Annotated in this window: 310 protein-coding genes, 4 tRNA genes, 1 other RNA gene, 6 pseudogenes and 1 riboswitch (1 of these 322 running past the window's edge); of the genes and pseudogenes, 152 read left to right on the top strand and 169 right to left on the bottom strand. The window is 67.4% G+C overall.

Annotation, left to right across the window (positions count from 1 at the left end):
* The 7 genes from AC0VYP_RS22710 to AC0VYP_RS22740 all read right to left on the bottom strand — a co-directional run.
* Nucleotides 1–35: the start of a SigB/SigF/SigG family RNA polymerase sigma factor gene (locus AC0VYP_RS22710; RefSeq protein ID WP_475471744.1), read on the bottom strand. It extends 790 nt beyond the left edge of the window; 35 of the gene's 825 nt are visible here — the first part of the coding sequence; its start codon is at nucleotides 33–35; its stop codon lies off the left edge, out of view.
* 194 nt (nucleotides 36–229) lie between these two features.
* Complete coding sequence (locus tag AC0VYP_RS22715) at nucleotides 230–985, bottom strand: GAF and ANTAR domain-containing protein (protein ID WP_475474341.1); 756 nt, start codon at nucleotides 983–985, stop codon at nucleotides 230–232.
* A 444-nt stretch (nucleotides 986–1,429) separates the two neighbouring features.
* Entirely contained in the window at nucleotides 1,430–2,407 is a 978-nt protein-coding gene (locus tag AC0VYP_RS22720) for an ABC transporter substrate-binding protein (RefSeq protein ID WP_475471745.1), read from the bottom strand.
* A 57-nt stretch (nucleotides 2,408–2,464) separates the two neighbouring features.
* Complete coding sequence (locus tag AC0VYP_RS22725; protein WP_475471747.1) at nucleotides 2,465–4,393, bottom strand: ABC transporter permease; 1,929 nt, start codon at nucleotides 4,391–4,393, stop codon at nucleotides 2,465–2,467.
* 3 nt (nucleotides 4,394–4,396) lie between these two features.
* Nucleotides 4,397–5,545 carry a quaternary amine ABC transporter ATP-binding protein gene (locus AC0VYP_RS22730; RefSeq protein WP_285758316.1) on the bottom strand — a complete coding sequence of 383 codons (1,149 nt, stop codon included), beginning with the start codon at nucleotides 5,543–5,545 and terminating at the stop codon, nucleotides 4,397–4,399.
* A gap of 54 nt (nucleotides 5,546–5,599) precedes the next feature.
* Nucleotides 5,600–7,162 (bottom strand): GMC family oxidoreductase, encoded by a 1,563-nt coding sequence (locus tag AC0VYP_RS22735; protein WP_475471749.1) that lies wholly within the window; start codon nucleotides 7,160–7,162, stop codon nucleotides 5,600–5,602.
* Nucleotides 7,163–7,265: 103 nt separating this feature from the next.
* Nucleotides 7,266–8,792, bottom strand: a complete 1,527-nt coding sequence (locus tag AC0VYP_RS22740; protein WP_475471750.1) for an aldehyde dehydrogenase family protein — start codon at nucleotides 8,790–8,792, stop codon at nucleotides 7,266–7,268.
* A gap of 336 nt (nucleotides 8,793–9,128) precedes the next feature.
* On the opposite strand from AC0VYP_RS22740, the gene AC0VYP_RS22745 reads away from it, so the two are divergent.
* Nucleotides 9,129–9,773, top strand: a complete 645-nt coding sequence (locus AC0VYP_RS22745) for a class II aldolase/adducin family protein (RefSeq protein ID WP_285758310.1) — start codon at nucleotides 9,129–9,131, stop codon at nucleotides 9,771–9,773.
* Between the two features lie 19 nt (nucleotides 9,774–9,792).
* Here AC0VYP_RS22745 and AC0VYP_RS22750 read toward each other — a convergent pair whose 3' ends face one another.
* From AC0VYP_RS22750 to AC0VYP_RS22765, 4 genes are read right to left on the bottom strand one after another with little or no spacing between them, the layout of a single operon-like run.
* Nucleotides 9,793–10,311 carry a hypothetical protein gene (locus tag AC0VYP_RS22750; RefSeq protein WP_285758308.1) on the bottom strand — a complete coding sequence of 173 codons (519 nt, stop codon included), beginning with the start codon at nucleotides 10,309–10,311 and terminating at the stop codon, nucleotides 9,793–9,795.
* Complete coding sequence (locus AC0VYP_RS22755) at nucleotides 10,311–10,553, bottom strand: helix-turn-helix transcriptional regulator (RefSeq protein WP_285758307.1); 243 nt, start codon at nucleotides 10,551–10,553, stop codon at nucleotides 10,311–10,313. Before AC0VYP_RS22755 ends, AC0VYP_RS22750 begins: the two co-directional genes overlap by 1 nt.
* Nucleotides 10,554–10,581: 28 nt before the next feature.
* On the bottom strand, nucleotides 10,582–11,448 hold the full coding sequence (locus AC0VYP_RS22760) for an ABC transporter permease (RefSeq protein ID WP_475471753.1): 867 nt from the start codon (nucleotides 11,446–11,448) through the stop codon (nucleotides 10,582–10,584).
* Nucleotides 11,445–12,398, bottom strand: a complete 954-nt coding sequence (locus tag AC0VYP_RS22765; RefSeq protein WP_285758762.1) for an ABC transporter ATP-binding protein — start codon at nucleotides 12,396–12,398, stop codon at nucleotides 11,445–11,447. Before AC0VYP_RS22765 ends, AC0VYP_RS22760 begins: the two co-directional genes overlap by 4 nt.
* A 204-nt stretch (nucleotides 12,399–12,602) precedes the next feature.
* Here AC0VYP_RS22765 and AC0VYP_RS22770 point away from each other — a divergent pair, with 204 nt between their 5' ends.
* On the top strand, nucleotides 12,603–12,998 hold the full coding sequence (locus AC0VYP_RS22770; RefSeq protein WP_285758303.1) for a VOC family protein: 396 nt from the start codon (nucleotides 12,603–12,605) through the stop codon (nucleotides 12,996–12,998).
* A 77-nt stretch (nucleotides 12,999–13,075) separates the two neighbouring features.
* On the opposite strand, the gene AC0VYP_RS22775 is transcribed toward AC0VYP_RS22770, so the two are convergent.
* The 3 genes from AC0VYP_RS22775 to AC0VYP_RS22785 form a co-directional block, all read right to left on the bottom strand.
* Nucleotides 13,076–13,873: an alpha/beta fold hydrolase gene (locus AC0VYP_RS22775; RefSeq protein WP_285758302.1), complete on the bottom strand. Its 798-nt coding sequence runs from the start codon at nucleotides 13,871–13,873 to the stop codon at nucleotides 13,076–13,078.
* 119 nt (nucleotides 13,874–13,992) lie between these two features.
* Nucleotides 13,993–15,783: a serine/threonine-protein kinase gene (locus AC0VYP_RS22780; RefSeq protein WP_475471755.1), complete on the bottom strand. Its 1,791-nt coding sequence runs from the start codon at nucleotides 15,781–15,783 to the stop codon at nucleotides 13,993–13,995.
* Nucleotides 15,784–16,080: 297 nt separating this feature from the next.
* The gene (locus AC0VYP_RS22785) at nucleotides 16,081–16,281 is read right to left on the bottom strand and encodes a DUF6243 family protein (protein WP_285758299.1); all 201 of its coding nucleotides are present in this window, start codon (nucleotides 16,279–16,281) and stop codon (nucleotides 16,081–16,083) included.
* A 513-nt stretch (nucleotides 16,282–16,794) separates the two neighbouring features.
* Between AC0VYP_RS22785 and AC0VYP_RS22790 the strand changes: the two genes are divergently transcribed.
* Nucleotides 16,795–17,619 (top strand): SURF1 family protein, encoded by an 825-nt coding sequence (locus tag AC0VYP_RS22790; RefSeq protein WP_285758297.1) that lies wholly within the window; start codon nucleotides 16,795–16,797, stop codon nucleotides 17,617–17,619.
* Here AC0VYP_RS22790 and AC0VYP_RS22795 read toward each other — a convergent pair.
* Nucleotides 17,586–18,014, bottom strand: a complete 429-nt coding sequence (locus AC0VYP_RS22795) for a DUF3817 domain-containing protein (RefSeq protein WP_285758295.1) — start codon at nucleotides 18,012–18,014, stop codon at nucleotides 17,586–17,588. The two genes, AC0VYP_RS22790 and AC0VYP_RS22795, sit on opposite strands and share 34 nt — an antisense overlap.
* Nucleotides 18,015–18,150: 136 nt before the next feature.
* Entirely contained in the window at nucleotides 18,151–19,692 is a 1,542-nt protein-coding gene (locus tag AC0VYP_RS22800; protein WP_285758293.1) for a glycosyltransferase family 2 protein, read from the bottom strand.
* A 374-nt stretch (nucleotides 19,693–20,066) separates the two neighbouring features.
* Here AC0VYP_RS22800 and AC0VYP_RS22805 point away from each other — a divergent pair, with 374 nt between their 5' ends.
* From AC0VYP_RS22805 to AC0VYP_RS22815, 3 genes are all read left to right on the top strand, one after another.
* A complete protein-coding gene (locus tag AC0VYP_RS22805) occupies nucleotides 20,067–20,783 on the top strand; it encodes a WbqC family protein (RefSeq protein WP_475471758.1) in 717 nt (238 codons plus the stop codon).
* Between the two features lie 95 nt (nucleotides 20,784–20,878).
* Nucleotides 20,879–21,592 (top strand): PIG-L deacetylase family protein, encoded by a 714-nt coding sequence (locus AC0VYP_RS22810; protein WP_285758290.1) that lies wholly within the window; start codon nucleotides 20,879–20,881, stop codon nucleotides 21,590–21,592.
* A 92-nt stretch (nucleotides 21,593–21,684) separates the two neighbouring features.
* Nucleotides 21,685–22,686, top strand: coding sequence for an NAD-dependent epimerase/dehydratase family protein (locus AC0VYP_RS22815; RefSeq protein WP_475471761.1), 1,002 nt, complete (start codon nucleotides 21,685–21,687; stop codon nucleotides 22,684–22,686).
* Nucleotides 22,687–22,722: 36 nt separating this feature from the next.
* Here AC0VYP_RS22815 and AC0VYP_RS22820 read toward each other — a convergent pair whose 3' ends face one another.
* Nucleotides 22,723–23,088 (bottom strand): DUF202 domain-containing protein, encoded by a 366-nt coding sequence (locus AC0VYP_RS22820; RefSeq protein ID WP_285758288.1) that lies wholly within the window; start codon nucleotides 23,086–23,088, stop codon nucleotides 22,723–22,725.
* Nucleotides 23,085–23,450: a YidH family protein gene (locus AC0VYP_RS22825; RefSeq protein ID WP_475471763.1), complete on the bottom strand. Its 366-nt coding sequence runs from the start codon at nucleotides 23,448–23,450 to the stop codon at nucleotides 23,085–23,087. The genes AC0VYP_RS22820 and AC0VYP_RS22825 overlap by 4 nt, the downstream gene beginning before the upstream one ends.
* 235 nt (nucleotides 23,451–23,685) lie before the next feature.
* On the opposite strand from AC0VYP_RS22825, the gene trxA (AC0VYP_RS22830) reads away from it, so the two are divergent.
* Nucleotides 23,686–24,072 carry a thioredoxin gene (trxA, locus tag AC0VYP_RS22830; protein WP_475471764.1) on the top strand — a complete coding sequence of 129 codons (387 nt, stop codon included), beginning with the start codon at nucleotides 23,686–23,688 and terminating at the stop codon, nucleotides 24,070–24,072.
* 246 nt (nucleotides 24,073–24,318) lie between these two features.
* Here the strand turns inward: trxA (AC0VYP_RS22830) and AC0VYP_RS22835 are convergent, their stop codons facing one another.
* From AC0VYP_RS22835 to AC0VYP_RS22850, 4 genes are all read right to left on the bottom strand, one after another.
* Entirely contained in the window at nucleotides 24,319–25,002 is a 684-nt protein-coding gene (locus AC0VYP_RS22835; RefSeq protein ID WP_475471765.1) for a spermidine synthase family protein, read from the bottom strand.
* A 23-nt stretch (nucleotides 25,003–25,025) separates the two neighbouring features.
* A complete protein-coding gene (gene hisG / locus AC0VYP_RS22840; protein ID WP_285758281.1) occupies nucleotides 25,026–25,880 on the bottom strand; it encodes an ATP phosphoribosyltransferase in 855 nt (284 codons plus the stop codon).
* 88 nt (nucleotides 25,881–25,968) lie between these two features.
* Entirely contained in the window at nucleotides 25,969–26,232 is a 264-nt protein-coding gene (locus tag AC0VYP_RS22845) for a phosphoribosyl-ATP diphosphatase (RefSeq protein ID WP_285758279.1), read from the bottom strand.
* A 178-nt stretch (nucleotides 26,233–26,410) separates the two neighbouring features.
* The gene (locus AC0VYP_RS22850) at nucleotides 26,411–27,274 is read right to left on the bottom strand and encodes an SDR family NAD(P)-dependent oxidoreductase (RefSeq protein WP_285758278.1); all 864 of its coding nucleotides are present in this window, start codon (nucleotides 27,272–27,274) and stop codon (nucleotides 26,411–26,413) included.
* Between the two features lie 269 nt (nucleotides 27,275–27,543).
* Here AC0VYP_RS22850 and AC0VYP_RS22855 point away from each other — a divergent pair, with 269 nt between their 5' ends.
* Entirely contained in the window at nucleotides 27,544–28,236 is a 693-nt protein-coding gene (locus AC0VYP_RS22855) for a class I SAM-dependent methyltransferase (protein ID WP_285758276.1), read from the top strand.
* 137 nt (nucleotides 28,237–28,373) lie between these two features.
* Here AC0VYP_RS22855 and AC0VYP_RS22860 read toward each other — a convergent pair whose 3' ends face one another.
* The 7 genes from AC0VYP_RS22860 to AC0VYP_RS22890 all read right to left on the bottom strand — a co-directional run bounded on the left by AC0VYP_RS22860 (nucleotide 28,374) and on the right by AC0VYP_RS22890 (nucleotide 35,844).
* Nucleotides 28,374–29,723 carry a pectate lyase family protein gene (locus AC0VYP_RS22860; RefSeq protein WP_285758273.1) on the bottom strand — a complete coding sequence of 450 codons (1,350 nt, stop codon included), beginning with the start codon at nucleotides 29,721–29,723 and terminating at the stop codon, nucleotides 28,374–28,376.
* Between the two features lie 278 nt (nucleotides 29,724–30,001).
* Nucleotides 30,002–30,253 carry a Smr/MutS family protein gene (locus tag AC0VYP_RS22865; protein ID WP_285758272.1) on the bottom strand — a complete coding sequence of 84 codons (252 nt, stop codon included), beginning with the start codon at nucleotides 30,251–30,253 and terminating at the stop codon, nucleotides 30,002–30,004.
* 4 nt (nucleotides 30,254–30,257) lie between these two features.
* Complete coding sequence (locus AC0VYP_RS22870) at nucleotides 30,258–31,097, bottom strand: class I SAM-dependent methyltransferase (RefSeq protein WP_285758271.1); 840 nt, start codon at nucleotides 31,095–31,097, stop codon at nucleotides 30,258–30,260.
* Nucleotides 31,094–31,933, bottom strand: coding sequence for an SURF1 family cytochrome oxidase biogenesis protein (locus tag AC0VYP_RS22875; RefSeq protein WP_475471769.1), 840 nt, complete (start codon nucleotides 31,931–31,933; stop codon nucleotides 31,094–31,096). Before AC0VYP_RS22875 ends, AC0VYP_RS22870 begins: the two co-directional genes overlap by 4 nt.
* 176 nt (nucleotides 31,934–32,109) lie before the next feature.
* Nucleotides 32,110–33,180 (bottom strand): chaplin family protein, encoded by a 1,071-nt coding sequence (locus AC0VYP_RS22880; protein WP_475471771.1) that lies wholly within the window; start codon nucleotides 33,178–33,180, stop codon nucleotides 32,110–32,112.
* Between the two features lie 666 nt (nucleotides 33,181–33,846).
* The gene (locus AC0VYP_RS22885; protein ID WP_285758267.1) at nucleotides 33,847–35,292 is read right to left on the bottom strand and encodes a catalase; all 1,446 of its coding nucleotides are present in this window, start codon (nucleotides 35,290–35,292) and stop codon (nucleotides 33,847–33,849) included.
* Between the two features lie 93 nt (nucleotides 35,293–35,385).
* Complete coding sequence (locus AC0VYP_RS22890; protein WP_285758266.1) at nucleotides 35,386–35,844, bottom strand: Fur family transcriptional regulator; 459 nt, start codon at nucleotides 35,842–35,844, stop codon at nucleotides 35,386–35,388.
* A gap of 339 nt (nucleotides 35,845–36,183) precedes the next feature.
* Between AC0VYP_RS22890 and AC0VYP_RS22895 the strand changes: the two genes are divergently transcribed.
* Nucleotides 36,184–37,329, top strand: coding sequence for a CapA family protein (locus tag AC0VYP_RS22895; RefSeq protein WP_475471773.1), 1,146 nt, complete (start codon nucleotides 36,184–36,186; stop codon nucleotides 37,327–37,329).
* Between the two features lie 51 nt (nucleotides 37,330–37,380).
* On the opposite strand, the gene add is transcribed toward AC0VYP_RS22895, so the two are convergent.
* The 3 genes from add to AC0VYP_RS22910 all read right to left on the bottom strand — a co-directional run bounded on the left by add (nucleotide 37,381) and on the right by AC0VYP_RS22910 (nucleotide 40,577).
* Nucleotides 37,381–38,418, bottom strand: coding sequence for an adenosine deaminase (gene add, locus AC0VYP_RS22900; RefSeq protein WP_475471774.1), 1,038 nt, complete (start codon nucleotides 38,416–38,418; stop codon nucleotides 37,381–37,383).
* Nucleotides 38,419–38,498: 80 nt separating this feature from the next.
* The gene (locus AC0VYP_RS22905; RefSeq protein WP_475471776.1) at nucleotides 38,499–39,143 is read right to left on the bottom strand and encodes a GNAT family N-acetyltransferase; all 645 of its coding nucleotides are present in this window, start codon (nucleotides 39,141–39,143) and stop codon (nucleotides 38,499–38,501) included.
* 48 nt (nucleotides 39,144–39,191) lie between these two features.
* Entirely contained in the window at nucleotides 39,192–40,577 is a 1,386-nt protein-coding gene (locus AC0VYP_RS22910; RefSeq protein ID WP_475471778.1) for a GH1 family beta-glucosidase, read from the bottom strand.
* A gap of 306 nt (nucleotides 40,578–40,883) precedes the next feature.
* Between AC0VYP_RS22910 and AC0VYP_RS22915 the strand changes: the two genes are divergently transcribed.
* Together AC0VYP_RS22915 and AC0VYP_RS22920 are read left to right on the top strand one after the other, a co-directional pair.
* Entirely contained in the window at nucleotides 40,884–41,462 is a 579-nt protein-coding gene (locus AC0VYP_RS22915; protein WP_285758759.1) for a TetR/AcrR family transcriptional regulator, read from the top strand.
* A gap of 314 nt (nucleotides 41,463–41,776) precedes the next feature.
* A complete protein-coding gene (locus AC0VYP_RS22920; RefSeq protein WP_285758261.1) occupies nucleotides 41,777–42,652 on the top strand; it encodes a prolyl oligopeptidase family serine peptidase in 876 nt (291 codons plus the stop codon).
* Nucleotides 42,653–42,693: 41 nt separating this feature from the next.
* Here AC0VYP_RS22920 and AC0VYP_RS22925 read toward each other — a convergent pair whose 3' ends face one another.
* On the bottom strand, nucleotides 42,694–44,070 hold the full coding sequence (locus AC0VYP_RS22925) for an FAD-dependent oxidoreductase (RefSeq protein ID WP_475471780.1): 1,377 nt from the start codon (nucleotides 44,068–44,070) through the stop codon (nucleotides 42,694–42,696).
* 226 nt (nucleotides 44,071–44,296) lie between these two features.
* On the opposite strand from AC0VYP_RS22925, the gene AC0VYP_RS22930 reads away from it, so the two are divergent.
* Entirely contained in the window at nucleotides 44,297–44,923 is a 627-nt protein-coding gene (locus AC0VYP_RS22930; RefSeq protein ID WP_475471781.1) for an HD domain-containing protein, read from the top strand.
* A 23-nt stretch (nucleotides 44,924–44,946) separates the two neighbouring features.
* Here AC0VYP_RS22930 and AC0VYP_RS22935 read toward each other — a convergent pair whose 3' ends face one another.
* The 3 genes from AC0VYP_RS22935 to AC0VYP_RS22945 form a co-directional block, all read right to left on the bottom strand.
* Nucleotides 44,947–45,699: a sulfite exporter TauE/SafE family protein gene (locus tag AC0VYP_RS22935; RefSeq protein ID WP_285758258.1), complete on the bottom strand. Its 753-nt coding sequence runs from the start codon at nucleotides 45,697–45,699 to the stop codon at nucleotides 44,947–44,949.
* A gap of 138 nt (nucleotides 45,700–45,837) precedes the next feature.
* Nucleotides 45,838–46,800, bottom strand: coding sequence for an SPFH domain-containing protein (locus AC0VYP_RS22940; RefSeq protein WP_285758257.1), 963 nt, complete (start codon nucleotides 46,798–46,800; stop codon nucleotides 45,838–45,840).
* 297 nt (nucleotides 46,801–47,097) lie between these two features.
* The gene (locus AC0VYP_RS22945; RefSeq protein WP_285758256.1) at nucleotides 47,098–47,883 is read right to left on the bottom strand and encodes an ABC transporter ATP-binding protein; all 786 of its coding nucleotides are present in this window, start codon (nucleotides 47,881–47,883) and stop codon (nucleotides 47,098–47,100) included.
* An 82-nt stretch (nucleotides 47,884–47,965) separates the two neighbouring features.
* On the opposite strand from AC0VYP_RS22945, the gene AC0VYP_RS22950 reads away from it, so the two are divergent.
* The 4 genes from AC0VYP_RS22950 to serB all read left to right on the top strand — a co-directional run bounded on the left by AC0VYP_RS22950 (nucleotide 47,966) and on the right by serB (nucleotide 51,488).
* Nucleotides 47,966–48,751 (top strand): hypothetical protein, encoded by a 786-nt coding sequence (locus AC0VYP_RS22950; protein WP_285758255.1) that lies wholly within the window; start codon nucleotides 47,966–47,968, stop codon nucleotides 48,749–48,751.
* Nucleotides 48,752–48,856: 105 nt separating this feature from the next.
* Nucleotides 48,857–49,507 carry a DUF1707 SHOCT-like domain-containing protein gene (locus AC0VYP_RS22955; RefSeq protein ID WP_285758254.1) on the top strand — a complete coding sequence of 217 codons (651 nt, stop codon included), beginning with the start codon at nucleotides 48,857–48,859 and terminating at the stop codon, nucleotides 49,505–49,507.
* A gap of 53 nt (nucleotides 49,508–49,560) precedes the next feature.
* Nucleotides 49,561–50,193: a DUF1707 SHOCT-like domain-containing protein gene (locus AC0VYP_RS22960; RefSeq protein ID WP_285758253.1), complete on the top strand. Its 633-nt coding sequence runs from the start codon at nucleotides 49,561–49,563 to the stop codon at nucleotides 50,191–50,193.
* 68 nt (nucleotides 50,194–50,261) lie between these two features.
* The gene (gene serB, locus AC0VYP_RS22965) at nucleotides 50,262–51,488 is read left to right on the top strand and encodes a phosphoserine phosphatase SerB (RefSeq protein WP_475471784.1); all 1,227 of its coding nucleotides are present in this window, start codon (nucleotides 50,262–50,264) and stop codon (nucleotides 51,486–51,488) included.
* A gap of 15 nt (nucleotides 51,489–51,503) precedes the next feature.
* Here the strand turns inward: serB and AC0VYP_RS22970 are convergent, their stop codons facing one another.
* The 5 genes from AC0VYP_RS22970 to AC0VYP_RS22990 form a co-directional block, all read right to left on the bottom strand.
* Nucleotides 51,504–51,776: a SixA phosphatase family protein gene (locus tag AC0VYP_RS22970; RefSeq protein ID WP_475471786.1), complete on the bottom strand. Its 273-nt coding sequence runs from the start codon at nucleotides 51,774–51,776 to the stop codon at nucleotides 51,504–51,506.
* A 408-nt stretch (nucleotides 51,777–52,184) separates the two neighbouring features.
* Nucleotides 52,185–54,494 (bottom strand): sodium-translocating pyrophosphatase, encoded by a 2,310-nt coding sequence (locus AC0VYP_RS22975; RefSeq protein WP_432707456.1) that lies wholly within the window; start codon nucleotides 54,492–54,494, stop codon nucleotides 52,185–52,187.
* Between the two features lie 475 nt (nucleotides 54,495–54,969).
* Entirely contained in the window at nucleotides 54,970–55,449 is a 480-nt protein-coding gene (locus tag AC0VYP_RS22980; protein ID WP_285758245.1) for a DUF309 domain-containing protein, read from the bottom strand.
* Nucleotides 55,449–56,360 (bottom strand): alpha/beta fold hydrolase, encoded by a 912-nt coding sequence (locus AC0VYP_RS22985; RefSeq protein WP_285758244.1) that lies wholly within the window; start codon nucleotides 56,358–56,360, stop codon nucleotides 55,449–55,451. The genes AC0VYP_RS22980 and AC0VYP_RS22985 overlap by 1 nt, the downstream gene beginning before the upstream one ends.
* Nucleotides 56,361–56,379: 19 nt before the next feature.
* A complete protein-coding gene (locus AC0VYP_RS22990) occupies nucleotides 56,380–56,814 on the bottom strand; it encodes a phage holin family protein (RefSeq protein WP_475471788.1) in 435 nt (144 codons plus the stop codon).
* Nucleotides 56,815–56,988: 174 nt separating this feature from the next.
* Between AC0VYP_RS22990 and AC0VYP_RS22995 the strand changes: the two genes are divergently transcribed.
* The 10 genes from AC0VYP_RS22995 to AC0VYP_RS23040 all read left to right on the top strand — a co-directional run bounded on the left by AC0VYP_RS22995 (nucleotide 56,989) and on the right by AC0VYP_RS23040 (nucleotide 64,927).
* Nucleotides 56,989–57,789, top strand: coding sequence for a Fic family protein (locus tag AC0VYP_RS22995; RefSeq protein ID WP_432707445.1), 801 nt, complete (start codon nucleotides 56,989–56,991; stop codon nucleotides 57,787–57,789).
* A 966-nt stretch (nucleotides 57,790–58,755) separates the two neighbouring features.
* Complete coding sequence (gene ssd, locus AC0VYP_RS23000; RefSeq protein ID WP_475471790.1) at nucleotides 58,756–59,847, top strand: septum site-determining protein Ssd; 1,092 nt, start codon at nucleotides 58,756–58,758, stop codon at nucleotides 59,845–59,847.
* Nucleotides 59,844–61,037 (top strand): TadA family conjugal transfer-associated ATPase, encoded by a 1,194-nt coding sequence (locus tag AC0VYP_RS23005; protein WP_475471792.1) that lies wholly within the window; start codon nucleotides 59,844–59,846, stop codon nucleotides 61,035–61,037. The genes ssd and AC0VYP_RS23005 overlap by 4 nt, the downstream gene beginning before the upstream one ends.
* Nucleotides 61,010–61,801, top strand: coding sequence for a type II secretion system F family protein (locus tag AC0VYP_RS23010; RefSeq protein WP_475471794.1), 792 nt, complete (start codon nucleotides 61,010–61,012; stop codon nucleotides 61,799–61,801). The genes AC0VYP_RS23005 and AC0VYP_RS23010 overlap by 28 nt, the downstream gene beginning before the upstream one ends.
* A 58-nt stretch (nucleotides 61,802–61,859) precedes the next feature.
* Complete coding sequence (locus tag AC0VYP_RS23015; RefSeq protein ID WP_475471796.1) at nucleotides 61,860–62,591, top strand: type II secretion system F family protein; 732 nt, start codon at nucleotides 61,860–61,862, stop codon at nucleotides 62,589–62,591.
* Between the two features lie 241 nt (nucleotides 62,592–62,832).
* Nucleotides 62,833–63,012 (top strand): DUF4244 domain-containing protein, encoded by a 180-nt coding sequence (locus tag AC0VYP_RS23020; protein WP_475474344.1) that lies wholly within the window; start codon nucleotides 62,833–62,835, stop codon nucleotides 63,010–63,012.
* Between the two features lies 1 nt (nucleotide 63,013).
* Nucleotides 63,014–63,415: a TadE family type IV pilus minor pilin gene (locus tag AC0VYP_RS23025; protein WP_475471798.1), complete on the top strand. Its 402-nt coding sequence runs from the start codon at nucleotides 63,014–63,016 to the stop codon at nucleotides 63,413–63,415.
* Between the two features lie 92 nt (nucleotides 63,416–63,507).
* Nucleotides 63,508–63,714 carry a hypothetical protein gene (locus AC0VYP_RS23030; RefSeq protein WP_285758234.1) on the top strand — a complete coding sequence of 69 codons (207 nt, stop codon included), beginning with the start codon at nucleotides 63,508–63,510 and terminating at the stop codon, nucleotides 63,712–63,714.
* Nucleotides 63,711–64,433, top strand: coding sequence for an Rv3654c family TadE-like protein (locus AC0VYP_RS23035; protein ID WP_475471800.1), 723 nt, complete (start codon nucleotides 63,711–63,713; stop codon nucleotides 64,431–64,433). Before AC0VYP_RS23030 ends, AC0VYP_RS23035 begins: the two co-directional genes overlap by 4 nt.
* A gap of 308 nt (nucleotides 64,434–64,741) precedes the next feature.
* Nucleotides 64,742–64,927, top strand: a complete 186-nt coding sequence (locus tag AC0VYP_RS23040; protein WP_285758232.1) for a hypothetical protein — start codon at nucleotides 64,742–64,744, stop codon at nucleotides 64,925–64,927.
* Between the two features lie 129 nt (nucleotides 64,928–65,056).
* On the opposite strand, the gene AC0VYP_RS23045 is transcribed toward AC0VYP_RS23040, so the two are convergent.
* A complete protein-coding gene (locus tag AC0VYP_RS23045) occupies nucleotides 65,057–67,357 on the bottom strand; it encodes a DEAD/DEAH box helicase (protein WP_475471802.1) in 2,301 nt (766 codons plus the stop codon).
* Nucleotides 67,358–67,578: 221 nt separating this feature from the next.
* Here AC0VYP_RS23045 and AC0VYP_RS23050 point away from each other — a divergent pair, with 221 nt between their 5' ends.
* Complete coding sequence (locus AC0VYP_RS23050; protein WP_285758230.1) at nucleotides 67,579–67,926, top strand: STAS domain-containing protein; 348 nt, start codon at nucleotides 67,579–67,581, stop codon at nucleotides 67,924–67,926.
* A gap of 17 nt (nucleotides 67,927–67,943) precedes the next feature.
* On the top strand, nucleotides 67,944–68,492 hold the full coding sequence (locus tag AC0VYP_RS23055) for an ATP-binding protein (protein ID WP_285758229.1): 549 nt from the start codon (nucleotides 67,944–67,946) through the stop codon (nucleotides 68,490–68,492).
* Between the two features lie 132 nt (nucleotides 68,493–68,624).
* Here the strand turns inward: AC0VYP_RS23055 and AC0VYP_RS23060 are convergent, their stop codons facing one another.
* From AC0VYP_RS23060 to nth, 3 genes are read right to left on the bottom strand one after another with little or no spacing between them, the layout of a single operon-like run.
* Complete coding sequence (locus AC0VYP_RS23060; RefSeq protein ID WP_285758228.1) at nucleotides 68,625–69,803, bottom strand: MarP family serine protease; 1,179 nt, start codon at nucleotides 69,801–69,803, stop codon at nucleotides 68,625–68,627.
* A 25-nt stretch (nucleotides 69,804–69,828) separates the two neighbouring features.
* Entirely contained in the window at nucleotides 69,829–70,488 is a 660-nt protein-coding gene (locus AC0VYP_RS23065; RefSeq protein ID WP_285758227.1) for an NUDIX hydrolase, read from the bottom strand.
* Nucleotides 70,485–71,243, bottom strand: coding sequence for an endonuclease III (gene nth, locus AC0VYP_RS23070; RefSeq protein ID WP_475471805.1), 759 nt, complete (start codon nucleotides 71,241–71,243; stop codon nucleotides 70,485–70,487). The genes AC0VYP_RS23065 and nth overlap by 4 nt, the downstream gene beginning before the upstream one ends.
* 259 nt (nucleotides 71,244–71,502) lie before the next feature.
* On the opposite strand from nth, the gene AC0VYP_RS23075 reads away from it, so the two are divergent.
* Nucleotides 71,503–72,189 carry a Crp/Fnr family transcriptional regulator gene (locus AC0VYP_RS23075; RefSeq protein ID WP_285758756.1) on the top strand — a complete coding sequence of 229 codons (687 nt, stop codon included), beginning with the start codon at nucleotides 71,503–71,505 and terminating at the stop codon, nucleotides 72,187–72,189.
* Between the two features lie 60 nt (nucleotides 72,190–72,249).
* On the opposite strand, the gene AC0VYP_RS23080 is transcribed toward AC0VYP_RS23075, so the two are convergent.
* The 4 genes from AC0VYP_RS23080 to AC0VYP_RS23095 are packed head-to-tail and all read right to left on the bottom strand — an operon-like array spanning nucleotide 72,250 to nucleotide 74,711.
* The gene (locus AC0VYP_RS23080; RefSeq protein WP_475471807.1) at nucleotides 72,250–73,059 is read right to left on the bottom strand and encodes an MBL fold metallo-hydrolase; all 810 of its coding nucleotides are present in this window, start codon (nucleotides 73,057–73,059) and stop codon (nucleotides 72,250–72,252) included.
* Between the two features lie 35 nt (nucleotides 73,060–73,094).
* Nucleotides 73,095–74,024 carry an NUDIX hydrolase gene (locus AC0VYP_RS23085; RefSeq protein ID WP_475471809.1) on the bottom strand — a complete coding sequence of 310 codons (930 nt, stop codon included), beginning with the start codon at nucleotides 74,022–74,024 and terminating at the stop codon, nucleotides 73,095–73,097.
* 52 nt (nucleotides 74,025–74,076) lie between these two features.
* Nucleotides 74,077–74,538 (bottom strand): RidA family protein, encoded by a 462-nt coding sequence (locus AC0VYP_RS23090; protein ID WP_285758222.1) that lies wholly within the window; start codon nucleotides 74,536–74,538, stop codon nucleotides 74,077–74,079.
* A 2-nt stretch (nucleotides 74,539–74,540) separates the two neighbouring features.
* Complete coding sequence (locus AC0VYP_RS23095; RefSeq protein ID WP_133739902.1) at nucleotides 74,541–74,711, bottom strand: DUF4177 domain-containing protein; 171 nt, start codon at nucleotides 74,709–74,711, stop codon at nucleotides 74,541–74,543.
* Nucleotides 74,712–74,837: 126 nt separating this feature from the next.
* Here AC0VYP_RS23095 and bagA point away from each other — a divergent pair, with 126 nt between their 5' ends.
* Nucleotides 74,838–75,866 carry an ATPase BagA gene (bagA, locus tag AC0VYP_RS23100; RefSeq protein WP_285758219.1) on the top strand — a complete coding sequence of 343 codons (1,029 nt, stop codon included), beginning with the start codon at nucleotides 74,838–74,840 and terminating at the stop codon, nucleotides 75,864–75,866.
* The gene (bagB, locus tag AC0VYP_RS23105) at nucleotides 75,866–77,026 is read left to right on the top strand and encodes an ATPase BagB (protein WP_285758217.1); all 1,161 of its coding nucleotides are present in this window, start codon (nucleotides 75,866–75,868) and stop codon (nucleotides 77,024–77,026) included. The genes bagA and bagB overlap by 1 nt, the downstream gene beginning before the upstream one ends.
* Nucleotides 77,027–77,040: 14 nt before the next feature.
* Here the strand turns inward: bagB and AC0VYP_RS23110 are convergent, their stop codons facing one another.
* Nucleotides 77,041–77,352 (bottom strand): WhiB family transcriptional regulator, encoded by a 312-nt coding sequence (locus tag AC0VYP_RS23110; RefSeq protein WP_285758754.1) that lies wholly within the window; start codon nucleotides 77,350–77,352, stop codon nucleotides 77,041–77,043.
* A gap of 453 nt (nucleotides 77,353–77,805) precedes the next feature.
* On the opposite strand from AC0VYP_RS23110, the gene AC0VYP_RS23115 reads away from it, so the two are divergent.
* A complete protein-coding gene (locus AC0VYP_RS23115) occupies nucleotides 77,806–80,202 on the top strand; it encodes a penicillin-binding protein (protein WP_475471811.1) in 2,397 nt (798 codons plus the stop codon).
* Between the two features lie 93 nt (nucleotides 80,203–80,295).
* On the opposite strand, the gene AC0VYP_RS23120 is transcribed toward AC0VYP_RS23115, so the two are convergent.
* A complete protein-coding gene (locus tag AC0VYP_RS23120; protein WP_285758213.1) occupies nucleotides 80,296–80,748 on the bottom strand; it encodes a GatB/YqeY domain-containing protein in 453 nt (150 codons plus the stop codon).
* Nucleotides 80,749–80,901: 153 nt separating this feature from the next.
* Here AC0VYP_RS23120 and AC0VYP_RS23125 point away from each other — a divergent pair, with 153 nt between their 5' ends.
* The 4 genes from AC0VYP_RS23125 (at nucleotide 80,902) to AC0VYP_RS23140 (ending at nucleotide 86,335) form a co-directional block, all read left to right on the top strand.
* Entirely contained in the window at nucleotides 80,902–81,837 is a 936-nt protein-coding gene (locus AC0VYP_RS23125) for a metallophosphoesterase (protein WP_285758211.1), read from the top strand.
* A 126-nt stretch (nucleotides 81,838–81,963) separates the two neighbouring features.
* Nucleotides 81,964–82,040, top strand: a tRNA-Pro gene (locus tag AC0VYP_RS23130).
* A gap of 325 nt (nucleotides 82,041–82,365) precedes the next feature.
* Complete coding sequence (locus AC0VYP_RS23135; RefSeq protein ID WP_475471813.1) at nucleotides 82,366–83,889, top strand: hypothetical protein; 1,524 nt, start codon at nucleotides 82,366–82,368, stop codon at nucleotides 83,887–83,889.
* A complete protein-coding gene (locus AC0VYP_RS23140) occupies nucleotides 83,882–86,335 on the top strand; it encodes a hypothetical protein (RefSeq protein ID WP_475471814.1) in 2,454 nt (817 codons plus the stop codon). Before AC0VYP_RS23135 ends, AC0VYP_RS23140 begins: the two co-directional genes overlap by 8 nt.
* 268 nt (nucleotides 86,336–86,603) lie before the next feature.
* On the opposite strand, the pseudogene AC0VYP_RS23145 reads toward AC0VYP_RS23140, so the two are convergent.
* A pseudogene (locus AC0VYP_RS23145) lies at nucleotides 86,604–87,150 on the bottom strand (transposase).
* Nucleotides 87,151–87,452: 302 nt separating this feature from the next.
* Between AC0VYP_RS23145 and AC0VYP_RS23150 the strand changes: the two are divergent.
* Nucleotides 87,453–87,785, top strand: coding sequence for a DUF4333 domain-containing protein (locus AC0VYP_RS23150; protein ID WP_475471815.1), 333 nt, complete (start codon nucleotides 87,453–87,455; stop codon nucleotides 87,783–87,785).
* Between the two features lie 11 nt (nucleotides 87,786–87,796).
* Here AC0VYP_RS23150 and AC0VYP_RS23155 read toward each other — a convergent pair whose 3' ends face one another.
* Entirely contained in the window at nucleotides 87,797–88,261 is a 465-nt protein-coding gene (locus AC0VYP_RS23155) for an NUDIX domain-containing protein (protein WP_285758205.1), read from the bottom strand.
* Nucleotides 88,262–88,668: 407 nt separating this feature from the next.
* Between AC0VYP_RS23155 and AC0VYP_RS23160 the strand changes: the two genes are divergently transcribed.
* Together AC0VYP_RS23160 and AC0VYP_RS23165 are read left to right on the top strand one after the other, a co-directional pair.
* A complete protein-coding gene (locus AC0VYP_RS23160) occupies nucleotides 88,669–88,902 on the top strand; it encodes a hypothetical protein (protein WP_285758204.1) in 234 nt (77 codons plus the stop codon).
* A 366-nt stretch (nucleotides 88,903–89,268) separates the two neighbouring features.
* Nucleotides 89,269–90,570 carry a citrate synthase gene (locus AC0VYP_RS23165; protein WP_475471816.1) on the top strand — a complete coding sequence of 434 codons (1,302 nt, stop codon included), beginning with the start codon at nucleotides 89,269–89,271 and terminating at the stop codon, nucleotides 90,568–90,570.
* A gap of 273 nt (nucleotides 90,571–90,843) precedes the next feature.
* Here AC0VYP_RS23165 and AC0VYP_RS23170 read toward each other — a convergent pair whose 3' ends face one another.
* A complete protein-coding gene (locus AC0VYP_RS23170) occupies nucleotides 90,844–91,275 on the bottom strand; it encodes a pyridoxamine 5'-phosphate oxidase family protein (protein ID WP_285758201.1) in 432 nt (143 codons plus the stop codon).
* 125 nt (nucleotides 91,276–91,400) lie between these two features.
* Between AC0VYP_RS23170 and AC0VYP_RS23175 the strand changes: the two genes are divergently transcribed.
* From AC0VYP_RS23175 to AC0VYP_RS23185, 3 genes are all read left to right on the top strand, one after another.
* Entirely contained in the window at nucleotides 91,401–91,640 is a 240-nt protein-coding gene (locus AC0VYP_RS23175; RefSeq protein WP_285758200.1) for a hypothetical protein, read from the top strand.
* Between the two features lie 425 nt (nucleotides 91,641–92,065).
* The gene (locus tag AC0VYP_RS23180) at nucleotides 92,066–92,899 is read left to right on the top strand and encodes an ANTAR domain-containing protein (protein ID WP_285758199.1); all 834 of its coding nucleotides are present in this window, start codon (nucleotides 92,066–92,068) and stop codon (nucleotides 92,897–92,899) included.
* Nucleotides 92,900–92,951: 52 nt separating this feature from the next.
* The gene (locus AC0VYP_RS23185) at nucleotides 92,952–93,692 is read left to right on the top strand and encodes a GAF and ANTAR domain-containing protein (protein ID WP_285758198.1); all 741 of its coding nucleotides are present in this window, start codon (nucleotides 92,952–92,954) and stop codon (nucleotides 93,690–93,692) included.
* Between the two features lie 28 nt (nucleotides 93,693–93,720).
* Here AC0VYP_RS23185 and AC0VYP_RS23190 read toward each other — a convergent pair whose 3' ends face one another.
* Nucleotides 93,721–94,014 carry a DUF6221 family protein gene (locus AC0VYP_RS23190; protein ID WP_475471818.1) on the bottom strand — a complete coding sequence of 98 codons (294 nt, stop codon included), beginning with the start codon at nucleotides 94,012–94,014 and terminating at the stop codon, nucleotides 93,721–93,723.
* A 146-nt stretch (nucleotides 94,015–94,160) separates the two neighbouring features.
* Between AC0VYP_RS23190 and AC0VYP_RS23195 the strand changes: the two genes are divergently transcribed.
* On the top strand, nucleotides 94,161–94,862 hold the full coding sequence (locus AC0VYP_RS23195; RefSeq protein ID WP_285758195.1) for a class I SAM-dependent DNA methyltransferase: 702 nt from the start codon (nucleotides 94,161–94,163) through the stop codon (nucleotides 94,860–94,862).
* Between the two features lie 16 nt (nucleotides 94,863–94,878).
* Here AC0VYP_RS23195 and AC0VYP_RS23200 read toward each other — a convergent pair whose 3' ends face one another.
* Both AC0VYP_RS23200 and AC0VYP_RS23205 read right to left on the bottom strand, forming a co-directional pair.
* Nucleotides 94,879–95,391 carry a DinB family protein gene (locus tag AC0VYP_RS23200; RefSeq protein ID WP_475471820.1) on the bottom strand — a complete coding sequence of 171 codons (513 nt, stop codon included), beginning with the start codon at nucleotides 95,389–95,391 and terminating at the stop codon, nucleotides 94,879–94,881.
* 92 nt (nucleotides 95,392–95,483) lie between these two features.
* Nucleotides 95,484–95,642, bottom strand: coding sequence for a hypothetical protein (locus AC0VYP_RS23205; RefSeq protein ID WP_285758193.1), 159 nt, complete (start codon nucleotides 95,640–95,642; stop codon nucleotides 95,484–95,486).
* 175 nt (nucleotides 95,643–95,817) lie between these two features.
* Here AC0VYP_RS23205 and AC0VYP_RS23210 point away from each other — a divergent pair, with 175 nt between their 5' ends.
* Nucleotides 95,818–96,258, top strand: a complete 441-nt coding sequence (locus tag AC0VYP_RS23210) for a DUF732 domain-containing protein (RefSeq protein WP_475471821.1) — start codon at nucleotides 95,818–95,820, stop codon at nucleotides 96,256–96,258.
* A 242-nt stretch (nucleotides 96,259–96,500) separates the two neighbouring features.
* Here AC0VYP_RS23210 and AC0VYP_RS23215 read toward each other — a convergent pair whose 3' ends face one another.
* Nucleotides 96,501–97,403, bottom strand: coding sequence for a DUF742 domain-containing protein (locus AC0VYP_RS23215; protein WP_285758191.1), 903 nt, complete (start codon nucleotides 97,401–97,403; stop codon nucleotides 96,501–96,503).
* Nucleotides 97,404–97,711: 308 nt separating this feature from the next.
* Here AC0VYP_RS23215 and AC0VYP_RS23220 point away from each other — a divergent pair, with 308 nt between their 5' ends.
* The 8 genes and pseudogenes from AC0VYP_RS23220 to AC0VYP_RS23255 all read left to right on the top strand — a co-directional run bounded on the left by AC0VYP_RS23220 (nucleotide 97,712) and on the right by AC0VYP_RS23255 (nucleotide 107,419).
* A complete protein-coding gene (locus AC0VYP_RS23220; protein ID WP_475471823.1) occupies nucleotides 97,712–98,995 on the top strand; it encodes a styrene monooxygenase/indole monooxygenase family protein in 1,284 nt (427 codons plus the stop codon).
* Between the two features lie 441 nt (nucleotides 98,996–99,436).
* Nucleotides 99,437–100,144 carry a class I SAM-dependent methyltransferase gene (locus tag AC0VYP_RS23225; RefSeq protein ID WP_285758189.1) on the top strand — a complete coding sequence of 236 codons (708 nt, stop codon included), beginning with the start codon at nucleotides 99,437–99,439 and terminating at the stop codon, nucleotides 100,142–100,144.
* A pseudogene (locus AC0VYP_RS23230) lies at nucleotides 100,141–102,618 on the top strand (type I polyketide synthase); the annotation flags it as partial. The gene AC0VYP_RS23225 and the pseudogene AC0VYP_RS23230, both read left to right, overlap by 4 nt.
* Before the next feature lie 15 nt (nucleotides 102,619–102,633).
* A complete protein-coding gene (locus AC0VYP_RS23235; RefSeq protein WP_475474347.1) occupies nucleotides 102,634–103,044 on the top strand; it encodes an acyl carrier protein in 411 nt (136 codons plus the stop codon).
* A 381-nt stretch (nucleotides 103,045–103,425) separates the two neighbouring features.
* The gene (locus tag AC0VYP_RS23240; protein ID WP_475471825.1) at nucleotides 103,426–105,144 is read left to right on the top strand and encodes an alkyl sulfatase dimerization domain-containing protein; all 1,719 of its coding nucleotides are present in this window, start codon (nucleotides 103,426–103,428) and stop codon (nucleotides 105,142–105,144) included.
* A gap of 125 nt (nucleotides 105,145–105,269) precedes the next feature.
* A complete protein-coding gene (locus tag AC0VYP_RS23245; protein WP_475471826.1) occupies nucleotides 105,270–106,496 on the top strand; it encodes a helix-turn-helix domain-containing protein in 1,227 nt (408 codons plus the stop codon).
* A 56-nt stretch (nucleotides 106,497–106,552) separates the two neighbouring features.
* Nucleotides 106,553–106,789: a hypothetical protein gene (locus AC0VYP_RS23250; protein WP_285758184.1), complete on the top strand. Its 237-nt coding sequence runs from the start codon at nucleotides 106,553–106,555 to the stop codon at nucleotides 106,787–106,789.
* Between the two features lie 411 nt (nucleotides 106,790–107,200).
* Nucleotides 107,201–107,419, top strand: coding sequence for a hypothetical protein (locus tag AC0VYP_RS23255; RefSeq protein ID WP_285758182.1), 219 nt, complete (start codon nucleotides 107,201–107,203; stop codon nucleotides 107,417–107,419).
* Nucleotides 107,420–107,507: 88 nt separating this feature from the next.
* Here the strand turns inward: AC0VYP_RS23255 and AC0VYP_RS23260 are convergent, their stop codons facing one another.
* The 11 genes from AC0VYP_RS23260 to AC0VYP_RS23310 form a co-directional block, all read right to left on the bottom strand.
* Nucleotides 107,508–108,446: an aldehyde dehydrogenase family protein gene (locus AC0VYP_RS23260; protein ID WP_285758181.1), complete on the bottom strand. Its 939-nt coding sequence runs from the start codon at nucleotides 108,444–108,446 to the stop codon at nucleotides 107,508–107,510.
* Nucleotides 108,439–109,878 carry an aldehyde dehydrogenase family protein gene (locus tag AC0VYP_RS23265; protein ID WP_475471828.1) on the bottom strand — a complete coding sequence of 480 codons (1,440 nt, stop codon included), beginning with the start codon at nucleotides 109,876–109,878 and terminating at the stop codon, nucleotides 108,439–108,441. The genes AC0VYP_RS23260 and AC0VYP_RS23265 overlap by 8 nt, the downstream gene beginning before the upstream one ends.
* Nucleotides 109,879–109,889: 11 nt before the next feature.
* On the bottom strand, nucleotides 109,890–110,834 hold the full coding sequence (gene deoC / locus AC0VYP_RS23270; RefSeq protein WP_285758179.1) for a deoxyribose-phosphate aldolase: 945 nt from the start codon (nucleotides 110,832–110,834) through the stop codon (nucleotides 109,890–109,892).
* Nucleotides 110,827–111,825: an ABC transporter permease gene (locus tag AC0VYP_RS23275; protein ID WP_285758178.1), complete on the bottom strand. Its 999-nt coding sequence runs from the start codon at nucleotides 111,823–111,825 to the stop codon at nucleotides 110,827–110,829. The genes deoC and AC0VYP_RS23275 overlap by 8 nt, the downstream gene beginning before the upstream one ends.
* Nucleotides 111,822–113,324 carry a sugar ABC transporter ATP-binding protein gene (locus AC0VYP_RS23280; RefSeq protein ID WP_475471829.1) on the bottom strand — a complete coding sequence of 501 codons (1,503 nt, stop codon included), beginning with the start codon at nucleotides 113,322–113,324 and terminating at the stop codon, nucleotides 111,822–111,824. The genes AC0VYP_RS23275 and AC0VYP_RS23280 overlap by 4 nt, the downstream gene beginning before the upstream one ends.
* Nucleotides 113,321–114,286 carry a sugar-binding transcriptional regulator gene (locus AC0VYP_RS23285; protein ID WP_475471831.1) on the bottom strand — a complete coding sequence of 322 codons (966 nt, stop codon included), beginning with the start codon at nucleotides 114,284–114,286 and terminating at the stop codon, nucleotides 113,321–113,323. The genes AC0VYP_RS23280 and AC0VYP_RS23285 overlap by 4 nt, the downstream gene beginning before the upstream one ends.
* Nucleotides 114,283–115,794 (bottom strand): FGGY-family carbohydrate kinase, encoded by a 1,512-nt coding sequence (locus tag AC0VYP_RS23290; RefSeq protein ID WP_475471832.1) that lies wholly within the window; start codon nucleotides 115,792–115,794, stop codon nucleotides 114,283–114,285. The genes AC0VYP_RS23285 and AC0VYP_RS23290 overlap by 4 nt, the downstream gene beginning before the upstream one ends.
* A 1-nt stretch (nucleotide 115,795) precedes the next feature.
* Entirely contained in the window at nucleotides 115,796–116,851 is a 1,056-nt protein-coding gene (locus AC0VYP_RS23295; RefSeq protein WP_475471834.1) for a galactitol-1-phosphate 5-dehydrogenase, read from the bottom strand.
* 77 nt (nucleotides 116,852–116,928) lie between these two features.
* Nucleotides 116,929–117,924: a substrate-binding domain-containing protein gene (locus tag AC0VYP_RS23300; protein WP_475471836.1), complete on the bottom strand. Its 996-nt coding sequence runs from the start codon at nucleotides 117,922–117,924 to the stop codon at nucleotides 116,929–116,931.
* A 235-nt stretch (nucleotides 117,925–118,159) separates the two neighbouring features.
* The gene (locus AC0VYP_RS23305) at nucleotides 118,160–121,336 is read right to left on the bottom strand and encodes an AfsR/SARP family transcriptional regulator (RefSeq protein WP_475471837.1); all 3,177 of its coding nucleotides are present in this window, start codon (nucleotides 121,334–121,336) and stop codon (nucleotides 118,160–118,162) included.
* 259 nt (nucleotides 121,337–121,595) lie between these two features.
* Nucleotides 121,596–121,994, bottom strand: a complete 399-nt coding sequence (locus tag AC0VYP_RS23310) for a spore-associated protein A (protein ID WP_475471838.1) — start codon at nucleotides 121,992–121,994, stop codon at nucleotides 121,596–121,598.
* 237 nt (nucleotides 121,995–122,231) lie between these two features.
* Here AC0VYP_RS23310 and AC0VYP_RS23315 point away from each other — a divergent pair, with 237 nt between their 5' ends.
* Entirely contained in the window at nucleotides 122,232–122,492 is a 261-nt protein-coding gene (locus tag AC0VYP_RS23315) for a GlsB/YeaQ/YmgE family stress response membrane protein (RefSeq protein WP_285758166.1), read from the top strand.
* 303 nt (nucleotides 122,493–122,795) lie between these two features.
* Here AC0VYP_RS23315 and AC0VYP_RS23320 read toward each other — a convergent pair whose 3' ends face one another.
* A complete protein-coding gene (locus AC0VYP_RS23320; RefSeq protein ID WP_285758753.1) occupies nucleotides 122,796–123,167 on the bottom strand; it encodes an RICIN domain-containing protein in 372 nt (123 codons plus the stop codon).
* 54 nt (nucleotides 123,168–123,221) lie between these two features.
* Nucleotides 123,222–124,103, bottom strand: a pseudogene (locus AC0VYP_RS23325) (glycoside hydrolase family 16 protein); the annotation flags it as partial.
* 436 nt (nucleotides 124,104–124,539) lie between these two features.
* Between AC0VYP_RS23325 and AC0VYP_RS23330 the strand changes: the two are divergent.
* Both AC0VYP_RS23330 and AC0VYP_RS23335 read left to right on the top strand, forming a co-directional pair.
* Nucleotides 124,540–125,502 (top strand): oxidoreductase, encoded by a 963-nt coding sequence (locus AC0VYP_RS23330; RefSeq protein ID WP_285758165.1) that lies wholly within the window; start codon nucleotides 124,540–124,542, stop codon nucleotides 125,500–125,502.
* A gap of 173 nt (nucleotides 125,503–125,675) precedes the next feature.
* Entirely contained in the window at nucleotides 125,676–126,185 is a 510-nt protein-coding gene (locus AC0VYP_RS23335) for an ATP-binding protein (RefSeq protein WP_285758164.1), read from the top strand.
* Nucleotides 126,186–126,280: 95 nt separating this feature from the next.
* Here AC0VYP_RS23335 and AC0VYP_RS23340 read toward each other — a convergent pair whose 3' ends face one another.
* Genes AC0VYP_RS23340 through AC0VYP_RS23355 form a run of 4 tightly spaced genes read right to left on the bottom strand, consistent with a single transcriptional unit; the run spans nucleotide 126,281 to nucleotide 128,257 of the window.
* Nucleotides 126,281–126,550 carry a DUF4352 domain-containing protein gene (locus AC0VYP_RS23340; protein WP_475471841.1) on the bottom strand — a complete coding sequence of 90 codons (270 nt, stop codon included), beginning with the start codon at nucleotides 126,548–126,550 and terminating at the stop codon, nucleotides 126,281–126,283.
* A gap of 46 nt (nucleotides 126,551–126,596) precedes the next feature.
* Nucleotides 126,597–127,337, bottom strand: a complete 741-nt coding sequence (locus tag AC0VYP_RS23345) for a DUF6082 family protein (RefSeq protein ID WP_475471843.1) — start codon at nucleotides 127,335–127,337, stop codon at nucleotides 126,597–126,599.
* A gap of 34 nt (nucleotides 127,338–127,371) precedes the next feature.
* The gene (locus AC0VYP_RS23350; protein ID WP_475471845.1) at nucleotides 127,372–127,959 is read right to left on the bottom strand and encodes a DUF6879 family protein; all 588 of its coding nucleotides are present in this window, start codon (nucleotides 127,957–127,959) and stop codon (nucleotides 127,372–127,374) included.
* 28 nt (nucleotides 127,960–127,987) lie between these two features.
* On the bottom strand, nucleotides 127,988–128,257 hold the full coding sequence (locus AC0VYP_RS23355; RefSeq protein WP_285758159.1) for a hypothetical protein: 270 nt from the start codon (nucleotides 128,255–128,257) through the stop codon (nucleotides 127,988–127,990).
* 243 nt (nucleotides 128,258–128,500) lie between these two features.
* On the opposite strand from AC0VYP_RS23355, the gene AC0VYP_RS23360 reads away from it, so the two are divergent.
* The 7 genes from AC0VYP_RS23360 (at nucleotide 128,501) to AC0VYP_RS23390 (ending at nucleotide 133,260) form a co-directional block, all read left to right on the top strand.
* On the top strand, nucleotides 128,501–128,866 hold the full coding sequence (locus AC0VYP_RS23360) for a hypothetical protein (RefSeq protein WP_285758157.1): 366 nt from the start codon (nucleotides 128,501–128,503) through the stop codon (nucleotides 128,864–128,866).
* Nucleotides 128,867–129,014: 148 nt separating this feature from the next.
* On the top strand, nucleotides 129,015–130,604 hold the full coding sequence (locus AC0VYP_RS23365; RefSeq protein ID WP_475471847.1) for a polymorphic toxin-type HINT domain-containing protein: 1,590 nt from the start codon (nucleotides 129,015–129,017) through the stop codon (nucleotides 130,602–130,604).
* A 2-nt stretch (nucleotides 130,605–130,606) separates the two neighbouring features.
* Nucleotides 130,607–131,104, top strand: a complete 498-nt coding sequence (locus tag AC0VYP_RS23370) for a hypothetical protein (RefSeq protein ID WP_475471848.1) — start codon at nucleotides 130,607–130,609, stop codon at nucleotides 131,102–131,104.
* Between the two features lie 55 nt (nucleotides 131,105–131,159).
* Nucleotides 131,160–131,375, top strand: coding sequence for a hypothetical protein (locus AC0VYP_RS23375; protein ID WP_475471850.1), 216 nt, complete (start codon nucleotides 131,160–131,162; stop codon nucleotides 131,373–131,375).
* 123 nt (nucleotides 131,376–131,498) lie between these two features.
* Entirely contained in the window at nucleotides 131,499–132,050 is a 552-nt protein-coding gene (locus AC0VYP_RS23380; RefSeq protein ID WP_475471851.1) for a hypothetical protein, read from the top strand.
* A gap of 52 nt (nucleotides 132,051–132,102) precedes the next feature.
* Nucleotides 132,103–132,618: a hypothetical protein gene (locus AC0VYP_RS23385; protein ID WP_475471853.1), complete on the top strand. Its 516-nt coding sequence runs from the start codon at nucleotides 132,103–132,105 to the stop codon at nucleotides 132,616–132,618.
* Nucleotides 132,619–132,903: 285 nt separating this feature from the next.
* The gene (locus tag AC0VYP_RS23390; protein ID WP_475471854.1) at nucleotides 132,904–133,260 is read left to right on the top strand and encodes a hypothetical protein; all 357 of its coding nucleotides are present in this window, start codon (nucleotides 132,904–132,906) and stop codon (nucleotides 133,258–133,260) included.
* A 7-nt stretch (nucleotides 133,261–133,267) separates the two neighbouring features.
* Here the strand turns inward: AC0VYP_RS23390 and AC0VYP_RS23395 are convergent, their stop codons facing one another.
* The 4 genes from AC0VYP_RS23395 to AC0VYP_RS23410 form a co-directional block, all read right to left on the bottom strand.
* Nucleotides 133,268–133,957, bottom strand: a complete 690-nt coding sequence (locus tag AC0VYP_RS23395) for a LuxR C-terminal-related transcriptional regulator (RefSeq protein ID WP_285758146.1) — start codon at nucleotides 133,955–133,957, stop codon at nucleotides 133,268–133,270.
* Nucleotides 133,944–135,533, bottom strand: coding sequence for a sensor histidine kinase (locus AC0VYP_RS23400; protein WP_475471856.1), 1,590 nt, complete (start codon nucleotides 135,531–135,533; stop codon nucleotides 133,944–133,946). The genes AC0VYP_RS23395 and AC0VYP_RS23400 overlap by 14 nt, the downstream gene beginning before the upstream one ends.
* 42 nt (nucleotides 135,534–135,575) lie before the next feature.
* Nucleotides 135,576–136,196, bottom strand: coding sequence for a signal peptidase I (locus tag AC0VYP_RS23405; RefSeq protein ID WP_475471858.1), 621 nt, complete (start codon nucleotides 136,194–136,196; stop codon nucleotides 135,576–135,578).
* Nucleotides 136,197–136,644: 448 nt separating this feature from the next.
* Nucleotides 136,645–137,421 carry a hypothetical protein gene (locus tag AC0VYP_RS23410; RefSeq protein WP_285758143.1) on the bottom strand — a complete coding sequence of 259 codons (777 nt, stop codon included), beginning with the start codon at nucleotides 137,419–137,421 and terminating at the stop codon, nucleotides 136,645–136,647.
* Between the two features lie 870 nt (nucleotides 137,422–138,291).
* Here AC0VYP_RS23410 and AC0VYP_RS23415 point away from each other — a divergent pair.
* The 3 genes from AC0VYP_RS23415 to AC0VYP_RS23425 all read left to right on the top strand — a co-directional run bounded on the left by AC0VYP_RS23415 (nucleotide 138,292) and on the right by AC0VYP_RS23425 (nucleotide 140,225).
* Complete coding sequence (locus tag AC0VYP_RS23415; protein ID WP_285758142.1) at nucleotides 138,292–138,912, top strand: TasA family protein; 621 nt, start codon at nucleotides 138,292–138,294, stop codon at nucleotides 138,910–138,912.
* Between the two features lie 84 nt (nucleotides 138,913–138,996).
* Entirely contained in the window at nucleotides 138,997–139,590 is a 594-nt protein-coding gene (locus AC0VYP_RS23420; RefSeq protein WP_285758141.1) for a SipW-dependent-type signal peptide-containing protein, read from the top strand.
* Nucleotides 139,591–139,640: 50 nt separating this feature from the next.
* Nucleotides 139,641–140,225: a SipW-dependent-type signal peptide-containing protein gene (locus AC0VYP_RS23425; protein WP_475471861.1), complete on the top strand. Its 585-nt coding sequence runs from the start codon at nucleotides 139,641–139,643 to the stop codon at nucleotides 140,223–140,225.
* 94 nt (nucleotides 140,226–140,319) lie between these two features.
* On the opposite strand, the gene AC0VYP_RS23430 is transcribed toward AC0VYP_RS23425, so the two are convergent.
* Entirely contained in the window at nucleotides 140,320–140,748 is a 429-nt protein-coding gene (locus AC0VYP_RS23430; RefSeq protein ID WP_285758139.1) for a hypothetical protein, read from the bottom strand.
* Between the two features lie 491 nt (nucleotides 140,749–141,239).
* Here AC0VYP_RS23430 and AC0VYP_RS23435 point away from each other — a divergent pair, with 491 nt between their 5' ends.
* On the top strand, nucleotides 141,240–142,484 hold the full coding sequence (locus AC0VYP_RS23435) for an LCP family protein (protein ID WP_285758137.1): 1,245 nt from the start codon (nucleotides 141,240–141,242) through the stop codon (nucleotides 142,482–142,484).
* 136 nt (nucleotides 142,485–142,620) lie between these two features.
* Here AC0VYP_RS23435 and AC0VYP_RS23440 read toward each other — a convergent pair whose 3' ends face one another.
* Nucleotides 142,621–144,279 (bottom strand): sensor histidine kinase, encoded by a 1,659-nt coding sequence (locus AC0VYP_RS23440; protein ID WP_475474349.1) that lies wholly within the window; start codon nucleotides 144,277–144,279, stop codon nucleotides 142,621–142,623.
* 763 nt (nucleotides 144,280–145,042) lie between these two features.
* Between AC0VYP_RS23440 and AC0VYP_RS23445 the strand changes: the two genes are divergently transcribed.
* From AC0VYP_RS23445 to AC0VYP_RS23455, 3 genes are all read left to right on the top strand, one after another.
* On the top strand, nucleotides 145,043–145,813 hold the full coding sequence (locus AC0VYP_RS23445; protein ID WP_475471862.1) for a hypothetical protein: 771 nt from the start codon (nucleotides 145,043–145,045) through the stop codon (nucleotides 145,811–145,813).
* 324 nt (nucleotides 145,814–146,137) lie between these two features.
* Entirely contained in the window at nucleotides 146,138–147,658 is a 1,521-nt protein-coding gene (locus AC0VYP_RS23450) for a hypothetical protein (RefSeq protein WP_475471864.1), read from the top strand.
* 164 nt (nucleotides 147,659–147,822) lie between these two features.
* Nucleotides 147,823–148,626, top strand: a complete 804-nt coding sequence (locus AC0VYP_RS23455) for a hypothetical protein (RefSeq protein WP_475471866.1) — start codon at nucleotides 147,823–147,825, stop codon at nucleotides 148,624–148,626.
* 111 nt (nucleotides 148,627–148,737) lie between these two features.
* Here the strand turns inward: AC0VYP_RS23455 and tenA are convergent, their stop codons facing one another.
* From tenA to AC0VYP_RS23475, 4 genes are all read right to left on the bottom strand, one after another.
* Nucleotides 148,738–149,442, bottom strand: coding sequence for a thiaminase II (tenA, locus tag AC0VYP_RS23460; RefSeq protein ID WP_475471868.1), 705 nt, complete (start codon nucleotides 149,440–149,442; stop codon nucleotides 148,738–148,740).
* Nucleotides 149,434–149,560, bottom strand: a riboswitch (TPP riboswitch). Its footprint overlaps the gene before it by 9 nt.
* Nucleotides 149,561–149,736: 176 nt before the next feature.
* Entirely contained in the window at nucleotides 149,737–150,144 is a 408-nt protein-coding gene (locus tag AC0VYP_RS23465; RefSeq protein ID WP_475471869.1) for a pyridoxamine 5'-phosphate oxidase family protein, read from the bottom strand.
* 62 nt (nucleotides 150,145–150,206) lie between these two features.
* Nucleotides 150,207–150,869, bottom strand: a complete 663-nt coding sequence (locus AC0VYP_RS23470; RefSeq protein WP_475471871.1) for a response regulator — start codon at nucleotides 150,867–150,869, stop codon at nucleotides 150,207–150,209.
* Between the two features lie 1,394 nt (nucleotides 150,870–152,263).
* On the bottom strand, nucleotides 152,264–153,733 hold the full coding sequence (locus tag AC0VYP_RS23475; RefSeq protein WP_475471872.1) for an NAD-dependent succinate-semialdehyde dehydrogenase: 1,470 nt from the start codon (nucleotides 153,731–153,733) through the stop codon (nucleotides 152,264–152,266).
* A 228-nt stretch (nucleotides 153,734–153,961) separates the two neighbouring features.
* Between AC0VYP_RS23475 and AC0VYP_RS23480 the strand changes: the two genes are divergently transcribed.
* Nucleotides 153,962–154,037: transfer RNA gene (locus AC0VYP_RS23480), tRNA-Arg, on the top strand.
* 123 nt (nucleotides 154,038–154,160) lie between these two features.
* Here AC0VYP_RS23480 and AC0VYP_RS23485 read toward each other — a convergent pair.
* From AC0VYP_RS23485 to AC0VYP_RS23495, 3 genes are read right to left on the bottom strand one after another with little or no spacing between them, the layout of a single operon-like run.
* Complete coding sequence (locus tag AC0VYP_RS23485) at nucleotides 154,161–155,360, bottom strand: tyrosine-type recombinase/integrase (RefSeq protein WP_475471874.1); 1,200 nt, start codon at nucleotides 155,358–155,360, stop codon at nucleotides 154,161–154,163.
* Nucleotides 155,361–155,383: 23 nt separating this feature from the next.
* Complete coding sequence (locus AC0VYP_RS23490; protein ID WP_475471875.1) at nucleotides 155,384–155,593, bottom strand: helix-turn-helix transcriptional regulator; 210 nt, start codon at nucleotides 155,591–155,593, stop codon at nucleotides 155,384–155,386.
* Nucleotides 155,590–157,269, bottom strand: coding sequence for a replication initiator (locus tag AC0VYP_RS23495; protein WP_475471876.1), 1,680 nt, complete (start codon nucleotides 157,267–157,269; stop codon nucleotides 155,590–155,592). The genes AC0VYP_RS23490 and AC0VYP_RS23495 overlap by 4 nt, the downstream gene beginning before the upstream one ends.
* Nucleotides 157,270–157,304: 35 nt before the next feature.
* Between AC0VYP_RS23495 and AC0VYP_RS23500 the strand changes: the two genes are divergently transcribed.
* On the top strand, nucleotides 157,305–157,541 hold the full coding sequence (locus tag AC0VYP_RS23500; RefSeq protein WP_475471877.1) for a hypothetical protein: 237 nt from the start codon (nucleotides 157,305–157,307) through the stop codon (nucleotides 157,539–157,541).
* Here the strand turns inward: AC0VYP_RS23500 and AC0VYP_RS23505 are convergent.
* The 3 genes from AC0VYP_RS23505 to AC0VYP_RS23515 all read right to left on the bottom strand — a co-directional run bounded on the left by AC0VYP_RS23505 (nucleotide 157,508) and on the right by AC0VYP_RS23515 (nucleotide 159,703).
* The gene (locus tag AC0VYP_RS23505; RefSeq protein WP_475471878.1) at nucleotides 157,508–158,929 is read right to left on the bottom strand and encodes a cell division protein FtsK; all 1,422 of its coding nucleotides are present in this window, start codon (nucleotides 158,927–158,929) and stop codon (nucleotides 157,508–157,510) included. The genes AC0VYP_RS23500 and AC0VYP_RS23505 overlap by 34 nt on opposite strands.
* On the bottom strand, nucleotides 158,929–159,177 hold the full coding sequence (locus tag AC0VYP_RS23510; RefSeq protein WP_475471880.1) for a hypothetical protein: 249 nt from the start codon (nucleotides 159,175–159,177) through the stop codon (nucleotides 158,929–158,931). The genes AC0VYP_RS23505 and AC0VYP_RS23510 overlap by 1 nt, the downstream gene beginning before the upstream one ends.
* Nucleotides 159,178–159,289: 112 nt before the next feature.
* Nucleotides 159,290–159,703, bottom strand: a complete 414-nt coding sequence (locus AC0VYP_RS23515; RefSeq protein WP_475471882.1) for a plasmid replication, integration and excision activator — start codon at nucleotides 159,701–159,703, stop codon at nucleotides 159,290–159,292.
* 302 nt (nucleotides 159,704–160,005) lie between these two features.
* Here AC0VYP_RS23515 and AC0VYP_RS23520 point away from each other — a divergent pair, with 302 nt between their 5' ends.
* On the top strand, nucleotides 160,006–160,743 hold the full coding sequence (locus AC0VYP_RS23520; RefSeq protein ID WP_285758115.1) for an XRE family transcriptional regulator: 738 nt from the start codon (nucleotides 160,006–160,008) through the stop codon (nucleotides 160,741–160,743).
* A 13-nt stretch (nucleotides 160,744–160,756) separates the two neighbouring features.
* Nucleotides 160,757–161,233, top strand: coding sequence for an NUDIX domain-containing protein (locus tag AC0VYP_RS23525; protein WP_475471883.1), 477 nt, complete (start codon nucleotides 160,757–160,759; stop codon nucleotides 161,231–161,233).
* A 4-nt stretch (nucleotides 161,234–161,237) separates the two neighbouring features.
* Here the strand turns inward: AC0VYP_RS23525 and AC0VYP_RS23530 are convergent, their stop codons facing one another.
* From AC0VYP_RS23530 to AC0VYP_RS23545, 4 genes are all read right to left on the bottom strand, one after another.
* A complete protein-coding gene (locus AC0VYP_RS23530; protein ID WP_475471884.1) occupies nucleotides 161,238–161,789 on the bottom strand; it encodes an HD domain-containing protein in 552 nt (183 codons plus the stop codon).
* Nucleotides 161,790–161,798: 9 nt separating this feature from the next.
* On the bottom strand, nucleotides 161,799–162,278 hold the full coding sequence (locus AC0VYP_RS23535; RefSeq protein ID WP_475471885.1) for a GntR family transcriptional regulator: 480 nt from the start codon (nucleotides 162,276–162,278) through the stop codon (nucleotides 161,799–161,801).
* Nucleotides 162,279–162,452: 174 nt separating this feature from the next.
* The gene (locus AC0VYP_RS23540; protein ID WP_475471887.1) at nucleotides 162,453–162,725 is read right to left on the bottom strand and encodes a hypothetical protein; all 273 of its coding nucleotides are present in this window, start codon (nucleotides 162,723–162,725) and stop codon (nucleotides 162,453–162,455) included.
* The gene (locus AC0VYP_RS23545) at nucleotides 162,722–162,970 is read right to left on the bottom strand and encodes a hypothetical protein (RefSeq protein WP_475471889.1); all 249 of its coding nucleotides are present in this window, start codon (nucleotides 162,968–162,970) and stop codon (nucleotides 162,722–162,724) included. Before AC0VYP_RS23545 ends, AC0VYP_RS23540 begins: the two co-directional genes overlap by 4 nt.
* 189 nt (nucleotides 162,971–163,159) lie before the next feature.
* Here AC0VYP_RS23545 and AC0VYP_RS23550 point away from each other — a divergent pair, with 189 nt between their 5' ends.
* The gene (locus tag AC0VYP_RS23550; protein WP_475471891.1) at nucleotides 163,160–163,879 is read left to right on the top strand and encodes a helix-turn-helix domain-containing protein; all 720 of its coding nucleotides are present in this window, start codon (nucleotides 163,160–163,162) and stop codon (nucleotides 163,877–163,879) included.
* A gap of 10 nt (nucleotides 163,880–163,889) precedes the next feature.
* Here AC0VYP_RS23550 and AC0VYP_RS23555 read toward each other — a convergent pair whose 3' ends face one another.
* Both AC0VYP_RS23555 and AC0VYP_RS23560 read right to left on the bottom strand, forming a co-directional pair.
* Entirely contained in the window at nucleotides 163,890–165,986 is a 2,097-nt protein-coding gene (locus AC0VYP_RS23555; protein ID WP_475471893.1) for an ATP-dependent nuclease, read from the bottom strand.
* A 1,578-nt stretch (nucleotides 165,987–167,564) separates the two neighbouring features.
* Nucleotides 167,565–168,638, bottom strand: coding sequence for a sulfite exporter TauE/SafE family protein (locus tag AC0VYP_RS23560; RefSeq protein WP_475471895.1), 1,074 nt, complete (start codon nucleotides 168,636–168,638; stop codon nucleotides 167,565–167,567).
* Between the two features lie 1,400 nt (nucleotides 168,639–170,038).
* On the opposite strand from AC0VYP_RS23560, the gene scoE reads away from it, so the two are divergent.
* The 8 genes from scoE (at nucleotide 170,039) to AC0VYP_RS23600 (ending at nucleotide 178,917) form a co-directional block, all read left to right on the top strand.
* Nucleotides 170,039–170,920: a (3R)-3-[(carboxymethyl)amino]fatty acid oxygenase/decarboxylase gene (scoE, locus tag AC0VYP_RS23565; RefSeq protein ID WP_475471896.1), complete on the top strand. Its 882-nt coding sequence runs from the start codon at nucleotides 170,039–170,041 to the stop codon at nucleotides 170,918–170,920.
* On the top strand, nucleotides 170,910–171,488 hold the full coding sequence (locus tag AC0VYP_RS23570) for an FcoT family thioesterase (RefSeq protein WP_475471897.1): 579 nt from the start codon (nucleotides 170,910–170,912) through the stop codon (nucleotides 171,486–171,488). The genes scoE and AC0VYP_RS23570 overlap by 11 nt, the downstream gene beginning before the upstream one ends.
* The gene (locus AC0VYP_RS23575; protein ID WP_475471898.1) at nucleotides 171,481–172,272 is read left to right on the top strand and encodes a glycosyltransferase family 2 protein; all 792 of its coding nucleotides are present in this window, start codon (nucleotides 171,481–171,483) and stop codon (nucleotides 172,270–172,272) included. The genes AC0VYP_RS23570 and AC0VYP_RS23575 overlap by 8 nt, the downstream gene beginning before the upstream one ends.
* Nucleotides 172,269–174,266, top strand: a complete 1,998-nt coding sequence (locus AC0VYP_RS23580) for a glycosyltransferase (RefSeq protein WP_475471899.1) — start codon at nucleotides 172,269–172,271, stop codon at nucleotides 174,264–174,266. The genes AC0VYP_RS23575 and AC0VYP_RS23580 overlap by 4 nt, the downstream gene beginning before the upstream one ends.
* The gene (locus AC0VYP_RS23585; RefSeq protein ID WP_475471901.1) at nucleotides 174,263–176,434 is read left to right on the top strand and encodes a hypothetical protein; all 2,172 of its coding nucleotides are present in this window, start codon (nucleotides 174,263–174,265) and stop codon (nucleotides 176,432–176,434) included. Before AC0VYP_RS23580 ends, AC0VYP_RS23585 begins: the two co-directional genes overlap by 4 nt.
* Nucleotides 176,431–176,643: a hypothetical protein gene (locus tag AC0VYP_RS23590; RefSeq protein WP_475471902.1), complete on the top strand. Its 213-nt coding sequence runs from the start codon at nucleotides 176,431–176,433 to the stop codon at nucleotides 176,641–176,643. Before AC0VYP_RS23585 ends, AC0VYP_RS23590 begins: the two co-directional genes overlap by 4 nt.
* On the top strand, nucleotides 176,640–177,719 hold the full coding sequence (locus AC0VYP_RS23595; protein ID WP_475471903.1) for a serine hydrolase domain-containing protein: 1,080 nt from the start codon (nucleotides 176,640–176,642) through the stop codon (nucleotides 177,717–177,719). The genes AC0VYP_RS23590 and AC0VYP_RS23595 overlap by 4 nt, the downstream gene beginning before the upstream one ends.
* 163 nt (nucleotides 177,720–177,882) lie before the next feature.
* Nucleotides 177,883–178,917, top strand: coding sequence for a glycosyltransferase family 2 protein (locus AC0VYP_RS23600; RefSeq protein WP_475471904.1), 1,035 nt, complete (start codon nucleotides 177,883–177,885; stop codon nucleotides 178,915–178,917).
* Between the two features lie 53 nt (nucleotides 178,918–178,970).
* Here AC0VYP_RS23600 and AC0VYP_RS23605 read toward each other — a convergent pair whose 3' ends face one another.
* Both AC0VYP_RS23605 and AC0VYP_RS23610 read right to left on the bottom strand, forming a co-directional pair.
* Entirely contained in the window at nucleotides 178,971–180,086 is a 1,116-nt protein-coding gene (locus tag AC0VYP_RS23605; protein WP_475471905.1) for a glycosyltransferase, read from the bottom strand.
* Nucleotides 180,083–181,363, bottom strand: a complete 1,281-nt coding sequence (locus AC0VYP_RS23610; protein ID WP_475471906.1) for a lipopolysaccharide biosynthesis protein — start codon at nucleotides 181,361–181,363, stop codon at nucleotides 180,083–180,085. Before AC0VYP_RS23610 ends, AC0VYP_RS23605 begins: the two co-directional genes overlap by 4 nt.
* A gap of 355 nt (nucleotides 181,364–181,718) precedes the next feature.
* Here AC0VYP_RS23610 and AC0VYP_RS23615 point away from each other — a divergent pair, with 355 nt between their 5' ends.
* The 6 genes from AC0VYP_RS23615 (at nucleotide 181,719) to AC0VYP_RS23640 (ending at nucleotide 187,667) form a co-directional block, all read left to right on the top strand.
* Nucleotides 181,719–182,699: an alpha/beta fold hydrolase gene (locus tag AC0VYP_RS23615; protein WP_475471907.1), complete on the top strand. Its 981-nt coding sequence runs from the start codon at nucleotides 181,719–181,721 to the stop codon at nucleotides 182,697–182,699.
* Nucleotides 182,700–182,743: 44 nt separating this feature from the next.
* Nucleotides 182,744–184,279 (top strand): long-chain-fatty-acid--CoA ligase, encoded by a 1,536-nt coding sequence (locus AC0VYP_RS23620; RefSeq protein ID WP_475471908.1) that lies wholly within the window; start codon nucleotides 182,744–182,746, stop codon nucleotides 184,277–184,279.
* A gap of 65 nt (nucleotides 184,280–184,344) precedes the next feature.
* Complete coding sequence (locus AC0VYP_RS23625; protein WP_475471909.1) at nucleotides 184,345–185,244, top strand: COG1470 family protein; 900 nt, start codon at nucleotides 184,345–184,347, stop codon at nucleotides 185,242–185,244.
* Nucleotides 185,245–185,252: 8 nt separating this feature from the next.
* Entirely contained in the window at nucleotides 185,253–185,888 is a 636-nt protein-coding gene (locus AC0VYP_RS23630) for a copper resistance CopC family protein (RefSeq protein ID WP_475471910.1), read from the top strand.
* Complete coding sequence (locus AC0VYP_RS23635; protein WP_475471911.1) at nucleotides 185,885–186,409, top strand: copper chaperone PCu(A)C; 525 nt, start codon at nucleotides 185,885–185,887, stop codon at nucleotides 186,407–186,409. Before AC0VYP_RS23630 ends, AC0VYP_RS23635 begins: the two co-directional genes overlap by 4 nt.
* Nucleotides 186,396–187,667 carry a Dyp-type peroxidase gene (locus AC0VYP_RS23640; RefSeq protein WP_475471912.1) on the top strand — a complete coding sequence of 424 codons (1,272 nt, stop codon included), beginning with the start codon at nucleotides 186,396–186,398 and terminating at the stop codon, nucleotides 187,665–187,667. Before AC0VYP_RS23635 ends, AC0VYP_RS23640 begins: the two co-directional genes overlap by 14 nt.
* Before the next feature lie 847 nt (nucleotides 187,668–188,514).
* On the opposite strand, the gene AC0VYP_RS23645 is transcribed toward AC0VYP_RS23640, so the two are convergent.
* Both AC0VYP_RS23645 and AC0VYP_RS23650 read right to left on the bottom strand, forming a co-directional pair.
* Nucleotides 188,515–189,957: a hypothetical protein gene (locus tag AC0VYP_RS23645; protein ID WP_475471913.1), complete on the bottom strand. Its 1,443-nt coding sequence runs from the start codon at nucleotides 189,955–189,957 to the stop codon at nucleotides 188,515–188,517.
* A 563-nt stretch (nucleotides 189,958–190,520) separates the two neighbouring features.
* Nucleotides 190,521–190,748 carry a hypothetical protein gene (locus AC0VYP_RS23650; RefSeq protein WP_475471914.1) on the bottom strand — a complete coding sequence of 76 codons (228 nt, stop codon included), beginning with the start codon at nucleotides 190,746–190,748 and terminating at the stop codon, nucleotides 190,521–190,523.
* A gap of 232 nt (nucleotides 190,749–190,980) precedes the next feature.
* On the opposite strand from AC0VYP_RS23650, the gene AC0VYP_RS23655 reads away from it, so the two are divergent.
* A complete protein-coding gene (locus AC0VYP_RS23655) occupies nucleotides 190,981–191,583 on the top strand; it encodes a hypothetical protein (RefSeq protein WP_475471915.1) in 603 nt (200 codons plus the stop codon).
* 294 nt (nucleotides 191,584–191,877) lie between these two features.
* Here AC0VYP_RS23655 and AC0VYP_RS23660 read toward each other — a convergent pair whose 3' ends face one another.
* Nucleotides 191,878–192,081, bottom strand: a complete 204-nt coding sequence (locus tag AC0VYP_RS23660) for a zf-HC2 domain-containing protein (protein WP_475471916.1) — start codon at nucleotides 192,079–192,081, stop codon at nucleotides 191,878–191,880.
* A 28-nt stretch (nucleotides 192,082–192,109) separates the two neighbouring features.
* On the opposite strand from AC0VYP_RS23660, the gene AC0VYP_RS23665 reads away from it, so the two are divergent.
* The 6 genes from AC0VYP_RS23665 (at nucleotide 192,110) to AC0VYP_RS23690 (ending at nucleotide 198,194) form a co-directional block, all read left to right on the top strand.
* Nucleotides 192,110–192,709 carry a sigma-70 family RNA polymerase sigma factor gene (locus AC0VYP_RS23665; RefSeq protein WP_475471917.1) on the top strand — a complete coding sequence of 200 codons (600 nt, stop codon included), beginning with the start codon at nucleotides 192,110–192,112 and terminating at the stop codon, nucleotides 192,707–192,709.
* A gap of 732 nt (nucleotides 192,710–193,441) precedes the next feature.
* A complete protein-coding gene (locus AC0VYP_RS23670; RefSeq protein ID WP_475471918.1) occupies nucleotides 193,442–194,035 on the top strand; it encodes a copper chaperone PCu(A)C in 594 nt (197 codons plus the stop codon).
* Between the two features lie 434 nt (nucleotides 194,036–194,469).
* Nucleotides 194,470–195,648 carry an IS701 family transposase gene (locus AC0VYP_RS23675; protein ID WP_475471919.1) on the top strand — a complete coding sequence of 393 codons (1,179 nt, stop codon included), beginning with the start codon at nucleotides 194,470–194,472 and terminating at the stop codon, nucleotides 195,646–195,648.
* 187 nt (nucleotides 195,649–195,835) lie between these two features.
* Nucleotides 195,836–196,474, top strand: coding sequence for an ATP-binding cassette domain-containing protein (locus AC0VYP_RS23680; RefSeq protein WP_475471920.1), 639 nt, complete (start codon nucleotides 195,836–195,838; stop codon nucleotides 196,472–196,474).
* The gene (locus tag AC0VYP_RS23685) at nucleotides 196,471–197,328 is read left to right on the top strand and encodes a metal ABC transporter permease (protein WP_475471921.1); all 858 of its coding nucleotides are present in this window, start codon (nucleotides 196,471–196,473) and stop codon (nucleotides 197,326–197,328) included. Before AC0VYP_RS23680 ends, AC0VYP_RS23685 begins: the two co-directional genes overlap by 4 nt.
* On the top strand, nucleotides 197,292–198,194 hold the full coding sequence (locus tag AC0VYP_RS23690; RefSeq protein WP_475471922.1) for a metal ABC transporter solute-binding protein, Zn/Mn family: 903 nt from the start codon (nucleotides 197,292–197,294) through the stop codon (nucleotides 198,192–198,194). Before AC0VYP_RS23685 ends, AC0VYP_RS23690 begins: the two co-directional genes overlap by 37 nt.
* A gap of 59 nt (nucleotides 198,195–198,253) precedes the next feature.
* Here the strand turns inward: AC0VYP_RS23690 and AC0VYP_RS23695 are convergent, their stop codons facing one another.
* Together AC0VYP_RS23695 and AC0VYP_RS23700 are read right to left on the bottom strand one after the other, a co-directional pair.
* The gene (locus AC0VYP_RS23695; protein ID WP_475474351.1) at nucleotides 198,254–199,858 is read right to left on the bottom strand and encodes a class I adenylate-forming enzyme family protein; all 1,605 of its coding nucleotides are present in this window, start codon (nucleotides 199,856–199,858) and stop codon (nucleotides 198,254–198,256) included.
* Between the two features lie 5 nt (nucleotides 199,859–199,863).
* On the bottom strand, nucleotides 199,864–201,573 hold the full coding sequence (locus tag AC0VYP_RS23700; RefSeq protein ID WP_475471923.1) for a CoA transferase: 1,710 nt from the start codon (nucleotides 201,571–201,573) through the stop codon (nucleotides 199,864–199,866).
* Between the two features lie 183 nt (nucleotides 201,574–201,756).
* Here AC0VYP_RS23700 and AC0VYP_RS23705 point away from each other — a divergent pair, with 183 nt between their 5' ends.
* Nucleotides 201,757–202,911 (top strand): acyl-CoA dehydrogenase family protein, encoded by a 1,155-nt coding sequence (locus AC0VYP_RS23705; RefSeq protein ID WP_475471924.1) that lies wholly within the window; start codon nucleotides 201,757–201,759, stop codon nucleotides 202,909–202,911.
* Here the strand turns inward: AC0VYP_RS23705 and AC0VYP_RS23710 are convergent.
* The 3 genes from AC0VYP_RS23710 to AC0VYP_RS23720 all read right to left on the bottom strand — a co-directional run bounded on the left by AC0VYP_RS23710 (nucleotide 202,899) and on the right by AC0VYP_RS23720 (nucleotide 207,189).
* Nucleotides 202,899–203,972: a hypothetical protein gene (locus tag AC0VYP_RS23710; RefSeq protein WP_475471925.1), complete on the bottom strand. Its 1,074-nt coding sequence runs from the start codon at nucleotides 203,970–203,972 to the stop codon at nucleotides 202,899–202,901. The genes AC0VYP_RS23705 and AC0VYP_RS23710 overlap by 13 nt on opposite strands.
* On the bottom strand, nucleotides 203,959–205,122 hold the full coding sequence (locus tag AC0VYP_RS23715) for an MFS transporter (protein ID WP_475471926.1): 1,164 nt from the start codon (nucleotides 205,120–205,122) through the stop codon (nucleotides 203,959–203,961). The genes AC0VYP_RS23710 and AC0VYP_RS23715 overlap by 14 nt, the downstream gene beginning before the upstream one ends.
* Nucleotides 205,123–206,391: 1,269 nt before the next feature.
* Complete coding sequence (locus tag AC0VYP_RS23720; protein ID WP_475471927.1) at nucleotides 206,392–207,189, bottom strand: helix-turn-helix transcriptional regulator; 798 nt, start codon at nucleotides 207,187–207,189, stop codon at nucleotides 206,392–206,394.
* A gap of 176 nt (nucleotides 207,190–207,365) precedes the next feature.
* Here AC0VYP_RS23720 and AC0VYP_RS23725 point away from each other — a divergent pair, with 176 nt between their 5' ends.
* On the top strand, nucleotides 207,366–207,701 hold the full coding sequence (locus AC0VYP_RS23725) for a hypothetical protein (protein WP_475471928.1): 336 nt from the start codon (nucleotides 207,366–207,368) through the stop codon (nucleotides 207,699–207,701).
* Between the two features lie 41 nt (nucleotides 207,702–207,742).
* Complete coding sequence (locus AC0VYP_RS23730) at nucleotides 207,743–208,300, top strand: nuclear transport factor 2 family protein (RefSeq protein ID WP_475471929.1); 558 nt, start codon at nucleotides 207,743–207,745, stop codon at nucleotides 208,298–208,300.
* A gap of 186 nt (nucleotides 208,301–208,486) precedes the next feature.
* Here the strand turns inward: AC0VYP_RS23730 and AC0VYP_RS23735 are convergent.
* The 3 genes and pseudogenes from AC0VYP_RS23735 to AC0VYP_RS23745 form a co-directional block, all read right to left on the bottom strand.
* Nucleotides 208,487–208,666: pseudogene (locus AC0VYP_RS23735) on the bottom strand (polymorphic toxin-type HINT domain-containing protein); the annotation flags it as partial.
* 110 nt (nucleotides 208,667–208,776) lie between these two features.
* Complete coding sequence (locus AC0VYP_RS23740; RefSeq protein WP_475471930.1) at nucleotides 208,777–209,148, bottom strand: hypothetical protein; 372 nt, start codon at nucleotides 209,146–209,148, stop codon at nucleotides 208,777–208,779.
* 10 nt (nucleotides 209,149–209,158) lie between these two features.
* The gene (locus AC0VYP_RS23745) at nucleotides 209,159–214,414 is read right to left on the bottom strand and encodes a DUF6531 domain-containing protein (RefSeq protein ID WP_475471931.1); all 5,256 of its coding nucleotides are present in this window, start codon (nucleotides 214,412–214,414) and stop codon (nucleotides 209,159–209,161) included.
* A gap of 1,531 nt (nucleotides 214,415–215,945) precedes the next feature.
* On the opposite strand from AC0VYP_RS23745, the gene AC0VYP_RS23750 reads away from it, so the two are divergent.
* The 3 genes from AC0VYP_RS23750 (at nucleotide 215,946) to AC0VYP_RS23760 (ending at nucleotide 220,920) form a co-directional block, all read left to right on the top strand.
* Nucleotides 215,946–217,745, top strand: a complete 1,800-nt coding sequence (locus AC0VYP_RS23750) for a S9 family peptidase (RefSeq protein WP_475471932.1) — start codon at nucleotides 215,946–215,948, stop codon at nucleotides 217,743–217,745.
* 498 nt (nucleotides 217,746–218,243) lie between these two features.
* A complete protein-coding gene (locus AC0VYP_RS23755; protein ID WP_475471933.1) occupies nucleotides 218,244–220,130 on the top strand; it encodes a S9 family peptidase in 1,887 nt (628 codons plus the stop codon).
* Between the two features lie 55 nt (nucleotides 220,131–220,185).
* Nucleotides 220,186–220,920 carry a DUF3159 domain-containing protein gene (locus tag AC0VYP_RS23760; protein ID WP_475471934.1) on the top strand — a complete coding sequence of 245 codons (735 nt, stop codon included), beginning with the start codon at nucleotides 220,186–220,188 and terminating at the stop codon, nucleotides 220,918–220,920.
* 59 nt (nucleotides 220,921–220,979) lie between these two features.
* Here the strand turns inward: AC0VYP_RS23760 and AC0VYP_RS23765 are convergent, their stop codons facing one another.
* On the bottom strand, nucleotides 220,980–221,924 hold the full coding sequence (locus tag AC0VYP_RS23765) for an SDR family oxidoreductase (protein WP_285758089.1): 945 nt from the start codon (nucleotides 221,922–221,924) through the stop codon (nucleotides 220,980–220,982).
* Between the two features lie 406 nt (nucleotides 221,925–222,330).
* Between AC0VYP_RS23765 and AC0VYP_RS23770 the strand changes: the two genes are divergently transcribed.
* Nucleotides 222,331–223,170: a helix-turn-helix transcriptional regulator gene (locus tag AC0VYP_RS23770; protein ID WP_475471935.1), complete on the top strand. Its 840-nt coding sequence runs from the start codon at nucleotides 222,331–222,333 to the stop codon at nucleotides 223,168–223,170.
* A gap of 180 nt (nucleotides 223,171–223,350) precedes the next feature.
* On the opposite strand, the gene AC0VYP_RS23775 is transcribed toward AC0VYP_RS23770, so the two are convergent.
* Entirely contained in the window at nucleotides 223,351–224,241 is an 891-nt protein-coding gene (locus AC0VYP_RS23775) for a LysR family transcriptional regulator (protein ID WP_475471936.1), read from the bottom strand.
* 136 nt (nucleotides 224,242–224,377) lie between these two features.
* Between AC0VYP_RS23775 and AC0VYP_RS23780 the strand changes: the two genes are divergently transcribed.
* Nucleotides 224,378–224,650, top strand: a complete 273-nt coding sequence (locus tag AC0VYP_RS23780) for a hypothetical protein (RefSeq protein ID WP_475471937.1) — start codon at nucleotides 224,378–224,380, stop codon at nucleotides 224,648–224,650.
* A gap of 79 nt (nucleotides 224,651–224,729) precedes the next feature.
* Here AC0VYP_RS23780 and AC0VYP_RS23785 read toward each other — a convergent pair whose 3' ends face one another.
* Nucleotides 224,730–226,058 carry an aminotransferase-like domain-containing protein gene (locus tag AC0VYP_RS23785; protein ID WP_475471938.1) on the bottom strand — a complete coding sequence of 443 codons (1,329 nt, stop codon included), beginning with the start codon at nucleotides 226,056–226,058 and terminating at the stop codon, nucleotides 224,730–224,732.
* A 68-nt stretch (nucleotides 226,059–226,126) separates the two neighbouring features.
* Here AC0VYP_RS23785 and AC0VYP_RS23790 point away from each other — a divergent pair, with 68 nt between their 5' ends.
* The gene (locus AC0VYP_RS23790) at nucleotides 226,127–226,642 is read left to right on the top strand and encodes a PaaI family thioesterase (RefSeq protein WP_285758082.1); all 516 of its coding nucleotides are present in this window, start codon (nucleotides 226,127–226,129) and stop codon (nucleotides 226,640–226,642) included.
* A 160-nt stretch (nucleotides 226,643–226,802) separates the two neighbouring features.
* Here AC0VYP_RS23790 and AC0VYP_RS23795 read toward each other — a convergent pair whose 3' ends face one another.
* Nucleotides 226,803–227,156 (bottom strand): hypothetical protein, encoded by a 354-nt coding sequence (locus AC0VYP_RS23795; RefSeq protein WP_475471939.1) that lies wholly within the window; start codon nucleotides 227,154–227,156, stop codon nucleotides 226,803–226,805.
* A 71-nt stretch (nucleotides 227,157–227,227) separates the two neighbouring features.
* Between AC0VYP_RS23795 and AC0VYP_RS23800 the strand changes: the two are divergent.
* A pseudogene (locus tag AC0VYP_RS23800) lies at nucleotides 227,228–227,467 on the top strand (DUF3159 domain-containing protein); the annotation flags it as partial.
* 144 nt (nucleotides 227,468–227,611) lie between these two features.
* Here AC0VYP_RS23800 and gad read toward each other — a convergent pair.
* Together gad and AC0VYP_RS23810 are read right to left on the bottom strand one after the other, a co-directional pair.
* The gene (gad, locus tag AC0VYP_RS23805) at nucleotides 227,612–229,036 is read right to left on the bottom strand and encodes a glutamate decarboxylase (RefSeq protein ID WP_475471940.1); all 1,425 of its coding nucleotides are present in this window, start codon (nucleotides 229,034–229,036) and stop codon (nucleotides 227,612–227,614) included.
* Between the two features lie 232 nt (nucleotides 229,037–229,268).
* On the bottom strand, nucleotides 229,269–230,075 hold the full coding sequence (locus AC0VYP_RS23810) for a DeoR/GlpR family DNA-binding transcription regulator (RefSeq protein ID WP_475471941.1): 807 nt from the start codon (nucleotides 230,073–230,075) through the stop codon (nucleotides 229,269–229,271).
* Nucleotides 230,076–230,349: 274 nt separating this feature from the next.
* On the opposite strand from AC0VYP_RS23810, the gene AC0VYP_RS23815 reads away from it, so the two are divergent.
* Genes AC0VYP_RS23815 through pdxA form a run of 6 tightly spaced genes read left to right on the top strand, consistent with a single transcriptional unit; the run spans nucleotide 230,350 to nucleotide 236,786 of the window.
* On the top strand, nucleotides 230,350–231,762 hold the full coding sequence (locus tag AC0VYP_RS23815) for an Nramp family divalent metal transporter (RefSeq protein ID WP_475471942.1): 1,413 nt from the start codon (nucleotides 230,350–230,352) through the stop codon (nucleotides 231,760–231,762).
* 10 nt (nucleotides 231,763–231,772) lie between these two features.
* A complete protein-coding gene (locus AC0VYP_RS23820) occupies nucleotides 231,773–232,723 on the top strand; it encodes an NAD(P)-dependent oxidoreductase (protein WP_285758078.1) in 951 nt (316 codons plus the stop codon).
* Nucleotides 232,724–232,735: 12 nt separating this feature from the next.
* On the top strand, nucleotides 232,736–233,701 hold the full coding sequence (locus AC0VYP_RS23825; protein WP_285758076.1) for an aldo/keto reductase: 966 nt from the start codon (nucleotides 232,736–232,738) through the stop codon (nucleotides 233,699–233,701).
* Nucleotides 233,702–233,710: 9 nt separating this feature from the next.
* Nucleotides 233,711–234,475: an HpcH/HpaI aldolase family protein gene (locus tag AC0VYP_RS23830; protein WP_475471943.1), complete on the top strand. Its 765-nt coding sequence runs from the start codon at nucleotides 233,711–233,713 to the stop codon at nucleotides 234,473–234,475.
* The gene (locus tag AC0VYP_RS23835; protein WP_475471944.1) at nucleotides 234,472–235,707 is read left to right on the top strand and encodes a four-carbon acid sugar kinase family protein; all 1,236 of its coding nucleotides are present in this window, start codon (nucleotides 234,472–234,474) and stop codon (nucleotides 235,705–235,707) included. The genes AC0VYP_RS23830 and AC0VYP_RS23835 overlap by 4 nt, the downstream gene beginning before the upstream one ends.
* Before the next feature lie 11 nt (nucleotides 235,708–235,718).
* The gene (gene pdxA / locus AC0VYP_RS23840) at nucleotides 235,719–236,786 is read left to right on the top strand and encodes a 4-hydroxythreonine-4-phosphate dehydrogenase PdxA (protein WP_475471945.1); all 1,068 of its coding nucleotides are present in this window, start codon (nucleotides 235,719–235,721) and stop codon (nucleotides 236,784–236,786) included.
* A gap of 200 nt (nucleotides 236,787–236,986) precedes the next feature.
* Here pdxA and AC0VYP_RS23845 read toward each other — a convergent pair whose 3' ends face one another.
* Together AC0VYP_RS23845 and AC0VYP_RS23850 are read right to left on the bottom strand one after the other, a co-directional pair.
* The gene (locus tag AC0VYP_RS23845; protein ID WP_285758070.1) at nucleotides 236,987–237,508 is read right to left on the bottom strand and encodes a zinc-binding dehydrogenase; all 522 of its coding nucleotides are present in this window, start codon (nucleotides 237,506–237,508) and stop codon (nucleotides 236,987–236,989) included.
* 532 nt (nucleotides 237,509–238,040) lie between these two features.
* Nucleotides 238,041–238,997 (bottom strand): AraC family transcriptional regulator, encoded by a 957-nt coding sequence (locus tag AC0VYP_RS23850; protein WP_475471946.1) that lies wholly within the window; start codon nucleotides 238,995–238,997, stop codon nucleotides 238,041–238,043.
* A gap of 382 nt (nucleotides 238,998–239,379) precedes the next feature.
* Between AC0VYP_RS23850 and AC0VYP_RS23855 the strand changes: the two genes are divergently transcribed.
* The gene (locus AC0VYP_RS23855) at nucleotides 239,380–239,628 is read left to right on the top strand and encodes a hypothetical protein (RefSeq protein WP_475471947.1); all 249 of its coding nucleotides are present in this window, start codon (nucleotides 239,380–239,382) and stop codon (nucleotides 239,626–239,628) included.
* A 611-nt stretch (nucleotides 239,629–240,239) separates the two neighbouring features.
* Here AC0VYP_RS23855 and AC0VYP_RS23860 read toward each other — a convergent pair.
* From AC0VYP_RS23860 to AC0VYP_RS23875, 4 genes are all read right to left on the bottom strand, one after another.
* Nucleotides 240,240–240,470 carry a helix-turn-helix domain-containing protein gene (locus AC0VYP_RS23860; protein ID WP_475471948.1) on the bottom strand — a complete coding sequence of 77 codons (231 nt, stop codon included), beginning with the start codon at nucleotides 240,468–240,470 and terminating at the stop codon, nucleotides 240,240–240,242.
* Nucleotides 240,470–240,964, bottom strand: a complete 495-nt coding sequence (locus tag AC0VYP_RS23865) for a DUF2975 domain-containing protein (protein ID WP_475471949.1) — start codon at nucleotides 240,962–240,964, stop codon at nucleotides 240,470–240,472. Before AC0VYP_RS23865 ends, AC0VYP_RS23860 begins: the two co-directional genes overlap by 1 nt.
* A 21-nt stretch (nucleotides 240,965–240,985) precedes the next feature.
* A complete protein-coding gene (locus AC0VYP_RS23870; RefSeq protein ID WP_475471950.1) occupies nucleotides 240,986–241,246 on the bottom strand; it encodes a hypothetical protein in 261 nt (86 codons plus the stop codon).
* A 201-nt stretch (nucleotides 241,247–241,447) separates the two neighbouring features.
* Nucleotides 241,448–243,568 carry an SMI1/KNR4 family protein gene (locus tag AC0VYP_RS23875; RefSeq protein WP_475471951.1) on the bottom strand — a complete coding sequence of 707 codons (2,121 nt, stop codon included), beginning with the start codon at nucleotides 243,566–243,568 and terminating at the stop codon, nucleotides 241,448–241,450.
* 400 nt (nucleotides 243,569–243,968) lie between these two features.
* Here AC0VYP_RS23875 and AC0VYP_RS23880 point away from each other — a divergent pair, with 400 nt between their 5' ends.
* Complete coding sequence (locus AC0VYP_RS23880) at nucleotides 243,969–245,042, top strand: winged helix DNA-binding domain-containing protein (RefSeq protein ID WP_475471952.1); 1,074 nt, start codon at nucleotides 243,969–243,971, stop codon at nucleotides 245,040–245,042.
* Nucleotides 245,043–245,294: 252 nt separating this feature from the next.
* Here AC0VYP_RS23880 and AC0VYP_RS23885 read toward each other — a convergent pair whose 3' ends face one another.
* Together AC0VYP_RS23885 and AC0VYP_RS23890 are read right to left on the bottom strand one after the other, a co-directional pair.
* The gene (locus AC0VYP_RS23885; protein WP_285758055.1) at nucleotides 245,295–245,564 is read right to left on the bottom strand and encodes an Atu4866 domain-containing protein; all 270 of its coding nucleotides are present in this window, start codon (nucleotides 245,562–245,564) and stop codon (nucleotides 245,295–245,297) included.
* A gap of 266 nt (nucleotides 245,565–245,830) precedes the next feature.
* Nucleotides 245,831–246,097, bottom strand: a complete 267-nt coding sequence (locus AC0VYP_RS23890) for an Atu4866 domain-containing protein (RefSeq protein ID WP_475471953.1) — start codon at nucleotides 246,095–246,097, stop codon at nucleotides 245,831–245,833.
* 430 nt (nucleotides 246,098–246,527) lie between these two features.
* Here AC0VYP_RS23890 and AC0VYP_RS23895 point away from each other — a divergent pair, with 430 nt between their 5' ends.
* Nucleotides 246,528–247,097 carry an MmyB family transcriptional regulator gene (locus AC0VYP_RS23895; RefSeq protein WP_475471954.1) on the top strand — a complete coding sequence of 190 codons (570 nt, stop codon included), beginning with the start codon at nucleotides 246,528–246,530 and terminating at the stop codon, nucleotides 247,095–247,097.
* 362 nt (nucleotides 247,098–247,459) lie between these two features.
* Here the strand turns inward: AC0VYP_RS23895 and AC0VYP_RS23900 are convergent, their stop codons facing one another.
* From AC0VYP_RS23900 to bla, 3 genes are all read right to left on the bottom strand, one after another.
* The gene (locus tag AC0VYP_RS23900; protein ID WP_285758049.1) at nucleotides 247,460–247,774 is read right to left on the bottom strand and encodes a type II toxin-antitoxin system VapB family antitoxin; all 315 of its coding nucleotides are present in this window, start codon (nucleotides 247,772–247,774) and stop codon (nucleotides 247,460–247,462) included.
* 247 nt (nucleotides 247,775–248,021) lie between these two features.
* The gene (locus AC0VYP_RS23905) at nucleotides 248,022–249,086 is read right to left on the bottom strand and encodes a cobalamin-independent methionine synthase II family protein (protein ID WP_475471955.1); all 1,065 of its coding nucleotides are present in this window, start codon (nucleotides 249,084–249,086) and stop codon (nucleotides 248,022–248,024) included.
* Nucleotides 249,087–249,608: 522 nt separating this feature from the next.
* The gene (gene bla / locus AC0VYP_RS23910; protein WP_475471956.1) at nucleotides 249,609–250,520 is read right to left on the bottom strand and encodes a class A beta-lactamase; all 912 of its coding nucleotides are present in this window, start codon (nucleotides 250,518–250,520) and stop codon (nucleotides 249,609–249,611) included.
* Between the two features lie 207 nt (nucleotides 250,521–250,727).
* Here bla and AC0VYP_RS23915 point away from each other — a divergent pair, with 207 nt between their 5' ends.
* From AC0VYP_RS23915 to AC0VYP_RS23925, 3 genes are all read left to right on the top strand, one after another.
* The gene (locus tag AC0VYP_RS23915; protein ID WP_475474353.1) at nucleotides 250,728–251,621 is read left to right on the top strand and encodes a LysR family transcriptional regulator; all 894 of its coding nucleotides are present in this window, start codon (nucleotides 250,728–250,730) and stop codon (nucleotides 251,619–251,621) included.
* Nucleotides 251,618–252,520 (top strand): serine hydrolase, encoded by a 903-nt coding sequence (locus AC0VYP_RS23920; protein ID WP_285758044.1) that lies wholly within the window; start codon nucleotides 251,618–251,620, stop codon nucleotides 252,518–252,520. Before AC0VYP_RS23915 ends, AC0VYP_RS23920 begins: the two co-directional genes overlap by 4 nt.
* 374 nt (nucleotides 252,521–252,894) lie before the next feature.
* A complete protein-coding gene (locus AC0VYP_RS23925) occupies nucleotides 252,895–253,227 on the top strand; it encodes a hypothetical protein (protein WP_285758042.1) in 333 nt (110 codons plus the stop codon).
* A 1,239-nt stretch (nucleotides 253,228–254,466) separates the two neighbouring features.
* Here AC0VYP_RS23925 and AC0VYP_RS23930 read toward each other — a convergent pair.
* The 3 genes from AC0VYP_RS23930 to AC0VYP_RS23940 form a co-directional block, all read right to left on the bottom strand.
* Nucleotides 254,467–254,889 carry a spore-associated protein A gene (locus AC0VYP_RS23930; RefSeq protein ID WP_285758040.1) on the bottom strand — a complete coding sequence of 141 codons (423 nt, stop codon included), beginning with the start codon at nucleotides 254,887–254,889 and terminating at the stop codon, nucleotides 254,467–254,469.
* Nucleotides 254,890–255,020: 131 nt separating this feature from the next.
* A complete protein-coding gene (locus AC0VYP_RS23935; protein WP_475471957.1) occupies nucleotides 255,021–255,833 on the bottom strand; it encodes an ABC transporter ATP-binding protein in 813 nt (270 codons plus the stop codon).
* Nucleotides 255,826–256,731, bottom strand: coding sequence for an ABC transporter permease (locus AC0VYP_RS23940; protein WP_285758037.1), 906 nt, complete (start codon nucleotides 256,729–256,731; stop codon nucleotides 255,826–255,828). Before AC0VYP_RS23940 ends, AC0VYP_RS23935 begins: the two co-directional genes overlap by 8 nt.
* Nucleotides 256,732–256,966: 235 nt before the next feature.
* On the opposite strand from AC0VYP_RS23940, the gene AC0VYP_RS23945 reads away from it, so the two are divergent.
* Nucleotides 256,967–257,542, top strand: coding sequence for a TetR/AcrR family transcriptional regulator (locus tag AC0VYP_RS23945; protein ID WP_475471958.1), 576 nt, complete (start codon nucleotides 256,967–256,969; stop codon nucleotides 257,540–257,542).
* A gap of 86 nt (nucleotides 257,543–257,628) precedes the next feature.
* Here the strand turns inward: AC0VYP_RS23945 and AC0VYP_RS23950 are convergent, their stop codons facing one another.
* The 3 genes from AC0VYP_RS23950 to AC0VYP_RS23960 all read right to left on the bottom strand — a co-directional run bounded on the left by AC0VYP_RS23950 (nucleotide 257,629) and on the right by AC0VYP_RS23960 (nucleotide 260,137).
* Nucleotides 257,629–257,859 (bottom strand): hypothetical protein, encoded by a 231-nt coding sequence (locus tag AC0VYP_RS23950; protein ID WP_285758035.1) that lies wholly within the window; start codon nucleotides 257,857–257,859, stop codon nucleotides 257,629–257,631.
* Nucleotides 257,860–257,899: 40 nt separating this feature from the next.
* Complete coding sequence (locus AC0VYP_RS23955) at nucleotides 257,900–258,820, bottom strand: Lrp/AsnC family transcriptional regulator (protein ID WP_475471959.1); 921 nt, start codon at nucleotides 258,818–258,820, stop codon at nucleotides 257,900–257,902.
* 582 nt (nucleotides 258,821–259,402) lie between these two features.
* Nucleotides 259,403–260,137, bottom strand: coding sequence for a phosphatase PAP2 family protein (locus AC0VYP_RS23960; RefSeq protein WP_475474355.1), 735 nt, complete (start codon nucleotides 260,135–260,137; stop codon nucleotides 259,403–259,405).
* A gap of 677 nt (nucleotides 260,138–260,814) precedes the next feature.
* On the opposite strand from AC0VYP_RS23960, the gene AC0VYP_RS23965 reads away from it, so the two are divergent.
* The 8 genes and pseudogenes from AC0VYP_RS23965 to AC0VYP_RS24000 all read left to right on the top strand — a co-directional run bounded on the left by AC0VYP_RS23965 (nucleotide 260,815) and on the right by AC0VYP_RS24000 (nucleotide 267,941).
* Nucleotides 260,815–261,492 carry a GntR family transcriptional regulator gene (locus tag AC0VYP_RS23965; RefSeq protein ID WP_475471960.1) on the top strand — a complete coding sequence of 226 codons (678 nt, stop codon included), beginning with the start codon at nucleotides 260,815–260,817 and terminating at the stop codon, nucleotides 261,490–261,492.
* Nucleotides 261,493–261,762: 270 nt separating this feature from the next.
* Nucleotides 261,763–262,863, top strand: a complete 1,101-nt coding sequence (gene pdhA / locus AC0VYP_RS23970) for a pyruvate dehydrogenase (acetyl-transferring) E1 component subunit alpha (RefSeq protein WP_285758031.1) — start codon at nucleotides 261,763–261,765, stop codon at nucleotides 262,861–262,863.
* 16 nt (nucleotides 262,864–262,879) lie between these two features.
* Complete coding sequence (locus tag AC0VYP_RS23975; RefSeq protein WP_285758030.1) at nucleotides 262,880–263,878, top strand: alpha-ketoacid dehydrogenase subunit beta; 999 nt, start codon at nucleotides 262,880–262,882, stop codon at nucleotides 263,876–263,878.
* A 9-nt stretch (nucleotides 263,879–263,887) separates the two neighbouring features.
* A complete protein-coding gene (locus AC0VYP_RS23980; protein WP_475471961.1) occupies nucleotides 263,888–265,171 on the top strand; it encodes a dihydrolipoamide acetyltransferase family protein in 1,284 nt (427 codons plus the stop codon).
* A gap of 117 nt (nucleotides 265,172–265,288) precedes the next feature.
* Nucleotides 265,289–265,897 (top strand): GNAT family N-acetyltransferase, encoded by a 609-nt coding sequence (locus tag AC0VYP_RS23985; RefSeq protein ID WP_475471962.1) that lies wholly within the window; start codon nucleotides 265,289–265,291, stop codon nucleotides 265,895–265,897.
* Nucleotides 265,863–266,438 (top strand): annotated as a pseudogene (locus AC0VYP_RS23990) (MFS transporter); the annotation flags it as partial. The gene AC0VYP_RS23985 and the pseudogene AC0VYP_RS23990, both read left to right, overlap by 35 nt.
* Nucleotides 266,439–266,562: 124 nt before the next feature.
* On the top strand, nucleotides 266,563–266,769 hold the full coding sequence (locus AC0VYP_RS23995) for a hypothetical protein (protein ID WP_432707443.1): 207 nt from the start codon (nucleotides 266,563–266,565) through the stop codon (nucleotides 266,767–266,769).
* A 656-nt stretch (nucleotides 266,770–267,425) separates the two neighbouring features.
* Nucleotides 267,426–267,941 carry an NUDIX hydrolase gene (locus AC0VYP_RS24000; RefSeq protein WP_475471963.1) on the top strand — a complete coding sequence of 172 codons (516 nt, stop codon included), beginning with the start codon at nucleotides 267,426–267,428 and terminating at the stop codon, nucleotides 267,939–267,941.
* 5 nt (nucleotides 267,942–267,946) lie between these two features.
* Here AC0VYP_RS24000 and AC0VYP_RS24005 read toward each other — a convergent pair whose 3' ends face one another.
* Both AC0VYP_RS24005 and AC0VYP_RS24010 read right to left on the bottom strand, forming a co-directional pair.
* Entirely contained in the window at nucleotides 267,947–268,279 is a 333-nt protein-coding gene (locus AC0VYP_RS24005; RefSeq protein WP_475471964.1) for a PLD nuclease N-terminal domain-containing protein, read from the bottom strand.
* A 70-nt stretch (nucleotides 268,280–268,349) separates the two neighbouring features.
* Nucleotides 268,350–268,973 carry an NADAR family protein gene (locus AC0VYP_RS24010; protein WP_475471965.1) on the bottom strand — a complete coding sequence of 208 codons (624 nt, stop codon included), beginning with the start codon at nucleotides 268,971–268,973 and terminating at the stop codon, nucleotides 268,350–268,352.
* A 140-nt stretch (nucleotides 268,974–269,113) separates the two neighbouring features.
* Here AC0VYP_RS24010 and AC0VYP_RS24015 point away from each other — a divergent pair, with 140 nt between their 5' ends.
* Together AC0VYP_RS24015 and AC0VYP_RS24020 are read left to right on the top strand one after the other, a co-directional pair.
* Nucleotides 269,114–270,910 (top strand): S9 family peptidase, encoded by a 1,797-nt coding sequence (locus tag AC0VYP_RS24015; protein ID WP_475471966.1) that lies wholly within the window; start codon nucleotides 269,114–269,116, stop codon nucleotides 270,908–270,910.
* A gap of 2 nt (nucleotides 270,911–270,912) precedes the next feature.
* Nucleotides 270,913–271,665 carry a GntR family transcriptional regulator gene (locus tag AC0VYP_RS24020; RefSeq protein WP_475471967.1) on the top strand — a complete coding sequence of 251 codons (753 nt, stop codon included), beginning with the start codon at nucleotides 270,913–270,915 and terminating at the stop codon, nucleotides 271,663–271,665.
* Nucleotides 271,666–271,867: 202 nt separating this feature from the next.
* On the opposite strand, the gene AC0VYP_RS24025 is transcribed toward AC0VYP_RS24020, so the two are convergent.
* The 11 genes from AC0VYP_RS24025 to ffs form a co-directional block, all read right to left on the bottom strand.
* Nucleotides 271,868–272,086: a hypothetical protein gene (locus tag AC0VYP_RS24025; protein WP_285758020.1), complete on the bottom strand. Its 219-nt coding sequence runs from the start codon at nucleotides 272,084–272,086 to the stop codon at nucleotides 271,868–271,870.
* A 434-nt stretch (nucleotides 272,087–272,520) separates the two neighbouring features.
* Nucleotides 272,521–272,733, bottom strand: coding sequence for a hypothetical protein (locus tag AC0VYP_RS24030; RefSeq protein WP_285758019.1), 213 nt, complete (start codon nucleotides 272,731–272,733; stop codon nucleotides 272,521–272,523).
* 381 nt (nucleotides 272,734–273,114) lie between these two features.
* Nucleotides 273,115–273,330 carry a hypothetical protein gene (locus AC0VYP_RS24035; protein WP_285758018.1) on the bottom strand — a complete coding sequence of 72 codons (216 nt, stop codon included), beginning with the start codon at nucleotides 273,328–273,330 and terminating at the stop codon, nucleotides 273,115–273,117.
* 432 nt (nucleotides 273,331–273,762) lie between these two features.
* On the bottom strand, nucleotides 273,763–273,981 hold the full coding sequence (locus AC0VYP_RS24040; protein ID WP_285758017.1) for a hypothetical protein: 219 nt from the start codon (nucleotides 273,979–273,981) through the stop codon (nucleotides 273,763–273,765).
* Nucleotides 273,982–274,225: 244 nt separating this feature from the next.
* Nucleotides 274,226–275,284 (bottom strand): aspartate-semialdehyde dehydrogenase, encoded by a 1,059-nt coding sequence (locus tag AC0VYP_RS24045; protein WP_475471968.1) that lies wholly within the window; start codon nucleotides 275,282–275,284, stop codon nucleotides 274,226–274,228.
* A complete protein-coding gene (locus AC0VYP_RS24050) occupies nucleotides 275,281–276,552 on the bottom strand; it encodes an aspartate kinase (protein WP_349497186.1) in 1,272 nt (423 codons plus the stop codon). The genes AC0VYP_RS24045 and AC0VYP_RS24050 overlap by 4 nt, the downstream gene beginning before the upstream one ends.
* Before the next feature lie 218 nt (nucleotides 276,553–276,770).
* Nucleotides 276,771–277,370 carry a recombination mediator RecR gene (gene recR / locus AC0VYP_RS24055; RefSeq protein WP_285758015.1) on the bottom strand — a complete coding sequence of 200 codons (600 nt, stop codon included), beginning with the start codon at nucleotides 277,368–277,370 and terminating at the stop codon, nucleotides 276,771–276,773.
* Between the two features lie 169 nt (nucleotides 277,371–277,539).
* Entirely contained in the window at nucleotides 277,540–277,875 is a 336-nt protein-coding gene (locus AC0VYP_RS24060) for a YbaB/EbfC family nucleoid-associated protein (RefSeq protein ID WP_285758746.1), read from the bottom strand.
* Between the two features lie 174 nt (nucleotides 277,876–278,049).
* Nucleotides 278,050–281,616, bottom strand: coding sequence for a DNA polymerase III subunit alpha (gene dnaE, locus AC0VYP_RS24065; RefSeq protein ID WP_475471969.1), 3,567 nt, complete (start codon nucleotides 281,614–281,616; stop codon nucleotides 278,050–278,052).
* Nucleotides 281,617–281,904: 288 nt separating this feature from the next.
* Nucleotides 281,905–283,977, bottom strand: a complete 2,073-nt coding sequence (locus tag AC0VYP_RS24070) for a DNA polymerase III subunit gamma and tau (RefSeq protein ID WP_475471970.1) — start codon at nucleotides 283,975–283,977, stop codon at nucleotides 281,905–281,907.
* A gap of 173 nt (nucleotides 283,978–284,150) precedes the next feature.
* Nucleotides 284,151–284,246: signal recognition particle sRNA small type (gene ffs / locus AC0VYP_RS24075), an RNA gene on the bottom strand.
* A gap of 108 nt (nucleotides 284,247–284,354) precedes the next feature.
* On the opposite strand from ffs, the gene AC0VYP_RS24080 reads away from it, so the two are divergent.
* Together AC0VYP_RS24080 and AC0VYP_RS24085 are read left to right on the top strand one after the other, a co-directional pair.
* Nucleotides 284,355–284,442: transfer RNA gene (locus tag AC0VYP_RS24080), tRNA-Ser, on the top strand.
* A 385-nt stretch (nucleotides 284,443–284,827) separates the two neighbouring features.
* Nucleotides 284,828–286,339 (top strand): cryptochrome/photolyase family protein, encoded by a 1,512-nt coding sequence (locus AC0VYP_RS24085; protein ID WP_475471971.1) that lies wholly within the window; start codon nucleotides 284,828–284,830, stop codon nucleotides 286,337–286,339.
* A 581-nt stretch (nucleotides 286,340–286,920) separates the two neighbouring features.
* On the opposite strand, the gene AC0VYP_RS24090 is transcribed toward AC0VYP_RS24085, so the two are convergent.
* Nucleotides 286,921–287,283, bottom strand: coding sequence for a hypothetical protein (locus AC0VYP_RS24090; protein WP_475471972.1), 363 nt, complete (start codon nucleotides 287,281–287,283; stop codon nucleotides 286,921–286,923).
* On the opposite strand from AC0VYP_RS24090, the gene AC0VYP_RS24095 reads away from it, so the two are divergent.
* Nucleotides 287,282–288,073, top strand: a complete 792-nt coding sequence (locus tag AC0VYP_RS24095) for a hypothetical protein (protein ID WP_475471973.1) — start codon at nucleotides 287,282–287,284, stop codon at nucleotides 288,071–288,073. The two genes, AC0VYP_RS24090 and AC0VYP_RS24095, sit on opposite strands and share 2 nt — an antisense overlap.
* Here AC0VYP_RS24095 and AC0VYP_RS24100 read toward each other — a convergent pair.
* Nucleotides 288,070–288,972 carry a phosphotransferase enzyme family protein gene (locus AC0VYP_RS24100; protein ID WP_475471974.1) on the bottom strand — a complete coding sequence of 301 codons (903 nt, stop codon included), beginning with the start codon at nucleotides 288,970–288,972 and terminating at the stop codon, nucleotides 288,070–288,072. The two genes, AC0VYP_RS24095 and AC0VYP_RS24100, sit on opposite strands and share 4 nt — an antisense overlap.
* A 325-nt stretch (nucleotides 288,973–289,297) precedes the next feature.
* Between AC0VYP_RS24100 and AC0VYP_RS24105 the strand changes: the two genes are divergently transcribed.
* From AC0VYP_RS24105 to AC0VYP_RS24115, 3 genes are all read left to right on the top strand, one after another.
* Nucleotides 289,298–289,420, top strand: a complete 123-nt coding sequence (locus AC0VYP_RS24105) for a hypothetical protein (RefSeq protein WP_475471975.1) — start codon at nucleotides 289,298–289,300, stop codon at nucleotides 289,418–289,420.
* On the top strand, nucleotides 289,417–289,575 hold the full coding sequence (locus AC0VYP_RS24110; RefSeq protein ID WP_475471976.1) for an excisionase: 159 nt from the start codon (nucleotides 289,417–289,419) through the stop codon (nucleotides 289,573–289,575). Before AC0VYP_RS24105 ends, AC0VYP_RS24110 begins: the two co-directional genes overlap by 4 nt.
* Nucleotides 289,576–290,109: 534 nt before the next feature.
* Nucleotides 290,110–290,493, top strand: coding sequence for a tyrosine-type recombinase/integrase (locus AC0VYP_RS24115; protein WP_475471977.1), 384 nt, complete (start codon nucleotides 290,110–290,112; stop codon nucleotides 290,491–290,493).
* Nucleotides 290,494–290,772: 279 nt separating this feature from the next.
* Here AC0VYP_RS24115 and AC0VYP_RS24120 read toward each other — a convergent pair.
* The 4 genes from AC0VYP_RS24120 to AC0VYP_RS24135 all read right to left on the bottom strand — a co-directional run bounded on the left by AC0VYP_RS24120 (nucleotide 290,773) and on the right by AC0VYP_RS24135 (nucleotide 292,449).
* Nucleotides 290,773–290,860: transfer RNA gene (locus AC0VYP_RS24120), tRNA-Ser, on the bottom strand.
* Between the two features lie 10 nt (nucleotides 290,861–290,870).
* Complete coding sequence (locus AC0VYP_RS24125) at nucleotides 290,871–291,362, bottom strand: nucleoside deaminase (RefSeq protein WP_475471978.1); 492 nt, start codon at nucleotides 291,360–291,362, stop codon at nucleotides 290,871–290,873.
* A complete protein-coding gene (locus tag AC0VYP_RS24130; RefSeq protein ID WP_285758009.1) occupies nucleotides 291,359–291,856 on the bottom strand; it encodes a tRNA adenosine deaminase-associated protein in 498 nt (165 codons plus the stop codon). Before AC0VYP_RS24130 ends, AC0VYP_RS24125 begins: the two co-directional genes overlap by 4 nt.
* Before the next feature lie 89 nt (nucleotides 291,857–291,945).
* Complete coding sequence (locus tag AC0VYP_RS24135) at nucleotides 291,946–292,449, bottom strand: tRNA adenosine deaminase-associated protein (protein WP_475471979.1); 504 nt, start codon at nucleotides 292,447–292,449, stop codon at nucleotides 291,946–291,948.
* A 313-nt stretch (nucleotides 292,450–292,762) separates the two neighbouring features.
* Here AC0VYP_RS24135 and upp point away from each other — a divergent pair, with 313 nt between their 5' ends.
* The 5 genes from upp (at nucleotide 292,763) to AC0VYP_RS24160 (ending at nucleotide 295,271) form a co-directional block, all read left to right on the top strand.
* Entirely contained in the window at nucleotides 292,763–293,416 is a 654-nt protein-coding gene (upp, locus tag AC0VYP_RS24140) for a uracil phosphoribosyltransferase (protein WP_285758006.1), read from the top strand.
* A 426-nt stretch (nucleotides 293,417–293,842) separates the two neighbouring features.
* Nucleotides 293,843–294,067, top strand: a complete 225-nt coding sequence (locus tag AC0VYP_RS24145) for a hypothetical protein (protein ID WP_475471980.1) — start codon at nucleotides 293,843–293,845, stop codon at nucleotides 294,065–294,067.
* 145 nt (nucleotides 294,068–294,212) lie between these two features.
* Complete coding sequence (locus AC0VYP_RS24150; RefSeq protein ID WP_285758002.1) at nucleotides 294,213–294,377, top strand: hypothetical protein; 165 nt, start codon at nucleotides 294,213–294,215, stop codon at nucleotides 294,375–294,377.
* A 14-nt stretch (nucleotides 294,378–294,391) separates the two neighbouring features.
* Complete coding sequence (locus AC0VYP_RS24155) at nucleotides 294,392–294,907, top strand: PH domain-containing protein (RefSeq protein WP_475471981.1); 516 nt, start codon at nucleotides 294,392–294,394, stop codon at nucleotides 294,905–294,907.
* Nucleotides 294,908–295,046: 139 nt separating this feature from the next.
* The gene (locus tag AC0VYP_RS24160) at nucleotides 295,047–295,271 is read left to right on the top strand and encodes a hypothetical protein (RefSeq protein WP_475471982.1); all 225 of its coding nucleotides are present in this window, start codon (nucleotides 295,047–295,049) and stop codon (nucleotides 295,269–295,271) included.
* A gap of 294 nt (nucleotides 295,272–295,565) precedes the next feature.
* Here AC0VYP_RS24160 and dnaB read toward each other — a convergent pair whose 3' ends face one another.
* On the bottom strand, nucleotides 295,566–296,918 hold the full coding sequence (gene dnaB, locus AC0VYP_RS24165; protein ID WP_475471983.1) for a replicative DNA helicase: 1,353 nt from the start codon (nucleotides 296,916–296,918) through the stop codon (nucleotides 295,566–295,568).
* Nucleotides 296,919–297,314: 396 nt separating this feature from the next.
* Here dnaB and AC0VYP_RS24170 point away from each other — a divergent pair, with 396 nt between their 5' ends.
* A complete protein-coding gene (locus AC0VYP_RS24170; protein WP_475471984.1) occupies nucleotides 297,315–298,670 on the top strand; it encodes an MATE family efflux transporter in 1,356 nt (451 codons plus the stop codon).
* Nucleotides 298,671–298,727: 57 nt separating this feature from the next.
* On the opposite strand, the gene AC0VYP_RS24175 is transcribed toward AC0VYP_RS24170, so the two are convergent.
* The 7 genes from AC0VYP_RS24175 to AC0VYP_RS24205 form a co-directional block, all read right to left on the bottom strand.
* Complete coding sequence (locus AC0VYP_RS24175) at nucleotides 298,728–299,555, bottom strand: peptidoglycan recognition protein family protein (RefSeq protein ID WP_475471985.1); 828 nt, start codon at nucleotides 299,553–299,555, stop codon at nucleotides 298,728–298,730.
* A 224-nt stretch (nucleotides 299,556–299,779) separates the two neighbouring features.
* Nucleotides 299,780–300,226, bottom strand: a complete 447-nt coding sequence (gene rplI / locus AC0VYP_RS24180; RefSeq protein WP_285757994.1) for a 50S ribosomal protein L9 — start codon at nucleotides 300,224–300,226, stop codon at nucleotides 299,780–299,782.
* A 26-nt stretch (nucleotides 300,227–300,252) separates the two neighbouring features.
* Nucleotides 300,253–300,489, bottom strand: a complete 237-nt coding sequence (gene rpsR / locus AC0VYP_RS24185; RefSeq protein WP_285757993.1) for a 30S ribosomal protein S18 — start codon at nucleotides 300,487–300,489, stop codon at nucleotides 300,253–300,255.
* Between the two features lie 76 nt (nucleotides 300,490–300,565).
* The gene (locus AC0VYP_RS24190) at nucleotides 300,566–301,153 is read right to left on the bottom strand and encodes a single-stranded DNA-binding protein (RefSeq protein WP_475471986.1); all 588 of its coding nucleotides are present in this window, start codon (nucleotides 301,151–301,153) and stop codon (nucleotides 300,566–300,568) included.
* A gap of 58 nt (nucleotides 301,154–301,211) precedes the next feature.
* Nucleotides 301,212–301,502, bottom strand: a complete 291-nt coding sequence (rpsF, locus tag AC0VYP_RS24195) for a 30S ribosomal protein S6 (protein ID WP_285757991.1) — start codon at nucleotides 301,500–301,502, stop codon at nucleotides 301,212–301,214.
* Between the two features lie 127 nt (nucleotides 301,503–301,629).
* A complete protein-coding gene (locus tag AC0VYP_RS24200) occupies nucleotides 301,630–303,003 on the bottom strand; it encodes a glycosyltransferase family 87 protein (protein WP_475471987.1) in 1,374 nt (457 codons plus the stop codon).
* Complete coding sequence (locus tag AC0VYP_RS24205; protein ID WP_475471988.1) at nucleotides 302,984–305,797, bottom strand: transglycosylase domain-containing protein; 2,814 nt, start codon at nucleotides 305,795–305,797, stop codon at nucleotides 302,984–302,986. The genes AC0VYP_RS24200 and AC0VYP_RS24205 overlap by 20 nt, the downstream gene beginning before the upstream one ends.
* Nucleotides 305,798–306,578: 781 nt before the next feature.
* On the opposite strand from AC0VYP_RS24205, the gene AC0VYP_RS24210 reads away from it, so the two are divergent.
* The 4 genes from AC0VYP_RS24210 (at nucleotide 306,579) to AC0VYP_RS24225 (ending at nucleotide 310,559) form a co-directional block, all read left to right on the top strand.
* Nucleotides 306,579–307,172: a PadR family transcriptional regulator gene (locus AC0VYP_RS24210; protein WP_475474357.1), complete on the top strand. Its 594-nt coding sequence runs from the start codon at nucleotides 306,579–306,581 to the stop codon at nucleotides 307,170–307,172.
* A gap of 97 nt (nucleotides 307,173–307,269) precedes the next feature.
* The gene (locus AC0VYP_RS24215) at nucleotides 307,270–308,349 is read left to right on the top strand and encodes an inositol-3-phosphate synthase (RefSeq protein ID WP_475471989.1); all 1,080 of its coding nucleotides are present in this window, start codon (nucleotides 307,270–307,272) and stop codon (nucleotides 308,347–308,349) included.
* Between the two features lie 242 nt (nucleotides 308,350–308,591).
* The gene (locus AC0VYP_RS24220; protein ID WP_475471990.1) at nucleotides 308,592–309,233 is read left to right on the top strand and encodes a hypothetical protein; all 642 of its coding nucleotides are present in this window, start codon (nucleotides 308,592–308,594) and stop codon (nucleotides 309,231–309,233) included.
* A 21-nt stretch (nucleotides 309,234–309,254) separates the two neighbouring features.
* Nucleotides 309,255–310,559, top strand: coding sequence for an MFS transporter (locus AC0VYP_RS24225; RefSeq protein WP_475471991.1), 1,305 nt, complete (start codon nucleotides 309,255–309,257; stop codon nucleotides 310,557–310,559).
* Nucleotides 310,560–311,272: 713 nt separating this feature from the next.
* Here AC0VYP_RS24225 and AC0VYP_RS24230 read toward each other — a convergent pair.
* On the bottom strand, nucleotides 311,273–312,694 hold the full coding sequence (locus AC0VYP_RS24230) for a CCA tRNA nucleotidyltransferase (RefSeq protein WP_475474359.1): 1,422 nt from the start codon (nucleotides 312,692–312,694) through the stop codon (nucleotides 311,273–311,275).
* Nucleotides 312,695–313,399: 705 nt separating this feature from the next.
* Between AC0VYP_RS24230 and AC0VYP_RS24235 the strand changes: the two genes are divergently transcribed.
* From AC0VYP_RS24235 to trxA (AC0VYP_RS24270), 8 genes are all read left to right on the top strand, one after another.
* On the top strand, nucleotides 313,400–315,913 hold the full coding sequence (locus AC0VYP_RS24235; RefSeq protein WP_475471992.1) for a DUF6049 family protein: 2,514 nt from the start codon (nucleotides 313,400–313,402) through the stop codon (nucleotides 315,911–315,913).
* A 111-nt stretch (nucleotides 315,914–316,024) separates the two neighbouring features.
* A complete protein-coding gene (murJ, locus tag AC0VYP_RS24240) occupies nucleotides 316,025–317,755 on the top strand; it encodes a murein biosynthesis integral membrane protein MurJ (RefSeq protein ID WP_285757983.1) in 1,731 nt (576 codons plus the stop codon).
* A gap of 180 nt (nucleotides 317,756–317,935) precedes the next feature.
* Entirely contained in the window at nucleotides 317,936–319,720 is a 1,785-nt protein-coding gene (murJ, locus tag AC0VYP_RS24245; protein WP_475474360.1) for a murein biosynthesis integral membrane protein MurJ, read from the top strand.
* Nucleotides 319,721–319,954: 234 nt separating this feature from the next.
* Complete coding sequence (locus AC0VYP_RS24250) at nucleotides 319,955–321,490, top strand: protein kinase family protein (RefSeq protein ID WP_285757982.1); 1,536 nt, start codon at nucleotides 319,955–319,957, stop codon at nucleotides 321,488–321,490.
* Nucleotides 321,487–322,122 (top strand): RNA polymerase sigma factor SigM, encoded by a 636-nt coding sequence (sigM, locus tag AC0VYP_RS24255; protein ID WP_285757981.1) that lies wholly within the window; start codon nucleotides 321,487–321,489, stop codon nucleotides 322,120–322,122. Before AC0VYP_RS24250 ends, sigM begins: the two co-directional genes overlap by 4 nt.
* Nucleotides 322,119–322,979: an anti-sigma factor family protein gene (locus tag AC0VYP_RS24260; RefSeq protein WP_285757980.1), complete on the top strand. Its 861-nt coding sequence runs from the start codon at nucleotides 322,119–322,121 to the stop codon at nucleotides 322,977–322,979. Before sigM ends, AC0VYP_RS24260 begins: the two co-directional genes overlap by 4 nt.
* Nucleotides 322,980–323,184: 205 nt before the next feature.
* Nucleotides 323,185–324,126: a thioredoxin-disulfide reductase gene (trxB, locus tag AC0VYP_RS24265; protein WP_285757979.1), complete on the top strand. Its 942-nt coding sequence runs from the start codon at nucleotides 323,185–323,187 to the stop codon at nucleotides 324,124–324,126.
* Nucleotides 324,127–324,194: 68 nt separating this feature from the next.
* On the top strand, nucleotides 324,195–324,518 hold the full coding sequence (gene trxA, locus AC0VYP_RS24270) for a thioredoxin (protein ID WP_285757978.1): 324 nt from the start codon (nucleotides 324,195–324,197) through the stop codon (nucleotides 324,516–324,518).
* Between the two features lie 150 nt (nucleotides 324,519–324,668).
* On the opposite strand, the gene AC0VYP_RS24275 is transcribed toward trxA (AC0VYP_RS24270), so the two are convergent.
* The 8 genes from AC0VYP_RS24275 to rpmH all read right to left on the bottom strand — a co-directional run bounded on the left by AC0VYP_RS24275 (nucleotide 324,669) and on the right by rpmH (nucleotide 330,395).
* Nucleotides 324,669–325,652, bottom strand: coding sequence for a ParB/RepB/Spo0J family partition protein (locus AC0VYP_RS24275; protein ID WP_285757977.1), 984 nt, complete (start codon nucleotides 325,650–325,652; stop codon nucleotides 324,669–324,671).
* 22 nt (nucleotides 325,653–325,674) lie between these two features.
* On the bottom strand, nucleotides 325,675–326,508 hold the full coding sequence (locus tag AC0VYP_RS24280; RefSeq protein WP_285758741.1) for a ParA family protein: 834 nt from the start codon (nucleotides 326,506–326,508) through the stop codon (nucleotides 325,675–325,677).
* A 365-nt stretch (nucleotides 326,509–326,873) separates the two neighbouring features.
* A complete protein-coding gene (rsmG, locus tag AC0VYP_RS24285) occupies nucleotides 326,874–327,578 on the bottom strand; it encodes a 16S rRNA (guanine(527)-N(7))-methyltransferase RsmG (RefSeq protein ID WP_475471993.1) in 705 nt (234 codons plus the stop codon).
* A 159-nt stretch (nucleotides 327,579–327,737) separates the two neighbouring features.
* Complete coding sequence (locus tag AC0VYP_RS24290) at nucleotides 327,738–328,256, bottom strand: Jag family protein (RefSeq protein ID WP_475474362.1); 519 nt, start codon at nucleotides 328,254–328,256, stop codon at nucleotides 327,738–327,740.
* 170 nt (nucleotides 328,257–328,426) lie between these two features.
* Entirely contained in the window at nucleotides 328,427–329,347 is a 921-nt protein-coding gene (gene yidC / locus AC0VYP_RS24295) for a membrane protein insertase YidC (RefSeq protein WP_285757975.1), read from the bottom strand.
* A 25-nt stretch (nucleotides 329,348–329,372) separates the two neighbouring features.
* Nucleotides 329,373–329,699, bottom strand: coding sequence for a membrane protein insertion efficiency factor YidD (gene yidD, locus AC0VYP_RS24300; RefSeq protein WP_285757974.1), 327 nt, complete (start codon nucleotides 329,697–329,699; stop codon nucleotides 329,373–329,375).
* A complete protein-coding gene (gene rnpA / locus AC0VYP_RS24305) occupies nucleotides 329,696–330,166 on the bottom strand; it encodes a ribonuclease P protein component (protein ID WP_285757973.1) in 471 nt (156 codons plus the stop codon). The genes yidD and rnpA overlap by 4 nt, the downstream gene beginning before the upstream one ends.
* A gap of 85 nt (nucleotides 330,167–330,251) precedes the next feature.
* Complete coding sequence (gene rpmH, locus AC0VYP_RS24310; protein ID WP_133740032.1) at nucleotides 330,252–330,395, bottom strand: 50S ribosomal protein L34; 144 nt, start codon at nucleotides 330,393–330,395, stop codon at nucleotides 330,252–330,254.
* Nucleotides 330,396–331,181: the final 786 nt, after the last annotated feature.

A 331,181-nucleotide genomic window follows, 5' to 3' on the forward strand; every position in this document is an offset into this window, starting at 1 on the left:
ACCGAAGCGGCGTCACTGGTTTTACGGGCGTGCATGGCTGACTCCTGAACAGGATCAGCGTCGCACCGAATTACCGGGAAGCGCGGTATGGGGGACCGCGCTCAGGGCCCTGATCCGGACCCCGGTGCTGCGTCGAGTCTAACCCCTACAGGCCCTGATCGCGGTGGTGGTCTTCAAAGCGCACGTCAGCGACACAGAACAGGACCTTTTGGCCACACGATTGTCACCGTCACACCGCTGATCCGAGGCTGCTGGCGTTGACCTGCTGCACGATGCGCTCGGCCAGTTCGCGGAGTTTGACGTTCTGGTTGTTGGAGGACCGGCGCAGCCGCTCGAACGCCTCGTCTCCGTTGCAGCGTGCCTGGACCATGACGATCCCGATGGCCCGGTCGATGACGGCCCTGGAGTCCATGGCGCGCTTGAGCTGGTCGGCGAGTTCACGAGTGCGCTCGTAGCGGTCGCGGCCGGCGATGACCGAGGCCGCGGGGATACTGAACATCGCGATGAACGCCTCGTCGAGGGCGTCGAATCCGTCGTGGTCCCGACTGGACAGATTGAGTGCACCGACAGGGGTGCCGTTGTCGATCAGGCCGGCGGACAGGTAGCTGCGCAGGCCCATCGACTTGGCCACACCGGTGAAGTCGGGCCAGGCCTGCTCGGCCTCCTCCATGTGGCAGCGGTTGATCGTGTGCCTGCGAGCGGCGTCCAGGCAGGGGCCGTCTCCGAAGGCGTACTGGCTCTGGTCCAGCCGATAGGTCTCCTCGCTGGTGCCGAGGGCCGTCACGGGTTCTCCGCTCGCGTCGAGGACCGTGACGCTCGCCGCGTGGCAGCCGGGGATCAGTTTCAAGGCAAGGTCGAGGATGCGCTGCAGTGTCTCGGGCATCCCCTCCTCGACGGCCAGGGCCTGAGTGAGCTCGCTGAGCGCGCCGACGACGTCGCCGTACCGTTCGTTCGCCGACGGCGGGGTCACCGGTTGAATTTCCATCTCGACCACTCACCACTCCTTGAAGCGTGCACCTCAACCATGGAGGCAGCCCAGCCTTTTGAGAATAGGTCACCCGAACACAGCAGTGGTTTGCGCCGTCCAGGGCTGTGACCTCGGCAAGCGCACTGTGAAGGTATCCACACAACCGAAGGTACCCGCCTTCGAGCAGGTCAGGTCCGTACGGAGTCCACGGGCCGGGCAACGACCTCGGCCACTACGAATCATAAGACGAAATGTCCGTGTTGTCTGACAAGATGACGTCAACGGGCAGCCGGGAAAACGGGCGGGCCCGAGACGGCGACGACGGACACCCGACCACAGGGGTGACCGGGCCGTCGTTGGCAAACGTAACCCATCCGTGCAAATGGCGACGGTGCGGACGCCACGGGGGCTGTCCGATGAACGCCATCGGACAGCCCCCGCGGTGCACGCTCGGCGCCTCGACTAGTCCGTTTCCGGGGAGGCGCCGGCGGGAATCCACGGCCGCCATACGTCCGTGTTCTCCCGGGCCCACCGGGCGGCGGCCTCGTCCCGGTCCATGCCGTCGTCGGCGATGAGCTGAGCGACGGCGTTCTGGTCGTCGTTGGACCACTTCCAGTTGTCGATGAGCTGGAAGGCCCGGCCCCCTTGCTCGGCGAAATCCTTCCGGAAGATCTTGTTCAGGTGGTACAGGGGGTAGTCGCAACCGACGTTGTCGAGGTCGGCGTCACACCCCTGCGTGTACTCGGGGAACTCCACCCTGACCATGTCGAGTTCGTTGAACAACCACTGCGGTTCGTAGAAGTAGAACAGCGCGGGCTCCTTCGCGGCATAGCGATTGCGGATCTCGGTGATCTGCGCCGCCTCCGACCCCGCGTAGACGATGCTGAGGTCGAAACCGAAGTGGTTGATCATGCCCTGGTCCTGGGTGACGAAGCCCGGCGCACCCGACAGGAACTCCCCCTTGCCGCCGCTCTCAGGGGTCCGGAAAAGATCGGCGTTCTCCTTGAGCCCGTTGACGGTGTTGATGCCCGGATACTCGTTGACCAGGTAGGCCGGCATGTACCAGCCGATGTGACCGATGTTGCCGTTGGGGCCGCCGTTGACGACCGTGTCGTTGCCGTCGGGCCCGTAGGTCCGCATCAGGTCCTCATGACCCCAGTTCTCCACGATCACGTCCACCGCCCCCTGGTCGAGGGCCTGCCAGGAGGGCTGCTCGTCGATCTGGACGAGCTGGACCTGGTAGCCGAGCTCCTCTTCGAGCAGGTACTGCAGGACGGCGGCGCTGGCCTCGTACCCGACCCAGGCGTTGAGCGCGATGCGCACCGTCCCGGGGTCGCGCAGGATCGACGTGGTGCGCACCGCACACGACGTGGTCATGACCAGCACCATGAGCAGCGCGAGAGCCGTGACCACCCGCCTGGTCCCCGACGTGGTGGACATGGGGTCTCCTGTGCGACTGGAAACGGCGAAATACGTGGGCTGCGTGGACATGATGTTCTACTCCCCCTGCCTGGCGGCGCTCTGGGTGAGCCGGTCGAGGAACAGGCCGAGGCAGACGATGGCGAGGCCGGAGGTCAGGCCGAGTCCCAACTGGTTCTGGGCCAGGCCGAACACCACTCCGTAACCCAGTGCGCCGGCCCCCACCAGGGCACCGATCACGACCATGGCCAGGACCATCATGATCCCCTGGTTGACAGCCAGCAGAAGGGAGGAGCGCGCCAGTGGCAACTGCACCTTGGTGAGCAACTGCATACGGCTGGACCCCTGGGACAGGGCCGCCTCGGTCGCAGAGGGCGAAACGCCACGGATTCCGTCCTCCACGAGCCGGATGACCGGCGGCAGCGCGAAGATGACGGCCGCGGCCAGAGCCGGGATCCGGCCGATACCGAAGAGCGCGACGGCCGGGATCAGGTAGACGAAGGGCGGGAGCGTCTGCATGGCGTCGAGCACCGGGCGCAGGATGCGGGCGAAGACGTCGCTGCGCGCGGCGAGGATGCCCATGACGAAGCCGAGGGCAACGGTGACCAGCGCGGCGACAAGCACCTGCGAGAGGGTGTCCATGCTGAGGCCCCACACTCCCAGCAACCCGGTGGCCAGGATGGACAGCCCTCCCACCAGGGCGATCCGCCAGCCGCCCAGGACCCAGCCGAACGCCGCCGCGGCCAGCACCACCAGCCACCACGGCGAATCGGTGAGCACCGTGCGCAGCGGATCCAGCACCCACCCGAGGGTGAACGTGCCCAACGCGGAGGTGGCTCCGCCGATCAGCGCCTGCACCGCGTCGTTGACCTGGTTGATGGGTTCTGCGACGCTCACGGTCCAGCTCTTGGGCCATTCCGCGATTTTGGCCAGGCGGGCGACCACCACGGCGACCGCCGTGGCCAGGAAGCCGACCAGCATGAAAGGCAGGCCCCGGCGGCCGGAGGCGGCGCCGGGCCCCCGATCACCCTCGCCCGCGGCCGCGGTGACCCGGTCCAGGGCGATGGCCATGAGCACGATCGCGAGTCCGGCCTCGAACGCCTGCCCGACGTTGACCTTGTTGAGTGCCTGGAAGATGGCGTCACCGAGTCCGCCCGCGCCGATGACAGAGGCGATGACCACCATGGACACCGCGAGCATCAGCGTCTGGTTGACGGCCAGGAAAACCGTGCGCTTGGCCAGCGGCAACTGGACCTTGGTCAGCAGCTGCCAGCGGGTGGAGCCCAGCGAGGCCGCGGCCTCCAGCGCTCCCGGGTTGACACCGCGGATTCCCACGGCGGTGATGCGCACGGCGGGTGGAATCGCGTAGATCGTGGTGGCCACGGCTGCCGCCGGATTGCCGATACCGAACAGCAGCAGCATCGGCATCAGGTAGGCGAAGGCCGGCATGACCTGAAGGAAGTCGAGGACGGGGCGGATCGCGGCGTTGAAGCCGTCACTGCGGCCGGCGAGGATGCCCAGGGGAATCCCCACGAGCAGCGCCAGCAGGACCGAGGTGATGATGAGCGAGAGCGTGGTCATCGCCTCGCTCCACAACCCGAGCAGGCCGAAGGAAAGAAATGTGGCCAGGGCGAACGCCGCGATCCGCGGTCCGGCCACCCGCCACGCGGTGAAAACTCCGAGGACGACGACGCCCGGCCAGCCCAGCAGGGTCAGCACCTGGTTGATCAGGATGACGGCCGAACCCAGACCGACGGAGAGGTAGTTGAAGCCGTACAGGAAAAGCGGACTGGTGTTGCGGTTGGCGACGACCCAGTCGTAGATGCGGTCGAAGAACGGACCGACCTGGTAGGCCTCGGGAAGGTCGGGGAAAGAGTGCTGGCCGCGCAGGATCGCGAAGCCGACGAGCAGGGCGGCGAGCACGAGCAGCGCCCACGTCCAGCGGCTGGTCAGCCACGGGGGCGGGCCGCTGCGTATTCCGGACGCGGCCGGGACGACGGTCACCACGGCTCAGACCCCCGTCGCCCGGTCGGGGCCGGTGTCCGCGTCAGCGGTGGGGGCAGCGGTAGCGGGCAGATCGTTCTGCTCCGGATCCTCCTGGTCCTCGGCGATGATGCGCAGGACGTCGGTACGGCCCACCACCCCCAGCAGCCGGTCGCCGGCCATGACCCGCACGGGTGCGGTGCCCTTGGCGAGCAACGGCACGATGTCGCGCACCACGGTCCTCGGCGCTGTCACCGGGCCGTCCAACGGCTCGCCTTCGGCGGGTGCGCGCATCAGCCAGCTCACCGTGAGGACGTCGGTGCGCGCGACGTCGGCGACGAAGTCGCGCACATAGTCGTCGGCGGGACTGCCGACCAGTTCCTCGGGGGTGCCCATTTGCACGAGTTCCCCGTCGCGCATGATGGCGATCCGGTCGCCGAGCTTGAGCGCCTCGGAGAGGTCGTGGGTGATGAACACCGCGGTCACGTCCAGCTCGCGCTGCAACCGGATGACCTCGTTCTGCATGTCGCGTCGGATCAGCGGATCGAGTGCGCTGAACGGCTCGTCGAAGAGCAGCACCTCGGGTTCGACCGCGAGCGCGCGGGCGAGGCCCACCCGTTGCTGCATACCGCCACTGAGCTGGCCGGGCCGGGAATCCTCGTACCCCGACAAACCCACCATTTCGATCATCTGACGGGCCTTCGCGTAGCGCTCGTCCTTGCCTGCGCCACGCACTTCCAGGCCGTAGGCGACGTTGTCGATCACTTTGCGGTTGGGCAGGAGGCCGAAGTGCTGGAAGACCATGGCGATCTTGTTGCGGCGCAGTTCGCGCAGCGCGTGCGCATCGGCCTTGCCGATGTCCTCCCCGTCCAGCAGGACCTGGCCGCCCGTCGGCTCGATCAACCTGGTCAGACAACGAACCAGGGTGGACTTGCCCGATCCGGACAGGCCCATGACCACGAAGATCTCTCCCGGAGCCACGTCGAAGGAGACGTCACGGACCGCGACCGTGCACCCGGTCCGCTCCCGGATGGTCTCGTGGTCGAGGTTCTCGGAATCGGTACCGAGGATCGAATCGGCGTTCTTTCCGAAGATCTTCCAGAGATTGTGGACGGCGATCTTGGGCCTGGATTCGGCGGTCTCCCGCTCGGTCTCTTCGGTACTGGGGGAGCTCATCGGATCTCTCTCCTTGGATCAGCCGCCCGTGCGGCCTGTCAACGGGTGAGTTCTCTACCGTGCGGCTCCTGCTCGGCGAGCATCGGCGCGGATCAGATCGGCGGCGCGTTCTCCGATCGCCAGGACGGTGACCATGGGATTGGGCGAGGGCATCGTCGGGAACACCGAGGCGTCGGCGATGCGCAAACCCGAAAGCCCGCGAACACGCAGAGCCGGATCGACGACCGCGGTGGGATCGTCGGCGGCGCCCATCTTGCAGGTTCCGGCCGGGTGGTAGACGGTGTGGGCCGCGCGGCGCCCGTACTCGCTGAGCTCCTCGTCGGTGGTGACCTCGGGCCCGGGTGCGACCTCGCGCTTGAGCCAGGACTTGAAGGGCTCGGTCGCGGCGATCCGGCGGGCGATCTTGAGTCCGTTGACGATTGTCGTGGCGTCGTAGTCGTCGGGATCGGTGAAATAGCGAAAGTCCAGGGCCGGTTTGACCGACGGATCGGAGCTGGTCAACCAGAGCTTGCCGCGTGAACGGGAGCGCGGGATGTTGGGCGTCATACAGATCGCGTGGTCGGGGCGGTCGTAACCCAACCGTTCGGTGTTGTCGGCGAAAGGGATCTGGTAGATGTGAAACATCAGGTCCGGGCGCGGGTCACTGGTGTCGCGCCGGACGAACAGCCCCGCGTCGGAGTCCATGACGGTGGTATCGGGAAGCTTGTCGGTCTCCCACATGATGATCGACTCCGGGTGGTCCAACAGGTTCTCCCCCACCCCGGGCAGGTCGTGGCGGGCCTGAATCCCCACCTCCGCGAGATCTGCCGCCGGCCCCACCCCCGAGAGCAGCAACAGCCGGGGGGTGTCGATCGCCCCGGCGCACAGGATCACCTCGCGCGCGGCGCGCACGGTCGTTGACTCCCCGGAGGCCGGCTTGACCTGCACTCCCGTGGCCCGATCGCCTTCGAACACCAGCTTCTCGGCCCACGTCTCCAACATCAGGGTGAGGTTGGTGCGCTCCCCCATGATCGGGTGCAGGTAGGCGACCGAGGCCGATGACCGGTTGCCGGAGTAGGGGTCGTAGGCGATGGAGAGAAATCCGACCCCGTCGCGGAAACCACCGCCGTGGGAGATCCTCGCGTTGAAGTCCTCGACCACCGGTACTCCGGTGGCTTCGGATGCAGAGGTGATCCAGTCCTTGACGACCTCGTTGCGGTCCTTGTCGGCCACCGGGACGATGTTGCACTTGATGCGGTCGGCATAGGACTGCACGGTGGCGTTGTCCCAGCCCTCGGCACCCGCGGCCACCCAGTCGTCGAGGTCCTGCGGGAAGGGGCGGAAGCTGATGAGCGTGTTGTGGGAGGAGCAGCCCCCGAGGACCCGGGCCCGGGAATGGCGGATGTGGGAATTGCCGCGGGGCTGTTCGACGGTCGGGTAGTCGTAGTCGAGATCGCTGCCGAGCAGGCCCAGCCACTCGCGGAGTTTGAGGACGCGATCCAGTCCGACGTCGGAGGGCCCGCCCTCGATCACGCAGACGGTGGTCCCGGGGTCCTCGGTGAGACGGTTGGCGATCACCGAACCTGCTGTTCCCCCGCCCACGATCACGTAGTCGAAGGTGGATCCGCTTGCGGACACAGGAGTCTCCTCTTCAGCTCATTCGCGCGTGCTGGGTGGCCTGGGAGTCACGGGCATCGTGGTGGAACGGATACGGCGGCCGGCCCCCGCGGCCGCCGTGGTCTCAGCCGAACCAGCGCTGCGGCTCGGGAGCGAGGTTGCGGTAGATGTGCTTGGCCTCGCGGTACTCGTCGAGCCCGGCCCGGCCGAGTTCGCGACCGATCCCAGAGCGGCCGAAACCGCCCCATTCGGCGGCCGGGAAGTAGGGGCCGTAGTCGTTGATCCAGACCGTCCCGTGCCGCAGCGCCGCGGCGACCCGTTCGCCGCGGCCGGTGTCGTTGGTCCACACCGCGCCGGAGAGGCCGTAGTCGGTGTCGTTGCCCAATTCGACGGCCTCGGCCTCGGTGCTGAACGTCTCGACCGTGACGACCGGCCCGAACACTTCCCACTGGACGATGTCCATGGAGCGATGGCAGTTGACGAACACCGTGGGGCGGTGGAAGTACCCCTGGGCGAGCGCGGGGTCGTCGGGTCGGCCCCCGCCGGCGATCACCCGGGCGCCCTCCTCGATCCCGCGGGCGATTGCGGCCTCGACCTTGGCGCGGTGCTCGGCAGAGACCAGCGGACCGCAGCGCACCCCCTCGGCTCTGGGGTCACCGATGACGATCGCGTCGGCCCGACGGGCGAGCTCCGCGGTGAAAGCGTCATGGATCGACTCGTGGACGATGAGCCGCGCGCCCGCGGAGCAGACCTGGCCGGAGTGGAAGAAGGCGGCGCTGAGTGCGTAGTCCACGGCGGTGTCGAGTTCGACGTCGTCGAAGATGATGTTGGGGTTCTTGCCGCCGAGCTCCAGAGCGATTTTCTTGACGGTGCCCGCAGCAGCGGCCATGATCCGCCGACCGGTCGCCAGACCGCCGGTGAAGGACACCAGGTCCACGTCGGGATGCGCGGCCAAGGCCGCTCCGGCGACCGCTCCGGAACCGGGAACCAGGTTGACCACCCCGGGGAGGACGCCTGCCTCCTCCACGAGCTCCATGAGTTTGAGGGTGGTCACCGGGGTCACCTCGCTGGGCTTGACCACCATGGTGTTGCCGGCCGCGATCGCCGGGGCCATCTTCCAGGAGAGCTGGAGCAGCGGGTAGTTCCAGGGCGTGATCATCGCGCACACCCCGACCGGTTCGTAGACGACCCGGCTGAAGACGCCTTCGGGCGCGGTGATGACCCGTCCCGGATCCTTGTCAGCGAGGCCGGCGTAGTAGCGGAACACCGCTGTGACGTCGTTGACGTCGATACCGCCCTCTTCAACGGTCTTTCCGGTGTCCAGCGACTCCATCAGCGCGATCTCGGCGCGGTCGCGGATGAGAAGGTCGGCGATGCGGTCGAGGATCGCGCCGCGTTCGGTTGCCCCGACCTGGCGCCAGGGTCCGGTGTCGAAGGCGGCCCGGGCGGCGGTGACGGCAGCGGCGGCGTCATCGGCGGTCGCCTCGCTGACCACGGTCAGCACACTGGCGTCGAACGGATCGATGATCTCGCGCAGCCCGCCGTCGGCGGCGGCACGCCACGAGCCGTCGATATAGAGCCCGGTAGCCTTCTCCGCGCCTGGTCGGGACAGATAGGGCTTCTCGGGAAGCGTTACGTAGGGTTGCGTCACGGCTCGTGTGTGCCCGGGGAAAAAGGTAACAAACGGCACTTTTGTGTTCTTTACCGTTCCGACACTTATCCATAACGAAGCCACTACCTGCAAATATTCAACAAATCGGCAGTTCTTGGCACTATTGCAGCCACCCCCTCGCCTCCAAGTCGAACACTCTCCGTTATTTTTTCTGATCGCGTCCTGGGCGCGTGATCGTCACCTCGCGCAGGTGCGGAGCCGTACTGCCGGCGACGGCCGACTACGGCCACCTATGGAGACGAGCGGAAGCGTGTCGTACCTTAGGTAAGGCTGACCGTATAAAGCCCTCTGCCCGTACGACCCCGTTGAGGAAAAATGCTGCTGGAGCAAGAACGCCGCGACGTCTGCCTGACCGCGCGACGACTGGCCGAGACCGGCCTGGCCGTGGGCGAGGGCGGCACGGTCAGCATGCGCTCGGGCGACCTGGTCGTGGCGACACCCACGGGTGCCGCCCTGCATTCCGTTCAGCCGGGCGACTGCCCGGTACTGTCCACCGACGGTCGTCTGCTGGAAGGCCGACGCGACCCCGCGGCCGAGACCACTCTGCACATGGGGATCTACCGGGCGACCGACGCGGGCGCCGTTGTCCAGGCCCACTCACGCGCCGCGGCCGCGGTGTCCAGCGTGCTGGCCGAGCTTCCCCCGATCCACCACCTGGCGGCAAGACTGGGCGGCGCGGTGCCCGTGACCCGCTACGCCACCTACGGCAGTGCCGACCTCTCCGACCAGGCATGCAAAGCGCTCAAGGGCAAACGCGCCGCACTGCTGGCCAACCATGGCGGCGTGGCCACCGGCACCGACCTGGCCGAGGCCCTTGAACACGCTCGACTGCTGGAGTGGCTCGCGGCCCTGTACCTGGATGCCAGCCGCCTGGGGGCACCGCGTGTGCTGTCGGAGGACGAGCTCGCCGAGATCCGCCATCGCGACACCTATGCCTGGGGCGGCCCCGACATCTTCTGACCGCCGCCCGGGAAGACGGTCACTCGTCGTCCCGGGTCTCGTCGGGGAGCCGCCACGCGAGCACCGCCGCGGGCAACCCGGTGTGTACGCCACCCAGCAGGAACGTCAGCGCCGCCAATGCGTTCATCGGCACCGCGAGGTCCGGCCGCCCCGACCACAGCACCACTGCGAGCATCATCAGCCCGAACAGCAGGACCGTGGTCGTGCGGTACCCCACCGAGCGCGCCCGTTCCCGGTCCTCCCTCTGGCGCTCGTCCAGTCTCAGCCCGACCACCCAGCGGGACGCGAGATTGAGCTGGGTGCCCAGCAGTGCGTAGAGGGACAGCAGTACCAGGAAGAGCGTCAGTGCCACGCCCGGCGGCTGCAGGTCGAAGGCGACGATCTGCGCGGAGGCTCCCGCCAGAACCGCGGTCTGCGCAGCCACCAGCAAGCGCCGTCTGCTCCGGCGTGCCCACCGGCGGCGCGCCGGACCGTGCTCGACTGTCTGCTCCAGCGCCTCGCCGGCGCTGCGCCGTCCGCCTTTGCCGTTCGCGGCCATCAGATCGTCCTCTCCGTGGTTCCGATCCTGGGGAAGGGTGTGATCGAGAAGACCACCTCCACCGGGACCTCGAAGTACCCTGCGAGCCGCAAGGCCAGATGCAGACTCGGGCTGTACTCTCCGCGCTCCAGGTAGCCCACCGTCTGGTAGTGCACTCCCAGGGCCTCCGCCAGTTGGCGGCGCGACACCCCCCGCTCGGCGCGCAGCATCGCGATTCGGTTGTAGACGGTTTCGTTGCTCATCGCCGTGCTTTCTTCCCGGATACCGCGCCTACGTCAAGCGCTGCATGGCCTTGTGGCGGCGTTCCGCAACGCTGCCACCGGATTCCTTCCTTGCCATACGACGCAGGACCAGTGGGGCGATGACCAGTCCGAGGGCCGCCCAGGCTCCCAGGGCGCCAAGGGTCTCCAGGTGGCGCCACGACTCGCCGATCTCCTCGACCAACGCCGAGTCGGGAAGCATGGCCGAACGCATCCCCAGGGCGATCCAGTAGACCGGGAACACCTGTGCGACCCCGGCCAACCAGTCCGGGAGCATCGAGATGGGGAAGAGCGCGCCGGAGATGACGACGAGTCCCATGATCACCAGCATCAGGGTGCCCACCACCACCCGCGGGTTGGGGAACAGCGCTCCCGCGATGGCACCGAGCGGCAGGACCGCGAGGAATCCCAGCACGGTGATCCCCAGCAGGACGAGCCACCCTGTGGCGCTGAACTGCAGTCCGCTCACCAGGAACGCGGCGGGAACCAGGATGACCAGCATGCTCATCCCGCTCATCAGCGCGATGGTGAGCACCTTGCCGACCAGGTAGCCCAGGATGCCCTTGGGGGTGGCCTTGGCCCTCAGCAAGGTCCCGTCCTCGCGTTCGGAGGCCAGCAGTTGGGCCATGGACAGGACCCCGCCGAGCACGAGCGTCATGGCGAGAAAACCGGGCATCGCGATCGTGGCCTGGGAGACGTCCGTCCCGGCGAGGTCGGTCGCCTCCATTGCGTTGCCGTCGAGGAACAGCAGCACGACCAGGAAGACGACGGAGTTCAGGCAGTAGCTGGCGAGGTCGGTGGGGCTGGTCAGGGTGTGTCGGAACTCGATCCAGCCACGGGCGAGACCGAGCCGAACAGCGAAAAGCGTCGTGTTCATCGGTCGTCTCCGCTCCGGGCCGGCCCGCCGCCGTCCTCGTGCCTGCGCACCATCGATATGTAGACGTCCTCCAGCGTGCTGCGGCGCACCTCCAGGTCGGTGATCTCGTCACCGTGCTGGGCGAAGAGCTCGCGCACGAAGCGGGTGCCGTCCTTCTCTGCGTGCACGAACCGCTCGCCACCACGCATCCAGCGGACCTCGGTCTGTCCGCCCACCTGCCGGGCGAGGTCCGCGGCGGTACCGTTGGCCACGATCCGGCCGTCGGCGAGGATCATGATGCGGTCGGCGAGCTTCTCGGCTTCGTCCAGGTCGTGCGTGGTGAGCAGGATCGTGGTGTCCTCCAGGTCCGAGAGCCGGTGCACCAGGTCGTGGAAGTCCCGGCGGGCCTCGGGGTCGAAGCCCGCCGTGGGCTCGTCCAGAAAGAGCAGCTCCGGGCTTCCCACAATGCCGACCGCGACGTCGAGGCGGCGGCGCTGGCCGCCCGAGAGCGACTTGACCCGCTTGCGGGCGTGCCCGGTGAGGCCGACCAGGTCCATGAGCTCGGCGACGTCGCGCGGACGCCGACGGTCGGGGGTCGAGTAGGGCCGGTAGTACAGCGAGAAGTGCTCCAGCAGTTCACCGACGGTCCACTTACCGTGGTCGCGCCAGGACTGCAGGACCACACCGAGGCGGGCACGCCATGCCTCTCCGCCCTGAGCGGGGTCGGTGTCCAGGACCCGCACCGCCCCGGCCGAACGCATCCGAAACCCCTCAAGGATCTCGATGGTGGTGGTCTTTCCCGCGCCGTTGGGGCCCAGCAGCACCAGCACCTCACCCCGCACGGCTTGGAAGTCCACCCCCTTGAGCACGTCCGACACCCCGTAGCGCATCCGCAGGTCGCGAACGTCGATCACCGTGTCCCCCTCGGGGACAGCAGCCTGCTCCGTCCGGGGGGCGGATTCGGGAGCCATTGCCATGACCCCACCTCCTCATTGCTCGTCTACTTCAATTGATAGCAGATGTACTACATAATGAAAACATGGGACTACATGTCTGCTGGTGTTCGCCTGTCGTCCGGTTCCGGACACCCTGGACGGGCCGAGGTCCCTGGACGCGAGCCCCCGCGAAGGCAGAATGGGCCATCAGGCCGATCAGCGTCCCCGCGGAGGTACCCCATGCGGTTCAGCTACATCCGGCTCCTTGCCGACGACTACGAGGCGTGCTTCCGCTTCTACGCCGACGTGCTGAAGTTCCCCGTGCTCTGGGGATCGGAGGAGACGCGTTACGCAGAGTTCGAGGTGGGGTCGTCAACCAAGCTCGCGCTCAACCAGCGCGAGGTGGTGGCCGAAGCTCTGGGAACCGACGCGGACGACCCCCATCTGCCGCGCCAGGACCGGATAGCCGTCATCTTCGAAGTGGACGACGTGGACGCGAAGGCCGCCGAGCTCCTCGCGGCGGGTGTGCCGATGGCCTCCCCCGCAAAGGACTGGACCGCCTGGGGAATTCGCGCGGCCCACTTCCGCGATCCCGACGGCTACCTGTTGGAGATCAACCGTCCCCTGAGGGTCTGAGCCGCGCGGGCAGCCGGACCGCACCGGCCCCGCGGTGGCATCGCCTCAGGCGTTCGCCCGCACCGGCTTCCGCACGATCAGAACTGATCGCTGTCGGGAAACAGCCGTGCAGGGGCCAAGTGGGACATCAGGAGATCGTTGACCCTGTCGGAGCGCTCGATGTTGGCGAGATGAGCGGCACCATTGACCAGTTCGAACCGCGCGCCCGGGATGGCGCGGGCGAGACGGCGACCGTGTCCGGGGGGAGTCTCCGGATCGTGGGCAGCGGAGACGACGAGGGTGGCCGCCTGTACTTTGGCCGCCATCGCACGGTGGTCGAGGTCGGACACCGCGTCGCAGCACCCGGCGTAACCGTCTGAACCGACGCGCTCGAACTCCTCGACGAAACGGGAGACGATATCGGGCCGCTGCTCCCGGAACAACGGAGTGAACCAAGAGCGGGTGACGGCGTCGGAGACGCCGACCGTTCCTGACGCCCTGGCCTCCGCGGCCAGGCGTCTCCAGCGATGGTCGCGCGGCGCCCACGAGGTGGAGGACATGAGGGCCAACCGGGTCACCCTGGAGGGTTCCGCTGCGGCGGCCCACAGCCCGACCATGGCGCCCAGGCCGGCACCGACGACCGACACCTGCTCCAGCTCGCAGTGATCCACCAGGGACAACAGGTCCCCACCCAGTTCCTGCAGCGAGTAGGCGCCGCTGGGCGCGGGCGAGTCCCCGTGGCCTCGGTGGTTGACCCGCAGCACCCGCAGACTGCGGGTGAGCTCGGGCATCTGCGGCTCCCACATCGACCACTTCGCGCCGAGTGCCGGAATGAGCACCACCACGGGCGCGTTCCGAGGCCCGTCAAAACGGTACTGAAGGGGAACAACGGTCATCTGTGACCTCCTGGGACAGCTGGCCGAAAGCCTACCGGTATCCCCACGTGCACAAGGAGCTTTCCCCACCGTGCCACGTACGGAGGAGGGATGACCCCCCATAACGGGGGGACAGGCGATCAGTCCGTCAGCTCCCCGGTCTGGGGGAGCGGCGCCCCGCCGGCATCAGGGGCGTCGGGTTCGCTGGGGACACCGGTGTCGTCCGTGCCATCGGGGCCTCCCGGCGGCATCTCCGGCTCTTCGGGCACGTCGGGCGCATCGGGGGAGTCGGGGGCACCCGGGCTTCCGGGCACGTCGGGCGGGGTGCTCCAATCGGAGCCCTCGCTGGGAACGCCGGGCGAAGGCGGGTAATCCGGCTCGGAGGCGGGCGCGGAGGGCGACTCCTGTACCGGTGTGGCACCAGGGCCGTCCTGCTCCCCCGGATTCGGCTCCACCACTGGCGGAACACCGGATGCGGGCTCGGGCGCGGACGGCTCGGGCCCGACGTCCTCCCGTACGAACTCGACTTCCGAACGGCCAGAGGAGTCGGTGAGCTGACCGTAGAGCGTCCAGCCGACCAAGCCGCCCACCACGAGCAGCCCGGCCGCAAGCGACCAGGACCACAGGGTTCTGGACCGGCCACCGCTTGCCCCTGATCGGGTGCTTCGGTACCGACCGGTGGGCTGTTCCGCCGGGAGAGGGCCGGTGGTCGGCGCGGCAACGGATTGCGCGGCCGTCACCGGAGCCTGTCCGCGCTCCGGAACGGAGCCGCGCTGGAGTGCCCCGCTGTCCGGGGGAGGCGTGGCGGCGCGTCCAGCGGCGACGTCACCGGTCACCAGGGCGGCGAGCCCACTGCTCGTGCGCATCGGCCTGCTACCGGTGGTGGGACTGGGAATGGGGAGGGGGCTGCCGACCGTCCCTTTCTCGTACCTGCGGGTGGCGGCGGCCAGGCCGGCAAGACCGGTGGCCGGTGGGGCTTCCCCCTGCTCCTGCGCGGCTGCGGTCCCCCCGGTAGGACCGGACAGCAGTAGCGCTGCCGTCGAGGCGATCCGGGGCTGTGCGCTGGTGGCGGCGGTATACCCCTGGGAGAGGACCGTCGCGACGGGAAGGGAGGCGATCGTGGCCGGTTCGTGCCCGACCAGGACCCCCAGCACCTGGGTCGCGGTGGGCCGGCTCCCCGGTTCCTTGTTCAGACATGCCTGCAACAGGGTGCGCAGGGGATCGGGCACCCCGTCGAGCCGGGGGCTCTCGTTGAGGACCCGGTTGATCACGGCCGGCAGGGTCTCGTCCTGGAACGGTGAGACGCCGGTCGCCGCGAACACCATGACCCCGGCCCAGGCGAAGACGTCGGCGGCAAAGGTGACCTCGTGTCCGCGTACCTGCTCGGGCGCCATGTAGGCGGGTGTCCCCACGATGGAGGATGTCGCGGTGATGGTGGCGTCGGTGGACCGCGCGATCCCGAAGTCGATCACGCGGGGCCCGTCCGGCCCGAGGAGCACGTTGGCCGGCTTGAAGTCGCGGTGCACGACGTCGGCCTGGTGAATCGCCACCAGCGCTGTGGCCGTGGCGATGGCGAGGCGGTCCAGCGCGGTACCGGTGTGCGGCCCCTCGCCCAGAACCGCCTCGCGCAGCGAGGGTCCTTCGATGTACTCGCTGACGATGTAGGGCGGGTCGGCGTCCACGTCCTGGTCGAGCACGGCAGCCGTGCAGAAGGCCGCGACCCGGGAGGTTGCTTCGACCTCTTTGACGAAGCGGTGGCGCAGCCGGTCGTCGGTCGCCCAGGAGCCGCTCATCACCTTGATCGCGACGGGTTTCCCGCCACCGGGAGCGCGCCCGAGGTAGACGACACCCTGACCGCCCTGACCGATGCGGGCGAGCAGTTCGTAACCGCCGACGCCGGACGGGTCGGCCGGGAGTAGCGGACTGGTCATGGGGGTTCCCTCCTCCACGCGGCACTGACGTGGGCGGGCCCGAGTAAAGGCCCCGGAATTCGCCACGCTACCGGCCCAGGCGGGCAGATTCGGCCGAACCGCCCCGTCCGGTGCGGCCGTCACCGGCCGGCGAACCCCACTGTCAACCGTCCCACCAGGTCACATGCGAGCGGCCTGAAAGGGAGGAGAAATCAACACTTTTCAGGGCGAACAAACGCTATGGCGGGACAGGACCGACCACGTCCGCAAACGCCGAGTGCCCGGGCCCACACGACGGCGGCCCGGGCACGGATCACGTCACTTCTTCGCGCCGGACTCCCCGCTCTGGTCGGCCTTCTTGGCGGCCTGCTCCTTGAGCTTCTCCAGCAGTTCGCGTTTGTGCGCCAGCGGATCCGACCCGTTGCCGCCGGCTGCCGCGTCGGCGCCCTTCAGGTCCGTCCTGGACAGCTTCTTGCGCTGCCCACCCATCCCGAGCAGGCTGTTGCGCGTGCGTGCCATGGCGGTACCTCCTTTGCCCTCGTCCGTCTCGCGTCCGGGATCTGAAGCGACCGCGGGTGCGAGAGCATATGTGACCGGGCAACCGTAACTTCTCGCGGGCCGGGACCGCACTCGGTTTTCCCACTCGGGAACCGTCGGGCCCACCCCGAAAAACACCATCGGCCGCCGTCCGCGAAATCCCCCAATTCCGCAGACGGCGACCGATGTGTACGCGAAGACCGGCTCCATGTCCCCCCTCGAAACCACGGAGACGACCCTCGCTCTGGGAACGGCCTGCGACTCCTCCCCCCAGGAGTCGTGGCCTCAAAAAGTTCACGTAGCGGGTTTTTTCGTTGTATCTCTCCCGCTCTGGTAGCTAGATTACCCACAGTCCACCTGGCAAGACAACCCTACGTCACAGCGAATTACTTAAAGTAATCGCCACTCGCGTCTCTATACAACGCCAAGTCGGTCGCCGAACGCACAACAGGGGGTCCCGCTTCCCCGCTCACGTGTCGGACATAGCCTGGGCACGTGCGCTTTCCCCTTCTGCGGCCCAACTGGCTGGGCATCCACCTGACGGCACTGCTCGCCGTGCTGTGCTGCATCAGCTTCGGCTATTGGCAGTACCAGAGTGCCCAGCAGCCCGACCGGGCGACCATCACCAATCCGGTCGAGGACCTGAACCAGGCCGACGCCATCGAGGACCTGCTCGCCCCGGGCGACTACATGCCCCAGAGCCTGGCCAACGAGGCCGTGCGGGCAACCGGGGCGTTCGACACAAACGCGCAGTTGCTCGCGCCCGCGCTGTCGCCCGAGGGGCAGGAGGGGTATTACGTCATCACCCCGCTGGTGACTTCCGGAGACACCGCGGTGATCGTGAACCGCGGCTGGCTGCCGGCCGAAGCCGCGGACGCCCCCCCGCCGGCCGCAGAGGGAGAGGTGACGGTCGAGGGCTGGCTGCTGCCACCACAGAACGAGGTCGAGAAGGGCTACACCGCGATGTCGGTGCCCGACGGGCAGGTCGCCAGGATCGCTCCTGCCCTGCTGGTCAACGAATGGCCTTATCGGCTCTACGAGGGTTACGTCACCCTGGCCGGGCAGACCCCCGCACCGACCGCGGGCGCCGCCGAGGGACTGCGTGAAATTCCGCCGCCGCAGCCCCCTGAGGAGATCTCCTGGAATTTCAGGAACCTCAGCTATGCCGCACAGTGGTGGGTGTTCGCCGTCGCCGCACTTGCGTTCTGGGCCTCCCTGGTACGCCGGGAACTGGCAGACCGGCGAGCGGCGGACGGATCGGAGGACGGCCACGGGTCTGCCGGCCCTCAGCCCTCAGCAGCAGGCGCGGTCACCGACTGAGCAGGAGCAGGGGACGCGGCCTCCGCGTCCATCGCCGCCTGCTCTGTGGCGGCCACCCGCCGCTCGACGAAGAAACCGACCACCGGAATGGTCCCCGAGAGCATCACGCCGACGGTCTTGGGTGCGCTCCACCGGCGGTTCAGCGACAACCAGAGCACTACCAGCACGAAGGCCATGTAGATGTAGCCGTGCGGGACCGCGATGAACATCATCAGCGGGGTGTCGTCGCCGAACCACCGCTCCGTTCCTGCGGGGGCTCCCACGAGCGAGAAGCGCGCGCTCTCGCCGACAAGGTATTTGGCCGGCATCGCCAGGAAGGTCAGGAGCAGCAGCCAGACCGACGTGATGTAGGCCAACACGCGGTACAGCGTGAAGGGAAGACGTTTCTTGCCCAACGGGGACACCTCGACACTTGCGGCAATCGGAAACGGATACGGCCTCGCGGCGGTCACCTGCTGGGACCCGACCGCGAGACCTCTTGCCCACTGAGCCTAAGCGTCGTTCCGGGCGCCCCCTGATCGGGGCGTCCGATCAGCTATTGAGTGCCTTGCGCGTGGGGCTCTTCCACCGACCGTCCGATCGCGCGGTCCACGCCTGGGGGATGGTGCGCAGGGTCAACCAGGAATCCAGCAACCGGACGGGCAGGAAGAACAGCCCGTAGAAGAGGTAGCTGGGACGGCGACGAACCGTCGCGATGACGCAGGTCAGGATGTAGTCGGGCACGAACAGACCGACCGCGATGGCGCTCAGCGGCAGTACGGCGGTCACCGTCGCGTAACTGTCGGCGTACCAGTCGATACCCAGAACCGCACTGCCGGTGAGCATCGGAAGCAGCACGAACAGGCCGACCAGTGCGGTGGCGATGAGGGCGAGCGCGACGAACACCACTTCGAGGATGTAGAAGAACAGCGCGAACCAGAACAGGCTCGGCCAGATCCCGTGGCGCCGGACCGTCTGCCAGAACCCCAGGCTCCAACGGCGGACCTGGCTGGTGTAGTCGCCGAGACTGAACGGGTCCTGGGAGTAGGCCTTGGTGTCCGGACGCATCGAGATACGCCCCAAGCGTTTGTGATGCACCTCGAACGTCATGTTGAAGTCTTCGATGACCAACCCCTTGGGGTTGATCTCCAATTGTTTGAGCACGCTGCTGCGGTAGACGCTGGCAAACCCCGGCACGATGAAGGTCGCGCTGGTGAAACGCCAGGTCTGCCCGAACCGGATCAAGTATTGCAAGAGCCAGTAGAGGCGGTCCCGGTAGGCCGAGATGAGCCGGCCGACGACGCTTCTCTCCTGTGGCTTCCACTCGGCGACGACGAATCCGGCCACTGCGGCCACCGTGGGGTCGGCGAGCTGGCGGCGCGCGCCCTTGACGTAGTTCTCGTCCAGCACGGTGTCGGCGTCCAAGATCACTACACCGTCGTAGTTTTCGGTCAGGTCGAATTCCTGGATGACCGCCTCGATGGCTCCGGCTTTCCCGCGGTTGGTGAGGAGTTCGAGGACGTTGACACCGGTCTCCGCGGCGATGTCGGCGGTGGCGTCCCTGGAACTGTCGGACACGACGTAGATGTCCCAGCGGTTGAACAGCCGCAGGGCCGACTTGATCGCGCCGTCGATGACGGGTTCCTCGTTGTGCGCGGGGATGACGACGGCCAGCGAGATCGTCTGGTGTGCGGCCGCGGCCGCGGCCCGACCATCGGTTCCCGGCCACTCGCCGGCGACACCGGCCTCGCCCCCGGTGGCAAAAACGTGCTGGCCACGGTGCGTACCACCGCCCGTCCCCACCAGCACCCGCTCCCGCGCCGCATCGGTACGACGGACCGAGGCCCGGTGACGGGCCGGGGCTCCCCCACCGCCCCTGACCCGATGGATCGCCTCGTCGCCCAGGCGCAGCAGGCCGATCAGGGACCAGACCAACAGGTTGACGCCGAAGGCGATCCACAGCAGCAGGACGGCAGGCGTGCCTGCGGCGCCGGCTCCGAGCACGAAGTCCAGCCACCATAAGAAGAGGAGAACTCCGGTGGAGAGCGCCGTCAGACCGGCCAGCCAACTTCCGAGGAAACGCGCGGTGCGCACTGGAGAACCTCCGGTGGTAACAGGTTTCGGGCCAGCAATAATCGACAAGTGGTCGTTAAGTTGACGTTTCGCCCAAGGTGTTAGTTCACCGGACTTTGCGACCTGATCAGGCCACGGGAATCGCAAGCATCGGGCTTGCGACCAGTCTGCCCCATTGATCCAATATCCGAAGGACCTTTCTTCGCCGCAGGTGGAGCTGCACGATTTTTCCTCGTATTTGATGATGAGTCGGAGCCAAAAGTCACAAAGATATGACTTGAGAACTAAATAACCTTGCCCGGCGTGAGGATGGAGACGGCCACGTGCCGGGCCGGCCCGGCACCCCCGCCACCGGACACAGTGCGTCACAGACACCGCCGCGAAAGGGAACCACCGTGCGCGTCGCCATGCACCAGCCTCACTATCTGCCCTGGCTGGGACTCCTGGACAAGATCGACCGGTGCGATCTGTTCATCGTCCTGGACCACGTCCAGTTCGAACGCAAAGGGTGGCAGCATCGCAACTATGTGGCGTCAAAGAATGGTCCACTACTGCTCACCGTCCCGGTAATCCAACGCAGCCGGGACGAGCGAATAATGGACAAATCTATCAATAATGACTCCGATTGGCGCGAAAAACACCGGCGCACCCTGGTCGAGCACTGCTATCGAAGCGCCCCATTTCACGGCGACTTCGGAGAGGCATTCGCAGACGTGTACACCACGGAGTGGAAGAACCTGGTCAACCTGTCCCTGACCACCACCCGCTTCGTCCTGGACGCGTTCGACATCGCGACCCCCGTGATGCGTTCCAGTGAACTGGGCGAATTCCCAGGCCAAAAGAGCGAGCTCCTCGCCCAGATCAGCACGAAGGTCGGGGCCACGACCATGCTGTCGGGCGACGGCGCCAAAGGCTACGTCAACCCCGCGGTCTTCGAACACCACGGGGTGGCCGTCGAGTGGCAGAACTTCAACCACCCCGAATATCACCAAGCCAACCGGCACAACCGGGCGTTCCTGCCGCGGATGGCCGCGCTGGACCTGCTCTTCAACGCCGGACCCGAAGGCATGGAGCTGGTCCGGGCCGCCCGTTCGTGCGGGGCCGGCGCCTGACACCTGTCCGCCCTCGCAACCGCAGGTTCTCGTGTCCCCCACCGCACGCGCCCGACCGACCATCCCCCGAGTTCGACAACCGTGAAGGACGTGGAATGACGATCGACTGGCAGCGGGAACGCCTCCTTATCCTCGCCCCTCATCCAGACGACGAGACACTTGGGTGCGGGGGCCTGATGGCCAAGGCCAAAGAGGCTGGAGCAGAGGTCTACGTCCAATTCATGACGGTCGGGGACACCGCCGACAACTCGGCGAGGGGCATCTCGACGGCCCAGGAGCGGTACAGCGAGATCAAGCAGGTAGCGGACTTCTTCGAGTGGGACGGTTGGGAGATCGCCTTCCCGGGCGACGAATACCACCTGAAACTGGACCGTATTCCCCGGTTCGAACTCGCCAACACGATCGAGCAGCACAGTCCGTTGTCCATCGCGACGCTGCGGCCGACCGTCGTGATCACACCGCATTGGACGAGCTACAACCAGGATCACCAGGTCACAGCCGAGGCCGCGCACACCGCGCTGCGCCCCTCCAATAACAGCCTCCGCCACCACCCCCGGGTCGTACTGGCCTATGAGGAGGCTGCCGACCAGTGGCGTTACGACGCCGTCCCGTCGCCGAACCTCCTCGTGGAACTGACCGAGGAACACCTCTCAGCGAAGGTCAAAGCCATGGGGCTCTACTGCACCCAGGCCCACCAGCACCCGCACACCCGATCCGAGACGACCCTGCGCAGCCTGGCCGCCCTACGCGGCATGCAGACGGGGGTGGCCCTCGCCGAGGGCTACCACACGCTCCGGTTGCTGACCTGAACTCCCGGTCGCGCATCACCACGGACCTCTGCCCGATTCGGCGAAGTTCGAGAAGTCCCAGAAATTCCACCAGCTCCCTTGGAGAGATGCACGTGAAAGCAGTGGTCACCGGCGGCGCCGGATTCATCGGCTCGCACCTGAGCGACTACCTGGTCGCCCGCGGACACCGGATCGTGGTGCTGGACGACCTGTCAACCGGTTCCGAGACGAACCTCAAGCAGCTCCGGGACAACAGTTCCTTCGAACTGGTCAAGGGCTCGATCCTGGACAAGGGACTGGTCAACGACCTCATCAGCGATTGCGACACCGTGTTCCACCTGGCGGCGGCGGTCGGGGTCCACACCATCGTGGACCGGCCGCTGCAGTCGTTGCGCACCAACCTGCACGGGACGGAGAACGTGGTGGAGGCGGCCGCCGCGCACGGTGCGCGGGTCATGGTGGCCTCCACCAGCGAGGTCTACGGCAAGAACGACGCCGACGGCCTGACCGAGGACTCGGACCGCATCCTGGGGTCCGCACTGAAGAGCCGCTGGTCCTACGCCGCGGCCAAAGGCCTCGACGAGCTCGTGGCCTACGTCTACGGCCAGGAGACCGGTCTGCCCACGGTCATCACCCGGTTCTTCAACATCGTCGGTCCGCGCCAGACCGGCCGCTACGGCATGGTCGTACCGCGCTTCGTCTCCCAGGCACTCGCCGGCGAGCCCATCACCGTTTACGGCGACGGTGCGCAGCGACGCTGCTTCGGGTCGGTCTTCGACGTCGTCCCGGCCGTCGTACAGCTCATGGAGACCCCTGCGGCCTACAACCAGGCGGTCAATCTGGGCGGGTTGGAAGAGATCTCGATCCGCGGCCTCGCCGAGCGCGTGATCGAACTGACCGGTTCGACCAGCACCATCGAGTACGTTCCCTACGACGAGGCGTACGGAGAGGGGTACGAGGACATGCGACGGCGCATGCCCGACACGACGCTGGCCGGAAAACTGATCGACTACCGTCCGAGCCGCAGGCTGGACGACATCATCACCTCGATCATCGCGCACGGGCAGCCCGCCGTACCCGTCGCCTCACCCGCCCCCGAGGTTGCGGTGGCCTGAGCCACGGGTCGGCGCCGCCGCAACCGGGCCGGCCCGTCATCCCGGCACCGCGGTCAGCACGACCGCGGTGCTGAGCAGGATCACCGAACCACTGATGAGCAGAATCGCCCAGGGCCGCGCCAGCGGGGCCGGCGGCGATCCGGTGGCGTCGTCGAGCAGTCCGTGATCGGTCCGGCGCCACCGCCGCCGCAGGTGCACGATGACCACGACGGCCACCAGGGCGACGGCCAGAACCGGTAACGCCCGGCTCACCAGTTGCGCGGTGAACGCCTCGCCGGTCGCCACCAACGGCCCGCGCAGATAGAGCAACGCGACACCGACCAGCAAGAAGACCGTGCGCTGCCAGGACAGCAGCGTGCGTTCGGGCTGCAACCCACGGTCGCGATCCGGCCGGGTTCTCACGGCCAGTAGTTCCCGGCGATGACGACCGCACAGACCAGGGCGACCCCGACCGCGGTGATCAACGGCAGCGGACTGGTGGGCAGCGGACGGTCCATACGCATGGCGCGTTGCACCCGCAGCCAGCGCAGGGGCGCGTAGGCGGTGATGACCACCGCCAGTCCGGCAAGGGCCAGACCAAGCGTGAGCTGGAGCGAGGTGTTCCACTCCAATGGCACCAGGTGCAGTACCGCGACGGCTCCGGCGATCAGGGCCAGGGCGGTGCGGATCCAGGCGAGGAACGTCCGCTCGTTGGCAAGGGTGAATCGGTAGTCGGGTTCGCTGCCGCCGTTCTCTTCTCCCCCCGACGGCGGCGGATGCGACACCGGATCCACCTCCCTGCTCTCGCCTCGTGGGCGCACTGACCTGCCCCCTCTGTGCTCGAATGTACGCACGAACGGGTTTTCCTCCCAACTCGGTGGTGTTAGGGCGTTTTCCCGGGGACGACCCACCGCAGTCCGCCGCGCCTCGCGCGCTTTCCTTCGCGCAGGGGGCTTGTGGAACAAAACTGGGGGCAGGACCGCTCTAGAAGAGAGCAGAGACCCGAGCGCAGGAGATTTTGTGGGCACCATCGAGCTGACCAAGGAAAACTTCAACGAGACGTTGGAGCAGAAGGACTTCGTCCTCATCGACTTCTGGGCGTCCTGGTGCGGGCCGTGCAAGGCGTTCGCCCCGACCTTCCAGAAGGCCGCCGAGAAGCACGACGACCTCACCTTCGCCAAGATCGACACCGAAGCGGAGCAGGAGCTCGCCGCAAGCTTCGACATCCGGTCGATCCCGACCCTGATGATCGTGCGCGAGAAGACGGTCATCTACTCGCAGCCGGGCGCGCTGCCCGAGGCTGCTCTTGAGGACCTGATCAAGCAGGCCCGCGAGCTGGACATGGACGAGGTCCGCGCCCAGATCGCCAAGGACAAGGAAGAGGGCGAGACCGACGCGCCGGTCTGACCCCAAAGAGCCCTGAAGGGGTCGCCGTCCCACACGGACGACGACCCCTTCTGCTCGCGCCGGGACGGTCCGGCCGCAAATTCTCCGGCGGTCCTGTCCCGTACGTCCTGACACAGCACTCCACGGAGCCGGACCCGTCGGCTTGCGCCCCGCCGTCGGGTGGCCGTCCTGCGAACCGGTTCGCAGGACGGCCACCCGCGCCCGGAACCTTCGTCCGCAGCCCTGCCGGGGAGCCCGACGATGCCCTCAGTCCTCGGAACGGGCCAGGTAGACCAGGTCGGGGGTACCCCTGGGGGCCGGAACCTCGATCGCCTCGACCGCACCGAAGCGCTCGCGCAGCAGCCGGGCGAACCCGGGGGCGGGCATCGCACTCCAGAACGCCACGACGCCTTGCGGCGCGGTGATGGCGGCCAGCCGGTCAAGTGCGGCCGGCTCGTAGAGCAGTCCGTTGCTCTCGACGACGGTCCAGTCCGGGCCGTTGTCGATGTCCAGGCAGATCGCGTCGAAGGATCCCTCGGCCGCGGACAGCCACTCGACCAGGTCCGCGCGGGTGATGCGACACCGAGGCTCCTCGGGCAGGTGCCCCGCCACCGCACCGAGCGGTCCGGAGTGCCAGGCGATGACCTGCGGCTCCAGCTCGACCACCTGCACGTGCGCGACCCGGTCGCAGGCCAGGGCCTCGGCGGCGGAGAAGCCCACGCCCAGCCCCCCGACCAGCACCGTCAGGTTGACGCGATCGGGGGGCAGCACTGCCAGCGAGGCGCGCACCAGCGCACGCTCGGAGGAACCGTCACGGGTGTCCATGAGGAAAACGCCGTTGCTGATGATCTCGTAGTGGTCACCGACTCTCCGCAGGACCAGCTCCCCGCCCGTCACCCCCGTCGCGCGCTCGACAATGGCGGGCTCGGGGGGCTGGGCGGGGAACCGCATCAGGCGCAGGACCTTTCGACGGCCTACAGACGGCAGGCGTAAATATCGGTGACCAGGATCGCGCGGGCGCCGATCTGCCAGAGGTCGTCCATGATGCGCTGGGCGTCGCGCCGCGGAACCATGGCACGGACGGCGACCCAGCCCTCCCGGTGCAGCGGGGAGACCGTGGGACCCTCCATACCGGGGGTGAGCGCGGACGCGTCGTCGAGGCGCTCGGCGTTCACGTCGTAGTCCATCATCACGTAGTCGCGGGCCACCAGCACCCCGCGCAACCGGCGCAGCAACTGCTGCACACCAGGATCGTCCTCGATGCCCTGCCTGCCGATGACGACGGCCTCGGACTCCAGGATCGGGTCCCCGAAGATCTCCAGCCCCGCCTGACGCAACGTGGTGCCGGTGGAGACGACGTCGGCGACCGCGTCGGCCACACCCAACTGGATGGAACTCTCGACCGCGCCGTCCAGGTGGATCACCCGGGCGTCGATTCCGCGCTGCCGAAGGTATCCCTCCAGCAGTCCTTCGAACGAGGTGGCGATGCGTTTGCCGGCGAGGTCCTCGACCTTCATCGAGGCTCCGCCGCGTGCGGCGAACCGGAAGGTCGAGTGCCCGAAGCCCAGCGGCAGGATCTCCTCTGCCGGCGCACCGGAGTCCAGAAGCATGTCGCGACCGGTGATCCCGGCCTGCAGGATGCCTTCGCCGACATAGACGGCGATGTCCTTGGGGCGCAGGAAGAAGAACTCGGTGCGGTTCTCGGGATCGATGAGGACGAGCTCGCGGGAGTCCTTGCGCTGGCGGTAACCCGCCTCGCGCAGCATGGCGCTCGCGGGTTCGGAGAGCTGCCCCTTGTTGGGCACGGCGATACGGAGCTGATCGGGCATTGGAGGTGTTCCTCTGCTTCCTGGTTCAAAGCCTGCTGGACGGACGCCACGGCGGGGCCGGTCTGCGCGGGCAAAGCGCGAGGCCGGCCTACAGATGCTTGTAGACGTCCTCAAGGCGCAACCCGCGCGCCAGCATCAGAACCTGGAGGTGGTAGAGGAGCTGGGAGATCTCTTCGGCGGCTTCGTCGTCCGATTGGTACTCGGCGGCCATCCAGACCTCTGCGGCCTCCTCGACGACCTTCTTTCCGATCGCGTGCACGCCGGCGTCGAGCTGGGCGACCGTGCCCGAGTTCTCGGGTCGGGTGCGCGCCTTCTCGGACAGCTCGGCGAACAGCTCTTCGAAGGTCTTCATGATCACTTTCCTCGACTACGTGCCCTTCTACATTAGGCGCAGCCGTCCCCCGGCGTGACCCGGACCGTCCGATAGGAACTGAACCGGTGTCACATCGGAGAACGAAAAAGGCATGTTCAGGGGGATACGCCCACACTCCATCACCCGCTTCTGGCCCCCGCCCGCGGGTCGGAGACCGTTACCGGGTGAACCGGTCGGCGACCGCGCTGAAAAGTCCGCGGGGAAACACCCCGAGCAGACCACTGGCGACCTTGTACTGCGGCCCCGGAACCACACGGGAACGGCCGGCCGCCCACGCGCGCAGCGACTCGGAGACCACGTGGTCCTTGGCGACGAAGCCGATGTCGGGGACACCGGCCTCCTGGGCGTACCGGCTCATGTCGGTGCGCACGTAACCGGGGACCACGGCGGTGACCCGGACTCCGTTGCGACTGGCCTCGACGGCCACCGTCTCGGAGAACGAGAGGACGTACGCCTTGGTGGCCGCGTAGATCGCACCGCCCGGCGAGGACGGCATCAGTCCGGCGATCGAGGCGACGTTGATGATCCCGAGCAGCTGCCGCCCCTCCACGGCCGACGACCGGTTGGGGCCCCCGAGCGGCCGTCGGCCGCTCGTGGCGTTCGAGCGCTCGATCTGAACGGGGAGCACCGCGTGCGCGAGCTTGGTCAGGGCGGTGATGTTGAGCGCGATCGTGCTCTGCACGTCCGCGGGGTCCTGCCTGGCGAACTCGCCTCCGTGGCCCTGTCCTGCGTTGTTGACCAGCAGGTCGATCGGTGTGAGCTCGCCTCCCTCCCCGACACGCAGCCGCTCCTCGACCACGGCCAGGGAGTCGGGGTCGGTGAGGTCCGCGGGGATCTCCTCGACCACCACGCCGTATTGCGCAGAGAGCTCGGCCGCGAGCGCGGAGAGGGCCTCGGCGCGGCGTGCGACCAGTACGAGCGCGAAGCCGCGCTCGGCGAGTTGGCGAGCGTACTCCTCCCCGATACCGGTGGAGGCACCGGTGATCAGAGCGGTACGGGGATGGGTCCGGTGGTCACTCATAGTCGGCAATGCTATCCGCTTGGCCATCGGTTGCACGGTCCCGAAACCACGGGATCCTCATGCTCTGGCGGCCGGGGCACGTCCGTGTCCGCCCCCATCCGGCAGGTCCCGCCCACGACGGTTTTCTCGACGCGCCCGAACAGGACCGTTGCCGCCTTCTGTTCGGTGGGGAGATGGGAACAGCCCCACCAGCCCGTATCGACGCAGTGGGAGAAAAACGGACGATCAACTAACCACCGTCTTAACGGGACAGGCAGTAGCGTTCTTCTATGGCAGCGACCCAGAGCCCTTTTGAGCCCCTGCGCCTCGACCACCGACTGCGTGACGCCGGATTATTCATCCAGCAGGCATTTCAGACGTTTCGCGCGACGGGTGCGATCGCACCCAGTGGAACGGCACTGTCCACTGCACTGACCCGCTTCGTCACCCAACGGGACGACCCGACCGCCCCGATCAACATCCTGGAGGCCGGTTCGGGAACCGGGCCGGTGTCCCGGGCTATCGCCGCGCACATGCGCGAGGGCGACACCCTCGACATGGTGGAGGCGAACCCGCGCTTCACCCGGCACCTTGAGGAAATGGTGAAGACCGACCCGGTCTTCAGCAACGCCAGCGACCGTACGACCGTGCACACCGCCCTGGTGAACGACCTGGGAACCGACCGCCGCTTCGACACGATCATCTCCGGACTGCCTTTCGCCAACTTCACCGCCGATGAGGTCCGCACGATCCTGGACTATTACTTCACCGTGCTTCGTCCCGGCGGACGCCTGTCCTTCTTCGGTTACCTCTACACCAAGGAGATCAAGGCGGTCATCGCGCCGCGCGAGCAGTACCTGCGCCAGGCCCAGTCGAGCTGGGTCGTCGAGGAGTGGGTGAACCGCTACGGGATCGGCACGGACCGCATCCTGCTCAACCTGCCGCCCGCGTGGATCTTTCACCTGCGCAAACCGCTGGACTGACCTGTGGCCGAACCGGCCCCGACCCCATAGGCGACGGGGCCGGTTCGCGTGTACGACGTGCGAGCGCCCCCGGCGGAGGGGAGACACCAGGGGCGCTGCTCAGGGGAATCGTCAGGGGCGAAGCCGCTCGGCCGGCCTCAGAGGATCTGGCCGGTCCCCGCCTTGCGGACCGTGGCCGGCACCGATCGCGTCGGGTCGATCCGGTTGTGATGGGCCGGCGTCCAGGAGACCCCGGAACCGATGACGGGCTCTCGGGCCGCGTTGTAGGCGTCGAGCAGGCTCACCCGGTGCCTGGGCGCGCTGCCGTTGAGGTAGGTCCCCGACTCATGCATCGCGGTGCCCTTCCAGTGCGCGATGACCTCGGCCGGGTCGAACTCGCGGTAGGCCTCGAAGTAGTTGTTCTCCGCGTAGATCTGGGACTCCACGCCGACGCCCCAGGAGTACTCGTAGACCTTCTCGCCCGGCGGGGTCCGGGGAATCACGTAATGGTTGTTGTAGATGTGGACCTGGCCGTAGCGCACTCGGGGCGCGCGCTGGAGGATGTCCTCCCATTTGTTGTGGTGCAGGGTGACCCGGAGTTTGCCGACGTCGTGGGTGGGCGAGTCGGTACTTCCGATGAGCATGGTCTTGTCGTGGTCGTACAGATGGTTGTAGGACACGGTGACCAGGTCGGCCCCGTGCGTGATGTCCAGGAGCCCGTCGTGCTGCTGGTACTCGCGGCCGAGGTACTCCGGGAGGTCCCGGTCGAGCAGGTCGCCGTCGCTGAACTCGTTGTGGTCGATCCAGACGTTGGTCGAACGGCGCACCGAGACGTTGTCGAACTCGGAGTTCCAGTTGCCCACGGCGGTGTCGGTGGGATCCCACTGCGGGAAGCAGTCGTAGGCGTTCTCGAAGGAGATGTTGCGGATGATGACGTTGTGGACGCTCTCGACCATCATCTGCGCGCCGAGCAGCCGGGCGTCGTCACCCAGGCCGATGAGGGTGGTGTTGGAACCGATCTCGAAGATGATCTGCTCGCCCTGATTGTCCTGGGACCTGGCGCGGGCGTCCTCAAGGGGGCCGTGCGGCTCTTCGTCGGTCCCCCAGTTCTCGGGACCGTACTCGGCGAGGTAGGCGGCGAAGTCGTAATCGGGGTCGGCGTAGTGGTCGCAGCTGACCGGTCGGCCCTGCTCGTCGGTGTTGGCGTCGATGGTGCCGTCGATGAAGACGATCTTGGGGGTGTCGTTGGCGCGTCCGCCGGCCAGCGCGGCCTGCAGTTGGGCGTAGTCGCTGACGACGTGCACCTGGTCCGCGGTGGCAGCGGAGCCGCCGGTGGTCCCGGCTCCTGCGGAGGCCCAGCCGTCGTCGGGTCCCAGTACCTGGCGGGCAACCCGCTCGGCGCTGGGCGAGACGTCCGGCGCGGGCCTCTCGTCGGCCGCGACGGCACCGGCCGCCAGGAGGAGTACAGGCATCGACAGGGCGAGGCCGTAGCCGATCGTCCGTCGCATCAGGGCTCCTTGCCGCGGGAGCGCACCCGTCCTCGCCCCGGCCGAGGGCATGACGTGCGCGGTCCTCGCTATGGGGGAAGAGGGGGGCAGACTTTCCCGGAAAGCGCTTCCCGTGACGATAGTCACAGCGTTTTCCCGCTGTCAATAGCGACTGCCCCGGCGGGAAACCCCCCGGGGCAGTCGCTGCATTCGGGCCGCGTCGAGCAGAAGGACCGGGCCATCAAAGCGTTGACGCCACCCCGACCAGCAAGCGGCCACGCCCGGACCAGCCGGCTTTCTCAGTGCTTGAAGTGCACGAACAGCCGGCCGAAGTTCTTGGAGTCTTTCTCCACCCGGTGGTAGAGCGGCTTGATCTCCTTGGATTCCAGGAAGCGCAGCACCCGCTTCTTCAGCTGCCCGGAGCCCTTTCCCGGAATGATCTCCACCGTCTTGGCCTTGGTGCGCACGGCTTCGTTGATGACATCGCGCAGAGCACGATCGATGTCGGAGCCCCGGTTGTAGACGTCGTGCAGGTCGAGCTTGAGTTTCACCGGGCTAGGCCCCTTCCGGTTTGCGGGCTGCGAAGATCGCGGTTCCAGGGATCAGTTTCCCCCTGAGTGGACTCCAGCCACCCCAGACCTCGGTGTTGTCCGCAGGCCATTCAGGCTCGACGAGATCGGTCAGGAACAGCCCCGCCCCACTGATCGCCCGCACCCAGTCGCCGACCGTCTGGTGCGACTCCACGTACAGCGCGCGCCCCTGTTCGTCCTCCTCGACATAGGCGCGGCGGTCGAAGTAGGAGTCGCGCACCCGCAACCCTTCCTCACCGGGCGAGTCCGGAAAGCACCAGCGGACGGGATGGCTGACGGAGAAAGCCAGTCGGCCACCGGGGCGCAGCACCCGGGCCGTCTCGCGAAGCGCGGCGGCGGCGTCGGGAATGAAGGGAAACGCCCCGTAGGAAGAGCACACCGCATCGAAGGCGGCGTCGGCGAAGGGCAACAACTGGGCATCGGCCTGGGCCGTTGCCAACCGGCACCCGGTCGCCTCGTCGATACGGCGGGAATGGTGGAGCTGGCGCAGAGAGACATCGATGCCGACCACCTCGGTCGCTCCCTGTCCGCGCAACCACCGCCCGCACTGCCCGGCCCCGCAGCCGATCTCCAACACCCGGCCGCCGGCCAGGTCCGCGGGGTCGCCCAGGAGTCGGGCCGCGGACTCGGTCAGACCTTCCGGACCCCATACGAATTCGGCGTCGCCGAGGAACGCACCGTGCTCGGCCTGGTAATCGTCGGCCTCACGTTCCCACCACACCCGGCTTGCGCTGGCACTCTCCCCCGCGCCGGGTGCGCGGCGTGCGATCCGTTCGACGGCGGCGTCCATCAGGTCATCGGTCATGCGCCCATCTTGGCAGGCGGCCCCGTCCGCGGACCGGTGCTCGGAGGCGGTCCGGGATCGGGGCCGGAGCCCGACGCGGGCGGACCGGCGGTGCCGTTCTCGGCATCCTTGAGTTCGCGCCGGACCAGAAAGACCCAGCCCACGACCGCGATCAACGAGAACACCCACCATTGGACCGCGTAGGAGAAGTTCATGCCGGTGTCAACCTCCGGCACCGGGACCCGCTCGGGTGCCGGATCGGAGACCGGCTCCTGATCGGTCAATTCGGCGAAGCCCCCGTAGAGCGGATAAGGGACCGTCCCGGCGATGGCGTCCACGTCGATAAGCATGATCTGCCCTTCGGGCAGCCCGTCCCGAACCCGGATCCCGGTGTTCTCGGGCGTCTCGGAGAACTGGAGCCGCCCGGTGACGGTCACTTCACCGGCGGGCGGCGCAGGGACCTCCGGCTGTTCCGTGAACGTGGGGGGCTGGGGCACCCACCCCCGGTTGACCAGCAGCCCGGTGCCTTCGGACGTGACCAGCGGCGTGACGACGTAGAGACCGACCCCGCGCGCACCGTCGCGGTTGCGGACCAGGAGTTCGTGCTCGGAATCGAAGGTTCCGGTGGCGGTGACCGAACGCCACCGGTCCTCACGCGGCAAGCCGGCACCGACCTGGGCCAACTCCTCCACCGGGACCGGAGCGGCACTCAGGTTGGCCTCCTGCAACGCGACCGCCTCGGACTTGAGCACCGAGCGGTCGTACTGCCACTGGCCGAGCACGATGAAAGAGGGAATGACCAGCAGAACCAGCGCGTGGAACGCCAGCATCCGGGGTGAGATCAGAACGCGGAGCACCCCTTGAGGCTATGAGACTCCTCCGCCCCCTGCGCAGCACCCCCTCCGAAGGCGGAGGCGGTGAACCACGGCGTCACATGCGCATGACACCTTCCTGCAACGCGCGTGTGCCCCCCGACCGGTTTGTCGGGGGGCACACGCTACGCGCGAGATGAGATGGGAGGCAGGAGTACGGGCTAGCTCTCGGAGGCCGCGGCGGCGGCCTTCTTCTTACGGCTGAGGTACATCGCCGCACCGCCACCGCCGACGGCCGCGACCGCGGCTGCCACCAGGCCGCCGAGGGCGGCTCCGGTCACCGGGAGACCACCGGAGGCGACGGGCTTCTCGTCGGCCGGGGGCTCGGGCTTGTCGGTGTCCCCCGGCCCCTCGGGCTCACCGGGGCCCTCGGGCTCCTCGCGCTCGCCGTCGGGGTCTTCGGGCTTCTCGGAGGGCTTGGGCTTCTCCGGGGTCTCGGAGGGCTTGGGCTCCTCGGGCTTCTCGGGCTTCTCGGGCTTGTCCTGGCTGATCTTCTCGACGCACTCGGACTCGCCGATGCCCAGCACGCTGATGGCGTTGCCGCAGACCTTGACGGCGGTGTCCACGGGGATGTTCACCTGGTTGCCGCCGCCGATGCTGCCCGAACCGTCGGTCTGCTGACCGCCCTCGGACCCTTCACCGGCGCCGCCCTCGTTCTCCGGCGCGGCGTGGATGATGTTGACGATGGTGGTGCACTCGGCCTTGGAGACCCCCAGGACCGACACCGAGTTGCCGCAGATGTCGAGGGCGACGTTGATCGGGATGTTGACCTGGTTGCCGCCGGCGATGCTGCCCGAACCGCTGGTCTGCTGCGTGGTGGTGGAGCTCTCGGCGATCTCCTCGACCACCTTGGTGCACTTGGCCTGGGACAGGCCGGCCACGGCGATGGAGTTGCCGCAGACGTCCACGGCGGTGTCAACCGGGATGTTGATCTGGTTGCCGCCGGCGATGCTGCCCGAACCGCTGGTCTTCTGGGCGCTCTTGCCCTCGTCGCTGGCGGCGTAGACGACCCGGGAGACCTTGGTGCACTGGGCCTGGGAGATTCCCAGGACCGCCAAGGAGTTTCCGCAGATCGCGGCTTCGATGTCCACCGGGACGTTGACCTGGTTGCCGCCGGCGATGCTGCCGGAACCGCTGGTCACCTGGTCGGCGAGGGCGAAGGGGGCAAAGCCACCGACCAGACCTGCGGTGAGCAGGGCGGTGGAGGCGGTGGCGAGCATTTTCTTACGCATGTTCAGGCATGGCCTTTCGCTGACTGCGTTACGAGACGTAACCACTTGAGGGCATAGCGTCACCACGAGCGGGATCGTGAATCGCAAACCCAATACTGGAAGCCTGGGGGATTTAGCCTTTTTCTTATGACAGCAGCCAACCGACCGATTACCGGTACGAGTCGCCGGAGATAACGCAACATTGCGCTCTCATTTGCTGACGGTCCGCAACGCTAGCAGCTTTCTGTGGGACGTCGGGAATTTTTGTTCAAATCCCCTCGAAAGCTGGACGGTTGCCGCTTAACGGCTGGAGCTTCCATCTTTCCCCTAGTCAGAACGACCCTACATGGCGACGGGGGCATCAAAGAGGCCATGGCCCGCATTGCTCGAAGAACCCTCTGAATTGAGGACCGAAACCCGGACCACTGATTACTAATTTTCTTCGCAAATTAGCAGTGGACATCGAATCCACCGGTCAATAAAACATGAAAACCCTCCATATTTACCAAAAGCCTCAATCGGTAAATTAACCCTGAAAAGCGTCGGGGCCGACCGGGGCGCGGGCCGGTGAAGTCCCTGGAACCCGCCGTCGGGGGCGGAAAACACGAAGACCCGGTCGGGGATCAGCTGATCCCCGACCGGGTCCGTGCCCGGGGCCGTCAGAAGCTCCGAACGGCGCAGGCGTGTCTAGCCCTGGACGCCCAGTCCCTTGGCGACGCCACCGCCCAGGTCCGGGTGGATGTTCGTCCAGTACTCCACGACGCGCTTCTTCATGTCGGCGGTCACCTCGGGAGCCGAGGCATGGCCCACGACATTGCTCACCAGGTTGGCGCGGTCGGTCTCGGAGAGGACGTTCTCCCACAGTGCGCGGGGCTGGCTGAAGTCGTCGTCTTCCTTGTGCAGTTCGTACGCGGAGCGCACGATCTCGCCTGCCACGTGGTAGTCAGCGCCCTGGAACAGCGACTCGTCGGCCACCGGGCCGCCGACCGTGTTGGGGGCGTAGACCGGGTCCGGTGTGGCGTGATAGGTCATGGCACCGTCGCGGTTGTAGGTGTTGACCGGCGACAGAGGCCGGTTCACCGGCAGGTGCAGGTAGTTCGGCCCGATGCGGTAGCGCTGGGTGTCCGGGTAGGAGAACAGCCGGCCCTGAAGCATCTTGTCCGGGCTGGCACCGATGCCGGGCACCAGGTTCGAGGGCTGGAAGGCGGACTGCTCCAGCTCGGCGAAGTAGTTCTGCGGGTTCCGGTTCAGGGTGAACTTGCCGATGGTGATCTCGGGGTAGTCCGCGTGCGGCCAGATCTTGGTCAGGTCGAACGGGTTGAACCGGTAGTCAGCGGCGTCTTCGAACGGCATGACCTGGATGTTGACGGTCCAGGAGGGGTGGTCGCCCTTCTCGATGGCGTTCCACAGGTCGCGGCGGAACGCGTCGGGGTCCTCGGCCTCCAGGGCCTTGGCCTCACCCGCGGTCAGGTTCTCGATCCCCTGGTCGGTCTTGAAGTGGTACTTGACCCAGAACTTCTCACCGGCGGCGTTGTACCAGAGGAAGGTGTGGCTGCCGAAGCCGTGTACGTGGCGCCAGTTCTTCGGGGTACCGCGGTCGGTCATCAGGAACGTGACCTGGTGGGCCGACTCCGGGTTGAGCGTCCAGAAGTCCCACTGGTTGTTGTTGTCGCGCAGCTGGTTGTCGGCACGACGCTTCTGGGAGTGGATGAAGTCGGGGAACTTGGAGGGGTCACGCACGAAGAAGATCGGCGTGTTGTTGCCGACGAGGTCGTAGTTGCCCTCCTCGGTGTAGAACTTCAGCGCGAACCCGCGGGGGTCACGGGCGGAGTCGGGGCTGCCGAGCTCGCCGGCGACACTGGAGAAGCGCAGCAGCAGCGGGGTCTTCTTCCCCTTCTGGAAGAGGCCCGCGCGGGTGTACTGGCTGACGTCCTCGGTGATCTCGAGCTCGCCGTAAGCACCGCCGCCCTTGGCGTGCACCACGCGCTCCGGGACCCGCTCGCGGTCGAAGTGCGCCAGCTTCTGGATCAGGTAGTGGTCCTGGAGCAGGAGGGGGCCGTTGGGGCCGACGGACTGCGAGAGCCCGTCGTGGGGTGCCGGGATACCGGCGTCGTCGGTGCTGTAAGCAACCATTGCTCGCGCCTTTCTGGTGAAGCTGGCCTCGTATGAACCTGTGCCCGCCGGGAAAATCCGGCGGTCGTCTGTGGGCAGGACCCGAAGGAACCGTCAGCCGCGCGGGACGGCGGACGGCTCGGATGCATTCGGGGCCTCTCCCGTGCCTGAACGGCAGTCGGGGCAAACGCCCCAGAACACCACCTCGGCCTCGTCGATCAGATAACCGTGCGACTGGGAGGGCTCCAGGCAGGGCGCCGCTCCAGCCACGCAGTCGATGTCGGTTACCCCCTTGCAGAGGCGGCAGACGAGATGGTGGTGGTTGTCGCCGACCCTGGTCTCGTACCGCGCGGGAGAACCAGCTGGTTCGATCCGGCGGACCAACCCCGTGTCCGTAAGGGCGTGCAGGCCGTCGTACACCGCTTGGGTGGACACATGCCCGACCCTGCCCCGGACTGCGTGCGCGATGTGCTCGGCGTCCAGGTGGTTGCCCGTGCGGACCGCGTCCAGGATCGCGAGCCGCGCCGCGGTCACCCGCAGCCCGGCTCCGCGAAGGGTGGCGGCGTCGTCCATGCACGTAACCCTATGCCACTAACTGGAATTGATCAAGAAAACGAACTTCTACAGTTAAGGGGTGTCGGACACCCCCACCCTGACACCTGCCGCCGCACCCTGCATGCCGCCGAGCAGAGGACACCTGATTTTCCTGCACGATGACCGACCTGTGCCATCTACTCCCGCGACAAGCCCGTCCGCGGCTAGGATCGCGCACGACCACCCCCTCCTCCCAGCGCCGCGGCACCCCTTGTCACCAGTAACGAATGGGACTCATGGGGGGCCGGACGGCAACTAACGCCTCACCCCGGACGTCCAATCTCCTAGCTGGTCAACCCATTCCTTCCAGGAGTCCTTGTGTCCCCTGCCCCCCGCCCTTTCGCCCCCTACGGCCGCCCGTTGCGCCTCGGAGCACTGCTCGTCGCAACGACCGCCCTCGCCACCGCGTGTGGAGACGGCGACGAACCGGTCCCCATCGAGACGGCGGCCGCATCGACACCAGCAGCCTCCGCGACCCCGAGCCCATCGGAGGCCGCACGGCAGCCCTACACCGTTGCCATCGGCGGTGACGTCATGTTCGAGGGCATGCTGCGTCAGCGACTCGACGCCGACCCCGCCGGTGCGCTGGGGCCGGTCGCGGAGGTCTTCCAGGAGGCCGACGTGAGCATGGTCAACCTGGAGACGGCGGTCACCGACGGCGGCACCCAGGCCCCAGGGAAGGAATTCGCCTTCCGCGCGCCGGACACCGTTTTCACCGCGCTGCAGGAGGCCGGGGTGAACGTGGCCACCCTGGCCAACAACCACGGCATGGACTTCGGTCCGGATGGTCTCGCCGACACCCTGAACAACGCCGAGGCTGCGGGATTCCCCCTGGTAGGAGCGGGCCTCGACGCCGACGGGGCGTACTCTCCCGAGATCTTCGAGGTCAACGGCAACACGCTGGCGGTCATCGGCGCCACCGATGTCCTCGACGACCACCTGATGACGGAGTGGACGGCCGGTGCGGGCAAGCCCGGCCTGGCCAGCACCAAGGGCGAGATGCTGCCGCGCGCGATCCAGGCGGTCCAGGACGCCAAGGCCGAGGCCGACGCCGTCATCGTCTTCCTGCACTGGGGACGCGAGGGCGATCACTGCCCGTTGCCGCACGCCCCCGACCTCGCACGGCAACTCATCGGTGCGGGCGCGACCGCTGTTGTCGGTGGGCATGCCCACGTGGTGAGCCCCGGCGGATATATGGGCGACTCCTACGTGCACTACGGGCTGGGCAACTTCGTCTTCTACAACTTCGACGGCCCCACCGCCGAGACCGGTGTACTCCGACTGACCTTGGAGGGCGACCGGATCATCGAGGACGAGTGGCTTCCCGGCCAGATCGAGGGCGGCGTCCCGATCCTGAGCGACGGACCGGCCGCCGAGCGCGGGCTGGCGTCCTTCGAGGGATACCGGGACCAGTGCGGAGATGCCGGCGTGGCAGCCCAGAGCGAGACCGCTCCGGCCCCCTGAGTCGTTGTCCGGTGTCGTCGCGCGGAGTTTCCGCGCGACGGCACCGCCCGATCAGGCCGGCTGGGAGTCGGCCAGTACGGCGTCGATCTCGGCGGAGAGCGCCCTCTTGTCCGCCGGTTCCAAGAACGCGGCCGCGACGCCGTTGCGCGCCAGTCGGGCCAGGTCCGCGCCGTCCAGGCCGAGGATGTGCGCGGTGCGGTACTCGTTGACCAGGTCGGTACCGAACATGGGCGGGTCGTCGCTGTTGAGGGTGACCAGCAGGCCCGCGTCGAGCATGCGCGGCAACGGGTGCTCCTCGATCGAGGCGATGGCCCGGGTCCGCAGGTTGGAGGTCGGTGAGACGTCCACCGGGATCTGGTGCCGGCTCAGGTGCTCCACCAGCCGGGGGTCCTGCATGCTGTCGATACCGTGCCCGATGCGCTCGGCGCCCAGGGTCGTGAGCGCCTCCCACACCCGCTCGGGCCCGCCGTTCTCGCCGGCGTGCGGAATGCTGTGCAGTCCTGCTGCGCGGGCGCGTGCATAGATCCCCTTGAACGGGGTCCGACCCACCTCGATCCCCCCGACGCCGAAGCCCACAACGCTGGGCGGGCCGTCTGCGAGAACCGCGTCCAGGGTCTGCTCCCCCGCCTCTACGCCGAAGTCGCCGGGGAAGTCGGGGATCCAGCGCAACCGGATGCCGTGCTCGCGCTCGGCATCGCGGCGGCCGTGCTCGATCCCGGCGAAGACCACGGAGGCGGGGACTCCGCGGACCAGGTGGTTGTACAGGCTGACGTGCAACTCGGCGTAGCGGACGTTCTGGGCGGCCAGGCGCGCGGCGACGTCACGGGTCAGCAGCGCGAAGTCGGCTTCCTCCCGCAGCACCTGCACCGAGGCGATGTAGACGTCGATGAAGTGCGGGAAGTCACGGAATTCGTAGTAGTCCCCGACCTCCTTCAACGATCGGGGCAGCCCGGGGACGTCGTACTTGCGGACCAGTTCCAGAAAGGTGGCCGGCTGCATCGAACCTTCCAAGTGAACGTGAAGTTCGACCTTGGGAAGGTTCTGGATGAGCGCCTCGACTGCGGGGGCGACGGTTTCTGCGCTTTTCATCTGGCGACGGTACTGAATCCCGCTGTCGCTTTCCAAGCCGACCGTCATCTTATTGACGACAGATTGTCAGAAATACGATGCTAGCGAAGACCGAACCTCTCCTTGCACGCGTCGAGGGCGTCGATGCAGGTCCGCCCCCTTCGGTGGTGCTCCCAGTCCGAACGCTCCAGTACCAGGCGATGCCCGCTGACCATGCGTCCTTGAACGCCGATACGGAAGCCGCCATCACCGCGGTAACCGAGCCTGCGCGACACGGCCATCGAACGCTCGTTGTCGGAGAAGACCGATGTGCGCGCCACCTGCGCGCCGAGCCCGGCGAACGCCAACTCCAGGACCGCCGCACGCATCTCGGTACCGATCCCGCGCCCCTGGTGCGCCCTGCCCAACCAGGATCCCGTTTTGACCTCGCGGGTCACCGCGAAGTCCCTGGCACCGACCTCCTGGACACCGACCACCCGGCCGGCCTCGAAAACAGCCAGCTGGAGCGACCACGCCGCAGGGGTCCACTCCGCGAGTTTCAGCCAGTGGTACTGCATGACGCTTCGGGCCCGCTGCTGGGGCGAAGCGTCGGTCCAGGGGACCTGGAAAGGCATCTGCTCGGGATCGTGAACGCCCTCGGCAGCGACCTGGGCCAATTCGTCCAGCTCGGCAAGGGTCGGCAGACGCAGTTCGAGGCGTTCGGTGCGGAGGGTGAGCGCGAACAGAGGCCAGTGCCGTGCGGTCATAACCGTGATGATGCCCAAACGGACTCGGCAGGGCCACCGGTTTTTGCCTCACCCACGAGCACGGGCGATCGCGTCGCGGTACCAGAAGAACGACTCCTTGGGTGTGCGGGCCTGCGTCGCGAAGTTGACGTGCACCAGGCCGAACCGCTGCGTGTACCCCTGGGCCCACTCGAAATTGTCCAAAAGGGACCAGGCGTAGTAGCCGCGCACGTTGACCCCGTCGGCGATCGCCTCGGCAAGGGCGCGCAGGTGCCCGTCGAGGTAGGCGACCCGATCGGGATCGGCCACCACCCCATTGGCGTCGGGCTCACCCGGGTAGGAGCAGCCGTTCTCGGTGATGTGCACCGGCGGCAGGGCGGGCCCGTACCGATCACGCAGGCTCGTGAGCAGCGCGTGCAGGCCATCGGGGACGACCGGCCAGCCGAACCCGGTCAAGGGCGTTTCGGGGAAGAGCTCGGTGTAGTCGGGCAGCGCGAAGGGCAGGGCGTCACCGGGAGCGGGGGCAGCGGCCAACGTCGGGTTGTAGTAGTTGACGCCGAGTGCGTCCACCGAGCCGCGCAGTGCCGCGAGGTCGCCGTCACGGATGACCCGGTCCAGCGGGGTTCGCCCCGTCTCCGGATCGGCGTATGCGCTGAGGTCGGGGTACTCCCCCAAGAGCAGCGGATCGAGGAAGAGCCGATTGTGCAGCGTGTCGTAGGCGGCGGCAGCGGCAACGGTGTCAGGTGCGTCGTCCACCGGCGAAACGGGAGTGCAGTTGTTGGTGAGCAGGACCTCGTGCCCTGCGGCACGCAGCACCTCGGAGGCACGCGCGTGCGCGAGCAGTTGGTGATGCGCGACAGGAAGTGCGTCCAGCATCAGTGCCTGCCCCGGTGCGTGGACTCCGAACGCATAGCCGAACGCCATGTGGACGAAGGGCTCGTTCAGGGTGATCCAGCGCGATACACGATCGCCGAACCGATCGACCACCAGGCGGGCGTAATCGCCGAACCGCTCGGCGGTGTCCCTGGACAACCACCCCCCGGCGTCCGAGAGGGCCTGGGGCAGGTCCCAGTGGTAGAGGGTGGGCACGGGCTGAATTCCGGCCGCACACAAGGCATCAATCAGACGATCATAAAAATCGAGCCCTACCGTGTTTACCCGACCGTAACCGAGCGGAAGAACTCGTGGCCATGCGATTGAGAAGCGATAGGCGGAAAGTCCCAGTTCTACCATCATCGCTACATCTTCGGGGAAACGATGATAGTGATCGCATGCGACCTGGCCCGAGCTTCCGTCGAGGATACGACCGGGAAGTTGACAGAAGGAATCCCATATGGATGCGCCGCGCTCCTGCGTAGCTCCCTCCACCTGGAAAGACGCGGTGGCAACACCCCATTGGAACCCCGGGGGGAAACTCGGGCTGCCCTGATCCGGGTATTCGACTGAGAGGGACACCGCGGTTCTCCTCAAGGCTCGATCGGCCGGCGCCCGGACCGGAAGTGGCCAAAACCAAGAGCGCCGACCGGCTCGGGCTCAAAACCGGAATAGTACGGGAACCATTTGAATTCGGAAAGGCATCATAGAGACGTGACGACTTCTTCCCGAACCTCCGAGTCCACCGCCCCAGAACAGCGCGACGGGTCCGAGTCGGACCGGCACTCCGTCGGCGGCGCGGAGTCGGCGCGCAAGAACCAGGGCCTTTTGTCCGAGCAGACCGTCGCCCAGGGGCCGCTGCGGCGACTTCCCGCCCAGCAGCGGAGCATGGCGCGGGTGCAACGGATGTTGGACGCGTGCGCCCAACTGCTCGACGAAGGCGGGTACTCGGAGCTTTCCACGACCCGTATCGCCGAACGCGCCGGTGTGGCCATCGGTTCGGTGTACCAATTCTTTCCGGACAAGAAAGCCATCACCCAGGCATTGGGGCTTCGCTACCTTGACCTCTTCAGCCTGCGAGTGACCCGCCGGCTTTCCGAGGAGACCTTCGCGCATTGGACAGAAGCAGTTGACGCGATGATCGACGAGTACATCGACATGCACCGCAACGAACCCGGCTTTCGCAGTCTGCATTTCGGCGACGTCGTGGACGTCCGGTTGCTCGACGCCGACAGTGAGAACAACCGGGTGATCGCGGTGCGTTTGCGCGACCTGTTGATCTCGATCGCCGGAGTGTCCGAGAGCGAAACCCTGGACCGTGCTGTCATCGTGGCGGTGGAGGCGGCCGACGCCGTACTGAAGTTGGCGTTCCACAAGGATCCGGACGGTGATCCGCACTACATCTCGGAGAGCAAAATCCTCGTGCGCGGCTACCTCGGACAGCTATTTGGCCCTAAAAGCTCATAAAACCAACTAAGGGTGCGAACTAGGACACAACACCGAAGGGCGATACAGTGTTTTGCGTTCGGGGCCCCGTCAACCGGCATCGTCGGACCCACCGCTGATGAATCGCGGTGCGCGACCGATCCGGGGCGACCGGTGAGCGAACCGCCATGGGGGAATGGCGTCGCACTCCGCGCAGTCAAACGTCGCCGTCGCGGCGGCGCCCCGCCGAAAAACCACACAATCTCTCGCCCGCTACGCACAACGAGGTTCACTACGCGTGGCCGATATCCGTGCCCGGGGCTCGGCAATGCGTCTGAACAGGGGAGGAACCCTCAGTGGTAGCCGAAAGCGCACTCGCCGCGCCATTGACCGGGACCGCCGCGGGAGTCCCGTACATCGCGGTGCCGCCGCCCGACACCAGCCAGCCTGCGCCGATGGTCGTCGCGCTGCACGCCTTTGAACCACCGCGCAGTGAGATGGCACTCGCCGGCACACTGCCGATGTCCGGTCTCCAGGCATGGAAGTTCTACCTGGGGCTGCCCCTCTTCGGGCAGCGGCTCCCCGACGGGGGCGTCCCCGAGGTGAACAGACTCGGACAGACCGACTACCTGATCCAGCTGTACGGGCCGGTCGTGGAACAGGCAGCGGCCGAACTCAGTCGGGTCGTCACAGAGCTGCACCAGACCTTTCCCGTACTCGACGAGCCGCTGGGCCTCATGGGGGTGGGTGCCGGCGGGGCCGCTGCCTTTCTCGCGCTGGCAGAGAGCGGCCTGCCCATCGGCGCCATGGGTGTGGTCAACCCGATCATCGATCCCACCCAGGTGCTCGCCGCCCGGGAACGACGGCTGGGCGTCACCTACCACTGGAGCGAGAAGTCCCGCGAGATCGCCGCATGGCTGGACTTCGCGGGCCGGGCCGACGAGCTCGCCACACGCAGGCCGCAGGCTCCTCTGCTCATCATCACCGGCCAACACGACGAAGTGATCCGCCCCGGCCACGGCCAACTGCTGCATGACGCGCTCGCCCCGCACTACCGGGCACGGACGCTGCGCCACATCGTGGTCCCCGACCTGGCTCACACCATGGGCCCCGAGCCGGGGCTGGAACCGGGACCACCCGCGCCTGGAAACGTCCTGGCCGACCGAGCCCTGACCGAATGGTTCCAACTCCACCTCACGGCCGATGCCCAGCCCGCCTTTCGGCTGGGATGAGTATTCGGGCGGCGGGACGTCCCACCGCCGCCCGGTCGGGCTCAGCCCATCCGCTCGGCGAGCTTCCGGGCGGCGATCTGCACGGGGTCCCACACCGGCGAGAACGGCGGAGCGTAGGAGAGATCCATTCCCGCCAGCGCGTGCACCGTCATCTCGTTCCACAGTGCGACGGCCAACACGTCGATCCGTTTCCCGGCACCTGCTCCGCCGACGATCTGGGCCCCCAGCAGCCGACCGCTGCCGCGTTCGGCGAGCAGTTTGACCGTGACCGCTTCGGCTCCCGGGTAGTAGCCGGCGCGCAGCGTCAACTCCTTGACGACCGTCTCGACGACGAACCCCGCCGTGGCCGCCTCCGTCTCGTTGAGGCCGGTACGCGCCACCTCAAGCCCGCACAGCTTGGTGATGGCGGTTCCCAGCACCCCTTCGAAGGCGGCGTAACCGCCGGCGATTCCGGTGCCGGCCACCCGCCCCTGCTTGTTGGCGTGCGTGCCCAGAGGAACGGACACGGGAGCCCGGGAGACCCGGTGGAAGGTCTCCACACAGTCTCCCGCCGCCCACACCCCTTGCGCCGAGGTACGCATCCTTCGGTCCACGACGATGCCCCCCGTGGGACCGATCTCCAGTCCTGCCGCACGGGCGAGATCGCTGTTGGGCCGCACCCCAAGGGCCATGACGACGACGTCGGCCTCGTACGCGGCGTCTTGTGCCAGGACTCTGCGGACCACACCGTCCTCGGTCTCGAACCCGGTGACCCGCGTGTGGGGCTGGAAGGAGGCCCCCATGGCCTGCATGGCCTCGCGCACCAACGCACCCATGTCCGCGTCCAGGGTGCCCATCGGCTCCGCCCCACCGTCCAGCACGGTGACCTCGATGCCGCGTTCCAGGAACGCTTCGGCCATCTCCAGACCGACGTAGCCTCCGCCGACCACGACGGCGCGACTGGGGGCCCGACCGTCCAGATAGGCGTTGAGCGCGATGCCGTCGGGCAGCGTGCGCAACCCGAAGACGCCTTCGGCGTCGGCCCCCGGCAGGTGCGGACGGCGCGGCGCGGCGCCGGTGGCGATCAGCAGGTGGTCGTAGGGCTCTTCGGCGACCGTCCCGCTCGCGTCAACCGTGCGGACCAGCCGCTCTGCCACGTCGATCGATGTGGCCTCGGTCTCGGTTCGCACCCCGATCGCGAAGTCACGGCGGAATTCCTCGGGGGTGCGGGCGACCAACTCCTCCGGACTGGATACGGTTTTCCCCACCAGGTAGGGAATTCCACACGCCGAGTAGGAGGTGTAGGTCCCACGTTCAAGCGCGAGGATCTCCAGCTCTTCCGGTCCCAGCGCGCGTCGCGCCTGGGACGCAGCGCTCATGCCGCTGGCGTCGCCTCCGATGACGACCAACCGCGGTCTGTCGTTAACCCGTCGCTCCATGCAGCCTCTCCCAATGGACGCCTACCGGTCGCAATACCGGCGTTGCATGGAATCCTCCCCCCGACGGGAGGGGTATCCCTCCTGGTGCCGACCAACGTGATGAATAATCACACGTGTCCCCCGCCTTTGACGGTTCCACGCCCGGGTGCGTGGCCGTCGCGCCGAAAGCGGGCGCCTTCCGCCGGCGGGGTCCACGCGTGACCAGTTTTCTAGGAGGGCGACTTACGTGACTGAGCCGGCACCGGTGTTCACCAGCGGAGTTGATCACGAACGACTCACGGCCCAGCTGCGGTTCGTCTTGGAAGTCGACAAGCTCAAGCGGATCTTGCGTCGTAACCTGCTGATCGACGGCTCGCGCCGGGAGAACGACGCCGAGCACTCCTGGCACCTGGCGGTAAGTGCCCGGGTGTTCGCCGAGTACGCACCCGCGGGCACCAATATCGAACACGTGGTGGAGATGCTGCTGCTCCACGACATCGTCGAGATCGACGCCGGCGACACCTTCGTCTACGACACCGGGGCATCCGGGTCGCAGATGGAACGGGAATGTCTGGCCGCGGACCGCATCTTCGCGCTGCTGCCATCGGACCAGGCGGTGCACGCCAGGGCGCTCTGGGACGAGTTCGAAGCCCGGGAGACGGCAGAGGCCCGGTTCGCCAAGGCCGTCAACCGGCTCGCCCCGATGCTCGCCAACTGGCACACCGACGGCGGCACCTGGGTGCAGTTCGGTGTCTCCAAGGACCAGGTCCTGGAAAAGGTGAAGATCATCTCCGAGGGCTCGGAGGCGTTGGGAGCTTACGCGGTGGCGCTGATCGACGACGCCGAGCGGCGCGGTTACCTCGGACGGAGCTGAACCGTCCCTGCGGGTGGTGGCGCTCAGGTGAGCAGCAGTTGCACGGCAGCGGTGAGTCCGATGACCACGACCAGGATGCGCAGCGCAAGCGGTTTGAGTTTGCGGCCAAAACGCGCACCCAGGTAGCCACCGACCACTGATCCAGCGGCAATGAGCGCCACCACCAGCCAGTTCGGCTGGGCGAAGACGATGTAGAAAACGGCTGCGGTGGTGTTCACGATGGACGCCAGCGCGTTCTTGAGGGCGTTGACGCGTTGAAGGTCCTCGTCGAGGGAGCTTCCCAACAGGCCGATCAGGATGATGCCCTGCGCCGCGGCGAAGTAGCCGCCGTACACGCCGGCGCCGTAGACCCCGAACGGCAGTAGTGGGCCGCCGTTGGGGCGGGCGGGTCGGCGTGTACGCATCCAGGCGTTGATCCGGGGCTGGAACACGATCAGCACACAGGCAAGCAGGATGAGGCCGGGAACGACGATCGTGAAGACCGATTCGGGGAGGTTGAGCAGCAGGATTCCGCCGGTGATCGCGCCCAGGAGGGACATCGCGCCGAAACGCAGCAACCGGGTCCGTTGCCCGGCCATTTCCTTGCGGTAGCCCCATGCACCGGTCAAGGAACCGGGAGCCAGGCCGATGCTGTTGGACAGGCTCGCGGTCACCGGCGGAATACCGATGGCCAGGAGGACAGGGAAGGTGAACAGCGTCCCGGAGCCCACCACCGCGTTGATGGCCCCTGCTCCGACGCCCGCCGCCAGAACGGCGAGTACCTCCCACACACTCATCCCGCACTCTTTTCGTCCGCTGTCGGGCACGTGCGCCCAAAAATTGCATACAGTCTACAAAGTTGACCGGGAGACGTCTGAGCGGGGACGCGAAAGACCCGGCCCCGCGCGTGGCGGGACCGGGTCGGCGTCGTGGGATCAGGCTGTCGGGGCACCCGGACGCGGCCGGGGGGCACCGTCCTTGACCGCGTCGGCGATGTCCTCCATCTGCTGGTGGAAAGGCCAGAAGGTGGACCCCGCACCCATCTCGGAGGGAACGATCCACAGCTTGTTGGAGTCGCCCTTGGCGATCTCGGGAAGCTTCTGCAAGTACTGGTAGGCCAGCAGGTCCTTGCTCAACTCACCCGAGTGCAGCGCCTTGAAGACCATCGCGATCGCGTCCGCCTCACCACGAGCGCGCAGCGTCATCGCCTCGGCCTCGGCCTTGGCTCGCACCGTCTCCGCTTCGGCGAAACCCCTGGCCTTGAGCACGGCCGAGAGCTGCTCGCCTTCGGCGCGCAGCACCGCGGCCTCCTTCTCGCCCTGGGCCTGCAACACCTGTGCGCGCTTGTCGCGGTCAGCGCGCATCTGCTTCTCCATCGCCTCCTGGATGGACTCCGAGGGGTCGATGGCCTTCAGTTCGACCCTGCTCACCTTGATGCCCCACTCGGCCGTAGCCTCGTCGAGCACGGTGCGCAGCTCCCGGTTGATCTCGTCACGGGAGGTCAGCGTCTGCTCCAGGTCCATACCGCCGATGACGTTGCGCAGCGTGGCGGAGGCGAGCTGTTCCACAGCGGTGATGAAGCTCGCCACCTTGTAGGTGGCGTCGTAGACGTTGGTCACCCGGAAGTAGACGACCGTTTCCACGTTCACCGCAAGGTTGTCCTGGGTGATCGCGGACTGGGGCGGAAAGCTGACCACCTGGTCGCGCATATCGACGCGTTCGCGGATGTGGTCCACGAACGGGATGACGATGTTGAATCCGGATTTGAGGGTGCGGTGGAAGCGGCCGAAGCGCTCGACAACGTCCTGTTCTGCCTGCGGAACAATGCGGATACTACGGATTCCGATGACGACCAGGATCGCCACGAAGATCAGGACGATGATTACGACGGTCAGCATTCGGGGCGGCCCCTGCTCCTTCAGGTCGGCTGGCGGGACGGCCCCACCAGGAAGTCACGCGGTCCGGACATCCGTTGCACACGGCGTCCGCAGGGTGATCATAAAACCCCGCGGATAACGGCGTTAGCGGGGTTAAGCATGAGCTTGCGATAAACGCCGCACTCGCGACCGGAACCGGACAATGAACCAGATTCTGGCTGGCCAGATCGTGAAATAACCCTCTGCCGAATCCAATCCCGCGCATTCCATCCACTCCAGGCATCCCTCCCGAGGCTGCCCTCGCGGTCCCGTGCCGGATCAGACAGCGCGGGCCGACCACCGCTCGCCGTGCCGCTCCACCTTGAGGTCCAGACCGAAAGTCGCACCGAGGTTGTCAGCTGTCATCACCGACTCCAGCGGCCCCGCATCCACGACCCTTCCTTCCCTGAGCAGCAGTCCATGGGTGAAACCGGGTGGGATCTCCTCGACGTGGTGGGTGACCAGGACGAGTGCGGGCGCGTCGATGTCTGCGGCCAGCCCTCCCAGCCTGCGCACCAGGTCCTCCCGGCCTCCGAGGTCGAGTCCCGCGGCCGGCTCGTCCAGCAGCAGGAGTTCTGGATCGGCCATCATCGAGCGCGCGATCAGGACCCGTTTGCGCTCCCCCTCCGAGAGAGTCCCGAACTCGCGATCGACCAACCGCACAGCGCCCCAACGGGCCAGCAGCGCCCGGGCCCGGGAATGGTCGGGAGCACCGTACTCCTCGTCTCCGCTCCCCAGATAGCCGTAAGCGGCGCTGACCACCAGATCGCTGACCGACTGATCGTCGAAGACCTGGCCGGCGACCGCGGAACTGGCGAACCCGATCAACGGGCGCAACTCGAACACGTCGGTCCTTCCCAGGCGCTCGCCCAGGACGTCCACCGTTCCCGTGGTCGGATGCAGTTGCGTCGCGGCCACCCGCAGCAGGGTGGTCTTTCCCGCGCCGTTGGCACCGATGACCACCCAGCGCTCGTCCTCTTCAACCGTCCAGTCCACGTCCGCAAGCAGCTCGGCCTGACCACGGCGTACCCCGACGCCGCCCATACGCAGCACGTGCCCGTTCATCGCTCTCCTTTGTCGCACCCGGAGTTGCGAACATATCTGGAACGCGGGTTTTGGTCCGACTCGGGTTTTACAGTGAGGTGTGATGCTGCAAGAACTGTCCTCCGCCCCTCTGGTCGCCTGGGGCAACGCCTGGCTTGCCGGCCGGGTGGGCCTGGACGACGCCATTGACGCGGTGGAACGCCGTACCGGCCCGCACGTGATCGGTACCGGCGGCGACGCCAGACTGCCTTTCGAGCCGGGCGCTCCTCTGCGCACGGCACTGGCCCGACTGCGCGGCCTGGGGTTGAGCTCCTTCCGCCTGAGCCTGCCGGTCCCGGGAGACCCACTCGGCCTCGTGGGCAGCGCCGAGCTCAACTCCGCCGCCATCGAGGCGCGCGAGGCCGTACTGATCCGCCTGGCCGACCACCAGATCGGCCTGGTCCCCGAACCCGACCTGCGCGGCTCCTCCTACCGCGGAGTCTCCTGGACGCCCTACCCGGCGGCCGACACCGACCCCGAGATCGTGCACCTGGCCGAGTCCGAACACGGGCTCAACCTCGCCATCCGGGAATCGATCGCCCTGTTCGGACAAGTGGACGACGTAACCCCGTGGGGCCCCGAGGTGACCCGTGCGCTGTCGGACCTCCGGGACGCAGAACGCGCGCCCACCGAAGGACTCGCGCCCGGGCACCCGCAGCGCGCGCACCGGCTCGCCGCGCTCGCGGACCGGCTCGCCGTCGTGATCCGTCTGGCCGATGCCGACCAGGCACGCGGGCTGAGCGGCGCGCAGATGGAGTCGCGCCGCTCCGCTCTTCGGTTGCTGGACCGGGCGGTACGCCGGGCCCGGGTCGCCGCCTACTGCGCGGCCCTGGAGGCACCGGAGCCCTGACCCGGGCCCGGGGCCTTCACCGGGGCCTGAACACGTCGGGCTCAGGGAGACATCAGGGTCGTGTCCCCGATCCGCGGCGAGCGTTTCGTGACCATACTCGAACACATGGCAAATACTCCGGAGCAATCGCTCTCCCCCCACCCCGGCATGATGCGCGCCTCGGACTCCGACCGCGACACCGTGGCACGCATCCTCACCGACGCCCTCGCCGACGGCCGCATCAACCAGGACGAACACGCCGAACGGCTGGAAACGCTCTACTCCGCCAAGACGCTGGGCGAGTTGGGGCCACTGACCAGCGATCTTGCCCCCCAGTCCGCGGTCCGGCCCTCCCCGACCACCTCCCCCTCCCCCGTCCTGGACTCCGAGCTGGCCGCCTCCTCCATCGGCTCCGAGAACATCACCGCGGTCTTCGGGGCCGCTGAGCGCAAAGGACGCTGGCTGGTCGAACCACGCACCAACGTGTCCGCGATGTTCGGCGGAATCGAACTGGACCTGCGCGAAGCGATCCTGGCCCAGCACGAGGTCACCATCCAGTGCGCGGTCGTCTTCGGCGGCCTGGAGATCATCGTGCCCCCGGGGGTGCGGGTCGTGAACGAGGCGTCGGCGATCTTCGGTGGAATGGACATCAAGGACAAGGACTCCGGCGGTGACGCCGGCTCCCCTGTCGTCCGGGTGACGGGTCTGCTCGTGTTCGGCGGAATCGACGTCAGGACGCAGGCTCCCGGTGCGAAGAAGTCGAAGAAGTCTTGCTGATCACCGATATCGGTGACGGCAGGGCACGAGGGACACAGAGGAGGACACCGACGGTGGAGCCCGATCACATCCGCGCCTCGGACGCCGACCGCGACCGAATCGCCGCGCGGCTCCGCGAAGCGATGGTCGAGGGGCGGATCGACCAGGTCGAGCTCGACGACCGCCTGGACCTGGTGTACCGGGCGCGAACCGTGGGCGAACTGCCTCCGATCATCGCCGACCTTCCTCTTGCCGACAGCACGCCGGAACACCCCGTCGGCATGACCGTCTCCTCCGAGGAGGCCCGACGGCTCGCCTCCCGGAGCAAGGGCAGCGAGACCATCGCAGCGCTGTTCGGAGCGGCCGAACGCAAAGGACGCTGGCTGGTCGAGCCGCACACCAGTGCCTCGGTCATGTTCGGCGGGATCGAACTGGACCTGCGCGAAGCGGTACTCACCCGGCACGAGGTCACCATCCAGTGCGCGGTCGTCTTCGGGGCACTGGACATCGTCGTGCCGCGCGGGGTACGCGTCGTCAACGAGGTGCACGCCGTCCTCGGCGGGGTCACCCTGCGCAAGGTCGAGACGGGGACCGATCCCAGCATGCCGGTCATCCGGCTCACCGGCACCTGCCTGATGGGGGCCATCGACGTCAAGGCGAAACGGCCCAAGAAGCGCTGCCGACGGGACGGAGCGGCGCCAGGGTGAACGACAGGCGGACATTGGGCGACCTGGTCCCCACCCACTGAGTGAGGCCGAGTACCTTAGAGTACGTCATGACTCTTGCGAATCCCGCCCCCGCAACGCTCCTGGTGACAGTGACCGGACGCGACCGTCCCGGTGTGAGCGCGCGGCTGCTCAGCACCCTGTCCGTCTTTCCGGTCACCCTCGTCAACCTCGAACAGGTCGTCATCGGCGGCCGACTCGTCCTCGGCGCCCTCCTCTCCGCCGACGACCGATCAGCGCCCGGTGTCCGTGCCGGTCGAATGTTCGACGAAGTCCGCGCCGCTGTGGAGAAGACCGTGGTCAACATCGGTATGGAGGTCAACTTCGCCACGGGCGGCGAGCGCGTCGGCTCCGCCAGTGGTAACACCAAGCTCGACGTCACGATCCTCGCCGACCCGTTGCGCCCGGGAGCACTCAGCGCCATCACCTCCTGCATCGCGCGTGCCGGCGCCAACATCGACCGCATCGAACGCTTGGCCGGCTACCCCGTGACCGCCCTGCTGCTGACTCTGTCGGGCGCCGACATCGAACGGCTGCGCACAGGCCTGGCGCTGGAGGCCGTCACCCAGTCGATCGACGTAGCGGTACAGCCCAGCGGGCTCCACCGCAGGTCCAAGCACCTGGTAGTCATGGATGTGGACTCCACCCTGATCCAGGGCGAGGTCATCGAACTCCTGGCCGAGCACGCGGGCTGCGCCGAAGAGGTCGCCCGGGTCACCGAGGAGGCCATGCGCGGCGAACTCGACTTCGAGGAGTCGCTGCGCCGCCGCGTCGCCCTGTTGAAGGGGCTGGACGCCGGCGCTCTGGAAGAGGTGCGCGGGCAACTGGTGCTGACACCGGGTGCGCGTACCCTGGTGCGGACCCTGAAGCGGCTGGGTTACGAATGCGCCCTCGTCAGCGGCGGGTTCACCCAGCTCACCGACTCCCTTGTGGAGCGGCTGGGAATCGACTACTCGGCCGCCAACACCTTGGAGATCGTCAACGGCAAACTCACCGGCGGCCTGGTCGGACCGATCATCGACCGCAAGGGCAAGGCGATCGCGCTGGAACGCTTCGCCGCCGAGGCGGGGGTCCCGTTGAGCCAGACGGTAGCGATCGGCGACGGCGCCAACGACCTGGACATGCTCCAGTTGGCGGGCCTGGGTGTGGCGTTCAACGCCAAACCCGTGGTGCGCGCCAAGGCCGACACCTCCGTGAGTGTTCCCTACCTGGACAGCATCGTCTTCCTGCTCGGCATCTCTCGTGAGGACGTGGAGGCCGCCGACCTCGACGGCTGAGGGGGACCCAGCCGGTCAGGGACGTTCGAGGATACGGGCGCTGCCGGTGCCCGGTGCGGTGTAGAGCCAGTCCGCCTCGACGTCAACGACCGCGACCGAGGCCGGCGGGAAGTGCGGGTGGCCGCTACCGCCGCTGAAGGCTGCCACCAGTTGCGCCATGGTCGGGTTGTGTCCGATCAGCAGCAGGGTGCGCACGTCGGCGTCCACCTGGTTGACCAGTTCAAAAGCGGTGTCGGGGGCCGCCGAGTAGAGGTCGGTCTCGTAGGCCACGGTCGGGTCGGTGCTCAACCCGCGCGCCACCAACTCCCAGGTCTGTCTGGTCCGGTTGGCCGCAGAGCAGAGGACGTGGTCAGGGGCGAGTCCAACGGATTCCAGTCAACCTCCCACAGCAGTGGCCTGGGCCCGGCCCTGGGCGGTCAGGGCCCGATCGAAGTCGGTGGTCACCGCGTTCTGCTCGGCCTGGGCATGGCGCATGATGATCAGGCGGCGGCTCACGGCGAGAACACCGTGGCCACGATCGCCAGCAGGGCGATGAACCCGAACATGGTGCCGACGATGGCGGCGAGTCCTTTGAAACCGGTCATGCGGGAAAGTCTGCCATGGTCCTGTTGAACAGTGTCGGCGGGCAGGAGCTCAACGAACGACAACGGGCAGGGAGAGTGTCGCTTCGTGCTCCCCCTGCCCGTCAACACGCCGCTACTCCTTGGTGGCCGCGTTCTCGCTCGGGCGCTCCGCTGCCCGACTCGTAACCGCACCGGGCTGCGGGGCCTGGACGGCTCCGCCCGTGCCTGCGCCGACCGGGGACGGGGCGGCGGTACCGCCGGACAGCCGCTTGGACCATACGATGGCACCGACGATGACGATCACGGCGACCGCGGTGACACCCACCCGCAGAGCGATGTTGTCCGCGTAGAGCACCACGCTGGGCGCGATGATCAGGGCGACGAGGTTCATCACCTTGAGCAGCGGGTTGATGGCCGGACCGGCGGTGTCCTTGAAGGGGTCTCCAACGGTGTCGCCGATCACGGTGGCCTCGTGGGCAAGCGACCCCTTACCGCCGTGGTGACCGTCCTCGACCAGTTTCTTGGCGTTGTCCCAGGCACCTCCGGAGTTGGACAGGAACACCGCCATGAGCGTGCCGGCGGCGATGGCGCCACCGAGGAAGGCTCCCAGCGGGGCGTAGCCCAGCGCGAAACCGACCGCGATCGGGGTGAGCACGGCGAGCAGGCCCGGGGTGATGAGCTCGCGCAGCGAGTCGCGGGTACAGATGTCCACCACCCGTCCGTACTCGGGCAGTTCCGTGCCGTTCATGATCCCTGGACGGGTACGGAACTGTTCCCGAACCTCCTGGACGACGCGCCCCGCGGCCCGGCCCACGGCCATGATCGCCAGACCGGAGAAGAGGAACACCACGGCCGCACCGATGATGACGCCCACCAGGACGTTGGGCTGGTCGATGGAGAGGCTGAAGCCGCCCTCGGGGCCGAGTTGGCCCTCGACCGCCGTACGAAACGCCCCGAACAGCGCGGTGGCGGCCAGCACGGCCGTGGCGATCGCGATGCCCTTGGTGATCGCCTTGGTGGTGTTGCCGACCGCGTCGAGGCTGGTCAGTACCTCGGCACCGGGCCCCTCGACGTCACCCGACATCTCCGCGATGCCCTGGGCGTTGTCGGAGACCGGACCGAAGGTGTCCATGGCCACGATTACGCCGACGGTGGTGAGCAGACCGGTACCTGCCAGCGCAACCGCGAACAGGCTGATGGTGATGTTTCCGGCGCCCAACAGGAAGGCAGCATAGACCGCCCCTGCGATGAGCAGCGCCGAGTAGACGGCCGACTCGAGACCGACCGAGATCCCGGACAGGATGACGGTAGCCGCGCCGGTCTCGGAGCTGTCGCCGATCTCACGCACCGGACGGCGATTGGTCTCGGTGAAGTAACCGGTGAGCAGTTGGATGGCAGCGGCCAGCACGAGGCCGATCAGTACCGCACCGATCGCGATGACGCGGGGGTCGCCGTCCAGCGCGGCAATGGTGTCGGAGACGCCGCTGAGATCGGCGAAGGTCGCGGGAAGGTAGAGGAAGGAGGTCGCGGTGACCAGGATCGCGGAGATGAGCGCCGAGATGAAGAAGCCGCGGTTGATCGCCGCCATGGCGTTCTTGTCACGGGACCGGGGCGCCACCACGAAGATGCCGATCATGGCGGTGATCACGCCGATCATCGGAACCAGCAGGGGGAAGACCAGCCCTTCCACCCCGAACGCGACCCTGCCCAGGATCAACGCGGCGACCAGGACGACCGCGTAGGACTCGAACAGGTCAGCGGCCATCCCTGCGCAGTCGCCGACGTTGTCGCCCACGTTGTCGGCGATGGTGGCGGCATTGCGGGGATCGTCCTCGGGGATGCCCTGCTCGACCTTTCCGACGAGGTCGGCGCCGACGTCGGCTGCCTTGGTGAAGATGCCGCCGCCCACACGCATGAACATCGCCAGCAGGGCCGCACCGAAGCCGAAGCCTTCCAGGACCAGGGGTGCCTCCCCCTGGTAGAGGAGCACGACGACCGCCGCTCCGAGCAGTCCCAGACCGACCGTGAACATGCCGGCGACGCCGCCGGTACGAAAGGCGATGCGCATGGCCTTGTGCTCGGCCCCCGCTCGGGCGGCCGCGGCGACCCGGACGTTTCCGCGTACCGCAAGCCACATTCCGACGAAGCCGGTCAGTGCGGAGAATCCGGCACCCACCGCAAAGAAGATCGAGCGCCCATAACGCACGGCGTCGGATTCGGCCGGTAGGAACAGCAGCAACAGGGGAATGGCGACGGCGAAAATGATCAGGGTGCGGAACTGGCGTTTAAGATAGGCGGCAGCGCCTTCCTGCACCGCCAGTGCGATGTTGCGCATTCGCTCTGTGCCCTGGTCCGCGGCAAGAACCTCACGCACCAGTGCCCCTGCGACGGCCAGCGCCAGGAGCGCCACCGCCAGGACCACGATGACCAGCGTGAAGTTCATGCCTTCCAGGACGAGCCCCGTACCGCTCTCGGCGGCTAGGTTGAGCCCGGTCAATCCGTCCTCCTCCAGACGGGCAGGGCCCCGCGCGGTCGCGCACTGCCGTCGGGTGGAGCCGGACGGTTCGCCCGAAGGCACATCTGGCGGGGTCTTGCCGGTGCACCACTTGTCGTTGAACAGTCCACCGCATCAATGTGTCGTGCGTCACGGTGTGCCGGGATTCTATGCAGCAGCACCAGAAAAAGAGAGACACCGGGATCGGTTTTCCGGGACGGGACGGAATATGTGATCATCCGGTGATCTTTTTCAACCCGATAAATGGCGACAATTATTTACATAAAGCCTATCGACTAACTTTTATCCTTATGGGCCACAAATCATTACAACAAGGATAAAGCGAACATAAAGCCCATTGAGTGGAAGACGGTGCTCCCGACCCCCTCGGTCGCGCGCACCGTCGGCAGCATCCGCCTCGCCGTCAGCTCCGCGTGAGCCGTACTCGCGGTGGATCGATTCCTTCGGTGTCCCCGGCCTCGATTCGCCGGGCGACCGCCCTCCCGTATTCGGCCACCCCCATGGCGTCCACCCCGTGCGGTGCACCGGGACCATACTCGGCCACGCGCTCGGCCCCACGGCGCAGCAACCGGACCGCGCCGGTGGTGTTGCCGCGCTGGGCGTGCGTCAACCCGACCGCGACCTGCGCCAGCCCGCGCCACAACTCCCTCTCGGCCCCATCAGCCGCCTTCCACACGGCTTCCAGTACCTCGTGGGCATGGAAGGCGTACCCCTCGTCGAGAAGGCGCTGTGCCTCGTCCAGGCCCTCCACGGGAGAGAACACGGCCTCGTCGGGTATGCGGGGCACACCGGGTTCGCCGTGGGGAAGCGGACGACCGTAGCGATCCCGGGGACGCTGGTTCTGCGCGCGTCCGTTGGGGCCGCGGTCGCGGTGGTCGCTCATCAGGTATCGGGCTCCGTGTCGTCGAGCCAGCCGATGAGAACGGCGTTGAACCGCTCCGGCTGCTCCTGGTGGGGAAAATGCCCGGTCCCCTCGATCAGCCGCCACCGGTAAGAGGCGTCCACATGGCGTCCGGAGCCGCGCGCGGTCCGTGGGAGCACGAAAGGATCGAGGCCGCCGTGGACCTGCAGCGTCGGCACGGTGATCGGTCGGCGCATCCGCCTCAGATGGCGCAATCCGTCAGGACGTACCTGGGAACGGAACAGCCAGCGGTAGTACTCCAGCGCGCAATGGGCCACTCCGGGGATCCGAAATGCCTCGCGGTAGCGCAGTTCGGCTTCCTTGTCCGGCCATCCGGGCCCCGCCCAGCGGTGGAGCATCCGGGCTATCGGTTCTGCGCCGTCGGCGATCAGACGGCGCTCGGGCAGCATCGGTACTTGGAAACCCAGGAGATCGCGCCCCGCCCATCCTTGGCACAGCCGGAACATCCCGGCGCGCATCCGCGTCGGATGCGGCATCGAGAGAACGGCGAGACGACGGACCGCCTTGGGGTAGTAGGCAGCCATCGTCCAGGCGGCCATCCCGCCGATGCCGTGGCCCACGACGACGGCGTCGGCAGCCCCCAGAGCGCGGACCAGTCCGGCGGCATCGGCTGCCGCAGTGCCGAGATCGTAGCCGCGCGGGGTCTTGTCGCTCGCACCGTAGCCGCGGAGGTCCACCGCGACCGCCCGGTAACCCGCGGCCGACAGGGCGGTCAACTGCGCGCTCCACGCCCACCAGAACTGGGGGAAACCATGCAGGAGAAGGACCAGCGGCCCGCTGCCGGCCTCGGCGATGTGGAATCTGGTTCCGGCCGCACTGACCGTGCGATGTGTCCACGGGCCATCGATCAGGACGGCCGACTCGTCGGTCATGACAGTCCCCGGGACGCGCTTACCGTGCGGTGTCGGATTCGCGGCGCAGGACGGACTTGGTGGCGGCGAAGGTCTCCCTGGAACGCGGGATGCCCTCCATCTTCTTGTACGAACGAACCCCGAAGAGGCCGAGGACGACCGCGACCAGCAGGTAGAAGCAGGTGACGATGAGGAACGCCCCCCATGCGGGGAGCCCCAGGGCGGCCAAACCGAACGCCAGGGTGACCGACGCCAGGATGACGATGAGGTGGGCGATCAGCCCCGCTGCCACGAGGAGCCCCGTGCCCTTGGCCACCCTGCGGGCGTCTGCCTGGATCTCCAGTCGAGCGAGCTCGATCTGCAGGCTCATCACCTGGCTGAAGCTTCCGGTCACCTCAGAGGCGAGGTCGCCCACCGACTTCTGGGCCGGGCCGAGGTTGACCGGCTCCTGGCCACCCGATCTGGTTTCGGACACCGGGGCGACTCCCTTCATTCGGACAAACGTCCTTGGCATCCTCGCACAGATCACCCCGGCGAGAACTCAGGCGGTACCGGGCCCCGACCGGCGTGTCGCCGCCCGGGCCGGGCAGTGGTTGCGCGCCCTGCCCTGGGGCGGGACCTGTCACCGCGTTGACGTAGGCTGCGTAGCGTGAGTGCTGTCTCAGCCGATCCGCTTCGGCGGATCGCAGAACTTCCCGGAGTTGACGAGGCCGTCCAAGAGACGCGGTCCATCGTTGACCGACTTCTCGGCCACCGTGTACTGCGTCGGCGCAGCAGCGACATCTCGATGCAGGCTGCCCTGCGCGGGGCGCACGCCTCCGCGACGCTTGCCGGTGCGGACGTCCCCATCGAGCAGGTGCGCACCGGCGAGGGGCAGGACCCTCGGGTCAGGGGCTCCCTTCGGGTATCGGGGGAGCTGGGCTCCCTCGTCGAAACCTGGCCCAAGGCCCCCCGGCAGGTACTGGCACGGCTCCATGTGCTCGCCGCGGCCGATGCCGTTCCCACCGACTCTCTCGGTCGCCCGCGCATGGACGGCGAGCCGGCCGAGGATCCGTTGGGAATCGGCGCCCCTCCCTCTGCGGCGGAGGCATCGGCCAGGCTGGACGCCCTGGGCCAGATCGTGTCAACTCGTTCGCAGACCCCCGCCCTGGTCGTCGGCGCGATCGTGCACGGCGAGCTCATGGCGTTGCGCCCCTTCGGTTGGGGGGACGGGATCATCGCGCGCTCCGCCGAGCGGATGACGCTCATCGAGCGCGGGCTGGACCCCAAATCCCTGGTCCCCACCGAACTGGGCCATCAGGAACTGGAAGCGGAGTACGGTCCGGCCTTGCACGGATACCTCTCGGGCACGGCCGAGGGCGTAGGCGGTTGGGTGGCCTATTGCGCCCGAGCCGTGGCATCCGGGGCACGCGACTCCTTGGCCGCGTGCGAGGCGCTCAAACGGGGCTGACGGGCCCCTGAACAGGCATCTCGGAATACGAAAAGACAATTGATCGATATCGGGCACGCGATCGCCCCGGCTCGGTACGAGCCGGGAAATCGGAAACCGACGGGAACGGTCTGGTGTCAACACCCGTCTCGTTTCAGTGAATTTCCGGACAAGGGATGACTCCCTGTCCGCATTCGGGCTGATCACGGACACAAACGGCGCCCCGCCGCCCTCGAAGGGCTAGTGGCGGAGCGCCGCGAAAACACGTCGAACCGGACTAACAAGCGTGCAAATATGTTGTCCGACCAGGGGAAACCTGGCCTGGACGGGCCTCCCGCGGCCTGGTGACGCGTGGGTACCCGGCTGGCGTGCCCGGCAGGTGCAAACCTGCCGACTACTTCCTTTGTACGCTCTATTTGCGCAGTTGGAAAGGGCATCGAAGAGATCTTTTCGCCCACGACCGCAAAGCCTCGTGGTAACGTTGCGTATTATCTTTGTTACTTGGACGCGAGCTCATCGGGCGCGTGTCGCGAAGGATTTCCCTATATCCTCAACCCCGGTCGGCAACGCAACGGCATGCGACCGACCGGATCCGTGCCGATGACCGACAGAGACGCCCCACCAGTGGCTCCCCGAGCCGCTCCGACCGTCCAGTGTTCTGCCCGGCGCGCAACAGCGCCGCCCCTGACCTCACCTGGATAACGGAGCCGGCTCTACCCCCCCGGAGCCGGACCGTGGACGGCCCCCGCTATCCCCCCAGCGGGGGCCGTCCCATGTCTCCTTGTTTCCGCGCCGCCCCGCGTTCCTCCCTCCGCCAGTCCCGTCCTGCACTGTCGGGCTCCAGCGTGCGCCGATCCCCATCACGGGTATCCACAGCCCGTGGATACCCGCGCGACCCGATTGTCCACAGGCTGTGGATCGACTTCCGCACACCTCCACGACGTTGACAAGAGTGAAGGAGTCCGGCTTTTCCACAGGGAGGTCCCCGTGCACCCAGACATCCCGGCCCGCCCCTTGATCGTCACCGACGACTCCGAACTCCTCGACGACCTGCTGCGTCTGGCCAGCGCGGCCGATATCGAGGTGAGCGTCGTCCATGCGGCCTCGCGCGCAGGACGCGAATGGCCGCGGGCACCCCTGGTCGTGGTCGGCCGCGATCTCGTCACCCAACTGGCCGCCCTCTCCCCCGGTGACAACCCCAACGTGGTCGTCACCGGGCGTGGAACATCGCGGATCGACGACGATCGCGCCGCCTGGGACAGCGCACTGCGCATCGGCGCCCGCGAGGTCGTCAACCTGCCCGACCACGAGGGCCGCCTGGTGGACCTGTTCGCCGAGGCCGCCGGAGGCGGCCCCGGCCACGCCCCCGTCGTGGCCGTGGTCGGAGGCCGCGGCGGTGCCGGGGCCAGCCTGCTCGCCGTGGCGTTGGCCCTTGCCGGACAGCGCTCCGGGATGCGCACCATGCTCATCGACGCCGATCCCTTGGGCGCCGGCCTGGACCTGCTGATCGGGGCGGAGCACACCCCCGGTGCCCGTTGGGACTCTTTCACCGGCCGCCAGGGACGGATCATCTGGCCCGCACTGCGCGACGCCCTGCCGACCGTGCACGGGATCGTCCTGATGACCTGGGCACGCCAGGAGGCCGCCCCGGTCCCTGCACCCGCCATGCGCACGATCCTCACCTCAGCGGTCCGCGGTGCCGAGCTCCTGGTCGCCGATCTCCCCCGGACGCCCGACCCCGGTACAGCCGAGATCCTGGGCAGGGCACGCGTGGCGCTGGTGGTCCTGACCGCCGACGTCCACTCGGTGCTGGCCGCTGCCCGAATCGTGCCCCGGCTGCGCGAGCAAGCGGCCGACGTCAGGCTGGTCGTGCGCGGAGCCTCCCCGGCCACAATCCCCGCCGACACCGTTTCGCAGTCGCTGGGCCTGCCGTTGGCAGGGGTGCTGGAACACGAGCCAGGACTTGCCCGCGCCCTGGAACGCGGCGACACCCCCGCCCAGCACCCCCGTTCCCCTCTCGCGTCCTTCAGCGACTCCTTCCTCGGCACGTTGCCCTCCAGCCCTTCTCCCTCCACATGAGCACCCCCCACGGCGACCCCCGTCTCCTGGAAGCGGTCCGGGGCCGCCTCGTCCGGGAAGCCGCGTCCCCGACCCCGGCCAAGGTGGCGGCGGCCGTCCGCGCCGAAGGCGGAATGCTCGGCGACTCCGAGGTCCTGGCGATCGTGCGCACGCTGCGCGCCGACCTCGCCGGGGCCGGACCGCTGGATCCACTGCTGGCCGACCCCGAGATCACCGACATCCTCGTCAACGGCCCCGACGACATCTGGGTGGACGACGGAAGCGGTCTGCGCCGGGTGCCGGAGGTAGGGTTCACCGACGACGACGCCGTACGGCGTCTCGCCCAGCGTCTGGCGGCACAGGCAGGGCGCCGGCTGGACGCCGCGGCGCCATGGGCGGACGCCCGGCTGCCGTCCGGGGCACGGCTGCACGCAGTGCTCGCCCCGGTGTCCCCCGACGGAACCCGATTGTCGCTGCGGCTCCCCCGCCACCGGGTGTTCTCCCTCGCCGAACTGGTCGCCGCGGGCGCGCTCCCCCGATCCGGAGCTCTCCTCCTCAAGGCTCTGGTGGAGTCCCGGTCGGCCTTTCTGGTCTCGGGCGGTACCGGAACGGGCAAGACCACGCTGCTGTCAGCGCTGCTTTCGCTGGTGGGGCACCGGGAGCGGCTGGTACTCGTCGAGGACTCCACCGAACTGCAGCCGGAACACCCGCATGTGGTGCGGCTGCAGTCGCGTCCGCCCAACATCGAGGGCAGCGGAGGCGTCAACCTACGCCAACTGGTACGCCAGGCGCTGCGGATGCGCCCCGACCGGCTGGTGGTGGGCGAGGTCCGGGGTTCGGAGGTCCTCGATCTCCTGGCCGCCCTCAACACCGGTCACGACGGCGGCTGCGGAACGCTGCATGCCAACACCGCCGCCGACGTGCCCGCCCGGGTCGAGGCGCTGGGGTGCGCCGCCGGCCTTAGCCGCGAGGGCCTGCACAGCCAACTGGCCGCCACCAGTGCCCTTGTCGTGCACCTTGCCCGCGACCGGAGCGACGGAACACGGAGGGTGGCCCAGGTGTGTGTGCTGCGGCGCAGCGGGGACGGCCTGGTCCGCGCGGTCCCGGCCGTCACCTACCCAGCGCAGGGCCGCGAGGCCCACGACGAGGGATTCGACGAACTCCGTGCCCGGTTGGACACCTGGTGTCCCGATCCCGCCCCACCTTGGTGACCGTGGACTGGCCGGCATTGTCGGCGCTGCTGGCCCCGTACGGTCCGGTACTTCTGCTGATCGGCTGTGCCGGGTGCGCGGCAGCGTGGTCGTCTCCCTCGCCCGGGGAGCTGCGACTCCAGCGGATCGACACTCGCCTGTTCCGATGGCGGCTTCCCGATCTACGGAAAATGCTGACCCGTCGGCTGGCGAGCAGTCCCGAACGGTTGCGGGCTGCACGGCTGCGGGCCTCGGTGGAACTGTGCCGGGTGATGACCGCCGAACTGCGCGCGGGACGCTCCCCCGCACATGCCCTGGAGGCCGGGACGGCGGAAATCGCGCCCCACCGGGCCGTTGACCTCACCGAGGCGGTCTCTCTGGCCCGGCAGGGCCACGACCCCTGCGACGCGCTGCTTCGGGCCGCCGCCGAGCCGGGCGCCTGGGGGCTCGCCTACTTGGCAGCGTGCTGGCGGGTAGCGGCCACCTCGGGCAACGGGCTGGCTCTGGTGGTGGAGCGGCTGGCCGAGAGCCTCACCCGCGAGGAAGCGCTGCGCCAGGAACTGTCCGCCCAGTTGGCGGGACCACGCGCCACCGCCGCGCTGTTGGCCGGCCTTCCGGTACTCGGTCTGCTGATGGCCGGCGGCCTGGGCGCGGCACCGCTGACCTTCCTGTTCACCACACCTGCGGGATTGGCCTGCCTTGCCGGCGGCCTCTGTCTGGACGCCGTCGGGCTGTGGTGGACCCGGCGCATGGTGCGCGGGGTGCTGTCCGCGCTGGAGCCGTGACCGCGCAGCCGGAAGAAAACGTCCAGGGGGCGCGGCCCGCCTGGACGAGGGGGCCCTGATGACCGTCTTCGACGCTGTGATCATCGGATGTGCCGGTCTGGCCGGTTTCTTGCTGGCGGATCGGGGCCGCTCAACCGCCGAGCGCCGACTCGCCATGCTGGGAGGGCCCCCGATCCGGTCAACGCGACGTCGCATTCCGGGGGCTGCGATACGCATACTCGTCTCAGCAGTTCCCACCGCCACGCTGTGCCTGCTTCTCGGGGCGGGGCCGGGCCTGCTTCCAGGACTGTTCCTGGGGGCGCTGACGTGGTGGAAGCTGGGGCGAGCGCCCTCCCCCTCGCCCTCGGCTCCTCGGACGGCGAGTCTGCCCATCGTGGTGGATCTGCTGGTCGCCGCACTGCGTGCCGGTTCCGATTCCACGCAGGCGTTGGAAGCCGTCGCGGAATCGGTCGGCGGTTCACTGGGAGAGGTACTGGGCGGCGTGGCACACCGGCTCCGGCTCGGTGCGGAACCCGCCGACGCATGGAACGAATTGCACGGCCCGCCGGAACTGACTGCGCTTGGCCGCGCCGTGGCGCGAGCGAGCCGAACCGGTGCCCCCTTGGCGGACGTCCTCGAACTGCACGCGGCCGACTGCCGCCGCACCGTTCGGGTCAACGTGCTGACGCGGTCCCAACGGGTGGGGGTTGCCGTGGTCGGACCACTCGGCCTGTGCTTTCTTCCGGCATTCGTACTGATCGGTGTCGTGCCACTGGCTGCCGGCCTGATCGTTGACCTCGTCTCGGGCTGAGGCCCGGCTGCACGGCCACGTGTGACCCCTCCATCACCCCGGCCCGGACAGCGGGGGAACCCCCGTGAGCATGCCGCCAGCAGCGCGGAGGCGACCGACACGCCCCTGCTGCTCCTGAACCGAGTTATCCACAGAAATCAAATTCCTTCCTCCGACACCGCGCATCCGGCGCACCCTGGTTGTCAAGGCCCTACCAGCCACCCCCGCTTGGAGGCATTCCTTGTCTGCCGTCACCGTTCTTTTGCACCGGCTACTCCTCCCCGTTCGCACCCGCGAGCGCGGAATGGCAACCGCCGAATATGCACTGGCCACGGTCACAGCCTGTGCGTTCGCCGCGGTTCTGTACCTCATCCTCACCAGCTCCGAGGTCCGTGACACCCTGACCACCCTGGTCACCGGCGCCCTACAGGTCGGGGGCTGAGGTGTACCGCCGCCCACACGGACCGGCGGTCTCCGGGCACCGTCCGCCCGGAGACCGCCCCGGACGGGAACGCGGAACGGTCACCGCAGAGATCGCGGTGTCCCTGCCCTGCCTGGTCTTCGTCCTGGGAGTCGCGATCGCCGCGGTGCATGCCGCGGCCGTGCACCTCACATGCGTTGACGCCGCCAGGATCGGTGCCCGCGCGCTGGCACGGGGCGACGCCGAACCCGTGATTCACACGCTCGTCGCCTCGCTGGCCCCCGAGCACGCGCAGATCGCCCTCTCCCGGAACGGAGAAACCGTCGAGGTGTCGGTCACCGCCCCGGTGCACATCATTCCCGGCCTACCGGCTCCGGCCAGCGCGGTTGGCACAGCGGTCGTACCAACCGAGCCCGGGCGGTGAGAAGCGGCGTGTGCAACGACGCACCGGCTCGTTCCGCCCGGCCTGTCCGTCCAGTCCTCCCTGTCCGCACCGCACCGTTGAGGAATCCCCCAATGCGACGCAACCAGCTGTCCCCTTTCGACGATCCGCACTACCAGCGCCCGTTGTGCGAGGTTCTGCGACGAGGCATCCGGATACGGATACGCCCGTACCGGGTCGTCCTGAGGATGTTCCTGCGCCACCCTGTCCGAATGCTGCGGCAGGCCACCGGAATCGGGGTGCTGCGTCGTCGGGCGGCTCGTCCCTCGGAAAGACGGTGAGAAGGCTCAGCGGCGTCTCGTGCGACAACGGCTCCGGCACCGTCTGGGTCCTGACGCTGTGCGCGTTGCTCTGGTTCTCCGCGCTGTCCTCGGTCGCGCTACTGAGTGTGCGCACCGACCGCCATCGAGCGGTCGCCGCGGCCGATCTCGCGGCGATCGCCGGCGCGGGAGCAGCCGCACGAGGGGCGGCCTCGGCCTGCGCCCGGGCCCAAAGCACCGCTGAAGCCAACGACGCACGCCTGACCGACTGCACCCTGTCCTCGCTCACGGTGACCGTCGAGGTGGCAGTGGCGGTCCGGCTATGGCCCCGCCACCGGGTATCGGCCACAGCTCGCGCCGGCCCAGTGGATACAGCCGCTGGGCAATCACGTTTACCCACCGCTAAAGCCTTCGCCTGCTCCTTCAACGAACCGCTCCCCCGGCGCAGTCCGGCCCTGCGCCCTCACGGACACCGATCGGAGTCACCATGCCCCTCTCGATCCGCGCCCGCCGACTGGCGGCAACCGCCACCACAGTCACCGTCCTCTTCTGCTGCTGCGCCTTCACCGTCTCCGACCCAAGCGGCCGCATCACCGTCGGGAAGGACAGGATCTCGGTCAGTACCGAGGACGGCCGTTCGGTGGAACTGTCCCGCTCCTCGCTCAGGGGCGGGGACCCCCGTCACGAAGACGCCTCCGCCCAACCGGAACGTCCCCGTCCACCGATCGTGCGGGACGTAGAAGGCCCCACCCCGATTCCGTCACGGAGCACAGCGGCTACTGCCGACCCCCCGCATCGCACAGCGTCCGCGGCTCCTGTCCCCCACACGACCCCGTCCCGTGCGACCGACGAGGCCGGCGCATCCCGGGCCGGCCCACCCCCTTCCCAACAGGCGGATGCGTCCCCCTCCGGAACCGGTTCCTCCGCTTCTCCCGCAGCCCGCATCACCCCCTCGCCTCCGCCCGCCCTCAGCACCCCCTCCGCCCACCCCCCGGGCATCGGCCACGGAGCCGCTCCAAGAGACGCTCCAGCACCCCATAAGGAATCCATGGCCGGGGTGCGCTACGGGTACCTTCCACCGGCAGAGCCGGCCGCCACCGCGCTCACCATCGCGGGAACCGTCTCCTCATGGGCACTGCTGGCGGCAGCCTGTCTCTTCCTGGCCCTGCGGCTCAGCATCGGGCTACCGCGTTTCCCTCCCCGGTACCGGGGCCGGCGCAGGGCCCGGGGATGACTGATCGGTTCAGGCGGCCGGCCCGAGAAGCCGGGCCCGACAACACCGCCTGCGAGCATACGAAAAGCATCCGCCGGCTTCACCAGGACCGCCAGAACATCGACGCACGCCGCCCCTACCGCCGGACAACTACCCGCCGGCCTTCCCCTGTCCTTCGAGCAGCACATCCAGCAGACGCAACGCACCCGGTTTACTCAACGGCTCGTTACCGTTGCCGCATTTGGGCGACTGGATGCACGACGGGCAGCCTTCGGAGCACTCGCAGCCGGCAATGGCGGCGCGCGTCGCGCCCAGCCAGGCGCGCGCCGCCGCATACCCCCGTTCCGCGAATCCGGCCCCGCCCTCATGGCCGTCGTAGACGAAGACCGTGAGCAGGCCGGTGTCCGCGTGCAGGGCGGTGGACACACCGCCGATATCCCAGCGGTCACAGGTGGCGAACAACGGGAGCAGACCGATCGCGGCGTGTTCGGCGGCGTGGGCGGCACCACGCAATTCCACCCCCTCGGCCAGGAGCTTCTCCTCCGTCTCCCGGCCGACCGTCCACCACACGGCCCGGGTGTGCAGGATGCGCTCGGGCAGTTCCAGCGGTTGCTCCCCCAACACGGAGCCGGTCCGGATGTCGCGTTTGAGGTAGGCCACCACTTCTCGACCCACCCGTACCTCTCCGAAACTGACGTTGGCCGCACCCCAGGTCTCCGTACGCAGAGTCGCGCGGATCTCGATCTCGGTGACCTCGCGGGCCCAGGTGCTGTACTCGGGATTCTCGGCACGCACCAGCGCGACCCCGTCCTCCAGATCGAGCCCGTCCACCACGTAGGTGAGTCCCTGGTGCAGGTAGACCGCGCCGTCGTGAACACTGGAGTGGGAAGCGGCCTCGTCGATGGTGCCCAACAGCTGTCCTGTACCGGTCTCCACGATCTGGACGGGCGGACCGCCCGATCCCCGAATATCGGCGAGGTCGGACGCACGGTCACGGCGCGTCCAGAACCATCCCCTGGGGCGTCTCCGCAACAGTGCGCGGTTGACCAGGTCGGCCAGGACGCCCTCCGTTGCGGGCCCGAAAATTTCCAGGTCGTCGGACGTGAGCGGAAGCTCGGACGCCGCCGCGCACAGGTGGGGACCGAGGACGTAGGGGTTGTCCGGATCCAGCACGGTCGCCTCGACCGGCTGCCCGAAGACGGCATCGGGATGGTGCACCAGATAGGTGTCCAGCGGATCGTCACGGGCGATGAAGACCGCGAGGGCGTCCGCGCCGCCGCGTCCGGCCCGTCCGGCCTGCTGCCACAAGGAAGCCCGTGTCCCCGGCCACCCGGTCAGCAGCACGGCGTCGAGTCCCGTGACGTCAACCCCGAGCTCCAGCGCGTTGGTGCTGGCCAGCCCCAGCAGTTCCCCGGAGCGAAGAGCGGCCTCCAACGCGCGCCGGTCAGTGGAGAGATAGCCACCGCGGTAGGCAGCGACCCGATCGACCAGGTCGTGGGCCTTGGCATCCACCAGTGCGCGCTGGGCCGACATCGCCACCAGTTCCGCGCCCTGCCTGGAGCGCACGAACGCCAGCGTGCGCACCCCCTCACGAGCGAATGAGGCGAGCAGGTCGGCGGCCTCCGCGGTGGCGGTGCGGCGCACCGGCGCGCCTTTCTCCCCCGTTTCCCCGGTCAACTCCGGCTCGACCAAGGCGAAGCTCAGTGCGGGACGGGGTGAAGCATCACTGGTCACCGCGGTGACCGGCAGTCCGGTGAGGCGTCGGGCGCTTTCGGCGGGAGCCGCCGCGGTCGCCGACGCCAGAATGAATACCGGCTCGGAGCGGTAGCGGGCGCAGACCCGCCTGAGCCGGCGCAGGATCTGTGCCACGTGCGAGCCGAACACGCCCCGGTAATGGTGTGTCTCGTCCACCACCACGTAGCGCAATCGTCGCAGGAAGCCGGACCAGGCACCGTGGCGGGCCAGGATGCCCCGGTGCAGCATATCGGGATTGGTGAGCACGTAGTTGGCGTGCGCCCGAACCCAGGACCGCGCCTCCCCTGCGGTGTCCCCGTCGTACGTGGCCGCGCGCATTCCTGGCAGCGCCAGGTCTGCCACACCCCGGAGCTGGTCTGCGGCAAGGGCTTTCGTGGGTGAGAGATAGAGCACGGTATGCCCATCGGCGACCGCGGTCGCGCACGGCAGAAGGAACGCCGCCGACTTTCCGGAGGCGGTGCCGGTGGCTATGATCACGTTGTCGCCCGCGTGGGCGAGGTTCGCCGCATCCACCTGGTGTGTCCAGGGAGCGGTCACCCCTGCCTCGACCATTCGCTCCACAAGTGAGGTCTCCGCCCAATCGGGCCAGTCCTCGCTCACCCCGGGGCGGCGCGGCAGGCGCTGCACATGTGTCACTCGCGAGGGGCGGGTATGGTCACGCCACAACCGTTGGAGGAGTGGTTCCCAGCGGTTCACCCCGAACACCCTTTCACCCGGTGCGCGCACTCGTCTCCCAGAAACGGCGGCTGATGGACAACGGTTTCAGTCTCGCACCTGGGGGAAGACCAGCGCGGTGGCGTGATTTTCTTGTGCACAGCACGCAGACAGCAAGGCCAGGCGTGGTTGAATGCCGCCCTGTGGGGTAACGCCCGGCAGAGATCACTCGCGTTTTTTCGCGGTTCGGCGCTGGAGGACTAGTGGATTTGAAGCTTGATCACTACACCGAGAACGACACCGAGATCGTTGTCGTCGAAGGTGAAATCGATGTCTACACCGCGCCGCGGCTGCGTGAACTGCTCATCGACCTGGTCAACAAGGGCAACTTCCACCTCGTGGTGAACATGGAGAAGGTGGAGTTCCTCGACTCGACGGGCCTCGGTGTGCTCGTGGGCGGCCTCAAGCGGGTCCGCGCGCACGACGGCACCCTTGACCTGGTGTGCACCCAGGAGCGGATTCTCAAGATCTTCCGCATCACCGGTCTCACCAAAGTCTTCGGCATTTACGAGTCGGTGCAGGACGCCATCGACAACCGTAAGTCGAAGTAGTCACGTAAGCACGAGCGATGGCAATCGTCCAGCTCACCATCAGTGCGCTGCCCGCACATGTCCGTACCGCGCGACTCATGGCCACGGCCGTCGCGCGGCGCGCGGGCATCGCTGAGTCAACCCTCGATGAGGTTCGTCTGGCGGTCGGGGAAGCATGCTCACGCGCGGTGGAAGCCCACCGCGCGCACTGCCCCGAGCAGCCGATCCAGCTGGAACTGATCGACAGTGCCGGCCCTCCCCCCGGTGGGTCACGGCCGGGCTCGGTCACCGACCGGGTGAACGGCAGCGGTTCGGGCCGGTTCGAGGTAGTGGTCTCCGACCGGGCTCCCGCCAAGGAGCCCACGGACACCGCGCTCCTGGACGGCTTGACCGGCGACTCGCACGCCTACCTCGGTGTGCACACCCCCGCGGGTGGCGTCTCCGGCCTCTCTCCGGATGTCGGCCTGGCCGTCATCCTGGGGCTCGCCGACGAGGTCGCCATCGAGCCGGGCGACATCGGCACAGTGGTCCGTATGAGCTGGCCACTGGGCGGTCCCGACCCCGAGGACGGCAACAGCATCGTCTAGAACGGGTCTTCATCCCAACAAGCGGGCGCTTCCCCCCGGAGGCGCCCGTTGTCGTGTCCGGCCCTGCCCCGAACGGGACCGGGCCGGACGGGCCCACCTGCACGACCGACCTGCCCAGGAGTACGGGAAGGATCAGTCGCACTTCTGCGTGGACACCGGCGCGGTCGCGCTGCTGCCGGCCGCCGCGTTCGCCGCGACCTCGTCAGCGGTGAGGACGTAGCCGGTCTCCTGGTCGTTGGTCGCCGCGGCGAAGACGACGCCGTAGACGGTGCCCTCGGGCGAGAGCAACGGACCACCGGAGTTGCCCGGCTGGACCACCGCACGCACCTGGTAGATCTCCCGGCTGACCTGCTGGGAGTGGTAGAAGTCGGGCCCCTGCGCGGTTTGCTGGGCGCGGATGCGGGCCGGTACGACGGTGAACCCGTTGTTGCGCGGGAAGCCGGCCACCACCGCGTCGTCGCCCTTCTGGGCGGCGGACTCGAACTCCAGGGGGGTCAGTCCCAGGCCCGGGGCGTCCAGAACCGCGATGTCCTGCTGGGGGTCGTAGAGCACGACCGTGGCGGGGATACGTCGTCCGTCCCTGGTCACCACCCGCAGGTCCTCTTGGACACCCGCGACGACGTGGGCGTTGGTCATGATCCGGTCCTCGGCGTAAACGAAACCGGTCCCCTCCACCCTGCGCTGGCAGGACGGAGCGGTGCCCAGCACCTTGACGACGCTCTGGCTCGCGGAGCGCAGCTCGCTGGTGGTCAGCGCGGCCGGGTCGGGCTCGGCGACCTCCGCCGGTTCGCTGGACCCCAGACCACTGAAGACCTGGGGGAACGCACTCTGGTCCACGATTTTGCGGAAAGTGGCGAACCACATGTGCGTGGAGTCGGGCATGACGGAGTCCACCGCGTGCAGCACCCGGGAGTTCTGCACCTGGGTGGTGACGAAGGGGATCGCGGAGTTGGCGACCGCGCTACCGATCAGCCAGGTGACGAGCAGGACCGAGAGGCCGCTCACCACTGCGCCGCCCATCGCGTCCACGACCCGGGCGGAGTCCCACGTGACCCGGTTGCGGATCAACGCCCCCAGGTAGGAGGCCAGGAACTGGCCCAGTGCAGCGGACAGGAAGACCACCGAAATGGCCAGTAGTGCCTGTTGTGTGGGGTCGTTCACGAGCATCTGGATCAAGGCCGGAGCACCGAGCGCGGCGAGCACTCCGCCACCGATGAAGCCGGCGAAGCTCAGCACCCCGACGATGAAGCCCTGCCGGTACCCAGACACGGCGAAGACCACAACGAGTACGCCGAGGATCGCGTCTAGCACGCCCTCTCCAATCCCGTTGATGCTTTCAGGGGGTGGTTCTGTCGCCGTCGGCTCCGACCAGGGTAAGCACGTCAAGCAACTCGTCGGCCCCGCCTGCCGGCCATGGCCGTTCCCATCCGCCCAATACAAGCAGTTGACTGAGTATTCCTGCGGTAAAGCCCCATACCAGCATTCCTTGGACCCGGAACGCGGGACCGGTGGAGCCATCGGGGTGGCGCGTGCGCAACCGGTTGGCCGGATCGGCGAGTTCGGCAATGGGAACCCGTGCCACCGAGGCGACTTCCCCCACGTCCACCGGACGCACCTCGGAGGGGGTGTGCCACCAGCCCATGACGGGAGTGACCCGAAAACCCGTGCGGTGGATGTAGAGCTCGGGGAGGCTCCCGAGGACGTGCACCCCTGCGCGGACCGCGCCGGTCTCCTCCTCGGCCTCGCGCAGCGCGCACTCCAGCGCCCCGGAATCGGCCGGGTCGATCGCGCCGCCCGGGAACGCGGGCTGGCCGGAGTGGCGCCGCAGCCCGGTGTTGCGCTGGATGAGCAGGACGTCAGGCCCCTCCTCGCCCTCACCGAACAGCACCAGGACGGCCGAGTCCCGGCCCCCGACGGCCGGGGGGCGCAGGACCTTCGGCACCGGCATCGTGCGCGCGGCCTCGTACAACGAGGTGATCCAGTCCGGCGGGATCATGAGAACGGCCCCGGCCGCACGAGGGCCTCAGCGGTCTCGGGCTCCACCGGTCCCTCTCCGTAGGAAGGGCAGAGCTTGGCCACCCCGCACGCCCCGCAGGCGGGCCGACGGGCGTGGCAGACGCGTCGCCCGTGCCAGACGAGTCGGTGCGACAGCATCGTCCAGTCCCCGGCCGGAAACAACGCGGCGATCTCGTGTTCGACCTTCACCGGATCGGTCGCGTCGGTCATCTTGAACCGCCGGACCAACCGGCCGAAGTGGGTGTCCACAGTGATGCCCGGGACTCCGAACGCATTGCCCAGCACCACGTTGGCGGTCTTGCGTCCGACCCCGGGCAGGCGCACGAGGTCGTCGAGGCGTCCGGGCACCTCGCCGTCGTGTTCGGCGCACAACCGCTGCCCCAGTCCGATGATGCTGTTGGCCTTGGCCCGGTAGAAACCGGTGGAGTGGATGATCTTCTCCAACTCCGTGCGGTCGGCGCCGGCGTAGTCGGCTGCGTCGCGATAGCGCGCGAACAAGGTCGGAGTGACCTTGTTGACGCGTTTGTCGGTGCATTGGGCAGAGAGAATGGTGGCGACCAGGAGTTCCAGCGGGTCGGTGAAATCAAGCTCACAGTGCGCATCGGGATAGAGCAGGGCCAATTCCCGGTTGATTCGTCGGGAACGTCGCACTAGTGCGAGACGCGTCTCACCCGTTGGGGTGGCGCGCTCCACGGAAGCGGGCGTGGCGGGGGCTTCGGGTACGTCACGGGGCACGCTGCCCAGCCTACGGACCCCGTCGGCAAATCGGTCCCGTGCGGCCGGTCCTGCCCGCTGACACATCCCATCGTTGGGTTGTCCGGCGCCAACGGCGGGCCTAGCGGGCATAGGAACCCTGGAACAATTAGGATCATGAGGGCTGACGTCGGCTGTGACGGGCGTGATCGTCCACCGGACGGCAAACCGAGATAACGAGCCGGTTTCACAGGTGGTGCGATATGCGTCACACTGTTGACGGTCAGGCTGCAAGGAGGAACTGGTGGACGAAACCAACGAGGTGCTGAGCAAGGCACCCCTGTTCGAGGCGCTTGACGAGGACGGCTCCGCCGCACTGCGCGCCACGATCAGCGAGGTGCGGCTGGGTCGAGGGCAGACCCTGTTCTCCGAGGGCGACGAGGGCGACCGCCTGTACGTGATCCTCGCCGGGAAGGTGAAACTCACCCGGACGGCGGTCGACGGCCGCGAGAATCTGCTCGGCGTTCTCGGCCCGGGCGAGATGTTCGGCGAGCTGTCACTGTTCGACCCACGCCCGCGTACGGCCAGCGCTGTGGCGGTGACCGACGCAATCCTGGCCGGACTGGGCCATGACGATCTGCGCCCCTTCATCTCCCAGCAGCCGGAGGTGGCCGTTCACCTTCTGAAGTCGCTGGCGACCCGACTGCGCAGGACCAACGACGTGATGGCCGACCTCGTCTTCACCGACGTTCCCGGCCGCGTCGCCAAGGCGCTGCTGGATCTCGCCGAGCGCTTCGGCAAGGAGGGCGAGGACGGCCTGCACGTCCATCACGACCTCACCCAGGAAGAACTCGCCCAGCTGGTCGGCGCCTCCCGGGAGACGGTGAACAAGGCCCTGGCCGAGTTCGCACTGCGCGGATGGCTGCGCATCGAGGCCAAGGCCGTCGTGCTGCTCGACATCGAGCGGATGCGTCGCCGGGCTCGTTGAGCACCGCACACGATTGACCGGGCCCGGCCTTCTGGCCGGGCCCGTCGTCGTCGGGAGGTGCTAGTGCGCCAACACCGCGGCCGGCACGTCGCCACGCTCGACCAGATAACGCAGCTGTGCGCGCACGGACGACGCAGCAGCGTCCAGGACCGCCTCGTCCACCTCCGCGTACACCCGGGCCACGATCTCCGCTGTGGAGCCGTCTCCGGCCGCTACAGCGTCGAGGATCTGCCCCAGCCGCTCCTCGCGGTGCCTGATGTAGGCGTTGAGCTTGGTGAGCGGCTCCGTGCAGATCGGACCGTGTCCTGGCAGCAGGGCACGCACATCGGCCGCGGCCACCAGGTCGCGCAGCCGCGCCAGCGAGCCCAGGTACTCACCGAGGTCCCCGTCGTCTGCGATCACCGTCGTCCCGCGGCCCAGCACCGTGTCCCCGGTGAGCACTACGTCGTCGGCCGGCAGGTGGAAACCGACGGAGTCACGGGTGTGCCCGGGCAGCAGCAGGGCACGCAGTTCCAGACCGTTGACCTCGATGACCTCGTCGTCGGTGAACTCCGCTCCTCCGATGCGCTGCGCCGGATCGACGGCGCGTACCGGGGAACCGGTGAGCTCGGAGAAGTAGCGTGCTCCCTCGGAATGATCGGGGTGCTGGTGGGTGAGCAGCGTGGTGGTCACCTGTGCCCCCTGTTCCTGCACCATGCGGGCCACCCGTTCCAGGTGCCGCTCGTGGTGCGGGCCCGGATCGACCACGATGACGCCCCTGGCACCGGGCTCGCGCAGGACCCAGGTATTGGTGCCTTCGAGTGTCATCGGCCCCGGATTGGGACACAGGACACAGCTCGCGCGCAGGGTTCCGGAACCGTCGATCCTCATCGCACCTCACTTGGCGACGTCACAACTGCTGGGGGTCAGAGCGGGTAGTCGATACCGTCGGGAACGATCAGCGTGATCCGGCCGTCCACCTCACGGAGTTCGGGCAGGATCGGGACGATCCGGCGTTTGGCGGCCAGGACCGACTGCGGTGTGGCACAGGCGGCGAGATCGTTGAGGCCGGCGACAGTAGGCGGCAACATGGCAAGCCCGCCGGCGCGCCAGGCGCGCACTGCCTCTTCGGGGCGCATCCAGGCGACCCGGTCGGCCTCCCCGCCGACGTCACGGGTCTGTTGGCCCTGCGGCAGCAGTGCGGCGAAGAACCGGGTGTCGAAACGGCGCGGCTCGACCTCGGGGGTGATCCACTGCGACCACTCGCGCAGCAGGTCGGAGCGCAGGACCAGACCGCGGCGGTCGAGGAACTCGGAGAACGCCAGCGAGTGGTTGACGAGGGCGCGGCGATCGACCTCCCAGTCGTCACCGCGGGTGTCGGCCACGACTTCGCCGCCGGACGGCCCGGCCAGCAACACCCCCGATTCCTCGAAGGTCTCGCGCACCGCGGCGCAGACCAGCGCACGGGCCAGTGGTTCGGCCACGTCGAGCCTGCGGGCCCACTCCCCCGGCGGGGGGCCGGCCCAACGGATCGTGTGGTCGGTGTCGCGCTCGTTGACCGAGCCGCCGGGAAAGACGTAGGCACCGGGGGCGAAAGGCATCGAGGGGGCCCGCCGCAGCAGATACACCTCAAGTGGGTTCTCGTCGTTCCCGCGTACCAACATCACGGTGGCCGCGTCGCGGGCGGGGACCGGATCGACCCGGCCGGCGATGACATCACGGACCCGGGCGGAGACCGCGTCCCCGCCGCCGAGGTGGCGGGCCGCCGCACCGGGCGGCCCGCTGAGGTTGACGGTGAGCGCTTCGGTGCCCGGGGGGCGCGCCCCTCGCTGGCCTTGCGGAAGATTCGCTGGCACGGACGCCCTCCCGGGTCTTATGCGCTTATGGAGCGGTTCACCCGCCGAACGGCTATGCGACCTCGACGATGAGCTCGACCTCGACGGGTGCGTCCAGCGGAAGCACCGCCACACCCACCGCGCTTCGAGCGTGCACCCCGGCTTCCCCGAAGACCTCGCCCAAGAGCTCGCTGGCGCCGTTGATCACCAGGGGCTGCCCGGTGAAGGACGGATCGCTGGCCACGAAACCGACGACCTTCACGACGCGCTTGACCCGGGACAGCTCACCGAGCTCGGCTTTGACCGCCGCGATGGCGTTCAACGCGCACAGCGCGGCCAGCTCCTTGGCGCGCTCCGGCGTCACCTGGGCTCCGACCTTGCCGGTGTCGGCGAGCGTCCCGGACACCATCGGCAGTTGCCCCGAGGTGTAGACGTAGTCGCCGCTGCGCACGCTGGGCACGTAGGCGGCGACCGGCTTGGCGACCTCCGGAATCGCGTGTCCGAGGCCCGCGAGACGCTCCTCGGGAGTCCCCATCGTCACTTCTCCCGCTTGAGGTAGGCGACCAACTGCTGGTTGCGCGGGTCACCGTCCACAGAGGGACCGGGGATCACCGAAACGAGCTCCCAACCATCCTCTCCCCAGTTGTCCAGAATCTGCTTGGTCGCGTGCGACAACAGCGGCACGGTCGCGTACTCCCACTTCGTCATGAGCGCAACCTTACCGAGTGCCCCCGCCGCTTTCCCGACCGACCGACCACTCCGCCGCGGAGCGCGCCCCGCCAAGAGGAGGGTGTGGCCGAAGGTCCTACAGCCGTCACGCATAAAATCCGTTGCGTGAGTGCACGTGATCGCGATTGGGACGGGGTACGCCTCCACGTCGTCACGGGCAAGGGGGGCACCGGCAAGACGACGCTGGCGGCGTCACTGGCCCTGGCGCTGGCCTCGGGCGGCAAGAAGGTGCTGCTGGTCGAGGTGGAGGGACGCCAAGGCATCGCACAGCTGTTCCGCTGCCCTGCGCTGCCCTACGAGGAGCGCAGGGTCGCCACCGCCGTGGGCGGTGGCGACGTGCACGCTTTGGCGGTGGACGCGGAGGCGGCCCTCCTGGACTACCTGGAGATGTTCTACGGGATGCGCCGCGCGGGGCAGGCGCTGACCAGGTTCGGGGTGGTGGACTTCGCCACCACCATCGCGCCCGGCATGCGCGACGTCCTGTTGACCGGCAAGGCCACCGAAGCCGTACGCCGCCGGGCCAGGACAAGGAAGGACCGCGGCGCACGACGCGACACCGCCAAGGCACCGTTCGTCTACGACGCTGTGGTCCTCGACGCCCCGCCCACCGGCCGCATCGCGCAGTTCTTGAACGTCAACGCCGAAGTGGCGGGGCTGGCCAGAGTGGGGCCGATCCGCAACCACGCCGACCGGGTCATGGAGGTCATCCGCTCCCCCGAGACCAGGGTGCACTTCGTCACGATCCTGGAGGAGATGCCGGTGCAGGAGTGTCTGGACGGGATCGCGCAGGTGAGCGAAGTGGGACTGGGGATCGGAGGGATCATGGTCAACATGGTTCGCGATCCTCTGCTGCCTCCCGGGGCGCTGGCTGCCGCGGCCGAGCAACACGTTGACACCGAGGCACTTGCCCAAGGGCTCAAGTCGGCCGGGCTGAAGGACGCAGGACAGTTGGCCGGTGCCCTCTCCGGGGAACTCGTCGAGCACGCACGCCGGGTCCGTATGGAAGCCGAGGTGCGCGAGCGCCTGAACGAGGCGGCCCGACCGTGCTACGAACTGCCGCTCATCACCGGCGATCTCGACCTCCCGGGGCTGCACCGGCTGGCCGGGGTGTTGCGGGAGCAGGGGGCCGCGTGATGGCGGACGCCCGGACACCGCCCTTCGACGTGGACGCGCTGTTGGACGACCCTGCGACCCGGATCGTGGTGTGCTGCGGCTCCGGCGGGGTGGGGAAGACCACGACGGCCGCGGCACTGGGACTGCGTGCCGCGGAGCGCGGCCGGCACACCGTGGTGATCACGGTGGACCCTGCACGCCGCCTCGCCCAGTCGCTGGGGTTGACCGAATTGGACAACACCCCTCGACCGGTTCCCCTGGAGGCCACGGCCAAGGGATCGCTGCACGCCATGATGCTGGACATGAAGCGCACCTTCGACGAGATCGTCGAAGCGCACGCCGACCCTGAGCGGGCCGCGCAGATCCTGGCCAACCCCTTCTACCAATCGCTGTCGTCGAGTTTCTCGGGGACGCAGGAGTACATGGCGATGGAGAAGCTCGGGCAGCTGCGCAGGCGCGACGAGTGGGACCTGATCATCGTGGACACTCCACCGAGCCGATCCGCGTTGGACTTTCTGGACGCGCCGAAAAGGCTCGGACGGTTCCTGGACGGCCGACTCATCAAGTTCCTGGGCGCGCCGGCCAAGACCGGGGGCCGCGCTTTCCGGCTCCTGGGCGCGGGACTCGGCATGGTCACCGGAGTGATCGGCAAGGTTCTCGGCGCGCAACTGCTCAAGGACGTACAGACCTTCGTGACGGCCTTCGACGCGGTCTTCGGCGGGTTCCAGGAGCGCGCCGACCAGACCTACCGGCTGCTCCAGGCACCGGGAACAGCGTTCATCGTCGTCGCGATCCCCGAGAGCGACGCGCTGCGGGAGGCGTCCTACTTCGTGGAGCGGCTGGCCGCCGAACGAATGCCGCTCGCCGGAATGGTGCTGAACCGCACCCACCGTTCGTCGGTGCCCCTGCTGTCGGCGGAACAAAGCGAGGCCGCGGCCCAATCGCTGGAACGGTCCGGGGACAACCCGTTGGCGGCAGCTGCGCTGCGACTGCACACCGAGCGCGTCCGGTTGCAGGCGCGGGAGTCGCAGATGCGGCAACGCTTCAGCGCGGCGCATCCCGCGATCGGGCTTACCGAAGTCCCGGCCCGCCCCGAGGACATCCACGATTTGGCCGGTTTGCGCCAAATCGGCGAATCGCTGGCGGACACCGCGGCCCCCGGCTGCGACCAGGGGGCTTGAGCGGGGAGACCCGTTCAGCCGGCCAGGAGCGTCTCGATACCGGTGGCTTCGTCTCCACGGTGTTCGCGGCGGGCCCCGTCCAGCAGCTTCCACCAGGAGGTAACCTCAGGACGACGGCGCAGCAGCGCGCGCCGCTGGCGTTCGGTGGTGCCTCCCCAGATACCGAACTCGACGCGGTTGTCCAACGCGTCGGCCAGGCACTCGGTGCGCACGGGGCAGCCCCGGCAGATGCGACTGGCACGTTTTTGTGCGGCCCCCCGCACGAAGAGCGCGTCGGGGTCGGCCTTGCGGCACACGGCCTCGGTGGTCCAGTCCGTGATCCGCATCTGCCCCACTCCCACGATCATCACGCGCCTCCGACGACCGCGCGATGGCACTGCGTCGTCGGGTCTGACGCCACGGCCGTTTGGAAAGGTACGGTCGCGGCAGGTGGACCACCAGGGCGTGGTCCACTCATCGGAGGTACTGCTCCTTACGTCTTTGCTGGTGAAGAAACTACGGGCCGCCGCCTGCGGCCAACAGGCCCCATTCGGCCCATTTCCGGCGTAGTCCGGTTGGGCCATCCCCGTTAGGGGCAACAGACCGCTCCGACCCCACTGAGGGTGACGAGTCGTCGGTACGAGGCCGTCTCCTGAGGAGACGGCGATCATGAAAAGATGACCCTCAGGTTGATGGTTTATGACACAGCCGAAAAGGAGAGCAAGCACGCTCTCCCCCGGCGGTTCGGGACTGGATTCCTTGCGGTCAACACGTAGTCTGGACGGGTGGGTCAGGGGACATTGCTGCAGAAAATCGGTCAGCTGCTCGGCGTGGGCATTGTTGCGGGCGTACTCGTAGCCGCACTCGCCCTACCAGCGATGGGAGGGTTGGGCATCACTGCGCGCAATGTCGCGACAGGCTTCTTGAACATGCCCAGTGAGCTCGAAACCCCGCCTCCCCCGCAGCGCTCGGTCATCTACGACGTCGAGGGCGGCGTGATCGCCGAGATCTACGACCGCAACCGCGAACTGGTCAAGGTCAACGACGTCGCGCCGGTCATGCGCGACGCCATCATCTCCACCGAGGACAGCCGGTTCTACGAGCACGGCGGCCTCGACATCTCCGGCACGTTCCGCGCCGCACTGCGCACGGTGAGCGGCAGCACCCAGGGCGGTTCCTCACTCACCCAGCAGTACGTCAAGAACGTACTGATCGAGGGCACCACCTCCGAGGCCGCACAGGCCGAGGCCCGCGAGACCACGCTGTCGCGCAAGGTCCGGGAGCTGCGCTACGCGGTCTCCCTCGAAGAGAAGATGTCCAAGGACGAGATCCTCGAGGGCTACCTCAACATCGCCTACTTCGGCGACGGCGCCTACGGAGCCGAGTCCGCAGCCCAGCACTTCTTCAGCAAGCCCGCCAGCGAGCTCAACCTCGGTGAGGCCGCCACACTGGCCGGACTCGTGCGCTATCCCGAGCTCTACAACCCGAGGCTCAACCCCGAGCAGGCCACGGAGCGCCGCGACGTCGTGCTGGACCGCATGGTCAACACCGAGTCGATCACGCAGGAGGAGGCCGACGAGTTCAAGGGCACCGAGCTGAAACTGGACATCAGCACGCAGAGCAACGGCTGCGTACCCAGCAAGCAGCCGTTCTTCTGCGACTACGTGATCCAGGAGATCGAGAAGAGCGACAAGTTCGGCGAGACCGAGACCGAGCGCGCCCGCTGGCTGCGCACGGCCGGCCTGCAGATCCACACGACCCTCGACCCCGACATGCAGGCCGCCGGGCAGAAGGCCGTGGACAAGTGGGTGCCGCGCAAGAACGAGTCGCGCAAGGTCGCCGCCGAGGTCTTCCTGGAGCCCGGCACCGGCCAGATCCGGGTGATGGCCCAAAGCCGCAACTACGGTCCCGACGAAAGCAAGATCGGCGAGACCTCGATCAACTTCGCCACCAACGCCGACCGCGGTGGAAGCAGCGGTTTCCAGGCCGGATCGACCTTCAAGGCGATCACGCTGGCCGCGGCCCTCGACCAGGGGATGCCCTACAGCACGTCCTTCACCTCCGGCAGCAGCACCACCATCACCGGCCAGAAGAACTGCAACGGCGCCCCGCTCGCATCGTGGAGCCTCAGCAACTCCAGCGAGAGCAAGGGGGCGACGACCCACAACATGGTCTCGGGCACCAAGGCGTCGGCCAACACCTACTTCGCCCATTTGCAGAAGCGCGTGGGACTGTGCAACGTCATCAAGATGGCGGAGAAGCTCGGGGTCACCCGCGCCGACGGCCAGAGCTATGACAACGACAACACCCAGAGCAACAACTCCTTCACCCTCGGCAGCGAAGAAGTCTCGCCGATGAGCGTGGCCAACGCCTACGCCACCTTCGCTGCGCGGGGCGTCTACTGCAAGCCGCAGGCCATCACCAAGATCGACGACCGCCAGTCCGGCAAGACCATCGAGTTGGACAGCGACTGCGAGCGTCGGATCTCCAAGGAGACCGCCGACGGAGTGAACTACCTGCTCCAGCAGACCTTCAACGGCGGCACGGCCTCCAGCCTCGGAATCGGCCGTCCGGTCGCGGGCAAGACCGGCACCACCGACGGCTCCGCCAGCGCCTGGTTCGCCGGCTACACCCCCAACCTCGCGGGCGCGGTGTTCGTGGGCGACCCCCGCGGCCCCAACCAGCACCCCCTGCGCAACATCACCCTGGGCGGACGCTACTTCGGCACGGTCTACGGCGCGACCATTCCGGGACCGATCTGGCGCGAGACCATGCAGGGGTCCATCGACAAGCTGGACGCGGACAACTTCTCCCGATCGCCGTCGCGGTTCGGCTCCACCTCCGAGCCGGCCCCGCCCGCCCCCGAGCCCTCGCCCGCGGCGGCGCAGCCCACGAGCGACCAGGGGGGCGTGCCCAACGTGGTCGGGCAACAGCGCGACTCGGCCGTGGCGGCACTGGAGGCGGCCGGGTACCGGGTGAACGTGTCCGAGACCCCGATTCGCTCCGACCAGGCCCAGGGCACGGTCGCGGCGGTGAACCCCAACCCCGGCACCCGGCTGCCGGAAGGCGCTGCCGTCAACGTCTTCCTGAGCAACGGCGGCGGAGGCGACACCGCGGCCGGCTTCCCGGGGGCGGGTACCCCGTGGACGCACGGGCGTGAACCCGACGTCGTTCCGGTGATGCTGCCCATGTTCTAGGACGCGGACAGCCTGTACGACGCCCGGGGCGGGTCAACCACATGGTTGACCCGCCCCGGGCGTTCGTCGTGGGAGACGCGATGCTCCGGCGGCTCAGGCCAGTTGCCTGCGCACCTCGGCCGCGACCCGGCCTCCCTCGGCGCGGCCGGCGATCTTGGGGTTGACGACCTTCATGACCTTGCCCATGTCACCGGCGCCCGCGGCCCCCGTCTCGGCGATGGCCTCGGTCACGAACGCGGCCAGTTCGTCGTCGCCCAACTGCGCGGGAAGGTAACCGGCCAACACCTCGCCCTCGGCGCGCTCGGCAGCGGCCTTCTCGGGACGGTCGCCCTGGTCGAACGCCGTTGCTGCCTCCTTGCGCTTCTTGGCCTCGCGGGCGATCACCTTGACGACGTCGTCGTCGCTGAGCTCACGGGCGGACGTACCGGCGACCTCCTCGTTGGAGATCGCGGTGAGCACCATGCGCAGGGTCCGGGTCCGTACGTCGTCACGCGCCTTCATGGCGGTGGTGAGGTCGGATTTCAGGCGGGACTTGAATTCGGCCATGCAAGCGATCATAGGGTTTCCCGGTGGCGGGCGCGGAGCGATTATTTCCTCCGAACCGCTGCGCCACAGCACGTCCGTGAATTCCGGACAGTTTCTTCCACCGGTTTCAGCTCAACCGTCTCGGGGGTTCCGCCGGTCTGGCACGATCGTGGCATGACAGGTGCGCGGCCTTCGGGCAGGACGGGAAAGACGCTGCGGACGATCGGTCGCGCGGCGGCGGTCACCGGTGCGGTGGGGGTGGCGGGGCTCGCCTACGCTTCCGTCATCGAACGGAACTGGTTTCGGTTGCGACGCTACGAAATACCGATCCTCGCCCCGGGAAGCGACCGGGTACGGGTGCTGCACCTGTCGGACGCACACCTGACACCGGGACGCAGGATGCTGATGGACTGGATCCGCGGCCTGGACGCCTACGAACCCGACCTCGTGGTGAACACCGGCGATTCGTTGGCCAGCGCCGATTCCGTCGCACCGTTCATCGATGCCCTCGGCCCCCTGCTGGACCGGCCCGGACTGTTCGTCTACGGCTCCAACGACCTGTTCTCGCCCCAGTTGAAGAACCCGGCGCGCTACCTGTGGCGGAGCAGCAAGACCGACTACAACAAGCGCACCGTCCCCGACCTGCCCTGGCGGGATTTGGGCGCGGCGATGTCGGACGCGGGCTGGCTGGACCTGAACAACCACAAGGGGCACGTCAAGGCGGGCACCGCGAACATCGCGGTCGCCGGGATCCACGACTCCCACATCAAGCTGGACCGCTACGAGAAGGTCGCCGGGCCGGCCGACCGCACCGCGGACCTGCGTCTGGGCGTGATGCACTCCCCGGAGCCCGCCAACATCGACCGCTTCACCGCAGACGGCTACGACCTGCTGTTGGCCGGGCACACCCACGGCGGTCAGATCTGTATGCCGTTCTACGGCACCCTGGTCACGAACTGCGGGATCGACCGCCGCCGCGCCTGGGGGCTGAGCCGTAACGGCGCCTCGTGGCTGCACGTCTCGGGAGGGTTGGGCACCTCCCCCTACGCCCCCGTGCGGTTCTGCTGCCGTCCGGAGGCCTCCCTCCTGGACCTCGTGGCCGCGCCCTGATCCTCGGTTCGGGTGGTGTGCCCCTTCGCCCCGGGGCAGTACAGCGGGCACACCGCCTTCTCACCGGCGCCACGAAATCCATGTACGAACGGCCCCGGGAGTCAGCTAGACTTAGCAACGTTGCTTCGGGGTGTAGCGCAGCTTGGTAGCGCGCTTCGTTCGGGACGAAGAGGTCGTGGGTTCAAATCCCGCCACCCCGACCAGCCAAAACGCCGGTTCCACTGGAACCGGCGTTTTGCATTGGGGGACCGAATAGGGGGCCACGCGCACTCAGACCGGCCTTGATGCCACCAAGTGTGCACCAAGACACATTTAGGGTGGCGCTGTCCGCTCCAGCAGGGGAACATTTACTCATGTTGCTCGCTTACGTTGACGAGTCGGGGAATACCGGTTGTGGAGAAACGCGTACGGGTGCGCCAGATGCGAAGGAATGGCGCACGACAATGGTGGTACCGCCCGAACCGGGAAGTCAACTCGCGTACTCAGTAAGAGTCACCAACCGGTTTCCGGTTGGCTCTTTCCGGTCCGATGGCTGAGCAGATAGGCACCCCAGGACTGCGCGGAACCGCCTTGGGGCGTGTAGAGGGACCCGGCTGGAGCCGCCCCGGACTGGACGTCGCCGCGGGCCGTTATCCGCTCTCGGTGGAGCGGCATGTGGGGCGCATGGTCGATCACCTGGTGCCAGGGGTGACCACGTTGACTCCGCATGCGCGTTACTACGCTCTGCACGGGCTGGTCGCGGCGCAAGCCGACGCGGAAGACCTGACGGTCCCGGCCGCCCAGACTCTGCTGCGCCGCGCGGAAGTGGCGTTGGCCGCCGTGTCGTTCGCGCATCATCCGCAGGCTCTGGAGTGGCTGCCGCGTGCTCATGGGGTCGATGCCCTTGCCCGGCGGCTGCACTCCGGGTCGGTCACCATGTCCGAAGCAGAGGCCCCGGGCAAGAACGGTTACGTGGGCAACTCGTGGGGGTTCTGGGCACCGTACGCCAGATCCGAGGTCGCGCTCGGCATCCTCGGTGCAGGGCCCATGCCGGTTCCCGGACCGCGGCTTGAGACCGCAGCACTACGAGCCGGACTGGGCGGGTTGCTCGAACTGGCCGCAGAAGACACGCTGAACGTGGATGATCTCGCCCCTTTCGGGGACCGGCTGTGCGTGTGCGTGGGCGGTGAGCATCCTGACGGGGCGTGGCTGGCGAATCTTCTGTGCGAGCCCGGTGCACCGGCCGAAGCAGGCCTCCGCTCGGCAACACGACGACAGACGATTCAGCTTCTGACTCGTGTGGTCGCCACACATCCCGTCCGGTATTTCACCCGCGATATCGGCCACGTGCTCGCTTTCGGTGACTTCCTGACCACCGATCCTGTGACCAGCAACATCGAAGCGGCCGGGGCCTGGCGCGGAGTGGTGCTGCGCAACTACTCCGTCGGAGCGTGGCGCCGCCTGTGGTCCTGGCTCGTGGAGCAGGTTGACGGGCTGGTGCCGATTGAGGAAGTGGCCGACCGCTTCGCCGCGGAGCTTCCCGACATGACGGTGGACGCGTTCCTGTCCTCCCTTCCCGCGACGAAGAGCACGACCGGAGCGCCGTTGCCCGCCGAGCACGACCTGCGATGGGCGGGTGATTCCTTGCCCCTCGTCGAACTGCGGGTGCTCGCCACCAGTGCCCGTCGGGTGGACGAACTCACCGGTCGGGTCCGGGACGCGTTTCTGGGCCAGCGCGGTGTCGAGCTCGGCCCGGAATGGGTCCAGCGGCGGCTTGACGAGGCGCGGCCCATGAAACTGCGCGATGTCGCCCGCCGACTCACCTACGACCTGGTGGCGCGGTCGCAGCGGATCGCGCTGGCCAAGGCCCGCAGACGCGCTGACGGCACACTGTGGTTACCGACCCGGCTGCACGAACGGGGCGGGCTACTGTACCGGACGAGCCAAGAGGGGCGCGGGGACGTCGGGCTACGGCTGGACCAGCTCGGGACCGTTCTAGCCACCTGCGGCGTACTGCACTACCACGACCAGCACTGGTCGGTGACCAGTAGCGGGAGGGCTCTCGTTGACTGAGACCGCACCAGCGCCGGGAGTGGTGGAGCCACCAACCGCTTTCGCCTCCCCGTTGACCCTCATCCTCGACGAGGAGCGCACGGGCGGGCGGAGCCTGGAGGAAGCACTCTTCCTCAGCTTCACCGCCGATCTCGGATTCTTCGAGGAGGTCGCCCTCGGCGTCACCCAGGCCACCGGCGCACGCGTCACCGTGGCGGGGGACGTCTCCATGACCCGGAACGACCCCCGCTCCGTCCGGCGGGCTGGCCGCAGCTACCTGGCAGGTCTGGCGTACGCCCACGGTCCCGCGTTCCATCCCAAGCTGATAGTCCTCGTCGGACCGGAGCACGCCACCATCGCTCTCGGCTCCGGCAACACCACGCTGGCCGGGTGGCAGGCCAACGCCGAACTGTGGACGGTTCTGCGGGTGGACGGCGAGCAGAGTCCCACCGCGGTTCCGGAACTGTCGGCATGGCTGCGCGCCCTCCCGGAAAAGGTGAGGTTCTCCGCCGGAGTGCCCCAGGCGCTGGGTCGGGTCGCAGCACTGCTGGACCGGCTCCACCGCGACAGGACACCCACCGCGCCACAGGTCCGCGTCGTCAGCAGTCTGCGTTCGCCGATCATCGATCAGCTGCCGCAGGGGCCCGTCAACGAACTGGCCGTGTTCGCGCCCTTCTACGACCGGCGCTCGATGGCACTGCGGCGGCTGCTCGAACGATTCCGTCCGAGTCGGTTCACCCTCGCCTACCAGCCCGGGCTCAGCGATCTCGACGGTCCGTCGGTCGCCGCTCTGGTAAAGAAGTACGACGGGCGCGTCATCAGCGACAACGGCCAGCGTTACCGCCACGGGAAACTGGTCGAGTGGGTCTCCGCAGGGCAGCGTTGGGCCCTGACCGGCAGCCCGAACCTCTCCACCGCGGCCCTGCTGCTTTCCCAGAGCGATGGCGGCAACTGCGAACTCGGCGTCATCACCCCCATCACCGCCACCCTCCTCCCGGACGGCACCGACGAGCCCGCCGCCCGGCTGCACGGGGCCCTGCCTCTTCCCCGCCCTGTCGCCGGCAGGGGGCCGCTGCTGCTCGGTGCTCTACGCGTATCGGACGGCCTGGAGATCAGCATGGCCCGGCCTCTGCCCGACACCGCTCGCCTGGAGTTGTCTCAGGCGGCAGCACCACCGGAGTCATGGGAGCGCATCGCCGAAATCCCATCCGGACAAGTCACGCGGACGGTGACGGCTCCTGCTGATGCGGGCAGCCGTGTGCGCCTGGTCGCAGTCAACAGCGACGGCGTCCCGAGCTTGGGCAACATCGTGTTCGTCGTCAACCCTGACCGCGCCCTGCGCCGAATCACCCCGACCCAGTCCCAGGCCCCCACGACACGGCCACCCGACCTGTTCACGGATCCCCGGCTCGCCGAACGATTCCTGGGCGACCTGGGAAGCCTCCGTACGGGACCGACCCCCACCCCAGCGGGCGTATCCGCGAGCAGCAGCAATGGCGGTGCGGCCACGACGGCCCCACTGGACGGCGACGAGGACGGCTGGGAGCGCTATCTGGACGAATGCGCCGGACGCGTCGGACATACGCTCACGCACTTCGCGCTGGGGCTACCCCTGCCCACCGACATCAGCACGCCCTTTCAGGACCTGCTGCCCGTCTCCTGGGACGAGCGGTTCATCGATGACATCGAAGCCGCCCTCGACGATGACGACGCGGAGGCCGTGGCAGCAGAGCACGCCCCCGAGGCAGCCGGCGCGGAAGCGAGTAGCACCGCCACCCTGCCCGACCTCCGGGAGGCTGACCAGGAAGTCCGCCGTAGATACCGGCGCTGGGTGGAGCGCCTCGTCGCCCTCGCTCCCCACCTGGGACCACCAGAGCGCATGCTCATCGTCCGGTTGACCCTGTGGACCGTCGCGGCGGGCGCTTGGCCGCCGGCTCACACCGACTGGGTGCCACTGCTCTCCCAGGCCATCCGTGCACTGGACCGAAACGACCTCCCCGAGCGGATCGAGCCCCAGGTCGGCAGCCTCGCAGCAGTCGCCCTCGCCGTACTCCGAAGCCACGCCCCACGCTACAAAATCACCCCTGAGACACTCGCCTTCAACGAAGCCTCCCAGGCAGTCGGCCACCTACTTCCCGCAGCGGATTCCGCGTACGTCACGGAGTACACGACGCTGCTCGACACAGCTTTCGGCCCGGCTGTCGACCAGACCGCCGTGTTCGATGTCGCGTCGGACGTCGTCCAGGGCGATCCCCTCGCCGACGCCGTATGGTCCCTCGCCGAGAAGGGGCGTGACGTACACCGCCACGGACGACTCCTCCTCCATGTCACCGGCAGCTCCAGCAACCCCGCGCTGGCGGCACTCGAAGCAGTGGGCGCCGCCGAGGATACGCCCCTGGTCGGGGCCTGGGCCGACTCGGGCTCGGAGTCCGGCGGGGGAGGTTGGGCGCTGGTTGTCTGGCGTTGACCCGACCTCATCGTGGTCGATGCCCGCCGGCTGACTCCCCTCTGGCGGCATTACCGGCTCACCGGACTTGTGGGCCCCCGAGCTCTTGCCGCACAGCGCAGCTTCGAATCCGCTGCCTCCGTACCCCAGGGCCCCCGCAACCAGCCATTCGAACTGGCTCACCAAGTCCTGTCGGCTCTCGGCCTGGCCGGCCCCCAACCACCGCAATGTGAGCCATAGCCTGGGGAGTTTCTACATGTCCATCGCGGAAGATCCGCGTCACGGACACTCAGAGGTTGTCTGATGTGGCGAGTTTCGGGAGCTTCCTGCAGCAAGTCAGAGCGGCGGCCAGGCCGAGGAAGGCGAGGAGGTACGAGCCCTTTCGCTCGTATCGGACAGTGAGGCGGCGGTAGCCGAAGAGCCAGTCGATCGTCCTCTCGATCTTCCAGCGGTGCCGGCCGAGCCGTTCGCTCGATTCGATGCCTGGGCGGGCGATGCGCGGGATGATTCCGCGTTCACGCGGCCGGACGAGATAGTCGGCGGAGAAATACGCCTTGTCCGCGCGGAGCTTGACCGGCCGGCGCCGGCGCGGCCCCGTCCACGCGGTGAACCTGCGATGCGCGGTAGCGGGTGCGACACCGAACGTCTCCGGCAGATGCCGCCAGGCACACACTGGTCAGGACGTACACCACCGCCGTAAACACAGCCCGATCGTCCAACGGCGCTGTCCCGCCGCCCCGCGGACGGAACGGGAACCAGGGCAGCAACGGGGCGACCAGGTCCCACAGACCATCAGGAACCAGCCGCTGCGACAGATCAGCACCCACGACCGCCATCGTGCCGCACAGGCGTCACACCACGCGAGAAATCCTCTCAGTCATATATCTGATACAGCGGCCAATACGGACTTAGTTTTTAACGTTACATAAATTTTGTATTGCAGAATCGATCTCGCCGCCTCTTGCGCAACCGGCGATGGTGGCGCCCCGGCTCTCAACACAAGAGGTCAGACAACTGACCGCTTGGATGGTCGAACCGCTCTCCCCGTCTTTCCCGGAACTCCCCCGGAACGCTTACCCCCGCCCCCGCGTCCCAGAGCGTGTCGGGATCGGGCAGAGGCTGGGAGAGGACGCGGACCATGGGAGTCATCACAGCACGCGCGGGTGCCGTCGGACTGGGTGCGGCTGCTCTGCTGTTGACGAGCGCCTGCGGTTTCGACTTCGGTGTCGGCGGCATGAGTGTCAACAAGGAGACCGTGGCGGCCAAGACCGCCGAGCAGTTGACGGAGACCGTCGGGCAGGCGCCCGACGAGGTGACCTGCCCCGAGGATCTTCCCGCCGAGGTGGGTGCCGAGATCCGTTGCGAGCTCACCGCGGGCGGGCAGACCTACGGGATGACGGTGACCACGACGTCCGTCGAGGGCAACGACGTGAACTTCGACATCAAGGTCAACGACCAACCCACCGGCTGACCCGCACGGGGTCAGCGTCCACCGGAGTGCGCGAGGACGGTGAGCGCGGTGATGTTGGCGGTGAGGAACTCGACGAGCACCGGGGGGCGCAGGGCGACACCGGTGATGCCTTCCCGGGTGAACGGTACGCGCACCGTCTCGTAGGTGCCGTTCTCCGGGAAGCCGAACTCCGGTCCCGTGCGGCGCTCAGGGTCCATCGCGACCAGTGTGGCCAGGAAGAACCGGTGCAGGGTGAGCCCGCCCCGACTGTTGGGAGCTAAGGACACGAACACCTGCTGGGGCGCGCGCAGTGTGCCGGCGAGTTCCTCGTGGATCTCCCGGCGCAGCGCAGCCTCGATGTCGGCGTCCTCCGGCTCGACACCGCCTCCGGGCGTCACCCAGTAGGGCGGCTTCCCCGGACGTGTTCGTTTGATCAGGATCAGGTCGGCGCCGTCCAGGAGGATCGCACGGGCGCTCTGGCGGGTGATGGCGTCCATTGGATAAGGTCCCCTCCTGCCACGAAGGCTCCCGGGCGATCCGATGTCGTCCTGCGCTGCCGAATCCTACGGTGCTCGGGCCTGTGGAACCATGGCGCTCGCGCCTGAAAGCCTTCACCCCTTTCGCGTGGGGCAGCCGCGCGGCCGGTTCCGGTGCCCGGGAGCCGGGCGACGCGGCCGGATCGGGCCGTAGCGCCTGCAAAGCGGTACATCCGGGGTGGGATCGCTGTAGCATCGGCGTCATCACCGCGGCCGCGCGCTCTACCGCCGCCGACGGTCCCGCGCCGCCGCGTCCCCAGGGAGGGTCGATCCGGCCCCACAGCGCCGTGCCGTCGTCCGCCGAGTGGGTCCACCCGATTCCAGGCACCGCACCCCTGTCGGCCCCGAAAGCATCGAAGGAAACCCCGATGACATTCATCGACTCGACGCGCCGTGTTCTCGTCCGGATGCGGCGTCTCCCCCGACACCTGAAGGTCACCGAGGTCAGGGACGCTTCGGGCATCAGGCAGTGGAGGTGGCTGTGCAGTGCCTGCCCGTTCGCCGGGACCGAGTCGAGCAGGGATCAGGCCCGGACCCGTGCCCGGGAGCACGCGGCCTCGGGCACGTGCGTCAAGTCGCCGCCGAAGGTGCGCGCGAACTGACCCCGGCCGCTGATGTCGGTGCTGTGAATTACGGATGTCCTCAAGGTTGCGATGTGACCAGCATCTCCCTTGTTTTACGTGGTCGCGAGATCGCTGGGCGTGACGCGCGCGCTCTGCGCCCAGCGAGGGCGACGGACAGGGCTTATCCGCGTTTCACACCTCTCCCGTCGGCGCCACGACACGTTTCGGACACGGTTCCGAGGCGGCATCCGGGGCCGCCACGGTCCCGATCAGCCGTGAAAAGGAGAAACTTCCGCGTTTTTTCGGACGCTTTTCCGGGGGGCGGTGTGCACAGGCTCCGAAGGGGTTCGGTGGGGTAGGACAGACACAGCACGAGGACCGACGATGTAAGGACCCGTAACCGTCATGACCCACACTCCCCAGGGCGACAGCGTCGCCCTCCGGTTCGCCGACCGGGACGCCTCGTTCCCCACTGCAACGGGAACCGAGGGTGAGACCGCCTTCGAGATCAAGACCCTGCTGTCCGGAACCGGGCTGGTGACCATCGACCCGGGGTTCGGCAACACCGCGGCGTGCCGCTCCGACATCACCTACATCGACGGTGCTGCGGGGATCCTGCGCTACCGGGGCTATCCCATCGAGGAGTTGGCGCAGCAGGCGACCTTCCTCGAGGTCTGTCACCTTCTTCTCCGGGGAGAGCTTCCCAAACCCGGTCAGCTCGACGCGTTCGCCGCCGAACTGACCGCACAGTCCGCGCTCCCCGAGGGCTTCGAGCGGGTAATCGACGCTTTCCCCTCCGGCACGCACCCGATGATCACGCTGGCGGCCGCGGTGAACGCGCTGGCGGCGTTCCACACGGAGAATGCCGACCCCACCGACGACGACCAGGTGGAGCGGGCCACCATCGCCCTGCTCGCCCAGCTCCCGGCGATCGCGGCGCGTATCCATCGCACCTCTGCCGGCTTGGAGCCGGTGGCGACGGACAGTTCTCTGGCCTACGTGGAGAACTTCCTGAACATGACCTTCGGCAAGACCGAGGGCGAAAAGGGCCCGGACCCGCTGTTGGCCAAGGCGATGGACCTGCTGCTGACCCTGCACGCCGACCATGAGCTGAACTGCTCCACCTCGACGGTGCGGGTGGTCGGTTCCTCCGGCGCGACCGTGTTCGCGAGCGTGGCGGCCGGCATCAACGCCCTTTCGGGGCCTCTGCACGGTGGCGCCAACCAGGCCGTACTGGAGATGCTGGAGCAGATCCAGAACACCGAGGGCGGGATCGACACCTTCATCGAACAGGTGAAGGACCGCGAGAGCAAGACCCGCCTCATGGGGTTCGGGCACCGCGTCTACAAGAACTTCGACCCGCGCAGCCGCGAGATCAAGAAGCTCGCCCAGGAGATCCTGAACCAGCCGGGGGCCAATGACCCGCTGTTCGACCTGGCGTTGCAGCTGGAGGAGCGGGCGCTGTCGGACTCCTACTTCGTGGACCGCAAGCTCTACCCGAACGTCAACTTCTACACCGGCGTGATCTACCGCGCGCTGGGTTTCTCCACGGAGATGTTCACGGTGCTGTTCGCGCTGGGCCGCCTCCCCGGCTGGCTGGCGCACTGGCACGAGCTGCGCAAGGACCCCGACACCCGCATCGCCCGTCCGCGCCAGCTCTACACCGGACCGGCACAGCGCTCCGTCGCGGCGCGCGACAACGCCTAGCGCTCCACCAGCGGCCGGCACGCCCCGCAAAAGGCACTGGACCCTACGCGCGAACGGGCCCGGAGACCGGAGTTGTCCGGTGTCCGGGTCGCGCGTGGGGTCCGACCGATCGGGCCGCTGGAGGCCGGGGAGTCGAACAGCGAATCGGGAACGCCGAGGCCGAAACGGCGGTCATGCCCTGGACTCGTGCCGGGGAGCACCATCCGGCGTCCGTGACCGCCGACCGGCTTCTCGCATCGCCGCCTGGGACACGGCGGCCTTTCGGTAGTGCGCTCAGACGCTGCCCTTCACCCCGGTCAGGGCGATCTCGATGACGATCCGTTCCGGGTTGGGGGAAGGCGTGCGCTGGTAGCGCTCGGCATAGCGCCGCTCGGCGTCGGCTACGGCTTCCCGATCGTCGCGCACGATCGCGCGCCCCTCCAGAGTGGACCAACGCGCCCGCTCCACCTGGCACACCGCCACGGGCACGCCGGCCTCCCCCGCCTTGGCGATCAGCCGCGCCTTGCGCGTCCCCCGACGAGCGATGACCCTGGCGATGCCCGATTCCAGGTCCAGCGTGACCCCGACCGGAACGACGTGCGGTGTGCCGTCGGGCCGGACCGTGCTGAGGGTGCACAGATGGCGCTCGGCCCAGAAGGCGGCGAACTCCTCCCCCCGAGAGGCGAGATCGGGGCGGTCAGGGGCAACTGTGCTGTGATCGGTCATGATCCCCCACTCTACGGACGTGTCCGTTGCGCATTGGGCACCACCACGCGAAACGACAACACCTTGGCCGCAGCGTTTCCCCGCGCCGGCGGTTTCTGGGCTGCGCCTCGGGTAGTGGCCGACCCATGCCCTCTTCCGACCATGTCTCCTTCGCCCACCGCCATCCGTGGCGTCTCGGCGTCCTGATCGGGGTGGTGAGCGGAATCCTGTTCGGGCTGATCGCTTTTCTGTGGATCGACAAGGGTCCGCTGACAGCGGTCAGCATCGGTGTCTTCTTCGGCGTATGGATGACACTGTGTTTCGCGCTGCTCAACGGAGCCTCACTGTCCCGGCGCGACCCACCGTTCAAACACCCCCGCAACTGAAAAGACCCATTGCCTGATCCGGGCTCCGGACGACACCGGGTGCGGTTCCCCGCAGCGACCCAGCGGATAACGTCCGCCCGGAACCCCTCCCGATGTACGCGAAAGGGGCGCGTCTCTTCTAGAATCGGTTACTTCAAGGTCCGGAAGCGTGGCCTTAGATTCCGGTGACCCCTCAAGCCAGCGCCTCGGACACCATGCAGCCTGTGACAGGACGGGCTGGCCGTCATGCTGTCCGCGGTTCCCTGATCCGTGACGACCTCATCGAAAACGCGGTGAGGCGGTCTTTGCGCGTCCATCAACGTCGGCGCACTCAGATCGGTGTACGGGTCGGGACGCGAGGAGCCACCGGAAAGGTCATCACGTGCCGCGCGAACGCGCGGCACCCGCCATAGGCGCTGCGGCGTCGTGGAGACATTCCGGACCAGATGAAGAAAACCCGAACCAACAACGACTCCGTGTTGCCCGGCGGCGGTTTGACCCCCGTCGTTCACCCCGTCGTGCCCGCCCCCCAGGCTCTGCCCCTGGAAGACCCCCTGTCGCTGGCCAAGCGGATGGTCTCCCTGACCGAGGCCGTCAACGCCTGCACCGACGTCGAAACCGCGGCCACCCGGGTGGCCGAACTGATGACCAGCCAGCCCGCTCTGTGCGAACACGTGCATATCACCGCGCGCACCGCCAAGAACGCGCCACCGGTTATGACGCACAGCGACGACGTCGCCCGTCGGCTCGGCGACTGCGCTGGTTTCCTCGGGGACGCGTCGGCGCTGCACACCGTGTTGCCAGGGGCCGACGAGGCCTCGACGACCCAGCACAGCGACGGGCACTGGAAGCGCTTCCTGGAGCGTGCGGCCGAGCACGGCGTGCGCAGTATCCACGCCACCCGTATGGTGACGTCCAAGCGCAGGATCGGGGTGATCACCTTCTACTCCGTCCATGCCGACACCTTCGAGCGGGTGGGCGAGGGGACGCTGGCCACGATCACCGACACCGTCGCACTCGCCCTGGAACACAAGATCGAACTGGCCAACCTGACCAGGGCGCTGAGCACCCGCAGCCTCATCGGGACCGCGCTGGGCATCCTCATGGAGCGGCACGACATCTCCGAGACCGATGCCTGGCAGATGCTCAGCAGCACGTCCCAGCAGCTCAACATCCGCCTGGTGGACATCTGTACCCGGATCGTCGGTGACAGTCGCTTCTCCTCGGAGGGGACCGTCAAAACGCTGCGGCTCGACGCCCCGGAGGGCGGCCCGACGTGACCGAGACATCGGCGCGGCAGGGCCGGGGCGCTTCCCCCTCGTTTGAGGAACGGTGAAGCGCCCCGGCCCGCCCGACATGACCCCCGACGAGCTGTACGGCTTGTTGATCAGTCTGGAGACGGTCGAGGAGCAACTGGCCGAACTCGCCCGCATCGCTGTGCGCACCCTCCCCGGTCGGGTGCACTGCGGCGTGACACTGCGCCATCGCGGCCGCAGCCCCATCACGATCGCCAGCAGTGACGAAACGGCGGCACAACTGGACGAGGCCCAGTACGCCAGGGAAGACGGCCCGTGCCTGCAGTGTCTGCGGACGGGTGAGCGGGTCGTCGTCGAGGACATGACCACCGAGCAGCGTTGGGGAGACTACGGTGCGCGTTCCGTGGCGTCGGGAGTGCTGTCGCTGCTGGCGGAACCCATCCACGCGGGCCCGGAGACGCTCGGGGCGCTCAACCTCTACGGCGCAGAGCCGGGCCTCTTCGACGACGCCCACGCCCTGGCCATCGCGTCGTTCGCCCAGCGCGCCTCGGGCATGCTCACCATCATGCGCCGCCTCTCCGATGAGCGCCGGACCACCCACCAACTGCGGGAGGCACTCAACTCCCGCACCGTCATCGACCAGGCCATGGGCATCATCATGGCCCAGGCCCGCTGTTCGGCGGAGGCCGCTTTCGACCTGTTGCGCCAGGCCTCCCACCAGCGCAACCGCAAGCTTCGCGAGGTGGCTGCGGACGTGATCACCGCTGTGACGGGAGAACCACCGCGAGTGGGACGGGAGTTCACCGCCGAGGAGTGAGCGGAAGGGGGCCTTCGGTCTCGACCGTTCAGGGCCGCCACAGGGAGCTGTAGTCGGGGTGGTCGGCATAGGCCAGGGCCAGGTGGTTCAACACGGCGTTGTGGCCGTCCGTACGGGGTGCCGCGTCCGCGAGCCCCTCGGCAGTGGCTGCGTGGCGCAGCTGGGTCCGGTGCTCGACGCGTTCCACGATCCGGCGTTTGGCGGTGATCTCGGTCAGGAGCCGCCGCGCGTTGACAGCGGCGGCACCCCCCATCTCGACCGAGGCGTAGAGCTGCTTCTCGTCCTCGTCGAGACGCGCCTTGAGGAACTCGATGATCGTCATGGCACCATCCTGCCCCCACTGCGGTGTCCGCACAGCAGAGTAGGGCGTTCCTGCCGGATCGACAGGAGGCGGCCACGCTCACGAACAGGGTCGGGTGCCCGTAATTTCCGTTGTCCCCGTGCACCGATCTGTCGATAATCATTCAGATGACGAACTTCGCCGGCTTCGACTCCCGCGGTTATCGAATGGTGGACGTGCGAACCGGCTACGGCCGGTGGGTTGACACCTACGAGCAGACCGTCGAGGACGCGATGGACATCGGCCTGCTCGAAAACCTCGCCGAGCCGTCCTGGGCGACCGTGCACCGTGCCGCCGACCTCGGCTGCGGGACAGGGCGCACCGGCTCCTGGCTCCGGAGCCGAGGGGTGAACGGGGTGGACGGGGTGGACCTCACTCCGCAAATGCTCGCTGTCGCGCGCTCGAAGGGCGCGTACGAGCATCTGAGCGAGGCCGACGTGCGCGAGAGCGGCCTCGCCTCCGGCACCTACGACCTCGTTATCGCCAGCCTCGTTGACGAGCATCTGCCCGTACTCGGGCCGCTCTACACGGAAGCGTGGCGGCTCGCGGTCCCCGGCGCGTCATTCGTCCTGGTGGCCTTTCACCCGCACTTCATCATGGCGACCGGCATGCCCACCCATTTCACCAGCGGTTCCGGCGAGCACGTTGCGATCACCACCCACGTCCACCTGATCAGCGACCATGTCGCCGCCGGCCTCGGTGCGGGGTGGCGACTGGTGGAAATGCGGGAGGGCGTGGTGGACGAACGCTGGCTCGCGGTGAAACCCACGTGGGAGCGATTCCGCGGCCATCCGGTGTCCGCGGTGCTGGTGTGGCGCAGACCCGATTGATCGCCTCCTGACACCGTCAGATGCCGGTGTTGCCGTTGACGGCCTCGCGGATGAGGTCGGCGTGGCCGTTGTGCCGTGCGTACTCCTCGATCATGTGGAGGTAGATCCAGCGCAGGCTGCATCGCGCTCCCTGGAGATTGCAGGTGGCGTCGAGGGTGTAACCCGCGGCCCGGGCCCGGGCATGGTTGACCTCGGTGTGCCAGGTGGCCAGTGCCTCGGCGAGGGTTGCGTGATCGGGCAGGGTGAATCCCCCGTCCGTGCCCTGGGGGTGCAGACCGTCTCCGTAGACCGGCCCGAGGCGCTCGCCGGCGAGAATGCGGCGGAACCAGTTGCGCTCGACCTCCGCCATGTGGCGCACCAGGCCGAGCAGGGTGATCGGCGAGGGTGGTGCGGCGGCGCGGCGGGACCGTTCATTGTCGAGACCGGCGCATTTGACCGCCAGCGTCTGGCGGTGAAAGTCGAGCCACCCCTCCAAGGTGGCGCGCTCATCACCGTTCAGGGGCGGGATGCTGCGTTCCAGCGTCGTCATGGCCGCCATCATGGCAACACTGCGCGGTTCGGTGGCAGCGCTGGCCGGTAACGGTCGGGGGCGCGCTTTGCGCCGGGTCGGACCGGGAACGGTTACCAGATGCCCTTGATCGGCATGCAGTAGGTCGAGCCCTTGAAAGTGACGGGGCGGGTGGTGACCGGGCAGGCGGCCGCATCGGCCGTTGCGGGAACCACCACGGTGGCCCCCAGCCCCACAACCACCATGGCCAGGACCGTGAGGCAGCGTCTCATAAGCGTCTCCCGAAGGTTCGGCAGTGTTTGCCGGGGCGACTTCCCACCAAGGGCCGAGGGCAAGGCCAAGGCAGGGGCGATATCGGGTCAAACCCGTGACCAGGGAGATGGTGGAAACAGCCCTCTCGGGGCAGCGGTCCATTCACGACCTGATGTCCGCCCCCTGGAGGCCCCCATGCGCATCCCCCACCAACTCGCCTGTGCGGCCGCTGCGGTTCTGCTCGGGACCGCGTGCGGTGCCGGAGAAGGAGAGCAGCTGATCCCGCCGGCCACCCCGGCACCGACCGCCACCGCGACCCTGACGTTGACGCCCTCCGCCTCCCCCGGAACCGGTACCGGCCTGCCCGAGGAACCCGGCCCAAAGACCCGGGCGGAGTACCTGGACTCGCTGAACGGTATCGATCCTGCCCTGACCTCTCCCGACGACGACACCGCGGTGCTGCGCGGCCGGCAGACCTGCCAGATGATCGCGGAAACGGAAGGGCGCGAGGACCGCGACGAGGTGCGGGGCGTCGAGGTCCGTGAACTGTTTGCCGTGTCGGGCTACGAGGCGGACGGCGCCGATGCGGAACTGATCATGGCCGCGGTGCGCAAACACCTCTGCCCGGACATGTAACCGGCCCCCTGTCCGGGACGGCTCCGGACCACGTGTCCTGTCCTCTGGGAGGGCCCTCGCGGAATCCGACGATGGTCGGGGGTCAGGACTTCCTCGCGCCCGGATACGAACCAGCATCCGTTCCTGTACGGCTACCCCGGCAGCGGGGTGCGGCGGACCGGCGGCCCTTGTCCGCGCATACCCGTGCAGCGGGTTTGTCCCTGACCGAAGATCCACGACGCCTCGGGGGACGGTGCGGGCGGCTAGGGGCGCGCACGCAGTGCATGGTGGGCGATGAGTTCCCCCAGTGCAGCGCTGCAACCGGGAACCCAGGTGTAGATCCCGACCGGCGCCTGCTGCGCCAGTTCCAGCTCGCGCAGCCACTGTCGGGCCTGCGCGAGGGTCCACGGCGAATCCAGGGTGTCCTGTTGGTAGAGCGCGACCATGACCGTCTCCGGATCGCAACGCGTCAAGGCGTTGAAGGCACTGTCCTCGGCACCGGGGCCGACGAGCACGAGCACGAGAGCGGCGTTGTCCAGGGTTTCGGCCCAAAGAGCGTCGTCGTCGATCCCGCGAGGACTACCGACCAGGCATAGGGCGGTCGGCCAATCCGGCCCCCGGGTCACCGCGCTGACCGCGCAGGTGAAAGCCCAGGCTGACGAATGGCCCCGGAGGACGAACCGACCGACGGGCAGTTGGGACGGGGCGTCTGCGAGCCCGGTCAGGCTGATGACGACATTGCACTCGGCACGGCTGTGCGGTGCCACGACCACGACCTTGCGGGGAGCGTCGTCCAGTGATTCGACGACACCGGCGTCGGTGAGGTCGGAGAGCAGGAGGCGCACGACACCCACCGGCAGGGAGGTCCGGGCGGCGATCTCCAGGACCCCCGCGCTCTCCCGCTCCCAGAGCAGACGGGTGATGGCGCGGACCGCCTCGGTGGTCTCCTGGCCGTTCACGAGGGCGGCGGCACGGGCGAGGGTTTCGGTTCGTCCTGCTCTTCGCTGCCGGGAGGGCAGGACGATCTGCTCGACGTCTTCGAGATGGCGACGCGCCCAACGCGGGGGCCCCAGGAGTCGGGGGCGGGTACCGGGACGTCCACGATGACCGGGCGCGCCCGAGAGCGCGTTGTCGAGGTCGGAATGATCCTCGCCGCGGTCGGCCATGCCACTCCTCGACGCAGTCGGACAGGAGGCTCGTAGGGATGCTATCCGCCGCTGACGGGTGCCGGCGGCAAGTCGGGGAGGATGGCTTTGGCCAATCGCAGGTGCAGGATCGGTCTGGGTCTGAGATCATCCATGCCGGAAACTCAGGTTTTTCCCGAGTTTCTCAACGATTTCGACCATGCGGGGCGCCTGGCGCGTAGGCACGGTATCGGACCCCTCACTCCGGTGGCGCAGCCGCGGGCCGAGCGCTCCACGCCCACGGCTCGGGCAGTGTTTCCAGGCCGGGGCCGCCGACCTATTGGAGATCCATGTCCCCCTCACCTCGGGTGCTCATCATCGGCGCCGGACAATCCGGCCTGTACCTGGGTCACCAACTCCTCAAGCAGGGAATCGAGGTCGGGCTGATCACCAGTCAGACCTCGCCCGAGATCCGTAATGGGCGGGCCAGTATCACCCAGGTCGCCTGGCCCTCGACCCGGGCCCTGGAGGATCAGGCGGGCCTGGACCTGTGGCGGGCGGCCGCCCCACGTTTCGAGCAGGTGGAGATGAGCCTGCGCCCGCCCGAGGGCGAGCGTGTGCAGTTCTCCGGACGCTTCGACGCCGACCCCGTGGCCAAGCGCATCGGCGGCCACGCGGTGAGCGTCAACCGCCGGGTAAAGATGGCCGACTGGCTGGAGTTCTTCGAGGACCAGGGCGGCAAGGTCTACATCCACGGGGTCACGACATCGGACCTGGAGTACCACGTCCGGATGTACGACCTGGTGATCGTGGCGGTGGGCGCCGGCGAACTGGGGGCCCTCTTCGACTTCGACGCCTCGCGCACCAGCGGGGGCCACGACAGGATCGTCGCGCAGGCGATCCTGGACGGCGTGGTCTGGGACGGCGACCACCAGCTGGACGTGTACTCGACCCTCGGTGGCGAGGTGTTCTTCACCCCGATCTACACCTCCGAGGGCGAAGCCACCAGTGTGACGATGCTGGCCAACCCCGGGGCGGCCCTGGACACCAGCGACGCGCCCCCGCGTGACACCGAGGCGTTGCTGGGCCAGATGCAGACGCTGCTGCGCGAGAACATCCCCGACGTCTACGACCGTATCCGCGGCCTGGGGGTGGGCGACCTGGTGGGCGGCGCCAACTCGATGGTTCGCACCCGCTTCTCCCCCGGGGTGCGCAAGCCCGTGGCGCACATCAACGACACTCCGGCGCTCGGCATGGCCGACGTCGTGATCACCTCGGACCCGGTGGCCGGCCAGGGCTGGGCGAACTCGACGTTCTGCGCCCAGATCTACTCCGACGCGATCATGGAACGCATCCACAAGGGCGGCGCGTTCGACGCGGAGTGGATGACCGCGACGTTCGAGCGGTTCTACCAGGAACGCGGGCGCCACGCCGCCGTGTTCAGCGACATGGTGCAGAACTTCTGGCTGGGGCAGATGCCCACCCACTTCGGGGAACTGGTGATGGCGGTGCTGCAGTACCCGGAGGTGGCCAACCGCTGGATCGGTGGCTTCGACCGCCCCGACGACTACGAGAAGTGGATGTTCGACGAGACCGCGGCACGGGCCTACCTGGCAGAGGTGGCGACGCACTGACTAAGCGGATCGACTGCGCTGCAAAGAGTTTTGTGGTGATGCGCTCCTTTATTTAGGTCTTTGTAGCCAATAAAATAAAAAAGTGACTTTCAGACCGGCGGGTGAGTGGTCGTGTTCTTGCGACACGGATCATGCACCCGCCGTCTTTCATGTCATGCGAGTCGCTTGAATGGTCCTCTTACGACGCTTTGATCCTGCCCCCATCACCTGCCGCCAGAGAGCCCTAATGTCAGCGTTCCCCCTGTTCAAAGTCACTCTTTTCTACTCGGCCGCCACGTGGGGCGAAAGAGGGCGCGGGCCGCGCGTACGGCCGGCGCCACGGATCGACGCGTAGCACAGCGACGGGCGAAGAGCACGGTCCCACATGGTCATCACTGGTCTCGCTTGCGCCGTCAAACCCCCCATTGCACAAATTTACATTCCGGTAATTGAGGTTGAATCATGCCCGAAACCACCCCCCCGACCGGTCCCGACGGCAAGAACTTCACCGGCAACGAGAAGAACGAGGGCTTGTACAGCCCTGGAGTACTGGGCAAGTTCTACACCCCCTATGTCATCTGGTTCAGCCACCGCGCGGCCTGGGGAGTGTCCAATAAAGCGCTGCACGACAACCACCGCACCCACATCGGCCAGAACCACCTGACCGTCGGCCCCGGCAACGGCTACTTCCTGGCGAAGCTGCCCGCCTCCACCCCGTTGCGCACCCTGCGCCTGCTCGACCTCAACCGCACCTGCCTGGACTTCACCACGCAGCGCGTCGGCCGGCGCTTCGACACGTCCACGATCGAGCAGGACGCCCTGGCAGCCTGGCCGGTTGACGACGGCACGCTGGACTCGGTGGACTGCCACATGATGATCCACACGCTGCGCGGCGACATCATCGGGGACAAGGAGGAACTGGTGGCCCAGGCCGCGCGGGTCCTCAAACCCGGTGGTGTCTTCTTCGGGGCGACGATCCTGGCCCAGGGGCCCGACGTGCGTCCCAACGCCCTGGCCCGCAAGCTCATGGCGCTCTACAACGGCCAGTCCAACACCTTCTCCAACGCGAACGACTCCTCCAGCGACCTCAAGAAGGTGCTGGAGCGCCACTTCAGCCGGGTGGAGTTCGAAGTCCAGGGCTGCACCGGGGTATGGGTGGCGACCAAATGAGCGTCCGTGACACCGGGCGCCTGGCCGCGATCACCGGTATCGGGTGCCGCCTGCCCGGTTCGATCAACGACCCCGTCGCCTTGTGGGACGCCCTGCTCGCCGGTGAGGCTGTGACCCGTCCCATCCCCGAACGGCGATGGTCGGAGATGGTGCAACGCCTACACCCCGGCCAACGTCCCGACCGCCCCTGGACCGCGGGGGTCATCGACGACCTCGACGACTTCGACGCCGCGTACTTCGCGATCGCGGAACTCGAGGCCGCGCAGATGGACCCCCAGCAGCGGATGATCCTCGAAGTCGTCACCGAGGCGCTGGCCGACGCCGGGATCGCTGCGGGTTCCCTGGCCGGGACACGCACCGGCGTGTGGGCCGGGTCGGCGTCGGTGGACCACACCGGTACGGTCTTCCTCCCCGGTTGACATATCGAGATGGGCTCGGTTTCGGGGACGTCACCCTCGATCCTGTCCAACCGGGTGTCCTACCTGTTGGGCCTGCGCGGGCCGTCGATGACCGTGGACACCGCCTGCTCGGCGAGTGCAACCGCCTTGCACCTGGCGCGCCAGTCACTGGAGTCCGGTGAGGTTGACACCGCCATCGTCATCGGCACGAACACGATGACCGCCCCCGGGATCACCGCGGCGTTCGCCAGTGCGGGCGTCCTGGCCCCGGACGGAGTGTGTCGCCCCTTCGACCCCGAGGGGCAGGGATACGTGCGCTCCGAGGCGGTGGTGGTGACGGTGCTGCGCCGCACCGGCGACGCTCAGGACGCACACGACCGGATCTATGCGGTGTTGCGCGGTTCGGCGACCAACTCCGACGGCCACTCCCCCGCCGGACTCTACGCCCCCAACCCGCCGGCGCACGTGGACCTGCTGCGCGACGCCTACGCCGCGGCCGGTGTCGCCCCCGAGCACGTGGACTACGTCCAGTGCCACGGAACCGGGACCAAGGCCGGTGACTCCAGCGAGGGAAGGGCCTTGGCCAGGGTCCTTGGGGCGGACCGCGACACGCCGCTGCCCATCGGCTCGGTCAAGTCCGTACTCGGCCACAGCGAAGGCGCGTCCGGTCTGGTGGGGGCGGTGTGCACTGCGTTGGCGCTGCACCACGGCCGTATCCCGCCCACGGCCGCGCACACCGAACTGCGGCCCACCCTGTCCCGTTTGCCGCTTCGGGTACCGGTCAAGACCGAGACCTGGCCCGATACCGGTCGGCCACGCCTGGCCGGGGTGTCCTCGTTCGGGTTCGGCGGCTCCAACGTCCACGTGGTCCTGGAGCAGGCGCCCGTCCCGGCCGCACGGGACGAGGCAGTTCCGGGCCGCACACGGCTGGTCCCCGTGAGTGCCCCCACCGCGGAGCGACTGCGTCTGCGGGCCGAGGCATGGTCACCGGTCGTGGCCGCGACGGATCTGGCCGGGACCGCGGCGACCGCCCAGCACCGGCGCGACCACCAAGCGGTACGCGCCGCAGTAGTCGCCGACGGCACCGCCGACGCCTCGGCCGCGCTGGCCGCGCTGGCGACGGGCCGGTCCCACCCCGCGCTGGTGGGACCGGCCCGGGTCCCCACGCACAAGGGGCCGTTGGTGTGGCTGTTCTGTGGGCACGGTTCGCAACACGCCCGCATGGCCGTTTCCGCCTACGCGACCGAACCCGTGTTCAGGGCGGCCTTCGACGACGCGTCCCAGGCGCTTCGCGCGCACCTCGGGCGGGCGGTCTGGAGCCCGGGGACGAAGATCGACGGTTTCGAGACCGCCCAACACGCCATCTGGCTCACCCAGACGGCACAGGCAGCACTATGGCGTTCCTGGGGATACACGCCCGACGCCGTGCTGGGCCACTCCCTCGGCGAGGTCGCGGCGGCACATGCGGCCGGAGCACTCGGCCTCGACGACGCCGCACGGGTGGTGGCCGTACGTTCCGCATTGCTGGCCCGGACATCGGGGCAGGGCGGCCTGTTGGTGACCGAACTGCCCCCGGCGCAGGCCGAGGCCGCCATCGCCGGCCGCTCACTTGTGGTGGCCGCCTACAACGCGCCCGACACGACCGTCATCAGCGGCCCGGTCAACCCCCTGCGAAAACTCGCCGAGGAGTTGGAGCGGGACGGGGTCTATGTCCGGCGGGTGGCCGAGGACGTCCCCGCCCATTCACCCGCTGTGGACGATCTGGTGCCGCAGTTGGCCGACGCGCTGGCCGACGTGGTTCCGCGCGAGGGGGAACCCACGTTCTACTCCAGTGTCACGGCCGAAGCCGTGGCGGGCGATCGACTGGGAGCCGACTACTGGGCGCGACAACTACGCGCACCGGTGCGCTTCACCGACGCCCTGGCCGCGGCCGTGGAAGGAGAGGGGGCCGTGGTGGTCGAGCTGGGCGGCCGCTCCACTTTGGCGCGGGGAGCCTCGGCGACCCTTTCGACCGGGACGAGCACGGCGACCATCGTGGCCGCGGGCGATACCGAACGTGACGACCACGCCGCACTGATGACCCAGTTCGGAATGCTCTACACCACCGGGCACACACCTGTTCAGTGGCCGCAACCGTTCGCAGCGCCGGTTCGACTGCCGGTGACCTGGGACCGCGGACGGCATCACGACAGTGTTGCGATACCTGGACTGGATGACGTCCTGGCCGAGGACAACCCTGACCAGGAAGCGGTGATCACCGCGCTGACTCGGCTGGTGGCCCAGGTCCTCGGTGCCGAGCCCGACCAGATCGACCCCGAGCGGTCCCTGATCGAGCTGGGCCTGACCTCAGTGGCGGTCATCGGTCTGCGCGACGCGATCCGCGCAGCGCACCCGGGGCTGGCCGGCTTCGGCGTAGGGGCTCTGCTGGACCCGGGCACCAGTCTGGCCTCGGTTGCCAAGCTGGTCAGCGAATACAGCAGTACCGTGGCGGTCTCCGGCTGAGGATTACCGACGATGACTGCACCGACGGTCCCGCTCCCCCTCACAGGGCGCGGGACCGTCGTCATTGTGCAGGACGGGCCTGCTGCGCCACCAGCATCACGATCGCAGCCGACCGTCGGACGTGGGATTGCGGACCGGACGCATCGATGGGGCCGTCCCCGGGTTCGTCGTTCCGAGGCCCGGCCTTCGCCCGAAGATAAGGGATATGCACATCCCTGGTTCACGCAGTGCCGAAAATTCTCGGCCTTTGTTCAGCGGTCTTTGCTGTGGCGTTACGACCGTTTGTGGTGGCGTTGGGCAATCGGTGGCAACGATGGATGGTCACGGGTTTTCCAGTGGCCCGCACCGACCGCACCCGGCGATGCTGAGGAGAAAGTACGCGTGTCCTATCCCCTCTCCTACCCCTACGGTTCCGGGGCCCAGCCGGTCGGCCGCGAGGCCCACCGAGATCTTGAGCCCCTGCACGCCATCCGGGTGGAGGACACTCCGGCGTGGCTACTGCACACCGTGGAAGGCCGGATGTTGCGCTGCGTGGTTTTGGAGGGCCGCAACGGCGTCGTCCTCTACGGCACCGGCGACGGTTACCAGCAGGGCCAGGCGATCGCCCGATGCATCACCGACCAGATAGCCAAGCCGGTACGGGCCATCGTCTACGGCGAGAACCGTGTCAACCACTGCTCCGGAACCAGCGCGGTGCTGTCACAGCTTCGTGCCACCGGCGTACCGGTCCTGGCCGCTCCGCGCTGGCACGATACCGACAGTGCCCGCAGCCAGGCCCTTGCCTCGGTGATCGCGGTACGCCGGGCCCTGCAATACGGCCCCCTGCTGCGGGAGGCCCTGGAAGGACGCTCCCCCTTGCGTCGGGCGCTGGGAGGCGCCTATCCCGGTGCACCGGTGGAACCGACCACGACCGTGCACACGGCCCAGGAAAAACGCTATGCCGGGCTGCGCATGCGATTCGTCGCCACCAGCGACCGGGGGGACTCCGTCGGCGTCTATCTTCCCGACCACCGACTGGCCCTCGTTCCCAACGAGGTCTACTCGAGCCCGTCGAACCTCATCGGTGTCGAGGGCCCGCACTCGCGGATCAGCAACGAATGGCAGGCCATGATCTCGTCGGTGGGCGACCTCGACGTCGCCCACCTGGTCGGTACCCGTTTCACCCCGCCCCTGCACGGCGCCGATCGCGTGCGCGCCGCCCTGGAGCTCTACCGTGACGGCATCCAGTACGTCCACGACCAGTCGATACGCCACATGCAGGCCGGCGCAGACCCCGAAGGTCTCCTGGAATTGGTGGACATCCCCGACCACATGGATTTCAGTGCGTTCGGACGGCCTCTCTACGGGAACTTCGTACGGGCCACGACACACCACTACACGACCTATCTCGGGTGGTTCTCCGGGCGGGCGGCGGAACTGACGCCCCTGCCGCGCACCGTGCGCGCCGGTCGCCTGGCCCAGCTCATCGGAGGCGACCGCCTTGTGGAGGAGGCGCGCGCGGCACTTCAGAACGGTGAGACGCAGTGGTCGGCGGAGCTGGCCCAATTGGCGTTGGACGCCTCCCCCCGTAGTCCGGGTGCGCGCCGTGCCCTGGAGAGCGCTCTGCGCACCCTGGGCCATGCCGCCCCGAACCCGCTCATGCGCAACTACTACTACTCCGCCGCGATGGAGGTGTCCGGGGACATCGACCTGGAAGCGGTGCGCGATCTGATCGAGCGCCCGGAGTGGATGACGGCGCACGCCATCCTGGAGACCCTGCGGTTCCGTATCCTTCCCGAGGTCGCCGCAGAACTGGACGTCACCATCGGGGTGGACCTGTCCGACACCGGTGAGCACTATGCACTGCGACTGCACAACCTGGTGTTGCGGGTCCTGCCCGATTTTCCCGACGCGGTCAACGCCCGTATCACCTTGGCCAAACAGCATCTGGGGGAACTCGTCTACGGGGAGGAGGACCTCGAAACCCTCGTGGTGTGGGGGGCTGTCCAGATCGACGGCGAGGTCGCCCATGTACGACGGTTCTGGGGGGCCATCGGGCCCCGCCCTGCTCTGACCTACCAGCGTCCGGTCGGCCGGCTGCCCGGCACCGCCCTCCCGTAGGAGGGCCCCAGCCCTCGCCCAAGGATTCGGACAGTCCACCAAGGACCGAGGAGATAATTCCCTGACGTGCGATAACACCCTTTGCCTATTCTTGGGACAGCCATATCCGAGGAAGGCAGAACCTGATGTCCCACGAGCATCCGGAGCCGTTGACGTTCGGCCGGCGACTGAAGATTCAACGGACTCGACGCGGTATGACCCGGGAGGTTCTGGCCGGGCTGGTCGGTAAATCACCCTCATGGGTGAAGGCCGTGGAATCGGGCCGGCTGGGAACCCCGAAGCTGTCGATCCTGTTGTGCCTGGCCGAGAACCTGCGTATGCGCGACCTGTCCGAGTTGACCGGCCAGGAGTCCGTGCCCACCCGGCTGTTCACCGGCCCGGGCCACGAACTGCTGCCGACGGTACGACGGGCCGTGGACTCGGTCGTGATCCCCACGGAACGCCCCGCGCCGTCGGTGCGGCACCTGCGCGCACGTCTGGACTCGGCGTGGGTCGCGCGGCACTGTGCCCCCAACCACCGCAGGGTGCTCGGCGGGCTGCTCCCCGATCTGATCGCCGATGCCCAGTTGGCGGCCAGGCAAGCCGAGTCGGGACGGGTCCGGCGTGCCGCGCAGGCCGTACTCGCCGAGGTCTACGCGCTCTCGCAGTTCTTCATCGCCTACCAGCCCCCCGCCGATCTGTTGTGGCGCGTGGCCGAGCGCGGCCTTGTGGCGGCGCAGGACTCCGGCGACCTGCATGTCATCGGCATCTCGGCGTGGCTGATGGCCCAGGCGCACCGGGACGCGGGCGACTGGGACGCGGCGGACCTCGTGACGGAGCAGACGGTGCACGCGCTCTCGCCCTGTCTCGCCGACGGTACCGACGCGGAGCGGGCGGTCAACGGCGCGCTGCTGTTCGAAGCCGGGTACACGGCGGCGAGGCGAGGCGAGTCAGGGACTGCCTGGGGGTACTGGGACGCTGCGAACGCGGTGGCCCAGCGCCTTCCTTCCGCGTACTACCACCCGGTGACCTCGTTCTCCCGCGCGATCATGGGGGCCCATGCCGTCACCATTGCCGTGGAGCTGCGGGCCGCCGGCGAATCGGTGCGGCAGGCGAACGCGGCGACCGCGTACATTCCTTCGCGGCCACGCCGCGCCCGCCACCAGATCGAGACCGCCCGGGCGCACCATCTCGCCGGCGACACGGTGTCGGCGCTGGCCACCCTGGAGAACGCGCACTTCGCCGCGCCGGAGACGATCCGCTACAACGGCTATGCCCGCAGCATTCTCCTGGAGGAGATGGAGGCGCACCGGGGCGAACTGCGCCAACGGGCCGCGGACCTCGCAGTGAAAGTCGGCGCGATCTCTACGTAGCGAAAAAGATACAGACTGTATCCATTCCCTCAACCAACGCCACTTAGAGTCACCATATGACCACGAAGAGGAAGCAGGAAGGCGGCGAGGATGAACTCGCGCGCCTCAACGAGACCTACAACCCGCGGGGCTGGAAGATCTGGCGCACCCATATCAAAGGGACGCCGCGCGGGTGGGTCGCGACCAACATCAGCGCGGGCGAACGCTTCGACCGGACACTGCACGGCGACACCGCGAAAACCTTGGAAGCCCTGTTGGAGAAACCTCCCTACACCCCCTCCCGCATTTTCTGACCACGTCAAGGCCGACAACGGGCCACGGGTTGCGCCGTACACCGCTGTTGCCTGATCAGGACAAGGCGCAGCTCGACGGGGCCGCTGTGCACGAATACCCAGGAAAACACGGATGCGACGCGGATGCCTTCGCGCACCTGTTCACCAACCGACAGCAGCGAGACAACGACAGCCCCCACCGCCGCCCCGGCCGAGGAGTCGCCGGACCGGGCGTTGGCCGGTATCCCGGGACGGCTTCCCCCTTCCCGCCCCTTCCCCGTTTGTCTCGCCCCTAGCGGGACCCTCGCGGCACCGGCGTCCAGGAACCGGACCCGGTGTCGCCCTGTCCGCCTTTGACCAGCATGCCGGGTTGTGTTTGCCCTTGCCAGGACAGCGGCCACTGTGCACACACGGTCCAACCTGAGGAGCACCATGATCAGCAAACTGTCCGAGGCCGGTCTGACGTCCGACATGGCCTACGCCGCGGGATTCGCCTCGATCGGGCTCAGCGCGCTCGCCTGGCTGGTGTCGAAGAAAACGGAGAAGGCGGGAACCGACCGGGCGGACAGATGGGGCCTGTTCGTCGGTGAGTGGGCGCCCACGTTCTTCGCCCTCGGCGTGGCCCTGCGCCTTGAGGAATCCTCGGTGTAGCACCGCCTGCCACCCCATACGGCGCTGGGCCCCGCCGACCGGTCGGCGGGGCCCAGTGTTGGCCAGGGCACCGTGAGCCCCGGGCGCGCTACACCCCGATGGGGTGCCAGACCGTCTTGGTCTCCAGGAACGGCGTGACCCGCGACAGCCCGGGGTCGGCGAACCAGTCCTCTTCGGCCCGGGGGCGCAACACCCGCTTGAGCGTGGCGGCCGCGGCCTCTTCCAGTTCGGCTGCCAGGTCCCCGGCACCGGTGAGGTCGAGGGCGTTGACGTCCGCGTGCCCGGCCAACGGAGGCGCGAGCTCGGCGACGCGCCCGGTCAGGATGTTGACCACTCCGCCCGGAAGGTCGGAGGTGGCCAGCACCTCTCCCAGGGTGACGGCGGCCAGCGGCGCGCGTTCACTCGCCACGACGATCGCGGTGTTGCCTCCGGCGATGATCGGCGCCAGGACCGAGACCAGGCCAAGCAGCGGCCCCTGCGGGGGCGCGACAACCGCGACCACACCGGTGGGCTCGGGAGCGGAGTGGTTGTAGTAGGGCCCCGAGACCGGGTTGGAACCACCCGCGACCTGGGCGATCTTGTCGGTCCACCCCGCGTAGTAGACCCAACGGTCGATAGCCGCCGACACAAGGCGCGCCGCCTCGTCAGCACTCACCCCGTCGGCATCGACCAGGTCGGCCTCGAACTGGGCCCGGCGGCCCTCCAGTACTTCGGCGACCCGGTACAGGATCTGGCCGCGGTTGTAGGCGGTACGCGCCGACCAGCCGCCGAACGCCTTGCGCGCGGCCAGTACCGCGTCGCGGGCGTCCTTGCGGGAGGCCAGCGCGGCGTTGGCCAGGTGCGCGCCGTCGCTTGAGGTCACGGAGTAGCTCCTGCCCGATTCCGAGCGCGGGAACGCGCCGCCGACGTAGAGCTTGTAGGTCTTGAGCACAGCGAGGCGCGCGGGGACGGCAGAGGACGTATCCCGCTGTGGAGCCGCCTCGGTCGTGCCGGTGTCCTTCTTCCGGTGCTTCTTGGACTCAGCCATTGAGGTAGCCCTCCAGTCCGTGGCGGCCGCCCTCGCGACCGTAGCCGGACTCCTTGTAGCCGCCGAACGGGCTGGCGGGGTCGAACTTGTTGAACGTGTTGGACCAGACGACTCCGGCACGCAACCGGTTGGCGGTCCACAGCATCCGGGACCCCTTCTCGGTCCAGACCCCGGCCGAGAGGCCGTAGGGGGTGTTGTTGGCCTTCTCCACCGCCTCTTCGGGGGTGCGGAAGGTCAGCACGGAAAGCACTGGGCCGAAGATCTCCTCGCGGGCGACCCGGTTGGCCTGGGTGGCCCCGGTGAACAGGGTCGGCGCGAACCAGAAACCGCGGTCGGGCAGCGGGCAGGCCGGGGACCAGCGTTCGACGCCCTCGTCGTCTCCCGCCCTGGCCAATTCCTGGATGCGGGCGAGTTGGGCCGCGGAGTTGATCGCGCCGATGTCGGTGTTCTTGTCCAGGGGGTCGCCCAGGCGCAACCGGGAGATCCTGGCCTTGAGCCGCTCCAGGAATTCTTCGGCGATCGACTCCTGGAGCAGCAGCCGGGAACCCGCGCAGCAGACGTGGCCCTGGTTGAAGAAGATGCCGGTGACGACACCCTCGACGGCTTGGTCCACGGCCGCGTCGTCATAGACGATGTTGGCGCCCTTGCCACCCAGCTCCAGGGTGACCCGCTTGTCGGTTCCGGCGACCGTGCGCGCGATTTCGCGGCCCACCTCGGTGGAACCGGTGAACGCGACCTTGTCGGTTCCGGGGTGCGCCACCAGCGCACGGCCGGTCTCACCGGCACCGGTCACGATGTTGACCACGCCCGGGGGCAGACCGGCCTCCTGGCAGATCTCGGCGAAGACCAGGGCCGTCAGCGGGGTGGTCTCGGCCGGCTTGAGGACGACGGTGTTGCCGCCGGCCAGTGCCGGAGCGATCTTCCAGGCCAGCATGAGCAGCGGGAAGTTCCACGGGATGACCTGGGCGGCCACGCCCAGCGGACGCGGGTCGGGCCCGAACCCGGCGTGGGCGAGCTTGTCGGCCCAACCCGCGTAGTAGAAGAAGTGCGCGGCGACCAGCGGGATGTTGACGTCGCGGGTCTCCTTGATCGGCTTGCCGTTGTCCAGGGACTCCAGGACCGCGAGCTCGCGGGCCCGTTCCTGGATGATGCGGCTGATGCGGAACAGGTACTTGCCGCGCTCGGCGGGAGCCATCGGCCCCCACACCCGTTCGAAGGCCCTGCGGGCCGCGGCCACGGCGCGGTCCACGTCGGCGTCGGAGGCCACCGAGACCTGGGCCAGCTCCTCCTCGTCGGCGGGGTTGACACTGGTGATGCGCTGCTCGGTGGGCTCGGTGAAGGCACCGTCGATGAACAGGCCGTACTCGGGCCGGATCGACACGACGGCGCGCGACTCGGGCGCGGGCGCGTACTCGAAGATCTTGTCTGACATGTCCGGCGCCCCTAGTCCAGCGTGTAGTAGTCGGGACCGGAGTAGGTCCCGGTCGTCAGCTTGGTCCGCTGCATCAGGAGGTCGTTGAGCAGGCTGGACGCCCCCAGGCGGAACCACGCCGGGTCGAGCCAGTCGCTGCCGGCGGTCTCGTTGACGAGCACCAGGTTCTTGATCGCGTCCTTGGTGGTACGGATACCGCCCGCAGGCTTGACCCCGATCTGACGCCCGGTCGCCGCACGGAAGTCGCGCACGGCCTCCAACATGATGAGCGTGACGGGCAGGGTCGCGGCGGGCGCAACCTTGCCGGTCGAGGTCTTGATGAAGTCGGCTCCGGCGTGCATGGCCAGCCAGGAAGCCCTGCGCACGTTGTCGTAGGTGACGAGCTCGCCGGTCTCCAGGATCACCTTGAGGTGGGCGCTGCCGCACGCTTCCTTGACGGCGACGATCTCGTCGTGGACCTTGACGTAGTCCCCGGAGAGGAACGCCCCTCGGTCGATCACCATGTCGATCTCGCCGGCACCGTCGGCGACGGCACGGCGGGTGTCGATGAGCTTGGCCTCCAGCGGGGCGCGCCCGGATGGGAAGGCGGTGGCCACCGAGGCCACACCCACGCCGCTGCCGGCCAGCGCCTCGACCGCGACGGCGACCAGGTCGGAATAGACGCACACCGCGGCCACACGGGGCACCGACGGGTCCGCGGGGTCGGGGTGCTTGGCCTTGCCCGCCAGCGCCCGGACCTTGCCGGCGGTGTCGGCGCCTTCCAGGGTGGTGAGGTCCACCATGCGGATGGCCAGGTCGATGGCCTCCGCCTTGGCGGTGGTCTTGATGGAACGGGTGGACAGGTCGGCGGCGCGCGCACGCGCGCCCACCTCATCCACTCCGGGCAGTCCGTGCAGGTAGGCCCGCAGTGACGTGTTCGACGCCGTTGTTGCGGACGCCAGTGCTGTGTCAGGCACGAGCACCTCGCTTCTCTATAACCATGTTGAGGATGAGCGCGACCACCAGGATGACCCCGGTGACGACCATCTGGAAAAACGACCCGAGGCCGAGCAGGTTGCACAGGTTGCGCAGTACCGAGAGTAGGAGAACCGCGATGAAGGTACCGAAAACGCCGCCGCGGCCACCGAAGAGGTTGGTGCCGCCGAGCACGACCGCGGCGATCGCGTCGAGTTCCAGGCCGTTGAAGGCGGTGGGCTGGCCGATCGTCAGGCGCGAGGTCAACAGCACACCGGCCAGGGCCGACAGCGCCCCGGAGATGGCGAAGACCGCAGTGATGACAGCACGCACCGGCAGGCCCGACAGCCGCGCGGCCTCCTTGTTGCTGCCCACGGCGTAGACGTACTCGCCGAAGGTCGTTCCCCGCAGCACCAGGGCCGCGATGACGGTGACCGCAACGAAGATGATGCCCACGATCGGGACGTAGCCGAGGAAACCGCCGCCCAGGAGCTGGAACGCCTCGGGAATGTCCCCGCCCGCGGGTTCACCGTTGGTGAGCAGGTAGGTGAGACCGCGGATGGCGGTGAGGCCCGCCAGGGTCGTCATGAACGCCGGCAGCGTGAGGTAGGCCGACAGCCCGCCCATGACCGCGCCGAAGAACGCCCCGATGGCGAGGCTGACGGCGATCGCCAGGACGAAGTTCATGTCCTTGTCGATGAGCAGCGCCACCGTCATTCCGCCGAAGGCAGCCGTACTGCCGACGGAGAGGTCGATACCGGCGGTGAGGATGACCAGGGTCATTCCGATGGCGACGATCCCGGTGAGCGAGGACTGCTGGAGCAGGTTCGCCATGTTGCGCGTGGTGAGGAACTCGGGTGCGAGCAGCGTCGCGACCACGCACAGCGCCAGGAAGACGATGAGCAGGTTGAACTTGACGAAGAGGTCGGAGCCGCGCCGTTTGCGCGTGCCGGGCACGGCTTCGGGGGCGAGTGCCGTGGTGGATGCGGTCATGGCGTCACTCCTGTGATGACGGTGTGCGCGATGGTGGTCTCGGGTGTGGTGCGCGGGTCGAAGTGGGCGACGTTGCGCCCCTCGTGCAGCACCCAGATGGTGTCGGCGTTGGCGGTCAGCTCGTTCAGCTCGCTGCTGGCGAGGAGCACCGCGACTCCGTCGTCGGCGAGCTGGCGGACCTGGCGGTAGAGGTCGGCCTTCGCACCGACGTCGAGGCCGCGGGTGGGTTCGTCCAGGAGCAGGACGCGCACGCCGCCCCTGGTGATCCACTTGGCGAGCACGACCTTCTGCTGGTTGCCGCCCGAAAGTTTGCCGACTGGCTGGTCGGGTGAGGCGAAGCGCACCCCCAGGTCGTCGAGGACGGGCGCGGTACGTGCTTTGCCGATGCGTCGGGGCAGCAGCCACGGCGGCCGGCCAAGGGCGGTGACGGCGGCGTTGCGCGCCACCGACAACCCCAGCATGAGCCCCTGTTCCTTGCGGCTCTCCGGTACCAGTGCCAGTCCGGCGCGCACCGCGGCAGCGGGACTGGCGACGCGCAGCGACGCACCATCCAACCGCACGGTCCTGGCGGCCTTGATGTCACCGAACAACGACTTGAGCAGTGTGGTGCGGCCCGCGCCGCCCAAGCCGGCCAGGCCCACGATCTCGCCGGCGCGCACGTCGATACCGGCGATGTCGATGACGCCGGGGATACGGACGCGCTCCACCTCCAACAGCACCTCCCCCTCGGGGCGGGGCCGCTCGGTGGACTGCACCAGTTCGCGCTCCTGGCCGATCATGGCCGCGACCAACTGCTCGGGACCGGTCCGGGCCACGTCGTAGACGCCCACGGTCCGACCGTCGCGCAGCACAGTGGCGCGGTCGCCGATCTCCATGACCTCGTCCATGCGGTGCGAGATGTAGATGATCGAGCGGCCCTCGGCAACGAGGGAGCGAATCACTTCGAACACCTTGAGCAGGTCGTTCTCACCCAGGGTCGCGGACGGCTCGTCCATGACGATGACGCGCGCGTCGGAGGTCAGGGCCTTGGCGATGGCGGTGAGCTGTTGGGCTGCGATGGGCAGGTCGCGGACGGTCGCGGTGACGGGAAAGTCCCCGCCGACTCTGGTGATGGCCGCTCGCGCCAGCTCCAGCCGCTTCTGCTTGCGGACGATGGGACCTGTCGCGGGAGCGTGTCCCAGGAGCAGGTTCTGGGCGACGCTGAGGTCGGGGACGAGGTCCAGTTCCTGATAGATGACGGCGATGCCCGCAGCAAGCCCCGCCTGCGGGCTGTTGAGCACGACGCGTTGGCCGTCGAGGAGGATCTCGCCCTCGTCGGGCTGGTAGGAGCCGGCGAGGATCTTCATGAGGGTGCTCTTGCCGGCCCCGTTCTCGCCGAGCAGGCAGTGCACCTCCCCCCGTCGCACGGACAGTTCGGCGCCGTCGCTGGCGACGGTGCCGGGGAACCGTTTGACGATGTTGCTCATCGTCAAACGGGGGGTTTCGGCCTCCGTTGTCATCTCGCCTCGTTTGCGTCGTGATCGAGCAGCCAGTTGGCCGTCCGGTCGTCGGTGATGAGGGTGTTGCACAGCCGGCTGGACACGACGGCCGCACAGACCGCGTACTTGGCGGTGCCCGAGGTCACCGCGATGGAGACCGGGGCCGCGCGCAGCGCGTCCAGCGAGAGGCCGAGGGTGCGCCCGTTGAGCTCCGGGTCCACGATCTGTCCGGAGGCGTTGACGAAGCGGCCCACCACGTCGCCGACCGCGCCGCCGGCGGCGAGGAGGTTGACGTCCGCGGCATCGATGTGACCGGAGTCCACCAGGACCGAGTCCGCCCCGATTCCGCCGGGGCTGAACAGCATCACGTCGGAGTCGGCCGCGTGCCCGAGGACGTCGGAAACGGTGCTGTCCCGCTCCAGCACCTGGCGGGTGCTCTCGTGGTTGACGATGGCCGGTACCGGCAGGAGGGTGACCGTGCCCGACGCCTGATGGGCGATCCGGCTGGCCATGTCCTGGGCCGAACTCGGGCGGCGCGAGCGGCTGAGCCCGCCGTTGATCTGCACCACTCCGACCCCTTGGGCCCATCCCGGGGTGAGGTTGCGGGCGATCAGATCCAGGGTCCGCCCCCAGGAGACCCCGAGCAGGCGCGGGGCGGGGCGCAGAGCGGCGAGATAACCGGCGGCCGCCTCGGCGACTCGGACCCGCAGTTCTTCCTCGTCGTGGGAGGAGCGGGCCGACACCACGACGGCGTCGCGCAGGCCGAAGCGGTCGCGCAGCGACTTCTCCAGCCCGCGTACGCGGGCCTGGGGGTGCATGACCTCGATGCGGACGATTCCGGCCTCGCGGGCCTCCACCAGCATGCGCCCCACCTTCCACCGGGTGAAGTGCAGCTGCGTGCCGATCTGCTCCTGGGTCCGGTCGTGCTCGTAGTAGAGCGAGGCGACCTGGTAGAGCAGGCTCTCGTAGTCGGGATCGCTCATCTCGTCCTCCGCTCCGGTGCACTGAGACGGTGGGCGATCTCGCGGGTGGCCGCGGTGGCCGCCCGGTAGTCGGCGTAACCGCGGTCCAACGCGCTCGCGTGGGCGGGGTCGGGTTCCACGACCCGGACGGCCGGGGCGAAGGCCGCGGCAGCCTCTTCGAGGGTGCCCGCCTGCCCTGCTCCGACCGCGGCGATGACCGAGCAGGCACGCAGTGAGAGGTTGTCCCCCGCCACCAGGTTCAACGGGCGCCCGAGCACGTCCGCCGTGGTCTGCAACCACAGGGGGTTGTGACGGATGCCGCCGGAGACGAAGATCTCGTCCACGGGCACCCCGCCCTCGGTGAAGGACTCCACCACCTGGCGGGTTCCGTAGGCGACGCCCTCGACGGCGGCCCGGTAGACCTGTTCAGGGGTGCTGCCCAAGGTCAGGCCGAGGACGGCTCCGCGCAGGCGCGGGTCGCGCAAGGGGGTGCGGTTGCCCATGAAGTAGTCCAGGACCACGAGTCCGTGTTCGCTCGGTGGAAGGTCGGCTGCGGCCTCGATCAGGGCGGGCAGTTCCGCGCGCGGACGCCCCAGCAGTTGTTCGCCGGCCCATTTGAGGACCGACCCGGAAGTGACCTGACCGCCTTCGACCAGCCAGGCCCCCTGATTGAGTGCATCGGGGTAGGGTCCCCAGACGGTCGGGGGGAAGACCGGCTCGGCCATTTCGGTGATGAACGCGCTGGAGGTGCCCGACACGATGGACACCCGGCCGCTGTGCGCACCGCCGACGGCAAGCAACGACAGATGGGCGTCGATACCACCGGAGGAGACGACCGCGCGGCCCCGGATGCCCAACTCCACGCGGGCAGCGGTGGCGAGCTCCCCGACCGCCTCCCCCACCGGGACGACCCGGTCGGGCAACTTGGAGCGCAGGTCGGGCACCCCGAGTTCGGCGTAGAGGTCATCGGGGAAGCCCGCACCGCGCGGATCGTAGTTCCACTTGCAGACGGCGTTCATCTGCGATCCGACCCACTGACCGGTCAAGCGCCACACCAGGTAGTTGACGGCCTCGGTGACACGGGCAGCCGCCCGATACACCTCGGGTTCGTTGCCCGCCAACCACATCGCCTTGGGCACCAGCCACTCCACGGCGTCGGAGCCACCGGCGTAGCGCAGCACCGGGTGGTCCACCCGCGCGGTGCGGGCGGACTCGGCGCTGGCCCGGCTGTCCATCCACAGCAGCGCCGGACGCAACGGACGCCCCTGCGCGTCGAGCACCGCGACCGTGGAGGCGGTGGTGGCGACCGCGAGGCCGGCCACCTCGGGCCCCCCGGCCGAGGCCAGTGCGTCCCGGGTGGCGGCCACGACCGAACGCCACCAGTCCTCAGGGTCCTGCTCGGCCCAGCCGGGATAGGGGAAGTCGGTGGGGTACCCGCTCTCCCCCTGCCCCAGAGGCGTCCCGTCCGCGGCGTAGACGGCAACCCGAGCACTCTCGGTTCCCAGGTCAATGGCCAACAGCGCGCTCACGTCATCCCCCGTTCGGCATGAAGAGCACCTTGGAGCTGAAGATGGAGCGTTCGCCGAGGCTGTGCATCGTGTCCGAGAGCGCGTCGAGCCCCAACTCGTGGGTGATCATGAACTTCCAGTTGAGCTCACCGTCGGCCATCGCGCGGGCAGCGACGCGCCATTCGTCGCCGGGGAAGGGCGCGGAGAAGGAGTTCCAGGCGCCGTGCAGGGTGACCTCGCGGCGCAAGAAGCTGCTGAAGGTGGCTTTGGGCAGCACCACCGGATCGTGCGGAATCCCGATGAACACGGCGTGGCCGTGCCGGGCGACCAGGGAGACAGCCTGCTCCACGGTGGCGGGCACGCCCGCGGACTCGATGATGACGTCATAGCCGAGTCCGGCGATCTCTTTGGCCTGCTCGGGAGTGGTCGCGGTGTGGGTGGCGCCCGCCTCCCGCGCCATCTCGGCCTTCTGCTCGCTGACGTCGATCGACAGGACCTCCGACGCTCCGGCGAGTTTGGCCCATTGGATGGCGAAGAGGCCGATCGGCCCGGCGCCGATGACGGCGACACGGTGACCGGTGCGCAGCTTGGTGCGCCAGATCGCGTGCAAGGCGATGGCCGCGGGGTCGAGCATGGCCGCGGCGCGCGGGTCGAGGTCGGCCGGGACGACCATGAGGTTGCCGGCGGGCACCGTGACGTACTGGGCGTAGGCACCGGCTCGGCGGCTGCCGAAGTAGTCGTAGTCCTCGCAGAGGCTGAAATGGCCCTGGGTGCAGGGAGTGCAGCGACGGCACGGGATCAGCGGCGGGACGGTGACGAGATCACCCTCCTGGACCGTTCCCGCGGCGGCGAGCTCCGTTCCCAACGCCACGACGTGGCCGGAGAACTCGTGGCCGCAGATGAGCGGCAGGTGGTAGGCACCGCCCGGGCGCAGCATGCGGGGGATGTCAGAGCCGCACACCCCGCAGGCGGCGACGCGCACGAGGGCCTCGTCGGGGGCGGGTTCGGGGACGGGCACCTGTTCGACCCGGATGTCGCCGGGTGCGTGGAGAACGGCGGCCTGCATGGTCTCCGACATGGTGTTCTGGGTTCCTTTCCAGGAGATGGACCCCGGCGCCGATGGTCGTTGACGGCGCCGGGGCGGCAGGGCGACGGTTACTTGTCGTCTCCGGCGAGCGCGAAGGTCGTGTCGCCGACGTAGTCGGCGGCGTTGTCGGTGTCGATCAGACCGGTACCGGCGTTGACGTAGTCCTCGACGTCCTCACCGGCCTGGACCTTCAGCACCGTGTCAACGGCCACCTGGCCCAGGGAGATGGGGTCGTTGAGGGCCGTCGCGACGTAGGGGCCACCCGCGTCGATCGCGTCCACGGCTTCCATGAGACCGTTGACCCCGGCGACGATGACGTCGTCGCGCCCGTTCTCGTTGAGGACCTGGAGAGCACCCAGTGCCATGTCGTCGTTGTGGGCGTAAACGGCCTTGACGTCGGAGTTGGTCTGGACGAGGTCCTGCATGGCGGTCACCGCGTTGGAGCGGATGTAGTCGCTGTAGGGGCCCTCGACGATCTCGATCTTGTCGTTGCCCTCGACCGCCTCGTGGAAGCCGGCGCTGCGATCGCGCGCCACGGCACCACCGGCGTCGCCCTGGATCTCGATGATCTTGCCGCCCTCGTCACCGAGCTCGGCGGCGACGCGCTCTCCCACGAGTGCGCCCATGGCCTTGTTGTCGCGGCCGACGTGTGCGGCGGCGCCCTCGGGAACCGGGCGGTCCACGGTGATGACCGGAATGCCGGCGGACTCGGCGGCGGCGATACCGGCTTTGACGCCCTTGGGGTTGACCGGGTTGATCAGCAGGACGTTGACCTGACGAGTGATCAGATCCTGGATGTCGTCGTTCTGCTTGGTGACGTCGTCTCCGGCGTCGGCGAAGTAGAGCTCGGCGCCGGCCTCGTCCGCGGCCTGCTCCGCTCCTTCCCTGAGCTGCACGTAGAAGGGGGACTGCTGAGTGGCCTGGCTGAATCCGATGACGATGGGGCCGTCGGATCCGCCTTCGCCGCCGGCGGAACCGCCGGGTGTGGTGGACAGCGAGCAGGCGGACAGTGCCGCTACTGCCACGGTCGCGGTCGCCATACCAAGGATGCGTGTACGACGCATAGGGGCCTCCAGATGTGATCCTGGCAACGAACCGTAAATCCGGATTTCACCCGTGTGCAACACATGGGGCATTTTTTGCTCTTATGAGCAAAACTGAGCTAACGCCGCGCTGATCTGCGGTTACACAGAACACAGGGCCCTCGATCATGCGGAGGGCCCTGCACGGAAGGGGATTCTCAGTGCTGCGAGCGGTGACCTCGCGCACGGGGAGGGGTGGCCGGTGCCACTGGGCCGGTCACTTCCCCGCTCTTTGGAGCGGGGCCTGGAGCGCGACCCTGCGGACCCGGACCGCACCCGGACCATGGCCGCAGGACTCGTACGCCGTGAGGGCCGCGGCACGCCACGTCCGCGCCTTTCCGAGGTTGCCGAGGCTGTGGTGGGCGTCGGCCAACTGCTCGGCCGCACGCCCGGCCAGGACGGGGTAGCCGTTCCGACTCGCCACCGCATAGGCCCATTCCCCACTCGCGAGCGCGTTGACCGCCTCCACCGGTCCCGCTGCCGGGATGCCGACCGGGGCTTCGACACAATGCCGGTGCATGGCGGCGTCGGAACCGGCCGCCCATACCTCCCGGTGCGACTCCACCGCGTCGTCCACGCGCCCCATGCCGTGGCCGGCGTGCGCCGGAGCGTTGCGGGCGGAGGAACCGACCCAGGGCACATCGGCCCCCCGGGCGAGGTCCGGCGCGGACTCCGCGTGCGCGGCCGCCCGGCCGTAGCGGCCCTCGTCGGCGTGCGCCTGGCTCGACCCGGCCAACGCACGGGGCCGAGCGGACCGCGTACTCAGTAGGCGCAGGTGGCGTAGCGCGTCGTGATAGTCGCGCACCGCACCTTCGGTGTCGCCCATGCATCGACGGATCCACGCCAGTTCCAATAGCACCAGCCCGCTGGGGTCATCGGTGGCGGAGGCATTGTTGAGAGTGTCGGCGCGCGCCAGGTGCGCATGCGCCCGGCCCTGCTCACCCATCCGGCTGTGGCTGGGCCCCGGACTCACGCGCAGGGCGCCCGCCCCCTCCTCGCGTCCGAGCGCGCGCCTGGCCGCACGGACCGCCGCGCCCAGGCCGCCCTGGCACTGGTGGACCGCGGCCAAGGCCGTCAGCGCCTCGACGACCACGTCCGACCGGCCGGCCGCGGCCCCCACCCGACACGCCAGGGTGAGGTGGTGGGCGGCTGTCGAGAGCGGGCCGGCCTCCAGATACGCGAGCCCCAGGCTCAGGTGCATCGCCGCGGCCCCCCGTTTGTCCCCACAGCTCAGAGCGGCGTCGAGGCCGATGAGGCTGATGGAGCGCCACTCCCCGTCGTGCCCGCCCAGACGCAGAAAGGGGACCATGGCCTCGGCGGTACGCCACGCGCGGGCGTGGTAACCGCACTGTGCGGCGCGGGTGACCACAGCGGTGACATTGGCCAGTTCCGCGCGCAGCCACTCAAGGGCCGCCTCGCGTCCGGCGAAGACAGTCGGCCCTGTTCCGGGGGTAGCGCGGCAACCACGGGTGACGAACCTGTTCGCGGCCGTCGCGAGCTCGTGGAAATGGTTGACCAGGCGCAGGAGCACCGCGGTGCGTTCCCGCGCCGTCTCCTCGGCCTCGGCACGCTCCGCGGCGTAGAGCCGCAGCAGGGTGTGGAGGCGGTACCGGCCGGCTCGACACTGCTCGACGAGGTTGTCGTCGAGCAGTGCGCGCAACCCGGCAGCCGCCTTGGCCTGCGGACAGTCCGCTGCTGCCGCCACTGTCCGGGCGCTGAAGGTCGCACCCGGGATCAAGCCGAGGATCCGAAACAGTCGGGCCTGGTCAAGGGGCAGGCGCTGGTAGGACCACGCGAAGGAGGCGGCGACCACGCCTTCGTCCTCGTCGGCTGACAGTTTCGTCAGCGGAGTGACCGTGCGGAGTTCGGCGACGAGCGCCGCGATGTCGGGCCGGGTTCCCGCGGCAGTCGCGGCGAGTCGCAGTGCGAGCGGCAGGTACCCGCAGAGGCGGGCCAGGTCGGCGGTGGCCACTGGTTCGGCGGCCACCGCGTCCGCCCCGAGGAATTGGGTCAACAGTTCGACTGCCCGGTCAGGTGCCAGGCAACCCAGCCGAATCGGTCTCGCCCCGTCCCGAGCGGTCAGACCGGTGAGCCGACGCCGACTGGTGACCAGTACCGTTCCTCCGGTGTGTCCGGGAAGCAGGGGGCGGACCTGCTCCGCGGTGGCGGCGTTGTCCAGGATCAGGCAGATCCTTCGTCCTGCCAGCCGTGACCGGTAGATCCGCGCCAACTCGTCGATGTCGCGGTTCGGGGCGGGGAGGTCTCCGCCCAGGCTGCGCAACAGTGCGTGCAGGGCTTCGGCCGGCTCCAACGGGACATTCCGGGCGCTGAAACCGCGCAGGTCGATGTAGAGCTGGCCGTCGGGGAACCGATCACTCGCCGAATGCGCCCAATGCAAGGCGAGCGCGGTCTTGCCGACTCCGGGCTGACCGGTGGCGACCCAGATCTCCGGTCCTTGTCCGCTATCGGCGTGCGCACCGTGCGCGGCTTTGTCCAGGAGCTCCAGCTCGGCCCGGCGGTCAACGAATCCCCGCACACCGTGCGGCAGCTCCGCCGGAAGCTCCTTCCCGGCCGGCTGGACGTGACCGACCGACGCGACCGGCTCGGTACTGGGGGATTCACGCACGCTGCTCGGCGGTTCGGCTCGCGGCACCGACTCGACCGGCTTGACGAAGCCGTGTCCGCCCCCTTGAAGGTTCTCACCGCGCAGGACTTGCTGTTGCAGGCGTCGAATCGGCTCCCCCGGCTCGATGCCCAGTTCGCCGGTGAGCCGGACACGCAGTTCCGTGTAGACCTCCAGCGCTTCGGCGGTGCGGTCCGCCCGGTGCAGGGCGAGCATGAGTTGCCCGGCGAGCCGCTCCCGATGGGGAAACTCCGCGAGGATCGCGCGCAGTTCGGCGACGATCTCACCCGAGCGGCCCAGGAGCAGTTCGACGTCGTAGAGTTCCTCCACCGCACCCGCTCGAAGCTCCTCCAGCGCGGGACCGGCGATGGCCGACAGAGAGGCTTCGACCCCGCCGAGAGCCGGACCGCTCCACAGCGACAAGGCGCCCCGCAGCTTGGTGACCGCCTCTTCCAAGCGGCCGGCGTCACGGTCGGCGCGGGCCCGGGAGGCCAACAACGCGAACCTGTCCCGGTCAACCTCGCCGGGGCTGGTGACGACGGTGTATCCGGGAGCACAGCGGACGATGGCCGCTTTGCCGATCCTGGAGCGCAGTTCGCACACGTGCACCTGGAGTTGGGCCCGGGCCCGATTAGGGGGACGGCTCCAGATCCTGTCGATGAGCTCGTCGTCGGTGACGATCTGGTTGGGCCGCATCAGCAGGGCCGCCAGCAGGGTACGCCGTTTCGGGCCTCCCACGTTCACCGCGTGTCCCGCGTCGTATGCCTGCACGGCCCCGAGAATCCGATACCGGATCGGTAACCAGTCGTCTGACACTCGCGATTCCCCCATTCAGCCAGGAAAACGGTGACAGTATGCCATTCGGTGACGGAAGGTGACAGGGATTAAGCAAAGGTCGCTTTCCACGCGGTCGATCCCTGTCGCGTCAGCGGCCCCGCCCTCGGACGCACCGCCCCGCTGCCGGACGAATGGCATGGCGGTGCGGTTCGCGTCCGCCCCTGCGACCGCGAACCGCACCGTCGGCAGCGGATCAGCCGCAGTTGGTCCCGTTCATACGGACCGTTGTGCCGGTGATGGTTCCGACCCAGTCAACGCAGGCACCACGCGCCGCCACGTAGACCGGGCCCGCATAGGTGGTGTAGGTGCCCGAGTCCTGCTGCCAGGCCCCATTGGGGCTCACGGCGAGGAAGACGGCCATGGCCACAGCCGAACCAGGACTGTTTCGCACGGTCACCGCGCAGTTGTAGCCGGTGGAACTGTTGTAGGTCAGGAACACGGTCCCCTTGGAACCGATATTGGCCGAGTTCACCACCACATATCCGGAACCGCACGCATTGTTGTAAGTCGCCGCGGCGGCCGGCCCGACCGTTGCGACCGTCGCCGACATCGCCGCGCCCGCCACCAACACCGCGGCAGCCAGCTTCCTCATCACCCTCATACGCATCCGATCCGCCCCGGAGCCGCCCTGCGCGACACACGAGCGCAAGCGTCACAGAGTGCGCTTTGCAACCGCTTGGCTTTCGCTTTTCGACACCTTTCCCCTTGAAAGCGAATCACCCATACGTCATGTGAAGGCAACAAAATTACCTTAATTACATAAAGTGCGCATTCCGGTTCACATTACGGGCAAGGGTTTTTCGACGGACTGTGACCCAGGAGGTACAGCATGGAAATCGGCGGTTTGATCAGCGCACTGATCATCGGATTGATTGTCGGTGCTCTCGGCAGACTCATCGTTCCCGGCAGGCAGGACATTCCTATTTGGCTGACGCTCGTCATCGGCGTCGTCGCGGCTCTGATCGGCACCGCGATCATGGCGAGCCTGACCGCCTCGTTCTGGCTGACCCTGATCGTTCAGGTGGTCCTGGCAGCGGCCGGCGTCTACCTCGTCACGATGCTGCGCGGTGGTCGGCATAGCCACGCCTGACGCACCGACGGCAAGCCCATCCGTCCCCAACCACGAAGGACCCGCGCCCCGGGCGCGGGTCCTTCGTCGCTGACGCCTCTCCCCCGGAGCGTCTTCCCACGTCCGGCTCCAAGCCAGCCCCCACCCCTCCCCCTCCCGCCGACGCGCCCCACAGCGGTCCACCCCGCGCGCACCGATGGCGAGCGGTATGCGCGCGATGTCGCGGGGGCGGCGGGCGGCAGCCGTCCCCGACCGCGCCACGTCCGACCGGAACAACAAGAAGGGGTCTCGGCACGCGCCGAGACCCCTTCACTGTTTCCCGTGTCAGGCGGGAACGTTCCACTTCTGGTTGGCGCCGCTGTGGCAGGGCCAGATCACGAGCCGGGTGCCGTCCGCGCCGCTTCCGCCCTGGGCGTCCAGGCACTTACCGGAATTGGGGTTGCGCAACTGGCCCGCACTGGTGCGTTCCCACTTCTGTGCGGGGACTCCAGCGCAGTCCCACAGCTGGACCGGTGTGCTGTCCGCGGTTCTGCCACCGGTGACGTCCATGCACCTGCCGTAGGCCCGGATGGTGCCGTCGGTGGCCATGGTCCAGTTCTGCGCCTGGTTGTTGTTGCAGTGGGCGATCTGGAGGGGCGTCCCGTTGGCGTTGACGGCGCCGGCGACGTCCAGGCACATGCCGTTGATGCCGGTGATCCTGCCGCTGGCGCCGCTGCCGCCGCCACCGTTGTTACCGCCGCTGCCGGCTCCGTTGTCGTAGACGCGGACGTAGTTGACGCGCATCTGCTGGGGGAACTGGGTGGAGCCGTCGGGGTAGCCCGGCCACTCGCCGCCGACCGCGACGTTGAGGATCATGAAGAAGGGGTGGTCGTAGACCCACTTGTTGCCGCCCACGTTGGCGGGGGTGAAGGTCTGGTAGGCGACGTCGTTGACGAACCAGGTGATCTTGTTGGGGCTCCAGTCCACCGCGAAGGTGTGGAAGTCATCGGCGAACGACCAGCCCTGGGGGTGCTGGTAGTGGCCGGTGATGCCGCCTCCACCGGAGTATCCGGGGCCGTGGATGCTGCCGTGGACCCGGTGGGGCTCCCTGCCGATGTTCTCCATGATGTCGATCTCGCCGGAGTGGGGCCACTGCGTCTCGGGGAAGTTGTCGCCCAGCATCCAGAACGCCGGCCAGATCCCCTGTCCGCGCGGGATCTGGATCCGCGCCTCGAACCGGCCGTAGGCGCGCTCGAACTTGTCCTTGGTCACCATCCGGGCGGAGGTGTAGGAGCCGTTGCTCTCCCGCTTGGCGGTGATGACCAGGTTGCCGTTGCCGTCCAGCGCGGAGTTCCCCCGGCTGGTGGTGTAGTTCTGCAGCTCCTGGTTGCCCCACCCGTGGGCGCCGGTCTCATGGGTCCACTTGCTGGGATCGGGTGCGCTGCCGGCCGCGCCGTTGAACTCGTCGCTCCACACGAGGTCGCCGGGAGCTGCCATGAGTTCGGAACCAGCGGTGAGCTGGGCCTCGGGGCCGTTGACGGCCTCAGGCGTCAGCGTGTTGACTGCCACGAGGCTCGCGGCCGCAAGCGCGGTGATCGCGAGTGCCGCCGGGAGGAAACGGCGCACGGGACCGCGCGAACTTCTTCGACTCATTTGGATTCTTCCGATCTGAACCGCCGCGGACCCGCGCGTGGTCGCCGACCACAACGGGGTGACACGGATCTGGACGGTTCACGTGGATCAGCGTGTCCGGAGTCGGGGAGCGCCAGGCCCCGAGGTAGAGGGGGCGGAGGCGGGCGCGGACCAGATCCGGCACACGGGGGGTTGATGTGACTTACAGGGACTTTTCGTCACCCTCTGCACTGGAAAGAGACTTTACTGTTACCCGGATGGCAACGCAAGATGTAAAGAACAGTTAATTGGGAACGCTCCCGCTTACTTTCGGCCGCCCTCACAGAGGATTCGTGCGCCAACGCCACCGATCGCCAACGCTTGTTTCAGTGGTGACGGGTAGGTAGAGCAGGACCTCGTCCCACCACAGAGGGGCCGGAGCGGATCCACTCGACACCCGAGAAAGCTGGAGCAGAACATGCCCAAGGGAAACTGGACCCAGGAACGACTGCCGGACCAGAGCGGCGCAATAGCCGTGGTGACCGGGGGAAGTTCCGGGCTGGGCCTGGAGACCGCCTACAAACTCGCCGAGGCCGGCGCCCGCGTGGTGCTGACCTCGCGCGGCGAGGACAAGGGCCGGGCCGCGGCCCGCGAGATCACCGACCGGGTGCCCGGCGCCCAGGTGGAGCACGCACGCCTCCACCTGGACGACCTCGCCTCGATCCGCGACTTCGCCGAGCAGTTCCCCTACGAACGCCTCGACCTGCTGTTCAACAACGCCGGGGTGATGGACATCCCGCTGGCGCGCACCGCCGACGGCTTCGAGATGCAGTTCGGCACCAACCACCTCGGCCACTTCGCCCTCACCGGCCTGCTACTGCCCGTGCTGCTCAACGCGGACGCTCCCCGGGTCATCACCATCAGCAGCGGACTGCACAGCATCGGCTACCTCGACCTGGACGACCTCAACTGGGAACAGCGGCCCTACAACCCCTGGCTCGCCTACGGCCAGTCCAAACTGGCGAACCTGCTGTTCACCGCCGAACTGGACCGGCTGGCCAAGGAGGCCGACTCTCCTCTGCTGAGTGTGGCGGCCCATCCCGGATACGCGGCGACCAACCTGCACTCCGTCGGCGGCGAGATGCGCGGATCGCGCCTGCGGGGCACCGCGATGCGCGCCGCCAACCGCATCTTCGCCCAGAGCGCCCTGGCCGGCGCCTGGCCCGGCCTCTACGCGGCCACCATCCCCGGTGTCGAAGGCGGGGACTACTACGGACCCCGCAACGGACGCACCGGCACACCCGTCAGGTCCGCCAGGAGCGTCGCGGCCAGGGACGAGGCAACCGCCAGGGCGCTGTGGAAGCGTTCCGAAGAGCTGACTCTGGTGTCCTACGACTTTCCCGCGGCCGAATCTGGCCGTCATGGCGCTGGCCTGGGATAACACCCCATCGGATCGGGGGTGTCACCACCTGCCGGGCGGCCTGCGCGCATCCTCGGGCCCACAACGGGTACCCGTACAGGAGACGCGGGGGGTCACCCGGTGGGGCGCGCCTCCCGCACAGGACGCCGTCGAACGAGTTCGACCCGACCCCCCACGAGGCGGTGCTGCAAACAATGAACGACAACGAGGTGTACCCCGTGCGGGCGACCCGGACGTTTCCCGGCGTACCGCAGGAATGCGGTGCGGCGCGCGCCTGGGCCAAAACCATCGTGCAAGCGTTTCCCGAGATCAGTGACGCGGTGGAACTCGTCACCAGTGAACTGTTCGCCAACGCTGTCAGGCACACCGCGTCGGGGATCCCCGGCGGCGAGGTGGAGGTGGCGGTGACCATGACCGGGGACCGCCCCGAGTGCATCCGCCTGGAGGTCACCGACCAGGGCCGACGCCCGGACCGACCGTGGTCGGTGCCCCACGCGCGGATGCCCTCCGAGGACTCCCAGGGGGGACGCGGCCTCTTCATCGCCTCTGCTCTTTCCCGGGAGTGGGGCCGGTTTCCCGTGACGGGCAGCGGCGCACACCATCTCCCTGGCCAGGCGCACGACCGGCCCGGCTCGATGATCACCTGGGCGGAGTTCCCCGTGCACCAGATCGAACGGGACCTGGAGCTGGCCGGTGCATCCTGATCAGGCGATTGCTCCCCTTCCCCGGTCGTGAGGGGCGCGCTTCCCGGCTCGGGCCGAGGATGAGCGCCCCCACGACCGGTTGAAGGCGGTCGGGCTCACAGCCCGACGGTCACACCGCCACTGAACATGGAGCCGTGCAGTTCGACGCGGTCGGGGCTGACGTCCTCGGGAATGTCGAAGACGACCTTCACATCGACGCTGTTGCCGGGGTTGACCTGGTTGAGGAAGGAATCGGTGTCCTCCAGATAGATCCCGGCGGTCGTGTCGTCGGCGTACTCGGTTCCTTCGGCGTCGAGCAGTTTCTGGTCCGAACCGTCGAAGTACTGTGCCTCTCCACCGGTGTTCTCGACTCGGCAGGAAGGCAACCGAACGGCTCCTGTGCCCGATCACGTTCCAAGGGAGCAGCGGTTGTCACCGTCGAGCGGTAGCCGCGCGTGTCCTCTGCTGGGAAGCCCGCAGCCCACCCAGCGCCACGCCGACCGTAACGGCTCCGCCGGCGAAAGCCAGCGCCAGGACAGTGGCGGTTCCGAGGGAGTGCCTCGGCCGAAGAGGGGTTTGTTGTTTCGTTCCGGCAGTGAGGACTACGGGGCGTTGTCGCCGATATTCCTCGTCGAGAATCCGGGAAAAACGGTGCTGCGCTCGGTTGCCTGCCGTAGTCAATCGGGCCTCTCTGGCGTCCGCCCAATAAGCCCTGCCCACCCTGCCTTGAAACATCTCCGCTGAAACCGCTCTGAGCCGTCGTTCGGGAAGGGTGCCGAGCCCATATGCGGTCTCCCACTGGGACACGATCATGTTCGTGTAGAGGCGCTGTTTGCGGGTCTTCGGGTCATCCGGCTCAGGAAGCGGCCCCCAGCACTCGTCCAGGTCCGGATCGTCCATCGCCATACGCAATAGATCCGACACGGCCTGGCGGCGGGTTTCTTCCATCGCCCGTTGTGTCTCACGGGCCTGGTAAACGAGCGTCAAAGCCACACCGACCAGCGCCAATACGGCGATCAACGCCGACACCGCACCATAGGTCTGCCCGATGAGGCTCAACTGCTGCCAATCACCGCTTTCACCGAAGAGCCGCAAAGCATAAGGAGACAGGCCAACCAACCCGATCGCCACCGTCACAACAAACGCGATCGTAACAGCGACCAGCGGTTTCACGGTTCCTTTGTTGACGACATCCACTTCTCGCCGATCAGACACCCTGCCCGTCGCCCCTGACCGCAGGAACCAGTGGGGTGATCTCCCGGGTGAAGTAGTCGGTCAGTGGTTCGGCCCTCTCGTACAATCCCGCGATGCCGGCCGCCGCCTCTGAGACGAGTGCCCGGTCGTTGACCCGTTTCGCACCGATCGGAGCCCATTCGTCGTCATAACGAACCTGGTAGAGCACCTGGTCCCCGTAGACCACGAGCTCTGGCAGCTGCGCGGAAATCTCCAGATGACGCACCTGCTCCACGGGCAGGACCCGGATGCTCATACCGCACTCCGCGAAGATCCGGTGGCTGTGCATCTCCCATACGAGGTAGGGGGTGGGCGAAGGCTCGACAACGCGCAACCGACGTAGTTCGAGGCCTTGCGCACGGTACGAATCGGCCTCGGCTCGGACCGCGTCACGCTCGGATTCGAAGATGTCGATCACCGTGGGCCAATCCCCTTCACGAAACGCCGTCCAGGCCGGATCATGGGGCTCACTGAACACCTGCGAACGCTCCAGTTTCCAGATCACCCCGTGTGCGAGGGCGACCGCCGACCGGGAATCGACGTGGTAGGCACGACGATCCAAAATCGTTCCATCCGCTTCACGCACCCGGTCAAACATCAGCGATATCCGGCTTGGCGGCGCGCAGCATGTTTCCGGGAACGACGACGAGGCGTTCGTCATGGCCCACGCTCACTCCTGGAGGCATTCGGTCGGCGAAGAGCGCGGTGGCGTCGCGCCCGACCACGGCCACGTCACCGTTGGAAAGCTCCCAGATATCGGGACAATCGGCAGTTGTCCGACTGTCCCCGAGTTCGACAGCGCTTTTACCGAGCCTGCGGAGAAAAGTGGCTTCGGGATCGATCTCCCATGGGCGTGTCATCGCGGGTTCCCCGGTTCGGTGAGAGTGGGTCCACTGGATTCCCCGCCCCATCGATCACCACACCTCTGCGGGGGAAGAAGTCCGAAACCGGTCACCCACATGATCGGACCAGCCCCGAGAACCGGGGGTTTCGTCACTGGAGCACTGCCGTCAGAGGGCTGGACCGGGACGGACCTCCAGAACCCTTTACCGCGTGGAACTAGGGTTCGTGGCAGGTATTCGCGAAGGCGGTTGGAGGTAGTGGTGAAGGATCAGTTGCCGGGGCCGGTGCGGTGGGCGCGGATTCTGATGTTCGTGATCGCGGGGTTGACGTTCGCGTTGGCGGTGGTCGCGTTCATCCGGTTGGGGATGAGCGCGCATGCCTTCGGTTACGTCCTGGGCGCGTCGTTGCCCGGGGTGGCGCAGTTGATCCTGGGGCTGATGGTGCGCCGGCGCGGGCGCATCCTGCACGCGGCGATCGTCACCGTGCAGGTGTTGTTCATCGCCTACACCCTGCTCACTTTGGGCTCGGAGGGTGTCGTGACCCAGCTGGTGCTGCCCACCACCGTGTTGGTCCTGGTGCTGCTGCGTTCCTCCCGTGAGTACTTCCGCCAACCCGCGCAACGCTGAACCCCTTGGGGGTCGGTTGCCTGGAGTGGTTGGGGGGCGTCCGGTTGCGGCCACCCCGCGACCGCCCTTTCGCTCTCGTTTGGTTGCTACCGTTCACCTTTTGGGTTTCACCGGCCAGGGGCGCGCGGATGCTGTGGGGTAGGGGCTTGTGCTGAGACGGATCCATGACCCCGACCGCGGCGCCTCGGCCCTGGAATACGCCGGCGTGTTCCTGCTGGTGGCCGCGATCGTGGCCGCGTTGGCCCTCACCGATGTGGGCACCCAGGTCAGCACCGGCCTGGGCCAGGCCGTGGACCGCGCCCTGGGCGCTGAGCACACCACCCCCGAGGCGGCCCAACCCGAGGGGTCCTCACCCGCCACGGTTCCCGCACTGGAAACCCGCCACGACGCTCCTGAGGGCGGCGCGCCGGTACTCACCCCCGTCAACAACAACAACGACGACGGTGACGACGATGGTGGTGGTGGGGGGAACTTCCTCACCGACGCCTGGGACTGGACCTGGGACAAGGGCTCGGCCATCGGCAGCGGCCTGTGGGACTCCGGCGCGGGCTTCGTGGGCGACGTCAAAGACGGCGCGGTAGGACTCTGGGACGGCGCGGTTGACCTGTGGAACGACCCCGGGCAGTGGGCTTCTGACACGTGGGACTCGGTGTGGGGCGGGGTGACTGGGACCTGGGACGCCGCCACCAGCGACCCGTGGGGGTTCGTCAAGGACCTGTTCGTCAGCGAGGAGGCCCAGGCCGACTGGGACGACGGCGAGCGGCTGCACGCGGGTTCGCAGGTCGTGGGCGACACCCTGATCGGGTTCATCCCTTTCCTCGGCTGGGGCAAGAAGATCGACCGGGCCTTCGGCCTCGGCGGCAACAACCGCGACCGCGACTCCGATTCGGATTCGGATGGGGGGAGCCGCGACCAAGACGCCATCTCGTGCCCCCGGGGCCCCAACAGTTTCATCCCCGCAACCCTGGTGCTCATGGCCGATGGCTCGACCACCCCCATCGAAGCGGTGGAGGTGGGCCACGAAGTGCTGGCCACCGACCCGCTCACCGGTGAGAGCGCACCGCGCGCGGTCACCCACCTCATCGAAGGCTCAGGCGCCAAGACCCTGGTCAACATCACGATCACCGACACCGACGGCCACACCGCGACCATCACCGCCACTGATGCCCACCCCTTCTGGGTCCCCGACCTCGCACAGTGGGTCAACGCGGTGGAGCTGGAGCCCGGCTCGTGGCTGCGCACCTCCACCGGCACCTGGGTCCAAGCCGACGCGGTGGACGTGCGCACCGTGGCCGACCAGCAGGTCCACAACCTCACCGTTGAGGACCTGCACACCTACCACGTCGTCGCCGGCGAAACACCCCTACTCGTCCACAACAGCAATTCGTGCATTCCAGATGATTCGCATCTTCCGCCGGCGCCAGAACTGATCAGTTCTGGGCAGAAATACGATAAGAACAGTCCATTCTGGCGAGGACGTAACCTGCCCGCGCAAGGAGGTCCTCCCAACCAGACCCTCTACAAGCAGGATCCCCAGACGGGAGATGTCACCAACTACATCGTCTATGACGGAAACGGGAATGCCATAAAGCGGGTCGATCTCACGGGAGCAGCCCATTCGGGTATCGAAACTCCGCATGTGATTCCATACCAGCACAATCAAACGCCCAGCGGTGAGATCCACGTGCAAGGACTCCGCAACGATGTGCGTCCTGCCCGTCCGGACGAGAAACTGTGACTATGAGTAGTGAGCGGCCTTTCTGGCATGGGAGAACCGAGCCGGAGTTCGTCGGGACCTGGCGAGAGCGCTTCGGCGGGTCGCGCACACTGACCCCGACCGCCTACCTGGATCAGGAGGCGGCCTACCCCTACGTTCTCGCCGCCGCGTGGCTGTTCTGCCCCGAGACCATCGAACACCGGGGCGGGGTGTTCCTCGCCGAAGCCGGCACGGAGACCGCCGACCGTTGGATCGCTTACTTCGGCGGCGACGTCCGCCGTGCGGAGTCGATGGTCAACACGACCTCTCTGTTCGACGTCTTCACCAACGTCGGAGTCAACTCCTACGGTGAGGAGAACCTCCGGCAGCTGGCCTACGCCATCGGGGAGTGCTGGCAGGGGCTCCTCCCACGCCGCCACCCTCAGCGCGACATCGTCGTCACGGTGACCGACGAGCAAGACGGCGCTTACGGGCCCACCGTGACCTTCGCGCAGGCGCCGGACGGCCCCGCCAGTCGATGAGCGAACGGCCGGGCGTTCCCGTGAAGAGAAAGAAAGGGAATGGCTGCTGTTCCGGGTGACGTCGTGGCAGGGCGAGGAGATCACTTCCTCCTCCGCGCGCGACAGTGAACTCATCGGCCTGGTCAAAGCCGAAGAGATCAGGACGCTTAACCGGTTGGCGGAATTGAATCCGGCCAACGCCACCGCCCACGAACGCGCCCTGGCCTGGCTCTCCGCCCTCAGCGTCCCCTGGCAGCCGGGAAGAACGGTGAAGAGGCATTTCCATTCATGAGACCGACTCTCGCGCAGAGTCTCCCCGCCTCCTGTACCTGGATGCAGCGTTCCGGCCGGCGCCTCGGACGAACGTGTCGAGCAGGCGCGACCGCCACTCATACCGCCAGAAGCAGTTCTGGGGATGAACAACCAAAGCCTTGACCCCATGACGCTCAGGAGAACGCTCCTGGCCGGCGGCGCCGCGCACCCCGACGAGATCGTGGGATGCACCGGCGCGGAGGTGGGGCGCGTCCTCGCCACGAAACCGTCCGTTCGGCCGCCCGACGACTACACGGGCTTCCTCACGGCCTTCGGCCGGGGCGCGGGCAACCTCTTCCGTGGGGCGGATCTCTACTACCCCGGCTGCCTGGACTTCAACGACTACGCCGAGGAATTCGCCGCCGAGGAGGATCCCGGCCTCGTCACCGACGGACGCTTCTTCTTCTGCGTGCACCAGGGATACCTGCTCTATTTCTTCCGCTCCGACCCCCCGGCGTCTGGTCGTACCTGGAGGGGAGCGGCGAGGCGCGACATGCCGCTGACTCCTTCCGCTCGTTCGTGGCGACGGCCGCCGACCACCCGCCCGAGTACTGGGAGTACGCGCGCGAACAGGACCGCGCCAACACCGAGGCCAAGGAGAAACGGCGACGCGCTTCGCAATGAGCGGTTTCCGGGACGGGGGCAGCCGCGTTGACCAGTGGTCGGCACGGTCCTCCCGGTCCGAAATCCGGAGAGGACGGCAGGCGATGACGGCTAGTGCCCCCAGGCTCTCGACCTACCTGCGCACCCGGCACGGCGAGTTCGTCAACATCTTCTCCCCTGAGGCGCACGGCGAGGGCCGCGCCTACCCGGAGGGCGCGATCGAACTCGTCCTCAGCGGCAAAGCGGTCCTCACCACCGACCTGTGGGACGACATCGAGTTCCTCTGGTGGTACCTCGTGGACATGGTCGCGCAGTTCTTCGCACACGGCTCGGGGAGGATGGATTTCCCCGACCAGCCGCTGACCGCCACCCTGACCAGACGCCGAGGCGACTGGCTGCTGTTCGAGGTCACGGCATGGCGGGGACGGGAAGTCATCACCTCCTCGTCCGTGCGGGAGAAGGCACTCGTCGGGCTGCTCGCAACCGAAGGCGCCAAGACACTGCGCCGTCTCACGGAGTTGAATCCGGCCAACACCGTCAACAACGAACGCGCTCTCGCTCGGCTGTTCGCACTCGCCGGTGCACTCGCGCAGCAGGAGCAATCGGCCGGGGGCCCGTGAGCCGCCCGGAGGGCGTTTCAGGGGCCCGTCTGCACGCGCGTTCGCGGTCGCGAGCCCCGCGGGGCAGACCCGTGCTTCCTCCGTTGACGAACGGCGCCCTGATCCTTCCACAGGTACCGGTGTATACCGGCGAAGAAGCGCACGCGTTCAGCCAATGCGGGGAGATTTATCCCGGTGGGGACGAAAGTCCCAGGCAGTACCGATAATTCGTTCAGGAAAGCGTGATTTGTGTAGGGTCGGTCTGGAACACGATGAACCCGCGTTACCTCCTTTGAGAAGGACCCCATGCGCCATCGAGAATTCATCGTTCCCGCAGATCAGACTTTTATCGATCACATCGGAGTAGCCCCCGACCGCAACACGGGGGACGACGACGTGGCGAGTCTGAGCCTGACGACGCCCGCCGGGGAGAGCGTGTGCCTCTCCTACGACATCCCGGGACGGTCCATCGCTCTGCGCGTCTCGCAGGGCCCGGAGACCCTGTTGTCGCTCTACCGGGAGGGGGCGACCCTGCTGTCCCTTGAAGCACGGGCGACGGGGTGCGTACTGAACGTGGCGTTCGACTCTGTTGACTGCACCGGGAAGCTGCACATCGAATTCGACCCGAAATTCAAGATGAGCGACCAGTTGTTGCAGAACTGATCGTCGTTCACACCCGCCGCTGCTTGCGCAGCGAGCGCGCAAGAGCAACCGCCTCCAACTGGGACTTCACGTTGAGCTTGGACAGGATCGACCGGATCTGGGAGCGAACGGTGGAGATCGAGACGAATGACTCCTCGGCGATCACGGTGGCCCGCTTGCCCGCTTCCAATTGGGCGAGGACCTCGCGTTCCCTGCTGGTGAGCCGGCTCAGGACCTGATCGGAGGAACGACGCTGGGCCTGTGCCGCCCGGTGCTCGACCAACAAGCGCTCGCGCTCACCGGCGTCCATCACCGGACGTCCGGCCAGAGCGTCCAAAATCGCGTAGATCAGGTCGGGGAAGGGCGCTGCCTTGGAAAGCCATCCCGCGGCTCCGGCAGCGATCGCGGCGGCGATACGTCCGCGGTCGGTGCTACCGGTCAGGATCAGCACCGTCCACCCCTGGACGACGAACTCCCCGGCCAGGGTCGCGGCGTCGAGGGGGCGTCCGTCCACGCCGTTGCCCAAATCGAGGTCGAGCAACACCAGCCCCGGCTGCAACGTCGCGGCCTGCCCCTGGAGCTGTGTCTTTCCAAGGACCTGGGCACGGACCGCGTTGATACCGCGTCCCTTGAGCGTGAACTCGATGGTGGTGCTGATCAGCGCATGGTCGTCGATGATGAACACGGCGGGGTCGGTGCGAACGTCACTGACCTGCATTTGCGCTCCCGAAACTGGTGGGGGTCGATGGGCTGGTGGGGGCGGTCGAAGCACCGCTGGGCCGGCGCGCGCCGAGCCAGCGGGTCCTGGCTCCGCGATGACTGCGTCGCGGAGACTCGTTCGAGGGGGCGGGATCGCCCGCCTCGATCGGAAGGTCCACGGTCAGAACGCAGCCGGGGCGATCGGGCCGCGTGGGCGCGAGGCGCAGCCGCCCGCCGTGCTGGGTCACCAGTTCCTGGCAGACGTGGAGCCCGATACCGTCACCGACGGACTTGGCGCTCTTCACCCCGCGGCACAGCACTTCGTGCTCCATCCCTGCCGGCACTCCGGGGCCGTCGTCCTGGATCCGGATCTGCGCCATCGTGCCGAGCCGGTACGCCTCGACCCAGACACGGGCACCGGGGGCGTGGCGCTCGCAGTTGGCGAGGATGTTGGTGATGATCTGAGCGATCACGTCGGGCGGTACGTTGACGTTGACGTCGTGCTCGGCGGTGAGTTCGATCCGCATTCCGTTGGTTCGCCGGATCAGCACGAGCTGTTCGAGGAGCGCCTTGAGGTGGACCTTGCTCGCGGGGCGTCGGGCGGACTCCGATTCCAGCATGGTACGCATCCGGTTCAGTTCCGCGGACAGTGCGGCGCGCAGAGCAGCGCGGTCGAGATCGGCGCCACCGCTGTCCTCCATCGCCAGCAACTGGGCGGCACCGTCCACTCCGGCCAGGGCGTTGCGCAGCTCGTGGGCCTGCTCGGACATGCGCTCGCGCACCTCCACGGCCTCGGCCTGCGCCTCTTCGAGGCGCCTCTGGTCAACGGCGATCTGCTGGTAGAGGTGGTAGGCGAGCTGAAGCACCGCGACAAGGGTCAGGAGGACCCCCAGCGCGCGCATGCCGGGAACCAGCAGGAAGGAGCCGGCCGATGGCTCGCCCAGCCACAACCGGGGGGCATACCCGCTGACGCTCGCGAGTGAGCCGAGTCCCAGCCAGACCAGGAACCTGCGGTGGCGCAGCAGCCCGGAGATCAGCGTGGTGGCTCCGACGTTCAACCAGAGCAGCGAGACGCCGCCGACCAGCAGCGGGGAACTGACCACCGCGTAGCCCTCGGTGGGGAAGAGCGCGGCCGCGGTTCCGCCGAGCACCGCGCACAGGACTCCGACCAGCAGTCCGCGAAGGCCGGTGAGGGGGTTGCGCAGGCCGGGGACCGGCCAGGGGCGGGGCCGGTCGAAGGTGGCCACCGCGAGCAGGAGCAGACCGCCGACCGCGATCGTGGCGCTGTAGCGCACGGCCGCCACCACGATGTTGTCCACGGTGTTGACCGCGACCGCAGCCGTGGCGGGGATGACGATCAGCGCGTATACGGCCATCGCCGCCGACACCCGGCGCAGGGCGGGGAGGTCACCGAGCCGGGCGACGAGCTCCGCGACCAGCGCCGCTGTGATGGCGACCGCGGCACTGAACATCGCCAGCGACGACCGCAGTTGGGGGGTGCCCAGATCGGACCAGTTCTCAGCGTGGTCCAGGGCCAGGACGGCGGTAATGATCACGGCCAGTACGGCGGCCGACTCCAGAGCGAGTTTGCGCATGGCGAAGCAGTCCTTCGACCGATCGGGGGGTGGTTCGACCGCTCATCGGGGGGCTTCCTGACCCCGGGGCGCGTGTGGTGCGTCCTCCGGATCGGGCTCTTCCGAGCGGTCGTCGTCCTCGTCCTCGTCATCATCGTCGCCAAGGGCCACGCTGAGCAGCCAGATCCCGAAAACGAACAGCATCCCGGCCAGAACGTACAGGGTGGTGGGCCCCTGGGTCATGGCCTGCTGGGCGTAACCGAAATAGGGGATGTGGTACCAAACCCGACCATGGACATCGGCTGCGGTCACAGGGGGGTCGTCACGGACATCGTTGGCGTCGCCCTGGGTGTGGAAGACGCGCCCCTGGGGGGTGGTCTCTATCTGGACGACACGGTGGGTCACCAACGGCGAGTTGGCGGGGTCGAAGGCGTCGGTCTGGGCGGGGCTGCCGTGCGTGAAGGTGATGACGTCGTTGACGCGCAGTTCCGCGGGGTTGACCGGGCGGGAGATCACGACCGAACCGACGGGAATGGTCGGCTCCATGCTCCCGCTGAGCACGATCAACGCCTGGGCATTGGTGAGTCGCGGCAGGATCGAGACCGAAAAGACGACGGCCAACGCCGCCACCAGCAGAAGCCCGATGACACAACGAAACAGCACCGAGAGGATTCGTTGGATCACCGAACGTTTTCGCGGCTTTTTCGACCGGTCGGGTCTCTCCGTCTTTCCAGACGCCTCACCGGTCTTTGCACGTCCACCGTCGGATACCGCACCACTCTTGGCCATCCGGCCCCCCTCCTCGCCCGGCAGTGCACCGAGCCGCGCCACTGGCGACGTGTTCTCCTCCTGACCGTTCCTTGCCTACACGGCCGACCACGTCCGGCGAAAATCTCACGTTCCCCGGAAAACCCAATGTCACAAAAAGACAACGATGCTAAAAGGGTCGATCCCGCGAACGATTTTACGAAGATTCCTTATAGCAGGCACAAAGATCCAGCATTGAGGCCGATTTTCCAAGCCCCAGGTATCGGAGACCCGAAAACTCGTTTAAGGCTCGCCAGATCGATCCATAACGGTTGGATGCCCGGACCTCCGCAGAGGTTCGGGCATCCGGGGCCACACGTACCGGTCAGCGCGGAGCCGGTGCCTCCACCCCGCGTCCGCCGGCGGCGACGTCGCGGACGTACAGCACCAGTAGCGCTCCGGCAGCGATCAGCGCTACCGCCAGGCCCATGAAAGCGAACAGGGCCGCACCAGACACCGGAAGCCCCGGACCAGCCCCGTTACCGGCAGCGGAGGAGTACACCTGGACGTCGTTCTCGACCACCGCGCCCCCGCCCCCCGGCACGGCCTCGGCCCTCCAGGTGAGAGAGAAGGAAACGGAATCGGTCTGCACGATGTTGCCCGTGCCGGCCGGCAGGTGCAGCCCCAGCACTACGTCGGCCTCACCGCCCGCGGGAACCGTGACGGCCTCTCCGGCCCCCTCTGCAGCCTCCGCGAGCACCGTCGCGGACGGCTGCGCATCCGCGTCACCGAACGCGAACTCCAGATACGAACCCAGTTCACCCTCACCGGCCCCGCAGGTGGTGTCCTCGCGGGCCTCTGGTTCGCTGCACCCGTTGTCGTCGTCCACGAGGTCACCCAACCGGACTCCCAGGGTCACGGCTTCGGAACGGTCGTTGACCACTCGGACCGACCACAGCTCCCGGTATCCCGGCGCTATGTCGGAAACCGTGATCTCCTCCAGTCCGGAGAGATCGATGCCCTTGGGTCCAACCGTGACGGAACCGCCGGAGGAGGTCGCCGCGCTCGCGGCCGGACCTCCCGCGACCAGCACGGCAGCCCCGAGCAGGAGCACGGTCGTTCGGGCGATAAGGCGAGGTCTACAGCGCACGCGCTGGATCATCTCGTCACCTCTTGGTGTCTCACGGGGATGGCGCGACGGGGGCCGAGGGCCCAGCGCTGGGTGGGGCGGGATGCCCATGGCCCCCGTCCTGATGATGGGGTGGCTCACCGGGGCCGTCCGGCGCACTGTCAGGCGGGTCGGGAACATGGTCGGGCGGCTGTTCGACATCTGGGCCGTCCGAGTCGCGGGGCGAAGGAGCGGGTTCGACGGAGGGCGAGGGTGACGGCGACGGGGAAGCCGACGGCGACGGACTCGCCGAGGGGCCGCTGACCTCGAAGGGGGCAGTCGTCGCCTGCACGGTGAAGGCCGCGGTGGTGGTGCCCGGATGGTCGAACGTCAGAATCGCGGCAGCCACGACAACCGTCAGCAGCACTGCGGGCCCGCCCACAAGGCCGGTCCCGTACCGGTCGGCACGCTTCACGCTCATGGCTTTCGCTCCCGGACCCGGATCGCCCGGCTCTACGGTTGTCCATTGTCGATTACTGACGCGCATGTCCACACTCACTGTTTCGCTCCGATACCGGCCGCAGCATCGCCAAAAAGGGGGAAAGGCACTTCGTCCACTTTGAGGATGACCGCAACACCGGTCTCGGGCAGAGTGATTCCCGGCAGGTTGGAAGGGTCGATGACGGACGGCGACAGTGCACCGTCCGGACCCGGGCAGCGCGTTACATCCCCCTGACCGGCCCGCTGCCCGTCTCCCCGCCACCCGGTATCACCGGATGGCCGGATCACGGGTAACGGGCCGGTTCGACGCGCCCACCATTTGCTGTCGCCCGGACTTCCCCTCCGGGTGTGTCGCCCTTCCAACCCGCTCATCCCCCGGGCCTTATCAACAGGCAGACAGCGTGGAAGGAAGTGGACCTCCAGATGGCCACCAGCAAGAGTAAGAAGCTCATCGCCGGGCTCGGTGCAGCGGTGGTCATCGGTGCTGCGGTGGCGATCACCGGCGGCACTTACGCCTACTTCACCGACAGCGCCCAGACCGCCGACCAGACCATTTCGGCCGGCGACCTGAGTCTGCAGATCAGCCAGAACGGCAGCGGTCTCGCCGACTTCCCGGTCAAGGTGGAGAACGCTGCTCCCGGCCAGGTCTACGTCCAGGGCCTGCACCAGCCCTGGTATGGCTCGGACTGGTACCGGATCAAGGTCACCAACACCGGGTCCATCGACGGCGACATCAACTCGCTGGAGGTCGTACAGCTGGGAGGAAGCCAGCCCAACCTGGCCGACCGCCTCCAGATCCGCGCCGTCATCAAGCCCACCAACTGGGAACCCGGCTCGTGGGACGCCGGCAGCTACGAGGCCCTGCGCGTGGGCAAGCTGAGCGGCCTGTCCGGGAACAAGACCCTGCGGGCAGGCGCTTCCGTCTACATCTACTTCCAGCTCCAATGGCCCAACGGGACCCCCGAGCAGGACAATCCCTACAAGAACGCCACGACCTCCTTCAAGTTCCAGGTCAACCTGGACCAGAAAAACCAGGGCCGCTAGCGTACGCGGCCACCGTCCCGCACCGGTCCCCCACCGGTGCGGGACGTTCCGCGCTCACCAACCCCCAGTGGAGAGAGACGCGATATGAAAAAGCGGAAAATCCTTATCCTGGGTGCTGCTGCGACAACCAGCGCGTTGCTGTTGTCCATCGGCGGCACCTACGCCTATTTCACCGCCACCGACACCACCCCCTCCAACGAGATCACCGCCGGCGACCTCACCGTCGAGATCAACGAACGTTCGCCGGACGGCACCAGCGGACCGCTTAAACTCGGTCTCGTCGCCCCCGGCGGCCAGTGGCCGGCCTCCCCCCGCGATTCCTACTCGCTGGTCATCTCCAACTCCGGATCGATCCTCGCCGAGTTCGAGGCGCTGGATCTCACAGTGACCAGCGAAGGAACCGGGAACACCCCCGACCTGAGCGAGGCCCTGGAAGTCCGCTACGGGATGGTCGCCGGCGCACGGGAACCCGACTGGGGGCGCGGCAGCGGATGGATCCGACTGGAGTCGGGATCGGTGCTGGAAACCCTACGGCGAGCACCCGCAACAGTGCCCGCAGGAACCTCCAGCGAACTGCGTTTCCAGTTGCGGTGGCCCAACGGCACCCCTGAGCACGACAATCGGTTCCAGGGAGCGGACACGGAATTCGTGTTCAGCGTCCGACTCGGTCAGGTCTAATCGGGGAGGAGAACGAACAAGCGGAGAAGCGGACAGGAGGAAGCGCGGGGATGAGGCTCAAAAAGCCGACGCTGGTGGCGATCAGCGCGGTAGCTGCTGCAGCAGCACTCTGCGGCATCATCTTGGGCACCCAGGCATCCTTCACCGCGCAGACCTCCGGAAGCCCCCAGCCCGTGACCGCGGGACGGCTCTCGGTGGAACTCTCGACCTCTCCCGGCGGTGGTGACACCATCACGATCGACTTCACCGAGGCAGGTCCGGGAGACGTGTGGCCGCGCAACGGTGCCTTCGCCCTGACCCTGACCAACACCGGCGACCTCGACGGAACGCTCACCCGGCTGGAGAGCATCGAGGTCTCCGACACCGGAACCCCCCCGCTGAGCAGGACCCTGGAGATCGCTTCCAGCACACGGGCCGCACAGGACTGGAACGACCCCGTGTTGACCTGGCGACGCATCGCCACCGGCGCCGAGCCGTCCGGCCGGCCGATCCCTACCGATCGGCTCGCCCTGCCCGCCGGGCAGGACCGCGTCCTCTACCTCAAGGTCCGCCTGGCCGATGCCGGCGACGACCGTGACCACACCGAATCATCAACCGGTTTCCGACTCAAGGTGACGGTGGAACAGCAGGTCTGAACGGTGTAGGCCCCTGCGGATGGGGCCTTGGAACCGGGCGGGCCGGGAACCGGGTGTGGGGGCGTGCTGGGAGGAGCCGCTCCCACGCCCGGTTCTACTCACCTACACGTCTGCGCTTGCCCGGCTTGGGGCCGGCCCCTGGCACGCGGCTGGGCAGCTCCGGGGGACGGTGCTGGTCGAGCGAGACCGGTTGCACGTGCGGCAGGAACCGCCCCGACTCCGCCGCGTTCGGATCACCGGACTCGGGTGGGACCGGAAACCGGTCGGCCATGTCGTCGAACTCAACCAGCGCCCAGGCATCGACCACCGTGGTGACGACCCCACGCTTCAATTGTTTGCCCGCTACTTTTCCCGCCGCGACGATGCGCTGCTGATCGCGTTCGGTGTGCGCCTCCATGATGATCCGCGGATGAGCACGCAACCCGGCCGCGACCCGTTCGACAAGGTCGGACTGCTGCTCGTGGGAGTGGACGTGCGGCAAGCGGACGGGTTCGTCATCCGCTGTGCCGAAGGAAAGTGGCATAAGGGGGTCCGGTTCAACGCGCCGATGCCGGCCGCGCACCTATAAGCCCGGTCAGAGCGGTGAAGACAGCGCGCGGCACACAGAAACTGCAAACGTGTGCACCCTATAAGGCGTTTCCTCTCTGCGACCCGACGATGGATCGTCTTGTCGCCGAATCGACACAGCAACACCGAGACCACCACCAAAAAAGCGCGCCGAACTGGATCAATACGGACTTTTCGCATTAGCTGCACCCCTGCGTCATCGGATCGGCCCCGCCCCCTTCCTCTCCCACCAGCACTGACTTCTCGACGCCTCCGGCCGGTCGGCCGAACGCACCGGGAACCGGCGGCCGACCCACACGCGCTTTTCACAGCCAAGTCTCGTAAGATCGGCTCTATACCGGACGGACGTGATGTTTCGCGGTGACTTTTCCCGCCATGTCTTGCGCGCATGTTCGCCCCTCGCCGTCCGGCACTCTTATCGCAGCCGACAGAAGGCACCCTCCATTCATGTCCGATGACGCCCCCGTCCCCGCACCCGACGCCCCTGCGGCAGCCCCCACAGAGCCTCCGCGCCGGCGCCGGCGATGGGCGCGCGTCCTCGGCTGGACCTCCGGGATACTCGTGGTGGTCCTGCTCGCGAGCGTGGGCACCGCCTACGCCTACTACCGGTCGCTGCGCTCCAACATGGTGCAGCACGACCTCGGGACAGCCCTCGCCGACGAGGAACGCCCGCCCAAGATCGGCGAAGAACTCAACATCCTCTTCATCGGCTCCGACGGCCGGGAGGACGGCAACGCCGATTACGGAGGCCGCGATTTCGTCGGCGAACGCTCGGACTCGCTGATGCTGGCGCACATCTCTCCGGAGAACGGCGTCACCGTCGTCAACTTCCCCCGCGACTCCCTGGTGCAACTGCCGGAGTGCTCGGCCTACGAGGGTTCCGAGGGAACCTACGGCTACTACGGGATGATCAACGCCGCCCTGTTCCACGGTGGGCCCCCCTGCGCGGTCAAGACGATCGAGTCACTCACCGAGATCCGCATCGACCACTTCGTGCACCTGAGCTTCGTGGGTTTCCGCGACATGGTGGACTCGGTCGGCGGGGTGGAGATGTGCATCCCGGAGCCGATGAGCGACGAGCGCGCCAAGCTCGACCTGGAGGCGGGCGAGCAGACGTTGGACGGCGAGCAGTCCCTTGCGTTCGTCCGTGCCCGTTACGAGATCGGTGACGGCGGCGACATCGGGCGCATCGACCGCCAACAGATGTTCCTCGGAGCGCTGGCCGCACAGGTCACCAGCAGCAAGGTGCTGACCAGCCCCAGCCGGATGACCTCGCTGCTCTCCGCTGTCACCGAGTACACCGCCACCGACGCCGACCTCTCCTTGGAGACGATGGTCTCGATCGGCTCGACTCTGGCCGACGTGGACCTGCACGAGATCGCCTTCTACACGGTTCCCTGGTGGCAGGCGCCCTCCGACCCCAACCGGGTGGTCTGGGACGAGGAGAAAGCCGATCAGTTGTTCAAGGCGATCAACAACGACAAGTCCGTGACCGACGCGATGCTGGAGACCGGAAAACCCGAGGAACCCGAGGCGAGCCCCTCGGCCGACCCCTCGCCCTCCTACCCTGCGGAGCCGCCGACGGAGCCGGTCGGGCAGCAGAGCGGCACGGAAGAGGACTCCATCACCGGTCGGGACGCGACCTCCAACCCCTGCGCCAACGGGCTCGGGCTCGGCACCGAGGAGGAGTAGCCCTTTTCTCCCGTTCGGGCGGGGTGGACAAGAGTCCGCCCCGCCCGACGTGTTTCCCGGGACGGACCGCAGTGGGGCTCCGGCCCGTCGGCGTCCCGGGCGACCGGCGCGCGCATCACCCCATCGAACCGGGTCGCTAGCCGATGGGGACAACCCATTCCAGGAGCGTGCCACCGCCGGCCCGCGGGGAGACGGCGAAGTGCCCCCCCAACCCGGTGGCGCGCTCGGCCATGTTGCGGAGTCCGCTGCGGCGGCCTTGTTCAGGGATGCCCACTCCGTTGTCGCCGACCTCCAATCGCAGCTCGCCGTCCTCCGCCTGCACACTGACGTGGACTTCGTCGGCGCTGGCGTGTCTGGCCACGTTGGAAAGGGCCTCGCGCAACACGGCAAGCACGTGGTCCCCCACGTCGTCGGGGACCGAGGCGTCGATCGGCCCGTCCAACCCGACACCGGGCCGGCAGACCAGCGTGTGTGCGGCGTTCTCCACCGTGGTGAGGATGCGTCCGCGAAGAGATGCCTCCTGGACCTCGGTGGTCGCCTGGAGCGCGAAGACGGTGGACCTGATCTCGCGGATCGTCTCGTCCAGGTCGTCGATCGTGCGCTGGACGCGGTTGCCCGCTTCGGGATCGGCGATCATGCGGACCGTGCTCATCAAGGTCATGGCGGAGGCGAACAGCCGCTGAATGACGATGTCGTGCAGGTCCTTGGCGATACGGTCGCGGTCCTCGAGCACGACCAGCCGCTCGGCGTCGTGGCGCGCCTCCGCCAACTCCAGGGCGACGGCCGCCTGGCCGGAGAAAGCGCTCAGCATTCCCAGCGCCGCAGGGTTGAACGGGCTGCTCAGTCCGGCTTTGCCCAGCAAGAGGACGCCGCGGGCATGGTGGGGCGAACCGAGGGGGACGAGGAGGCCGGGGCGGAAATCGTACTCCGGCGGGAACGGAAGGGCGAGTTCGCGCAGGTCGGCCACCATGACCCCCTCGCCCCTGCGGTACACGGAACCGCACTCGGTCCCTTCCACCTCGACTGCCATGCCGAGCAGCTCTTTGGCGCCTGCGCCCTCGGCGATCTCGGCGACGAGGTAACCGTCCTGGGAGTCGGGCAGCATCACAGCGGCGATGTCGGCGTTGACCATCTCGCGGGCCTGCTCGGCCAGGTAGGCCAGTACCTCCTCGGCCGCCACCCCCGACAGCAACCGCGTGGTGATCTCGGTGGAGGCCGAACGCCAGCGCTCCCGTTGGCGGCTCTCCTCGTAGAGTCGGGCGTTGGCGATGGCAACCCCCGCGGCAGTGGCCAACGCGCTGACGATCGCCTCGTCGTCCTCGTCGAACTCGCCGCCGTCGTACTTCTCGGTGAGATAGAGGTTGCCGAACACCTCGTCGCGCACCTGGATGGGTACACCGAGGAAGGTGGTCATCGGGGGGTGGCCTTCGGGAAACCCGTGAAAGCTCGGATGATCCTGCATCCGGCTCAACCGCAGAGAACGGCGTTCGCGGGTGGGGTAGGCGAGCAGGCCCTTGCCGCGCGGGTAGTGCGGCATGCGCCGGAACTGCTCTTCGGTGAAGCCGACGGGGATGAACTCGCTGACGTTGCCGTTGTGGTCCACCACCCCCAGACCGGCGTAACGGGCGTTGACCAGGTGTGCGGCGGCCTTGGTGAGTCTTCGCAGCACGGTGGCCAAATCGAGGTCACCGCCGATGGAGACGACGGCTTCCAGTAGCGAGTGGAGCCGGTCTCTGGTGGAGAGTGCGTCGGCCAGGCGGGCCTGGACCTCGGTGAGCAACTCGTCCAACCGCATTTGGGGCAGCAATGGGCGCTCTGGGCGCACCGGGGGCTCGGGCACGTGTCCATACCTCCGAGACCACGCTATCCCCTGATTCACCGCAATGAGAGCAAACCGGGCCACCGTTCGGACCCTGAATCCCTTTCAGATAGACGGTTTCGGGGCGATCGTGGCCGAGGACCGTGACATTGGGGAGGTGTTCCGGAGCGACCGAATGGATTGCCGCTCTCCTGCACACCACGGCGGGAGGAGTGGAGCCCGGACGGGTCCGCGTACCGGTCCGGGCTCCTGACCTCGGGGTCATCATGAGCGAGAAGGCCGCGACGGCGGCCTCGGATTCGACCTCGCTTCATGCGCACCGCCCCGAAGGGGTGGCAGGCGGGGTGAGGACCGCACGCCCCGGCCCCGCTACCTGAACGAGTAAACCGTGTGACGCACGGCCTAACAGCGGTCCAAAGCCCTGGTTTCGCCCGGGCCTTTGGTCCCGAGCCGTCGCACCGACCGATGACCGGCGCCTTCTGGCCGTCCCGGCCTCCACGGGGGCCTCCCGGGCCAGGTGGTCGCCCCACGGACATACCTGATGGGTTGGGGCCCGAAGATTTCCCGGAATTCGGGTTGCGGTCACAACCGATCATGCTACGGTCACTTTTCGTAGCCGATCGCCACTCTGAGCGACAATCAGGCTTGCCGCCGTCGAGGGGACCACGCTGTGGCACGGAACAGCCGAAAAGAGCGCACGACGCGCTCCTTCGGTGTCGCCCGTGCCCTGAGGTCCCCAATGGCACGCCGCCTGATGGTCATCGGCGGGTTCATGGCCACGGCGTGGCTGGTCGGCTCCGCGCCGGCCGGAGCCGACGCATTGGCGACCCTGGACCGCGCCACCGAGGCGGTCACCACGACAGCCGCGGAACACAGCACGGCCGGAACGGAACTCCTCTCGGTCGCTCACACGGCGGAAAACATCGTGAGCGGAGCCCGTTCGGCAGTCACCGAGACGGTCCCCGCCACTGTGGTCGGCGAACAACACCCCGAAATCGTCCTTCCCGACCTCCAGGGGCTTCACCAGTTGACCACGCCCGTCGGTGCGATCGTCGGCATCACCCAGCCGGCCGGGCCCGCCAGGGCCGTACCGCCCCGAACGCTGCCGGCGGAGCCTGCGGTTGAGAACGGGACCGAGACCGAGGCAGAGCCCACCCCCCGCGAATCCGCGGAGGCCCCGGTCCTCAATGCCTCCCCCTCTCCCTCTCCTTCCGTGTCACCTCACCAGCCCGCAGCCCGGAGCGGACCGACCGCGTTCACCGCGGGCGCTCTGACGCACGCACCGGCTCCGGCGCCGGTCCTGCCCGACGAACCGGTCGCGTCAGCGCACCAGTCCGTCTCAGCAGGGTCCCCCCAGGCACAGAGCGGCGCTTTCCCCGGCGGGTTCGCCGGATACCTGGCCCACCAGCCCGTCGCCCCCAAGGGCGATGCGCTGGCGTCGGCGACCAGGCACGCGCTGGAACTCGTCCCGCAGCAGCCCGCGGACGAGCACTTCTCCTCCCCCGACTAGCCGACCGGACCGACCGCCGGATCTCTTCCCGGCGACAGCAGGCACTCGCAGACGTCATGGCACGTGCGACAGCCCCTGCCCGTACCGGCCTTCGGCCGGCGGCTCCCCCTCCCAGCGCCTCTTCCGCTGGGGGTTGACCTGAGTCCCGTAACCCCGTCCCACGGGATTCAGGTCAGCCAGTGGTCCGCCAGACCTCACAGCTGACTCCCGGCACGCCAGCCCGCACCGTCCTCGGACACGCGAGGCGGCCGGCCCCTAATCACACATGAGTACCGCGGCGCGGCCGGACAGGCCCGCCCCCACTGACAACACCGAAGGACCTCTATGTTCACGTTCGCCCGCAAATCCGCCAAAGCCATTCTGCTCACCGCCGGGGTGGCGGGATTCGTCGGCCTGGGAACCGGAATCGCAGTCGCGGACAGTATGCTGCCCACCGGAAACCTCGGTGCCCCTCTCGGCGGGAGCGCGGACGCGCTCGGTGCGACCGGTCTGACCAAGGCCCTGCCCACGGGCGCCCTGGGCGGGCAGGGCCGCCTGCCCCAGAGCGGCCCGACCGGCCTGGGGCTCACGCCCACCGGAGGCGTCGTGGAGACCCTGGCAGGCGCTCCCGCCGGTACCGTCGCCCCGCACGTTCCGACCGTGGCCGGAATCCCCGAGCAGGTCTCCGACGAGGTGGACGAGGCCACCGGTGTGCGGGAACTTTTGGCCGAAACCCCGTTGAGCGCACTGGACACCCGCTCGCCGCAGTCGCACCGGGCGACCTCCGACCTGGGGACGAAGCAGGTCCGCGACGGAGCGGACACGCTGCTGGACGGGTTGGGCGACGGTGCGAGCCAGCTGAGCGCCGGCGCGGACCAGTTGAACGAGGGGGCCGGCCAACTGACGGTGAAGTCGGTCGCGGACAGCGCGACCGCCGGCCTGGGCACCGACCTCACCGAAAAGACGCAGCTCGGGGGCCCGGCGCTGGGCGGCGTGACCGGTCTGGTGCCCAAGCTGGACCTGGACTCGCTGACCGGCGGCGCCCGCGAGCCCCAGCACCACCGCACCGACCTGGCCGACCTGCCCCAGCAGCAGCCCGACACCCTGATCGCGACCCCGTCCGTCGGTGAGCTGATCGCACCGGCAGAGGCCCTTGTCGCCGGCCTGTCCACCGGTGACCTGACCCGCATGCTCGACGGAGCGAGCCTGCCCGGCACTGCGCGCACCGCACAGGCCGGCCCGGCGGGCCGTCCCGACACTGTTGCCGTTCCGATCGAGGGCGGCAGCGTCGGCGTCCTGAGCGGGCGCGACTCCATCGAGCAGCAGCTCGTGACCAAACTGACCGGGATCGAGCTTCCCGCACTGCCCGGCGGCACCCGCGAAAGCCAGCAGGGCACGGCGCTGTCACCGCTGGAGGGCGTGGACATGGGCGTGCTCAACGCCGAACCCGCCATCGAGGAACAGCTGGCCGACGCGGTCGTCGGGCTTGCCCCCCGCCAGTTCCAGAGCGGCCCCGCAACACCCGCCGGCGTTCCGGCCGGCCTCCCGCACTTCGAGAACGGGATTCCCGGCACCAACCAGGAGCAGGCCCCGAGCGGGCTGGTCACCGGCACCAACCTCGCCACTCCGGCCCACGTCGTCGGCAAGGCCGCCAGCGACGTGCTCACCGAGACCAAACTGACCAACGACCTGCTGGCCAGTCTGCCCCGCCAGCAGCAGGCGTCCCCCGTGTCCGTCCCGGTCGAACTTCCCGGCCTGCCCCGCCTGTCGGCGGTCGAGCGGCTCCCCGAGCTGCCCGTGGACACCGGCGTGACCACCTCCGACCGCTCGATCACCGACGAACTGCCCGGGCTGCCCCTCCTGTAGTACGGACCGCCTTTCACCGGGCCCGGAAGCACCCGCCCGTTTCCGGGCCCCACCCCCTTCGGCCACGCCGCCCGGCACGGCCGTTCCCCGCGCGTGGGTCGGTTTCGCACCAGGGCCATGACCGACGCGCCAGCCAGCGAACACCCGACACGAGGAAGACCACGATGTTCACCTTCGCCCGTACGTCCGCCAAGACCCTCCTGCTGACTGCCGGCTTCGTCGCGCTGAGCGGCGGGATCGCCTCCGCCGCGATCGTCAACGGCTCCGCCACCGACCTCAACGCCGTGGCCCAGACCGGCACCGTCGCCGAGAAGATCACCGGCCCGATCACCGCGTCCCTCGGCGGCCTGCCCCGCACCTCCCAGGCCGCACCGGAGCTGTCGCCCGCCGAGGCCACCGACCTGGGCAGCCAGTTGGGCGACCTCAACACCGGCCTGGCCACCCTCCCCCGCCTGCTCATCATCGGCGACCCCGGGGTGGCCACCCCGCTGGGGGCCAACGGGCTTCCCACGACGAAGGTGCACCAGAGCTCCCCGGTTGACCTGGTTGACCTGGCCGCGCTGCCCACTGCGTCCGCGCTTCCCGGCGGTGCCGCCCTGGCCGGTCTGCCGGGCTCGCTTGCGCTGCCCGACCAGACCGTGGTGCTGCCGGAGCAGCCCGTCACCCTGCCCGCGCCCGCGCGCAGCGCGCAGGCCGCGCCGGTGGGGTTGCCCGCCGGGCTCCCGGAGCTGAGCGACGTGACCGCACTGCCCGGCACGGTCGCACCGGCGACCACCAAGGAGCTGCGGGACCAGGTCCAGGTGCAGCAGGCCGGCATCGATTCCGCTGTCGGCCAGGTCACCGGGCTGGCCTCCGCCGCCGGCACGATCGGTCTGCCCGAGGCGCGGACGGACTCCGTGGCGCCGGGTGACCTACTCGGCGGACTGACCGAGGGCGTGGACATCAACAGCGGGCTGCCGCTGCTGTAGGCGACATAGCAGGGGTGGCTCGCTCCCGGCCTGTTTCCTACCGGGAGCGAGCCACCCCCAGGGTTGTTCCCCAGATGTGGCACGGTCGGATCACTGGCGACCGTGCAGGGCTCAGCTGTCGGAGCCTACGGGGGTCCAGTCCTCCAGGGACCACGCCATCTGCCAGAAGCGGACCTCGTGATGGACACTGGCCACGAACGCCTTCTCGATCCGCTCCAGCTCCGCAACTCCCGCCTGAGCCGCCAGTTCGTCGAGCAGACCCCGGAGCCGGGTCAGGGTGCTGCCCATCGAGGGGTCGGCGTAGAAGGCCCACCAGCCGTGGAAGGGGTGGTCCTCTCCAAGGGTCCCCTCGGCGAGGAAGCGCTGCGCCGACCACAGGTAGGTCCACGGGCAGGGCAACAGCGCCGCCAGAAGAACGGCGAGACTGTCGCGCCCCGCTTCCATCATGTGGTTGACGTAGGCCTGCGCGCTGGGGGCGAGCACGTCCACCTGCGCGTCGGCGTAGCTGGTTCCCGCGAAGTCGCACAGCGCCTGGTGGGCGTGGTCCTCCTCGCTGAGCACGAAGGCCACGCTGTCGTGGAAGTAGCGCATCCACTCGCGGTCGGGCGAGAGCGCCAACCCCAGGCCGTAGCAGCGGATGTAGGCGGTCAGGTACTGGTGGTCCTGGCCGACGTAGTGCAGCACCTGCTCCTTGGCGAGTGTGCCCGCACGCATCCCCCGCAAGAACGGATGCTGGTAGAAGGCCTCGAAAAGGTCGGCGTGCCGACGGCCCAGCTCGGCTGTGAAACCGGTTTCATCAGGGGCAACAGGAATCATGCCCAACGTCCCTCCGCTCGTGTCAACGAGATCAGGTTCGACGGGTTCGGGCCGATCGGCCCGTCTCAGTCCTGCGTCCGCGGGAACGGACGGTCTCGGGACACCCCGCGTGGTTACGGCCATCACAGTACTGGAGCGCTGCGCCGTCGGGCATGGCGGCGTCGGCGAACGCCGGTGCGCGGCCGGTACCGGCTCGCGCCGAAGAGGCGAGGCCCTTGGGTGGTTCCTGCGACGGTCCCTGTATCCGTCGGCAACGGGGACGATCACGGCCCCGGCCGCCGGGGCGCGACCGGGTCACCCGGGTATGCGCCGGCCGGTGACGATGTCGGTCTCGATGCGGATGTAGTGCGCGCGGTCCCCGGGGGCCCATGCCCGCAGCGGGAGGGTCCGAAGCTCGGCGAGTTCGGCGAGGTCGGTCACCGCGCGGCCGATGCCCACGACCGTGACGGACCACCCGGTGCGCTCGTAGACGTCGTAGTCGTCAACCTCGAAGGCGACCACGGAGTCGCGAGTCGCCTGGGCCAGCTTCGTGTCCGGTGCGGTGCGCACGATGATGTCGGCTCCGTGCAAGGTGAAGTTCACTGGTTGGATCGCGGGCAGCGCCCGATCGGTGAAGACGATGCGCCCGATCGGTGCCGCGGCGAGCAGGCGCAGGCACTCGGCTCGCCTGAGGATCTCAAGGCCCGCGGTGTCGGTCCGCATCCCGTCCTGCCCCTCCCCGCTCGATCCACTGCTCGGGCGGTCCGGCCGCCCACTGGCGAGGATCAGTTCCCCTTGCCGCGCAACTGGGCGACGAGGACCGCCGCCTGCGTCCTGCGCTTGAGGTCGAGCTTGGCGAGCAGGCTCGACACGTAGTTCTTGACCGTCTTCTCCGCCAAGTAGAGGCGATCGCCGATCTGGCGGTTGGTCAACCCCTCACCGATGAGGTCGAGGATCTGGCGTTCCTGCGGGGTGAGCACCGCCAGCGGGTCGGTCTTCCCTCCGCGGCCGCGGAGCCGGTCGAGCATTCTTCCCGTGCTCTTGGGATCCAGCAGCGAGCCTCCGGAGGCGACGGTGCGGACCGCGCCGACCAGGTCGGCTCCGTGGATCTGTTTGAGGACGTATCCGGCCGCGCCGGCCATCACCGCGTCGAACAATGCCTCGTCGTCGGCGAACGAGGTGAGCATCAGGCAGGCGATCTCGGGGTGGCCTGATCGGATGTCGCGGCAGACTCCGACCCCCGAACCGTCGGGGAGCCGGACATCGAGTACGGCGACGTGGGGACGAACCGCCGGAACCCGACTCATCGCCTGTTCGGCGGTGCCGGCCTCTCCGACGACGCGCATGTCGCCTTCGCCCTCCAGCAGTGCGGCGACCCCCCGTCGCACGACTTCGTGGTCGTTGACCAAGAACACCTTGATCGGATCAGGCGTGGCCGCCCTGGACATCGCTAGCCTCCACCGTTTCGCTGCCGAAGTCTCCCCTCTCGACCGTAACGCTCCGCTCCGGCGGGGACCACGCCGAATGACTCAATTGGCCGGGGACGAAGGTCCTGAAACAGACATCCGCCCAGCAGGCCGGCCACTCCGGGAAACCGCTTTTCCCACAAGAAAATGAACAATTTTCACCCACCGATCGAAAGAGACGACGAGAAGCACACAGACCCTCGACTCCCCAGATCGTCCAGGAGTACGCGAACCCACTTCACAAAACGATGCGAAGCAATCAGGAGATATACGCACAGCGACACAAAACCGCAGGCCAGAGGGCCATCAATCGAAGAATCCCCGCCCCCGGCCACCGAACCTCACACCGGATACCAATGAAATCCGAATACCCTTTTCGAAGGATGATCCAGATCCGCGAAAAATTCCGCGACGGCAACGTACCGCGCCGCCCGAACCGAGCAGGGGGCACCCGACCCAGCTCGCTCGTGGCACACTCCGTGGAAAATCCCCCACCTTGAGTAACGATTCGGATTGCGACGCCCTCCACGGCTCCGCCGCCCCGGTCCGCGGACCGAGCCCCTCGCCGTGGAGCGCGTCCCGGTCCAGCAGGGGCTCCTGATCCATCCCCGCTCACCACCGACATCGACACCGACACCGACACCGAGGAGAACGATCGGGTGGTCAGCGACCCGGTAACCGGAGCACTCCGGGCAGACCGCCACCGGTGAGGCAGCCGCGCCCTCCCCCCGAGGCTCTTGGCATACCCGGGGCGACCGGGACCCGGTCCACGCGCATTCGTGTTTCTCCTCCCGCGTCCCGCTCCGCGGCTGGAGCGGCTTTCGGCAGACGCCGGTACTGGATCCGCGCGGCGGCACCGTTCAACACCCGCTCGCTGACGGTGCCCCCGCTAGCACGACGTCGCGTTGGCGTCGTCGATCATCACCCGGGGCACGCCGGGCCGCTACAGCACGCCCGAGTACCAGGGCCGGCCCCGGCTGCGGATCGAGCGGCGGCCGTCGCCCTGGGCCGGGTGGAGGATCTCGGGCGCAACGCCCGCCGTGCCTCTTTCCCGACGGTCCGCGCAGGACAGCGCCCACTGCCGGCAAGGGGGCCAAAAAAGATTGAGCCCGGGGAATTCCGGGGATCATGTACCCGTTGTGCAGGGTACGGGTCGGCGCGGTAGAAAGTGTCCCCCGGGCTCCAATTAACAGCCTTCGCGGAATACCGCGTCCGGCGTCCACTCCGGTGGTCGCCCGGACGGTCTTCGGAGCCGCGTTGTGCAATCCGCCGTGAGGCGACCGCCGTGCCGTCCTGTCAGTGAACGGTCCCGCCGGGCGAAAGCCGGGCGGGACCGTTCGCGTTTCCCCAGGAAGACCAACCTTCGTGTCCTCGGCTCAGATACCGCCGACCCCCACGTACTTGGTCTCCAGGTATTCGTCGATTCCCACTCGTCCGCCCTCACGTCCCAGCCCCGACTGCTTGACCCCGCCGAAGGGGGCTGCCGGGTTGGACACGATCCCCTGGTTGAGGCCGATCATCCCGCTCTCCAACGCCTCACTGACCCGGAAGGCGCGGGCGAGATCCCGGGTGTAGAGGTAGGCGACCAACCCGAACTCGGTGTCGTTGGCGGCCTCGATCACCTCGGCCTCGGTCTCGAAGGAAATAACGGGGGCCACCGGACCGAAGATCTCGGTGGTGGAGAGCTCGCTGTCCTTGGGGACGTCGGTGAGGACCGTGGGCTGGTAGAAGTACCCGGCCCCTTCCCCAGCGCTGCCGCCCAGAAGCACCCGCGCCCCACGACTGACGGCGTCGTCCACCAGGCTCTGGACCTTCTGCCGCGCCTTGTCGTCGATGAGCGGACCGACGTCCACCCCCTCCTCGACTCCCGGGCCCACGGTGAGGGCCGCCATCCGTTCGGTGAGCCGGCGCGCGAACTCCGCTGCCACCCCGGACTGGACGTAGAAGCGGTTCGCGGACGTGCACGCCTCGCCGATGTTGCGCATCTTGGCCTGCATCGCACCGTCCACCGCGGCATCGAGGTCAGCGTCGTCGAAGACGACGAAGGGCGCGTTGCCGCCCAGTTCCATGGAGGTCCGCAGGACCTGTTGGGCGCTCTGCTCCAGGAGCGAACGCCCGACTCCGGTGGAGCCGGTGAAGGAGAGTTTGCGGATCTGGCCGCCGCGTAGCAGCGGTTCGGTCAGCGCACCGGCGCTGGTGGTCGGCAGGACGCTGAGCACGCCCTCGGGAAGACCGGCCTCGGCGAGGATGCCGGCGAGTGCCAGCGCGGACAGCGGTGTCTGCTGGGCGGGCTTGAGGATCATGGTGCACCCGGCGGCGATCGCGGGGCCGATCTTGCGGGTCCCCATGGCCATGGGGAAGTTCCACGGGGTGATGAGCATGGTGGGCCCGACCGGTTGGCGCATCACCAGGAAGCGGGCCTTTCCGTCGGGTGAGAGGGAGTAGCTGCCCTCGATCCGCACGGCCTCCTCCGCGAACCAGCGGAAGAACTCGGCGGCGTAGGCGATCTCGCCCTTGGCCTCGTTGAGCGACTTGCCCATCTCCAGTGTCATGAGAAGGGCGAGGTCGTCCTGGCGTTTCAGCATCAGCTCGTAGGCGGACCGCAGGATCTCGCCGCGTTCCCTGGGCGGATACTTGCCCCAGACGGGCTGGGTCGCGACCGCCGCGTCGAGGGCGGCACGGGCATCGTCGGAGGAGGCGTCGGCGACCTCGCACAACGGTTTTCCGGTCGAGGGGTCCTCGACCGCGAAGACCTCCCCCGAGGCCGCGCCCCGCCACTCCCCCCCGACGAACAACTGCTTGGCGGCGCTGTCGATGAGTCGGGCGGCACGCTCTGTCATGGTCATATCCGGTTCCTCACTCCCACTTCGACGGCTGCGACCCGCCTCTGGCCGGGTCAACCCCGTAAGGAGACGACTTCCCGCCGTGGGCGTCCGCTAACAGGAGCGCGGCGCTCGGAGTCCGAGAGCGCGGCGGGGCTACCCGGCCCCGGTCAAACCAGTCCGGGGCTGCACCCACGCTGTGCTAGAGTTTTTCACGTCGGAAGGCACACCAACCGACACAATTGAAGACACGCACTCGTAGCTCAACGGATAGAGCATCTGACTACGGATCAGAAGGTTGGGGGTTCGAGTCCCTCCGAGTGCACCAGCTGAAAACAGCAAAGAAACCGCCGGACCTGCGCATTCGCGCAAGACCGGCGGTTTTTTCATGCCCGCTGGAACCTCCCCCGAAGCACTGCGGTGCACATTCAGTGCACACGGCCCGGTTCCCTCACGCGGTGAGCGCGCGCAGCCGGGCGATGTCCATCGCGTCGGCCACCTCGTCCAGGCGGTCGGGGAAGAGGTGCCCGTAGCGGTCCAGGGTCATGGTCGCGGTGGCGTGGCCGAGCATCGCCTGAACCACCTTCACGTCGGCCCCGGCGGCGATCGCCAACGACGCGGCCGTGTGCCGCAGCTTGTGCGGGGTGAGCCCCATCTCATCCAGCCCGGCGGCCTTCACCGCCTTGCCGAACTCCCGGTTGCGCCAGTTGCGCAGCCGCAGCGGCGTACCCCGCCGAGTGGTGAACACCAGACCGTCGGCACCCCGCCCCTGCACGAAGGGCCGCAGCTCCGGAACGAGCGAGGTGGGGACGGGCACCGTGCGGAACTTGCCCGTCTTGGGTGGCTGTTCGATCAGCTCACCCTCTACCTCGGCGAAGGTCGTCACGACCCGGATGCGCTTGCGGTCCAGGTCCACCCGGCCCACCCGCAGCGCGGCGGCCTCGTTCCAGCGCAGCCCCGTGTAGGCCAGCAGCAGGACGAGCGCCCGGTTGTTGTGCGCCGAGGCCGACACCTGGTCGTAGCTCGTACGCAGCGACGCGGCGGCGTTGGCGAGCGCTTCCACCTGGACGTGGTCGAGGTAGACGTGTTCGGCCTCACTCGACTTGGGCAGCGGCATCCCCTTGGCCGGGTTGAAGGGGATGCGCCGGGGGACGCACCACCCCAGCACCATCGAGAGGACGGTGACCGCCCCGCGCGTCTGGGATGCGCCCAGGTTGGCCCCGCCCTCGTGGCGCGGCTTCTGAAGCAGGGCCACCCACACCGCGATGTCCTCGGAGTACACGGCCGTCAACGGCAGGGCACCCCAGCGGGGAAGAACGTGGCTGTCCAGGAGCGCCCGGTACTTCCACCAGGTCGAGCGCTTGATGTCGGTGCGGGCACTCAGCCACTTCTCGGCCATCTCCCCCACGGTGACCTTGCCGTCATGGGGGTTGCGGTAACTGCCCTCGTGGAGGCTGTTCTCGATCTCCGTCTGCCGCTTCTCGGCGTCGGGCTTCTTCTGGAACGTCCCGCCGCTCTTGATCCGGCCGGCAGGGTCGTAGTACCGGACCATCCAGCGCCCCGGGGGTGTGCGCTTGGCGGCCTTGGCCTTCTTCACCGACGCGGTATAGCTCTTGTCCTTGGTCCGGTCGTAGATCCACGCGCGAGCCATCAGACTTCCTTTCCGTTGAGGGGTCAGCGGGTGAGCACCCAGTCGTGGACCTCGGAGGGGACGTAGCGCACGTAGCGGCCGACCCGGTGCGAGGGCGGACCGTCGTTCTTGTAGCGCCACTCATAGAGGGTCTTCGCGGGCACCCGCAGGTAGGCGGCGGTGTCCTTGACCGACCACAGGACGGGAGCGGTCCGGGGCCCGGAAGGCTCCACAGTCACCGTCGTCGTACTCATGCCACCCTCGTCTCTGCGGTTGCCGAAAGGTCGTTGGCTTGTCTCGCTTGGTCGAGTTGGGCGCGGCGTTTCAGGGACTCCCCGACGGCCCGCAATAGGCGGTGTTCGCGGGGTGGGACGTCGGGGTCGGTGGGTCGGGCCAGTTCCCACATGGTGTTGTTGTCGGTTCGGGCGAGCCGGATCGGTGTGTCGGTGTTGTCGTCGGGGTCGGTGTCGGGGTCGATGCCGAGGGTGTCCAGGACCCAGGCGAGGCGGTCGGCCTTGTGGTCGGCCAGGGTCTTTCCCGACCACTTGCGCGAGACCAGGACCCGGCGCCCGGCATATCCCAGGTATTCGCGTTTGTGGGCCTTGGAGGAGCAGTAGCCCGGTCGCATTCCGGCTTTGGCGTCCTTGGGCTGCACCCCGTAGCGAAGCCAGTTGGCGCAGCGGGGTGAGCACGGTTCGAAGCGCAGCGCGTGGACGAGGCGGTCAACGTGCTGTTCCTGTCGGTCGGTCTCGATCGCATGGCATCCCGCGATGTCCTTGGTGAGGTACTTGGCGAGGTAGCGCACGCACCGGTCAGCGTCGGCCGAACCCGCCAGGACGCCTTTGGCGTCGATTTGGGGTCCGAAGCGCACCACGTGCATGGGTTGGGCGTCCTCGTCGGCGTCGAGGGAGTCCAGGGCCTCGTCCCAGGTGGGGACAAGTTCACCTGTGGAGGTGTCAACATAGCGTCCGGTGTCCTCGTCCCAAACAGGCAGGCCATCGCCCGCGTAGACCACCTCGTCGGCGGTGGGCCACCACACCTGGTGATAGGTGGCCGCAGCGATCTGCTTCAACTCACTACGGGGGATCGTTCCCCGGGTGGCCATGTGCAGGTGCGGAGCCAACCGCCGCTGGGGTTCTACCGCCGCGAAGTACTGGACGTCGTAGCCCACGACGCGGCGCAGGTTTTGGACGAAGCGGTCGATGAGTTTGGAGAAGTGCAGCGCGTCGCGGGCCGCGCGTCGGTAGTCATAGGTCGAGAAATCGACCGGGGTTCCATCGGAGCGCACGCGGCCGTAGGTGTCGCAGGTCAGGGTGATGAACAGTGAGGGCCGGAAGGTCGCACCCGATTCGGGATCGGTGAAGGTCTGTCCCACGGTCCTTTTGGTCATGGGCCGTTTGGGAAGATCCGGAGCGTCTTGTCGGCGTCGGGTGGAGCGGGTGCGGCGCGCTTTGGTGGGAGCGTCCGTAGCGGATCCGGCTTTGCCGCGCAGGCCGGAGGCGGTGATCTCGGTGTCCAGGTCCGCGATCGCCGCATCCAAGGCCGCGAGGTCTTCAGGGGTGGCGTGTCCGGTCGCGGCCAGCGCGTCACGCTCAGCGGTGACCATCGCCCTCTTGGCCACCCATTCCCGTTGGGTGTGCGTGGGGTCGTCGGGGGTAATGACCGGTTCATTTGTGAGGTGCCAGCCCTCTTCGCACTGGGTGCGCCGGATCGAGCGTTTTCTCTTCGCACACGCCGGGCACCGGGATTCCAAGGTCGCCCCGCAGGGGACATCGACGATGCTGGTTTGCCCGGTGTCCAGGGCGGTACGACGCAGGGAGACGGGGCGGATGCACACGCCTTTGTCGGCGGCGATCTGTTCGGCCACTTCCCGCGCCAGGGGTTGGGCCATACGTTCGGCGCGGGTGGATTTACCGGTCGGAGTCGGCATCAAAGCACCCCCGATCCAGAGGGTGAGAGGCACAGGTGAGGACCATCGGTGATGGGACGCGGGGAGGCATTCGGGGGGTGTACCTGATCAGCCCTGTCTTCAGCCTGGTGGGAGCTCTGGCCGGGATGCTGGTGGCCTACGTGCAACAGCACACCGGGCTTCTGGTGTTCTGCGCGCTGTCGGCGCTGCTCATATCGGGGTTCCTCGTGTTCTTGCTGGTGAGGCTGTATCGCCAACGTCAGCACGGTTCCACCGCCTCGCAAGAGCCGTAGTCGTCGGTCATGGCGGTGATGTCCTCGTCGGAGACGTAGGCCGCGCGCACGCGCACCGGCACGGGTGAGCCTTCTAGGCGGACGAACGCCACGCCGGGTAGGTCGGGGTCGATGAGATGGGCGTTGGCTCCGCGATCCCGTGCGCCTTCTCCGAGGACCATGTCCACCTGGGTCGCTTCGTCGAGTCGTAGGGCGATCTTGTCGGGGAAGAGGTTGCGCAGGTTCATCACCTCTTTACGGGGGTCCTGCAACGCGGCCAGGACCGTGAAGCCGACCGAGCGGCCTTGGGAGGTGAGGGTGGCGATGGCGTTCTCCGCGCGTCGGCGCACGTCGCGATCAGGGTGGTAGGCCGTCAGGAACGCGACTTCGTCCAGGACCACGACCACGAACGGGTCAGCCACCGTCGGGGTATGTGAGCGCTGTTTGCCCGCGTAGCGCTCGGCCCGTTCCTGCATGTCGGTGACCGCTGTTTCGAGGAGGGTCACCGCGGTTTCGCCGGTGTCGGCGTAGCGGGCGAAGAGAGCGCGGCCGTAGGACAGTTCCATGCGTTTGGGGTCGATCGCCCACACCTGCGCCGTGCCGTCTTGCAGGGCGGGGAGCATGGCGCGAATCGCCGACCAGATCACCGAGCCCTTGCCCGCCCCCGTCACCCCGACTACCAGGACGTGGGTTCCGTGGAGTTTGAGCAGCCACGGGGTGCCGTCCTCACGTTGACCCACCGGGAGAGCGTCCAGGTCCGCGACGTCGGGGATCGGTAAGGCGTTGATGGGGTTGGCGAGGGTGTCGCGTCGGGGGAACTCCAACACGATGTCGCGTGCGCCAAGGGTGGTGACGCGGCAGGAGGGTGCGCCGAATCCGTGGGCCAGCTCGGTCACACGCTCCTCAAAATGCGCCGGAGTGGTGCCGGCTACCAACCTGACCCGGACCCGGTCGGACCACTGCGAGCAGGTGACCCGGCGAATCCGGGGCAGGTATTGGCGTTCGGCGTAGGTCTCGGCCAACCCGGCGACGACCAGGACGGGTTGCCAGTGGCGCCGGTAGACCCACACCCACCGCCACGCCGCGATGACCCGCAAACCGATGTGGGTCCGGAACGTCTGGGGCCAGCGCCGCCACCACACCAACAACCCGATGTCAACCACCGACCACAGGGCGGCCAAGGCTCCCCAGCCCAGGAAGTAGCCGACCAGCCCCGAGACCGTCACGGTCCCCACAGCCACGGGGAAACGGAAGGGCAGGCGGGCGAGGAAGGCGACGATGCGCCCGATCCACCGGCCGATGATCAGGATTCCAGGGGTTTCGACGACCGGGGTGGAGAAGCGGAAGGCGTGGGCGGGAACGGGAGCGGTCAACGTGACCTGATGGGTTCCGGGCTTGTTGGACAGCATCAGAACCCCTCCCCGTCCACCTGGGCGCGTGCAGCGGCGAGTTGGGCGCGTGCGTTGGCAGCGACGCGCAGGGCGTCGGGGTCGGGCGACTCTTCCGCGATGCGGTCCATCAGGTCGGCTTTGCGTTGGAAGAACGCGAGGTTGTCGGTGGGGGTGAGGTCGGTTCGAGCGGCGCGGGTCTGCACCTCGGCCAGGAACGCGGCGATGTCGCGGGCAGTGACCGGGCGCGGGTGTTGGGGGGACGTCATAGCCTGTAGGCACCTCTTCTGGTGTTCATGGACTCGTCATCAGTGGCAACCGGAGAGGGTTGTTCGGGGGCGGTCTGATGCGTCAACATCAGGCCGCCCCACCAGCAAGTACTTACGCGGCGTCCTTCGCGGCGGGAGCCGCCGGGGAACGACGGTTACCGGTGCCGGGGGTTTTCACCCCGCGAGCACGCAGGGAGTAGGCCACCCGGGGACGACGCCCGGAGTCATCGACGTAGGGCATGACGGCCATCGCCTCGAACTCAATGGGCCGAAACGGCAATCCGGGGACCTCGTCGGGCAGGGTCGGGCAGTGCTCGGCGGCGACCTTGACCTTCACACTCTTGGCCTTGCCCCGCGCGTTGGGATCGGCGTCGATCACATCCACCGCCCACAACGGCAACCCGTTGTCCTTGTCGGTCTGGGGCTTCTTCGTCTCGAAGTCCGTGATCGCCTCCACCCCAAGCGCGTAGGCACCATGGGGGAAGACCACACCGAACTCCACCGGCAACGCACCCTGAATCGCCATCAGTCAGCACTCCTTCTCGTCTGTTTCCTGGTCGGGATGGCACGCGGCACCCGCGTTGAGCTGCACCCCGCAAATATCGATACATGTATAGCATGTATCGAACTGTGGTGTCAGTGGTTACCCCTCAGCGCTCGGTCGGTGAACCCTGCTCCGGTCCTCCTGCCGGAGGTGGGAGTCTTGGGTTCTTCGGACACTTAGAGCATCGGCCATGAGGACGGGACGCGATCACTACATGGCTGGACGTGTTCGGGACGTCTCGATAATGTGAGCGCGTCCTTAGAAGTCCTGCGAACACGGAGTTCATGCCAAACGAGAGGCTGCGCGCCGCCCTACTCGAACGGGGACTGACACCGGCCAGCCTCGCCGAGTCCATCGGCGTGGACACCAAGAGCGTCGAGCGGTGGATCAGTCTCGGCCGCACGCCCTACCGCCGCCACCGCTATTCGGTCGCCGCGCGTCTGGGGGTGGACGAGACGTATCTGTGGCCCGAGGCGTTGACGCGGGAGCAGAGCACGGCCGCGTCCGAGAGCGAGATCGTCGCCCTCTACCCCAACCGGTGGAGTGTGCCCCGGGACGAGTGGAAGCGGCTTTTCTCCTCCGCCGAACGCGAGATCGGAATCCTCGTCTACAGCGGGTTCTTCCTGGCCGAGGACGCAAGCGTGGCCCGGTTGCTGGCCGAGAAGGCCGGGGCCGGGGTGCGGGTGCGCATCCTGTTGGGCGATCCCGACAGCCCGGCGGTGGCCCAGCGCGGTATCGACGAGGGCATCGACGACGCGATGGCCGCCAAGATCCGCAACGTCATCGTGCTCTACAAGTCGCTTCGCGCGGTGCAGGGAGTGGAGTTCCGCCTTCACGGAACGGTCCTGTACAACTCCATCTACCGGGGCGACGACCAGTTGCTGGTCAACACGCACGTCTACGGCGCACCGGCGGCCAACGCCCCGGTCTTCAACCTGCGCAAGGTGGCCGGCGGGACGATGGTCACCACCTACACCGAGAGCTTCGAGCGGGTGTGGGACGAAGCCGCACCCCTGGACTGAGGAGAGGCCCCTGATGGCACGGCGGATCGACTACTACGACGACCCCCAGGCCCCGGCCGCCAACAGCCTCGTTCCCTCGGTGAACGTGATCGTCGCCAACGACCACGGCGAGATCCTGATGATCCGCCGCAGCGACAACGACAACTGGGCGGTACCCGGGGGCGCGATCGACCTGGGCGAATCCGTGCCCGAGGCCGCGATCCGAGAGACGTTGGAAGAGACCGGGATCGAATGCGAGATCACCGGGATATCGGGGATCTACAGCGACCCCAAGCACGTCATCCTCTACACCAGCGACGGAGAGGCTCGACAGGAGTTCTCCATCGTGCTTCTCGCCCGCCCGGTCTCGGGCGAGCCCACCACCAGCGACGAGTCACGCGAAGTCCGATGGGTTCCCAAAACCGAGTTGGCCGAGTGCGGGATGGACCGGTCCATGCGCCTGCGCATCAGCCACCACCTCGACGGCGGGCCCGCGCCCTACATCGGCTGACCAATCAGCGTGCGTCGGTGAGACGGTCTTCGATCGAGCGCACGGCCTTGATCAGGTCGGGTGAGGACCGGGTGATGGAGCGGTGCACGATGTCGCCCGGCTCATAACGCACCAGGATCTCGGAAAGACGCTGCTCAACAGGAAGATGCGTGCCGTCGGGGCCGGTGGTCATGTCGGAGTAGGTCAGCGCTTCCAACAACTCCGCGCGCGGGAGGCCGAACTCGCCCGCCAGGTCGCCGCGCATCCCCCGCTCTTCGGCTTCCACGAGCGCGCCGGAGTGGTGGGCCACCAGCGAGCACAGCTGCTCGTCGGCGTTCTCGACACTACGCAGGTAGCGGGCACCGTCCAAGGGGTGAAAACCCGTGTGGGCCAGGGCCGGTGAATACCCGATGTCGTGCAGCCAGGCCGAGGCCGTCACCAGGTCGGCATCGTCACCGAGCACACCGGCCAACGTCTGGGCCTGCTCCGCCACCCCTTGGGTGTGCGCCCATCGTCGGGGAAGCGGCTCTTGGAGGAGCCGCCGAGCAAGGTCGCGCGCCCACTGAACATGTCCCACATGTCCAGGCTAGCGCGAAGGGTTTTCAGGCCCGCGAACGAACCTGCCCTTACCGTGGACCGAGCGGATCAGCCCCGCCCCTTCCAGGTCCGAGAGCGCTTGACGCGCGGTACCCCGCGACACCTGGTAGGTCTGGACGATGGCCGCCTCACTGGGCAGTACTGCACCGGGAGCGAGCACGCCATCAGCGATCTGGACGCGTAGGTCGGTGGCGATCCTGCGGTACTGGGGCTGTTGCGTCGAGCCGCCCTCTTGGTCCTCGGGGTCGCACACGACCCGCCCGGTACCGGGAAGGGGCCGGATCAGCTTCTCTGATTCCAGTGACGCCAGCGCCCGGCGAATCGTGGTGCGCGAGACCCCGAACTCCTGCCCAAGGGCCGCTTCGGAGGGCAGGGGTGAGCCAGGGGGGAGGTCGCCATCGGTGATGCGCGTACGCAATGCGTCCGCGATCTGCGCGTAGGTCCCCCACCGGGTCGAGCGTGGGCTCACCAGTCCAGTCCCTTTCGATGTCACATCGCAGCACTGCACAAGATTTCAAACAGTTCGTCTATACAGTCTAGACAGTGCGTCTATTTTCGGTTCCTGCCTTGATCTCGTGTGCCGGAGAAGGCCGCGCGGCCGTGACAGGGGAAGGAGAACGCCATCGACCGCGCGGCGGTCTGGTCAGGCCAGCGGCCGAGGGCCAGTGGAGCCGGGCGGCTGCTTGCCGGTGAGGTGGATGCCGTTCTCGGAGAGAAGGGACTGACCCACGCGGGCCGGCGGGTCTTCCAGCTGCGCGACGAACTTCTCGACATCGGTCTCGATCAGGGTCGGCGCGTGTTCGCTGTCCCTGTCGCGCGTGCTCGCGATCCACAGCCGCTCGGTACGGCGGATGAACCACCGATCCCCGTACGTCACCCTGAGCAGCCGCAGCGTCGGGTCCTGTTCCTCGCTCATAGGGCCAACTCCAACGGCCGAGCCATGTCCAGGAGCACCGCGAGGCCCAACCGTGTCCGGTCTGCGCACTCCCGCCAGCGACGCTGCTCACTGTCCAACACGTAGGGGCGAACCAGAGCCGCTTTGGGCAGCACCGAGTAGGCCCGCGGCTCAGGGGTGAAGGCAAGCGGCACGTATGGTCGCGCACGCGAGGCCGAGCCTTTCCAGAGGTGTCCGATCTTGGGTCGCCCGATAGGGTTCCGCATGTTCCGCCTGCTCTCGATCAAGGTGGGACCGCGCCCCCGGAGTGCTTACGACACTCGCGGGGGTCTTCTCATCTGCGGAAACCCTCGCCTGATCAGGCGGACATGTGTACCCCGTATCGGACATCTTCAGGGACGTCTAGGGACGTCTTCTGTTATCGTCAGAGCCCCCGCGCCCCGGAGGTCACCCACGTGAACGAGGCCCTGCGACAGGCACTTGCCAACACGCACTTGACAGACACCGAAGTCGCCACACGCCTCGGAGTAGATCCGAAGACCGTGCGCCGCTGGCTGTTCGGCCAGAGGCCCTACCCCCGACATCAGTGGGCCGTCTCCGAACTCACGGGAGTGCCCGTAGCCGAACTCTGGTCAGAACCCGAAAAATCTCTGACCACCAGCAGCAATCAAAAGTCCCCTGTTGTCTATCCACATCGCTGGGAAGTCCCACATGAAGTTTGGGTGGACCACTTTGAGTCAGCTGAACACGAAATTGGAATACTCGCCTACAGCGGATTCTTTCTAGCTGAAGATACAAAAATTTTGCGCTTATTCGAACGCAAAGCTCAAGAAGGAGTACTGGTCCGAATCGCGCTTGGCGACCCCAACAGTCAAGTGGTCATACAACGGGGAATCGAAGAGGGAATCGGTAGATCAATAGCCGACAAAATTAAAAATGCACTAGTTTTATATCAGCAAATAAAAAACACGAAAGGTGTCGAGATTCGCTTACATAAGACCGTACTATACAACTCAATATACCAAGCCGACAAAAAAATTCTTGTTAATCAGCACATCTACGGATTACCTGCTACAAATTCACCAGTTATCTCTATAGAAGATTCAGAATTCTCCTCTCCGTACTTTGAGAGCATCAGAAAAACTTGGAGCGCATCTCAAGTTTTCGAAAAATAACCAAAAAGCATCAATCATCGAAAAAGCTTTGAAAAATAATATCAAATTCGCATTCACCTCCACCCGAAAAGACAGGTAGATTACGGATTTTCTCTGCAGTGTCTACTTCGTTTTTAAATTCTATTGCGTGTTGTACTTTTTGAGTCCCCACTGGACTAGGATAGTAAGCCTCGATATCCCCATGATTAAGTACGTATATTTTCTCTTTCCTCAACTCTTCAATCAGCTCTGCTTTGAGCACCCCAAGTCGGCAGGAATCAGCCAAGCGAAGAACCTCTCGCTTCGAATCTTTTTTCATAAAAGAAAAGAATGACTCCACCGACTCTTGGAAACTTCCCCAATTTCCCCCACTGCCCTGGAAAGCTTCATATGATTCAACAACTTCAACCCACAGAGCTTTAAAATCATTAGATTTAGCTGCTTCTCTTATTTTTTCCGTTTTTGGTATATTCGGCCCGCCATCAAGATCCCGAAGAACCGAGTGAAGTTCTTGAATCATTTCACTGTGTTTCTTTTTTGCCGCCTCCCCAGCTCCAAGCTTGGGAAACCCGTCAACAATCGCATCTAGATCTACGAGAACTCCGACCTCAACGTTAAATTCGCTAAAGAACCCTCTATACCGAGCGATCCCTTGCTTTCCTCCAACTCTTGCAATAGATACTGAATTTTTCGTAAAGCTCCAATCTTTATTCAGAGTTTTAGCGACATGCGGGAGCACCACCCTGTCAGTGTCTCCCTCTACCAACAAAACTTTTTTAGAAAAGAAAGCTATATCATTGTTTTCTTGACAAACAATCTGAAATTGATCTTTCATTTTCATGTTCGAAAGGTCAATTTGCCAAGGAATACTTGCCGGGGGGGCAAAAGAATAATCTTTAATCAACTTGACAAAAGCTCCAGTTACTCCAGGCTCATAGAAACTTGTCGAGTGAGTTGTAACAAAAACTTGATTTTTTGTAGAAAAAACTTTAAGAGCCTCGAAAAGCTGCTTCTGGGCGTTCGGGTAGAGGAAAAGCTCAGGCTCTTCAAACAGAAGCAAGTAAGGGCGCTCTACTTCTTCTTTATCCCCTCTCTCCGTTTCTTCTTTTAGAGAAACATAAGCTCGCAAAATTGCAAAAGTTATAGATCTCTTAAGTCCGTCTCCTTTGCTTTTAAATCCCCCTGCAACACCGTCATCAATAATGAGTCGAGCGTTAGAGAGAACTGACTTCAAGTTTGGTGGGGGGATTGTGATCCCTACTCTAATCTCAGGAAAAGCTTCTTGTAGATTACTCTCTAGAGCAGACTCGACTTTTTTCACCTCTTCCAGTCGCTCGTCTACCAGATTTCCATCGGCTAGTTCTCGCACATTCAAGTAACCTTGTATTTCTTCTAGCTTTTCTGCAACATTTCCAAGTTTCGATTTAACCTGACCAAAAAGTATTCCTATCAACTTTCCAAAAGTCGCACTTTCCACGGTTTTAACTTCATCCGAAAGTTCTTTGACCGCTGGGATGTAAACAACTTCCGGGAGAAAAGGTCCCATTGCTTTTTCAAAACCAACAGGAGGAGGAATGTCGGCCAGGCACTTCTTTTCTTCAGGAAGATTCTTTGCAACAACAGAAATCGCTTCTTTGACTTCTGCAATCTTCAAAGAGCTATCGAATTTCCCTTCCAGCTCGGGAAAATTCTCCTCTACCCAACCTTTAAGCGCATTTCCTCTTTTTCCTTTAGATCCCAGAGCTATAAAATCTTCTTTATATTTTTCCTCAAAAGGAATCTTAGAAACACACCAGAGCTTTCCTTTTCCTGGCCCCACATAGACGCGGGCAAGAGTCAATGACCCACTATCTAGGAGTCCTGAAATCCTTCTACTCTGTTCATCCGTAAGTCTTTTCAAATCATTTTCATCAATTTCATCCAGATCCACTTCAACTCGAATCGGTTCTGCCGGGTTATAAAAATCAATCTCGCTTAGCAAAGATCCTTCAAACAAAGCCCCCAATGCTTGAAGAACTGAAGATTTTCCAGCATTATTTTCTCCAATAAGACAAGAAAATCGAGAGACTCTAATTTCAAAATCTTTGACGCTTCGAAAGTTTTTAATCGCTAGTCGCTTGATGAGCACTAAAAAATCCTTGCCGATTTATGCTTTATGAGATCAAGGCTCCGGCGCTTCGCGCCGTCGCAGTACGGGGGTTGTGGCTCCGCCTGCGGGCTGCCGCCCGGTCCGGAGCCACAACCCCCGCTACTGAAGGTGTTGCGGTCCAGTAGCGGGATCACAGCACACCAGCGCCCCATTCGTCCCGACATCACCAAAAGTGATACGCATTTCTTTTCCCATGGCCACCTATGGCCACTGACGTGCTCGGATCGCGTGTCACTCGGTCGCGCGACGCTGACTGTCTGTGGTGACGGCCCCAGCGCGACCAAGCACCACGCCCCGAGACCGTGGTTGCCGAACACTGTGGCTGGGGAAGCGGTGGCGCGGGTCCGTCGAAAGGCGCGGCTCACCTTGGGCGAAGGCCCGTGGCGGACGCTCAGACCGATGCACATTCATTGCACATGGCTACGGGGGACGTCCGGGAACCATGGGAAACGTCCGAGAAGAATTTCCAGCTCAGAGGCCGTTTATACGAGCGGGAACCTGGTCGGCAAAGGGCGTCGGGAGATCAGAAGGTTGGGGGTTCGAGTCCCTCCGAGTGCACCAGCTGAAACACTGTTTGACCTGGGCGTTCTTTCTTCGGGAAGAGCGCCTTTGTCGTTTCCGGGCCCCTATGGGAGCCCGCCGGGAGCCCGTCCTATGGGAGCCCGAGACCCGCCCCGCACCATGGTTTCCGCGGCTCTCCCCGCACCGTTTCCACCGCCCCACCGTGATCCCGGCCATAGACCAAGTGTCAACGGGGCCGGTTGCGTTATCCACAGGCTGTGGACATACCGTCCGCTATACACAGATCTCGGCACCGAACATTCCCGCACCTGTGGGGGCTTCCTGTGCGGTGACCTGTTCCCCGCACGCGGGGGTCATCCCTGCACCTGTGTGGTCTTCCCGGCGCCCTCGCGGGTCGGCGGCCCTCATCAGCCACACGATGAAAGCCACCTTCTGATTTGATCAGCAGCAAAGCAGGCATTGAATCGACCAGGACTGCGCTCAACTGCCTGGTGTACATCAGGGTGAGCGAGCTCCATACGGCCTTGGATGTGCTAAAGCCGGTGCAGACTGGAAACGGATGAGGAAAGAAACCCCCTGAGCGGTAAGTGCTCCCAGCATGCCGTTGAGGTTGTTGCCCCGACCCGATTGCGAGCACTGCGGCAACGACACCATCGCGTTGGTGACCGTGACGGCACCCAGGGTGTTGCCGGCCCCGGGACCTTCATATCTCATGGTGGAGGTTCGACTGTGCGGTCTCCAGAGAACCCGCCTCCCGCGTTGTTCACCAGGACGCCGAATTACCCGCTTTCTTCCTCGATCTACTTCACCGCCACCAACGGTGAATTTGTCGCACGGTCGGATGGTGCGGGCGGCCAGGTTCAGGGCCCGGTCCGCCAACAGCAGGAAAACAGCAGAAAACGTAGAAACGAAAATACTGGAGCTTCTTGGCCATCAATTTTCCACCGACCCCCAGAATCAACACGAAGATCCCCGATCCCCTCAATCAAAATAATTAAAGAATCACCCATCTACAGTCAGTTTTATTGCCAAAACTCATGGGATCGAATTTTTCTGAAGCCCTTGGCCTCCAGCACCTATTCGCGAATCAGTTCTCATTAATTCTTCGACAGGTTCCATCGCATAACGATCGGACCGCACCATCAACAGTGACATCAGAGACAGGAGAGCCAGCAAAAGTCCGCTGACAACAGCAATTGTGACGGTAAAAGGAACCAGGAGGAAGGTGGTGACTACTTCCACAGCGATGAGGACGAAGAGGACCATCCGAATCGTCAGCGGCCCGAGAAGGGTGCAGATCCATGCTCCCAACGGTGCCCCCACGACGACAACCGGCACGGCAGCGATCCAGTACTCGACTACAGGGCCGGTGAACTGCCCGGTCATCAGTACGTGGGAGAGGAAACCAACGATGGAGACCACCGTCATCATGACGACGGTGGTCGGCGTGGCCACTTTCTCGGAAATTCGAAAGAACAAGACCATGAGCATAAAGGCAATACAATCCACCCCCACTCCGACCACACTGCTCAAGACTCCACCAAAAAAGCCGAACGAGACAATCAGGAGAAATTCATGCCAACCCCAGATCGGGATCTTTTCATGCCGGCGATATCCCTTTCGCTTCAACTGGAAGACAAGCGAAATCGCAAGGGCAAGGATCACCATGGTGAACAGGGAACGAACCATCGGCGCGGATACGTAAGGCATCAAAAAAACTGTCCCAAAAAGAATACCGATGCCCCCCGCCGCCGATCCATGAGCAACCGTTTTCCACTCGATCGGTACCCTGGCAATCAATATGGAAAGCGAAGCAGCCCCCATCCCTAAAGGCTGGATGGCGAATGTGAATACCCTCGCACGTTCAGGGGGCATCGAAAGGACTTTGGTCATAACAGGAAAGGCGACAGCGCCTCCCCCTTCACTGGTCCCACCACCTACCAGGGAACCTGGGATCATTGTCACCGCAATGACCCAATGATCAATCAGCACCTCGAAATAACGGTTCCCGAAGACGAGAAGCCAGATGGTCCATACCGACAAACCGATGACCATATTACAGACAAGCATCCGAGAAATACGTTTTTTTGAAACACTTGCAAGGGCCATCTGCCAATCTTAAGCTTGAAGATCTTCCAGCGATTCTCTTTTAATGCTTTTTTGCACCCGAAACAGGGGGATGATAACCGTTATCTGTTGTGGGTTGAGCGTGCACAGCCGGGAAGAAGGAGATGTGGAGTCGTATGGGCGCCGACTGCCCAGCCGTCTCCCCTTGAAGGCCTGCGCCGGACCACGACGAAGAGGTTCGTCGTGGTCCGGTTCGCTGCGGAAATCAGCAGAGCCCAGGTGATCCAACCTGTACGGCCAGGACAGCACCTGGTTTCGCGAGCATCTTCCAAGACTTCAGGACCGCGTTGGAGGGCTCACCCGGAGAGCGAAGCCGGGCATGCCCGGGGTACGGATTCGGCGTAGAAGCCACAGGTTCCTCACGGCCCTCAGGCCGGGGACGAATCCGGTAAAGGGCTCCGCCCCAGAACAGGATGCCGACCAGAGCTACCACGACCTGGATTTTCATGCCGTGGTGGCGGTGTCTTCACGGAGCAGAAGAGGTGCTCGGCGGGCCGGACGGTCACAGGCGACGAGGCTGCCGTCGATGAAGCCCAGAAGCGACAGGAGAGATCCGGTAACGGCTTCCAGAGGACTGCGTGCTCGACAGGCAGGGCAATGGGTCCCCGATACATCGCCGAACAGCGGCAGCGGTCTGCCCCTGGACACACTCGGCCACTGAGACGGGTCGATGCGCAACCGACCACGCATTCGCTCCCGCACTGGTACCGATTGCACCCCACTCCGTCGGCGTGGCCCCGCCGACCGAGCTGAGCCCTCCCCCTGTCGCAGGATGTGACGCACCGCCCGCCCTCGTGCGGTCAACGGGCACATCCGCGCCGAGCGTGGGATTGCCGTCCCGAACGAGGCACGTGTCCCCTGCCCCCAGAGTCGGGGGTTACAACCCGCCGCCCGGTCTCTCGCGAACAGACCAAAGGTACATATCGTGTTCAAGTTAAAGAAAACATCTGATGTCGGGAACCGGACCGGCCGCAGAGCCGACTTCTAAGTCGTACCACCCTGGAGACTCCACACCCATAGGACACAGCCCCATGGCGGGAAAACGTACGGCATCGTCGCTCCCCGATTCCAGCGCACTCCCAGCGCCGTCCTCTTCCGGCCCGGCTGGCAGGCCGGTCGTCATCGGGAGCACGGCGCAACCGTTGGCTCGGCCCGCCCCCGGCGACATCAGGAGCAGCCGTCGGTAGACGGACCTCTCGGACAGCAAGAGAGGCCGGCCGCACAAAGCAGCAGAGTGCTTCTGTCAACCACTCAGCCCTCAACCCCTGCCCAAAAAATTCACCATTGGGAGAAGCCCGACGACGAGAATCCCATGCGCAACCTGGTTTTAATCATTTTTACCGTTCATGCGATTAACCGTTTCAATCGACAAAGGCGTTTCCATGGGTTTCGGAAAAATCACGGAGAACACGACCGGAATCGGAGTCACCGTCTCAGGACTGGACCCGGACACCGTCACAGCAGAGGAAGTCGAGGTTCTGAAAAATCACGTCTACCACGAAAAAGTAATGGTAGTCCGTGAGCAACACGACATCACGCCCGAGCAGTTCGTGCGCCTCGGCCAACTTTTCGGAGAGCTGGTCAGTTACCACGAGCCCATGTACCACCATCCGGAGTTCCAGGAAATATTTGTTTCCTCGAACGTCCCGGAGGCCGGGAAGCAAATCGGTGTCCCCAAGACAGGAAAATTCTGGCATGCGGACTACCAGTTCATGCCGCAACCGTTCGCTTTCACTATTTTTGCCCCAAAAGTGCTTCCACCCGGAAATCGAGGGACTTTCTTCATCGACATGGCGAAGGCATATCAGTCCCTACCACAGGAATTGAAGGACGCTGCGGCCGGCACAACCGCATCGCACAGTGTCCGTAAATTCTTCAAAATTCGCCCTGACGACGTCTACCGTCCGCTCGGGGAAATCATTCGCGAAGTCGAGGAACGCACACCTCCCGTGACTTTCCCGACGGTGATGGAGCATCCGGTGACCGGTGAGTCGGTCCTCTTCATCAGCGAAGGATTCACCGTCAACCTGCACGGGAGCGACGATCCGGGCCTGCTGGACGATTTGCTGGAGGCGACCGGCCAGCTGGACACCGGGTTCTCACATCCGAACATCTACCAACACGGTTACGAACCGGGGGACATCGTCATCTGGGACAACCGGACATTGATCCACCGGGCCCTCCACACCACCACCCCTGCGGCGACGGTCTCGCACCGTGTCACCGCCCTCGACAATTTTCCCCTGTACGCCAATGCACTCTGAGATCATGCACGGCCGGCACGTTCCACAGGACGGGGTCTGGGTCAACGACAGGGACACCCTTCTCCATCGCGTACTGGACCCCTACCGGGCAAAGCAGTGTATCTATCTGCGCAGCGCACGGATCAATTCTATTGATGGCGCGCTCGTCGGTGAGGGCGAATTCGCCATCGACGAGTCCTGCTATATCGACGACACCGGCCATTTCAACGCGGCCGAGTTCGTGATCTGCTACAACCAGCTGATGTACTACAGCATAGCCGCGATCATCGCGGGCGGATTGGCACCGGAATTCTCGGAATGGACAGTGGAGGACTTCTGGGAACGCCAGCTCCCGGATTTCCTCATTCATAAACTTTCGAGTGTCTACTCCCGGCCGATCAACGCACGGGGTTTCCACGGGGAGTTCCGTATCGACTCTTTCGGAACCCGAACGTTGTCCCGAGGGATGTTGACACTCGACACATCCGTTCGGTTCTGGGACGGCACGGGGGGCCGAGCCAAAGGAAATGTCGGGCTGGCGTTGGTCAATGTTCCGCGCTCAGGAGAAACTCCGATCACCCATGAATGAAACACCCGAAATCCCCCACAAGCGGGTGAGTGTCGTCGTTCCGTCGTTGGACGAACACGACAACCTTCAGCAGGTCCTCCCCTCCATCCCGGACTCGTGCGAGGTCATCGTCGTGGAGGGAGCGCGCTACCGCCGGACCAGGGAGCTACTGAGACGGATACGCCCTGACGCGAAACTCGTCGAGCAGACCCGTTACGGAAAGGGAAACGCCCTGGCCTGCGGATTCGAAGTGGCCACCGGCGACATCATCGTCATGTTCGACGCGGACGGCTCCGCGGACGCCGAGGAGATCGGACGGTTCGTGTCCGCGGTCGAGGCCGGCGCCGACTTCGCGAAGGGAACCCGCGCGGGTGGCGGGGGAAGCGACGACATCACCGCGCTCAGATGGTTCGGCAACGGCGGCCTGACGACACTGGCCAATCTGCTCCTGGGCACCCGGTACACCGACCTCTGTTATGGCTTCAACGCCTTTCGCCGAGAGGTTCTCGAGGTCATCGACCTTCCGGATCCACAGCCCAGTGGCGGCGAAATGCAATGGGGCGACGGCTTCGAGGTGGAGACGATCATCAACTGTCGAGTGGCACGCGCCGGCGTCGCGGTCGTCGAGGTTCCCAGCCACGAGCGCGAACGCGTCCACGGTGTAAGCAACCTGCACGCGTGGCGAGACGGTCGCCGGGTCCTTCGCACCCTGTTCCACGAACGCTTCCGACGCGACCGACCGTCGCCACCGGCCGTCCCTGCGGTCGGCCCCGCATCCACCGGAAGCAACGAACAGCGCCGATGACGAACTCGACAGAGGCGTCGATCGACGTCGTGGTGTGCAGTTACACGGAGACGCGGGTCACGGGTCTGGAGCGCACCGTCCGCGCCGTCGTGGCCGAACTGTGCCGTGGGGAACGATTGTTGCTCGTCATCGACCACAACACCGCTCTGGCGGCCCGACTCCGTCAGCATTACCGCGCGCTGCCCGAGGTCGAGGTCATCGAAAGCGATCGAGGACGCGGTCTTTCGGGGGCCCGCAACACAGGTGCCCTCGCCGCACACGGAGAGATCGTGGTCTTCTTCGACGACGACGCGGTCCCCTTGCCCGGGTGGGCCGAAACCGTGCGAAACGCGTTCGCCGATCGAGGCACGGCGGTACTCGGGGGCAGGGTGGTGCCCGGCTGGGAGGGTACGACGGATCGGCCCCGCTGGTTTCCCCCAGAGTTCGGGTGGGTCGTCGGATGCGATTACACGGGCTTGCCTGCCATACGCTCCCCCATCCGCAACCCCATCGGCGCGTGCATGGCGGTGCGCCGCTCCGTCCTCGTCTCCGTCGGCCTCTTCGGAGAAGAACTCGGCCGCGTCGGTACCCACCCGGTCGGCGGCGAGGAGACCGAACTCGCATTGCGGATCACGGCGGCCGAGGCACGATCGCAGGTCCTCCGCGATCCCGCCTGGGGTGTCGTCCACAGTGTTCCGGTGTCGCGGCAACGACTGGCGTATTTCTTCAAGCGCTGCTACTGGGAAGGCCACTCGAAAGCGCACGTCGCACGTGTGACAGAGCGGTCCACCCGCGCTTTGGCCGCCGAGGCCTCCCACGTACGGAACACGCTCACTCGTGCTTGGGGCCGTGACGCGCTCGCCTTCGCTCAGGGGGACGGGGCGGCTGGGGCGCGGTTGGCAGCCAGTCTGCTCGGCCTGGCCGTGACGACGATGGGCTACACGACCGGGTCGCTCGCACGGAACCGGCGCCCGCAGGCCGGCCGCCCGCCAAGCGGCGCCGCCCCGGTTCCTCGCGCTTGTGTCGCGATCTGCACGCTCGGCGACAGCCCGCACCTGAAGGCCTCCGTCGAAGCCGTGCTCGCACAGACGGAGCCGGATTTCGAGCTCGTGGTCGTCAACAACGATCCCGGTTCGGGAAGAGTCCGACATGCGCTGGGGGCGGTCGTCGACGAACGGATGCGTGTCGTCAACGAGCCGGACAAGGGACTCTCCATCGCACGCAACCGCGCGGTGGCCGCTTCCCGGGCTCCGATCATCGCTTTCACCGACGACGACGCCATCCCCGATCCGGCGTGGCTCTCGGTGTTGCTCGGCGTGTGGGGGACAGGAGCCGTATCCCGGTTGGGATGCGTCACCGGCAGGGTCCTCCCCGCAGCCACCGGAAGCGATCCGGAGCGCTGGTTCGAACTGGGTGTCGGCTTCGACAAAGGAGAGAACGCGCTCGAATGGAGTGCTCGCAGACCGCCCCGGGGTGAACCGGAGACAACCTACGCCCGAGGCCGGCGCGGTCCCCTCTTCCCCTACTCCGCTGGAGAATTCGGTTCCGGGAACAACATGGCTTTTCGGCGGGACGTGCTCGTGGCGCTCGGGGGATTCGCCGAAGCGCTCGGGGCGGGCTCCCTGACGCGTGGGGGTGAGGATCTCGACATGTTCCGTCGGGTGGTCCTCTCCGGAGGCACCATCCGCTACGAACCGCGTGCCCTTGTCCGTCACCACCACCGCACGACGTTCGGTTCCCTGCGGGAACAGATGTTCGGTTACGGATCGGGCATGGCCGCCAGTGTGACGCGTTACGCGCTGTCGAGTCCGATCGCGGCTCTGCGGATCGTCTCGCGGTTGCCCTTCGCCGCACGGATACTGCTGTCCCCGACATCACCGAAAAATCATCGCAAACCAATCGACTACCCCCGCGAACTCGACACTCGTGAAAGAATCGGATACCTGGCCGGTCCGTTCCTCTACATGGCGGCAGCCTTCTCGAGTGGTTCGCGTCAACTCAGGAGACGGCCATGAGCACAACCACGTCGTCGGCCCCTCATTCGTCCGGGCAGGGCGGCCGACTCTCACAGACCCCCACGAACGGACTCCTCGAACGTGCCGCGCTCGTCGTGGCGACCACGCTCGCGGTCCTGTTTCCCATGCTCGTCTGGTGGGATGCCGCTTTTCCCGGCCGGGGTGCGTTCGCGGTGCTCTTCGTGTTCGCCGGCCCAGGTGTCCCGGTGGCCATCAGGCTCTTCCCGCGCGACCGCGCGGTGTGGCTGGGGCTCGCCCCAGCGCTATCGATCGCGGCACTCATCCTCACGACCGTCGTCCAGATCACCGCAGGATCGTGGAACCCTCCGTTGGCCGCGTCGTTCCTGGCGGTCACGACCGTCGCCGCTGTCCCCACCGCGTGGCGGCACGCTCCTGGGCAGAGAAGGAGCGGGTGGTCGAAACCGACCACTGCCGGGACGATCCGGGAGCTCTCCCCATGGCTTGCCATTGTCGCGGCCTCGTTTTTGTGGATCTGGGCGGTCCACGACGTTGACCTCGATCGAGTGGGGGCTCTCGGGCTCGCTCCGGTTCTCCCGTGGCAGTATTTCGCGGGCCTGTCGATCGTCGTCGCCGTCGCCGTAGGGGGACTGCTCCGAAGCGGTCGGACTCCTCACACGCTGCTCTTCTCGTGCGCTGCCGTCCTCATCGCCATGATCACCACCTTCGTGTCTCTCTCGGACGGCGGCGCGGTCGTCGGAACGAGCTATGTACATGTCGGCTTCGTCGAAGCGATATCCCGGTCGGGAGCGCTCCTCCAGGCCACCGATGCCCGGTTCAGCTGGCCGGGGTTCTTCACTGCTGCGGCGGCGGTCGTCGATTGGGGCGGGCTCACGGACGCCTCTGCACTGCTCGTCCCCTACCCCGCGGTCATCGGTGCGCTTCTCATCGCTCCGCTGTACACACTCGGGCGAGCGATAAGCGGGAGCGAGCGTGTGGCGTGGCTCGGCGTCCTGCTCCACACCTGCGGCAACTGGGTCCAACAGGACTACTTCTCTCCCCAGTCGATCGCGTTGATGCTGTTCGTGACAATCATCGCCGTGTTGTTCCATCAGACCGCCGACGCCTCCGTCGTCCCTGCGAAGGGGAACCCCTTCCAGAGACTGCGCATCCTGATGACCCGTACCCCTTCGCTTCCCCCCGGGATGTCACGGCGTAGATCCGTCGTCGTCGAAATGCTTCTCGTTTTCCTCGCTGCGGCCATGGTCGTGTCGCATCAACTGACCCCCGTGGCGTTGATCTTCGGTCTCGCCTTGTTGGCCGCCACCGGCTCCGTCCGGTCGCGAACGCTTTGGTTCGCGGTGGCCGTGGTGTTCGCCGTCTGGTTCGCCTTCGGAGCGGGCGACTGGTGGACGGGCCATCTCTCGGTCCTGATCAACGGGTTCTGGCAGCCCGCGGAGGTGCTCGACGCCGGTGTCACCAATCGAGTCCAGGGAGACCCCGGGTACCAACTCATGCAAAGGCTGCGCATCGGTTGGTCGCTCGTCTTCGTGGTGGGCGGCCTGCTGGGGTGGCTGCTCAGCCGACGACGGTTCCCGATGACCGCGACGGCCGCGTTGGTCGCCGCTCCGGTGTTCCTCGTCCTCGCCCAGCCCTACGGTGGAGAAGTGGTCCTTCGGGTCTTTCTCTACGCCCTTCCCGTCCTGGCGGTGCTCACCGCTGTCGCCCTGGGCCGCCTGCTCCGGGCCCGGGCCGCCACGGCCGCGATCGCGCTCACGACAGTCCTGGTGGTCATGTACGCGATCGGTACGACCGCTCGGGGGGTGAACACCGCCTTCGAGCGCAACCCCGCGGACACCGTCGTCGCGGCCCGCACGGTGCTTGACCAAGCGGTGACGCACAGCACCGTATGGCCGCTTGCCACGGAGGGCGTACTTCGCGCCGGACGGGTCGGAGAGGTCTGGACAGCCGATATCGCGGGTGAGGAAGGAACACCCTTCGAAAGGCTGCTCTGGGCAGACCCCGACTACGTCCTTCTCTCCCAGTCGCGCGCACGCTACGAGCACATCGTGAACGGTGCACCTGCGGACTGGTTCGACCATGTCGCGACGATGCTTCTGGTGACCGGTCGGTACGAAGTCGAGCTTCGAACGGAACACGTCACGGTTCTTCGCCGTGTCCATGTCGCCCCCGAGGAGACCACGGAATGATCGATATGCTCATCGGCCCGGTCGCAGGCCTGGTCTCTGCCACCGCGTTGGGGTTCTATCTCGTGTCGGTCCTGGTGCGTGAACGATCCGGCCCCGGACCACGCGTGGTGTCCCTGGCGACATCGCGTCCGCTGCTCACAGCCGCGCTCACCTTCAGCGCCCTGGCCGGCTGTGCTCTCCTGCTCCTGCGCCTGGGGGTCATGTCGTGAGCGGACGACGCCTGTTGGGAGCGGCCCTTGTGACCGTCGTCGCCCTCGTCGCCGTCGGTGGGACGGTGACCGGGGACCGGGCTCCGGTTCTCGCCGGGAGCGGGTCCGGCGATCGGGACCTGAGGCGGGTGGCTCAGGACGAACTCGATGGAGTGCGCAACGCGGCCGCGCTGTGCGTGGCGACGGCCGAAGGAACCCGTACCGCGACCATCGGTGCGGATCCGCGCACCTCTTTCGAGATCGCCTCGCTGACCAAGACCTTTACCGGCGAGCTGCTGGTGATGGCCGTGGAGCGCGAAGAGGTCGCCCTGGAGACGAGGCTCGGCGATGTCCTGGACGTGTCGGGAGAGGTCGGGAACGTCACGCTCCTCGAACTGGCCACGCACCGAAGCGGTCTCAGCGAGTGGGGCAACGTACCGGACGATACGACGGTACGGGGATGGTGGACGGAGAACGTGTTCGGCGGGACCCCTCATGACATCGACGAGTCCGCACTCCTCGACCGCGCGCAGACCGATCCTCTGCTGTCACGGGGAAGTTACTCGTACTCGAACATCGGTGTCGCGCTCCTGGGGATCGCGCTCGCGGAAGCGGCCGAAACGGACTATCCGCAGTTGTTGCGGGCTCGCGTCCTCGATCCTCTCGGGATGGCGGACACCCGGCTCGGAAGTTCCGACGACCGCAACCGCCGGCGCGGGTTCGACGAGGACGGTCGGCGGGTCGTGCCGTGGAACCTTGGTGCGTACGCGCCTGCGGGAGGAGGGGTCTCGACCATCTCAGACATGTGCGCGTATGCCGAGCGGTTGCTCCTCGTGGACACGGAACGCACCGAGGCGGCCGGCCCCGGCGTGAACGCCCGCGAACCGGTCACCGACGGCGGGGAGGAGCAGTCGGACGGGTTGACGTGGAACATCCGCACCGGCGACGGGAACGTCGCGTGGAAAACCGGTTTCTCGGGTGGTTTCGCGAGCATGATCGCGATCGCTCCCAGCGAGGGTCGCGCGGTCGTCGTCCTCTCGGACACGGCGACGCCCGTCGAGGATCTGGTGTGGAGGCTCGTCGAAGGCGATGAATGAGCTGGAACCGGACAAGCGCACCGTCCCCGGCCCTGTGCGTTATCGCGACCGCGCCCCGGGCAGGGGAAGCGCACGGGAGGCCCGGGGCCGCGCGGCGGACCAAGTTCACACGCACGGCCGCGAAGGAGGACCGGAACCGTGCGGGCGGTCCGTTGGCACGGCCGTGGGAGCCTCCCCGGGCAGCGACGTCACGCACGATCCCACGGAGACGTCCGAGGGCGCCGTTCCCCTGGTGAGCGTGATCGTGGCCGCCAGGAACGCGACGGCCTACCTGACGTCCGCCCTGCGGGCGCTGGCGGCGTTGGAGTGCCGCCACGAGCTGATCCTGGTGGACGACGCCTCGGACGACGGGACGGCTGCGCTGCTCAAGCGGCACGCCGAAGAAGTCGGCGCCCGGTTCGTCCCGCTTTCGAACCAGGTCGGGGCCGCCCACGCCCGCTCCAAAGGGTTCGAGGCCTCTCGCGGCCGATACGTCTGGTTCTGCGATGTGGACGACGAGTGGGACCCTGGCATTGTGAACGTCCTCCTGGAAGCCGCAAGGAGGACAGGGGCGGAGATCGTCTGCTGTCGTGCCGAGCGTCTGGAGGCGAGCGGTCGTCGGTGGACCATGGAGGGATTCGACACCGAGACGACGGTGGCCTCGCTGGAGTTCGCCGAGCTGGTCCTCACGGGCGCGATCCGCGGCTATCTGTGGAACAAGCTGTTCCATCGCGATGTGCTGTCGTCGGCCGAGCGGAGACGACTGAGTTCGCAGGACGACTTCCTCGTGGTTCTCGACGCCCTGAAACTGGCCGAACGGGTCACCTTCGTCCCGCAGGTCCTTTATGGCTACGTCGAACGGTCGGGCTCCATCAGCACCGGCTCGCTGTTGAACCTCAACAACGTGGAGCACTGCTGCGACGAAGCGCTGCGCAGGTGGGGGGCACGCATCCGATCCGGGCGTCGGGAACGGCGACTGAAGGAATACTTCCGGCTGTGGTTCCACATCGTCCCGGCCTGCACGACACCCGTCCACCAGGGATGGGACAGGGACGAAGCCGAAAGGACCAGAAAGCGCCTGACTCCTCTGCTGCGGTTCAGCGCCGTCTTGGAGGCATGTCGCCGAAGTCCTTCACTGGCGGCGCATGCCGCGCTGCTCAAGCTCTCCGGCCCCTTCTTCGCCCCCTTCTACCGTACGGCGCGGCGTTACTTCCTGTGAGCGGCCTTCGCCTCGCTCGACGGAACCGGCCCCCGGCTGGAGAAGCGCGGACGTCACGGGCCTCCGACGACGTGGTCGTAGAGTTCCTCGAGCAGGGGCGTGCACCTGTCGATGTCGAAACGCGACCGGACGTACTCGCGGGCGCGTCGCCCCAATCCTTCGGCCAGGGGAGGGTCGTCGAGAACCCTCTCCAAGGCGCGCCCGAGACCGTCAACGTCCCCTTCGGGAACCAGTAGTCCCGTACTGCCGTTGACAACGGCCTCGGGGACACCACCGTGATGATAGGCGACAACAGGGACCGCTGCGGCCGCGGCCTCGAGGAAGACCATCCCCAGCCCTTCGGCGTCACCGTCCGGCGCGTGTCGGGAGGGGCCGAGGAAACACCTGGATCGCATCAGTTCACGACGGACCTCCTCGGGCGGCAGGGAACCCGGGAAGGTGATGTCGGCGCCATGTCGGGCGGCGTGGGCACGGGCCTGTTCGCGCAACGGACCGTCGCCGACGAACAAGGAGCGTCCGCGGCGGTTCTCCTGGAGGCGTGCGACCGCCTCCACCGCGTCGAGGACGCCCTTCTTCCCGACGAAGCGCCCGACGAAGATGACGTCCCAGACCTTCTCCTGCTGGGGCCCGTCCCGTCCCACCGGGATTCCTATCGGCAGGACGTGGGTGCGCCCGGGGTCGGCCCCGTGGGAAAGAGCCCGTTCACGGATGAAGTCCGACACCGCGACGACCGCGTCCGCGTCCGCGAGGACCTGGCGCAGCCGCCACCTCGCGACCGCTCCCCGCCATCCGGGGAGCGAGGGCAGGGCGGTGACGTCGTATCCGTGCAGGGTCACCACGAGAGGGATCGCGAGCCGACGGGCAGCGGCGCGGACCATCCACGCGTCCTTGCCGAAGTGCGCGTGGATCAGGGCGGGACGAGACCTCGCGACCTCGGTGAGTACAGCGGAGGACCGGCCGCTCAAAGCCGCAAGGGCGAGTCCCACGCGGCCGAGGGGACCTCGGCCGAAGACGTACCGGTCGCTCTCGCGGGAGAGCGCGGACTCCACCCGCACACTCCCGAGGAGCGTCGGCGACCATTCCCGCAGGGCGTTCACCTGGTTGCGGATGAAGGTCTCGGACCCGTGGAGGACCTCCAAGCGCCAGACGACCACGTTTCGCCGGGTCACGCCCGGCTCCTCAGCGCCTTGCGCAACAGCGTTGACAAGGGGGGAAGCGCCGCGAACAGGACGAGAACGTCGTGCAGGAGGAACGCCCAGCCGACCGCGATGATCCCCAGGGGTTCCAGCCAGGCCCAGGTGAACACGACGAGCAGCAGTCCACCGATCGCCTGCACCGTCATGGGATAGGCGATACGGCGGTACACGCGCGCGAGACTCCCGTAGAGGTAACCCACTCCCGAGATGAGATGCGCGATCCCCATGAGGACGAGCAGTGGTGTGCCCGCGGCGGCGAATTCGCTCCCGTAGAGGTACAACGCGAAAGGCCCCAGGACTCCGACTCCGACTCCGCGCACCAGGCTGATGATCGCCAGCATGCGGATGAAGGATCGCGTCAGACGGGGGATGTCGGCCCCAGGACGTGCGCACCGGCTGACGAAGGGGGCCGTCGTCAGCGACATCGCCATGAGGGAAGCAGCGACGACGGTCCAGGAGATGTTGAAATACGCCGCCTGTACCGCCCCCCCGATGTCGAAGACGAGGACGGGAAGGAGCAGCCCCGGAACCGTCTGCGCCAGCATCCATCCCAGCGACACCGATCCGTACTCCACGACCGAGCGTGTCGGGGGCAACCCGGATGGACCGCTGTCGCGAAGGGACCTCCGGACGGCGATGAGCAACCCTTCCAGCACCAGCACCGCGAGGAGCGCCGGAACGACCCATCCGAGGACGATCGCGAACCCCGATCCGGTCCCGGCCAGAAGGACGATCGCGGCGAGCTTGGCCACAGCGTGGATCACGTTCTTGACGGCCGCCCACCTGGCACGGTGCAGTCCGACGAGGACGGAGTCCATGAGGGCGAACGCGGCGAGCGCGACGACGGTCGTGATGAAGACGAGCACTGCCCAGGCATGGGGGAACAGTGCTTCGCGCGGCCCCAACAGCGCGAATGCCGAAGCCAAGATCACGGCGAGCCCCGCCGAGACGCCGAACCCGGCCGCGACCAGCCTGGCGCGTTTGTCGCCGGCGAGGGGCAGGAAGCGCTCGAAAAGGGCCCCCATGCTCATGTTCGCGATGGTCGCCAGCATTGTCGCCGAGGTGATCATGGTGGTCGCCTGGCCGACCGCGGGCAACGGGTAGAGGCGTGTCGCGAAGATCCAGAAGACGACGCCGAGGAACGCCGTTGACGCACTGGACAGGAAGAGGCTCGCGAAGTCGATCTCCAGCGCGAATCCCCGCCGGGCGCGCCGGTTCCCCGCAGATGGGACCTCGCGGTCGGTTTTCACCAGGTCGTAACAATAGTGCTCATACTACGCATTGTAGTACTATAGGCCTGTCAGTCGGCCCGAAATGCTGCGCCCATGTAGTTGCGGGAACCGGTCTCGAGGGGCACCCGGTGTGCCGGATGGGTGGGTCATGCGTTGTTTCGGCCTTCAGGTGAACCACGGAAACGCGATCACCCCGTTCTCCCGCTTCCCGCCCGCCCGCCCTCCTGCCGACTGTGCGTCCTTGTGATGCCGGCGGCGCCGAGATGACGGGCGGCGGACTCTCGGAGGCGGTCGGCCACCACGTCGGCCGCTCCGCGGGCCCCCGATCCGGTCTCCCCCCACTCGGCACGCACCTGTTCCCGGGGCCGGGTTCATGAACGACGACGCGGTCCCACCCCCTCGGACAGCGCTCGAGCGCGAACTCGCGACGGCGTGGTCGGATGTACTGGGCATCGACCCGATCGGGCGTGACGACACCTTCGCGGACCTGGGGGGAACATCGTTGGCGGCCGAAAAGGTCGTCCTGCGTCTCAGGCGGCGTCTCGGGTTGGGGATCGGAGCCGACCTGCTCGTGGGGCAGCCCACGCTCGCGGAGCTCGCACAGCGCGTCGAACGTCGTCGCCAAGAGGACTTCGCCTCCGGAGCGTCCACCCACAGTGTCCTCGCCGCCCCCACGCGACCAAGCGCACCGCCGTTGCTGTGTTTCGCCGGCGCGGGTGCGACAGGCGTGACCTTTCTGGGACTGGCCTCGGCGGTCGGTCACGAGCGGGCCGTGCACGCCTTCCACGCGCACGGCTTCACATCACGGTCGTTCCCGTCGTGGACCGTGGCGCAACACGCGCGCAGGCATCTGCGCGACGTTCTCCGATTGCACTCCGCCGGACCTTGTTCGCTCGTCGGGCACTCGTTCGGCGGGCACATCGCCCTCGCCGTCGCGGAACTGCTCACCGCACGCGGTGTGGACGTGCAACGCGTTCTGCTGCTGGACACCGTTCTCAGGACCGTTGGGGGCGGCTCCGTCGCCGACTACCGCGGTGCGCCCGCAGGCCGACCGCCACTGCGCGAACGCCTCGGGACGCACGTACGCGTTCTGACCGCCGGGATCGTGCAGTACGACGCCCCCACCCAGCAGGCGGCACTCTGGGAACAGGCGATACGGACGCAGAACAGGCACCGGGTCCCCCCAGTACCCGAGAACGCGGTCGTGCTGGTGAGCGACCAGAACGCGGATCAGGCCGACGCGTGGGAACGCTCACCGGGCCCGGGGCCGCGCGTACGGCGCGTCAGGGGCGATCACCATTCTCTGCTCGGCGAGCCCGACCTTTTGCGCATCGTGGCGGAAGAGCTTCCGTGATCGGTCTCGACAGCCCGGCATCACCCACGGACGAAGGACAGTCCTTGATCTACCATCCCCACCTCACGACGCTGCCGGAAAGTCTGGCGTTCCACAGCGAGCACCACCCCTCCCACGACGCGATACGGACCCTCTCGGGCCAAAGCGTCACCTACCGGCAGCTGCACGAGCGCAGCCGACGCGCCGCCGGGCTCCTGGAAGCGGCCGGTGCGGCTTCAGGTGATCGGGTCGCCTACCTGGGCAAGGAGTCCAGTGATTACTGGGAAGTCCTGTTCGCGGCAGCCCAGATCGGGGCGGTACTGGTACCGGTCAACTGGCGGCTGACGGCCCCGGAAGTGGAGCACATCCTCGCCGACAGCGGGGCGCGGGTCGTATTTCTCGATGACGACCACCCCCTGCGGGGGGCCACCGGACGGACGGAGATCACAACCGGCGCCGGCTACTCCGCCCTACGGGACTCTCAGGAACCCGACACCGGGGGCTTCATCGCGACGCCGCGGACGCCCGTGGCCCAGCTCTACACGAGCGGCACGACCGGCCTCCCGAAAGGGGTGGTGCTGGCGCACCAGAGCTTCTTCGCGATCCGCAACGCTCTGGGTGAGGCAGACCTCGACTGGATCGATTGGCGGGAAGGGGATGTGGCCCTCATCGGCATCCCCGGGTTTCACATCGGGGGTCTCTGGTACGGGACCCAGGCCTTCCACGCGGGTGCGACGATCGCGGTCCTCCCCGCCTTCGACGCGCAGGACGCGCGTCAACTGATGGAGGGGGCCGAAGTGACCACGGCCATCTTCGTCCCCGCGATGATGCGCTCGATCCTGGCGCTTCGCCCCGACCCCCGTGAATTCGCGAACCTCCGGAAGGTCGTCTACGGCGGCGCACCGATCGCCGAGTCGTTGCTGGAGGAGTGCACACGCACGTTCGGTTGCGCCTTCGCGCAGATCTACGGATTGACCGAGACCGGCAACACCGCGATCTGCCTGCCCCCCGATCAGCACGTGACTGGATCGGCACGCCTGCGCGCCGCTGGGCGCCCCTACCCCGGCGTCAACGTGAAGGTCCTCGACGGGGACGGCGCCCCGCTCCCCCGAGGAGTCACAGGTGAGGTCTATCTGCGAACCCCAGCAGCGATGCTGGAGTACTGGGGGCTTCCCGACGCCACCGCGTCCACGCTCGTCAACGGATGGGTCCGCACCGGTGACGCCGGATACCTGGACTCCGAGGGTTACCTCTACATCCAGGACCGGGTGAAGGACATGATCCTCGTCGGCGGGGAGAACGTGTTTCCCGCCGAGGTCGAGAACGCCCTGAACGGTCATCCTTCGGTCGCCGACGCCGCCGTCATCGGGGTACCGGACGAAACCGCGGGCGAGGCCGTCCACGCGTACGTGGCGTTCAAGCAGGGAGAGCGGGCGAGCACGCGTTCGCTCTCCCTGTACCTCCGGACACGGCTCGCCGACTTCAAGCTTCCCTCACGATACGAAGTCGTCGCGACGGTCCCGAGGAACCCCAGCGGCAAGATCCTACGACGCGAGCTTCGGGATCGGCACTGGCAGGGTCGATCCCGGCAGGTGAACTGATGCGGTGGTGGAAGAGGGCGTTGCTCCTCCCCCTGGCGGTCGGCGCAGGTGTGCTCCTGTCGGGGATGCCTTCCGCGGCCGACGCCGACGAGTCGGGACTGACGATCCCCGATGAGGTGCCCACCCTGGCCGGGTTCGCGCTGGTGGAGGCCTACCCCGGGACTCGAACCGCGGTCACGCTGTCGCTGCGCAACGACACCGGCCAGGACCGGACCTTTGCTCTCTCTTCCAGTGGGGTCACCACGCAGCAGGGCCGCCTGGAGGCGACGGGCGAGGTCGATCTGCTCGATCCGAGCGGGTGGATCTCGCTGCGGGACGAAGGGCAAGAGGTCACACTCGCCGCCGGCACGGCAACGGAGCTGCCGGTCCAGGTCAACACCCCGAACTCGGCGAAGCCTGGGGACCATGCGGCGGCGGTGATCGCGATCTCGGATTCGGGGCGGGGGCGAACGATCGTCCCCTTGCTGTTCCGTATCCCAGGGGAGAGGGACAGCGGGCTGGAGCTGACGAAATCGTGGCTCGACGCACCGGGATCGCCGTACTGGCCTTTGTCCGAAAACGAGCAGGACCTCGGCTTCCGCCTCGAGAACAGCGGCAACATTCTCGTGTCCGGTGAACTCGAGTTCGGTATCGCGACGCTCTTCAGCGGTTTCGTCGCGCTTTCCGAAACCCGGGAAGTGGTCCTGCTCCCGGGGGACGCGATCTCCGAAAACGCGGTAAGCGACCTTCCCCCTCTGGGGCTTCTCTCCCCTGAAGCACGTGTCGAGGTCCCTTACCCGCTCCCCGACGGCTCAACTGAGACGTACACGCTTCAGGCCGCAGGCGTCACCGAGACGGTGCTCCCCTGGCTCTCCCTGTCACTCGTGCTCGGTGCGGCCCTCGCTCTTTTCGGATCATGGGTGTACGCGAAACGGCGGGCTCTTCGCATCCGGTTCGAAACCCCTGAAAAACCTCGTAAAGGTTAGAAGAATCGATGTCAAGAAATACCTCCCGTGCCCTCCGTCCGGTGAAACGGATAGCCGTCTCGCTCCTGGTGGCATTCCTTGTCCTCACCCCGACTTCGGCTTCCGCCCACGACCGGGTCAAATGGCAATATCCCGCCTTCGACGAGCATCTCGCCGAAGCACCGGAAGAGATCACTCTGGAGTTCACCGCCGTTCCGCTCGACATGGGCGCCATCATCATGGTGATGGACGCCGAAGGACGCGACTGGGCTGTCGGGGAGCCCCGGGGCGAGCAGGAGGCAGTCATCCAAACGGTCTCCGACGCTCTCCCCGACGGCCACTACCAGGTCAGATGGCGCGTCATCTCAAGTGACGGCCACCCCATCAGCGAAAGCTTCCTCTTCTCTGTCGGAGACACGACCGGAGCGGCTCCCATCCCGGCACCCTCGCAGGCCGCGGAGCCGACCGCCGTACCGGACAACGAGAACCAGGGCGAGTTCGCCCTGGAAGGGACCACCGGGCAGACTTCGGACTCGTCCGGACTGGCACGGACCGGTCTGTTCGTGCTCGGCGGCGCGCTCGGCGGCGCACTGATCTTCATCCTCGGGCGCCTGGCCCTGACCAGGGTGCCCAGTTCCCCACACGCGAAAGGCGAAAAGGAATGAACAAGACGATCCGGCCCCGCGCTCTGGCGGCCCTGTTCGCCGCGGCGGTGTTCGCTGCCGTATCCGGTTGCGCCGCCGAAACCGCCTCTTCGGAGCCTCCCGCAACGGCATCCGAAACGCAGGCGGACTCCCCCATCGTCATCAAGGACGCGTGGACGAAAGCCGCTGACGACGGCATGACGGCCGCGTTCGGGGTGCTGGTGAACAACACCGACGAGGACGTACGCGTCGTATCGGCGACTTCCGACGTTTCCCCCATCATGGAACTTCACGAGACGGTGGAAAACGCCGACGGACAGATGATCATGCGTGAGAAGGAGGGCGGGTTCACCATCCCGGCCGGGGCCGAGTACGTGCTCCAGCCCGGGGCCAACCATCTGATGCTCATGGACGTGGTCTCCCCTCTGCAGGCCGGCGAAGAGGTCGAGTTCGCCCTCGAGCTGGAAGACGGGTCGGCGTACCGCTTCACCTCACCGGCCAAGGACTACGAAGGGGCCAACGAGACCTATGTCGAAGAGTGACCAGACCCCGGCTGAGTCGGATGGGCCCGGAAAGGCCCCCCTGAGCAGACGTTCGATCCTCTTCGGCGGGGCTTCCGTCGGTCTTGGCGCTGCCGCGATGGTCGGCGTCGAGCGGATGTCGGCGGCCGGACAGGACCGTGCCCACGCCGAAGGACTGGTGGCGGCCCAGACCGCCAACGGCGCGGAGACCATCCCGTTCCACGGTGAACACCAAGCGGGCATCGAAATGATCCCGCAGACCCACCAGGCGCTCGTGTCGCTCACCCTTGACGACGGAACCGCCAAGGACGACATCCGTCGGATGCTCACCATCCTCACCGAGGACTCCGCGCGCCTGACCCAGGGCACATACGCGCTCGCGGATTCGGAACCCGAACTGGCGTTGGTCCCCGCGCGCCTGACGATCACGTTCGGCTTCGGCCGGGAACTCGTGGACCGTGTCAACCCGAAGGCCGCACCCGATTGGCTCGTCAACCTTCCCGCGTTCTCCACCGACAGGTTGGAGGATCGCTGGAACGGCGGGGACCTCCTCCTCCAAGTGGCGTCGGACGATCCGCTCACACTCGCGCACGCGACACGCATGCTGCTGAAGGACACCCGGACCTTCGCGAAACTGCGTTGGGTACAGAAAGGTTTCCGCAGGGCCTACGGCTCTGAACGCCCGGGCAGGACACAGCGCAATCTGTTGGGGCAGCTCGACGGGACGGTGAACATGAAACCGGAAAGCTCCGATTTCACGGGTGTCGTCTGGGAAGGGCCTCGGGCCAACCCCGCTTGGCTCGAGGGCGGGACCGGAATGGTCGTGCGGCGGATCGAAATGCTGCTCGACAAATGGGACCGGCTCGACCGCTCCGGCAGGGAGCAGTCGGTCGGGCGATTCATGGATTCGGGGGCCCCGCTCACCGGGGAGAAGGAGGACGACGAGCCGGACTTCGACGCGACGACCCCGATCGGTTTTCCCGTCATTGCCGAGTTCTCCCACATCAGGCGGGCTCGTTCCGAGGATACGCACGAACGGATGTTCCGCAGGGCTTACAACTACGATTCGGAGCCCACGGATGACCAGATCAGTGAGTCCGGAATGGTCTTCACGAGCTTCCAGCACAATGTGACGACCCAGTTCGTTCCTGTTCAGTCCCGCTTGGACGAACTGGATCTTCTGAACGAGTGGATTGTCCCGATCGGGTCGGCGGTTTTCGCTATTCCTCCTGGCTGTGCCGAGGGCGGTTTCATCGGTGAAACCCTGTTCGCCGACTGAGGGTGGGAGCGTCGAACCTCGCTCCAGCCTTTTGAGGCTGTTCGGGGAATCGAGGATCGCGCGCGTGCGAACGATCCGGGCACCCAGGTGTCCGGGGTTCGGTGGGAGGCGTCACTAACTGGGAGCACAGCTGTCGCTTTTCCCGCCCGGCACGACGGTGGGGGCGGCTGCGAGATATTTCCGGTGGGCACGGCCGCTGCCGGGTGCCGGTCTCATGGGGGACAGGAGCGGCTCACCGATAACCGGTGACGGTCTGCGCTCTGTCGGCAGCGGGCCGGTCGCCCAGGATCGATCGGTCCCTCACCTGCCGGGTACGGCTCCCGGAATAGCAAGGCGCTTTCGCCTGTGAATCCCGGGCGGTCCGGACAGCCGCCCCGACCTCCTTGCCTCTCAAACCCCGGCGCGCCGGGACAGGGCCGCCCGTTCTCGAATCGCGAAAGCGGCGATCGGGGGAACCAATCCGACTATGCGGACGACTTCTTCAACGGACGCTGTCGCCGCGTCCGGCACCCGTTGTTCTCGAAGGGGCAGCGCGGCCTCTTCGAGAACACGGGTGCCCTCAGCCGTCGAAGAAACGCGAGGAGCGAACCGCCGGGGTTACAAGCCCTCTTTGCCGCACACCTTTCGGCGAGAAGCACCTTCCGTCCCCGTCTGCACAGGACGAACGCCGGGGCTCCTGGGCGTATCCGGAAACTCTCACGGGGGCCGGCCCCGACCTGTCCACCCGCCGCCCTTCCGGTGCGGGCCCCGATGCTCTTTCCCGTCCTCGACGCACTGCTCGGTCGGTCTGCCTCTCGTCGTGGACGCCGAACAGGCCGCCGTGGTGTCGTCCGAACGCTGGAAACCCCTACGCGGGATCGGCGGAGTGCGGCGGACCTCCGCCACCGCCGAAGCGTTCAGTGTGCTCCGGCGGCGAGGAGGAAAGCCGGGCATCGCCACGGAAGGAGTCCAGCGCGGCGATCCGGCGCAGAGCGGTGACCGGGGGAACTCCGCAGCCACGGACGAGGTCGGCAAGGCTCCTGGGGTGCAAGGGCTGACCTGCCCGGCGACCGGGAAACAGCCAGACCGGCTCGGCCGTTCCCACCTCGCCCTCCCGCTGCTCCCGAAGACTCAGCAGAAGACCGGCGAGCGGGGCGGGAACGTGGACGGGGGGTGTGTCACCGAAGCGGACGAAAACCCCCTTGTCATCGTCATGAGTGATGTCGTTCGCGGTCAGCCGGACGATCCGGGAGGCCGGCTGGGCGGAGAGGAGGGTCAGGCAGGCTGCGGCGCGAGTCTGTTGGGGCACCGAGTCGTCGTGGGCGATCCTGCCCAGGAGTTGGGAGCAGACGGATGACGCGCGATGAGGATGTTCGCGGTCGCGTGACAGGCCGAGCCCGGGCGGTACGTGCCCCTCTTGTGCGGCCCAGGCGAGGAACCGGAGCACGAAGCGGCGCTCGTGGGGCCGATGCGTGACGTTCCAACGGTTGACATCGTCCTGGGTGAGACGGTCGCGTGCCAGACCGTTCTCCCTTGTCCAGCGCAGGAACTCGTGGGCCCGGGCGAGACTTTTTCGGGCGTCGCTGACAACTGCCTCGGTCAATGGCTTGTGGTCGGCCAGTCGGCGCAGGGCGGGAAGATGCACGCGCTCGGCGAACTGGTGCACAAGGGTGCGATCCGCGTCGTCGGACAACTCGTCGAGGAGCCGGTGCGACCAGCTCTGGAAGGCCAGGAGTCGCCTGTCGAGTCGGGGGAGCAGTCCGCAGTCCATGAGGAGCGTACGCATGTGGGCGGCGACCCGCCAGTCGGGGCGGCGGTGAAAGGCTTCGTGGTTCAGGGGCAGAGCACCGGTGGCGAGGTCGGCCAGGATCGCCTGAACCTTGGGACTGCGCAACCAGACGAGACCGCTTTTGGGGCGGGGCATCGCCACGACCGCCCGGTGGAGCGGGGCCAGGGTAGTCCTGGGGCGTTGCCCACCGGGAGCGAGGAGTTCCGTGAGCCGGTCGGAGAGCGAACAGCGCTCGCAAAGCCGGTCGCCGATGAGGTGGGCCTCCTCCGCGCAACGGACGCAGCGGAAATCACGAGTGATGCCCGCGCAGTCGCGGCAGGCCTCGGCCCCGTCCAACCGCCCCGGCAGAAGGCGACGGACACCACAACCGGGGCAGACACCGTGAACGCGTGCGGCTTTCTCGCAACACGTCCGACAGACCAGTCCTTCCCAGTTGGCGGCCATGTGCGCGTATCGTGCGCAGCGCACGCATCGGCCCATGTGCCAACGCTCGTAGTCCTCACGACTCGGTGCCGTGCTCATCGCGGACTCCGATAGGTGTCGTCTCCGCGAAACGGTGTCCCGGAGACGGTCCCTTGGGGCTGCCGACAGGTCCAGGAGTGCGATGCGCGGCGGAAAAGTGCGTCACGGCGAGGAAGCGGCGTTCACTTCGCCGACGCGGGACTGCGGTGGTCACATCGGAGTAGTCGGCGTTCGCGGACGAAGAGTTCCCTCAACGGCCGACTTCCCCGATGACGCGAAGCCGACGGCCAGGGGCGACCACCGCCCCTGGCAGGAAATCGACGCAAGGGCCTGCCGGTGTGTTTTCCGAAACGTCCGGGACCGGGAGGATCAACGTCGCAGGGAGACACGCGTCACCAGGGCCGCCCCTCCCATGCTGAGGGCCGCGCCGATCGCACCCCCCACAACACCGCCGGCTCCCCCGGCAACCGTCCACCCCAGAAGCACGCCCGTTGCCACAAGAGCCCCGACTCCCAGAAGAAACGCGGTCAGGGCTTCCGGGAACTCCGCTACAGGACCGGTCTTCCTGGGGGGAGGGGCCCCGGCGACTGTTCGGGCGGCGCAGAGGTCGGTGCCGTTTCGCTTCATGAGCGGGCGGGTAGGCCGGCTGCCTCATCGAGCGATCCCGCCCGGGCCTGGTCGATGAGGTCCTCCAGCTGCGAGGCGCTCATCTGGATCCGCTGGCCGAAGTCATCGGTGATGACGATGCGCTTGTCGGAATCGGCGTCGGGGTCAACCCACAGTTGAGGGCAACCGCAGTCACACTTGCCGCAGAAAGTCGCTATGGGCTGGACAGAAGGACGGTTCGGCATTGGGTAACACCTCCGTCTGTTCTTATGGCCGATCTGTTCTCGCGCCAACCTCACGTCACCGACAGACAAATCTGACGGCATCAGCGGGAACTGAAAGACCGATCGGTACGACAGGTGCGCATTCGCGTCGTTTCATGCCTGGGGAGATGATCTGTCGGGTGGGGGCGTCTCACGGACGCTTTTCGGGCCCCGGTTCCGGGGTGCCCCTGACCAGTGCGACGATTACCCCATCGTGTCCACGAAACCACAGCTTCGCTCAGCGCGCGCCGGGGTGTTCACCTCGATGTGCGTCGGCGTGTCCATGGGCGGACACACCGTGCTGTCCGGACACGAACTGCCGGTGACCGGGATTCTTCCCGGCTTCGCGCTGGTGTACGCGTTCGCGTGGGCCGCGGCAGGCAAGGAACGCGGCATCGGCCTGATTTTCGGCTGGATGCTGTGGGGGCAGTTCGCACTACACCTAATGTTCTCCTACGCCCAGTCGTCGCCCCACGCGCACTCGCTCACCCACACCGGCGGCAACGGCCAGGGGGGCATCGCCACCGCGACAGGAGCGGCCGACCAAGGCTCGGGCGTGGGCATGGTCGTGTTCCACATACTCGCGGCAGCCCTGAGTGCTTGGTGGTTGCGCAGCGGCGAAGCTGGGCTTTTCTCGCTGCTGCGGCTGATGGCCGCGCTGTTCATGCCCCTTTTGCTGATCCTCTTCGTGGGGTCGGGGCACGCCGTGCGCCCGCTGGTTCGCCGGCGACCGGCCGACCAGTCGCCGCACAGCACCGTTCTGCTGCTGCGGCACATCATGGTTCTGCGCGGACCGCCCGCGCTCTCCCCCGCCTGACCCTCCCACAACCGGCGCCGTTCTTCGTTGTGCCGTCTGTCTCAGGGAGTGTCCGGAGGTCCTTGCCGTCCCTGCCCACCGTGCATGGTGCGAACACCCGTGCCGTGGGTCCCCTTCTTGCGCCCACACCCACAGCGGGGTGGCGCAAGGCGCGCTGCCTTTGTGCTCAGCGGTTGTCTGAAACAGAGACGATGTGCGGCGCGTTCCGGCAGAGGAAGAACCATGCCCGTCATCAGTACAACGGCCGGCCGTCCGGCCCCGCATCCGAACCACGCTCCCGGTGTCCCCGGTCGCTCACCAATCCCTGAGAAGAGCGGATCGCGCGTTCACCACCAGTTGGTCCAGGTAATAGGCGTCGCGCAACCATCGGCTGCACCCCTGGCAGTCCCTCAGGTGGGTGCGAACGACCTCGCCACGCTGTCCCGTCTGCTCCCCGTCGAGTTCGGCGGAGAGCGCGGTGCGGACCTGCTCGCACCGCAGAGCTTCGTTACCACGCATAAGCACTCCACAACCAGGTGTACTGCCGGTGAGCGGGTGGACCATGGATGACGTGGAACTGACCGATCTCGCCCTGGCCGCACGTAACGGGGCCGAGGACGCGCTTGAGCGGTTGATCAAGGAGACCCAGGCCGACGTGGCCAACTTCATCGCCTGTATGACGACTCCTGGCTGGGTGGAAGAGCTGACCCAGGAGACGTTCATACGCGCTCTGCGCGGGCTGCCGCGTTTCGCCGCACGGTCCTCGGTGCGATCGTGGTTGCTCTCCATCGCGCGTTACACCGTGGTGGATCGCTACCGCTCGGCCGCGGCACGCCCCAAGATCCTGGACGGGGCGGACTGGAGGACCACGCAGGATCGTCTGCCCGGCAACGGTGCCCGTTTCGACGAGCAGATCGCGCTCATGGACCTGCTCACCGGTCTGAGCGAGCAACGGCGCCAATCGTTCGTGCTGACCCAGCTGGACGGTTTCTCCTACGCGGAGGCAGCGCAGGCCACCGGTGTTCCGGTGGGGACCGTGCGTTCGCGGGTCGCCCGCGCCCGTGAGGATCTGGCCCAGGCACTGCGCGCCGCCGAGGACTGCGCCCTCGTTCCCACAGGGTCCGGCCCCCCGGCTCGACAGAAGTGATCGAGGCAGTTCCGTAGCGGGGTGTGTGGTCCCGCCCTTCGTTGGGGCCGCACACCCCGGCACACCACGAACACGGCTCTTCCCCCTCGCGGAACCGCCGACGGTCGTGAACGCGCCGGATGGGTGTGACCGCTTCACGGACCGCGCGGTTCCTCTCCCGCGCGGTGGCCGATACCGCGAGTACGAGCAGGGGCGCATGGACCTGCGGGCGGGCACCTCCGAGGCGACAAGGCACCCGACCACAGGCAGGCGACGTTGGGTCCGCTGGAAACGCGCTCCAACGGAGAGCCGCGTATCGGGACGCGTGGCCGCACCGTTGCCGATACCGCACACTCCGCATCGTCTCCTCGACGTTTGATGGACTCGCGCCTTTAGGGAGTCGGTTGCGCCGCGCTCGAAGTTCCGGACCTCGGGCAGGTCTCCGAAAAAATTCACCGGATTTCTTTCACGCCATCGGTGGACATCCCCGGGAACTTCTCGGCAACCGGCCACGACTTCTTGATCGACACCCGCAGGAGGCTCGGCGAAGAAGCCCGCGGGAAACCGAACGGACGAGGAGAGGAAGACGTGTTCGCACGCACGAGGCAGTACGCGCCCTCCCTGAACACCAGGGCCGCGGGTCGCGGACCGATCGTGGCGACAACAGATCCGAGCCGGCCCGGACTCCGGTCGCGGTCACCACAGCAACACGGACGGCCCTTCACCGTCCCGGACATGGACAGAGGAAACCTCGTGAGGACCGCGCGCCGAAACCGCCCCCGCCGCTCGAAGCCGGACAGGAGAGGCCGCCTCTCCCTCGTGGCGGCATGCGCGGCCCTGCCCCTGGCCATACTGGCCACCGGGTGCGGCGGCGCCACCGCATCGGACGCGCCCGGCGACACCGGCCCCGACAAAGGCGCCGCGCGTTCGGGCGACCTCCGGGTGGAGGGGGCGTGGATCCCCGAACCGGCGATGCCGGAGATGTCGGTCGCCTACCTCACGATCGCCAACGACTCCGCCGAGGACGACGCGCTCGTGGACGCCTCGACTTCGGCCTCGCCGAACACCGACCTGTGCTCGACGGTGACGACCGACAGCGGGGCCTCGCAGATGCGCGTCGTCGAGGAGATCCCCGTCCCCGCAGGCGGGTCAACGCAACTGAAGCCGGGCGGATTCCACCTCATGGTCAACGACATCCCCGACCCCGTCGAGGTGGGCGACACCGTGACCCTGACGTTGAGCTTCGCCGGCGGAACCGAGGTGGAGGTCGAGGCCCCCGTACTGGAACGCACCGCCGGCAACACCGAAGAGCACGATACGAGTGGCGACCACTCGAGCCATCACTGAACCTGGTGACACGGCGCCTTCCAGGCGCCCCCGTACAGGCGACGACGACGAAACGCAGTGAAACCCGCCAAGTCCGCACTGTCAACACAGCGTCCACGGTGCCGCGTCTTCGCGGGTATGGACGTAATACCGCAGTCCTTGAACGGGCCGGGGCCGGCCACGGCCGGCACGTCGGCGTTCGTCCCCGTTGTCTGGGCCGGCCCCCCGTGGCACCACACGGCGGGGCCGGCCCCAATCAGAAGAGGCGCCAGACCCTACAGTCCCGTCGTCATCGAAACCACGACGGGCGGAGTCCGTTCACCGGAGACGACCACCCCACCCTTTCCTCCCTCTGACAGGTCGCGCCCGCCAAGGCGTCCGCACCGCTTGAGCACTGTCCTTCCTTACCGTCCTGCCGAGTCGGAGAGCGAGAGTCAACGTTGCAGGTCGATGACATGGTCACGAGATGGCCGGCTCTGGAGGTGTTCGCCTCGGAGGTACTGGGGGCGGCGCTCAGGCGCCGGGACCAACGCAGCACAGGCGCCCTCTACCTTCGCGGTCTGCTGTCGGAGAGCAGACGCAAATCGATGCGGCTCATGGCCCAACGGCTGGGGGACAGCCACCAACGGCTCCAGCAGTTCATCAAGTCGTCCAACTGGGACCATTCGGCGGTGAGACGGTCGCTGGCCCAACGGTCCCTGGCCTTGTTGGGCGAAGGAGCCTGGGTGATCGACGACGTGGCGTTCGCCAAGCACGGAGACGCCTCACCGGGAGTAGCGCTCCAGTACTCCCCCGCCCTGGGCTCGATGGCCAACTGCCAGATCGGTGTAGGTGTGCACGCGGTGGCCGATAACGGCTCCGCGGCTCTGGACTGGCGGCTGTTCCTGCCCGCTTGCTGGGACGACACCTGTGCGACGAGCCTCGGACTGGCCCAGGAGATCTCCGCCAGGCGCCGCAGTGCCGACATCGGCGCCGCACTGAGGCATCAACCGAAGTGGCGGTTGGCGGTGGAGATGCTCGACGAACTGGACGGATGGGGACTGTGCGCGCCGGTGGTCTGCGCGGGGTCCGGCTACGGCGACGAGGCGTGGTTTCGTGACGCGTTACGCGACCGTGGGATCGACTACGTGGTCGCGGTGGACGCGCTCCGCACCACAGGAACAGCAGCGGCGGGACACTCGGCGGGAGAACAACCGATCGGACACAGGCAGCGGGCAACTCTCAAAGAGCATGTGCTGCGTTCGGGTCGGGAGCGCGCGATAGAGGTGACCTGGCCCAAGGGGCCCAACGGTCCGATGCGCGGACGCTTCACCGCATTGCGGCTGCACGTGGAAACACCCGGCCCCGAACGCTCAGGCGGGGAAGCACCGTTCTGCTGGGTGTTGGCGCAATGGCCGAACGGACCCGGCGATCCGACCGGCTACTGGATGTCCAGCCTGGGGGCCCGGACTCCCGTCAGCGAGCTGGTCCGCCTGGCCAAGATCGGCTGGCGGCTCGACCACCACTACCGCCGGCTCCAACAGACGTTGGGACTCGACCACTACGAAGGACGGTCCTTCGTCGGCTGGCACCGCCATGTCACCTTGGTGTCCGCCGCCCACCTTTTCTTGTCCGAGACCCGGCTGGACAAGTAGAACGACCTTCTCAGGATGGTGTCGCCTTCTCGCCGGGAGGACTTTGGACATCGTGGTCCCCTCGCGCTACCGGCGCAGTGACAGCGACGGTTCGCGATCCTTCCGTCAAAAGCGATTCCCGGGAACTTTGGGCGTCTGCTGCTCGACTCTTAGAGCGCTGGTGCCAACGGTGACAGGACGGAGAGCGATGGCGGTCGGGGCGGCGGTCCGAGCGGTCGGGGTGAGTTGCGCGCACGGTCCTGTTCTCGCGGTACGCGGAGTTGACATGGCGGTGGAACCCGGTGAGAAGGTCGCGTTGATCGGGACCAACGGTTCGGGCAAGACGACGCTGCTACGCGCGGTCCTGGGGCTGCACTCGGGGGTCAGCGGTGAGATCACCGTTGACGGCCGGGTGGCGCGTACCGGTTCGGACTGGGCGCGCAGGCGCCGCGAGTGCGCGTGGATTCCCCAGCGCCAATCCGCAGGGGCTTTTCCCCTGTTGTGCGAAGAGTTGCTGGCCAGCAGCGGTGCACCCGAGGCTGCCCGTCGAGCGGCACACACCCTGGGTGTGGGCCGTCTTCTGCGGCGCCCGGTGAGCACGCTGTCGGGGGGGCAACTGCAGAGGACGCATCTGGCGCGCGCAATCGGATGTGTGGCGGCCGGTGCGGCGGTGGTGCTCGCCGACGAGCCCACCGCCGCGCTGGACTTCCAGGGACGTACGGACGCCGCACGGTCTCTGCTCGCCCTACCGGTGACGGTGCTGGTGGTGACCCACGACCGGGAGTTGGCCGCGATGTGTGACCGCCGGCTGGAGATGGCGGCCGGACAGCTCAGGGAGATCGCGTGATCGACCTGGACACCCTGCCCGTTCTGCTGGCCATGCCCTCGGTGCAGCGGGCCATGGTGGGGCTGCTGCTGGGAGCGATCGGTCTTCCGGTGGTCGGGGTGATCATCGTGGGCCTGGACATCATGCCGGTGCGTTTCGCGATGATGCACGTGGCGCTGCTCGGGATCGCGGTAGGGCTGCTGCTGGGGCTGGACACGACGCTGTGCGCGCTGGTGGCGTGCGCTGTCGCGGGGGCGGGCATCACTCCGCTGGCACGCACTCCCGGCGGGCTCTCGGGCGGTATGGGCTTGTTGATGAGTCTGGCCATCGCAGCGGCGCTGCTGGTGTTGGCGGTCTCGGGTGTTAACTCCGCCAGTGCCTTCGAGCTGCTGTGGGGTTCCATTCTCGCCGTGCAAACACTCGACCTGGTGATTCTCGGGATACTCGCGGTCGTGGTCCCCGGCCTGTTCCTGATTCGCCGGCGCCAACTCGCCCTGCTGCTGCACGACCGGGAGCTGGCCCTGTGCTCCGGCGTGCGCGTGCAGTGGTTCACCCTCGTGCTGCTGGTGATCGTCGCGGTAGCCGTGGCCGGGGCCATTCGGCTGACCGGCGCGCTCCTGGTCAACGCGCTGACCCTTCTTCCCGCCCTGGCCGCGCGCCGGCTGGGCTCCTCCCTGGTGTCGATCGTGGCCTGGGCCATCGGGATCGGCATCACGACCTCGGCGATCGGATTCTTCATCGCCCTGCTCTTCGACCTTCCGCCCGGACCTGTCCTGGTCCTCACCGCCGGCATGTTCGCGCTGGCGGTCCACCTCATTCCCGAAGGGAAAAAACGTCCATGGATCTCCCCATCCCCCTCCGTCTCACCGCACTGAGCGCGACCGCGCTGCTGTTGGCGGGCTGTGGTTCCGAGGAGGCCGGCGAGGACACCGCCCAAGCGCCGCGGGGCGAGGGGCCGGCGGTCGTGGCGACCACCACGTGGCAGGGGGCGTTCGCCACCGCAGCCGGCGCCGAGCAGGTCACCGTGATCGTGCCGTCCTCTGCCCAGCACGCCCCCGAGTACGATCCCAAGCCCTCGGACCTGGCAGCGGTGGCCGAGGCCGACTTCGTGCTCTACAGCCCCTTCGAGTCCTTTGCCGAACAGATCACCGGGGCGGCCGGGTCCCAGGCCCAAACCGTCGAGGTCAACGCCGACAACTCCCCGGACCGGGTCGTCGAGGAGGTCACCCGGCTGGGTGAGCTGTTCGGGACCCAGGACGCGGCCCAGGAGTGGTTGGAGGAATTCGAATCCGCGCGCGAAGAGATCGGTGAGGAGTTGCGTGGGCAGTGGCCGGGCGAGGCTCCGCCAGTGGCCATCGCCCAGGTCTACACCGCGTGGGCCGCCCATCTGGCCGGGGCCGAGGTCACCGAGACCTACGGTCCCGAACAGCTCAGCGCTTCCGACGTCGCCGCCCTGGACGGGGCAGGGCCGGAGTTCGTGTTCGACAACTCCCACATGTCCACCGGCCGGGTCCTGCCCGACTCCGACGCGGTGCAGATCGCCGTGGTCAACTATCCCGGTGAGGACCTGGACCTGATCGCGCTGTACCGGGACAACGCCGAGGTCATCACCGCTGCCTTCCACGGCGAGGAGAGTATGCCCGAGGGCGGTGGCCACGGCGACCACGGCGATGGGCATGAAGGCGGGCACGGTGAAGGGGGCGAGCCGGAGGGACACGACGGGGACGACGCGGGGCACTGACCGGTCGTAGCCGGCACCGGTCCCCCGGCCGCTGGATGCGGCCGGGGGACCGGTGCGTCTCAGGCCAGCAACGCGGCGAGCGCGTGCTTGTCCACCTTTCCGGCAGGGGTCAACGCGAACGTCTCGACCCCGATGACGCGTTCGGGGCGTTTGTAGGGTTCCAGGCCCGCAGCGGCCAGGAATTCCCCCAACTGGGCCGCGCTCGGGCACTGGTCGGCGTCGATGACCAGTGCCGCGGCAAGCCGCTCCCCCATCAGCGCGTCCTCGACACCGAAACAGCAGGCGTCGCGCACCCCCGGGTAGGCGCGAACCGCGGCCTCCACCTCTGCGGGACTGATGTTGACGCCGCCGCGGATCACCACGTCCTTGAGGCGGCCCACGACCCGCAACTTGTTGTCGGGGTCCAGGAGACCTAGGTCACCGGTGCGCACCCAGCCCCCGGCGACCCGGTAACGGGCGTCAAGCTCGGGGGCACCGACGTAGCACAGCGGGGTCATCGGTCCGCAGGCGATGATCTCCCCGACCTGCCCAGGGGTGACGTCATCGAGGCCGGCGTTGACGATGCGGATGGACGCAACCCTGGGGTTGGGGACTCCCGCCGCGATCCCGGGCCCTGTTCCTTCCAGGGGATCGTCGTTCAGGCCGGTGTGGCAGTTGACCCCGTCGGCCGAGCCGTAGAGGTTGACCACCGGGCAGTCGAACACACGGCGCGCCTCGGCTGCGGTGGAGGCGTCCAGTGGGGAGCCTCCCAGCACGAGCGCCGTGAGGCCGGGCAGGGTCGGCTCGTCCTGTGCGGCCTCCAGCATCATCCGGATCATGGTGGGAACTCCCAGGACATGGGTGGGCCGGTGCTCCTCGATGAGGTCCAGGGTGTGCTTGGCGTCGAAGTGGCCACTGAGGACGAGGGTTCCGCCGTGGCGGGCCAGGGTCACGGCCGTGCCGTTGCTGCCGAACGCCGAGCCCAGGGGGACGAGGAACAGGTTGCGAAACGTCTGGTCGCCGCGGCGCAGCTCGGCCATGAAGTTGCCGCGCCCTCCGGCCAGGGCGTTGTGGGAGTAGGCGATCATCTTCGGTTCGGCCTCCGAGCCGGAGGAGACCAGGATGCGCGCGGCGCTGTCGGGGTCCACCCGCGGCAGGACGGGTTCGTGGTGGCGGGTCCTGGGCACCACTGTGGCCAGGGGGAGACGTCCGTCGGAGCCGACGGCCACCACCCACTTCAGATCGGGGAGGCGTGGGCGCAGGCTGGTGGCCACTGTCGCCGGGAATTGGCCGCGGTGCTCGGTCGCCGCGATGACCAGTGCGGCACCGCTGCGCTCCAGCAACGCGCGGGTCTCTTTGCGACCGCGCCCCACCGGGAAGGGAAGGGCGATTGCCCCCACTGCGGCGATCGCCAGGTCGCAGGCGACTGCCGCGAGGCCGTTGGGCAGCTGAACGGCCACCACGTCGCCGGACGTGATTCCCAGTTCCAACAGGCCCGCGACTGTCTGACGGGTGAGGGTGTCGAGCTGGGCGTAGGTCGTCGTGCCGTGGTCGTCGATCACTGCGGCCCGGTGGGGGGAGGCGTGGGCGTGGGCGCGAAACAGGGAATAGACGTCGCGGTCGGGGTAGTCGCCGCGGCGGGCCCATTCGCGGCGCAATCCGGCGGGGACGAGGTCGGTCAACACGGGGTTCAACGCAGCCTCCAAGGGGTTGCGACGGTCACTGATCCGTGGGAGTCGCGGGAGAGCAGTCCGGTGAGCCGGGGGTCGTGTTCGAGGGTGGTGAGGTCGGTGGTGACCGATGTCGCGGCGACACCTCGGGCGCGCAGTGCGCGCACGGCCTCGGCGGTGGGGGTTTCTTTGCCGAACTGCGGCAGAGCCCCTGGCGCGGTGAGCCACCCGTCGGCGGTGGCGGTCAGGGAGGGGCGTTCGTGTTGGGGGTGGGCGGCCAGGGTGTGGGCCGCTCCCAGCAGGGAGCTCTCCACGCGCGCACCACGGCGGGAGCCCGATCTCGCGAGCAGCGCGGTCACGACCGCCTGGGCGGCGATGAACCCGCCCAGGACGTCCAGGACCGTCATCAAGGATGCGATGCGCGTGCCTGTTCCAGGGTGGGGGGTTGACGTTCCGGTGCGGGCCTGCACCATGAAGTCGGTGCCGGGTGGCGCATCGGCGACCCGTCCGGCCCAGCCGGAGGTGTAGGCGTAGACGAGACCGGGGTTGGCGTGGGCGAACGCCCGCGCGCCGAGGCCGACCTCCTCGGCCTTTCCGGGAGCCCAGTTGTGCAGGAACACGTCTGCCCCAGCGGCGAGTTCCAGCAACCGGGCACGGTCGGCAGGGACTTTGATGTCGATCTCCACCGCGTCCTTTCCCCGGTTGAGGGCGAGCCAGCGGGCTGAGAGCCCTCCGGTCATCGGGGGCATTCCGCGCAACGGGTCGCCGCCCGGTGGCTCGACGCGCACGACTGTGGCACCCAGCAGCCTGAGCAAGTGGGCGGCCAGCGGTGCCTGGATGCGCCGTCCGGCCTCCAGGACCCGTATCCCCTTCAGGGGCAGTTCGGGATCGCTGAGAGACGGAACGCTCCGTCCTCCCTCGTCGAGCTCTTCCAGCGACCAGGCAGCACCCGAGGGGATGGCTTCGGTTCGGTACTCCTGTGGACTGCGCACGCGGGTCAGTCCGATCCCCGACTGCTGGGCGGCACCCCTGATCTTCTCCCAGGAGTGGGCCGCGGCAGTGGCCCTCAGCGCTTGCGGCAGTGGTGCGCACGCGGTGGCGTAACGGAACTGGAAAGGCGCCCACCCGGTTCTGATTGCCCCGGCCGGGGCGTGCAGGGTTGTCCAGAACGCCGCCCACGGGCCGGTGCTCAGCGACTCGATCTCGAAATCCACCCCGTCCGCGGTGGTGAAGCCGGCCGACCCCGGAGAAAGCGGGACGGCCTCCGCCTCGGGGGCGCACGCCGCGGCCAGATACTGCGAGACCGATAGCAACGCGCAGGCATCGGCGCGTACTTCGGCGGTGGACGGGGGCGCACCGCGCCTGCGGGCGAACTCGGTGGCGACGATCGCCGTGGCAGCGGCTGAGGCCGCGCAAGCGCTGACGTAGTCCAGACCTAACGGGGTCGGAGAACCGTCACGCCTGCCGTGGACGTGCATGAGCCCGGTGACGGCCTGCGCGGTGGCCTCACCGGTGATCTCCGCCGAAGGATCAGGGGTCCACAGCAGACGGGTCTCGGCACCGCCTTTGACCGTGAAAGTCGCCTGGCTGTCGGCTGAATCGGTGGACGTGTCGTGGATACGGGCACCCAAAGCGCTCAGATGCGTGGTGACGTGCCTTCGAAGGTGCGGATCTCCGGTGGCGCTGATGTGCACATCCTCCAGTGGAGGCGGCGACGCGTGCGAAGCCATGGTCTCCCTTGTGCGGGTAGCCGAAGCCGGTGTGGTGCGAATCCCAGGAACTTCCCGGCCTATGGCACCGACTTATTGGACACGAAAATAGTCGGAACAGGCAAAGAGTTGGTTCCCGTGAAATTAACCAAAAAGAGAAGAAAGAGGAATTGGCCTGTGTTCGATGCACTGACCCGGAAAGAAATGAATCAGAAACTTTTGGCGGGGGTGAAAAGGTTTGTCGTCGAGGAAGTCGAGCCTCTCGAAGCCCTGTTGGACGGGGGAGGTCCCGAGGCGCACGCGGCGGTGCGCCGTCTGCGGCTCCGGGCCCGCGAGGCGGGCTGGTGGGGTCTGGGGTTGCCACGCGATCTGGGCGGCGCGGGGCTGTCTTTACCGGAGTACGCGCCGATCGCCGAGGCCGAGGGGCGCAGCGACCACGGCCCTCTCGTACTGGGGTCAACAGCGCTCCTGGACGTGCGCATGCTGCGGTCCCACGGTTCGCGATCCCTGCAGGACCGTTATCTTCCCGGCCTCGCACGCGGGGAGCTCCGGGCGTGTTACGCGATGACCGAGCGCGGTGTCCAGGGGACCCGGCCCTCCGCGACCAGGACGAGCGCTCACGTCGAAGGCGATCACCTGGTAGTTCGCGGTGGGAAGTGGTTCGTGAGCGGCGCGGCCGACTCCGACCTGGTCACCGTCCTGGTCCGTGTCCTCCCCGACAGCCCGCGCGGGCGCGAGGGACTGACGACGGTCATGGTGCCCATGGACGCACCGGGTGTGAGTGTGGTGCGTGAACTACCGGTGCTGGGGGCGGGCGGGCAGCACGAGGTGCGTTTCGACGACGTCCGGGTGAGTGCCGACCACGTCGTGGGTGAGGTCGGCCACGGGATGCGTGTGGCTGCCGCGAGGGTGGGCCTGGGCCGTACCCTACGGTGCCTGCGCTGGCTGGGCCAGGCCCAAAGAGCTTTGGATCTCCTGCTGCATCGTGCCGGCGACACCACACGTGGCGGCGCCGCGTTGGGTGAGCACCAACTCGTGCAGCAGCTGGCGTTCGACGCCCATCTGGCCGTCGTCTCCACGCGGCCTCTGGTGGAGTCCGCGGTGCGCGCGGTGGAGAGTGGTGGTGACGCCCGCTCAGCGGTGGCCACCGCAAAGGTCGCCGCGGCGCGGATGCTCTCAACGGTCACCGACGCCGCCATCCAGGTGTACGGGGCCGAAGGGCTCGGGCCCGACACCCCCCTGCCGCGCCTGTACCGTGTCGCCCGTCAGGCCCGTATTCTCGACGGGCCTGACGAACTGCACGTCTGTGCTGTGGGTCGGCGTCTGATCGAGGACCATGCCGCTGGTCACACCTGCTGAGCACCCAACCAGTGGCATTTGAGGGCCAGGGCCAGCGCGAAGAAGAACGTTCCCCAGACGAGTTCGGCATCGGTGGCCACCCTCTGTTCGAGGTCGTAGCAACCGCCTCCGAGCACCCCCCGGCCCCGGACCCCGAGGTGCTCGACCGTCAGCACGCGAAGGATCGCCTCGGCCCGCTCTCTCAACGGAGCCGAGGCGTCGGGGACGAGATCGGCCAGTTTCATCAGGGCCACCGCCTCGATGGCTGCTGCCGAAGTATCCACCAACTCGTGAGGACGCCTGACATCGGCTGCGGGAACCAACGGGGCCCGGGTGTCGACAGTGCGCAGCACGGGGTGGTCGAGGTGGGCCGGGTCGAGCGCGGCCGCCTCTGCCAGCGCCAGCAGCAGCCACGGCCGGGCCCTGCTCCACCCCGGGCCGGGTTCGGGGTGGGGCTCCCACGTCCCCGCGTCGCGACGCCAGGCAGGGACGAGGGCGGTTTGTGACCAGCACACCCGAAGGTGCGTGCGCACGTGCTCCATTCCCTTGTTCCTACTGGAGGGAGTCGGCGTGCGCGTGCGCGCCATGAGCGGAGCGATCCCCACGGCTCCGTCGATCCGCAGGAGATCGTGCCGGCCGCCGAAAGCCGCTCCCCAGGGGACCACACCCTGCTGCGGAACGAAGTCGGCGGCGAGGGCCTGGGCGGCCTCGTCGGCGAGGGACTCGATCACTCCGTCCCCATGAGCTCCGGCCGCTCGCGCCAAGGCCAGCGGATACCAGAAAATGAGGCCGCGAGTCGCGGTATCGGCTCTGGTCCAAGGCGCCAGACGCGCTGTCGCGTCCGCTGCCAGGTCGGCGTGGTCGTCACGCCCTGATCCGAGGGCACGCAGCCACAACAGGCCCGCCCAGAACCCACCGGTCCACGAGCCCCTACGGGTCGTCACCCACGGTTGTCCCCGGTCCGCGTACAACGGGAACCGCAGCCCGACCTCCCCGGCTACCGTCCCGACCCTCTCCATGACTGCCTCCAGAGCCCGGTCGGCTTCGTCGGAGGAGAGCCCTGCCGGTTCAGACGAGGACACGGCGACGCTCCCCCGCCTGCCACGCCACGGCTACAGCCGACGCGATCGCGAATTCAACGGCGACCAGCAGCCACCCCGTGGTGTAACCGGAGCGTTCGGCCAGGAGTCCGAACAGCGGTGGCCCGATGGCGAACCCGCCGAAGAATCCGGCCGAGACCAGGGCCGAGTCCTGGCCCGCGCGTCCCTCTGAGGCCCTGCGCATCACGATGACCATGGAGACGGCGTTGGCGGCCATCGCGAGGAGCCCTGCCAACGCCGCTCCCACCCAGACCGCGATCGCGAGCAGAGGGGCGACCGCCAGAAGCAAAGCCGCGAGAACGGACAGTCCGGCCAAGAGCGCGGGGAGGCGTTCGGTCCAACGCCGGTCATCAGCGGCTCTGGACCAGGCCACCCGTCCCGCGATCCCGGTCAGTCCCAGTACCGCAACCACGATCCCGGCCTCCAACGCCCCCAGCCCCACAACGGTGGTGGAGAACAGGGCGATGTGGGCGTTGACCGACGAGATCGCCGCTCCCAGGAAAACCGAGAACACCATCAGCCATGCGACCGCGCCACGCGGAACGACCGCGATGCGCGGCGGCGGACGGTGCTCGTTGACGGGGAGGACCACAGCGGCCCACACCGCCATCAACAGGGCCGTCCCCGCTGCTGTGGCCACTGCCACCCGCCAATCGGTCCACGCCGCCAATATGGCCAGGGGAAACCCGGCCGCGAAGGCTCCCATCTGCACCCCCGACTGCTTCCACCCTGTGACGACCCCGCGCTTGCGGGCATCGAACACGGCCATGATCACTTTATTGGTGGCAGGGTTGGCGAAGGCCTGCGGCAGACCCCCGATCCCCACTGCCAACAGCAGCACACCTCGGCTGGGCGCCGTCGCGAAAACCGCCAGGGCCAGCGCGATCACCGCGAACAGCGCCACAACGCACCTGCGCGGCCCCATCCTGTCGGTGAGGTAACCCGCAGCAGGTGAGAGCAGGGCGGCGGTGGCGAAGCCGACCGCCACCGCCGCCCCCAACAGTGTGGGCCCCAGGGCCAACTCCGCACTCAGATAGGGGCTGAGCGTCCCCAACAGGAATAACTGCAGCATCGAGTAGGCCATCACCGCGGTGAGAAGCACCGTGAGGCCGCGCGGGGGGTGTGAGGACAACAAGAACCTCCGGGAAACCACGTTGTATGAAAGATCATCGAGAAACGAAACCCGCAGTTCGGCATGTGAGGGAGCTCACGCTCATCCTGGAGCTTTCAACGGGTTTCCTTCTCACCACAACATGTCGTAGCAAAAGATTAAATAGTTCCTGCCATAAAAAGAAAAATCTCCCAGCCCAACGCTCAGATCCTTCGAGAAGTACCTTCTGTACCCGTCAAAACGCAGGCGCAGTCGGGACCGTGAACCCCCAAATCAAGGTCGCCGAATCAGATTTATCCCAACTAGAAGAAAATGCGATGAAAACCGTCCTGAAGCGCCGGCCGTCGCGACCCCGCACTGTGTACGTCTCTCACTGCCCTTATTGATGGCGTAGCCATCAGGGAGCACACCGACAGAGAGCTTTGGGGTGCACCGGCGGCTCCCACCAGTGACTGGCCAATCTTGTTTCACGACTGAGTCATTCTGGTCAGGGAATTTCTAGCCAGGAAGCCCCCGCACCTGCGGGGCCTTCCCCAACTTTTTCTGAACAGCGCCAGCCCGATTGCCGTCCCCACACCTGCGGAAATCTTCTCCTTTGCCCTGGGGAACGGTGCCGAGAGCGTCGTTCCTTCACCAGCGGGGCCCTCCGGACGACCTCGTGCGCCGGCGGCCCTCATCACCCACATAATGAAAGCCGCCTTCTGATTTGATCAGCAGCGAACAGGGCATTGATGGGAGCCCCTAGGGAGCCCGAGACTTCTCGGCACGCGACAGCAGCTTTGGGAATCAGCGAGAAATTTCATGCTTGTGAACTGCGAAAATACTGAATCCAACGTTACTTCGCGATCCCGTCCAACACTGGTTATAAAGAACGATCTCGAACTACGGATCAGAAGGTTGGGGGTTCGAGTCCCTCCGAGTGCACAGTGATCAAGCAGCAAGAAGAGCCCGTTGACCAGGGGAAACCTGGTCAACGGGCTCTTTGCTTTGTCCGGCTGGCTACGGCTGCTCCGTGCTACGTCCGGGTGATGGCGGGGAATACACGTTGAAGTTCTCGGTTCAGGCAGGGCTTCCCTCACGCCATCGTCGGCAGGGGACCAATCCCCCTGTGTGGGGGAAGCATCCATTCCCCGCACACGCGGAGGCCGGACATCGAACGGGTGCGGGAATCGTGTGAAGGGCACAGGTTCGGCCACCGCGCGCTCTTCCCGGAGGACATGACATCGCGGCCCTGCCGAAATGAGCACCCCGCACCGCTCCGTAGCCAGAACTCCTGTCCGGCGAGGCGGACTACCCGTCATCATGAGGCGTGTAGAGCATGATCCAGTGGTCCCGCTCAGGGTCGTGGAGCACCTCGATCTCAAAACGGGCCCACCCGTAGGTCGGGTGGTGCATCCGTTTGATCGCGGATCTCGAAGCACTGACCTCCCCCTTCTTCCAATGGTCGCGGAAGCTCTGGCTGGTCGCGGCGAGCTCGGCGAGCAAGGCACGAAGATAGGCGTCGCCGGGGTACCGGCTGAGTGCCATACGGAGTTCAGCGGCAGCGACTCGTAGGAACCACTCCGAGCCGTCGCCTCCGAGCAGGTGCGCAAGCACGTCGGTCGTGAATGCCTGGTAGGCGATATTGCGCTCGAACGGGCCGCTGCCCGTCAAGGTTCCGAGCAACTCCTCCGCGGCCTTGTTGCGAGCGAGGAGGTCGAGCCGCCCGTCATGCACGGTGACCGGCATCGTGTCGTCCAGGCCCCGCAACAGACGCAACAGCCCCGGTCGAATGACAGAGGCGGGAGAGGTCGGTTCCGGAGGGGACTCACCCCCCAACCGGAAGAGGTGATCGCGCTCGGCGTCCGATAGCCCGAACGCCTGTGCCAGCGAGGTGAGGATCTCGCGCGAGGGGCGGGGCGCTCTCCCTTGTTCGAGGCGTGTGTAGTACTCCACTGAGATACCCGCGATATCGGAGACCTCCTGGCGGCGAAGCCCCGGAACCCGCCGACGGGACGTCCGCACACCGCCCTGCGGGTCCGGAGGACTCATCGCGGCCCTGCGCCGCCTCAAGTACTCCCCGAACTCGGTCCGATCGCTGCTCGACATACCCCCGATTGTCCCCGCCTCCCACGCCCTGTGCCGGCGGGCGAACCTGGCCCTGCCGGTACCACCCTCGACGTGGCCTTCCTCCCCCGCTCGGCCTCCCGGATCATCAAGGGCGCACCCGGTTGATCAGGACCGCCCCGCGGGCTCGACGGATCACCCATGGCCGAGGAGACGGCATGACCAGTACAGCGTGGACCTTCCCGATCCCCCAGAACCGCGTCCAGGAGTTCCGGGACCTCTTCACCGCCCTGAACAGGGACCACCTCTCCGGTCTGGACACCAGAGCCCGGGAGGTCGGTTACCACCGGGAACGGATGTGGCTCCAGCCCAATGACGACGGCGGCGCGGAGTTCATCGTCTACCTCGAATTCGACGAAGGCGTCGCCCTGGCCGCCTTCTCCGAGCGTCTCCTCGCCTACGAGTCCGAGTTCACGCGTTGGTGGACGCCCCGCTTCGGGGCTTTCGGGCTCCCCAGGTCATTTGGTGAGCCCTTGCTGTCGTGGGACGCCTGAACCGAACCTTCACACGTGGAACGCAACGATCGGAAACCCTCATGAATAACCAGGAACCAACACCCGCCACCCGAACCGGGCTCGACGTCGCCAAGGAGTTCATCCGCGCCGTCGAAGCGAAGGACATCGAAGCCGTGGCCCGAACCATGGCCGACGACGCACGGCAGTTGTTCATGCACACCCGAGGTGCCACGACCTCCGACGGCGTCACGGACATCATCGCGGGTCGCAGGCGGGCCGTCTGCGTCGCAGATGTCAAAGGCAAGAGCGAGGTGCTCGCTTACACGAGTGCCCTGTTCGACAAGTTCACCCCGTTGCTCTGGCGCGGCCACGAATGGCGCGTCTCACCCGATGGCAGCGAGCTTTTCTTCCACGGGATCGGCGACATGGTCGTCGCGTGCACGGGCCGGCCCTACCGCAACACCTATGTGACACGGTTCGACATCGAGAACGGCCGGATCGTTCTCATGGCCGAGTACGGGAACGCGCTCATGTACGCCGGCCTGGGCGTCCGCCCGAACGGGGCCGAGTTCCGGGCCCTGCTCCGCGCGGTCGGACGCATGCTCTCGCCACGGCTTTCCTCTCGATCGGGCCGATAACCCCTTGCCCCGCCCCGCACGGGCGGCGCCCCTGTCCGTGCGGGCGTGGTCCGTGACCAGAAGCGGCTCGGCTCCCCGAAAACGTTGGGCCACCCGGGCAGGGAGAAGGCGGGGTTCGATCTTGCGATAGACCGCAGTAGTGCAGTTGTGCGCGAAAGGTGCGGTGTCTCCTGCGAGTACATGGTAGGTGTGGATGTCGGCGACGGTCAGGTTGTGGACCGTGGTGCTCCGAGTCCACGCCTTGACCGCGCTGACCTGGACCCAGGTCCCCGCCGAGGTCTGCAACCACATCCCGGGCGCCAAATCACCCGCGTTCACCCACTCACCCGGTTCCGGGACCCAGAACGGGTATTCGCGTGGTGGTATCGACGGTGATGGTGGCCAAGACCGGCTTGGTCTCCTACAAACGCTGGCAAGTCCCTAACAGATGCTTCTGATAAGGACTCGCCAATTTTTGACTAAACCTGCAAAGAAAATCAATTATTTGCAATTAGAATGACATCTCGCCGTTCCGCATTCAATGGAACTACCCCATCGAAGCTATATGAGTCATCACAGAAAATTACTTGCTCTCCATCCGGCACCAGCCTGCGATACCAAACCACAAAGTCAGCTACGATTTCAATGGGCCCCTCAAGATAGATTCCCTGACCATCCGAGTGTGCGCACCCCTCCAAATCGCCCAAATCAGAGCAATATTTCCATTCCACATCGCGAACGGTGAAATTTTCGCTATCCCGGAAAGGAAACCCCACCTGAACTTGCGGCCAATCACTGGCAAGCGCGCGAGCCAGATCTTCCCTCTCCAGTCGCCAATTATCACTCTCAAACACGGCTAGGTAAGTCACTTATACTCTCCTATCTCACGACCACAGATCCAGGAATACCATGCTGTTGCATCAATCTTTGGAAATACGGAACAGCTCCCGAATGATTGGTGATCACACGCAGCCCCGTGAGGGGATTGGAAGGATCATTGATCACTACTGAATATCTTCCAAACTCATCGTCGAGCTTGGCTGTAATTTTACTTCGAATGAAATCTGGAATATTTGACCCCGAAATGAAAGGACTTCGTCCAGAATTTCCGACAAACTTGGCATCGAGAAGCTCTCCCGTATTCCGATCCATTCCATCTGCCCAAACCCTTTGCCCCCCACCACCAACTGCCCGATATTCGGTCAACCCGGTTTGTGCGATTTGGTAAGCCTGTGTAGGCCCACTACCGACAGCAGCGCGAGTATCGAGTGACAGTTGATATGACGTATTGCAGTTGTGTGCGAGTACCGGTGTGTCGCCGGCCAGCACATGGTAGGTGTGGATGTCGGCGACGGTCAGGTTGTGGACCGTGGTGCTCCGAGTCCACGCCTTGACCGCGCTGACCTGCACCCAGGTCCCCGCCGAAGTCTGCAACCACATCCCGGGCGCCAAATCACCCGTGTTCACCCACTCACCCAGTTCCGGGACCCAGAACGGATGCTGACCGGTGGCGACGATGCTGCCGTCCTCACCCACCGGCGCGCCGTCCGAGGCACCGTTTACCTCACCGTCAGTGGCGTCGCCTTCTCCCGCGGGCGTTCGCGTGATGGTGTCCACGGTGATGGTGACGAGGTCCTTCTCCCCCGTCCCGGTGATGGTGGCCAGGACCGGCTTGGCCTCCTGCTCCCCGGTCCCGGGATCGGTGGCCGCCACCTCGTCCCCGACCTCGACCTGCTCAATGGGCTTGAACGTGCCATCGGCCATCAGCACCGGAGTACCCGCGACGAAACTGTTTCCCGTGCAACCGGCGAGACGGTCCACGGCACCACGCTCGGACCGGTTGACGGTATCGACCACCCCACCGGCCCGGGTCAACGAACCCGCCCCCGCAGCGGCCCGGGGGCCGAGGAGGGTGCCGAGCTTGCTGAGCCCAGGGCCGATCAAGCCACCGGCGCCTCCGCCGAGGGCTCCCAGGAGAAGGTCGGTGGGGCTGGTCGGTCGGCATTGGACGGCGTTGACGGCCCAGGTGAAGCCGGCGCCCACGCCTGCGTTGACGCCGACGGAGAGGGTCAGGGCCCTGCCCCCGGTCAGGCTGAGGCTGCGTGCGGCGAGGTTGCCCACGCCCGGCATGAGCGCGCCGCCCACCGCGCCGATCACCGCTCCGCGTCCGGCCGCTTGGGCGAGGCCGCCCCAGGTCGCGTTGTCGGTGGTGAGGGCGTAGGCGCCGCCTTCGATGACGCCTCCCAACACGGCGCCGATGCCGATGCTGACGCACATCGGGCAGCGTCCGGAGGGATCGGTGAGGGTGGTGGGGAGGTTTTCGGCGTAGGCGTAGGCGTTGGTGTGGGGGGTGGCTGTTGGGCGGGGTTCGGGGTCGGTGCTGGTGAAGCGTCCCAGGTCGGGGCGGTAGTCGCGGTCGCGTAGGTAAAGACCCGCGGCGTCGGTGGTGGGTTCGGCGTATTGGCCGGTGTAGGTGAAGGGGTTGGCCGGCGCGCCGTCGCTTGTCCGGGTGTGGTCGGTGAGGCCGAAGCCGCTGTAGGCGTACTGGTGTTGGGGGGTGCCGGTGGCGTTGGTGGTGTCGGCGACGGAGCCGAGCCAGTCCAGGTGGTACTGCTGGTTGCCGCCGGTGGCGTGGCGTTGGGTCTGGATCTGACCGTGGGGGTTGTAGGTGTAGTTGGCGGTGAGTGCGCCGGCGCCGTCGTAGTCGCTGATCAGCTGGGGCAGGGGGTGCAGGATGTCCCAGGTGCTGGTGCGTTGGAGCTGGCCGTCATGGCTGGCGGAGGTGCGGTTGCCGTCGGCGTCGTAGGCGTAGGTGTAGGTGCCTTGGGGGGTGGTGACGTCGGTGAGGCTGCCCGGGGCGTTGTAGTCGAAGGCGGCGGTGCCGTCAGAGGTGAGGTTGCCGTCGGCGTCGTAGGCGTAGGGCGTGGTGGTCGTCCCGCTCACCACGGAGGTGAGCTGGTCGGCGGCGTCGTAGGCGTAGGTCGTGGTGGTGTCGCTTTGGGCGGTGAGGCGGTTGCCGACCTGGTCGTAGGTGTAGGTGGTGGTGTCGGGTCCGGCGGGGCACGCGGTGGCGTCGGGGGTGGTGGCGCATTCCTGGGTGAGGCGGCCGTTGTCGTCGTAGGCGAAGATCTGGCGGCCGGCCTGCCCTGACCGCACGGCGTTGACCTGGAGGTGTTGGCCGTTGGGGTCGCGGGTGAGGGCCCAGGTGGAGAGTGCGGTGCCTGCTTTTCCGGTGGTGATGCCGCTCAGGAGGTTGGCGGGGTCGTAGGTGCGGGTTTCGGTGTGGCCGTTGCCGGTGGGACTGGTGACGGTGGTGAGGTTGCCGGCCGGGTCGTAGGCGTATTCGGTTTTGTGGCTGGCGGCGATGTCCTGGGAGACCATCTGGCCGTCGTCGTTGTAGACGTAGCGGGTCGTCTGGTTGTCGCGGGTGCGGATGGAGGCGATGTTGCCGGCGTTGTCGTAGGTGTAGGCCATGCTGCCCTGGCCGGTGGGGAGCATGACGGTGCGCGGGCGGCCTTCGCCGTCGAGGTTGGTGAAGGAGCGGGTTCCGGTGCCGTCGGTGACCTGCACGGGGCGCCCGGCTGCGTCGTAGACGATGGTGACGGTGGGTGTGGTGTCGGAGTAGTCGGCTCGCGTGGTGCGGCCCAGGGCGTCGGCCCGGTAGGTCGTGGTGTGGCCCCGGGCGTTGGTTTCCCGGGTGAGGTTGCCTTCGGGGTCGTAGTCGAGGGTGCGGACGCGGTCGAGGGGGTCGGTGACCGAGGTCAGCCTGCCCGCGTCGTCGTAGCCGTAGTCGGTGGTGTGGCCGTTGGCGTCGGTGCGAGAGGCCAGGGTGCCGGCCGGGTCGTAGGTGTAGCCGGTGGTGCCGCCGTCGGGGGCGGTGAGTGTTTCCACTCGGCCCAGGGCGTCGTAGGCGTAGGCGGTGGTGTTGCCCAGGGCGTCGGTCATCGCGGTGACCAGGCCGCGCCCGTCGTGGGTACTGGTCTGGGTGTGGCCCAGGGGGTCGGTGACCGAGGCGAGCAGTCCGGCCTGGTCGTAGGCGTAGGTCCAGGTGAAGTCCTGGGGGTCGGCGCCTTGGGCGTTGCCGCGCGGGTTGACCACGGAAGCAAGCAGGCCGTCGGTGGTGTAGGCGTAGGTGGTGGCCGCGCCGGTGGGGGTGGTGCTCGTGGTGAGGTTGCCGTCGGCGTCGTAGGCGTAGGTGAAGTTCTTGGCGCGCCGGTCGGTGAAGCGGATGAGCTGTCCGGCGGTGTCGTAGCGGAGGGTCTCGGTGCGGTTGTTGCCGTTGACGACGGTCGTGAGCAGGCCGCCCCGGTCGTAGGTGCTCTTGCGGACGGTGCCCAGGGGGTCGGTGGTCTGGATGACGCGGGAGTCGGCGTCGTAGGCGTAGGCGGTGGTGTTGCCCAGCGGGTCGGTGACGGTGCTCTGCTGCCCGGCCGCGTCGTAGCCGAAGGTCCAGGTGAAGTCCTGGGGGTCGGCGCCTTGGGCGTTGCCGCGCGGGGTGACGGTGGTGAGATGCCGGTCGGCCTCGTCGTAGGTGTGGGAGGTGGTGGCACCGTCGGGGCCGGTCGCTTCGGTGAGGTTGCCGGCGGCGTCGTAGGCGTAGGTCGTGGTGGCGTCGCCCGGCGCGCTCACCTCTTCCAGCCGTCCCGGTGAACTGTAGGTGTAGGTGGTGGTTCGGTCTGCTGCGTCGGTGGAGGCTGTGGGGTTGCCGTAGGCGTCGTAGGTGAAGTGCTCGGTGCCGCCGCCGGGCAGGGTGCGGGAGGTGACCCTGTCGGCGTCGTCGTAGGTGAAGGCCGTGGTGTGGTTCTGCGGGTTCGCGCTGTCGTGGCCGCGGGGGTCGGTGACGCTCAGCAGACGCCCGGCCGTGTCGTAGGTGCGTTCCTCACGCGCGCCCGACGGGCTCACCAGCGCCGTCTGGTTGCCGTGGGCGTCGTACTCGAAGCTGCTGGTGTTGCCTTCGGGGGTGGTGACGCTCTCCAGCAGGCCGGCGGCGGTGTAGGTGAAAACGGTGCGGTTTCCCAGGCTGTCAACGGTGGCCGCGAGCAGGCCGGCGGCGGTGTACTCGTAGGTGGCGGCTCGCGCGGCGCCGTCGGTGGCCCTGGTGACGTTGCCGTTGGCGTCGTAGGTCCAGGAGATGTTGGAGGCCGTGGTGGCCGTACGGGTCAGGCGTTTGGCCGTGTTGTAGGTGTAAGTGGTGATGCGGCCCAGCGGGTCCTGCACCGAGGTGCGGTTGAGGTCCGCGTCGTAGGTGTGGCTGGTGGCGTTGCCGAACGGGTCGATCTGGGCGAAGAGCACGTTGCGGGAGTAGAGGTCGGTCCAGATGCCACCGGAGGGGGTGGTGGTGTGGGTGGTGTCGAAGCCGTTCGCGGTGGTGTAGGCGAAGCGGGTCACCGCTCCCACGGCGTCGGTCTGTTCGGTGACCCGGCCTTGGGCGTCATAGACCAGGCCCAGCAGGGCGTGCCCGTCGGGGCCGGTGATGTGGTCGAGGCGTCCGTCGGGGTCGTAGCCGTAGGTGGTCGTGGCTCCGTCCAGTGCCCGCACACTGGTGAGCCGGCCACCGGTGTAGCCGTACCGGGTGGAGCGGCCATCGGGCAGGGTGACCCTGGTCAGGTGCGCGCCGGTGTAGTCGAACTGGTACTCCCGTCCCGCGGAGTCGGTGAGGGTGGTGGGCTTGTCGCCGGTGTAGGAGAGGGCGAGCTGTTGTTGGCCGCGGCTGGTGACCGAGGCCAGGCGCCCCTGCGTGTCGTAGCGCAGGGTGCGCCGGTCCGGGGTGTCCAGCTGCCAGCCCGTGTCCGTGCCGCGCAGGACCGAGCGCGCCCCGGTCGGGGCCGTGTAAGAGGTTCCGCTGCCACGGGTGAAGGTCAGGCGGGCACCGGACTCCTCTCGCAGCACGACCCGCCCGTCGGCCCCGGTCTCCAGGGACGTCTCCCACGGCAGGGTCCACCCCGGCCCCAACGCCCCGCTGGACGAGTTCCTGGAACTGTAGGAACGGTCGAGCGCGAACGGGGCCTGGGCCGAAGCCACCTGGGCATCAGGGAAGACGTCCGCGTAACCACCGGTCGCGGTGTTGACCCCGGTGCCCCGAGCGTTGGCCGGCTGGGTCAGACCCCCCGTCCCGGTGCATTCGGAGGCACACAACGAAGCTCCGTCCAACTCCGAGACCATATAGAAAATGACAGCGATGGGGGCTGCTGGCTCTGGTCGTACCTGTCCTGAACCGTCGTTGACCATCTGCAAGATTGGCGCTACGGAAAATTCATCTCGCCCAAGGCAATCCACGGTCTCTGGAATTGACAATGAAGCGGTGACCAGCGGGGCTCCATCTCTAATTCCAGCAAGCAAGTAGGGGGCGCTCACTACTTGACCAAAGTCATATGTAACCGATTCCGAACAGGTCTGCACTTTCCATTTGACTGAAACTTCACGCAAATCGGTCGGAAAATTGGTGATCGGCGCATCGTAGCTACTGTGCATGACCCTTACGGTGACCTGCAATGGCATCCCTGGAGCGCCCACACCTCTGCGCGGAGCACCAGAGAGCATCCCCCACTCAGCTCCGACCGTTCCCCAGGGCATAGTTGCCCAAATATTCACTGCATAAGGGGTAACTAGAGCTGGGGCAGTTTCCGCAGCCAATTCCTCGATCTCGGACGCGCTCGGTTCAGGCGCGTCCGGCGGGGGTGCGGGCTCTCCCTCCAAGCCACTGCTCAACTGTTCTCGGCGCTCGGCCAGGGACATCGCGTCCTGCCGCGCCTGGGGCTGCGGCGCCGCAGCGCTCTGGCCGGCGGCCGCGTCGGGGACCGCTGCCATGGCCGCAGAACCCGGCCCCCCTGGCCAGGCGTTGCCCACCAGCAGCACCAGGACGAGCAGCAGCACCAGAGCTCGGACGTGCCACACACCAGCGCGAAGCATCAGCAACCCCCACCGGGGCGCTCCCCGATTCGTGAACGTGGTCAGGCGATGGGCGTCAGACCAGGAACCCGACGCCCGCGCCATCGGCACAGCAGCCGTGGCTTAAGGACCGGGTAAAAGTAACCAACCCAAGATCATCCGTAAAGGACGAAACCCAGCACACCTCTCACATCGACCGATAAGCCTGAAACAGAACATGCGTTGCACCAGGCGTAATGTGCTTAATAAAATCTCAAACCTGCAAAAAATGACCTTATGTGGACATGTTTTCTCTGCTTTCGCGAGCAACCGGTTCGCCCGAAGACAGGCAGACGTTCACCGGAGCAGCCTCGCCCCACCACACGACCATCCGGGCGGGAACTCCCTCACACCCCCGAAAGCCAGTTCCTCCCTGGAACGGACCTACGACGACGGGCTTTCAGGTCAATGATCTTGATGAGGCTGAGGACGCGATCCCGCGCTGCGCCCCATTGCCTGGCCGACGAGGGCGAGGCCGGGAGGCACGTGTCGAGTACGGAGCAATGGACGCACTCCCACGCCCTATGGCTCCTCCGACGGGCCCTCGCCCGTGGGGTGTGTCATCACCTCGCCATGATGTTTCTCCGGGTGAACCCATGACACGGCGTCACTGGTGCCGATACGCAGCGCAAAGAAGACTGGGGGTGAATCCGCTGGTCGAGCCCGGCCGCTCCGGTCCCCGGCTCACTCCGCCTCCCGGAGGCGGCCGGCGTTCCCGAACACGAACGAGAGGAACGGCATGGCACTGCCCGACCTGATCCCGGTCGAGGACCTTCTCGGTCTGCCGGAGCGCGCCCGCGCGTCGATCTCACCCGACGGCACCCGGATCGCCTTCCTGGCACCGTGGAAGAACCGGCTCAACGTCTGGATCCACGACCTCGAACCCGGTTCCGAGCCCAGGTGCGTCACCGCCGACGAGACCCGCAACGTGGTGCGCTACGAGTGGGCCGACGACCCGCGCTGGCTGCTCTACCTCCAGGACGACGGCGGTGACGAGAACTGGCACCTGTACCGGGTCAACCTGGACACTCCTGGAGCCGCAGCCGTTGACCTCACCCCCTTCCCCGGGGACAGGGTCGTGAGCTTCGAGCCGGCCGCCGACCGGTCGGGGAGGATGACCCTGTTGCTCGCCAGGGCGACCGGGGAGTTCCAGTCTTTTGAGCTCGACGTGCCCACCGGTGGACTCACGCCGCGGGACGAGGATCCCACCTCCCAGGCTCCGGGGCTGCTCCAAGCCGGCGAGTGGTTCGACGGCACCGACTACCCGTTGGGCGTCTACCCGATGCAGGCCACGCCGGACGGGACCGGCCTGTGGATCGGCTCCCACCGGGGCACCGACCTCACCCGTCTGGTCCACGTCGAGCTGGCCACCGGCGAGGTGACCGAGGTCGACAGCCACCCGACCATGGATCTCGAAACCCGGGCCCAGGTCTTCCCCACGCTCCCCTCGCCGCTGATCCTCGGCCGTCGAGGAGAACTGCTGGGGGTGCGCTACCTCGGTGAACGCCAGGTGATCCACGCCCTGGACCCGCACTTCGCCGAAGTCCTACAGAACCTGGAGAAACTGTCCGAGGGCGATCTGACCATGGTGTCCTCGGACACGAGCGGTCAGCGGTGGGTCGTCGCCTTCAACCACGACCGCGATCCGGGAGCGACCTGGTTCTACGACCACTCCACCGGCGAGTCCCGGCTGCTGTTCCGGCCCTACCCGCACCTCGACCCGGACGCGCTGGCCCCGATGCGCCCGGTCACCATCACCGCACGCGACGGACTACGGCTGCCGTCCTACCTGACGCTGCCCGTCGGGGTGGAGCCGACCGGTCTGCCGATGGTGCTGCTCGTGCACGGCGGACCGTGGACCCGGGATGCCTGGGGGTTCGACAGCAGTGTGCAGTTGCTGGCCAACCGGGGCTACGCGGTGTTGCAGGTGAACTTCCGCGGCTCGACCGGTTACGGGAAAGCCCACGCCCAGGCCGCGATCGGGGAGTTCGCGGGCAAGATGCACGACGACCTCATCGACGCCGTGGACTGGGCGGTGGAGCAGGGCTACGCCGACCCCGAGCGGGTCGGGATCTTCGGGGGCTCCTACGGCGGCTACGCCGCACTGGTGGGGGTCACCTTCACCCCCGACCGCTTCGCCGCAGCCGTCGAGTACGTCGGTATCTCGAACCTGGCGAACTTCATGCGCACCCAGCCCGCGTTCGTCCGGCCCGCGCTGGTCAACAACTGGTACCGCTACGTCGGCGACCCCGAGATCCCCGAGCAGGAGGCGGACATGCTCGCCCGCTCCCCGATCACCCGGGTCCACGAGATCCGCACGCCGCTGATGGTGGTCCAGGGCGCCAACGACAGCCGTGTCGTGCGGGAAGAGTCCGACCAGATCGTCGAGTCCCTGCGCGCCCGCGACGTTGACGTCGAATACCTCGTCTTCGGTGACGAGGGACACCTGTTCACCAACCAGGAGAACCTGATCTCCATGTTCGGCTCCGCTGAGCGCTTCCTCGCGCGGCACCTGGGCGGGCGGACGAGCCGGGACTGACCACTGCCTCGCGCGGACGCCCCCTCCCGGTGGTTCCCGCCGACCGCGGGGGCCGGAGGGCCCTTCTCCCGGAGGGCTCTCTGTTGTGTCCCCGTGCCGCCGTCCCCCGGGCCCGAGCTGCGACGCCCGAAAGGGTGCGCAGCGTTGTTCGTCCGGTCCTTTCCCCGACGGACCGACGGGCGCCGACCGTGCCGGGGCGAACCCGGGTGGCCTGCGCGGACCCGGCCACCAGTGACGCCACGTCATGGCTTCGCCCCGAGGAATGTCACGACGAAGTGGTGACGCGATGCCACTGACCGATGACGGCGTCAACGACTTGAATGAACGGACAACGCTCGGCGTCGCCGAAGGAAGCGTACTTCCCGTGGCCCCGGTGCCCTGGTGGGACCTGTCCCCCGGCATCCCGACCCCGGGTCCCCGGCGTGTCGTGACGGATCGGCCCTCGTGGACCACGACTCGTCCCGGGCCCCGAACCCCGGCACCAACGAGAGGAACAACATGGCACTGCCCGACCTCCACACCGTCAAGGACCTGTTCGACCCGCCGGTACGCACCCGCGCGTCGATCTCACCCGACGGCACCCGGATCGCCTTCCTGGCGCCGTGGAAGAACCGGCTCAACGTCTGGATCCACGACCTCGAACCCGGTTCCGAGCCCAGGTGCGTCACCGCCGACGAGACCCGCAGCGTGCGGAGTTACGAGTGGACGGACGACCCGCGCTGGCTGCTCTACCTCCAGGACGACGGCGGTGACGAGAACTGGCACCTGTACCGGGTCGACCTGGACACTCCGGGGTCGGCCGCGGTCGACCTCACCCCGTTCCCCGGAGCCACGGTCCTGGGCTTCGAGCCGACGGCGGGCCGGCCGGGGAAGGCGACCCTGTTGATGAACGCCCGTAACGCCGGGGAGCTCGACATCCACGAGCTCGACATCGCCACGGGTGAGATCACCCTGGTGGTCGAGAGCCCCGGCCCGGGCAAGGTGTGGTCCCAGGCCGGTGACGGTGAGTGGTTCCTCTCCGAGCTGACGGCCGAGGGCAATCTGGAATTCTCCCGCCTGGACAGCGCGACCGGCGCACTGCGCAAGGTCGTGGAGTGGAAGGGTGCCGACTACCCCATGGGGTCACCGTCACAGATCACGCCGGACGGGACCGGCCTGTGGGTCGTCTCCAACCGGGGCACCGACCGCACCCGCCTGGTCCGGATCGACCTGACCACAGGCGAGGAGACCGAGGTCGACAGCCACCCGACCTTCGACATCGACCCGCGCGCGCAGGTGGACCCCGCCTCGCCCGAACCGCTGATCCGTGACCGCCGGGGTGAGCTGCTGGGGGTGCGCTACCTCGGTGAACGCCAGGTGATCCACGCCCTGGACCCGCACTTCGCCGAAGTCCTACAGAACCTGGAGAAACTGTCCGAGGGCGATCTGGCCGACGTGTCCTTCGACGAGAGCGGTCAGCGGTGGGTCGTCTCGTTCGAGCACGACCGCGATCCCGGCGCGACGTGGTTCTACGACCACTCCACCGGCGAGTCCCGGCTGCTGTTCCGGCCCTACCCGCACCTCGACCCGGACGCGCTGGCCCCGATGGTCCCGGTGACGATCACCGCCGGGGACGGTCTGGCGCTGCCCTCGTACCTGACGCTGCCCGTCGGGGTGGAGACGACCGGTCTGCCGACCGTACTACTCGTGCACGGCGGGCCGTGGGCCCGGGATGCCTGGGGGTTCGTCCCCACGGTCCAGCTGTTGGCCAACCGGGGCTACGCGGTATTGCAGGTGAACTTCCGCGGCTCGACCGGGTTCGGCAAGGCCCACGCCCAGGCCGCGATCGGGGAGTTCGCGGGCAAGATGCACGACGACCTCATCGACGCCGTGGACTGGGCGGTGGAGCAGGGTTACACCGACCCCGAGCGGGTCGCGATCATCGGGGGCTCCTACGGCGGCTACGCCGCACTGGTGGGGGTCACCTTCACCCCGGACCGCTTCGCCGCAGCCGTTGACGTCGTCGGTATCTCGAACCTGGCGAACTACCTGCGGACCCAGCCCGCGTTCGTCCGCCCCGGCCTGGTCAACAACTGGTACCGCTACGTCGGCGACCCCGAGATCCCCGAGCAGGAGGCGGACATGCTCGCCCGCTCCCCGATCACCCGCATCGACGAGATCCGCACGCCGCTGATGGTGGCCCAGGGCGCCAACGACCCCCTCGTCGTGCAGGAAGAGTCCGACAACATCGTCGAATCCCTGCGCGCCCGCGACGTTGACGTCGAATACCTCCTCTTCGGCGACGAGGGACACGGCTTCGTGAACCCGGAGAACCAGATCACCCTGTTCGGCGCCATCGAGCGTTTCCTCGCGCAGCACCTGGGAGGACGGGAGGACCACGCCTGAACACGACCGCACCGACCTGCTCGACCCCCTTACGCACCTGGGAGGACGGACCATCATGACCGACCACGACCACGACCGCGCCGACGGGACCTCGCGCGAGAACGTCCGGGAAAGCGCGCACGAGACCGTCAACGGGGCCGCACGGCCGGGAGAGCCGCCCGTTGACCTGAAAGCGGAGGTGCTCAAGGGGCTGGGCGGTCCGTCGGGGATGGTGTACTCCGCCCTGCCGGTCGTGGTCTTCGCGGCGGCCGTTCCCTTCCTCTCGTTGCTGGTGGCGATCGGGATCTCGATCGCCGTCGCCCTGGTGCTGACCGCGTTGCGGATGTGGCGCGGTGAGCAGTTCGCGCCCGCTATGGGCGGGGTCATCGGGGTCGTGGCCGCCGGAGGCATCGCCGCCCTGACCGGATCGGCCAACGACTTCTTCCTGATCGGGATCTGGGTCTCCCTGGTGGGAGCCGTGGTCATGCTCGTCTCGCTCGTCGTGCGGCGGCCGCTGACCGGAATGATCTGGAACGCCGTCCACGGCAACACGCACCCCTGGCGAAAGGACCGGCCCTCGCTGCGCGTACACGACCTCGCCACCCTCGCCGTGATGGCCATGCTCGCCGCCCGGTTCGCCGTGCGGCAGTGGCTCTATCTCGCCGACTCCACGACCGGGCTCGCGATCGCCGACACGGTGACGGGCTTTCCGCTGACGGCGCTGGCCGCGGTCGTCGTCATCTGGGCGTTCCGCCGCTCGACCAAGCGGCTCATCAAGTCCGCCGGTGCCTCGGCAGCTCCCCGGGTCTGACCGGTCCGCCCGGCATCGAGCCCCGGACGGGGTTCTCCCGGGGAACGCCCCGACGGCGGTCAGGTGGTGGGGATGGGGACCTTGGTGAGCTGCTCGGAGATCCGCCAGATCCGCTCGGCGTCGTCGGTTTCGCGCAGGCGGGAGTAGATGCGCTGTTCGGCGGGCGGACCGCCGAGGTTGCCGGGGCCGCTGGGCCCGTAGAGCGCGCCGGGCTCGGCGCCGGGGTCGGTCGCGGCCATGAGGGCGGGGAGTTTGGCGGTCTCGACGGTGCCGAGGAGGATGCCGAAGGCCGACAGCGCGCGGATCAGACGGACCGGCAAGGTGTCCTTGGCGCGGCCGACTTCGGGGCGGGCGGCGAGGAGGCTGGTCGGGGCCACTCCCGGGTGGGAGAGGTTGCTGGTGATGCCCCATCCGTGGGCCTTGCTGCGTCGGTCGAGTTCGAGGCCGAAGAGTCCGAACGCGATCTTGGACTGGCTGTAGGCGCGCATGCCGTGGTAGGAACGCTCCCAGTTCAGGTCGTCCCAGTTGATCGTGTTCCGGTTCGCCGCGACGCTGATCTGCGATGTGACGCGGGCGCGGCCTGCGCGCAGCAGCGGGAGGACGTGGCCGACGAGGGCGAAGTGGCCGAGGTGGTTGGTGCCGAACTGGAGCTCGAAACCGTCCGCCGTGGTCTGCCGGTTCGGCGGTGTCATCACCCCCGCGTTGTTGATGAGGATGTGGATGGGGCGGCCCTCCTGGCGGAGTGTGTCGCCGAGGGCCGCGACCGAGTCGAGCGAGGAGAGGTCGAGTTCGCGTAGCGAGACCTGCGCATCCGGGTGGCTTCGGCGGATCCTCGCGACCGCGTTCGCGCCCTTGTCGGGGTTGCGGACGGGCAGGACGACCTCCGCGCCGGCCGCGGCCAGCCGCTCTGCCATGCCCAGACCCATTCCGTCGCTCGCGCCGGTGACGAGCGCGCGCTTTCCGGCCAGGCTCGGCACGGTGATGTCGATGATTCGGCGTGGCATGGTTCTGCTCCTTCGTGACGTCGTTGACGCGTGCCCGGTGAGGACTCGGCAGGCGTTCGGGGTCTTCTCGTTCAACGGATGCCGGGCTCCGCATGCGGACCGGGCGATGGTCGCCTGATCGCGCCGCCCGCGATCAGGAGGGACCGGCCGATGCCCCGCCCCGCCGGATTCCCTGCGCCGGACCCGCGGCGACGGCGGTCCTGCCCGAGAGGTCCGTCGTCTCCCGTTCCCTGCCGTACTCGGTTCACCGCATCGATTCTCGGCCCAAGCCGAGAAAGCAGCCACGGCCTCCCGATCCCAGGCTCACCTGGGCGCGCCTGGGGCCGGCATAGGGGGATCGGCGATCCGTGGTTGCCGTCGCGCGCGGATGGTAGACACGGAGCAGCACCTCGGCGGAAGGGATGTCGTGATCGATCGCCTCGGCTTGGCGGAGTTCCTGCGGAGACGCAGGGAGGCGCTACAGCCCGAAGACGTGGGTCTTCCGCGCGGGCAGCGCCGCAGGACCAGCGGATTGCGGCGCGAGGAGGTCGCGGCGCTGTGCCACATGTTGACCGACTACTACTCCCGACTCGAGCGGGAACGCGGGCCTCGGCCGTCGAACCAGATGCTCGCCTCGATCGCCCAGGGGCTGCACCTGTCACTGGACGAGAGGGACCACCTGTTCCGCCTCGCCGGGCAGAACCCGCCCGCACGCGGCACGGTCAACGAGCACATCAGCCCCGGTCTGCTGCGGGTCCTCGACCGCCTGGACGACACGCCCGCCGAGATCGTCACCGAACTCGGTGAGACGCTGCGGCAGACCCCGATGGGTGTCGCGCTCACCGGCGACACGACCGGATACACCGGGCCTGCCCGCTGCTCGGGGTACCGGTGGTTCACCGATCCCGCGGTTCGGCGGTTCTACGCGCCCGAGGAGCACGCTTTCCTCACCCGCATGTACGCCTCGGGCCTGCGCGAGCTCGTCACCCTCCGGGGCCCTGACTCGCGGGCCGCGTACCTCGCCGGCCTGCTCCTCGACCTCAGCGAAGAGTTCCGCCGGGTGTGGGAGGACCACGAGATCGGTGTGCGTCCCCACCATGTCAAGCGCTTCGTCCACCCCGAGGTGGGCCCCCTGGAGCTGAACTGTCAGCGACTGGTTGACCCCGGCCAGGCGCACTCACTGCTCGTCTACACCGCCGTTCCCGGCAGCGAGAGCCACGAGAAACTGCGCCTGCTGTCCGCCGTCGGGCCCCGGGCGCTTCGCTGAACACGTTCCACTCGCACTGCCGGAACCGTCATCCGCCCGCTTCGGGTGTGCACCCGTCGCCGCAGCAAGCCGTGTGCCGCGGCATGTGTATTGAGCCCCCTCTCGGGCGGGCACCACCGGCGAGGCCTCCCGTTCTTCCGGACCGGGTGCTCGGCGGTCGGCGGGAGCCAGGACGATTTTTCAGTGCTCGGTGCCGAGGTCCGCTCGATGCCGGAGAAGCAGGTTGACGAACGCGGCCGTGCTCCGGCTGGCACTGTCGGAGTCCTTGACGACGAGCGTCGCGCTCCTTCGGGCCCACGGCTCTTGCAGCTCGTACAAGGCGGCCGGGGAGACACCGTGTCGCCTCGCCGACTCGCGCGGCACGACGGCTCGTCCCGCGCCGGTACTGGCGACCGCGCAGACGGCCCCCAACGAGGGCAGGCGAACACGGTAGGCGGGTTCGATGCCGCGTCCGCGCGCGTATCGGTTGACGAGGTCCTGCAAAGGGCTTCCCTGGAGCAGGCCGACGATGGGGTCACGAAGCACTTCTTCGAGACCGAGAGGGGGTCGGGCCGCAGCCGTCACCGGCCCGACGACCACCAGGCGGTCGTCCCACAGCGGGCGCGTCCGGCAGGGCGCGCCGGCCGGGACCGAGGAGACGACCGCGATATCGGCGCGGTCGTCCAGCACGTGCTGGACGGCCGCCTCACTGCCGAGCTCCGTCATGGTGACAGCCGTGTTGGGCAGGCGGTTGAGGGTCGCGGCCAGGAACTCGACGAGGGCGTCCGCAGCGGAGCTGTTGGTGACCAACCTGACCGTGCTCTCCAGCCCACGGGCACGGGCCGCCATGCCGCTCTCCAGGTCCTCGGCACCGGCGAGCAGCCGGCGCCCCTGGGCGGCCAGGGCTTCTCCGGCCGGAGTCGGCAGGACTCCCCTGCGTCCGCGGTCGAGCAGACGCACGTCGAAATGACGCTCCAGCGAGGCGATCCGGACGCTGGCCGCGGACAACGACAGATCGCACCGTTGGGCGCCGGCCGTGATGGAACCGGTGTCGACCACCTCGACGAAGAGTGCCAGGTCGCGAAAGTTCATCCACCGCTCTCCTTCTGCCTTCACCGGATCGGAAGCCAAACCGGGAACGGCGAAAGGCTCCGGCGCCTTTCTCGGCCTAGATTCGCTTCAAGGCTTCCGAATCCCCGAAGGCCAACAAAGCAGATGGGAGCGACTGATGGCAACCAGACGCAGTCGTGTCCGGCAGTGCGTACGAACGCTGCTGCGTCTGCCCGGACTGCGGGCCGGCGAAGAGGCCTCGGAGGCGGCCAGGGTCTGGGGCCCTTTTCCCGTGGCATCGGCGGAGCGCGCGTACCGCGAGCAACTCCACGTGATCGTCTGGCTGTTGGAGGACGGTCGCACACAGGAGGCGATCGACGTGGCCTGCCAAGGACCGTGGAGGCACGGCGACGGCGCTCGCGGGCCGGTCTCCGGGCAGGATCCTCGCTGATCGCAGGGTGCGCCCCGACGGTTCGGACACGGCGGGAACGCCGATCGGGCGGATCCGGGTGGACGCGGCGCCCCGGGGCTCAGGGGGGCAGCTCGGTACGGATCGTTTCCAGAACCCGCTCCAGGGTCGCCAGGGTGGGTGTGCCCGAGAGCGAGATCCGGAGAGCGGCCGGCGGATGGGGCCTTACCGAGAACTCGTCGGCCGTGGAGACGAGGATGCCCTGCGCGGCAAGCGTGCGCTCCATCTGCACGGCTCGGATCCCGGACGATAAGCGCAGCCAGCCGAAATAGGCCGCCGGATGGGCCCGGTAGTCGAGGCCGGAGAACACGCGTGCCGCGACGTGCTGGCGGCTCCGGGCGTCGATCCGCCGCTGGTGTGTCCACCTGGTGATCGCGCCGCTGCGGAGCCAGGCGACAGCCAGGGCGGCAATGATCGGAGGCGTTCCCCAGCTGGAGGCTTTCAGGGTACGGACCAAGCGGTGGCGGTGCGCGGTCGGCGCGACGAGAAAACCGAAACGCAGACCAGTCGCGAGGTTCTTCGACAGGCTCGCGACATAGACGGTTCGTTCCGGAGCGACTGCGTACAAGGGGGCGGGAGCATCGGGCGCGAGGAACGCGTAGGTGGCGTCTTCGATCAGGAACGTGTCGTACCGGCGGGCAACGGCTGCCATCCGTGAACGGTCATCGGCGCCCATGACGCTGCCGAGCGGATTGTGCAGTGTCGGCATGGTGTAGACCGCCTTGACACTGCGCTCGCGACACAGTTTCTCCAGCGATCCGAGGCTCATGCCGCGGTCGGTGTGCCGCACGGCCGCGAGTTCGATCCCTTGGACGTCGGCGATGAGCTTGATGCCCGGGTAGGTGAGTTCGTTGACCGCGATCACGTCACCGGGGCGGGCGAGGGCCCTGAGCACGGTGTCGAGTCCGTGCTGTGCCCCGCCGGTCAGCAACACGTTCTCCGGGGCGACGTCTATGCCGGCATCGAGGAGGTGCGTCGCGACGACGGCTCGGTCGGTGCTGCGGCCCCCTGGCGGGTGTTGGACGAGAAGCGTCTCGATGTCTCCCGTCGCGGCCAACTCGCGCAGCCTGTCGCGGAGGTCGTCCGCCTGGCCCGGATCAAGAGGTTGGTTGAAGGCCAGGTCGGCGACCCGGTTCCCGTGCGCGACGCGCTGCGGCTCGACCCCGTCGTAGCCGAACTGCTCGCGGACGAACGTCCCCCGCCCCGGTTCTCCGACCACGAGCCCGGCTTCGGCCAGTTCTGTGTAGACACGCGTTGCGGTCGCCAGGGCGATGCCGTGGTCGCGGGCGAGTTCCCTGTGGGTGGGCATGCGTGATCCAGCGGCCAGCCGTCCGCTGCGAATCGCCGCAGCGAACCGGTTGACGATCGCCTTGTACCGAGGCTGCCTCACCGTTCTCCGCCAACTTGTATCTAGGACATTAAGGTGATTGTACTGAGATCAGTCACTAGCGTGACGCCATGGATCGAGACGAAGTTGACGCGAACGCCCCTGAGCCCCGGGGGGAGGAACTGCCGGTTCTGGCCTATCTGCAAAGGGCGGTGTCCGGCACCCTGCGTCCGGAGCAGCGCACCCACATGCGCTATCCGACGGCGATCTCCCAGTTGCTCCGCTTCGAGATCGTGGAGGTGGGAGCGGGGAGCGCCACCTTGCGCGTCCGCGCCGACACCAAACTGCACGGCAACCAGCAGGGCACGGTCCACGGCGGTTTCCTGGTCGAGTTGGCCGACGCGGCGATCGGCACCGCCCGCTCGACGCTCATCGGGCCGGGCCAGTCGTTCACCAGTATCGATCTCAGGGCGACCTTCCTACGGCCGGTCTGGACGGGCGAACTGCTCGCACGCGCCCGTCCGACCCATTCGGGCCGCACCATCACCCATTACGCCTGTGACATCATCCGCGCGGACGGCACGACCGTCGCGACGGTCTCCAGCACGGTCATGACATTGTCCGGCGACAAAGCCACCGGGCGATGAGGGGCCGGTGGGCAGGACCCGCGGCGGTCGGGGTCGTCCGGGACCGTCGACGCCCGCCCCGACACCGCCCCGACCTCCGGCGAACCACGACCGTGCCCCGCACATCATCCGGGGCACCGGGGGCGACAAGGACCTGATACAGCATTCGTGGTGGCCCGCATCACATCAACAGCGGGTTGAGCACGCCGTAACGGCACGGTCTTTCCCTGGACGCAGACCGCAACGAGTCGCCGAGTCCGAACGAAAGGAACGACATGGCCTTCCCAGAGTCGAGTTCGCCGGACGAGACGACCACGACCGGCCACGTTCGCACCGCTTTGCGCACCACTGCTTCACCCGACCCCGGGAGGACGCGATGACCGAAGCCGACCACGACCGTGCCGGTCGCCATCTCCTTCCTCCCGCTGCCGGTCACGGTCGGGATCGCGATCACCGTCGCGTCGGCGCCGGCCGTGTTCCGGATGCGGCGCGGAGAGGGCGTCTCCGCGGCCATGGGCGGGGTGATCGGCGTCACCGCCGCCGGGGGGCCTAGCCGCCTGGACCGGATCGGCCAACGACTTCTTCCTCATCTGGATCTGGGCCGCCCTGGCAGCGGGCCTGGGCACGCTGGCCTCGGTGGTCGTGCGCCGGCCGCTGACCGGCGTCATCTGGAACGCCGTCCACGGCGGCAAGCATGCCTGGCGCCAGGACGCCCCTTCGCTACGTGCCCACGACATCGCCACCCTCGCGGTCACGGCCATGTTCGCCGCGCGTTTCGTCGTGCGGGAATGGCTCCACCTCGCCGGTTCCACCAGCGGGCCGGCCTTCTCCGATGTCGTGTTGGGCTTTCCGCTGACGGCACTGGTCGCCCTGGTCGTCATCTGGGCGTTCCGCCGCTCCGCCGAGCGCCTCGTCACGTCCGACAGCGCCAAGGCCGCGGCGCACGCCCAGAGTCACCGGGGCACCGGCCGGGGGCGGGTCCACGCACGCTCAGACCATCGAATCCGGCACCACGGGGACGGCGTCGTGATTGAAGCTGGGTGCTTCCGCGGCGACGAGCTTGCGGGCGGGCGGCCGGGCGGCGAGCTTCGCCACCGCCTGGACGATGTCCGCCAGCACCATGTCGGCCATGTCGAGGCTGAGGCCGTGTCGCACGATGATGCGCTGCACCGCGACGTCCTGCTGTCCGGGAGGAAGCGTGTAGGCGGGTACGAGCCACCCACGGGTGCGCAGCTCCTCGGCCACGTCGAAGAGGCTGTACGGCGCGTCCCGGTCCGCAAGTGTCCACGTGATGGCCGGAATGCCGCGCAGGGGATCGGCGTCGAAGAGGATCTCAAACTCCTCGATGTCGGCCACCCCTCGGGCGAGATGCCGCGCGACGGCGTAGGTGGCGGACTGGACTTTGGTGTAGCCCTGCCGACCCAGGCGGAAGAAGTTGTAGTACGAGCACACCACCTGGCCTCCCGGGCGCGAGAAGTTCAGGTTGAAGCTCGGCATCTGGCCGCCGAGGTAGTTGACGTCGAAGATCAGCTCCTCGGGAAGGTCCTCCTTCTCCCGCCAGATCGCCCATCCGCTGCCCAGTGGCGCCAGCCCGGTCTTGTGCCCCGAGGCGTTGATCGACTTGACCCTCGGCAACCGGAAGTCCCAGCACAGCTGGGGGGCACAGAACGGCGCGACGAAGGCACCGCTGGCGGCGTTGACGTGGATCGGGATATCGAGGCCCGTACGGCCCTGGAGATCGTCCAGAGCGCGGCTGATCCCTTCGACGTCCTCGAACTTCCCCGTGAAGGTCTGGCCGAACGTCGCGACGACGGCGATCGTGTTCTCGTCGCATCGGGCGATCGCCTCGTCGGGCGTCATGACGTGCCCCGGCCCCATCGGCACCTGCCGGATCTCGACGTCGAAGTACCGCCCGAACTTCTCCCAGCACACCTGGACCGGTCCGCAGACGAAGTTGGGACGTGAGACGTCCTTGCCGAGGGCTGCGCGCTGTTTGCGCCAACGCCACTTGGCAGCCAGGCCGCTGAGCATCGCCGCCTCGCTGGAGCCCGTCGTGGACGTCCCCAGGGTGGCCGTCGGGCTGGGCGCGTGGAAGAGCTCGGCCAGCATGCTGACACAGCGCGTCTCCAGCTCCGCGGTCTGCGGGTACTCGTCCTTGTTGACGATGTTCTTGTCGATGGAGTCGGACATGAGCTGCCGGACCTCCGGTTCGACCCAGGTGGTGCAGAAGGTGGCGAGGTTCATCCTCGCCACGCCGTCGAGCATCAGCTCGTCGTGCACGAACTGGTAGATCTGCCTCGGGTCGTTCTCCGCCGAAGGGAACCGCGACTTGGGTGCGTGGCTCAACATCGGGGAGGACGCGAATTCGTCGTCGAACTCCTCGGGCGCACCGGCCGGGTCCTGGCTAGTCGTCATGAGGCATTATTACCCCGCCGACCTGCGGATCGGGGTCGTTCGCCCCCTCGTGTCCCAGGGCAATCGGCCCGGCGGCAACGGTGGTTGACGCCCCGCCGTACCTCCAGCCGTCTACCCGGGCCGACAGAACCAGGGGCGGTCGCCCCGGACAGCATCCGGTGGGAACCGGGTCACTGCGAGGAATACGTGTCCGCGGTCCCGCGGTCCCGGTCGGCTGTCGGGAACCGGCTCCTCAGGACTCGCTCCCGGGCTCGGCCTCGGACTCGGACGGTGCGATGTGGATCGTGACGTCCTGCTCGCGAAACGCTTTCAACTGCGCCTCGTCCACCCCGTCGTCCGTCACGAGGGTCCAGCCGGTCCCCAGCTGTGTCCAGGCGTGGAAGGGGGCCGCACCGATCTTCGAGGAATCGGCCAGGACCACCACCTCGCCGGAGGCGCGGATCATCAACTCCTTGAGGCGGGCCTGGTCCCGGCCCGCCTCGCAGATGCCCAGGTGCGGATCGACTCCGTCCGCCCCCAGGAAAACGCGGTCGAACGTCATGCGTTCCAGCGCCGCCTCAGCGATCGGGCCGACCATGCTGCCGCTGACATCGCGCAGGCGCCCGCCGATGCATTCGACGGTGATCCCCGGGGCGTTCGACAGGGTCTCCAGGGTCTTCAACGCGGTCGAGACGACCGTGAGGAGCGATCGGTTCCGGAGCGCCCTGGCGAGGGCGAGCACGGTGGATCCCCCGTCGAGCATGAGCACTTCACCGTCCTCGACGAGAAGCGCCGCGCGGCGTCCGATCGCCGACTTCTCCAGATGGGCCCGGCCGAGCCTCTCCCGTAGCGACGTCTCGGGGTGCACGCCCACGGGGATCGCGCCCCCGTACGTGCGCGCCAGCCTTCCCTCCCGGTGCAGGGAGGCGAGGTCGCGGCGAATCGTCAACGGGGTCACGCCGAACCGGGCGGACAACTCCTCCACCGAAGCAAGCCCTACCGTCGTGGCCTGTTCGTAGATCGCCTCGCGTCGGCGACCGGCGGGTACCGGAGTGTTCATGGCACCCGATGCTATCCCGCTGCGCGGTCCGCGCACCGCGTCGTTCCTCCCCGCGCGACGCGACACGGCGCGGGTGCGCCGTTCAGCCATCCGCCCATCAGGCGATGCTGGAAGAACGAACGGAGTTGCGCGAAGTGCGCATCCACAAGGGAATCACTCGTGAACAGACCCTTTCCCTCTGCGCAAAACGAGCGAGTCTATTGCGTAGTGTGCGCAATCACAGTACCGTTCCCGTGTGTTGCCACCGGGTTAACGCGCGTTTAAGGAGGCTGTCTTGGTCGCGAACGCATCGCCTCGCGCAGAGCACGAACGATTCGATCCCTACGCCCTGCGCAAGGAGCACGCCCTCGAACCTCCACGCACGTTGCGCGGCCGGTTGCGCTACCTCGGACCGGGGCTCATCATCTCGGCCGCCGTGATCGGTTCGGGCGAACTCATCACGACCACGGGCCTGGGTGCCCAGGCGGGATTCGTCCTCCTGTGGCTCGTCGTCATCTCGACGGCGATCAAGGTGTGGGTCCAGGTCGAACTCGCCACCTGGACGATCCTCAGCGGCAAACCCGCCCTGGAGGGGTACGCGCAGATCGCGCCGAAGACCCGACGCGGCAGCTGGATCACCCTGCTGTGGATCGTCATGGACTTCGCGAAGATCCTGCAACGCGGCGGCATCATCGGCGGCGCGGCCGCCTGCCTGTCGATCATGTTCCCCGTACTGGGAGACCCCCTCAGCTTCCCCTCGCTCGCGTTCTGGACGCTCGTGACGCTCGTCGCCACGGTCGCACTCCTCATCACGGGCAAGTACTCCGTGGTCGAGCGCGTCGCCTTCGCCTCCGTGGTCGTGTTCACCCTCGTCACGGTCGCGCTCGCGCTGGGCCTGCCGTTGACCCCCTTCGCCTACACCGGCGGCGACCTCCTCGGCGGCCTGAGCTTCGCCCTCCCCGTCGGCGCGATCGGCCTAGCGGTCGCCATGTTCGGCCTCACCGGGGTGGGCTCCGACGAGATGACCACCTACACCTACTGGGTCCTGGAGAAGGGGTACGGCCGCTGGACCGGACCCGACGACGGGTCCGAGGAGCGCGCGCAGCGCGCCGAGGGCTGGATCAGGGTGATGCGTCTGGACGCCTTCGTCTCCTGGGTGATCTGCACGGTCTGCACGCTGTCGTTCTACCTGATCGGCGCCGCCGTCCTGCACCCGCAGGGCCTGGTGCCGCAGGGCAACGACATGATCACCACGCTCTCGCGGATGTACACCGACGTCCTCGGTTCGTGGGCCCAGTGGGCGTTCCTCCTCGGCGCGTTCGCGGTGCTGTGGTCAACGTTCGTCGCCTCGACCGCCTCCGTGCCGCGGCTGTGGACCAACACTCTGGGAATCCTCGGCGTGTTCGACTGGACGAACGTCAAGGTCCGCGAACGGATCATCCGCACCCTCACCGTGTGCTACCCCATCGTGTGGGCACTGAGCTTCCTGCTCATCCAATCGCCCGTCGTCATGGTGATGATCGGTGGCGTCGCCTCCGGGCTCTTCCTCGTGGCCGTCGTGATCGCGGTGTGGGTGCTGCGCCGCCAGGTCAACCGCCGTTTCCGGCTCAGCCCCGTCTGGACGACCGCCCTGGTCATCTCCAGCATCGCGATCGGCGCCCTGGGGATCTACTCCGTGGCGACGATCTTCGGCTTCACGATCGGATAGTTGGGAAGAGATGCGAGTCCTGGTCACCACTCCGAGCTTCGGGGCCCAGTCCGACGATCCCTGGCGCGTCCTGCGCGAGGCGGGGGCAACGATCGTCCGCCCCACCGCACCGCACCCCCTGGACGCCGCGACACTGGCTGCCGAGGCCGCCGGATGCCAGGCGATGATCGTGGGCCTGGACGACGTGCGGGGCCCCGCACTGACCGTCGGGGGCCTGCGCGTGGTCGCCAAGCACGGTGTCGGCTACGACAACATCGACGTGGCGGCCGCCCGGGCGGCGGGCATCGAGGTGGTCCACGCCCCTGGCTCCAACAGCGGCGGCGTCGCCGACCTCACGCTCGGACTCATCCTGGCCGCCGCCCGCGACCTGGTAGCGGCGCACGCCTCGTGCCTGGCCGGGCAATGGCGGAGGTTCCCGGGCCTGGAGTTGGCCGGCAAGACCCTGGCCGTCATGGGATACGGCCGCATCGGCCGGGCCGTCGCGGCGCGCGCCCGCGCCTTCGGCATGGAGGTCGTCGCGTTCGACCCCTATGTCGGCGAAGAGGACCTCGGTGACGGGGTCCGCGGTGTCGGACGCGAGGAGGCGCTCGCCCTCGCCGACATCGTCACGCTGCACATGCCCGGCGGCGGCGAGCGGATCCTCGACCGCGCCGCGCTCGAAGGACTCAGGCCCGGGGCCCTGGTCATCAATGCCGCCCGCGGCGACCTGATCGACGAGGACGCCCTCGCCGAGCTCCTGCACAGCGGCCACCTCGGCGGTGCCGCGCTCGACGCCCTCGCGGTGGAGCCCCTGCCGGAGTCGAGCCCGCTCCGAAACGCCCCTCGACTGATCCTGACCCCGCACATCGGTGCGCAGACCGACCTCGCGAACAGGTCGATGGGCGTATCCGTCGCCCGCGACGTCCTGAGCGTCCTGGCGGGCGAGCGCCCCGACCATCCCGTACCGACCTCCTCGCACTAGGAAGGCCACGCCATGAGCACCCCACTTCCCACCCGAATCGGCGGAGCCGTGCTGGGCACGATGACTTTCGGCGACACCGTGGACGAGGCGACGGCCGCGCGGATCATCGACCTGTCCGCGAACGCGGGCGTGCGGATGATCGACACGGCCAACGCCTACGCCGCCGGCCGCACCGAGGAGATCCTCGGCCGCGTCCTCACCGGGCACGAAGGCCGCTTCCTCGTCGCGACCAAGGCGGGCATGCCCCACGACGACGCCGGCGACGCCGCCCTGCTCTCCCGGGAAGGGATCCACCGCTCGTTGGAAGGCAGCCTCCGGCGGCTGGGCATGGACAAGGTGGACCTGTTCTACCTGCACCAACCGGACCGGTCAACGCCCGTCGAGGAGACCCTCGAAACCGTTGGCGGGCTCCTCTCCGAGGGCCGCATCGGCGCCTACGGCGTCTCCAACTACGCCGCCTGGCAGGTCGCGGAGATGAACGCCACCGCCGACCGGCTCGGCATCGACCGCCCCGTCGTCGCCCAGCAGCTGTACAACCTCGTCGCCCGGCGCATCGAGAACGAGTACGCCGAGTTCGCACGGACCGCCGGCCTGCACACGATGGTCTACAACCCCCTCGGAGGCGGGCTGCTCGTCGGGCGGCACCGCTTCGAGGAACGCCCCGACAGCGGCCGGTTCGGTGACTCGCGCCTGGCGGGAATGTACACCGAACGCTACTGGAACGCCCGGCTGTTCGAGGCGATCCGCTCACTCACCGACATCGCCGCCGGAGCCGGGATCTCGCTCATCGAGCTGTCGCTGCGGTGGCTGCTGTCCAAACCCGTCACGGACTCGGTGCTCGTCGGCGGCTCCCGTCCCGAACAGATCTCCGACAACCTCGCCGTCATCGCTCGCGGCCCGTTGGACGACGACACCGTCGCGGCCTGCGACGCGGTCGGGGAGGAACTGCACGGCCCGATGCCCGCCTACAACCGCTGAGGAGCACACATGCACCACGCCTCCACCGTCATCGAGGACCTCAAAGCCGGCGGGACCGCCGTCGGATACTGGGCCGTGCTCGACTCGCCCGTCTCCACCGAACGGGTCGCGAGGACCGGGTACGACTACATCGGCATCGACGCCCAGCACGGCCTCATGGGCTACGACGGCGTCCTGCGCAACCTCATGGCCATCGATGCCGCCCACGGACCGGCGGGGATCGTGCGCGTGGCCGCGAACGATCCCACCGTCATCGGGCAGGCTCTCGACGCGGGTGCGCTCGGTGTCATCGTGCCGCTGGTCAACAACGCCGAGGAGGCCGAGGCAGCCGTGCGCGCCGCCCGCTACCCCGGCCGCGGCATCCGCTCCTACGGGCCGATGCGTTCCGGGCTGCGGGTGGGTCCCAAGCCTCAGGACGCCAACGCCCAGACCCTCCTGCTCGTCATGATCGAGACCGAGGAAGGGCTGCGCAACGTCGAGGAGATCGCCGCCGTCAACGGGGTCGACGGCCTCTACATCGGCCCCTCCGACCTCATGCTCGCCGTCGGCGGCGCCTACCCCGGCGACCCGGAATCGGTCAACGCGCTCGAGGAGGCCGTCACGCGTACCCGTGACGCCGCTGCCGCCGCAGGGATCGTCCCGGCCATCCACACACCCGACGGAGCAACAGCGCGTCGCCGTTTGGACGCCGGGTTCCGGATGGTGACGATCGCGTCCGAGCTCACCCACCTCGAGGCGGTCGCGCGCGGCCACCTCGGCGACGCACGGGGATGAGCGCGACGATGCGGCGCCCCGCTGCGGCGACCGTCCGCGCCGTGTCCGTGATCGCCGATGACATGACGGGGGCCGGGGACAGCGCGCTCCAATTCGTCCGGACGGGATGGGAGGCGACCCTCCTGCTCAGCGGCGAGGCCCCTCCCCGTCCGGACCCCGCGTCCCCGCGGATCGTGGCCCGCTCCACCGACGTGCGCGCCGCGGATCGGGGGACGGCCCGGACCACGACCGCCCGAGCCGTGCGCGCGGCCATGGCCACGGCGGGCGACCGCGTCTACCTCAAGATCGACTCGACCGGGCGCGGATCGCTCGGGGCCCAGGTCCGCGGCGCGCTCGACGCCTGGGGTGAGGCCGTCCCCGCCGCGGCCGTGGTCTGCCCCGCCTACCCGGAGGCGGGACGCACCGTCGTCAACGGCTCTTTGCGGGTCAACGGCGGTCCAGCCACCGGTGGAGCGGCCGGACGCGACCCCGTCACCCCGCTGACGACCGACGACCTGACCGCCCTCACGGGCGGCCGTCGCGCACGCACCGACGAGATCGCCGGCCTCGAACCGGGCGACATCGCCGTGGTCGATGCGCGCACGCGCGGAGAACTCGACGCGATCGCCGCTGCGGTCCGCGATGCGGGCCCGCGGATCCTGCCGGTGGGCTCCGCCGGGCTGGCGGGCTCGCTCGGCCGCGCCTGGAACCCCGCACCGGCGTCGGGGGGCGGGCGGGCGCGGCTTCCTGCGCCGACCGACCTCGTGTTCGTGACCTCGCTGCACCCCGTCAGCAGCGGACAGATCCACCACGCCGCGACGCACGGCGCCGCCGAGGTGCACGAACTCCCTGCGGACCGCGTCCCGGATCCCGCCGTCCTCGCCCGGCTCCTCGGGGAGGCCGCCGGGCCGCCCCGCAGATGCCTGGTCCTGACGACACCACGGCAGCGGGACGGGGCCGACAGCGGCCCCGGGGCCCGCGATATCGCGCAGCGGCTGGGAGAGGCGGTCGCGGGCGCGATCGCAGACCGCGCACCGCGCGTCGTCGGACTTGTCGGCGGCGACGGCGCGCACACCGTGCTCGCCGGCCTCGGCGCGTCGGCGGCGCGCGTCCTCGGCGCGATCGACGAGGGCATGCCGATCCTCGTGCTCGACGACGGGCTCGTACCCGGGCTCGTCGTCTGGACGAAAGCCGGAGGGTTCGGCGGTACCGACCTGTTCACGACGCTTTTCGCCGATTCCTCCCACCGATAGGAGACAACCGCATGACCGCACCGACCCAGCTTCCCCGCCTGGCCGTCACCCTCGGTGACGTGGCGGGCATCGGCCCCGAGATCCTCGCGCGCACCCTGTTGGAGCACCCCGGGTTGCGCGGGCGCTGCATCCCCGTCGTCGTCGGCGACGCCGCGGCGATGCGTCGCGGCGTCGAGATCGTCGGTCTCGATCCCGACACGGTCCGCGTGATCGCCGATCCACGCGAGGCGGCCAACGACCCAGGGACGATCGAGATCGTCCAGACCGGCACGGACCTCAGCGAGGTCCCCCTCGGCGAGCTGTCCGCGACCGCGGGCGACGGCGCCTACCGGTACGTCGTGGAGGCCTGCGCGCTCGCCAAGAAGGGCGCGGTGGACGGAATCGTCACTCCCCCGCTCAACAAGGCGGCCATGCACCTCGGCGGCCACCCCTACCCGGGCCACACCGAGCTGCTCGCCCAGGAGTTCGGCGTCAACAACTACTCGCTCGTGCTCGGCGCCGGGGACCTCTACCTGTTCCACCTCACCACGCACGTGTCGCTGCGCCAGGCCATCGAGGACATCACCCCGAAGCGTACGGACCAGGTGCTTCTCCTGGCCTCGGCCTTCTCCCGCGCCCTGGGCGACGAGGACGCCCGGATCGGGTTGGCGGGCCTCAACCCGCACGCGGGGGAGAACCGGCTCTTCGGCAACGAGGACGCCGACGTGCTCGCCCCCGCGGTGGAGCGCGCCCGCGCGGCGGGGATCGACGCCCACGGGCCGATCGCCGCCGACGCCCTCATCCCGCAGGCGGTTCGCGGCCGCTGGAACCTCGTGATCGCCTGCTACCACGACCAGGGGCACGCACCGTTCAAGGCGGTGTACGGCGACGACGGCGTGAACATCACGGTCGGCCTGCCGGTCGTCCGCGTGTCGGTCAACCACGGGACGGCCTTCGACATCGCCGGTCAGGGGATCGCCCGTGAGGCGTCCCTCGTGCTCGCGATCGAGCGGGCCGCGGAACTCGCACCCGGTTGGCACCACGTGTGGGAAGCCGCGCGCAGCACCGCCCGGGGGGCAGCCGACGAGGCCGCGGTCTGACCCGGGGCCACGATCATCGGGGGTGGAGACGGCCGGGACGGACGTTTGCGCCCCCGGCGGGTCAACGGTTCGTCATGCCGGCCGGTACCAGGGCCCGGAACGGGCCGGGGTGACCGGAGGAGCAGGTCCGGTGGAGAGGGCTGCGCGGATACCGCGCCCAGGCGATGATGCGCACGCGGGCGGGGAGCCCGATCCGGGTCTCACGCGTCGGGGACGATCACGACCTTGCCGACGACGGTGCGGGACTCGGCCAGCGCCAATGCCGCCGCGGCATCCGAGAGCGGGATGCGGGCGGCGATCCGCAGCGCCAGGACTCCCGCTGCAAGGAGCCGCAGTACCTCGGTCAGGTCCGCGCGCAGCAGGGCACGGCAGGCGTCGGCGCGGCGGCGTCCGGCCCAGAAGTTGTAGAAGTGGGCGCTGCGGCCGTTGGGCAGCGCGTTCCACGCGGCGAGCCGTCCGAAGAGCGTGAGCACGGGCAGGCGGGAGCCGCCCTCGACGCCCTTCGTCGAGGCGGTGCCGTAGGAGACGAGTGTGCCGCCGCGTCGCAGCAGACGCCGGGAATGCACCAGGACCGTACCTCCGACGTGGTCGAACACCGCGTCCACCCCGTCCGGCGCGAGGGCCGGGATCTTCTCGTACATGCCCGCCTCGCGGTAGTCCACGGGGGTGGCGCCGAGCGCGCGCACGGCCTCGTGGTGGCGCGGTGCGGCCGTGCCGATCACGGTGATCCCTCACCTCCCTATGTCGTTGGGGAAGGCGGGTGTTAGGCGGGGAGGCAAAGTTTCTCTGCCCGGCATCGGAGCACCGTGCTCGTGCGTCGGTGACGGGGAAGGGGAAGTCGTGCCATGGACAAGCGGGCGGGGTCAACGCGCGCCCGCACGCGCGGGGGCTCCCCCGGGAAAGGGTGACTCCGTGCTGCGTCCCATGGGCGTTCCTTCCCGGGACACGGCACATGGTCAACACAGAGCAGTGGCAGCGGTCCTCGTCAGGGGTCCGACCCGCAGGGGCGCAGAAGCTCTTGCCGTCGCTTCCAGAGCATGGCCGAGGTCGGCCGCCTCGTTCTCCAGCCGCTCGGGCTCGACTACCGGTTCGGTGTCTCCCGCCCGTGGGGGCTTTCTGGTCGCCCCTTCCGAAGCGATCCGGCACATGGTGCTACTCCCCTGGGGCCGCCGGGGAGGGGGCCGCGGCTGGTGGCGATGCCGGCCCCACCAGCACGGCGGGCCGACGAAAATCCACGGTCAATGACTCCGGCCTTCAGGACCGGACTTCCTTTGGGGAAACCCCGTAGAAGTCGCGAAAAGACCGACTGAAGACCGCCGCGCTCTTGAATCCCCATTTTTCGGCAATTTGAAAAACGGGAACAGCGGAAAGCCCGGGGTCCACGAGGTCGCCGTACGCATTTTCAAGTCTTTTTCTCAATATCCACGAGCTCACCGTCATTTCTTCGGCGCCGAAAATCCGATGAAGGTAGCTCACCGATATATGGTGCGCGTCGGCCACCTCCTGCAAGGTCAGACCGGGGTCGCAGATCCTGAAACCGATGAACCGCTTGATCTCCAGCAGCAGCGTCCTCTTCCGCGTCTCGACCGGCAGCCGGCCTTCCACTTCCACCGATTTGGCGAACAGGCCGGAGACGAGGTCGCACATGACGACGGAAAGGTGATCGCCGTCACTTCGGGAGAAATCAGACGAATCAGAGACAAGGGTTCTTAAAAATTGTGTGACCAGGGCCCCGTATCCCACATTTGCCGAGAGCTTTTCTCCCACCAGGACATCGGTGTACTTGGCCGGGATCGACAAACTGCTCTTAGGGATCTCCAAACCGATTCCCCTTTGCTCAGGACACTCCCGGGCCGCACCGACCTCGAATGGGGTAGAGGTGTCCAAAATATTGATCTCACCAACCCCGACATCGACTTTCTTATTGCCGGAAACACCCTCCAGGCTCCCAAGGAAAACAAAGCTGAGGTGGTAGCACTCGGGATCCGACTGCCTGACCAACCGCTGACTTCTCTTGAACGTCACCGGCTGGAACACACTGGGCCACGCGCGGATCCCATTGATTTCGAGGGTGCGCTGGTAGGCCTGGAAGTCTCGACGGTGCTCGCTGCTGAGAGTGAGCGGGGCATGCGTACTGGCCACACAGTACTGCCAGTACTCGAACCGGTCTTCTTTCGGGAGATCATGAGTGCTGAATACAGTCTCTATCATATTCGTTTCTACCCGAATTTTAATCTGGACTCTAGTTTTCAACAAGATCGAATGTCTGTTTTATTGTGCCCCACGGCGTGCGGACACGCCATACATTGAAAATTTTTCGCCCTGCTGGTAAAAGCCGAGCCCTCAGACCAGTCGGCCCGTGCCCTCTGGAGGAACGTGGCCCGATGGCCACCACCGCCGGCGATATTGCCGAGCTTCTTGATGCCGACATGGGTCGGCGCGCCGGGACGGGGGTGTTCGCAGCGGCGGACGGCCTGGCCGGTGGGGCCGGTTCCGTCCAACGCAGCCGGTGCAGACCGTGGCGGGTCGCAAGGCGGTGCACTGTGGAGGCGGGCGTCCCCAGGATCGGGCCGATGTGCGCGGGTCGGGGCGTATGGCTGCGCTGCAACTGATCGAAGCGATCGACCGGCACGGCGCGGAACGGGTGAGTCAGGTGCGCGACGTGCTCGCCCGCCATCCAGACGTCCGAGTGCAGGACCTCGACGTGGCCGCGGAACTCGTTGTGGGAACGGTCGAGCTGAACACCCACAAGCTCATGGCAACCCCCCACCCCGTCCAGGTTGAGAGGGTGGAGAAGGAGCTGGTCGCCATGATCACTCGATACCTGCACGGCGATCGGTGATTGCACGTAGTACCGACCGCAAGAGAACCTGGGTCACTGCCGACGGGAGTGTCAACAACGCCTGTGGTTACTGGCAAGGTCCCGGAGGGATACGTCCGGCACCTGCCGGTCCGCCGGCGCCCGCATCCGGGTCTGGTCCGGGTAGGCGATGTGGTCGTCGAAAGCGGCCGCCGCCGTTCCCGGCCGCCCGCCCATCGACGACGCCCTCCACAGGCTGTGGATGGCCCACCGGCCGTCCACAGATATCAGCATCGGGACGGCTGCGCCCGCCGTCCGGCAGTTCCGACGACGGGCACCGCCGTCCCGATACGACCGTGGCACCGCCGAAGAGGGAGACGATGAGTAGCGAGGGCAACGACGCGGCGGACCGCATCGGGCCCGGCCCCACCACGCGGCCGTTCATCGCTTCGGGCGGCCACGGCCTTCACCCGACTCTCCCGTTCTTCCTGGTGGTGGCGCTGGAGGCAGTGGTGACGACAATGGTGTCCGCCCGGTGTCGACCCCCGTCCCCGCAGGCGAGACACTTCCTCCACGGCTCGGCCCGGGCGCGCGTCGAGCGCGCCGGCCCCTCGGGTTCGTCCCCGGAGCCGGATGGGCCCCGGCCAGGTTGCTCACATCGAGTCGGTGCCCTGATCGTCGTCGGGCACCCAACGCAGCACATCACCCGGCTGGCAGTCCAACGTGCGACAGATCGCGTCGAGGGTGGTGAACCGCACCGCCTTGGCACGGCCGTTCTTCAACACGGCGATGTTCGCGGGGGTGATCCCGACGGACTCGGCGAACTCTCCCACCGACATGTTGCGCCGGGCGAGCTGAAGGTCGAGATCGACGATGATCGCCATCAGACCACCTCTGCGATCTCGGTCTGCAGGTCCGTCGCTTTGCGCAGGAGCCCGCGCATGAGGACGAGCAGCATCGCGAACGAGGCGCCCACACCGGCTGCCACGACCGCGACGCCCAAGGCGCTGATCGCCTCCATGGCGTCGGGCATCGGGACCCCGAACACGAGGAGGTGCACCGTCACGCCGACCGCGAGCAGGGTCGCCACGACCGTGGACCCGATGATGACGTCCACCCAACGGAATGCCTGCGAGGTGAAGAGCGCATCGCGTCGGAGCATGTCCAGCAGTATCCACACCGCGAGGAGGGCGAGCTGGATGCAGGCGACCCCGATGATCGCCACCGTCATGTACGGCACGGCGAACGGCGCGTACGGCGGGAACCGGTTGACCTCGCCGGCTGCCGTTCCGGGGATGACCACGAGCTGGCCGAAGAAGCCGATCAGAATCGCCAGGGCGATGGCAGCGCGGAGGGCGAAGACGAAGTATCGATCCATATATCGATTATCAACAGATATCTATCGAAAATCAATAGGTCGGAAGTGACTGACGACGCCTTCCCCTACCGTGATGGCTCCGCCTGCGTCGGCCGACAGGGCGTAGCGGCAGATGGCGTCGATGCCGGCATGTCCCACGAGCCCGGCCACGGCGAACACCTCGACACAACCGTTCTTGGCCGGCTCGGACACGGAGTCCACCGGCCCGCTGTTGACAAAGCACCGAAGCGGTTTGACGATTCCCGCCAGGCCCCAGGACGGCAATCCTCCCGATCGCTTCACTCCCAGCGCCCCGGCCGGCCGCAGCGCTTCGAAGCGACCGGCCGGACAGCGAAAAGCCGGTCGGGAGGGTCCAGAACGGCCGGCCCCTCGCCATGGTGCCCTGACGAGGGGCCGTGGGGTTCTTCGCACCGGTGCTCCTGCTGCTGTCTCACGGCTCCAGCGCCCGGTTCACCGAGGGACCACGACGAGGACTGCCCGCTTTCAGCCGGACACGCGCCCGCCCCGCGGGGTGAACACCACCTCACGCGCCCGTTCGGGAGTGACCACCTGGCGGAGGGCGGGATCGGTGAGCAGCACCACCGGGGCGATCCGGTTCGGCGACAACGGATACCACCCCACCAGGGCTTCCTGGATGACGGTCCAGGCGTCATCGGTTGCTCCCGCGGACGCCAGTTCCCGTGCCGTGTCGAGGGCACGCTCGAAGGCGGGCGGTTCGGGCAACCGGTGGTCGGCGAGCCAGGTGTCCTGCTCCTGGCCGGCCGACGGCACCTTGAGACCGGGCAGGGCTTCACCCAGAACGTGGATCGCGTTGGCAGCGTTGCCGGACGTGCCCGGATCGACGCTGTGCAGGAAGAGCGGAATCGTCTCGGCGTTGACCTGCTCGGCGCCAATCTCGGCCACCACATGGGGACGGTGCAGCAGACCGCGCAGCTTGTGATGGGTTCCGCGGACATCGAGGAAGGCCGAGAGCACCACCTTCAGATAAGCGGCGGCACCGGATCCTTTCTCCTCAGCGCGCCGAAAGGCGTCCAAGGCGTCGCCCACCCGTCCGCGCAGTGCGGCCCTGCGTCCCCGGGCGAGGAGCTCCCTGGCGCCCTCCGGACGCACCGGGCGCCCCTCTGCTGCGCTCAGTTCCTCGAACGAGGCGCGTTCGTCGGCCACGAGGTCCGCGAAGGACACGTGCCGCTCCCCCAGCCCCGGGTACCAGGCGGCCCACACGTAGGCGGCCCACTCGCCGTCGGGGGAGACGTCCCCCGCGTCCAACAACCAGTACTGGGCGTCGCCCTCACCCGAGACCAGCAGTACCGGCCCGGCCGGCTCCTCGTGTTCCAGGTATTTCTCGTCGAGCACGTGCTCGTCCTGGAGGTCGCCCAGCCAACCGACAGTGGCGGCGGAGCGCAGGTTGGAGATGAACGCCCCCATGGTCGCCCAACCGTCGGATGTGGCGAGGAACGAGCGGTAGCTGGGCGGCAACCGGGCCCCGAGTCGCTTCTCCAGGTCCGTGATCTGCTCCTCCGTGGCACCGTCATAACCCAGCCAGGAAGCGAGGCGCTGGTCGTCGGTGGTGCCGAAGAGCTGTCCCTCGTCCAGGGCACGCAGCATGTCGGCGCTGTACTCGGCCAGGTAGGCCCGCCAGCGTTCGACGGTGGCGGGCGGGCCGGTCACCGGGTCTCCCGCGACTCCCGCGTACGGCGTCGGGGACTCCCCCGCCGCGTAGCGGTGTCCGGCGAACGCCTCGTAGGTGTGACCTGCGGAGAAGAACCGCACTCGGCTGAGCTGGGTCTCGGAGGCACCGCAGTTGCGGGTGAACTCCAGCCTCAGGTACGTGTAGGGCGTGTCCGCGGCAGGACCGGTGATGTGGAAGTCACGGGAGAGGTGCCGTCCGGGGAAGAACTCGGCGGAACAGGTGTCGAGCGTGACCCAGGTCCGACCGTCCGCCGACCCCTTGAGCACCCAGTCGCGGGGGTCGCGGTCGGAGAAGTCGTTGGCGGAGACCAGGGCGTATCGCCGGATGTGGACGGGTTCGACCATGGTGAACTCCAGCCAGTCGGAGTCGCGCCGGGACAGCCATTTGGTGGAGGCGTCGTCGAGCAGGTTGGCGGCGATCTCGCCAGCCGCCGCGTACTCGTTGCCCGCCCGTACCCCGCTCACCTTGTCGGTGATCTCGTCCGCGTTCCCGACCCCGTCCAAGTTGACGGTGCGAAGGACGATCGAGCCGCCGCTGCCCTCCCCGTCCGCCCAATTGACCCGCACAGCCGGTGCACCGCCGTCCTCGATGAGCAGTCGGAGGTCCCGCCCCCCTTTCCCGCCCTCTGCCCGGAACCGGTGACCGGGGAGGTCGGGGAGCCGCCCCGCCAACCGGCCCCGCCATGCACAGGACGTGCCGTCCGAGGCGATCCGCATACCGGTGAAGGTGGTCATGTCGGGATCGAACCCGATCATGGACTCGGCGCCGGCGAGGTCCCGCCAGCCGAGCTGGACCAGCGGGACGGCTTCGCCTGGCTCGAACCTGACTCTCAGCCGGTGGCCCGGTGTCCACTCCCCTGCTCCGTCTCGCTGCTGTTCGGTGAGGAAGACGAGGGCAGACGTGTTCTCTTCCATTGGGCTCCAACCGGTGAGGGGTCCGGGGCGGGGCCGGCTGTGGGGCAGCCGAAGCCCGGATTCGCAGAAGAGTAGGCGCACGATCTGACATTCAGCCCGGGCCCGCATCCGCTGGGTCCTGGGCACGTGGGGCCGGCCCGTGCGTTGCGGATCGCCGGCACCACGACACCGTCGATCATCGACACGAGGAAGTCCCGGTCGAACGGCTTGCGCTGGACCGGTGCGCGGTAGGCGACGATCGACGGGACGACCTGGGAGAGCGTGTCGATAACCGTGCGTGGTGTGGCACCATAAGCCGATGCGCCATGTGACCGACGCCGAACGCCGCGCTCGATTGGCCGTTCGGCACGCTCTGGCACCGGATTTTCGGGTTGCCTCCCCCACGGCGGCAACCCGGGCGATGACCGCACTGCATGCGACCGAGCCGGCCACGGTCTACCTGTCATGCTGGGCGCGCGTCGCCTCGCTGACCGTCTCGGACGTTGACCGAGCGCTCTACGAGGATCGCCGGCTGGTGAAACAGCTGGCGATGCGGCGCACGCTCTTCGTGTTCCCCCACGAGCTGCTGCCGGCCGTGTGGCCGAGTGCTTCTGCGCGTGTCGCCGGCACGGAACGCGCCCGCATGGCGAAGGATGTGGTCAAGGCAGGTCTTACCGACGACGGCGACGGCTGGCTCGACCAGGCAAGGGAAGAAGTCCTCGCCCTGCTCGCCGACGCTCCGCAGGGCCTGGCGGCCATCGATGCACGCCGGGCCGTGCCGAGGATCGATGTGAAGGTCGAAGGAACAGCGGGCGAGGTGTGGTCGGCACCGCGAGTGCTCACCCACCTGGGTGCCACCGCGGATATCGTGCGCGGTGTCAACACCGGCCGCTTCACGACCTCGCAACCGCGATGGACCCTGACCCGACACTGGCTCGATGACGTTCCCCCACCGTGGAGCGCCGGCGAGGGCTATCGGGAACTCGTCCGACGCTGGCTCTACAGCTTCGGCCCCGGAACCGAGGACGACCTCGTCTGGTGGCTGGGTGCCACCAAAACGATCGTGCGCAGAGCCCTGGCCGAACTGGAAGCCGTCACCGTCTCCCTCGATGACGGCACCACCGGGTGGCTCCTGCCCGACGATGTCGCCGCGGTGGCCGACCCGGGCGAGTGGGTCGCGCTGCTCCCGGTCCTCGATCCGACCGTCATGGGCTGGCGCGGCCGGGACTTCTACCTCGGCCCGCACCGTGAACAGCTCTTCGAGGGCCGTGGCAACGCCGGGACAACGGCATGGGCCAACGGTCGCGCGATCGGGTCATGGGTCCAGGACGACGCCGGAGTCGTCCGGGTCCACCTACTCGAATCCGTTCCGGCCTCGACGCAGCGGGCTCTCGCGAACGAGGCGACGCGACTGACCGAGTGGCTCGACGGTGTTCGTATCGGCACCGGCTATGTATCGCCTGCGATGAGGGTCGCTTCGAACACGACGGGATGACAGGTCAGGCGGACGTCGCACGCTCGTCCCCGGCACCGTCATCGGTTGGAACTCCGAAGACCACAGGGCACGGTTCGTGCCGTCTCCTGCTGCCCCGTCGCACGACCGCGATGGTCCGTACGTGCCCGGTCGTCCGCCCGGGCACGGCTGCTCCAGGAACGCGTGCCCTTCTGTGCTCCCGGGTCCCCTTGCGCTGACGCCGGGGCGGCCGTCACGACACGGCCGGTGCGAGGGCACGACGCGAAAACCGCCCTACCCGGTCCCGGCCTCTCGGTGGGACTCGCTGCCCTCGCGGTAGAAGACGTAACCGGCGTGGTGGAGAACATCGCCGTCGAATTCCCCATCGGCGGTGAACCCGGTGTCGTCCCAGTACTCGATGCGGCTGCCGGTCACCTCGTAGCGTCCGGTATAGGCGCTCTCGCGCTGCCCACGCGCCTCGTCGTAGCGTCCGTTCGGCAGCAGCTCCTGACGGATGCGGTTGTCTGCGGTGACCCACATACCGACGTACGGGTGCGCTTCCATTGTCGTCACTTCCTCCGTGGTCGGCTCGGGTGATGTGGTGGGCCCGGCCACCCCTGCTTCCGGGGCGGATCCCGACTCGTTCCCGCACGCCGTCGCCACGAAGGTGGCGGCGAGCAGGAGAACGGTCAGGGCACCGAGACGCGCAACCGTTCCGGGCCCCTCAGGGAACCGCGAGCACGGTTCCCGGGAACCACGTTTCGTTTTCCGGCTCATGCGAGTGGCTTTCCGGTTGCCGCGGGTGGGGTCGCAACCGGGGAACGGTCCTGTCACGCCGTACTTCCTTCTTCCCGGTAGAGAACGAGGTGCTCGTGGTGGAGAACCCCGTCGCGGACGTCCCCCGTAGCGGTGAAGCCGGTGTCGTTGACGTAGTCGATGTGGGTCCCCTTGACGGTGTAATCGCCGGTGTAGGCGCTCCTTCGGCTGCCGCGCGCCTCGTCGTAGCGCCCATCGGGCAGCAATTCCTGTCGGATGTAACCGTCTGCGGTAACCCACATACCGACGTAGGGGTGGGGTGCGGTCCCGTCGTCAGTCATGTCCTCGAAACTCCTTCGCCGTTGAGAGATGGGACGGGGCCCCGGCACTCACCGGGGGCCTGGACGTCCGGCTCGTTCGGACAGCCGGTACGGGTATCCGGTAACACCCGGTACAGGCATCCGACCGATCGCCACGCACTGGATGCTCCCCCGTTCGTACTGGGAGGGAGCTCCACGGCCTTCGTGTGCAGTCTCGTTCAGTTCCTTCGGAGTAACCAGGGAGCCGTTTTCCTGGGTACGGCGCTCCCAGTCAGGTGGTCGGAGCACCGTTCGCCGCACACCTCCCGTCCGATCGACGGGTGGACGGGAAGTCCTAGCGGAACGGTCCGAAGGACCGGGGGCCGGTCGCGGCCCGTCGTGTCAGTGCTCAGGACGGAACGGTTCCCGGCGGCGGGGAGCACGGCGGAGGCCGGACCCGCACGCAACGCTGGTGCTGATCCTCGACGCCATGACCGGCTCATCGGCCGTGGTACAGAACGGGCGGTTGGACATCCTCGCGGCCAACCGCCTCGGGTATGCGCGCTACTCGGAGATCTTTGCCGCCCCGCCGGCCAACCACGCCCGTTTCGTGTTCCTCGATCCCCGCGCACACGACTTCTATCCGGACTGGCAACGGGCAGCCAACGACACCGCCGCCATCCTGCGTGCCGAAGCCGGTGGCGACCCCTACGACCGGGCACTGTGCAACCTGGTCGGTGAGTTGTCCACCCGGAGCGAGGACTTCCGTGTCCGGTGGGCGGAACACAACGTCCACCAGCACCGCACCGGTGTCAAGCAGTTCCGCCACCCCGTCGTGGGCCTGCTCGAATTGAGTTTCGAGGCCATGGAACTGACCGCTGACTCCGGCCTCTCCCCCATGGCGTACAGCGCCGAACCGGCATCGCCCTCCCAGGAGTCCCTGGAGCTTCTTGCCAGTTGGGCGGCCACTGTCGAACGCGAGCAGGACGAGAACGGATCCGTCGATGCAGCGTTTTCCCTGCTCGACCGGCCGGAGACGTAACCGGGCGGGCCGGTGAACGGTGCGGATCCGCACACATTGTCCACAGGCTGTGGACAATGTGCCGGTTGTGGACGAATTCTCCACCGAACGACAGCCGATCGCCCCGGCTCCCGCACGCGAACCGTTCTTGTCGGCCGGCACGTGAACGGGCCTCCCGGACGCATGCGCCTCCACGGCTCGGCGCACGAAGCCGACGCGCCGGTTACGGCCCGGCGTCAACGACCGTGCGGTCGTGCACGACCAGCCCGTCGCCACGTACGGGGGTGTTCCGATGCGACCGGTTGACGCCGGCAAGGAGCCCGACCGCTACCGGGGGCGGGGGTGCGTCGAGGACTTCTCCCCCACCGCGGGCAAGTCGTCGGTCAGACCGCCTGCGGCACCCATTCGGCGGTTTCGAAGACGCGGGCCGCCATGGTGGCGCGCTGCTGGAGGGCGGCACGCAGAGCCCGGTGCAGGCCGTCCTCCAGGTAGAGCTGCCCCTCCCAGCGCACGACGTGGGGGAACAGGTCACCGAAGAAGGTGGAGTCCTTGGCGAGAAGGTGTTGCAGGTCCAGGTTGGCCTTGGTCGTAACCAGTTCGTCCAGACGCACCTGGCACGGTGCGATCTGTGCCCATGCACCTGTGGACAATCCGTGCTCAGGGTAGGGACGCCCGCTACCGACCCGCTTGAAGACCATGGGGCAATCGTAGGACGTGAAAAGCGCCGCGCATGAACCCGCCCGACGGGCACCGGCACGCGCTCCCCTCGTGCTCCGCGGCTCTCCCTCCGTCTCCGGCGCCACCGCGAGCCCTTCCTCTCCGCCTGTGGACGCGATAACCCTCACGGAGGGTACGCTCCTGCCGGCCGGTGAACCCGGCCCCGAACCTCACCGGCCGGCATGGGATCCGCTCCCTTCAGTGGGGAACGAACGCTGCTACGCGAAGTCAGAGCCCGAGCGAGTCGGCGGCCAGGCCGGTCCCCTCCACCCGCGCCCGGATCTTGGCGAAGGCGAGGTCGCGCGAGGTCGATGTGTCGTCGGCGAACGGGGAGAATCCGCAGTCGTCACAGGTTCCGAGCCGGTCGGCCGGGATGAATTCGGCCGCCTGCAGTACGCGGTCGCGGACCTCCTCGGGAGTTTCCACGCGCGGGTCGATGGGGTCCACCACTCCGACGAAGATCCGCTGGTCCGGGTCGGCGTGGTCGCGAACCGTCTCCAGCACCCGTCGCGGGTCGGGCTCACTGGCGAGCTGGAGGTAGAAGGCGCCGGCCCGCAGCTGGAACAGTGTGGGCAGCAGCTGGGCGTAGTCCACGTCGAGACTGTGCGACGAGTCCTGGTCCCCGCCCGGGCAGGTGTGCACGCCGATCCGAGCGCGTTCCTCGGCCGAGAACCGGTCCAACACCTGGTTGTTGAGGTTGACGAACGACTTGAGCAGACCGCCCGACGGGTCGAGCTTGAGCGAGAGCCGCCCCTCGGTGAAGTCGATCTGCACGCTGTGCGCCCCGGCATCGAAACTGCGGCGGATGTCGGCCTCCGCCTCGTCCACCAGGTGGGCGGTGAACTCGGCGCGGTCGTAGCCGTCGATGCCGTCGGCCGGGTAGATCAGGCTGATCGCGGATGCGGCGATCACCGCCTGCTTCACCGGGAGGTCGGTGTGCTCCTTGGCCAGGCGCAGGTACTCGTCAGCGTAGGTCTGGTAGCGGAAGGGTCCATCGGTGAGTCGCGGAAGCTGGCGCTGGTGCCCGTCCGCGAACGGGATGACCGCCCCGTCCGGAGCGAGTGCGGCCAAACCCGCCAACGGGTAGGTGGCAAAACTCGGTTTGCCCTGTTCCCCGTCGGTGAGGACCGGGGAGCCGGTCTCCGTGAGACGGGTCAACGTGTCAGCGGTCGCTTTGGCCTGGAGTTCGGCCAACGCGACGGCACTCATGCGCCCCGTTGAGAACGCGCCGAGCGCTTCGATCAGGAAGTCGGGGCGGGGGATGCTGCCGATCGGCTCGGTGGGAAGAGTCAAGTCGTGTCCTTTCCGGGACTAAAGACGGTGCGAAGCGGTGATGACCGGCGGGGCCGAGATGACGAACCATCTCGACATCCACGGCGATTGTGACGTGCACCACGGCCATAAGTCCCGGTTTTGCGGGAAACAAGGCCGGCAACGGCCAATGGCGGCCAATCACGCACCCGTTTCGGCGAAGTCCCCACTCCGCACCTCTTCTCCGTCCCGGCACCGAAAGGACCGCGATCGACACCGGCCTGTCCGTACGACTGTCGCCACGCACCGCTCGGCCCGGTGACGAGCGCCCGCGCCGCCGCGTATCGACAAAGCGTCGAACCGGTTTGTCCGCTCAAGCGTTCTCCCGGTCGCGCAGCAGTGGGCGGTGGAGGAAGGACTCGGCTCAGCATCCGGCTCGGGGAGGCCGCGACGTCCCGGTGACGATGTTCGGCCCGGCCGCTGTAAGTGCCGCGCCCGGGGGCGGATTTCGCGGGGCCATGGGCCGACCGGACGGCGGTGCGCCGCCCGGTCGGCCCGCAGAACCTATGCCAGGGCGTCGATGGCGACCTTGGTCGCCTCGGCGATGAGCGCGTTGTCGTACTCCGCGTCTTCCTCATCGCGGCTGGACAGAACCGCCAGGATGATGGGGTCGTCGTTCGGTGGCCAGATGACGGCGATGTCGTTGCGGGTCCCGTAACCACCGCCCCCGGTCTTGTCACCGACCTCCCAGCCTTCGGGAACCCCCGCGCGGATCAACTCGTCTCCGGTGGTGTTGCCCTTGAGCATGTTGACGAGGATCGTGCGCTTGTCGTCGGGCAGGGTGTCGCCGAGCGTGTACTCCTCCAGGCTGCCGGCGAGCGCCTGTGGGGTGCTCGTGTCACGGATGTCTCCGGGGGTGGCCTCGTTCAGGTCGGGTTCGAGCCGGTCAACGTGGGTGACGTCGTCACCGATCCCCTTGAGCGCGTCGCCCAGGCCGCTCGGTCCGCCGAGTTCGTGGAAGAGGAGGTTCGCCGCGGTGTTGTCGCTGTAGCGGATGGCGGCATCACTCACTTCGAGAAGCGTCATGCCGGTGTCAACGTGCTGCTCGGTGATCGGGGAGTAGGAGACCAGGTCCTCGCTGCTGTAGGTGACGACCTTCTCCATTTCGTTGACCGAGTTCTGTTGCAGCACGGCACCGACGATGAGGGCCTTGAAGGTGGAGGCGTAGGCGAACCGTTCGTCGGCGTTGTAGGCGACGGTCTCATCGGTGCCGGTGTCCAGCGCATAGACACCGAGCCTGGCATCGAAATCGGCTTCGAGCTGCTGGAATTCCTGCTCGAACGCTACCTGCGCAGCCGTCTGCGTCGTCGTCGCGGATACGGGGGCGGAAGACTCGCCGGGGGTCGTGCAGCCGGCGAGCGGCAGCAGCGCGAGCGCGGCTACTGCCGCGACGCGGCGAGTGAACTGGATGGGCATGGTTCAGGTCTCCTGTCGTGAGTTCGCACGGGCCTTCGGGTGCCGCGGTCGGTCCTCGAACCGGGCGCCGGAATCGTCTCCGGGCGGCTCGCCGCGACCGCGGACACCACCCTTGGGTGGCCCTGCGAAGGAGTCTCACGACGGAGTCCGATGCTGTCCAAGACAAAAATGGGCACTTCAATGCCGAATCGGCATAGCATCCTGGTCATGGATCTCGTCGGTGCCTGCAAAGCCTTCGTGAACGTGAGCGAGAGGGGCAGCTTCACTCTCGGCGCAGCGGCCGCACGCATGCCCCAGCCGGTCGCGAGTCAACGCATCGCGGCCCTGGAGAAACATCTGGGCGCGCGGTTGTTCGACCGGTCAACCCGGCGGGCCACGCTCACCCCGTTCGGTCGTGACATGCTGCCCTCGGCCAAGCGCCTCGTCCGTATCGCCGAGGACATGGAGCACGACGCCGAACGCGCCAAACTCACGCCGCTGCTGCTCGCGGTGCCCGAGATCTGCTGCACACGCGATCTCGCGCTCCTGGACGCCGAAGCACGCCGACAGGGCATCCACCTGGTCTTCCACCCGGCCCCGCCCGCCGAACGCGCCGAGCTCCTGCGATCCCAACAGGTCCGCGCGGCGATCACGGAGGTACCGCCGGGCGAAGGACGCTGGTCGGTGCCTCTCGGGCTGGCGAGCGCGACGGCGCTCCACACGGAGACCGTCTACGTCGAGACGCTGCGGGCCGGACGCACCGACCGGTCGCCCCGGAGACGCCGTATCTGGATCCAGCCGGAGGACGACGTTCCGCACATCCGCGACCGCATGATCCGCGTACGGGACACGGTGGGCCTCCAACCGGCGCAGGTCACGGTGGCCACCGCCCTCACCTCCGCGCTGGCGGAGGTCCTCGGTTCGACCGACTTCCTGCTGTCCTCGCCCCAACAGGCCGAGGAACTGGATCTTTACTGGCGGCCGATCGGCGAGATCCGCCTCGTCCGCAGTTTCGACGTCTTCGCCGGGATCGGCGACGACGCGGAGCGCATCCGTACCCGGCTGCACGCCGGGATCGCGCGGTGCCTGGGGGCGTCCCCCGAGAACGGAGCCGCGGCATGAACACCGGGACACTCCTGCGGGACCTTCGTCAGGAGCTCGACGACGCTGGCCTGCGCGGCTCCTTCCTCGTGCGCGACCTGCACTCCGGCAACGAGCTCGGAATCGAGCCCGATCTGGAGTTCCCGACCGCCTCCCTGGTCAAGGTCCCCCTCGCAATCGCCACTCTCGACCGCATCAGAAGGGGGGAACTCGACGGTTCGACACGGCTCCTGGTGGCACCCGGGGGCATCACCACTCCCGGGCCTCCCGGTCTCAGCCGGTTCCGGCACCCCGCCGAGATCGCTGTCGACGACCTCGTCTACCTCAGTACCTGCATCAGCGACAACACCGCCGCAGACGCCCTGTTCGCCCTCACCACGCCGGCCGAGGTCGCGAAGTCGATGCAGGCGATCGGACTCCGCGGCATCACCATCCGGCACACGATCCGCGATCTCAACGAGACCCCGGCGGAACGTCTGGGCGAGGTGGACGCCCACCTCGCCCACTCCCTGGCCATCGGGGCGGGCACGGCGGGCCGCGGGCATCGGGTACCACAGCTCGATGTCACCCGCGCGAGCTCGGGTTCGGCGCGGGCGTTCGTCGAACTACTACAGGTGCTGTGGACCCCTTCACCGCTCGATCCCGCGGTGGCCGAGCGGGTCCGCACCCTCATGGGCGACAACGTACTGCGGCAGCGTCTGGCCCCCGACTTCAGTTCCGACGCGTCGAAGTGGTCCTCCAAAACGGGAACGCTTCTCAACCTGCGGCACGAGATCGGGGTCGTCGAACACGCCGACGGTCAGACGTTCGGGGTCGCCGTACTCACCGAATCACGGGTGCCGGCCATCAATCAGCCGGGAGCCGAGGCACTCATGGCGGGGGTCGCACGGAAACTGCGCGATCACCTGCGCGGGATGTAGCCGGGAGAACACGGAGTCGGAACTTTCCCACTTGCCGCGTTTTGCCTGCTTTTCACCTTCGCATCCGGTGAGGGCCACTGGCGTGGCGATAGGAAACTCCACGTTCAAAGGGCTTGGGACCGGGGCCGCTCCGGCACTGTCGCTCCTGCCCGGCGATCCGATTTGGTTGACCAATAAACGACCAACGATGGCAATTATTACTTTCAGTAGCTTATCGGATTGAGAGGGTTAACAAGTGCCCCGGACGGTCATGGGACTTGTTAGGCCATTCATTCACCGGTGACCGTCCCCGAACCGCTCCGACAAAGCCGAAGCGCAGGAAGGGGACAAGAAATGGCAAGCAGTCAGAACGCCAGAGAAAGGAAGCACCAGCAATGAACCGCAAGACTCTGGCCCGCATCGCCTTCGCCGCTATCACCGTTCCGGCTTTGGCCTTCGGCGCACCGGCAATGGCCATGGCGGACAGCAGCTACCACGAACAGACCACGGCGGCAGGGGCGCAGGGAGCCTACTCCCACAGCGTGCACTCGCAGGCCGGCAACCGCGGACACGACGGTGACGGCTACTACTACAACAGCGGCTACCGGCACCACGGCGGCTGGTACCACCGCAGCGGCTGGCACCACAACCACGGCTGGCACCACGGCGGGTGGAACCACAACAGCGGCTGGCACCACGGCGGTGGCCACGGCTGGCACCACCGCTAGTCGGAAATGATCCGCGATCGCACAATCCAAGGCCGCGGCCCCCACGGCGCGACCTGAGGCAACGCAACCGACGCCGCACAGCGGCCAAGGACATGCCGGTTCGAACACGGTGGCCGTCGATCCGACCACCGTGGCCCCATGTCCGCTTCCGACCGCCCCCGCCGTGGACCACCCCCGTGGTGCACATTCGTTTTCGACCGGTCGTCCCTGCCGCTCAAGTTTGGGAAAAGCGGGAAGCCGGCACGGTCCACCGCCGCCAGCGCGCGTCTCGGGATTTTCGCGAGCCCGCGACCGGGCCGAACGGTGCCACGCGGACCGGGGCCGGGACGGAGGCCCTTCCCTCGCCCCGGCTCCGGTCGTACTGATCCACGATCGATCCGGTGCGGTTCACGCCCCGGCCGGTCAGCGGCTCACACGATGGCGGGCAACAGGTTGAGGCACACCGCGCAGATGGAGGTCCAGCCCGCGGCACCGAGGACGTTCTGCCACCAGCGGTTGCGCATATCCCCCATGAGGCCGCGGGCCACGACGGCCGCGCCGCGGTCCGTTCAGCCGACCGGGCCGCGCCTCCATCGCTCCCGCCCCCTTGCGGGCCCGCACCGAATCCCTGGGCGACGTCGCCGTCGGCGTAGGGGGTCTGACCGTTGGCCCACCGTCCGGGACCGGCCGAGAAGGGCCTGCCTCGACGGTGCCGCCCGGGGCCCCGGCCGTTCAAGCGGGTCCGGTTTCGCCGCGCGCTCGACGGTCGCCTCGTCTTCTCCGTCCGACAGGGCCGCCGCGGTAGGCCCGGGGGCTGCGACGTCAACGGTGATGTCGCGGCCGCGCAGTACTTCGGCGAGTACGGGGCTGATCGCGTCAACCGCGCTTTCGGCGGCCGCGCAAGAGACAGAGTCGGGCAGGGCCGGCTTGGCGACCGAAGTGGAGAAGTCGATGATCGCCCCTTGCCGCTGCGGAGGCGACTGGCCGACGGCGGGAAGGACACGGCTGCCACCCGCGCGGTCGCGCTCAAGGCGGTTCCTCCCGACGAAGGGGCCGCGCTCACCCGTGCCGAGCGCACACTGCCCGACGAGTGGCTGGACCGCCTCACCCGCACCGGAAACCGGGGCGGTGCCACGGTGCGGGCCGTCGTGAACGGCCTGGGCGGGCGGACTCCCCCGGTATGGGAACCGGCGTTTGCGGGCGCCGGGGAAGAAGTGTTCCGGCCGGTGCTCCGCGCACCGACCGGAACGCGCGCCGGGGTCAGCCGCAGTTGGTGCCGTTCTTGCCCGTCCATGAACCGTTCGGGTTGTTGATCCGCCCGCCCCAGTCGACGCACCTGCCGGCGGCGGACAGGTAGATCGGGCCCGCGTAGCTGGTGAACTGGCCGCCCTCAAAGGCGTCCCAGTGGTTGCCCTTGGGGCTGACCGAGAGGCCAACCTCGATCAGCACGGTCGAACCAGCGGTGTTGCGCTTGGTGATGGCACAGTTCCTCTTGGTCGAACTGTTGTAGGTGAGGAACACCGTTCCGGTGCTTCCGATGTTCGCCGAGTTGACGACGGCGTACCCGGCTCCGCACTCGTTGTTGTAGGTCGCCGCCGCCGCGGGTGCCGCGGCCGCGATGGTTCCGGCCGCAGCCGCACCCGCCACCAGAACCGCCGCTGCTGCCTGCTTCAGAATCCTCATGACCGTCCGAGTCTTCTCGTGACACCGCCTCGTGCGGCATACCGGAGAACCGTCTCAGACGGCGCTTCGCTACGGCTTGGAATCGGCTTCTTCTCCGCTTCACCGACCGATCGGGGCACCATAAGCGCGGGTCACGGCGCCGAGGATCGCCGTCCGGCACTGTCCTCATAGGCGCGGACCACCTCGTCGGTGGGGCCGTCCATGACCAGTTCCCCGTTTTCGAGCCACAGGGTGCGGGCGCAGGTGTCCCTGATGGACGTGAGGCTGTGGCTGACCAGAAAAACCGTGCCCGCCTCGGCACGGAGTTCGCGGATCCGGGCCTCCGAGCGCTTGCGGAAGGCGCGGTCACCGGTAGCCAGGGCCTCGTCGATCATCAGGACGTCGTGGTTGACGGCCGAGGCGATCGCGAAGCGCAGGCGGGCGGCCATCCCCGACGAGTAGGCACGCATCGGTAACGAGATGAAGTCGCCCTTGTCGTTGATTCCGGAGAACTCGACGATCTCGTCGTAGCGCTCCCGCACTTCCCGCGGGGACAACCCCATTGCCAGGCAGCCCAGGACGACGTTGCGTTCGCCGCTCAGATCGTTCATCAGCGCCGCGTTGACTCCGAGCAGGGCGGGTTGGCCGTCGGAGTAGACGGCGCCGCTCTCGGCCGGCAACAGACCGGCGATGGCCCGCAGCAGGGTGGACTTGCCCGAACCATTGGAACCGATGAGACCGATAGTCTCCCCGCGCCGGGCGACGAAACCGACGCCTTTGACCGCGTGGACCCGGCGCTCACCCGCCAGACGCCTCGGGGAGATCATGCGCGCCAACGCCGCCGTCGCACCGCCCTTGACCGCCTTGGTCCGGCCGGCGCCCCGCACCCGGTAGACCACGTGCAGGTCGTCCACGATGACCGTGGGGGGCCGAGGCCCCACCACCGTGCCGCTTCGTTCAGTCACGGCCGTACCGTCCTTCCGCCTGCCAGAAATACCCGAACCCACCGACCCCGAGAACAAATGCCCAGGCCACAGCCACACCCCAGGCGTAGGGCGGCAATTGGGCAGCGGTGAAACTGTCGATGAGGGCGAAGCGCGTCAAATCGATGTAGACGGCGGCCGGATTGAGGTCGAGCAGCACGCGGACCGGCAGGGGTGCGTCCGCGGTGAGGTTGCCGATGCTGTACATCACGCCCGAGGCGTACATCCACGTGCGCAGGACGAACGGCAGGAGCTGGGCGAGATCGCTCACCGCGCTTCCGAGGCGGGCCGCGACCAGGGCCAGACCGGCATTGAACACCGACTGCGCCAGGAGCACCGGAACCACCAGCAACCAGGACCAGGTCGGCACCTGCCCCGCCAGCAGCACGATGACCACCAGCACGGCCATCGACACCAGCATCTGACGCAGTTGGGCCAGCGTGAGCGCGACCGGTAGCACGGCCCGGGGGAAGTGCAGGGCCCGCACCAGCCCGAGGTTCCCCGAGACGGCCCGCACCCCGCTGAGCACCGAGGACTGGGTGAAGGCGAATACGAAAACGCCGGTGACCAGGAACGGGATGAAGTCGGGAACGCCGTCCCGGGTTCCGATGAGCAGACCGAAGATGAGGTAGTAGACAGCGGCGTTGAGCAGGGGGGTCATCACCTGCCAGAGTCGGCCGAGATGGGCCCGGCTGTACTGTCCGTCACCGCGGGCCCGGGCGAACGCGGCGATGAAGTGGCGGCGTCCCCACAGTCGCCGGGTGTACTCCACCGGCGAAGGGCGGGCGCCGCTCACGCCCAATCCGTACCGAGCTGCGAGCTCGGCGGCGCCGACCTCGGGATCGAGCGCTCCGTGGCGCGGTATGACGTCTCTGCTCACTCGAAGTCGCTTCCCTGGTCACACGAGGGCGTACGGCGCGGTTCCGGTCGAACCGAGTCGCTCCGCCCCATCCGACACAACGACGCAACGCAACCGTTTCGTCGCTTCGTGAGCTTAGGCTCCCACAGGACGGAACGCAACCGTTTCGTCGTCCAATTAGACTGATCGCATGCCATCAGCGGAGCGCCCCCGGACCCGACGTACGCCGACCGGGGCAGCCGTCCTTCAGGAAGACGTGACCGAGGCCATCCGCGCAGCCGTGTTCGACGAACTGGCGGCGGTCGGTTACGGGCGCATGTCGATCGAGGCCGTTGCCCGGCGCGCGGGAGTGGGAAAGACAGCGGTCTACCGACGCTGGCCCTCGAAACTACAGATGGTCATCGACGTGGTGTCGGACGTGGTCGGATACGACGTGCCCGCCCCGGACACCGGATCGCTGCGCGGCGACGTACGGATGATCCTGGACATCGCGGCACGGGCGCTGCGCCACCCATTGGCAGGACAGATCGTCCCCGACCTGCTCGCCGAGGCGGCCCGTACCCCCGACATCGCCCGGACGCTGGAGCGTGCGCTGCGCGACACGCAACGCGGCCTGGGCGAGGCAATCGTGGCGGCCGCGGTGACGCGGGGGGAGGTTGGGCCCGCGACCGACGCGGGCATGGCGCTCGACCTTGCGCTCGGCCCCCTCTACTGGCACATCGCCGTACTGCGCGAACCCGTCACCAAGAGCTATCTGGACCGCCTGGCCGATACGGTGGCGAACGCGCTGGCTGTTCCTCGCCCCCCGCGTGCCGCCGACAAGGCGCACTGATCGGCAGACGCCCGTGCGGCGGCACCCAGGACGGCCCGGCGGCGTTGCCACCGTGCCGTCATGTTCGGCTGAGGAGGGCCGGCAGATCAGGCGTTGATTCGGGCAGCCTCGAACACCGGGAGCGAGGCATCGCCGTCGAGAACGGTCTCATCAGTGGCCTCGAAATCGACGGATACCCCGTCCCGGAGGTAGCGGTACTTGTCCCGGACATCGGGGACCTCGGCGAAGGTACCGTCGAGGTCACGGACTGCATCGAACGAGGAGTCGGCGGGGACACGGAGCCGAACCCGCTTCAGGCCCGGCTGGAGAATCGACAATTCGCACCTCTCAAAGGTGTGGGCGGGATGTGATGCACGCTCAATCTAGAACGCCGGAGAGCGCTCTAGAAGTATCGCGGTTGGCATATCTGTCCCGGACCGAACTCATGTGCACCCACGTCTCGGTGACTCTTACCCCGGGGAGCGCCCGCAACCGCTCGTAGAGCAGGTGAAGCCCCGACGTGGACTCCGCCGCCACCGTGCCGAGGAGGTCCGCCCGCCCCACACAACGGGCCAGGAAACGGGTCTGTTCCCAGGAAGCGAGCTCAGCGATCGCCTGGGGCGCGGATCGGGACAGTCGCAGCGCGAATCCACCGAGACTGGCCAGCCCGACCGCACCGGGGTCAACCAGCGCGGTGACCCGGATCGCCGAGGTCTCCAGTAGGCGCAGCACCCTGCTGCGCACCGCCCCCGCTGACAATTCGACTTCGGCGGCCAGGTCCGCGAACGACAGCCGGCCGTCGCGCTCCAGCAGCTCCAGAACCCGGTGGTCGAGCAGGTCGAGGTCGAGCCCCGGCGGGGCGGGGTCGGGCAGCTGCGGATCCTTGAGGATGTCGGTGTAGATCGCTGTGTTGACATCGACGATCCCGGGAAGCGCACGCACCCGCTCCACTGCCTCGCCGAGCTCGCGCAGACTACGTCCGTGCAGCTCGGCGGCCAGCGGGAACCGCCCCGCCGTCATGTTCACCAGGGCTGTCTCGGGGAGATCAGCCACCGCCTCGGCTACCGGTGCGACATCGGAGTCAACATCGATGGACAGATGCGCGTGCGCCGTCATACCGCGAACCCTCGGATGCACGACCCCGACCAACCGGATCGCCCCGGAGTTGACCAGTCTGCGCACGCGCAACCGGACGGCCGCGCGGGACAATCCCACACGGCTGGCCAGCCCTTCAAACGGCAATCGGCCATCGAGCTCCAACTGCCGGACGATCTCCAGATCGGTCTGGTCGAGTCCCACTCTTGTACTTCCCTCCCGGGCCCTGAATTCATCTGCGCCCGATGTCATTGTCGCTCTGCGGGTACCCCCTGTGTCTTGCTTTGAAGCCGATACGGCCAGAGCTGGACAGGGCCTCCTGAGGCCAATGCCCTGGACGTGCGAAAACCCTTACTGCGTAGGACTTGTGGTCAATCCTCTCGACAAAATCACTCTTGTCTTGCCGCACAATCCGCGACAAAAATCGGGCCGCGGGAGCAGCCCGATAAAAAATTTCCACGCCTAATCCCGTGACATGCAGGGATATGTGCGTTTCCGAAAAACGGCCTCCACCCGGGAAGGTTTGTAGTTTTCCCACCACTGTCCGGAACAGTGGGATAATCTCCGACCGGAAATTCGGACAATCGGTGGACAGCCCACCGACCGGGGAGGGCGAGACGCGCAGGACCCGTCCCTCGTCCGCCGACGTGGCCGTCCGTCCCCCAACAGGGTCGCGGGATACTGTTCGGCACCGGCCGGACGCGGTCAGATCCGGTCACACGAAGGACACCTGGGCGGGACACGACTGTCGCGCGTGCCCCACCCGGTGCCGTTCGACCGAACGGGCTACCTTGTGGCGGAGATCTCGCCGGGCCGGCTATGGGAACGGCCATAGAAGGGCCACCAGTTGGCCGTGCGTCCAGCGGGAATCATCTCGTCGAGCTTCATGACCAGACGCAGCGCGAAAGCGCCGGCGATCATGCCGGTGACGAGGTCGGTGAACCAATGGAAGTGCAGGTAGGCGGATACCACCGACTGCAGAATGGCGATAGCGGCGATGCAGTAGGCGAGGCGGCGCACGATGTGCGGCCGCACCGCCCGGTAGCGCACGATCATGAACAGCACGAGGCCGTAGATCAGGATGGCGTTGGCGCCGTGCCCGGAGGGGAAGGAGACTCCCCCGTCGGTGAAGAAGGACGGGTCGAGGGTACGCGGGTGCGATCGACGCAGGATCAGCTTCATCGTGGCGACCAGGCAGACCATCCCGAACACGCCGCCGGTGGCGAGTACGACCGGGCGCCAGGAGCGGTGCCAGTAGGCCAGGTGCAACGAGACCACGGCGAGGACAGGCAGCGCCACAGCTCGCGAAGCGACCGTATCTGGCCATAGGATGAGGAAAAGCCTGATGTCGTCCCAGAACGGGCGCGGCATCGTGTTGATGAAGTTGTCGATGGGGTGCAGCGCGCCCGCAGAGAGCACGGTCATGGTGACCAGTGCGACCGCGAGCAGGATCGCCACCTTGTCCGAGGCCAGTCCCCACGCGATCTCACTCGCGCTGGGCCAGGTGATCTTCTTCGGCATCCAGGGGGCGATGCGGGCACCCAGTGGGCGCTCGACTCTGGCCACAGTGACTGACCTGTGGTCGTGATGGGGGTCAAAGATCGGATTCTCGACCCGGCGATATGACTCGGGCCGTATCCGCGATATAGGCGTCATTTTGTGCTCAGTGCTGTCTCACGAGTGTGGGCTGGCCTGCGGCACGGGGGTATGCGAAGGGGATGGGCTCGCCGCTGGACGTCGGTCTTCGGGATCGGGATATGCGGACGCGCCCTATGCTTCACGCCCGCATGGACCGGTCGGGGGACCGGCCGCTTGGTGGCACTGCTCCGGTAATCCGCGCGCCTTTCGGGCAGCGCATACACGGACCACTTCCATGACTGCGACGGCCGTTCCCGGGTCAGCGGTTCCATCGGCACATTCGGAGTACCAGAACATTTCCGACAGATGAGCATACCGCCCTGCTTGGTCAAGCGTCTCGGGTACCTATTGATTACGATCGTCCTACCTCGCGCTTCTCCCATGCTCGGGCCCCGGGAAACCCCCACAGAACCAGTTGAGACACAGGTGTGAGCGTTCCGTGAGCAAACGGAGCTCTTGAGAGGCGACTCAGGGGATCATCGGACCGGGGCGCCGACCCGGTGTGGCACTCTTCAAGAAGCCCTCAGCCCGCTGTCGTCCCCAGAAGAGAAAGGCCATTGATGGTCGAGCTTTCTGAGAGCCCGGAAGACGCCTCTCGGCTAGCCCGCAACCCCCTGCGGGAGCAGATCCGGCGTGTTCTGGTCAACGGCCTGTTGTCGGGCCGATGGCAACCGGGCGAGCGGATCGTCGAACGACGCGTGGCCGCCGAGCTCAACGTCAGCCAGGCGCCGGTGCGCGAGGCTCTTCGCGAGCTGGAGACCCTGCGGCTCATCGAGTCGGTTCCGAACAAGGGCGCCCGAGTGCGCGACTTCGGAGCCGCGGACATGGCGGAGATCTATCCGGTGCGGGCCGGTCTCGAACTCGTCGCCGCCCAACTGGCCGCCCCGAGGCTGGCCGAAGACATTCGTCCTCTCGAACGCGAGGTCGAGGCACTGCGACGCGCCACCGCCGCCGGAGACGTCGAGGAAGAGATCAAGCACAGCGTCAACTTCCACCGCGAAATCGTGCGCGCCGCCGACAACAGCGTTCTCCTGCACACGTGGGAATCGCTGGGCGTGGAGGTCTGGACGGCGCTGTCGGTTCGCTGGCTCAACATGGAACTGCACGCCAAGGCCGCCGATCACCACCAGATCACCCGGGCTTTTCGCAACCGCGATCCCGGGGTAGGCCAGATGCTCAGCGACCACGTGCTCAACTACGTGGAAGCGGCGCTGAAGTCCCGCGACGCCGTGGGCTGAGTCGTACGCCTCCGGAGAAACCGGCCAGTGGTTCGCCCCGGTATGTGAGAAAAGTGGAGCATCTGCCGTAAAGTCGTATTGATCGATCATCGATCAGTACGTAGAGTGTGCGCGACGAACCTCACACCAGAACAGCCACTCTCGCGTCCGCCGTTGAGTCCGGCGTTGGCGAGCAGGCCGTGACCATACGCGTGATCGCGCGGCACGGCCGCGGCCTCCTCGGGTCACCCACCCGGTCGGGGCCGATCCCGCACGTAGAAAGGCACCGACATGGCTGACACGGCCAAGCCGAAGGGCGGCGGCACTGCCAGGACCGGCAGCCGCCGACGCACCCGGAAGGACAGCACGCCCGACATCGCCGACGAGCAGCCCAAGACGCTGCTGGACTACTACCGGCAGATGCTGCTGATCCGTCGTTTCGAGGAGCGCACCGCTCAGGCGTACACGCAGGCCCGCATCGGCGGCTACTGCCACCTGAACCTCGGCGAGGAAGCAACCGTCGTCGGCCTCATGACGGCGCTGCAGGAGCGCGACTACCTCTTCACCAACTACCGCGAGCACGGATACGCGCTGGGCAAGGGCATCCACCCGCGCCGCGTCATGGCCGAGCTGTACGGTCGCTCCACCGGCGTCTCCAAGGGCTGGGGCGGGTCGATGCACATGTTCGACACCGAGGCCCGCCTCCTCGGCGGCTACGGCATTGTGGGCGGTCAGCTCCCCCTGGCCATCGGCGCTGCCCTCGCGGTGTCCTACCGCGGCGGCGACGAGGTCGTCATGTGTCAGATGGGCGACGGCACCACCAACATCGGTGCGTTCCACGAGTCGCTGAACATCGCCGCGCTGTGGAACCTTCCGGTCGTCTTCGTGGTGATCAACAACTTCACCGGCATGGGCACCACCGTCGAGAAGTCGTCCGCCGAGCCCGATCTTTACAAGCGGGGTTCCGCCTACCGGATGGAAGGCGTGCGCGTAGACGGCCAGGATGTACTGGCCGTGCGCAACGCAGCGGCCGACCTCGTCGAGCGCGCCCGCGCCGAACAGCAGCCCTTCCTCCTGGAGGCCGTGAGCTACCGGTTGAAGGGGCACTCCGTCGTGGACCCGGCCAAGTACCGGACCTCCGAGCAGAGTGAGGAGGCCAAGGCCAACGACCCGCTGGCCGCCTTCGAGACGCGTCTCACCGAGGCCGGAATCCTCACCGACGAGCTCAAGCAGGAAATCGCCGAGTCGGTGCGCGAAGAGGTCACCGACGCCGCGGACTTCGCCGAGAACAGCCCGCACCCCGAGGTGTCCACGCTGTTCGACTACACCTATGCCACCCCCGTGCCGAACGAGTCGAGCCGCATGCCCGCCGACCCGGTCTTCGCCGAGTAGACAAGGAGCGGCTGACATGTCCGTCATCACTTACCGCCAAGCCCTGCGCGATACCCTGCGCGCCGAGATGCACCGCGACGAGAACGTCCTCCTCCTCGGCGAGGAGATCGGCGTCTTCGAAGGCTCGTACAAGATCACCGAAGGCCTGCTCAAGGAGTTCGGCGAGCGCCGGGTGCGTGACACCCCCATCGCCGAAGAGGGCTTCGTCGGCGCGGCGATCGGCGCCGCCATGCTCGGGTTGCGCCCCGTCGTGGAGCTCATGACGATCAACTTCTCGTTGATCGCGATCGACCAGATCATCAACCACGCCGCCAAGATCTACGGCATGTTCGGCGGCCAGACCAGTGTGCCGTTGGTCATCCGCACCCCGGGCGGCGGCGGCCAGCAGTTGGGCGCCACCCACTCCCAGAACATCGAGCTGTTCTACTCCTTCATCCCCGGCCTGAAGGTGCTCGCGCCGAGCACCCCGGCCGAGGCCGCCTCGATGCTTCGCGCCGCGATCCGCGACGACGACCCGGTGCTGTTCCTGGAGAACCTGGGTCTGTACAACACCAAGGGCGAGGTCCCCGACGACGACACCACGGTCGCCGAGATCGGTCGTGCCGCGGTCACCCGCGAGGGGACCGACATCACCCTCATCGGGTACTCCCGGATGGCAATGGTGACCTCCCAGGTCGCGGAAAAGCTGGCCGAGGACGGAATCAGCGTGGAAGTTGTTGACCTGCGCAGCCTGCGTCCACTAGACCGGGAGACGATCGTGGAGTCGGTCAAGAAGACCGGCTGCGCGGTTATCGCCGAGGACGACTGGCTGACCTACGGGATCGGCGCCGAGATCGCCGCCTCCATCCAGGAGGGGGCCTTCGACTACCTGGACGCACCGGTGCGCCGGGTCGCCATGGCAGAGGTTCCGATGCCCTACGCCAAGCCGCTGGAGACCGCGGCCATGCCGTCGGCCGAGTCGATCACCACCGTCATCCACGAAACCCTGAGCGCCGTCGGCCGGCGGGTCGGTTAAGGAATACAGATGTCTGATATCTACATGCCGCGCCTCTCCGACACCATGGAGGAAGGCGTCATCAGCTCCTGGCTGAAGAAGGTCGGGGACAAGGTCGCCTCCGGTGATGTGCTGGTCGAGATCGAGACCGACAAGGCCGTCATGGAGTACGAGGCCTACGAAGACGGTTACCTGGTCAAACAGTCCGCCGGCGAGGGTGAGACCGTGGCCATCGGCACGGTGATCGGGGTCATCGGCGACAGCCCCGACGCAGTGCCCGACGACTCCGGCGACTCCGGCGGCTCCGACTCGGCCGCCGAGGAAGAAGAGACCGCTCCGGCAGCCCAGGAGGAGAGCACGGAATCCGTGCCGGACTCCTCCCCTGCTCCGTCCAGCGGTTCCGGTGCCGAGGGGGGATCGCGTCCGCCGTCCTCGCCGCTGGCCCGCCGGCTGGCCAAGGAGCACGGCCTCGACCTGAACGACATCAAGGGCTCGGGCCCCAAGGGTCGCGTGGTGCGCGCCGACATCGAGGCCGCCGCCAAGCAGCAGGAGGGCCAGACTCCGGCTGCGAAGAGCGAGGCCCCCGCGGCCCCTGCCAAGCAGCAGGAAGCCTTCGATGACGGCCGCGACTCCGAAGAGGTCGCGATCACCAACATCCGCAAGGTGATCGCCCGCCGCCTGACCGAGAGCAAGCAGCAGGTCCCGCACTTCTACCTGCGTCGCACGATCGACGCCGAGGCCCTCAAGGCGTTCCGGGCCGACGTCAACACCCGTCTCGCCGACACCGGTGTCAAGGTCAGCGTCAACGACCTCATCGTGAAGGCCGCCGCCACTGTGCTGCGTCGCCACCCGGCGGTCAACTCCTCCTGGATCGACGACAAGCTGTTCCGGCACAACCGGGTCAACATCGGTATCGCCGTCGCGGTGGACAACGGACTGGTCGTACCGGTCGTGCACGACACCGACCGGCTTCCGCTGTCGGAGATCGGCCAGCGATCGCGCGAACTGGCCGGCAAGGCCCGTGACGGCAAGCTCAGCCCCAAGGAGATGAGCGGGGGCACGTTCAGCGTCAGCAACCTCGGGATGCTCGGCGTCAACAGCTTCTCTGCGGTCATCAACCCCCCGGAGGCCGCGATCCTGGCGGTGGGCGCGATGAAGCAGCAGGCCGTGGTGCGTGACGGCGAGATCGTCGCCCGCAACACCATTTCCCTGGAACTGTCCGTCAACCACCGCGCGGTCAACGGGGCGGTCGGCGCCGCCTTCCTCAAGGAGCTCGCCGAGGTTCTGGAAGAGCCGATGCGGATCATCCTGTAACGGCTGTTCGAAGCCGGTTCGAAGCCCGTCCCCACTTCGGGGGCGGGCTTCGGTCGTGGTGGTGGAACAGCCCGTTAGGGTGCGGTGGAGACGACGAACCATGGAACGAGGGAGACCGTGAGCTTCACGGAACTGACCGCGGCCGAAGCGGCATCGGGGGTGCGGGTGGCGACGTCCGCCGACATCGACGTCGTCGCCGAGACACTGGCCGACGCTTTCACCGACTACTCCTGGACCCGGTGGGCCCTGCCGGCGGACAGTTACCAGGATCGGCTGCGGGCGATGCAGCGCTACTTCACCGAACGCGTGGGCCTGCCCTACGGCCGGGTGCACATCGTGGACGGGGGCACGGCGGCCGCGGTGTGGACACTGCCCGACACCGCGATCGACCCGCAGGTGTTCGTCGCCCCGGAACTGCTGGAGCTCTACGGGGAGCGGCTCTCCGCCGGAGCCGAGGCGGACGCCGTACTGGCCGGGCACCGTCCGGACCGGCCGTGCTGGTTCCTTGCCACGGTCGGGGTGCGCGGCCGGGACCAGGGGAAGGGGTTGGGCTCGCGTGTCCTGGCTCCGGGCCTGCGCGCCGCCCGGGAGAGCGGCCACGCCGCGTTCCTGGAGACGTCCGAGCGCAGGAACGTCAACTTCTACGAACGTCTGGGCTTCACCGTGACCGCCGAGGTGGACCTGCCGGGCGATGCCCCTCGAACCTGGTGCATGCTGCGGGAATGATCGGACCGTCCCCGGGCTCGTCCTGCTCTATTACCTGACCAATGTGCTCGCCGTCCCCGCTGCGCTCGCGGCACTGGTGATCCTCGCCCCCACGATCTGGGACGTTCTGGGCGACCCCTTCGCCGTCGCCCTGTCGGACCGCACCCGGTCGCGATGGGGGCAACGCCGGCCCTGGCTGCTGGTGGGTGTGCTCACCCTGCCCGTCTCCTTCGCAGCGATCTTCGCGGCACCTCCGCTGAGCGGGGTCTGGGCAGCCGGTTGCGTATCCGTGTTGTTCCTGGTGACATCGACGGCTTTCTCCATCTTCCAGGTCCCCTACGTCGCCATGCCGGCCGAGATGTCCGTCGGCCACGACGAGCGCTCCCTGTTGATGGCGTGGCGGACGGCTTTCCTCGGCGTCGCGATCCTTCTCTCGGGCGCGCTCGCCCCGGCGATCGCGCAGAGCCAGGGCGGTTCGGCCCACGGATACCGGGTCATGGCGGCGGCCATCGGCGGATTCCTGCTGTTCGGCACGCCGGCTGCCTTCTTCGGGACCCGACGCGCACCACGCACCGTGCCTGTCCCGACCGAGTCGGCACTGAGCGCGCAGCGTGCGGCGGCGCGGAAACGGCCCTGCCAGGGTGTTGTTCAAGGCGTTTCTCCTTCGGGCGATACCGGCCGGGGCCATGCTGGCCGGTGCGCAGTACTTCGCGACCTACACACTCGGCTCTCCCACCGCCGTGACTCCGCTCTTCGCTTGTCTGGTGAGCCCGTTGGTGCTGACCATGCCGATGTGGCTGCGTACCGCCCGCCGCGTTGATCGCCGCGAGTGTGGGTTCGTCTATCGCTACAACCTCAGCGAGGACCGTCTGAATCACCCTGTCGCCGAGTAGGGCGGTCAACGTTCCACGTGAAACATCGGCGGCCGGCTCAGCGCCGTTACCAGGGAAGACTCCACCATGCCCGACAGCGAACAGATCCTGGCCGACCTCACTGCGCTGCGAACTGCGGACGCGCCCACGCGCGGGAGCCACACTTTCGCCTATGTCTATGAAGCCGGGCGGGCAGGACTCGCCGGATCAGTGCGATGCGCTGCCGCCCCGCCCTCGGGCTCGTCGCCATGATCGAGGCACTGGATCCGGCCGCACTCACGCCGGCCGCGCTTGCGGAGATCCTGACTTTCGCCGGGTTCTCCAACGGAACATCTGCGCTGCCCTCCCGAACGGCGCCCGTACCGGCCCTGCTGGGCTCCGCGCCGACGGTCCTGGAAGAACGCCTGCTCACCGGATTCGTCGGTTCGTTGTTCGACGGTTCCGGATTGATCGTGCGGGACACAACGGCTTGGGGCCGCGCTTCGAGTACGGAAACCGGCAGCCGCCGCAATCCGGTCGGGAGCGGTCAATCAGGACCGTGTCGGAGAAGCGCGGGACGCGCGGGCGGCGGATGCGCGAGGGTGGTGGCGAGGACCACGCCGCCCGAACGCCCCGACCAACGGTCTGTCGAACCGTGCGGCGGGACCGGACCCCGATTCGAAAAGGACGCCTTCCCGATGATGACCGCCCCGAACCAGCCGCCCGCGACCGACCTCACGATGGCCGCCGTGGCGATCGTTCCGGGACCGAATGAAAGCCTGACGTTCGTGCTGTCAACCTGCGGGGAGTACGCGGGCCACTGGCTCCTGCCCGGCGGGCACATCGACGAGGGCGAGACCCCCGAGCAAGCGGCTCGGCGCGAGGCGTACGAGGAAGCCGGGGTTGTGGCGGGCGAGCTCGCCCCGAGCGGAATCTACGACATCCGCGGCCACTCGACCGAGGGCCCCTACGCCTACCGGCTGCACGTCTACCGGGCACTGGAGCCGTGCGTGGTCCCCGAGGACTTCGTTCTCGATCCGATGGAGGTCAGCGAGATCAGCCAGGTGCCGCCCGGCGAGATCCTGCCGCACCCGACCGACATGCTCATCCTCAACGACGCGGGACTGTCCGCCTACGAACCGGATCTGATCCAACGGCTGCTGACCGCTGAGGGCGTCACCATGACCAGGCAGGACGCCCTGATCGTCAACTAGTCCGGTCAGGCAGGCGCACCTCCGAGACCGTGGGGGCCGTGCCGCTGGTCCGAGTGCTGCCCCGGGGACACCGCCTCGCGCCGGTAGCCCTTGTCGACTCCGACCAGTCGGTTGAGGTAGCCCTTCTTCCCGACGACGAACCACGCGACGCTTCCCAGAACAGGCAGGTAGAGCACCCCGAGGACCCACAGGAGTTTGCCGCCGGCGGTGAGGTTCTTGTGGATGAGGATAGAGATCAGCGCCGCGATGATCAGCACGAGTACCAACAGCGCGAGCACTGCTCCGATGATGAGAGCGGCTGTGGCGAAAGCCCCGCCGGCGGCCCCTGTCTCGTCCATTCCCATGCGAATCCCCCCAGGTCGAAAGGCCAGATGGTCAAAGGGGTACCCGTGTGGCGACACGAACAACTCAAGGCTTGTCAAAGTCGCGACTTTGCCAAGTGCGGAACCGTTTCTCACCCGCGCCGCGGGCCGTGCGCCAGCCGCTGGAAGGGGTGAGTTCGGCGCGTGCGCGCATCAGGGCGAATCCCAGGAGGTTATCTCCCCGCCATGACGCGGGGTCCTGGGGATGTTCGTCGTCGGCGGCCAGACCGATACCCCAGATGCGGTTGACCGGACTCGCTTCCACGAGGACCCGGTTCCCGGTGCCCAACAGGTAGTCGCGCAGCCGGGGGTGCTGGGCGAACTTGTGGACGCACCCGCGGACAACGATGTCCAGGCGATGCTCCTGCCACGTGCGCTCGGTGAAGCCGCGTACCGACCGCCCGAGTGCTTTGGCCGCTCCCGGACTGCCGGCTGCGAGGATCCGGGCGCGGGCGGCCGTGTCGCCGAACAGGTCGGCTTTGCGTGCCATCATCCAATGTTCGGCGGTGGGATAGTCGGTCCCTTTCACCGTAAAGCCGACCGGAGCCCACTGGCTGAGACAGCCCGCTCCGGGCTGGTGGTGGCTCCAGAAGAACAGGAATTTCGTGCGGCTCCCGCCGTCCATCGCGGCCGGCAGCTCGGGAACGGAGGTGGGCGACCCGATGTCCATGGAGGTATTGTCCGCGCCGAGATCCCCCTCACACCAGCGATTTTGTCAGTGGGCAATCGCAGTCGGGCTGGCCGGAGGTGGCCCCGGCAACTGCCGGGTTCGCTGCCGGGGCCGACATCCCGACTGCTTTACTGGGGATCATGGGCGAACGTTGGCAGGACCGGTTCCGTGCGGCCAGGATCAGTCTCCCGTCTTGGGCTCGGGAGGCACCCGATCGGGCGCTGTTTCGCAGCGATTCCAGCGGGGCCTGGGAAATCTACGCATGGGACCGCGCCAACGGCGATCAACGACAGGTCACCAAGCGCGAGCACGGTACGAGTGCGGCGGTGATCGACCCCACGGGAGAATCGATCTGGTGGTTTGACGACACTGCCGGCGACGAGTTCGGCGTCTGGCGCCGCCAGCCTTTCACCGGTGGCGCCGACGACATCGCCATCCCGGGGCTTTCCCCCTCCTACCAGGGGGGAATCGCTCTGGGGGCTTCCGGGGCGGCCCTGGTGGGACGGTCAACCGACAGCGGCTTCTCGGTGCACCTCGGCGTACCAGGGGCACCACCGGCCGTGCTGTACTCCCACCGCGAAGAAGGCGATCTTGCGGACCTCTCCACCGACGAGTCGCTGTTCGCCATCGCCCACAGCGAGCACGGCGACAGCCGGCACAGTGCGGTACGGGTCCTGCGACTGAACATCGCGACTGCGACGGCGGAGCCCGTGGCCGACCTGTGGGACGGCCCTGGCAAGGACCTCACACCGGTGAAGTTCGCGCCTACCGACCACCGGCTGCTGGTCCTGCACGAGCGACAGGGCACCAGGCAACCGCTGATCTGGGACGCGGAGGCCGGAACCGAGCGCGAACTCGCCCTGGACCTGCCCGGTGAGCTGTCCGCCGGGTGGTACCCCGACGGTCGGGCGCTGCTGGTGTCACAGAAGCACGAAGCCCGCACCACGCTCCACCGCTACGACCTGGACACCGACACGACCACTCTCGTCCCTACTCCCCGCGGCCTGGTGGCGGGTGCGGCCGTGCGCCCTGAGGGCACGGTCGAGTACTCCTGGTCCAGCTCCGAGTCTCCGCCGATGGTCCGCGACTCCTCCGACAGGGTCGTGCTGGCCCCGCCGGGGGCGCCCGCGCCGCCGTCGGTTCCGGTCGTCAACGCCACCGTGGAGGGCCCCGGCGGTCCCGTGCACGCACTGGTCTCCATCCCGGAGAAGGGCGATTCCCCCTATCCGACCGTGTTCACCGTGCACGGGGGCCCGCAATCCCAGGACTTCGACTCCTTCTCCCCCGACGTGGCCGCCTGGGTGGACCACGGCTTCGCGGTAGTGCGTGTGAACTACCGCGGTTCCACCGGATACGGCAGTGCCTGGCGCGACGCCCTGGAGGGACGGGTCGGACTGACCGAGCTGGAAGACATCAAAGCGGTCCGCGACTGGGCGGTGGGGTCGGGGCTGGCCGATCCCCGACGACTGGTCCTGGAGGGCGGCTCCTGGGGCGGCTACCTCACCCTGCTGGGCCTGGGGGTGTACCCCGAGGACTGGTCAACGGGGATCGCGGTGGTCCCGGTGGCCGACTACGAGGCCGCCTACGAGGACGAGATGGAAGGGCTGCGTGCGTTCGACCGCTCGTTGTTCGGCGGTTCCCCCCAAGAGGTCCCCGACCTGTACCGGCAGTCCTCCCCCATCACCTATGCCGAGAACGTGCGGGTCCCCGTACTGATCCTCGCCGGGGAGAACGACCCGCGCTGCCCGATCCGTCAGATCGACAACTACCTCGCCCGGCTGACCGAGCTGGGGCGACCGTTTGAGGTGTACCGGTTCAACGCCGGCCACGGCTCGTTCGTCGTGGAGGAACGCATCCGGCACATGGCGGCGGAGCTGGAGTTCGCGCTGAGAGGCACTGGTACCGGACAGCAGGACCCGGCCACCCCACTCACCTAGTCGTGGCCGGGCAACCGCGCTACCTCTGGCTGGCAGAGGTACTGCGCAGGTCCATCCTGGACGGTCGGCTGGCGCTGGGAGCGCGTGTCCCTTCCCGGGCCCAGCTCTCGCGTAATTTCGCCGTGAGCGAACAAGTGGCACGTAACGCGCTGCGGCTACTGCTCACCGAAGGACTACTGGAAAGCCGTCCGGGCTCCGGATACTACGTGCGCGAACCCCAGCGCGCCTACCGGTTCCCGCGCACCGATCGCTACGCGGGCCACCCGGTGGGCCCATTGGTCGGCGACCTTCCGAACACCCGGAGCGAAGGGGCGGACAGGGCGACACAACACCGACTGGGAGTGCGTCCCGGCGAGCCCCTGTACCGAACCGAGCGCGTGAGCCGTGACGAAGGTGTTCCCGTTGCGCTGCACACCTCCTGGGAACCCGTCATTCTCACGCTCAACACGAGCAGGGCCCCCGGCGAGGCACCGACGGCGAGCGTTCTGGACAGGCTGGCCGCAGCAGGCGTGTTCGTGGACCGCGTGGAGGAGGAGGTCTCGGTGCGCGCCCTTCGCGGCCCCGAGGCCGAAGCGCTCGATCTGCCCCCCGGTCTTCCCGCGCTACTGGTGCAGCGCACCCATTTCAACGGACAGCGCCCGGTGGAGACCTCCGATCTGATCGCCTCGGCGGAGAACTGCCGTCTCATCTACCGGTTGAGCCTGAACCGCCCGCGCACCCCAGGGGTCGGGGCCAGCGGTCCGACTGCACGCTGACCCGGCTCGGACAGGCCCGCGCGCTGGATGAGGCAGAGAACACCGGAGGCCCCCTCCCGCATGACTGACGCAGAAGAGGGCCCGAAGACAGTGCTGTGAGACGGCGGTCAGCCGGAGTCGGGCGGTTGTGCCACCGCACCGAACAAACGGTCACGAGCCGGAAAGGCCCGTGCACCTCCCCCGGACGAGCGCGCGCCCCGCGCTACCTGTTGGAGCCGAAGCACTGGTTGAGCGCATTGAGGCCGAGCCCAACACCGAGCAGGCCGCCCAGGCCGCTGGACTGCTGATCCTGCGCACACTGCGTGACATCCTGATGGTGGTGGTGGTGCCCGCTGCTCACAGCGGAGGCGGCAGGAGCTCCGAACCCCATGAGGGCAGCACCAATGGCACCAACGGCAGCGAGCTTCGCGATTCGACGCATCGAACTCATCCCATCATAAAGAGAAATTACCTGAACAGGCATGACACCAGAGAGTGCCCACCCGGCTACTACTTGTGACACTGCCCAATCATCAGGGCCCCCCAAACGCACAGGACACCCAATCCCCCGCTCCTTTGCCCGAAGAGAGCTCCCCCTTGACCAGACACGGGGACGGCGACCCGCCCCTTACGGGGCAAGTCGCCGCCTACCTGCACTAAAGCCGGTATTTCCCAAGGAATACCGCGTCGCCCGGCAACCGTCGGAGCCACGAACCCGATAATCCGAGTCGAGGAAACGAAGAGAAGTCGAGGCGATGGTGCGGGACAGTTGCCGGCCATGGCCGGGCGGCCGCTCCGCCGCGTCATCCCGGCGGTCACGGACCGGCAAGGCCCGCGCGTTCCACCCGGACGGTCAACGCGTCCCGCGTCACCTCACTAGCGGTTGGAGCCGAAGCACTGGTTGAGCAGGTTGACGCCGGCGCCGAGGCCGATCAGGCCGCCCAGGCCGGTGGACGGCTGGTCCTGCACACACTGCTTGACCGTCTCGTGGTGGTGCCCGCTGCTCACGGCAGAGGCAGCGGGAGCCCCGAACCCCACGAGGGCAGCACCAATGGCACCAACGGCAGCGAGCTTCGCGATTCGACGCATCGAACTCATCCCATCATCAAGAGATAGTGCCTGAACGGGCATGACATCTAAGAGTGCCCACCCGGTTACTGATTGTGACACTGCCCAATCATCGGGGCTCCCCAAACGCACGGGGCATCGAATCCCCGCTCCTTTGCCCAAAGAACACCGTTGCCCCACCAGACACAGAAACGGCGGCCCATCCACAAGGAATGGACCGCCGCCCGATTGCGCAACCCGACCCCCGGTCCGCACTCCCCAGCAATCAGAGACGGGAACGAAGAAGCGGGAAGCGATGCACGGGACGGCGACCAGCCGGCTGGGCGGCTGCTCCCCCGGGGCCCGCGAGCCGGAGAGGCCCGCGAGTCCTACCCGGACGACGCCGCGTCCCGTATCACCGCACTAGTTGTTGTTGTAGGCGTAGCACTGGTTGAGCACGTTGAGGCCGAGCCCCGCGCCGATGAGGCCGCCGAGGCCGGTGGACGGCTGGTCCTGCGTGCACTGCGTGACGTGCTGGTGCTGGTGCCCGAAGCTCGTAGCGGACGCGGCGGAGGCTCCGAATCCCACGAGGGCGGCGCCAATGGCACCAACAGCAGCGAGCTTCGCGATTCGACGCATCAAACCCATCCCATCATGAAGAGGCAGTACTCAAACAGGCATGATTCCTGAAAGCACTTGCCTTGTTACCGATTGTGACAGTTCTCGATTATGGCGGCCACCAAACATCCGGGCAGCAGAATTCCGATTCTTTTACCCGGAGAAAACCATTACCTGACCGAACACAGCAATGGCGGTCCGCCCCTATAGGGACAGACCGCCAGCCACCTGCACCAAATCCGGTATTGCTCGGGGAATACCGCACAATCGGACAAAACCCGAATCCACGATCCCGACAATCCGAAGCGAGGAAACAAGGGCGATCAGAGACGAAATCGCGGATCCGCGCCCGGTCGAAGACAGGCGGCCGTTCTGCCGCGCCGCCCGAGCGACTGCGGACCGGAAAGGCCCGCACATCCCCCCTGAACGACCGACGCGCCCCGCACTACCGCCCTAGTTGTTGTTGTAGGCGTAGCACTGGTTGAGCACGTTGAGGTTGAGCCCGAGTCCGAGCAACAGGCCACCCAGACCGGTGGCCTCCTGCTCGTTCACACACTGCGTGACGTGCTGGTGCTGGTGCCCGTGGCTCGTGGCGGACGCGGCGGGAGCTCCGAACCCCACGAGGGCGGCGCCGATGGCACCAACAGCAACGAGCTTCGCGATTCGACGCATCGAACCCATCCCATCATCAAGAGACAACACCCGATCAGGCGTGATTCCTGAGGGTGCACATTCAACTACTGATTGCGACAGTCCCTAATTATGGTGGTCCGCCAAACGCACGGGACACCGAATCCCCGTTCTTTTACCCGAAAAACACTTCTGCTCGACCAGATGCAGTAACGGCGGCCCGCCCCCTATGGGGCGGACCGCCGCGTACCTGCACCAAAACCGTTATCGAATGACGAATACCGCGTTAGCCGGTGAATTCCCGAGCCACGACCTCGGCGATCTGCGCGGTGTTCAACGCCGCCCCCTTGCGGAGGTTGTCACCGCACAGGAAGAGGTCGAGGGAGTTGGGGTCGTCGATGGAACGACGGATCCGGCCCACCCAGGTGGGGTCGGTGCCCACCACGTCCGCCGGGGTCGGGTACTCCCCGTTGGCCGGGTCGTCCTGGACCTCGACACCGGGCGAGGCGGCAAGGAGCTCGCGGGCAGCCTCGGCGTTGACCTCGGAGGCGAAGGTCGCGTGGACGGTGAGCGAGTGGGTCGTGATGACCGGGACGCGCACGCAGGTGGCCGAGACCTTGAGGTCGGGCAGCCCCAGGATCTTGCGGGACTCGTTGCGGACCTTGAGTTCCTCCGACGACCATCCGTCGTCCTTGAGCGACCCCGCCCACGGCACCACGTTCATTGCCAACGGGGCGGGGAACGGACCGAGCTCGCCCACCGCGGCGCGTACGTCACCGGCGGTGCTTCCCAGCGTGCGGTCGGCCGCGACCTTGGCGATCTGGTCGTGCAGCGTGTCGATGCCCTCCTGCCCGGCACCGGAGGCGGCCTGGTAGGAGGAGACGACGAGATTGGTGAGGCCGTAGGCACGGTGCAGCGCCCCCAAGGCCACGATCATCGACAACGTGGTGCAGTTGGGGTTGCTGATGATGCCACGCGGACGGTTGCGCACCTGGTCGGCGTTGACCTCGGGAACTACGAGGGGAACGTCGTCGTCCATTCGGAACGCGCCGGAGTTGTCCACGGCGACCGCACCGCGGGCGGCCGCGATCGGTGCCCACTCCTTGGAGACCTCGTCGGGCACGTCGAACATGGCGACGTCCACGCCGTCGAAGACCTCGGGGGCCAGTGCCTGAACCTCGACCTCCTCGCCCCGCACGGTGAGCTTGCGGCCCGCGGAACGGGCCGAGGCGATCAGTCGGATCTCGCCCCAGACGTTCTCCCGCTCGGAGAGGATGCCCAGCATGACGGTGCCCACGGCACCGGTGGCACCGACGACGGCGAGGGTGGGAAGACGGTTGCTCATCGGCCGGTACCTCCGTAAACGACAGCCTCTACCTGGTCGGCGTCCAACTGGAACTCGGTGTGCGCGGCCGCGACGCCGGCGTCCACGTCGTCCTGGTTGACGATGACCGAGATCCGGATCTCCGAGGTGGAGATCATGTCGATGTTCGTCCCCGTCCGGGCGATGGAGTCGAAGAACCGCGCGGTGACACCCGGGTAGGACCGCATCCCGGCTCCGACCAGGGAGATCTTGCCGATCTGGTCGTCATAGCGCAGCGACTCGAAGCCGACCTTCTCCTGGATCTTCTTCAACGCCGTCAGCGCGGTCTGCCCGGCGTCGGCCGGCAGGGTGAAGGAGATGTCGGTGCGCGAGGTGGAGGCCGCCGACACGTTCTGCACGATCATGTCGATGTTGATCTCGGCCTCTGCGAGCACCTTGAAGATCGCGGCGGCCTCGCCCACACGGTCGGGGACGCCCACGACCGTGATCTTGGCTTCGCTGCGATCGTGCGCGACGCCGGAGATGATCGGTTGTTCCATGCCTTCGGTTTCCTCAACTTCCGAGACGACCCAGGTACCGGGGTTCTGGCTGAAGGATGAGCGGACGTGCAACGGAATGCCGTACCGGCGGGCGTACTCGACGCAGCGCAGGTGCAGGATCTTCGTACCGCAGGCGGCCATCTCCAGCATCTCCTCGTAGGAGATCTTGGGAATGCGCTTGGCGGTCGGCACGATACGGGGGTCTGCGGTGAAGACGCCGTCCACGTCGCTGTAGATCTCGCAAGCGTCGGCGTTGAGCGCGGCGGCCAGCGCGACGGCAGTGGTGTCGGAGCCGCCCCGGCCCAGCGTGGTGATGTCCTTGCTGTCCTGGGACACGCCCTGGAAGCCGGCGACGATGCAGATGGCACCCTCGTCGATGGCTTCCTGGATCCGTCCTGGTGTGACGTCGATGATCTTGGCGTTGCCGTGCAGGGACGTCGTGATGACACCGGCCTGCGAACCGGTGAAGGAACGGGCCTCGTAACCGAGGTTGCCGATGGCCATGGCGACCAGCGCCATGGACATGCGCTCACCGGCGGTCAGCAGCATGTCGAGCTCGCGGCCGGGCGGCAGCGGCGTGACCTGTTCGGCGAGGTCGAGAAGTTCGTCGGTTGTGTCGCCCATGGCGGAGACCACGACGACCACGTCGTAGCCCGCCTTTTTCTGAGCGACGATCCGCTGAGCCACTCGCTTGATAGCTTCCGCGTCAGCCACGGAAGATCCACCGTACTTCTGCACGATTAGAGCCACGGTCGGCGCTCCTGGGGAGTTGAGTTCAAAGTAACCAGCCAGCAAGTCTAGCGATCGGGTTTCTCGGGGACCCGCCCCACCTGGGCGAAGCCATCGAGGCGAGGGCTTACCCACAAGACGGACGAATACGCACGAACCAGGCGAATACGCTCAGTACTCGATGGTTTTCGCTGGTTCGCGCCACAGGAACTCTGGGGCGAGGGGGCTGGGAAGTCCGTCTAGAAGTCGAGTGCGCGGCGGCCCTCGAAGGCCCGTCCCAGGGTGACCTCGTCGGCGTACTCAAGGTCGCCGCCCACGGGAAGGCCACTGGCCAGCCGGGTGACTTTCAGCCCCATGGGTTTGAGCAGGCGCGCCAGGTACGTGGCGGTCGCCTCGCCCTCCAGGTTGGGGTCGGTGGCCAGGATCAGCTCGGTGATCTGGCCGTCGGAGAGGCGCGTCATCAGTTCTCTGATGCGCAGGTCGTCGGGCCCCACACCCTCGATGGGGCTGATGGCCCCGCCCAGCACGTGGTAGCGACCACGGAACTCGCGCGTGCGCTCGATGGCCACGACGTCCTTGGACTCCTCGACGACGCAGATGACCGCTGCGTCGCGACGGGGGTCCCGGCAGATCCGGCATTCGCTCTGTTCGGCGACATTGCCGCACACCGAGCAGAACCGAACCCGCTCCTTGACCTCCACTAGTGCGCCGACCAGCCGCTTGACGTCGGCGGTCTCGGCGGAGAGCAGGTGGAAAGCGATACGTTGGGCGCTCTTCGGACCGACACCGGGCAGTCGCCCGAGCTCGTCGATCAGATTCTGAACCGCGCCTTCGTACATCGTCCGCCTGTTCGTGGAGTAGTGGCACCTACCAAGGTAGTGGAGCCGCACACCACCCGCGACTCCACCCCGCCGCGGTCGGTCGGCCGATCCCGCCCCCCGGAAGGGAGTTGCTCCCGAACACAGCGCTCACAGCGCTCGACAGAGCCGGGACCGGCCGACCGCCCGACTAGAAGCCCGGCAGTCCGGGCATACCGCCGTCGCCCATGCCCTCCGCCAACGGTCCCATCTTCTGCTGCTGCAACTCCTCGACGACGCGCTCTGCGTCGCGGATTGCGGCAAGCACCAGGTCAGCGATGGTCTGCGCGGTCTCGGAGGCGTCGTCGGGGTCCACCGCCTTGGGGTCGATCCTGATGTCCTCGACCTGGCCCCGCCCACTCACGGTCACCGTCACCAGGCCGCCACCGGAGGTCCCCTCGACCTTGGCCTCGTCCAGTTCCTGCTGCGCGGCCATCAGCTGCTGCTGCATCTGCTGGGCCTGCTGCAGGATCGCCTGCATGTCCATTCCGCCGCCAGGGTTCACTGCTTCGCTCCTTGCCTGCGATGTACGTGCTTGCGAGCGTATCCGCTCGATCACGCGCCACGCCCCGGCGAGTATTCGCAGCGGCCCGCACCGGCCAAAACAGCGAAGCGGCACAGCACCGTGCCACCCGGCCCGGGCCGGGTGGCGACGACGCCGTCAGTACTGGATCGCGTCCGGGCCGAGAATGCTCTTGAGCTCACCGAACAGTGCCGGGCCGACCCTGACCGGGTAGTCGGGCAGCGCGAAGATCCGGGATTTGAGCGGGTTGTCCGCCCGGATGTGCACCGGTGTCTCCCCCCGCTGCGCCCGCAGCGCCTGGCGCAGCTCCACCACGAGGTCGTTGGTGATGCGGTTCTCCTGGAGGCGCAACGTCACGGGGGCCTCGCCGTCGATCGCCCCCGAGATGTCCAGAATGGACATGTCCGAGACGAACAGCGAGTACGCGCCGTCGCGGTCGTTGACCCGACCCTTGACGGTGACGGCGGTGTCCTCGACGAGGGCGTCGATGTAGAGCGGGTAGGTCTTGGGGAAGAACAGGACCTCGACCGCCGCGTCCAGGTCCTCGACCGTGGCGATGGCCCACTGGTTTCCGGCCTTGTTGACGCGCTTCTCCACTTTGGAGATCAACCCGGCCACACGGACCTCGTCGTTGCCGCGGCGCTCACCGTTGACGACCTCCAGGATCGAGGCGTCGCGCGAACGGGCCAGGATGCGCTCCGTGCCCGCCAAGGGGTGACTGGACACGTACAGGCCCAGCATCTCCCGCTCGAAGGCGAGCTTGGTCTTGCGGTCCCACTCCTCCTCGCGCCAGTTGATGTCCAGACCGATGGGCGCCGAGGAGGAGTCGCCGTCGTCGTCCCCCCCACCGAACAGGTCGAATTGGCCGTTGGCCTCCTGCTTCTTCGCACCGATCATGGCGTCCACCGCCATTTCGTGATGGCGGTAGAGGTCCAGGCGCGGTTGCCCCAAAGAGTCGAACCCTCCGGCCTTGACCAGCGACTCGATGACGCGCTTGTTGCAGGCGGTGACCTCGATCTTGGACAGGAAATCGACGAAGGACGCGAACTTGCCCTTCTCCTCACGGGTCTTGACCACCGAGGCCACGACGTTGGCGCCCACGTTGCGCACCGCCCCCATGCCGAAGCGGACGTCCTTGCCGACCGCTGTGAAGCGCAGACCGGACTCGTTGACGTCGGGCGGCATGACCTTGATGCCCATCTTGCGGCACTCGGCCAGGTAGACGGCCATCTTGTCCTTGTCGTCGCCCACCGAGGTGAGCAGCGCGGCCATGTAGGACGCCGGGTGGTTGGCCTTGAGGTAGGCGGTCCAGTAGGAGACGACACCGTAGGCGGCGGAGTGCGACTTGTTGAAGGCGTAGCCGGAGAACGGGAGCATGACGTCCCACAGGGCCTGCATGGCCTCCTCGGAGAACCCCTTCTCCAACATGCCGGCTTTGAAGGTGACGTACTCCTTTTCCAGCGCCTCCTTCTTCTTCTTGCCCATCGCGCGACGCATCAGGTCCGCGCCACCCAGCGTGTAGCCGGCGAGCTGCTGCGCGATCGCCATGATCTGCTCCTGGTACACGAGCAGGTGATACGTCTCGGACAGGATCGGGTCCAGGGCCTCCTTGAGGTCCGGGTGGATCGCCGTGACCTCCTGGCGGCCGTTGGAGCGGTCGGCGTAGTCGTTGTGGGCGTTGGCCGCCATCGGACCGGGCCGGTACAGGGCGCTCACCGCGGAGATGTCACTGAAGTACTTGGGCTGCATGCGCTTGAGCAGGGCGCGCATCGGGCCGCCGTCGAACTGGAAGACGCCCAAGGTGTCACCGCGACTGAGCAGCTCGTACGTGGCTTTGTCGTCCAGTGGCAGGCTGGGGAGGTCGAGGTCGATGCCCTCGTTGGCTTTCACGTTCTGGACCGCGTCGTCCATGATCGTGAGGTTGCGCAGCCCCAGGAAGTCCATCTTCAGCAGACCCATGTCCTCGCATTGAGGGTAGGGAAAACCGGTGATGATGGCGCCGTCGGAGTCGCGCTTGTGGATGGGGATGACGTCGAGCAGCGGCTCGGCGGAGAGGATGACCCCGGCCGCGTGCACGCCCGTGCCACGGGTCAGGCCCTCGATACCGCTGGCCGTCTCGTAGATCTTGCGGACGTCGGGCTCGGAGTCGATCATCTGACGCAGCTCGCCGGCCTCGTGGTGCCGGGAGTCGTTCTCGTCGTAGACCGCCGAAAGCGAGATCTCCTTGCCCATCACGGCGGGCGGGAACGCCTTGGTGACCTTGTCGCCCAACGCGTAAGGGAACCCGAGGATGCGGTTGGCGTCCTTGATGGCCGCCTTCGCCTTGATGGTGCCGAAGGTGAGGATCTGGGCGACGCGCTCGTCACCGTAGAGCTCGGTGACGTAGCGGATCATGTCACCGCGCTTGCGCTCGTCGAAGTCCAGGTTGACATCGGGCATGCTGACGCGCTCGGGATTGAGGAACCGCTCGAACAGCAGCCCGTAAGGGATCGGGTTGAGGTCGGTGATCCCCAGGAGGTAGGCGATCATCGATCCCGCGGCCGACCCCCGGCCGGGACCGAGCGCGATCTTGCTGCGGCGCGCGTACTGGCAGATGTCGGCGACCACGAGGAAGTAGGCGGGAAAGCCCATCTCCTCGATGATGGTCAACTCGTACTCGATGCGGTCCCGGGTCTCCTGGTCGGCCCCGTCGGGGAAGCGGCTGGGCAGGCAGCGCTCGACCTCCTTGCGCAACCAGCTCGACTGCGTCTCGCCCTCGGGCACCGGGAAGCGCGGCATCAGGTCGCGGTGCTTGAAGACGGCGTCGTAGGCGCCCTCCTCGACCTGCTCCGCGACCCACAGGGTGTTCTTGCAGCCCTCGGCCCACTCGTCGAAGGAGTTGATGCCGCGCATCTCATCGGCGCTCTTGAGGAAGTAGCCCGAGCCGTTGAACCGGAACCGCGTGGGGTCGTCGAGGTTCTTGCCCACGCCCACCGCCAGGAGCGCGTCGTGCGCGGCCGCCTGGTCCTCGGTGACGTAGTGGGAGTCGTTGGTGACCACGGGCCGGATCCCGAGTTCCTTGCCGAGTTTGAGCAGTCCGTTGCGGATGTCGCGCTCGATGCCGAGGTCGTGGTCCATCAGTTCCATGAGCACGTTCTCGCGCCCGAAGATGTCCTGCAGGGACGAGGCGTACTCCATCGCCTCGCGCTCCTGGCCCAGGCGCAGCCGGGTCTGCACCCCCCCGGAGGGGCAGCCCGTGGTGACCGTGATGCCTTCGCTGTACTGCGCCATCAGTTCGAGGTCCATGCGGGGCTTCATGTAGTAGCCCTCGATGGAGGCCAGCGACGACATCCGGAACAGGTTGCGCAGCCCCTGGGCGTTGCGTGCGGTCATCGTCAGGTGCAGGTAGCGGCCGCCACCCGAGATGTCCTTGCCCCCTTCCGCGGCGGAATCGTCCCCTCCGCCGCGCCCCCAGCGAACCCGTTGCTTGTGGAACCGCGACTCGGGCGCGACGTAGGCCTCGATACCGATGATCGGCTTCACCCCGGAGCCCTTGGACTGGCTCCAGAACTCATAGGCCCCGAACATGTTGCCGTGGTCGGTCATGGCGACGGCGGGCATCCCCAGCCGAGCGGCCTCAGCGAACAGCGGCTTCAGCTTCGCGGCCCCGTCCAACATCGAATACTCGGTGTGAACGTGCAGGTGAACGAAGGGATCGGTCGTCACGGCGCGGGTACCCCAAATGCGGCTCGATGAACGGGTGATGACTTCTGAGACTAGCCCTATCGCGGAGGCTCCCCCGCTCAACCCGAGGTGTTCGGTAAGCCGAATGCGGACCGCTCAGCCGCCCCTTCCAGCACCGGGGAACGAGCGAAGAACCGCGCTTCCCCGCCCTTCCGGCGGGCCGCAACGGCGAGTGGCGCCACGATGGGCAGGGCGATTCGCCGACTCGGCGCCAAAGCGCCGAATCGACATGTCGCGTGCGTCACTCGACGGTGCTCCGGGCGCGACAGGTCAGGCCGTGTGGTCGATCTCCTCGATGAGCTTGCCGTTGAGCTCGGACTCGATCAGCAGCGAACCTTTGAAGGAATCCTCGTCGAGGTCGTTCTCGGCGGCGTCCTCCGGGCCGGGAGGGGTGTCGTCCACCGGAGCCGGCTGCGCGGAGGGGCGAACGGGCTCGGGCTTCTCCGGGCGCACGGGTGCGGGTGCGGACGGGGCCGCGGAGTCCCAGGCGTCCGGGGGCGGGGGGTCCTGCAACGGCGGACGGTCGTCCCAGGGCGGGGGCGGTGCCGCCGGCGTCTCCCAGCCCGAGGGCTCGGGAGCCTGCTGCTGCTGGGGCGGCGGAGTCTGACGCTGCGGCTTGGGCGCGGGGGCCGGTCCCGCGCCGGAAGCCGTGGCGGCCACGCGCATCTCCACCCGCAGCACGTCCTGGATCGCGCCGGCGACCACCTGGTCGCTGCCGCTGTTGGAGAAGCCCTTTGCGTCGTTTGGGCGGGCGAAACCAAGCTGGACAGCGTTGCCCTCCACCCCGACGACCTGCACCTCGTTGCCACCGGTGAGGATCATCCAGGTGAACCGGCGGCGGCGCTTGACCGCCTCCAGGATCTGGGGCCACGCCCCCTGCAGGGTCGCGACGTCGGGCAGTCCGCCCGCGGGGCGTCCCTGCGCAGGGGTGGCCGACTGTTGCGGGTCCTGCTGCGGCTGAGGGGCGGGGGCACGCGACGCGGGCGTCCCCCAGTCGTCGGCGGGGGCCTGGCGCGGCTCCTGGCGAACCGGGGGCTCGGGCGGGGCAGGATCAGCCGGGCGCTGGGGAGCCTGCTCGACAGGAGAGGCCGCAGGCTGAGGAGCCGGCGGCTGGACGGCAGGGGGCGGCGGGGCCTGGTGTACCGGGACGGCCTGGTGCGGTGGCGCCACCGCACCCTGGGCGACACGGCGCTCCAACTGCTCGACGCGGGCCGCCATGGCGACCTCGTCGCCCGCCGGAGCCGCGCCCGGCAGCAGGATGCGCGCGCACAGCAGCTCCAGCAGCAGCCGGGGGGAGGTGGCTCCGCGCATCTCGGTGAGGCCGGTGTTGAGGATGTCGGTGGCCCGGGTCAACTCCGCCGGGCCGATCCTGGACGCCTGGTCGCGCATCTGCTCGACCGCGTCGGGTGGCACGTTGATCAGGCCCTTGTCCAGGGCGTCGGGCACCGCGGCGAGAACCACGAGGTCGCGGGCGCGTTCCAGGAGGTCGGCGGTGAAGCGTCGGGGGTCGTGGCCCCCCTCCACCATGCGGTCGATCAGGCCGAAGGCGGCCGCACCGTCGCGGGCGCCGAACGCCTCGACCATCTCGCCGAGCAGGCCGGAGTCGGTGTAGCCGAGCAGCTGCACCGCGCCCTCGCGGGTGATGCCCTTGTCGTCGGATCCGGCGAGCAGTTGGTCGAGGATGGACAGCGAGTCCCGAGCCGACCCCGCACCGGCCCGCACCACCAGCGGCAGGGCGGCGGGATCGAAGGCCACCCCCTCGTCGGCGAGGATCTGCTCCATGAGCTCGCGCAGCGTGCTCGGCGGGATCAGCCGGAACGGGTAGTGGTGGGTGCGCGAGCGGATCGTGCCGATGACCTTCTCGGGCTCGGTCGTGGCGAACACGAACTTCAGGTGCGGCGGGGGCTCCTCGACGAGTTTGAGCAGCGCGTTGAAGCCCTCGCGGGTCACCATGTGCGCCTCGTCGATGATGTACACCTTGTAGCGCGAGTTCACCGGGGCGAAGAAGGCGCGCTCCCGGAGGTCGCGGGCGTCGTCCACACCGCCGTGCGAGGCCGCGTCGATCTCGATGACGTCGATACTGCCGCCGCCGTCCGGGGCCAGCGCCACGCAGGAGTCGCAGGTGCCGCAGGGATCGGGCGTGGGTCCCTGCTCGCAGTTGAGGGAGCGGGCGAGGATGCGGGCGCTGGAGGTCTTTCCGCAGCCGCGCGGACCGCTGAAGAGGTAGGCGTGGTTGATCCGGCCGTTGCGAAGGGCCTGGCGCAGTGGATCGGTGACGTGCTCCTGGCCGCGCACCTCGGCGAAGGTCGCGGGGCGGTACTTGCGATACAGAGCGATGCTCACGGCGCGCTCACTGCTCCCTCCGCGGACCGGCGCTGCGCGGTCACAGGGCCGTCGGTGGCGTCCACGCCACCCATTCAACCCCGTCCCGGTGACAGGGCGGGCCGACTTCGCGGAGCCCGTCCGCCTGAACCGGTCGTGGACGCGGGCCTTGGGGCGCAGCAGCCCCGTAAAAGACAAAGGACCCCCCGCGCACCCGCCAGAGCTTACTTATCCTTGCTGCCTTCCGGCCCTGGGGAGGTTCATAAGGTGACGCCGCACGAGGGGTCTGCTCCGCAGTCTATAGGGTTCTCGGCTTCCCCGCGCCACAGCGGCCCCCATTCGGATCCGCGACGGATCTCCGTTCGGACCACCACCCCGTTCCATGTACAGTTGTCCGTGGAGGATTCGCCTAGAGGCCTATGGCGCACGCTTGGAAAGCGTGTTGGGGGCAACCCCTCACGAGTTCGAATCTCGTATCCTCCGCCAGTGCCTCACCGGGCACGACGTCGAAGGGCCCCACCGCTTGCGGTGGGGCCCTTCGGTGTTGGTGGTCCCAGTTCGTCTCAGGCGATCGTTCCGAGGCCGGAGTCCTCTTCCTCGGCCGGGAGGCCCCCGACCGCTCCCCATCCCGGGCTTCTCAGTGGCGCCGGAGCAGAACGGCAACGGGGCCGGACACCCCGGACCACGCCCCGAGCTGCCCCGAACAGAACACCGCGGATCGTCGGAAAAGGCGTCAACACGACGACATGCCGACGTGTCAACAGCCGTGATCGTGCGACCACCCGGAGTTACTATGCCGTCCAGGGCCACGGCCCGCCCGCACCGGTGCGCGCTTGCCGGTCCACCACGACGGCAGGGAGTCGGCACCCAAGTGACGGTTCGCACGCACTGGCTCTTCGGCGACCAGCTCGGCCCCCACTTCCTGGCCCCCGAAGGAGACGGCCCCGACGCCGACGCCCCCGTCGTCATGATCGAGGCCCTGTCCGTCCTGGGCCGTCAACGGTTCCATCGGGCCAAGGCGCACCTCGTCCTCTCCGCGATGAGGCACCGGGCGGCCGAACTCGGCGACCGGGTCAGCTACGTCCGGTCGGGGACGTACCGCGAGGGTCTGGCCGAGGCGGTGGGCACGACGCCGGTGACGGTCTGCCATCCGACGTCCCGACGCGCGCTGGGACTGGTCGAATCGCTGCCCGGGGTCGAGGTGCTCCCCGCGAAGGGCTTCCTCGTATCGCACTCGGCCTTCGACGCGTGGACGGCGGGGCATTCTGCTGGGCGTCGCACCAGACTGGAGGACTTCTACCGCTGGGTGCGCGGCGAACACGACATCCTCATGGAGGGCGACCGGCCGGCCGGCGGGCGGTGGAACCTCGACCACGACAACCGCGAGCCCCCTCCCCGCGGCGGGAAAGGACTCGACCTCCCCGATCCGTGGCGGCCCGTCGAGGACGAGATCGACGCACAGGTGCGCGGCGACCTCGACCGTTGGGAACGTGACGGCGTGGTGTCCTTCGTCGGCCGCGACGGTCCGAGGCGGTTCCCCGCCACACGCCGGGAGGCGCTGGCGGCGCTTCGACACTTCCTCTCCCACCGCCTGCCCGGTTTCGGCCCCTACGAGGACGCGATGCTCGCCGCCGATCCCGTGCTGAGCCACAGCCGGCTCTCCGCTCCGCTCAACCTGGGGCTGCTCGCCCCGTCCGAGTGCGTGGACCGCGCGGAACAGGCGTGGCTGGACGGTGCGGCACCTCTGAACAGCGTGGAGGGCTTCATCCGGCAGGTCGCCGGTTGGCGGGAGTACGTCTGGCACCTCTACTGGCGTTTCGGGGAGGACTACCGGAGCCGCAACGCCCTGCACCACCGTGCCCCGCTGCCCGACTGGTTCGCCGAACTGGACGCGGAGTCGGTGGATGCCCGCTGCCTGTCCACGACCCTGGCGCAGGTACGCGACACCGGATGGGCCCACCACATCCCCCGGCTGATGGTCCTCGGGAGCCGTGCCCTGCAGGACGGCTGGGACCCGGCCGCGGTGACCGACTGGTTCCACCGTTGTTTCGTCAACGGCTACGACTGGGTGATGCTCCCCAACGTCATCGGCATGTCGCAGTACGCGGACGGCGGTCTCATGACCACCAAGCCTTACACGTCCGGAGGCGCCTACATCAACCGGATGAGCGACCTGTGCGGACCGTGCGTCTACCGGCCCTCCGAACGCGTCGGCGAGCAGGCGTGCCCCTACACGGCCGGGTACTGGTCCTTCCTGCACAGGCACCGCGACGTCCTCTCCTCGAACCACCGGATGGCCCGCGCCGTCAAAGGGCTCGACCGGTTGAACGACCTCCCCGAACTGCTGGAGGAGACCGCCGAGCGCGGTGCCGCGCCGCCGTGACGGGCGGCCGTCCCCGCAATGGACGGGGGAAGTAGGAGGAGTGCGTCCGCACCTGGCCCGCGGGAAGAGGAAGCGGACAAGGGGATTTGTCGCCCGGGGCCGCCGGCTCCCGAAAGGCCGGCGGGACGGGAGGCCGGCACTCTTCGGAGGGCCGCGTGTGAACAAGGCGAGAAGACGAGAACTCGTCACGCGGTGGGAGGCCGCCACAACAGGACGTGGAACCGTCTGCCGGCGGGACCGGCAACGACGATGGGCACGGACGACGGTGGAGTCCACGGACACCAGCCAGTCGATGTCACCCGCCGCGTCCGCCTTGGCCTGGGCGGTCCGCAGCATCCGGTCAAACGTTCCGTCCGCCACCCACCTGCGAAAACGAGTGTGGAGTGTGGCTCAGGGCACGTCCCGCCCGGCCGCACGCACTGCGCACTCCGTTCGTGCACCCCGGTCTCATCTGGATGGCGACCCTTGAGCCGGAATTTGAGCTTGGAGGGACGTATCCACCTCTGAGAAGAACCGCGGCAGGAAAGCCGGAAACAAGTGTGGCGCCCACTCACGCAAGTGAGTGGGCGCCACACCTGCTGTCAGAGCTCGATGCGCGCGACCTTGCGACCCACCTTCAAGTACAGCTCGGCACCTTCGAGCGCCCCGATCTCGCTCACGACGTCACCGAGCGTCTGCTGAACAGAAGCCTCGACGAGTGGCGTGACCTGCTGCTCTCCGTCTGACTCACGGATCAGGCGCAAGCCCTTCTGCTGAGCTACACGGCGCACGGCGGAGATGCTGGGAGCGAAGTCCAGCGTCCGGCTGACGAGCGCGCCGAGCGTCTCCTCGGCATGGTCCTTCAGGACGACGACGGGGAGGTTCTGGGTATCTCCGAAGGAGCGCTTGGAGAATCGTGCCGTGGACGTGGAAATGGTGCGCTCGACCGCAAAAGCATTCAGCATGCTCGACGGGAAGTACTCCGACGCTGTGGGCAGGCAGCTGCACGCGGCTGTGGCCGAGGCTCTCTTGCTTGCTGGATGGATGTCGTATGACAGCTGCCTACACGGCATCGCCCAGCGATACTTCATCCAAGCCCTTCGCATGACACAGGCGGCTGGTGACAGTCGTCTGGGCGCAAGCATTCTGTCCGCGATGAGCCATCAGGCCACGTTCACAGGCCGGTACCAGGACGCTGTGACTCTCGCCCGAGCCGCGTACACGAACCCGGCCACAAGCCTGGGGCCGACGATGGCCGCACAGTTCCGCGCGATGGAGGCGCGGGCTCTGGCTCGTCTTGGCGACGTCCGAGGCTGTGACCTCGCCCTGGTGGAGGCAGAACGCCGACTCGGCCAAAGGACAGCCGACAGCGACCCGCCGTACATCTCGTACTTCGACGAGGTAGAGCTGGCTGCCGAGATCGGCCACTGCTTTCGCGACCTGGGACGCTCAGCCGAGGCCACGGAACGGGGCGCAGGCTCCATCTTCGGCAACGGTATGAACACCCGCAGTGACTTCTTCGCGATGATGGTGCAGGCCGAGGCGTACATCAACCAAGGTGAGATCAGCCGCGGCTTCGAGATCGCCCTGAGCGCGCTGAGCCTCGGTGAGGGCCTGAAGTCGGCACGCTGTCTGCAGTACGTGCGGGAGTTTCAGGGCCGCGTCACGGACGGTATTCGGCGAGCCGCGGAGTTCCGAGACTTCGCGGAAGAAGCCCGCGGCTTCCGCCTCTGGCTGCAAACCGGATCTGCCTAGAACGGCGCCCAAGCTCGCCGTGAGCCACCAGACCGCAGCGTCTCGACGCGCTTCTCGACTTCCTCGGCGACGCGCGGATCCGCGCCGGCATTCTGCGAGAGCCAGGTGACCATCAGCAGTTCGCGGATACTGCGGAGCACGGTGTATCCGGCCCACTTTTGGACGTCGAAGCCGTAGCCGTCCGCAAAGTCGGCGTACTCGGCTTCCGTGTGCCAGCCGAAGCTGTCGTAATACATGGCTGTCTGTATGAGGTCCCACTCACGGGGACCGGTTACGAAATCGTCCAGGTCGATGATCTGCGGGTGGCCTCCCGCGTCTCGCAAGACATTGCCAACGTTGAAGTCACCGTGCAGATGCCCTGGTGGAAGAACAAACTCCAGTTCCTGATAATAGGCCGCCAACTCCTCGGCCAGCCCGGCTAGATACGCGCGAGTCTCGGCACGAATCTCAGCGCTCCCCAGGCGCAACCTGACCTTGTCGAAGGGGCGGAGTTCAGGCAGGGGAAAGTACGGCGGTTCCAGTCCGTGGAGCCGCCTCAGGAGTTCACCCATCTCACGCGTGCTGGCGTATTTCTCGCCGTTGGCCAGCCCTTCCCAGAAGGTCACCGGATGTCCATCGACGACGACAGGCTGTTCAACCTCCGTGACGAGTCGCGCCGACGGGTAGCCCTCACCTTCGAGCCATCGCGCCACTGCGACCTCCCGACGCACGGACGGCAGGCGGTCGGCGTGTCGTCCGACGCGCGACACGACTCGCCCGCCGTTGACGCGGAACACCGCGTGATCACCAAGCCGCAGCATTTCGATCCCGTCAGGGGCCAAACCGGCCAGCTCGCAGGCTTTACGCAAGATGTTCCCTGCCGTTGCGGAGTCGAACGCGGTTCGTTCGTTCGTCGTCACACCGTCCGACCTCCCTGTACCACAGGTAGTAACGAGTACGATCCGTGCCCACCATGGACCGTACCCGCGAAACCCAGCGCACGCGCAACCCTGGCAGAACAAGTGATGCGCCCAAGACCTCGCTGATCGTCTCTGGAGCACGAAGGTCAGCGCCTCCGCGTCCAGCACCGACAGTAGGCGAAGGTGCGTGGCCGGAGGAAACCAACCGTGGAAAGTACCTTGCTGCTGGCACTCTGGCGCCATGCTGCTCAAGCTCACCTGGTCGAGCTGCTCGGGTAAAACAGCCCTCGCGCACGCGGTGGCTGGTCGGCTCGGGAACATGGCCGTGCAAAACGTCGATGAGCTCGGTGAGGTGCTGTCCTCCTGGCGCTACCTGAGGCTCACCCTCGACGAGCTCGCCCTCCCTTCGCTCGTCACCGGCCACACCCTTCAGGGAGGCACCCCGTGAAGACCCTCGAACGGCTCTGGTCGCCCCAGGAAGCCGCCGCGTACCTGGGCGTTCCTGCGGCCCCCCTGTCGCAGTGGCGCCGCCGCGTCGGCCCTCCCTCGCACCGGGACGGCCGCCACGTCCGCTACGTCCCCACCGAGTTCACGCCTGGGTGACCCGACAGCCTTAGGGAGGGCTCCCATGGCGCGCGTATGGATCGAGGACCGCACCGAGCACGCGGACTGTTGGGATGGCTGTGGCCAAGGCCAAGAGGGCCGGACGCGTCCCTCCTGACCGTTGGCGAGTGCGCTGGTACGACCCTGCCGGAAAGCCCAAGGCGCGGGTCTTCGACAAAAAAAAAGGGGGGCGGCTGAGGCGTTCCGGAACGAGATCTCCTCACAGCTGGCGGTCGGCATTTACCGCGCCCCCTCGGAAGGCAAGGTGACCTTCGTCGTGATGGCCGAGAAGTGGCTTTCCACGAGGACCGACATCAAGCTCTCGACGTGGTGGAAGTACCGGGGCCTGTTGGACACGCACATCCTGGACCGGTGAGGCGACCTTCCGTTGACGGCGATCCACCACGAGGACATCGCGGTCTGGGTCTCCGAGCTTCATCGGCCCCGTGACGAGGGCGGCTCGGGACTGGGCGCCTCGCAGACGCGGCCGCGTGGCCCCGGACCAAGTACGACCGTCCTCAGGCCGCTTCAGCGGTGAACCGGGCGCTGCTGCTCCTCCTGTCCTACACCGGGCTCCGCTGGTCGGAAGCAGCTGCTCTGAGGGTCAACCGGGTGGACCTGGAGCGTCGGCGTATCCGGGTGGCGATGGCCTTCAGCGAGGTCAAGGGCGAACTCTTGGAGCAGGTGCCCAAAACGGGTGAGCGGCGTACCGTCCCGGTGCCGGCCTCCCTCGTCGGCGACCTCCGACCGCTGGTGGAGGGGCGCTCCCCCGACGAGTTGCTGTTCACGACCAAGCGGGGGGTGCCTTTGCGCATCCGGAACTGGCGCAACCGGGAGTTCAACAAGGCCGTGGGCGCTGCCGGACTGGACGGTATCGGGCTCACCCCGCACGAGCTGCGTCACACTGCCGCCTCGTAGGCGATCGCGGCCGGGGCCGACTCAAGGTCGTGCAGACTATGCTCGGGCACGCCTCGGCAACCATGACCCTCGACACTTACGGGCACCTGTTTCCTGACCGCCTCGACGAGGTGGCGGACGCGATGGATGTCCGCCGAACGGCGGTGCTGGGAAGAGCCAAGCCCTAGAACGCAAAAAGTCGGCCCCTGCAAGCCGTGTGTACGGAATCCGTACCGGCTCGTGGGGGCCGACCTTCTTAACTGCCTGGCACTATCGCTCACCTGGGTGAACGTTGGCCTTTGGCGGTGGAGGTGGGATTTGAACCCACGGAGGGTCTCCCCTCACACGCTTTCGAGGCGTGCGCACTCGGCCGCTATGCGACTCCACCACGGGTAACCCTACCGGAAACGACGGTGTGCGAAAAACTCGGTCAGCAATCGGGCGCACTCGGCGGACAGGCCGGCGTTGACGAGGTCCGGGGGGACCACCTCGGGGCGGTGGTTGAGGCGGCGGTCGCGGACGACGTCCCACAGGGACCCCACCGCGCCGGCCTTGTCGTCGCGGGCACCGTAGACCAGGCACTCCACCCTGGACAGCACGACCGCCCCCGCGCACATCGTGCACGGTTCGAGGGTGACCGCGAGCGTGCAGCCGGTGAGCCGCCACTCGCCCACTGTTCGAGCGGCCTCCCGCAGGGCCACCACCTCAGCGTGCGCGGTGGGGTCGCCGGTGGCCTCCCGCTCGTTGCGGCCGGTACCGATGACCCGGCCGCCCTGATCGAGGACGACCGCACCGACCGGGACGTCTTTGCTGGCAGAGGTCAGCCGGGCCTGCTCCAGGGCAAGGCGCAGGGCCGCGTCGTGACGCGCCCGGGGGGTGGAAAGGGTCATACCCGCATGACGTCCAGGGCTTCGGCGAACCCGGCGCGGTCGGCGACGACCGCGAGCGCATCGGCGGGCAGCAGGCCCTCTCTCAGGGTCAGCGCCATGAGTTCGTCGGCGGTGGTACCGAGGTCGCTGAGCAGCCCGGTGTCGCCCACCGGTCCGGGATAGGGGGTCTGCGCCGCCCCCTCGCCCTCCTCGTCCTCGGGCTGGGCCTGTGCGCCGGGTTCCAGGAACAGCTCGGCGACCGGGTTGTCCTGGACGGCCCGGACGTCGGAGAGAAAAACGCGCGGATCGTTGTGGTCGTCCACCCGGACGATCCCGAACCACTCGTCGTCGGCCTCCGCGAACAGAAGCATCGTGGCTTCGTCGGCGTCCAAGGCGGCGGCCGTGTCGCGCATCAGGTCGGCTACGTCGTCGATGCCCTCGACCTCGGCCAGGTCAACCTCGACTCCGGTCCACCCTCGCGAGGCACGGGAGAACACGACTGAGAAAATCGACACCCCTGACTCCCACCTCTGCCCCCGGGGCGCGCGGTGGCACGCCCCGGACTCGACTCGTGCGTGTGGGCACACTGTGCCCGCCGGAAGGCTTACCCCATGGAGTCCAATGCACGCTGAAAAGCGGCCTGGAATCCGAGGCGCTCGGAGATGCTGGCCAGAACCTCGTCGGGATACAGGTCGAGGTCCCCTGCGAGCGCGCCCAGCTCCATCTCGTCGAGGCCGAGGTCGGCGAGGATCGAAAGGTCGCCTGCCGGCAGGACCTGGTCGAGGTCCTCCTCGTCGGGGATGTCGATGTCGAGGTAGTCCAGCACGTCGCGGGCCACCTCCCAGTTGACGGAGGCCGTGACGTCGGAGAGGAAGAGGCTCACGTCGTCGCGCCCGTAGACCCGGACGATGATGAAGAAGTCGTCACCGACCGAGACCAGACCGATCGCCCCGCTGATGCTCGGTTGCTGCCGGAGCGCGTGCAACAGGCCCTTGACGTCCTGTGTCAGCGCCACCGGGAGCATGTTGACGTCCCAGTAGTCCTCTTCTCGGTAAGCGACGGCGACGAAGTCGCCCGAGCCGTCGTCACCCTGTTCGAGTTCCGTCATCGTCACTCCACCCGGATGGCCTTGATCCGGCCAGGATCGCAGATCGTCTCGGGCGGCGTCACCGTATGGGCTGCCCCCGTCCGCGACTCGGTCTCCCCATGGGGAGCTGTCTCCGTGATAGAAGTCCGCGCTCACAGCTCCTATTAGAACGGACGCCTCATCCTCAACAGAACGGGACGGTCAAGTTCACCCGGCGCGGACCGGGTTGAGGACAGTCGGGAGTCTGTCCCCCTGGGGACGAACCCCCTGGTGAGAAACGCTTCCTTCGCCGTAAGCGGGTTCAGGCCCGCGACGAACGGTAGTTTTGTCCATTATGGAAATCCTTGTCGTTGACCACCCTCTCGTCGCCCACAAGCTCACGACGCTTCGCGACGCCCGCACCGACTCCCCGACCTTCCGTCGGTTGACCGACGAGCTGGTCACGCTGCTCGCCTACGAGGCCACCAGGGACGTCCGGGTATCCGATGTCACCGTGGAGACCCCGCTGGCCCCTGCGCCGGGTGTCCAACTCACCCGGCCGACCCCGCTGGTGATCCCGATCCTGCGTGCGGGACTCGGGATGCTCGACGGGATGACCCGGCTCCTGCCGACCGCCGAGGTCGGTTTCCTGGGCATGGCCCGCAACGAGGAGACCCTCCAGCCGGCGACCTACGCGGACCGGCTTCCGCAGGATCTCGCCGGACGCCAGTGCTACGTCCTCGACCCGATGCTCGCCACCGGGGGAACCCTGGCGGCCTCTCTGAAGCTCCTCGTGGAGCGCGGCGCCGACCACGTCACCGCCATCTGCCTGCTCGCCGCTCCCGAGGGGCTGGAGGCCGTTCAGACGAAGCTCAAGGAGTCCCTGGGCGAGGACCACAGCGCGGTGCTGCGCGTGGTGACGGCGGCCGTGGACGAGCAGCTGAACGAACAGGGCTTCATCATCCCCGGACTGGGCGACGCCGGTGACCGGCTGTACGGCTGCGTCTGAGCCCCCGCCGAACACACGGGCCTCGATGTGCTGTGGCGCGCCCGGCCGCAACCGGGCGCGCCTGAAACGGTCGGCACAACGCGGTCGTTCAACGGTTCACGGCGTTCTCTCAGGACCGTTAGCAACACAAAAGCACCGGAACGGGTTTTTTGAGTAAGCCGAATTCATCCTGAGACTCGGCCGTGACACATTAGAGTGATCCTGGTTATGCTCACCCTTAACTCCATGAGCAGCATTACCCGAAAATCCGGCATACCGCACACCCCCTCCGGGCTCCCTGACCACGCGCCTCTGCGGACCGGTTTCCGATTCCAAAAATCCACGCGTTCCCATCCACGTGGCCCTGCCACTCCCTGCGGCGACTACTCGCCGCACGGAGACGGATGCGAAACGCCACCGTTCACCCCTAACCCCTCGAGGAGTGACATGTCCCAGACGCCAGACGCTGCGCCACGCGAGTTCAAACCGGTCGCCACCCGACTGCGCGCCGAGTTCGAGGGCGTCCACCCCGAGTTGACGGTGACCAGATGCGTGAACGCGGCCCGGCACGGGGCACAGGACGTGACCGGGCGCGCCACCCCCGATCTGGTGGAACGGATCGCCCGCCAGCACCTGAAGGTCCTCGCACTTGCCTTCGCCGAAATGCGCTGACCGATACCAACAGTTGAGCACGACCGCAACCCCGCGAACTGGGGCGGCACGCCGAAAAGGGGCAACTGCCTTTACGTAGCCGATTACCGGTGTAACAATCGAGTTGGGTTAGTGGGTCCAAGGCGCTTTATTGGGGAGTTCGATCATGGCGAAGCTGAAAAAGTGGCTGGGGTATGCCCTCATTGCCTTCGTCGTCTTCTATCTTCTGACTCAACCGGAGACCGTGGCGAACCTGGTTCAGTCCGCGTTGGGAGGGCTGGCCGGTGCCGCCGACTCACTCTCCCGCTTCGTGAACGCACTGCTCGTTTAAGGGCCTGAGTCAGCATGAAGCTCGTAACTCCAGGCGATGCCGCGCCCGCTTCGGTCAACCGGTATCTGCTCCCACACGAGCAGCAGGTCATCACCATGCGCCGTCATCCGGCGGTCCTCATGGGCCCGGTCGGCCTGGTGCTGGGAACCCTGATCGTGGCCGGCCTGCTCAGCAACTCCGCGATCGCGGGGGAGCCGACGGTTCTGGCCGTCATCTGGTGGGTGTGGCTACTGGTGCTGGTGTGGTTCGTCTGGAAGGTCGCGGAGTGGTCGGTCAACTACTTCGTGATCACATCCGCGCGACTGCTTCTGACGACCGGGTTGATCACCCGGCAGATCAACATGATGCCGCTCGGCAAGGTCACCGACATGCGCTTCGAGCGTTCGCTGATCGGCCGACTGATCGGATACGGCACCTTCGTGATGGAGTCCGCCGGCCAGGACCAGGCACTGAGCCGGATCAACTTCGTGCCCTACCCGGAACAGCTCTACCTTGAGGTCGTCGGACTGATCTTCCCGGACAACAGCTAGCGCAGAACGGCACGGGCGCCCGCCATCGGCGGGCGCTTTTTGCTGTCCGTGTGCGGCCACACAGTGGAATCAAGTTGACTCAAAGGTGAACAAAGGGTTAACTGATGCTCTCAGCAGGTTGAACTTAAGAGGTGAAGCAATGGCCCGGAAGGTCAGCGAGGCTCCCTCGTCCACGGCTCGTCAATTGACCCGTCGCCGCCGCCGGTTGACGCGCTCTCTCGGCGTCCCCGCCGAGCAGCGCCTTCCCGTGCTGCCCGGCCAACGCACCACCGAAGTCGAGGCCGTCTCGGCCCGACCGCGTATGACCTGGATTCTGGTGACCGACGAGTACGGGCGAAGCCGCCCAGAGGCACGCTGGAGCTAGGCTCCTCGGCTTTTTGCCGGCCGCGCTACCCAATGCGCAGCCGGCAAGGAGCCGTCGCGTCCTCCTCGATCCGGACACCGTGGCTCCTGCGGATCGAACGCAAAGGCATCCCGGGCCGTGCGAGCCCCTGCTCCCTGCCGCGTTCCTTCCAGGGCAGGCGGCCTTGGACATTCCCGGGGTCGGCGGTGTTCCTGCCCGATGGGCCGATCGTCCCTGCCGGCAGCGCCGGCAGCAGCCTGCTTCTCCTGTCCGGCGAAGAAGAGCCCGCACGAGGGGGCCTTTCTTCTTCCCCGGTTAGCCGGGGGCCATATCGACAAATCGGCTGTAGTGCCCCTGGAACGCCACCGTGACCGTGGCGGTCGGGCCGTTACGGTGTTTGGCCACGATCAGGTCGGCCTCCCCCGCCCTCGGCGACTCCTTCTCGTGCACGTCTTCGCGATAGAGCAGGATGACCATGTCGGCGTCCTGCTCGATCGACCCGGATTCACGCAGGTCACTGACCTGAGGCTTTTTATCCGTCCGTTGTTCGGGGCCTCGGTTGAGCTGGGAGAGCGCGATGACTGGAACTTCCAGCTCCTTGGCCAGAAGCTTCAGTGAACGCGACATCTCCGAGACTTCCTGCTGACGGCTCTCGACCCGTCCCGGCGAGCTCATCAGCTGCAGGTAGTTGACGATGACGAGCTTGAGATCGTGCTGCTGCTTGAGTCGCCGGCACTTGGCCCGGATTTCCATCATCGACATGTTCGGGGAATCGTCGATGAACAGCGGAGCGCTTGCGACCTCTCCCATGCGCCGGGCCAGCCGGGTCCAGTCGTCGTCGTTCATCAGGCCGGAGCGCATCGTGTGCAGCGGCACCCGTGCCTCCGCCGAGAGCAGCCGCATGACGATCTCGTTGCGCCCCATCTCCAGGCTGAAGAAGACGCTCGTCAGCTGGTGCTTGATCGAGGCGGCCCGGGCGAAGTCCAACGCGAGGGTGGACTTGCCCACAGCAGGTCGGGCCGCGATGATGATCATCTGCCCCGGGTGAAGTCCGTTGGACAGGGCGTCGAAGTCGGTGAACCCCGTGGGGACACCGGTCATGGATCCGTCGTGGGAGGAGATCGCCTCGATCTCGTCCAAGGCCCCCGGCATGATCTCGGCGAGAGGCAGATAGTCCTCACCGGTGCGCTTCTCCGCAACCCGGTAGATCTCGGCCTGGGCCCGATCGACGAGGTCGTCCACCTCTCCGTCACCGGAATAGCCGATCTGGGCGATACGGGTACCCACCTCGACCAGGCGGCGCAGAACCGCTCGATCGGAGACGATGCGCGCGTAGTACCCGGCGTTGGCCGCAGTGGGGACCGCGTCGGTGAGGGTGTGCAGGTAAGGCGCTCCCCCCACCCGGGTGATCTCACCACGCTTGGTGAGCTCGGCGTTGACCGACACCGCGTCAACCGGCTCGCCACGGGAGAAGAGGTCGATGACCGTGTCATAGATGGTCTGGTGCGCCGGGCGGTAGAAGTCGGCCGAGCGCACGATCTCGACGACCTGGGTGATGGCTTCCTTGGACAGCAGCATGCCCCCCAGCACGCACTGCTCCGCCATGATGTCGTTGGGAGGGGTCCGCTCGAACCCGCTCTCATCCGATGGATGATCGGCACCGCTCACGGTTTCCCCCCGCACCTGACCAAACAAGACCGAACCTGGATTGTCGCTAGTTCTGGGACCGCTCGCAAAGCGGCCTGTGGACGAAGCTGGGGACAACCTGTGGACAGCGGCGGCCGTACTGGGGATAACCTGTGGACCCAGCCTGTGGATAACTCGTCACCATGCCATCCACACCCAACTTGAACTGCAAAAACTCTGTCCACTGGCTGTGCATGAAAGAAAGTTCACAACCAGATATCCACAGGTTATCCACAGGTCGGGACAGTTTCGGTGGAGAACTTGCCGAGAGTCCCCGAACCGCCGCGCGTGTCACATTCGGCCCCTCCCCCTCCGTTACGACGCATACCGGCCCCGTGATCGATCATCGAGGATCCGTCCGGGTACCGTTGCAGGGTCATGCCACGTCTGCTCAGCGCCGCCCCTTTCCGGCACCCCCGCGACGGCGAGATCTTCCGGCTCGCCGTTCCCACCTTCTTCGCACTCGTCTCCGAGCCGCTGTTCCTGCTCACCGACTCCGCGGTCGTGGGGCGGCTGGGAACCGAAGAACTCGGCGGGCTGGGCATCGCCAGCCAGATCCTGTTGACCCTGGCCAACCTCTGCGTCTTCCTCGCCTACGGCACCACCTCGTCGGTGGCGCGTAAGTTCGGCGCCGGAAGAATCGCCGAGGGCCTCCGACACGGGGTCAACGGCCTGTGGCTCGCGCTCCTGATCGGCATCGCCATCATCGTCGCGGGTTGGCCACTGGCCCCATGGATGATCGAGGTGCTCGGCGCCTCCGATGCCGTGGCCCCGCACGCATTAACCTACCTGCGAATCAGCCTGCTGAGCACACCGGCGCTCCTAGTGATCATGGCCGGGACGGGGGTATTGCGCGGCCTGCAGAACGCCCGGATCCCGCTGTACGTCGCGGTCGGTTCGAATCTCGCCAACATCGTGTTGTGCGTGCTGTTCGTCTTCGGATTCGGCTGGGGGATCGCCGGCTCCGCCTGGGCGACGGTGGTCGCGCAGACCGCCGGGGCCGCCGTGTATCTGTCCGCGGTGCGCCGCGTCGCCCTCCGCCACGGGGTCTCCCTGGCGCCCACCCGCACCGGACTGCACTCCACGGCCACGGCAGGGTTCGCGCTTTTCGTGCGCACGGTGTCGCTCCGGGTGGTCCTGCTGGTGACGACAGCGATCGCCGCCCGCCTGGGCGACCCCGAGATCGCCGCACACCAGGTGGCCTTCCTGACGTGGTCGTTGCTGGTTTTCGCACTGGACGCGATCGCCATCGCCGGGCAGGCGATCATCGGCCGCTATCTGGGAGCCTCCGACATCGCCGGGACCCGGTCCGCCACCCGCCGAATGGTGGAGTGGGGGGTGATGCTGGGGGTGGCCTTCACCGTAGTGGTGCTGATCGTGCGTCCTTGGGCGTGGTTGCCCTTCACCACCGATCCCCAGGTCCGCGACCTCATCCTGGCCGCCCTGCTGGTGGTGGCCCTGCTGCAACCGGTGAGCGGCTTGGTGATGGTTCTGGACGGGATCCTTATGGGAGCGGGCGACCAGCGCTATCTGGCGTGGGCCAGCCTGTGGACGATGCTGGCCTACCTGCCGTGCGCGGCACTGGTGCCGCTCCTCGTCCCCAACGGCTCCGCGTTCGGCCTCACCGCGCTCTGGCTGGCTTTCGGAGTGTGGATGGTCGCCCGCGGCATAACACTGGGGAGTCGCGCGTTGGGCACCGCCTGGATCGTCACCGGGGACATCGCCGGCCGCTGACGACAGCACCCGGCCGCCTCCGCAGGTCGGGAGGAGCCGGGCGCAACCGAACCGGGATCAGCCTGCGGTATCGCGACTGCCCACCGTCGGGCCGTGGTAGAACTCCATGGTCCTCTCGTTCTGCGGCACATCGGGGAAGTCCGGGCAGTTGGCGTCCGGAACCTGTTCGGTGCCGGCCTGGGGCAGTGTCGTCTTCAACCGGTCGAGCAGCGCGGCGACATCGGTACGCAGCTTGGGCAGCATCGAGTAGAGCTTGTCGCCGGGGCAACTGGTTGCATTGAAGTCGCGGTGCCCGACGATCGCCCGCTTGGGGTCCAGCCGGTAGACCACGCACAGCCAGGCACACGTCTCGACCAGGGAGTCCATCAGCGCGCCGGGCGGCGTCGCCGAGGTGTAGGTGCCCTCGTTCTCGATCCCGACCGTGTGGGAGTTGTGGTTGGCCACGTGCGCACCGATCACGTGCCTGCGCTGGACGATCGCGTCGATGGACCGGTTGCGCCCCTCCATGATGTGGCCGCCGCGGCTGATCGTCAGCTGCTGGCCGGTGTCGTTCCACCCGTTGGAATTCATGTGGTGGTTCTGAATCCCCCGGGACAGCGAGAACGCGTGCTCCTTGGAGTAGTTCGTGGCATTGGCGGTGGCCGTGTGGTGCACCACGATGTGGTCGGGCATAGTACTCACGACCTGGGAGGACTGGGTTGCCTTGCGCGCCTTCCAGTCCGCGCGCGCATAGATGACGGGTGTCCCCGCGGCCAGAACCACCGGGGCACCGCCGAGGTTGACGGCGCCCCCCAGGAGCACCCCGCCGGCGGCGACGGCCGCGCCACGGAAGACGTTTCGCCTGCTCAACCCCGCCTTTACGGGGCGCTGTTCATGAGTTGCCACTCGGCCTCATCCTTCCCGTGGATCAACAGGCCCACAGGACAAGATAGGTGACCAAGTGTCACTAAATAGCTACTTTAAGCTACACGGCGTGTCGCCAAGAATGGGGAAAGCTATTTCAACGAGGAGCTTGCTTCTCCCGGTTCCCAGCAGAAGAAGCAGAAAAACGGTGGCCCCGGCCCGATGAAACGGGCCGGGGCCACCGGGAAGCGGCGACGGGCAGAACCCTAGGCGCCGACGACCTCAAGCTCGACGGGAGCGCTGACCTCAGGGTGGAGGCGAACCTCGACCTTGTAGTCGCCCACGGACTTGATGGGGTTGCGGATCTCGATCCGGCGCTTGTCAACCTGCGGGCCGCCGGCCGCCTTGATGGCGTCGGCGACGTCGGAGGCGGTGACCGAACCGAACAGGCGACCGGAGTCACCCGAGCGCTGGGTCAGCGTCACCTTGAGCGCACCGAGCTGGCCGGCGATCTGCTTGGCGTCGTCCAGGCTGCGGATGTCACGGGCGGCGCGTGCCCGGCGGATCGAATCGATCTGCTTCTGACCGCCGCGCGTCCACCTGATGGCGAAGCCGCGGGGCAGCAGGTAGTTGCGGCCGTAGCCGTCCTTCACCTCGACGACGTCGCCCGGGGCTCCGAGACCATTGACCTCGTGGGTCAAAATCAGCTTCATGACTGAATACCTCCTCGTGGTCCCGGTTAGCGAGCGGTGCTGGTGTAGGGCAGCAGCGCCATCTCGCGGGCGTTCTTGATCGACGTGGCGACGTCACGCTGGTGCTGCGTGCAGTTGCCGGTGACCCGACGCGCGCGGATCTTGCCGCGGTCGGAGATGAACTTGCGCAGGAGGGTGGTGTCCTTGTAGTCGATGTAGGACAGCTTTTCCTGGCAGAACAGGCAAACCTTCTTCTTAGGCTTGCGAACTGGCGGCTTTGCCATCGTGGTGCTCCTTGTTCAAGAGCCCCGATATTTCACGGGGATGGTCAGGGATGAGTACGTACTGCAAGGATCTGGGTCAGAACGGCGGTTCGTCGGAGTAGCCTCCGCCACCGCCGCCGAACCCTCCGCCGCCGCCACCGCCACCGGTAGCCCAGGGGTCGTCAGCCGGCGGACCGGAACGGCCACCCTGGTTGCCGCCGAAGCCGCCCCCCTGGTTGCCGTATCCACCGCCCTGACCGCCCTGCTGGCCGCCGTTGAAGCCCCCGCCTCCGCCGAACCCGCCGCCTTGGCCGCCCTGACGCTGCGTCTTCGTCACCTTGGCGGTGGCGCTGCGCAGCGCGGGGCCGACCTCTTCGACGTCGAGTTCGTAGACGGTGCGCTTCTCGCCTTCCTTGGTCTCGTACGACCGCTGCTTCAGGCGGCCCTGCACGATGACGCGCATACCGCGCTGAAGGCTCTCGGCCACGTTCTCGGCGTACTGGCGCCAGACGGAGCAGGAGAGGAACAGCGACTCGCCGTCCTTCCAATCCCCCGACTGTTTGTCGAACATGCGCGGGGTCGAGGCCACACGGAAATTGGCGACCGCGGCTCCGCTGGGAGTGAATCGCAGCTCAGGATCGTTGACAAGGTTGCCGATGATCGTGATCTGGGTCTCGCCTGCCATTAGCTCGGCTCCGGATTCCTAGGACTAGAAGAAGCGGGCGGTGCGGCACCGGGAGGTGCTAGTGCACCTCGGGGCGCAGGACCTTGGTGCGCAGGATGGCCTCGGTCAGGTTGAGCTGGCGGTCCAGCTCCTTGACCGTGGCCGGCGTGGACGTGAGGTCGATGACGGCGTAGATGCCCTCGGAGTTCTTGGCGATGTCGTAGGAAAGACGACGCTTGCCCCAGACCTCGACCTTCTCCACCGAACCGCCGTCGTTGCGCACGACCGCCAGGAACTGCTCGAGCGACGGGGAGACCGTGCGCTCGTCAAGGCTGGGGTCGAGGATGACCATGACTTCGTAACGACGCATAGGCGCGCGTTCCTCCTCTGGACTGTTGCGGCCATGGTCTTTCCATGGCAGGAGGGCAAGGAGTCCGCTCCACGGGATTTTCCCGTGGGGACTCCGATAGCCAGACAAAAGTCAAGGTTACCATTTGTCAACTCGTGGAATCGCCGGTTCTCAGACAATCCACAACGACGATCGCACATACCGTGAGCAGGAAGAACAGCCTGCCCATAGCCAGAACCGCATACGTCTCGACCCCGACACCGACCGCGGTCTCCCCCAACGGCGTGTTGACGAACTCGATGTAGTTCCAGATCCCGACGACGTACCCGAGCTCGGCAAGCTGCCAGAGGCCGACGACGACCAGTGCCGGCCATCGACCGGACCTGCGCGGCCATGCCAGGGCCGCCAGCGGCAGCAGCCAGAGCACGAACTGCGGGGACCACACCTTGTTGGTGATCAGGAAGGCTGCCACGACCAGGAGAAGCAACTGCTCCAGACGCGGACGGCGGGGGGCCAGCAGTGCCAGGAGACCGATAGCGACGCAGACGGCCAACAGCGTTCCGGTGCCGAACAGGTTGACCGTGTCCAGGTCGCCGGTGTCGAACAACCCGAACTGGCCGAGCACGTAGTAGACCGACCCCCAATCGGCCCCGCGCTCCTGGCTGAAGGTGAAGAACTCCGCCCAGCCTTCGGGGTCGGCCAGGTAGACCGGGACGTTGACGGCGCCCCAGGCGGCCACCGCGCCCAGTAGCGGGCGAAGGAAGTCGGCAATCGCCGCGGACCGCTCCCCCGGGTCGCGAGCACGCAGCAGGTCCCGCACCATCAGCACGAACATCGGTCCGAAGAACAGGAACGGGTAGAACTTGGCCGCGACGGCGAGGCCGATGAGTGCCCCGGCCAGCAGTTTCCGATGCCGGGCGTAGGCGACGAGCCCTCCGGTGGCAAGCGCCACCGCGAACAGGTCCCAGTTGATGTAGAGGGTGAGCAGCGCGGCCGGGGCGAGGGCCGGCAGGGCGCCGGCCAGCAGCGCGACACGCCGGTCGAAAGGACGCCCCTCGTCGGGGCGGATGCCTCCGCGGCCGGCGAGGTAGCCGACCGCGACGACCACCGCGATCAGACACAAGCCCATGACCGACGCGGTGGCGTCGAAGTAGGCGAAACCCCGCTGCATCGTCCCCGGGAGCCAGGAGACCGCGCGCGCCAGGACGTACATCAGTCCACCGGTGAGGACCGGGTACTCCACGGCCTTGTCCACATAGGGCACGGTCCCGCTGTCGAGTCCGTCCCGGAAGTACAACGGGAAGACGTCGGAGTAGCACAGGCGCTGGAACTGGGTGCCGTCCAGCCAGGCGCCGCCGAAACGGCAGGGCGCCTTGGCCAGGTAACCCAGCAACGCGCCGACGGCTCCCAGGAACAGCAGCGGGAGCCACGGCATGGCGGCGGAGGCCGCTACGGCCGGGGGGCCGGCGACCTCGTGGTCGCCGGCCCCCGTCGTTTTGCCGCTACTGGGGGGAATCGCCATTCCTGTCCCCACTCCCGAGGCGGCCGAAGATGCCACCGCCCCGGCCGTCCTCCTCGTCGCCCGGATTGCCGGGGGGCGACGGCCCGCCACCGCCGGGACCGCCCGGGGACTCCTCCTGGCACTCGGGGTTCCAGAACTCGACGTCGCAGTCCGGCCCCTCGTCGCTGGGCTCGGGATCGGGCGTCTGGCTGGGCTCCGGCGTCTCGCTGGGCTCCGGCTCGGGCTCGGGCGTCTCGCTCGGCGAGGGCTCGGGCTCGGGCGTGGGGGTCGGAGCGAGGTCGATCATCTGGCCGACGCCGGCGCGCGACGGGAACTGCATCTGCTCCGTGCCCTCCAGCGCCTTGGTCATGAAGGACTTCCAGATGCGCGAGGGCATCTGACCGCCGTAGATGGAGTCCTCACCGGGCAGCACCAGGGGCTGGTTGTCGCTGCGGTGCAGGCCGACCGCGGCGGTCAACTGCGGGACGTACCCGACGAACCAGGCGGAGACCGCGTCGTTGGAGGTACCGGTCTTGCCGGCCATCGGACGCCCGTCGTCCAGGCGCGCGTTGTGGTCGGAGGTGATGACCTGCTGCATCGCGTAGGTGGCGTCGGCGGCGACCTCCGGGCTGAACGCCTGGGTACCGCTCTGCAGCTTGTCGGCGTCGTTGGGCTCCAGCGTCTCGCCGTCGCGGCCGACCACCTCGGTGATCAGGTGCCGCGGCATCTGCACGCCCTTGTTGGCGAAGGTGGCGTAACCGCTGGCCTGGTCCAGCGCCGACACGGAGACGGTGCCCAGCGCGATGTTGGGCCCGGCCTCGGCGGTGTCCAACTGCTCCTGCGGGATGCCCGCAGCGCGGGCGGTGTCCAGGACGCTGGCCGGCGTGACGTAGTCCGCCAACTGGACGTAACTGGTGTTGATGGAGTCGGCCGTGGACTGGACCAGGTCAACCTTGCCGTAGTTGACGTTGCTGTCGTTGTTGACGGTCACGCCGCCGATGCTCAACGGCCCGTCCCCGTCGAACTGGCTGTCCAGGCTGATGTCCTGGCTGAGGGCCGCGGCGAGCACATACGGCTTGAAGGCGGAACCCGCCTGGGAACGCTGGACCAGCGAGTTGTCGGCGTTGGTGGCGGCGTTGGGGCCACCGTAGAACGCCTTGATCTCGCCGGTGGCGGGGTTGACGGCGGTGATCCCGAACTGGGTCTCCTCGGGGATCTCCTGTCCGCTCTGCTCCTGGATCCGGTCCTTCTGCTCCTGGACCGCCTCCTCTGCGTACTTCATCCAGTCCTCGTTGAGCGAGGTGGACACCTGGTAGCCGCCACTGACGAGCTGCTCCTGGGTGAACCCGTAGCGCGAGTCGAGCTCGCGCTTGACCGCTTCCTGGATGTAACCCCGGTAGCCGCTGTAGTTGTCGTTGTCGGCGAGCGAAAGGGGTTCGGGGAACTCCAGCTCGTCGGCCTCGGCCTGGGACAGCCCCCGTTCGGGGTTGTCCTGGTTCAACTCGACCAGGCCACCGACCGTGTAGCCCCAGCGCTCGCGCAGCGCGTCGTCGTGGATCGACCCCGGCTGGGGGTTGGCCCAGTTGCCGGGCTGCTGGATGACGGTGCCGATGAACGCGCCCTCGGCGGCGTCGAGCTCGCTGACGTCCTTGCCGAAGTACCCCTGGGCCGCGGCCTGCACGCCCAGTCCGCGGCCGAAGTAGATGGTGTTGAGGTACTGCTCGATGATCTGGTCCTTGGAGAGCTGCTGCTCGACCTTGAACGAGATCATGATCTCGTTGAACTTGCGGATCAGCGACTCGATCCGGGACGGCTCGTCCTTGGTGAGACGGTCGTAGTAGTTGCGGGCCATCTGCTGGGTGATGGTCAACCCGCCGCCCTGGCTACCGCCGTAGACCACCCCTCGGAGGATGCCCGTGGGGTTGATCGCGCCGTCGTCGTAGAAGGTGCGCTGCTCGGCGGCGAGGACCCCGTCGATGACGGTCTCGGGGATCTGGTCCCGGGCCACGGGGATACGGGTGCTCTCGCCGAACTGGGTGGCGCGGCCCCCGCCGTCGAACGTGACCAGGGTGGCCTCGAGATCGACGTCGGCCTGGCTGTCCATGTCGTTGGGCGAGGGGGCCATGGCATAGGCGATGCCCACGCCGGCGACACCGAGCACGAAGAGGACACCGCACGTGATCAGTGCGGGTTTCCACGTCTTGGCGAAGAAGCGCTTGACCGGGCCGCGGTCGTCGAACTCGTCGTTGTCGTCGTCTGCCGGGCCCTTGCGGCGTCGTCCTCCGGTGCCGCGGGTCCCCCGCCCCGGGCCGGACTCGGAACGGGCACCGCCCGCAGCGGCACGCCGCCGGCCTCCGTCGCGTCCGTCCTCCGGGGGACGCCTGCGACGTGGCCGTTCCTCGGTGTCGTCACCGTTCTCGCGAGCTCGGCGGCGACCGGTGTCCGCACCGCTGTCGAGAGCGAGAGAGGCGGTGGCGCGTGACCGGCGGGGGCGGTCCTCGTCGTCCGGGCGGGGGCGGCGGGGCCGCTCGGCCCCGTTCTGGGCCGCGCGCGACCTGCGGGGCTGGTCGCCGTAGTCGTCCCTGGGCCGCGCACGGCGGGGCGCCTCGCCCCGGTCCGCGGGAGCTGCCGAACGTTGTGGCCGCTCGCTGTCCCAGAAGCCACCGTCTCCTTCGGGCCTGCGGCGACCGGCTGAGGCGCGTTCGTCCTCGGCGGGGCCGCCTCGACCGCGCCTCCCGCCGTTGCCGCGTGCATCGTCGGCCGGGCCATCAGCCCGGCGGCGACTGCCAGCGCTCCGTCGTCTTTCGGTACTCACGCGTCCTCGTTATGTCTTGGTATGGCCGATCGGCCTTACGACTCTCGGATGTGAATGGGCTGATTCTGCCCTGGAGTAGCGGTTTCGGCCACGCCAGCGAATATTCTCCCGCCGCCGTCGGAGTGGGCGCCCCAACCTGAAAGGACGCCCGAAGGGGCGTGGAGGTTTTCATACGCGAACCGGCCGCTTTCTTCCTCCTGTCGCTGGCCTGTCGGAAACGAAAACACAGGAGCGACCCACACACCGTTGACAGCCGCTCGTGCAGGCCGTACGTCGTGTGTGGGCGGGGCACACCCGGGGTAGGTGTTTTTCGGATGGCTCCGCGGCGTCGTTCCGTTGCTCGGCCGGCCATCGTGCGCGACGTCAGTCTGATCGTTGACACCGCTGGGGCGCGGTTCGGTGGCAGCGGCCTGTCCTGGGGGCGAACGTTACGTTAGGCCGGTAGTGCCTCATAGCACAACCCAGGCGTGGGAGTCCCCGCCTTGACAGCACCGTTTGGTCACTACGAGATCGACCGTCAGTCGAGTGTCAGCGTACGTCGTCGCAACAGCGCATGGGGCGCAGGAAGGCCGAGAACCCCTGACGGCCGCCATTGCCCCAGGCAGCGACAGTGGATTGTCCGAGATCGGACAGTAAAGACGTACCTCGGGAGGCCGGTCCCACCCCTTGATATGTCAACTCGATACACTCATAACCGCCTAAAGCACGTTGATGCCCACGCTCCCTCAATCGGGCGGGACCTCATCAGGCGTTCGGATCGGGTCAGATGCGGGGGTGGACGATGGGTGCGCGCAGGGGGCGAGTGCTGGAACTGGCCGTGCTGGGTTTGCTGTACCAGGCCCCGATGCACGGCTACGAACTGCGCAAACGCCTCGACCTTGAACTGGGGACGCTGCGGGCGTTCTCCTATGGCTCGCTCTATCCCTGTTTGAAGGAGATGCTCCGAAAAGGGCACATCTCACAAACCGAGCAGTCAGACGAAGAGGTCCACGTGCGGCGCCCGCGGATCGTCTACCGGCTCACCGACCCCGGACACGACCATCTGCACCGGTTGCTCACCGAGGTCGCCCCGGCCGCCTCGGACGACGAGTGCTTCGGCGTGCACTTCGCATTGTTCGGCCACACCAGATCCGATGTACGCCTGCGGGTCCTCCATGGCCGGCGCGACCGACTGCGCGGTCGGCTGGCCGACCTTCGCCACCACTTGGCCGACCGGGCGCCCGCGGTCCTCACCTCGGACGGCTACCCGCACGAGCTGCACCGCCACGACGCAGAATGCGTCGAACGGGAGATCGGCTGGCTCGACGGCCTGATCGAACGGGAGGAGCACCGGGCGGGAACCGCCAAGCGACCGGACCTCCCCCCAGCCGGGTGACCATGACCGGCGACGCCGTCGCCAAGCGCACCGGGGCCGCCGTCGGTCCCGAGCGAGCTATGAAGAGTCAGACCTACAGCAAGAGGAGACAAGGGCCATGGGTTCGGTACGCGTAGCCGTCGTGGGCGTGGGCAACTGCGCCGCGTCGCTCGTCCAGGGCGTTCATTACTACCGGGACGCCGACCCGGCGTCCCGCGTCCCCGGACTGATGCATGTGGAGTTCGGTCCTTACCACGTGCGCGACGTCGAGTTCGTGGCCGCGTTCGACGTGGACGCGAAGAAGGTGGGCCAGGACCTCGCCGACGCGATCCTGGCGAGCGAGAACAACACCATCAAGATCTGCGACGTCGCCCCCACCGGTGTGACCGTGCAGCGCGGCCCCACCTTCGACGGACTCGGCCATTACTACCAGGAGACCATCGAGGAGTCCGGCGAGGACGCGGTGGATGTGGTCGCCGCCCTCAAGGCCGTCCAGGCCGACGTGCTGGTGTCCTACCTCCCGGTCGGTTCCGAGGAGGCGGGTCGCTTCTACGCGCAGTGCGCGATCGACGCCGGGGTGGCCTTCGTCAACGCGCTGCCGGTGTTCATCGCCTCCGACCCCGTCTGGGCGGAGAAGTTCGCCAAGGCCGGCGTCCCAATCGTGGGCGACGACATCAAATCCCAGGTCGGGGCGACCATCACCCACCGGGTGCTGTCAAAACTGTTCGAGGACCGCGGTGTGGTCGTCAACCGGACCTACCAGCTGAACTTCGGCGGCAACATGGACTTCAAGAACATGCTCGAACGCGAGCGCCTGGAGTCCAAGAAGATCTCCAAGACCCAGTCGGTCACCTCACAGATCCCGCACGAGCTCAAAGCCGGATCGGTGCACATCGGCCCTTCGGACCACGTGCCGTGGCTGGACGACCGGAAGTGGGCCTATGTGCGCCTTGAGGGGCGGGCGTTCGGCGACGTGCCGTTGAACCTGGAGTACAAACTGGAGGTCTGGGACTCCCCCAATTCAGCCGGGATCATCATCGACGCCGTGCGCGCCGCGAAGATCGCCAAGGATCGTGGAATCGGCGGCCCCATCCTGTCGGCGTCCTCCTACTTCATGAAGTCGCCCCCCGAGCAGTACTCCGACGCGGAAGCGCACGAGGCGGTCGAGCGGTTCATCGCCGGGGAGATCGAAAGCTGACCCGAAGGGCTTCGTCCGCCCACCGCGACTGAATCGACAAGGAGATTCGTCGCCTTGTCCGCCGGGCGCCGGCGTGTCCACCCAGTGGTCCGCCGGCGCCCGGCGTGCGTATCGTCGGGCAGCATAGGTGCGCTGCCCTGGTGTGCTCTGAGTTCTTCGACTCATGCCCATCCTGTTTCGGGCGCTTTATGATCCCGAAGTAGCACCCCGCGCGTCTCTCCCCCGAAAGGGCAGCCAACGCCGTGAACTACCCCCAGGGACAGCCCTATCCTCCCCACCAGGGTCCCCAATGGTCTCCCGGGGCACCGCCGCCCCCGCCCAGAAAAGGCCGGACCGGCACGGTTCTGCTGAGCATCGGCCTGGCGATCATCGTCGGCCTGGTCGTTGCCATCATCGTGGTGCTCAACAACCGGGGCGGCGGTGAACCGGGGCCGACACCACAGCCGACGGAACCCGCACAGGAGCGGCCGGAGCCCAGCAGCCCCGGCGAGTCCGACAACAACGACGACGATGACGCTGCGGCTCCCGAGGGCGACGGCGAAGTTCCCGAGGCGATGGCGGGAACCTGGTCCGGAACGATGACCCAGTACGACCCCGAGGGCGACGAGGCCGGCACCTGGGACCTGACCGTTGTCCTCGAATCGGGCGCCGACGACGGGACCGCGACACTCGACATCGACGGCGCCACGTGCACGTGGGACCTGGTCGTCACCACCTCTGGCGAGGACGACCTCGACATGGAGTACACCACGACCGACGACGGCGACGGCCTGTGTACGGCCAGCGGCTTCGTCCACTTCATCGTGGACCCCAACGGTTTGCACACCGGGGTGTTGACCGAGTGGCCGACCGGGATCAGCACGTCCAGCGGCACCCTGCGCTGACCGCGGCCCTAGTCTTGGCGGATGTCCTTCTACGGTGATCTGCGCGAGGTGCTGCGCGGTCCGCGGTTTCGCCGGCTGTTCGGCACCCGGGTGGTCTCGCAGTTCTCCGACGGCGTCTACCAGGCCGGGCTGGCCGGGTACATCTTCTTCTCTCCCGAGCAGCACACCACCGCAGGGGCGGTGGCGGGGGCGTTCGCCGTCCTGTTGCTGCCGTTCTCCCTGGTCGGTCCGTTCGCCGGGGTATTCATCGACAGGTGGTCACGTCAACAAGTCCTCTTGTGGTCCGCCTTGGCCAAGGCGCTGCTGGCCGCACTGACCGCGGTACTCGTGGTGGGCGGGGCGGACGGTCCGCTGTTCCTGCTCGCCGCACTGGGGCTGTTGAGCGTGAACCGCTTCTTCCTCGCGGCCCTCTCTGCCGCGCTGCCGCACGTGGTGGTGCGCGAGAAGCTGACCATGGCCAATGCCGTCACCCCCACGTGTGGGACGGTGGCCGCCTTCCTCGGCGCGGGGGCGGGAGCGGGGCTGCGGCTGATCGGCGGGGACGGCGACGGAGGTACCGGCGTGGTCCTGTTCGGAGCCGGGGTCGGGTTCGCACTGGCCGGGCTGGTGTCCACGACGCTGGGCCGCACCGAACTGGGACCGGACCTGGCCGCGGAGTCCACCCGCGTGCGCGCGGCGCTGGGCGGGGTGGTGACCGGACTGGTCAACGGCGCCCGACACATCTGGCGGCGTCGGCCGGCCCGCAACGGGCTGGCCACCATCGCCGGGCACCGGTTCCTCTACGGCGTCTCCACGATCATGACGCTGCTGCTGTACAACAACACCTTCACAGCGGGGGGCACGGCAGGACTGGCGTCCTTCACCGTGACCCTGGCTGCCTCGGCCGTCGGTTTCCTGTCGGGCGCGGTCGCGACACCATGGGCGACCGCACGGATGCGCATCGAGACCTGGGTAGCGGGCCTGCTTCTGTTCGCGGCGGTGGCACTGCTGCTGTTCGGATTGCCGTTCCAGGCCGGTCTCTTCCCTGTCGCCGGGTTCGCCCTGGGGGTCGCCTCCCAAGGCGTGAAGGTCAGTGTCAACACACTGGTTCAGCGACATGTCAACGACGCCTACCGGGGACGGGTCTTCTCCGTGTACGACATGCTCTTCAACGCGGCCTTCGTGGCAGCGGCGGCCGTCGCGGCGCTGGTGGTCCCGCCCTCCGGCATCTCGGCTGCCGTCCTTGTGGGCCTTGCCTCCGGATACGCACTGATGGCCACGGGCTGGCTTGTGCTGCGCCGGGAGTCGGCCCGGCCGCAGAAGAGCGTCCCGGACCAGGTTGACTGACCGGTGTCCCTATGAGGTTTGCGGTGTGTCCCGAAGGCGGAGCGGCCGTAGTGCTGGTCACCGGAGAACCGGTCGAAGTTCCGCGCCGACGCGTCGGCGAACACGCCCCTGGTGGACACGGTCGAGGTGCCCGCCCCTGGCCGGAAACGACGGCCCCGGGCCCGGAGCCCGAACCGGGGACGCAACGGAATCCGCGTGGTTCGCCTCCCCTGGGCCGACCGGCACCGCAGACCCGATGGAACACCGCACCGCATCGAAGTTCCGCTAATCGGCTCGACCACAAACAGATTGATCGACAATCCGACTGACCGATTCTTCCCTGGTGCGACAGAGGGGGAACCACTCCGCGGCGATCCGCGGTGCGGGCGAAAATACCGGTCCCGACGGCTGACGGCCCCCGAACCGCGGGCGCGGCCGCCACGTGCCCGATGGGGCCGTGACCACGCCGGCCTCGTAGCGGGATGGTCGTGGTTCCCGGGTGTTGGCACAGGACACGCTCACCGTTGCGCGACGACCGGACCTTCCTGCCCGGCGGGTGGCCCTGTGACCACCGGGCCGGCCTCATCCCCGAGGAATCGGAGCAATGCCTACCGGACAGGGGGAACCCGCCCCGGGCCCGGCTCCTCACTGTCTCCTTGCCGACTCGGCGTTTCGGCGATCAATCGACCTGTCGTTGACGCTCTTCGCTCCCGACCGGCCGTACCGGTGGTCCGTCACTCCTGCTCCGCGGCCCATCGGCGAAGCTCGTCCGCGGCTGCGTCCTTGCCCATCGGACCGTTCTCCAGCCGCAGCTCCAGCAGGAACTTGTACGCCCTGCCGATGACAGGTCCGGGGCCGACGTCAAGGATCTGCTGAATCTCGTTGCCGTCGAGGTCCGGGCGGATCCTGCCCAGTTCCTCCTGCTCCTCCAGCTCGGCGATACGGCGCTCGATGTCGTCGTAGGAGCGGGCGAGGGCCGCGGCCTTGCGTCGGTTGCGAGTCGTGCAGTCGGCGCGGGTCAGCACGTGCAACCGCTGAAGAAGTTCTCCGGCGTCGCGGGCGTAGCGCCGAACCGCCGAGTCCGTCCACTCCCCCTTGCCGTACCCGTGGAACCGCAGATGAAGAGCCACCAGTTTGCTCACGTCGTTGACGACGTCCTTGGAGAAGCGCAGCGCGGCCAGGCGGCTCTTGCTCATGGAGGCACCCACGACCTCGTGGTGGTGGAAGGTCACCCGGCCTCCGTCCTCGAACGCCCGCGTCTTGGGCTTGCCGATGTCGTGCAGCAGTGCCGCCAGCCGCAGCACCAGATCGGGTGCCATTCCCCGCTGGCGCTCCAGGTTGACCGCCTGGTCGAGGACGGTCAGCGAATGTTCGTAGACGTCCTTGTGCCGGTGGTGCTCGTCGATCGTCAGCTTCATCTTGGGCAGCTCGGGCAGGACGTGGTCGGCGATGCCCAGATCGGTCATCAGCTCGATGCCGACCCTCGGGGAGGGGCTCACCATCAGCTTCACCAATTCGTCGCGGACCCGCTCGGCGGAGACGATCGCGAGCCGATCGGCCATGCCGGTCGCAGCGGACTTGACCGCACCGTCGAGGCTGAAGCCCAGCTGCGCGGCGAAGCGGACCCCCCGCATGATGCGCAGCGGGTCGTCGCTGAAGGAGTCCTCGGGGGTTCCGGGGGTACGCAGTTGACGGTCGGCGAGGTCGGTCCGGCCCCCGAAGGGGTTGACGAACTCTCCCCCGGGCAGCCGGACCGCCATGGCGTTCACCGTGAAGTCGCGGCGCACCAGGTCCTCGTACAGCGAATCGCCGTAGCGCACCTCGGGCTTGCGCGACTTCAACTGGTAGGACTCGCTCCGGTAGGTGGTGATCTCCACCTGGTGGCCGTCCTTGCGCAGCCCGATGGTGCCGAACTCGATACCGATGGTCCACACGGCATCGGCCCAGCCGTCCACGAGTTCGAGGATGCGCTGGGGGACGGCGTCAGTGGTCAGGTCGATGTCGTGGACCTCACGCCCCAACAGCGCGTCGCGCACCGGCCCTCCGACGATGGCCAGTTCCTGTCCGGCGGCCTCGAAGCGCGCACCGAGCTCGGTGACCACCTCGCCGATCGACCCCAGAAGGGCCGTCACGGCGGCCCGCTGCTCCCCGACCAGTTCGACGGCGGCCTCTGCCCCGGGGTTGTTGTCGGGGAAGAGGTTGTCAGCGGTGCTCGCAGTGTTCGACACAGCCACTCAGGTTAGGCGGCCCGGACTGGTTGATGCGAATCGGCCGCTCGGACGCCGGCAGGCGTAGCGACAAGTGGACACCTGCACGAATCGCGAAGTCAACATGATCGCCCCGCCTCACCCCGTGTTTCCCCTCTTGCCGTGTGGCCGACCTCCCGACCGGTCAACCAACCGACCGGACACCGTCGAGACTCCGCCCGCGCCCGGTGGACGACTTGCTCCGGTCCACCGCAGGAGGCAATTCGACCGCCCCGTACGGGAGGCCGGTTCCGAAAAGACGGAATGATGCCGGCCGTATTCGCCGGATTAGGCGGGTGCCCTGCCGAAGAACCGGCCAAGGACTCTTCGGAACTTGGGCTCCGAAGCGGTATCGTCGAGCGAAGTCGGTGCGATCGGTTCTCGATGGTCATCCATACGGCGTAGTCATCCGCGCCGGGATCAACCGACACGGTGTCCACAACGCCATCGTGTGCCGCGCTCCGTACTTCCCCCGACCTGATCACCAGAGACGTTCGGCTAAAAGACTTCCGCGGACGAGCCGTGTCAACGGTTCACAGCGGTCTTCCCAGCTTGCGGAGCCGCCCCCGGCGACTCCGCCCGGCCCGCCGAACCCGACTCGGAAAGCCTAGAGGCGTGCGTCGAATTGCTCATCTAGGCGCGGTCATGGCCACTGCCATCGCGTTGGTTCCGGCACTGACCCCGCTTCAGCCTGCCCAGGTCGCGGCGGCTGTCACCGCCCCTTCCATCCAGCCACGCGGACTTCCCGCGTCGCCCGCTGACGACGACGTCAAGGACGTTCCCCTTGTCGTCTCCGAGATCACACCCGAATCCGTCGGTGAGAAGAGCACCGTCACCGTGACCGGCCGCGTCAGCAACCTCACCGAGGAGACGCAGACCGGCGTCAGCGTACGGCTGCGGTACAGCTCCTATCCGCTGAGCGACCGAGACGCACTCGACGCGCACGCCGACGGGGAAGGCTCCACTCTCTACCAGTCAGGCCCCCGGTTCGCCGTCAACGGCGATCTGCCGCCCGGGGTCTCCGTGCCCTTCACCCTGAAGGCCAAGGCAAAAGATCTCGACCTGCTCGGCGGCCTGGGTGTCTACCCGATCACCATCGAGGCGCTGAGCGACAGTGCGGGCGCCATCGACGCCCAGCACACTTTCCTGCCCTACATCGCCGACACCAAGACCGGCGATCTCGACACCATCAAGACCGCCTGGGTGTGGCCGCTGATGGGCCGCCCCCAGCGCGCCGACGACGACACCTACCTCGGTGACGGCCTGAACGAGAACCTCGCCGCCGACGGGAGGCTCGGCGTGCTGCTGAGCACGGGTGCGCAGGAGGGCGAGATCGACCCCGCCGAAACCGGCGAACCGGTCGATCCCGATGCGGAGGAGACCCCCGAGAGTCCCTCCCCCAGCCCAGCGGCATCCCCCGGCCAGGAGCCCGGCGACGAGACCCCCGCCGAGGCGGAGACCGAGGAACACTCCGCGGGGCAGGTGCCGGTCACCTGGGCCGTGGACCCCGGGCTTCTCGCCGACATCGAGCGGCTGTCCAGCAGCGGGTACCAATCGTTGACGGCAGGCCGGGATCCCGCAGAACAGCCTGCCCTGCAGGACCACGACGTGAGCGTCAACGCTCAGGCATGGCTGACGCACGCGCGCCGTTGGCTCGACACCGATCCTCTCCTGGCCTCCCCTTACGCCGACGCCGATCTCCCAGCGCTGCTGGCGGCCGACCTCGACTACGATGCCGAGCGGTCCGTGCGACTCGGACAGGAGACCGTGCGCGAGGTGCTGGGGCGCGACGCCGACCCCACACTGTCCTGGCCCGCGCAGAGCAGCATGGACAACGCGACCCGCGACTTCCTTGCCGCCGGCGGTACGACCACCTTCATCCTCAACGACGCCGCGCTGCCCGCGCAGCGCTGGCTGGGCTACACGCCCACCGCCGCCGTGTCCCTGCCCGTACCCGACCGGGAGGCTGGTACCGCGCTGGTCGCCGACAGCAAACTCACCGCCGCGATGGGCGCCGACACCCACAGCCCCGGAGCGGCCACGCTGTCCCGGCAACGATTCGCCGCCGAGACGGCAATGATCGCCGCCGAGCGCCCGAGCGTCAACCGCACGATCGTGCTCGCGCCCCCGCGCGACTGGGATCCCAGCCGTGAATACGCCGAGGGCCTGCTGGAGGCCAGCGACAGCCTCCCCTGGCTCGACGTGGTGGCCCTGAACGACGTGAAGGTCAACAATGCGGGGACGAAGTCCCGACAGAAACTGACCTACCCGGACAAGCTCGCCTCCTCACGGCTCAGCGGCGACGAACTCGACGATGTGCGTGCCACGCGCCGCCAGGTCAAGCTGTTCAACAGCGTGCTCGCCGACGACGAGGACCCTTTCCGCCCCGCCGTTCTGCGCATGCAGTCGGCATGGTGGCGCGAGGACGAGGCGCTGGCCGCGGTCACCCGGGCCCGGGTCTCCGAGACCGTCGAGACGACCAAGGGGAAGGTGCACGTCATCCCCGGCGAGCCCATCACCTTGGCAAGCAAGAACGGCACCCTGGGCGTGGTGCTGGCCAACGACCTGGAGACGCGCCCGGTCAAGGTCTACCTGTCGATCTTCTCCGAGAACTCCGAGCGGCTGGCCGTCGGGAACTACACCGACAGCATGGAGATCGGCCCCGGCGGCAAGACCACCGTCTACGTCCCGCTTTCGGCCAAGGTCAACGGGCGCACGGTACTGCACATGAGTCTGCAGAACGCCGACGGTGAACCGCTCGCCGAGGAGCAGACGATGACCCCGGTCAACGTGACCGGCCTGGGAACCGGCGCCTTGATCATCAGTGGTTCGGCCGTCCTGGTGCTGATCCTGGCGCTGGCGCCGCGCGCCCTGCGCAAGTGGATGCGCAACCGGGCGCGGACCGAAGAGGCATCCCAGGGCCCCGCTCCCGAACCGGCGGGCGGCGTCGGTGCAGACGCGATGCCCCACAATGGCAATGGCCCGGTCCGCGACGAATCGGCCGCGGCCGCGTCAGAAACCGCGCCCGACCTGAGCGGACGGCAGGAACCCGACGGTTCCGCCGACACCGATCGGGAGTCTGAGACGGTGGGGGTTGACGGCGATGCCGACGGCGCTCCCCGTCCCTGAGGCGAGACACCCTGAGCATGGTGTCGAACGCGACAGGTTCGCGCGATGAATTCCCCCATTGATGGTGAAGGCGACAGCGTCCGCGGTCGCCGCCGAAAGGAGCCGACACCGGTGGCGACCGAGACCACGAGCGGCAACGAGAACTCTTCCGGGGCAGCCCCGGACCGGACCGGGGCAGAGCCCGACCCGCAGGCCGTTCCCGAGAAGAGCGACTCCACGTCCGGCTCCATGATGCGCTCCAGCATGGTCATGGCAGTGGGAACGATGGTGTCCCGGATCACGGGGTTCATCCGCACCATCGTGATCGCTGCGGCGCTGGGCACCCAACTGCTGGGCGACGCCTTCAACACCGCCTACACCATCCCGTTCATCATCAACGACCTGCTCATCGGCGGGCTGATGGCGAGCGTGATCGTGCCGTTCCTGGTCAAGCGCCGCAAGCGTGACTCCGACGGCGGCAAGGCCACGGAGGACCGGCTGTTCACCGGTGCGGTACTGCTGCTGTTCGTGGTGACCGCGATCATGATCGCCGCCGCGGAACTGCTGATCGGCCTGTACGCCAGCAGCTTCCAGCCCCAACAGGCCCAGGTGTCGGTCTATCTCGCACGGTTCCTGCTCGCGCAGATCTTCTTCGTGGGCATGAGCGGCCTGATGAGCGCGATGCTCAACACCCGCAACAAGTTCGGTGCCCCGGTCTGGGCCCCTGTTCTCAACAACCTGGTGATGATCACCGTCGCCGCGCTCTTCCTCTGGGTGGCCCCCGGACGCTCGGTCGAAACCGTGACCGACTCCGAACTGGTGCTGCTGGGCGCGGGAACCAGTTGCGGAATGGTCGTGCAGGCTGTCGTCCTGCTCGTTTCGCTGTGGCGTTCGGGGTATCGCTGGCGTCCGCGGTTGGACATGCGCAACTCCGGTCTCGGCGAGGCCATGCGCACGGCCGGGTGGATGCTGCTGTACACCGTCATGACCCAGGTCGGCTTTCTGATCACCACCAACATCGCCACTAGGGCGAACGTCGCCGCGGCGGAGAACGGCGCGGGCGTCGGCGCGGGAATCACCGCTTACAACTACGGCTACCAGCTCTTCCAGCTGCCCTACGCGATCATCGCCGTCTCACTGATCACGGTTCTGCTGCCCACGATGAGCGCCTTCGCAGCCGATGAGCGCTGGGACGAGGTCCGCTCCGGTTTCTCGCGCACCCTGCGCACTTCGGCGCTGGTCCTGGCCCCGATGGGGGTGGCCATTGCGATCTTCGCCGGACCGCTGTCGGTGCTGTTGTTCGCCAGGGGCAACACCTCGGTACTGGATGCGCAGAACATCGGCTTCATCCTGAGCGTCATGGCGCTGGGCCTGGTTCCGTTCACCGTGTTCCAGCTGATGCTCCGGGTGTTCTACGCGTTGGGCGACACCAGGACCCCGGCGATGCTGAGCATCGCCAACGTGGCCGTGCACGGCACGTGCGCGCTCCTGGCCTACCTGTTCCTGCCCGCCACCACCGTGGTGACCGGGGTGGCCGCCGGGTTCATGTTCTCCTACCTCACCGGCTCGGTGATCGCCGGCCTCATCCTGAGCCGCCGGCTCGGCGGCCTGGACGGGGGACGCATCCTCTCCACCCTGGTGCGCCTGCACCTCGCCGTCCTCCCTGCCGCTGCGCTGGGCTGGTTCACCCTTCGCTTCTTCATGGACCGCTTCGGCGAGGAGAGCCTGCTGACCAACCTGGGCGCGCCCGTTGCCGGCTGCCTGCTCGCACTACCGGTGTTCGTTCTGTTCGCCTGGCTGCTGCGCGTGCGGGAACTGACGTCGGTCGTGGAACTGGTGCGAGGCCGCCTGCGTCGCGGGTAGTCCGGACTCTGTTCCCTGGACCACGGCACCGCTACGATCAACCGTTCGGTCCCTTTCCCCCTTTTCCCGGTCCGTGGGGCCCTCACCTCAGTCGTACGGACCGACGCCCCTCCTGACAGGAAGATCCTCACGGTGGCCAGCGAGATCCCCAATCGCCCCCGACGCCCGAGCCGGCTGGTCATGCCGGAAGAGGTGCTCGACGCCGTCGAGCGCTCCGAGCCGGCGACCCAGCCCGAGACAGGGCTGGTCACCAGGCGCGATCCCAGCGACATCGGCGACCTCGGCACCGCAGACCGGCCCGGCGAGGAGGGCAACGAGATCGGCGGGGCCGCGCACGCGGCCCCGGCCAACCTCATGCGCTCCAGCGCGATCATGGCGCTGGGCACGGTCTTCTCCCGCGCAACCGGCTTCATCCGGACCATCGTGCTGGCGGCGGCCATCGGCACCCAGCTGCTGGGAGACGCCTACCAGACCGCCAACATGGTCCCCTTCGCGGTCTACGACCTGCTGATCGGCGGCCTACTGGCCAGCGTCTTCGTACCGTTCCTGGTCAAGCGCAAACGGATGGACGCCGACGGCGGAAAGGCGACCGAGCAGCGCCTGTTCACCGTCATGCTCCTGGGCCTGTTTCTGATCACGGTGCTGGCAACCGTCAGCGCCCATTTTCTGATCCGCCTGTACGCGGGCGAGTACGACGGGCGACAGGCAGAGGTCGCGGTCTACCTCGCCCAGTTCCTGCTCGGGCAGATCTTCTTCATCGGTGCCAGCGGTATCGCCAGCGCGATGCTCAACAGCCGCGAGCGTTTCGGGGCCCCGATGTGGGCGCCGGTCCTCAACAACATCGTCATCATCGCCGTCGGCATGTTGTTCCTGACGCTGGCGGGGCCGGGCAGCACTCCCGACTCGGTCACCTCCCAGCAGCTGATGCTGTTGGGGCTGGGCACCACTCTGGGCCAGGTCCTGCAGTGCGGGGTGCTGATCTGGGCCCTCGCTGCGGCGGGCTTCCGGTGGCGTCCACGGCTGGACCTTCGGGGATCCGGCCTGGGCGAGGCCATGCGTACCGCGTCGTGGATGATGCTCTACATCGGGATCGCCCAACTGGGGCTGCTGGTGACCACGAACGTGGCCACGCGCGCGGGCGCCAGGGTGGCAGCCGAGACCGGTGGGGCGGGCGGCGCGGGCATCACCGCCTACCAGTTCGCCTCGATGCTGTTCCAGCTCCCCTACGCGATCATCGCGGTCTCCGTGATCACCGCGCTGCTGCCCCGGATGAGCGTGCACGTGGCCGAGGGCCGCAAGGACCTGGTCCGTTCGGACTTCTCGCGGGGCTTCCGGTTGTCCTCCGTGCTGCTGGTCCCGATCTCGATGGCCCTCATCGTGTTCGCCATCCCCTTCTGCGTGCTGGTTTATGCGCGCGGGAGCACGTTGACGGCGGACGCGGAGGGCATCGGGCTGATCCTCATGGTGTTCGCGGTGATGTTGATCCCGTTCACCCTGTTCCAGTTGCAGATGCGAGTGTTCTACGCTCTGGGCGACACCCGCGCACCGGCCCTGCTGGCGATCCCGGCCGAGGCCGCGCACGCGGTCACGGCGATCAGCCTGCTGTTCCTCGTACCGTCCGAGATGATCGTGGTAGGGCTCCCCGTCGCCTACGGGCTGTACTACATCGTCGGGTCGGTGCTGGCCTGGCTCATGCTGCGCCGGCGGCTCAACGGCCTGGAGGGGCGCAGCACACTGCGCACCCTGCTCCTGTTGCACGTGGCCTGTATCCCGAGCATGGCGTTCGGAATCGGGATGATCTACCTCTTCGACCCCCTGGAGAGCGTGGTGTGGTCGTCGCTCCTGCCGATCGTCTCCGGCGGGATCGGCGGAGCGGTTCTCTTCATTTTGGCCGCAAAACTTTTGAAGGTGACGGAAGTCACAACATTCCTCGACATGGTCCGTACCCGCTTGCTGCGGCGCTGATCACCAGGAACGCATGACGGTGGGTAACCATGGAAAGGACCGCTATGCATGTCGTATCCAGGAACGCTGTCCTCCCGAGGGCTGTGTTGAGCGTCCTAGCATGGAACGGCGAATCTCTTCCCCACAACCCAGTTTTTCCGAGCTGCCTGAAGGGAGGTTGGAGACAGGCGCCATGGTCGGTTTCGCCGCAGGCGTATCGACCGTCCGTCCGTCACTCCCGGTATGAGCACCTTCATGATTGAGCCAGGTGCGCGGCTCGCGAACCGCTACCGACTCGACGAGTTGGTCAGCGAAACCGACGGGGCCGCGCTATGGAAGGCCACCGACGAGACGCTTGCCCGTCTCGTCGCGGTGTGGACGTTCGCGAGTGAGTTCGCGCGCACCAACGAGGTGGTGCGCGCCGCGCGATCCGCCAGCCGGATCGCCGACGCCCGCGTCACCCAGGTATTCGACGCCGACGACTCCGGCCCCACGACCTACGTGGTCCAAGAGTGGATCACCGGACAGTCGCTGACCGATCTCCTTGCCCAGGGCCCGCTCGAACCCGAGCGCGCCGCGGGCCTGGTCGCCGAGGCCGCCGAAGCACTGACCGCGGCGGCCGGTGCAGGGATCTACCACCTCTGCCTGACCCCCGGAAAGCTCGTATGGAGCACCGGAGGCGCGGTCAAGGTGACCGGCATCGGTGTGGACGCAGCGCTGCGCGGGATGACCGTGGCCGATCCCGCGATCACCGACGCCCAGGGCCTCGGCAGGCTGCTGTACGCAGCGTTGACCGCCCACTGGCCGGGTCCGGAGCAGACCGCACTTCGACCCGCTCCGATCGTCTCGGGCCGTCCGTGCGAGCCGAGCCAGATCCGGGCCGGTATCCCCGCCCGGCTCAACGAGATCGTCTGCCGGGCCGCTTTCCAGGCACCGGGGCGGGAAGGACCGCTGAGCACGGCGAAGTCATTCGCAGACGCTTTGGCCGACGTTCCCAGGCTGGTCCCGCTGCCGGTGGCCGAGCAGTCGGCCGCGCCGCAACCGGCCCGGGGCACCTCCAGGATGTCGGGGCAACTCGGTCTTCCCGACTCCGAGCAGGTCCAACAGCGCTCGGCCGTGCGTTCCGAGAGCTACCAACCGCCCCGGCCGCCGCGTCGCCGAGCGGCCGCTCCGCCGCGGTCCTCCTCCCTGACCAACAAGATCCTGGTCGGTGCGGTGGCGTTGCTGGTCTTCGTCGCGGTCGTCCTGGGCGCCTGGTCACTGGGTGCGAACATGCGCGGGCCCGGCGGTATCGCCGAGGACCCCCAGAACGCCTCCGTCCCCGGCGAGGACGAGCAGGATGTCGAGCTGACGGTCCTCTCCCCGTCCTCGGCCAGCGGGTTCAACCCCGAGACCTCCGACGACGAACACTCCGACAAGGCCCATCTCGCCATCGACGGTGATTCGGGTACCGCCTGGAACACCCAGGGTTACAACGATGCCGAATTCGGCAAGTTGAAATCAGGGGTGGGCCTCATGCTCGACATGGGCGCAGAGGTCGAAATCCACGAACTGGACGTGCTTTTCGGCGGCGGCTCGTACAGTTACCAGATCCGGGTGGGCAACCAGGCCGACGGTTCGGCTCTGACAGAGGTTCACGCAGACTCTGGAGCCAGTGGTCAAGTGGGTATTAAGCTGGACGAACCAGCCATGGGTCGATACGTGGTGGTGTGGTTCGTCGCTCCTCTCTCCCAAGACGGCGGCAAGTACCGAGGAACCATCAACGAGGTAGAACTACGCGGAATGCAGTGAACACGGTGACGGACGCGGTTCAGGAGCAGCTCCCCGACAAGGAGCTGCTCTCCAGGCACAACCAGGGCGACCAGTACGCTTTCGGCGAGATCGTCAAGCGGCACCGGGAGCGAATGTGGGCTGTGGCCATCCGCGTCCTGGGCGATCCGGAAGAGGCCTCCGACGCGGTCCAGGACGCCTTCCTCTCGGCGTTTCGGGCCGCCCACCGCTTCCGCGGCGAGGCGATGGTCAGCACCTGGTTGCACCGCATCGTCGTCAACGCCTGCCACGACCGCCTTCGCCGCAAGATGGTCCGCCCCGCCGTTCCCACCGACGACGCCAACCTCGACATCCTCTCCAACGAGCGCCTCAAGGGCACGGTTCCCGATCCCACGAACCGCAGCGACTCCGCCATCGACGTGCACGCCGCGCTGGAGAACCTGCCCACCGAGCAGCGCCTGGCACTCATCCTCGTGGACATGCTGGGTTACCGAGTGGACGAGGCAGCCGAGATCCTGGACGTCGCATCCGGAACTGTCAAGAGTAGATGTGCGCGAGGTCGCGCCCGTCTTCTTCCCTATCTTTCTCATCTCAGGAACCCTGAGGGCCCCGCAGACGTCACATCTCCGAGAGGAGGTGACAGGAGATCGTGACGTCTCATGTTGACACGGAGACACTCGCGCTGCTGGCGGAAGGACTGCTGGAAGAAGCCGAGGACGACTCCGTTCAGTCACACGTGGCCGAATGCGACAGGTGCAGCGCACAGGTCGCGGAGCTGGCCGACGTTTCACGAGTGCTCGCGGGGGTGCCTGCTCCACCGCTCCCAGACGGCCTCATCGCCCGTATAGACGAAGCCCTGCGAATCGAGTCAGCCAAACGCGCCACTGAACAGGGCACGGATCATCCCGCCCCCACAGGCGAGAAGACCCCGACAATCACCCCGTCAGGCTCCGTGGTCCCTCTGCGCCGCAGAAACGGACTTACCCGATGGATGCCCTACCTCGCGGCGGCAGCGGCTGCCGTGTTCGTCCTGGGGGCCGGTGCGGCCGTGTTCAACGGGGTGACCTCCGACCAGGACGGCACCAGCGGTGCGGCACAGGACAACGCACCGATGGGCGAACCCGAGGCGGCGTTGTCGTACTACCCGGTGGTGGTGGCCAGCGGTACCGACTACACCACCACGGACCTGGCCGAGCAGGGCACCTCGGTGCTCGAACGCTCCAGTCTCCACTCCGACGACCACGGCGAGGACGAGGCCGGCGCCCCGGCCCCTCTGGCCGCCAACGATGATATGCCCGAGGGCGTCTCCTCATGTGTGCACAAGCTCGACAACGCCGGGGCAGGCGACCCGGCGCTCATCGACATGGCCACGTTCGAGGGCAGGACCGCCTGGGTCATGCTCTTCCCAGTGGAAGACGGATATGAGCTCCGGGTCATGAAACCGGAGTGCCCCACCGAGACCGACCCCGCAACAGCGACCATAGCGACGACGGTCATACCGGGAATCTGAGTTGTTCCGGCCCCGAAACGGCCGGATGATCCCCGAAGGACGGGCGCCCGTTCCAAAATTTTGGAACGGGCGCCCGTTCCCGTATCCGAGCCGTCCCGGGGACTCTGATCCGAAGGGGAATCACCGGCGCCTACCATCGGTTGAAGTGAAGGTCCTTCCCATCCACGGGGCGGACGGATACGAGTCTTCAAGGGGTCTAAGAGCTGTGAGCGACGTCCGTAACGTGATCATCATCGGGTCAGGGCCCGCAGGCTACACCGCCGCCGTGTACGCGGCCCGCGCGGAGCTGAACCCCCTCGTCTTCGAAGGCTCTATCACCTCTGGCGGCGCGCTGATGAACACGACCGAGGTGGAAAACTTCCCCGGCTTCCCCGATGGCATCATGGGCCCGGACCTGATGGACAACATGCGCAAGCAGGCGGAGCGCTTCGGTGCCGAGTTGGTCCCCACCGATGTCACCGAGGTTGACCTGACCGCGACGCCCAAGGTCGTCAAGGCCGGCAGTGAGACCTTCTACGCGCACACCGTGATCGTTGCGACCGGGTCCCAGCACCGCAAGCTCGGCATCCCGGGCGAGGACCGGCTCTCCGGGCGCGGTACCTCTTGGTGCGCGACCTGTGACGGATTCTTCTTCCGCGACCAGGACATCGCCGTTGTCGGCGGCGGCGACACCGCCATGGAGGAGGCCACCTTCCTCACCCGGTTCGCCCGGTCCGTGACGATCATCCACCGCCGCGGTGAACTGCGCGCGAGCAAGATCATGCAGGACCGCGCCGTCGCGAACGAGAAGATCTCCTTCGTGTGGAACAGCGAAGTAACCGAGGTCGTCGGTGACACGAAGCTGGAGGCGGTACGGCTGCGCAACCGGGAGACCGGCGAGGAGAGCACCCTCGACATCACCGGTCTGTTCATCGCGGTCGGCCACGACCCGCGGGTGGAACTGTTCGACGGCCAGTTGGACCTGGACGACGAGGGGTACCTCAAGGTCGCCGCCCCCACTACCGCCACCAACATCCCTGGTGTCTTCGCCTGTGGTGACGTGGTTGACCACAGCTACCGGCAGGCCATCACCGCGGCCGGCACCGGTTGTTCCGCCGCCCTGGACGCCGAGCGCCACCTCGCGGAACTGGCCGACCTCGCCGGCTGAGCCGTTCACGGACGCACGACGGCACCCCCTTTTCTCTCTTTCATCACCGAACACGAGGAGCACACCAGATGAGCAACCTTCAAGAAGTCACCGACGCAACCTTCGACGAGGTCGTCCTCCAAAACGACCTGCCCGTCCTGGTGGACTTCTGGGCCGACTGGTGCGGTCCGTGCAAGATGCTGGCCCCGGTGCTCGACCAGATCGCCGAGGAGCAGGAGGGCAAGCTCGTCATCGTCAAGCTCAACGCCGACCAGAACCAGGACACCGTGCGCGAGTACGAAGTCATGGGCCTGCCCACACTGAACCTGTACAAGAACGGTGAGGTCGTGAAGCAGCTCGTCGGCGCCAAGCCCAAGCGGCTCATTCTGCAGGAGCTGGAAGAGCACCTGTAAGACATCGATGGGCTGCGGCGAAGACGTCCTGGAACGGCCGGACCGCAACAGGTTCCGACGCCCGACCGAGGCGCGGTGGCGCACCAAACCAGAAGTGGCCCCAGGGGATTCCCTGGGGCCACTTCTGGTTGTATCGACAGGTCCGCACGATCAGATGGGATTCTGCTCCGGCGCCATCGTCGAGATGATCCGTTCCAGGTCGTCCATCGTGGCGAACTCCACGACGATTCGCCCCTTGTTCCGGCCCATGTTGACCTTCACCCGGGTATCGAAGACGTCGGAAAGACGACTTGCCAACTCCTCGATTTGCGGTGACGATTCCTGACGGACCGGTTTCCGGCGCTCAACAGGCTCACCCTCGTCGTCTCCGAGGGTGATGATCTCTTCCAGCGCACGCACCGACAATCCCTCTGCCACGATCCGTTGTGCCAGACGGTCCTGCACAGCTGAGTCCTCGACGGAGAGCAGTGCCCGCGCGTGCCCAGCGGTAATGACGCCCGCGGCAACCCTGCGTTGGACTGCAGGGGAAAGATTCAGCAGTCTGAGCGTGTTGCTGATGTGCGGACGCGACCGACCGATTCGCTTTGCGAGCTCATCGTGGGTCGCCCCGAAGTCGTCCAGCAACTGCTGGTAGGCGGCAGCTTCCTCAAGGGGATTGAGCTGCTGGCGGTGCAGGTTCTCCAGAAGCGCGTCCCGGAGCATCTCGTCATCGTTGGTCTCCCGAACGATTGCCGGGATGCGCTGTAGACCCGCCTCTTTACTGGCCCGCCACCGCCGCTCCCCCATGATCAGCTCGTACTTGTCATCGCCGTCCAGTTTGCGGACGACGATGGGCTGGAGGAGTCCCACCTCGGCGATGGACTCTTTCAGCTCTGCGAGCGCGTCCTCGTCGAAGTGGTGTCGTGGCTGTCTGGGGTTGGGGGTGACCGCGGTAAGTGCGATCTCCTCAAGGTAGGCGCCATCGACATGTCTGGGCGCTACCGTCTCCACGGAGCCGCTCGGCCCCCTCGTGAATGGGGTGGAATCCCGTTCTTCAGGATCCGTTGGCGCGGATGTGTTGACCGCCCCCGGTGGAGGGCCCTGCGGGATGAGCGCGCCCAGTCCCTTACCAAGACCGCGCCGCTGCTGACTCAACACCGTCTCCCTTCCGATCGCATCAACGGTTGCCGACGAGTGCCTGCGCCCTGAAGGCCAATTCACGGGCGGCCTCCATATAGGCCACCGCCCCGGTGGAACCTGGGTCATAGGTCATCACCGATTGCCCGTAACTCGGCGCCTCGGAAACACGGACGCTCCGGGGCACGAGTGTCTTGAGTACAAGCTCACCGAAGTGGCCGCGCACTTCTTCCGCCACTTGAGATGCCAGCCGGGTGCGGCCGTCGTACATCGTGAGCAGAATCGTGGAGATGGCGAGCTCGGGGTTCAGGTGCGACCGAACCAACTCGATATTGCGGAGTAACTGCCCAACTCCTTCCAGTGCGTAGTACTCACACTGAATGGGAATCAGTACCTCTTCACAGGCCACCATCGCATTGACGGTCAACAGGCCCAGCGAAGGAGGGCAGTCAATCAGGATGTAGTCGAGCTCGTCGTAGTCGTAGGCGGCGAACGCCCGCTTGAGGCGGGATTCACGGGCCACCAAGGAAACCAGTTCGATCTCAGCGCCAGCCAGATCAATCGTTGCCGGCACGCACCAGAGGTTGGGGACATCGGGCACCGGGCGGGCAAGCTCCCGAAGATTTTCATCCTCTACCAGGCAATGATAGATCGACCGGGAGTCCGCGGTGCGTTCCATGCCCAAGGCTGTGGACGCGTTGCCCTGCGGGTCGAGGTCCACTACGAGAACTCGATTGCCATGCATGGCCAGGGAGACGGCGAGATTCACCGTGGTGGTGGTTTTACCAACACCGCCCTTTTGGTTGGCAACGCTCATGATTCGACACCGCCCCGGCCGGGGCCAGGTCTCATCTCCCTGACCCCGTACGGTCATCGCCACTCGGGCAGCTCGGGCGATCGGAGTGTCGAACTCCAGATCTCCTCCCGCGTCCGAATCCGAGTCGGGGCCACCGTTAAGCCCTCCGTCGTACTCCGGAACGGGGGGCGTCACAACGCGACTCCCGCCACTATGACTGCCGGTGCGAGTCCCGCTGTAGCCATCGCTGTGATCCAAGTTAGTTTCACGTGAAACATGAGCCTCAGACATGTCGGCTTCAGCGGTCATGTCGCTGAAGGTCTGGCCCGCCAAGAATGTTTCACGTGAAACATGGGGGGCGGACTGGGATTGGGAGCCAGCTTCGGGGGTGGTTTCACGTGAAACATAGGTGCCATCAGAGTGGTGGTAAGGCACGAATGAGTTCACCTCTTCCGTCCGCGCTTCTTCCTGCCGTCCGCCGCGCGCTGGGATCTGGACGGGGTCGCCTGGTCGGTCTCGGTTGTGACCGTGACGCGAACGACCGTGGTAGCGGGATCGACTTTACCGCGCCCTACCCAAATCACATCTGCGACGCAGGGACGCTGTTTGGACAAATCTGCGCGTGCGGCCTCAAGTTCTGCTTCTGCCTGTTCGCCTTTCAAGGCCAGGAGACTGCCCCCTTTTCGCAGCAAAGGCAGTGTCCACCCGGCGAGTCGCGGTAGCGGAGCTACCGCTCGGGCGGTGACGAAGTCAGCTCGAACAACTTTTTTGACTTCTTCGGCGCGCCCCCTGCGCACCGTCACGTTCTCCAGGTTCAGCAGATCCACGCACTCCTGCAAGAAAACGGTGCGCCTCAGCAACGGCTCCAGCAGGGTGACCGATAGATCGGGGCGCAAGATCCCCAACACCAGCCCGGGGAGACCCGCTCCGGAACCGATGTCCACCACGTCCGCCCCCTTGGGGAGCAGTTCCTCGATCACGGCGCAGTTCATCAGGTGCCGCTCCCACAAACGCGGCACCTCCCGGGGGCCGATCAGCCCGCGCTGGACTCCTGCGTCCGCCAGGAGGTCGGCGTACCGCTGAGCCACGGGCAACGCCTCACCGAACAACTCCCGCGCACCTTCGGACGGGACAACATGCCCGGTCATCAGTTACCACCTCGGCCTTTACGGAGCATTACCAGGAACAGTTCACAACAGCAGTTCAATCAACAGATCGACAAAACGCGAAAGCGCCCCCCACGATCCTATGTGTGTGGAGGGCGCTGTTCTCTTACACGGTGCACACCAGCTGATGTGCCCAAGGGCTTAGTCCGCGGGATGCACTACGACATAGCGGTTGGGCTCCTCGCCCTCCGACTCGCTGCGCAGGCCGGCCGCAGCAATCGCATCATGCACGACCTTGCGCTCGAACGGAGTCATCGGGTTGAGGGGTTTGACCTGACCCGTTTTCTTGACCTCGTTCGCCGCTTCGGCGCCCAGCTTGGTCAGAGTCTTGCGGCGAGAGTCACGAAACCCTCCGATGTCCAGCATCAGACGGCTGCGTTCCCCGGTCGCGCGGTGCACGGCGAGTCGGGTGAGCTCCTGAAGTGCCTCCAGGACCTCTCCCTTCTCCCCTATCAGTTCGTCCAGGGTGGCACCGACAACGGAGACCATCGCACGGTCCCCCTCAACATCCATGTCGATGTCGCCGTCGAAGTCGGCGATGTCAAGCAGGCCCTCGATGTAGTCGGCGGCGATGTCGCCTTCGTTCTCAAGCTCCTCGACATCAACCTCCGCGCCACCGGCGGCAGTCTCCTTGACCGCCTCCTCGGGCGCCTCGGCCACTGCCACGGCGGCGCCAGTCTCCTCCGCGCCTTCGGTGTTGCTGTCGCTCACAGCGGGGTTTCTCCTTATGTCACGGTCCTGCGCACCGCGCGCATCGGGGGCTTTCGCCTGCGCCATGGTCGTTTGAGTATGGCGACTGCACAGAGGACTACTCCGGGAAGAGCCGGACCTTACTTGTCACCGGTTCGCTTGGACCTGGTCTGCTTCTTCGGCTGCCTACGCTCGATCTTAGGCCGTTCCACCGGCGCGGGCGGCTCTTCCGCCTTGCGTTTGCCGAAGAGTCCCTTCCCGGTGCTCGCCGCAGCCGGCTTGGGCTCCTCGCCGGGAGCCGGGAAGTTGCGGTAGAGCAGGTGCTGCTGCCCCATGGTCCAGATGTTGGAGGTGACCCAGTAGAGCAGAACGCCGATGGGCATGCTCAAGCCGAAGAGGCCGAACGCCGGGGCGAGGTACATCATGATCTTCTGCGTCTGCATCATCGGGTTGTCGGCCATGCCCGGCTGCTTGAGCGTACGGTTCATGCTCTGCCGCATGGTCAGGAAGGTCGTGGCACCCATGATGACGCAGGCGATGACGATGACGACCTTGGCCATGATCGGGTCGGCGCCGAACTGCTCCAGCTCTTGCGCAGAAGTGGTGAACTGCGCGGCGATCGGAGCGTGGAAGACAAGGGCGCTACGAGCGCTGTCTGCGAGTTCGGCGGTGAAACCGTACTGCGCCTCTCCTTGGGCCACACTGCGCAGCACGCTGAACAGGGCGAAGAAGACCGGCATCTGCAGCAGCAGCGGCAGGCAGCCCATGATCGGGTTGGTGCCGCTCTCCTGGTAGAGCTTCATCGTCTCCTGCTGGAGACGCTGCTTGTCGTTCTTGTACTTCTCCCTGATCTTCAGCACCTGCGGCTGAATGTCCTGCATCTTGCGCTGCGTGTTCATCTGCTTGATGAACAGCGGAATCATGACGACGCGCATGAGAACGGTCAGCGTGACGATGGAGAGACCCCACGCCCACCCACTGTCCGGGTCGAGAAAGGTGCTGAGACCGGAATGGATCCAGACCAGCACCGTGCCGACAATGTTGTACAGCCAGTCCAGCACCGGCTAACTCCCTTGACTCTCCGAATCACAGATCCGAGGCCCCGGGGGCGGACTCGCCGCCACCGGGTCTCGGATCACTGGTCTCTTGGACCGACCCTGCGGCGGTCTCGCCCTTGCGCGGTGGGACCGGATCGAGTCCACCCGGATGGAACGGGTGGCACCGGCCGATTCTCCGGACTGTCAGCCACAACCCGCGGAGCGCCCCGTGCACCTGCAATGCCTCGACGGCATAACTGCTGCACGAAGGATAGAAACGACAGACCGGCGGGAACAGCGGGCTGATGAACCGCTGGTAACCCCTGATCGGCAGGATCAAGGCCCGTGCTAGGGGGTTCGGTCTCTCGTGCGTCATTGGATCGACTGTTCTCCACCGGCTGAAGCGGACGCGGCCCCACGAGGCACGCGGCCACGTTGGGCCGATGGTCTGCGGGGGCGCTGCACCGAAGCGAGCGCGCCGTCCAGCTGGGCGGCCAGAGCATCGTGCCCAAGGATCGCGGAAGCGGGTTTGGCCCGCACAACTAGCAGGCTACCCGTAGGGAGTTCGGCGACCCGATCCCGCATCAGATGGCGGAGTTTGCGCTGTACACGCTTGCGTACAACCGCTCCCCCGACGGCCTTGCTCACGATGAAGCCGACTCGGGGCTGCTCGGCGACCGGTGATGAAGAGGCAGGACTGGCCGGGGTCCGAACCGGAGCGGTCTCGCTCAACGGTTGGACAAGCAACACGACCGTAAGGGCGTCCCGGCCGGCCCGACGCCCCTTGCGCATGACGAGACCGAACTCGGCGCTGCGCCGGATTCGGTTGCGCGGGGACAACATCGGACCTGAACACCCCAGAACACAACAATCGGACCGGCTGCCGAAGCGGGCAGGCCGGTCCGTTGTGACGAAAGACTCGTAGCGGTTAGTGGCTGACGGTCAGGGCCTCACGGCCCTTGCGCCGGCGCGCCGCGATGATCGCGCGCCCCGCACGGGTGCGCATGCGCAGCCGGAAGCCGTGGACCTTCGCGCGACGCCGGTTGTTCGGCTGGTACGTACGCTTGCTCACTACTGACTCCAGGGCGTTTAAGAGGTACTACGGCGGTTCGGTGCCGACGTCGTCGTCACCGTGCATATTCCTGCTGCTGTCGCGGGGACGCTCAGCTGGAACATCGCCCGCTCAGGTCGATGCCGTCGTGTGGCACGCGGATCACGAATCCGGATCACGGCGCGCCGAGGCACATACAGATATCGACGTAAGCATAGAGAACATACGGGCTGCGTGTGGACTGGTCAAATCCACCCCTTCGGTCAACGAAGTTTTCCACCGACTGCTTGGTCTGTGGACAACCCTTGTCCACAGACTGTGGAGCCTCCCGCAGGAGACCTAAGCTGTGGATAACGTTGACTGTGCACGAAGAAGGGTCCTGACATAGTCAACCCGCCTCCACAGGGTAACCGGATCGAGAACCCACACCTCCCCATCAGGAGATTGTGGATAACCACACCCTGTGGACAACTATCTGCGAAGCTGTGGATAAAGCGGTGGATAACTTGTGGATGACGAGCGTGAACTGTGGACAGCGGCGAAAACCGGGGTCGGGCGAGGGAACGGAGGCCGGTTCGCCATGCACAGCCGTATCCACAAAAAACCGCGAGTTACCCACAGAACACCGTTCGTAATCACGTTTTGGTCTCGCGGTTTCCTACTCGCGCGTGAGGGGGAGAAGCCACCCCGGGTTACCGAGACAATGGGTCGCTCGCGCTTGAACACGCGGACGACCGTGAACCCCTGTAGAGACGGGGACCGAACCGGCAGGAAACCGCTAGAAGGGGCGAACCATGGCAGGTCACC

The sequence above is a fragment of the Nocardiopsis sp. iso_186 genome, assembly GCF_056173365.1.

What these genes read in the sequence shown, in the direction of transcription:
- AC0VYP_RS22860 (WP_285758273.1), bottom strand. Translation starts at nt 29,723, where the DNA reads ATGCGACGGACGATCGGCTACGGCCTCGCCCTGTCGATGCCTGTACTC.
- AC0VYP_RS23390 (WP_475471854.1), top strand. Translation starts at nt 132,904, where the DNA reads ATGCGCCATCGAGAATTCATCGTTCCCGCAGATCAGACTTTTATCGAT.
- AC0VYP_RS23525 (WP_475471883.1), top strand. Translation starts at nt 160,757, where the DNA reads ATGGCACGGCGGATCGACTACTACGACGACCCCCAGGCCCCGGCCGCC.
- AC0VYP_RS24280 (WP_285758741.1), bottom strand. Translation starts at nt 326,508, where the DNA reads ATGACCGTACGGGGTCAGGGAGATGAGACCTGGCCCCGGCCGGGGCGG.
- AC0VYP_RS23765 (WP_285758089.1), bottom strand. Translation starts at nt 221,924, where the DNA reads ATGCCACGCCGAATCATCGACATCACCGTGCCGAGCCTGGCCGGAAAG.
- AC0VYP_RS23720 (WP_475471927.1), bottom strand. Translation starts at nt 207,189, where the DNA reads ATGTCGAGCAGCGATCGGACCGAGTTCGGGGAGTACTTGAGGCGGCGC.
- pdhA (WP_285758031.1), top strand. Translation starts at nt 261,763, where the DNA reads ATGGCTGACACGGCCAAGCCGAAGGGCGGCGGCACTGCCAGGACCGGC.
- AC0VYP_RS24135 (WP_475471979.1), bottom strand. Translation starts at nt 292,449, where the DNA reads ATGACGGAACTCGAACAGGGTGACGACGGCTCGGGCGACTTCGTCGCC.
- rpsF (WP_285757991.1), bottom strand. Translation starts at nt 301,502, where the DNA reads ATGCGTCGTTACGAAGTCATGGTCATCCTCGACCCCAGCCTTGACGAG.
- hisG (WP_285758281.1), bottom strand. Translation starts at nt 25,880, where the DNA reads ATGCCCGATCAGCTCCGTATCGCCGTGCCCAACAAGGGGCAGCTCTCC.
- AC0VYP_RS23560 (WP_475471895.1), bottom strand. Translation starts at nt 168,638, where the DNA reads ATGGCCCTTGCAAGTGTTTCAAAAAAACGTATTTCTCGGATGCTTGTC.
- AC0VYP_RS23030 (WP_285758234.1), top strand. Translation starts at nt 63,508, where the DNA reads ATGCGACGCAACCAGCTGTCCCCTTTCGACGATCCGCACTACCAGCGC.
- AC0VYP_RS24160 (WP_475471982.1), top strand. Translation starts at nt 295,047, where the DNA reads ATGGCCCGGAAGGTCAGCGAGGCTCCCTCGTCCACGGCTCGTCAATTG.
- AC0VYP_RS23825 (WP_285758076.1), top strand. Translation starts at nt 232,736, where the DNA reads ATGAGCACCCCACTTCCCACCCGAATCGGCGGAGCCGTGCTGGGCACG.
- AC0VYP_RS23865 (WP_475471949.1), bottom strand. Translation starts at nt 240,964, where the DNA reads ATGGATCGATACTTCGTCTTCGCCCTCCGCGCTGCCATCGCCCTGGCG.
- AC0VYP_RS23545 (WP_475471889.1), bottom strand. Translation starts at nt 162,970, where the DNA reads ATGCGGAACCCTATCGGGCGACCCAAGATCGGACACCTCTGGAAAGGC.
- AC0VYP_RS23160 (WP_285758204.1), top strand. Translation starts at nt 88,669, where the DNA reads ATGACATTCATCGACTCGACGCGCCGTGTTCTCGTCCGGATGCGGCGT.
- AC0VYP_RS22950 (WP_285758255.1), top strand. Translation starts at nt 47,966, where the DNA reads ATGCTGCAAGAACTGTCCTCCGCCCCTCTGGTCGCCTGGGGCAACGCC.
- AC0VYP_RS22885 (WP_285758267.1), bottom strand. Translation starts at nt 35,292, where the DNA reads ATGGTTGCTTACAGCACCGACGACGCCGGTATCCCGGCACCCCACGAC.
- AC0VYP_RS23400 (WP_475471856.1), bottom strand. Translation starts at nt 135,533, where the DNA reads ATGCGCAAACTCGCTCTGGAGTCGGCCGCCGTACTGGCCGTGATCATT.
- AC0VYP_RS23260 (WP_285758181.1), bottom strand. Translation starts at nt 108,446, where the DNA reads ATGGCTGAGTCCAAGAAGCACCGGAAGAAGGACACCGGCACGACCGAG.
- AC0VYP_RS24090 (WP_475471972.1), bottom strand. Translation starts at nt 287,283, where the DNA reads ATGCTGAATGCTTTTGCGGTCGAGCGCACCATTTCCACGTCCACGGCA.
- AC0VYP_RS23510 (WP_475471880.1), bottom strand. Translation starts at nt 159,177, where the DNA reads ATGACGTCCCCCCAACACCCGCGCCCGGTCACTGCCCGCGACATCGCC.
- AC0VYP_RS23295 (WP_475471834.1), bottom strand. Translation starts at nt 116,851, where the DNA reads ATGTCGGAGACCATGCAGGCCGCCGTTCTCCACGCACCCGGCGACATC.
- AC0VYP_RS23890 (WP_475471953.1), bottom strand. Translation starts at nt 246,097, where the DNA reads ATGACTGACGACGGGACCGCACCCCACCCCTACGTCGGTATGTGGGTT.
- AC0VYP_RS23635 (WP_475471911.1), top strand. Translation starts at nt 185,885, where the DNA reads ATGAACAAGACGATCCGGCCCCGCGCTCTGGCGGCCCTGTTCGCCGCG.
- AC0VYP_RS23315 (WP_285758166.1), top strand. Translation starts at nt 122,232, where the DNA reads ATGGAAATCGGCGGTTTGATCAGCGCACTGATCATCGGATTGATTGTC.
- AC0VYP_RS23245 (WP_475471826.1), top strand. Translation starts at nt 105,270, where the DNA reads ATGTCCCACGAGCATCCGGAGCCGTTGACGTTCGGCCGGCGACTGAAG.
- AC0VYP_RS23465 (WP_475471869.1), bottom strand. Translation starts at nt 150,144, where the DNA reads ATGCGGACCGACACCGCGGGCCTTGAGATCCTCAGGCGAGCCGAGTGC.
- AC0VYP_RS23540 (WP_475471887.1), bottom strand. Translation starts at nt 162,725, where the DNA reads ATGAGCGAGGAACAGGACCCGACGCTGCGGCTGCTCAGGGTGACGTAC.
- AC0VYP_RS23485 (WP_475471874.1), bottom strand. Translation starts at nt 155,360, where the DNA reads ATGGCTCGCGCGTGGATCTACGACCGGACCAAGGACAAGAGCTATACC.
- AC0VYP_RS22955 (WP_285758254.1), top strand. Translation starts at nt 48,857, where the DNA reads ATGGCAAATACTCCGGAGCAATCGCTCTCCCCCCACCCCGGCATGATG.
- AC0VYP_RS23920 (WP_285758044.1), top strand. Translation starts at nt 251,618, where the DNA reads ATGAACACCGGGACACTCCTGCGGGACCTTCGTCAGGAGCTCGACGAC.
- AC0VYP_RS23520 (WP_285758115.1), top strand. Translation starts at nt 160,006, where the DNA reads ATGCCAAACGAGAGGCTGCGCGCCGCCCTACTCGAACGGGGACTGACA.
- AC0VYP_RS23210 (WP_475471821.1), top strand. Translation starts at nt 95,818, where the DNA reads ATGCGCATCCCCCACCAACTCGCCTGTGCGGCCGCTGCGGTTCTGCTC.
- bagB (WP_285758217.1), top strand. Translation starts at nt 75,866, where the DNA reads ATGGCGGACGCCCGGACACCGCCCTTCGACGTGGACGCGCTGTTGGAC.
- AC0VYP_RS23265 (WP_475471828.1), bottom strand. Translation starts at nt 109,878, where the DNA reads ATGTCAGACAAGATCTTCGAGTACGCGCCCGCGCCCGAGTCGCGCGCC.
- AC0VYP_RS23850 (WP_475471946.1), bottom strand. Translation starts at nt 238,997, where the DNA reads ATGATAGAGACTGTATTCAGCACTCATGATCTCCCGAAAGAAGACCGG.
- rpsR (WP_285757993.1), bottom strand. Translation starts at nt 300,489, where the DNA reads ATGGCAAAGCCGCCAGTTCGCAAGCCTAAGAAGAAGGTTTGCCTGTTC.
- AC0VYP_RS22745 (WP_285758310.1), top strand. Translation starts at nt 9,129, where the DNA reads ATGCTGCTGGAGCAAGAACGCCGCGACGTCTGCCTGACCGCGCGACGA.
- AC0VYP_RS22870 (WP_285758271.1), bottom strand. Translation starts at nt 31,097, where the DNA reads ATGACCGATGACCTGATGGACGCCGCCGTCGAACGGATCGCACGCCGC.
- AC0VYP_RS23455 (WP_475471866.1), top strand. Translation starts at nt 147,823, where the DNA reads ATGTTCACCTTCGCCCGTACGTCCGCCAAGACCCTCCTGCTGACTGCC.
- AC0VYP_RS23250 (WP_285758184.1), top strand. Translation starts at nt 106,553, where the DNA reads ATGACCACGAAGAGGAAGCAGGAAGGCGGCGAGGATGAACTCGCGCGC.
- AC0VYP_RS23690 (WP_475471922.1), top strand. Translation starts at nt 197,292, where the DNA reads ATGGATCTCCCCATCCCCCTCCGTCTCACCGCACTGAGCGCGACCGCG.
- AC0VYP_RS23430 (WP_285758139.1), bottom strand. Translation starts at nt 140,748, where the DNA reads ATGCCACTTTCCTTCGGCACAGCGGATGACGAACCCGTCCGCTTGCCG.
- AC0VYP_RS22775 (WP_285758302.1), bottom strand. Translation starts at nt 13,873, where the DNA reads ATGACCGTTGTTCCCCTTCAGTACCGTTTTGACGGGCCTCGGAACGCG.
- AC0VYP_RS23040 (WP_285758232.1), top strand. Translation starts at nt 64,742, where the DNA reads ATGGCCGGGGTGCGCTACGGGTACCTTCCACCGGCAGAGCCGGCCGCC.
- AC0VYP_RS24200 (WP_475471987.1), bottom strand. Translation starts at nt 303,003, where the DNA reads ATGGCGATTCCCCCCAGTAGCGGCAAAACGACGGGGGCCGGCGACCAC.
- AC0VYP_RS23225 (WP_285758189.1), top strand. Translation starts at nt 99,437, where the DNA reads ATGCCCGAAACCACCCCCCCGACCGGTCCCGACGGCAAGAACTTCACC.
- AC0VYP_RS23440 (WP_475474349.1), bottom strand. Translation starts at nt 144,279, where the DNA reads ATGCGGTTGGACGAGTTGCTCACCGAGGTCCAGGCCCGCCTGGCCGAC.
- AC0VYP_RS23750 (WP_475471932.1), top strand. Translation starts at nt 215,946, where the DNA reads ATGGCACTGCCCGACCTGATCCCGGTCGAGGACCTTCTCGGTCTGCCG.
- AC0VYP_RS22835 (WP_475471765.1), bottom strand. Translation starts at nt 25,002, where the DNA reads ATGCGGTTCCCCGCCCAGCCCCCCGAGCCCGCCATTGTCGAGCGCGCG.
- AC0VYP_RS24010 (WP_475471965.1), bottom strand. Translation starts at nt 268,973, where the DNA reads ATGGACATCGGGTCGCCCACCTCCGTTCCCGAGCTGCCGGCCGCGATG.
- AC0VYP_RS23385 (WP_475471853.1), top strand. Translation starts at nt 132,103, where the DNA reads ATGACGGCTAGTGCCCCCAGGCTCTCGACCTACCTGCGCACCCGGCAC.
- AC0VYP_RS23155 (WP_285758205.1), bottom strand. Translation starts at nt 88,261, where the DNA reads ATGGACGCCATCACCCGCCAGAGCGCCCGTGCGATCCTCCTGGACGGC.
- AC0VYP_RS22915 (WP_285758759.1), top strand. Translation starts at nt 40,884, where the DNA reads ATGGCGCGGGTGCAACGGATGTTGGACGCGTGCGCCCAACTGCTCGAC.
- pdxA (WP_475471945.1), top strand. Translation starts at nt 235,719, where the DNA reads ATGACCGCACCGACCCAGCTTCCCCGCCTGGCCGTCACCCTCGGTGAC.
- AC0VYP_RS23930 (WP_285758040.1), bottom strand. Translation starts at nt 254,889, where the DNA reads ATGAGGATTCTGAAGCAGGCAGCAGCGGCGGTTCTGGTGGCGGGTGCG.
- AC0VYP_RS24025 (WP_285758020.1), bottom strand. Translation starts at nt 272,086, where the DNA reads ATGCGTCGAATCGCGAAGCTCGCTGCCGTTGGTGCCATTGGTGCTGCC.
- AC0VYP_RS23705 (WP_475471924.1), top strand. Translation starts at nt 201,757, where the DNA reads ATGAATCAGAAACTTTTGGCGGGGGTGAAAAGGTTTGTCGTCGAGGAA.
- AC0VYP_RS24150 (WP_285758002.1), top strand. Translation starts at nt 294,213, where the DNA reads ATGGCGAAGCTGAAAAAGTGGCTGGGGTATGCCCTCATTGCCTTCGTC.
- AC0VYP_RS23475 (WP_475471872.1), bottom strand. Translation starts at nt 153,733, where the DNA reads ATGACCATGACAGAGCGTGCCGCCCGACTCATCGACAGCGCCGCCAAG.
- AC0VYP_RS22880 (WP_475471771.1), bottom strand. Translation starts at nt 33,180, where the DNA reads ATGCGTAAGAAAATGCTCGCCACCGCCTCCACCGCCCTGCTCACCGCA.
- AC0VYP_RS23880 (WP_475471952.1), top strand. Translation starts at nt 243,969, where the DNA reads ATGACCGCACTGCATGCGACCGAGCCGGCCACGGTCTACCTGTCATGC.
- rplI (WP_285757994.1), bottom strand. Translation starts at nt 300,226, where the DNA reads ATGAAGCTGATTTTGACCCACGAGGTCAATGGTCTCGGAGCCCCGGGC.
- AC0VYP_RS22850 (WP_285758278.1), bottom strand. Translation starts at nt 27,274, where the DNA reads ATGAGTGACCACCGGACCCATCCCCGTACCGCTCTGATCACCGGTGCC.
- AC0VYP_RS23275 (WP_285758178.1), bottom strand. Translation starts at nt 111,825, where the DNA reads ATGACCGCATCCACCACGGCACTCGCCCCCGAAGCCGTGCCCGGCACG.
- AC0VYP_RS23830 (WP_475471943.1), top strand. Translation starts at nt 233,711, where the DNA reads ATGCACCACGCCTCCACCGTCATCGAGGACCTCAAAGCCGGCGGGACC.
- AC0VYP_RS23080 (WP_475471807.1), bottom strand. Translation starts at nt 73,059, where the DNA reads ATGAGGATCGACGGTTCCGGAACCCTGCGCGCGAGCTGTGTCCTGTGT.
- AC0VYP_RS23960 (WP_475474355.1), bottom strand. Translation starts at nt 260,137, where the DNA reads ATGCCGAAGAAGATCACCTGGCCCAGCGCGAGTGAGATCGCGTGGGGA.
- AC0VYP_RS22980 (WP_285758245.1), bottom strand. Translation starts at nt 55,449, where the DNA reads ATGAGCGACCACCGCGACCGCGGCCCCAACGGACGCGCGCAGAACCAG.
- AC0VYP_RS22890 (WP_285758266.1), bottom strand. Translation starts at nt 35,844, where the DNA reads ATGGACGACGCCGCCACCCTTCGCGGAGCCGGGCTGCGGGTGACCGCG.
- AC0VYP_RS23660 (WP_475471916.1), bottom strand. Translation starts at nt 192,081, where the DNA reads ATGCGTGGTAACGAAGCTCTGCGGTGCGAGCAGGTCCGCACCGCGCTC.
- AC0VYP_RS23760 (WP_475471934.1), top strand. Translation starts at nt 220,186, where the DNA reads ATGACCGACCACGACCACGACCGCGCCGACGGGACCTCGCGCGAGAAC.
- AC0VYP_RS23645 (WP_475471913.1), bottom strand. Translation starts at nt 189,957, where the DNA reads ATGAGCACGGCACCGAGTCGTGAGGACTACGAGCGTTGGCACATGGGC.
- AC0VYP_RS23925 (WP_285758042.1), top strand. Translation starts at nt 252,895, where the DNA reads ATGAACCGCAAGACTCTGGCCCGCATCGCCTTCGCCGCTATCACCGTT.
- rnpA (WP_285757973.1), bottom strand. Translation starts at nt 330,166, where the DNA reads ATGTTGTCCCCGCGCAACCGAATCCGGCGCAGCGCCGAGTTCGGTCTC.
- AC0VYP_RS22975 (WP_432707456.1), bottom strand. Translation starts at nt 54,494, where the DNA reads ATGAACTTCACGCTGGTCATCGTGGTCCTGGCGGTGGCGCTCCTGGCG.
- AC0VYP_RS23900 (WP_285758049.1), bottom strand. Translation starts at nt 247,774, where the DNA reads ATGGTCTTCAAGCGGGTCGGTAGCGGGCGTCCCTACCCTGAGCACGGA.
- AC0VYP_RS24045 (WP_475471968.1), bottom strand. Translation starts at nt 275,284, where the DNA reads ATGAGCAACCGTCTTCCCACCCTCGCCGTCGTCGGTGCCACCGGTGCC.
- AC0VYP_RS23570 (WP_475471897.1), top strand. Translation starts at nt 170,910, where the DNA reads ATGCACTCTGAGATCATGCACGGCCGGCACGTTCCACAGGACGGGGTC.
- AC0VYP_RS22750 (WP_285758308.1), bottom strand. Translation starts at nt 10,311, where the DNA reads ATGGCCGCGAACGGCAAAGGCGGACGGCGCAGCGCCGGCGAGGCGCTG.
- AC0VYP_RS23445 (WP_475471862.1), top strand. Translation starts at nt 145,043, where the DNA reads ATGGCACGCCGCCTGATGGTCATCGGCGGGTTCATGGCCACGGCGTGG.
- AC0VYP_RS23330 (WP_285758165.1), top strand. Translation starts at nt 124,540, where the DNA reads ATGCCCAAGGGAAACTGGACCCAGGAACGACTGCCGGACCAGAGCGGC.
- AC0VYP_RS23150 (WP_475471815.1), top strand. Translation starts at nt 87,453, where the DNA reads ATGGGAGTCATCACAGCACGCGCGGGTGCCGTCGGACTGGGTGCGGCT.
- AC0VYP_RS23700 (WP_475471923.1), bottom strand. Translation starts at nt 201,573, where the DNA reads ATGGCTTCGCACGCGTCGCCGCCTCCACTGGAGGATGTGCACATCAGC.
- AC0VYP_RS24190 (WP_475471986.1), bottom strand. Translation starts at nt 301,153, where the DNA reads ATGGCAGGCGAGACCCAGATCACGATCATCGGCAACCTTGTCAACGAT.
- murJ (WP_475474360.1), top strand. Translation starts at nt 317,936, where the DNA reads ATGCCGGAAGAGGTGCTCGACGCCGTCGAGCGCTCCGAGCCGGCGACC.
- AC0VYP_RS22755 (WP_285758307.1), bottom strand. Translation starts at nt 10,553, where the DNA reads ATGAGCAACGAAACCGTCTACAACCGAATCGCGATGCTGCGCGCCGAG.
- AC0VYP_RS23165 (WP_475471816.1), top strand. Translation starts at nt 89,269, where the DNA reads ATGACCCACACTCCCCAGGGCGACAGCGTCGCCCTCCGGTTCGCCGAC.
- rsmG (WP_475471993.1), bottom strand. Translation starts at nt 327,578, where the DNA reads ATGACCGGGCATGTTGTCCCGTCCGAAGGTGCGCGGGAGTTGTTCGGT.
- AC0VYP_RS23810 (WP_475471941.1), bottom strand. Translation starts at nt 230,075, where the DNA reads ATGAACACTCCGGTACCCGCCGGTCGCCGACGCGAGGCGATCTACGAA.
- AC0VYP_RS23775 (WP_475471936.1), bottom strand. Translation starts at nt 224,241, where the DNA reads ATGAACTTTCGCGACCTGGCACTCTTCGTCGAGGTGGTCGACACCGGT.
- AC0VYP_RS23300 (WP_475471836.1), bottom strand. Translation starts at nt 117,924, where the DNA reads ATGCGTCGTACACGCATCCTTGGTATGGCGACCGCGACCGTGGCAGTA.
- AC0VYP_RS24125 (WP_475471978.1), bottom strand. Translation starts at nt 291,362, where the DNA reads ATGACCCTTTCCACCCCCCGGGCGCGTCACGACGCGGCCCTGCGCCTT.
- AC0VYP_RS23495 (WP_475471876.1), bottom strand. Translation starts at nt 157,269, where the DNA reads ATGCCGACTCCGACCGGTAAATCCACCCGCGCCGAACGTATGGCCCAA.
- AC0VYP_RS22855 (WP_285758276.1), top strand. Translation starts at nt 27,544, where the DNA reads ATGGCAGCGACCCAGAGCCCTTTTGAGCCCCTGCGCCTCGACCACCGA.
- AC0VYP_RS24225 (WP_475471991.1), top strand. Translation starts at nt 309,255, where the DNA reads ATGTCCTTCTACGGTGATCTGCGCGAGGTGCTGCGCGGTCCGCGGTTT.
- AC0VYP_RS24250 (WP_285757982.1), top strand. Translation starts at nt 319,955, where the DNA reads ATGATTGAGCCAGGTGCGCGGCTCGCGAACCGCTACCGACTCGACGAG.
- AC0VYP_RS23790 (WP_285758082.1), top strand. Translation starts at nt 226,127, where the DNA reads ATGGATCGAGACGAAGTTGACGCGAACGCCCCTGAGCCCCGGGGGGAG.
- AC0VYP_RS23470 (WP_475471871.1), bottom strand. Translation starts at nt 150,869, where the DNA reads ATGTCCAGGGCGGCCACGCCTGATCCGATCAAGGTGTTCTTGGTCAAC.
- AC0VYP_RS23005 (WP_475471792.1), top strand. Translation starts at nt 59,844, where the DNA reads ATGAGCACCCCCCACGGCGACCCCCGTCTCCTGGAAGCGGTCCGGGGC.
- AC0VYP_RS23505 (WP_475471878.1), bottom strand. Translation starts at nt 158,929, where the DNA reads ATGCTGTCCAACAAGCCCGGAACCCATCAGGTCACGTTGACCGCTCCC.
- AC0VYP_RS23415 (WP_285758142.1), top strand. Translation starts at nt 138,292, where the DNA reads ATGGCCACCAGCAAGAGTAAGAAGCTCATCGCCGGGCTCGGTGCAGCG.
- AC0VYP_RS23590 (WP_475471902.1), top strand. Translation starts at nt 176,431, where the DNA reads ATGATCGATATGCTCATCGGCCCGGTCGCAGGCCTGGTCTCTGCCACC.
- AC0VYP_RS23215 (WP_285758191.1), bottom strand. Translation starts at nt 97,403, where the DNA reads ATGGCCGACCGCGGCGAGGATCATTCCGACCTCGACAACGCGCTCTCG.
- AC0VYP_RS23780 (WP_475471937.1), top strand. Translation starts at nt 224,378, where the DNA reads ATGGCAACCAGACGCAGTCGTGTCCGGCAGTGCGTACGAACGCTGCTG.
- AC0VYP_RS24170 (WP_475471984.1), top strand. Translation starts at nt 297,315, where the DNA reads ATGCCACGTCTGCTCAGCGCCGCCCCTTTCCGGCACCCCCGCGACGGC.
- AC0VYP_RS23965 (WP_475471960.1), top strand. Translation starts at nt 260,815, where the DNA reads ATGGTCGAGCTTTCTGAGAGCCCGGAAGACGCCTCTCGGCTAGCCCGC.
- AC0VYP_RS23180 (WP_285758199.1), top strand. Translation starts at nt 92,066, where the DNA reads ATGAAGAAAACCCGAACCAACAACGACTCCGTGTTGCCCGGCGGCGGT.
- AC0VYP_RS23095 (WP_133739902.1), bottom strand. Translation starts at nt 74,711, where the DNA reads ATGACGAAGTGGGAGTACGCGACCGTGCCGCTGTTGTCGCACGCGACC.
- recR (WP_285758015.1), bottom strand. Translation starts at nt 277,370, where the DNA reads ATGTACGAAGGCGCGGTTCAGAATCTGATCGACGAGCTCGGGCGACTG.
- AC0VYP_RS23190 (WP_475471818.1), bottom strand. Translation starts at nt 94,014, where the DNA reads ATGACGATCATCGAGTTCCTCAAGGCGCGTCTCGACGAGGACGAGAAG.
- upp (WP_285758006.1), top strand. Translation starts at nt 292,763, where the DNA reads ATGGAAATCCTTGTCGTTGACCACCCTCTCGTCGCCCACAAGCTCACG.
- AC0VYP_RS23730 (WP_475471929.1), top strand. Translation starts at nt 207,743, where the DNA reads ATGAATAACCAGGAACCAACACCCGCCACCCGAACCGGGCTCGACGTC.
- AC0VYP_RS23370 (WP_475471848.1), top strand. Translation starts at nt 130,607, where the DNA reads ATGAGTAGTGAGCGGCCTTTCTGGCATGGGAGAACCGAGCCGGAGTTC.
- AC0VYP_RS24145 (WP_475471980.1), top strand. Translation starts at nt 293,843, where the DNA reads ATGTCCCAGACGCCAGACGCTGCGCCACGCGAGTTCAAACCGGTCGCC.
- AC0VYP_RS24005 (WP_475471964.1), bottom strand. Translation starts at nt 268,279, where the DNA reads ATGGACGAGACAGGGGCCGCCGGCGGGGCTTTCGCCACAGCCGCTCTC.
- AC0VYP_RS23420 (WP_285758141.1), top strand. Translation starts at nt 138,997, where the DNA reads ATGAAAAAGCGGAAAATCCTTATCCTGGGTGCTGCTGCGACAACCAGC.
- AC0VYP_RS22935 (WP_285758258.1), bottom strand. Translation starts at nt 45,699, where the DNA reads ATGAGTGTGTGGGAGGTACTCGCCGTTCTGGCGGCGGGCGTCGGAGCA.
- AC0VYP_RS23835 (WP_475471944.1), top strand. Translation starts at nt 234,472, where the DNA reads ATGAGCGCGACGATGCGGCGCCCCGCTGCGGCGACCGTCCGCGCCGTG.
- AC0VYP_RS23355 (WP_285758159.1), bottom strand. Translation starts at nt 128,257, where the DNA reads ATGACACGCCCATGGGAGATCGATCCCGAAGCCACTTTTCTCCGCAGG.
- AC0VYP_RS22985 (WP_285758244.1), bottom strand. Translation starts at nt 56,360, where the DNA reads ATGACCGACGAGTCGGCCGTCCTGATCGATGGCCCGTGGACACATCGC.
- AC0VYP_RS23855 (WP_475471947.1), top strand. Translation starts at nt 239,380, where the DNA reads ATGGCTGCGCTGCAACTGATCGAAGCGATCGACCGGCACGGCGCGGAA.
- AC0VYP_RS24215 (WP_475471989.1), top strand. Translation starts at nt 307,270, where the DNA reads ATGGGTTCGGTACGCGTAGCCGTCGTGGGCGTGGGCAACTGCGCCGCG.
- AC0VYP_RS24030 (WP_285758019.1), bottom strand. Translation starts at nt 272,733, where the DNA reads ATGCGTCGAATCGCGAAGCTCGCTGCCGTTGGTGCCATTGGTGCTGCC.
- AC0VYP_RS22780 (WP_475471755.1), bottom strand. Translation starts at nt 15,783, where the DNA reads ATGACCAGTCCGCTACTCCCGGCCGACCCGTCCGGCGTCGGCGGTTAC.
- gad (WP_475471940.1), bottom strand. Translation starts at nt 229,036, where the DNA reads ATGACGACTAGCCAGGACCCGGCCGGTGCGCCCGAGGAGTTCGACGAC.
- AC0VYP_RS23725 (WP_475471928.1), top strand. Translation starts at nt 207,366, where the DNA reads ATGACCAGTACAGCGTGGACCTTCCCGATCCCCCAGAACCGCGTCCAG.
- AC0VYP_RS23125 (WP_285758211.1), top strand. Translation starts at nt 80,902, where the DNA reads ATGACAGGTGCGCGGCCTTCGGGCAGGACGGGAAAGACGCTGCGGACG.
- AC0VYP_RS23235 (WP_475474347.1), top strand. Translation starts at nt 102,634, where the DNA reads ATGCTCTACACCACCGGGCACACACCTGTTCAGTGGCCGCAACCGTTC.
- AC0VYP_RS23425 (WP_475471861.1), top strand. Translation starts at nt 139,641, where the DNA reads ATGAGGCTCAAAAAGCCGACGCTGGTGGCGATCAGCGCGGTAGCTGCT.
- AC0VYP_RS23875 (WP_475471951.1), bottom strand. Translation starts at nt 243,568, where the DNA reads ATGGAAGAGAACACGTCTGCCCTCGTCTTCCTCACCGAACAGCAGCGA.
- AC0VYP_RS24000 (WP_475471963.1), top strand. Translation starts at nt 267,426, where the DNA reads ATGATGACCGCCCCGAACCAGCCGCCCGCGACCGACCTCACGATGGCC.
- AC0VYP_RS22810 (WP_285758290.1), top strand. Translation starts at nt 20,879, where the DNA reads ATGACGATCGACTGGCAGCGGGAACGCCTCCTTATCCTCGCCCCTCAT.
- AC0VYP_RS23285 (WP_475471831.1), bottom strand. Translation starts at nt 114,286, where the DNA reads ATGAGCGATCCCGACTACGAGAGCCTGCTCTACCAGGTCGCCTCGCTC.
- AC0VYP_RS23435 (WP_285758137.1), top strand. Translation starts at nt 141,240, where the DNA reads ATGTCCGATGACGCCCCCGTCCCCGCACCCGACGCCCCTGCGGCAGCC.
- AC0VYP_RS23980 (WP_475471961.1), top strand. Translation starts at nt 263,888, where the DNA reads ATGTCTGATATCTACATGCCGCGCCTCTCCGACACCATGGAGGAAGGC.
- AC0VYP_RS23335 (WP_285758164.1), top strand. Translation starts at nt 125,676, where the DNA reads ATGAACGACAACGAGGTGTACCCCGTGCGGGCGACCCGGACGTTTCCC.
- AC0VYP_RS22770 (WP_285758303.1), top strand. Translation starts at nt 12,603, where the DNA reads ATGCGGTTCAGCTACATCCGGCTCCTTGCCGACGACTACGAGGCGTGC.
- AC0VYP_RS23515 (WP_475471882.1), bottom strand. Translation starts at nt 159,703, where the DNA reads ATGGCGATTCAGGGTGCGTTGCCGGTGGAGTTCGGTGTGGTCTTCCCC.
- AC0VYP_RS23860 (WP_475471948.1), bottom strand. Translation starts at nt 240,470, where the DNA reads ATGGCGATCATCGTCGATCTCGACCTTCAGCTCGCCCGGCGCAACATG.
- AC0VYP_RS23580 (WP_475471899.1), top strand. Translation starts at nt 172,269, where the DNA reads ATGACGAACTCGACAGAGGCGTCGATCGACGTCGTGGTGTGCAGTTAC.
- AC0VYP_RS22925 (WP_475471780.1), bottom strand. Translation starts at nt 44,070, where the DNA reads ATGGAGCGACGGGTTAACGACAGACCGCGGTTGGTCGTCATCGGAGGC.
- AC0VYP_RS23310 (WP_475471838.1), bottom strand. Translation starts at nt 121,994, where the DNA reads ATGAGGAAGCTGGCTGCCGCGGTGTTGGTGGCGGGCGCGGCGATGTCG.
- AC0VYP_RS23380 (WP_475471851.1), top strand. Translation starts at nt 131,499, where the DNA reads ATGAACAACCAAAGCCTTGACCCCATGACGCTCAGGAGAACGCTCCTG.
- AC0VYP_RS23055 (WP_285758229.1), top strand. Translation starts at nt 67,944, where the DNA reads ATGGCAATCGTCCAGCTCACCATCAGTGCGCTGCCCGCACATGTCCGT.
- AC0VYP_RS23015 (WP_475471796.1), top strand. Translation starts at nt 61,860, where the DNA reads ATGACCGTCTTCGACGCTGTGATCATCGGATGTGCCGGTCTGGCCGGT.
- AC0VYP_RS24015 (WP_475471966.1), top strand. Translation starts at nt 269,114, where the DNA reads ATGGGCGAACGTTGGCAGGACCGGTTCCGTGCGGCCAGGATCAGTCTC.
- AC0VYP_RS24095 (WP_475471973.1), top strand. Translation starts at nt 287,282, where the DNA reads ATGCTCGACGGGAAGTACTCCGACGCTGTGGGCAGGCAGCTGCACGCG.
- tenA (WP_475471868.1), bottom strand. Translation starts at nt 149,442, where the DNA reads ATGATTCCTGTTGCCCCTGATGAAACCGGTTTCACAGCCGAGCTGGGC.
- AC0VYP_RS23120 (WP_285758213.1), bottom strand. Translation starts at nt 80,748, where the DNA reads ATGGCCGAATTCAAGTCCCGCCTGAAATCCGACCTCACCACCGCCATG.
- AC0VYP_RS24060 (WP_285758746.1), bottom strand. Translation starts at nt 277,875, where the DNA reads ATGGACATGCAGGCGATCCTGCAGCAGGCCCAGCAGATGCAGCAGCAG.
- AC0VYP_RS24035 (WP_285758018.1), bottom strand. Translation starts at nt 273,330, where the DNA reads ATGCGTCGAATCGCGAAGCTCGCTGCTGTTGGTGCCATTGGCGCCGCC.
- AC0VYP_RS24155 (WP_475471981.1), top strand. Translation starts at nt 294,392, where the DNA reads ATGAAGCTCGTAACTCCAGGCGATGCCGCGCCCGCTTCGGTCAACCGG.
- AC0VYP_RS23640 (WP_475471912.1), top strand. Translation starts at nt 186,396, where the DNA reads ATGTCGAAGAGTGACCAGACCCCGGCTGAGTCGGATGGGCCCGGAAAG.
- AC0VYP_RS22940 (WP_285758257.1), bottom strand. Translation starts at nt 46,800, where the DNA reads ATGCTGACCGTCGTAATCATCGTCCTGATCTTCGTGGCGATCCTGGTC.
- add (WP_475471774.1), bottom strand. Translation starts at nt 38,418, where the DNA reads ATGAAAAGCGCAGAAACCGTCGCCCCCGCAGTCGAGGCGCTCATCCAG.
- AC0VYP_RS23255 (WP_285758182.1), top strand. Translation starts at nt 107,201, where the DNA reads ATGATCAGCAAACTGTCCGAGGCCGGTCTGACGTCCGACATGGCCTAC.
- AC0VYP_RS23065 (WP_285758227.1), bottom strand. Translation starts at nt 70,488, where the DNA reads ATGATCCCGCCGGACTGGATCACCTCGTTGTACGAGGCCGCGCGCACG.
- AC0VYP_RS23170 (WP_285758201.1), bottom strand. Translation starts at nt 91,275, where the DNA reads ATGACCGATCACAGCACAGTTGCCCCTGACCGCCCCGATCTCGCCTCT.
- AC0VYP_RS23995 (WP_432707443.1), top strand. Translation starts at nt 266,563, where the DNA reads ATGCTGGCCGGTGCGCAGTACTTCGCGACCTACACACTCGGCTCTCCC.
- scoE (WP_475471896.1), top strand. Translation starts at nt 170,039, where the DNA reads ATGGGTTTCGGAAAAATCACGGAGAACACGACCGGAATCGGAGTCACC.
- AC0VYP_RS23915 (WP_475474353.1), top strand. Translation starts at nt 250,728, where the DNA reads ATGGATCTCGTCGGTGCCTGCAAAGCCTTCGTGAACGTGAGCGAGAGG.
- AC0VYP_RS23975 (WP_285758030.1), top strand. Translation starts at nt 262,880, where the DNA reads ATGTCCGTCATCACTTACCGCCAAGCCCTGCGCGATACCCTGCGCGCC.
- AC0VYP_RS23195 (WP_285758195.1), top strand. Translation starts at nt 94,161, where the DNA reads ATGACGAACTTCGCCGGCTTCGACTCCCGCGGTTATCGAATGGTGGAC.
- AC0VYP_RS22845 (WP_285758279.1), bottom strand. Translation starts at nt 26,232, where the DNA reads ATGAAGACCTTCGAAGAGCTGTTCGCCGAGCTGTCCGAGAAGGCGCGC.
- AC0VYP_RS23090 (WP_285758222.1), bottom strand. Translation starts at nt 74,538, where the DNA reads ATGGGGACTCCCGAGGAGCGTCTCGCGGGCCTCGGACACGCGATTCCG.
- AC0VYP_RS22730 (WP_285758316.1), bottom strand. Translation starts at nt 5,545, where the DNA reads ATGAGCTCCCCCAGTACCGAAGAGACCGAGCGGGAGACCGCCGAATCC.
- AC0VYP_RS23630 (WP_475471910.1), top strand. Translation starts at nt 185,253, where the DNA reads ATGTCAAGAAATACCTCCCGTGCCCTCCGTCCGGTGAAACGGATAGCC.
- AC0VYP_RS22785 (WP_285758299.1), bottom strand. Translation starts at nt 16,281, where the DNA reads ATGGCACGCACGCGCAACAGCCTGCTCGGGATGGGTGGGCAGCGCAAG.
- AC0VYP_RS23585 (WP_475471901.1), top strand. Translation starts at nt 174,263, where the DNA reads ATGAGCACAACCACGTCGTCGGCCCCTCATTCGTCCGGGCAGGGCGGC.
- AC0VYP_RS23755 (WP_475471933.1), top strand. Translation starts at nt 218,244, where the DNA reads ATGGCACTGCCCGACCTCCACACCGTCAAGGACCTGTTCGACCCGCCG.
- AC0VYP_RS23280 (WP_475471829.1), bottom strand. Translation starts at nt 113,324, where the DNA reads ATGACAACGGAGGCCGAAACCCCCCGTTTGACGATGAGCAACATCGTC.
- AC0VYP_RS23820 (WP_285758078.1), top strand. Translation starts at nt 231,773, where the DNA reads ATGCGAGTCCTGGTCACCACTCCGAGCTTCGGGGCCCAGTCCGACGAT.
- AC0VYP_RS23175 (WP_285758200.1), top strand. Translation starts at nt 91,401, where the DNA reads ATGCCCTCTTCCGACCATGTCTCCTTCGCCCACCGCCATCCGTGGCGT.
- AC0VYP_RS23220 (WP_475471823.1), top strand. Translation starts at nt 97,712, where the DNA reads ATGTCCCCCTCACCTCGGGTGCTCATCATCGGCGCCGGACAATCCGGC.
- AC0VYP_RS22945 (WP_285758256.1), bottom strand. Translation starts at nt 47,883, where the DNA reads ATGAACGGGCACGTGCTGCGTATGGGCGGCGTCGGGGTACGCCGTGGT.
- AC0VYP_RS23490 (WP_475471875.1), bottom strand. Translation starts at nt 155,593, where the DNA reads ATGAGTACGACGACGGTGACTGTGGAGCCTTCCGGGCCCCGGACCGCT.
- serB (WP_475471784.1), top strand. Translation starts at nt 50,262, where the DNA reads ATGACTCTTGCGAATCCCGCCCCCGCAACGCTCCTGGTGACAGTGACC.
- AC0VYP_RS23680 (WP_475471920.1), top strand. Translation starts at nt 195,836, where the DNA reads ATGGCGGTCGGGGCGGCGGTCCGAGCGGTCGGGGTGAGTTGCGCGCAC.
- AC0VYP_RS23450 (WP_475471864.1), top strand. Translation starts at nt 146,138, where the DNA reads ATGTTCACGTTCGCCCGCAAATCCGCCAAAGCCATTCTGCTCACCGCC.
- bla (WP_475471956.1), bottom strand. Translation starts at nt 250,520, where the DNA reads ATGCCCATCCAGTTCACTCGCCGCGTCGCGGCAGTAGCCGCGCTCGCG.
- AC0VYP_RS22905 (WP_475471776.1), bottom strand. Translation starts at nt 39,143, where the DNA reads ATGACCGCACGGCACTGGCCTCTGTTCGCGCTCACCCTCCGCACCGAA.
- AC0VYP_RS23650 (WP_475471914.1), bottom strand. Translation starts at nt 190,748, where the DNA reads ATGCCGAACCGTCCTTCTGTCCAGCCCATAGCGACTTTCTGCGGCAAG.
- AC0VYP_RS22760 (WP_475471753.1), bottom strand. Translation starts at nt 11,448, where the DNA reads ATGAACACGACGCTTTTCGCTGTTCGGCTCGGTCTCGCCCGTGGCTGG.
- AC0VYP_RS23885 (WP_285758055.1), bottom strand. Translation starts at nt 245,564, where the DNA reads ATGGAAGCGCACCCGTACGTCGGTATGTGGGTCACCGCAGACAACCGC.
- AC0VYP_RS23625 (WP_475471909.1), top strand. Translation starts at nt 184,345, where the DNA reads ATGCCTTCCGCGGCCGACGCCGACGAGTCGGGACTGACGATCCCCGAT.
- AC0VYP_RS23675 (WP_475471919.1), top strand. Translation starts at nt 194,470, where the DNA reads ATGGTCACGAGATGGCCGGCTCTGGAGGTGTTCGCCTCGGAGGTACTG.
- yidD (WP_285757974.1), bottom strand. Translation starts at nt 329,699, where the DNA reads ATGACGCACGAGAGACCGAACCCCCTAGCACGGGCCTTGATCCTGCCG.
- AC0VYP_RS24040 (WP_285758017.1), bottom strand. Translation starts at nt 273,981, where the DNA reads ATGCGTCGAATCGCGAAGCTCGTTGCTGTTGGTGCCATCGGCGCCGCC.
- AC0VYP_RS23200 (WP_475471820.1), bottom strand. Translation starts at nt 95,391, where the DNA reads ATGACGACGCTGGAACGCAGCATCCCGCCCCTGAACGGTGATGAGCGC.
- AC0VYP_RS23575 (WP_475471898.1), top strand. Translation starts at nt 171,481, where the DNA reads ATGAATGAAACACCCGAAATCCCCCACAAGCGGGTGAGTGTCGTCGTT.
- AC0VYP_RS23110 (WP_285758754.1), bottom strand. Translation starts at nt 77,352, where the DNA reads ATGCGGATCACGGACTGGACCACCGAGGCCGTGTGCCGCAAGGCCGAC.
- AC0VYP_RS23615 (WP_475471907.1), top strand. Translation starts at nt 181,719, where the DNA reads ATGAACGACGACGCGGTCCCACCCCCTCGGACAGCGCTCGAGCGCGAA.
- AC0VYP_RS23395 (WP_285758146.1), bottom strand. Translation starts at nt 133,957, where the DNA reads ATGCAGGTCAGTGACGTTCGCACCGACCCCGCCGTGTTCATCATCGAC.
- AC0VYP_RS22715 (WP_475474341.1), bottom strand. Translation starts at nt 985, where the DNA reads ATGGAAATTCAACCGGTGACCCCGCCGTCGGCGAACGAACGGTACGGC.
- AC0VYP_RS22765 (WP_285758762.1), bottom strand. Translation starts at nt 12,398, where the DNA reads ATGGCTCCCGAATCCGCCCCCCGGACGGAGCAGGCTGCTGTCCCCGAG.
- AC0VYP_RS22720 (WP_475471745.1), bottom strand. Translation starts at nt 2,407, where the DNA reads ATGTCCACCACGTCGGGGACCAGGCGGGTGGTCACGGCTCTCGCGCTG.
- AC0VYP_RS24210 (WP_475474357.1), top strand. Translation starts at nt 306,579, where the DNA reads ATGGGTGCGCGCAGGGGGCGAGTGCTGGAACTGGCCGTGCTGGGTTTG.
- AC0VYP_RS23135 (WP_475471813.1), top strand. Translation starts at nt 82,366, where the DNA reads ATGGCTGAGCAGATAGGCACCCCAGGACTGCGCGGAACCGCCTTGGGG.
- trxA (WP_285757978.1), top strand. Translation starts at nt 324,195, where the DNA reads ATGAGCAACCTTCAAGAAGTCACCGACGCAACCTTCGACGAGGTCGTC.
- AC0VYP_RS23410 (WP_285758143.1), bottom strand. Translation starts at nt 137,421, where the DNA reads ATGATCCAGCGCGTGCGCTGTAGACCTCGCCTTATCGCCCGAACGACC.
- AC0VYP_RS23205 (WP_285758193.1), bottom strand. Translation starts at nt 95,642, where the DNA reads ATGAGACGCTGCCTCACGGTCCTGGCCATGGTGGTTGTGGGGCTGGGG.